Source organism: Pseudoalteromonas sp. JC28, from assembly GCF_013319255.1.
In the GTDB taxonomy this organism is placed as follows: Bacteria; Pseudomonadota; Gammaproteobacteria; order Enterobacterales; family Alteromonadaceae; genus Pseudoalteromonas.
Window position 1 is genome coordinate 1 of the sequence record NZ_QOKX01000006.1, and the last position, 374113, is coordinate 374113.

General features: G+C 43.3%; 315 protein-coding genes and 5 pseudogenes. 211 read left to right on the plus strand and 109 right to left on the minus strand.

Annotated elements, in window-relative coordinates; all coding sequences use genetic code 11:
* The first annotated feature begins 600 nt into the window (after positions 1-600).
* Positions 601-1146 (plus strand): gamma carbonic anhydrase family protein, encoded by a 546-nt coding sequence (locus tag DS891_RS14060; RefSeq protein ID WP_235368482.1) that lies wholly within the window; start codon positions 601-603, stop codon positions 1144-1146.
* Here DS891_RS14060 and DS891_RS14065 read toward each other — a convergent pair.
* Positions 1132-1365, minus strand: a complete 234-nt coding sequence (locus tag DS891_RS14065) for a DUF1488 family protein (RefSeq protein ID WP_102055806.1) — start codon at positions 1363-1365, stop codon at positions 1132-1134. The genes DS891_RS14060 and DS891_RS14065 overlap by 15 nt on opposite strands.
* Positions 1366-1367: 2 nt before the next feature.
* Positions 1368-2180, minus strand: coding sequence for a shikimate dehydrogenase (aroE, locus tag DS891_RS14070; RefSeq protein WP_174170116.1), 813 nt, complete (start codon positions 2178-2180; stop codon positions 1368-1370).
* 29 nt (positions 2181-2209) lie between these two features.
* Here aroE and DS891_RS14075 point away from each other — a divergent pair, with 29 nt between their 5' ends.
* Entirely contained in the window at positions 2210-2659 is a 450-nt protein-coding gene (locus DS891_RS14075; RefSeq protein WP_010379482.1) for a group II truncated hemoglobin, read from the plus strand.
* Positions 2660-2764: 105 nt separating this feature from the next.
* Positions 2765-4372 carry a methyl-accepting chemotaxis protein gene (locus DS891_RS14080; RefSeq protein ID WP_069021911.1) on the plus strand — a complete coding sequence of 536 codons (1608 nt, stop codon included), beginning with the start codon at positions 2765-2767 and terminating at the stop codon, positions 4370-4372.
* A gap of 48 nt (positions 4373-4420) precedes the next feature.
* Here DS891_RS14080 and hemF read toward each other — a convergent pair whose 3' ends face one another.
* From hemF to DS891_RS14110, 6 genes are all read right to left on the minus strand, one after another.
* Positions 4421-5332: an oxygen-dependent coproporphyrinogen oxidase gene (hemF, locus tag DS891_RS14085; protein ID WP_010604183.1), complete on the minus strand. Its 912-nt coding sequence runs from the start codon at positions 5330-5332 to the stop codon at positions 4421-4423.
* An 8-nt stretch (positions 5333-5340) separates the two neighbouring features.
* Positions 5341-5919 carry an L-threonylcarbamoyladenylate synthase gene (locus DS891_RS14090; protein WP_010604182.1) on the minus strand — a complete coding sequence of 193 codons (579 nt, stop codon included), beginning with the start codon at positions 5917-5919 and terminating at the stop codon, positions 5341-5343.
* Complete coding sequence (locus tag DS891_RS14095; RefSeq protein ID WP_174170117.1) at positions 5916-6482, minus strand: type I DNA topoisomerase; 567 nt, start codon at positions 6480-6482, stop codon at positions 5916-5918. The genes DS891_RS14090 and DS891_RS14095 overlap by 4 nt, the downstream gene beginning before the upstream one ends.
* Positions 6483-6680: 198 nt before the next feature.
* Positions 6681-7154, minus strand: a complete 474-nt coding sequence (locus DS891_RS14100; RefSeq protein ID WP_010376797.1) for a DUF494 family protein — start codon at positions 7152-7154, stop codon at positions 6681-6683.
* 4 nt (positions 7155-7158) lie between these two features.
* Positions 7159-8241, minus strand: a complete 1083-nt coding sequence (gene dprA / locus DS891_RS14105) for a DNA-processing protein DprA (protein WP_102055801.1) — start codon at positions 8239-8241, stop codon at positions 7159-7161.
* Between the two features lie 47 nt (positions 8242-8288).
* A complete protein-coding gene (locus tag DS891_RS14110) occupies positions 8289-9428 on the minus strand; it encodes a LysM peptidoglycan-binding domain-containing protein (RefSeq protein WP_174170118.1) in 1140 nt (379 codons plus the stop codon).
* 117 nt (positions 9429-9545) lie between these two features.
* On the opposite strand from DS891_RS14110, the gene def reads away from it, so the two are divergent.
* The 4 genes from def to trkA are packed head-to-tail and all read left to right on the plus strand — an operon-like array spanning position 9546 to position 13718.
* A complete protein-coding gene (gene def, locus DS891_RS14115; protein WP_102055799.1) occupies positions 9546-10058 on the plus strand; it encodes a peptide deformylase in 513 nt (170 codons plus the stop codon).
* A 33-nt stretch (positions 10059-10091) separates the two neighbouring features.
* On the plus strand, positions 10092-11039 hold the full coding sequence (gene fmt, locus DS891_RS14120; RefSeq protein ID WP_174170119.1) for a methionyl-tRNA formyltransferase: 948 nt from the start codon (positions 10092-10094) through the stop codon (positions 11037-11039).
* Positions 11036-12319 (plus strand): 16S rRNA (cytosine(967)-C(5))-methyltransferase RsmB, encoded by a 1284-nt coding sequence (gene rsmB, locus DS891_RS14125; RefSeq protein WP_174170120.1) that lies wholly within the window; start codon positions 11036-11038, stop codon positions 12317-12319. The genes fmt and rsmB overlap by 4 nt, the downstream gene beginning before the upstream one ends.
* Positions 12320-12341: 22 nt before the next feature.
* Positions 12342-13718: a Trk system potassium transporter TrkA gene (trkA, locus tag DS891_RS14130; protein WP_010604175.1), complete on the plus strand. Its 1377-nt coding sequence runs from the start codon at positions 12342-12344 to the stop codon at positions 13716-13718.
* Positions 13719-13793: 75 nt separating this feature from the next.
* Here trkA and DS891_RS14135 read toward each other — a convergent pair whose 3' ends face one another.
* From DS891_RS14135 to DS891_RS14160, 6 genes are all read right to left on the minus strand, one after another.
* Entirely contained in the window at positions 13794-14477 is a 684-nt protein-coding gene (locus tag DS891_RS14135; protein WP_010604174.1) for a flagellar brake protein, read from the minus strand.
* A 128-nt stretch (positions 14478-14605) separates the two neighbouring features.
* A complete protein-coding gene (locus DS891_RS14140; protein WP_233525194.1) occupies positions 14606-15139 on the minus strand; it encodes a hypothetical protein in 534 nt (177 codons plus the stop codon).
* Between the two features lie 156 nt (positions 15140-15295).
* The gene (locus tag DS891_RS14145; protein WP_010604172.1) at positions 15296-16747 is read right to left on the minus strand and encodes a TrkH family potassium uptake protein; all 1452 of its coding nucleotides are present in this window, start codon (positions 16745-16747) and stop codon (positions 15296-15298) included.
* A gap of 63 nt (positions 16748-16810) precedes the next feature.
* Entirely contained in the window at positions 16811-17428 is a 618-nt protein-coding gene (locus tag DS891_RS14150; RefSeq protein ID WP_095729699.1) for a YigZ family protein, read from the minus strand.
* A gap of 67 nt (positions 17429-17495) precedes the next feature.
* Positions 17496-18818 (minus strand): Xaa-Pro dipeptidase, encoded by a 1323-nt coding sequence (pepQ, locus tag DS891_RS14155; protein ID WP_174170121.1) that lies wholly within the window; start codon positions 18816-18818, stop codon positions 17496-17498.
* A 94-nt stretch (positions 18819-18912) separates the two neighbouring features.
* The gene (locus tag DS891_RS14160) at positions 18913-20802 is read right to left on the minus strand and encodes a transglycosylase SLT domain-containing protein (RefSeq protein ID WP_174170122.1); all 1890 of its coding nucleotides are present in this window, start codon (positions 20800-20802) and stop codon (positions 18913-18915) included.
* Between the two features lie 280 nt (positions 20803-21082).
* On the opposite strand from DS891_RS14160, the gene fadB reads away from it, so the two are divergent.
* From fadB to tusA, 3 genes are all read left to right on the plus strand, one after another.
* Positions 21083-23245, plus strand: a complete 2163-nt coding sequence (gene fadB, locus DS891_RS14165) for a fatty acid oxidation complex subunit alpha FadB (RefSeq protein WP_174170123.1) — start codon at positions 21083-21085, stop codon at positions 23243-23245.
* A 1-nt stretch (position 23246) separates the two neighbouring features.
* Positions 23247-24416 carry an acetyl-CoA C-acyltransferase FadA gene (gene fadA, locus DS891_RS14170; protein ID WP_010604167.1) on the plus strand — a complete coding sequence of 390 codons (1170 nt, stop codon included), beginning with the start codon at positions 23247-23249 and terminating at the stop codon, positions 24414-24416.
* 222 nt (positions 24417-24638) lie between these two features.
* A complete protein-coding gene (gene tusA, locus DS891_RS14175) occupies positions 24639-24878 on the plus strand; it encodes a sulfurtransferase TusA (protein ID WP_010376829.1) in 240 nt (79 codons plus the stop codon).
* 68 nt (positions 24879-24946) lie between these two features.
* Here tusA and DS891_RS14180 read toward each other — a convergent pair whose 3' ends face one another.
* The 7 genes from DS891_RS14180 to dnaA form a co-directional block, all read right to left on the minus strand.
* Entirely contained in the window at positions 24947-25393 is a 447-nt protein-coding gene (locus DS891_RS14180; RefSeq protein ID WP_010604165.1) for a hypothetical protein, read from the minus strand.
* Positions 25394-25464: 71 nt separating this feature from the next.
* Entirely contained in the window at positions 25465-27534 is a 2070-nt protein-coding gene (gene glyS, locus DS891_RS14185) for a glycine--tRNA ligase subunit beta (protein ID WP_174170124.1), read from the minus strand.
* Positions 27534-28436, minus strand: a complete 903-nt coding sequence (gene glyQ / locus DS891_RS14190; RefSeq protein WP_010376835.1) for a glycine--tRNA ligase subunit alpha — start codon at positions 28434-28436, stop codon at positions 27534-27536. Before glyQ ends, glyS begins: the two co-directional genes overlap by 1 nt.
* A gap of 176 nt (positions 28437-28612) precedes the next feature.
* Positions 28613-31030: a DNA topoisomerase (ATP-hydrolyzing) subunit B gene (gene gyrB / locus DS891_RS14195; protein ID WP_017218527.1), complete on the minus strand. Its 2418-nt coding sequence runs from the start codon at positions 31028-31030 to the stop codon at positions 28613-28615.
* A 12-nt stretch (positions 31031-31042) separates the two neighbouring features.
* Positions 31043-32131, minus strand: a complete 1089-nt coding sequence (gene recF, locus DS891_RS14200; RefSeq protein ID WP_174170125.1) for a DNA replication/repair protein RecF — start codon at positions 32129-32131, stop codon at positions 31043-31045.
* A 4-nt stretch (positions 32132-32135) separates the two neighbouring features.
* Positions 32136-33239, minus strand: coding sequence for a DNA polymerase III subunit beta (dnaN, locus tag DS891_RS14205; protein WP_010376842.1), 1104 nt, complete (start codon positions 33237-33239; stop codon positions 32136-32138).
* Positions 33240-33249: 10 nt separating this feature from the next.
* Positions 33250-34650, minus strand: a complete 1401-nt coding sequence (gene dnaA, locus DS891_RS14210; protein WP_029215734.1) for a chromosomal replication initiator protein DnaA — start codon at positions 34648-34650, stop codon at positions 33250-33252.
* Positions 34651-35257: 607 nt separating this feature from the next.
* Here dnaA and rpmH point away from each other — a divergent pair.
* The 4 genes from rpmH (at position 35258) to yidC (ending at position 37952) form a co-directional block, all read left to right on the plus strand.
* A complete protein-coding gene (gene rpmH, locus DS891_RS14215) occupies positions 35258-35392 on the plus strand; it encodes a 50S ribosomal protein L34 (RefSeq protein ID WP_010604159.1) in 135 nt (44 codons plus the stop codon).
* Between the two features lie 6 nt (positions 35393-35398).
* A complete protein-coding gene (rnpA, locus tag DS891_RS14220) occupies positions 35399-35833 on the plus strand; it encodes a ribonuclease P protein component (protein ID WP_010376847.1) in 435 nt (144 codons plus the stop codon).
* A 173-nt stretch (positions 35834-36006) separates the two neighbouring features.
* A complete protein-coding gene (gene yidD / locus DS891_RS14225) occupies positions 36007-36309 on the plus strand; it encodes a membrane protein insertion efficiency factor YidD (RefSeq protein ID WP_010604158.1) in 303 nt (100 codons plus the stop codon).
* 8 nt (positions 36310-36317) lie between these two features.
* Positions 36318-37952 carry a membrane protein insertase YidC gene (yidC, locus tag DS891_RS14230; protein WP_174170126.1) on the plus strand — a complete coding sequence of 545 codons (1635 nt, stop codon included), beginning with the start codon at positions 36318-36320 and terminating at the stop codon, positions 37950-37952.
* Between the two features lie 76 nt (positions 37953-38028).
* On the opposite strand, the gene DS891_RS14235 is transcribed toward yidC, so the two are convergent.
* Positions 38029-38244, minus strand: a complete 216-nt coding sequence (locus DS891_RS14235; RefSeq protein ID WP_102057828.1) for a DUF1496 domain-containing protein — start codon at positions 38242-38244, stop codon at positions 38029-38031.
* Between the two features lie 228 nt (positions 38245-38472).
* Here DS891_RS14235 and DS891_RS14240 point away from each other — a divergent pair, with 228 nt between their 5' ends.
* From DS891_RS14240 to DS891_RS14250, 3 genes are read left to right on the plus strand one after another with little or no spacing between them, the layout of a single operon-like run.
* The gene (locus tag DS891_RS14240) at positions 38473-39144 is read left to right on the plus strand and encodes a cytochrome c biogenesis protein CcdA (RefSeq protein WP_102057827.1); all 672 of its coding nucleotides are present in this window, start codon (positions 38473-38475) and stop codon (positions 39142-39144) included.
* A 17-nt stretch (positions 39145-39161) separates the two neighbouring features.
* Positions 39162-39620, plus strand: a complete 459-nt coding sequence (locus tag DS891_RS14245) for a TlpA disulfide reductase family protein (RefSeq protein WP_174170127.1) — start codon at positions 39162-39164, stop codon at positions 39618-39620.
* Entirely contained in the window at positions 39620-40357 is a 738-nt protein-coding gene (locus DS891_RS14250; protein WP_174170128.1) for a hypothetical protein, read from the plus strand. Before DS891_RS14245 ends, DS891_RS14250 begins: the two co-directional genes overlap by 1 nt.
* A 3-nt stretch (positions 40358-40360) precedes the next feature.
* Here the strand turns inward: DS891_RS14250 and DS891_RS14255 are convergent, their stop codons facing one another.
* The gene (locus DS891_RS14255) at positions 40361-42541 is read right to left on the minus strand and encodes a winged helix-turn-helix domain-containing protein (RefSeq protein ID WP_227386639.1); all 2181 of its coding nucleotides are present in this window, start codon (positions 42539-42541) and stop codon (positions 40361-40363) included.
* Between the two features lie 211 nt (positions 42542-42752).
* On the opposite strand from DS891_RS14255, the gene mnmE reads away from it, so the two are divergent.
* Positions 42753-44117: a tRNA uridine-5-carboxymethylaminomethyl(34) synthesis GTPase MnmE gene (gene mnmE / locus DS891_RS14260; RefSeq protein ID WP_174170130.1), complete on the plus strand. Its 1365-nt coding sequence runs from the start codon at positions 42753-42755 to the stop codon at positions 44115-44117.
* Between the two features lie 1329 nt (positions 44118-45446).
* Here the strand turns inward: mnmE and DS891_RS14265 are convergent.
* Positions 45447-45587 (minus strand): hypothetical protein, encoded by a 141-nt coding sequence (locus tag DS891_RS14265; protein ID WP_157757268.1) that lies wholly within the window; start codon positions 45585-45587, stop codon positions 45447-45449.
* 32 nt (positions 45588-45619) lie between these two features.
* Between DS891_RS14265 and DS891_RS14270 the strand changes: the two genes are divergently transcribed.
* From DS891_RS14270 to DS891_RS14400, 27 genes are all read left to right on the plus strand, one after another.
* Positions 45620-45895, plus strand: coding sequence for an isocitrate lyase/phosphoenolpyruvate mutase family protein (locus DS891_RS14270; RefSeq protein WP_368032205.1), 276 nt, complete (start codon positions 45620-45622; stop codon positions 45893-45895).
* Positions 45896-46286: 391 nt separating this feature from the next.
* Positions 46287-46724: an FMN-binding protein MioC gene (mioC, locus tag DS891_RS14275; protein ID WP_010604148.1), complete on the plus strand. Its 438-nt coding sequence runs from the start codon at positions 46287-46289 to the stop codon at positions 46722-46724.
* Between the two features lie 422 nt (positions 46725-47146).
* The gene (gene mnmG, locus DS891_RS14280) at positions 47147-49036 is read left to right on the plus strand and encodes a tRNA uridine-5-carboxymethylaminomethyl(34) synthesis enzyme MnmG (protein ID WP_174170131.1); all 1890 of its coding nucleotides are present in this window, start codon (positions 47147-47149) and stop codon (positions 49034-49036) included.
* 15 nt (positions 49037-49051) lie between these two features.
* A complete protein-coding gene (gene rsmG, locus DS891_RS14285) occupies positions 49052-49672 on the plus strand; it encodes a 16S rRNA (guanine(527)-N(7))-methyltransferase RsmG (protein ID WP_010376874.1) in 621 nt (206 codons plus the stop codon).
* A 14-nt stretch (positions 49673-49686) separates the two neighbouring features.
* A complete protein-coding gene (locus tag DS891_RS14290) occupies positions 49687-50472 on the plus strand; it encodes a ParA family protein (protein ID WP_010376876.1) in 786 nt (261 codons plus the stop codon).
* 15 nt (positions 50473-50487) lie between these two features.
* Complete coding sequence (locus DS891_RS14295) at positions 50488-51426, plus strand: ParB/RepB/Spo0J family partition protein (RefSeq protein WP_174170132.1); 939 nt, start codon at positions 50488-50490, stop codon at positions 51424-51426.
* Positions 51427-51715: 289 nt separating this feature from the next.
* Entirely contained in the window at positions 51716-52096 is a 381-nt protein-coding gene (locus DS891_RS14300; protein ID WP_010604145.1) for an ATP synthase subunit I, read from the plus strand.
* A gap of 15 nt (positions 52097-52111) precedes the next feature.
* Positions 52112-52969 (plus strand): F0F1 ATP synthase subunit A, encoded by an 858-nt coding sequence (gene atpB, locus DS891_RS14305; protein ID WP_010604144.1) that lies wholly within the window; start codon positions 52112-52114, stop codon positions 52967-52969.
* 59 nt (positions 52970-53028) lie between these two features.
* Positions 53029-53262: a F0F1 ATP synthase subunit C gene (gene atpE, locus DS891_RS14310; protein WP_010604143.1), complete on the plus strand. Its 234-nt coding sequence runs from the start codon at positions 53029-53031 to the stop codon at positions 53260-53262.
* A 42-nt stretch (positions 53263-53304) separates the two neighbouring features.
* Positions 53305-53775 (plus strand): F0F1 ATP synthase subunit B, encoded by a 471-nt coding sequence (atpF, locus tag DS891_RS14315; RefSeq protein ID WP_010604142.1) that lies wholly within the window; start codon positions 53305-53307, stop codon positions 53773-53775.
* Between the two features lie 16 nt (positions 53776-53791).
* A complete protein-coding gene (gene atpH / locus DS891_RS14320) occupies positions 53792-54325 on the plus strand; it encodes a F0F1 ATP synthase subunit delta (RefSeq protein WP_010604141.1) in 534 nt (177 codons plus the stop codon).
* A gap of 14 nt (positions 54326-54339) precedes the next feature.
* Complete coding sequence (gene atpA / locus DS891_RS14325) at positions 54340-55881, plus strand: F0F1 ATP synthase subunit alpha (RefSeq protein WP_010376884.1); 1542 nt, start codon at positions 54340-54342, stop codon at positions 55879-55881.
* A gap of 52 nt (positions 55882-55933) precedes the next feature.
* Positions 55934-56794 (plus strand): F0F1 ATP synthase subunit gamma, encoded by an 861-nt coding sequence (gene atpG, locus DS891_RS14330; RefSeq protein ID WP_017218545.1) that lies wholly within the window; start codon positions 55934-55936, stop codon positions 56792-56794.
* Positions 56795-56826: 32 nt separating this feature from the next.
* Positions 56827-58212, plus strand: a complete 1386-nt coding sequence (gene atpD / locus DS891_RS14335) for a F0F1 ATP synthase subunit beta (RefSeq protein ID WP_010604139.1) — start codon at positions 56827-56829, stop codon at positions 58210-58212.
* 13 nt (positions 58213-58225) lie between these two features.
* Positions 58226-58642, plus strand: a complete 417-nt coding sequence (locus DS891_RS14340; RefSeq protein WP_010604138.1) for a F0F1 ATP synthase subunit epsilon — start codon at positions 58226-58228, stop codon at positions 58640-58642.
* A 700-nt stretch (positions 58643-59342) separates the two neighbouring features.
* Positions 59343-61430, plus strand: coding sequence for a winged helix-turn-helix domain-containing protein (locus DS891_RS14345; protein WP_174170133.1), 2088 nt, complete (start codon positions 59343-59345; stop codon positions 61428-61430).
* A 217-nt stretch (positions 61431-61647) separates the two neighbouring features.
* Positions 61648-61824: a hypothetical protein gene (locus DS891_RS14350; RefSeq protein ID WP_157782774.1), complete on the plus strand. Its 177-nt coding sequence runs from the start codon at positions 61648-61650 to the stop codon at positions 61822-61824.
* Positions 61825-61842: 18 nt separating this feature from the next.
* Complete coding sequence (locus tag DS891_RS14355) at positions 61843-62355, plus strand: hypothetical protein (RefSeq protein ID WP_157782773.1); 513 nt, start codon at positions 61843-61845, stop codon at positions 62353-62355.
* A gap of 165 nt (positions 62356-62520) precedes the next feature.
* A complete protein-coding gene (locus DS891_RS14360; RefSeq protein WP_010604135.1) occupies positions 62521-62865 on the plus strand; it encodes a hypothetical protein in 345 nt (114 codons plus the stop codon).
* Positions 62865-64109 carry an HlyD family secretion protein gene (locus tag DS891_RS14365; protein WP_174170134.1) on the plus strand — a complete coding sequence of 415 codons (1245 nt, stop codon included), beginning with the start codon at positions 62865-62867 and terminating at the stop codon, positions 64107-64109. Before DS891_RS14360 ends, DS891_RS14365 begins: the two co-directional genes overlap by 1 nt.
* Positions 64109-66337: a peptidase domain-containing ABC transporter gene (locus DS891_RS14370; protein ID WP_010604133.1), complete on the plus strand. Its 2229-nt coding sequence runs from the start codon at positions 64109-64111 to the stop codon at positions 66335-66337. Before DS891_RS14365 ends, DS891_RS14370 begins: the two co-directional genes overlap by 1 nt.
* Positions 66338-66424: 87 nt before the next feature.
* Entirely contained in the window at positions 66425-66562 is a 138-nt protein-coding gene (locus DS891_RS14375; protein ID WP_157782772.1) for a hypothetical protein, read from the plus strand.
* A 609-nt stretch (positions 66563-67171) separates the two neighbouring features.
* Positions 67172-67327, plus strand: coding sequence for a class IIb bacteriocin, lactobin A/cerein 7B family (locus tag DS891_RS14380; RefSeq protein WP_081489935.1), 156 nt, complete (start codon positions 67172-67174; stop codon positions 67325-67327).
* A gap of 11 nt (positions 67328-67338) precedes the next feature.
* Positions 67339-67497, plus strand: coding sequence for a Blp family class II bacteriocin (locus DS891_RS14385; RefSeq protein ID WP_081489934.1), 159 nt, complete (start codon positions 67339-67341; stop codon positions 67495-67497).
* A gap of 51 nt (positions 67498-67548) precedes the next feature.
* Entirely contained in the window at positions 67549-67692 is a 144-nt protein-coding gene (locus tag DS891_RS14390) for a class IIb bacteriocin, lactobin A/cerein 7B family (RefSeq protein ID WP_081489933.1), read from the plus strand.
* Positions 67693-67707: 15 nt separating this feature from the next.
* On the plus strand, positions 67708-67866 hold the full coding sequence (locus DS891_RS14395) for a hypothetical protein (RefSeq protein WP_157782771.1): 159 nt from the start codon (positions 67708-67710) through the stop codon (positions 67864-67866).
* Positions 67867-67922: 56 nt separating this feature from the next.
* Positions 67923-68267 (plus strand): hypothetical protein, encoded by a 345-nt coding sequence (locus tag DS891_RS14400; RefSeq protein WP_010604131.1) that lies wholly within the window; start codon positions 67923-67925, stop codon positions 68265-68267.
* 1676 nt (positions 68268-69943) lie between these two features.
* Here the strand turns inward: DS891_RS14400 and DS891_RS14405 are convergent.
* From DS891_RS14405 to DS891_RS14425, 5 genes are all read right to left on the minus strand, one after another.
* Positions 69944-70288: a hypothetical protein gene (locus tag DS891_RS14405; protein WP_174170135.1), complete on the minus strand. Its 345-nt coding sequence runs from the start codon at positions 70286-70288 to the stop codon at positions 69944-69946.
* Between the two features lie 4 nt (positions 70289-70292).
* On the minus strand, positions 70293-70586 hold the full coding sequence (locus DS891_RS14410) for a hypothetical protein (RefSeq protein WP_174170136.1): 294 nt from the start codon (positions 70584-70586) through the stop codon (positions 70293-70295).
* Between the two features lie 95 nt (positions 70587-70681).
* A complete protein-coding gene (locus DS891_RS14415) occupies positions 70682-71008 on the minus strand; it encodes a hypothetical protein (protein ID WP_174170137.1) in 327 nt (108 codons plus the stop codon).
* 46 nt (positions 71009-71054) lie between these two features.
* Positions 71055-71294 carry a hypothetical protein gene (locus DS891_RS14420; protein ID WP_010607034.1) on the minus strand — a complete coding sequence of 80 codons (240 nt, stop codon included), beginning with the start codon at positions 71292-71294 and terminating at the stop codon, positions 71055-71057.
* Positions 71295-71306: 12 nt separating this feature from the next.
* The gene (locus tag DS891_RS14425; protein ID WP_010607033.1) at positions 71307-71522 is read right to left on the minus strand and encodes a hypothetical protein; all 216 of its coding nucleotides are present in this window, start codon (positions 71520-71522) and stop codon (positions 71307-71309) included.
* A 1087-nt stretch (positions 71523-72609) separates the two neighbouring features.
* On the opposite strand from DS891_RS14425, the gene DS891_RS14430 reads away from it, so the two are divergent.
* From DS891_RS14430 to DS891_RS14440, 3 genes are all read left to right on the plus strand, one after another.
* Positions 72610-73965, plus strand: a complete 1356-nt coding sequence (locus DS891_RS14430) for a radical SAM protein (RefSeq protein ID WP_010607032.1) — start codon at positions 72610-72612, stop codon at positions 73963-73965.
* Between the two features lie 127 nt (positions 73966-74092).
* Positions 74093-74311, plus strand: a complete 219-nt coding sequence (locus DS891_RS14435) for a hypothetical protein (RefSeq protein WP_010607031.1) — start codon at positions 74093-74095, stop codon at positions 74309-74311.
* Between the two features lie 292 nt (positions 74312-74603).
* Positions 74604-77540: a S8 family serine peptidase gene (locus DS891_RS14440; protein WP_174170138.1), complete on the plus strand. Its 2937-nt coding sequence runs from the start codon at positions 74604-74606 to the stop codon at positions 77538-77540.
* Positions 77541-77711: 171 nt separating this feature from the next.
* Here the strand turns inward: DS891_RS14440 and DS891_RS14445 are convergent, their stop codons facing one another.
* A complete protein-coding gene (locus DS891_RS14445; protein ID WP_174170139.1) occupies positions 77712-77882 on the minus strand; it encodes a hypothetical protein in 171 nt (56 codons plus the stop codon).
* Positions 77883-78823: 941 nt separating this feature from the next.
* On the opposite strand from DS891_RS14445, the gene DS891_RS14450 reads away from it, so the two are divergent.
* The 33 genes from DS891_RS14450 to DS891_RS14610 all read left to right on the plus strand — a co-directional run bounded on the left by DS891_RS14450 (position 78824) and on the right by DS891_RS14610 (position 111060).
* Positions 78824-79006 (plus strand): hypothetical protein, encoded by a 183-nt coding sequence (locus tag DS891_RS14450; protein ID WP_010607028.1) that lies wholly within the window; start codon positions 78824-78826, stop codon positions 79004-79006.
* An 81-nt stretch (positions 79007-79087) separates the two neighbouring features.
* Positions 79088-80503, plus strand: a complete 1416-nt coding sequence (locus DS891_RS14455; protein WP_100215558.1) for a radical SAM protein — start codon at positions 79088-79090, stop codon at positions 80501-80503.
* Positions 80504-80542: 39 nt separating this feature from the next.
* Positions 80543-83392, plus strand: coding sequence for an insulinase family protein (locus DS891_RS14460; protein ID WP_174170140.1), 2850 nt, complete (start codon positions 80543-80545; stop codon positions 83390-83392).
* Between the two features lie 44 nt (positions 83393-83436).
* A complete protein-coding gene (locus DS891_RS14465) occupies positions 83437-84363 on the plus strand; it encodes a RimK family alpha-L-glutamate ligase (protein ID WP_174170141.1) in 927 nt (308 codons plus the stop codon).
* A gap of 78 nt (positions 84364-84441) precedes the next feature.
* On the plus strand, positions 84442-84585 hold the full coding sequence (locus DS891_RS14470) for a hypothetical protein (protein ID WP_157757260.1): 144 nt from the start codon (positions 84442-84444) through the stop codon (positions 84583-84585).
* 16 nt (positions 84586-84601) lie between these two features.
* The gene (locus DS891_RS14475) at positions 84602-84793 is read left to right on the plus strand and encodes a hypothetical protein (protein ID WP_174170142.1); all 192 of its coding nucleotides are present in this window, start codon (positions 84602-84604) and stop codon (positions 84791-84793) included.
* A 903-nt stretch (positions 84794-85696) separates the two neighbouring features.
* Positions 85697-87055 carry a bifunctional UDP-N-acetylglucosamine diphosphorylase/glucosamine-1-phosphate N-acetyltransferase GlmU gene (glmU, locus tag DS891_RS14480; RefSeq protein WP_010607024.1) on the plus strand — a complete coding sequence of 453 codons (1359 nt, stop codon included), beginning with the start codon at positions 85697-85699 and terminating at the stop codon, positions 87053-87055.
* A gap of 163 nt (positions 87056-87218) precedes the next feature.
* Positions 87219-88463, plus strand: a complete 1245-nt coding sequence (locus tag DS891_RS14485; protein ID WP_174170143.1) for an HlyD family secretion protein — start codon at positions 87219-87221, stop codon at positions 88461-88463.
* Between the two features lie 18 nt (positions 88464-88481).
* The gene (locus tag DS891_RS14490) at positions 88482-90536 is read left to right on the plus strand and encodes a peptidase domain-containing ABC transporter (protein ID WP_217448653.1); all 2055 of its coding nucleotides are present in this window, start codon (positions 88482-88484) and stop codon (positions 90534-90536) included.
* A gap of 8 nt (positions 90537-90544) precedes the next feature.
* Positions 90545-90814, plus strand: coding sequence for an ATP-binding cassette domain-containing protein (locus DS891_RS14495; protein ID WP_174170144.1), 270 nt, complete (start codon positions 90545-90547; stop codon positions 90812-90814).
* 165 nt (positions 90815-90979) lie between these two features.
* Entirely contained in the window at positions 90980-92167 is a 1188-nt protein-coding gene (locus tag DS891_RS14500; RefSeq protein WP_174170145.1) for a hypothetical protein, read from the plus strand.
* 1 nt (position 92168) lies between these two features.
* Positions 92169-93236 carry a sensor histidine kinase gene (locus tag DS891_RS14505; protein ID WP_010607019.1) on the plus strand — a complete coding sequence of 356 codons (1068 nt, stop codon included), beginning with the start codon at positions 92169-92171 and terminating at the stop codon, positions 93234-93236.
* Positions 93205-93993 (plus strand): LytTR family DNA-binding domain-containing protein, encoded by a 789-nt coding sequence (locus DS891_RS14510; RefSeq protein WP_010607018.1) that lies wholly within the window; start codon positions 93205-93207, stop codon positions 93991-93993. Before DS891_RS14505 ends, DS891_RS14510 begins: the two co-directional genes overlap by 32 nt.
* 261 nt (positions 93994-94254) lie before the next feature.
* A complete protein-coding gene (locus DS891_RS14515) occupies positions 94255-94839 on the plus strand; it encodes a hypothetical protein (RefSeq protein WP_010607017.1) in 585 nt (194 codons plus the stop codon).
* Between the two features lie 16 nt (positions 94840-94855).
* Positions 94856-95551 (plus strand): ABC transporter ATP-binding protein, encoded by a 696-nt coding sequence (locus DS891_RS14520; RefSeq protein ID WP_174170146.1) that lies wholly within the window; start codon positions 94856-94858, stop codon positions 95549-95551.
* Positions 95551-96765, plus strand: coding sequence for an ABC transporter permease (locus tag DS891_RS14525; protein WP_010607015.1), 1215 nt, complete (start codon positions 95551-95553; stop codon positions 96763-96765). The genes DS891_RS14520 and DS891_RS14525 overlap by 1 nt, the downstream gene beginning before the upstream one ends.
* Positions 96758-97519 carry an outer membrane lipoprotein-sorting protein gene (locus DS891_RS14530; RefSeq protein WP_010607014.1) on the plus strand — a complete coding sequence of 254 codons (762 nt, stop codon included), beginning with the start codon at positions 96758-96760 and terminating at the stop codon, positions 97517-97519. Before DS891_RS14525 ends, DS891_RS14530 begins: the two co-directional genes overlap by 8 nt.
* 9 nt (positions 97520-97528) lie before the next feature.
* Positions 97529-98284: a 4'-phosphopantetheinyl transferase superfamily protein gene (locus DS891_RS14535; protein WP_174170147.1), complete on the plus strand. Its 756-nt coding sequence runs from the start codon at positions 97529-97531 to the stop codon at positions 98282-98284.
* A gap of 108 nt (positions 98285-98392) precedes the next feature.
* Positions 98393-99187 (plus strand): class II aldolase/adducin family protein, encoded by a 795-nt coding sequence (locus DS891_RS14540; protein ID WP_174170148.1) that lies wholly within the window; start codon positions 98393-98395, stop codon positions 99185-99187.
* Between the two features lie 1100 nt (positions 99188-100287).
* Positions 100288-100593, plus strand: coding sequence for a hypothetical protein (locus DS891_RS14545; RefSeq protein WP_174170149.1), 306 nt, complete (start codon positions 100288-100290; stop codon positions 100591-100593).
* Positions 100594-100626: 33 nt separating this feature from the next.
* Positions 100627-101343, plus strand: coding sequence for an SDR family NAD(P)-dependent oxidoreductase (locus DS891_RS14550; RefSeq protein ID WP_010607010.1), 717 nt, complete (start codon positions 100627-100629; stop codon positions 101341-101343).
* A 47-nt stretch (positions 101344-101390) separates the two neighbouring features.
* The gene (locus tag DS891_RS14555; protein ID WP_010607009.1) at positions 101391-101756 is read left to right on the plus strand and encodes an acyl carrier protein; all 366 of its coding nucleotides are present in this window, start codon (positions 101391-101393) and stop codon (positions 101754-101756) included.
* A gap of 12 nt (positions 101757-101768) precedes the next feature.
* On the plus strand, positions 101769-102866 hold the full coding sequence (locus DS891_RS14560; protein WP_174170150.1) for a beta-ketoacyl synthase: 1098 nt from the start codon (positions 101769-101771) through the stop codon (positions 102864-102866).
* Between the two features lie 9 nt (positions 102867-102875).
* Positions 102876-104165: a beta-ketoacyl-[acyl-carrier-protein] synthase family protein gene (locus tag DS891_RS14565; RefSeq protein ID WP_039841423.1), complete on the plus strand. Its 1290-nt coding sequence runs from the start codon at positions 102876-102878 to the stop codon at positions 104163-104165.
* Positions 104166-104185: 20 nt separating this feature from the next.
* On the plus strand, positions 104186-105619 hold the full coding sequence (locus DS891_RS14570) for a class I adenylate-forming enzyme family protein (RefSeq protein WP_174170151.1): 1434 nt from the start codon (positions 104186-104188) through the stop codon (positions 105617-105619).
* A 9-nt stretch (positions 105620-105628) separates the two neighbouring features.
* Positions 105629-106867, plus strand: coding sequence for an AMP-binding protein (locus DS891_RS14575; RefSeq protein WP_174170152.1), 1239 nt, complete (start codon positions 105629-105631; stop codon positions 106865-106867).
* Positions 106868-106870: 3 nt separating this feature from the next.
* Complete coding sequence (locus tag DS891_RS14580) at positions 106871-107242, plus strand: hypothetical protein (protein ID WP_010607004.1); 372 nt, start codon at positions 106871-106873, stop codon at positions 107240-107242.
* A 13-nt stretch (positions 107243-107255) separates the two neighbouring features.
* On the plus strand, positions 107256-107624 hold the full coding sequence (locus DS891_RS14585; protein WP_174170153.1) for a hypothetical protein: 369 nt from the start codon (positions 107256-107258) through the stop codon (positions 107622-107624).
* Positions 107614-108225, plus strand: a complete 612-nt coding sequence (locus tag DS891_RS14590) for an amine oxidase (RefSeq protein WP_174170154.1) — start codon at positions 107614-107616, stop codon at positions 108223-108225. Before DS891_RS14585 ends, DS891_RS14590 begins: the two co-directional genes overlap by 11 nt.
* A gap of 17 nt (positions 108226-108242) precedes the next feature.
* A complete protein-coding gene (locus tag DS891_RS14595) occupies positions 108243-109478 on the plus strand; it encodes an acetyl-CoA carboxylase biotin carboxylase subunit family protein (protein ID WP_227386661.1) in 1236 nt (411 codons plus the stop codon).
* 26 nt (positions 109479-109504) lie between these two features.
* Positions 109505-109849 (plus strand): pentapeptide repeat-containing protein, encoded by a 345-nt coding sequence (locus DS891_RS14600; protein ID WP_010607000.1) that lies wholly within the window; start codon positions 109505-109507, stop codon positions 109847-109849.
* Positions 109850-109855: 6 nt separating this feature from the next.
* Complete coding sequence (locus DS891_RS14605) at positions 109856-110779, plus strand: ketopantoate reductase family protein (RefSeq protein ID WP_174170155.1); 924 nt, start codon at positions 109856-109858, stop codon at positions 110777-110779.
* A 2-nt stretch (positions 110780-110781) separates the two neighbouring features.
* The gene (locus DS891_RS14610; protein WP_174170156.1) at positions 110782-111060 is read left to right on the plus strand and encodes a 2TM domain-containing protein; all 279 of its coding nucleotides are present in this window, start codon (positions 110782-110784) and stop codon (positions 111058-111060) included.
* A 26-nt stretch (positions 111061-111086) separates the two neighbouring features.
* On the opposite strand, the gene DS891_RS14615 is transcribed toward DS891_RS14610, so the two are convergent.
* Positions 111087-113174, minus strand: a complete 2088-nt coding sequence (locus DS891_RS14615; RefSeq protein WP_029215891.1) for a winged helix-turn-helix domain-containing protein — start codon at positions 113172-113174, stop codon at positions 111087-111089.
* Positions 113175-113598: 424 nt separating this feature from the next.
* Between DS891_RS14615 and DS891_RS14620 the strand changes: the two are divergent.
* Positions 113599-113955 (plus strand): annotated as a pseudogene (locus tag DS891_RS14620) (ATP-binding cassette domain-containing protein); the annotation flags it as partial.
* Positions 113956-113963: 8 nt separating this feature from the next.
* Positions 113964-114239 (plus strand): ATP-binding cassette domain-containing protein, encoded by a 276-nt coding sequence (locus DS891_RS14625; protein WP_174170291.1) that lies wholly within the window; start codon positions 113964-113966, stop codon positions 114237-114239.
* Positions 114240-114274: 35 nt separating this feature from the next.
* On the opposite strand, the gene DS891_RS14630 is transcribed toward DS891_RS14625, so the two are convergent.
* The gene (locus DS891_RS14630; protein WP_010606994.1) at positions 114275-114463 is read right to left on the minus strand and encodes a hypothetical protein; all 189 of its coding nucleotides are present in this window, start codon (positions 114461-114463) and stop codon (positions 114275-114277) included.
* A 233-nt stretch (positions 114464-114696) separates the two neighbouring features.
* Between DS891_RS14630 and DS891_RS14635 the strand changes: the two genes are divergently transcribed.
* Entirely contained in the window at positions 114697-115902 is a 1206-nt protein-coding gene (locus DS891_RS14635) for a lanthionine synthetase C family protein (RefSeq protein ID WP_174170157.1), read from the plus strand.
* A 9-nt stretch (positions 115903-115911) separates the two neighbouring features.
* A complete protein-coding gene (locus tag DS891_RS14640) occupies positions 115912-119040 on the plus strand; it encodes a lantibiotic dehydratase (protein WP_174170158.1) in 3129 nt (1042 codons plus the stop codon).
* Between the two features lie 45 nt (positions 119041-119085).
* On the opposite strand, the gene DS891_RS14645 is transcribed toward DS891_RS14640, so the two are convergent.
* Positions 119086-120651 (minus strand): NAD(P)-binding domain-containing protein, encoded by a 1566-nt coding sequence (locus tag DS891_RS14645; protein WP_174170159.1) that lies wholly within the window; start codon positions 120649-120651, stop codon positions 119086-119088.
* A 237-nt stretch (positions 120652-120888) separates the two neighbouring features.
* Between DS891_RS14645 and DS891_RS14650 the strand changes: the two genes are divergently transcribed.
* A complete protein-coding gene (locus DS891_RS14650; RefSeq protein ID WP_174170160.1) occupies positions 120889-121407 on the plus strand; it encodes a hypothetical protein in 519 nt (172 codons plus the stop codon).
* Positions 121408-121456: 49 nt separating this feature from the next.
* On the opposite strand, the gene DS891_RS14655 is transcribed toward DS891_RS14650, so the two are convergent.
* The 6 genes from DS891_RS14655 to DS891_RS14680 form a co-directional block, all read right to left on the minus strand.
* The gene (locus DS891_RS14655; RefSeq protein WP_017218574.1) at positions 121457-121630 is read right to left on the minus strand and encodes a hypothetical protein; all 174 of its coding nucleotides are present in this window, start codon (positions 121628-121630) and stop codon (positions 121457-121459) included.
* A 228-nt stretch (positions 121631-121858) separates the two neighbouring features.
* On the minus strand, positions 121859-124405 hold the full coding sequence (locus DS891_RS14660; protein WP_174170161.1) for a family 20 glycosylhydrolase: 2547 nt from the start codon (positions 124403-124405) through the stop codon (positions 121859-121861).
* Positions 124395-125270, minus strand: coding sequence for an ROK family protein (locus DS891_RS14665; RefSeq protein WP_174170162.1), 876 nt, complete (start codon positions 125268-125270; stop codon positions 124395-124397). The genes DS891_RS14660 and DS891_RS14665 overlap by 11 nt, the downstream gene beginning before the upstream one ends.
* 6 nt (positions 125271-125276) lie before the next feature.
* Positions 125277-126542, minus strand: coding sequence for an MFS transporter (locus DS891_RS14670; protein WP_174170163.1), 1266 nt, complete (start codon positions 126540-126542; stop codon positions 125277-125279).
* 106 nt (positions 126543-126648) lie between these two features.
* Positions 126649-128136 (minus strand): tryptophan halogenase family protein, encoded by a 1488-nt coding sequence (locus DS891_RS14675; protein ID WP_254605883.1) that lies wholly within the window; start codon positions 128134-128136, stop codon positions 126649-126651.
* 58 nt (positions 128137-128194) lie between these two features.
* Entirely contained in the window at positions 128195-130849 is a 2655-nt protein-coding gene (locus tag DS891_RS14680) for a TonB-dependent receptor (RefSeq protein ID WP_174170165.1), read from the minus strand.
* 284 nt (positions 130850-131133) lie between these two features.
* Between DS891_RS14680 and DS891_RS14685 the strand changes: the two genes are divergently transcribed.
* The 3 genes from DS891_RS14685 to thpR all read left to right on the plus strand — a co-directional run bounded on the left by DS891_RS14685 (position 131134) and on the right by thpR (position 133432).
* Positions 131134-132000, plus strand: coding sequence for an AraC family transcriptional regulator (locus tag DS891_RS14685; RefSeq protein WP_010377630.1), 867 nt, complete (start codon positions 131134-131136; stop codon positions 131998-132000).
* 170 nt (positions 132001-132170) lie between these two features.
* Positions 132171-132893, plus strand: a complete 723-nt coding sequence (locus DS891_RS14690) for a helix-turn-helix domain-containing protein (protein ID WP_010606983.1) — start codon at positions 132171-132173, stop codon at positions 132891-132893.
* Positions 132894-132913: 20 nt separating this feature from the next.
* On the plus strand, positions 132914-133432 hold the full coding sequence (gene thpR, locus DS891_RS14695; RefSeq protein ID WP_174170166.1) for an RNA 2',3'-cyclic phosphodiesterase: 519 nt from the start codon (positions 132914-132916) through the stop codon (positions 133430-133432).
* 235 nt (positions 133433-133667) lie between these two features.
* Here thpR and DS891_RS14700 read toward each other — a convergent pair whose 3' ends face one another.
* From DS891_RS14700 to DS891_RS14720, 5 genes are all read right to left on the minus strand, one after another.
* The gene (locus DS891_RS14700; RefSeq protein WP_174170167.1) at positions 133668-133955 is read right to left on the minus strand and encodes a hypothetical protein; all 288 of its coding nucleotides are present in this window, start codon (positions 133953-133955) and stop codon (positions 133668-133670) included.
* A gap of 421 nt (positions 133956-134376) precedes the next feature.
* Positions 134377-135033 (minus strand): hypothetical protein, encoded by a 657-nt coding sequence (locus DS891_RS14705; RefSeq protein ID WP_174170168.1) that lies wholly within the window; start codon positions 135031-135033, stop codon positions 134377-134379.
* A complete protein-coding gene (locus DS891_RS14710) occupies positions 134997-135743 on the minus strand; it encodes a hypothetical protein (protein WP_174170169.1) in 747 nt (248 codons plus the stop codon). The genes DS891_RS14705 and DS891_RS14710 overlap by 37 nt, the downstream gene beginning before the upstream one ends.
* Before the next feature lie 23 nt (positions 135744-135766).
* Entirely contained in the window at positions 135767-137053 is a 1287-nt protein-coding gene (locus DS891_RS14715) for a LysM peptidoglycan-binding domain-containing protein (protein WP_174170170.1), read from the minus strand.
* Between the two features lie 230 nt (positions 137054-137283).
* On the minus strand, positions 137284-138147 hold the full coding sequence (locus tag DS891_RS14720; protein ID WP_174170171.1) for a LytTR family DNA-binding domain-containing protein: 864 nt from the start codon (positions 138145-138147) through the stop codon (positions 137284-137286).
* Between the two features lie 167 nt (positions 138148-138314).
* Here DS891_RS14720 and DS891_RS14725 point away from each other — a divergent pair, with 167 nt between their 5' ends.
* Together DS891_RS14725 and DS891_RS14730 are read left to right on the plus strand one after the other, a co-directional pair.
* Complete coding sequence (locus tag DS891_RS14725; protein ID WP_174170172.1) at positions 138315-139517, plus strand: acyltransferase; 1203 nt, start codon at positions 138315-138317, stop codon at positions 139515-139517.
* A 137-nt stretch (positions 139518-139654) separates the two neighbouring features.
* Positions 139655-143080: a GMC oxidoreductase gene (locus DS891_RS14730; RefSeq protein WP_174170173.1), complete on the plus strand. Its 3426-nt coding sequence runs from the start codon at positions 139655-139657 to the stop codon at positions 143078-143080.
* A gap of 173 nt (positions 143081-143253) precedes the next feature.
* Here the strand turns inward: DS891_RS14730 and DS891_RS14735 are convergent, their stop codons facing one another.
* Together DS891_RS14735 and DS891_RS14740 are read right to left on the minus strand one after the other, a co-directional pair.
* Positions 143254-144579: a PAS domain-containing sensor histidine kinase gene (locus DS891_RS14735; protein WP_174170174.1), complete on the minus strand. Its 1326-nt coding sequence runs from the start codon at positions 144577-144579 to the stop codon at positions 143254-143256.
* Positions 144580-144590: 11 nt separating this feature from the next.
* Positions 144591-146003: a sigma-54 dependent transcriptional regulator gene (locus DS891_RS14740; RefSeq protein ID WP_174170175.1), complete on the minus strand. Its 1413-nt coding sequence runs from the start codon at positions 146001-146003 to the stop codon at positions 144591-144593.
* Between the two features lie 249 nt (positions 146004-146252).
* Between DS891_RS14740 and DS891_RS14745 the strand changes: the two genes are divergently transcribed.
* The 6 genes from DS891_RS14745 to DS891_RS14770 all read left to right on the plus strand — a co-directional run bounded on the left by DS891_RS14745 (position 146253) and on the right by DS891_RS14770 (position 154225).
* Positions 146253-147506, plus strand: a complete 1254-nt coding sequence (locus DS891_RS14745) for an efflux RND transporter periplasmic adaptor subunit (RefSeq protein WP_174170176.1) — start codon at positions 146253-146255, stop codon at positions 147504-147506.
* Positions 147507-147516: 10 nt separating this feature from the next.
* On the plus strand, positions 147517-148224 hold the full coding sequence (locus DS891_RS14750) for an ABC transporter ATP-binding protein (RefSeq protein ID WP_102057788.1): 708 nt from the start codon (positions 147517-147519) through the stop codon (positions 148222-148224).
* A gap of 2 nt (positions 148225-148226) precedes the next feature.
* The gene (locus DS891_RS14755; protein WP_174170177.1) at positions 148227-150623 is read left to right on the plus strand and encodes an ABC transporter permease; all 2397 of its coding nucleotides are present in this window, start codon (positions 148227-148229) and stop codon (positions 150621-150623) included.
* A 103-nt stretch (positions 150624-150726) separates the two neighbouring features.
* Positions 150727-152073 carry a 3-deoxy-D-manno-octulosonic acid transferase gene (locus DS891_RS14760; RefSeq protein WP_174170178.1) on the plus strand — a complete coding sequence of 449 codons (1347 nt, stop codon included), beginning with the start codon at positions 150727-150729 and terminating at the stop codon, positions 152071-152073.
* A gap of 2 nt (positions 152074-152075) precedes the next feature.
* Complete coding sequence (locus tag DS891_RS14765; protein ID WP_174170179.1) at positions 152076-153104, plus strand: glycosyltransferase family 9 protein; 1029 nt, start codon at positions 152076-152078, stop codon at positions 153102-153104.
* Positions 153101-154225, plus strand: coding sequence for a glycosyltransferase (locus DS891_RS14770; protein WP_174170180.1), 1125 nt, complete (start codon positions 153101-153103; stop codon positions 154223-154225). Before DS891_RS14765 ends, DS891_RS14770 begins: the two co-directional genes overlap by 4 nt.
* Positions 154226-154278: 53 nt before the next feature.
* Here the strand turns inward: DS891_RS14770 and DS891_RS14775 are convergent, their stop codons facing one another.
* Positions 154279-154638: a transposase gene (locus tag DS891_RS14775; RefSeq protein ID WP_254605885.1), complete on the minus strand. Its 360-nt coding sequence runs from the start codon at positions 154636-154638 to the stop codon at positions 154279-154281.
* 204 nt (positions 154639-154842) lie between these two features.
* Between DS891_RS14775 and DS891_RS14780 the strand changes: the two genes are divergently transcribed.
* Positions 154843-155163: a DUF6482 family protein gene (locus DS891_RS14780; RefSeq protein WP_174170181.1), complete on the plus strand. Its 321-nt coding sequence runs from the start codon at positions 154843-154845 to the stop codon at positions 155161-155163.
* 64 nt (positions 155164-155227) lie between these two features.
* Here the strand turns inward: DS891_RS14780 and DS891_RS14785 are convergent, their stop codons facing one another.
* Positions 155228-157150: a PKD domain-containing protein gene (locus DS891_RS14785; RefSeq protein WP_174170182.1), complete on the minus strand. Its 1923-nt coding sequence runs from the start codon at positions 157148-157150 to the stop codon at positions 155228-155230.
* A 149-nt stretch (positions 157151-157299) separates the two neighbouring features.
* Between DS891_RS14785 and DS891_RS14790 the strand changes: the two genes are divergently transcribed.
* Both DS891_RS14790 and glmS read left to right on the plus strand, forming a co-directional pair.
* Entirely contained in the window at positions 157300-158082 is a 783-nt protein-coding gene (locus tag DS891_RS14790) for a DeoR/GlpR family DNA-binding transcription regulator (protein ID WP_069021135.1), read from the plus strand.
* A gap of 10 nt (positions 158083-158092) precedes the next feature.
* Positions 158093-159913: a glutamine--fructose-6-phosphate transaminase (isomerizing) gene (glmS, locus tag DS891_RS14795; protein WP_174170183.1), complete on the plus strand. Its 1821-nt coding sequence runs from the start codon at positions 158093-158095 to the stop codon at positions 159911-159913.
* A gap of 229 nt (positions 159914-160142) precedes the next feature.
* Here glmS and DS891_RS14800 read toward each other — a convergent pair whose 3' ends face one another.
* Complete coding sequence (locus DS891_RS14800) at positions 160143-160292, minus strand: hypothetical protein (RefSeq protein ID WP_174170184.1); 150 nt, start codon at positions 160290-160292, stop codon at positions 160143-160145.
* A gap of 321 nt (positions 160293-160613) precedes the next feature.
* On the opposite strand from DS891_RS14800, the gene DS891_RS14805 reads away from it, so the two are divergent.
* From DS891_RS14805 to DS891_RS14815, 3 genes are read left to right on the plus strand one after another with little or no spacing between them, the layout of a single operon-like run.
* On the plus strand, positions 160614-161441 hold the full coding sequence (locus DS891_RS14805) for a TnsA endonuclease C-terminal domain-containing protein (RefSeq protein ID WP_174170185.1): 828 nt from the start codon (positions 160614-160616) through the stop codon (positions 161439-161441).
* Positions 161425-163509: a Mu transposase C-terminal domain-containing protein gene (locus DS891_RS14810; protein WP_174170186.1), complete on the plus strand. Its 2085-nt coding sequence runs from the start codon at positions 161425-161427 to the stop codon at positions 163507-163509. The genes DS891_RS14805 and DS891_RS14810 overlap by 17 nt, the downstream gene beginning before the upstream one ends.
* Positions 163506-165014 carry an ATP-binding protein gene (locus DS891_RS14815; protein ID WP_254605887.1) on the plus strand — a complete coding sequence of 503 codons (1509 nt, stop codon included), beginning with the start codon at positions 163506-163508 and terminating at the stop codon, positions 165012-165014. Before DS891_RS14810 ends, DS891_RS14815 begins: the two co-directional genes overlap by 4 nt.
* 609 nt (positions 165015-165623) lie before the next feature.
* Here DS891_RS14815 and DS891_RS14820 read toward each other — a convergent pair.
* Positions 165624-166505: pseudogene (locus DS891_RS14820) on the minus strand (transposase); the annotation flags it as partial.
* Between the two features lie 469 nt (positions 166506-166974).
* On the opposite strand from DS891_RS14820, the gene DS891_RS14825 reads away from it, so the two are divergent.
* Positions 166975-167871, plus strand: a complete 897-nt coding sequence (locus tag DS891_RS14825; RefSeq protein WP_174170187.1) for a PD40 domain-containing protein — start codon at positions 166975-166977, stop codon at positions 167869-167871.
* Positions 167872-168132: 261 nt separating this feature from the next.
* Here the strand turns inward: DS891_RS14825 and DS891_RS14830 are convergent.
* Both DS891_RS14830 and DS891_RS14835 read right to left on the minus strand, forming a co-directional pair.
* Positions 168133-168312, minus strand: a pseudogene (locus tag DS891_RS14830) (transposase); the annotation flags it as partial.
* Positions 168313-168975: 663 nt separating this feature from the next.
* A pseudogene (locus DS891_RS14835) lies at positions 168976-169476 on the minus strand (transposase); the annotation flags it as partial.
* A gap of 408 nt (positions 169477-169884) precedes the next feature.
* On the opposite strand from DS891_RS14835, the gene DS891_RS14840 reads away from it, so the two are divergent.
* A complete protein-coding gene (locus DS891_RS14840) occupies positions 169885-170271 on the plus strand; it encodes a hypothetical protein (protein WP_174170188.1) in 387 nt (128 codons plus the stop codon).
* A gap of 71 nt (positions 170272-170342) precedes the next feature.
* Here the strand turns inward: DS891_RS14840 and DS891_RS14845 are convergent, their stop codons facing one another.
* Entirely contained in the window at positions 170343-171233 is an 891-nt protein-coding gene (locus DS891_RS14845; RefSeq protein WP_174170189.1) for a hypothetical protein, read from the minus strand.
* A gap of 411 nt (positions 171234-171644) precedes the next feature.
* On the opposite strand from DS891_RS14845, the gene DS891_RS14850 reads away from it, so the two are divergent.
* The 5 genes from DS891_RS14850 (at position 171645) to DS891_RS14870 (ending at position 175845) form a co-directional block, all read left to right on the plus strand.
* The gene (locus DS891_RS14850; RefSeq protein WP_174170190.1) at positions 171645-172817 is read left to right on the plus strand and encodes an RNA ligase RtcB family protein; all 1173 of its coding nucleotides are present in this window, start codon (positions 171645-171647) and stop codon (positions 172815-172817) included.
* Positions 172814-173458 (plus strand): peptide chain release factor H, encoded by a 645-nt coding sequence (prfH, locus tag DS891_RS14855; RefSeq protein WP_174170191.1) that lies wholly within the window; start codon positions 172814-172816, stop codon positions 173456-173458. The genes DS891_RS14850 and prfH overlap by 4 nt, the downstream gene beginning before the upstream one ends.
* Positions 173448-173777, plus strand: coding sequence for a low molecular weight protein tyrosine phosphatase family protein (locus DS891_RS14860; RefSeq protein ID WP_174170192.1), 330 nt, complete (start codon positions 173448-173450; stop codon positions 173775-173777). Before prfH ends, DS891_RS14860 begins: the two co-directional genes overlap by 11 nt.
* 169 nt (positions 173778-173946) lie before the next feature.
* Positions 173947-174570, plus strand: coding sequence for an RNA ligase family protein (locus DS891_RS14865; RefSeq protein ID WP_174170193.1), 624 nt, complete (start codon positions 173947-173949; stop codon positions 174568-174570).
* 6 nt (positions 174571-174576) lie between these two features.
* Positions 174577-175845, plus strand: coding sequence for an AAA family ATPase (locus tag DS891_RS14870; RefSeq protein WP_174170194.1), 1269 nt, complete (start codon positions 174577-174579; stop codon positions 175843-175845).
* A gap of 29 nt (positions 175846-175874) precedes the next feature.
* On the opposite strand, the gene DS891_RS14875 is transcribed toward DS891_RS14870, so the two are convergent.
* The 4 genes from DS891_RS14875 to DS891_RS14890 all read right to left on the minus strand — a co-directional run bounded on the left by DS891_RS14875 (position 175875) and on the right by DS891_RS14890 (position 177366).
* Positions 175875-176123, minus strand: a complete 249-nt coding sequence (locus tag DS891_RS14875) for a hypothetical protein (protein WP_130165172.1) — start codon at positions 176121-176123, stop codon at positions 175875-175877.
* Positions 176124-176279: 156 nt separating this feature from the next.
* Complete coding sequence (locus tag DS891_RS14880) at positions 176280-176675, minus strand: hypothetical protein (RefSeq protein WP_130165171.1); 396 nt, start codon at positions 176673-176675, stop codon at positions 176280-176282.
* A gap of 180 nt (positions 176676-176855) precedes the next feature.
* Positions 176856-177155 carry a putative quinol monooxygenase gene (locus DS891_RS14885; RefSeq protein WP_174170195.1) on the minus strand — a complete coding sequence of 100 codons (300 nt, stop codon included), beginning with the start codon at positions 177153-177155 and terminating at the stop codon, positions 176856-176858.
* Positions 177136-177366: a DUF2798 domain-containing protein gene (locus tag DS891_RS14890; RefSeq protein ID WP_010606951.1), complete on the minus strand. Its 231-nt coding sequence runs from the start codon at positions 177364-177366 to the stop codon at positions 177136-177138. The genes DS891_RS14885 and DS891_RS14890 overlap by 20 nt, the downstream gene beginning before the upstream one ends.
* Before the next feature lie 89 nt (positions 177367-177455).
* On the opposite strand from DS891_RS14890, the gene DS891_RS14895 reads away from it, so the two are divergent.
* Positions 177456-178313, plus strand: a complete 858-nt coding sequence (locus tag DS891_RS14895) for a LysR family transcriptional regulator (protein WP_010606950.1) — start codon at positions 177456-177458, stop codon at positions 178311-178313.
* 21 nt (positions 178314-178334) lie between these two features.
* Here DS891_RS14895 and DS891_RS14900 read toward each other — a convergent pair whose 3' ends face one another.
* On the minus strand, positions 178335-178979 hold the full coding sequence (locus DS891_RS14900; protein WP_238536749.1) for an NUDIX domain-containing protein: 645 nt from the start codon (positions 178977-178979) through the stop codon (positions 178335-178337).
* A 532-nt stretch (positions 178980-179511) separates the two neighbouring features.
* On the opposite strand from DS891_RS14900, the gene DS891_RS14905 reads away from it, so the two are divergent.
* The 4 genes from DS891_RS14905 (at position 179512) to DS891_RS14920 (ending at position 183269) form a co-directional block, all read left to right on the plus strand.
* Positions 179512-180207 carry a response regulator transcription factor gene (locus DS891_RS14905; protein ID WP_174170196.1) on the plus strand — a complete coding sequence of 232 codons (696 nt, stop codon included), beginning with the start codon at positions 179512-179514 and terminating at the stop codon, positions 180205-180207.
* Positions 180204-181583 carry a HAMP domain-containing sensor histidine kinase gene (locus DS891_RS14910; protein ID WP_174170197.1) on the plus strand — a complete coding sequence of 460 codons (1380 nt, stop codon included), beginning with the start codon at positions 180204-180206 and terminating at the stop codon, positions 181581-181583. Before DS891_RS14905 ends, DS891_RS14910 begins: the two co-directional genes overlap by 4 nt.
* Before the next feature lie 66 nt (positions 181584-181649).
* Positions 181650-182525 (plus strand): retropepsin-like aspartic protease, encoded by an 876-nt coding sequence (locus tag DS891_RS14915; protein WP_174170198.1) that lies wholly within the window; start codon positions 181650-181652, stop codon positions 182523-182525.
* Between the two features lie 204 nt (positions 182526-182729).
* Entirely contained in the window at positions 182730-183269 is a 540-nt protein-coding gene (locus DS891_RS14920; protein WP_174170199.1) for a carboxymuconolactone decarboxylase family protein, read from the plus strand.
* Positions 183270-183303: 34 nt separating this feature from the next.
* On the opposite strand, the gene DS891_RS14925 is transcribed toward DS891_RS14920, so the two are convergent.
* The 3 genes from DS891_RS14925 to DS891_RS14935 all read right to left on the minus strand — a co-directional run bounded on the left by DS891_RS14925 (position 183304) and on the right by DS891_RS14935 (position 186056).
* Positions 183304-183726, minus strand: a complete 423-nt coding sequence (locus tag DS891_RS14925) for a hypothetical protein (protein WP_174170200.1) — start codon at positions 183724-183726, stop codon at positions 183304-183306.
* 11 nt (positions 183727-183737) lie between these two features.
* Complete coding sequence (locus DS891_RS14930; protein ID WP_174170201.1) at positions 183738-185534, minus strand: S8 family serine peptidase; 1797 nt, start codon at positions 185532-185534, stop codon at positions 183738-183740.
* Between the two features lie 123 nt (positions 185535-185657).
* On the minus strand, positions 185658-186056 hold the full coding sequence (locus DS891_RS14935; protein ID WP_010606936.1) for a YbaN family protein: 399 nt from the start codon (positions 186054-186056) through the stop codon (positions 185658-185660).
* 233 nt (positions 186057-186289) lie between these two features.
* Here DS891_RS14935 and DS891_RS14940 point away from each other — a divergent pair, with 233 nt between their 5' ends.
* From DS891_RS14940 to asnB, 5 genes are all read left to right on the plus strand, one after another.
* Positions 186290-187537, plus strand: coding sequence for a Zn-dependent hydrolase (locus DS891_RS14940; RefSeq protein ID WP_174170202.1), 1248 nt, complete (start codon positions 186290-186292; stop codon positions 187535-187537).
* Between the two features lie 142 nt (positions 187538-187679).
* Positions 187680-188111 (plus strand): hypothetical protein, encoded by a 432-nt coding sequence (locus DS891_RS14945; protein WP_174170203.1) that lies wholly within the window; start codon positions 187680-187682, stop codon positions 188109-188111.
* A complete protein-coding gene (locus DS891_RS14950) occupies positions 188108-189529 on the plus strand; it encodes a sodium:solute symporter family protein (RefSeq protein WP_174170204.1) in 1422 nt (473 codons plus the stop codon). The genes DS891_RS14945 and DS891_RS14950 overlap by 4 nt, the downstream gene beginning before the upstream one ends.
* Before the next feature lie 109 nt (positions 189530-189638).
* Positions 189639-190709, plus strand: coding sequence for an aspartate carbamoyltransferase (locus DS891_RS14955; RefSeq protein ID WP_010606932.1), 1071 nt, complete (start codon positions 189639-189641; stop codon positions 190707-190709).
* A gap of 9 nt (positions 190710-190718) precedes the next feature.
* Positions 190719-192734 (plus strand): asparagine synthase (glutamine-hydrolyzing), encoded by a 2016-nt coding sequence (gene asnB, locus DS891_RS14960; RefSeq protein WP_174170205.1) that lies wholly within the window; start codon positions 190719-190721, stop codon positions 192732-192734.
* A 102-nt stretch (positions 192735-192836) separates the two neighbouring features.
* On the opposite strand, the gene DS891_RS14965 is transcribed toward asnB, so the two are convergent.
* The gene (locus DS891_RS14965; RefSeq protein ID WP_174170206.1) at positions 192837-194132 is read right to left on the minus strand and encodes a porin; all 1296 of its coding nucleotides are present in this window, start codon (positions 194130-194132) and stop codon (positions 192837-192839) included.
* Between the two features lie 267 nt (positions 194133-194399).
* On the opposite strand from DS891_RS14965, the gene DS891_RS14970 reads away from it, so the two are divergent.
* The 6 genes from DS891_RS14970 to DS891_RS14995 all read left to right on the plus strand — a co-directional run bounded on the left by DS891_RS14970 (position 194400) and on the right by DS891_RS14995 (position 203292).
* On the plus strand, positions 194400-196358 hold the full coding sequence (locus DS891_RS14970; protein ID WP_174170207.1) for a methyl-accepting chemotaxis protein: 1959 nt from the start codon (positions 194400-194402) through the stop codon (positions 196356-196358).
* Between the two features lie 161 nt (positions 196359-196519).
* A complete protein-coding gene (locus DS891_RS14975) occupies positions 196520-197371 on the plus strand; it encodes a D-hexose-6-phosphate mutarotase (RefSeq protein ID WP_174170208.1) in 852 nt (283 codons plus the stop codon).
* A 61-nt stretch (positions 197372-197432) separates the two neighbouring features.
* Entirely contained in the window at positions 197433-198782 is a 1350-nt protein-coding gene (locus DS891_RS14980; RefSeq protein WP_174170209.1) for a sigma-54 dependent transcriptional regulator, read from the plus strand.
* The gene (locus DS891_RS14985; RefSeq protein WP_174170210.1) at positions 198760-200031 is read left to right on the plus strand and encodes a PAS domain-containing sensor histidine kinase; all 1272 of its coding nucleotides are present in this window, start codon (positions 198760-198762) and stop codon (positions 200029-200031) included. The genes DS891_RS14980 and DS891_RS14985 overlap by 23 nt, the downstream gene beginning before the upstream one ends.
* A gap of 58 nt (positions 200032-200089) precedes the next feature.
* Positions 200090-200326 carry a hypothetical protein gene (locus tag DS891_RS14990; RefSeq protein ID WP_174170211.1) on the plus strand — a complete coding sequence of 79 codons (237 nt, stop codon included), beginning with the start codon at positions 200090-200092 and terminating at the stop codon, positions 200324-200326.
* A gap of 152 nt (positions 200327-200478) precedes the next feature.
* Positions 200479-203292 (plus strand): hypothetical protein, encoded by a 2814-nt coding sequence (locus DS891_RS14995; protein ID WP_174170212.1) that lies wholly within the window; start codon positions 200479-200481, stop codon positions 203290-203292.
* 78 nt (positions 203293-203370) lie between these two features.
* On the opposite strand, the gene DS891_RS15000 is transcribed toward DS891_RS14995, so the two are convergent.
* Positions 203371-205173 (minus strand): PKD domain-containing protein, encoded by a 1803-nt coding sequence (locus tag DS891_RS15000; RefSeq protein ID WP_174170213.1) that lies wholly within the window; start codon positions 205171-205173, stop codon positions 203371-203373.
* A 463-nt stretch (positions 205174-205636) separates the two neighbouring features.
* On the opposite strand from DS891_RS15000, the gene DS891_RS15005 reads away from it, so the two are divergent.
* Positions 205637-206251, plus strand: a complete 615-nt coding sequence (locus DS891_RS15005) for a PQ-loop repeat-containing protein (RefSeq protein WP_102057758.1) — start codon at positions 205637-205639, stop codon at positions 206249-206251.
* 88 nt (positions 206252-206339) lie between these two features.
* Here the strand turns inward: DS891_RS15005 and DS891_RS15010 are convergent, their stop codons facing one another.
* On the minus strand, positions 206340-208844 hold the full coding sequence (locus DS891_RS15010; protein ID WP_174170214.1) for a zinc-dependent metalloprotease: 2505 nt from the start codon (positions 208842-208844) through the stop codon (positions 206340-206342).
* 263 nt (positions 208845-209107) lie between these two features.
* Between DS891_RS15010 and DS891_RS15015 the strand changes: the two genes are divergently transcribed.
* From DS891_RS15015 to DS891_RS15045, 7 genes are all read left to right on the plus strand, one after another.
* Complete coding sequence (locus tag DS891_RS15015; RefSeq protein WP_174170215.1) at positions 209108-210349, plus strand: efflux RND transporter periplasmic adaptor subunit; 1242 nt, start codon at positions 209108-209110, stop codon at positions 210347-210349.
* Between the two features lie 10 nt (positions 210350-210359).
* Positions 210360-211064, plus strand: coding sequence for an ABC transporter ATP-binding protein (locus tag DS891_RS15020; RefSeq protein WP_010606919.1), 705 nt, complete (start codon positions 210360-210362; stop codon positions 211062-211064).
* Between the two features lie 10 nt (positions 211065-211074).
* Positions 211075-213459, plus strand: coding sequence for an ABC transporter permease (locus DS891_RS15025; protein ID WP_174170216.1), 2385 nt, complete (start codon positions 211075-211077; stop codon positions 213457-213459).
* A gap of 59 nt (positions 213460-213518) precedes the next feature.
* Positions 213519-215837, plus strand: coding sequence for an ABC transporter permease (locus tag DS891_RS15030; RefSeq protein ID WP_254605891.1), 2319 nt, complete (start codon positions 213519-213521; stop codon positions 215835-215837).
* A 243-nt stretch (positions 215838-216080) separates the two neighbouring features.
* A complete protein-coding gene (locus tag DS891_RS15035; RefSeq protein WP_010606916.1) occupies positions 216081-217247 on the plus strand; it encodes an efflux RND transporter periplasmic adaptor subunit in 1167 nt (388 codons plus the stop codon).
* Positions 217248-217262: 15 nt separating this feature from the next.
* The gene (locus DS891_RS15040; protein WP_174170218.1) at positions 217263-220415 is read left to right on the plus strand and encodes an efflux RND transporter permease subunit; all 3153 of its coding nucleotides are present in this window, start codon (positions 217263-217265) and stop codon (positions 220413-220415) included.
* A gap of 130 nt (positions 220416-220545) precedes the next feature.
* A complete protein-coding gene (locus DS891_RS15045; RefSeq protein WP_174170219.1) occupies positions 220546-222603 on the plus strand; it encodes a S9 family peptidase in 2058 nt (685 codons plus the stop codon).
* A gap of 252 nt (positions 222604-222855) precedes the next feature.
* On the opposite strand, the gene DS891_RS15050 is transcribed toward DS891_RS15045, so the two are convergent.
* Positions 222856-223329 (minus strand): Dps family protein, encoded by a 474-nt coding sequence (locus tag DS891_RS15050; protein WP_010376518.1) that lies wholly within the window; start codon positions 223327-223329, stop codon positions 222856-222858.
* A 403-nt stretch (positions 223330-223732) separates the two neighbouring features.
* Here DS891_RS15050 and DS891_RS15055 point away from each other — a divergent pair, with 403 nt between their 5' ends.
* Positions 223733-223942 (plus strand): hypothetical protein, encoded by a 210-nt coding sequence (locus tag DS891_RS15055; RefSeq protein ID WP_010376516.1) that lies wholly within the window; start codon positions 223733-223735, stop codon positions 223940-223942.
* Here DS891_RS15055 and DS891_RS15060 read toward each other — a convergent pair.
* Positions 223939-224580, minus strand: coding sequence for an alpha/beta fold hydrolase (locus tag DS891_RS15060; protein WP_174170220.1), 642 nt, complete (start codon positions 224578-224580; stop codon positions 223939-223941). The genes DS891_RS15055 and DS891_RS15060 overlap by 4 nt on opposite strands.
* A 104-nt stretch (positions 224581-224684) precedes the next feature.
* Entirely contained in the window at positions 224685-225845 is a 1161-nt protein-coding gene (locus DS891_RS15065) for a porin (protein ID WP_174170221.1), read from the minus strand.
* A gap of 84 nt (positions 225846-225929) precedes the next feature.
* On the opposite strand from DS891_RS15065, the gene DS891_RS15070 reads away from it, so the two are divergent.
* Positions 225930-227813 (plus strand): methyl-accepting chemotaxis protein, encoded by a 1884-nt coding sequence (locus DS891_RS15070; RefSeq protein ID WP_102057745.1) that lies wholly within the window; start codon positions 225930-225932, stop codon positions 227811-227813.
* Positions 227814-227830: 17 nt separating this feature from the next.
* Here DS891_RS15070 and DS891_RS15075 read toward each other — a convergent pair whose 3' ends face one another.
* Positions 227831-228793, minus strand: coding sequence for a GlxA family transcriptional regulator (locus DS891_RS15075; RefSeq protein WP_174170222.1), 963 nt, complete (start codon positions 228791-228793; stop codon positions 227831-227833).
* 252 nt (positions 228794-229045) lie between these two features.
* Between DS891_RS15075 and DS891_RS15080 the strand changes: the two genes are divergently transcribed.
* The 7 genes from DS891_RS15080 (at position 229046) to ylqF (ending at position 236832) form a co-directional block, all read left to right on the plus strand.
* Positions 229046-230215, plus strand: coding sequence for a GGDEF domain-containing protein (locus DS891_RS15080; protein ID WP_174170223.1), 1170 nt, complete (start codon positions 229046-229048; stop codon positions 230213-230215).
* Between the two features lie 127 nt (positions 230216-230342).
* A complete protein-coding gene (locus tag DS891_RS15085) occupies positions 230343-231209 on the plus strand; it encodes a hypothetical protein (protein ID WP_174170224.1) in 867 nt (288 codons plus the stop codon).
* 37 nt (positions 231210-231246) lie between these two features.
* Positions 231247-231795: a methyl-accepting chemotaxis protein gene (locus DS891_RS15090; RefSeq protein WP_254605894.1), complete on the plus strand. Its 549-nt coding sequence runs from the start codon at positions 231247-231249 to the stop codon at positions 231793-231795.
* Positions 231796-232256: 461 nt separating this feature from the next.
* A complete protein-coding gene (locus tag DS891_RS15095) occupies positions 232257-233036 on the plus strand; it encodes a Fic family protein (protein WP_174170225.1) in 780 nt (259 codons plus the stop codon).
* A 207-nt stretch (positions 233037-233243) separates the two neighbouring features.
* On the plus strand, positions 233244-233762 hold the full coding sequence (locus DS891_RS15100) for a hypothetical protein (RefSeq protein WP_174170226.1): 519 nt from the start codon (positions 233244-233246) through the stop codon (positions 233760-233762).
* Positions 233763-233801: 39 nt separating this feature from the next.
* Positions 233802-235202 (plus strand): hypothetical protein, encoded by a 1401-nt coding sequence (locus tag DS891_RS15105; RefSeq protein ID WP_174170227.1) that lies wholly within the window; start codon positions 233802-233804, stop codon positions 235200-235202.
* 685 nt (positions 235203-235887) lie between these two features.
* On the plus strand, positions 235888-236832 hold the full coding sequence (gene ylqF, locus DS891_RS15110; protein ID WP_039493363.1) for a ribosome biogenesis GTPase YlqF: 945 nt from the start codon (positions 235888-235890) through the stop codon (positions 236830-236832).
* On the opposite strand, the gene DS891_RS15115 is transcribed toward ylqF, so the two are convergent.
* Positions 236829-238238: a sensor domain-containing diguanylate cyclase gene (locus DS891_RS15115; protein WP_174170228.1), complete on the minus strand. Its 1410-nt coding sequence runs from the start codon at positions 238236-238238 to the stop codon at positions 236829-236831. The two genes, ylqF and DS891_RS15115, sit on opposite strands and share 4 nt — an antisense overlap.
* Positions 238239-239890: 1652 nt before the next feature.
* Between DS891_RS15115 and DS891_RS15120 the strand changes: the two genes are divergently transcribed.
* Genes DS891_RS15120 through DS891_RS15145 form a run of 6 tightly spaced genes read left to right on the plus strand, consistent with a single transcriptional unit; the run spans position 239891 to position 246501 of the window.
* Positions 239891-241120, plus strand: coding sequence for an OprO/OprP family phosphate-selective porin (locus DS891_RS15120; protein ID WP_174170292.1), 1230 nt, complete (start codon positions 239891-239893; stop codon positions 241118-241120).
* 12 nt (positions 241121-241132) lie between these two features.
* Positions 241133-242095 (plus strand): tripartite tricarboxylate transporter substrate binding protein, encoded by a 963-nt coding sequence (locus DS891_RS15125; RefSeq protein ID WP_017218314.1) that lies wholly within the window; start codon positions 241133-241135, stop codon positions 242093-242095.
* 60 nt (positions 242096-242155) lie between these two features.
* Positions 242156-242632 carry a tripartite tricarboxylate transporter TctB family protein gene (locus DS891_RS15130; RefSeq protein WP_174170229.1) on the plus strand — a complete coding sequence of 159 codons (477 nt, stop codon included), beginning with the start codon at positions 242156-242158 and terminating at the stop codon, positions 242630-242632.
* Between the two features lie 3 nt (positions 242633-242635).
* Positions 242636-244144: a tripartite tricarboxylate transporter permease gene (locus tag DS891_RS15135; RefSeq protein WP_174170230.1), complete on the plus strand. Its 1509-nt coding sequence runs from the start codon at positions 242636-242638 to the stop codon at positions 244142-244144.
* A 21-nt stretch (positions 244145-244165) separates the two neighbouring features.
* Positions 244166-245794, plus strand: a complete 1629-nt coding sequence (locus DS891_RS15140) for a sensor histidine kinase (protein ID WP_174170231.1) — start codon at positions 244166-244168, stop codon at positions 245792-245794.
* 2 nt (positions 245795-245796) lie between these two features.
* Positions 245797-246501 carry a response regulator gene (locus DS891_RS15145; protein ID WP_174170232.1) on the plus strand — a complete coding sequence of 235 codons (705 nt, stop codon included), beginning with the start codon at positions 245797-245799 and terminating at the stop codon, positions 246499-246501.
* Here the strand turns inward: DS891_RS15145 and DS891_RS15150 are convergent.
* From DS891_RS15150 to DS891_RS15160, 3 genes are all read right to left on the minus strand, one after another.
* Positions 246498-247787: a DUF3472 domain-containing protein gene (locus DS891_RS15150; protein ID WP_174170233.1), complete on the minus strand. Its 1290-nt coding sequence runs from the start codon at positions 247785-247787 to the stop codon at positions 246498-246500. The two genes, DS891_RS15145 and DS891_RS15150, sit on opposite strands and share 4 nt — an antisense overlap.
* 38 nt (positions 247788-247825) lie before the next feature.
* Entirely contained in the window at positions 247826-250675 is a 2850-nt protein-coding gene (locus DS891_RS15155) for a TonB-dependent receptor (RefSeq protein WP_010606893.1), read from the minus strand.
* Between the two features lie 103 nt (positions 250676-250778).
* Positions 250779-252149, minus strand: a complete 1371-nt coding sequence (locus tag DS891_RS15160) for a Gfo/Idh/MocA family oxidoreductase (RefSeq protein ID WP_174170234.1) — start codon at positions 252147-252149, stop codon at positions 250779-250781.
* A 257-nt stretch (positions 252150-252406) separates the two neighbouring features.
* Between DS891_RS15160 and agaR the strand changes: the two genes are divergently transcribed.
* From agaR to DS891_RS15195, 7 genes are all read left to right on the plus strand, one after another.
* Positions 252407-253177, plus strand: a complete 771-nt coding sequence (agaR, locus tag DS891_RS15165) for a transcriptional repressor AgaR (RefSeq protein ID WP_102057735.1) — start codon at positions 252407-252409, stop codon at positions 253175-253177.
* Positions 253178-253188: 11 nt separating this feature from the next.
* The gene (locus DS891_RS15170; protein WP_174170235.1) at positions 253189-254478 is read left to right on the plus strand and encodes a D-tagatose-bisphosphate aldolase, class II, non-catalytic subunit; all 1290 of its coding nucleotides are present in this window, start codon (positions 253189-253191) and stop codon (positions 254476-254478) included.
* Positions 254475-255593 carry an SIS domain-containing protein gene (locus DS891_RS15175; protein WP_102057733.1) on the plus strand — a complete coding sequence of 373 codons (1119 nt, stop codon included), beginning with the start codon at positions 254475-254477 and terminating at the stop codon, positions 255591-255593. The genes DS891_RS15170 and DS891_RS15175 overlap by 4 nt, the downstream gene beginning before the upstream one ends.
* Entirely contained in the window at positions 255590-256498 is a 909-nt protein-coding gene (locus tag DS891_RS15180) for an ROK family protein (protein WP_174170236.1), read from the plus strand. Before DS891_RS15175 ends, DS891_RS15180 begins: the two co-directional genes overlap by 4 nt.
* Entirely contained in the window at positions 256491-257642 is a 1152-nt protein-coding gene (gene nagA / locus DS891_RS15185) for an N-acetylglucosamine-6-phosphate deacetylase (protein WP_174170237.1), read from the plus strand. Before DS891_RS15180 ends, nagA begins: the two co-directional genes overlap by 8 nt.
* 224 nt (positions 257643-257866) lie before the next feature.
* Positions 257867-259954 (plus strand): elongation factor G, encoded by a 2088-nt coding sequence (fusA, locus tag DS891_RS15190; protein WP_174170238.1) that lies wholly within the window; start codon positions 257867-257869, stop codon positions 259952-259954.
* Between the two features lie 244 nt (positions 259955-260198).
* Positions 260199-260588, plus strand: coding sequence for a hypothetical protein (locus DS891_RS15195; protein WP_174170239.1), 390 nt, complete (start codon positions 260199-260201; stop codon positions 260586-260588).
* A gap of 47 nt (positions 260589-260635) precedes the next feature.
* Here the strand turns inward: DS891_RS15195 and hemB are convergent, their stop codons facing one another.
* From hemB to DS891_RS15250, 11 genes are all read right to left on the minus strand, one after another.
* Positions 260636-261646 carry a porphobilinogen synthase gene (hemB, locus tag DS891_RS15200; RefSeq protein ID WP_174170240.1) on the minus strand — a complete coding sequence of 337 codons (1011 nt, stop codon included), beginning with the start codon at positions 261644-261646 and terminating at the stop codon, positions 260636-260638.
* 1 nt (position 261647) lies between these two features.
* Positions 261648-263486 (minus strand): diguanylate cyclase, encoded by a 1839-nt coding sequence (locus tag DS891_RS15205; protein WP_174170241.1) that lies wholly within the window; start codon positions 263484-263486, stop codon positions 261648-261650.
* Positions 263487-263494: 8 nt separating this feature from the next.
* Positions 263495-264271 (minus strand): TatD family hydrolase, encoded by a 777-nt coding sequence (locus DS891_RS15210; protein ID WP_174170242.1) that lies wholly within the window; start codon positions 264269-264271, stop codon positions 263495-263497.
* Positions 264271-264771, minus strand: a complete 501-nt coding sequence (locus DS891_RS15215; RefSeq protein WP_010606881.1) for a hypothetical protein — start codon at positions 264769-264771, stop codon at positions 264271-264273. The genes DS891_RS15210 and DS891_RS15215 overlap by 1 nt, the downstream gene beginning before the upstream one ends.
* On the minus strand, positions 264768-265511 hold the full coding sequence (tatC, locus tag DS891_RS15220; RefSeq protein ID WP_010606880.1) for a twin-arginine translocase subunit TatC: 744 nt from the start codon (positions 265509-265511) through the stop codon (positions 264768-264770). Before tatC ends, DS891_RS15215 begins: the two co-directional genes overlap by 4 nt.
* A gap of 111 nt (positions 265512-265622) precedes the next feature.
* Positions 265623-265934, minus strand: a complete 312-nt coding sequence (tatB, locus tag DS891_RS15225) for a Sec-independent protein translocase protein TatB (RefSeq protein WP_010606879.1) — start codon at positions 265932-265934, stop codon at positions 265623-265625.
* Between the two features lie 6 nt (positions 265935-265940).
* Positions 265941-266177 (minus strand): Sec-independent protein translocase subunit TatA, encoded by a 237-nt coding sequence (gene tatA / locus DS891_RS15230; RefSeq protein ID WP_010376470.1) that lies wholly within the window; start codon positions 266175-266177, stop codon positions 265941-265943.
* Positions 266178-266237: 60 nt separating this feature from the next.
* Entirely contained in the window at positions 266238-267842 is a 1605-nt protein-coding gene (gene ubiB, locus DS891_RS15235; RefSeq protein ID WP_174170243.1) for a ubiquinone biosynthesis regulatory protein kinase UbiB, read from the minus strand.
* A gap of 1 nt (position 267843) precedes the next feature.
* On the minus strand, positions 267844-268458 hold the full coding sequence (locus tag DS891_RS15240) for an SCP2 domain-containing protein (protein WP_174170244.1): 615 nt from the start codon (positions 268456-268458) through the stop codon (positions 267844-267846).
* Positions 268459-268466: 8 nt separating this feature from the next.
* A complete protein-coding gene (ubiE, locus tag DS891_RS15245; protein WP_174170245.1) occupies positions 268467-269222 on the minus strand; it encodes a bifunctional demethylmenaquinone methyltransferase/2-methoxy-6-polyprenyl-1,4-benzoquinol methylase UbiE in 756 nt (251 codons plus the stop codon).
* A gap of 118 nt (positions 269223-269340) precedes the next feature.
* Positions 269341-270342, minus strand: a complete 1002-nt coding sequence (locus DS891_RS15250) for a GGDEF domain-containing protein (RefSeq protein ID WP_174170246.1) — start codon at positions 270340-270342, stop codon at positions 269341-269343.
* 384 nt (positions 270343-270726) lie between these two features.
* On the opposite strand from DS891_RS15250, the gene DS891_RS15255 reads away from it, so the two are divergent.
* A complete protein-coding gene (locus DS891_RS15255) occupies positions 270727-272508 on the plus strand; it encodes a DUF885 family protein (protein ID WP_010606875.1) in 1782 nt (593 codons plus the stop codon).
* 74 nt (positions 272509-272582) lie between these two features.
* On the opposite strand, the gene mtnK is transcribed toward DS891_RS15255, so the two are convergent.
* Complete coding sequence (gene mtnK / locus DS891_RS15260) at positions 272583-273785, minus strand: S-methyl-5-thioribose kinase (RefSeq protein ID WP_174170247.1); 1203 nt, start codon at positions 273783-273785, stop codon at positions 272583-272585.
* A 120-nt stretch (positions 273786-273905) separates the two neighbouring features.
* On the opposite strand from mtnK, the gene mtnA reads away from it, so the two are divergent.
* The 10 genes from mtnA to DS891_RS15310 all read left to right on the plus strand — a co-directional run bounded on the left by mtnA (position 273906) and on the right by DS891_RS15310 (position 288503).
* Positions 273906-274928: an S-methyl-5-thioribose-1-phosphate isomerase gene (gene mtnA, locus DS891_RS15265; RefSeq protein WP_174170248.1), complete on the plus strand. Its 1023-nt coding sequence runs from the start codon at positions 273906-273908 to the stop codon at positions 274926-274928.
* A 102-nt stretch (positions 274929-275030) separates the two neighbouring features.
* Positions 275031-276974: a S9 family peptidase gene (locus tag DS891_RS15270; RefSeq protein ID WP_010606872.1), complete on the plus strand. Its 1944-nt coding sequence runs from the start codon at positions 275031-275033 to the stop codon at positions 276972-276974.
* A gap of 277 nt (positions 276975-277251) precedes the next feature.
* Positions 277252-278307 (plus strand): helix-turn-helix transcriptional regulator, encoded by a 1056-nt coding sequence (locus tag DS891_RS15275; protein WP_010606871.1) that lies wholly within the window; start codon positions 277252-277254, stop codon positions 278305-278307.
* A gap of 171 nt (positions 278308-278478) precedes the next feature.
* Positions 278479-279972 (plus strand): hypothetical protein, encoded by a 1494-nt coding sequence (locus DS891_RS15280; RefSeq protein ID WP_174170249.1) that lies wholly within the window; start codon positions 278479-278481, stop codon positions 279970-279972.
* A 164-nt stretch (positions 279973-280136) separates the two neighbouring features.
* Positions 280137-280565 carry a GNAT family N-acetyltransferase gene (locus tag DS891_RS15285; RefSeq protein WP_174170250.1) on the plus strand — a complete coding sequence of 143 codons (429 nt, stop codon included), beginning with the start codon at positions 280137-280139 and terminating at the stop codon, positions 280563-280565.
* 42 nt (positions 280566-280607) lie between these two features.
* The gene (locus tag DS891_RS15290) at positions 280608-282218 is read left to right on the plus strand and encodes a serine hydrolase (protein ID WP_174170251.1); all 1611 of its coding nucleotides are present in this window, start codon (positions 280608-280610) and stop codon (positions 282216-282218) included.
* A gap of 98 nt (positions 282219-282316) precedes the next feature.
* Positions 282317-283714 (plus strand): alpha/beta hydrolase-fold protein, encoded by a 1398-nt coding sequence (locus DS891_RS15295; RefSeq protein ID WP_174170252.1) that lies wholly within the window; start codon positions 282317-282319, stop codon positions 283712-283714.
* A gap of 312 nt (positions 283715-284026) precedes the next feature.
* Positions 284027-284260, plus strand: coding sequence for a hypothetical protein (locus DS891_RS15300; RefSeq protein ID WP_010606866.1), 234 nt, complete (start codon positions 284027-284029; stop codon positions 284258-284260).
* Between the two features lie 76 nt (positions 284261-284336).
* Positions 284337-284807, plus strand: coding sequence for a hypothetical protein (locus DS891_RS15305; RefSeq protein ID WP_010606865.1), 471 nt, complete (start codon positions 284337-284339; stop codon positions 284805-284807).
* A gap of 846 nt (positions 284808-285653) precedes the next feature.
* Positions 285654-288503, plus strand: coding sequence for a pitrilysin family protein (locus DS891_RS15310; protein WP_174170253.1), 2850 nt, complete (start codon positions 285654-285656; stop codon positions 288501-288503).
* A gap of 91 nt (positions 288504-288594) precedes the next feature.
* Here DS891_RS15310 and DS891_RS15315 read toward each other — a convergent pair whose 3' ends face one another.
* Positions 288595-289263, minus strand: a complete 669-nt coding sequence (locus tag DS891_RS15315) for a hypothetical protein (RefSeq protein ID WP_174170254.1) — start codon at positions 289261-289263, stop codon at positions 288595-288597.
* Positions 289254-290729 carry a winged helix-turn-helix domain-containing protein gene (locus DS891_RS15320; protein ID WP_174170255.1) on the minus strand — a complete coding sequence of 492 codons (1476 nt, stop codon included), beginning with the start codon at positions 290727-290729 and terminating at the stop codon, positions 289254-289256. The genes DS891_RS15315 and DS891_RS15320 overlap by 10 nt, the downstream gene beginning before the upstream one ends.
* 200 nt (positions 290730-290929) lie before the next feature.
* Here DS891_RS15320 and DS891_RS15325 point away from each other — a divergent pair, with 200 nt between their 5' ends.
* The 3 genes from DS891_RS15325 to DS891_RS15335 all read left to right on the plus strand — a co-directional run bounded on the left by DS891_RS15325 (position 290930) and on the right by DS891_RS15335 (position 294756).
* Positions 290930-291304, plus strand: a complete 375-nt coding sequence (locus DS891_RS15325) for a hypothetical protein (RefSeq protein WP_010606862.1) — start codon at positions 290930-290932, stop codon at positions 291302-291304.
* Between the two features lie 1037 nt (positions 291305-292341).
* Positions 292342-294420 carry a hypothetical protein gene (locus DS891_RS15330; protein WP_174170256.1) on the plus strand — a complete coding sequence of 693 codons (2079 nt, stop codon included), beginning with the start codon at positions 292342-292344 and terminating at the stop codon, positions 294418-294420.
* 63 nt (positions 294421-294483) lie between these two features.
* A complete protein-coding gene (locus DS891_RS15335) occupies positions 294484-294756 on the plus strand; it encodes a hypothetical protein (protein ID WP_174170257.1) in 273 nt (90 codons plus the stop codon).
* 357 nt (positions 294757-295113) lie between these two features.
* Here the strand turns inward: DS891_RS15335 and DS891_RS15340 are convergent, their stop codons facing one another.
* Genes DS891_RS15340 through DS891_RS15350 form a run of 3 tightly spaced genes read right to left on the minus strand, consistent with a single transcriptional unit; the run spans position 295114 to position 296950 of the window.
* Positions 295114-295656, minus strand: a complete 543-nt coding sequence (locus DS891_RS15340) for an acireductone dioxygenase (protein ID WP_174170258.1) — start codon at positions 295654-295656, stop codon at positions 295114-295116.
* Entirely contained in the window at positions 295653-296339 is a 687-nt protein-coding gene (gene mtnC, locus DS891_RS15345) for an acireductone synthase (protein WP_174170259.1), read from the minus strand. Before mtnC ends, DS891_RS15340 begins: the two co-directional genes overlap by 4 nt.
* Positions 296336-296950 carry a methylthioribulose 1-phosphate dehydratase gene (locus DS891_RS15350; protein WP_174170260.1) on the minus strand — a complete coding sequence of 205 codons (615 nt, stop codon included), beginning with the start codon at positions 296948-296950 and terminating at the stop codon, positions 296336-296338. Before DS891_RS15350 ends, mtnC begins: the two co-directional genes overlap by 4 nt.
* Positions 296951-297052: 102 nt before the next feature.
* Between DS891_RS15350 and DS891_RS15355 the strand changes: the two genes are divergently transcribed.
* Both DS891_RS15355 and DS891_RS15360 read left to right on the plus strand, forming a co-directional pair.
* Complete coding sequence (locus DS891_RS15355; RefSeq protein WP_174170261.1) at positions 297053-298192, plus strand: methionine aminotransferase; 1140 nt, start codon at positions 297053-297055, stop codon at positions 298190-298192.
* Entirely contained in the window at positions 298180-298950 is a 771-nt protein-coding gene (locus tag DS891_RS15360) for an amidohydrolase (RefSeq protein ID WP_174170262.1), read from the plus strand. Before DS891_RS15355 ends, DS891_RS15360 begins: the two co-directional genes overlap by 13 nt.
* A 76-nt stretch (positions 298951-299026) precedes the next feature.
* On the opposite strand, the gene DS891_RS15365 is transcribed toward DS891_RS15360, so the two are convergent.
* From DS891_RS15365 to DS891_RS15385, 5 genes are all read right to left on the minus strand, one after another.
* A complete protein-coding gene (locus DS891_RS15365) occupies positions 299027-302329 on the minus strand; it encodes a methyl-accepting chemotaxis protein (protein ID WP_174170263.1) in 3303 nt (1100 codons plus the stop codon).
* Positions 302330-302471: 142 nt separating this feature from the next.
* A complete protein-coding gene (locus tag DS891_RS15370) occupies positions 302472-305810 on the minus strand; it encodes an amidohydrolase family protein (RefSeq protein WP_174170264.1) in 3339 nt (1112 codons plus the stop codon).
* Positions 305811-305942: 132 nt separating this feature from the next.
* Positions 305943-308102 (minus strand): ATP-binding protein, encoded by a 2160-nt coding sequence (locus DS891_RS15375; RefSeq protein ID WP_174170265.1) that lies wholly within the window; start codon positions 308100-308102, stop codon positions 305943-305945.
* A gap of 151 nt (positions 308103-308253) precedes the next feature.
* Positions 308254-308910, minus strand: a complete 657-nt coding sequence (locus tag DS891_RS15380; protein ID WP_010606850.1) for a helix-turn-helix transcriptional regulator — start codon at positions 308908-308910, stop codon at positions 308254-308256.
* A gap of 228 nt (positions 308911-309138) precedes the next feature.
* Positions 309139-309510 carry a histidine triad nucleotide-binding protein gene (locus tag DS891_RS15385; RefSeq protein ID WP_174170266.1) on the minus strand — a complete coding sequence of 124 codons (372 nt, stop codon included), beginning with the start codon at positions 309508-309510 and terminating at the stop codon, positions 309139-309141.
* Positions 309511-309846: 336 nt separating this feature from the next.
* Here DS891_RS15385 and DS891_RS15390 point away from each other — a divergent pair, with 336 nt between their 5' ends.
* Positions 309847-310455 (plus strand): DUF2057 domain-containing protein, encoded by a 609-nt coding sequence (locus DS891_RS15390; RefSeq protein WP_174170267.1) that lies wholly within the window; start codon positions 309847-309849, stop codon positions 310453-310455.
* A 127-nt stretch (positions 310456-310582) separates the two neighbouring features.
* On the opposite strand, the pseudogene DS891_RS15395 reads toward DS891_RS15390, so the two are convergent.
* Positions 310583-310743: pseudogene (locus DS891_RS15395) on the minus strand (tyrosine-type recombinase/integrase); the annotation flags it as partial.
* A 537-nt stretch (positions 310744-311280) separates the two neighbouring features.
* Between DS891_RS15395 and DS891_RS15400 the strand changes: the two are divergent.
* Positions 311281-311424 (plus strand): hypothetical protein, encoded by a 144-nt coding sequence (locus tag DS891_RS15400; protein ID WP_158299133.1) that lies wholly within the window; start codon positions 311281-311283, stop codon positions 311422-311424.
* Between the two features lie 380 nt (positions 311425-311804).
* Here DS891_RS15400 and speE read toward each other — a convergent pair whose 3' ends face one another.
* A complete protein-coding gene (gene speE / locus DS891_RS15405; RefSeq protein WP_010606838.1) occupies positions 311805-312665 on the minus strand; it encodes a polyamine aminopropyltransferase in 861 nt (286 codons plus the stop codon).
* Positions 312666-312885: 220 nt separating this feature from the next.
* Here speE and speA point away from each other — a divergent pair, with 220 nt between their 5' ends.
* The 4 genes from speA to DS891_RS15425 all read left to right on the plus strand — a co-directional run bounded on the left by speA (position 312886) and on the right by DS891_RS15425 (position 317914).
* On the plus strand, positions 312886-314766 hold the full coding sequence (gene speA / locus DS891_RS15410) for a biosynthetic arginine decarboxylase (protein WP_010606837.1): 1881 nt from the start codon (positions 312886-312888) through the stop codon (positions 314764-314766).
* A gap of 110 nt (positions 314767-314876) precedes the next feature.
* Positions 314877-315752 carry an acyltransferase gene (locus DS891_RS15415; protein ID WP_045964780.1) on the plus strand — a complete coding sequence of 292 codons (876 nt, stop codon included), beginning with the start codon at positions 314877-314879 and terminating at the stop codon, positions 315750-315752.
* A gap of 15 nt (positions 315753-315767) precedes the next feature.
* Positions 315768-316688, plus strand: coding sequence for an acetyltransferase (locus DS891_RS15420; protein ID WP_174170268.1), 921 nt, complete (start codon positions 315768-315770; stop codon positions 316686-316688).
* Entirely contained in the window at positions 316685-317914 is a 1230-nt protein-coding gene (locus tag DS891_RS15425) for a mechanosensitive ion channel family protein (protein WP_174170269.1), read from the plus strand. Before DS891_RS15420 ends, DS891_RS15425 begins: the two co-directional genes overlap by 4 nt.
* Positions 317915-317938: 24 nt before the next feature.
* On the opposite strand, the gene chrA is transcribed toward DS891_RS15425, so the two are convergent.
* Entirely contained in the window at positions 317939-319069 is a 1131-nt protein-coding gene (gene chrA / locus DS891_RS15430) for a chromate efflux transporter (protein WP_174170270.1), read from the minus strand.
* Between the two features lie 102 nt (positions 319070-319171).
* Here chrA and DS891_RS15435 point away from each other — a divergent pair, with 102 nt between their 5' ends.
* Together DS891_RS15435 and DS891_RS15440 are read left to right on the plus strand one after the other, a co-directional pair.
* Positions 319172-319963 carry an ABC transporter substrate-binding protein gene (locus DS891_RS15435; RefSeq protein WP_227386768.1) on the plus strand — a complete coding sequence of 264 codons (792 nt, stop codon included), beginning with the start codon at positions 319172-319174 and terminating at the stop codon, positions 319961-319963.
* 82 nt (positions 319964-320045) lie between these two features.
* Positions 320046-320672, plus strand: coding sequence for an OmpA family protein (locus DS891_RS15440; RefSeq protein ID WP_010378204.1), 627 nt, complete (start codon positions 320046-320048; stop codon positions 320670-320672).
* Between the two features lie 69 nt (positions 320673-320741).
* Here DS891_RS15440 and DS891_RS15445 read toward each other — a convergent pair whose 3' ends face one another.
* The 4 genes from DS891_RS15445 to DS891_RS15460 all read right to left on the minus strand — a co-directional run bounded on the left by DS891_RS15445 (position 320742) and on the right by DS891_RS15460 (position 322329).
* On the minus strand, positions 320742-321068 hold the full coding sequence (locus DS891_RS15445; RefSeq protein WP_010606831.1) for a helix-turn-helix transcriptional regulator: 327 nt from the start codon (positions 321066-321068) through the stop codon (positions 320742-320744).
* 19 nt (positions 321069-321087) lie between these two features.
* On the minus strand, positions 321088-321501 hold the full coding sequence (locus tag DS891_RS15450) for a hypothetical protein (RefSeq protein WP_102057692.1): 414 nt from the start codon (positions 321499-321501) through the stop codon (positions 321088-321090).
* A gap of 242 nt (positions 321502-321743) precedes the next feature.
* Positions 321744-322088, minus strand: a complete 345-nt coding sequence (locus tag DS891_RS15455; protein ID WP_010606829.1) for a rhodanese-like domain-containing protein — start codon at positions 322086-322088, stop codon at positions 321744-321746.
* A 37-nt stretch (positions 322089-322125) separates the two neighbouring features.
* Positions 322126-322329 (minus strand): DUF2892 domain-containing protein, encoded by a 204-nt coding sequence (locus tag DS891_RS15460; protein WP_368032203.1) that lies wholly within the window; start codon positions 322327-322329, stop codon positions 322126-322128.
* An 83-nt stretch (positions 322330-322412) separates the two neighbouring features.
* Here DS891_RS15460 and DS891_RS15465 point away from each other — a divergent pair, with 83 nt between their 5' ends.
* From DS891_RS15465 to DS891_RS15475, 3 genes are read left to right on the plus strand one after another with little or no spacing between them, the layout of a single operon-like run.
* Entirely contained in the window at positions 322413-322718 is a 306-nt protein-coding gene (locus DS891_RS15465) for a helix-turn-helix transcriptional regulator (protein ID WP_174170272.1), read from the plus strand.
* Between the two features lie 15 nt (positions 322719-322733).
* On the plus strand, positions 322734-326039 hold the full coding sequence (locus DS891_RS15470; RefSeq protein ID WP_174170273.1) for an efflux RND transporter permease subunit: 3306 nt from the start codon (positions 322734-322736) through the stop codon (positions 326037-326039).
* On the plus strand, positions 326029-327075 hold the full coding sequence (locus DS891_RS15475; protein ID WP_174170274.1) for an efflux RND transporter periplasmic adaptor subunit: 1047 nt from the start codon (positions 326029-326031) through the stop codon (positions 327073-327075). Before DS891_RS15470 ends, DS891_RS15475 begins: the two co-directional genes overlap by 11 nt.
* 17 nt (positions 327076-327092) lie before the next feature.
* Here the strand turns inward: DS891_RS15475 and DS891_RS15480 are convergent, their stop codons facing one another.
* Positions 327093-327770, minus strand: a complete 678-nt coding sequence (locus tag DS891_RS15480; protein WP_010606824.1) for a nitroreductase family protein — start codon at positions 327768-327770, stop codon at positions 327093-327095.
* 151 nt (positions 327771-327921) lie between these two features.
* Between DS891_RS15480 and DS891_RS15485 the strand changes: the two genes are divergently transcribed.
* The 5 genes from DS891_RS15485 to DS891_RS15505 all read left to right on the plus strand — a co-directional run bounded on the left by DS891_RS15485 (position 327922) and on the right by DS891_RS15505 (position 335336).
* Positions 327922-328803: an ABC transporter ATP-binding protein gene (locus tag DS891_RS15485; protein ID WP_010606823.1), complete on the plus strand. Its 882-nt coding sequence runs from the start codon at positions 327922-327924 to the stop codon at positions 328801-328803.
* 11 nt (positions 328804-328814) lie between these two features.
* Positions 328815-332384 (plus strand): M1 family aminopeptidase, encoded by a 3570-nt coding sequence (locus tag DS891_RS15490; RefSeq protein WP_174170275.1) that lies wholly within the window; start codon positions 328815-328817, stop codon positions 332382-332384.
* Positions 332385-332443: 59 nt separating this feature from the next.
* Positions 332444-333400, plus strand: coding sequence for an ABC transporter ATP-binding protein (locus DS891_RS15495; protein ID WP_174170276.1), 957 nt, complete (start codon positions 332444-332446; stop codon positions 333398-333400).
* The gene (locus tag DS891_RS15500) at positions 333390-334586 is read left to right on the plus strand and encodes an ABC transporter permease (protein ID WP_174170277.1); all 1197 of its coding nucleotides are present in this window, start codon (positions 333390-333392) and stop codon (positions 334584-334586) included. Before DS891_RS15495 ends, DS891_RS15500 begins: the two co-directional genes overlap by 11 nt.
* 87 nt (positions 334587-334673) lie before the next feature.
* Positions 334674-335336 carry a fumarylacetoacetate hydrolase family protein gene (locus tag DS891_RS15505; RefSeq protein WP_174170278.1) on the plus strand — a complete coding sequence of 221 codons (663 nt, stop codon included), beginning with the start codon at positions 334674-334676 and terminating at the stop codon, positions 335334-335336.
* A gap of 34 nt (positions 335337-335370) precedes the next feature.
* Here DS891_RS15505 and DS891_RS15510 read toward each other — a convergent pair whose 3' ends face one another.
* From DS891_RS15510 to DS891_RS15525, 4 genes are read right to left on the minus strand one after another with little or no spacing between them, the layout of a single operon-like run.
* Positions 335371-336624 carry an MFS transporter gene (locus DS891_RS15510; protein ID WP_174170279.1) on the minus strand — a complete coding sequence of 418 codons (1254 nt, stop codon included), beginning with the start codon at positions 336622-336624 and terminating at the stop codon, positions 335371-335373.
* Complete coding sequence (locus DS891_RS15515; protein WP_174170280.1) at positions 336621-340733, minus strand: non-ribosomal peptide synthetase; 4113 nt, start codon at positions 340731-340733, stop codon at positions 336621-336623. The genes DS891_RS15510 and DS891_RS15515 overlap by 4 nt, the downstream gene beginning before the upstream one ends.
* 3 nt (positions 340734-340736) lie before the next feature.
* On the minus strand, positions 340737-347048 hold the full coding sequence (locus DS891_RS15520; RefSeq protein WP_174170281.1) for a non-ribosomal peptide synthetase: 6312 nt from the start codon (positions 347046-347048) through the stop codon (positions 340737-340739).
* A 2-nt stretch (positions 347049-347050) separates the two neighbouring features.
* A complete protein-coding gene (locus DS891_RS15525) occupies positions 347051-352033 on the minus strand; it encodes a non-ribosomal peptide synthetase (protein ID WP_174170282.1) in 4983 nt (1660 codons plus the stop codon).
* Between the two features lie 162 nt (positions 352034-352195).
* Here DS891_RS15525 and purT point away from each other — a divergent pair, with 162 nt between their 5' ends.
* The 3 genes from purT to DS891_RS15540 all read left to right on the plus strand — a co-directional run bounded on the left by purT (position 352196) and on the right by DS891_RS15540 (position 355649).
* Positions 352196-353383 carry a formate-dependent phosphoribosylglycinamide formyltransferase gene (purT, locus tag DS891_RS15530; protein ID WP_174170283.1) on the plus strand — a complete coding sequence of 396 codons (1188 nt, stop codon included), beginning with the start codon at positions 352196-352198 and terminating at the stop codon, positions 353381-353383.
* A complete protein-coding gene (locus tag DS891_RS15535) occupies positions 353380-354273 on the plus strand; it encodes an aldo/keto reductase family oxidoreductase (protein ID WP_174170284.1) in 894 nt (297 codons plus the stop codon). The genes purT and DS891_RS15535 overlap by 4 nt, the downstream gene beginning before the upstream one ends.
* Positions 354274-354548: 275 nt before the next feature.
* On the plus strand, positions 354549-355649 hold the full coding sequence (locus tag DS891_RS15540) for a hypothetical protein (protein ID WP_174170285.1): 1101 nt from the start codon (positions 354549-354551) through the stop codon (positions 355647-355649).
* Between the two features lie 90 nt (positions 355650-355739).
* Here the strand turns inward: DS891_RS15540 and DS891_RS15545 are convergent, their stop codons facing one another.
* Entirely contained in the window at positions 355740-356411 is a 672-nt protein-coding gene (locus tag DS891_RS15545) for a TorF family putative porin (RefSeq protein WP_010378243.1), read from the minus strand.
* A gap of 269 nt (positions 356412-356680) precedes the next feature.
* Positions 356681-357847, minus strand: coding sequence for a hypothetical protein (locus tag DS891_RS15550; protein ID WP_045987791.1), 1167 nt, complete (start codon positions 357845-357847; stop codon positions 356681-356683).
* Between the two features lie 199 nt (positions 357848-358046).
* On the opposite strand from DS891_RS15550, the gene DS891_RS15555 reads away from it, so the two are divergent.
* Together DS891_RS15555 and DS891_RS15560 are read left to right on the plus strand one after the other, a co-directional pair.
* Positions 358047-359990 (plus strand): AsmA family protein, encoded by a 1944-nt coding sequence (locus DS891_RS15555; protein WP_174170286.1) that lies wholly within the window; start codon positions 358047-358049, stop codon positions 359988-359990.
* A gap of 239 nt (positions 359991-360229) precedes the next feature.
* On the plus strand, positions 360230-360694 hold the full coding sequence (locus DS891_RS15560; protein WP_174170287.1) for a hypothetical protein: 465 nt from the start codon (positions 360230-360232) through the stop codon (positions 360692-360694).
* Here the strand turns inward: DS891_RS15560 and DS891_RS15565 are convergent.
* Positions 360691-363243 (minus strand): serine/threonine-protein kinase, encoded by a 2553-nt coding sequence (locus tag DS891_RS15565; RefSeq protein ID WP_174170288.1) that lies wholly within the window; start codon positions 363241-363243, stop codon positions 360691-360693. The two genes, DS891_RS15560 and DS891_RS15565, sit on opposite strands and share 4 nt — an antisense overlap.
* 167 nt (positions 363244-363410) lie before the next feature.
* Between DS891_RS15565 and DS891_RS15570 the strand changes: the two genes are divergently transcribed.
* The 18 genes from DS891_RS15570 to rplQ all read left to right on the plus strand — a co-directional run bounded on the left by DS891_RS15570 (position 363411) and on the right by rplQ (position 373141).
* Positions 363411-364250, plus strand: coding sequence for a polysaccharide deacetylase family protein (locus DS891_RS15570; RefSeq protein ID WP_174170289.1), 840 nt, complete (start codon positions 363411-363413; stop codon positions 364248-364250).
* Between the two features lie 413 nt (positions 364251-364663).
* Positions 364664-365032 (plus strand): 50S ribosomal protein L14, encoded by a 369-nt coding sequence (gene rplN / locus DS891_RS15575; protein ID WP_010378257.1) that lies wholly within the window; start codon positions 364664-364666, stop codon positions 365030-365032.
* Between the two features lie 10 nt (positions 365033-365042).
* Positions 365043-365357 (plus strand): 50S ribosomal protein L24, encoded by a 315-nt coding sequence (gene rplX / locus DS891_RS15580; protein WP_010378260.1) that lies wholly within the window; start codon positions 365043-365045, stop codon positions 365355-365357.
* 15 nt (positions 365358-365372) lie between these two features.
* Positions 365373-365912 carry a 50S ribosomal protein L5 gene (gene rplE / locus DS891_RS15585; RefSeq protein ID WP_010378262.1) on the plus strand — a complete coding sequence of 180 codons (540 nt, stop codon included), beginning with the start codon at positions 365373-365375 and terminating at the stop codon, positions 365910-365912.
* A gap of 10 nt (positions 365913-365922) precedes the next feature.
* Complete coding sequence (rpsN, locus tag DS891_RS15590) at positions 365923-366228, plus strand: 30S ribosomal protein S14 (protein ID WP_010378264.1); 306 nt, start codon at positions 365923-365925, stop codon at positions 366226-366228.
* Positions 366229-366248: 20 nt separating this feature from the next.
* Positions 366249-366641, plus strand: a complete 393-nt coding sequence (gene rpsH, locus DS891_RS15595; protein WP_010378266.1) for a 30S ribosomal protein S8 — start codon at positions 366249-366251, stop codon at positions 366639-366641.
* 13 nt (positions 366642-366654) lie between these two features.
* Positions 366655-367185 carry a 50S ribosomal protein L6 gene (gene rplF, locus DS891_RS15600; protein ID WP_010378268.1) on the plus strand — a complete coding sequence of 177 codons (531 nt, stop codon included), beginning with the start codon at positions 366655-366657 and terminating at the stop codon, positions 367183-367185.
* Between the two features lie 9 nt (positions 367186-367194).
* The gene (gene rplR / locus DS891_RS15605) at positions 367195-367545 is read left to right on the plus strand and encodes a 50S ribosomal protein L18 (protein WP_010378271.1); all 351 of its coding nucleotides are present in this window, start codon (positions 367195-367197) and stop codon (positions 367543-367545) included.
* Positions 367546-367554: 9 nt separating this feature from the next.
* A complete protein-coding gene (gene rpsE / locus DS891_RS15610) occupies positions 367555-368061 on the plus strand; it encodes a 30S ribosomal protein S5 (RefSeq protein ID WP_010606806.1) in 507 nt (168 codons plus the stop codon).
* 6 nt (positions 368062-368067) lie between these two features.
* Positions 368068-368247, plus strand: coding sequence for a 50S ribosomal protein L30 (gene rpmD / locus DS891_RS15615; RefSeq protein WP_010378276.1), 180 nt, complete (start codon positions 368068-368070; stop codon positions 368245-368247).
* Positions 368248-368251: 4 nt separating this feature from the next.
* Positions 368252-368686: a 50S ribosomal protein L15 gene (gene rplO, locus DS891_RS15620; RefSeq protein WP_010378278.1), complete on the plus strand. Its 435-nt coding sequence runs from the start codon at positions 368252-368254 to the stop codon at positions 368684-368686.
* Positions 368687-368697: 11 nt separating this feature from the next.
* Entirely contained in the window at positions 368698-370026 is a 1329-nt protein-coding gene (gene secY / locus DS891_RS15625; RefSeq protein ID WP_010606805.1) for a preprotein translocase subunit SecY, read from the plus strand.
* Positions 370027-370048: 22 nt separating this feature from the next.
* Entirely contained in the window at positions 370049-370162 is a 114-nt protein-coding gene (rpmJ, locus tag DS891_RS15630) for a 50S ribosomal protein L36 (protein WP_002959476.1), read from the plus strand.
* Positions 370163-370293: 131 nt separating this feature from the next.
* A complete protein-coding gene (rpsM, locus tag DS891_RS15635; protein ID WP_010378282.1) occupies positions 370294-370650 on the plus strand; it encodes a 30S ribosomal protein S13 in 357 nt (118 codons plus the stop codon).
* 13 nt (positions 370651-370663) lie between these two features.
* A complete protein-coding gene (gene rpsK / locus DS891_RS15640; RefSeq protein WP_010378285.1) occupies positions 370664-371050 on the plus strand; it encodes a 30S ribosomal protein S11 in 387 nt (128 codons plus the stop codon).
* A gap of 21 nt (positions 371051-371071) precedes the next feature.
* Complete coding sequence (gene rpsD, locus DS891_RS15645) at positions 371072-371692, plus strand: 30S ribosomal protein S4 (protein WP_017218390.1); 621 nt, start codon at positions 371072-371074, stop codon at positions 371690-371692.
* A gap of 24 nt (positions 371693-371716) precedes the next feature.
* The gene (rpoA, locus tag DS891_RS15650; RefSeq protein ID WP_010378288.1) at positions 371717-372703 is read left to right on the plus strand and encodes a DNA-directed RNA polymerase subunit alpha; all 987 of its coding nucleotides are present in this window, start codon (positions 371717-371719) and stop codon (positions 372701-372703) included.
* 39 nt (positions 372704-372742) lie between these two features.
* The gene (rplQ, locus tag DS891_RS15655) at positions 372743-373141 is read left to right on the plus strand and encodes a 50S ribosomal protein L17 (RefSeq protein ID WP_010606804.1); all 399 of its coding nucleotides are present in this window, start codon (positions 372743-372745) and stop codon (positions 373139-373141) included.
* The last annotated feature ends 972 nt before the right edge of the window (positions 373142-374113 follow it).

Sequence of the window (374113 nt, forward strand, 5' to 3'; positions counted from 1 at the left end):
GTTCAATCTGAGCCATGATCAAACTCTTCAATTAAAAGTTTTTTGAAGCCTAAGCTTCGTGCTCATTGAATTCTGATTGTTTGTTTCTACTTTTCAAAAAAGTAAAATCAAAACGAATTGACTATATAGTCACTCAGTTACAATTGAGACTCTAAATTTGTTTGCGTCATCTAGCGAACTAGAATCTGCTGTTAGAACTCAATCTGTACGAGTGCCCACACAGATGATTGCTTCATATTTTTAAAGAACRTTTCGAAACATTTCGTTGTTTCGAGGGATGTGCATTCTAAGCATTCCCAACTTTTTGTCAACACTTAATTTTGAATTTCTTGAGAAGAAGTTTCGAACTTAAGTTTTATTTGACGCTAACTCGTTGCTGCTTTGCTTTTCAGCGTAGCGCCCCGTGTCAGTGGGGTCGCATTATAGGGCGATCCGATTTTAGTGCAACCCTTTTTTTAAAGAAAATTGCGAAAAAACGTTTTTTCGAGCAAAAATGAAGCGAAGCGCTTATTTTTGACACTTTTACTTATCTTTTTGCAGTTTTTTCGTACTAGAGTTTTACAATTCAACACTCTACACTAGTGACACAAGACACGAGAGATGAGTAATCTAGACATGCTTAGAAGTTATAAAGGTAAATCCCCGCGCTTGGCACAAGGCGTTTATATTGATGAATCATCCGTTTTGGTCGGTGATATAGAAATTGGCGAAGACAGCAGCGTTTGGCCATTGGTTGCAGCCAGAGGCGATGTGAACTACATCAAGATAGGGAAACGAACTAATGTTCAAGACGGCAGCGTACTGCATTTAACAAGAAAGAGCACTTCAGTACCTGACGGTTACCCGCTTATTATTGGTGATGATGTGACTGTTGGCCATAAAGTCATGTTGCATGGTTGCAAACTTGGTAATCGTATTCTCGTAGGTATGGGTGCAATTATTATGGATAACGTCACCGTAGGAGATGACGTTATTATTGGTGGTGGTGCACTTGTCCCGCCTAATAAAAATCTTGAGTCCGGTTTTTTATATGTCGGTAGTCCGGTAAAACAAGCCAGACCCCTCACCGAACAAGAGTTACAATTTTTAAAAGTGTCCGCCCAAAATTACGTGGAACTCAAAGATGAATATTTAGAGGAAAGCTAAACTTATCTCTCCCGCCTCATTAAACGCTTCATCCTCTATTAATTGCTCAGCCTGCATTTCATAATCGAATTGGTGCTGAGCAAAGTGTGCTATTGCAGCTTCCTGCTCAAGCTTGGTTGCAATTTTACAGCGGATCAGCTGACCATTGGCCATCGCCGTAAACGTCAATTCTCCCTGTTGATAACTGATGTCATCATTAAACAGTATTGCTTGGTTCATATTTACCCTCTAATAAGCCTAAATATTTCGGACGTATCAGGTCTCACCCCTCGCCATTGGTAAAACGCTTCTGCGGCCTGCTCAACTAACATACCTATGCCATCAATCAATTGCGTTTGTTGATTATGTTGCGCCACCCAGTCTAAGAAACTTGTTTGCTGGTCGCTGTAGAACATATCGTAGGCAACTACGCAGGATGTAATAACAGTAGGGCTAACATCTGGCACTTGCCCTGTGATGCTCGATGAGGTGGAGTTAATCACAATATCGAAACCAATGTCGGGGGTATTGTTTAAGCCACACCCTGTAACCTCTCCATACGAGGAAAATTGCTCTGCTAGTTGCAATGCCTTTGACTCCGTACGATTGGTCACGACGATCCGTTTTGCTCCGGCCTGGAGGAGCGGATAGATACAGCCTTTGGCGGCGCCACCTGCACCAATCAATAGTACGTTAGCTCCCTCAAGTTTAGTTTGGTGTTTCATGAGATCTCGTACCAGACCTGCACCATCAGTATTATCGCCTGTAATACTGCCATCTTGCTGTTTGATTAGGGTATTGACGGCACCAGCGAGCTTAGCTCGTTCGGTGAGGGTATCTGCAAAGGCAAATGCCTGCTCTTTAAAAGGTAAAGTCACATTCGCACCACAACCACCTTGAGCAAAAAATGTCGATGCAGTTTGAATAAAGGCATCTTCTGGTGCCAAAATAGCCTCGTATTCTAATTGCTGCTGGCATTGCTGTGCGAATTGCGCATGGATTGCTGGCGATTTAGAATGTTTTATCGGATTACCGAATACCGCGTATTTGTCCATCGTTATAAGAGCGCCTTGAAAGAGTCATTATGAAGCAGTTAATTAAACGTATCTTTAATAAAGATGCAACCGTAGAACAAACAAATAGTGCCCCCACGCCAGAAAAAACACCTTATGAAATCATTGGTGGAGAACAAGGCGCCCGCGATCTTGCCAACCGCTTTTACGATATTATGGCAACCGACCCCTATGCAAAGCCGCTTTACGATATGCATCCACAGCCATTAGATAGGATCAGACAGGTATTTTTTGAATTTCTTTCTGGTTGGTTAGGCGGGCCCGATTTATTTGCAGAGAAATATGGTCACCCACGCCTAAGAATGCGCCATATGCCCTTCCCTATCGACCAAGATTTACGGGATCAATGGATGCACTGCATGAATAAAGCATTAGACTTAGAGGTAGGAAATCCATTATTAAGAGAAGGATTAAGGCAGTCCCTCGCTCAGCTTGCGACACATATGATTAATCAGGAATAAAACTAAAGTACTAGTTAATTAAAATTACACGGCTATTTTGCGCTAGGTCAAATCCCGCTCTTGAGTAGAGATGCATAATCACTGTTCTAATTGTGTACAGGTGCGATGCGTGTGAAATCTATTCAACATAAAATTTATGCGTTACTGGCTGTGACGGGCGTGCTCGTCTTGATTGCCAGTATCCTTAGTAGCAGCAGTCAACAAAAGACGCTCGCTGAAGAAACCGTCGAAAGTAATATTAAGCTACTGGCAGATAATTACTTTGACTCTATCAATACTATGATGCTGACCGGCACCATGGCAAACCGTGAAATTCTGAGTGATAAAATTCGCAATCATCCAAATATCGAAGATGCGCATATTATCCGCTCCGAGCAAGTTAATAAGCTTTACGGTCCAGGTAATGCAAATCAAGCACCTAACTCTGAGGCTGAATTTGATGCATTGAACGGGAAAGAAACCTTAGTTATTGAACAGCGCGACGGTAGTCGCATCATGACTTATTTAAAGCCGATGGTGGCCAAAGAAAGCTATAAAGGAACAAATTGCTTGGGTTGTCATCAGGCAAAGGAAGGCGATGTGCTCGGTGTTGTGCGGATCAGCTACTCTTTGGATGATATTGATAATACGGTACACACTAATACATGGTTTAGCACTGCGCTTCTCTCTGCTATCTTTATTACCACCTTTGTGATTTTAGGCGTACTTTTTAGGAAGCTCTTTATAGTACGACTAAAAACGCTAGGCCGAACCATGCGCCTCGCAACGACGAACAAAGACTTATCATTACGAATAGACGACCAAGTCGATGACGAGCTTGGACGCTTGGCGATTAACTTCAATAAAATGATGGATAGCTTTAAAGACAATATTGCGCAGTTATCCAACTCTTCAAAAATACTTATTCACTCAGCAGAATCTATATATGCTTCAGCTGAAACTACCGAGCTGGCCATTCAAGAGCAAAAACAAGGGACGGACTCTGTTGCAGCCGCAATTAATGAGCTTGAAAGCTCTTCAAGTGAAGTAAAAAATACCACCCACTTTGCATCAGAAAAGTCTGATAGCAGCAATCACCTCGCGGAGGAAAGCATGGCTGTTGCTAATCATACTGAGCAAAGTATCAACCAATTAGCACAAGATGTAAGGCAAGCTGCAGAACAAGTTTCTCAGCTTCAAGCACAAACACTAGAAGTGGGTAAAGTACTCGAAGTGATCAGTAGTATCGCGGAGCAAACCAACCTCTTAGCGCTCAATGCAGCAATAGAGGCCGCACGAGCCGGGGAAGCAGGAAGAGGGTTTGCGGTTGTTGCGGATGAAGTCAGAACACTTGCGACACGAACACATGACTCAACCGATGAAATCAAACGCACTATCGATAAACTACAGTCCGAGGCACAGCAAACCGTGGCAGCAATGAGTGCTTCTTGCGAAGAAGCAGATGACCGCGCACATCAGGTCAAGAAAGTGGCACAAGCGCTTAAAGACATCTCGACACAGATGCACGAAATTAATGCCTTAAACCTGCAAATTGCCGATGCCACTGAGCAGCAAAACTTGGCCGCTGAAGAAATCAATCGTAGCGTAGTGGCGATTAGCGATAATGCTGAGCGCTCGCTAGTTGATGCCCATGGCTCAAAACAGATCAGTGAAGAGTTGCTCACCCTTGCGCGCGATTTGGATGAGCAAGTGCGCGGATTTAAATTAAACTAAGTGAATAGCTAAGAGTAAAAAAGGAGCCTCGGCTCCTTTTTTACTCTATTACATCGCCAGCCAATTCTTTGGCGTAAGATAATTATAAAGCTCAGCTTCTTTCGATCCTGGCTCTGGCTGGAAGTCATACTCCCAACGTGCCAAAGGTGGCATCGACATTAAAATAGACTCGGTACGTCCACCTGTTTGTAGACCAAACAATGTGCCTCTATCCCATACCAGATTAAATTCAACGTAACGGCCTCGGCGATATAGCTGGAATTGACGCTCTTGTTCGCTATACGGTGTATCTTTGCGTTTTTCAATAATAGGCAGGTAAGCATCAAGGAAGCCATTACCAACAGCTTGCATAAATGCAAAGCTCTTTTCAAAGCCCCATTGGTTTAAGTCATCAAAGAATAAACCACCCACACCTCGAGTCTCATCTCGATGTTTTAAATAGAAATATTCATCACACCACTTTTTGTAGTCACCGTATACCGCGTCACCAAATGGTGCGCACAAATCCTTTGCTACTTGGTGCCAGTGCTTCACATCATCAAGAACTGGATAAAATGGGGTTAAATCAAAACCGCCACCAAACCACCAAATCGGCTCTTCACCTTCTTTCTCAGCAATAAAAAAACGCACATTGGCGTGGCTAGTTGGAATATTGGGATTCTTCGGGTGGATCACTAAAGATACCCCACAGGCATGGAAGCTTCTGCCTGCTAACTCTGGACGGTGTGCCGTCGCAGAGGCTGGCATGGAAGCGCCAAAAACATGTGAATAGTTTACCCCGCCTTGCTCAATAACATCGCCATTACGGATCACGCGAGTGCGACCGCCACCACCTTCAGCACGCTCCCAGGCATCTTCAACAAACTGAGCGTTACCATCGGCAGCCTCTAAGCCTTGGCAGATATTATCTTGTAGTTGTAATAAAAAGGCTTTTACGGTCTCTAGGTTTATTTTACTCATGGTACTTTTTATCCTCGGATCACTTGGCCAGTCATTGCATTTTTGATGACGCTTGGGGTCGTATTACCGCCTAACTCACCTTCAACATAATAGCCAACTTGCGAGCCAAACTGGCTACGAGCTTCCGACAACGAAACAACTGGAGTTTGACCCGTTACATTGGCACTGGTAGATACAATCGGCTTACCAAAACGTTGACACAACTGCTTTACAATGGGATGGCTAGTAACACGAATAGCGATAGTGTCGTGTCCCCCTGTTAACCAATGCGGCGTACTGGCTTTCGCTGGCAATAACCAAGTAATGGCGCCTGGCCATGACGAAAAAATATCAGCGCGCTTATCCATCGGGATTTTATTGTCATCCACGTAGGGCAAACATTGACCATAATTGTCGGCAATTAAGATTAACCCTTTTTCTATGGGTCGAGATTTGATTGTTAGCAACTTAGTGACCGCATCTTGGTTATCAGGATCACAACCTAAACCATAAATGGCTTCCGTTGGATAACAGATCACTTTGCCAGCTTGAAGTGCCGACTCGGGCGTTGTTATTGTCGCAGCATCCGCTTTATTGTCATTACTCACGGTATTTCCACTATCTTTTGACATGATTTCTGCGGGCATTGTAGCACAGCTTTACCCGCTCGGGTTTTCTCCACCAGCACGGGCCAATGACACTCAGGACAAGCCTGCTCTACAGGCTTGGCGTTCAAGGTATACTTACAACTTGGGTAAGTGTCACAGCTATAAAAGTGTTTACCAAACTTATTTTTACGCTGAATTAGGTTGCCTTTTTGGCATTTTGGACACGCAGGCAACGCCGCTGTGGGTGGCGCATCTTCATAACCAATATAGTGGCAATCAGGATACCCAGTACAGCCAATAAACATGCCGTAGCGGCCATTTTTTATCACTAGATCTTTGCCACATTCAGGACAAGCCACATCTTCTAGTACTTTAATTACATGGCTATCATGATGTGCGAGCGGGCGAATATAATCACAAGTCGGGTAGCTAGCGCAGCCAATAAATGGACCATTTTTACTGTTTTTGATTACCAGCTCAGAGCCACATTCTGGGCATACTTCATACTCTTTTTCTAATGCATGTTTGTCTGCATTAAATAATGCATGGTCTATTTTACTCATCGCTTTACCACCGCCCCCTTGTGCAAGTATGCGCCTAATATAATAGCCTCGTTTTTAGGGTCAAGGAAATGATGGAAATTCCCCCTTGCAAGTATTTGATATCAGTGTTTTCAACTAAGCAGGAACATTATTTGAAAGGCGGTAAGCTGAAACCAGAACCTCAACTTACCGAAGGAAACTTGCCATGCTAGAGCAGAGTTAATGAACTACAGATGCAGGCTCGGTAAAAATCAGATCTTCCATCTGCGCATAAGCATGTTCTTTACCCGGCACATTAAATAGCACCATTAGTATCACCCACTTTAAATCATCTAGGCTGATATAGGTTTTATCCAACGCGAATAAGCGATCCATCACCATTTCTCTGGTGGTACTGTCAATCACTCCGACTTGTTCCACAAACATTAAAAAACCACGGCTTTCAACGTCTAGCATATTGCATTCGCTGTCGGTGTAGATCCGCGTTGCATGGTCCGGTTTAGCATTTAAATAGGGGTTTTCGTCACTGTGTTGTAAATCTGCAAGTTGCTCAAGCCAATCAAGCGCTTTGTATATTTCGCCTTGATTAAAGCCGGCGCGAAGGAGTTCATCGGTGAGTTCATTTTGTTCGACAAAGATTTCTGCCTCACTGTGAATATAGTTCTCAAATAAATACATTAAAATATCAAACATCTTCTTAACCCCTCGCGAGTTTTATGTAGCCGTCGAGTACACGCTCTACTTTATCTTCGAGTTCTAGGTCCAATAGTCTGGCAATCACCTGTTCTACTGGCCACTGGGTCCTTTGCGTTAAAGTGTCGACTGACGTCACCTCAAAGCCAAGGTTTTCTAATACGGGACATTGCTCCTCTTTTTGCTCCCCTATTTCTATACTATATAGACTGTTTTCACAAAAAAAGCTCACTTCTTCCAAAATATCCTCAATATTTTCGGTGAGTTTTGCGCCTTGCTTAATCAAGTAATGACAACCGCTACTTAATCGATTTTTAATTGAGCCAGGGATCGCAAATACTTCCTTGTTTTGCTCCAGTGCATAGCGTGCAGTAATCAGCGAGCCACTTTTTACTTCGGCTTCAACCAACAAAACACCCAAAGATAAACCTGAGATTATGCGATTACGCCGCGGAAAGTGATTACTATTTGCTTGAGTATTTGGTAAGAATTCACTCACCACCAAACCATGCTGTACGATGTCTTCATAAAGTCGTTGATGGCGTTTGGGGTAAACAACATCAACACCAGTCCCTAGCACAGCAATGGTTCCTCCTTGAACATCAAGTGCACCTTGGTGCGCTGCGCCATCAATCCCTCTTGCCATACCCGACGTCACCACCAACCCCGAGCGACTTAAGCCCTGTGCAAATTCATGTGCAAGCCCAAGCCCAGTTCTCGTTGAACTACGACTACCGACAACCGCAATTTGTGGTTGTTTTAATAACGCAATGTTCCCTCTGCAAAAGAGCACTAAGGGAGGGTTACAGATCTCTTTTAGTTGCTCGGAGTACTCAGGAGAAAACAAAGATACAACATGAATTTGCTGACATTGACAATAAGCCAATATGTGCTCGATACGAGACCAATCTGTGCTCGCTAAATTGGCAGCAACATTTTCTTGTAGCCCAAGCTGACAAAGCTCAACTTGGCTTAATGTGAATAATTGCGCAAGGGAGACGTGATTAAGTAATGCAGTGATGGTTTTGATACCCAGCCCTTGGCAAAGGGTTAATGCCAAAGCTTGAGCTAGTTTAGCTTGTTTCATACTCTCTCCTTGAGTTTACTGACTCACTCAAGGAGAAATTCTACCACCTAGTTACTGGCAGTTTCCTTGAATGCTTGTACATGATCACCAACGCGGATCGGCTCCGAAGTTTCAACAACCATAGCGTAGCTTAAGTCTTCATACACTTTAAAGACCATCAGCTCACCGACTTTTTCCTTTGGCATATGCCATACCACACTATCGTCATCGTTTTCCTCACCAAACCAAGATCCCATTTCGGTGATCAGTTTGTCAAGTCGTGATGCATCTTCAATATAGCGCGGACCGTGTTGACTTTCTATAACTGTAGGTGATTGCCTTATAATATCAAGGACATGTCCCTCTTTTAGCCGTGCTTTACTACCCACATCTAGTACCACAACACTCATGGTACTAAACTCTCTGAGCTTATTATCGCTCGCAATAATACGGCCCAAAGTTTGCTCCTCAGGACGAGACATAGAAAACTGTGCCGGAAAGCTTTGTCCGGTAGATATGGGTAGTACAATATCCCCAGCTCTAACCTCTTGTTTGGCAACCTCTAACTGTAGCTTTGCCGGACGCCCCGCAGCTAGGTCACCTTGCTCAACCACGTGGCCAGAACCAACTAACACAGCTTCCAAGCCAAGCAATTGTTGGCTATCTATTGCACGATAGATTTCACCGCGACGATAGATGGCATAGTGCCCACCTTTTACTAAATCAGCTTTAACATACAAAAGATGACCCGGAGTCGCATTTTTAATATTTCGATTAGCTCCCAGTACAATTGGGCTATCAGAAAACTCCGACTCAGAAAGTGCTTGCTCGAAACGCAAAAACGGTTCCATGATGGGTAGTGGCAAGGTAGGAATAGCAGCCACTTTTTGGTTAACAATACGTGTATGCGGTGACAGCTTCTTCACACCTTTGTCTAACACCAGTATTGGATTGCCATTTTCATCGTAAAGTAGCTTAAGACTGTCTCCTGGATAAATCAGATCTGGGTTTTGAATACTAGGATTCCACTGCCACAATTGCTTCCACTTCCATGGAGAACGTAGGTACATTTTTGAAATATCCCACAAGGTATCGCCTTTTTTCACCACATAACGCTGTGGTGCATCTGCTTTTACAGCCAAAGTGTCCGCTTTCACAGAGAAAACAGAGCAGCTAGCGAGTATTAATGCAGCAATCGGATATTTCATGATGGCTTCCTTGTGGTTATTTTTGGTTATTATCCACCAAAACCTGTTAAAGGGGAACTTGAATGGCTAAAATAAGACCATACACTAGCTTACACGATAAATTGATTTAGGGTAATCATGGCTATATTAGAAGTTTTAAAGTTTCCAGACGAGCGTTTACGCACTGTTGCACAGCCTGTAGCAGAGGTTAATGACGAAGTACGTCAAATAGTTAAAGACATGCTGGAAACAATGTATGATGAAAATGGTATCGGCCTTGCGGCTACGCAAGTTGATATTCATCAGCGTATCGTCGTTATTGACGTTTCTGAAGAGCGCGATGAGCCACGCGTATTAATCAACCCAGAAATAACCAAACGCGATGGTACTACAGTGAGCGAAGAAGGCTGCTTGTCAGTACCATATTCATACGCAAAAGTAGATCGCGCTGAAACGGTCACGGTAAAGGCAACGAACGAACGTGGTGAAACATATGAGCTGGACGCTGATGGTTTGCTTGCCGTTTGTATTCAACACGAATTAGACCACTTAGTTGGTAAGCTATTTATCGATTACCTATCACCACTTAAACGTGACCGTATTCGTAAGAAGCTTGAAAAAGAAGCTAAGTTCGCTGCAAAGCAAGCTTAACCAATCTCCAACCAACTGATTTTAGGGTATTTCGTGAGTAATCCTTTGCGTATCGTTTTCGCAGGCACGCCTGATTTTGCAGCGCGCCACCTTGACGCACTTATTCAATCACAACATGACGTCGTGGCAGTGTACTGCCCACCCGACCGTCCAGCTGGACGTGGTAAAAAGCTCAAAGCATGTGAAGTAAAAGTATTAGCACAAGAACACAACCTGCCAGTGCTACAACCGCAATCATTAAAAACATCGGACGCACAGGCAGAGCTAGCCGCGCTTGATGCCGATGTCATGATTGTTGTTGCCTACGGAGTATTATTACCAAAAACTATTTTAGATACTCCTCGACTTGGGTGCCTGAATGTTCATGGCTCAATTTTACCACGATGGCGAGGCGCAGCGCCTATTCAGCGTGCTATTTGGGCTGGCGACAATGAAACTGGCGTAACCATCATGCAAATGGATGAGGGCCTAGATACCGGTGATATGTTGCACATCGCCCGCTGCCCTATTACAGCTACTGATACCAGTGCAGATCTCTACAACAAGCTTGCTGAACTTGGCCCTGATGCACTGATCGATACGCTAGCACGCTTATCTGCGGGCGAGATCACGCCAGAAAAGCAAGACGATACGCTAGCGAATTATGCTAAGAAACTAAGCAAAGAAGAAGCCGAGATTGACTGGCAGATGGAAGCCGCGCAAATTGAACGTAACATCCGCGCATTTAATCCATGGCCGGTTTGCTTTACCAATATGGCGGGTAACAGCGTCAAGATTTGGCAAGCGAAGGTAGTTGACGAACAAGGTGATGCAGGACATGTGCTACGTGCGGACAAGCACGGTATTGTAATTGCCTGTGGCACACAGTCATTAGAAATTCACACCTTGCAACCACAAGGTAAAAAGCCCATGTCTGCACAAGACTTTTTGAATGGTCGAGCTGACTGGGTAGCAATTGGTGCTAAGGTTGGTGAAGCGTGAGTAATGTTCGCGCACTTGCCGCCCAAACCCTACTTCAAGTCGTCGATAAAGGCGCATCGTTAAGTGCTCAATTACCACTTGCCACCAGCCAGTTAGACGGTAAAGACAAAGCCTTGCTACAGCAAATTTGCTACGGCGTTTTAAGATATTTGCCTTCACTTGAACACTATTGCCAGCAGTTACTTGAGCAACCGCTTAAAGGTAAGCGCCGTGTTTTCCAATTTTTGCTGTATGTGGGTATTTACCAACTACAACATATGCGCGTACCAGCTCATGCTGCTGTCGCCGAAACGGTAAACGCACTTACGCCACTAAGAGCGCCCGGCATGAAAGGCTTAGTTAATGCAATTTTACGCAGCTTCCAACGTCATCAGGTCGAACTAGAAACCAGTGCAGCCGAAATCCCTGCTTGTTTATACAACCACCCGGGCTGGTTTATCAATCAACTAAAAACCGCTTACCCAACTCAATGGCAAGCTATTTTAGAAGCGAATCAACAACAAGCACCAATGTGGCTGCGTGTTAACCAATCGCAATTCTCTACTGCCGATTACGCAGCTCTGCTAGACCAAGAAGGGATAGCCTATCAGCTTCATAGCGAATACCCAGACGGGATCTTGCTTGATAGTCCGATTGACGTTTATGCGCTACCACAATTTGCCGCTGGTGCTTGCTCAGTACAAGATGCAGCCGCCCAAAAAGCCGCGAGATTATTAGCGCCACAAGCAGGTGAAAATATTCTTGATGCTTGTGCCGCTCCAGGCGGTAAGACTTGCCATATTTTGGAGTTAGCTGACGCCAAAGTGACTGCAATTGACGCTGATGGTGATCGCTTGCTACGTGTGGAGCAAAACCTTGAACGGATCGGATTGTCGGCCAAATGCCTTGAGGGCGATGCAAGTGACCCTGAAACATGGTGGGATGGCGAGCAATATGATCGCATCTTATTGGATGTACCTTGCTCTGCAACTGGTGTTATTAGAAGACACCCGGACATCAAATGGCTAAGACGTGCTTCTGATATTGATAACTTGGTGACGTTACAGGCACAAATTATTGATAAAATCTGGCCATTGCTTAAGCCCGGTGGCACACTAGTTTATGCTACCTGCTCGGTACTGCCACAAGAGAACCAGCAACAGATCGCACGCTTTCTTTCTGCGACCTCTGATGCAACGCTTGTACCTTTGCATGATGCAGACACACAAACACAACCAGGCTTGCAGCTATTACCCGGATTGAGTGATGGGTTTTACTACGCAAAGTTGACAAAACAATAATAGAAAATCGACCATAACCAATATGAAAATCATCATCTTAGGCGCCGGCCAAGTCGGCGGGACACTGGCAGAAAACCTCGTCGGTGAAGAAAATGAAATTACCGTTGTCGACATCGATGGCGAGCGCTTAAGAGAGCTGCAAGACAAATACGATCTACAGGGAGTCACTGGCCACAGTGCTCACCCTGAGATCTTACGTCAAGCAGGTGCTGAGGACGCCGACATGATAATCGCCGTAACCAGCTCGGATGAGGTTAATATGGTTGCGTGCCAGGTTGCCTATAGTATTTTCAATACGCCAACCAAAATTGCGCGGATCCGCTCTGAGCAATACTTAAAGTACAAAGAAAAGCTGTTTCACAATGACGACCTACCGGTCGACCATTACATCGCACCGGAGCAGCTAGTAACGCAATATATCCGCAGGCTAATAGATTACCCAGGCGCTTTGCAGGTGTTGCAATTTGCAGAGGGCATGCTGTCACTCGTGGCGGTTAAAGCTTATTACGGCGGTTTACTCGTTGGCTATGCACTTTCTGCATTAAAAGAGCATATTCCAAACGTCGACACCCGCGTTGCCGCTATTTATCGCCAAGGCAAAGCCATCAAGCCACTCGGCACCACCGTAATTGAAGCCGATGATGAAGTCTTCTTTATCGCCGCAACCAAGCATATTCGTGCGGTCATGAACGAGCTACAAAAGCTCGAACGCTCTTACAAGAAAATTATGATTGCCGGTGGCGGTAACATAGGTGCGGGATTGGCAAGTTCATTAGACAAGAACCATAGCGTCAAGCTTATTGAACGCAATCAAGCTCGTGCCACACAACTATCTGAAACGCTTGATAATACAGTAGTTTTTTGTGGCGATGCCTCAGACCAAGAACTGCTATCAGAAGAACATATAGAGCAAGTAGACGTGTTCATCGCGGTGACGAACGACGACGAAGCCAATATTATGGCTGCGATGCTTGCAAAACGTATGGGCGTACAAAAGACCATGGCGCTTATTCAACGTGGTGCCTATGTCGACCTCGTGCAAGGTGGCGACATTGATATTGCCATCTCACCACAGCAAGCGACTATATCAGCGCTACTCACCCATGTTCGTCGTGGAGATATCGTTAACGTTTATTCATTGCGTAAAGGTGCGGCAGAGGCCATTGAAGCTGTAGCACATGGCGATGAAAACACCTCTAAGGTTGTCGGTCGTGCTATTCGCGATATCAAATTACCGCCGGGTGCGACTATCGGTGCCATTGTCCGTGATGAAGATGTACTGATCGCACATGACGATACTATAATTCTCTCTGGCGACCATGTGATCATGTTCCTAATCGATAAAAAGCAAATCGGTGTTGTGGAAAAACTCTTCCAGGTAAGCGCTTTATTCGTTTAATGCCAATTGAGTTAATTCTCCAATCAATTTTAAGGGTGAATTATCTCATTTAAATGGTGTAAAGCGCCGTACTCACTAGGTATCTTGTTGGTCTTGAAAAATAGATAAATCGATTAAATAGTCTTTTAATACGCTGCGGATTATTTCTGGTTCTGAGGTTAAGTGAATGCCTAGAGAGACGATTTGCTCATGACTTTTTATACGCCGAATATCCCCTTCTAGCGAGATCTGATTCCCTTCTTTACCTTCGATAAACACTTCGCACTTTAAACCTTCTTCCATATGTTCAGCATCAATTGACGTTAAGTCGAGCTGTAAACCAGCAAGTGAGATGTCCTTTATTACCCCAACATCTTTGCTGCCATGACAGTGAAACTTAGCGGGGATTAAGGTTGGCACCCGGTTTTGCGAGCGGAGTTTGTAGGTTTGTACCTTTTCGGGTAAATAGAGAAAAATAAGCCGCGCGGGATGGACTGAAACCGCTTTGATTTGCGATTTGAATGCAATGACTTGGCCATCACCATTTTCGAGCAAAGCCCGAACGATAACCGAAGTCCCTTCCATAACAAAGTCCAGCGCCGCGCCTAATCGCTTAGGGTTGGGATGGTTAAGAATTAAAAACGCCCCTTGTAGCATACCGACATATTCTGTTTTTATTCTTTTACTATTTGCCGGTAAACAAATTTCTAAATCAACAATACTTCCAGCGCTGATTGCGGTGAGCAAAGTTTCTTGCCCAACCTCTTGAGTTTTTAACATGGATCCAACCCTTCCTGAGTTCACTCTACTACTTTTTTATTGTAGCAGTTTTAGCGGAAGGCCATTTAAAACTGAATTCAGATTAATTACAACTCCCCGACCATCAGCAATATCTAGCAAAGATCCGTCTATTTGACTAAAAAATGGCTTTTTAATATTATCGCACCATCTCTTAACGTCATCATTTTACTTTGTACCTCAAGCGAACTTTGTGGCATACCAAGCTCGTTATCCTCAATAAACAACATCATAGGTTCGCTGTTACGCTTAGCAACAAATAATATACCCGAGACATCATGTTTGAATAAGCAGCCTGCTCCCTCCGTCTCGAAGTCATCGACAATCGCTGGTATTTGGCGCTTTTGCCAGAGCTCATTTTCTGAAATCACTTGAACAACAAACCGTATACCACTCTCACAGCCAATTTGATGAAACAAATCATATGATTGAGCACTACCTAATGTGGGCTGGTTATGTTGCAAGTAACCGACCTCATCGATTAAGCTATTTAACTGTATTACGCTTCGTTCTATAAGCTGCATACCCAAGTCCTGCTCATGGCTAGCAGCAAATCCCTCAATCACTTTAAACCCTTTATCTGAAAAGCGTGTGGCAAGCAATATCGTCGCCTCCAAGTTAAATCGTTGTAAAAATACTGACACTTGAAAACCCCGAAAATCCGAGTTTTTGAAATTTTTATTAACTTTTTCTTTGCGAAGTTCAAAAGGAAGATGACAACTTGTCACAAAGGGCAGAAACAAGGTAGTGGTACTGTCAGTTGTAGGCTCCTAGCAAAAGAGCCCACAACTTAAGCACAGTTACCCACGCCAGAAGGTAGGAGTAAATAAGACTAACAACGTGAAGATCTCTAAGCGGCCAAAGACCATAGCAAGAGTAAGGATCCACTTTGCTGCATCGCTAATGTCGCCGTAGTGCGCTGCAACACTTCCCAATCCTGGGCCCAAGTTATTTAGACAGGCCGCAGTTGCTGAAAATGCAGTAATATTATCGAGTCCCGTCCCCAGTAATGCAATCATAATAATCACAAACACCAGCGCATAAGCCGAGAAGAACCCCCACACCGCTTCCACCACTTTATCAGGCAATGCCTTGCGGCCTAATTTTATCGAGTAAATAGCGCGTGGATGCACTAAACGATTAAGCTCGCGGATCCCCTGTAAATAGAGTAAGAAGACACGCACAACCTTCATCCCACCACCTGTAGAACCAGCACAGCCACCAATGAAGCTGGAGAAAATCAAGAGAATAGGTAGAAACAGCGGCCACGTTGAGAAGCTATCGGTCGCAAACCCTGCAGTTGTACTAATTGACACAGCCTGAAACATCGCTTGATCTAAGGTTTCATCACCCGTTTCATAGACATTGCTTGACGATAATACCGCAAAACAAATCACTACCAACGCTAACTGGATAAATAGAAAGACTTTAAACTCAGGATCTCGCAAATAGGCTTTAATATTGCGGCTCGACACAGCAGCATAATGTAGCGAGAAGTTAATGGCAGCAATCAGCAAGAAGATGACGCAAATAACGTTAATGAGCGGGTTATCGAAGTAGCCCATAGAAGCGTCATAAGTCGAGAAGCCACCGATAGCTATCGTAGCAAACGCATGACAGATAGCATCAAACCAATTCATTCCTGCTATCCAGTAAGCCAGCGTACAAGCTGCCGTTAGAGACACATAGATATACCAAAGGTGCTTGGCGGTATCGGCAATGCGCGGTGTCATCTTTGAGTCTTTAACTGGACCTGGTGTTTCGGCACGATATAACTGCATGCCACCAACCCCAAGCATAGGAAGAACGGCTACGGCCAATACGATGATCCCCATACCACCAAGCCACTGCAACTGCTGGCGATAGAATAATACCGCTTTGGGTAAATGTTCTATACCCGTCAATACCGTAGCCCCAGTAGTTGTCAGCCCAGAAAAAGCTTCAAACACGGCATCTGCTAAAGATAGATTCGGTTTATCTAAGAAAATGAGCGGCAATGATGCAAACGACCCCAGTACCAGCCAGAATAAAACAACGATTAAGAAGCCCTCTCTGGCTTTAAGATCGCCGTTTTCCTTGCGGTTTGGGTAGTACGCAAACAAACCCATCAGCACACTAAAAATGAAAGCTAAAACAAAAGGTACACCACCACCATCTTTGTATATCAAAGATACAATGGCTGGTGGCACCATAGTGATACTAAATAGAGCGACTAACTGCCCGAGTATTTTTATTATGGTACGAAATTGCATTTTGTACGCTGCGCTTTTTGTTATTTAACCAGAGGTTAATTAGTGAATGTAAAGAAGTAGAACCTACTCCTTGAGTTGCTTAAATAATACAACACCATTGGTTAATTCATAAATAGCATCAATGATTTGTTGTGTTTCACGACTATCTACTGCTATTTGCCAGGTAATATTAGCCGTGTATTCTTTATCTAAATTTAGCACTGTAAACTGGCTTTGTAATAGCTGCTCTATCACACCTTGAAGATGGTAATCACTGTGGCCAACAATAATAGAAGCCGGTACCTTTTTAGTCGTGCTTAGCTGTGCTAAAGCGTTATTTAGCGTGCCTCCATAGGCTCTAACCAACCCCCCGGTGCCAAGTTTTATACCGCCAAAATAACGCGTCGTCACCGCGGTTATTTCACCAATCCCTGATCCCATTAGCACATTGAGCATTGGCTTACCAGCGGTCCCGTTAGGCTCACCATCATCAGAAAACCCTAACACATGGCTGCCACCTGGTGCCCCTGCAATGTGTGCCCAACAATTGTGCCGTGCATCAGGATACGCGTCATTAATCTGCTTAATAAACGCTTTAGCATCTTCGATGGTTGGCGTGTGAGCCAAATGTACGATAAACGTGCTTTTCTTAATTTCCTCATGATGACTAATTGATTCACTCGGAATGAAATATTCAGACATAATGTTCCAAACTAAAAGGGAGCCAATCGGCCCCCAAATATACTTACTTTTAGCGCTAGAAGTCAGCTTACTCGAGACCGAAATCTCGCGTCATATTTTCTAGTCTATCTTCATGCACAATGATGTTATCTTCAATACGGATACCACCGTAAGGCTTCAGTGCGTCAACCTTATCCCAATTGATATACTGTTTGTTTTCTGTTTGCGCCAAGTCTTCCAACAATGAATCGATGAAGTACAACCCAGGCTCAATAGTGAACACCTGATTAGCCTCTATCTTACGAGTACAACGCAAGAACGGGTGACCTTCAGGCGGTGCTTGGTGCGTGCCGGCTTCATCAGCCATGAATCCGCCCATATCATGTACCTGTAGACCAATATGGTGACCGAGACCATGAGGGAAGAAAGTGGAAGAAATCCCCTTCTCGACGATGGCCTGAGCACCAAGCTTAACAATACCAAAGTCACTCAACACTTGCGCCACACGATTATGACAATCGATATGCAGCTCACCGTATAGTTTGCCCGGTTGTAATGCTCTGCCCAATTCAATTTGGTGATCGTTCATGACTTTCACCAACTCGGCAAACTCACCTTGTTTAGCAAAATCATAAGTACGGGTAATATCTGACGCATAACCGTTAAAGTTTGCACCGGCATCAATCAAAAATGATAAGTGCTTACTCGGTGCTTTACGCTCAAAATGGGTATAGTGCAAAATCGCACAATTTTCATTCAAGGCGACAATATTGCCATATGGCGTATCGTTTTCCATATGCTGAGTTGCATTAAGATAAGCTTGTTGAATTTCAAACTCGGAACCACCAGCAAAGAAGGCATCGCGCGCCGCCATGTGGCCAAGCACGCCAAGACGGCTTGCTTCACGTAAACATGCCATTTCATACTGAGTTTTATATGCACGATGATAATGCAAGAAGTTCATCACCGGCTCTGGATTCACTTGAGTAAAGCCAAGCGCTTGTGCAACCTCTAAATATTCACCGATATAGGCATAGTTTGCTTTGTCGTATGGCAGTAACTGTTCAACCTGATCTGGCTTAACCAGCAGTTGAATATCAAAATACTCTGCCCAAAAATCTCTCGGCTCGTCAGGCACTTTATGCCAAAAATCAACCGGACGATAAAAAATGAGTTTCGGCTTGTCACTGCCATTAACCACAACCCAGCAATGCGGATTATCGATAACAGGCAACCAAGCTTTAAATTGCGGGTTAACTTTAAACGGATAGTACATATCATCAAGGAATTGACGCTTTGCTTGCCCCGAATGGATCACAAGTCCATCCAGTCCTTCTCGTTCTACTATCGTTCTTGTACGCTGTTGCAACGTGGCAATGTGCTCTGCGTATAAATTTGCTAACTTATCCATGGTGTACCCATTTTCAAAAATTCACATACTATCGAGTCTATCATAGCTGCTACCTAAAAACGACGAACTGAGTCTAAGCACCAGCCATGTGCGGTTATTTCACAATTTTCATATCCAAGATACTTGCCAATATGTTGCCACCACGACCAAGGCGGGTATGGTAAACCTGTCTATATGCCATCACATTTTTCACGTAGTCACGTGTTTCTCGGTATGGGATCAGCTCAATCCAAAGCTCAGCAGGCATGGCCTCTGACGGCAGCCAACGCTTAATTCTATGATAGCCTGCGTTGTACGATGCCGTCGCCAAAATCTCATTTCCAGCATTTTTACGCTTCAAATACTCTAAATAACTGGTCCCCAAACGAATGTTTGTGGCCGGATGATAGAGGCGATTTTTTGCCACGCGCTTGCGGTTATTAACGTATTTGGCGGTGCTTGGCAGCAGCTGCATTAAACCGTGAGCATCCGCACTCGAGCGTGCATCCGGTGCGAAAGAGCTTTCCCGGCGAGCAATCGCAATGCTCCATGCGATATCGACTCGATTACGCTCACTATATTTAGTGAACAGCTCTTTAAACGCCATCGGGAAACGTAAATCAACGTAATCCCAAGCTTTGATCTGTGCAAGAGTAAAAATAGTGCTGTCGTACCAATCAAACTCAGCAGCCAATATGGATGCTGCAAGCTTTTCCTCTTTGCTTGAGGTGTTAGTAAGGTAGTTCCACTCTCGGCGTGCTTGAGTATACCTTTCCAGCTCGTATAAAGCCTTTGCTCGCTTAAAACCAGGCGCATGAGATACTCGTTCGACAATGCTGGGGTCAACATTTAACGGCTCTTCATTCAGTGAGACTGGTAATCCTAAACGCGCAGCAGCCAAAAAACCGTAGTAATCACGCTCTTGCGCTAATTGCTGCCAAATCTCGTTAGCCTTAGCTAACTCGTCACGCTTCGCGAGGCTATATGCAAGCCAGTATTGTTGACCATTGCTTAGTTGCTCGTGACCCACGAATAAGGCCGAAATCCCTTCCCAATCTTGCTCTTTCAGCATGTTACTCATCAGCCACTGTAGTAGCTTTCTGTCCTGCAACGATTTGGGCACTTTATTAAGCCAAAACCGTGCGTCTTCATGCCCTTTAGACGCAAGCGCTAGAGCGAAACGATAAGCAACACTATCCTTTTGCCGCTGAGTAAAGGTAAACATATCCTGCATCTTCTGCCAGGCACGCAGCGCTAAATCAGGATCGCGCCAAACGAGGCGTCTTATACCATATACCGCAATTTCGGCTTCTTTTTCGGTGCGTTTACTAAACCGATAAAGCCCAGCAGCGGCACTCGGATCTTGGCGAACCTTTTTATATAGCTCGGCAAGGTATGCCTCATTTTTTGGTAACAGCTTCTCAAGATAGTCTAGCAGTGACGTTTGACCAGATTGCGCAGCATTAGAAATTCGCTGCCAGACTAGCTCAGGCGTTCTATACCCCGCTTTTTGCCATTGGTTAAAAAGACCATCACAAGCTCTGGGCTGAGACTTTCCCACCGTCCAAATATCGGCTACCTGATCAAGAATGGCTTTTTTCGGTGCACCCAAGTCCAACTGATACACCAAATACGTACACTTGAGTTCAACATCACTGGTTTCACGATAGAACTCTATGAATCGTGCTTTCTTTTTATACCGCTTTAAATAATCGAGCCAAGCTGAACGTACAGGCCATTCTAATGGGGTGTGTTCGTATACCGTTAAAAAGTGCTGAATTTCCTGCTGGTACTTGAGTTTAGGGTGACGCTTGTAAAATGCCATTTCAACGTATGGCTTAAGTGGATGATCGAGCTGCGCTGTTGCAGCTTTAAAATTATTATAATTACCAGACCAAGCGACACGCTCAGCCTCTTTAAATTCGTCGTGAGTGCTATCGGCTGCACAGAGCCAGCTCACCATACATAAGCTGCCTGCAGCTAAGCGGGGTAACCAATATGTCATGCAAACCCTTTTTTATCTGCCAAAAGAATACACACCTAAATTGAAATACAGCCAAATTATGCTTATCTAAAGATGGCGCTGAAGACCAAAACTCGGCTTGTCACTTGCGAGCATGCTCATAAATGACACTAAATGCGAGGTGCGTTAAGCCACCATAGCAAACCGACTCAGGTATTTCAGTAAATGTGCGGTAAATTTTTCATTGCAATTTGCCGCCAAAGGATCCACACTGATTGAAATTACAACTCATCGTACCAGTGTAAAGCACGGGAGAACATGTATGTTAATCAAACGCGAGTCCTTTGTAGTTGATTTTTGCAAAGGCAATATCGCTGAGTTTAAGTTTTGCCTACCAGGCTCAGTAAACAAACTATCTCAGCAAGTACTAAAGGAAAGCCACGAAGCACTTATCGAATTGAGCCAGCGCGACGACATCGACGGCTTAATTTTTACCAGCGATAAAGACCACTTTATTGTTGGCGCTGATATTTTTGAATTCCTTCCGACTTTCCAACGCCCAGAAGAAGAACTTGTTGGTTGGATTAAAACCGCAACCGATGTCTTCGACGCAATAGAAGATTTACCTTTCCCTACACTATCGGCAGTAAATGGCCTTGCGCTTGGCGGTGGTTGCGAGTGGTTGCTCGCCACGGATTACCGTATTGCAACTGACAACGCAAAAATTGGCCTACCAGAAGTTAAGCTTGGCATTATGCCGGGCTTTGGTGGTACCGTAAGACTTCCTCGCTTAATCGGCGCTGACAACGCAATGACGTGGATAACCACAGGTCAAGAAAACCGAGCGAATGACGCACTAAAAGTGGGTGCGGTTGACGGTGTAGTACCTGCTGACAAACTTATGGCTGCCGCTATTCGTACCTTGGAGCAAGCCATTGCAGGTAAATTAGATTGGCGCGCGAAACGCCAAATCAAGCTTGACCCATTGAAGATGAATCGTGTTGAGCAAGGTATGAGCTTTGGTATGGCCGAAGGCTTAGTCATGGCAAAAACCAAAGGTCATTACCCAGCACCAATGATGGCGGTACAAACGCTTAAAGCGGCAGCAAACCTTAGTCGCAGCGAAGCGATGGCACTCGAAAACCAAAACTTTGCTAAGCTTGCCAAAACGGCAGAAGCCGCAGCGCAAACCGGTATTTTCTTAGCGGATCAATACATCAAAACGGTTGCCAAGAAACAAGCAAAACAAAGTAAAACAGAGATCAAACAAGCAGCGGTACTTGGTGCTGGTATTATGGGTGGCGGTATCGCTTACCAATCGGCCTACAAAGGTACGCCAATTGTCATGAAAGACATCCAGCAAGGTGCCCTAGACCTTGGTATGGGTGAGGCTGCAAAACTACTTGGTAAAAAAGTACAGCGCGGCCACATGTCAATGGACAAGATGGTTGCCACTTTAGGTAAAATCAAAGCAACGCTCAACGATCACGATCTACAAGGCTCAGACATCATCGTAGAAGCCGTTGTTGAAAACCCTAAAGTCAAGAAAACGGTATTGGCGAGTTTAGAGTCGCAATTACCAGAAGGTACGATCCTGACTTCAAACACATCAACTATTCGTATTGATGAGTTAGCCACGGCACTTGAGAAGCCAGAAAACTTCTGTGGTATGCACTTCTTTAACCCAGTGCCAAAAATGCCATTGGTAGAAATCATTCGTGGCGAGCAAACATCGGATGAAACCGTTGCTGCAGTGGTAGATTATGCCTTAAAGCTTGGCAAGTCTCCTATCGTTGTTAACGATTGCCCAGGTTTCTTCGTGAACCGTGTTCTATTCCCTTACTTTGCAGGCTTCAGCCAACTTGTTGTAGAAGGTGCTGACTTCGCAAAAGTAGATAAGGTTATGGAAAATGTCTTCGGCTGGCCAATGGGTCCAGCGTACCTACTAGACGTAGTGGGTATCGATACGGCAAACCATTGTACTGGTGTAATGGCTGATGGCTTCCCTACTCGCATGGCACGTAAAGACAAAGACCCTGTCGCAGTACTTGCGGGGGCTGAGCGCTTTGGTCAGAAGAACCAAAAAGGCTTCTACCAATACGCACCAGATCGCAAAGGTCGTTTGAAGAAGAGTAAAGACGACAGCGCGCTTGAGCTGCTGAGCGGTATTTGTGACGCACCAACTGAATTTGATAAACAAACGATTATTGAGCGTTGTATGGTGCCAATGATCAATGAAGTGTTACTGTGTCTGCAAGAAAACATTGTTGCTTCACCGCAAGAAGCAGACATGGCACTGATCTACGGTATCGGCTTCCCTCCATTCAGAGGTGGTGCATTCCGCTATCTAGACCAAATCGGCCTCGCAAACTTTGTAGCTATGGCTGATAAGTACGCTCATCTTGGTGAAATTTATCGAGTTTCTGAGCAAACTAGACAGTGGGCAGATGAAGGTAAAGTGTTCTATCAAGTGGAGGGCCAGTAACATGGAAAACGCGGTAATCGTAGATTGTATTCGTACCCCAATGGGCCGTTCAAAAGGCGGTGTATTTAAGCATAAACGTGCCGAAGACCTCAGCGCACACTTGATGAAAGGCCTACTTGAGCGTAACCCTCAAGTAGCACCAGACTCAATTGATGATATTTACTGGGGCTGTGTACAGCAAACTTTAGAGCAAGGCTTTAACGTTGGTCGTAATGCTGCACTCTTAGCTGGCATTCCTCACACCGTACCGGCGGTAACCGTGAACCGCCTATGCGGTTCGTCAATGCAGGCATTGCATGACGCAGCTCGCGCTATCATGACAGGTGCTGGTGACACTTACCTTATCGGTGGTGTTGAGCACATGGGTCACGTACCAATGACACATGGTAATGACTTTCACCCAGGCCTTGCGACATCAGTTGCGCAAGCTGCTGGCGTGATGGGGTTAACAGCTGAGTACTTAGCGCTAATGCATGGTATCAGTCGTGAGCAGCAAGATGAATTTGCCGTACGTTCACACCAGCGCGCACATGCCGCAACCCTTGAAGGGCGTTTTGCAAAAGAAATCCTGCCAATGGAAGGTCATGATGCCGATGGTACACCTGTACTTGTCGAGCATGACGAAGTTATCCGCCCTGAGACAAGCCTAGAAGGTCTAGGACAGCTACGTCCTGTATTTAACCCAGCATCGGGTACGGTAACTGCAGGTACCTCTTCAGCGCTTTCTGACGGTGCTTCAGCTATGTTGGTCATGAGCGAGTCTAAAGCAAGAGAACTCGGTCTTCCAATTCGTGCTCGTGTTAAGTCAATGGCAGTCGCAGGTTGCGATCCTTCCATCATGGGTTATGGTCCAGTTCCAGCATCACAAAAAGCCTTGAAGCAGGCGGGCATTACTATCGATGATATTGATGTTGCTGAACTAAACGAAGCCTTTGCAGCACAATCACTACCAGTGCTAAAAGATCTAGGTCTACTAGACAAAGTAGATGAGAAAGTGAACCTCAACGGTGGTGCAATTGCACTCGGTCACCCACTTGGTTGCTCAGGCTCACGTATTAGCACAACGCTTATCAATCTAATGGAAGAGAAAGACGCGAAGTATGGTCTTGCAACTATGTGTATTGGTTTAGGCCAAGGTATCGCTACCGTATTCGAGCGCGTAGATAACTAATTCCAACCAGCTGGTACTGGGCTTTTATAAGACAATACCAGCACACAACTTCAACTTGGTGACCAAGGCAAAACGGCACAGCTGTTTTGCCTTTTTTATTACCCGCATTTACCTCACCTCGGTTGGCTAAGACTTGAGTTATCCAAACTTGAGCTTACTTACAACATGCGGTTAAAATAGCAGTTTTCGTCACTAACAACGTAACTAACAAGGCCACCCACAATGAGTTTTGATAATACCGACCACACCTTAGATGCAGTAGGCTTACGTTGTCCGGAGCCGGTAATGATGATTAGAGGCATGGTGAGACGGATGAACTTAGGTGAGACGTTGTTAGTTATCGCAGATGATCCATCAACGACACGGGACATTCCGAGCTTCTGTGAATTTATGGATCACACTTTGGTTGCCAAAGCAGTGGCCGAATCTCCTTACAAATATGTGATTAAGAAAGGTCAGTGATCTCCTCTTTAACACACTGTTTGAACTCATGAGTCATAGACAATAAAAAAGCGGCTGATGCCGCTTTTTTAAGATTTTACAATCACCACCTTTGGTGAGCGAGGATTACGATAATCTAAGCGGATTTCGTACCAACCTTTTTTACTTGGCTTAAAGCTAAAGTAGTTATACACCGTGTTACAATCCGCAACCAGCGGTTGTCCTAGCGTTAACTGCCCTTCACTCTTATAGCCACAGTTGTAGCCTTCACTCCACTGCTCATCAGCAATTTTAAATTCATACACTTTACCTGGGCTCATGAATCTTGCTTTTGTTGCGTAGATCCCCGGTTGTGTTTCTTCAAAGCGATACTGAGGTTCGGCATCCCACAGAGTGAAGTCACCGCGTAAATACATTGTCTTATCCAACTCACCAGCAACTACCGGTGAAGTTGACGTTGTTGGCAATTGAAAGTTACTACTACAAGCGGTAAGTGCTAATAGCGCAATCGCCATTGCCCCTTGTTTTTTAATCATAGCTAGACTGCCTTTTACTTGCTTTTACCAATCAGCAAAAAGCCAGCAATTGCTGGCTTTTGTATCAGCAATTAGTTTTGTAACACTGAAATATCTGCAGTATTAAGGAATAACTTACTTAACTGACCAAGTAGCGCTAAACGATTGGCTTTAACCGCTTCATCGTCCGCCATTACCATAACATTATCAAAGAAGTTATCTACTGCTTCACGTAAACTTGCTAAACGCGTCAGTGCAGTTTGATAATCACCTTCAGCGTAAACAGGTGCAAGCTCAGCAGTTAACGCAGCAACTTGTGCAGCCAATGTTTGCTCAGCTTCTTCTTGCAGGAGTGAACTCTCCACCGCAGCTTCTGACGCGACGTTATTCTTCGCTAAAATGTTGTTTACACGCTTATTGGCAGCAGCTAACGCTTCAGCTTCCGCCAACGTTCTAAAGTGACTAACCGCTTTTACTCGGCGATCAAAATCAACTGGGCTCGTTGGACGTCTTGCAAGTACTGCTTGGATCACATCCACGCTGATACCTTCATCTTGGTACCAGGCACGGAAACGACCTAACATAAACTCAACCACTTCATCGGCAACATTTGCATTGCTTAGCTTATCACCGAATAACGTCATTGCTTTGGCAACGATATCCTGAATGTCTAATGGTAGTTCTTTTTCTACCATGATACGCAATGCGCCGATGGCAGCACGACGAAGTGCAAACGGGTCTTTATCGCCTTTTGGTGTCTGGCCGATACCAAAAATGCCAACCAAAGTATCAAACTTATCCGCAAGCGCCACGGCAAAACTAACTGGGTTAGACGGTAGGTTATCACCAGCAAAACGCGGCATATATTGCTCATTTTGTGCTAATGCGACTTCTTCCGCTTCACCATCAATACGCGCGTAATGCATACCCATCACGCCCTGAACGTCAGTAAATTCCATGACCATTTCAGTCATTAGGTCCGTTTTACTTAGTAAACCTGCACGCTCTGCTAGCGCCTTATCAGCACCAAGCTGCTCCGCAATAAAACCTGCGAGTGCCGAGATACGCTCTGACTTGTCTTTTAGTGTGCCAAGCTGCTTCTGAAATAACACTGAATCAAGTGACTCAAGACGGCTTTCCAGCGTTTTCTTCTTATCCGTTTCAAAGAAGAACTGAGCATCTGCCAGACGCGGGCGAACCACTTTCTCGTTACCCGAGATCACCACACTTGGGTCTTTACTTTCAATGTTAGAAACAAACAAGAACTTGTTGATCAAGTTGCCTTGCTTATCTAACAGTGGAAAGTACTTTTGGTCGTCTTTCATGGTGTAGATAAGTGCTTCATCTGGCACTTGCAAGAAGGCTTCTTCAAAAGAAGCAACTAAAGTGACTGGCCACTCGACTAGCGATGTAACTTCTTCAAGAAGGTCTTCATCCATCGCGACTTGCGCGCCGAGCTTTTCAGCTTCAGCTTCAATTTGGCCTCGAATTAACGCTTTACGTGCTTCGTAATCCGCAATAACGTATGCACCTTTTAGCACTGCATGACTATCATCCGCATGTTCAACACGAACACGCTCAGGGTGATGGAAGCGATGTCCTTGCAGCTCATTGCTGATAGCTTTACCTAGCACTTCACCTTCAACTTGTTGACTACCAAGTAGTGCCGCTACGGTATGTACTGGACGGATAAATTGCGTCTTGTTCGCACCCCAGCGCATCGGCTTTGGAATAGGTAACTTAGCCAGTGCTTTGTTGATCACATCGCTTAGTAACGCTAAGGTCTGTTGCCCCTCTACTTTCGCTTTGTGTAGCAGCCAAGTACCCTTGTCAGTTTCTAAACGCTCAGCATCATTAATATCAATACCACAACCACGCGCCCAACCTAGCGCCGCTTTAGTCGCGTTACCATCGGCGTCAAATGCTGCCTGAATAGCTGGACCACGTTTTTCGACCACTTTGTCGGCTTGTTGCGTTTGTAATGCTTTAACTTGAATACCTAAGCGACGAGGTGATGCATACCAACTCACGCCTTCATGGCTAAGCTCTAATGCTTCAAGTTCTTGCCTAGTATTTTCTGCGAATGACTCAGCAAGGTTGCGTAACGCCTTTGGTGGTAACTCTTCGGTACCAATTTCTACGAGTAAGTTTTCAATCGACATTATTTATCCTTACAAAGCGGGAAGCCAAGTGCTTCACGTGCGTCATAGTAAGCCTGTGCACAGGCTTTTGATAAAGCACGAACTCTTAATATATAGCGCTGACGCTCAGTTACTGAGATAGCATGACGTGCGTCTAACAGGTTAAATGCATGAGATGCCTTCATTACCTGCTCATAAGCTGGCAATGGAAGCCCTGCTTCGATTAGCTTTTCACTTTCTTTTTCACACTGGTCAAACTGCTTGAATAATGCCTCTACATCCGCATATTCAAAGTTATATGTCGACTGTTCGATCTCGTTTTGCATGAACACGTCACCATAAGTTACGCGCCCCATCGGACCATCTGTCCAAACGAGATCATAAATGCTGTCTACACCTTGTATATACATCGCAAGGCGCTCTAAACCATAAGTAATTTCACCCGTTACCGGTGAGCATTCAATACCGCCAACTTGCTGGAAGTAAGTAAACTGAGTCACTTCCATGCCATTCAACCATACTTCCCAACCTAATCCCCAAGCACCTAGCGTTGGTGACTCCCAGTTATCTTCAACAAAGCGCACTTCGTGCGTTAATGTATCAATGCCCAACGCTTCTAGAGAGCCTAGGTAGAGCTCCTGAATATTCTCAGGCGATGGCTTCAAAACAACTTGGAATTGGTAGTAATGCTGAAGACGGTTAGGGTTTTCACCATAGCGACCATCCGTCGGGCGGCGACAAGGTTGTACGTATGCGCTCGACATTGGCTCAGGACCAATGGACTTAAGGAAGGTCATCGGGTGGAATGTACCCGCACCAACTTCCATATCTAAAGGTTGAGCTACAACACAGCCTTGCTGCGCCCAGTAATCCTGTAAAGCCAGGATCAAACCTTGGAAGGTTTTGATATCGTATTTTTGCATAGTTGGCTTATTTTTATCTGGTACTTATCGTATGTAAACGCCTGCAGTAATTTGGCGCTTACGCTAGATTCAATGATTGAAAATTATGCTCAGTATACCGCGAGCGCAGGAGGGTTTTAAGCTTTAAAGCATAAAAAAAGGAGGGAAAATCCCTCCTTTTTACTAGATGTTTGAGTTTACACGTCTAAGTTAACAACTCTCAGTGCATTTGTTTCGATAAACTCTCGACGAGGTTCAACTTGGTCACCCATCAAGGTTGCAAACAATTGGTCTGCAGCAATGGCATCTTCAATAGTCACACGTAGCATACGGCGAGCATCTGGATCCATCGTTGTTTCCCAAAGTTGGTCAGGGTTCATCTCACCCAATCCTTTATAGCGTTGTGTATACAAGCCACGCTTAGACTCTGAGATAAGCCATTCAAGACCAGCCTCAAAATATTCGATTGCTTGTGTCTTCTCACCACGCTGTACATAACCGCCTTCGCTGATCAAACTACCAATCTGACGACCCGTATTCGCAATGCGAACATAATCTTTAGATGTAATAAAATCGAAGTTCAAAGTATGCGCTTTATCAACACCGTGCTGACGAATATTGATCACCGGATAATACATATGGCGCTCTTCATCAAATGCAACTTCTGCGTTGAAGATAGTGGCGTCTTCATCTTTCTTCACAAGGTCAGCAACCAAGTTTTCAGTCCACGCAGTTACCTTTGCTTCATCAGATAAGTCTGACTCGGTGAGCTCTGGATGATAAAGCAAGCGGTTCATGATTGAAGACGGGTACTTACGCTTTAAACGTTCAATAATATCTATCGTATTTTGATAATCATGCACTAAGTTTTCTAACTTGTTACCAGAAATTGGCTCAGCACCTTCTGCTGGGTATAACGCAGCATCGTTAAGTGCTAATGTCGTTAGGTATGAAGTTAGTGCATTATCATCTTTAATATAGCGCTCTTGCTTACCTTTCTTCACTTTATATAGTGGTGGCTGAGCAATATAGACATAACCGCGCTCGATGATCTCTGGCATTTGACGATAGAAGAAAGTCAGTAGCAGCGTACGGATGTGTGAACCATCCACGTCCGCATCGGTCATGATGATGATGCGGTGATATCTTAGCTTTTCAGGGTTATATTCATCACGGCCAATACCACAGCCTAATGCAGTAATTAGTGTTGCCACTTCCTGAGAAGAAAGCATCTTATCAAAGCGTGCTTTTTCTACGTTCAGGATTTTACCTTTGAGCGGCAGAATGGCTTGGTTCTTACGGTTACGACCTTGCTTAGCAGAACCACCCGCCGAGTCACCCTCCACTATATATAGTTCAGAAAGTGCAGGATCTCGTTCTTGGCAGTCAGCGAGTTTACCCGGTAGACCAGCTAAATCCATAACGCCCTTACGACGAGTCATTTCACGGGCCTTACGTGCAGCTTCACGTGCGCGCGCAGCATCAACGATTTTGTTTACAACGGTTTTTGCATCGCCTGGGTTTTCTAGCAAGAATTCCGTTAGCTTTTCAGCCATCATTTGCTCAACAGCCCCTTTCACTTCACTAGAAACGAGCTTATCTTTTGTCTGTGAAGAGAATTTAGGATCAGGAACTTTAACACTAACAACAGCGGTCAAACCTTCACGGGCATCGTCACCCGTAGCACTGGTTTTATACTTTTTATTAAAGCCTTCTTTTTCCATGTAGGTGTTAAGCGTACGCGTAAGTGCTGCACGGAAACCCGCTAAGTGAGTACCACCATCGCGTTGAGGAATGTTATTGGTAAAACAGTAGATGTTTTCTTGGAAACCATCATTCCATTGCATAGAGACTTCTACGCTAATGCCATCATCACGCTCAGTCGAAAAGTGGAAAACGCTTTGATGAACTGGCGTCTTCTTACGATTTAGATATGCAACGAATGCTTGAATACCGCCTTCGTATTTGAAGTGATCTTGTTTATTCTCTTCGCGCTCATCACTCAAAATGATGCTTACACCAGAGTTAAGGAAAGATAGTTCACGTAGACGCTTGGCTAGAATATCGTAGTGGAAATTTGTATCTGAGAACGTTTCAGCACTTGGCCAGAATCTCAATTCTGTACCAGTAGATTCCGCTTCACCGATAATACCTAGCGGCGCATCTGGAACACCCATTGTGTATTTTTGCTGATGCACTTTGCCATCACGGCGGATTGTTAATTGTAGTTTTTCAGAAAGTGCATTTACAACAGAAACACCTACACCGTGCAAACCGCCAGATACTTTATATGAGTTATCATCAAATTTACCACCGGCATGTAGTACAGTCATGATAACTTCTGCCGCAGAAACCCCTTCTTCTTCGTGAATTGAAGTTGGGATACCACGACCATTATCTCGAACAGATACAGAGCCATCGGTATGAATTGTTACGAAAATATCGTCACAATATCCTGCTAGTGCTTCGTCGATTGAGTTATCAACGACCTCAAACACCATGTGATGTAAACCAGTACCATCGTCTGTGTCACCGATATACATTCCCGGACGCTTTCTTACAGCATCCAATCCTTTAAGTACTTTAATACTCGACGAATCGTAATTTTCCGACATGGTTTCTTCCAATTATTTTGTTATTAAGCTGCCATGTTCCACGTGGAACATTTTAATTTCACGTTCCATTGGTTCAATAACGGCGGCAATACTTTCTGGAGTAATAGCAGTGATAAACAGCTGTGACTGACATTGCGCCAACAGACGCGATACCGCCACCTTAGTATCTTCACTAAGCTCCGAAGGTAAATCATCAATAAGCAGAATTGACTGCTTATTACTCTCTTGGTCAATCAAACTGTTTTGCATTACTTTAAGTGCATACAGTAATAGCTTGAGTTGACCACGAGAAAAAATATGTTCTACGCTGTTTCCTTGAGTATAAAAGTTAAAGTCAGCCTTATGCGGCCCTTTACTTGTATAGCCAAGTTTTACATCTCGCTCTAACTGACTTGTTAATACCTCAGCTAGTTCCCCCTTCCAGCCCGCTTGAAAGCGAATTTCAAGGCCTTTAAAGATAGGGCTTATATCCCCTATCTTATCAAAAAAATGCGTCTGAAACCTACCTATATAAGCCTCTCTAAACATATTTATTTGCTCAGCAAGGCGTACAAACTCCTTATCCCAATAACTTAGCTGGGATTGGAGATCTCTCGGTTTAGATTTCAATAAAGCGTTACGTTGCTTGAGCACCTGATTGAACATTTTCCATGTGGAATAAAACTGATGTTCCACGTGGAACACACCTAAATCAAGAAACTTACGACGCTCTTTTGGACCACCAAAAAACAGCTCATAGCTTTCAGGCGTAATAACTTGAACAGGTAAAACCTGCGCTAATTCTGCCACTTTCCGGCTTGCCTGCCCCTGAATTCGAAGCTTAGTTTCACCACTGGTATATTTACTAATGCCAAGCGGTATAGACAAGTTATGTAGTTGTTTTTTAGCATGAACAACGCAATGAGAAGCCTCATGCTTGATCATTAATTTTTGCAGATTGGTACGGAAAGATTTACCACTGGAGAGAAAGTAAATGGCTTCGAGCAGACTGGTTTTACCGCTACCATTTTCACCCAGAATGACATTAACGGCATTGCTAGGTGAAAGCGCCATCGCCTCAATGTTTCGAAACGCATTGAGGCTAAGGTGAGTTAAACTCATAACTCTATAAACGCATCGGCATAACTACATACATTGCATGTTCGTCACCAGCGGCTTCAATAAGCGCACTGCTGTTCGCATCAGAAAGCGTAAATTGTACATCTTCAGACTTTATTGTATTTAACACGTCTAATAAGTAAGAAACGTTAAAACCAACTTCAAGATCATCGCCTTGGTAACCTACCTCAACAATTTCTTCAGCTTGCTCCTGCTCTGGGTTATTGGCACTAATTTTTAATTGTCCATTACTCAGATTCAATCGCACGCCACGAAACTTCTCGTTAGAAAGAATAGACACACGCTGAAATGCACTACGTAGCCATTCGCGATTTGCGGTAACCAACTTGTCCCCGCCACGAGGTAATACGCGACGATAATCAGGGAATCGACCATCCACCAGCTTACTCGTGAAAGTAAATTCGCTGTCGATGATGCGCACATGATTAGCGCCAAATTGAATGGTGATAGTTTCATCATCCGCAGGCAATAAGCGCATGATCTCTTGCACGCCCTTACGAGGAATGATCAATTGACGCTGCGTTTGCAATGACTCAGGTAATTTTTGCTGCGCAATTGCCAAACGGTGACCGTCAGTGGCTACCGTTTTAATTTCATTATTATCTACTTCGAAAGACATACCATTTAAATAGTAACGTACGTCTTGGTTAGCCATAGAGAAATGCGTTGCTTCTAGCAATTTTCTAAGCTCTAAACGCGTTATGGCAAACTCAACCTCACCGTCCCACTCTTCAAGATTAGGGAAGTCTTCAGCGGCTAAGGTTGTCAAAGAAAAGCGACTTTGACCGCTAGTCAGTAGCAATTGATGCTCTTGGCTACTCAGCACTAAATCCGAGTTATCAGGCAAGCTCTTACAAATATCTAGGAGCTTTTTCGCCGGTAAAGTGATCTTGGCGTCTGGCACATTGGTTTCAAGGGCAACAGATGCAACAAGCTCTATCTCTAAATCTGTACCTGTCATATGTAACGCGCCATTTTTCACTTCTAGCAATACATTAGACAAAATAGGCAGTGTATGTTTGCGCTCAATGGCACCCGACACCTGTACCAGTGGCTTTAAAAATAGTTCTCTTGGAATCGTTATTTGCATCATTTAACCCTTAAGAAGACAGCGTTCTAATTAAGTTTTGATAATCTTCTTTTACCTCATGACTTTCATCACGAAGTGCTTTTACTTTTCTACACGCGTGTAACACGGTGGTATGGTCGCGACCACCAAATGCATCACCTATTTCTGGTAAGCTGTGGTTTGTCAGTTCTTTAGACAATGCCATGGCAACTTGTCTTGGTCTTGCAACTGAACGGCTACGACGTTTTGACAATAAGTCAGAAACACGAATTCGATAATATTCCGCCACGGTGCGCTGGATATTATCGATGGTAACGAGTTTGTCTTGTAGCGCTAATAAGTCGCGTAGCGCTTCTTTAACAAAATCGATAGAAATTGGACGACCAGTGAAGTTGGCATTAGCTATCACGCGGTTTAACGCACCTTCTAACTCTCGCACATTAGAGCGTAATTTCTTCGCAATAAAAAAGGCAACTTCGTGTGGCAAGTTAATATTACTTTGCTGCGCTTTCTTCATTAAGATAGCAACGCGAGTCTCTAATTCTGGTGGCTCAATAGCAATAGTTAACCCCCAACCAAAACGCGACTTCAGTCGGTCCTCAACCCCTTCTATTTCTTTAGGGTAACGGTCAGAAGTTAGAATAATTTGTTGGTTGCCTTCAAGCAGCGCATTAAAAGTATGGAAGAACTCTTCTTGCGAACGCTCTTTGTTTGCAAAGAATTGGATATCATCAATCATCAATGCATCAACGCTGCGGTAGTAACGCTTGAACTCTTCAATGGCATTATTCTGCAGTGCTTTAACCATGTCCTGAACAAACCGCTCTGAATGCATATAAACAATTTTTGCATCCGGTTTTTGTTCAATAATGCCATTACCTACGGCGTGTAACAGGTGCGTCTTACCCAGACCTGTACCACCATAAATAAATACGGGGTTGAATGCAGAACCTGGATTATCTGCAACTTGCGTTGCAGCGGCTTTTGCCAGCTGGTTAGATTTACCTTCCACAAAGTTATCAAAGGTGTAATTCTCTTTAATATTAGACTTATGCGAAGATTTAGGAGCTGGCTCAACTTTTTCTGCCATTTTTGGCTGAGTGCCCTGCAACATCGACGTGTTATCGGTCGCATGACCTACACTTGCGGCTTTTTCGTTAGATAAACTTGGTTGTGCAGCTAACACAGGTTTGCTACCCACATCAAAGCGCAGCTCTGGTGCTTCATCACCACAGATCTCAATCAGCAGTTCATTGATGCGGTGGAGATACTTTTCTCGTACCCAATCCAATACAAAACGATTTGGCGCATAGATAGTTAGCGTATCATCAGTACTTTCTGCCTGTAGTGGTCTTACCCACATGCTAAATTGCTGAGATGGCAATTCATCTTGCAAAACATATAAACAACTTTGCCAAACCGACAGATACACTCTGAACTCCAATAGGTTTTGATTCCCGGGAATAAGAAATAGAGCATTCAGATCTAAAAAATCAGATCTAAATGAAAGGATCGCCGGAAATACTTAGTTTTTATTACAAAATCACTGGTGGAAGCGGGGTATTATGAAGTGATCTTATCCACAAGTTCAATATTGACATTTAGAAAAAGCAAGATCTCACCCTAGCAAAAAAATAAACACATGAAATTTAAAGGTTTTTATTTTTTACCCACAAGTAAGATCATAGCAAAAAACTCACCCGATCTCACCCCAAAATTAAGATCAAATTTAGTTTTCCAGAGCTTTTCCTATTCTTACTAAATGCTATAATGCCGCCCATCGGATCAGATCTATGCAGATCGATTTCGTATTGATCCTACTTTATGTAGATCGTCTATGTTTGCTCGATAGCTTTGCCAAGTTTTGTCTATATATAAGGATAAAGAAATTCTACTGTGGATTATTTAGCCACAGAGAACAGATTTTGATTGACTTTAGACGCGCCCAGCTTTAATATCTCGCGCTCGCAATGGCACCTGTGCCAGGATCGCGACCTGCATAGGATGTTTTAACTTTTAACCGATCGGATGGAATTGTTATGAAAAGAACTTTTCAACCTAGCGTACTTAAGCGCAAGCGCTCTCACGGTTTCCGTGCTCGCATGGCGACTAAGAACGGTCGTAAAGTATTAGCACGTCGTCGTGCTAAAGGCCGTAAAGTACTTTCTGCTTAATATTTAGTGGAAGACTTTAGCTTTAGCAGGGAGTTACGTCTGTTAACTCCCTCGCATTACTCCCGCATATTTCAAGAGCCAGCTCGCGCAGCTACGCCTTATTTTACTCTACTTGCAAAACCAAATGATGTTGGTCATCCAAGACTCGGCTTAACTGTAGCTAAAAAACGCTGCAAAAAAGCATGTCAACGAAACCGTATCAAACGACTTGCTAGAGAAAGCTTTCGATTAAATCGTCATAAACTTGATAACATCGATATTGTGTTGATGGTCAAAACCGGTGTTGACGAGCAATCTAATGAAGAGCTAACTAAACAGCTCACTAAGATGTGGCGCAAAATAAATGAACGTTGTAAGCCAGGTGCACCCAAACCACCTTTTAAGCCAAAACCTCAACACAAGCGTTCAAAAAATCCTCAAGCTAACGCGAAAAAGCAATAATCTGCTTTAGCCTTTCCTTTTTACGGCGCATTTACCCTTGCTAGCATAGTAATTTTACGCCAATTAAGGTAAGGTTAGCTCACCTTTTAATCAGCTATATCAATGGAAAAATAGTCTGTTTTTTCCCACTTGGGTTGAAGCAGTAAATTGAGGAAATTGATATCTACAAAGCCATGAATTCAACTTCAGGGCGTAGCAAGATCAGAAATCAGTTCAAAGCAGTTTGTTCGCTTCCCAAGCACCTGCTTATATTGCTGATCCGCGGTTATCAACAATGGATTAGCCCCCTACTCGGGCCTCATTGTCGTTTTAACCCGACCTGTTCTAGTTATGCAATTCAAGCAATTAATTTACATGGAATTGCAAAAGGGAGTTGGTTAGCGGTTAAACGCATATTAAAATGTCACCCTTTGAGCGCAGGTGGAGATGATCCTGTACCTGTGAAGTCGACTAAAGTTAAACAACACGAGAAATAAGAGCTGTTATGGAATCGCAACGCACGTTTTTATTTATCGGTTTGTTGCTGGTTTCGTTCCTACTGTTCCAAGAGTGGACACAAGAACAAAACCCGCCACAAGCTGATACCAGTGCCGTCACACAACAAGTGGCGAACTCAACCCCAACAGAAGAGCAAGCTGATGTACCAGCATCAAGCCAATCCGATGTCCCAGTTGTAGCAACTCAGGCAACACGTTCTGTCATTAGTATCACTACCGATGTACTTTCGGTAAAAATTGATACTAAAGGCGGTGACATCGTTGAAGCCAGCTTACTACAACACGCAGAAACCCATGGCAGCGACACACCTTTCATGTTGCTTGGTGAATTTGAAGGCAAACAGTATGTTTCACAGAGTGGTTTAATTGGTTTAAACGGCCCAGATGCAAACAAAGCTGGTCGCCCAGTCTATGAGTCGGCACAACAGCAATATGAGCTTAATGGCGATACGTTACGTGTACCACTGACTTTCACTGATGAGAAAGGCGTACAGTACACAAAAACTTATGTATTTAAAGCAGGTAAATATGACGTTGACTTAGAATATCAAGTTAACAACACCACCTCATCACCTGTTCAAGTACAACTGTACACGCAAATCAAACGTACACGCCAAGATAAAGGCAGCATGGTTGATCAGACCTACTTAGGCCCAGCCTATGGTACCGCTGAAGAACCTTACGAGAAATACAGCTTCTCTGATATGGCGGATGCAAACCTGAATAAAAATACCCAAGGCGGCTACGTTGCTTTCCTACAAAAGTATTTTGTTAGTGCATGGGTGCCAGATCAGCAAACCAATAATACGATTTATACCGCGCTTAGAAATGGTAATGGTATTGTTGGTATGAAGAGCGAGCCAACCAATGTGCAAGCAAACAGCACGGCAACTATCCATGCGGTGTACTACATGGGTCCTAAAGACACAGAAGCGCTTGAAGCAATTCAAGAAGATCTAGATCTCACTGTAGACTACGGCTGGTTATGGTTTATTTCACAACCGCTACTGATACTGCTTAAGTTCCTTTACGGTATTTTAGGTAACTGGGGTCTGGCGATTATTGCTATTACTTTGATTGTGAAAACGGCGTTATACCCACTAACTAAAGCGCAATATACCTCAATGGCTAAGATGCGCATGCTACAGCCTAAAATGCAGGCACTAAAAGAGCGTTATGGCGATGACCGCCAAAAGTTCGGCCAAGCGATGATGGAAATGTACCGTAAGGAAAAAGTGAACCCAATGGGTGGCTGTTTCCCACTACTACTACAAATGCCAATCTTCCTAGCCTTGTTCTACGTATTCCTTGAATCAACAGAACTACGTCATGCTGAGTTTATGTTGTGGCTAACGGATCTATCATCAATGGACCCGTACTACGTACTACCTGTGCTATTTGGCGCAAGTATGTTCCTAACACAAAAACTACAGCCAATGACAGTTACAGACCCAATGCAACAAAAGATGATGACTTACATGCCAGTCGTGTTCTCAATCTTCTTTATTTGGTTCCCATCAGGTCTGGTACTTTACTGGTTAGTTTCAAACCTTATCTCTATCGCTCAGATGCTTATCATTTACCGTGGTATGGAGAAAAAAGGCATGAAAGTACGCGGTTAACGCTCGTACACCTTGAATAAAAAAACGCCAGCTTCACAGCTGGCGTTTTTTATTTGCGTATCATATGAAGTTGTCGTTATTGATCAATCCACTGGAGCTCACCATTTGGACCGCCGTCAACACAGACTTTCCATTTGTTATTTTGCTTTTCTACCGATCCCTTAGAATATGCCTGATCGGCATAATAACAATACTTTGTAGGGTCGTAGTCTGGTTTTACATTCTCACCACTTAGTGCTGAACCAGATACCGCAAATGCTGCAGATACAACCGCTAGTGTTAGTCTATTCATAATATCTCCCTTTACGCATAATTTTAAGTTACCTAAACTAGGTAACTTACCTTATCTTATAAACACAACGAGCAACAAGCACTTTTTCTTTTAAACTCATAACAATTAAAATATCAAATAAAAGCAAACGCTTGATAAAATTTGATAGCGATTTTATGACGATTTGATAGGTCAAATCTGGGCTATCCGTCATGCTCTTTTGCAGTTAAAAAATGCAAAGAGAAGACGATGCTTGAATCTACGTTACTACAGGCACTCTCCAGTGCCGAAACTGATTGGTGGTTAGTGCCTATTGCACTCTTAGTAGGTGTACTCACCAGCTTCACGCCCTGCGTATATCCCATACTTCCCATAACTGTTGCGACTCTTAGCCAACAACGCCATATTCGCCTTGCCCCTATTTTGTATGCGCTAGGCTTTGCAGCTGTGTACGCCGCGCTTGGATTTATTGCAGCATTAACCGGTAGCTTCTTTGGCCAAGTAGCAACAAACCCTTGGGTGCTGCTTATTTTTGCCAATCTATTACTCTACTTTGCTGCGGTATCAAAAGGCTTAATCTCGCTGCCACGCTTGCCAAATACGATTGCAACAGGCTCGCCAGCACCTCTTCTAATGGGCATGGCCAGCGCTCTTGTTGCGGCTCCCTGTACGTCTCCAATTCTAGGTGGCTTATTGCTCTTCGTTGCTAATGCCCAGCAACCTCTATTAGGAGGCGCACTGCTGTTTAGTTTTGCGCTCGGTATGAGCACCCTATTACTGCTAGCAGGGCTAAGCACGCGCTTTTTACAAAAATTACCAAGATCTGGAGCTTGGCTAAATCACATCACCACAGCAACCGCACTTATCTTAGTCGCGATGGCGCAATATTTTCTTATTCAAGCTGGCAAAAGTTGGCTATAAAACGCAAAGGAACCACCATGAAAAAAATCATTTTTTCTTCACTCTTTATGTTACTCAGCACAATGTCTGCAGCAAAGGACCATCCCGTACTGACCGCCAATACGCTTGCAAACAATACCGTAACCAGTCAAGGCAAAGTCACTTACTTGAAGTTTTGGGCAACGTGGTGCTCCTACTGTGTGGAAGAAATGCCACTGCTTGAGCAAAGCTTTCAGCAAGCCAATAACCACTATCAGGTTATCGCCGTCAATATTGGCTTCAATCAGTCGAAAAAAGGCGTGCAAACTTACCTTGATAAACATGATTACCAGTTTCCAACGGTATTTGATGGTAGTGGCAAGATAACTCAGCAGTTTCAAGTGTTAGGCACGCCACAACACATCCTCATTGATGAAAACGGCAAAGAAATCTATCGCAGCGCATTGTTTACAGATGAGCTGCAACAACATCTGAGCACACTCCAAGGAGCAAACTAATGTCATCAATTAAAGCCTTACTTATGTTCGCCGCTGTGTGTTTCAGCGTGTCTGTGCACGCCAACACGCAAGAGTATGTGTTTATTAATATTTGGGATGAATATGTACAGCCTACAACTCTACCAACGCCACTAGCACCAAGGAGATTGCTACAGCCCGATATCAATATTGATGAGGCAAGCTTAGCGCAATTTAAAACGGCCTATCCAAGCTATGCTGAGTTAGCTATTGATAAGCAAAACCAGTTGATGCAACGCTTTGCAGTAAGGCAAACACCTGTTCGTGTTATCGTTAAAGACGACAAAGTTATCAAACGAGAGTTGTTGACGACTAACAGTGCACCAAGCACAGAGAAAGAAGCACAGATCCCATTGCAAACACTCACCGGTGTGCCATTTTCGATAGCGACTATGAACAGCCAATACAGAGTGTTATTTTTCAGCGATAGCTTGTGTCCGTTTCAACATATTCCTGCCTGTGAAATGAGAATAAAGCAAAACAATCAACTCGCTGACTCGAGTGCGTATCCGGTCGTTACTGTGATTAAGCCCTTTTATGTGGAAGAACAAAGTGCTCTAGACTACCAACAACGCTTTGAGATCAAACACGATATTGTGTTCGATCACCACAACGAAGTATTTAGCCAGTTTGAGATTAGAGAGCTACCTTACTGGGTGGTACAAGATAAACACGGTGAAGTCGTTTATCGCGGTAATCAGCCACCCAACATAGACTAGAGCCTAATTTATCGTCCATTTACTCTGACAATAGACGCTGTAAGGGGCATCGATAAGCTCAGCAATAAAGCGCTTATTGATGCTGCTTTGCTGGCGTATTTGCAGCAACTGTTGCTGTAATAATTGGCTGCTTTCGAGTCCGGCCAATTTATCTGAAAAGCGCTTTTGCAGCGCTTCTTCATTTAACATATCAGCCGCAACAACACCGTAAAGCAACAAAAGATGTGAATTGGTATGTTGATGTGCAGTAATGATCTCAAGCGCTTGTTGAGGCTCGTTTCTCAAAAGGTGGATATACATTTGCGTATAGAGCGCATAGGTCTCAACTTCTTGTAGCTGTAACGTTTGATAGTCTTGCATTGCTTCAATCGTCAACGGCTCTGCTAATTCGAGCTTGCCCGCTTTGATCCAGGTCCAACCCAGTAACAATTTAACGTTGGCACGCGTCACCGAAGAAATATAATCGCTTTCTAACAGCATTTGATATTGCGTAATTGCACTTTGCATTGCATCCGTATCACCCGTTTGCAATGCGATATCCATATGCGCCATGCCAATCAGTAATTGCTGTTGCTCATAGCTTGGAATAAAACGCGGCTCGCCGTTAATGTCTTTTAAATACCGTAGCGCCTTCTCTCCCTGATGTAGCTGAATATAGTAGAATCCTAGGTAAGTGAGTATTTGCTTTTCTAAATAGTGATATCCATTTTTCTGAGCTAAAGCGAGGGCTTTTAATAAACTAGGCTCACTTTCAACCACTGGCACTAAGTAATTTTGACCATAAGCAAACAAAGCTTTTATTAGATTCATGGTCTGCTCTGTTTGCTCATAATAGGCAATGGCTTGCGCGAGTACAGGTTTACTCTTCTCTAAGTTCAGTAACGTTTTTTCAGCGGGACCAGCCGCTGGTGGATTGGCAAGATAGAAACTCCGCTGTGCTTCGCTATAGGCAAACGATCGACTGCCTATCAAAACATGCGCTGAACTCATCGCTTGCTGGTATTCATCCCAACGTTGTAACACCCAAAAAGCATCTGCTTTGAGTTGATATGCCATCGCAATCAATTCAACTTGCTGGCTTTGCTCAGCAGCATCGAGGGCAAGCTGAGCTTGCTGCAACGCTTGCTGATGTAAGCCTTGTGCCTTGAAAAACTCTCCGTAATAGAGGTGGTAGCGAGCACGAGTCGCGATTGAAGCTGAACTTAGTGAAATCTGTTCGAATCGACGGGTGGCTGAATCAATATCACCGAGCTGCCAACAAATTTGCGCAAGCTCCAACTGACTTTCTAGATGTTCTGGCATTTGTGCCACAGCCGCCTCAAAATATGCCTTTGCTAGTTGAGGTCCCTGTTCATTTAATGCTTGTACACCGCGGTAATAGTCATTCATTGCTAGATTTAGGGATGATTTTTTGGCAGTTTTAGTGTCAACACCTAGCGCTAACTGCGCAATAACCTCTGTTGCAATCGCTTCAAAGCTCTCATCTAACTGTTCAACAATTATCTCGCTTTGCTTATCTCCATAAGTAACACTGAGTAAAAAACGCTGTTGTATCGGCTTTAATGAAAGCGTGAGCTGATTAATCCCACTATTCTCTGCAAGCTCAGGATATTGGCTTCGCGGTACTAATTGATAATGAGACTGTAAATGTTGTCTCAATGCTGCTTCAAGCGCATAACCCCACCACGCATTGGCTTGCACACCCGTCTCATTCACCATAGGCACAATGATTAACGAGTCTTGCTCAGCTTGTACACGAGTGACAACGGGAACTGAGCTAGAAACGAGGTAAACACTCGCTGCGACTCCACTTAACGCAATAGCGCCAACGACAAGCATCGTTTTCATTGTTGTAGTGAGTTTGAATGTAGTAAATGTGCGGCTCTCAACAGGACAAATCCACTGATAACCTTGCTGTGGTATGGTTTTAATAAAGGTGGGTTGCTGGGCGTTATCTTTGAGGGCTTGTCTTAGCTCAGTGATACTTTGTGTTAGTGCAGCTTCTCTAAACTCACCGTGTTGCCACAACGTACTGAGCAATGTTTCACGTGTAACAATCTGATTTGGGTGGGCTAAAAAATAAGCCAACAATTGCGCGACTCTCGGCCTCAGTGGCACTTGCTCAGCATCACGATATAAACACGAGACATTTGGATCGAAGCGGAATTGAAGAAAGTGCAGCACAGCGTTAGTTTCCCTTATACAACCTTTGCTAGTAAGAACAGTAAAAACTGTGACCATAATTATACCTGACAAAAGCGCATAACCGTATCATTAAGGTCATCAACCACCCAAAACACAATGAGCATACTCAGATATTACCCACCTGCTATACCTGAGATATATCAATTGCTGTACAATTATGGCTATTAACCAGACAGTCTAAAGAGTCATCATGATCGCACAAGACACCATAGCAGCACAGGCTACCGCACCGGGTCGCGGTGGCGTTGGTATTATTCGAGTTTCAGGGTGTAAAGCCCGAGCAGTTGCCGAGCAAATCTTAGGTAAATGCCCAAAAACTCGCTATGCCGAATACCTGCCATTCAATACCCTAGCAGGTGAACAACTAGACCAAGGTATTGCATTGTTCTTCCAAGGGCCGAACTCATTCACCGGTGAAGATGTCCTTGAGTTACAAGGCCACGGTGGCCCCGTGGTACTTGATATGCTGTTAAAGGAAATCAGCCAAATTGAGCAAGTGCGCTTGGCAAAGCCTGGTGAGTTCTCAGAACGTGCTTTTATGAACGACAAGCTAGACTTAACGCAAGCAGAAGCTATCGCAGACTTGATCAACGCCACCAGCGAGCAAGCTGCAAAAAGTGCGCTACATTCACTACAAGGTGACTTTTCTAAACATATCAATACGTTGGTTGAGAAAGTAATTCATCTTCGCATGTACGTAGAAGCCGCAATTGACTTCCCCGATGAAGAAATCGACTTTCTTTCCGATGGTAAAGTTTCGGGTGACCTAGAAGCCATTATTCAGCAACTCGCAGAAGTGCGTAAACAAGCCAAGCAAGGCAGCATCATGCGTGAAGGCATGCGCGTGGTGATTGCAGGCCGCCCTAATGCCGGAAAATCTTCACTACTCAATGCCTTAGCAGGCCGTGAAGCCGCGATTGTTACAGACATCGCAGGTACCACACGAGACGTACTACGTGAACATATTCATATTGATGGCATGCCGCTTCATATTATCGACACCGCAGGACTTCGTGATAGTCCAGACAAAGTAGAACAGATAGGCATAGAGCGTGCTTGGGAAGAGATCCGCGGTGCCGATCACGTACTATTTATGGTGGATGGCACCGAAACCCACGAAACCGATCCTGCGAAGATCTGGCCTGATTTTATCGAGCAATTACCACAAGGCATGGAAATTACCGTGATCCGCAATAAAGTCGATTTAAGCGGTGAAGCGGTTGGCGCAACAACGAGTGATGGCCATACCCTTATCCGTCTAAGTGCTAAAGACATTCAAGGCATTGATTTATTGAGGGAACACCTAAAAGCCTGTATTGGATTTACTGGTGCAACTGAAGGTGGCTTTATGGCTCGCCGTCGTCACTTAGATGCTCTAGAGCGCGCTGCTGAGCACCTAGAAATAGGTCAAACTCAACTAGAAATGCATATTGCCGGTGAAATTTTGGCAGAAGAGCTACGCCTTACCCAGCAATACCTCAATGAGATCACTGGTGAATTCACCTCCGACGACTTGCTTGGCAAAATCTTTAGCTCGTTTTGTATTGGGAAGTAATAAGTCAAACAAGCTATAACCAACAAGTAGTTGATCTCTTACCACTATTAAACCTTGATTGGTGCACTTATTATCTGAATTCAGGGCCATTTCGTACTATATGATTGAAGCATTTCGCTTCAATCATATAATTTAAATTATATAAAATGTGAATATCATGAAAATATTTGTCCGAAGTTGTTCAAACTGCAAAACTGAAATTTCAATGGTAATAAGGATGAAGTTAATTTCTGAGAAGTTCATTTATTGTCCCAGCTGCGGTTTTACACTTCAACCAAGTATATTATGGACTGTAGTCATCTGTTTTTTGCTTTCTTTCTTGTTTAAAACCACATTTCACTCTGTTATCGCTGACAAATTTGGTTCAACAGCCGCAATCTTAATTATCCTTATGTTAGTATATATTTTTAATCGATTACTCGAACCTTTTTCTGATTTAAAGGCCATAGATAAAAACGAACTTCTATGATTTTCATTTCTTTAATCCTAGAGCCTATTAACCTTTGACCATAAATCACCCAAGAAAATGGTGATATTTGGATATACATCAATCTATACCCTCATTGCCCACCTTGCTGCTTCCTTTTCTTGGCAGCTTAACTTTTCAAGTTGGTTTCTAAAATCATTACTGTCATACCCCTTATCAACTGTTATAACTTCAGCTAGAGTGACTGTGAAATCAAGCTATTAGCATGAGTTACTTCGTCGCTCCTGAATATTGACGTTTTAATGCTTAGACTAGCCGAATTCAATCAATCCAGACTGGGCATTAATTTTATCGACAATTCTGTTATTACGCAGCGCTTTTCGCTGCTAATAACTAATATTAAATCTAGGCATAAAAAAGCCGCAGTTGGGCTAGAATTTTACGGCAGCTTTGGCCTACCTACGCTTTTGCCCTGCAATATACACATCATAACGCATTCCTCGATAACCCCTATCTACAAAACAGCTGTATCGCCTTTTATCTGTGACGTTTTCTACTATTCTCAACGTTTCTCATAACGTGTCGCCGTCATAGGGGCTGCCATGCATTGCATGCATCCAAGCAAACTACAAACTGCTCTTTCAATATTGTCGCGATACTCAACTCATATGGCTTTGCGCTTTTTCCCTTGGCGATACATTGAACACCCGGCTCATGCAGGTTATAGAGTTTGTTTTTACTCGTTTTTCTTGCTTTAACAGCCGCTTGTGTTGTTGTAGGGCATGGATAAACTCCCAACTTGGCTGCTCGGTGCTTTTCCTCAAGATACCTTTCATCACCCGTCTGAGATAGTTTCCCAGTGTTTTCATCATGCGTTTAAATTGTTTAGCATGGGCACAGCGCTACTTTTTGCGCGGTCTTAGGCCAATTCGTTCATAACTTTGCCTAAGCCGAATACTGGCTTGCTTAGCGAAACCAACCAGTTTGCCACGGCATTTTTCTAGTAGTTTACTGTCCGTTGGATGGGCAATATTTTTCTCCATGACAATCTGTCTATGACTACTTCTCGTAAATTATTCCCGGTTTAACCAACACCACGATGATAAAACGCCTAACAGCCCTGCTTTCAATCCCAGTCAATGTGATGCTGTTGCCCGGATTTAGTGATAAACAGGCGTTAGCAGAGTTAGGAGTCAAACGTATCTCATCGGGTAATGCTCTCAGCGATCATGTGATAGCACTACAAGAATCAGCCACCAGAAGGCTGCTCGAAGAACATGCTGTAGACTTCTTATTTGAGCAATCAGTCCGCACAACTTGGCTGTCAAACCAAATAAATCACAAGATCTGATCGCTTTTTTAGATTCTTTTATTATATGGATCCAACTATATAGATCTAAAAGACTGGATCAACTTCCAGCTTTTAGATCGTTATCCACAACACCTCATCCACAACCTCAAAATTTGTTCAAAAACAGCGGAGATCCTACCGTTTCAAGCATGAGCCTTGCCTTAAAAAAGTATTTTTAGGCTCAGCTATCCCATAGATTATCCACAAATAAATCACCGAGTTAAGCTTGGGAATATTTTATTTTCTGTTTTTATTTCATATAGATAAGTAAAAACACTAAAAATTACACACTATTTGTGCAAATATTTTTATCCAATAACCTCAAAGCCCTCTTTACATATTCACGTTAAACGCTAAGATGGCGCGCAATACGACTTAGGTAAGGGTAACAATGCAAACTTTAGATCTTATTGTAGGCAGCCAAATGGGATCAGCAGAATACGTTGCTGAACAGCTAATGGAATCGCTTGAATCTCAAGGTTATACCGTGAATTTGCATGAAAAACCCGAGCTTGAAGCTTGTCAGCAAGCACTTTGGCTGGTGGTGACATCAACTTATGGGGCCGGTGACTATCCAGAAAACTTATTACCTTTTATATCAGCACTAAAAGCGAGCTCAGATCTAAGCCAGTTACGCTTTGCGGTAGTGGGAATTGGTGATTCAAGTTACGACACCTTTAATCATGCAGCTATTAATCTTGCTGATCTACTTAAAGAAAAAGGTGCGACACAGCTGTTAGACATAGAAAAGATCGATGTTTTACACCCAGATCTACCAGAAGATACCGCTATTGCTTGGTTACCTAAGTTTGTTGAATGTGTCGCTTAACGGCGCGACATTGAAATACACAGAAGTTATTCACAAATTCAGTCTATTTTAGATCGTATTGTGGATAACCTATGATCTAACTGCTGTTCTACGCTTACTTATCCATTGGATAAAATAATTCAGATCTAGCCCTGTGAATAAAATGGCAAGTTGATCAAAGGTTTTAAGCCCATTGATCCGATCTAATTCACACCAATTGATCTTAGTTAAGCAGTTGGATCTAAACAGGAATACAAAACTATTCACAGATCAAAGGATCAGTAGTAGTAAGATCAATAAAGATCTTTAAAAAGATCCTTATATATTTTAAGTGATCTCTTTTTTGCGTTGTGCAAAGTTTAACCATTTCACTTCTGGTTAATTCTAGGTAGAATACGCATCCTTTCTAAATTTGCTCGGTTGTTTTAAGTAGGATCCCGTAAATGATTTATCATGAACATTTTGATGTCATCGTTGTTGGTGGTGGACACGCAGGCACTGAAGCTGCACTTGCAGCTGCTCGTATGGGTATGAATACCTTATTGTTAACACACAATATGGATACCTTAGGCCAAATGTCGTGTAACCCAGCTATTGGTGGGATTGGTAAAGGTCATTTGGTTAAAGAGATCGATGCGCTTGGTGGTGCAATGGCCAAAGCAATCGACAAAGGTGGGATCCAATTCAGAACGCTTAATTCATCGAAAGGCCCTGCGGTACGAGCGACTCGTGCTCAGGCAGATCGCGCATTGTATAAAGCGGCGATCCAAGACATTTTGCAACATCAAGAAAACTTAAAGATCTTCCAACAATCTTGTGATGATCTGATTGTTGAAGGCGATCAGGTCAAAGGTGTCGTAACTCAAATGGGTTTACGCTTTAGCGCTTCTTCAGTGGTGCTAACGGTTGGTACTTTCTTGGGTGGCCAGATCCATATTGGTTTAGAAAACTTTAAAGGCGGCCGTGCTGGCGATCCTCCATCTATCGCTTTGGCTGATCGTTTACGTGAAATGCCTTTTAGAGTTGATCGACTAAAAACGGGTACCCCACCACGTATCGATGCAAGAACAGTTGATTTTTCAGTGATGCAAGAGCAACCAGGCGATACCCCTACTCCGGTTTTCTCGTTTATGGGCAAAGTGTCTGATCATCCAAAACAGATCCCTTGTTATATCACCTATACCAATGAAAAAACCCATGATGTGATCCGCAATAACTTACATCGCTCGCCAATGTATGCTGGCGTGATTGAGGGAATTGGTCCACGTTACTGCCCTTCCATCGAAGATAAGATTGTGCGTTTTGCTGATAAAGAAAAACATCAGATCTTCGTAGAACCTGAAGGCTTAACATCATACGAGCTATATCCAAATGGTATCTCCACCAGCTTACCATTTGATATCCAACTGGAGATCGTACGTTCTATTAAAGGGTTTGAGAATGCGCATATTTGTCGTCCTGGTTATGCAATTGAGTACGACTTCTTTGATCCCCGTGACCTTAAGCAATCATTAGAAACTAAGTTTATCAATGGCTTATTCTTTGCAGGTCAAATAAACGGTACAACCGGTTATGAAGAAGCTGGTGCCCAAGGGTTGATTGCGGGTATGAACGCAGCTCTTCAAGTTCAAGGCCGTGAAGCATGGACACCGCGCCGTGATGAAGCTTATGCCGGTGTGTTGATTGACGACTTAGCAACGCTTGGTACAAAAGAACCTTATCGTATGTTTACCTCTCGTGCTGAATACCGTTTGTTACTACGTGAAGACAATGCGGATTTACGTCTAACGGAAAAAGGTCGCGAATTAGGTTTAGTTGACGATGAACGCTGGGCTGCATACAACGACAAGCTTGAAGTTATGGAACAAGAAGCACAGCGTCTGCGCAATACTTGGATCCATAAAGATCACCCTGCACTTGAAGCGGTAAATGGATTATTGAAAAAACCACTGGTACGCGAAGCCAGTCTTGAAGATCTGATCCGCCGTCCAGAGGTTAATTATCACGACCTGATGGCAATCGAAGGATTAGGATCTGAGTTTGATAATATTCCAGCCCTTGAACAGGTTGAGATCCAAACTAAGTACGCCGGTTACATTGCGCGTCAACAAGATGAGATTAATAAACAGCTTCGTCATGAAGAGGCATTACTGCCTGCTGAGTTTGATTATAGCCTGGTAAGCGGCCTGTCAAATGAGGTTGTGGCAAAGCTAAGTGATGCTCGTCCACAAACGATTGGTCAAGCTTCACGTATTTCTGGTATCACCCCTGCTGCTATTTCGCTATTATTAGTGTATCTGAAAAAGCAAGGGCTATTACGTAAGTCGGCGTAATAGCAGTGGAACACTGTGTTACTAGAACAATTGAATGAATTACTCGCTGATACCTCAATCGAGCTCAGCGAACAACAAAAGCAGCAGTTGGTCGAATATGTCCAGCTGCTGGATAAATGGAACAAAGCCTACAACCTCACTTCCGTTCGTGACCCAAAAGAAATGATGGTAAAACACATCATGGATTCTTTGGTTGTTGCGCCACACTTAACGGGCAGTAACTATATTGATGTTGGCACCGGACCGGGTTTACCGGGTATGGTTTTAGCGATAGCTAGACCGGACATCAATTTTGTTCTTCTTGATAGCCTTGGTAAAAGAGTTCGATTTTTAATGCAGGTAAAACATGGGCTTGGCATTGAGAATGTTACCCCAGTGCAGTCTCGAGTTGAAGAATATCAGCCAAGTGTTAAATTAGACGGTGTACTCAGCCGTGCTTTTGCATCACTACAAGATATGATCCAGTGGTGTTCACATTTAATCGATAACCAAGGTGTATTCTTAGCACTAAAGGGTCAATACCCTGCGGATGAGCTAGAACAATTACCAAACGGCGTGAGTTTATCGCAAGATATTAGTTTAGTGGTGCCCAAGCTTGAAGGTGAGCGCCATTTAATCATTCTTTCTAAAGATTAATTGTCGAGGACAATGTGGCAAGAGTCATTGCAATAGCAAACCAAAAAGGTGGTGTTGGTAAAACAACCACTGCGGTGAATTTAGCCGCGTCCATGGCGGCGACTAAACGTAAAGTTCTGTTGATCGATCTCGATCCTCAAGGCAATGCAACCATGGGCAGTGGTGTTGATAAATACGCCGATGTCGCAACGGTTTATGATCTATTGATCGAAGAAGCGCCAATGGATCAAGTGATCACCACAGAAACCAGTGGTGAGTATCATTTGATCGCAGCCAATGGGGATGTAACCGCGGCAGAAGTCAAACTGATGGAGTTGTTTGCGCGCGAAGTGAGACTACGCAACGCCCTTGAGACGATAAAAGATAAATATGAGTATATATTCATCGACTGTCCACCTTCATTAAATATGCTAACGGTAAATGCCATGGCTGCCGCCGATGCGGTTTTAGTTCCGATGCAGTGTGAATATTATGCACTGGAGGGATTAACAGCTTTAATGGACACCATTACCCAACTCGGTAAGTTGGTGAATCCAGGATTGCAAATTGAAGGCATTTTGCGCACTATGTACGACCCGCGTAATCGTCTAGCTAACGACGTATCTGAGCAGTTAAAACAACACTTTGGCGATAAAGTGTACCGGACTGTGATCCCTCGTAATGTGCGATTAGCGGAGGCGCCAAGTTTTGGAGCGCCTGCGATGTATTATGATAGAGCATCAAGCGGTGCGAAAGCTTATCTAGCGCTAGCGGGTGAAATGCTAAGACGCAAAGAAAAGCAAGCAGCTGCGGTTGCCTAAGAGGATAAAAAGAACATGTCGGTTAAAAAACGTGGTTTAGGCCGAGGGTTGGATGCCCTACTCAGCTCAGCTAAACCTAATCCAAGTGCTGCGGCACCTGTGCCTAATCAACAAGAAGCGGTTGCAACAGTCAGTGAAGCACCTGCCGAATCGGTGGTTGAACAAGAGTTACAACGATTACCTATTGAGTGGCTAAAGCCGGGTAAATATCAGCCGCGTAAAGATATGTCTGAACAGGCACTTGAGGAACTGGCGAGTTCGATCCGTTCACAGGGGATTTTACAGCCTATTGTGGTGCGTAAAGTTACCACGCAAAGCTTTGAAATTATTGCCGGTGAGAGACGTTGGCGTGCGGCACAACTGGCAAAGCAAGATACCGTTCCTTGTTTAATCAAAGATGTGCCGGATGAAGCGGCTGTTGCTATTGCCCTTATTGAAAACATTCAGCGTGAAGACCTCAATGCGATGGAAGAAGCAATTGCTCTAGATCGATTGCTTAATGAATTTGAACTCACGCATCAGCAGGTTGCTGATGCGGTGGGTAAATCGCGTACAACGGTCACCAATTTACTTCGTCTCAACAATCTCAACGATGATGTAAAAATCTTGTTGGAACATGGCGACATAGAAATGGGTCATGCTCGTTGTTTACTTGCCCTAACTGGTGAAGCGCAATCTGAAGCAGCAAGAACTGCTGTGGCCAAAGGATTAACCGTAAGAGAAACCGAAAAACTGGTTCGCACCATTTTAGAGCCTGTTGAGAAAAAAGAAGCGAAGCAAAAAGATCCTGATGTGAAGCTGCTTGAACAGCAATTGCAGGAAAACTTAGGCGCAAAAGTTGAGATCAACTATAACCAAAAAGGCAAAGGTAAACTGGTTATTTCCTATGCTAGTTTGGATGAGCTTGATGGTATTTTGGGGCGTATTAACTCTGAAATGAGTGAAGCTGAATAACGGTAAACTTAACTAATTGACTAATACGTGAATGCGGTGCTTTATTTTGCGCCGCTATTTCCTCACCGATATGCTGCGAAATAGCGAGAATACTAAGAACTTTGATGGAAAAATAGCCACTCTTGTACAGGCTTTAATTTAAGCCTTCCTCCCTAACAAATTTTGACCTATTTGGCGTCCAAAAAACGTCACATTTCGCCTCGTCAAGTTGCAAATTAAGCAGAAACAAGTATAATTTCGCCAGTTTTCATACCCTGATAAAATTTAACGTCATTAAGGTTAATATAAAGTGACTCATTCGTTAGCCCGCCCATACAGGCGAGCCGCATTACAAGGTGTTTTGATTCAGGGTATCGTAGCATTAGTCGCTGCAGTAATCGTTTTTATAGGTTGGGGAGTACAAGCCGGAGTTTCAGCATTAGCTGGCGGCGCTGTGTTGGTACTCCCTAATTTTGTATTTGCTGCTTACGCCTTTCGATTTATGGGTGCAAGCAAAGCAAATCAAGTATATTCCTCGATAAAACGAGGAAATGGATTAAAATTTTTGCTAACTGTTGTGCTCTTTGCACTGATTTTTAAGCATTTTTCAGTAATGATGCTGCCTTTCTTTGGCGCGTATATGCTCGTGATGCTGACACAATGGTTGGTCCTGATTTTTTTTAATCATTAACTTTTGGGATAAAACATGGCTGCAGAAGAAGTTACTATATCGAGCCATATTCAGCACCACTTGACCAATGCCAAGATGTGCTCGACCGATGCCGGTCTTGCCTTCAATAAAGCATGTGCGGACAGTGGTTTCTGGGCATGGAATATAGATACCCTCGCATGGTCAATCGGTTTAGGTCTTATTTTCTTATGGATCTTCCGAAGTGCCGCTAAAAAATCCACTATAGGCGTTCCTGGTAAGTTCCAGTGCTTTATCGAGATGATCGTTGAATTCGTTGGTAACAACGTACGTGATACGTATCATGGCAAAAGCGCACTGATCGCTCCTTTAGCCCTAACTATCTTTGTTTGGGTGTTCTTAATGAACTTAATGGACTTAATTCCTGTTGATTTCTTACCTGCTTTTGCCGGCTTTGTTGGTGAGCAAGCGTTTGGTATGGATTCACACGATGTGTACATGAAAATTGTACCAACCACTGACGTGAACATGACCGCAGCACTAGCTATCGGTGTGTTTATTTTGATGATCGGTTATTCAATCAAAATCAAAGGTATCGGTGGCTTTATTGCTGAGCTAACACTTCATCCGTTTAGTACTAAGAACAAGATTGGTATGTTGTTCTTGATTCCGTGTAACTTGTTACTTGAAACCATTGCTCTTGTTGCAAAGCCATTCTCATTGGCACTGCGTTTGTTCGGTAACTTATACGCGGGTGAATTGATTTTCATCTTGATCGGTACGATTGGTTTAATGCAGTTACCACTGCACTTTATTTGGGCGGTATTCCATATTTTGGTCATCGTATTGCAAGCGTTCGTATTTATGATGCTGACAATCGTATACCTAAGCATGGCAAGCTCAGACAACCACTAACAGATTTTTTAAAAAATTAACTTTAACTTTAATTTACAATTGAAACTTTGGAGAAAAAAATGGAACTAGTATTAGGCCTTAAGTTTATCGCTGTTGCTCTACTAATCGGCTTTGGTGCAATCGGTACAGCTATCGGTTTCGGTAACATGGGTGGTAAATTCCTTGAAGCTTGTGCTCGTCAACCTGAGCTTGCGCCTTCACTACAGGTTAAAATGTTCATCCTTGCTGGTCTAATCGATGCTGTAGCAATGATCGGTGTTGGTATCGCAATGGTAATCCTGTTCGTACTTTAATTCTAATTTTTGAACAGTTTACTATTTTAAGGAGGAGTGGTTGTGGATATTAACCTCACTCTAATCGGTGAATTAATTGCGTTTACGGTATTCGTACTTTTCTGTATGAAATATGTATGGCCACCGCTAAATGATGCAATTGAAGCTCGCCAGAAGAAAATTGAAGATGGTTTAGCGGCATCTGATGAAGCTGAGAAAGAACTTGGGCGCGTACGTGCACAAGGTGCTGAACAGTTGAAAGAAGCGAAAGCACAAGCGGCTGAAATCATCGAACAAGCTAAGAAGCGTGCTGCGCTAATTGTTGACGAAGAGACTACTCGTGGTCAGCAAGAGCGTGAAAAAATCATTGCTCAGGGACACTCTGAAATTGAGTCTGAGCGCAACCGTGTGAAAGAAGAGCTGCGTTCACAAGTCGCTGCACTTTCTATCGCAGGTGCTGAGAAGATTTTAGAGCGTGAAATCAATCAAGCCACACACAGTGACATCGTTGAAAAACTTGTCGCTGAGCTTTAAGTAGGAGGGTATGAGCATGTCTGAATTGACTACTATCGCTCGCCCATACGCTAAAGCAGCTTTTGAACTTGCCGTTGAAAAAGGCACAGTTGAAGCTTGGAATGAAATGCTGTTCTTCGCTGGTCAAGTTACCAGCGACGAACAGGTTCAGGCGCTACTTGGTAGCATCGCTACTGAATCACAGCAGTCTGAAATCATTATCAAGTTATGTGCTGAGCAACTCAACGAACAAGGTCAAAATCTTATCAAGCTGATGGCCGAAAATGAGCGTTTAGCCGCCATCCCAGCTGTTGCAGAATTGTTTGCAGAATTAAAAGCAGACTATGACAAAGAAATCGAAGTAGATGTGGTTTCAGCAACAGTGCTTGCAGATGATACGCAAGCAAAATTGGTCGCGGCACTTGAGAAACGTTTCGCACGCAAAGTTAAGCTGAATTGTAGCATCGACGAAGCCATTGTAAGTGGCCTAGTGATTAAAGCCGGTGACACCGTAATCGACGGTTCTGTTCGCGGCAAGTTAGATCGTCTTGCGACGTCGCTACAATCGTAATTGGGAAAAAGAGCATGCAACTTAATTCCACAGAAATTTCTGCACTGATCAAGCAACGCATTGAGCAGTTTGAAGTTGTAAGTGAAGCGCGTAACGAAGGTACTATCGTATCTGTTACCGACGGTATCATCCGTATCCACGGTCTTGCTGACTGTATGCAGGGTGAGATGATCGAGCTTCCTGGCAACCGTTATGCTATCGCACTAAACCTTGAGCGTGACTCAGTAGGTGCTGTAGTAATGGGTCCATACGCTGACCTTAAAGAAGGCGTAAAAGTTAAATCAACTGGTCGTATCCTTGAAGTACCAGTAGGCCGTGGTCTACTAGGTCGTGTTGTTAACACGCTAGGTGAGCCAATCGACGGTAAAGGCGCTGTTGATAACGATGGTTTTGAACCAGTTGAAAAAATCGCACCTGGCGTAATCGAGCGTCAATCAGTAGATGAGCCAGTACAAACTGGTTATAAGTCTATCGATGCGATGATCCCAGTTGGTCGTGGTCAGCGTGAGCTTGTGATCGGTGACCGTCAGACTGGTAAAACAGCACTAGCAATCGATGCTATCATCAACCAAAAAGACACAGGCGTTAAGTGTGTGTACGTAGCGGTTGGTCAAAAAGCGTCAACAATTGCTAACGTAGTACGTAAACTAGAAGAGCACGGTGCGCTTGCAAACACTATCGTAGTAGTTGCTTCTGCATCAGAATCTGCAGCGCTACAATTCCTAGCGCCGTTCTCTGGTTGTACTATGGGTGAATACTTCCGTGACCGCGGTGAAGATGCACTAATCGTATATGATGATTTGTCTAAGCAAGCTGTTGCTTACCGTCAAATCTCACTACTACTTAAGCGTCCACCAGGCCGTGAAGCATACCCTGGTGACGTTTTCTATCTTCACTCACGTCTTCTAGAGCGTGCGTCTCGTGTAAACGCTGACTACGTTGAGAAGTTCACAAATGGTGAAGTGAAAGGTAAAACAGGTTCATTGACGGCATTGCCAATCATTGAAACTCAAGGTGGTGACGTTTCTGCATTCGTACCTACCAACGTTATCTCAATCACTGACGGTCAGATCTTCTTAGAAACTGACTTGTTCAACGCAGGTATCCGTCCGGCGGTTAACGCTGGTATCTCGGTATCTCGTGTAGGTGGTGCAGCTCAAACTAAGATTGTTAAGAAACTAGGTGGTGGTATCCGTCTAGCGCTAGCTCAGTACCGTGAACTAGCGGCGTTCTCTCAGTTCGCTTCTGACCTTGATGATGCAACACGTGCACAGCTTGAACACGGTGAGCGTGTAACAGAGCTAATGAAGCAGAAACAGTACGCACCGATGTCTGTTGCTGATATGTCATTATCGCTATTTGCAGTAGAGAAAGGCTTCCTAAAAGATATCGAAATCAACAAGATCCTTGATTTCGAAGCAAGCCTAATCGCGTTTGCTAAGAGCGAGTACGCAGAGCTAATGGCTCAAATCAATGAAACTGGTAACTACAACGCCGAGATCGAAGCGCAGCTTAAAGAGCTTCTTGAGAAGTTCAAGTCTACGCAAACTTGGTAATGTGTTATTAAGGTGAGTAGGTAACTACTCACCGAGATTCGGAGAGAGAGTCATGGCCAGCGGAAAAGAGATAAAAAGCAAGATCGGGAGTATCAAGAATACTCAAAAGATCACCAGCGCAATGGAGATGGTTGCTGCTTCTAAAATGAAGAAGGCACAAGAACGCGTAGCGTCTAGTCGTCCATACGCTGAAAACTTACGCAAAGTGATCGGTCGTGTTGCTCAGGCTAATCTTGATTTCCATCACCCGTTCCTAGAAGAACGTGATGTGAAACGAGTTGGTTATATCGTTATCTCTACAGACCGTGGTCTTTGTGGTGGCTTAAACTCAAACGAGTTTAAGCGTGTAGCGAAAGACGTGAAAGCGTGGAAAGAAAAGGGTGTTGAGGCGTCGTTCGCAACACTAGGTAGCAAAGCTGCTGGTTTCTTTAAACGTTTTGGTGGTTCGCTTGAAGCCAAAAAGGCAGGGCTGGGAGATACACCTTCAATACAGGACGTAATTGGTCCTGTAAAAGTAATGCTAGATGCATACGAAGAAGGCAAAATTGACCGCTTATTCGTTGTGTACAATAAGTTTGTCAACACAATGAAACAAGAGCCTGTTATCGATCAGTTATTACCTTTGCCAAAAGCTGAAGAAGAAGTATCAGCTCACGCTTGGGATTACTTATATGAGCCAAGCCCAGAGGCGATTTTAGAGACACTAATTGTGCGCTTTATTGAGTCTCAGGTTTACCAAGGCGTAGTTGAGAATGCTGCCTCTGAGCAAGCTGCCCGTATGGTTGCGATGAAAGCCGCAACTGATAACGCAGGTGGCCTGATTGATGAGCTACAGCTGGTATACAACAAGGCACGTCAAGCCGCAATCACACAAGAAATCAGTGAGATTGTGAGCGGTTCGGCTGCCGTGTAACGCTTCGGCAAAGTTTAATAAGAGGAATAGACATGAGTTTAGGTAAGGTCGTCCAAATTATCGGCGCCGTTGTGGACATCGAGTTTCCACAAGACAACGTGCCAGCCGTATATGACGCACTAAAAGTTACAGAAGGCGACTTAGCTGGTTTGACACTAGAAGTGCAACAGCAGCTAGGTGGCGGTGTGGTACGTGGTATCGCACTAGGTAGTACTGACGGTCTACGTCGTGGTACTCCAGTACAAGGTACAGCTGAGCCAATTAAGGTTCCAGTTGGTACAGCAACACTTGGTCGTATCATGAACGTACTTGGTGACGCGATTGATGAAGCGGGTCCTATCGGTGAAGAAGAGCGTTGGTCTATTCACCGTGCAGCACCATCATACGAAGATCAGAGCAACTCTGTTGAACTTCTAGAGACTGGTATCAAGGTTATCGACCTTGTATGTCCATTCGCTAAAGGTGGTAAAGTTGGTCTATTCGGTGGTGCGGGTGTAGGTAAAACCGTAAACATGATGGAACTTATCCGTAACATCGCAATCGAGCACAGCGGTTACTCAGTATTCGCAGGTGTTGGTGAGCGTACTCGTGAGGGTAATGACTTCTACCATGAGATGAATGACTCAAACGTACTAGACAAAGTATCACTAGTATATGGTCAGATGAACGAGCCACCGGGTAACCGTCTACGTGTTGCACTAACTGGTCTAACAATGGCTGAGAAGTTCCGTGACGAAGGTCGTGACGTACTATTCTTCGTAGATAACATCTACCGTTATACACTAGCAGGTACTGAAGTATCAGCACTTCTAGGTCGTATGCCTTCAGCAGTAGGTTACCAGCCTACACTAGCTGAAGAAATGGGTGTTCTACAGGAGCGTATCGCATCAACTAAGACAGGTTCAATCACTTCAATCCAAGCGGTATACGTACCTGCGGATGACTTGACTGACCCATCTCCAGCAACCACGTTTGCTCACTTAGATGCGACAGTAGTACTTTCTCGTGATATCGCGTCTCTAGGTATCTACCCTGCGGTAGACCCTCTAGATTCAACTTCACGTCAGCTTGACCCACAAGTTATCGGTCAAGAGCACTACGACACTGCACGTGGCGTTCAAACAGTTTTACAGCGTTATAAAGAGCTGAAAGACATCATCGCAATTCTAGGTATGGACGAGCTATCTGACGAAGATAAGCAAGTTGTATCTCGTGCACGTAAGATCCAGCGTTTCCTATCTCAGCCGTTCTTCGTTGCTGAGGTATTTACAGGTGCACCTGGTAAATACGTATCTCTTAAAGACACAATCTCTGGCTTTAAGGGCATCCTAAACGGTGATTTCGATGATATGCCTGAGCAGGCATTCTACATGGTTGGCTCAATCGACGAAGCAGTTGATAAAGCTAAAAACATGTAATTAGGAGGTTGTTATGGCAATGACAGTACACCTTGATGTAGTAAGTGCAGAGCAGAGCTTGTTCTCTGGCGCTGTGACTACTATCCAAGTGACAGGTAGTGAAGGCGAGCTTGGTATTCATCCAGGCCACGCGCCACTACTGACTGGCCTAAAACCTGGTATGGTACGTTTGGTTAAAGCGGATAGCTCAGAAGAAGTTATCTACGTTGCAGGCGGTACGCTTGAAGTTCAACCACAAACAGTAACTGTTCTAGCGGACGTTGCTATTCGTGCGGAAGAGCTTGACGAGCAAGCTGCTGAAGAAGCTAAACGTGAAGCGCAAGCGCAAATGGCTTCTGGTACTAGCGGTGAGTTGGATTACCAACAAGCTGCAGTACAACTAGAAGAAGCCCTTGCTCAACTACGCGTTATTCGCCAGCTGCGCAAATAAGCAACCACCTATCTGGTTATTGGAAACCCACGCATCGCGTGGGTTTTTTTATGCGTACAGGTAAAGAGCTAAGGGCTTGCTATCTAGCTATTAGAGCCATTGCATTAAATTTTAGGGCGGATATACCATGCCATTTAAATCAATTAAATGGCTTAATTTTGCCTTGCGGTACGTAGATACTGAGGTAGTAGTCGGGTGTGAGAGCGGATCTGCTAAGTTATTTCTTCACACTATTTCTAGCTGACAACGTGTAAAGCTTTATAGACATTCCCATACTAGGAAGATTTGTTATGCATGCATCGATGCAAATAGGTATCGAGAGTTGTTCAAGCATTGAACAGCATCACTTGCTTCTTTTTATATAGAATGGGCTGTAACTTTCTGTTTTTATATTCTATTTTTTATTGGTACTCTGAACTTTGAAATATCCAGAAAAAATAACATTTTTTACATGATAAAAAAGAAATAATGGTTCGATATTGTCTTTTGTATTTGTAATGGGTATAAGTGAGCGTATTTCCTTGAACTTATTGTTTTTAACGTTAAGTTTTAGGTTAAATGTGGTTGGTAAAGTTATATTTTATGCTACTTTAATTGTTCGTATTTATTGAAAAATAACTTTGTTATCTTAGAATAGGTATTGTCTTCTCGATAATGGAAACTCGCAGGCTTCATGGATGAGGTAAAGCACGGAAAAGTGATGAAAGAAGTAAATTTCACTAGAACAGTCCAATTTGTTAAGTTTGCTCAATGGACTTTAGATCCCAAAAAGCAAACAATCACTGATGGTGACGAAAGTAGAGAATTAGAGCCACTGCTTTATAAGATTCTTTGCTATTTGTTACTTAACATCGATCAAATTATAACTAGACAAGACTTAATTGATGACGTTTGGTGTCAGCATTATGTTGATGATAACGCAATAAATAGAGCGATCTCTGAACTCAGAAAACTGCTAAAGTCAGAAAAGTTCAAAGGCGTTATTATTAAGACTCACTACCGTAAAGGTTATAGCTTAGCGGTAGATAGAGAAATTGTTCTTTTTGAAGATGGCGGCCAATCTAGTAATCCAGAAGTAACCCCACCACCCACTAAAAAATCTAAAAAAAATTACTCCACAATACTAATTGGCTTAATGCTTCTTGTTGTAGCAATCACGCTATCAATGCTTTATTTCCTCCCTGCTAAAAAAAATGAGAATCAAGGGCTCAGCGCTTTTAAAGAGCATTCATTTGATAGTTTTGAGGAGCGAGCTATCACTTGGCAAGAGGCATATTACAGTTATTTAATATTGCACCCTGACAGCAATTATTATGCTTATTTGTCGGAATCTGACACGAGTAAATCTATTGTTGTTCGTTCGATGAAACACGATGATGCAAAGAAATTTACTTTTCCTGACAGCAGTGTAGAGCCTTTAGGTTTTTCTACTTCTCTTTCGCACCTATTCTACAGAGAGAAAACTGCAGATGGTGCTTGTGCCATATGGCGTATTGATTATTTGAAGGAAACTGATGCGCAAAAAGTAATGGGATGTGATAAGCAAATTCGCAACCTATTAGAAGTTGATAATCGTTATCTACTCTACGACAAGCTAGGCTTTCGTGAAAAGAGCCATACTGCTGCACTTTATATTTTCGATAGAAAAAGAGAGCTTGAGTTTAGAATATCTTCTCCAAACGCAAGTTCATTTGGCGATCAATTACTGCATTATGACTCCAGTAACGGACGAGTGTATTTCAAACGGATGCAAAGTGAGTTTACAGAAGTTTTTTATACCGATGTTGAAGGCAGTAACCTAGTCCAGGTAGCAACCATTACAGGAGTCGTAAACAACTTTACGATTGTTGATAACCAGTTATATTGGTTTGATTTACTGTCCCAAAGTGTCAAAGCATTTGACATCGATCAGGGAGTTGAAGTTGAGAACATCAAAAATAACTCATCAGTCGAGTATAGGAATATTTGGCGTGTAGCAAAAGATAAATATTTGGCGCAACAAAAAGACTTTGAAGTGGTAACTACACTGTATTCAAAAGATCTTGTCAAGCAGCTGGATATTACAGGGGCCAGAGATGCCGCTGCATTGGAAAATATGGATCAATTTGTTGTTATTTCCAATGTTGATCATATTAATGAGCATTTACTTAGTTTTTTAGACAAGCAAGGCCGTGTTATTCGCCAAGTACAGTTAGATGAGTTTGCTTATCGGGTTAAGGTGAATAAAAGTAATTCATTGATTTATATAAGATTAGATAAAGATATCAAGGTGTTTGACCTCACTGGTAAGTTAGTCAATGAATTCTCATTTGATGAGAAAGTGGTTGAGATTGAAGCGTCTAATGATTCTCAGATAGCTGTAGTGGTACAAAAGGGCAAGATAAATAGAGCGCTTCTTATAGACAGTATGACTGGAAAGCAACGCCTACTGCCGATAAGAGATGTTCTTTGGTTTACCTGCTTTACAGAGTCAAAGTGTATTACGCAGAATTTTTTCAGAGAGGTACGGCTATACGATCTCGAAGAGGGAGCATTTACTGGGCAAAGCACCTACGTTGAACCATTTTTCCCCAACTTTACATTATTTGGAGCAGAGTTAATTTACTTTGACGGTAAAAAGCTAATGGAGTTTGACCCCGAAGCTTTATCGCAAAATGAACTAAAGTCCTACGATCCTAGTGAACAAGGAAATCTGTTAAATATGAGGCTAATCGATAATGATGGCAGTTATCTAACTTTTGCTATCACACGTAAGCAAAATGCAATCACGGTCTTTGAGACCAAATAAAAAAGCCCGAGAGCATGGCGGTGCCTCGGGCTGGTACATATGCGAGAAATGCAGATGTAATAAGGAAAACTTAGTCTAGGGGATCTAATTTATCCAGTCAAACTTATTGAGATACTTATCCTAATATTCAAATTAGCTTTCCTAAGGTTTTGCTAATAGCAAGTTTTTGATTTATCGCTATGCTAGACCTTGCTCTACAATAAAACGGAATAAAAAAATGAAACTTTCAATTAAAAAAAAGCAACTAAAGCAACTCACTAAATCACAAGCATCTAGCGTTAATGGTGCTGGTACTAATGAAATAGTAAAGGAGCTATTGACCTACAGCGTGATGTGTAATCAGGACAGCATGGCCTGTGGTATGGACGATAAAACCACAAAGCATTTTATGTAAACTAAAAGGGTCGCTCGATTGATGCGTGCTGTTTGGCTTTTAACCAATGTTATACTTATTAAAGAGTTAACTTTTATCCCTCAGCCAGTGGAATACATTTTGGCCGGAGGGGGAGTGAAGTCAATACGCAATCAAATTGAACAAGGACCCGTTCATAAGGAAGAGGTACTATTTGAGTACCTCTCGACTGATAGCCATTTTAAGCCTTTCTTTTCACACTCCAGCGGAATCATACAGTACGCGCTTAAAGATACGCCTCAACTCACTACTGGCAAGAGAATACTCAAGATCACACCCAATGCAAGTTACGGGTACATGATATTTGAACAGTCCAATACGTACCCTGACATCTCTGTAGATTATTTTATTTGTACAGATGATGAAAGTACTGGTTTTGCGGTTCAGTTTTATCACACTCGATCGAATATATTTTTTTGGAAATCAAGTGAAGATGAAATAAACATGCACTCAAGCTTAAGTGGAAAACCGGTTTATTTAGCGCTTGCACCATGTAATACGTCTGCCGACTAGCCTTCAAAACAACCCTAATATTATCAAATAATATCCATATCCTTTCATAATGCTTTGAGTCAACTTGTTGTTAGTTATGGTTATTTTTATTTTTTTGCTTGTTTGAAATGTAAGTGAACTATAGGCATTATCAAACCACTTTATTAGTTTGAATAGGCACTAAAAATGACGTTAGAAGAATACTTTAATAATTACTACGAACTAATATGTAATGGTGAGTTAGATAACTTAGCGCAATTTTATTGTAGTAACTCTCCACTTATTGAAGCAAATTATCAGCAGTTTTCTGGTATGAGACAGCAATTTAAGTTCAAACTTTCATTACAAGGTGTTGAGCTTATCTCAAAGCAACCTGACCTATTAATTGTGCGAGATAGCTTAAGGTTTGAAGCGACAATTGAAGGTAATGAAGTTGTTCAGGTATCAAGCAACGTTCACATGATGACGCGTGATAACGACGAATGGAGAATTTTTAACTCTGCAGCGTTGCCTGACAATAAGGTGGCATAATGTCTGACTTATTCAGAAAAGAAGCGTTATTACATCAAGGGCATAAACTAGATGGTGAAGTTACCCTCGCTACTCATATGTCATTCAACTGGATACTAGGTGTAATTGTACTTATCGTAGTTATAGGTTGCGCTTATTTATTCCTAGGAGAGTACCACAGAAAAGAAGTGGTTTCTGGTTACCTGAGACCAACTCAGGGGGTTAGTAAAATTTATCCGCTCGGCACAGGGGTAGTTGATAGAGTCCTGGTAGAAGAAGGTCAGTCTGTTAAGAAAGGTGAAGTGCTCGCAACGATCCGTATGGAGCGGGTACTGACTTCTGGTGCAGACATGAATGCCGCGATTGTCACTGAGTTGGAAAAGCAAAAGCAGCTATTGCAAGAAAATCTTGCGAATCAAATAAAATTGAGAGATATGAATCAGGATAAACTTGAGTCTCAGATCGCAAGTTTATCAATTCAGCTAGAAAAGGCTAAAAACCAGTTACGACTACTATCCGAGCGAGTAGCGCTTAGCGATGAGCGAGTCAAAAATGCAGAAGCACTTATCACAAAGGGGTTTGCCTCAGGTAATGACTTAAAGACTCAAAAAGACAACTTATTAGCAATTACTCAGCAGCAAGAAGAGCTGTTGTCGCGGCTATCCAGTCAAAGAGAACAGATGAGTCAACTTCAATATGAGCTAGCGCAGTTACCTATAGATCATCGAGAAAAACAAGTAAGCCTTCAGTCACAACTCGCAAGTATCAACCAACAAATCAGACAAGCACAAGGCCAGCAGAGCTACAATATACTGAGCCAAATGGATGGCAAAGTTAGCAATCTACTTGTTAAACCGGGGATGGTTGCAAATGGACAAACTCCCATAATGACTGTCTTGCCGCATAATGCGGAGTTGGAGGCTATTTTGTTTGTGCCAACGAGAGCTTATGGCTTTGTAAAACCCGAGCAGCTTACTCGGATCCGTTACCAAGCATTTCCATATCAGCGCTTTGGCATATATGAAGGGCATATTAATACAGTTTCTAAATCAATTTTATTACCTAATGAAGCAAATGCCCCTGTATCTTTGCGAGAACCGGTATATCAAGTAGTTGTAAGTCTTAAATCTCAGTCTGCTAATGCCTATGGCGCGACAGTTCCGCTCCAAGCTGGAATGTTACTAGAAGCCGACATTATGGTTGATAGTCGCTCATTATTTGAGTGGTTATTTGAACCAATTTACAGCATCAAAGGAGCGTTGTAATGGAAAATCCTATGCATTTATTGAGATTTAGTGGCAATAAGCGTCTACCTGTGATCTTGCAAACTGAAGCCGCTGAATGTGGTTTAGCTAGCTTAGCTATGGTAGCGGCATACCATGGTCATAAAACCGATCTTACTTCGCTTAGACGTGAACACGAAATATCACTCAAAGGAGCAAATTTAGAAGAGTTGATGCAGATTGCTGATAAGTTAAAGTTTAGCACAAGAGCACTACGGCTAGACTTAGAGCATCTACCTAAGCTCAAGACCCCCTGCATTTTACATTGGGATATGAACCACTTTGTGGTATTAAAAAAAGTTTCAAGTCGCGGAGTCGAAATACATGACCCTGGAGTTGGTTTACGAAAATATACATTAAGCGAGTTTTCTAAGCATTTTACTGGTGTTGCTTTAGAGCTAAATCCAACAGAGGAGTTTCGCTCTGAGGATACGAGAGTAAACTTGAAGTTATCTGACTTTTGGAGCAAGGTGACTGGGATGAAATCAACACTTGGTAAAGTGTTTATTTTATCGGTATTACTCCAGGCGTTCGCGATTGCAAGTCCTTACTATATGCAGTTAGTTGTCGACGAAGTTGTGCTCAGCTACGACAAGAACTTACTCGCGATATTGGCGATAGGCTTTGGCCTTCTTATGCTAATTGAAATGATAACTGGTGCCGTTCGGAGTGTTTTGCTATTACACTTTGGAAACTTGATGAGTATACAGCTTGGCTCCAACCTGTTTTATCATTTAATACGCTTACCTTTAAAGTACTTTGAAAAGCGCCATATTGGTGATGTGGTTTCGCGTTTTGGCTCATTACAACAAGTGAAAGACCTACTAACTCAGGGAGTAATTGAAGTTATCATCGATGGTATTATGGCAATTGCCACACTAGTGATGATTTTTATTTACAGCCCCAAATTGAGCTTCGTAGTGCTAGTTGCCATTGTGTTATATGCCATTTTCAGAATTGCAATGTACCGACCATTGAGGCAAATGTCGGAAGAAGTCATTGTGAATTCTGCAAAAGAGCAATCTAACTTCATGGAAACCATTCGCGGAATACAAACGATAAAGCTATTTGGTCGTGAAGTACAAAGACAAAGTGTTTGGCATAATAAATATGCGGATAGTCTGAACGCAGGTATACGCGTTGGACATTTAAATATCGGGTATGAAGCAGTAAATAAAGTTATTTTTGGCGTTGAAAACGTACTGGTTATCTATTTTGCTGCTTTATTAGTGATGGATGGCGACCTAACGGTAGGGATGTTATTTGCCTTTATGGCATATAAAAGACAGTTCGTAGAAAAAATGGCAGGTCTTGTTGAGAAAGCCATTGAATTTAAAATGCTGAACCTGCACTTCAATCGCTTAGGTGATATTACACTCACGGATAAAGAACAAGATATTGAGCGAAAAATATCAGGCTCTCCATTAACGGGAAAGATTGAGCTACAAAATATTGCCTATAAATATAACCAAAAAGACGCACCTATTTTTAAATCACTTAATTTGCAAATTGAAGCTGGTGAATCTGTTGCAATAATAGGCCCTTCTGGTTGTGGTAAAACAACGCTCGCAAAAATTATGCTTGGACTTTTTGAGCCTGATGATGGAAAGGTATTGGTTGATAATCAAGATATTCGTCAATTAGGTTTAGGTAGCTATCGCTCTCAAATAGCCGGAGTTATGCAAGATGATCAGCTACTATCTGGATCAATAGCCGATAACATCTCATTTTTTGATCCGCAGTTAGATATGAAGCAAGTAGAGTGGGCTGCTCAGGTTGCAGCTATAGATAAAGATATTGCTAATATGACTATGGGTTATAACACGCTGGTTGGTGACATGGGAGCTGCACTATCTGGTGGTCAAATTCAGCGCCTACTATTAGCTCGTGCGTTATATCGCAAACCTAAAATTTTATTTATGGATGAGGCTACGAGTAATCTTGATACCAAGCTTGAATATGCAGTTAATACTGCAGTTAAGTCTTTAGATATAACTCGTATCATTATCGCTCACCGCCCTGAAACCATAGCCAGTGCTGATCGTGTGATCGAGCTTCGATATGGTGAAGCTGTTGAGGTGGATAAGGATATTTATGAGGCTAGGAAAATGCCTATGGGTGAATCAACACAAGCACCTGTGTGTAAGTTAAATATTGAAAATGAGCCTTATACAGATACTTCTGCTGGTGGAGAATTTGTTCTGAGCTAGTAAACGATTTCGAGTAATCACTCTCACTCGGGAGCTTGAGGTAATAAGGAAAATAAAATGAACAAAACTAATCAAAAGGTACGAGAAATGATTGAATTAACATATCAATTAGAAAAAATTTATGGCGGCAGTACTTCCCTGCCTACAACAGCGCCAAGGTATCAAGGGCCGTTTTATCCTTCAGACCCATGCTTAGGGCCTATCGATATCACGACTTATTTTTAAGATGAAACTAAAAACCCCTTTTATGGGGTTTTATTTACTATTGATGAACTTTTGGAGTTTGAAATGTTGATAGTGGTATCAGCGATTATGTATGTTTTAGTTGTGTCATATTTTAATTGGGAGGTTTCTTTTTTTAGTGATGATTTTAATTTCTGGTTGTTGTTTTTAGATGTTTCTCTTTATTCGTTTTGTTATGCTGTTTCTTTTTTTGTTTTGAAGTTTTTTTAATAAAAAACATTTGGGTTGACTGTTTTATAAGTTGTTAAGTTTTTAATGGTTGTGATTTTATTTTGCTATTAGACTTACAGTGTCTTTGTTGTCTTTTGGTTTTTTCTTAATATTTACAATAATAAAATTATGGTTCTTATGTTTTTTTTGTGTTTTTTAATGATTTTATTTGTTAAGTAGAGATGTTAAAGGTTATGTATTTATTATGTTTCTACTTCTTGTTGTTTTATAAGGTTTTATTTTTTTCTATATGTTTGACAGTTGTTTTGTTTTGAATTAAATTTTGTTTCAGGGTGAGTTTTTAATTTTCCCTTATATATAAATGCTACCTAGGATTTATGGTGGTGAGGTAATTTGATTTTTAATAAATGCGAGAAAAAAATGAAAGAAATTAATAAATGTGAAATTCAGGAAGTTAATGGAGGGGTTGTACCTCTGTTTTTTGCCGTTGCTGTTTATGGTGAGGTTGCAGCTTTTTCTGCGATTGTTTCAGGAATTGCTACCTATAATGCTGTTAGAAGTGGATTCAAAAAATAAGGAATAATAAAATGAATACATTGTCAATGGAACAAGTTAAACATGTTAATGGTGGATTTGCATTCTTATTTATTCCAGTCGCTTTGACTTGGGGTAATGTAGCAACGGCTGCAGCTGTTGGTGCTGCCGGTGGTGCAATTACTGGTGGATTATTAGCTATTTATTCTTAAAATATATTGAATATGGTTTTTAGCTAAATTTAAATTTTTATGGATGTTAAAATGAAAGAAATAAAAAAATATCAAATTCAAGAAGTAAATGGTGGCGCTGTACCTTTGTTCTTTGCCATTGCTGTTTATGGTGAAGTCGCAGCTTTTTCTGCGATTATATCTGGTATTGCAACTTATAATGCAATTAAAAATTAAAAAAGGAGTAATTGAATGAATACATTATCAATGGGTCAAGTACAGCAAGTTAATGGTGGATTTGCATTTCTATTTATCCCCGTTGCATTAACTTGGGGGAATGTGGCGACGGCAGCTGCAATTGGTACCGCAGGTGGTGCAATTACTGGTGGATTATTAGCTATTTATTCATAAAATAGAATGGGGAAGAACTTCTTCCCCTTTATTTTTATCTTTTTGAGAGAGAAAAAATGAGTATTAAAGTATCAATTTTTGTAATCAATAGTATTTTTTTTGTTTTCTTTGTTGCAATGATACAAAGTGTCATGGTTGGTGTTCATCAACCTAAATTTGGTGATTTAGTGTTCTTTTTGCCTGGTGTATTATTAAGTTTGGTTTGTTTTCATGGCTTAATTCATAGAAAAAAGAGTGGTGATTATTCATTTCTTTCCTTGGTTTTATATAGTGTTTTTGTTTTCTTGAGTAAAAGGGTTGATGAAGTAGGTAGCCTTCAAGCTGTTGATTATTATATAGCCTTATCTGGTTTAGTTATTTTTTATTTTGTTTTTAAAGGGTTGAAGGATGAGGGGAGTTGAATTGTTTTATACTATCCAGTTTTAAATGGTTTAAAACTAATCGTTGTACTCGGTAGATACTGATGCAGTTAGCTTACTCCAAGATAGGTTATAAATTAGCCTAGTCTTAGTTAAGTTTTTTATGTTAGTTGTAGAGGGGTTGTTGAAGAGGTGAGATGGGGTCCTTCGAAAAATCATTTCGTTTGGCTAGAGCAAGGGTCAAATGTCTAATAAAATTCATGAGTTAAATGGTAGTGTTTTTTGTGTAAGTTCGGATGTAATTATTATATAAATAATTGGATTTTTAGTAAGTAATGTTAATTGTTTTTATTTTCAATAATTTTATAAGTTTTTACTTTGATTATGGTTTTGTAATTGAGTTTTTGTCGGGTATTATTTAACGCTAAAGTTTGTTGTGAATTAAACAGTGTAACTTCCCAAGTAATATTTTTTATTTTAATGGTTGTATTAAATTTCAATGTCGGTTTTCATATTTTCAATTATGAAAAAACCTAAGTGGTCGTTCCTGAATGTTGACGATTTAATGCTTAGGTTTGCCGAACCAAATAAATCCAGAATTAGTATTATCTTTATCCAAAATTTTGTTATTGCATAGCGCTTCGCACAGCTAATAACTGATAAAAAAGGCATAAAAAAGCCGCTATTGGGCTAAAATTTTACGGCAGTTTTGGCCTACGCCTGCAGCACTTTGTTAAGCCTATCACCGAGCTTTCCTTTTGAGCGGTTAAGAGCCAGGTTACCACCCGTGTTTTGTGTGTTCGATGATTGGCTCTACCGCATTGCGCCGCTTGAGCTTCTTCTTAATGCTCGGAGTCATTCGGTGTTTTCGTCAGACAGTATGTGAATTTGTTTTATTCAGGTATTCGAGGCCCGTGAGCAGGCGGACAGGCTTCGCGCCAGCGCCTTTATCGCCATAGCGCTGTTTAAATCCGCTCTCTAAGCACTGCTAATCAATGAGCTTTGCTAGTTTCACCAGCTCATGATGCGATGAAACGATATCAAGAAGCTTGAATTAAAACGGGTGTTTTTGTGGTGTCATTTTTACACTCAAATTACGATGTTTTGGTTGCGTGATTCAAAAAATCTGTAATTTGAGAGTAGTAAGAACATTTAGATCTTCAAGTAATTCAATTGGTTTAAGGATGAACATAATAAAACTTTCATGATCTCGTCTTGGTATAATCTCGCAGTGAGGTCGTATGGGTACATTATCAGTCCAACAAGTTTGAAAATTATAAATGGAAAGTGCGTAGTTGGAATTGATCATTATAAAGTTAGTGGTTCACCCTTCTTCGTCATTTATTTTTGATATAGATACTTTTAGGATATAGATAGAAACAACCATGCAAAAAATAAAAAATGCAGGAAACTTATCCATTATAGACAAATAAAATAATGAGACCATGATGTAAATTATCCATTCTGCGATCTTAAAATGCACAATGCGGTTCATAAATATTGAATTTATAATGAGAAGACTTGATATGAAGCTAAGTAATGCTAGGATGCTGGCAGCATCTAATTTAAGATGAAACAAAAAAGGGATTAATATAAGTAATAATATAGATAATGAAAACTTATATGGCTTTTCTAGGATGTTATTCATTCTATTCTCTCTACTACGTTATCTAGAAAAATGAGGCCAAATTCAGCCTCATCAAATGCACTAACCACATTTAGCGCATTGTACACATTGTCTTTCCAACAACCTCGAAGCACTTTACCATCGATCGCAATGTGTGGCTTTTGAGCTTCTTCATGCGTTTAAATTGCTTGGCATGGGCATAGCGCGCTACTTTTTGTGCGGTCTTAGGGCCAACTCGTTCATGACTTTGTCTAAGCCGAATACCGGCTTGCTTAGCGAAACCAACCAGTTTATCACGGCATTTTTCTAGTAGTTTATTGTCGGTTGGATGGGTGATATTTTTCTCCATGATGGTGCTGTCTAAGACTACTTCCCGTAAGCTTGAAGGCTTAATAATATTACTTTTAAGGCCCGCATCTACCGTGAGTGACAGCATTAATTCAACCCCATTTTCGCCAATATGGGTGGTCACACCACATGGCTACCGTATTTTCGTCAGACAATTTGTGAATTTGTTTCAGGTATTCGAGGCCCGCAAGCAGACGAATAGGCTTGGCGCCAGCGCCTTTATCGCCATAATGCTGTTTGAACTCGACCTCTAGACGCTGCCAGTCAATGAGTTTTGCTAGCTTCACTAGCTCATGACGGGGTGAAACAATATCAATAAGCTCGATTTGAAACAGGTGCTTTTGTGGTGTTTGCGCGGTTGGTTTTGGTTTTATTTTTACACTCAAATTGCAATGTTTTGGTTGTGTGATTCAAAAAAGCTGCAATTAGAGGGTAGTAAGATCGTTTAGATCTTCAAGTAATTCAATGAATTAAATTGGTTTCAGGGGCGACTATTTAAAAAAATAGCAATTTCTTTAGCCATTTTTTCAATGTTCTTTTTAGACTCCAACATATACAACACCCTTGAAGAACCGTTGATAAAAAGTTTTCCATCAACTAACTCAATAGAGTTAATTTTAACAGCAGGCAAAAAAGGACAGAAACAACAAAAGGCTTCATTTTTTTCGAAATAAAATAAACGTCTAAATGTTAGAGCAACATAAAACAACGAAGCTAACAAAAAAACATAAAAATCACCCCAAAATAAAAAAATAGGTACATAAAAGATAAAAAAAACAAGTGCTGAATTATAAAAGCTTCTTTTCATTTTCACCCTTGATTTGGGGTGATAAAACCACCCCAATTGAATAAAGTTACTGCATTAATGCGTAACTAACAGTGCCGCTTATAAAGCCAATACCGCCACCCATAAGCCCCAGTACAGCACCAGCAGGTGCACCGCCAATTCCTGTAGACGCAGTACCGAGTGTAAATCCGACTGTAGCACCAAACCCAGCTCCGCCAATAGCACCTTTAATACCAGCTTCCCAAAGACCTGATACAGAAACGGCACCATCAACTAGTATAACTTCATTTTTTTTCAATTCTCTCATGTTCTTAACTCCTTATTTAGCCAAAGCATAGTAAAGTGCGCCACCCGCAGCACCTACGCCAATGATGCCAGCAGTAACCCAACCAATAGGGTTGCTTGCCAGACCAACATAAATAGCAGCAGCACCTGCACCAGTCAGTCCACCATCAAGGCCACCAGCAATTAAATGATCGGATGTCCAAGCGGCACCATTTACTTCTTGAACTTGATTTAAATTCAGTTCTTTCATCTTTGTTTCTCACGTCAAAGTTAGTTATTAATTTATCATCACTTCCGCCAAAGAAGATGACTTGTTCTAGAGGGAGTTCAGCTCGCCTCCGAAAATTATAAAAACAATAAAAAAATAAAAAATCAAATTTTAAGAAATTAAATGAAAGTAATAAATTCATTGGTTTAGAGGAAAAAATATCAAAAAGTAATATTCTATAAGCATCTAGTAAGATGTTGTTTAGCAATCTGTGTCGTTTCATTAGAATAAACAAAAAAGAGGAATGGCGCATAAGCAAAGAGTTTTATTTAGACACTGGACAAGATTAAGAACCTGTCTTCATGTAAGGTTTTGATTTTGAGGATTTTCTTGAGGTAGGCAGACTATTTATGCAAGTTGATACATTGTTAGAACGCTTCTCTAGCATTGATTACTTGAGGTGAGAGCATATTTTTTTAACAAAACTAACTCTAGAAGAGTTTCTCTCTGAATTCGTCGTCAAGCCTAGAACCTAATGTTGCTGACTTTCTATGTACCAATGGTGGAGAATTTCTTCTTGTTGCATTATTTGCGCATCTTCAGGGACGGGGATAGATAAAAGAGTGTATCAATTCTTGTTGTTTGCCCATCAATTGCAACTAAGTCAGCAAGCTCTTGCCATTTCTGTTTGGTTTCTTTAGTAATTTATCAGCGCTTAATGCATAAGTAATATGCACTTATTCACGGCTGCACCCATTATTTTGTTGCTTGCTTTCTGACAAATCGCTTTTACTCAATGCATTGTTGAAAGATGATGTGATCCCACCGTGGGATTACCTGTAAGCAGTTTGCTTTTTAACCGCTTCATCAGAGGTCGTATACCATCATCTGAATTCGAGTGCTTAATCTCTCAAGCGTTAACCTGCTTCATTATTACTTAATGAAAACAGAGCTAAAAATCCCGCTAATTTTTATCAAACTCTTATTTTTTGAGAAGCTATTTTTATCTTTTTGTTTTTAAACAATAAATTTATTTGTTGTAATTTGCCTTACAAATTTTTGACTGACATGATTGGACCTAAGTTTGAGACGCTATGACATTTGGCGTGTTTGAAATGGGGCATAAGGCATGACAAATACATTAGAAAACGCTGGTGTGAAGGTTCGAGAGTATGATCGGAGCACCTATGCTGTGTGGGAAATTACCTTAAAGTGTAACTTAGCCTGTAGTCATTGTGGTTCTCGTGCGGGTGATAAACGAGCTGATGAGCTGTCGACTACGGAAGCGTTTGATTTAATCAAACAGATGGCTGATCTAGGCGTAAAGGAAGTGACCTTAATAGGTGGCGAAGCTTATCTACGTCCTGATTGGTTGATGATTGCGTCAGAAATAAAAAATAAAGGTATGAGAGTCACCATGACGACTGGAGGTTACGGCATTTCCAGAGGAACCGCAAAGCGCATGGCTCAAGCGGGCATTGAAGCAGTCTCAGTTTCTATTGATGGTCTTGAAGATGAGCATAATAGTATTCGTGGCAAGTCTGATTCGTGGAGCCAATGCTTCACCACATTATCTCAATTTAAAGATTTGGGAGTACATACTGGAGTAAATACTACAGTAACAAGAAAAAGCGCAAAGGACCTTCCTTTATTGTACGAAAAATTAATTGATGTCGGCGTCAAAAACTGGCGAATCCAATTGGCCGTGCCAATGGGGAATGCGGCTGATAATAATGAGATGTTGATGCAGCCTTATGAATTACTCGATCTGTATCCATTATTGGGGTTGCTGTCAGTTCGTGGCAGAAAAGACGATCTCATAATTCAACCTGGTAATAATGTTGGTTATTTTGGTCCTTATGAACGTTTGCTTAGAGGGACTTTTATGCAAGAGAGTAAGTACTCGTTTTATACCGGTTGCGTTGCAGGACAAGGAGCTATCGGCATTGAAGCTGATGGCAAGATCAAGGGATGTCCATCATTGCCGAGCGAAGAATATACAGGGGGTAACATCAGGGAACGTACATTGAAGGATATTTATGAAAATGCACCAGAACTGAATTTTAATAGTCAAGAAATGGACGATGCGTCGATTGCACATTTGTGGGGTAATTGTAAGGGATGTAAATACGCGAAACTGTGCCGAGCTGGTTGCAATTGGACTGCTCATGTATTTTTTGGAAAGCGAGGAAATAATCCTTATTGCCATCATCGAGCATTAACTTTAGCCGCCAGCGGTTTACGTGAGCGCTTTCAGCAGCGCGTTGCGGCTTCAGGTATCCCGTTTGATCACGGTGTATTTGAAATCTATGAAGAATCAATCTCTGCGACATCTAATGACAACGTAAATCGCTTCACTATTCAGGGTATAAATTTTCCTCCTTCTTGGTTGGCGACAGACTCTAATCTGAGAGAGCGATTAAATAGCGAGAAATTAAATGCAATTCATCAATACAGAGCGTTAGGTTTAGCTAAAGCTGTGTGAGTGAATAAAAGTCTGTGGCGGCAGACTTCTAGGTGTAAATGATAGAGGCACCAAAACTTAGCGGTTTACCGCAAAGTATACTCTCGAGAGTACAAGCTCTATCAATAAATGTAATAAGGAAAATAAAATGAGAAATAAAAACTACGATATGCAAGAGCTGAATAATGCAGCCGAGTTACTTGAGTTAGTCGAAGGTGGCACACTGCATGATAATGGCTTAACACCTGTTCCTTGGGATTTTCCTCGTGTTATTCCAGACCCTATTGACCCAGTAAAGCCTCCGTTTCAAATGTCTTACGGTATCTGGATCCCACCATATGATTTAGCTAAGTACTCTTTGAAATAAGCAATGCTTAAGGGGCGGAAGAGATTTCTTTTGCCTCTTTGTTACCTCATACCCCAACTGTTTACTAGGGTCACAAATTTTCATCAGCAATAGCATTAGGCTTTCTTAACTAGTTGATAGTGCTCTGGACAAATCGTGCGCTCTAGTCTTTTGATTTAATCACAACGACTACTTAACAAGCGACTGTCCAATAAGCGTCTCTCAATTATTAGCTGAATACTTCATATGGTGGAATAGGAAATAGAATAAACCCTTCAATACTTTGAAAAAGATAATAAAAAAGGAATAGAAGATGAAATTTAGTAAACTTGCACAAAGTTTATTATTGGCACTTTTGCCCGTAGGACACATATATGCATCTGGAGCCGATGAGAATACAACACCTATTGTTGTGAGCTACACTCAGGGAAATTTACCCTCAGCATTTGTTGCGCGGTCAACGCTGTTATCTTCAGATGGTATCCGTACTTATGCTTCTCTCACCGTTACCCAGAATGAACTTGACTCTCTGCTTGTAGAATCACTTAATCAAGGTGGTTTACTGCGGATTGAGGGAAATCATAGGTATCATTTCCCTCAATTACTTTCTCATAATGCGGGTGATAAATCGCAAAATCAGCTTAACTGGCAACAGTTAACAAAGCTTTCTAAACTGGAGGTTCAGACCGTTGGTACAACGAAAGTGTGTCTGATCGATTCAGGTGTTCAACTTAATCATTCCCAATTGAGCTCACAGTTATTTTCAGGGCTGAGTAGTGAGTATGCAGGCTTCTGGTATCAAGATGCGATTGGGCACGGAACTCACCTCGCTGGACTGCTTACCGATCCTGTTTTTGCGAACGGTGAAATATCCGTTGAAGTACGAAAATTACTACGATCGGCTAATGGTGAGAATTCTATTATCCGCGATTCAGACCTAATTAGTGCCATAGAGCAATGTGCAAATTCAGGTGCTCAAGTGATTAATATGTCGCTTAGTAGTCCATACTTTTCATCTGCTACTCGAGATGTGATCGATAGACTTGCCTATGACAGAGACATTATTTTTGTTGCAGCTGCGGGAAATCACGGGATACCTCAATCAGATAAAGGTGACTACCTAGCGTTTCCAGCGGCTTATCGAAATGTGATCGCCGTTGGCGCGATCGATGAAAATACGGATCTTGCATATTTTTCCGCTGAGAATGCCAGTATTGATCTAGTTGCGCCCGGTGTGAATATTCGTTCGACAATGACGAATCGTAATCGAGTGACTGCGGTGAGCAATAATGTAGGAAATAAACTGCACTTTGTTCAGATTGATAATGGTACTCAGGACTTTCCAAATGAATTGAGCTTAGTGGAAAATTGCTTGGTAGCGCTGCCTAAAACGCTATTGGATGAGCATGATACACAATATGCTCTATCCCCTGAAAGCAAGCAGTGGTTAAAAGATGCTACAGACACATGCGCTGATGCTAACGGTAGTGGGATAGTATTTACTTATGATGTTGGTATTGCAGATACTACCATTAGCAAGATCGATTTTAGTACAAGCTTCCCGACTCTACTTATTCCAAACTTGACGTTAACACACGGAAGTTCAGAGACATTCGATTTACAGGTTGATGTAAATCAGTCTGAGTATGCTGTTTTATCCGGCACATCACAAGCAGCAGCCATTGTAAGTGCTGGTATAGCCAAGCTCAAATCAGCTAACCCTAATGTGGATAGAGAAACGCTAATTCAAGCGTTATTTGGCAGTGCCGAAGACCTGGGACAACAGGGCAGAGATGGTAAATTTGGTTTTGGATTAGTCGACTTTTATAAAGCAAACCAAGTATTAAATGGTGAGATTGAGTTACCGGAGCAAGGTATAAATCACTGTCCTGCTTCTTGGTATAGTAATCGCGCGTATACACAAGGGGAGCGTGTTGCTTTTGGCCGCTTTGTTTATGAAGCGAGCTATTGGTCAAAAAATCAAAACCCTTTATTCTCCGATGGTGATTATGAAGCGTGGAGCTATATCGGTGAGTGCGATAAAACTCAACCTAGTTATACCGCAGACTTCGATAGTGACTATGCCAGTTCTGGTTACCAGTTATCAGAAATAGAACGAATCACAGTGGTTTATTCATGTGAAAGCTACACACTAGCTTGTGGTGGAGGTAATTCTGGTGGCGGATTTGGTGGCTTCATTAGCTGGGGTTATGGTGGTGGTTCAGGTTTTTCTGACGGCGGAGGCGGAGGAGGCGGCTCATCATCAAGTAATCAAAATAGTCAAAAAGAGAAAGAAGCTAAACAATTTAAAGAAGATGCAGGCGATATTACTAACGTTGTCGCGCAATTCCAGTTGAAGCTAAAGCAAATATTAAATGGCCTAGACCCAAATAGTTCAGCCTATAAACAAGTCAATGGAATGCTTCAAAACTTAGGTAAACTCGCCGATAGGCTCAACAGTGGCGTACAAGGCTTTAGTCACGCTTGGAATGGTGAGGGTCAAGAAGCGTTAGCTGAGGCACTTGCATTTGTGGTTGCCGTTAAAACTGGTAAAACGATCGATGCTGTTGGTCGAATGTTAGGTAAAAACCCTGTAGTTGCTGTTGGCAAGGCTGCAGTCTCTGTTGGGTTCAGCTACGCGGCTGGTAATAGTGTTGAAACAGCTGTTGAAAATTTTGTTTACGATACGTATGTCAAGGATGCGATGACTGCTGCTAGCTATTATCAAAAAGTCGTGAATAAAGGAAATGAAATACTCAATGACATGCGCTGCGGTTATCAGCGGGTAACTAGGCCCGATATGTTATGTCGAGAGCATCTGAGAAGCATCGATCTGCTTGATAACACGTACATTGTTATGCTTGATCTAGATAACAATGGTGTTCGCTGGCAGTCCGCGCAAGCAGACAGAGAGATTTCCTTAGGTCAAAGTGACGGAATGTTATTCATAGACTTTAACGGAAGCGGCGAGCTCGACAGTGTTAATGAAGTGCATTTTGGTCATGCAGATACTCAGTTGGATACTTTATTGCTATTAGATAGCAATCGCGACTTGAAGATAGACGCATTAGATAGCAATTTTGACCGTCTAATGGTTTGGCAAGATCTTAACGCGGATGGTCGAGTCAATTCGGATGAATCTATCTCTGCCGCTAGTTTAGGGTTGGTAATCCATTTAGAAACTCCAAGCTTACAATTTACAGCGACAACTCATAGCGGTCCGATAGGACTAATTAAGAGTAAGCAGTAATCGGCAAGCAGCCATGGAATGCTAGTTATTTTGTGGCTGCATATTTTCCATAGTTTGCAGTAATATCAACTTAAAAATAGCAGTAAAGGGAACATCAATCGTGGACGATCACATACAAACCTCTCCCCGAGGGGAGTCTACACTGGTAGATGAAGTAAACACTACGCAATTTTACTTTTCAATTAAAGTATCTCGTCTATTATTTGCATTAGCCGTTTTTTTCGGCATATCAGCTTGGATGTCGGAGGGGGTATACTCACCGCAGAGCGCAGCGTCGGCGTTTAAGTCTGAACTTCTCAGTAACCCTAAAATACTTTTTTGGTTTAGCTTATACTGTGTCACTTTTATGGTCTCGGCTGGATTTTACTTGTTGGTTACGATTCAAAATAAGTTGGTTTTAGATGTCAAGAATTGCACGATTGTGATTTCTTATCTGTTTTTGCGAGACAAAACGATCGATTTTGAAAGCCTTGATAGCTTATTGGTGTTTCAAGATGAACATGAGCCATCTTTATTTGGCTTACATTGCCAGGACAAAGACCAACGCAGGGATAAATATCTAAGTAAGGGTATATGTTGGAGACTAGCAGAATCGCAATTGGCAGCATTTCTTCAAGTGATTAAAAAACACCGATTAGATCTCGGAGTTTCGCCTTGGGATTGAAGTGTACCAAACATAGTAAGCATCACTCTTACGAGATTATTCATAAACTTTTCCAAACTCCTTTCGCATCACACGACTGTTGATCTTAGTAGGTCATACTTTTGAATGGCCATCATCATTTTATCTCTCTAGGCCGTACGCTCATGTTATAGACACTGAATGATTAATGGGGGCTCATCAACTGTCTCTCATCTGTCAAAGTGTTTAGTTTGATTTTTACATTAGCTGAATATCAATATCAAACCAATAATATACTCTTATTTGGCCATAATGTTGGTGCTTAAGATTATGATAATTATAGTTAAGTTGTTTTTTTCCTTTGTTTGATTTAAAACTTTTTTAGCAACAATATTGAGCCATACCGAATTGAAGAGATGTGTTATTTACCTTTCACACTTTGCAACTTTAAGTCGGTCTGGCAGGTGGCTGTACTCAACTCTACTTCTCCACTTTGTCTGAAAATCGATTACCAAAAAAAGCGAGATAGTATCAATCTCAGCGCCACAAAAGGACAGTGGTTCTGTGTTGGTTGGAAGATCTAGCGATGCCTTCCATTTGAAGCTTCAAACTTGGTAATCAAACTACATGTTATTTTTTAAAAATAAATTAGGATAATAAAATGAAAGACTTACATCAAAATATGCAAGATGTTACCGAAGCAAAAGAACTACTTGTAAAAGTAGAAGGTGGTCTATCACCTATCAAATTCCCTGGTGATGACAAATTACCACCTTGTGACTGGTGGGTTTGCCCTCAGCCGTTATACGGCGTAATCATCGATCCTCCATTTGAAAAGTTCTAAGAACGTTTCGAATAGATCGTGATTGTGTTGGTGGCGCGTTATGCGCCACCAATAAGACTTGAGCTACTAGGGGTTAAAAATATGTCAGTCAATATGGATAGTGCAGGAATAAAAATAAAAAAAGAAGCACGCCAAACTTATGCAGTATGGGAAATTACGTTGAAATGTAATTTAGCGTGTAGTCATTGTGGCTCGCGAGCAGGAGACAGCAGAGTAAATGAACTCTCCACAACAGAAGCATTAGATTTGGTCCATCAAATGGCTGACCTAGGCATTAAGGAAGTTTCACTGATTGGTGGTGAAGCCTTTATGCGCCCAGACTGGTTGATGATAGCTGCTGAAATTACCCGCTTGGGTATGAAAGCTTCAATGACAACTGGCGGCTTTGGTATTTCTGAAGGAACAGCTAAACGTATGAAGCAGGCTGGTATTTCAACAGTTTCTGTTTCTATTGATGGATTAGAAAAAGAACATGATTTGCTCCGAGGAAAAGTTGGAGCTTGGAAGCAATGCTTCCTGACAATTGAACGATTGACCAACGTAGGAATTAATGTTGGTTGTAATACTCAGATAAATCGTTATTCGGCAAAGCAACTGCCTTTGCTTTACCAGAAACTTGTAGATGTGGGGGCTAGAGCATGGCAATTGCAGCTAACAGTACCTATGGGTAATGCTGCAGATAATGATGAAATGCTATTACAGCCGAATGAATTACTTGACGTTTTCCCTCTAATTAACTTTCTATCTGTTAGAGGTAGGCGTGATGGCTTAGCTGTGCAAGCAGGCAATAACATTGGTTATTTTGGACCTTATGAACGTCAGCTTCGAGATAATAAATCCACTCATTCTGAATGGGCTTTTTATAGAGGTTGTGGAGCCGGGCAGAATACACTCGGTATAGAAGCTGATGGGAGCATTAAGGGCTGTCCTTCATTACCAACAAATGCATACACTGGCGGTAACATTAGAGAGCGTTCACTACGCGATATCTATGAAAATACTGATGAGCTTAGATTCAACGATATTAATAAACCTGAAGATGCGACCAAACACCTTTGGGGAGAGTGTGCAACCTGCGAATTTGCAAAGGTTTGTCGTGGCGGTTGTAACTGGACCTCTCATGTATTCTTTGGCAAGCGTGGAAATAACCCATATTGCCACCACCGAGCTGTAAAGATGGCAGTAAGAGGTAAACAAGAAAGGTTTTTCATTCGAGAAAAAGCGTCTGGAGACCCATTTGATCATGGGGTATTTGATTTAGTTGTTGAAGATTTCAAGCCTTTGGATCCACAGGATACTTCTGTATTCAGCTTAGCACAGGCGCAATTTCCTGAAAATTGGCTTGAAGCGGACCCCAATTTGGTCAGGCGTTTGTTTACTGAAAGGGGCCTTGTTATGAAGCAATACGTTGACTCAGGTATTGTACCTAAAGAGGAATCTCCTTGGTTCGATAAAACCCAACGAGAAGCACTGATGTCTAGCGCTGTGCCAGCCTAAGTAATTATAACACCGATAAATTTTAGAGGTATGTGAGTTATGTTTAACAACAGATTGTCTTTAGTCGCTTTGGCATTACTTTCTCTTAATGCTACAGCACAAAAAAATACTACGATAACGCAACTGACTTCTGCTATACCATCTGATATTGCACAGTCTCAATTTATCAAAAGTGTGCAAGATGACAGAAGTTATGATGAGCTCGTATTGGAAAATGGCCTACGAGTTGTGGTTGTCTCAGACCCCAGTATTTCAGAAACTGCTGTAAGTCTGACGGTTGGTGTTGGCCAATATCATGACCCTGAATCTTATCAAGGGCTGGCGCACTTTCTGGAACATATGATCTTTCAGGGATCTAAGGCTTACCCTAAGCCAAATGCATTGAAGGATTTTATTAGCAAGCATGGCGGACAATATAATGCCGCCACTGAATTGCAAATGACGAGTTACTTCTTTAGTTTACCGCAAGATAAATTTGATACTGCATTGACGATGCTTAGTGATGCAATCGTTAATCCTCTTTTTGATAAAGAAAATATTGATAATGAAATCAATGCAGTAGATCAAGAGTGGCAACGATTGAGGCAACAAGATAGCTTCGTGATTAACCGTACGGCCGCCGTAACCGTTAATCCAGAGCATCCAATTAGAAAGTTCGGTGCAGGCAATAAAGCTTCATTAAAGAGTAAATCAAATAAGAATGACCTCTATGCAGCGATGGCTAACTTTTACAAGCAGTATTACTCTGCAAACTTAATGACAGTGACGCTAGTGGGAGGGGAGTCGACTGGCGAATTAAAATCGTTAGCAAAAAAGCACTTTGCAAAAATAAAAAACTTACAGGTTGAACCCCCAATTATTTCAACACCGGTATTTACAGAAGCTACACTAGGCCAAGAAATCAAGCTCCAAACCAAAGTTGCTACCGATCTATTACTATTACAGTTTCCATTGTCTTCAAACTTTGCTAATTGGCAATTTAAGCCAAATGCGTACATTCAAATGTTATTGGCTTCTCAAGAACCGGGGTCCTTGGCTGCTACGCTGACTGAGCAAGGGTTAATTGAAATGATGCTACCTATGTTGATACCCAATAGCTACGGCCTTGAGGGTACTGCGCTGGTACAATTTATGTTGACTGAAAAAGGCAAGATGCATCAGGAAAAAATAGTCGCAGCATTTTTTGATTACGTTGAACTCATTAAGGAAACTGGGATAACTGAAGGATATGCCGCTGAGCTAAAACAAATGCTTAGTGGTCAATTTGAGAGCTACCAAAAGCCTCCCGCGCTTCATTTGGCAATGCAGTTTAGTCGTATGATGCAAACTGTACCTGCTCGCGATATCCTTCATTTTGATACTTATTTTAAAGGTTTTAATTCAGCAGTCATTCGCGAAAGTTTATCTAATCTCACCTTAGAGAAAGCCAGAATATGGCACATTAGCAACGATGAAAAAACGGGCACTTCTTTGCAATATGCACAAGGTAGCTACCATGTTGCTCCTTTGTCCGATTCGGCGAAAAAAAGTTATGCAGATTCAGGGTTGAACTTTAAGTTGCATTCGCCTTCTGTAGAAGAAGAGGTTGCTACACAGCTTGTTAAGCAAAGTAACGAGCTACCTAGCCAAGTTGTTGCATCAAAGGGTATTAGTGCTTGGTTGAAAAATAGTGAACATTTTACACAGCGTCAGGGCGTTTTAGGTATATCCATTGAAAGTGCAGTACTTAATCAAGATGTGAAAAATCACACAATGCTGAACTTGTTAAATGTGATGATGATAAGAGAGCTGCAAAGGTTGGGGACTCGTGCTCAACAAAGGCATCAGATAAACCTGATGGCGATGCAGAATGCGCAAGGAAATTTAGCGATCACTCTCTCAGGGAAAACAGGAAAGCAAGATTATTATGCAGAGCAGCTTTTTAAAGAAATTACCGGCATGGAAATTTCGGAATCTAGACTTGAAGCTGCGAAAAAGTTGTATTTAGAATCTTTAGAAAATCTAGATAAATTGCCGCTTGCGTACCAGTCGGAACTGCATTTTGGTCGACAAGTTAAGACTGAAGCGATGTTGTGGACAACAGAGCAGGTTATCGCACAACTTAAGCAAGTTAATACCAAGGAATTAGCTAGTTTTCACAATAAATTAGTAAGTAACACTTACATCGATATATTTGCATTTGGTGGTTATGACCAAGCTGATGTGCAAAGTCTTGCGTATAAAGTAAGAGAAACTTTTGGTCCAACATCCCAGACCCAAAAGCCACAGATTACAACCAAATATGCTCCTCAAAAAGGTTATATGACGAATGATAAACAGCGCTCTTCACTGGATAACGTTTATTATAGAGAGAGTTATATTTACGCCGAAAAATCCGCGCCCACGTATGCTGCGCTTATGGTGTTGAACCAGTTTTTTAATAGCTCAATATTCAATACTTTGAGAACTGAAAAGCAAATGGCTTATGCGGTAGGGAGTAAAGCGTTTAAGGTACATGATTATCCAGCTTTCAGTTTATTTATTGAAAGTGCAAATACCTCGTTACCAAAGATTAAGTCCGAGTTTGATAATTTCATTATGTCATTTTATCAAGGACTTGAAAAAATGGATGAGAAGGAGTTTGAGGTTGTTAAAGATGGATTGCTTGTCAGTTTAGAAAAGCAGCCTGAAAATGTATTTATTGAATCTCAGCGTTACTTCGAAGATTGGTTGAGTGGTAGGCTCGATTTTAGTTCTCGAGATGAGCTGATACATTATCTGAAGCGTGTGAATAAGTCACAAATTATTCAAGCCTATCAGCAATTATTAATTGACTATCAGGGTGAAGTGCAATTGCTTCAAATTAAAGGCCCGAATTCTAATAGTGAATACTTTGAATTTGAAGAATAAATTCTGCGGTAACGCAGGTCAGTATTGCGAGGCTTAGAGTAAAAATGGCAATTATTGTTATGGGACAAGTTGAAGATGCTCATACCCAGCATATGTTTCAACAGTTAAAGCGCTGTCGAGATGAGGTATACCATTTTCAATCACATGATTTTCCGTCAAAGTGTCAGTTGAGTTTTGATTTCGTAGATAATAAACATTCGATAAGCCTTGCCTGTGGAACACAGATTTCTCTTGATGATATTGAGGCTGTGTACTGGCGAAATTTTTCTGGGGTGAGTGATGAATCGACACGTGAGAATGTGGGCAGTTTGGATAGCTTAGCAGCACAGGACAGCATGGCTACTATCCGCACTTGGATGCAGTTAAACAATAGTACTCGCTGGTTTAATAGCTGGGCGGCATATCAATATCATTTGGAGAAACCGAGGCAGTTGGCCAGAGTAAAAGAGCTCGGCTGCCTGGTGCCTAGTACTTATATTGGTAATGAGCTTCAAGCGATCCAAGCGGCATATAAGGCTTTTGATAAAGCGATATTCAAACCAGTTTATGGCGGTGCATATACGGAATGGCTAACTGCTCAGCATATTGACCCAGAGCATGCTCTCGTTGCTCTGCAAAAGTCACCCATCACTGTGCAAGAGTATATTGAAGGCACAAATGTACGTACATTTGTGGTTGATGGCAGAGTTGCTTCAGTTGCAATTGACAGCAACAGTGTTGATTTTAGAGAAGATGATCTTGCAAGTATGCGATTGGTCAATACGCCTTTAAGTATAAAGAGCCAAGCGATCGCCGTAACGAAAGCGTTGCAACTTAACTGGACCGCGATTGACTGGAGACGAACGGCGACTGGTGAGTACTATTTCCTTGAAGCTAATCCCTCACCGATGTTTCTCGGTGTAGAAGAACGCACTGAAGTGCCAATCACAAAATGGCTGATAGATGCGATGACAGAAAGTAAAAATAAATAATTTTAACTGTTTTGGTATAAATCGGGTGGCGGCCCTCTCGTATCAAAACTTACTTGTAGATGTAATAAGGAGAAAACTATGCATCCATTTTCATTAAATAAAGCGCAGCAAAAGAAAGTAAACGGTGGTTTACCTATTAAAGATCTGAAGAAAGAGACGCAGCCTGCTGGTTGTGTTGAAGGCGGCGGTATCATTCCACCTGATTTCTTTAAAGATATGTAATTAAAAAAGAGCCAGAGTGTACGCTTTGGCTCTTTTTTTATACTTTTTAAGTAAGCAGTCTTTAAAACTATTATTTTTTGGATTTTTAAATGAAACCGTAGTTAGCGTGACTAAAAATGGTAAAGTTTATATAAATCAATGGATTATTGTTATGGCGCAGCAAAATAAAAACCCAAGTCATTCTACAAGTGGAAATTCTGGTGATTGAGACCGTGACCAAGACCAGCAATCATCTGACGACAAATCCCTAGGAGATGCTCATGATGATGGCTATGGCGGTGATCAGGAGTGTTATACAGCTTATACAAACTCTGGTGATGGTGAAGTTGAGCAAGTAACCTGTATGTAATAGCTAATGATAACAACAAGGGCAGCGATAGTTTTGCTGTCTTTATAACACGAGGGGTTAGATATTGAACTCGAGTTATTTGTTAAAGATTCTATTTTCTGTGGTCTCTTTTAATGTTTTCTACTTACTTTTTACTCTTTTCTTTGAAAGAGACTTTGACTTTTATGTCTCAATTTTTGGCAGTTTTGGTATTCTATTCTCGATATTTGTTTTTTCATCCGAAGATGAGTGAGTTAATTGTTTTTAACGAACCTGAGATTTACAAAAACTAAAATTGCCGTTGAGTTGTGAAGTTTATCTTATCCGGCAATGTATTAGCTCTATGCTTTTGGTAACTCTACCTACGAAACCGTTGTATAGCTATTTTTGAGCTCTTTCATTATCTTCAGTGTTTCCGTCAGCTTAGTTGTCATGCATATCATGGGATCACTATAATTGGCGCACAGTGTTTGAGATTCATCTATATGTGGCTGGTGTAGGTTGATGAGCTGTTCGCTGCCCATTGAAAGGAACGCTCTCGATACCGGATAAAAAGCTGTGTGCGGATAAACACTCTCATTATCAATAGTTTCTTTTTCAGCCGGATACTCTCTTACGTTTCTGAACAATCCCCGCTACAATATTGCAAAATTTGTACTGAGTAAGTACTTATCTGCCTGCTAATTTTAGGTATCGCGATGCACATAGAAGTGATGGCGTTAAAGGCGTAAGTATAGAAAAGTACACCTGTTTAACTGACACAAGAAAAAGGATCCTGTGTTCATGCCATTAAATACAATTATTCTGGCTGCGGGTAAAGGTACCCGCATGCGCTCAAAACTGCCAAAAGTACTTCACCCTATTGCAGGAAAGCCAATGGTGCAGCATGTCATCGATAATGCGGTGTCTCTTGGGGCGCAATCGACCAATTTAGTATTCGGACATGGTGCGCAGCAATTAAAAACTGCTTTGGCACATAACGAAGTAAATTGGGTTCATCAAGCTGAGCAATTAGGTACTGGTCACGCGGTTGCGGTTGCGAAAGAGCATATTGGAGATGAAGATAAAGTTTTAATCCTCTATGGTGATGTTCCACTGACAAAAAAGAGCACGTTACAGCGTTTACTAAATGTGACGCCAGATAATGGCCTTGCTGTACTCACTGTTGATTTAGCAAATCCAACGGGCTACGGTCGTATGTTACGTGAAAACGGCAAATTAGTTGGTATTGTGGAGCAAAAAGACGCGTCTGCTGAGCAACTTGCTATTACCGAAATCAATACAGGCATAATGGCGGCAAATGGTGGGCTACTAAAGAAATGGCTTGGACAGTTATCTAATAATAATGCACAAGGTGAATACTATCTCACTGACATCGTTGCTATGGCGCACAGTGAAGGGATAGAGATTACTTCTGCACAGCCTGATGACGAAATGGAAGTTGAAGGTGCGAACAACCGTGTGCAGCTTGCTGCTTTAGAGCGTGCCTATCAGGCTTGGCAAGCTGAAGCTTTGATGGTTAACGGTGCAAGTCTAGCGGATCCTGCTCGTATTGATGTCCGTGGTCAAGTAACGACCGGCGAAGATGTTCAGATTGATGTTAACGTGATATTTGAAGGTCATGTTGAAATTGGCGATGATGTCGTCATTGGCCCAAACTGCGTACTTAAAAACTGTAAAATCGGTAATGGTGTTGTAATTAAAGCCAATACCCTTATCGAAGATGCACTGGTCGCTGATAAATGCACTTTAGGTCCATTTGCTCGCCTGCGTCCTGGGGCGATAATGGAAGAAGACTCTCATATTGGTAACTTTGTAGAGATGAAGAAGTCGCGCCTAGGTAAAGGATCAAAAGCTAATCACTTAACTTACCTCGGTGATGCCGAAATAGGTGAAAAAGTGAATATTGGTGCTGGTACCATTACTTGTAATTACGACGGCGTTAATAAGTCAAAAACCATCATTGGAGACAATGCTTTTATCGGCTCAAATTCATCACTAGTTGCACCTGTTGAGATCGGTAGCACGGCAACGATTGGTGCGGGCTCTGTTATTACGTCAACTGTAAAAGATGAGCAGCTAGCAGTAGCGCGTGGAAAGCAGCGCAACTTAGATGGCTGGCAACGCCCAATTAAAAAGTAGTAATGTTATTTCATTATTACTTTCATAGAGATAGGTTTAAATTTCTCTAACTTTTAGTAGGGCAAGTTATGACTTGCCTTATTTCATTCCTTTCTGTTACCGCCCGTGGTACATTGTATTTTCAATAAAAAAATATTAACAATAATATTACCCAATAAGTGCTATGGAAAATTTATTTCGCCGTGAGGTGTTTGAGCATAAGCAGCATCGCTTAGAGGGCACAATTAGCTTAATCCAACCACCTGTATTTAAAACACTGGGGTTACTCATTTTAACGGTTGTGATTTTAAGCATCGTGTTTCTATCAAGTGGTAGCTATACCAGAAAGGAAAGAGTATCTGGCGTTATTGAACCCAGTGGTGGGCTACTGCGCGTTGCTGCAATGCAACAAGGTGTGGTGTCCGAAGTGTTGGTCAAAGAAGGGGAGCAGGTCGCTGCAGGACAACCTTTACTGCGTATTGCATCCGCAAAACATAGCACCGAAGCCACTGAGTTAAATCAAGCATTATTGAATCAATATCGCTTTCAACAAAAGAACTTACTACAGCAGATAGAGCAACTGCGTGGACAGTACCAACTTGATATAGAAGAGCTGCAGCAACAAGAAACCACCGCAAGAGAAAAGCTAAAAGAGCTTGAGAGCCAAGCGGCCACGTTCCAAGAGCGGCTGCTACTCAATCAAGATTTGGTATCACAAATTGCAACCTTAAAAGGCACTGGGTATATTTCTGAACTTGAATTACAGCGCCAAAAAGACACTTTGCTTTCACTAAAGCAGCAAGCTTCTTCAATTCGCTCAGAGCGTATAGCGCTAGAATCGCAGCTTAAAAACATCAAAAATCAATTAGCTAAATTGCCAATTGAACACCAAAACCGAATTTCTCAGCTGCAATCACAACAAGCTGATCTACTGATCCAAATCTCGTCCATTGAGCAGGAACGACTTGGTGAAGTCCGTGCTACCCAATCAGGTATAGTCACAGGATTGCTTGCTAAGCATGGTAAAAATGTTTCCATGGGGCAGCATTTACTGACCCTTATCCCTGAGCATAGTGATATGCAAGCTATTGTTTATATACCAACTTCAGCTTTTGGTTTTATCAAAGAAGGTCAGGAAACTAAATTGCGCTATCATGCGTTTCCCTACGAAAAGTTTGGTATTTACAAAGGGAAAATTGTGGAGCTTAGTAACAGCGTTATTTTGCCCGAAGAAACCAATATGCCTGGTATTATTCAAGAGCCCGCTTATCGAGTCGTGGTTGAGTTAGACGAACAAGCTGTCAAAGCATATGGTAAAGACACCGCTTTGCGGGCTGGTATGACTTTGGATGCCGATATTGTGGTCGAAGAAAGGTCCTTGTTGCGCTGGTTATTTGACCCAGTATTTAGCATTAAAGGTCAGTTATAAGAAGTAAAAAGGGTTGATATGGAAATGGAACACGAAGGCGCGGCCAGCAAGTTAGAGTTTTGGTCACGGAAATCTTTACCTGTGATCATTCAATCGGAGGCTGCTGAGTGTGGTCTTGCGAGCCTTGCTATGGTTGCTGGATATCACGGTTACCATACTGACTTAACGCGTCTGAGACAGCGCTTTAGTATTTCAATCGAGGGTTGTACGCTGCTCGATATTATGCACTTTGCTGAAAAACTTCATTTAACCTCAAGACCACTTCGGATTGAACTTGAAGATCTTGATGCACTGCAAACTCCGGCTATTTTACATTGGAACATGAATCACTTTGTGGTACTGAAAAAGGCCAACGAAAAACGTATTGTGATCCATGATCCAGCCAGTGGTGAAAAAACCTATACGATGGAAGAGGCTTCTAAACACTTTACAGGAGTGGCACTGGAGCTGACTCCAACAAAGGAGTTCGAAAAGAAAGAGCAAAAAGCGAGTCTTAGATTTGCTGACTTCTGGAGCCGTATCACTGGCTTAAAACGTTCGTTACTGCTTATTTTTATGCTTTCTATTTTGCTGCAAGTGTTTACGCTTGCTGCACCATATTATATCCAATTGGTGATAGACGATGTCATACTAACCGGGGATACCTCATTACTTACTGTGCTTGCGGTTGGATTCTTTTTAGTACTATTGTTTGAGATAGCCACCAATGCACTGCGGGGCTTTACGTTACTGCATTTTGGCAATCAAATGAATATTCAGTTGGGAGCTAATCTCTTTCACCATTTAGTACGTCTACCCATTACCTATTTTGAAAAGCGCCATATGGGGGATGTTGTTTCACGGTTTGGTTCTCTTCAGCAAGTAAAGCAGCTACTTACAACAGGAGTAATCGAAGCCATCATTGACGGTTTAATGGCGATAATCACTCTAGCGATGATCTTCTTCTATAGCCCCATGCTATCTGCCGTCGTAGTTATCGCCGTTATTGCTTACGCGATTATCCGAATTGCTATGTATAAACCATTTCGCAATATCAGTGAGCAGGAAATTATGGCGCGCGCTGAAGAAAACTCCAACTTTATGGAAACGGTACGCGGAATTCAGACGATTAAATTGTTTGGTTCAGAGGTTAAGCGAGAAGGGCAGTGGCAAAATCGTTACGCTAGTGCGATTAACCACAATATCCGGTTGGGCAATTTTAAAATTGGTTATGACGCGATTAACCGAGCACTGTTTGGTGTTGAGAATATCATCGTCGTTTATTTAGCTGCACATCTCGTTATTGCTGGTGGATTTAGCACAGGGATGCTGTTTGCTTTTATGTCTTACAAGCGTCAATTTATGGATAAAACCGCTAACCTAATCGAGAAACTCATAGAGTTTAAAATGCTGGGCTTACATTTTGACCGCATTGCCGATATTGCTTTAACAGACAAAGAAGAGTTGCAACCTGATCAATATCGTAAACTGAATATTGAAGGCAAAATAGAGGTGAAGAATGTTTCCTTTGCGTATTCTGATGCAACACCAAATGTTATTGAAAAACTAAACTTAACAATCAATGCGGGTGAGTCAGTAGCAATCACAGGGCCTTCCGGTTGTGGTAAGTCGACGTTACTTAAGTTAATGCTGGGGCTAAATAAACCATCCAGTGGTGACGTTTTGGTGGATGGCATATCTCTTAGCCAAGTTGGTGCAAGACAGTATCGTCAGCAGATAGCTGCGGTGATGCAAGACGATGAGCTCCTATCCGGTACTGTGGCTGATAATATTGCCTTTTTTGATTCACCAATCAATATGGAAAAAGTGGTGCATTGTGCTCAATTAGCAGCTATCCATGATGATATTAGCGATATGCCAATGGGCTATGACAGCCTGATTGGTGATATGGGGTCGAGCTTATCCGGCGGTCAAAAGCAGCGGATCATCTTGGCGCGTGCTCTATATAAAGACCCTAAGATTCTGTTTATGGATGAAGCAACAAGCCACCTTGATACGGGGCTGGAAGAAGATATCAATGAAGCGGTATCGCGGTTGAAAATTACCCGTGTGATCATTGCTATGACAGCCTGATTGGTGATATGGGGTCGAGCTTATCCGGCGGTCAAAAGCAGCGGATCATCTTGGCGCGTGCTCTATATAAAGACCCTAAGATTCTGTTTATGGATGAAGCAACAAGCCACCTTGATACGGGGCTGGAAGAAGATATCAATGAAGCGGTATCGCGGTTGAAAATTACCCGTGTGATCATTGCGCACCGTAAAGAAACTATCGCCTCGGCTGACAGAGAAATTAAGCTCAAAAAGCCAGAAAAGATGGACTCGGAAATGGAAACGTCTGCGTCGGAATAGGCCGTGAGAGAAAGCTGGTACCAAGCTTGCTCCCGTTTTCTGAAGCTTAGTGTTCTTCAACCGTTTATCACGCTAGTTCACCATTTATCTGAGCATTCTTCCGTTTGTCGTTTGGTCTCCAATTGATGGTAGCAAGCCGTATGCTACTCACATCTGGAGGGCATAATGCAAAAACGAATCAACCACTATTTATTATCAACCATTCTCACCTTGTTAAGTTACTCAGCGAATGCAACGGTTGAGTTTGATACAACTTTGCGAATGAACATACAAGATCTTAGTGCCAGTAACGGTCAAATCTTTGATGAGAAAGACACGACTTCCTGGTTTACTGCTCTCGATGTTAGTTCAGAGTTTAATGGGATTAGAGTTGCGGCCACTGCAAACTGGATGAAAATAGCAGGGGGGTCTGAGCTCAATGTTGAAGTTTCTGAGGCTTACTACGATTTCACGTTAGGTGATTGGTTTGCGTCAGTCGGCAAGAAAAAATTGGATTGGGATGTTGGCTATGGTTTTCGGCCTCTAGACATGTTTTCTCCTACTGATTCTCTTGCAGTTTATACTGCTGTGCCACCTGGTGCGTGGATGGTAGTGGGAGACTATTTCACCGAAACTGGTAGCGTAAGCCTTGTGTGTAACGAAACTACTCCAGATTATCTAGAAAAAGGGGTGAAAGTGGCAGCAAGCGCTGGCTGTGGCGGGCGCTATTATCGATACTTCGAGAGTTTTGAAGCTCAGGCCGTTGCACATTATGATGAAAAGTTAGGCGTGAGAGTTGGCGGTAGTGCTGTTACTGTTATTGGGGATAGCATGGAAATTCATAGCTCATTACTTTGGCAGCAAAGGCATAGAATGCCGATTTTTGACCCGCGCATATTGCAATCAGACAGCTTTATTCCTTCAGTTCAAACACAATGGCAGCGTGGTAGTCTTCAAGCCCTGATGGGTATCAATTACAGTTTTCGTTTTGGGATGACTCTGATTGCTGAGTATTGGTACGATGGTCGCTCACCGAGTAATACGCAGTGGCGTGACTTAATTAGGGCTGCAGATGGTAATATAGAAAGTCATCAGTTACACGTAATGCGAGGGCATTTTGCGACCCAAAATTTGTTCAGAGATAACTTGCTGCTGCACCTGAGGACGTCATCGACAACTTGGCAACCTACATTAACTTGGGTTGTAAACCCTAGTGATAACAGTATGTTGATTGATGGTAAGCTATGCTATAGTGGCTTCAAAAATAGCCCACTATGTGGTGGTATTAGGCAGTATGTGGGTGGTAATGAATCCATCTATGAGCAGCTTAGCTTTGACAAGACATGGTACTTTTCTACGGAACTAAAATTTTAATATGGGTCAAACAGTGGACTCACCGTTTAGTGGTGATAATTGGAAGAAAAATGTTCAGTTGGCATTTGTATGTACACTAATCGGAATTACGATTTACGCAATAGGGTGGGCTAAGTACTCGGTAATCTCGGTGCTGATATCACTCGGGGTTGGTTTTACAATCCGATTATCAAGATTTTGGTTGGCTACAAATTACTCAAGCATGAAGTTGGCTACACAATATGCAGCCGCACTGATTTTATCATTTTTAGTCTGGGGCTTAACACCTATTCTATTAAGTGTACTAAAGAGCTCTGGTGGTTATGTTGATGACCTGCAGCAGTACTTAGGGATTTTTGTTGTTGGTGGTTTCATTATGGTTGTGGTTAGTTTCATTTACTATCGCAGTGAACAAACCGCGCAATTAAGACGCTCTCTATATCAGTTCGAACTAGATCAAGTACAAAAAGATAAGCTATTACTAGAAACCCAGCTTAGATTACTTCAATCTCAGATTGAGCCGCATTTTCTTTTTAACACACTTGCGAATATCCAAGCGTTGATTGCGGTTGACGCGAAGCAAGCGAGCAAAATGCTTTCAGCATTAACTGCTTTGTTGAGGCAGAGCCTTGACCGGACTCGTACGGAGTGGCTGACACTTGGGCATGAACTCAGATTTAATAAAGCTTACTTGGCCATACAAAAAATTAGACTAGGCGAACGTCTCCATATTGAGTACGATGTCACTGATAAAATCACAGATGACATTTTGTTTCCGCCGATGTTGTTACAACCGATCATGGAAAATGCAGTAACACACGGTATAGAGCAGATTAAATCAGGTGGTATGCTGAAGCTAATAATAAAGCGTGCCGAGCAGAATGTGATTATTATTGTGTCGAACGATTGCAATATCGGGGGCAGTAAAAGAAAGGGCACGAATGTTGGCCTGAAAAATGTGCAACAACGAATGGAACAGCTTTACGGGGACCAAGCAAAACTGGTTTATGACGATAGCCAAGCGGGACAGGTTTGCGTAACTTTGGAGGTACCTATTAATGTCTCAACTCATAAAAGCAGTGATCGCTGACGATGAGCCTATTTTAAGAGCTCATTTGAAAATGATGCTGAAAGAAGCGTGGCCAGAGCTGAATATTGTCGGTCAAGCTGCTGATGGTGAAGAAGCATTAACACTCGTTGGTGCTTTTTCACCTCAAGTTGTGTTTTTGGACATTAACATGCCTGGCATAGATGGATTAGAGGTCTCGCGGCAACTGTGCGAACAGGTACAGCCACCGTATGTCGTTTTTATTACGGCTTATGATGAGCACGCGGTGGTGGCTTTTGAAAACCAAGCCATTGATTATCTGTTAAAGCCCATCGAAGAGTCTCGCTTAGAACGGACTGTCGAGCGTCTACAAAAACTATTAAGTCAACAATCTCCCTATTTAAATCAAAAAGCTCAGCTCAGTGAGATTTTTGAAGAGTTGCTAGAATCCACTCAGTCAGCCGCGATAGGCAGTTACCTAAAATGGATCAAGGTCAACAAAAATAATGAACTCCATGTTGTTAATACCTCGGATATTGAGTATTTCATTGCTGATAATAAATACACAGAAGTTCACACTGCAACAGACACTTATTTGATCAAAACAGCAATTACAGCGCTGGAAAATGCGCTAAATCCAGAAATGTTTTGGCGTATTCATCGAAATTGTATTGTTAAAGTTGAAAATATTCAAAAAGTTACTAAAGATGAACTCGGTCATGTTTACGTAGATTTAAAAGATAGCAGCGAAAGGTTAGTAGTCAGCCGAAAGTATCAATCACTTTTTAAGCAGATGTAATATCCCTTCAGGCGCTAAGAACTAAGATTTTTAGTATCTCGTATCTACACATGTGCTCCACTAATGGCTCTATTATAAAGACAACAAGTTAACTCATTCCTTGTTCACACCTTAGGTTAATTCAACGCTTAAACCACACGTCACTTTATCTTTGATATTTACCGTTTATCCCACTTAAGCGCAGGTTATCACCTCGTTTACCACTGAATGTTTGATTTTCTTATGATGCTTACATTAACAGAAAAATGAAGGGTAATAGTGATGACAAGCAAATCAATCATAACAATCGCAATAACAGCAATGGGCTTATTAAGCTTAAATGTCGAAGCTGAAAATATCATACCTGAGCAGGTAATCGAAGCCTACCAAGCGGGGCTACAAGGCTCGAAAGAACAAAATCAATTCGCTTTTAATGCACTAAAAGAAATTAACGAAAAAGCACCAAATCCAGTTGTTCTGGCGATGCTAGGTAGCACAGAGACAACACAAGCTCGTTATACCAACAAGCCATGGCAGAAAATGCAATATGCTGAAAAGGGGATGGCGAAATTGTCCAAAGCAATCAAGCAGGTTAAGTCTTTACCTTATTCATTGCAGGCACGAGTCAATGTAACTGCTGGTTGCACTTTTGCTCAGGTTCCAAAAATGATGAATCGCGCAGAGCATGGAAGTTACTTACTGAACAAAGTAATCAGTGAAAGTGAGCAGTTTAAACAGTTAGAGCCTGCTTTACAGGTTAGTGCGTACCGTTGTGCAGCAGCTGCAGCTGAGAAGTTGGATGATGCTGAGCAAGCAAAATTGATGGCGGAGCTGGCACAAAAGCTCCTGTTAGCTAGCACCAAATAACAATGAGGACGCTTCTATGCTGCGTTTTGAAAACATTCGAAAATCTTATACGACATGTGATGTAACTGTCGATGCACTTAAGGGGGTTTCTGCGCATATTCATGCTGGCGAAACCGTTTCTTTGTGCGGCCCGTCTGGTAGTGGCAAATCTACGCTACTCAATATCTGTGGATTACTTGATGAGCAGTATCAAGGAGATATATGGATTAATGATCATCCTATACCGAAGAAAAAAAGCTTGCTGACGCAGATTCGAAGAGAAAAGCTGGGCTTTATTTTTCAGCGCTACAACTTAATTCCTGTGATGTCAGTGTTCGAGAACATTGAATATCCGTTGTTGATGTTAAACCTTAATAAACAGCAAAGAATGGATAGGGTTGTCGAAATTGTTCATAAAGTTGGCTTGAAAGATCATATATCTAAACGTCCTGACCAGCTTTCTGGTGGTCAACAACAACGTGTCGCAATCGCACGAGCACTGGTGAAAAAGCCACAGTTAGTGATAGCTGACGAACCCACTGCTAATTTGGACACACCAACTGCAAACATGGTGATGGATCTAATGCGTGATCTAGGTAATGACATGGGCACGACATTTATCGTTGCTACTCATGATCACCGGATGACGGATCGCTGCCATCGAGTATTAAACCTTGCTGATGGGCACATCACAGAACAGTTGCAACAAGTAGACAACAGGAGAGCAGGGTAATGCGTTGGGTTGTATTTGCATTTTTTAACGTACTAAGAAACGGACGACGTTCACTGTTCACAATTTTGGTTGCTGCGGTAGCGGTGGCCGCTATTTTAACCACCAGTGGATTTGCGCTGTTTACTTACCAATCTTTGGCTGAGAAAGCAGCAAGAGATGAAGGTAACTTTATTATCACCCATAAAAAATTGCTGGAAGAAGAAGATATGCCGTTGCAGTACGGTTTGTCAGACACTGAGTTACTGCAAAATCAACTATTAGAAGATGAAAGGGTAAAGAATGTTCTACCTAGAATCAATTTTAATGGCCTGGTTTCAAATGGTGAAAAAAGTTCTATTTTCATTGGGTTGGGTGTTGAACCAGAAGAGTTCATGGTTAAAGGACCATTCTTAACCATGGTATCTGGTCAGGCTTTATCGAGTTTTAGTGACCTAGAAGCCGAGTCGCAAATTGTGCTAGGTAAAGACTTAGCTCGGAGTTTAAAAGTGGCTGTTGGTGATTATGTGACGCTAATGTCGACGACCACGGATGGCGCGTTAAATGCCTTAGACTTTCAAGTTCGAGGGATTTATACAACAGGTGTGCCGGACTTAGATAAGCGCCAGCTATACATTAAACTTAGTGACGCCCAATCTTTACTCTACACCGATAAGGTTAGCTCGCTTTCTGTTTACTTATTTGACTTGGATAATACTCGAAGTACTGTCGCGCAATACGAGCCAAGAGATCCATCTTTGGCCTTTGTCCCTTGGTGGGAAAGAGCTTTTTACTATCAATCAGTTAAAGATTTATATAACCGAATCTTTGGCCTATTGGGTGGAATTATGGTGTTACTGGTGTTCTTTTCCATCTCAAACACAATGGCGATGACTGTGACTGAGCGCACTAGGGAAATAGGGACGGTAGCAGCAATGGGATCTTACCAATGGGAAATCATCAGGAACTTCATTCTTGAGTCCAGCATCATTGGTTTCTTAGGCGCAACAATCGGCATTGCTATCTCGACCATTGTTGCTTGGGGTCTCGTTTATCTGGGGTTAGAAATGCCACCACCACCAGGAAGTAACCAAGGGTATCCACTTACTATTACGTTTTCATGGGAAATTGCGTTGAGTGTAATGTTAATAATGATTTTAGTTTGTGTATTAGCGGCATTCAAAGCGGCATACAAAGGTAGCGCGAAACCAATAACGGAGGCATTGAACCATGTTTAATAAACTTACCAAAACTTTACTACCTGCAGCGATATTAGCGTTTGCTTCATTTAGTGTTGGTGCTTCACAGCTTACTAAAGCAGATGCACAAGCTACATTATTAAAAGTAGATGCATTTAGAAGTGAGTCAGCGTCAGTGAAGGTGTCTGCCACCGTAAAAGCTTTTGATGACGATATCCTTAAGCATACAAAACAATACGATGTGTATTCATCGTCATCAAAACGTGCGTTGGTGGTTTTTAAATCTGACTCTGAAAAGGGCCAAAAGGTACTGATGAAAGGAAGCGACTACTGGATGTTTATGCCCAAAAGTCGCCGCCCAATTCGAATCACCCCGATGCAAAAACTGCTTGGTGAAGCATCATTAGGTGATATTGCAACTTTGAGTTGGAGTGAAGAGTATCAAGTTAAAAGCGTTGCACAAGTTGAAGGTGTTATTAAGCTTGAACTACAGGCTAATTCAACCAAACTAAGCTATCAAAATATCCTACTGGAAATTGATCAAAAAGATTATTTTCCTAAAAAAGCAGAACTTTATTTGCGCTCAGGTAAACATGCCAAAACGGCATTTTTTGAACGTGGGATCCGCGATGACAAAGTCAAAGTTGTAGCAATGACTTTACAAGACAAAGTGCAGAAAGGACAAAAAACCGTTATTGCATATGATGAAGTACAACAGATTGAAGTACCAGATAAATTATTTAATCCACAGATACTCATCCGTAGCGATTTAGACCTGTTACTTACCGAATAGGAGCAGGGTGTGGAACTGTCGTTAAAGAAAAACCAAATTGATATATGGCAGACATCTGTCAGCCTATTTCAAAGTAACAATGCGATTGACGAGTTAACCGGATTGCTGACTGACGAGGATATTGCACACATTGAACTGATACGGAGATATTCTGAAAAGCAAGTAAAGATTGTGTCGAGAGCTTTTTTACGTGCTGTGCTAGCTAAGTATACTGGACAGTCTCCTAAGTCAATTCAATTTGCAAGAGGGTTACATGGTAAACCCAAATTGGCAAATGCAGATATGCAGTTTGAATTTAACCTTTCCCATAGCGATGATTTATTGGCCTGTGCCGTGAGTCTAGATCAACCTGTTGGGATTGATGTCGAGCGGATCAGGTACAAGCGAAACCTAAAGCATCTAGGCAAGTCGGTATTTTCGCCTTCTGAGCAATGTGAGTTTGAACAGTTATCGGAGCAGCACCAAGAGTTATACTTTTTTGATCGCTGGACATTAAAAGAGTCGTTGATTAAAGCGACAGGCAAAGGCTTAACGACCAAATTAAGCAAAGTATCATTTGGTAAACGTGATGCAATTGCCAGCTTCAGTGTCAGTGGTCAGCAGTTGGTGGAAGTATCAGGGGAGTATGGTAGCTGGTTGTGGCCTATTTCAACAGAGCATCGTCTTGCGGTTACTATGCTCGCTCGAGCGAGCATAGCAGAACCTGTGACTTTTAGAAGTTTTAACTTTTTGCCCAAGCGTGTCGCTGCGTCTGCAGCGGCGTAGACATAAAGTAATTTTATTATAAAAGCCCGCGTATGTTACCTAGGTTCAAGCGACATTTGGCGCCAAACTCAAAGTTAGGTGTACACACGCAGAAGAAATGGAGTATATATGAAGGTAATTAGTGATAGCGCTTTAGTTATGAACTCAACTGAAAAAGTCGCGTCGTTCAAGTATGATACCTCCGTTGAGAGTATTAGAACTGACAGAAAGGAAAAACTGGCGGGGGCATTTCGCTTATTTGGTAAATATGGGTTCGATGAGGGAGTTGCGGGACACATTACCGTTCGTGATCCGAAATACCTTGATCACTTCTGGGTAAACCCGTTAGGAAAAAGTTTTAATCAAATTCAGGTTTCTGATTTGTTACTGGTGAATCATCAAGGCAAAGTTGTGGAAGGGGAAGGATTACTCAATGGCGCGGCGTTTACGATTCACGCGCATATACATCAAGCACGCAAGGATGTCGTCGCTGCTGCTCATGCCCACTCTACTTACGGTAAAGCTTTTTCTTGCCTCGGAAGGGAATTACTACCAACTACTCAAGACGCATGTGCATTTTTCAATGACCATAGTCTCTTAAAGCAGTTTGGAGGAGTAGTTCTTGATAAATCGGAGGGGGAATTAATTGTACAGGCTTTGGGACGAAATAAAGCCATAATCTTGCAAAACCATGGCTTGCTGACTGTTGGGCGAAGTGTCGAGTCAGCGTGTTGGTGGTATATAGCAATGGAGCGTGCTTGCCAAACTCAGCTGTTAGTTGAAGCGATAGGAAAACCTAAGTTAATTCCAGACCATGTGGCGAAAGAAACTCATAAACACATAGGGCGTGAGCGTACTGGTTGGTTTAACTTCCTTTCACTTTATGAGCACATAGTTAAAGAGCAAGCCGACTTATTGAGATAGGCCAATAATTGGTTTCTCTCGTTTTGATTGCATGTTTTGTGGTGCCCAACCAGGGATGAGAGCATCAAATCCGTTGCAGATAGGGGAATTCGTCGATTGACTTTATGGTTTACACTTTTGATAGCAGCTTGGTATTACCCCAAACACTTTTATGGTAAAAAATAGCTTATCGTTGGCTACAACGTTTCGCAGTTTTGAATCATTTGTTGCTTAAAAATTCTAATTTGCACACTAACCAGCTTAGCTATGTGGTCTATTTTTCGGTGAGGAAATTTTAGCGATATCACAGCTATTGCATAAGGTATCTACATCTTTTCATGCAAGGCAAAAATTTCGTTACTTAGCTGTTCTAAATCAAGAGCTTTTAGCATCGTTAGCGTCAAGTATTGGCGCTAACAGCGTTGAGTTCACTTTCTTTATATCACACTATTGATGCGTAAATTCGTTTTGTTATCCCTAAAACACTCTAGCTAGATCTAGGCTAGGGATTATTTAAGGTGTATTTCAAAACATGAGTTAGCTCATTCTTTATCTAAACTTCAGGTTGGTTTCGTAATGGCTGTTGTTACATAGCATGGTACTTTCAGTATTTGCTCTGTAACAACAGCTTAACTGATCTTATTAAACGTAAGTTGTGAAAATTAGTAGAGATAAAAGTTAGCTTCTATTTCATTGGAAATTCAAAAACCACCATGAATATCTGAAATGGGTTTGTACAGATCTAAGGATGTCAGAAATTACTTGTTTTTGATGGCTGTAAAATTATTTCGATCTCTGAAAGCAGCTCATAAAAGTGCTCTCCTTCCATCAATTTCACATGGTTACCTTTACTTGCAAAGTCAAAGTGATGGTATTGAGCTAGAAATCATACCGTGTAACTCAAAATACCCAATAAGAACCTGCTGAATTTCTGAGTGAATATTTATAACTTATTGTTTTTGATGCTTAATTAAATTGGAAGATTTATGAAAGCTTTCCCAAAAGACTTTTGTGCTCAAGTTATCAAAAATGGCTCCATCGACAGCGAGGCGGGAAAATATTAACTCACCTTGTTCAACAAAATTTATGAATTACAAATTTTAAATAAGGATGCATGGGCTATGTTTTTCACGAAAGTAACTACCAGATTAAAGAGCACACTTCTTATCAGCGCAACAGTAATGTCGTTGGCTCCTCAAGCAAACCAAACATCATTAACTAAAGAGCAAATCTTGAACGAGCAACTTCGTGAGCAAAATATGGCCATGGAATATAAAGCACAGCTTCAAGAAGACCTCTCAAAATATGAAACTCAAGAATCATGTAATCCTCATCCAAGATGCAAGATAAGACCAGCTACATCAGTGGAAGATAGCGTTGGCAACAACTACGACTTAAACCGAATTCTCAATAATCGTAATAACTAATAACGATAAATAATCAAAGCTAAGGAAAAAACAATGAAAGCACTAGTCATTGGTGGAACATCTGCGATTGGACAGGGGATCATTAATAAGTTGGCGGAAAACGGATATGAAGTTCTTTTTACTTACAACAGTAATGAAGACAAGGCAAAGCTAGTTGCTGAGTTCAATTCTGAGTTAATTAAATACTGTAGGTTAAATCTTGCCGATAGCGCTGCGGTCACAGAATTCATCTGCACGATGAAGCAAGACATCGGCCCGAATGTACTCGTTAACGTCGCGGGCATCACCAATGACTCTCTGTCCTTTGGTGATATCAATGAAAACTTGACCAAGGTACACACAGTGAACTTTCTATCTCCAGCAACTATTGCAGCAAAAGCGGCAGAAGTGATGATGGAAAAGCGCAGCGGCCATATTGTGAATATCAGCTCTGTAGCGGCAAAGACTCCAAAAACAGGTAATGGCGCATATGGTAGCGCGAAGACGGCACTTGAGCGTTTCACTGCATCACTATCTGTAGAAGTAGCAAGATTCAAAGTAAGAACCATCAATATTGCACCAGCCTTTGTGAACACGCCGATGTTTACTCAGTTTGCAAACGGTAAAGAGCGAGAAGTTATCAGAACCTTACCACTAAGAGAAATTTTAGAAGTTGATGATGTAGCAAATGCTGTATTGGCATTTGTAACTGGAAACATCAAAACCACGGGGGTGACTTTGCCACTAACCAATGGCGCACCTGTTCTCTAAAAATAAATATTAACAATTAAATCAATAATATTATTAAGGATAAAAAAATGAACCAAACAGAAATCGCAACAATCGCAGCAAACATTCTTTATCTAGATGACGTCAGTGAAATTGAATTTGATCGTTCATTGTTTGGCGATTATTCAATGTCTTCTCTTGATTACGTTGACTTCGCTTTTGAATTAAAAGGCGAATCTGGAAAGGAATTTGATCCAGACGAATTATGGCCAATCAACACCATGATGGATAACCCAGAATACTACCAAGGTGGCCAATGGACTGAACAAGGCCGTGAGGAACTAAACAAGGTATTCGCTGGTTTCACCGAAGTAGAAGGTGGCAATCCATCACCTGAGTCTTTGTACAACTTATTCAGTGTTAACTTCATTCAGCATCGCATTAATGCACTTTAATGAGGTGATTTTATGTCTGCAGTTTATGTAAAAGCAGCAGGTATTCAAACTGAACATTTTGACCAGTTAGCAGCTCTGGACGCGATAGTAAACCGCGGCCAGGAGCGCGTCGAAAGTGCAGAGAGAAATATCTATAAGCCATTGAATAGAAAGCTATCTAAAGGTGAAGTTGCTGTCATCGCGCGTGAAGACCGCTCAATACTAAACGACCTGTCGACGCTAATTTTAAACTCGATTGGTGACTTGCTCGAGTACACCTCGCAGGACAAGCTTAACGATGCTGAGCAAACCCCACTCTATGCGGGTACAGATGGCGTGTCTGAGTACAACTTTGCTGCGTTGTATAAGATTATCGAGAAGCATGGTGGAGTAGAAGGCGCGCTAAAAAATCTTGGCGAGCTTAGCAAAATGAGTAACCCAATCAATATGATGCGCTTTTTATCAACCAACCCGTTGTATCACGCATCGAAGCGATTGAAGCTACGAGGAGGTGGTTACCCGATACGCGGGATGTCGCTATCGGGACTGCAAGCACTGGAGGATGCGTTCTCAGATATCAAGCACGACAGACAGGCTCAAGGTGTGGTCGTGGGAGCTGGAAGTATGCGTAACTTCGATACTCTACTGGTGTTTGACAAACTAGGTTTGCTGAGTAAAGACGAAAAAGAAAGTGAAATTGAACCTTCTTTTGGTGCGGCAACCCTGTATCTAAGTAACGACCAAACAGATGCATATGCGGAGGTTTTGGCAGTAGAAAGTCGCTACAGTCCATCTCCTTTCCCTAGCCCCAAAGCTTGGCATGCCTTGATGAAGTCTGTGAAAGTTAAAGGGTTGAATGTGGATGTAATTGTGACTTATTGCAACGGCGTAAAAACCAACAATGAAAACGAACTTGCTGCAATTGGTGATACTTTCCCTGAAGTAACCCAAAAAAATTATAAGTCGGTTTTTGGTTACACCAGCAAGGCTAACAACATTTTGGATCTTTCAGCTGTTCTGGTTGATGAGAGTATCCCTGAAGGTGCAACTGTATTAATTAACGGTGCTGGCTTTAGCGTTGGGATTGGTTTAATTGTCATCAAAAAACTAAAAAACATAAAAGTATCATAAAGAAAGGGTATGAAAATGAGTCAGCAGGATAACGTTTGTATCAGCGCATATGGCGCCATAACCCCGCTTGGCCAGACACTGGATGAGATTAGCCATAGTTTACAAAACGGAATAACGGGGATCCGTGAAGTTAAAAAGTTTGATACTTCGACGTTTAAAACAAAGTGGGCTGGATTACCAGAATATGGTAACGAGACAATTCACTGGCCAAAAAAGCCTGGTCAGTCAAATCGTCCAGGAGAGTTAATCTATGCAGAAAAGGCCGTTAAGCAGCTAGCTTCAGAATTTAACCCATTAGAGAAGTACAGCCCAGATCGTATTGGTTGTGTCATAGGCGTTGATGAACCTGGTGTTGATCCAGAACGCACAACACACTTTACAGAAAAACTAGGTCCAGAAAAGAGTAAAAAGCGTGACGAATATATCCCTGAAGGCACTGAATTTTATCGAATTTCAGAGATGATGGACCTCGATGTTACTTCAGTACTTAAAGTGATTCACAAGCACATACCATTTAGTGGTTACACGCGTTGTCATGTGGGACTTTGTTCTGCCTCATTACAAGCGTTGGGGATGGCTCGGCAAGCAATCTTAGATGGAAAAGCTGATGCGATGATCGTTGGTGGTGTTTCCGCGAAAGTCACCCCGTTTAACCTCGCCCAGTTAGAAGCTGTAGGTGCTGTGTGTACAGATCCTCTGCTAGAAGGGGCTGCGCGTTGTCGCCCATTTGATGTCAGACGCTCAGGTTTTATGCCAGCAGAAGGTTCAATTCTATTTATCTTAGAGCGGGAAGATGCAATTGAGTCGAGAGAAGGTACTAAGTACTGCCGTCTAAAGGGTTATGGGGCAAGCTTAGCTTCACAGCACGTTGTTGCGCCGCACACAGAAGGCCGAGAAATGCAGCTATGTATGGAGCGTGCTCTTGCTGAGTCACAGTTGCCACTTGACTCTTTCAGCTTCATCAATGCTCATGGAACGTCAACCAAATTAAACGATTACCATGAAACTCAGGTGTTAGAGGGGATTTTTGGCGAAGGAAAAGTGCCACCAGTGACCTCCACTAAGTCCTTGCATGGGCATTTAATTGCATCAGCTGGTGCAATGGAGGTGCTAGGTGTGATGGCATCATTCCGCGATGGCTTTATTCCAGCAGTTGCCAACCTTGAGCAGCAAGACCCTACGATTAAAGTGTCGATAGTAAAAGAAACCATACATCAGCCAATCATTAACGTGCTGAAGAACTCTTTCGGCATGGGCGGACTGGCTGCATCAATGGTATTACAGAACCCTTCTGTCTAGTAACAGTGGAGATTTAGGCAATGCGCTTCATTGACTTTTTACATCCAACGGCAAGTTGGGTCGCTCGATATAAAAATGAAAAGGTAGATGCTGAGTACGTATCTAATCTACTAGCAACCGTAGGCATGGGTCCTTTGGGTGAGTTAGACAGGGAAAAGTTACATGTTTTTTGCGTATTTAGCCCTGTTCAGGCGTTGTTATCATACTTTGTCGGTTCGTATTTAGGCTTAACCTGTGCAGTGGTTTCTCCGCGCAGCTTGAATAAGCTACTTAATGGATTCGACAACAGAAAGTTGGGCACCATTATTACGCCACTGGGTCGAAAAACTCCAGCGCTACCCGAAGGTACTGAATCCTTATCTTTAAACTTTACAACGCCAAAACTGGTGGGGGGGGCGCTGAATCCAACAATACAAAAAGCACGATTTATTTTTTGCACCTCTGGCTCTACGGGTAAAGCAAAACGAGTTGTGCATTGTGAAAGTAGTTTGATCAACAACGCGAAGATTGTAAGTGAATACTTGCACCTTAGAGAAGATGATATTTCTTATTGTGTTTTTCCAATGCAATACATGTATGGGCTTTCGACTTCCCTCTGTGCACTACATAGCAATAGCGTTATCGAATATGGCGAATTTGTCAGTCCGTCTTTGGTTGCCAGTTACGTTAAAAATAACCCTGTGACGGTATTGCCAATTTTAGGGGAGTGGAGCCAAGAGCTGAGTCAGGTTTGGAAGCAGGGCTTTTCGCCAGAGCGGCTGATCATACTGAATGCTTCAGACCGCCTCTTACAGTCGCAAGCTGAAGAAGTAATGCCCTGGGCAACAGAGTTTTGGAATAACCTTGGGCAAACAGAATCCGCACCTAGAATTTTCGCGCTGGAGTTAACGCAATTTCCTAATTTAGCCGCCGTTTGTCATAACAACACTGTGTCTGTGGGTTATCCCGTTGACGCGGCAATAGAGGTCAAGTTAGTAAACAAAAGTCCTGTTACAGGTATCGGAAATCTTTTTTATAAGACGCCTTTCAAAATGCTGGGGTATTTGCAGGATGATGGCTCTATGCAGTCGACGGATATCTTTTCGGACAGTGGCGATTTGTTTACACAAGATAGCGCAGGGCGGTGGCATTGGATAACACGAAGTAGCCACACCATTAAAGTGAATGGCGAGCTTGTGCCTTTGACATCGGTTACGAATCAAATACTTAACTATAAGCAAGTTTCTGGTGTCGGGTATATCACAAATAAAAAAGGCGAACTGTGCACCTATATTGAATCTTCTTGTATTGATGACGCGCTGCGCATTGAGTTGAGCTCATTGCTGGCTAGCACGCTCAGAGGAAAGCGCTCAAAAGTCGCGCTAGTTCCTAAGTTGCCGAGAACGGAAAATGGCAAATTAGATCTTTCTGAGTTACGCCAAAGTAATTTGGGAAATATGATTATTAATCAATAGGTTATTTAAATGAACGACGTAACTAAAGCAGTAGAATTGCAACATACCGCTTTTGATAGAAAGCGTATCCAAGCAATTGTAAAAAAATATTGGGCGATGAACTTACCTGATGAAAAAGTCCCACGCATCTCGGACTATGAGTCATTCGTGGCCAATGTGCCAGAAATGGGAAAGGAAAAATACATAGAGCTTTCAGAAAAGGCTTTTGAAAATCACAAAGATGCACCTTTGATCATCGGTGGTTCTAGCGGGACATCAGGTCAAAGCAAATTAGTCGTAGAGAAAACCAGTACGCCAGGCTCAAGACCAAGTGAAGAGGATATTCAACTGATCACAGAACTTCGAATGGCAGGAGTCATGGGGCCAGGGGATGTTGCAGCAAACCTCTTCATGGTAGGTATGTATTCAATTTTGCACCACGGATTTAATCGCATTATAGAAGCGTGTTACGCATCAATTTTGCCGCTTGGTATATTGAGCCCTGACCAAACTGAGTCACAGTTAAAGTTCATGAAGCAATATAAAGTCAATGTTCTTACCGGTACGCCAGGGACGCTTATCCAAGTTGCTCATGCTGTTAAAGAAACTGGTGTGCAATTGGGCATTGAACGCATTCTATACACTGGAGAGCGATTAGGAGAGGCAAAAGCCAAAGTACTAAGAGAGGTCTTCCCTGGAGTGCGCATTATCGGCTTTTATGGCTTATCAGAATGTGGATTTATGGCAATAGAAGAAGGTGATGAGCGTTACAAAGTCAGACAACATGCTTACTTCCTAGAAATCAATCAAGCAGGACGGCTACTTGTTACCTGTCTGAATGAGGAGACACCTGTACCTTTCTTGCGTTTTGATACTGGGGATGCAGTATCGCTTACAGCTCGAGGAGAACAGGTCATTATGGCGGGTATTGACCGCTCTGATACGAGTTTCAATTTTGTCGGTAATCTAGTTGATGTCAAGACGCTACGAAGTATTGCAGCAAGCACTATTTGTGAGCCGGATATAATAATTGAGGTGTTATTAGATACTAATAACGCGGGTCAGGATCTGCTGACGATTCGAGTATTACATGACCAGTTAGATGCTCAGCAATGCCAGAAAATCGAACATGCTTTGCTGGGTTATGAAGAAATAAAAGAAGCAATCGATAAGCGTACCGGAGTGGTTAACGTTCGTTTTGATAAACCTGAAACGGCAAGTCTGACAGGGCGCAATAAGCACAGACAGATATTAGATGCGAGAGCGTAAGCCATGAATAGTCAATTTCTAGATATTTGCCGGATTGAACAAGTTGAAAATGGGGTGGCTCAGGGTCGATTAGTACTCAGTAACTATTGCGGAACTTTGGCTGTGGATCCATTGTTTTTAGCACTGGAAGGTATCCATCAAGCAGCAGTCAGAGTGGGAAAAAAGGTGATTGAAGGTGCCAGTAGCCGTGAAATTCGCGTTTTACCAGTAAACATTAACCAATTTCAGCAGCTTGGTGAGTTTGTTTTGCAGGACTACCAATTTAGTTGTGAAGCTGCACCGTTTGGGCCATCCGCACGAGTCAAAATATCTGTTTATGAGGCACCAGACAAACCCGTGGTTGCAGAGTCCCAAATCACAGTGGCCAAAATTTAGCGAGGATAAAATTATGCATAACAATCAAATGTTGTTTACTAACATCCGTTGGCAATCTGACTTTGTGTTTGAGTTTATTTTAGATGCAAATCACTACCTCTTTGCAGAGCATTTTCCTGGTTTTCCAGTTGTGCCAGCATCCTTAATCATGGAAATGGTCTATACACAGTTAGCTAAAAAGCTCAAAAAAGAAGGGTGTAAACTTTTGATAAATAACGCTAAATTTTTAAGCCCAATGTTGCCAGCACCAAACTATCGTTGTGAGCTGAAAAATAAGTCAGGTGCGACTTACATGTTCACCATTTCGGATAGTACAGGTAAAGCTTACAACAAAGGGATTATTTCTTTAATCACTGATTCGGAGGTGGAATATGCTGCGTAAGATTCTTTTAGGGGTTGGTCCATGGGTCGTATTCAGTTTGGTACTACGGTTTGGCACGATGGAGCTTATCAATGTTGCGTGGATCGCATTTTTCGTTCTCCACACTTATTTTGGCCGTCATTATCTCAAAGCCGGCAACCCTTTATCTTGGGTTTCATCACTATTGTTTTTGATTTTGTTTGCTAATGGTATTTTTGGTTGGTCTTACTGGGCACTTCAGTATGGCGCGCAAATCTGTTACGGCGTTTTTGCCATTACGGCATTAGTGACCGTAATGGTGAACAAACCATTTACGTTAACGCACTCAAAGCTTGTCACGCAACAAGAATTCTGGGGGCATCCAATCTTCTTGAAAACAAACCAGCATGTGTCACTGTTCTGGGCCGCTAGCTTTGCATTGAATGGCGTAGTGATGATGTTTGAAGTTTACTATCCGTGGGCATCGCTAATCACAACCTACTTAGTGCTGACATCCGCTATCGTTTTTAGTGATCTTTACCCAATTCGTGTACGAGAAAAGGCGATGGCAATGCGAGCTAAAATGGAAGCAGAAGCGCAACAACAGGCAAAAATGAAAGCATCGGCGCAATCAGTCGCATAAAAAGTAGAGAGAATAAAATGATGAACAAACAAGTATTAATGCTGGCTCGCGGTGAGTATGAAAGCTTTCTAAAGCTAGATGGCTCTACCATATTCGACAATCTGCCTTGCCAGGGGGTGATTCTTGCGGACCGAGGTAACGCTAAAACTTATCCAAAGCTAACGGACAAATTTAAAGTAGAAGTTGTTCGTTGGTCTGAAGAAGAAAAGCTTAAAGAGCAGGTCGTTGCACTACATAAAGAGTATCAATTCACCGCGGTAGCAACCTTGGATGAGTCTAATGTTGGCCTAGCAGCTGAGCTGCGTGAGCTACTGGGAATTGAAGGGCTGCAGCATGAGCAAGGTCTTTGGTTTAGAGACAAAGTCACGATGAAGCAACGCTTGAAAAATACCACCGTGAAGTATCCGCAATTTGCTTGCTGCACTGACATTGAGCAAATAAGAACCATGCTATCTACATTCGGTAAGTTGGTGATAAAGCCTAAAGATGGTTTTGGTAGCAAAGAGGTTATATTTGTTTCTATACCACAAGAGCTGGAGGTATGGATTGAAAAAAACCAACAGCATCTAGGACACTTTGAGGCGGAAGAGTTTATTGAGGGGCAGCTATACCATATCAACGCCATGATAGTGAATGGTGAAACAAAATTAACAGCCCCTGCTGCTTATTTACCAGGTATGAGCAACATTGACTTTACGGCGGGCACTCCATTTATCAGTGTAATTGAAGAAGATACCGAGCTAAAACAAAGGCTGATTGCATTCTCTGATGAAGTAAATAGAGCGTTTGAAATCAAAAATGGCATTACGCATCTGGAATGCTTTGTGTCGCCTAACGGCGAACTCACTTTCTGTGAAATCGGTCTACGACCAGGTGGTGGAGGTATCGTCTGGATGATTGAGTTGCAATACGGTGTGAATTATGCCGAGGCTGTTTTGGCTATCGAAGCGGGCTGCACGGAGGTTTTGCCTTCGATTAATGAACATAATCCAGCTGTATCTGGATTGATAGGAATTCGCTCGAATATTTCGGGATTTGTTAAAGAGTGTTTGCCATTGGGTGCAATGACCGACTCTCGAATCAAGCTCAAGCAATCTTTTGTAAAGCCAGGCGCTTTTAAAGCGGCTTCGACTCATTGCACTGACTTCTTAAGCCTGTTTATTTTTGACTCTGAGAATACTGAGTCATTCCACGGAATGTGGCGCGATATTCAGCAGAAGTACCAACAAAATTTATCATTTACCACTATTTAAGAATCAACAGAAATAAGGAAAAAACCATGAACACTATCAACTTAAGTAACTGTGAGCACACTATGGAGCTTCTTAACGTAAATATGCAAGAAAGCTCTCTCGAGGAAGTGGATGCGTCAGAATCTACGCTTAATCAAGTGAACTTCAGTGAGTCGAAACTTGAAAAGGTGAAGTTTGATAAATCTGAATTTGACGGCGTCTCTTGTCAAGAAGCAAATATGGTATCAATTAACTTATTTAATACTACTCTGACCCGCAGCAACTTACACAACTTGAAAATTTCAAGCTGTAACTATGAAGGTATGACAATTGAGGGTATTGAAGTCTTCAAATTGTTGCAAGCATATCAAAAGCAAAACTCTGCTGCGTAAACAATCATGAATGTTCTCATCGTAGGTTGTGGTGGGATAGGTGGTTACTTCGGTGCTAGGCTGGTAGAAGCTGGCACCGAGGTTACTTTCCTTACTCGTGCTAATACTGCGGCTAAGTTACGCAGTGGTGGGTTACACCTAAAAAGCGCCAGAGGAGATGTTAACACGCCAGTTAACGTGGTAACTGCTGATGAGCTCAATCAAAGTTATGATCTGGTTTTACTTACTTGTAAATCTTACGATCTAGAGCAGTGTTTACAACATTGCGCAGCGGCGATTAACGTATCTACGTTTATATTGCCTATGCTTAATGGCTTTGGTCACTATGCAAAAATACAAGCTGCTTTTCCAGATGCCAAGTTGTTATATGGTTATTGTAATATCAGCGCTGCACGGCATGTAGATGGTTACATTCAACATTATAACTCTATCCATGAGATGACACTGGGTGTCGCTGACGGTAGTGAACTTAGTGACAGGTTAGATGTAATAATTGCTCAGCTAAAGACCGCTCACTTTAATTTACGAGTGAGTAAGCATATTAAGCTAGAGATGTGGGAAAAGTTTGTCTTTATAAACGCACTAGCTGGAGTGACCTGTTTATTGAGAGGCACTGTTGGTGAGATTTTGCAAACTCGAAATGGTCAGTCTGTAGCAATGCAAATTTTAGAAGAGTGTCAGCAAGTAGCTAAAGCGTATGGTTATGCAGTTCGTCCAAGGGCAAACAAGATGACGAGAGATGCATTTGCTCAGGCAAACTCTCCGTTATCGGCATCAATGCTTAAAGATATTCAAAATTACTCTACCATTGAGTTAAATCTGATCGCTGAATTGTGTGATTTTGCAGAGAAAAAATCAATTTCTATACCTTTTATGCAAGCGGTGTACAGCCACTTACAAGTGTACCAGAACAAATTGAAGGAATGTTAGCCATGAATAATGAAGCGAGCAGTTATAAAGCTGCAATAGAGCAGGTAGGTAGAATTAAGTCATTTTACCAGTTTGCTCTGAAAGGGTTAGTACTGTGTGTATTGTTGGTGCTACTTAATGCAGTTATCAATCATGAATATATGTGGAGCCTTTGGGTTCTTGCTGGTTGGTCGATATTGTTCGTACTACGCTGGATTAGCTGTTTTGGCTTCCCCTCTTTTTTTGACCGAGATTGGGAGAAAAAACAGATAGATAAACGGCTTTCAAAGATGAATAAGTGAGGTGCTTGGTGTACGTAGCTCCGATATTATTTAGCTTCAATTAGCTCTATAATATCGGTACTACCTAAGGTGTATCGATCAAAAATACAGGTTGAATCACTACAATTTATGCGTTTTGGGTTGCTCTTAAGTTCTAAGGTTTTAACAAGGTGGTAACTTGGAGCGTTTTGCCATATTTTTAGCTCTGTATCATGAATTAACAATATATAATCTGATGTGACTGCCCATCGTCCTGAAGAGTAGGTTTCAAATTCTTCAATAAGCAGCTTCTTCTCCCTTGTGTATGGATTATAGCGCCAAAGTCCTGGCTTCCTAAACTGAGTAAGATAAATATCATTTTTAAAAAAGTGCCCCGTATAGCCAGATACGCCAAGTAGTTCTTTCTGATCTGTATCCAACTTGAGTGATTCCAGATACCAGCTTTCGTTGACTTCTTTGCTAAACAGAACCTTATTGATGTCTTTTGAGTACGTAAAGTTCTCAAGGTTAGGGAGGTCTTCTTTTAATATCGTAATTTCATTTGTTTGTTTGTCGATTCTGAATAATTTGCCAGGGGTCGTTGCGAGAATGCAGTCACCTGCATCAGCCAGAGTGCTTATATGCTCGAGTTCAGGAGAGTCTGAAACCAGAACGTTCGTCTTTCCTGTACTATGCCATATCCCATTTCGATTTGAGCGATTGCTTATATAATAGAAACTACCATCGTCTTGAGGTGCTGTAGGAGTGTGCTCGTAGTAATCTATTTTGTCTCGTTCTTCCAAAGCCAATGTGTTTAAATCAAGATAAGACAGTTCTGAGAGGAATAGATTGCCTTTACTCATGATGACAGAGTCACCGATCGCTTCTGCCATATAAAGTTGAAATGGTAATTCATCAAGTGCCGAAAACTTTTGCTTGGCAATAGAGTAAGAAAGTAATTTACCATCTTTAGTGAAAATAAGTTCATCGTCAGATCGCCAACTAATTTTGTCGATTAAAAAGGGCTTTGAAAATAGTTTTCTTGTTTCGCCTGTTTGGATATTCATTACCCAAATGCTAGAACGTTCCCAGAATAAGTCTCTGACAAACGCAATGTAATTACCATTTGGGCTAATTGCTGTGCCATAATCACCTCTCCCTGTTGTAGGAGGGGAGGTAAAGTTCCTGATCAGACCTGTGGTAAGATCATGTTTGACGATTACGAATGGACTGGAGAGTTGATCACCTTTTGCGTAGAAAAGTGAGTTACCGTCTTTAGCAAACGTCACTGACATGAGGTAGCCCCCTTCAGCACATGAATCGAGGAGCTTCTTCTCCTCCATAATCAGTTCATTTCCTGCCACACGTGTGATAAACAGTTGGCATTGTTTGCCCTGGTGCTCGACAAAAGCGAAAGACAAGCCATCTCTAGAAAATGCAAAAGACGTTAAACGCTGGTTGTTTCCCAACTCAACAAGTTGTTTCTCACCTGTGGATAGCTGTTTGACCATCAAGGTATATTGAGATTCTTGCTCATTTAAATACACCAATAGACTTTTATCCGGCGAGATAGCAAAATCATATTCAATTCCGCGATCAAAAGTTAACGTCTTTTGTGAAAAGCTTGGAGTAACAAAATTCGCTGAAAAGCTTGGAGCCAAAAACAGCACGGCGGTAAATGCTGTGATTAAACTAATGCTAATCAGCTGCTTTTTATGGTTTAGCAATTGTAATAAAGAGGAGTTCTTCTGTTCTGATGAGATGGCTTTGGGTTGCGCAAGCCCTTGCGCCTTATTGTTCTCAGGGTGTGGTTTTAGCTTGGAAGCACTTCCTGTCTCTAGTTGTTTCTCAGCATATTGCTGGGTGGTATATCTACTCACCTGTTCAAAGGCATTAAAACGATAGCCTTTTTTGGGGACGGTAGAAATGTACTTAAGATTGGGGTCACCGCAGTTAATCAGCTTCCTAAGTTCAGAAATAACAGACGCGATAGTGTTTGTATCACGATATTGAGTACCCCATACTTCCATCAATAAAGTATCATAATCTACAGTTTGCCCGTTAGCCTCCAGCAACGCTTTCAAGCATGCATTGTGGCGAGCAGCTAAGCGGAATATTTCTCCGGTTTTCAGTATTAGCTCATTATTAGAAGCCACGAAAGTCCAATGAGGGGTGCTGTATATGTGCATGACTACGTCTAAATCCCCGCTACCCAATCCTGATTTAACTATTTATAATATTTGTGCGTTAAACTCAACGGCATGTTGTGATGGATGTTAGTATCGATATTGGTTACGTAAATGTCAATATATTGGTTGAAAATTCAGTGAAGGTTAATATTAAGGTGACTTTATTTGGTTTTTTTTAACAATAACGTGGTTGTGTGATGCTGTTTTTATTTTGGGTTATTTCATTAGTGAGTTTATCTTAACTTACTTATTCTTATTATCTTTTTTATTTTTTCACTGCTGATTTAGATTGTTCCGAAAAATAAAATGGAACATATTAGCTTCTGCAGTGAAATCTGTCGATTTTTCACGCGGTGAGCTGTCAGGAAACAGATTTAAAGGCATTTGTGGATTAGCCAAATTGATGCAAGACGATGAGCTCCTATCCGGTACTGTGGCTGATAATATTGCCTTTTTTGATTCACCAATCAATATGGAAAAAGTAGTGCATTGTGCTCAATTAGCAGCTATCCATGATGATATTAGCGATATGCCAATGGGCTATGACAGCCTGATTGGTGATATGGGGTCGAGCTTATCCGGCGGTCAAAAGCAGCGGATCATCTTGGCGCGTGCTCTATATAAAGACCCTAAGATTCTGTTTATGGATGAAGCAACAAGCCACCTTGATACGGGGCTGGAAGAAGATATCAATGAAGCGGTATCGCGGTTGAAAATTACCCGTGTGATCATTGCTATGACAGCCTGATTGGTGATATGGGGTCGAGCTTATCCGGCGGTCAAAAGCAGCGGATCATCTTGGCGCGTGCTCTATATAAAGACCCTAAGATTCTGTTTATGGATGAAGCAACAAGCCACCTTGATACGGGGCTGGAAGAAGATATCAATGAAGCGGTATCGCGGTTGAAAATTACCCGTGTGATCATTGCGCACCGTAAAGAAACTATCGCCTCGGCTGACAGAGAAATTAAGCTCAAAAAGCCGATGCATAGTGAGGGTGAGGAGCAAACGTCAACATCTGATTCAGAATAAATAAAGCGAGCACAGAGCTCGCTTGATATGTATCTTTATGGGATCTGACAGGTGTGCTCACGGCAAGAGCGGTTACGACCTGTCCAACAGTCACCGTAGCGATCAGTGAATAAGGCTGCTGCAGGAGATTTACCACCAGCAATCTGAGGTGTCATATTCGCTGGAATAGATTTGCTGTCGTTGGAAAGCGCTTTTATACACTTTTTGTTTAGTGCTAATTTCATTTGTTGTTCCTTACTTTTGCGGTTAATAACAATCCTTTATTTCAATCCTTTTAACCCCCCAAACTCAAAGGGCGTACAAAAAAACTAGTTCTAGTTAGGGTGAATGTCAATTCTTTGTTTGTTTTGTGTTTATCTGTATTTCTTGTGTGTCAAAGTTTGAGTTTGACTGAACAAAAGGTTAACTTACCTGTAGTGAAGACAAAATAAAAAACAGAATTTGAACAAGGATAAGTATGCTAATGCCATTAGATATAGAAAAAAAAGAACTCATCCTGGCTATGGTAGAAAAGCTGGCTAAGCAGGTAGAGTCAGACCTAGAAATGCTAGACCGTAATGGTTTGCTCAGTGGTCTTGCTGGGCACTTATTGTTTTTATTTCGAGCGGCGAACTTTAATGATGCTTGGGTCGATGAGGAAAAATTTCATCTGGCGCTAGATAAGCTCCAAAACGAATTGGCGGAACAAACCCCGGAACTGAGTTCAGGGTTAGCTGGGCAGGCGTGGGTGCTTGAATATTTTAACCAGTATGACGACGAAGATTATGACCCTGAGCTGCTGGAGGAGATAGATCACTTCTTTGCAACGGCACTTGATTTTACTCCTTGGACGGGAGAAATTGAAATGGTGCTCGGCCTAGCTGGTTATTCACCCTATATCTCACGTCGCGCAAAGAGAACTAAACAAAGCACATTATTTGATCGGTTAGTGACGGGTTATGAATCGGTTGCTGTAGAGTTGAGTGATCAGCAGATCGCTTGGTCTCAGCCAAAACAATCCGTATATCGTTTCGATAAAGAAGATACGGAAAGTCATGAGTTTAATTTGGGACTAGCGCATGGCGTACCTGGCATTATTGCCGCACTTCTTCCCGCGCTTCAGGATCAAAAGGTAAAATTGCGCGCGCAGAAGCTAGTTATCGCGGGTTGTGATTGGCTGCTTGAACAACAAAGTCATGCAGAGGATAAGAAGGCGTGCTTTGGCTCATGTGCAGGCGACGAGCACCATTCTCGGTTAGGTTGGTGCTATGGTGACTTAACTATTGCGTTGACACTTGCAAGAGCTGGGCATGCGCTTGATAAGCCAAGGTATGTTGAGCAGGCATTGGAAATCGCTTTGTTTAACGTCGATAGAGATGCAACACAAGGCCATATTAACGATGCCGGACTTTGTCATGGATTTTTTGGGTTAGTCACCATTTATCAACTGCTCAACCAAATCATGCCTCATCCTAAGTTACAGCAGGCCGCCTTAACTTGGCTAGATTATGGCTTAAATCAGTACCAAGAGCGTGGATTAGAGGCCTTATATTCATATAACGGTCTGGAAAAGGCACATCAGGAAGATCATAGCTTTTTAATGGGTTATTCTGGTATTGGCCTTGCTTTAATTGGCGTGTTAGATGACAACCTAGATTGGGTTGATTGTTTGCTAATGAGTTAAGGAGTGACTATGTCAGCTAAAATATCAACAGATTCCTTTTTTGTATTAAGGACACCAAAGCTGCCGATTGAAACCATGTTCAATCAACAAGATACTAATGCTATGCTGAGTGCCTGGCTCGCCACACCTGGTGTGGTGGAAGCCCTTTATGTCGCAAGTCCTTCGTTGCTCGAACGCTTAGAACAGTGGCGCGAAAAGCCAAACTCTAAACAAGGTAAAAAAGTTGCTTTAGCACTGCTGAGATATTTAATTCGGATGTCATCTCGTCCTACACCTTTTGGTCTTTTTTCGGGGATCCATACGGGTAAAATTGGCTCAGAAACTCGACTTGTGAGTGATAACGCAGAGCATGATTCCCGCAAAACTCGTTTAGATATGTTTCTATTGTCAGCTGTTCGCTCTCATTTAGCCGAAACGGAAGCAAAATCGGATAGTTTGTCCTATTTACCAAATCCTTCCCATTACTTCATAGCAGATCAGTGTCGTTATATAGAAACTTACCTCTCTGATGACTCGATGCAATATCGCCTAAGTGCAGTCGATAGTGATGAATACTTCATCACTATGTTGGAGCTTGCGAAGCAAAAGCTCAGCTTTTCTCAGTTAATTGAGCAATTTTGTCACCGCTATAACGAAGCTGAATATGATGAAGTTAGCGCCTATCTAGAAGAGCTCATTAGCGAAGGGGTGTTAATTCCTGATATTCCGCTACCTCTTACCGGTGATAGCCCCGACATCGCGCTAATTAAAGCACTGAAAACCATCGCGCCAGCAGAGATTTATACTAAGGTGGAGCAAGCAGTTAATGACCTTGCTATTATGGATGAAAAGGGACATGCAACGCCTGAAGAATATCAAACCATTTTTAATTACCTCTCTGAATTACCAGTAAAAGTTCAAGAAAACAAACTGTTTCAATCGGATACTTATCGCGCGTTTTTGCATTGCGAAATGTCACGACAAGAAGTTGCGAGAGTGAACAAGCAGCTGCAATTGATTGCGAGTTTGAATCGCAGCACTAAGCAGAATCCACTTGAAAATTTTATTTCTAAGTTTAACGCGCGATTTGAAGGACAATTTGTGCCTTTGGACATGGTATTGGATGATGAATCGGGTATCAGTGTCTCAACAGAAACTGGTTATGATGCCCCTCTTGTGGGTGGTTTGCAGTTGGGTCGAGCGAATAGCGGTCAATCTAGTTCCCCTGAATATACTGAACTGGATCACATTATTGAGCAGGCAGTTACATTGCCAAGCAATTTAGGTACAAGCTGTGTGGCTCTTACCAGTAGTGAGTTGAAACAAAGAGTTAAGGATAAAGTAGAACTTAACTTGCCACGTTCAATGGCTGTAATGTTGAGTTTATTTGAGGACGAAAAGTCTAATCCCGTATTTAAGTTCAACGGTTGTTACGGGCCGTCTGCGGCCAATCTTTTGGGTCGCTTCTGTCACCTTGATGAAACATTAAAAGAATCGGTTATTCATCATTTAGAGCAAGAACATAGTCACAGTGAAGACGTTATCTTCGCTGAAATTGTACATATGCCTGAAGGAAGACCCGGTAACGTAATTGCGAGGCCACATTTACGACAATACGAAATCGTCTTCATGGCGGACAGTTCACTTGACCCTGAATACCAGATCCCGCTAAGTGATTTATACGTTTGGGTCGAAAGCCAGCAGGTTAAACTCTGGAGTAAGCGGTTAGATAAGCGCATTATTCCTCGCTTATCCAGTGCGCATAACTTCTCTGCCAGAAGCTTGAGTGCTTATAAATTCCTTTGTATGTTGCAACATCAAGAAAGTGAAACGCCCAAGTTTTCACTGCCCTCGAGCCTAAGAAACGCAACCTATGTCCCACGTATCATGTTAGATAACCTGATTCTGCATGAGAAAACATGGCGTATTGAGCGCAAAGAGCTTGAGGCGTTGCTGGTTAATCAGAGCATCGAAGAAAATAAGCTTCAACAACTCAAAGATAAGTATTTGTTAGACGATTGGGTGAGCTTTGCTGCAGGTGATAATGTGCTAACTTTGAGTTTGAGCCAAAGTGCGATGGTAGAAGTTTTGTTGATGGAAACCAAAGGCCGTCATACGGTTGAGCTCAGTGAAGTGTTGGCATCTCAATTTGCACCACGAGTAACAGATCCACAGGGTCGTCATTATACTAATGAAATCATTGTTCCTTTACTTAATGAGAGTGCAGCTTCTCACACGCACTACATTGAAAAACCGTTAGAAAATATTACGGCTACACCAATCTCTCGGCGTTTTAGTGCTGGTTCCGAGTGGCTTAGCTTAAAAATATATTCAGGTAATACTATTGTTGAGCAGCTGCTTTATGAGCAGTTATTGCCGCTTATTGAGGAAAATAGCGCATTATTCGATAAGTGGTTCTTTATTCGCTATGGCGATCCTGACTGGCATCTACGCTTACGCTTCCAAGGCAAGCCAGAAGTACTTTGTGGAGAGCTATTGCCGAAACTTAATCAGCTGTTGTCACCTATGATAGAGAGCTCTCAGCTACATAAAGTTGAATTAATGACTTATGAGCGAGAGGTTGAGCGTTACGGCGGTCCGCAGTCTATGGCTTTGATTGAAAGCTTATTTATGTTTGACAGTGAGCTTATTGCAAAAAGTTGCCAGCTTGTCGCAGAGTTTGGTGAAGATGTCCGTTGGCGCGTCGCGTTAGCTTTTACTAATCGACTGCTAACGTTATTTAGCTATGATGCTGAACAAAAGCTATCGCTAATCTCTTCATTGCGCGCAGGGTTTGGTAAAGAATTTAATGAGAGTAGTGCGCTGAGAAAGCAGCTCGGCAATCGTTATCGCGACCATCAAACACAGCTCGATGATGACTTTGCGAAGCTTAATATTTCGAACCTAGCGCAATGTGATGAGGCTCAGCAAGCTATACTTGCACTGTTAGAAGGTTGGCAAATGCAGGCTGAGCCAGTGGTGAAGGAAATTCTGACGTTAGAAAAGTCAGGTTCGCTTAACCTGAGTACACAATCATTGCTGGGCTCTCTTTTACACATGCATAACAACCGTATGTTTAAAGCCTATGGTCGAGAGCAAGAATTTGTTATTCATGATATGTTGAGACGAAAATACTTTTCTGAATCTAAAGCCTTGTAGAGTATGAAAAGGTTGGCTTGATTGCCAACCTTTTTCATTTATGAGCTATGCTGATGCTTTATTTTGCATTTTTTCACCAGCAAGCTGTGGCAGTACTCGCTCAATGAATTGTTGAAGTGGTTTAACGTGCGCTTCTATGTCAGTCCAATCCGCTTCTAAGTCCTCAATAATATGATGAGTTTCTATCACCTCACCTTGATAGCAAAGTTCAATGATGGGGTGTAAGAATTTACTTAATTCCGCGTCAGTCGCGTTGTCTTTATGCACCCGAACCTGGTTGAACGGGTCACCTTCAATTGGCGCACCAAAGTCTAATGCTATCTGCAAATGATAGTGATCACCTAGGTGAGCATGGAGGTATGGACTCGGTAGGTGCTTGTAATACTGCGCCATACCGGTCTCAGATACTGTGACGGCATCCACCATAAAGCCATGTTGCTGCCATAGCGCGCTAGTCTCATTGATACGGCTGAGGATTGCGCTGCTAATTGCTTCTGGTGTGCCAAGGTGTTGATCGCATGCAAGCGCGGTATCGTGATGTTTTTGCTTTAACATCTCGACTAAAGCGCGGCTATTGTATCTAAAACCATGAATAAAGCCTGAAGTTGACTTACGATATTTGGTGGATTGAGTGAGCGTGCCTGCAAAGTAAAGACCTTTCACATTAATGGATTCAAAGCTGCAATCTAGAGACGGGAAGCGGCCCTCAATCATTAAATCGGGTTTTGCGCTATCGGCAAAAACGCTGCTATCCATGGCAAACCCTGTACAACAAATGATCTCGTCATACTCTATGGTTTCTTGCTCTCCATTTGCGTGGGCATAACTAAAGTGCACGATAAAGCGGTCGTCTTGTTTCTCAATTAACTTAATGTCGGCGTCTAAGATAGCATTTTGAGATTTAAGCTGATAAGTATCTAAAATATTATTGTTTACGGCACGTAGGTCGCCAACATAGTGCGTCTTCCATGCCATGTCTAAAGGATTTGGACTACAAACATGGATTAGACTTGTAGCAGGAATAAGGTGATCAGCCGTTTCGAAAGCGGAGTTTCCTTTACCGAGAATAAGTACGCGCTTGTTTGCAAACGGGGCCAAATCAATATTTAAGTCAGAGTATTGCGTCACTAACTCAATTCCCTCGATCTTTGGAATATAAGGTTTAGGGACGCCTGTACTAACGATAACGCGAGACGCTTCATATTGATCATTACTTGTTGTAGTTACTACAAAGTGCCCAGCAATTTTTTCGATGGACTTAACATGTTGGTTATAAGCAACATTTAGCTGATTTTGGTCGACATAATGATTGAGATATTTGACTAAATTATCTGCACTTGGGAAAAAGTTTTGGTCAAAGCTTGAAAAGTTTAGGCTGTAGTCATCAGTTAAAATTGAGTTCCAGTCGTGTCGTAAGTTGAACTCAGGGTTTGTTGAACCAGTATATACTTTATTAATTGAAATCAGTTTTCGATGAATTGGGAATGTTTCGAAAAAACATCCTGCGCGCTGACCTGACTCCAACATAAGGTAGGACAAGCCATTTTGTTTTAGATGATAAGCAGTTTGGACCCCCGCAGGGCCTGCGCCAATAATAAGATAATCAAGCATGTTCGTTGTTCCTTGTTGGTGTTGGTGCTGCAACAACTACTCTAGACAGGGTAAGGTTCCCCGCTTTCCCTATTGCAGTTATGATATTAATTTGTTGTGTAATTGTTGTTTTAAAATGTGTATTAATTGTGTATTTGCAATGTTTTTTTACCAATGGTGGGATGACTGGTTCACCTTAAGTACGCAACCTGTGCATGAAGATTTATACTGATTGAGACACAATCAACGGAAATAAAAATGATGAAAAAATTCGGGCTCGCCATATTGGTGGTATTCAGCACGCTATCTTGGGCTAATGAAAAATTAAATGAAGAACTCTCGGTGTTTACACCTTATCTCGGTACTTGGCAATCGGACTTTGATGTAGCTACAGGTAAACCAAAGATGCAGGATGTGAGTCACTGGGAGCGGGCTTTAAATGGCACGGCTGTTCGTACCTTACATTCAATCAACGATGGCATGTACGGCGGAGAGTCATTAATTTTCTGGGATAAAAGTAAAAACAGTCTAGTGTTTTACTATTTTACGACGGCAGGGTTTTACACCCAAGGAACGATGGAAGTCCTGAGCCAGACCGAGTTTGTGGCATACGAAGATGTCATTAATAACAAAGATGGCATTACAAAGGTGAAATCAACCAGTAAATTTGAGAGTGGTCAATTTACGGTGTCGACACAATATTTGAAAAACGGCAAGTGGACTCAACCTGAGTCGCGTGTTTACACGAAAAGTGAGAAAGAGGTTAAATTTAAATAAGCCTTAAAGTGCCTCTAATGAGGCACTGAACTGTGATCTTTACTCTTGATTAGTAAATATCAGGGCAAGTGTGGCGACCACACGTATTGGCAACACAATGCGTTAGCCTGTCTTGGCTGAAACGAAGCGCGCCGCCTGCAACTTGTGGAGTCATTACTGCAGGTACTGTTTGTTTGTCAGCAGATAGGGCTTTGATTTTCTTTTTGTTTAACGATAATTTCATTTCAGTATTCCTTCTAAACTAGATGCTCAGATTGAGCTACAAAAGTGGATTAACGCGAACTAATTTGTTTCGATTTTTTCGAACAAAAAAGAAACACAATTGCCAAGCTAAAACATATTGCTTACTTTTTCAACATTTTGCTTTCGAATGATTATGTGATGGGATATTTGGCAACAATGAAAACGCCAAGTACCTAATAAAGTACTCAGCGTTAAAAACCAGTTAGGGCTACTTTTTGTCTAAGCTTAGCGATCTTCCCTTGCGCTCGGAGCCTAACCGAGCTGCCCTAAGTGCAAGTACGTTGCTTAGTGAGGCATTGAAGGGCACCCAGTTGCCGTTTTCAAGCTGTGCTTCGATAACAAAACCCGGAATGGCGGTAAAAGCGTCGAGCTTTGCTCCAGATTGCTGTTTTGCGGCGACGACAGGAATGCGAAATTCAATTCCGGCTTGTGCTAATTTAGGCAGCTCTTGATGGCCCAGAATAGCCACGAATCGTTGCCAATCAGCCTCACGTTGCGCCTGTAACTTTGCAGTAAAATATCCGCTAGACTGGCTGTATATACGACCGGCTTGGTAGGGTAATTCCCACTCGGCATGGTGCCATGCACGCTCTGCAAGGGCCAATAGCCGTGGATAAAGCATGTATTCGGCTTGTGCATCACTGCGCAGCATTTCACTCCATAAGTGCCCTTGGAGCCCGGCAAACTTAACCCCTTTGTTTAGTGATGAGTCGCTGTCGTTGGCTATGTAGGCGTGGTTATTGGTATTTTTCCAGATCTCTGCATGTGCAGGAAGGTTGTCTGGCATAAATTCAAACATCTTCTTGCTTTCGATAGCACGGCTTGCCCAGTGATTACCACGCTCCTCTGGGTGAGATTGATATGGAAAGTCAAAGTAGGTTACATCAGGGCTAGACAAGACCACCTGCCAGCCCTGATTGGCGAAGCGATGCGCGACCGCGTGCCCGTTTTCGCTTAATGTCGCCCAAGCATTGCTCTGTACGTTTGCTGGCATATTTGCAGTACGTACATCACCTAAACCGTCGCTCCACCCTGCAACCTGTATTCCTTTCTTATCTAGCAGCTTTGCGATCCGTTCAATGAAGTAACCGTTAAAGTTGGTAAAATCTTTCACGCTTGAGCGCAATTTTTTACAAGCCGGCGATTCTAGCCAAGCACCTGCGGTTTCATCTGCACCTATATGGTAAGTGTTGAGTGGTACACCAGCACGGTCATGCAGCACTTTTACTTCGCTTAATACTTTGTCGATAAAGGTGTAAGTGTTTGTAATACAGACATTTAGCGTGTTGTCGTTGTAATGTTGAATGGAGCTGTAACGCGTCTTATCAGCAGTTTCTACTAATCGATATTGCTGTGCATCCTCTGGTTTGCCTTGTGCCATCAGCTTTTTATATCGCGCCTCCATGGCGATGATTGCTGCGCGTGAGTGACCTGGCATATCTAATGAGGGTAACACCTCGATATGATGCGCCTTGGCATAGCGCAGGATCTCAATATAATCTTCTGCAGAGTAAAAGCCATTCACTTGCGCGTTTTTATCATTCCCAGCGCCTAATTGCGGCAATAGGCAGCGAGTTTCGGTCAAATCAAAGCAGCGATAAGCACCGACCGAGGTGAGTTCATCAAGACCGTCTATGGCTAAGCGCCAGCCTTCATCATCCGCTAAATGAAGGTGCAATTTATTTAGCTTATACGCCGCCATCTGTTCAATGGTTTGTAAAATAAAGGCTTTGGAGCGGAAGTTGCGGGCAACATCGACGTGTAAACCACGAAAGTCATACCTTGGTGTATCAATAATATCCACCATGGGAATACTCAAATCATTAATATCCAGCAGTCCAGCAAGGCTTTGTAGCGCATAAAATGCAGCGGCGCTGTTATTGGCTTGGATTGAGATATTATTTTCGGCGACTGTCAGTTGATAATGTGGACTTGATTGCTTATTTGGCTTTACAGCGACATTAACTACAAGCCCGTCCTTGGTGCTTTTTACCCCAAGGGTATTGAGTCGCTGTTGTGCCATGGCGATAGCATCAGCTGAAATACCTGAAAGTTGCAGATTAATACCGGCTGCTAGATTGAGTCGTTTATCGGACAGCACTGTCAGTTGTTTAGGTTTTGGTATCAGCCCAATTGCAGCATCAAGTGTTGGCTGCACTTGATGCTGATATAAGTATTCGCTGCCCATCCACGGGGTGTCATCTTTACTGCTGGTTTGCAGCTGGTTGAGCGTATCAAATGGCGTCAGATAAGGTTGTAGCTCAAGTCCTGTGTCGTTATCGCGCTGGGTTTGCGTGCTTTTGATCACTTGTGGGGTGAGCTTAAGCTGCGCGTCCGTTACAACATAATTTGGCATAAACTCCGAGCGTGTAACCTGAGAGTCCTTGGTATAAAAGCGCACGGTAGTGGGAGTACTTGAAAACCCACTAAACCCTGCTGCAGGCGTGATTTTGTGAATATCACCATTGATATGGGTGATGGCAAAGTTATCGCCCTCAACATGGGAAATCGGCATCAGTTGGCTAAAAAAGATAGCAAAGTCATTATTTGCCTTGGTATTTTCTGTAGCTACGCTAAAACTCAGCTCTGAGTAATAACACTTTTGCTGTGCCTTGGGGCAGGTGCTTGGCTTGCTATCAAGCAAGGTGTACTTTACATCAAGATTTTGGCCCAACCAGTTTACAGCGGTTTGGTCGAGCGCATAAAGGGGTGACGACACCCCAAAAAGTAGGGCCATAAGCCGATTAAACTTCATTGGCTAGTTCCTTGTTATCATGGTTAATTTTATTGTGTTGAAACAATCCGTATGCCCCTAAAAGTGGCGCGTGATTTAAGGTGCTTGGAATGACACGAACGGATTGATATAAAGCATTGCCAAGCAACTGCTGCATCTTGGCTTCAAGTGCAGCGTTAAAATAGTCATATGAATGCGTCACGGAGCCGCCAAGTACAATGACATCTGGATTCAGCACCATGACTACTTGCGCGAGTGCATGACCAACGTGACTGCCAAAAGTCTCAAATTGTTGTAGTGCAAATGGGTCGCCACTGCGTGCTTGTTCGGCCAACCACCTCCCTTCAATTCCTTGTCGCCCAAAGAACTGTCCTGACGCATAATCTTCAATAATTCCATCAAGATAGCTTAAATTTCCTAGCTCTCCTGCAGCACTATGGTTACCCGTATATAAATTACCGTTAAACACAAAACCGGCACCAATGCCTGTGCCAAGGCATACGCCAATTAGGTTGTTGGCATGGTGGCCACCATATAAGTATTCACCAAATGCAAAGCAGTTTGCGTCATTATGGACAACAACGGGCAATGAAAAGTGGCGTTCTAACAACCGTTTCAGAGGCACATTTTGCCAATGAGGAATATTTTGTGTTGTCAGTACGGTGCCGCTGCACACATCCAGTGTGCTTGGTACGCCAATCGAAATACCAGTTGTTTCGGTCGTTAGGTTTTCTTCGATTAAACGGATAACAAAGGCATTAACTTGGTCTAAGTTGGCCTGACTAGGCACTGCATACTGGCGTACCTGCTCGACCTGAGTGTGCGCAACCGAAGCCACAAGCGCTTTGGTGCCACCCAAGTCAATACATAACAAAGAGTGATTCATCGTAATTTAACTATTTTCATTTAGAGGTTGAGACAGCGTCTTTTGACTATTGCCAAAAGTTTTATTTTTAATCAAAGGGTTAGCCCATACACCAACACTCAGAATATAGCTAAGTGGCAGTAGTAACAGCAGGGCAGCAAGTTGTAAGTTGTTACTCAATTCAGCCGCAAAACCTATGATGGGAGACATAAAAGCACCGCCAATGATCCCGGTACATAAAATCCCTGTGATTGCGCCATGGCCGGTTTTGAATGAATTTAATGCCAGAGCAAAGATGACCGACCACATAATGGAGAGGAAAAATCCCACAATTGGAAAAGCAATAAGCGCCACCGTAGTGCTACCGAATAACGCACTTAGGAGCGCGATAGCGGCGCCAGAGCTGAATAAAATCAAAAGCTTTTGCGCATCAATGAGTTTAAGTAGTGCCAGTCCAAGTAAACAGCCTAAGGTTAGGCATAACCAGAATTCGCTCACCACTTTTGCGCCTTCGATGGTTGGGTCTAAGCCATGATATTGCTGCAAAAAGACGGAAATAAGGTTAGCGACGCCTTGTTCTAGCGCAACATAAGCGGCGATGGCGGCAAAAAATTTCAGTACGGTTTTATCTTTAAAAAAACCGATACTTTGTGACCAGCTCAGCTGCTGCTTTTTCTGCTCCGGTACCGCGTTAAATGGCGTAAATTGCGAGAGTAATAGCATCACGACGCTTAGGATAGCGAATACCGCATAGATACTTAGCCAGGTTTTATCTGCTGGGATAACACCAGACAGCGCTCCGCCAAATCCCTCTGCGGTGGTGACTTGAGACTGTAGTTTGCTATAAACCAGAGGCGCGAGTGTTGCGGCAGCACCAAACATCAACTGCGCAAACACTGAAAGTACGGCAAAGTGTTCTGAACCACCGCTAGCGCGTAATAGTGGATTGATAGCCACTTGCAGTAGTGCCATGGCACAGCCGAGCATAAACAACGCAACCATGGCAATGGCAAACGTTGGCATTAGCACAAAGGTCGTTGCGCCAATTGCAGCAAGGGTAAATGCGAGCTGCATAACGGTTTTTTCTCCAAAACGCTGAACTAGCAGTCCCGCTGGAATAGACATCACACCATAAGCGATAAAAAAGGCGAACGGGAAAAACCCCGCAAGCGTAAGACCTATGTTGTAACTTTCTATTAATGCTGGAAAAATCGCGCCTAAAATATTGGTGATAAAGGACACCGTAAAAAAGGTTGCCAATACTAAGGCAATCACTAGGTAGCTTTTTTTCATGTTGTATTTCCACCTTCATTAGAGAGCGGGTGATGGCGTGGCGATCTCGCTTGTGGGCAGACAAACAAAAAGATCAAGGGGAATCTCACCACCACCCGCAATTGGGTTATGCACTGAACGCTTGTGCTCGCTGTAATTGTTCCAGTGCAGTTGTATGGGCAGTAAAATGCTCATCACTAAGCTTCGTTAGATAGGCCTTGGCTGCCTGTTCGATATGCTGTGGTGCTTGATCAAAGGGCATTTGGCAGGTGCTATCGCGATGATCCATGCCGCCAAGTAAGCAATACCAACTGGGACGAATATAGGGTGAGTGCTTCCTGTGTTGGTTGAACCAAGCATCAAAATCACCACCGCTACGCCAGTGTGTGAGCAGCTCATCGAGCTCGTTTAAGCTCAGTGCTGCGATTTTCGCATCTTGCCAATACGGTGAATCTGCGCGTTTGCTGGTGGCGTAATGTGCCAGTACATACTCTTTAATACCGAGCACCAGCTCTGACAGTTGTTGATTGATGGCTTGTGCCTCGAGCTGTTGCGAAAGCAGCCGATTCAATAACTCAATGCTATAACCTGTGACCATCAGCGCGGTGGCTTCAAGTGGTTCAATAAAGCTCTGCGCGAGGCCAATAGCAAACACATTGCCTTCAACACTGCGTGCCATCATGCCCACTTTCATGGTGAGATGTTTGGCTTGTCCTTTATCGAGTTGCGCGGCTTGGCGCAGTTGAGCTTCAGCCTCTTCGGGAGTGGTATGTGCGCTGCTGTACACGTAACCATGTCCGGTTCTGCCTTGTAGCGGGATCTGCCAGCGCCAGCCGCACGGCATCGCGATAGCAGAAGTACTTGAAGGTAGCGGGTTGATTTTAGCGCCGGCAATCGCGACAGCTGAATCATTGAGTAACTGATCTGCAAAGGAAATAAAGGGCACTTCGAGCGTTTTCTCTATCAGTAGGGCGTTAAACCCTGAGGCATCGACGTAAAAATCGCTTTTCACCTGCTCACCTGACTCAAGTGTCAGTGCAATAATTTCTTTGGCATGATGCTGTACGCTACTCACCGTACTTTGAATATGCTTTACGCCTTGCGCTAGGCTAAATGCCCTTAACCAATCCGCAAGTTTTTGCGCATCAAAGTGATAGCCGTACTCAAGCGCCCTTGGTAATGGACACTGTGGCAGAGGTGCTTGTTGCTTGTCGGCCAGCACTGCGGCTAAGAAGTAATGTTCGGGCTTATCTATATATTCGCTACCACGACGTCTGGCGTTGGCGTTGACAAAGTAAACTTCCGCTGTTTTTGCATCCATTTCAGAGAAGAAGGGATGGAAATAGCTGCCATTGTCGCCATTCCAGTTATCAAAATAGATCCCGGTTTTATAGCTTGCTTGGCACGCGGGCATCCAATCGCGCTCTTTCACACCAAGGCTTTGCATAAAAAGCTGCAAATGTGGCGTTGAGCCTTCGCCAACGCCAATTCTGCCAATACTCGATGACTCAATCACCGTGACCGATAAATTGGGTTGATGCTTAGCAAGGTAGGCTGCGCACATCCAACCGGCGGTACCGCCACCAAGGATGGTGAGTGACTGTATTGTTTTCATAGGCAAATGAGTTTTCATAGGCAAATGACCCCAGCCGCAAGCGACTGGGGCTCCGAGGTTAGAACTTATAGCTGACGCCAAGGTAATAACGCGTACCAAATTCAATGGTGTTCTGCGTTAAGTTGTAGTTGGTGTCGTAAGATTGAATAACCTCATTGGTCAGGTTTACACCCTCTAAGCTGACATCCAGATTTTCCATTGCATGCCACACCAAAGATGCATCCCATTGTTGGTAGCTATCGTTGCGCACCGCTTGTGCTGCACCGACGCCAATCCATTCACTACGCCAGTTATAAGCGATACGTGCACTGAACTGCTCGTTTTCGAAAAATAGCGAGCCGTTAAATGAGTTTTCAGATACTCCCGGCACCATTTCTTTTGCATTATCTGGTGTGGTGGTTTCACTATCCACGTAGGTGTAGTTAGTAATAAAGCCAAAGCCATTATCAAAGCTATGTTGAAGCTGCAGTTCTATCCCTGTTACGTCACCGTCTCCGTTACTACGTGGGCGTGTGACTCGGCATTGATCATACTTAGAAGGGTCGGTACCGCATCCGTCTACATATTCAATCGCTTCGGTAGAAAAGACAACGTTGTCAATTTTCTTCACAAAAACGGCTGCTGAGAGCAAGGAAGCTTCGGTAAAGTAATATTCAACGCCAATATCTGCTTGATCTGCTTCATAAGGTTTAAGGTTCGGGTTACCACCGGAGGCAGAACCAAAGTTGGCATCGATCGCTAGGCCTGGTTTTAAGTCGTTGTAGTTAACTCGAGACATAACGCTAGAGGCGGCCGCACGGATGATAATATCGTCGCTGTAGTCATAAGCGAAGTTGATGCTCGGTAGCCAGTTGTCGTAGTCAACCGTTTCATCGAAAACCGTGTTATCAACATAGCCGCTGGACTGCTGTTCTGTATCCACATAGCGTAAGCCGATATTACCGCGGAAGTTTTCACCGCTGAAGTCACTTTGCACATAGATAGCGAGCATATCTTCTTCGACATTGTAGGTTTTACCAAAATCTTGCTGCTCGATTAATTCACCCGCCTCATACTTGCCAGTGATAAAATCCCACCACTTATCTTCATCGAGCTTGGCGTATGAATTAAGAATATGTCCGCCCGTTTGCGAATGAAGATTGGTAAAAATACCATCACTCCAGTTAGCTAAGCTATTACCATCAGGGACAAAACCAACAACATCCGCTGGGTTTCTTTGGAGTGCGATACGTGAAAATTCGTTTTTGTTTACTTTCACACCCGCTTTGATGTTCTTGAAGTAATCGTGTTCTAACATCCACTTGATATCGGCTTGTGCATAACTTACTTCATGCTCTTGAACCGTAGTTTGGAAGTTTGATTCATGAGCAAATTTGAGCTGTGAGGCATCGGTTGGGTCTAACGAATCAAACCAAATTTGATAAGGGCCTGTGGCATCGTAAGTAAAGCCACCATCAGTACTATTTTGACCATTAGGGAAGGCTGGATCGCCAATTTTGTCACCTTCATCCGTTGCTGGGATCCACCAACTTGAGGAACCAAACTGTGTACCTCCATCAGATGTAGATCGACCAATAACACCGCTTACCTCGAAAGTATCACCGACGTATTTACCACTGAAGTTTAAGACATCGACTTCCATATTTACGGCGTTACGAACAGTAGGGTTGTATATAATGTTCGCGTAAGCTGGCAAAATACGCGCACGCTGCGTACCGCCCGCTGCGTTGTTTTGTACATCAACAGCACCTGCACCACGGGCACTTACGGTAAGGAAGTTATGGTTTACATGTGGATTGTCAAACTCAAAGCGAAAGTAGTCTACTGTAAACTCGGTGTTATCGCTTGGCGCAAATTGCGCCGTGAGTTGCGCGCTGGTGCGCTCGCGCTCAGCTCTAAATGCTTGTGAGCCGATTGCCCAAGCGCCCACTGTAGATGCTTGTCCCGTATCTTGATCCGCCGCAAAATATTCATAGTAGCCACCAATGGACTCAATAACGTGACGGCCTGAAGTCAGGTTCTCAACAGAATATGCTGCGAGCACACCAAATTTTTCATCGTCACTCTTCCAACTACCTAAAAACGATCCGCTTAAGTCATTTTCATCATACAAGGTAGAGCGGCCCATTTCTGCCGACACCATGTAAGTGTGTGCATCTAAGTCCAGTGGTTTACGCGTGACAAGATTCACTGTACCACCCAGCGCACCTTCTTCAAGGTTTGCTTCAGGCGTTTTGTAGACGTTCACTGCCGAAACTTGCTCTGCTGATAACAGCTCCATGTTAAAAGTACGTGTCGATGGACCTAAATCATACCAATCGGTACTGGCAACGGATTGGCCATTTAATAGAATGCGCGATTGCTCGGGCGCGGTACCACGGATAGTAACACCACTTACTTCACCATATTTACGGTCGACCGTGACCCCTGAAATACGCTGTAGCGCATCACCAATGTTTTTGTCGGGAAACTTACCAATATCTTCCGAGGTGATAGCATCAACAATACCATCTGCAAAGCGCTTGGTGTTCATTGAAGCTTCAAGCGAGCGGCGAATGCCTCTTACTTCAATCACTTCGACTTTTTCTGTTGCGCTTTGTTCTTCGGCTAATGCTGATGGTGCAGCGGTGAGTAAAAGGGGTGATAAGGTACTTGCTGTCACGATGGCGGCAAGTTTATTCAATTTAAATTGCTTCAACTTAGTTGTTTTCATTGTTCTGCCCATTGTTCCTATTTGTTGTTGGCAGAAGCTAGGGTATCGCCTTGGGTGTTTTTTAAGCGGTATATTTCTATCTACTAATGATACTTTTCACGCTTAAATGAGAGTAATTTGACAAAAATACTTCACTGCACTTCAGGCTGTCGCTATATTTCGATAGATTAATATTGGTTGGTGATTGAATTTGCATGATATGCAACTAGGTGTAACGAGTAGTTGTTTTAAAATTTATAACATGCAGATTTTAAATAAGTTTATTAATGTAAAAGGAAATTGCTATGCGCGCGATGTACGAGAAAGTACTGCCATCTCCTGGATGTTCATGGCGTTATTGCCTGTATCAGTTGCCCGAAATTCCCTTTAATTGGCACTATCATCCGGAATATGAAATCTGTTTGACGCTCAACAGTGTCGGTGTATGTCATGTGGGTGACCATATTGCCCCTTACGAAGACTTAGATTTGGTGATCCTAGGTCCTGACTTACCACATACTTGGCAGTCAAAGCCGAATCCGGATCACTCAGCTCATGTTGTCCATGTTGCACAAATACCCGCGCACTGGTTGGAGTCTTTAGTGGCTCAGCATCCTGAATTACATGGTTTATCTGAGTTGCTAAATGCAGCGCGCCGTGGCGTCAAATTTCCTGTGGAAGTCGCGAGGCAAGCGAAAAAGTGGTTTGAGCAAATCGCGGATGCCGAGCCGTTAATGCGCTTTGTGCTTTTGCTCGAAATGTTAACGCGGATGACGACATCAAACTATCAACATTTAGCCAGTAGCGGCTTTCGCTTTGACGCCCGCCATGATCCCGCGAAAGACAAGTTCGACCGGGTTATTGCCTATATCTATGATAATTACACCGACAAATTAAGCGCCGATGAGCTTGCACAACAAGTGCACATGAGCACCAATCACTTTCACCGTTTCTTTAAAAAGCGTACGGAGCGTACTGTGACGGAATTTATCAATCAGCTGCGTATTGCCAAGGCCTGTAAACTATTAATTAGCTCTGCCTCTCCCATTAGTGTGATATCGGATCAATGTGGTTTTAATAATATTTCTAATTTTAATCGTCGTTTTCAAGCGTTGAAGGCGTGTACGCCCAGTGAGTTTCGTGCACGGCTGCACCAAAAGGCATTGTATTGATCTGGACGTGAGCCTGTTTATGCGCTTTTTAATCAAAACTTCAATTCAAACCGTGAATATTTCGTAATGCTATGATATTCATGCTTATTCCTAAATATTCAACTTGGTATTTATCAAGGAATTGCCAAGAATGTGCCGGGTCGCAACAACAATAAACGAGGATGACCGTGATGACACTAGGACACTTTATAAAACAGATCCGTACACAAAAAGGCTTGAGCCAACCCCAGTTAGCGGAGCAAATGTGTGTTGAGCAAAGCTATTTATCTAAACTAGAAAACGACAAATCCGTGCCTTCTAACGAGGTATTTAGAAAGTTACTAACGGCGCTGAATTTATCCTTAGATGAGTGTATGCAAACCCTTTCAACACAAGGGAAGCGTGAAGAATTAAGCCAAATTCCAGATATAGAGTATTGGTATAAGCAGCATCAACAATCAAAACAAAAGCAATATAAGCAACTTGCGATATTAGCTATTTTGCTAGTGTCTCTCGGTGTTGGGTTATTTTGGAGTGGCTACAAACAGATATTTTTTAGTGAAAAACTGTTTGAATATGAATCTCAGGGGGTATTGCAAGCTGGTGAACCCGTCGAACTATATAGAAAATGGCGCTTTCTCCTTGTCCCTCATAGTAGGAATAGCGATATTGAATTTGTGGAGCAAGTTAAGCTTGCCATGGCGAAACGTTTAGATAAAAAAACGGTATTTTTTTCAGACTATAAAGGGAGCGCTTATACCGAATCAGTAACCGATGGTAGAAGGCATTATCGTTTTCAAGGCCCTAAATTTAGTGAGCGTGTAGAAAACGCCTGGCTGCAATTTATTGGCTTATTGTGTCTCTCCGCTGGGGTTATGCTAACTTTAGTAGGTAAGCGGTTAGTTAAACCTTAGATTATCAATATAGGTGTAAGATGCAAAAACGATTATTTTTTGGTATTGGCATGGATGACGACACTCGAGCGCATATTGGCCAATGGCTGGTGGATAGTGTGAGCGCGAGTAAAGCCAATACTCAGCCGAATAATTGGCATCTTACACTGGCGTTTCTTGCTATGGTGGAGGAGTCACAAGTAGCTGAGCTTTGTGATTTTGCGAGTGCTCTATCGGTGCCTAAATTTACACTCACCTTTGGTGACTATGGCTACTGGCAGCACAATGGCATTTTTTACTTAAAGCCCGAACACAAACCACAAGCTTTGCTTGATTTAGCCAATCCATTGCGTGCTTTTGGAGAAAAATGCGACCTCTATCACAACCCGCATCCATTCTCACCACATATCACGCTATTTCGAAATTGTAAGCCAGAACCTAGTGTTACGAAGCCCATTACGCCTTTCTCGCTGATGGTAAAGAAGTTCTACTTATACCACTCTCACCGCAATGAAAATGGCCTGATTTATGAGCCAATAGCGTCTTTCTTCTTGAGCTGAAATGTCTATTTTGAATGCTTTTTCCAAATAGAATAGAGTGTACTGCTAAGTAAACAGCTAAATAGCAAGACAAAGATATAATTTGGCACGCCGTTATAAAGATATAACGAGAGGTTAGTTGCTAATAATAGTAATAATGCAATGTACTTCATTCAGTTTAGTTCCTATATTCTTCAAAGCTTTATTGAGAACTAATGTTTGATACATCCCCTGTTATGCCCGTTTGTAGCAGGCCTTAGCTTTTCTTAGAGTAAAAGGGTTCGAGTAGATAACAGGCTAATCCATAGGCGCAGCCGAATCCGATAGCAACAATTGGTAGCATTTGTATTTCACTAGCACCAAGCCAACTGCCAAAAATAAACACCAATGACACAACAGAAACTAGGCATATTGTTATCTTTGCGAGCACAATTAAAATATGCTGTTTTAAAGGTAAGTCGCACTTTTCCTTCCATCTCTCTTGAAGTACTACGTAAATAAAAACGAAAAACACAGGTAACAGAGACTCAATAAACTCAAACATGATTTCGTGTCCTACTAAGTAGGTCAGATCCAGAACACGGAGCTGACCGATAGGTGAAGCGTATTTATTGTAAAGCTTCTTCGCTAATCCACCCAAAGCTGCGCCAACTAGAAAGGCAGCTACAAATCCAGCGCCATTAACTTGGTCTGTTACCAGACTATAACTGTATCTGTAGCGACTAGAGCGTCATGACAGAGAGGTCTTGCTGGAAATACAAGAGGTGTAGTTATGACTGCCATCCGTATTCGCCAGAGACTCACTCAATAAACCAACATATCCTAGATGTGACTTGGTCAAGTTAGCATAAAAACTCACAAGTTCAAAAACCAAGAAAATAAAATTTATTCAATAATATTAGTGCATTATGTTTATATGTTATAGAGGGATAACAACTCGGTTTGCCAATCGTTATAATTGTTTGTTAGCTATGTAGCCAACGCTTTAGCTTTTTAACCAAAGTTTCAAACCAAGTCAGTTGATAGCGTTTGTATTTCTCGCACTTGAGGAATAGCTTTTTGGTGGCTTCGTTTCGTGCTGGGCTAATATGTAGACGGCTACACTCTTTACTTGCGTTGTGCCAATCTTGTGCGCTGACGGCTTTAATTAAATTAGGAAAGGCCAAAAATAACTTACTGGTACCAAGGTTATAAGCCATATCCAATAGCGCAATCTTAGCGGGCGTCGGTAATAGCTGATAAGGAATGCTGCCAGTTTCTTGCTTGGCAAGAAAATGAATGAGGTACTGTTCAAATTCTTTGATTTGCTCTATAAGACATTTTTTAGACGCTTTTGGTGGCAAGGTAAGCTCGGTATATTGCGCATACCAAGAAGCTTTATAGCCGCTGGGTTTTCCCTTAATGTTACGGTATTCATCGCGCTTTTGTTGTAGGGTGGCAGAGCGTTTGGAGCGCCTATCTCGCATCGGTAATTGGCAGAATTGTTCAACACTTTGCATATGAAAACCAACACCAATCGTCGGATTGGCATTCACATCTAAGTACAAGTGTAGTACCTCGCCCTCAAATTGCAACAGATGCTGTATTACTCGTTGGTAGAATTTATCGGTGTCGTTGAACAACTAGGTACCTCAGTGATCACTGCTTTTTCATTCGTGGTATAGCACTGTTTTAGTATAGAACAGTAGCAGGCCTCTGCCTTAAAAACCGACTTATGGGCATCAATTTTGTCCCATAATCCACGATTAAAATTGCTTTTTGGCATGGTAAAAATGTTGAAAGTGTCGCCATCTGCCAGCAAAATCTTTTGTGGCGCACTGGAAACATACCAGCCAAACTTTTTTAGATAATTGATATTCGATTCTTCATTTTGAGCATCACTAAGCGCTGCTTGATAGGCGTTAAGGTTGCAACAAGCGTCCATCAGTTCGGTAACATCAAAGTAATTTTCGCCATCAAACTCGTACTTAATGTAGTGGATTATGGCAGGTCCGGTTCCTGAATTGCGAATATCGACTCTAATCGTTGCTTGAGTGGAGTCTAAATCAAAGTTGCTATAGCTGAATTGTAGCCATGGCCAGGTTTCAGTTTTTAGCTGCTTTTCGGCTGCGGAAACTTGCTCCTGAGCAGCCTTTGCTTGCAGGTAGGTGGCGTAAAACGACGCTGCGGAAATAAACATCGCACACAGGGCTAAAATGGTGTTCATTTTAGAGCGAGAGAGTTTAAATGTCCCTCTCGCTTGTCTTGAATTATGTGGAGATGGGTTTAGGCGCTCAGTGCGTTTCTCTTCGGTCAAATCTTCAGAGTGTGAGTTATTATTATGTTCTGACATATTTATCCAACTGATATTACGCCCTAGGGCGACAGAAATACGAGTAACGTATCGCCAATTTTCAGTCTATCTGTCGAAAGCTGATTCCATTGCTTTAGCTTAGCGACACTGACATTAAATTGTTTCGCAATGCGCCATAAACTATCGCCGTGTTTGATCTGATAGTCCAGTTGTTTGTCTGCCAAAATGGGCAAAATTAGCTTTTTTCCTGCACGAATACGGTCACTCTTTAATTGATTAAAGGCTTTTAATTCGGCGACAGTTAGCGAGTAGCGCTTTGCAATGGTGCTAAGAGAGTCTCCACGTCGAATAGTATAATGTTGCCATGTATCCGCGGGCATTTTTGGTAAGTGTGTGAGCATGGTTTGCCACTCTGACACGCGCGCTGTAGGGATGACAATATGCTCAGGGCCGCCGAGTAATGCAGGAAAACGTGCATAGCCTGGATTTAATACCTCGACTTCTTTCCAACCTTTAAGATCAGATAAAATAGCTTGTTGTTCGAGTTTAATAACGCTGATTAACGAACGATTAGGGATCTTAGGAAACTTCATTAAGTCATGCTTTAGCAGTTGTGATGCCGCAAGTAGCTTTGGTACGTAGTGACTTGTTTGGCGCGGTAGCTTCAAATGGAAAAAGTCAGTTGGTTTACCTGCTTTTTTATTTCGTTCAATGGCTGCAAGCACTCTACCTTCACCTGTGTTATAGGCGGCAATGGCATGATACCAATCACCATCAAAACGTTTGTGGAGGTATTGCAAAAAGTCCAATGCGACACGGGTCGAGTCTACGATATCTTGGCGGCCGTCATACCAAGCGTTGATCTTGGCATCATAATGTTTTGCAATCAGCGGTGTGAGTTGCCACAAACCCGAAGCATGCTTGTGAGAGTAGGCTTGGGTATTAAAGTCGCTTTCAATTAGCGGCATCAATGCAAGCTCTATTGGCATATCGCGCTTTTCGACTTCTTCTACTAAGTAATAAAGTAGCGGCGCTGCACGTTCACTGATGGTATCCATATAGTTTGGATGCCTGAGATACCAATCAATCCGTTGTTTTACACGCTTATCGTCGGAATCGGCAAAGCTGAGCTGATCTTTAATGCGGAGCCATAAATCATCAGTTGCGAGCGGATCATATGGTGTTTTAACCACCGTTTTAGCTTCGTTTTTAACTGTTTCTCTTGGCTTATTTACACCAGTTTGCACGGAGTTATCTGGCGTTGGTTCATCCTGTTGAGGTTGCTGTATTTGGCTACAGCCATTTAGGAGCAGGATTGCTGCGAGTAATGGAGTGATGAGGTTTTTCATAGAGCCTTTTTTATTATCCTTTTATTATGCAGTCCAATGAGGCATCTGAACCGCATAAGATTGTATATAAATTCGGTGCAAATGCAAAAATAGGCACCTTACCTGTTGCGGCTGTGTAGTGTAGAGCGATGAAATGGATACAAAATGAACTTTAGCGTTACAGCATTTATCATTGATTAATGGGATTAACGCAATAACACGCGATTGCTCACTGATCGTGTATTGCCCATTTATTCAAGGCCTAGTTGGTGCTTAAATTGTGTTTTATAGGTTCGCGAGAGCGTTAATACTTTCCCACTTTGCAATGCGATTTCACTGTCACCGCTGGCGAGCGGCGTAATACTCACCACTTTAGACACATTAATAGCAAAAGAGCGATGAATACGCACGAAGCCAACGGGGTCTAAGCGCTGACATAAAGTAGCAAGCGTTGAGCGTAGCGGATAAATGCGGCCATTTACGTGTAGATTGACGTAATTTCCAGACGACTGTAACCACTCAACCTCTTCAACTTTAACGATAAATTCTTTACCAAGCTTACGTACCAATAAGTGATGAATAGGTTTGTGGAGTGTTTCACCTTCATCGCTTTCTTGTTTTATCGGAGATGCTTCACCAAGCATATGGGAGACACTAAATTGATAACCTTTTATGAGTGCAATAAAGAACACCAAACTCCATGCATCTTTTTGATATTCATAGATAAGTTCAAACCAAGAAAGGTGAAAGTTGTAATCTAGTTGCAAACTAAAATAAATCGTTTCACGTAATAACACCATGATGCCAACATGGCCAAAACAAAATAACAGTGAGGCCATAAAAAAGCTAAAAGCGACGTTAACAGGTTTATGCCACTGCCAAGGAAATGCGTTTAAATACCAAGATATGACAGGAATTAAGGCTAGACTGGCAGCTGCACTGGTATATTCCCACACGAAAGGTTCCCACAGCGCAAAATCTAGCAGCGCATCTCGCTTGGCATCCATGATCAGAGTAATGGCATTTAAGGTGTTATTAATCGCCAGAAAGAGGGCGAGTAATGCCATTGCCATCAAAGGGTGGTATTGCTGAATAAAGGTACGTGAAAACATCATGGTTTGAGTTTTTCTTTTACTCTAGCAACTGGACGCAAAGCGGTCACTTATTTTATCCCTCTATTCCACGGTTTATCCCTAGCTATTGTTATTTAAGCAAATTTCGTTTGTTTGTACGCTGTATTGGCGCACTGTAAGGGTAAGTTTACTTTCAAAAAGAAAATAACATGGATCATTTAAATCGGCGAGTAGAGCTAGACTGGCTGCGTGTTATTGCATTTACAATACTCATTTTTTATCACACCGCTATGTTATATGTACCTAACTGGGGTTTTCACTACAAAAGTGCTTATACTTCGGTTTGGCTAGAATATCTGATGTTAGTGATCTCACCATGGCGCATGTTGCTTATCTGGTTTATCTCGGGAGTTGCGCTTAGATATATTTTTGATAAACAAGGAGCATGCACAGCCATGCTCTTTCGTACTCCTTTGTTATTGCTCCCACTATTATTTGGCATATGGGTTGTTGTGCCAGTGCAACTGTACGCAGAAATGCAGCAAAATGCTGGATTAACGCTCGGGTATGTTGATTTCTACAAACAGTTTATTGATTTTAACAGCCCTTTATTTAGTCAATATCAAAGCGGTATTTGGCCCCATGTCGATGTCAATCACTTGTGGTATTTGCGAGAATTATGGCGTTTTACTTTGCTCCTTGCTGTACTGCATATCGTCTTTAATTCTAAGCTTCAAGTAGTGCTCCGGCATTTTATCACTTTGCGCTGGCCAACTTATCTACTAAGCGTGCTGGCTTTTGCAAGCTTACTTTGGGCTCAGCTAGCATTGGAAGGTGATAGCAAAAGAGAGTTTCAGGGGTTTGTTTTTCTGCTCGCAGGTTATCTGCTTGCTAAGCATAATCGGTTTTGGGCTTGGCTTGCTCGACAAGGTAAAGTGCTGCTGTGGGTTTGTGCCGTCAACGCCATGATTATTTTGCTTTTATATCATTTTTACTGGTTGCAGCAAGACACGCGCACTACCTTCATTACTTGGGATGGGAGTCTTGTGTTGGTGTTACAGCGTGTGTGCGCAGTGTTGTTGATATTAGCATTAGCGGCGCGTTATCTTAACCGTCCTCATCCACTGCTTACGGGGCTCAATAAAGCGGTGTTTCCCATTTATCTCTGGCATCAAAGCGTGATTATTGCCTTGGCGCTCTGGCTGAGCCGTTATCAACTCGGTGGTGTGCCTGAGAGCCTGTTGGTGATCACAGGAACACTGCTATTTTCTGGATTGTTGTTTTGGCTGGTGCCAAAGCTGGGCTCCCTTGGGTTGATGATGGGGTATCGCGCAGCCTTGCTGACAAACAATAAAATTCTTTGGGGGGTGGGGTGTTTGTTATTGTTGCCGCTGATCCTCCGGATTATTTAACCAGTGTACTGCACCATTGTGCAATAAATGCTCTACTCTTATTGCTAGGGTCAGTATGCCTCCGATGGAGGATACTTCACGGATAGCATCGCCACGGTCAAGGTGGTGAGCGAAAATAAGAAGAGGGAATCAAGCAAATGAAACCAATTTCTTCACCTCTGGCGGCAATTCAGCCGCATTACGATGTACTTGTTATTGGTAGTGGTTATGGTGGCTCTATCGCTGCGTCACGCATGGCGAGAGCCGGAAAATCAGTCTGCCTACTTGAGCGAGGGCGCGAGTTTTTAACGGGAGAATTTCCGGATACCGAGTTGGAGGCCGCTGGTGAGTTGCAGTTTAATAGCCAAACAGGGCACAAGGGCTCTCATTTGGGATTATTTGATATTCATATGCACCGTGAACAGAATGTCGTCGTCGGTTGTGGCTTAGGTGGTACCTCTCTTATCAATGCCAATGTTGCTTTGTCCCCAGTAGATGCAGTACTGAGAGATCCAGTATGGCCACACGCGATCCGAGATGATGAGGATGGTTTGTTGGAAGAGGGATTCTCGCGGGCTCGAGAGATGCTGAAGCCTGCCTTATACCCTGAACATTACCCAACTTTGAATAAACTTAAGGCTCACCAGCAGTCGGCAAATGCATTAGAAGCCCCCTTTAATAAAGTACCAATCAATGTATGTTTTGCGACCCCAGAAGGTGGCATCAACCATGTGGGTGTTGAGCAGCAAGCATGTAATAACTGCGGAGACTGTGTGTCTGGTTGTAATTTCAATGCCAAAAATACCACCCGAATGAATTACTTACCGGATGCTTGGAATCATGGCGCAGAAATTTATTGTCAGGCCCGTGTGCGCTACCTTGAGAAAATCGACTCTGGTTGGCGGGTGTTTTACCAAGACATGGGAACCGGCGCAGAATGCTTTTCTGCAGCCCCGTTATTTGTTGAGGCGGATATTGTGCTCTTGGCCGCTGGCACGCTGGGTAGTAATGAAATTTTATTGCGTAGCCAAAGTCGCGGTTTGGCTATCTCTTCGCAACTTGGTCAGCATTTTACCGGTAATGGCGATATGTTGGGTTTTGGCTATAACTGCGACAGCGAAATCGGTGGTGTTGGGGTTGGCAATCTAGAACCAGAAGGCAAAGCGCCTACAGGACCTTGTATCACTAGTGCAATCGATCTTCGTGAAGCGAGCGAACGCGCGCAACAAATGATTATTGAAGAGGGAAGTTTACCCGGCGCCATGGCGGGAGTGTTACCAACTGCGCTTGCAAGTGCAGCGGGTGTAGTTGGACTCGACACGGATCATGGTTTTTATGACGCTTTGGAGGAGCAAGCGAGAGTATGGCAAAGCCAATGGCGAGGCGCTTATCATGGTGCGGTAAAACATACTCAGACCTACTTAGTAATGAGCCATGACGATAGCCAAGGTGTCATAACTTTAGAGCAAGACAAGTTGAACATCCGTTGGCCTGAGTTAGGAGCTCAGCCTAATTTTCATCATGCGAGTGAAAAGCTGCTTCAAGCGACAGCAGCGCTCGGTGGCACCTATGTTAAAAACCCAATTTGGTCACCGTGGTTGAATAATCGCTTGGTTACAGTTCATCCTTTAGGTGGCTGTCGGCTTGCTGAGACGGGTACCGAAGGGGTGGTGAATCATAAAGGGCAAGTGTTTACGGGAGAGAGTGATGCCTGTTACGACTCGCTCTATGTGTCAGATGGTGCCATCATTCCAACGTCGCTTGCGGTCAATCCGCTGCTTACGATAAGTGCATTGACAGAGCGCTGCTGTGCGCTTATCGCCAAGGACCGTGATTGGCAAATTAACTATCAATTGCCGTCAAGCCGCTCCCGTACCGCTGAGCCGACTACAACAGGGTTGGCGTTTACAGAGCGAATGCAGGGCTATTTTAGCCGCGTGGTAGAGCCAAGCACTACCTCTTTACAAACCTACTTGGCTGCCTATCAGCTGGGCCAAGAAACAAACCAAACTCTGTCTTTTGTATTGACGGTCACCTCGACGGATCTAGAGGTGATGTTGACCGACCCACAACATAAAGCGCATATTTCGGGTCGCGTTGAGTGTAATCTGCTTTCTGATAAACCACTGACCGTTCGCAATGGTGAGTTTCGTCTGTTTGAGCGTCAGGCCTTTCCTCCAAATACTCGGAAGATGATCTATAAAATGAATTTAATGGCGGAGGATGGCAAACAGTACTTCTTTAATGCCTTTAAGTTAATCAAAGACGACCCTCACTCTCTCGATCTTTGGGATGATACTACAACCTTATTTGTTGATATTCATGAAGGAGAAGATACTCAAGGGGCCATATGTGGTCACGGTATTATGAAGATAGCGCCGATTGATTTTGTGACGCAGCTTGCCACTATTCGTGTAAGTCATGCCGAGAGTAAAGCGGCTCGCTTAAAAGCCATCGCGCGCTTTGGGCAATTTTTTGCGGGCACACTATATCAGAGTTACGGCAGTATTTTTTACCAAGAAAAAACGCACGGTGGTGAATTGGTGCGCAAAAAACGGCCGCTAAGGGCTCCAACACCTGAAGTATACTTGTTTGATACAGCTGATCATGTGCAGCTATCGCTGACTCGTTATCGTGGCGGTGACAAGGGCCCGGTTATGTTAGTGCATGGGCTGGGAGTTGCTTCTAGTATCTTTTCCACCGATATGATAGATACCAACTTAGTCGAGTACCTAGTCGCTAACCAATATGACGTGTGGCTATTGGATTATCGAGTCAGTATTTTGTTGCCTGCTGCCGCAAAGCAATCAAATGGCGATCAGGTAGCGAAATACGATTACCCTGCTGCAGTGAACAAGATCCGAACCATCACGGGAGCAGATAGTATCCAGGCGGTGGTGCATTGTTATGGTGCTACGACCTTCTTTATGTCTATGCTTAGCGGCCTTTCGGGGGTTCGAAGTGTTGTTGCATCACAAATTGCGGCGGACGTGGTGGTGCCGATGGCAACGAAAATGAAGACAGGTTTACATCTCCCCTCATTTTTAGAAAGGCTGGGTGTAGACTCGCTAACGGCGCGAGTACCACAGCAGAGCAATGGGCTTGCCTCTTTGTATGATAAGGCGTTGGGCTTGTACGCGCTCGCTGAAGCACAGGGGCGATGCAACAATGACAGCTGCCATCGCGTGACTTTTATGTACGCCTCCTTATACCGTCATGACCAGTTAACCGATTTGCTGCATGAGCATATTGATGAACTATTTGCCGAAGCCAATATTCAAACCCTCGAGCACCTTGCTGCAATTTGTCGCGCAGGAAAACTGGTCGATGCAGATGGCAAGGACGTTTACATGCCACACATCAACCGGTTAAACATACCGACGCTATTTATTAGCGGGGCAGATAACGAGTGTTATTTACCCGAGAGCACGAAAAAAACCTATGAACGTCTTTGTCTTGCCTTTGGTGAGGCTAAGTTTACGCGTAAAGTGATCCCCAATTACGCGCATATAGATTGTATCTTTGGGCGTCAGGCTGATGTAGATGTTTTTCCTCATATTCTCAATCATTTAGAGCGATATTAGCCGTGGTTTTACGATTGCGGCTAACTATGACTGCCAATTTAAGTACTACACACTTTTGGATAGTTTTACCTTAGCTTTAATGTAGCACTAAATGACAACGAAGGATCTCAAATAACAAGGGCTCCCATATTACCAAACGAATATGTTTTGCTTCACCTAGATTGCGTTGATTACTAACCAAATACGCATCTGAAGCATGCGCCTTGTTCGCGCCTAAGATAAATTAAGTCGCCGCCATGATTAATCATAATTTGTCTTGAGAGGCTTAAGCCGATCCCCGAGCCTTGTTGTTTAGTGGTAAAAAACGGCACGAAAATCATGTCAATGACATGTTCTGCGATGCCGGGCCCATTATCGCTTATTTCTATATAGTGCTGGCCTGCGTTATTGGCTCCGGTCTTTAATACCACTTGGCGGGTGTTTCGCTGATCTTCTTCATTGCGCTGCTGCACCGCTTCTATGGCATTTTTGGTTAAGTTAATAAGTACTTGCTCAATTTGAGCCGTGTCTAACATCACCAGTTGGGAGTGGCTAACATCAATCTGTAAGTCTATGTTCGCTTGATGACAGCTTTGTTGATGTAACTGATAGATGCCCTCTACCAGCGGCGCAAGCTGGGCAGGTTGCAGCGCTGGGCTGGGTAAATTACTCACCGTTCTAAAACGGGCGATAAAAGCGCCCAGATACTCAGTGCGTTTTGCCAGTGTTTGCAACGCTAAGGCGAGGTCTTGTTTATCTTCTTCATCGTCAAAACTCAATGTGTCGGGCAAGAGTCCCCCACAGGTTTGTGCAATGGATGCCAGAGGTGTAATAGAGTTAGCTACCTCGTGCGTAAGCACTTTGGTGAGGCGTTTATAGGCTTGCTGCTCTTTGTTTTGTAATGCATCACGAATGGATTGTAAGGTGACAATTTTACGAATTTGCCCTTGGATCTGCGCTGATGTTATTTGTATAGACAAGTTATCTTGTTGCTCGCCATATTGCCAATTTGCTATCGTTTTCAAGCTCTTATCGCATTCATTAACCAGTGGTGCGATATCTTCTAAATCTTTGCTGTGATTAATGGGTTTACCGAGTAGGCGGGTTACCGCTGGGTTTGATTCAATAACCTTCCCCTCGCTGTCGAACACCAAAACCGCTAAGTCGATATGCACTAGCAAGGTTTGTAAAAAGTGAGCTTGCTGCTCGGCGCTCAACCGCGCGCTTTGGATCCGCGTTTTGATCTCTTCTAAGTGTTGCCGCATTGGGTGATGTTGGCTTAGTCCCAAGGAGCTATCGCCATTGGCTAAAGACTTAAGTACAAAACCCATGTGCTTGTTTTGCTTGTTAAATTGAAAGTATAAGGTTGAAATAAACGTGATGGTAATAAGGGTGATCAACAGCCAAGTTGCCGAAAAGCCACCTTGTATATACAAATATAGCGAGAGCCCACTGGAAATTACTAGACCAATGATAGTAAAGAAAAAAACAAGGATGGGATGGTGAGCAACGCGTGTCATTTCTTTTCTTCCTACAAATCGTACTTTTCTAAGCGACGATACATTGCCCCTCGGGTTAACCCGAGCGCTTTGGCTGCGTTTGAGACATTGCCTTGATAATGCTTGAGCGCTGCACGCACCGTATGTTGTTCAATTTCTTCAAGGTTGAAAGTGCCTTCAAAAGTGAGTGTATTGGTGTCCGAGGTATCTTCCATACTTGCTTGTGCCGCCGTGGGATTAGTGCCAATCACGGTACTGATATCCAAAAACTCGGTTTCACTTAAGATCACCGCACGTTCGATAGCATGTGCGAGCTCTCTGACATTACCGGGCCACGGGTAGGTTTGTAGACATTGCATGTCGCTGCTATTTACCTCAAGCTGCCTTTTATACTTGTGGCAAAAGTGTTCAAGGTAGTAGTTTACGAGCAGTGGAATATCATCGACACGCTCGCGAAGCGGTGGCAGACGGATCTCTATGGTATTGATCCGATATAATAAATCTTGCCTAAAACGACCTTCATCAACCGCTTGTTGCAGATTATCGTTGGTGGCACAGATAAGGCGTATGTCCACTGAAATAGGCTTATTGCCGCCTACAGGAGTGACTTGTCGATTTTGTAGCGCTGCAAGTAGCGTTGTTTGTTGGCCCATCGGCAGGTTGCCCAATTCGTCCAAAAACAAGCTCCCCTCGTGTGCGAGTTCAAAGCGACCGACCTTATCGCTTTTCGCATCGGTAAACGCCCCTTTTTTATGACCAAACAATTCGCTTTCAAACAAATTTTCGGAGATAGCACCCATGTCTAGGCTGATAAAGGTATTGTCGCGACGCATACTCGCCTGATGAATGGCGTGGGCGGCAAGCTCTTTGCCCGTGCCACTTTCGCCGGTGATCAAAATGTTGGCATCGGTGAGTGCCGCGCGTTCGATGGTACTAAATACCTTTTGCATGGCCGAGCTTTGGCCTAAAAAAGCAAATTGATGGCTACCACTGGATTGATTGAGTGCCTGATTTAACCCTTGCGTCTGACGAGTGAGCTTACCAACCTGTTGTTTGTCTTTGGCATGCGCAAATGCGGCGGCAACCGCACCGAGTAGTTGGTCGTTTTGCCAAGGCTTAGCGATAAAGTCGGCGGCGCCTGCTTTTATCGCGTCAACGGCAAGCTGAATGTCACCATAGGCGGTCATTAACAACACCACGATGCTTGGGTCTTGCTCGACAATTTTCTTTAACCAATAGAAGCCCTCTTTGCCACTAATAGCATCTTGGCTGAAGTTCATGTCGAGCAAGATCACATCTATTTGCTGCGATGTAATCTGCGCTTCTATATCAAAGGGGTTATCTGTGGTGATGATGGTTTGGTAATGCTTTTTTAGCAAAAGCTTTGCTGCAATTAATATATCGCTGTTGTCGTCGACAATTAATATGGTGCCTTCCTGCTTCATATCCTGATCGCTTTATTTTTCTTTTAGCGTACCGCAATCATTTAGATCTCGTCTACGAAAAGTGTTCATTTATGGACACTTTGTTATTTTTGATGTGTTCTATTTCCGGACACTTATTATTCTTAGAATATAAGGGTAAATGCCTAACATTTTGTAATTTATAATAAAATCAAGCTTGGCACGGTGCTTGATATTAGTCATACATATTCGATAAAACGATTTAACCGACTAACAACAAGAGGCGTGATTATGGATAAGAAAATAGAGCGTTCAGGATTGCAAAAACATCTTAAAAAAGCGGTGGCTGGTGGTGTACTTCTGAGCATTGCAGCAGCGGCACTGGCATTCAATAACACTGCCTCTTCAGGTCGAAGTCAAAATCTCGCGCTGAGTAGCCTCACGGTGAGTACCGTAAGCAAAGGGGCGTTTGTGGACGCATTAAGCTTACGTGGTCAAGTCGTACCAAAAACCACGATTTACTTAGATACCATCGCCGGTGGTCAAGTGGAAGAGCGCTTGGTGGAGCAGGGTGAGTTTGTTGAAGCGGGTCAGCCATTAGTGAGACTGAGCAATACCAGTTTACAGCTAGACGTGATGAGTCGCGAAGCACAAGTAACAGAGCAGCTTAACTTCCTAAGAAACACCCAAATGACGATGGAAACCAGTCGCCTTAATTTACGCCGTGACTTGCTGGAAATTGACTTACAAATTAGCCATTTGGAACGTCGTTATAAGCAATCCAGGCCACTCGTTGAAAAAGGTGTGCTGGCAACCGACAGATTGTCTGAAATCGAAGACGATTTACAGTATTACAAGGCCCGAAAGGAGCTGACGTTAGAGCGCCAAGCGCAGGAAAATTCAATTCGTAAAGTGCAAGTAGAACAGCTAGAAGACAGTGCTGAGATGTTACAGAAGAACTTGCAATTTGCCCGTCAAAATCTCGAAAACCTACTGATCAAAGCGCCGGTATCGGGTTACTTGAGTGAGCTGGATGTTGAAATCGGTGAGTCAAAGAGTAAAGGGGCACGGTTAGGCCAAATTGACATTCCGAATGAATACAAGTTGGTTGTCCGCCTTGATGAGTTTTATTTAAATCAAGTACAACCGGATATGGCAGTGAATGTGATGTTAGACAGTGGCTTAGTCAGTGCCAAGGTGAGCAAAATTGATAGCCGTGTAACGCAATCACAATTTCAGGTTGAAGTGGCATTACCAAGCGGCCAAAGCGACATTAAACGCGGCCAAAGCATAGATGTAGAACTGATGCTTGGCGGTAACAAAGAAAATGCCTTATTGCTAAAACGCGGTGCCTTCTTTACTAGCTCTGGCGGTAACTGGGTATACGTGTTGGCAAGTGATGGCAAAACCGCCGAGCGTCGTGACATTCGCTTAGGTAAAAAGAATCAAGATTATTACGAAGTGTTAGATGGCTTATCACAAGGTGAGCAAGTGATCACCTCAAGCTATAGCAACTTCGACAAAGCGCAACAACTCAATTTCTAAGGATATAACAATGATAAAACTAACTAACCTAAACCGTGTATTTTGTACTCAAGACGTTGAAACGACTGCGCTAAACGATATTAACCTAACTGTTAATGAAGGTGAGTTTGTCGCCATCATGGGCCCGTCTGGGTGTGGTAAGTCGACTTTATTGTCCATTCTTGGGATGTTGGATTCACCGTCATCTGGGCAGTTTGAGTTTGCGGGCACTGACATCGCGGGCTATAGCGAAAAGCAGCTCTCACAACTACGTAAAGCGTCAATTGGTTTTGTATTTCAAAGTTTTAACCTGATTGATGAGCTGACTGTGTTTGAAAATGTCGAGCTACCGCTGCAATACCAAAATATCTCAAAAAGTGAACGTAAGCAGCGTGTAGAGCAGATTTTAAAACGCGTTGCCATCGACCACCGTGCTGATCACCTACCGCAGCAACTTTCTGGTGGTCAGCAGCAGCGTGTGGCGGTTGCAAGAGCGCTGGTTATTAACCCTAAACTTATCTTAGCGGATGAGCCAACGGGTAACTTGGACTCCAAAAACGGCGAAGAAGTCATGGCGATGTTACGCGAGCTAAACCGCGAAGGCACAACCGTGATCATGGTAACGCACTCAGAAAAAGAGGGGTCATACGCGGATAGACTTGTACGCCTTCTCGATGGCCAAGTGATGTTAGACAAAGCCAACACGGTGGTGCAACCACAAAAATCAGAGGTGGCATAACGATGATAGTGAATTATCTAATAACGGCATTGCGTGCTTTTAAGCAGCAAAAACAGCATTTTATTTTAAATGTACTTGGGCTTAGTGTGGGCTTAGCCGCAGCAATTTTGGTCGCACTGTTTGCAAAAAATGAACTATCTTACGATAGCCAGCAACCTCATGCTGAGCGTGTGTATCGAATTGCACAAGACTATTCGCAATTAGGGCTTGGGGTCGTTCCTATTTTTAATTACATCAATGGCACTCGAGCACTTGAATATAGCCAAGTTGAAGAGGTTTTTGCGCTGACGATGGTGGAGTTTACTCGCGAAGCTGAAGTAGATGTGACAGTAAAAAATCAAGGTTTTAAACTGAATGACCTTTATGGCGCAACTGCAAATATCGAGAATTTTATCGATATGGAAACGGTGGCAGGTAGTCTAAGTCGCGCCATGAGTGTACCGAATAGCATTGCATTGAGTAGTTCAGAAGCTCAGCGTATTTTTGGTCGCACAAACGTGGTTGGCGAGACTCTACAGCATAAAAACGGCCAATATACGGTAGGTGCAGTATTTACAGATTTACCTGAAAACACGCATTTTGGCTTTAAAAACCTAGTGTCTGTAGAGCATGATCCAGTCAATACGGATATAACTTCTAGTTATGTTTATTTAAGATTGGCGCCGCAAACAGATGTTATTGCTTTGGAAAGCATACTGACTGAGAAATATTATTTCGGTGATTTTAAGGGTCGCTTATCGCTGCAATTACACCCCTTAACGGAGCTTCACTTTACTGCAAAGTCGCCGTTTGAAATGAAAGTGGGTGGTGCGAAACAAGTGGTGATGATCTGTGTTGGTTTAAGCGTGCTGCTGATCCTTATCGCTGGCTTTAACTTTATTAATATGACGGTTGCACAGTCGACCAAACGTGCAAAAGAAGTGGGTGTACGCAAGGCACTTGGTGCCAGCAAGTCGCAATTAGTTGCACAGTTTTTATCTGAGTCTGTACTCGTGTCATTGCTTGCAATGACAATAGCCTGTGTTTTGGTCGAGCTACTATTGCCAAGTTTCAACAATCTAGTTGGCCGTGAATTAAGTATTGATTATGCATCTATGTTTAGTGTCGTAGTAGTCGCGGTTGCCGTCATCGTGGGTTTGTTGGCGGGTCTCTATCCTGCATTTTTTATCTCATCTTTTAGTGCTAAACGCGTACTAAGCGGAGATTTACAGCGTGGGAGTACCGCGATTTGGGTGCGCAAAAGTCTTTTAACTGTACAAGCAGCACTTGCGGTTGGGTTAATTATTGCTTCGATAACGCTACAGTACCAGTTGGCACATTTGCAAAATTTACCGCTTGGTTACGAAACCACACAGCGTTTGGTGGTCTCAGAAGTGCCCGTTAAAGCGGCTTTTACAAAAGCGCCAACGTCATTAGTTAAACAGTTCGCGGCGATTGAGGGCGTTGAACATATCAGTGTGATAGATACGCAGCTGACTCGCTCGATTAATAACACCCTAGTACCAACGTGGCCAAATGGTGAACAGTCGCAATCCTTAACGCCAGTTATTGGTACAAGCTACGAGGTAGTCAAAGGATTAGGGTTAACGCTACTTGCAGGTCGAGACTTTAGCCGAGAGTTTGCCGGTGATTGGTCAAATCGAGTTAACGGCGTAACCACAATAGGCACCATTATTACCGAGTCAGTCGCCAAGCAAGCTGGCTACAGTAATGTTGCAGATATTATTGGCAAAACTATCAAAGATACTGGCCGTAACGTAGAGATGCGAGTGGTTGGCGTCGTCGCTGACGTCAAAGTGGGGAATGCACAAGAAGCGAGTTCTAATATTATGTTTTTATTGGGGTTTACTTATTTTAATCCAACATCTGAAGTAATCTTAACGATTAACTCGCAGTATTTAGCACAGATTCGACAAGACTTGATTAGTGTGTTGGCAAAAACCGCAAACGTGTATGAACCAGAGATCAACCTACTTTCAGATAGTTATAGGGCGGTACTTAGTGGTGATGAGCGTATCTCTAAGGTAGTACTTATCTTCACCGCGCTAGCTGTATTCTTAACCTGTTTAGGCACTTTTGGATTGGCATCCTTTGCAACGGTTCGCCGTCAAAAAGAAGTAGCTGTACGCAAAGTCTTGGGGGCATCACGGCTAAGCATTGTGAATATCTTAGCAAAAGAGTTCCTGATTTTGGTGGGAGTCAGTATCGCCATTGCTTATCCGGTAACTTATTGGCTCGTTGGTGATTGGCTTGCAAACTTTAATGACCGCATTGAGCAAGCAATGTGGGTTTATGGCGCAGCAGCCTTGGTGGTTGCCGGTATCACTTGGTTGACTGTGGCGACCCTTGCCTTTAAAGCCGCGAGTACGCGTCCGTCGCTGATCTTGCGATATGAATAGGGCTTAGTTTGTGAATAACAGCAGGATGCAGTTGCTGTCAATTTAGTGTCAAAAACCATAGTTACACTGGGGTTAATTCAGGCTTGAATAACAAGGTGTAGCTATGGCTAAGGTTAAGACAACCTCTCGTCTTCGTAGAAGATCAGCTAATTCACTTTGGATTGGTGTTTATAACAGTATCCTGTTGTTGTGTTTACCTTTGATTGCGCTGATCTTATTAAAAAAATGGCTACGTAAACCGGGTTATAAAAGGCACTTTTTACAACGCTTAGGTGTCTACGATTGTAAACGTTTACCCGCCTGTATTCATTTACATGGCGTCTCCGTTGGCGAATGCGCCGCCATTGCTAAACTTATTCCTGAGCTGCGTAAACAGCATCCTCATTTACCCATTGTTTTTACTTGTACCACGGTTGCGGGTTCCAACTATATTGAGCGCAACTGGGGGGAGCAAGTCATTCACACTTATTTGCCACTGGACTTTCAATTGACAGTTGGTGCGTTCTTGACGCATTTTAATCCGGTATTGACCATGTCGGTTGAGATGGAGTGGTGGCCGAACCTTATTCGCCAGTCGCGCAACCAAGGCAGTCGAGTGATGCTGGTAAATGCCCGCATGACCGACAGATCAAAAAATCGTTATGCCAACATGTTAGGTCTTTTTACCTTTATGGTGTCAAAGGTGCATAAAATTCTGCCGCAAAGTGAGCTAAGTTATCAAGCTTTTCGCGAGTTGGGTGTACCACCAGAAAAACTGATGATGTGCGGTAATATCAAGTACGATTGGCCAGAGCTTAAACATGCCGACCCAACGCAAAAACCCTCTCAGTTGACATGGATTGCGGGGAGCACGCATGACACTGAAGAAATAGCGGTGGTCGCAGCGCACAAACAGTTGTTACAGCAAAATCCAGCAGCTCAGCTAATTATCGCACCGCGTCATCCTGAAAGATTTGATGAGGTATGGCAGCAGCTGCAAGCAAGCGGGCTGAGCTGTCAGCGTTACTCGCACGCGCCAACACTAACGGCAAATACGCAAGTGTATCTGCTCGATACGATGGGCAAACTATTTGCGTTTTATCGTGATGCCCACGTTGCCTTTATCGGTGGCTCGTTAGTTAAGCTCGGTGGTCATAATCCTGCCGAAGCCATTGTCCAAGGGGCTGCCGTCGTAATGGGAAGTAGTCGACGAAATTGTGAAGATATATGTGCGCCGCTGAGTCAAGCCGGTGCACTTGTTGAGGGTAACGAACCACAGCAAATAGCTAAAGAAGTCATCGGCTTTTGGCAAAATAGTGCTGCAACAGTACAACAAATACAGGCTGGGCAAGCTGCTATCGCAAAGCATAATGGCGCACTACACAAAACCACATTGCAAGTTTTATATCAGTTAAAACAAGCGCAACGGCCAGTCCATAGTACCCGATTACATCCAATGGTGATCAGATAACAATGCAATACAACAATATCCTTATTGTCCGACTCAGTGCCATTGGTGACATCGTGATGGCGTCAGGTCTTATTTCTGCACTAAAGGCACGTTACCCAGAAGCAAAACTGAGCTGGTTAGCAGAGCCTGCTGGCGCGACCTTGCTACAACAAAATCCATTGCTAGATGAGGTGATCCTGTGGCCTCGCAATGAGTGGCAAAAAGTGCGAAAAGCAAAAGGGATCATAGCGCTACTTAAGCTAGTTAATAGCTTTAAAAAGCAGTTGGCTAGTCGACAATTTGACTTAGTGCTCGAGGCCCAAGGACTCCTTAAAAGTGGCGTGCTAGCTTGGCTTAGCGGCGCTCAATATAAGGTTGGGATCAATAGTCGCGAGGGCAGTCAGTGGCTTATGAATAAGGTAGTGACCTCGCCTTGGTCTGCTGATATCAGCTCGGAATACAGAGCTGCAGCGAAATTTTTTGGTGCGCCAGAAACGGCATTTCAATACTCGCTCATTGCCTCGAAAGAGACACAGCAACACACAAAAGCACTGCTATTGGAGCATACGCAAGGTCAACCTTATGTGGTGTTTTGTCCGTTTACAACGAGAGCACAGAAACACTGGGTAGATGGGCATTGGCGTGAGTTGTATAAACAAGTAAATCAGTCTATTTGTGCGCATATTATTATATTGGGTGGACCAAGTGATATCGCTCATAGCGAGCGCTTAGAAAAACAGATGCCAGGGATCATTAATCTAACTGGGAAAACGACATTGCTTGAGTGCAGCGAGATCATTCGGGGGGCAAAAGGTGTGATTGGCGTTGATACTGGACTGACTCACATGGCGATGGCGCATCATACCCCGGTTATTGCATTGTTTGGTTCAACCTTACCGTATGAAAACACCTTCAATCCAAATGGTCGCGTGTTGAGCGATAAACTTGCTTGCTCACCATGCAAACGCCGGCCAACCTGTGAGGCTCGTTTTGATTGTATGGTGGGGCTCACGCCACAAAGAGTGTCGAGCGCACTGGGAGAAGTGCTATGAAAGTTCTGCATATTGAAGCGGGTCGTCACTTATATGGCGGCGCACAACAAGTGGTGTATTTAACCCAAGCGTTACAGCAAAAGGGCATTGAGAACGTACTGGTTTGCCCGCCTAATAGTGAAATGATTGCAGCCGTTGATAAGCAAGTTGTTGTGGAGCCTGTGAAAATAGCAGGCGATCTCGATGTCATGCAATGGCTGCGTTTACGAAAGACTATTGCCCATCATCGGCCTGATTGTGTTCATATTCACAGCCGTCGAGGGGTTGATACTTGGGGATTACTTGCCGCGAAGTCGCTTAATGTTCCTGTTATTTTATCGAGACGAGTCGACAATACCGAGCCACGCTGGTGGTCAAAATTAAAATACCCAGCCTACGATAAAGTTATCGCTATCTCAGAGGGGATCCGCCAAGTATTACTCTCACAAGGTGTTGCCTCTGAGCAAGTAAAGTTAGTCCACAGTGCCGTCGATACCGAGCGCTTTGCACCAAATAGTGCGGAGCGGCAATGGCTGCTTGATGAGTTTGAACTACCACAAAATGCCTTGGTTGTGGCTAATTTTGCGCAACTGATAGAGCGCAAAGGGCAGGATGTGATCATGCGTGCAGCCAAACAACTCATTGCTGAGCATCCTAATTTACGTGTATTACTGTTTGGCCGAGGGCCAAAGCTGCAACAGTATCAAGCGCGTATAGATGAGCTGGGGCTGCAAAAAATTGTCCAACTGGTGGGATTTCGACAAGACGTAGCGCGTATTTTACCGGCGGTTGATATAGTTGCACATCCAGCATCGATGGAAGGGCTAGGTGTCGCGTTATTACAAAGTAGCGCATCTGGCGTGCCTGTTGTGGGCTTTGCTGCTGGTGGCATTCCCGAAGCGGTTGCGCACAATGAAACCGGATTACTTGCTCCGATTGGTAATCAAGCTCAGTTTACTCAAGATCTTAATCGCTTATTGAAGGACCCGATTTTACGAGAGCAAATGGGCCGTAAAGGTCGCGCTAAAATGTGCAGTGAATTTGCCATTGAGGTGATGGCGGAAGGTAACTTGTCGGTGTATCTAAGCGTGTTAACTGAGTTGGGAAGAGACCCTTTAACCAGCCAATCACAGAAAGTGTGAGTTCCAATAAAGGTAATCACCAATGCGGCTTACTAGCTTGGTTCTTAGTGGGTTTACAGCAATATGCTGGGCAATGGTATGCCTATCTTCTGTGGATCTGAGCTGATGATAGTAATACGCGCTTTGCCAAATTCTGTGTTTAGCAGGTAAGCTGTTCTGCCTTTTAATTCTCCAACAACCTTACCAAGTTGCGTATTTCCAAGCGTCAGTAAGCCATGAAAGTGATCTGGCATTAACACCCATGTTTGCCAGCGGCACTCAAACTTTTGTTGATTATGTGAGATAGATTGGCAAAACAATCGTGCCAGCTGATAATCCGTAAAATAGAGCGTGCGTTTATGGCAGTTAAACGTAATGAAGTATTCTGCGTACGGGATTGATATCCTGCCTTTTCTCAGGTTATTCCAGCTCATGTGCATGCCTTGCAATTGAGAGATAAGTTTTAAAGATAAGTCCTTCGATTAAATCTATCGAGGTACACCTCGACCTACGTGATGGATGGTAGGTCGTGATTTATCACGACAATAGGTTTGCGACAAAACATTCATGACTATCAAGGTGAACCAAACACGCACAAGGGTCGTTTAATTATTAATCGGTTAAACGAGGAGAGCATTATGCTTGCTGCCACACTCAAAGAAAAAATCACTAATAAAGAACTCCATGCCATCGTGCTTAGCTACGCGGATTCAAATCACTATCTTGCGGGTGGTCAAGATAGTGATGGGAACTTGCATATCTTAATGCATGCCGAAGGTAAACTAACGCCGTTTAACTCGCTGCGAGAGGCCGAGACAAAGCTGGCGGAACTCGGCGCAACTCAAGCCTACCTCAGAGTTGAGTCCGCCTATGATGAAATTGGTCCAGAGGACTCTTCGGGAACGCATATCAGCAATATGGAGATCCGTCACTTAGCTCCATCCGACATAACCGTTTAAACAAAAAGGCTTAAGCGCCCACAAGTGAGCGCTTAAGCCTTAAAAGTCAACGAGTAGAGATCTCTTATTCTACTGAAAGTGTTATCGTTTTAGTTGCAACGGAAGCGGACTTTTCATCTACAACACTTAAACTTACCTGATAGTCGCCTGATGCTAGAGGAGTGAATTGTAGGTTCGAGTCATGAGCTGTGGTACTGTCAATCACTTCGCCTGATGGAGCAACCACCTTCCAAAAATAGGTCAAATTGCCTGCATTGCTGTCGCTATCCATAACCGTTGGAGTTATCCAAAGCGCTGCATCTGTTTTCAGTACTCCTTGATAGTCCAGCGCCGTAATTACTGGAGCACTATTTTGAGCAGCACTTACTTTGATGAATGCCGCGACGACTAGTTCAACCTTGCCATCAGACACGATGCATTTCAGCACATAGTTACCAGCTTCATCGAAGGTAATAGACGCGCGATTATCAGCATTATTGACCACTGCAGTGCTATTCTCAGGCTTCGTTTCAAGTGACCAGCGATAAGTGAGCGGATCGCCGTCTTTATCTTCTGCGGATACCACAAAGGCTTTGGTTTCCCCTTCCGTAGCTGTAGACATTTGTGGACTCATAGACGCTGTGGGCCCATAGTTTTCAGGGTGAACCTTTATCATGCCATTGGCGGTTTGGCTTAGCTCACCGTTACTTACCTCCACAAAATAACGGTAACTTCCCTCTCCGTGAGGCGTAAAAATCACCGTATCGGTATCTTCATTCGTAACGGAATAGGTCAAATCGGCTTCAAATGGCTCAAACGTCCAACTAAAGGAGAGTGGTCTGACACTTGTATCTTTACTTCGCTTGGCACTAAGCTTGATGGCTTCATTGATTTTGGTTGACTCTGGCACGTCGACGAATACAAGCGGTTTGTTTGCTTCGCCTAATTTGGCCGTTAAGGTATGGGTTGCCTCACTTAAACGACCCTGTCTGTCTTTAAGGCTAAAGCGGATTTTATATTGCCCTGCCTTATCTAATTGAAGCGAGGTGAGAAATCCATTTGGTGTTGCCATTGCGGCTTGGCTGCCGCTCGGTTTGCTGTCAAAACTCCAAAGCGGTGTTACAGCGCCTTGATACTGACTACCATCGCTTTTCAGCTCAACAAAAGTCATTGAGCTTAATGTAACCTCTGAAGGCGCTGAAATAACCGCTTTAAGAGCTGGCTGGTTATCTATAACGATGACTTTTTCTGATTTGCTATGTGACGATTTACCATCATAAACGGTTAAAGTAATGGTGTATTCACCCGCAAATTTAGAGGCGAAAGAGGCAAGGTTATTGTTAGGGCTTACCAATGTGTATTCATCAACATTAGCAGGTGCAGTAACTTGCCATTTATAACTGAGATTATCGCCGTCTGAGTCTGAGCTGTTGCTCGCATCTAACTGTAGATGCTCGTTGATGGCAATTGCCTGTTTGGTGAGTGTGAAGTCGGCGACAGGAGGTGTGTTCACACTTGGTGTAGTTTTTTCTTTTATACGGATCTCAAACTGTGTTGTCGATTCGTTACTACCTGACTTGATTGTTAGCCCTACAATGTAACTACCTGCAACGTCAGCGGTAAAGTGCGTTTGCTTAGCGTTGGGGTTAGAAAACTGAGCGTTACTGCCTTGGGGTTTGGCTTGCCACTGCCATGTTATTTCGGCATTTTCAGGGATCGTACTTCCCGTAGTGCTAAGCTGAATGACGTTGCCAGTCTCCCCAAAGGCACTTGCCTGAATTTTAGCGACTGGCTTAGTCGTGGTATCCGTTCCAGAATCTGTATTATCGTTATTTGAGTCTGTGTTGCTGTTATTTGAATCTGTGCTGCCGTTATTTGAATCCGTGTTGCCATTATTTCCATTTTTGCCGCTATCTTGATTGACTGGTGTAGTGTCACCGCCTGAACTGCCGCATCCTGCTAGTAATAGTGAACAACAAAGCATTGATGTTATTAAGTTTTTGTTCATTTAATTATCCTTTTAAGTACCTCAATCCGGAAATGTATCCTGATGTTCATAATATTTCCAGTTAAAATTTGTTCAGTGCAAAATTTAACTTGTTTAGGTTTTGAAGTTTCGACTATAATCGCCTTAAATTTCGAAACGAAACTTATTTGATGACTAAACGAAACACTCAACAGCGCAGACATACCATTCTTTCATGGGTGAATGAATACGGTGAAGTAAGCGTAGAATCACTCGCCGCTGAGTTTGAAACGTCAGAAGTTACGATTCGTAAGGATTTAACGGCACTAGAAAAAAGCGGCCTGTTACTACGCCGCTATGGCGGTGCGATAGCTCTTCCTAAGGAGATCACCGCATCAGGTAAAGACGAGCAAGACTCGGTACGTAAAACGGCCATTGCCAAAGCGGCCGCCGAGCTGATTAAAGATCACAATCGCATCATTATCGATAGCGGCAGAACCACTGAAACCCTAATTCCGGAGCTTGCACAAAAGCGCGGCTTAGTCGTGATGACCAATGCGATGAATATCGCTAATCGATTGTTATCACTGGAGAATGAGCCAACCTTATTGATGACCGGCGGGACATGGGATCCGCACTCAGAATCCTTTCAAGGGCAAGTAGCAGAGCAAGTACTACAATCCTATGACTTTGATCAGCTTTTTATTGGTGCCGATGGCATTGATGTAGAGCGCGGCACAACCACATTCAACGAATTAATTGGGCTGAGCCGTGTGATGGCAAAGTCAGCCCGTGAAGTGATTGTGATGGTCGAATCCGACAAGATTGGCCGTAAAATTCCAAATTTAGAAATACCTTGGGCACAGATCACCACTTTGATCACCGACAACAACTTGGCCGATGACCTCCGCCAAGCGATCGAAGCGCGTGGCATACAACTTGTCTGTGCTGAACTACACACAACGTGCAAATAATGGAGAGATTATGTGTGGAATCGTAGGCGCTGTTGCTGAGCGTCCAGTAAACAAAATTCTTATCGAAGGCCTAAAACGCCTTGAATACCGTGGTTATGACTCTGCGGGTGTCGCACTTTGCGAAGGCGGCGCACTCAACAGCGTGAAAGCCGTAGGTAAAGTGGTGAACCTAGAGTCAGCCCTTGAAAATGCCGAAGTAAAAGGTACTACCGGTATCGCGCACACGCGCTGGGCAACACACGGCGGCGTAACAGAAGCTAACGCGCACCCGCATATTTCTAACAGCGAAATTGCGCTGGTACACAACGGCATTATTGAAAACCACGAAGGTTTGCGCGCGGCATTAAAAGAAGACGGTTACGAGTTTTTATCTGACACCGACACCGAAGTGATGGTGCACCTGATCCATCAACTCAGACAGCAACACACTACATTACTCGCTGCCGTGCAAGCAGCGGTAAAACAGCTCGAAGGTGCATACGGTACGGTATTATTTGATAAAGCCAATCAAGATGAAATCATTGTGGCACGCTCCGGCAGCCCACTGGTGATCGGTCTTGGCCTTGGTGAAAACTTTATTGCCTCTGATCAACTCGCGCTATTACCAGTAACTCGCAGCTTTATCTTCCTAGAAGAAGGCGATGTAGCACGCATTACTCGCGAAACGGTAGAAATCTTCGACATTAACGGCAATCCTGTAGAGCGCGAAGTGGTTGAGTCTAACATCACGCAAGATGTGTCGGGCAAAGGCGAATACCGCCACTACATGCTAAAAGAAATCTACGAGCAGCCAATGGCCGTACGTAACACACTTGAAGGCCGTTTAGACAACGATCGCGTTAGCATCGACGCATTTGGCGACAAAGCCAATGAAATCTTTAAAGATGTAAAACACGTACAGATCATCGCATGTGGTACGTCTTACCACTCAGGCATGGTGGCACGCTACTGGCTGGAGCAATTTGCAGGCGTAAGCTGTAACGTTGAAATCGCCTCAGAGTTTCGCTACCGCGACTCATTCGTTCACGAAAACAGCCTACTGGTAACCATTTCACAATCGGGCGAAACCGCAGACACGCTCGCGGCACTGCGTCTTGCCAAAGAGCAAGGCTATATGGCGTCGATGACCATCTGTAACGTACCAGGCTCATCGCTAGTACGTGAGTCAGATCTTGCCTTTATGACCAAAGCAGGCGCAGAAATCGGTGTGGCATCAACAAAAGCCTTTACGACCCAATTAGTTGGCTTATTGATGCTAACGGCATCGATCGCGCAGGAAAAAGGCCGTGACCAAAGTGCAATCGTCAACGCCATTAAAACCCTGCCAACCAAGCTTGAAGAAACCCTAAGCATGGCTGACGGCATTGAGTTACTGGCAGAAGAATTCGCCGACAAACATCACTCATTGTTCTTAGGTCGTGGTTCACAATACCCAATCGCAATGGAAGGTGCACTTAAGCTTAAAGAGATCTCCTACATCCACGCCGAAGCCTATGCGGCAGGCGAGCTAAAACACGGCCCACTAGCGCTTATCGACGCAGATATGCCTATCATCGTCGTTGCACCAAACAACGAGCTGCTTGAAAAGCTCAAATCAAACGTTGAAGAAGTACGCGCACGCGGCGGTATCATCTATGTATTTGCGGACAAAGACTCAAACTTTGCCTCAGACGACACCATGCGAGTAATGAACGTCAACCACGTAGAAAACATCATCGCCCCAGTGGTTTACACCATCCCACTACAGCTACTTTCATATTATGTAGCCGTAATCAAAGGCACCGATGTTGACCAACCGAGAAATCTGGCAAAGAGTGTAACGGTAGAATAAGAAAAGGCGCGCAAGCGCCTTTTGTGTAGGTGAACAATAAAGTTTCACCCCATACAATAAAGTATCATCCCAAACAATAAAGTTTCATACTATATTAAGTTATGTTTGAGCGCCAAAACTCTTAGTGAGGATAAAGACGCTTCTACATTTTAATTTTATTTTTTATGCCAGTTTATGCGGTTAGGCTCCGCTGTGCAGATTTTTTATAGAGGTCCTTTAGCCTCTTAGATTAAGTATTAAGCTTCTTTTTAATACGATTAATCCAGTAGTAGGCGAAAGCTCCTTTGCCTACTAGCCCAACCAATGTAGTTAGGACTTTAAGTGTCAGAGCTGGCTCAATAGTGACCGCCAGTTGAAGCACCAAATAGATCTCTATCATAGGTTTTTCCTGATGTTTGTATAGCGAGTTGCCAACACATTCACCAGAGAGTGAATTTCAGTAAGTTGGTGGTTTACCTCCTTGTTGGATTACTGCTGTATGTACCTTTTTTGTCGGTTAAGCTCTAAAATCAAGGCACGTAAATCAAGAATAAAAAGTACTACAATATTGAGAGTAAAAGAAATAAATATTCTATCCTGACAATGTATTTGTGATTTTTTATGTACAAATGAGGTTGCTTTCAAGTGCATGTATAAATTAATTTGCATCACACTTTCACTCTAGCTATGCTGAAATTTCAATCAGTTATAGCGGTATATTATGTCTAGGAAGATTGGCCATACTGAGGCGCAATATCGTAAGTGGATTAAAGAGGGACGCGGTACTGGCGAGTATCAGGATTACAAGCCGTGGTTAACGGTTTATGATGCGCCATCCGATGGCCGTGTACACCGAGTCTTTGGTTATAAGTCCAAACGAACACACCATTTATTATCCGATCTTGAACTATACATGTTCTATTTGCTCGAGTGGCGGGAAGATGTGCTTCAAGTCAAAGAGCAGTTTCCGCTTGAGCGTGAGATAACTCTAGAGCTAGCTGAATCTGCTGGCATCAAACATCCAAATGTTCGAGGTATTGACCAATACTTATCAAGTGACTTTCTTGTTGAAACAACCTCGCGAGATCTCCCCTATTTTGCGTTACAAGCCAAGTATGTCAGCGCTTTTGAAGAACAGAGAAAGATAGAAATACTTGAGTTGGAGAAACGCTTTTGGCATGAAAAGCAGATCCCTTGGCAAATAGTCACTGAGCAAGAGATCCCAAAAGTCGTTAAAGCGAATGTTGAATGGATTTACCCACTACAAGGTGAGCATGAAGAAGCACCAGACTCAGCCATTGAGCAAGCCAGATTCTATGCTGATTACTTTGTAAAGCACCCAACCAAAACCCTCATAAACGCCTGCAAAGAGATAGATACCGCCTATGGGCTAGACTTAGGAGAGTCGTTGTTTGAGATAAGAGCTTTGCTGGCTGACCGTTACTTTACCTTTGATATTTTTACGCCAGTTCAAAAGCTACAAGTTGGTCATCTTAAACTAGGTAACGTTGAGCAAATTCAGGAGGTGTTTCGTGTTTCAAATCAATGAAGTATTGCAATACGAACAAACCTTGTATCGCATTTTAATGGTATTTGATTATTACGTGCTTTGGATAAAAGTGCACGATGACAAAGCCTTTCCTGAACTTGTTGAAATAACTGAGTTAGAACAGGGTTTTCAAGATGAAGTGCTCAAACGTGCAGCCGACCCTTATAGCGATATCGCTACTGTTATTCCAGAAGCAGGTTCTACTGCTCAGTTAAAACGTGATGAAAACTACGCCGTAATCAAGCCATTGGTAGAACTTGAGAACTGCTACGAACCGAAAGCGCGTGGCAAAGTGGTTAACCAAATAATGACTGAGACAGGCAAAACCAAACAGTCTATTTATCGTTTTGCCCGTAGATACTGGCAACGTGGTCAGATCCCCAACGCATTATTACCCGATTATAAAAACTCAGGTGCCAAGGGCCAAAAGCGTCGAGCTACAACAAAGTTAGGGCGACCGCGCAAATACATGCCAGGCACTGGTGCTTTAATTGATGATTTCGCAGAGAAACTTTTTCGCATAGCGATTGAACGACACATATTAACTGACAAAGGTAAATCATTTAGATATGCGCACAACAGACTCAAAGATATTTATGAGCAGTACTTTCCTGATTTACCCGAAGAAGAATTGCCAACACTCAGGCAAATGGAGCATTTCTACAAACGTGAGTATCGCCAAGTAGACAAAATTGAAGCACAAGCGGGTGAGATAAAGCGGAAAAAAGATATACGACCGCTAACTGGTACCGCTGCCGCAGATGTTTTGGGCCCAGGTATGCGGTATGAAATTGACGCTACAATCGCAGATATCTATTTAGTGTCTGATTCTCAAAGAAGCAATATCGTCGGTCGCCCAGTGATTTACATGGTTATTGATGTATTTAGTCGCATGGTGGCTGGGTTTTATATTGGTTTTGAAAACCCTTCATATGCCGCTGCTATTCAGGCAATACATATGGCCACGACGGACAAATCAGACTACTGCCGTCAATTTGGTTTTGACGTAACCCCACAGCAGTGGCCGTGTATTGGCTTACCTTCAGCATTGTTGGCTGACAGAGGTGAGTTAATGGGCCATCAAATTGAGTGTCTTGAAAAGGGCTTTGGTGTTCGCGTTGAAAATACGCCACCATATAGAAGCGAGGCAAAAGGGGTTGTCGAACGAGCGTTTCTCACCTTTCAACAAGCATTCAAACCGTTTGCACCTGGTGTGGTCACTGGCACCAAAATTAAAAAGCAAGGTGATAGAGATTACCGCTTAGATGCCAAGCTTACGATCCAAGAGTTTACTCGAATCATCTTAGCTTCTGTACTTTATCACAATCAATATCACGTGATTGAAGACTATGATAAAGCCCCTGATATGCCAACGGACTTACCAAATAACCCTCTGGCGATATGGAATTGGGGCTTGCAGAATCGCACTGGTCGGTTGAAAAAGCCAGCTGCTGAGCATCTTCGTGTGGCATTGATGCCAAGAACTCGGGCAACGATATCTGATTCGGGGGCCTGTATATTTGGCGTGTATTACACCAGCGCTGAGCTTTTAAAGTCGGGCTGGATGCATCGGGGTAAGGAAGTGAAACGCCCTAAAAGTGTGGAAGTTGCCTATGATTTAGCAACGGCAGACTACATCTACATTTATCTCGGTCCTAACAGCAATGACTATTTTGTGTGTCAGTTGGCAACACGCTCAAGACAGTTTTCAGGTGCGAGTTTTTGGGATGTATGGCAGCAAAATGATGAGTTAAAACAGACTCATGCTGATGCAAAACTAGTAGCCGATGAGCAAAAGCGAGCCTTGGAGCGGCAAGTGATAGAGGTGGTTAAGCAGGCAGAAAAGGCCGCGCCAAAACACATTGGTTTGTCGGATGCGGAGCGTATTCGCAATATTCGAGACAACCGAGCAGAAGAAAAAGCCAAAGAACGTAAAGAACGCGCCTATAAACCAGTGGACATCGACACGAGTAAATCAGCGCAAGTACATTATCTCTCCGAGCCAGATGACGATTTGGACTTTCCAGACTTTTCAGATCAGTTGTTTAAGGAGGATGACGACGTATGATTTTACCCTCTAACATCTTCCGCGCGGTGTATCTGGAGTCTGAGATAGAGCGTTACAAAGGCAACCCGTTTATTGAAGCGCTACCGAGAGTGAGCAAAATAGAAGAGCTGAAAACTAAGCTGGAGGGTAAAGTAAAATACAACCCTGCGGCGGGTTATTTAGACGCGAGGCAGCGTGCTCACGAGTTATGTGGTTTGCTTGATGACTTCTTTCAACCTTTGTCGATGCATGTAGCGCTTGAGGAAAAAATAGCGTTGATGATACGCGGAGGCTATGTTGCCAGAAATATTGCAACTGGCCAGCTCCAACAGCATCTACAAAATGGCTACGAACGCTTGATGACGGGCGACATTAGCAGTTTTCGTTTTGCCGAAGCGCCCTCTACGGCACGTTGCTTGTCACTTATTGGTTGCTCTAGATGTGGTAAAAGCTCCAGTGTGCTGCGAATATTGGCCACCTACCCACAAACGATTTATCACGAAAAATATAATACATACCAGCTCACTTATTTACGTATAGAGTGCCCAGTGGATGGGTCGTTAAAAAGCCTCTGCTTAAATTTCTTTCAGGAGGTCGATAAACATCTGCACACGGACCTTACTGAAAGGTATGGGCGCAAGCGTTATAGTACTGAGGTACTACTGTCATTTATGGGACAAGTCGCCAACCAATATGCCATTGGTGTATTAGTAATTGATGAAATACAGCGTTTAGGCCGCAAACAAAAAGAAGGGCAAGAACGCATGCTCGAGTTTTTTGTGGCTTTGGTGAATATTATTGGCGTGCCGGTGATTTTAGTTGGTACCCCCAAAGCAAGACCCATATTCGAGCTAGAGTTACAATCAGCAAGGCGCAGTACTGGCATTGGCTCTATGGTGTGGGAACCCCTGCCACAGCACAAAAATAGAATCGATACAGCAACGGGTAAACCAAAACCCACAGAGTGGCGATTGTTGACCGACAAGCTTTGGCAGTATCAGTGGCTTATTCACCGCGATGAACCGCTCACCGAAGAGATCCGCAATACTTGGTTTGAGCTATCACAAGGTGTATTAGATATTGTGGTTAAGTTATTTGTGCTTGCACAACTACGCGCCATTATTACTGGCGTTGAACGGCTATCTTCAAGACTATTTATGAAGGTATATGAATCCGAATTACAGCCGATCCATCCAATGATTGAAGCGCTCAAGTCTGGTAAAGCTAAGAGCATTGCCAAGTATTCAGACTTAAAATACAAAGAGATTGATAAGCGGTTGTTGGAACTCAGTCAGCAGATCTCCGAAGTTACCGCTGCTAAGTCAGACACATTCCCTTTTGCGAGCGACTCAGAGGCCATGAGGCTTTATAACCTTTTGCTAGGCATGGGGTGTGAATCAGAGTTATTGGTGCCATTAGTACAAAAAGCCATTAAAGATCATCCAAACCTACAGGTAAGAGCGCTTATTCCACTCGTTCTTGAATGGTATGAGCAAGCCCCAGATGAAGTGGAGCAGCAGCACTGACACCCACGATTATTTACTCACGATGGTTATGGCAGTTTCGACTTAGAATTATACGGGGCAGCAGCACTGACACCCACGATTATTTGCTTACCATGGTTATGGTAGTTTCGACTTAGCATTGTGCAAGGTTGTTCATTATTCGTATCAAAAGCGCTTCTAAAATAAGGTAGCTGTTGGTGTTTGCTCATTTTTCGACACTAAAACTAGTGTATCACGCACGACAAGGGCGCTGTAATTTGCACAGCTTGAGGGGTTATCGCTAAAGGCGTTATTTGGTTAAGCTAGCAAGCGTTCACAATTTGCTAGATTTGTGCGCCGTCGTTTTTTAAGGGTTCCACAATAAGCTGTGAGTACTTGCTCTCGACCCACCGCGCCGTGGAAAACCCGAGAAAATTGTGTAGTGAGCTTCATCCAGTTATCAGGTTCGATGTTTAGTCGAGACAGAATAGGTTGAGACTCAAAGATGGCACCGCTTTTGTCGGTGCGAATACATTGACCGGTAAGCTCAACTAATTCTATATAAAACTTGAGTTCAAAAGGCAGCCCTTTTGGCATATGTTTTCGGGGGCTTCCTGCAAACCGTAATAGGCTTTTTGGTTGTTTCCCTNCCACCGCGCCGTGGAAAACCCGAGAAAATTGTGTAGTGAGCTTCATCCAGTTATCAGGTTCGATGTTTAGTCGAGACAGAATAGGTTGAGACTCAAAGATGGCACCGCTTTTGTCGGTGCGAATACATTGACCGGTAAGCTCAACTAATTCTATATAAAACTTGAGTTCAAAAGGCAGCCCTTTTGGCATATGTTTTCGGGGGCTTCCTGCAAACCGTAATAGGCTTTTTGGTTGTTTCCCTTGCCTTGTATGGTCGATACGCTTTTTGATACTGGTAAAGTCAGAGGTTTCAGGTGTTGGGGCTAATTTAGCTCGAATAGGGTTTAAGTCAACGTATGCCATACAAGCGGTTAATGCTGCTTCATCCAACAAGGGCTGAGATTTAAATCGTCCTTCCCAGAACCGGCCTGTACACTCATCCTCTTTATTTGCTCTACGGGCAATATCCTCGTTGAGTACCCGCATAAACCAACTAATATCAGCCAGTCTTTGTCTGTATTTGGAAGTATATTCACTGAGTATCAACTGCTCCGACTCGCTTAGAGGCTCTTCCTCGATAAACTTCCAAGTTACCCAATTACCTTTAAACAGCTTGTGCCAGCGTATTACAACGGCTTTATCTGATAAGCGCTTGGCCTTTTTATCATCAACGTGCAGAACAAGGTGAGTGTGGTTACTCATCACCGCATAAGCACAGACGTCGATACAGAAAACAGCTGCCAATATCAGGAGCTTTTCTTCAACCCAATCACGGCGATGTTCATAGGACTTTCCGGTCAATTTATCTTCACCGCATAAAAACGCGCGCCTCACGCAACGGGAGATACAGTGGTAGTATTTGGTGTCGGTTAAGCTGATTTGATTTTTACGGGCAGTAGCCATCCTTTGTTTTCCTCAATCCTTTGAGTGCAGAATTAGAGCGTAGACGACTTTTAAAAAAGGCACAAATTAGTGGTGGGTGTCTTTGGTTTACTTGGTGGGTGTCTTTGGTTTATCTTTGGTTTACTTGTTCAACTTCTACAGGCTTATATGCCCTCAAAATCAAGATACTAAAGGCGCATTCAGCGCCTTTTTTATAACGGTTCAAATTAATCCGTCTTAAAAATCTCATAACTCATTTCCCCTTATGGGTTTCTGAAGTTTGCATTCTAAAAGCCAAAGCAGAAAACTTATTTATTAAATACAATTTCTTACTAGATATTTTTCTATTTATTTAAATCGTAAGTTTGTGGTACTACGCACTTAAAAAGACAGTATGAGTAACAATCAGGCACAATTCATCAAGACGTCAGGTTTCTTGTATTTGAACTGCTAATGTCAGTGGTTCTTAAATCACCATTAAGGACAAACCATGAAGTCGAATTTAGCTTTACTCACCCTATTATTTTTAAATCTCAGCGGTTGCTCTATGAATCATGCTGAAGATAAAACCAATGTAAAAGAAAGTATGTATTTTGGTGAGCTGCCACCGGGTTTAGTGCCGAAGATCTTTGAGCCTAAAATAGTTTCACCAAACGGGGAGTTTGAAAGCGGTACATTCACGCCAGATATGCAGTCTTTTTACTTCACCAAAGCGATAGGCGAAGACAAAAAGCGAGGTTTCTTTGTTATCCATAAAGAAAATAATCAGTGGGGAAAGGCGTCAGAAACAGATCTACATTGGCCGCAGTTTTCTTATGATGGTAACAAAATGTTTATCGGTAAAATGTATCGAGAGCGCGAAGGGGGTGGTTGGTCTGAGCCTAAAAGCCCAGGCGCGTTCATAGAACATATGGCTCATGGACGATCGGTTTCTGCAAGTGGCACTTATTACTTTACCGGATATAAAAAGCGAGGTGTTGTTGGCGCTTTGTATTACTCTCGACTTATCAACGGGCAGTATGAAGAGCCCATAAAGCTAAGAGACGATATGAATCAAGGAGAGTATATTGCTGGTTCTATGATAGCGCCTGATGAGTCATATTTGATTTGGAGTGTGCAACGAGCAGAGGGTTTTGGCCAATCTGATCTCTATATTAGTTTTAAAGAGCAAGATGGTACTTGGTCGAAGGTTATAAATATGGGGACAGCAATTAATACAGAAAAACAGGAAAGCTCCCCTCAATTATCACCTGATGGAAAATATTTTTTCTTTAATCGAGGTGATTGGCATGTGAATGGAAGCGGCAAACGTGTTTATGAAGGAAAACAATATTGGGTTGATATTCAACTGATAAAAAACTTAAAACTAAAAAGTGAGTTTACTTAATTATCTTATGTTTACAAACAAAGGCGCGTTTGGCGTCTTTTGACTAATATCTATAGGACACGTAACTGTTCAACGAGTATGCTTATTTACGAGTTACATGGTAAGCAACCAAGCTACAAACTGTTTTGCTTCAACAGCATTGCTAAGGCTTACTTTTCTGAAATCAGCATGATCTTTATAAACAACATTTTGTTTGTTTACAGAGATCGATGAAATCGGTGGGGTGGCTTCTATGTCAGGGGCGGAGCATACTTTGATTACTTATAAGCCAAAGAACACCTGTGCCCTAAATTTGTCGTTCCAGCCAGCTGTTTTCAATTTGCTGCGTTGACTCGGTAAGCCGCATTCACACTGCTTGAGCATATTCATTACAAAGCGCCTGAATAGGGCCATATTTTCCACCGCACCATCGAGACAAATTCTTGATGAATCCTCTTTAAAGGGGGTTATAAAGACACCCATAATTATTTGTCATCAAAGCTGCACTATCCATACACAACCTAATACGATTTGCATTGGCTTAACCGAAAAACGAAAATGATTTCTGTCCAGCAAACAATACTGACAGCCACTACTATTTGCTTACCATGGTTATGGCAGTTTCGACTTAGCTTTGTACAAGGTTGTTCATTATTCGTATCAAAAGCGCTTCTAAAATAAGGTAGTTGTTGGTGTTTGCTTATTTTTCGACACTAAAACTAGTGTATCACGCACGACAAGGGCGCTGTAATTTGCACAGCTTGAGGGGGTATCGCTAAAGGCGTTATTTGGTTAAGCCAGCAAACGTGCACAATTTGCTAGATTTGTGCGCCGTCGTTTTTTAAGGGTTCCACAATAAGCTGTGAGTACTTGTTCTCGACCCACCGCGCCGTGGAAAACCCGAGAAAATTGTGTAGTGAGCTTCATCCAGTTATCAGGTTCGATGTTTAGTCGAGACAGAATAGGTTGAGACTCAAAGATGGCACCGCTTTTGTCGGTGCGAATACATTGACCGGTAAGCTCAACTAATTCTATATAAAACTTGAGTTCAAAAGGCAGCCCTTTTGGCATATGTTTTCGGGGGCTTCCTGCAAACCGTAATAGGCTTTTTGGTTGTTTCCCTNCCACCGCGCCGTGGAAAACCCGAGAAAATTGTGTAGTGAGCTTCATCCAGTTATCAGGTTCGATGTTTAGTCGAGACAGAATAGGTTGAGACTCAAAGATGGCACCGCTTTTGTCGGTGCGAATACATTGACCGGTAAGCTCAACTAATTCTATATAAAACTTGAGTTCAAAAGGCAGCCCTTTTGGCATATGTTTTCGGGGGCTTCCTGCAAACCGTAATAGGCTTTTTGGTTGTTTCCCTTGCCTTGCATGGTCGATACGCTTTTTGATACTGGTAAAGTCAGAGGTTTCAAGTGTTGGGGCTAATTTAGCTCGAATAGGGTTTAAGTCAACGTATGCCATACAAGCGGTTAATGCTGCTTCGTCCAACAAGGGCTGAGATTTAAATCGTCCTTCCCAGAACCGGCCTGTACACTCATCCTCTTTATTTGCTCTACGGGCAATATCCTCGTTGAGTACCCGCATAAACCAACTAATATCAGCCAGTCTTTGTCTGTATTTGGTAACATATTCACTGAGTATCAACAGAGGAGCAGCACTGACATCCACAGTTATCTGCTCACCATGGTTATGACAGTTTCGACTTAGCATTGTACTAAATTGTTCATTATTCGTATAAAAAGCGCTTCTAAAATAAGGTAGCTGTTGGTGTTTACGTATTTCTCGACACTAAAACTAGTGTATCGCGCACGGCAACGAGGAATACTGCGTCCTAGGCTATTAATGTGGTAATGGTGTCTGCGTGTGCTTGTTCAAATTGAATCTTAAACTAACTACGCGACGTGTTAAAAAATATTTAAACTTGTTTTGTTTTATTTAAATTTGTTATGTGTTAGGTTTGCAATGCCTTAGATTTCAAGGGCTTTTCTAATAAATGAACTTAATAAATGTATAAAGGAATAATATACAATGAAAGTATTGAACAAAGTTTTTGGTGCAACCGTTTTAGCGTTAGGTGTCTCTGCAGGGTCGGCTTCTGCTGCTGAAGTAAAAATCACAGAAGTAGATTATGGTAGTGTGATCATCCAAACTGCTGATGTTGTGTTAAACCACAGCCAAGCAGGCACTTTCTCTATGAATGTGAGCGAAAACCATTTAACTGTAAATGCTCAAGACTCTAATGGACGTAAGTTCCGCTGCGTAATGAATGGCACTGTAAGCTACAGCGATCCTACTATTCTTGAAAGAGTAACGAACATCGCAGCGACAATCTCTGAAGGCGACAGAGTACAATTTGAGGTGCAAAAAAATGTATTACTTCAAGTTTGTCATGTTAAAAAAATGCTAAGCTTCTAAGCTTTGCTATTTCGCAATGGAAAGTGTGCGCACCTTCCATTGCTTTAAGTACTTCTATTTAGCTAGCTTGACTACGCAGTGATAAAAGCTTGGGCAAGATCATGGTGACCATCTCTTTCTAAGCAATCGATAACTTGTTGTTCTACTTGAGTAACTAAGTTACTGCGCTTTAGTTCGATAAAGGCATCGGTAAAACTGTCTTTATATTCTTCCCAACCGCCACAATATGCATTGGCTTCACCGAAAATGGACTTAAATTGATAGGTGATAAGAAAATACTCCCCCGATTCTTGCCATTCTGTTGTGGATTCAGTTACTTGACGACCATTCGCTTTCTTCACAAATAAGCGAAACAGTTCAGGTTTGAGAAAGTAGCCGTAGTGGCAGGTATCTAAACACGCAGTATAGTCGTTTTCGGTTAGCTGACTTAAATCGAGTTCTGGGTCTTTAAGTAACTTTTCTAAACAATTCGCGCCATATTCACACTTATCAAGGCGACAAATAATTTCGCACATCAGTGCAAAGTAGTCTGTGACAGACACTTTGCCTGCTTTGCGCAGCTCCACAAAAGAAGGGGCTACGGTGCGCTCAAAAAACTCAATGTCGAACTCTGAGCGATTCGCCGTCATTTCCATCAAAAAGTAGTCGGCGAATGGAAAATCAATGCCAAGTTCGAGGCAATGAAGACAGGCCGTTTCGATATCACCTGGGTGGTGATGATCAACTAATTCTCCCATACAAATATCGAGCTCTACCGCACTTAACTCATCACCCATCAAGTCGGCATACTGAATGACTTGTGCTTTCGTGAGTGCTGCGGTGACATCCAAATAACTTTCAAACAGGGCTTCCGATAAGGTTTCTACCTTTGCCTTATCTTGTTGAGATAAAGCTTGTTTTAAGGTGTCGAGGCGAGTTGGAGTGTCCTCGTTGTACCAATCTCCAAAATAGAATTGCGTCATATTTGTTTTCCTTAATCGATAATAGTCGCAGGAGTAAGTGATTAAGCGCTTGTTGCTGAATATCTAGCTGCTATCCTTGCATTGTTTAGGTTAATATCACAAGTTGCAATTCTTATCATTCAGCGCACAGGCAATCCAAGGTTGCATTGTGTTCCCAAACTGTTTACACTTGCCGCGATTCTAACCATTCATTCACTGTAGAGGAGAAAAAACATGACACAAACAACTTTATCCTTTGCAGGTCTTTCTCTGTAATTCGCGAGCGCGAATAAATATTTCCTAGCTTGCGAAAGCTGTATTTAGCGATTCTATGTTGCCTATGTAACCTAACATTTGATTGCTATAACTAAGCCATTCTAGACCTGCCAATACACAATTATTTTTAAACCTCATTGAAAGGTATTGGTAACTATGGGCAGATCCGTCCAACAAATTTCTGATCGCGTGTGTCTATTTGCATCTCAAGACACTTGGATTGAAGGCGCTGCGATCCAACAACTTACAAAAACCGCTGAACTAGCCAGTATGCATCGCGTTGCTGGTATGCCTGACTTGCACCCGGGGCGTGGTTATCCAATCGGCGCGGCATTTTTTAGCCTAGACCGGCTGTATCCCGCGTTAGTCGGAAACGATATTGGCTGTGGTATGGCGCTGTGGCAGACCACCACAAAGGTTGCCAAAGTTAATTTGGATAAGTTTGCTAAACGGCTAGAAGATATCGAGCAACCGCTCGATGCCAGTTGGCAAGAGGCGATTCAAGCTGAAATGACACATCGTGATATTTCAGCTGGATTATTTGAAAGTGCACTGGGTACGATTGGCGGCGGTAATCATTTCGCCGAGTTTCAAGCGGTGGAACGTGTTTACAATGAAGCCGCGTTTACTGCGCTTGGCCTTGATAAAAAGTATTTACAGCTGCTGGTTCACTCCGGCTCGCGTGGGCTTGGGCAAGCCATTTTAGTCGACCATATTGCGCGTTTTAATCATGATGGCTTAGTGGCTGATGCGGGCTCGGAGAGTGAAAGCGCACGCTATTTGGCACGCCATGATGAAGCGGTGCGCTGGGCTGAGTTAAACCGCTTTTTGATTGCAAAAAGATTTCTCGCAGCCATTCGTAGCGATGGCGAATGTACGCTAGATGTTAATCACAACCTCGTGTGTCCAAAAGTTATTGATGGCCGCGCAGGTTGGCTGCACCGTAAAGGTGCGACCCCAAGTGACAAAGGTGCTGTCGTGATCCCCGGCTCACGAGGAGACTATAGCTATTTGGTTCAACCTGTAAACAATGCGCCTGCGTTAACTGCCAGTTTATATTCTTTGGCTCATGGTGCTGGTCGAAAGTGGAAGCGAGGTGACTGCCAAAGCCGCTTGAGTCACAAATATAAACGCGAAGACCTTTATCGCACAGCATTGGGGAGTCGTGTGATCTGTGGCAATAAGGAGTTGCTGTACGATGAAGCGCCGCAGGCTTATAAAAAGTGTGAAACCATTGTCAGTGATTTGGTTGACGCTGGATTGATAGAAGTGATCGCCATATTGCGTCCGGTGCTGACATTTAAAACCAACGGGAGTTGTTCGTCATGATCTTGTTGCAACTTTCAGCCGGTCAAGGCCCAGCAGAGTGCGGGAAAGCCGTTGCATTGGCGCTCAACTTAGTCGATAAACAAGCTAAAGCAATAGGCGCAGAATGTACTGTGTTAGCGCAAGAAATGCATGAACACAAAGGCTGCATGAAATCCGTATTGCTACAGCTTTCGAGTGACGCAAAAGCGCTTGCCGAGTATTGGCATGGCCCGCAGTTGTGGGTGTGCCAGAGCCCATTTCGTGCCAAACATAAACGGAAAAATTGGTTCTTTAGCGGAAGCATGGCCGAGATAGATGAAGTCACAATGGCATCCGATATTCGCTATCAAACTTGTCGCGCGTCAGGAGCTGGTGGGCAGCATGTTAATACCACAGACTCAGCGGTACGAGCGACGCATATAGCATCAGGATTGAGTGTGCGAGTGGAGAGTGAGCGTAGTCAGCACGCCAATAAGCGCGTTGCAAAGGCGTTATTGCTACAGAAATTGGCCGCGCAGGCAGATGCTGAGGAAATGGCTCGTGATAAAGCAAGGTGGCAGCAACATCAGGCGCTACAACGCGGTAATCCTAAAAATACTTTTAAAGGAAACCAGTTCAGCCCAAGGGTGCCGTTTAATATAGGAGCTCTGCATGACAACTAATGTGTTATTCATCTGTAGTCGCAACCAATGGCGCAGTCCAACCGCTGAGCGTATCTGGAAAAATCATCCGGGTATTAGCGTGAGATCGGCAGGCACAAGCCCAAGAGCACGTCGCAGCGTAAATGCGAGTGATATTGAGTGGGCCGATACTATTTTAGTCATGGAAGAAAAACATAAATCGCGGCTGCGTGCACAATACGCCAATCTATTGCGCTATAAAAATGTTCAAGTATTGGATATTCCTGACGAATATCAATTTATGGATGACGAGCTAGTGACGCTATTACAAGACAGTGTCGCGAGTATTTTAGTGGTTTAACCCAGCCCATTTGGGGTGTTAATAAGATTGTAGGGAAGAGGATAGAGCAATGTAATTCCATCGGGAACAAGCAATTGAGAACACAATAAGTCGTTTTGTTGCGATTAATTGCTGATTTTGCGGCCAAGTACCAACTTGGCTTTTTAATTTTAAAAATGGAGCAACTAAGATGAGAATTAAATATCCTCGAACTCCGCACTTGGTGTGGTCAAAAGGGATCACAAGTGATGACGTAAGGTGTGCCAACACGGAGCACTTTAAAAACAAACAAGTAGTCGTGACCGAGAAAATGGATGGTGAAAATACCACTTTGTATGCTGATTATATGCATGCACGATCACTCGACAGTCGTTATCATCCATCTCGCTCTTGGGTAAAAGCACTACAGGCTCAAATAGGTCTAAAGATTCCAAAAGGATGGCGTATCTGTGGTGAAAACTTGTATGCAAAGCACGCCATTCATTATCAGAAGTTGCCTAGCTACTTCCTCGCTTTTTCTGTGTGGAACGCGAGTAACGAGTGTTTAAGTTGGGATGATAGCCAAGCTATTTTTAATGAGCTTGGTCTGCATAATCCAAAGGTGCTCTATCGTGGGGCATGGTGCGAAAAAACCATCAAAAGTATTGTTGTAGATACAAACTTACAAGAAGGCTATGTGGTCAGAGTGGCTGATGCCTTCCATTATGATGAGTTTGCTAATTGTGTTGCCAAATGGGTGCGCTCAGATCATATTGTGTCGGATAAGCATTGGATGCATAGCGTTATTACACCAAACAAACTCATGGAGGAGTAACACTGTATGTTAGCGAAGAAAAAAGTAGCGGATTGGTTGCCTTTGCTTGCAGAGCAACATCAGCCTGATTTTACAGAGTGCTTAACCATGTTGGGGGAAACCTTTCCCCTGTTGCACGAACTTGAAGCAACACCACAAGATACTATTTGGCATGAGGAAGGTAATGTTGCCATTCATACCAATATGGTATTGGAAGCACTTTATGCATTGCTGCAGAGTTCTGCCTCTCATATAAAGGGGGAGCGAAGGCAGGTGCTGATACTCTCTGCGCTGTTGCATGATATTGCCAAGCCTGTCGTGACCAGAGCGAAGGAGATTGATGGTCAACGGCGGATTGTTGCACCGCGGCATGAGGCGATCGGGATGAGTTACCTAGCAAGTAGACTCGTTGACTTACCGTTGCCAATGCAGACTATTCAAACGATTTTGGCATTAGTCGGTTTTCATCAAATGCCCAAATTATTGGTAGTTAAAAACAAAGGCTTCAGTGAATATCTTAATTTAGCGCTAAATGCTGATCTCGAGATGCTCTACTGGCTCGAAGTTGCAGATATGCGAGGTCGTATCTGCCCAGATCAGGATATGCAAATTGAACTGCTGAGCTTGTTTAAAATGTTTGCTCAAGAATATAAGCTTTGGTCGATTGCAGATCCGGCTGAATCACTACTTGCTAATATATCGCGATACCCAACTGTTGAAGAACAGTGCTTCATTGCTGCTTATACAGTTAGGCAAATGGCTTTTGGCGAAATCACAGTTCCTGAAGAAGCTCCTATCAAATTTTACCAACAGGCAAAGCACTATGGTCATTTTTATATCATGTGTGGAGCTAGTGGGAGCGGTAAATCCAGTTGGATAGCAAAGCATCTTCAAGGATTTACACTGGTCTCTTTGGATGAACTAAGAGGCGAGATTAATGGTCGTTCCACGAGTCAAAAAAACCGTGGTCAGGTTCTACAAGCCGCCAAGCAAAAGCTGAAAAAAGCATTAGCAGCAAAGGAAAATGTTGTGTGGGATGCAACAAACCTGCGAAAAGATTTTCGTAAGATACTTTGCGATTTAGGGTGTGACTACGGTGCGCTCGTGACGTTAGTTGTATTTCAACAAGGTGAAGTACAACTTCGGCAAAATAACCGAGCAAGAGCACGAGTCGTCCCAGATGAAGTGATAGCCCAGCAGCTGAAAAGGTTGGAGTGGCCATCGGTGACAGAAGCGCATCGGATACAGGTGATTGGCGAACAAGGGCAAGTGCTTTGGCAAAAGGGGGCGTTTTAGCCACCGTTCAGTGAGATTAGCTTTACTTGTCAGCTAATTTTGATAGCTGACAAGTAGCCAATATAGAAGTGTGAATAGTGGCAGAGCGCTATCCTACGAGCTATGCTAATTTTATCTTGCTCAAGAACAGTTCTTTTGTCGGACTGCTCCTGAACATCATCCAAAATTTCGAAGCCTAAAACGTTCCCTTTCTTTGCATTTAACAATCGTTGCACCAGTTTATATTCTTGTGTTGTATAGCCTAGCCAAGGAGCAACTGCACTAGTGTTGTTGGTCATACTCCCTCATACCACTTTTACCAATATCAATGAGAGTATTAAGGTTGTATGTATAAATTTTAAGCGCTTTTATATAAAACTTATATACCTTAAAGAAATGACGGTAGACCCACTGTCAGACATAGCTATACTTCACTCTCGATACGCCAAATACAATTATTTTGTGTGGTGGTTTTTAGGATTTTGTTTGTGGAATATAGGGCGGAGGCGCGGAAATACACACATAGATACTTTTAGAATGAGCACAGGTGCGCTCAATATTAATGCGTTTAAGACTATAAATATTAATCCATCATAAGCTTTTTGCGGCAGCAGCATATGGATACTGAGGAATTTATCCGCTAAGAGAATCAATAACCATGATAAAAAGGTGGCTAGAAAATGGTCTAATTTTAGGAAGTAGGCAATAGGGAAAGTTGCAAAAAATATCATCAGGTAGCCGTAGTTTAGGTTGGTGCTGAGTGTGTTACAAAGCCACAGGGTCACGGCTAACAAGGAAATAGTAGATGTGTGCAAAAAGTGTGATTTTATTCCCTGACTTCCAGTAGCCATTTACGTTCCTTAGTGACTGTGGTGGTGTATATTTGTTCAGCAATTACATCCGAACTTGTTCGATAACGCAACGGCTTTTTCAATAACTCCACTGTGCTGCAAAGTGCCTCGCTAACGTAGCGCTTTAAAACGCTTCTATCATTGCTTGTGAAGAAGCGCTTAACTTCTTAAAAGCGCAAATTAAAGCGGTTTGATGGCGATTATATCCACCGCTTTTGCCAGCCATCCTTGATACAGTGTAAATACCCGTTTGGTGTAGGCTTGCTGGTGATGAAAATCGAACGCGGCATGGTCGACAAAGCGTTCGACTAAGGTAAGCTGGGTGCGGTCTTCACTTTCATAAAGTTCAAAGCGTAAACATCCGACCTCTGCTCGAGTGGCTGGCAAGATCTCTTGGATTGCGTTAATACAATCTTGATAGTGCTCGGTTTTAGGCGTGATATGGGCGATAAAGTTGACGTTATTGTGGCTGTTGGCCATGATATTTCTCCATAATGCGTTTAGTAACGGCGGTAACTGGGGCTGATAAAACATAGGCGGCGATGAACGAGGCCGGCCAAGCATTGGCAAAGGCATGCGCCCATCGCGTGGTAAAGTCTGCCACTAATCCCAAATTGATGTACGTAACCCATCCAGACACCATAAACGACAGGCACAATGACAGCAGTAATGTAAAAATGAGTTTTTGCATGTTTCCTCCTCTGGCTGTTGATATGATTGTAGGGAATTGCCAGCCGATCAGAATGGCAAAAATGGAAAGCTAAGATTGCGGAGATAACTATGCTAGATGACTTACGACTCTTTGTTGAGGTAAGCCGCCGAGGAAGTTTTGCCAAGGCGGCAGAAGACCTTGGCATAGGCGCGCCGACCTTATCTAAGCGGATGTTAGCGCTGGAAGACAAACTTGGTTATCCGCTCTTACTGCGCAGCGCCAGAGGACTTACATTAACGAATCATGGTCAGGCGGTGGTGGATAAAATGGCGGAGTCTTTGCTCGCCTTGCAAGCGCAAAGTGAGGCGCTATCAACACTAGAAGCGTCCACTTTCCACCTGTTATGCCCGCAAAACCTAATGATTGGTCCTTTGTATAATGCGCTGCAATCGTTTCAGGCCCAGTATCCAGAGATCCAATTGCATGTGGAGCCTGCCAATAGTGTGGCCTTACTCAGCCAAAAGCGGTTTGATTTAACCGTGCGAGTCGGGGAGCTGGATGATTCAAGCGTCTATCAAAAACGGCTGGGGCAAATCGCGGTAAGGGTGGTGGTCGCCAAGGAAATTGCGACTACACAAACCCTGTTTTTGCCCTTTAAAGCATCGCAACTGCCCGCAACCGATGCGTGGCGAGCACTGTTGGCGCAGTTTAGTCACGTCTCTTATGTGGGTGATATTACCTTAGTGCGTAAATTGGTAGGCTCGGCTAACGGTGCTGGCGTATTGCCGATGACAGAAATTGCAGCGTTGGCAGCGCAATCGCAAACCGCATTTAGCTATATCGGTGACTACCAATTTATTCGCAGCATCTACGCACTTTGGCCAAATCAACGAACTCCACCGACTTACACCAGAGACTTTATTGAGTTACTGCAAATGCGGTGTCAGGAGCTTGATTATCTGCAAGGGGCAGTGATAGCTCTGTAATAAACACCGCACAATCGCATTTTATCCTAAGCTCAGATTGCGCTCAAAATGCACGATATCGACATCAGGCTTTAGCTTATAGAGCTGTGCTAACCGTCCGCCTGACTTGACCTTTTCATCCAGTGCTTCAAACATGTTTGAGGCTTCAATTCGTCTTACCAAGCTCTTGCGCTGAATGGGTTTGGCGATAATGGCTTCGATGGCGGTTTTGAGTTGTCCAATGGTAAATTGATCTGGCAAACAATAAACCGGGATCATGGAATATAACGCCTTTTGCTGCAGCCTTGCCTTGGCCTTTTCAATAATATGCTTATGATCAAAAGCCACAGCAAGATCTGGGATCTCGCTAAGATCCACCCATCTCACATCATCTACCGAGTCAATTTGGGTTGCCACTTGCTGAGGTGAAATCAAGGCGTAATAAACCAAGGTGACACTAAAGCCTCGCGGATCACGGTTGATCCCAGAAAACGCCTGAAGTTGTTCAAGGTATTGTGGGGCAACACTGGTTTTCTCTTTGATCTTACGCAGCGCGCTCATATCCGTGTTGTCATCCAGCTCAACATCAACAAACCCTCCAGGTAATCCCCAGCGGCCTTTGAACGGCGCATGGGCGCGTTTGGTGAGGAGGACTTTTAAGCTACCTTGCCAAATTGTAAATAACACACTGTCTACTGAAAAAAGAGGCGGGTGAAACTGGGATAAATTGTGTTCTGAGCTCATTGATTTTTTAGTTAATGTCTTTTGGACACAATAAACGATTGTTTAGGTTAAAGCAAAACAAAGGTTTCAATGTTAATAAGTGGAGTATATTGTCTCTGTGACTCTATCTTGTCGCTTGATCAAAATTTGTGTTGTGATGAGTTTGTGTCTTTATGACACTATTAATTTTGAGTTGCAAAGGTTGCTATTTTGAGTTTGTAAGTAATGTAAAAGTCCTTTTATTTTAAATGGTTATAGTAGCTGGAAGGGATGGAAGCGGATGTTGTTTTATTATGCGATAGTTAAAAGCGGTATCAGTAGAGGTAAGTATGACGTTCCTTAACGAGTAAGGCTGTGGCATAGTAAAGTCACTTAAATTATTAGCTGAAAGATCACCCTGCAACGTGGCTACAAATATCCCTCGTCATGCGGAGGTGCTGTGGTTATAAAGCGGCTTTAAGAATCTCAGCATTAACTCGTTAAATTAATCTCAACAATGTCTGACCAATATACTGTTTTATATGTAGAAGATGACCCAAGTAGTGCTGAGATATTACGTTTATATCTGGCACAAGCGGATATGCAGGTTGTCCATTTCGATAACGCCCCAGATGCCCACCGAGCCCTACAAAACCTAACATTTCAACTCGCTATTTTAGATGTCATGCTACCCGGAGGTGATGGCCGTGAGTTACTTAAAGAAGCCGTTGCACGCAACATTCCTACCATTATGGTGACCGCCAAAGTGTCTGAAACCGACCGTCTTGAGGGGTTTGAGCTTGGTGCGGATGATTATGTATGTAAGCCTTATAGCCCACGAGAAGTGATCTCACGAGCAAAGGCACTATGTAAACGTAGCTATCGTGGTCAGCAGAGTGCCGCTTTGTTGTTTGATGGCTTAAGTATCAATCTTGAGAGCAAATCCGTAACGGTAACACAACAAACACCAGCGTTAACGGCTGTGGAGTTCGAGTTATTACTGACCATGGCCAAGCAGCCGCAACAAGTATTTAGCCGCGCGCAATTAATTGAACAAGTATGGGGAAGTGATGCGCCTATTACGGATCGGGCAGTCGATACTCATTTGGCTAACTTGCGTAAAAAACTAGGTGACAGTAAGGCTGAGCCTAAATTTATCGCCACTCGTTACGGGCAAGGCTATCAATTTATCGCGCGTAAGGTGTCTTCATGAAGCTAAAAACCAAATTTACCTTACTCGTGGCGCTTTGTACCTTTGCGCTACTCGGAAGCTTTTATCAACTATCTAAAAACTCAGCCGAGCGCACTTTTTTAGCATTTAATAAGCAAAGTGCGGTAACGTTTGGTCATTCATTGCTTGATGATGACTTAGTGGAAGAAGCATTGACTGGTAAAACCTTTGCGAGCCCAGAAGCGACGTTAACGTTTTTAGCATCAACCTTTCCTGAGCAGCTATTTATTTGGCGAGATGCTAACTCAACAGCGGATGTAAAGATCCTCAACCCCGATCTCACCATAGACTATGAGCAGGTCAAATCCGGTCATCAATTTTCAATTCATCATCCCGGTGTTGCGGCGTTTGTGGTGCAATTTAATGAGGCGCAATATGTGTTATCACTACAGGGTGAGTTGTTTTGGTTGCCTGAGGTATTGCTAGATAGGTCGTTTGAAAAGGAAGCGCTGCAGCAAGCGATGTTGGATGATTTTATGCTTACTTTGGTCATCTTATCGATTATTGCTGCATTACTTGCTTGGTTGGGGTCGTGGTACTTTTTGTCGCCACTTAAACAGCTCAAACGTAGCTTCAAGGCGATAGAGTCGGGCGAGTTAGACACCCGCTTAGCGCTAAAACGCCATGATGAAGTAGGTGAAATCATCAATAGTTTTAATAATCTTGCGGCTTGGCTACAAGGTTTGCATCAGCAGTATAAACAAATGAATTCCGACTTATCTCATGAACTTAGAACACCACTTAACGGCATTCGTTCGCGCTTGGAGGCGATGGAAGACGGTATAGTGCCAATGGATAAGGCTCAGTTAGCGGTGATAACCCAAGATCTTCACAACGTTAACCGTATTATCGACGACCTGTGTTTGTTGTCATTAACCGAGTCAAAGCAGCTGACCTTGTCATCAACACGAGTAAATCTCTCTGAGCTGTTAACATCGACCTTAGTGCGTTACCAAGCACAGGCCGAAGCGCGAGGCGTGAAATTGGACGCAGATATTCAAGAAGGTGTGACCGTGACGCTTGATGCCGGAAGAGTCAGACAGATAGTGGTGAACTTATTAGATAATGCCTTTAAATATGGTGCTGATGGTGGCGTTGTGACGTTAAAGCTCAGTTATCAAGATAATGAACTGGTGATTACGGTTGCTGACTGCGGCCAAGGTATGTCGCCTAATCAACTCGAACAGGTGTTTGAGCGCTTTTATCGTGCGCAGGGGTCGCGCCACGATACATCCAGTTTGGGGCTCGGCTTACCAATTTGCCGTCAACTTGCCGAGTTGATGGGCGCGACATTGACCGCGACCAGTACTGAAAATCAAGGCGCAAGCTTTTCACTTCGGTTTTCTCGACTAACTTGATAATTGCTTGACAATTGCTCGGCATAGTTAGCTCAACAACGACATCAACAGTTTGAGAGCAAAAATATGAGAGCAATTATTTTATCAGCATTGGCATGTACCACCGTTGGTTGTGGGATCACCGCGTCTACCGCGCCACAATCACTCACTTTACCGATGAAGTACACCGAGAAAGGTCATGCCTATGTGATGGCAACGATTAACCATACGGTTACCCATCCTATGATTTTAGATAGTGCTGCGAATGTTGGTATTTTACCGGTTAATCTGAAAGCAGCACTTGCCTTGCCAGAAGATAAGCTAAGCAAAATGGACGTACAAGGCGCAAGTGGTAGCTCAGAGCTAGTATTGGCAACGATAGACCACACCAGCGTCGGCCACTTAGCAGCAGAGTCGCTTCCATATGTATTTAAAGATATGACCCGCTTAGATGTGGAAGGCGTCTTGCCAGGAATTTTGGGGCATGGATATATGTCGCAATATTGTAATGTGTTTGATTTTAATAATAATGAGCTGAGTTTGTATCAAGGGGTTTGCCCAAGTAGCGTGACACAAGGCTTGGAGAGTGAAAGTTTTAAAATAGATAACAATTTCATCAAGCTGACAGCAAGTTTTAATGGCGAAGAGGTAGACGCCGTGCTTGATACCGGCGCTCCAACCAACTACATCAACTCACACCTGGCCAATAAACTAACATTAACGCTGGGCGAAAAAGACATCAGCCGAGGGTTAAACGACCAAGCGACTAAAAAGGTGGCCATAGAATCACTGCGTTTTAGCTTAGGTGACAAGGAAATCATCAATACCGAAAGTCACTTATCGGATATGCCTGTGTTTGAGGTGCTTGGATATAAAGACGAGCCGTTTATCCTACTTGGTTTAAGTAACTTTAGCGATGATAAGCTCATTATCGACTACGCTGAGAACAAAATTTACTTTTGATCCCAACGCTGCTGGCTTGACGCTCGACCAGTCAGTAGCTAATTAAATTTCATATTAATTTAGACAGTTATGGTGTTTACTATAGCGAATAGTTATTTGAATGATCATTCAAGTAAGGTTAGTCTAGCACCCAATGAGTAGTTAACCTGAGGTTAGTTAGAGCTCAGGTTATACCAATACAAAATGCATCAAGAGGAGCAACTGATGACTGACTTTACAATCCATACCGTAGAATCTGCACCGCAAAAAGGTAAACCATTACTTGAGAAGTCCCAGCAAGCATTTGGACGTATTCCGAACCTTCATGGTGTAATGGCGGAATCACCAGAGCATCTGCATGGTTATCAAGTGTTACATGAGGCTTTTTTAAATAGCTCGTTCAATAACGATGAAAAAACTGTGGTGTGGCAAGCGATTAATGTAGAACATGAATGTCACTACTGTGTACCGGCTCATTCTGCTATCGCAAAATCAATGAAAGTAAGTGATGAATTGGTCAAAGCACTGCGTGAGCAAGCACCGCTGGGCGATGAGAAACTAGAAGTGCTGCGTGCCACAACACTTGAAATGCTGCGCGAGCGTGGCAAATTGAGTGATGCACAAACGAAAGCGTTTTTTGCCGCAGGTTATAGCAAACAAAATCTGCTGGAAATTATCTTAGCGCTAAGTCAAAAGGTTATGAGTAACTACGTGAATCATATCGCACATACTCCACTGGATGATGCTTTTAAAGCGTTTAGCTAATTAGTAGAGAGGCATTTAGCCTCTCTACTAGGTATTACTCGCTTTCTAATCCGTCAAGCTGTAAGCCTATCTGAGTGCTCAATACTCCTGCTTGTACACGTAAATATGCATTCAAAGTTGTGAGGTCAGTGTGTGCGTCAGCGTGGCGATAGATAGCTCGGTTACCACGAGCGTAGCTTAAAATTAGATTATTGTCGCTAGCGAAAGTATTGGCGTTAATCATCGTAAGGTGTTCAACGATAATCTCACCGGTTACGGTATACACCTCCCCAGTTACTGGTGATTGTAGTTTCAACCCTTTAACCAGTGTGGTGTTGTTTTCTTCAAGTGAAACAAATGATTGATTGTTGATGTTTATTTCAGCACCGTGTGGCGCCTCAGTTAATTCTATCAACACATTGTCGGTCGCAAGAGCTTGGCCACTAAGTAGTATGACTGATAAAAAGAGTGCTTTCATAATGGTTCTCCTTAGTTATGACCAATAAAACGAATTTGCCAAGAGGTAAGCTGGCCATCTTGCGCATTATTTCTGTGTACAGCACGAATGTCCGGTGCGCCACTTACTGGATCAAAGATAAAGGCTTCGTCCTCACTTTGTGTATCAATTAACCGAATGGTCCATTGGCCTTGCGCAGGTTCGCCATAGAAGTGATGCGATAGCATTTGCATATCATTAAAGCCGTTGCGTCCAGAAATAGTTCCTGTTCTTGGCGTCATTAATACGCTGCGAGTACCTGATGGAGAAATAAGCTCAATTGCAACGTCACGGGTACTGGTATGCTCACCGGTTACACGGATCTGTACGGCTTCTACGGTGACATCGTTGTCAATTTGTACCGAACTTTCTGCGCCAGCAAGGCTACCGTCAGGAATGGTGACATTAGCATTAACTTGCTGCCAAGGTGTGATAGTGAAATTACCTCTATCTTCATTATAGAAACGAGCCATATTTACTGCAGCATCAACATCAATTGCACCAAAGCCGTAGAAGCCATGGTAGTTATAACCTGCAGCATTGCGCTGCCATGTGGGGATCGCATCATATTGTTGTGCTTCTCCAGCCGCATTATTAAAGGTCAATGTAACGCCAGGATTGTCCGCATCAATTTTACGCGCTGTAGAGGCTAAGATATGTCTCACATCGCGCCAAGTTAATGCCGGGTTTGCTGACATGATAAGTGCAATTGCCCCTGTCGTGTTTGGTGCAGCGGAAGAAGTGCCATTCATCGTTGCATTATAATCACAATTAGGATCCAGTGGATGGCTTCCATGTAAGGTGTTACGCAGATTGGTCGGGTTGCTTCCCCAGTCACAGCCACTGATGTCCGTAGAGATTATAGCGGGAGTGGTTGAGCCGTACTCACCGCCAGGCGCACTGACAAAGACGCTTGAACCAACCGTAGAGTATGACGAGCGTTTACCGTCAGCATTATAAGCAGACACAACCAAATTCCAATAGCTGGTATCAATACGCTCTAAGTTAACATCTTGCATTGGTAAGCCATGGTTACGATTTGCAAACCATAGATACCCAGGCCCTAAACCACTGGCATTAAAGCTTTGAGCTTGGTAACCATTACCTGCAGATTTTACGAAAATTGCACCGCGGCCGCTGTGACTTGTAGTCGTGATCTCTTCTTGAGCATCTTCATAGGTCTGTAGCCATGGAGAGAAGTCGTAGTTAAATGTTTGCGGTGATGAAAGGGTTCGGCCATAGCTTTGGTTAAATACTCTAGGAAAATCAAAAGAAGCTTTGTTGAAACCATCAGAATACATGCCGTGAGACTGTAACCAATTTTCCATACTTCCGTTTTTAAGATAGTTAAAGCCAACGAGCCCGGCTCTAGGTGCGACACCACGACCGCCAATGCCATTAAATGCACTGGCAGCAATGATACCTGCGACACCTGTACCGTGACCATCGCCGCTGTTGGCTGGTTTTAAATCAGCAGAATTCGTAAGGAAATCCCATGAGCCTGGTTTTACATTGTTTATAAGATCAGGGTGAGTAAGCTCAACACCACCGTCGATGACTGCGGTGGTTACGCCTGTTCCCATAATACCAAGCGCATGAGTAAGGCTAAGGTTTAGATCTTCTCCTGCAACACCACCCCGCTCAGAAAAAGCATTTTGCCCTGTATTTTTCAAATGCCATTGTTGGTTGACAAGGGGATCACCTGGAAATAATGGGTATTCTTGTTGGGCACTAGCAGTGCCATGAAGTATGCCTAGCAAAGTAGCTAGATAAGTTATTTTTATTTTCATGGTATCTCAGTTTTTATTGTTTCTTTTACAAGAACAAACTGTATACCCTAAAAAGGGACTTAATGTAAATAGTGGGTTATATATGTATTTTTGTTGTTTTTATTTTGTTTGTTATAAGTGGGACTACTTTGTGCTTACAGGAATTATGGACGGACGCGTTAGAATATAGCTGAGCACTCCGGCTTCGGTTATAGCGACAGACCACACCACCCAAACAGGTGCGCCACTAAAGCTCAGTGCCAGTAAGCCAACACTCATGCCAACTGCCGCGCCAATCTTGCCTTTTATGGGGATCACCTGATGTTGTCGCCATGCAAGCAGACTCGGGCCAAATTTGGGGTGGGTAAGCAGCCAGTTTTCTAACTTAGGAGAAGAGCGGGTAAAGCAAGCAAGGGCAAGAATAAAAAAGATGGTGGTAGGCATAACAGGCAGTGCCATGCCGATAAAGCCGAGACCAACAAATACGATGCCAGCAACATGCAGCCAAAAACAACGATTGAATAGGGGGATTTTCTTACGCATAGGCATCCTCATATTTCGGGAGTGCTGAACTGGCAGCGCATCACGGTGACCTGAGCCAACATTGTTAACCAGAAGCCAATTATTAAAAGCATATCACAGCGGCTGAAATTCGCGAATTTTCAACTAAGCTAAAGCAAAGAGATTATCAGTCGGACGTCAGTGTTTGAAATAGCGAATCTGATCTCAGGTTAAGTACAGGGAAGTGGTGCGACTGAAACGTTGAGGAGCAAAGTATGCAAGTAAATTTAGAACGTCTAAAGTCTACCTTATTTGCGCTCGCGGAGTTCGGCTATAACCATGAAGATAAGGGAATTTATCGCCAAGGTTTTAGCAATGAGGATTTTGCAGCGCGTAAATGGCTGATGGAATGCGCACAAAGCGAAGGATTTGTGAGTCGTATGGATGGCGCTGGCAATGTGATTATTGAAATGACCAGTCCGGATATCGCAGCGAAACCCGCAGTGATCATCGGCTCTCATCTCGACAGTGTACCAGCAGGTGGCATGTTTGATGGAACTTTGGGCGTCATTGCGGGGTTTGAGTGTATTCGTATTTTAAAAGAGCACAATGTGCAATTGGATAGGCCGATTTGGGTCATCGGTACCAGTGAAGAAGAAGGGCGCTTTGGCGGCATGATTGGGGCACAAGCGCTCACCGGGAAGTTAACGCCTCACCAATTACTCACAAGTCATGATGCGGATGGCTGTATGCTTAGTGATGCCATGCGCGCGCAAGGGTTAGACCCTATGGATGCACTGAATGCGAGGCTAGAACCTGAGCAAATAAATAGTTTTTTTGAATTACATATAGAGCAAGGGCCCGTGCTTGATCAAAAAGGCATTCAAATTGGTGTGGTGGAAGGGATTTCGGGAGTATTTAAATGGATGGTTAAATTAATTGGAAAGGCCGACCACGCAGGCACAGCCCCCATGGAGATGCGCAGCGACGCCTTTATGGGGTTGGCTGACTTTGCCTACCAGTTAGACCGCATTATTGCAGAGGACGGCACAGATACCACGAGGATCACCGTCGGTAAGGCAGAATTAAAGCCGGGTTTTGCACATACGATTGCTGGAGAGGTGGATTTCACCATCGTCGCGCGTGATATGGACGAAACCGTGATGGAGAACCTTGAAATTGCCTGTCGTAAAGCGCTTTCAGCCATCGCTCGAAAACACCATTTAATGTTTGAATACGAGCAGGTGAGTTGGTTGTCTCCAATGAAATGCACACCTGAGATAGTGGAATTTATTAGTCAACAGGCAGAGGCCTTGTCATTGAATTATCAAATCATGCCAAGTGGTGCTGGTCACGATAGCCAGTTTTTTTCAGAAGTGTGTCCCACGGGGCTGATATTTATTCCATCACTCAACGGCGTTAGCCATGCGCCAGACGAATGGAGTCATTGGCATGATGTTGAAGCTGGGAGTAATTTACTGCTGCAATGTGTTCAAAAAAGAGCAATAAAAACAAAAGAATAAATGTAAGGCTGGGGTGAAATTGGGTGAGGCTTTACTAGACAAATTTGATCCTTGGGCTAGTCTTTGTTACTACTAGAATAGTGTGGATAGCAAAACTTGCGGCGAATTCGGACTTGGATAACCGCAGTTAGGGATTATGAGGATGTGGATCGCCCGAGTAGTAACCTTGGTCTTACTTGCTGCGAGCTTTAATGGGCTTGCTGCCTCGCTGAGGGTGAGCGATGAGGTCGTGACTGCTGGGTTTATTACGCTACACATTGAGCGTACAGGTCCGCCTCTACAACAACCAACACAGCTATCCATTCAACATCTTTCGGAACCTTACTCCCTCTCCCTTTCGCTTCAGCCGACTCAACAAGCGGTAACCATTAGTGGCTTGGCTGATGGTGATTATCTCGCAACCTTAGGTAGTCCCTCTGCTAACTCGGCACAAACGTCGGTCTCATTTTCAGTCAAACATCATCAGTTAACGCTGGCGCTTGCGCTGTTTGTACTGGGCTTGTGCTTATTTGTGCTACTTGTAGGGATGATTATGGTGGGTAATAAGCAAACGCACGATAAGGAAAGCGTATGATAAATGCTTCATTGGCGCTCGGTCTTGCCCTAGCGTTTGCTTTGCTATGGGTATTTTTTGGCTGGTGGATTGGCAGGCGCGTGCAGTCACATAATGAATTTGCGCTGGCCGGTAGAAATGTTGGGTTGGCCTTTGCTTGTGCCACTGCGATGGCAACTTGGGTCACCAGTAATACCACTTTAGTTGCGCCACAGCTCACTTATCAGTTTGGTATTTGGGGCATGATAGGCTACGCCTGTGCCGCATTCGGATTGTTGCTATTTGCGCCGCTAAGCCAACGCATCAAAACTTTACTACCCCACGGCTACACCAGTGGCGACTTCATGCGGTTGCGGTTTGGGCGTTTCTCTTGGTGGGTCTTTTTGCTGATCTCTTTCGTGTATGCCATGAGCTGGCTCGTTAGTCTAGGCATGGCCGGTGGTATTTTGCTACACACCCTAAGTGGCTTAGATTATCACCTTGGTATGTCGATTATTCTGCTGATGTGTGTGGTCTACACGCTCTTTGGCGGTCTAAAAGCGGTGATCGCCACGGACTTTCTACAGGCCATTATTATTTTGGCAGGTGTCGTCGGAATTGCCATTGTCGTGGCGATGAATGTTGGGCTTGAACCAATTCACCAAAAACTCAGTAGCGACCACCCCAAGCTACTCGACCTGCTTTTTCCTGCCGCTGTGATGTTTTTATTCAACAATATCTTTTTTGGTTTAGGAGAAATTTTTCACAGCAACGTATGGTGGTCAAGGGCGTTTGCATTTAAAGGTGGGGTGGGCAAAAAGGCGTATTTTATCGCAGGACTACTGTGGCTACCGATCCCCATCGTAACTGGGTTTATTGCGCTGGCAGCGCCGAGTTTAGGTTTGTATCCCGCTAGCGCCGATATGGTGGGACCCTTGGTTGCAAGCCAAGTGCTCGGCTATACCGGCTCGATCATTCTGTTCATTGTGGTGTTCTCAGCGCTAGCATCGAGTTTGGACTCTTTGCTCGCCGCAACGTCAGATCTCATCAATCAAGATATTTACCTGCAATACATCAAACCAAAGGCGAGCGATAGCGAACGCTTAAAAAGTGCTAAGTGGATTATTGTCATCTTAGGTGTAGTAACTTGGCTTTTGTGTTTACCAAAAATCGCCACGCTGGGTGCCTTGTTGAACTTCGCTGGTGCCTTCGTCGCCAGCACCATTTGGCCTATCGTATTTGGTTTGTACTTTGCGCGAATGACGGGAAATAGCGCTGGCTGGGCTATGTTGCTTGGCACGCTATCTGGCTTGATTGGGTATTTTTATATTGGCTTTTATGTCGCTGCATTAGTTTCTTGTGCGGTGTCGTTATTAATTTGTGTGATTGCTTGGCGTTTTAGTCAGCAATCATTCCATTGGCAAGCGTTGGGCACACAAAGCAAAGTGGAGGATGTATGATCTCCTTGGGCGCATTTTCTAGTTTAATTTGGCTGGCCATAGTGCTCAGTTGTTTATGTCCTGTTGTCCTTGTCGTTATGTTCCTTATTGATTTTAAAAAGAGGCAGTTATGGTAAGTGCGCAGCAAGTAGAGTTTAATCGAGCGCAGCCGGATGTTTACGGGGATGCACATCCCAAAGCATTACTCAGAGCGATACAAGAAGACGGGGACAGGCTGCATTGTTTGGAGAATAAGCACATTATCAGTGTCGACCACCTTGACCGAGACGTGCTGATCCAGTTATTCCGCCTCGCCGCGAAATATGAAAGTAACCCTGCAAGGTTCAGCTCGCCGCTTAGTGGCAAAATTTTGATCAGTGCGTTTTATGAACCCAGCACTCGCACCCGTCTGTCGTTTGAAAGTGCATGGCACCGCTTGGGGGGCGATATTATGTCGATCACTGATCGCTCCTCAACGGGCATTGCGAAAGGGGAGTCGCTGCAAGATGTCGCCGAGATGTTCAATAATTATGGCGATTGTGTCGTTTTACGTGACACCTCTGTGGAGTCTATTGAAGAGATGATCCACAGCCTACGGATCCCAATTATCAACGCTGGTAATGGCATTGATGAGCACCCAACACAAGCGATGTCTGATCTATACACTATCTTCAAATGGCGGCCGTCGTTATTACTCCCTGACAGCGAAGCCTTTAGCCCTATAAAAATTGGCGTGATTGGCGTGCCGAGCCAAATGCGTACGGTGCGTAGCCTGCTGAAAATGTTTACACATTTTCCGCGCATTGTGGACGAAATATTCCTGCTCTACGACGAGAGTGTCGAGGAAGCGGTGTCGAGCGACCAATTAGCCCAGCTAGAGGAAGCGGGGGTCAAAGTGTCTATCGGCCATGACTTGAACGCCGTTTTACCTGAGCTTGATGTGGTGTATATCAACTCCATTGCATGGGTTGGTGAAAGCTTCGAAACCTATGGAAAGTCGTTTAAATTGAGCGCAGATTCCCCCTTTAAGCCCGATGCGATAGTGCTTCATCCTCTGGCTCGAGGTGAAGAGCTGTGCACCAGTTTAGATGCCACGCCACACAATTGGTATTTTAGTCAGGCACGTGGTGCCGTCTTTTTACGCCAAGCCTTATTGACCTGTATGGTGCAGCGCGCCAGTACTGTGATGGATGTGATTTAGGGAGATATTATGTGCGGAATTGCTGGTATTTTTTCAACGCAAGCGCAAACACAAGTAGATAATCAATTATTAGTAAACATGGCAGCCATTCAACATCATCGTGGTCCCGACGGTTTTGGCTATAAACAAATGGCTGGCGTGGGATTTAGTCACGCCAGACTGTCGATAATCGACCTCGACGAGCAGCGAGGGCGGCAGCCCTTTATTAGTTCTGACAAGCGTCTAATGTTGGCTCACAACGGTGAGTTTTACGATTACGCGCGGATCCGAGCTGAGCTGGTAGCAAAAGGGGCAAGGTTCCAAAGTAAAAGCGACTCAGAAATTGCCATGCACTTATATCAGCAGCTTGGTCTCGATGAGATGCTGACGCATCTGCGCGGTGAGTTTGCGTTTGCGTTGTATGACCAACAAACCGATACACTACACTTAGTGAGAGACCGCTTTGGTATTAAACCTTTGTACTACACCCAAACAGAAGACGAAATTGTGTTTGGCTCAGAACTGAAGGTGCTGTTTGCCAACCCTAAAGTTAAGCGCCGATTCTCAAGTGAAGGCCTATTTCATCAACTGATCCAAGTCATGGTGCCCGGCAGCACGGCATTTGCGAATGTACATCAAATCAAACCTGGACATGTTGTTAGTATCACCAGAAGCGAACAAGGTTTTAGCATTGAAGATAGACCTTATTGGGATGTTAACTTTCCAACGGCGCAATCGTATTTGAACAGCAAAGATGAAGAATATTACATTGATGGCGTGCGCAAACAGCTCCTAGAAGCGGTGCAGTTGAGACTCACCGCAGACGTCCCGGTAGGTTGTTACTTAAGTGGCGGCATAGACTCGTGCGCTATTTTGGGTTTGTCTTCAGCTGCGGCACAAGCACCAATTAAGGCCTTTACCATAGGCTTTGATAGTGCTGAGTACGACGAAACGCCGATTGCAAAGCAAATGGCGCAAGCCACCAAGGCCGATCATCATATTATGTCGTTAAGCGGTGACGAGCTATATGGCCATTTCGAGCGAACCTTATGGCATACCGAACGAACTATTTATAACACGCTTGGTGTTGCGAAATACCTGATGAGCCAGCAAGTTAACGAGTCTAATTATAAAGTTGTGATGACCGGAGAAGGCTCCGATGAGCTTTTTGCGGGTTATCCAGCATTTAGAAAAGACCTGTTTTTATATGGTTTAGATGAACTTGATGACACCGAAAAAGCCCAGTGGCAAACCATGCTGGAAGACAGCAATAAGTTGTTTAAGGGGGCTATGCTTTCCCGTGAGCAATACGATAGTGCAGCATTAGATGAGGTGGTTGGTTTCACACCAAGTTGTTTGCAGCCTTGGCTGTCATGCAGTCACTTTGCCCATCAACTCGTTGCCGCCGAACACAGAGAAATACTCACGGGTTATGATGCAGGCAAAGCGATTGCCGAGACTTTAGATGATGCTATGTTAGAGTCCCGCCATCCACTCGACAAAGCCCAGTATGTGTGGATTAAAACCATGCTTGAGGGGCAAATATTAACTTGGGGTGGAGATAGGGTCGACATGGCCAATTCGATGGAGGCAAGGCCTGCCTTTTTGGATCATCACCTCGCTGAGTTTGCCTTTACCATTCCCCCGCAATATCGCATTAAAGATCGTAAAGAAAAGTACGTGTTACGTGAAGCGATGAAAGGACTGCTGCCAGAAGTGCTGTATGAACGAGAAAAGTTTGCTTTTATGGCACCACCGGCGCACTCGGATAAGAAAAAATGGGCGGCAATGCGCGTGCTGGCCGATAAATACTTATCTAGACAAGCTGTAGAAGCCGCTGGTTTATTAGATTTTGAAGCGGTAAATGCGCTATTTGAGTTACATGAATCGCCAGACGCAGATGATTCACTCAAAGTGCAACTAGATGCCGTGATCAATCACTTGCTTGGTGTGCAAATACTGCACAAACAATTTATCGCCGCAGACTTACCTCAATTTGCCGCCGCTGAAGCGGAGCGCCTTGGTTGGAGGGCAACCACAGAGTAAAGGCTGATCTTATTGGTATTTCAGAAAGTAAGGTAATAAAAAGGCGATGCGCCAACAAGCGCATCGCCTTTTTGATTTAATACCTAAGATTAATCCCTTAGATTAAAAGTAATAACCGAAGTTAATGTTGAAGCGACGCTCGCTTTCGTCACTATCGCCTGCGATTGAACCACCAATAAACGGCTGGTTTTTCGCGTGAACTAAATCAACATAGGTGAAGAATGCACCCGCAGCGAGTGACACACCTGTGACATTCATCCAGGTGTCTTCAGTGTTATCGGATTTGTCGTAAATAATACCGAAGTCGTTATAAAATTGCAGATCGGTAATTGGACCGAACTCAACTGGCAGGTTGTACGCTACATTAAAGTTCGACATGGTGGCTTCTGCTGCGATGGAATCATAAAATGCATAAGCACCTACTGCCATACGGTTTACATCATCAATATCGTAATGGTATTCACCGTGTTGTAACTGTAAGTTCCAAGGGCCAATGTTGCTATTTAAATGTAGTGCCCACGCATTGTAATCACCTGCTCGGTCATTACCGTCGTGAAGGCCTCCGGCAAGACCAGAGACGCCAATTTCAGTTGTGCCACCGTTGTGTTCAATATGATACGCGTAACGACCAACAAAGGTGTTGTATTCGCCGATTGGTTGCGTTGGGTCGTCATAAACGCCATCGCCCGCTTTACGGAAACCTACCACGTCATAAGAGTAGCGATCGCTGCGGTCATCCACGTAACCGTCCACACCACCTAGCTCATCATTTTTGAAAAAACCAAGATCAAGCTGCCAGTTGTCCGCCACTTTACGTTTAAATACCACCCCCATGTCGTGGTCGTCTTCAAGACCAATATAATAGGTAGTGTTAAAGAACCAGTTGTGTGAATTGTAAGGTGAGTTACCAAAAGGTACTTTAGTCATACCAACCTGAGCTTGCCAATGGTCGGCAAAGTCATAGTCTAGGTAAGCGTATTTTACCGCAGTCATATAGTCGAAAAAGCGGATTTCAGCATTTAAGCCAAAGCCTCCGACATTGCCAGAGAAGTTCAATCTGAAAATATCGAAGTCAAAATCGCCGCCACGGTTCTTGTTGTCATCGTCATAAGACGTATGGCTGTAGTTTGTTCTGATCGCGCCGCCGACTTTGATGGCCGGTTTTGTTTCAGCTGCTGCAACTTGAGTTTTAGTTTCAGCTTTTGCTTCGGCTTTTTCAGCCTTTGCGATTTTTTCCTGTTGTGCTCGCGCCTGCTCTTTTTGTTCTAGCTGCGTGAGTTTCTTCTGAAGTTCAGCCAATTGGCGCTTTAACGCGTCAATTTCTGAGTTTTCGGCAAGCACTGAATTAGAGCAAAGTGCTAGACCTAATCCGAGTGAGATGGTTGAAAGTTTTAACATAGTTGTCCCGTTGTTAAATGGTTGAGCGCAAAACCTCTTACAAATTGTAGACCACCAAAGCTATCATTGCAGAAAGCAAATAAATTTTATGGCCCTTGATTGAATTATCCATAGTAACACTGTGGCCTATCCGACCTCAAAGTTACCCAACATTTAACCATACCTAAGATGAATATAAGACGAACAAGTGATCACATTTGTATGTCATTCTTGCCCAATAGCCTATCCCTCACTATATTTTTACTATCTGTGAAACGGTGTTTATTCATGAATATATCGCAAAAATTAAAGCTGTCTTTCGCAACGGCAATCGCGCTTCCTTTGTTAATCATCGCGGGGCTTATTATCAGTCAAACTAGGCAGCAGGGAATAGAGACCTTCTCGGAGCTCAGTGATCGAGAGGCGCTACAGGTTGAGAATGGCATACAGATGTTTTTTGATGAAATTGCAAAAAACGTAGACTATTTGGCAACCCATGCACAAGTCTTGAGCGCGCAGCAAGACGTGAAAACTTATATGGATTCAACCAGCACCACTCGACTTAATTCCAAAGTAGGAAGTAAAACAGAGCAAGCAGCATATTCGTTATTTGAGCACTTTGGTAACACGCACCCCGGCATTGCCTATATCTACATGGGGAATCAGCAAGGTGGTTATATTCAATGGCCTCTAGGTGAAGTGAATGCAAACTACGATCCTAGACAGCGTCCTTGGTATCAAACAGGGCAATCGGGAAATGGTGAGACGATCCGCACTAGCGCCTATTATTGGGCGCCGGATGATATGGTGATTGTGTCGACGGTAAAAGCGGTTACTGCCAATGGTCAAACCGTGGGTGTTCAAGGTATGGATGTGTCACTGCAAGGGTTGACCAAAATCATCCGCAATATCAAATTGGGCGAGACCGGCTATTTAATGCTAGTGGAAGACACTGGAAATGTGTTGGTCGATGCCAAGTTCTCCGAACATAGATTTAAAAAGCTGGCAGACATTGCGAACGGCCGCTATCGTGAATTGGCTCAAAATAAAGATGGGCTATTTGAGCTCGAAATTAACGGGCAAGACTACTTTGCCAACATCTATACAGCACCCAAATTAGGCTGGAAGTTTATTGGTTTAGTTGAAAAAAGTGAGGTAATGGCTGCAGCCAATGCGATGACGCTGACGATATTGATTCTAAGTGCTGTCCTGATCACCGTATTTTTGTTGCTAGCAAGTTATATTTCTAAGTTGATTTCAGCGCCCATTGTAGAAGTGAGTGACGGTTTAACTGAAATTTCGCAAGGCGGTGGTGATTTAACGCAGCGTTTAGACATTAAAGCTCAGGATGAAACGGGCAAACTGGCGACGAGTTTTAATTTGTTTTTAAATCTCATTGCTGAGTTGGTGACGCAAATCAACGAGTGTGCGCAGCAAGTTAATGAAACCTCACGACAAACCGCTTCGCAGTCTGATCAGCTCACCGGCGCTACCAGTCAACAACAGCAAGCGCTTGAAATGGCTGCTACTGCTATTAATGAGATGGCGGCAACCGCAAATGAAGTGGCGGCAAGCTGCGCCAATGCGGCTGAGCTTGCAGGACAAACTCAGCAAGCATCTGAGTTGGGCCAAAGGGTGATAACAGAGTCTGTCGAGAGCGTCACAACATTATCTGAAGTGATCAATAAGGCAACCGCAGATATCATGCAGCTCGACACCGAAAGCGAAAATATTATGTCGATACTCAGCGTGATCCGAGGCATAGCAGAACAAACCAATCTTTTAGCGTTAAATGCGGCAATAGAGGCGGCACGCGCAGGTGAACATGGCCGTGGCTTTGCCGTTGTGGCCGATGAAGTACGCGCGTTGTCGCAGCGTACCTCTGAATCGACGGAAGAAATTGCCTCTCAGCTTGATAAGCTTAGAAAAATGACGGAAATGGTGTCGGGAGAAATGAAGCGCAGCCTAACGCGTACGGAGCAAACGGTTGAACTGACAAACTCAGCGCAACAACAATTTAGTGAAATTACCCAAGCGATTGTCAATATTAGCGACCTTAACACGCAAATCGCCACCGCAGCTGAAGAGCAGCAACATGTTGCTGAAGACATTAATCGCAACGTGGTGGAAATTAAAAATGCTGCGGATAGCGTGAGTGATATCGCTGTGAATACCAATCAAAATGGCGTGAGATTACATTCATTGTCGAGCACACTCACAGAGCTGGTGGGCAAATTTAAAGTATAGCTTTAGCCCAATCCTCAAGTTCCATAAATCGTGAGAGCAACGCTCTCACGGTGCTACCGCATTGGTATAATTGAATAACTTTCAAATTGGATGGATAACAGTTTACTCGTAGTATTTAAGTGGTAAGGTAGGCATATCATTGAGTTGACGTAGGAATCACCATGGAATTATCACCTTCAGTTTCAATCGAGCGCACTGAGTCCGGACTAGAGTATATTTGGGTCGACAGTGCATTTTGCCAAGCGAAGATCTTTTTACAGGGCGCGCAACTTACCGAGTTTACACCAGCAGGAAAAGGCAATTTAATTTGGGTTTCTGAGGCGGAAGATTACCTTGAAGGTAAACCAGTACGCGGTGGTATTCCAATCTGTTGGCCTTGGTTTGGCGTACATAGCAAAGCGGATTGGCCAATTCATGGGGTTGCTCGCAAGCTACTTTGGCGTGCGCACAGCGTTGAAGAAAAAAGCGATGAAATTACCGTTAAACTCACACTACCGATGACCTTAGTTGAAGCGCAATACTGGCCACACACGTCACAATTAGAGGTCGAGTTTGTGTTATCAGACAAGCTTGAAGTGCGACTGACCAATATCAATACTGGTGATGCGCCATTTACGTTAACGCAAGCCTTACATACGTATTTCCCAACGCCAGAAGTCGGTAATACCACGGTAGACGGGTTACAAGGCGCGAAATATATCGAATTTGGTGAAGGTCCATTTGAGCAAACCGAAGTAGTTAGCTTTGCCCGCGAAACCGATATGGTGTACACCCAAGCAAGCCCGGTGCAAACCATCAACACGCCTGCGGGCATTATTGAAGTAAAACGTGAAAACTCAACTTCTTGTGTGCTTTGGAACCCATGGATTGAAAAGTCACAGCGTTTAAGCAACTTTAATGATGACGAATACCACAAGATGTTGTGCTTAGAAGCTTGTAACGTAATGGACGATGCCGTGCAACTTGCACCAGGTGAAAGCCATACCTTAAGTACAATCATCCGTTGGTTATAATTTTATATTCGCGGAGCACACTATGCTCCGCTGAAACCCTATAACAATAAAAATTCCCCCTATGGAAAAGCCCACAATACTGGTTATCGACGATAACGCCGAAGTACGCCTCAGCGCCGTATTCTTTTTAGAAGATCAAGGTTTCAATGTAATTGAGGCGGCAACCTTAGAGCTTGCCAAGCCACTGCTCACCGCTAAGCAAGTGTCATTAGCCTTGCTCGATATGAACTTCTCCCGAGATACCACTTCAGGTAATGAAGGGCTGGACTTTTTGCGCTGGCTACGTGACTCCATTCTTAATGTGCCAGTGATCTGTATTACCGGTTGGGGAAATGTCGCGTTAGCGGTGTCTGCAATGCAGCTTGGTGCGAGCGACTTCATCGAAAAGCCATGGGACAATCAGCAGCTGCTGCAAGCCGTGCAGCAACAACTCAAAATATCATTAAAGCAAGCGAATATCGTAGCAAAACACAGCGAGCGCGGCGCGTTTCAATGGCGCTCTCAGGCGATGCAATCTTTATATAAGCAGCTTGCCAAAGTAGCAAAAACCGACGCTCGGGTGCTGCTTACCGGTCCAAGTGGCGCGGGGAAAAGTCATTTAGCTCAGTGGTTACACCAACAATCTAATCGTTCAGCAGGACCTTGGGTTGAGGTGAATATGGGCGCGGTGCCAGAATCATTATTCGAAAGTGAGATGTTTGGTCATAGCAAAGGGGCGTTTACAGATGCAAAGCAGCATCGTGTTGGTCGTTTTGCAATGGCAAAGCAGGGCACATTATTTTTGGATGAAGTTGCGACTATTCCACTTCCTTTACAAGCAAAATTACTGCGGGTGCTGGAAAATGGCAGTTATGAAGTTGTGGGTAGCAGTCAGACGCAACAAGCGGATTGTCGACTTATTTGCGCAACCAACACCAATCTTGACGACTTAGTGAAAGCCGGTGAGTTCCGAGAAGACTTGTTATATCGCATCAATACAATTGTGATTGAAGTGCCGAGGCTCGCCGAGCGGTTTGGCGATATCGTGCCGTTGGCTGAGTATTTTGTTGCTAAATTCTGTGCGCAGTATGGTGAGCCAATTCGTGAACTTAGCCCTGCGGTTAAAGCTGTGTTGATTGAACACAATTGGCCCGGCAATGTGCGTGAGTTAAGTCACGTCATGGAGCGAGCCGTGTTAATGGCGGAAGGCTTGCAGATTGAGCTCAGTGATTGCCAACTACGCTTTACCGCCGCACCTAAAGTGATCAGTGATATGCCAAGCAAGACTTTGCAACAAGTGGAGCAAGAAATGGTGGAGCAAGCGATGCAACGCGCTCAAGGCAATGTCGCAGAAGCCGCTAAAATACTTGGACTCACGGCTTCTTCTCTTTATCGGCGTTTGGAAAAATATGGCCTTAAAACATCTGGCTAGCGCTGAGTGGCGGCTTGGGGCCTACTGTACGCTGTTAACCATTAGCTGTACGGTTTTACTGACTTTGCTGCTTCTGCAATTACAGCTAGAGATAACGTGGGTAGCTGCCGTATCGGTGAGTGTGTTGGGGCTGTTGGGCGGGTTACAAAAAATACTGCTGTCTCACCTTAAGCGTATTGCCATGCGTGCTAATTGGCAGCTAGAAGCGATTGCACAAAGTGATCTTACGCAAACTATTAAGCCACATTATACAGCGGGCGTGGTAGCCGAATTTGAACAGCGCTTACTGGCCTTAAGTGCACAGCTACACAGTCAAAAGCGCCGCTATCATAGTCAGCAGTTTATCATTTATCAGCTAATAGACAGCCTTAATACGCCTATTATGATGTTTGACGAAAAACTCAAACTTGCCTATGCCAATGGTGCATTTGAGTCGCTTTATCATCGCCCTTGGTTAGAGTGTAAGGGAATAAGCGCGGCTCAGTTTGGGCTGGTGCAACAAGATAATCACTGGCATTTTGCAGATACAGCGCAGCAATCTCGGTGGCAACTACAAAGTAGTGAATTCTTTCAAGAGGGTAAGCAGTTTTCTTTACTTGTCGCACTCGATATTACTAAGGCATTACGTAAAAAGGAGCTGGCTGCTTGGCAACATTTAATCCGAGTAATAAGTCATGAGATCCACAACAGTTTGACGCCCGTAAGCTCCCTAGCGCAAACCTTATTAGCAAGAGCAAAGGACAAAAAAGAGCAGCATGCGCTAAGTGTAATAGGTCAGCGTTGCCAGCATTTACAACAATTTGTGAGCCAATACGCCAAAGTTACGCAAACCCCAAGGCTAGATCGGGAGTCAGTCTCTATCATGCTGTTACTGTCTTCTGTTGCTGCGTTATTTGAGGATACCGACATCCAAGTAAATTGCACCGTGAATACGCTCAATCTCGATAAAGCCTTAATTGAGCAAGTGCTGATTAACTTAGTTAAAAATGCCATTGAGGCCAGTGGTGAAAGTGCCAAGTTGACACTACATGCTTATTATCAGCAGCAACAAGCGGTGATTGATGTGCAAGACAATGGCCCGGGCTTTGCCAACCTAGATAACATGCTTACTCCTTTCTATTCCACCAAAGAAGGCGGGCAGGGAATAGGTTTAACCTTTAGCCGCACCATTGTAGAGTTACACGATGGACAACTGAGTTGTCACAACACAGACTCAGGAGGATTAATAAAAATCACTTTGCCTTATTGATAATAATTATCATTAGCATATAATTAAAGTTCCTTCAAAACCTTGGCAAGGAGCTACCATGTTAGTCACTTATCTGTTGGCCAGCTGCTTTATCTTTATGGCGTATAGCTACTCCAAATCATTCAAACCACACGCGCACACCAAGGCAAAGTTGGCGGTGTTATTGAGCGCGGGTTTAATCGCCGCGGCAAAGTGGCAGGCGGGGTTGAGTTCAACCGTAGTATTTTTTGTGTTTGCAGTGTCTCTAGGGGTACTTAGCTTGTTTATCACCCTTGCACAGCCACAAAAGCACTGAAAAATTACGCGCATTTAGAGCAACGCAGATCTTGCTTGCCTCAAAATAGACATTTTAAGGTGAAACGTGCGCAAGAAATTGTTACTAAAAAGCACACTTTTTCTTTACATCTCTTGTTAAGCTAGCGCAACTGGATTTATTTAGGAAAGGTAATGCGAGCGCTACTGATAATTTTTGTTGCTTTTACGAGCTTTGGTTTACAGGCTAAGTGGCAAACCATCAAAACCGAAAACTTCAATGTGCATTATCCTCAAGCGCTTCAGCAATGGGCGTATTCTGCAGCAAATGAGCTGGAAGTGGTTCGAGATAAAGTGCTGGCACAACAAGGTAGAGCCTTGAGTGAACGTGCTGATGTGATTATTTACGATCCAGAAAATACGGCCAATGGCTTTGCATTACCCAGCACAGATAAACCAATGATGGCACTGCAAGCAACGCCGCCTCAAGCTGATTCCGTCATCGCAAATAACACCAGTTGGCAGCAGTTGCTCATTTTGCACGAATATATTCATCTCGTTCACCTATCACAACCTAGCCGTAATCAATGGCGACAACATCTCAGAGATTGGCACGATATTACCGACTTGCTCGATGCGGTATTACCGCGTTGGGTCAGCGAAGGCTATGCGACCTTGCTGGAGTCTAGATTAACGGGACGAGGACGTTTATACGATAATTACAGTGAGAGCATTGTGCGCTATTACGCGCAGCAAGGCGCATTACCGACCTATAGCGCTTTAGATAATGGCGACAAGTCTTACCTTTCCAACTCCATGGCATACTTAGTAGGCGTACGTTTTCTAGCATGGCTTGAGGATAATTATGGCGCACAGACGTTAGATGCCGTGTGGACAAGAGTGCAGGCGGTGGAATCTCGCAGTTTTGAAACCGCATTTAGTGGTGCTTTTGGAGCGCCAGCCAGTCAGTTATATCGTCGCTTTATTGTTGAATATAGCTATCAGGCCATGCAGCAGGAGCTGGCCTTGGTTCCGACACAGAGTGAACTTTGGCAGCGGTTCGCATATGCTGCTCGAGATATTGCATTCTCTCCAGATGGCAGTCAGTTTTTGGTGGTAGAGCAAAATCGTAAACGCCAAGTCACACTCAATATCTACGAAAACAAAGAAAATGTAGAAGCCATTGAGCAATTTAATAAGCGCAACGAAGCGATATTAAATGCCGATCCTAAAGATATTGTGGATATTGCACCTGAAGTCTTTCCAAAAAAGCGACTTGCGCAGCTTGATGCTCACAATTTTGCTGGTATCTATTACCCCCAGTGGCTGAATGACAGCCATATTTATTTCGTTGCAAAAACGCCAGCTGCAGACGATACCTTTATCAATGATTTGTTTGTCTGGAAAGTTGGTACTGGAAAGCCGAAGCAACTAACCGAAGGTGCGGGTATTCGTCGCTTTAGTATTGTTGATGCCAACACCGTAATTGCGGAGGTGTCCCGTTTAGGTTACTCACAGCTGGTGACCATAGAGCTGGACTCAGGCAAGCAAACGCCAATCACCACAAGCAAGCTTGGGGATGTCCATGACTTTCCTGTGCTCTCTAATAAAAAGACGACATTAGCCTATGTGCATGTTACTCCTAACAAACGCTGGCAACTTGTTGTTAAAGATCTTAGCCATGATACAACTAAAATTGTTTATTTACCCAAGTCACATCAATACCTTTCGGGATTAACTTGGTCTCATGATGATGACAAGTTGTACTTTATTTCCGGAGTCGCAGGCCACTTAGCGGTGATGCGTTATGATGTGGCGAGTAAAATACTTGAAACCTTACCTGTGAGTGCTAAACCGCTTGAGCAAATTATTACCCATTCACAGCAGTTACTGGTGAGCTATGCGACCCCTGAGGGGGTCAAGGTTAACAAAATAGTGTCTCCGGCTTGGCGCACCGTAAGCGTGTTGGAGCAAGTGAATGAGGCGGAACAAAAAGAGCAGCATCCCCATCAATTACCTGCGGCTAAGATAGATCAAACCGCGCTGCCCAGTTCTGATTATTCTGTGTTCGAACAGTCTTATTCTGTCGCCTTATCAGGCGCATTAAATAGCGCCTCTTTTGATAGTTTGGGCGTGGCATTAAAAGGGCAGGATGTGCTGCGCCAACTTGCTTGGCAGCTTGGAGCCGAGAAAAGCATCAATAATGGTGCGTTGATGGGCGCATTTGCCCAACTTGAATATCGTCATGAAAACTGGAAAACGACGTTTGATGCTGGATATCAAGAGCTAGAAGCGGATAAGCAGTCTCGCTCGCCACAAGTAAAGACCCAGAATAAAAGCAGCTTTAAGCAATTTGCCTTGTCATCTAGCTATCGTTTTGGTGAAGCATTGAATTTCCTCGCTCCCGAATTGGGCGTTATTCGTGTGCAACATGGTGAAAAAGCATGGAGCGGCGGGCGTTACGGCTTTAACGGTCGTGCAATGTGGGATACGCAGCAGCATGGTGTAGCACTGCAAGTCTCTGCAGCTCAGTGGCTAGGTGAATTAGATGGTTTTGATTATCAGCTGAGCTTGTTTGCTAAAGCATGGCAAATTCCATTCTATGCATCGGTCGATAGCCGCTACAGCAGCGAATTGCCTCTATCTGTGGGCGGTGGAGCGCTTACCAGCACTAGTATTAGTAACAGTTTACACGCTGTCAGCGAACCTATGTTGCCGCATCTATTTGCAACGGGAAGCCGCTATTTAGGCTATGAATTTGCAACTTCATGGCAGCAGGGCAAACCTAAGTTATTTTATAAGCAGCATCAGTTAGATGGAGAAGTGATTGGGCAAAATTACGGTATTAAGATGCGCTTACCTTTGTCTCGAGTGATATTAGATAAGGCCGCTGATTTTGCTCCTGCCGGATTAACCGATCTACAGTTTAGTGCTGGAGTTGGTCGTATAGAGGGGCGTAATATGACCAATGAAAACCGTGTTTGGTTTAGTGTTTGGTATGAGTTGTAGGTAATCGTTGCGGACTGCTATCAAACAATGTGCGAGGCTAGCCCCGCACATTGTTTGATGTGTTATAAAGTGCTGAGATTAATTATGGTTCGCTATAATCTGCAAGCCGGAGTAAGCATTATACCCGCGGATCATCACCCAATAACGACCTGCACCTTCATTTAGGGTACAAGATTCGCTGTTACCATAACGGTAAGGGCGACAAGTCCAATTGCTGGTTGTTGGTTCTGCACCTTTAAGTACGTACATATCAGCATCACCAGTGCCACCACTTGTATTGAATGTAACTGTATTCGTGCCTGCAGGGGCATCGTAATAGAAGAAGGTTTCACTGCCGCTAGCACCAGCAAGCCCTGTTTTGGCTACTCCCTTGATAAGCTTTTGCTCTTCACCTGGCAGCGTCACGGTGACTTGTTGTGTTGTTGACGCAGTGTCACCATTACTATCTGTCACGGTGAGTTCTACGGTATAGCTGCCAGAGTTTGTGAAGCTATATGACGTTTGCGCGCCTGAAGCGGATGCGCCATCACCAAACTGCCAGCTGTGCTGTGTAATAGAACCATTTGGTGAACTAGAGCCTGAACCATCGAAGCTGCAGCTTAGGTCATTACAGCTGTAAGTAAATAATGCAACGGGCAATGGATCGGTAGTGCCGTTATCGCCAACAGGAATTTGGCCACCAAAGTGACTAGAAACCTGAGGCCAAATTAAGCTGATTTTAGCGCCTTTATTGGTACAGCCACCTAAGTGGTGTAGCGCAACAACATTATTGGTTGAGGCTGCAAGTACAGGCGAACCTGACGAGCCGCCAATAGTGTCGCAGTAATAGCCTATATCTGTACCGGTACCTCGACCATTCGCCGTTGCTTGGTTAACAGAGCACAGTCCATTGGTGTCTTGATCAGACTCAATCGACAGCTCTTTAGGATTACCTGAACCATGTTGAGGAATGTAAATACGTTCGCCTTGCGATGGATTACGCACGTCTAAGCCAAAATAACCAAACGGCTGGGCCTTAGCGAAATCATTGATGGTAAACAGCGTATAATCTAGTGTGTAATCTGTTTTAAGGAAGTCTTTACCTGTGACCTTAACCACAGTTTCGCGCTGGCTGCCGTTACAGCTCGTACTTTGATAGTTAAACCATACCTCAGTATTCGCCAGCTCTGATGCTGATCCCACACAGTGATTATTGGTAAACATACGGTTATCTGCACCAACACGCCAACCCGTACATAAACCACTGCCGTTCATGAGCAGTCTGGCGACTGGACGCGAACGCTCGAATTCCACCGGGTGCGATTGCGCCCAGCACTGCACGTCTTTGCGTTCCATTGCGCCACAAGTTGACATGGGCGTCACATCGGTCAAGCCCTCAACAGTTGCTTGCCCTTCAGTACCATGATAGTAAAAATCGACTTCGGGTGTTTTGCCTGCATTACCTTGGCCTGGAGTATATTCAATGATGACTTTATCAGCAGAGACTGACATAGCAGAAAACTGTTTAACGCCGTCATCGCCGAGGCTTGGATCAACCGTTGCTGCGCGGAGGTTTGCTTGGGTGTATTCATAGCGCTCGCCACTATCCTCCGAGCGAACAACGAGTTTACCACCGTTTGCAAGGGTGAGGTTTTTAAAGTGTAGTTTGATGTAGCTTGCATCTGGGTGTGAAACTGTTTGCACAATAGTTTGTGTAGACGTTGAAGTGCTTGTAGCACTGTTTTGAGTAATAAGTGGAAGGTTTAGATCGTACTTTTTACCAATCATTGCTTTGCTAGCTTTGCTGGTATATTCCATCATCTGAGCTTCCGTTAGTGGCGCTTGTGCCATCGCGATACCTGATGCTAAACCTAATGCTGTGACAAGAATGTGTCGTTTCATTGTTATTCCTTTTGAGTGTGTGGTTATCCAACTTGAGATAAAAAGTTGGGCGTCGTTCAATACCGAACCAAGCCTTGGGTGCACTGTAGAGCACGACCAGTTGGTGGTATGTTTTTTGAACATCCACACACCAAAATAGAAACAATAATTCGTTTTGTAAAGTTTTATATATATTATTTTAACATAAGTTTTACTTTATTAATTCCATGCCGGCTGATAGTTAGATGTTTTCATGCCGCCGCACTTCTAAGCCTTCTAAAGTGTACTTATTTTTATACGGTTGTATTTGAGCCTTGCCAAGGGGTGGGAAATAGATTCTATAGGTTATGTTGTATTTTTATGTTTAGTTCTTAAAATGCGCGCCTTCAAAAATAAAAACCTTAAAAATCATAATTTTACAAAGTGTTTTTAAAGGTTTTACAGCACTTTAACTTAGCAACAATTTAGACATTTGGAGTTGGCATTGAGCGAATATTTACCGATCGTTTCTTCTTTCGTTTTGGTTTTAAGCTTTGTTCCTTTGATTAGGAAGATCCGTAAAAATCGCAGTGTATCAGGTGTCTCACTGTTAATGATGAGTTTTGGTGTTGCACAAAGCTCTTACTTTATTGCCTACAACGTTTTCTTTGAACGTTTTTTTATGGTGTTGCCTTTTGTTGTTACAGGTTCTTTAAGTGCACTTATTTTATATTATTTTATTCGCTACAACGCAAGCTCGAAACAGTGTAATCAATTAGCACTCTTGCTTGCTTTGTCGACGTTGCCATTTGGGCTTTTATTGGCAAAGGACATTGAAGCTGCAGCGTTGCTAAATGCGTTAACTTACTTAGGGCTAGTGATGAGCTCAATTCGCGTTATGCCGCAGACCTATAAAACAATTAAAAGCGGTGATGTGTCTAACTTAAGCGCTAGGTATTTCTCACTGCAGTTTTTAGCCGGAGGAATTGGCTTGGCTGCTGAACTGAGCTTAGGTCATGTTAGCGTAGCTCACGTGTTGATGTTTGTGATGATTTTACTGACTAATGCCGCACAATTAGGCTGTATTCAGTACTATCGCTCTAAACCCGCTTTAGCTTAGTGATATAAACAGACAAAACAAGGGCTAGCAAATTGCTAGCCCTTAACGTTTTCGCTCATTTCACTCGCGTAATACAAAAATTTTCGAATTACGCTTCTAACGCTTTTGTGATCATACGATCAATATACGCTTTATGTGCCTTAGTTGCCTGATCGGCACCCCAAGCTGTGCTCTTATCCAAAATACTCTGCAGTTGGAATAGTGCAGCGGCTTTTGCCAAATTGTCGTATTTGCTCGCTTTGCTCAATCCTGCAACATTAATTAAGCGAGAAACGTACTCAATTTGTAGGTTCTGGCTTAAGGTAGTTGCATTCTTATCAGCAACGAAAATAGCGGCAGTCAGGTCGTTCATCACCTCGTTTAGGCTGTATTCGTTACCATAGTACGTAGAGTCGCTGATACGTTGTAATACATTCGCGTGTAGTACTTGGTCTAGTACCGACTTTTGCATGCCAAGTACCATCTTATGGACTTTAGGATCTTCGTTCTTACCATAATGGTTAAAGCCACGGCGCTGCGCTTGCATGTAGTTGTAAAGAGGCTGCATATTTTCAAGCACGGTCGGTGCGAAAACCATTTTCTTAAGCGCGGTCATAGCCGCTTTTTGGCGCGCAAGTGGTACTGGTGTAAATGGTTTTGTTTCACCTTCTGTGCCTACTACACTGCGCTCAACGTATACACCGCCAATTTGGCGTGAAATCACAGTTGCTTGAGCACGGTATTGACCAAACAGCATATTCGCAGAGGTTAATAACTGTTGGTTAGACTGACCTTCAACACGCGCTTTGTCTTTTAGTTCGGTGAATAAATGGTTGACCAGAGTCATGCGGTCAACCCCGTATGTCACCGGATCGGATGATAAGTCGCCAATCATCACGCGAGGATCAATATGACGCCCCGGCGCACGCATATCGTCGGCATCGTTGCCAAAAGCTAAGCCATGTTCGCCAGAACGAGATAAGATCTTTTCAAGGCGCTGTTGCTCTTGGGTGTCATCGTTAAGTGCTGTGCTGTAACCAAATTCTATCGCCCAATCATCGTACGGACCTGGTTTGGTTTGGAAGATATCACCTTGGTCAACGCCTAGAGGGGCAATGTTAGCTGGCGCGTAGTCCATCACAGAGCCGGTTACGATACCTTGTGTTTTTGACTTGTCGTGTACTTCTTTAGGACCCCACAAAATAGAAGACTTCATGTTGTGGTTTAGGCCTAAGGTGTGTCCTACTTCATGAAGAACCAACTGTACTAAGCCCTGTCGTAGCATTTCTTTGCGTTCGATGTCAGCACCTGTTGCAAGGCTTGCCGTCATCAATTGGCCCTGCATTTCATGTCCAAGCGAACAGTGTAGTGTATCGCTTGATGCTTCAGCATCATGGCTCATTTGACCTTGAGAGTAGAGTGAGTCATACATCCAGCGGTTACGCATAAATACATACTCTAGCATGATGTCGGAACCAAGAATTTGGCCAGTAAGCGGGTTGGCAGTTGCTGGACCATAGCCGCCAAACGGTGGGCGAGGTGAAGAAGTCCAGCGCAGTACATTGTAGTTGATATCACCCGCATCCCAAGTGGCATCGTCAGGTTGTACTTTTACAACCATGGCATTCTTAAAGCCTATTTTCTCAAACGCACTATTCCATCCTAGTACACCATCACGAACCGTGTCACGCCATTCGACTGGTGTGGTGTTTTCAATCCACCACACGATAGGTTCAACAGGTTCAGAAAGCGCCGCGCTTGGATCTTTCTTCACTAAGTTCCAACGCTTAATAACGTCTTTATACGGCGCCCAATCTGGTGATGTTTGCACGTCAAACTGATTGGTGAAGTAACCGACACGTGCATCATCGTAGCGAGGTTGGTAGTCATTGTCTGGCAGTGCGACAAAACTATGTTGTACTTTTAGCGAGACAAAACGTGAGTCTGTCACTGCATTTGAACCTGCAACTTTTGGGTCTGGGTTACTAAAGATATAATCAACAACGATATCTAAGTTGTTGCTATATGGACGGTGCTTAACGATTCGAGATTTCTTCTCGTCTAATTTGCCAAGGGCAAAGCGCTTGCTTGCGTTCTTGTCATCTGCACGTTTCCAAGGAGATACTTTATGTAGTGACTCACTTAAAAATAGCTTATTTGCTTTGAATAAAATTTTACCGTCTTCAGCTTTTTCAATTTCGATACTGGCGAGTACGGCTTCACTGATGTTGGCATCGCTCGCGTTCGCAATAGCTGAGTTTTCATCAAAGATAAAACGCGGCGTTTTGCTGATAATATCAATGCGGTTAAAGTGTTTTCTAAACTCAATCAGTTTCGTTTCTCGGTAGTTACCTCGAAAATGGCCGACATCGGTAACGCCATCAACAGTATGCGCGAAGTATAAGAATGGAGTATCAAGTTGCGTCTCATTGAGTTGCATTAGGTATTCTCCGCTTTCTTTATCCTGATAAAGCGGAAACAGGCCATCAATACTGGTTTTATTTTCGACTAGTGAAGCGATTGTTTTTTCTTCTTCTTTTTTGTCTTTTTTTGCAAAGCTTGGGGCGCTTGCGAAGGTGAGCGCGAGGGCAATGCTTAATGCCGTTTTCTTCATAATGTTGACTCGAAATTGTAAAAATCTGAGTGTACCCAAAACATCAGAGCCTGTCAGAAACTCAAGGTAAAATGAATGTAACAAAAGATAAACGACATATTGGCAAACAAAGTTTAGATGTTTTTCCAATTCCGAAAAGCTGTGTTCGATTTCGAAATATCAGCCGGTTTTGATATCTGGAATTAATTTAACTTATTGAAATATTTGTTTATTTTTATTTGGCATGGTTCTCGCTAACAGTCGACAGTCAGTGAGGAGGGAACATGGATCTAGTCAAACCGGCAAAACCAAAAAAAACCAAACATTACATCGTTGCTGTCTGTTTAATGGTGGTGATAATTGTTTATTTACTGTGGCAACAGTGGGCGTCTCATTCTAGTGTGATACGCGCTGAAATACTGGTAGCGGAGGTGAAACAAGGTCCGCTTACCTTGTCGGTAGATAGCTTTGGGGAATTACGTAGTGCTGAGCAGTTTTTATTAAACGCGCAAAGTTCGGCTATCGTTAAAACTATCCACCATAAAGCGGGCGCAATTGTGCACAAAGGTGAAGCGATCGCCGAGCTTGTGAGCCCAGATCTGGCGTTACAGGTTCAACAAGCCAAACAAGCTCTGCGCCAGTCGCGGGCAATAAAAGAGCAGCTGCTACTCACTCAACAAAGGGAGCTGTTAAACGAACAAACACAGCTGATGCAAAAACAAGGCGCGCTTAAAACCTTAGTATTGCGCCACCGCGCGGAGCAAAACCTTGCACTACAAGGCATTATTTCCGCGCTGAACTTTGCCCAAACTGAAACCAGTTTGAGTACCTTGCAGCATGAAATTAGCATGCTAGAACAGCAAGCTAAACAGTTGCAAGCACTACATGGCTCGGCGCTTATTCTTGCTAACGAGGAAATCAATATTCGTGAACAAGAACTCAATAACTTACTAGAAAAACAACAACAACTGGAGATTAAAGCCAGCACTTCAGGGATCATTGAGCGCATGCCTCTGGCGCTTGGGCAACGAGTCAATGTTGGTGACGAATTAGCATTGATTGGCTCTAACCAGTCGTTGATGGCGGTATTGTCTGTGCCACAATCCCAAGTGCGCTGGGTTGAAACTGGGCAAGACGTGATGGTGAACATGCAGGCCAACAAAGTAAAAGGCAAAGTGCTCCGAGTTGACCCCGTGGTGACAAACAATAGCGTGGAAGTAGAGGTGAGTTTACCAAATACCTTACCGAAGCAGGCGCGAGCGCAGCTGAGTATCTCTGCCAGCATCGCCATTAAGCATCTTGCCAATGCCACCTATGTTCAGCGCCCTGCCAATGCCAAAGACAATCAAACGCAGACCTTATTTGCACTGACTAGTGATGACACCGCAAAGCCGCTAGAAATCACCTTTGGTGCTTCAACGGGGAAATATATTGTTATAGATTCTGGCGTTGAAGCCGGGAAACGATTAATCATTTCTGATCTAGCCTATCTTGCCAGTCTAGATGAGACAATCTTATTAAAGTAGGAATATCAAAATGATAGTGCTTAAAAATATCAATAAAGTGTTCGAAACCGAAGAACTACAAACACACGCACTGAGAAATATTTCACTGGAAATTGCAAAAGGCGATTTTATTTCGATCTCTGGCCCATCAGGATGCGGTAAATCTACTTTGCTATCCATCATCGGTTTAATTGACCAAGCAACAAGTGGTAGCTATACGATTGGTGCTCATGATGTGACAACTCTGACGCTTGATCAGGCCGCTGAGCTTCGCAATGAGCATATTGGGTTTGTCTTTCAGGCTTTTAATCTCATTGATGAAATTTCGGTATTCGATAACGTCGCTTTACCCCTAAAGTATCGTCCTGAGAAGTTGAGTAAGGCTGAAGTAAAGCTCCGAGTCGAGTCTTGTTTACAAAAGGTTGGGCTGTCGCATCGCGTTCAACATAAGCCAAATCAGTTATCAGGCGGGCAGCAGCAGCGTGTCGCGATTGCTCGTGCTTTGGTGACCGAACCAAGCATTCTACTGGTGGACGAACCGACGGGTAACTTAGATTCGAAAAGTGGCGATCAGGTGATGCAATTAATCGCTGAATTGCATCAGCAAGGCACTACAGTTTGTATGGTGACGCACGATCCACGTTATGCCGATATGGCTCCAAGGCAGGTGAAATTGTTCGATGGTGAGCTGTTAGGCACCGTCGCTTCTGCTCAACCTGTTAGTCAACGAGCATAGAGAGGGCACCATGCAAGTGTTCAACTTAGGCCGTGCAAATATTTATCATGTTAGTGTGGTGACTACGCTGAGCTGTGTATTCGTTGTGATGCTGGTCGCAATGGGGATGTTACATAGCCTGTATTTCTCACCTCTACCATACCCGGATTCAGAACGTATTGTGAAGCTTGAATACCCGATGTTTGATGAAAATGGTAACGAGAGCAGCGAAGCCTTTAATTACCCATCATTGATGCATTTATACGAGTATAAACCTGCCGCAATGGAGCAGCTGGCGATGGTGCATTATGCTGAGCAATTGCTTACTTCGGATGCCGATGCGCCACAAGTTGAATCAGCTTATGTCTCGCCAGAGTGGTTTAGTATTTTTGATATGCCGCTTGCGATGGGGCGGGTTATTACTGAATCTGTAGATGAGAGCAGCCCTGTCGCTGTGCTGAGCTATCAAGCTTGGCAAAGTCACTTCAATGGTGATCCTGATATTTTAAATAAAACGCTGCGACTGGATGGGCGAGAGTTTACGATTGTCGGGGTGGCTGCAGAGCAGTTTTATGAACCTAACTTAAAAAAGCTGACACACAACACTGCGGTCTGGCTACCTTGGCAATACAACCTAACTTCAGAGGAAGCTAAACCTTACTGGTGGAACCGATATGCGCTTAACTTGATGGTGGGTAAGTTGGCTACAGGGGTGGAGCATGAACAAGTCAGCCTCTCGCTATCGAACGAAATGAACACACTTTGGCGCAACACAGTGAGCGACAGTGAGTATTTTGCGAAGTGGTATATTGGCATTCGCGCGGTGTCGTTGAAATCAATTATGCTCGGTAAGTCTCCCTTATTGTTATTTGGAATGTTTGTGGTATCGCTTGGTTTACTTGGTATTGCGCTATTAAATATCAGTAACTTATACCTTGCAAGACTCAGTCAGATCCAGCGCACGCTGGCAATTCAAGCGGTGGTGGGAGCAAAAATAAGAGATATTGCGCTGATGCAGTGGTTACCGTTGCTAGCACTTTGCTCAGTATCACTCGTGGTTGCAATTGGCGCATCTTATGTTATCTGCCAGTGGCTACAGCAAGAACTCGTGGGACTGTTGCCGCAAGCGCAGCTGATAGCGTTAACCTGGCAAAGTATACTTGCACTGGGATTGGTCGCTTTATTGACGAGCTGGTTATTGTTGTTCGCAGGAATGTCTGCAATACGCTTTCGTCACTTAACGCACATGCTAAAACAAAGCGGTAAGGGGAATGCCGTTGTTGTGAGTGCGCGAGTGCAACGGTTCATGGCGGTGAGTCAGTTAAGTATTTCTATTATCTTGCTCTTCTTCTGCTTCAATGTCGGCGTTGCTGCCATATCTCATCTAAAAAATGCTTATACGGTAGATCTCAAGAATAAATACGAAGTGACGTTTTATGCCCCTGATACCATGCCAAGAGATGAATACACAGAGGTAATGCGTCAAGCCAGTGAAGTCCTTGCGAATACCGCAGAAGTAATCGCGGTGAGTCGAAGCCGTTCACCCATCGGACAAGGCGTTGGCACTTGGTCATTGCAAGAAGTCGAGACGCTCGAACGCGTGCATCCGGTTGGCCGAGTTGTGGATAGTGGTTATCTTGAGTTTTTTTCTTTGCCGTTACTACAAGGTCAGTTTTTCGATAGTGAAGCGGTGCGCCGCGGTGAGCAGCAGTTAATTATCAATAAAACCTTTGCTGAGCAGCTAGGTGGAGAGGAAAAAGCGCTAGGCAAGCGTCTGAGCTTTAACATTACCGACGAAGATGCGGCATTTGAAATTATTGGTGTCGTTGCTGATTTAGCCGTGCCAGGCGAACCTGCACTGCCCCATGTGTATCGGGCAGTACAAGGAAGTAATACGGTGTTAATTAAGACTCAGCAGCCTGTCACTAAATCCCATTTTGCAGCGCTGCTGATGCAAGTTCATCCAGCATTGAAAATCTTTAGTTTTAAATCACTTACTGCGCAGCGTGAGCAATACCTGTTGACTGATACCTTGGTTACCTATGGAGCACTGTTTATCTTCGCGTTGGCGTTGTTGCTCGTGATTATTGGCCTATTTGGTGTCTTTCGTTATAGCCAATCACTTAAGCTTTCTTATTACGGCACGAAAATGGTGCTGGGTGCTAAGCATAGCGATCTCACTCGAGAGGATCTTACTACCCACTTTAAGCACATAAGTATAGCGTTAATGATCTCCCTAACAGGGTGTTTATTATTGTCGCCATACTTTCAGCAAACATTTAATGTGGCAGAGTTTTCGATTGCGGCTGTGGGGATAGTGTTGGTGTCGAGTTCGTGTTTGTACTTTTCACTACAGCAAATACTGCGCAGGCCACTCAACGCATTAATCAACCCATCTGAATTAGTGAAGGGATAAGCATGACATTATGGCATAAGCTATTGAGGCGATTGAGGTATAGGCTTAGGCTAAGTCTGATGTTAGTCGTGTTATTGAGCGGCGCTTTCGCCGCTATGATGATGAGTATTGGCTTATCATGGCAAGCTTATCAGTCGCTACCTTATCCGCAAAGCGATAAACTCGTTTGGCTGCAAGGGAATATGTTAGATGAACATGACAAGACGATCATGGAAAATGCTATCTCTACGCCCGTTGCGTGGCAGCTTGCTCAAGACAAGCAATTGTTTGATAAAGCCTCCGCAGTATTGTATAGCCACAGCTTACTACGTGGTTCAGTGGTTGAGCCAAGGATTGAGACAACTTACGTCGGTGATGATTTCTTTTCGCTCTTTAATATTGCTTTAAAAGAAGGGAGGTGGTTTTCCCAAAGTAATGAGCTTGGTACAGCACCTAACGAAGTCGTTGTGACAGAGTGCTTTGTGCAGCAATATTTTCCTGATGAAAATATTATAGAGCAGAGCATTCAGCTAGATGATCGTCGTTATATCGTGGTGGGAGTGGTCGCGTGCGATGAGTCTGAACCGCAGTTATATCAATCTAACCGGATGAGTGAGGTATTTTTGCCATTCACACTTATGATGGGTGACCGTATTACGGGTATGGACCACTTGGCGGTAAGAAGCGACTTATTTCTTGTGGGTCGCATAAAACACGAAAATGCGCAGCTGCAATTAACGCTTTTGCAGGCGCAGTTTCAAACTGCATTTGAGCAAGCTCAATTAGAACAAGGGATATCTGGTCGTGCGACGCTCAGATTTTCGTTGTCACCACTTGCTGATAAATTAAAAGGGCAGCTAAGAACAACGACGCAATGGTTAGCATTTGCAGGCGTTGGGCTGCTTGTCATCACCTTAGTGAATGCATTTTCGCTTTACTTGCTAGACTTTAAAGCCAAACAAAACCAGCTGGCACTGGCGATTGTACTCGGTGCTAAGCGCGGCAATCTACAACTCGAACAGTGGCGTTATATTGCCTTGATTTTTTTGTTTGCGTCATCGCTTGCGATAGGGATAGCGAATGCTGGCGTTTGGCTAATGCAGTTTTGGTCGAAGGAGACCCTAGCCCATGCAGTTTGGCTCAAACTACCTTGGTGGAGCTTTTTATTGGTAGGTGCTTTTGCTCAACTCTGTGCACTGGTGTTTGTAAAACTGGCAATGTCTCAGGTGTCATTTAAGGATATTCGTAGTCAACTAAGTGGCTCAGGGAAGGGGCAGGTCAAACAATTGCCTAAGTCAATGAGTCAAGCCTTACTCGGATTGCAAATCGGTGTGGGCATAGTCACAATGAGCTTTGCGTTTTGGCTATTGAGCTACTTTGGCGGGCAGCTAAATACCTCAAGTGGTTTTAACTCAAATAACCTTTATTTTGTTGAGTTACAGCAAAGTAACTACGACCGCAGCTCAGATGCTATTCAAGCAAGATATAATCAAGCGATGATAAACTTGTCGGCGCTTAGACAGCACCCAAGCGTCGAGAGTGCTGCTCTGGCTGGCGTATTACCCCACGAATTTGTATTTCTGGAGCCGCTAAGCTTAGTTGATGATGGCAGCGACTCAGTCGTCGCTTATTTACAGCTCAGCGGGCCAAATTACTTTATCACCTCAGGCCTAAGGTTTATTGCTGGTGGCGGATTCTCTGAGGATGACCTAGCTATCAATAGTTCAGGGAAAAAAGTGGTGCTCAATCAGCTTTTAGCACAGCGCCTTGGCGTAACAGCAGCAGATATCGGCATGACCATCTACGACAGAAATCAGCGCCCCATTACCCTTGTGGGTATTGTCGAAAATACCTTTAGCCATACGTCTCAAGCACAAGCCTTAGCTTATCTACCTTTTAATTTTATTAGTGGAAATATTCTGGTGCGAGCCAAAGCAGGAGAGAAATTAGACTTGCATACGGTTACCGCCTTGTACAAACAACAAAACCCAAGCCAATCTATTTTAAAGCTCGTCGATATCAAATCGCGGATGCAGCAACTCAATAAAACAGCCATGCTGAGCTTTTTAGCTGGGCTGGTGATCGCACTGATGATGTTAATACAGGTAGTGGCAGGTATGTATGGTTTGCTCGGCTACCTCGCCATATTGAGTACGCCAGTCTTCTATATCAAGCGTTTAGTCGGTGCTAAGGTACGTGATGTTCTTATTGAGCAGTGTTGGAGTCGGGCTTCTCTCGTGTTAGTCGCAGTTGTTATTGCAGTTTTCTTGTCTTTAGTCGTGGCGAGTACGTTTGGTATTTTGAGTCCACTGCTTGGGATCTATCTGTTGTTCGCTATCGTATTGGTAGGCAGTATAGTTCTAGTGCTTGAGCTTCATCATGTCACTAAGCAGATCTAGGGTGAAAAATGTGACAAAAAGCCGAAAAAACTGTTATATAAATCACAAAAATCGTACTTAAAAAGGTCTTTTCAAATCAATGGTTTTGGTACTTAATTGTTTGAAATAACTTTATAATTTTTGCTGTTTTTCGATAGTTATAAAAAGTTGTTCTAAAGGTGTAACAGATTCTTACAAATGTCACATCCGAGAACGCGCTAAACTTGGTACTATACGGTCAGGAAATTATCAATAGGTACTGTCATGCAAGCTAAAACTTTAAAATGGATTCTACCCTTTACCGTGCTTATAGTGGGTGTTGTCGGATTTATGTTCGTCAATGCCGTTGCTAAGAGTGAACCTGAGAAGCAAGAAGTCGATTCTCGTCCTGTTGTTGAAGTTGAAACACTCGCTGCGCAAGATCACCAAGTTGTGATCCAAAGCTATGGCGAAGTAAAACCGCTAGAAAGTACACAACTTTCTATTCAAGTATCGGGCGAAGTTGAATACTGGCACCCTAACTTTGTTGAAGGCGGTGTGGTACAAAAAGGCGAAGTGTTACTGCGTATTGAGCAAGATAACTACGAAGCCGCGTTACTACAAGCAGAAGCAGAACTTGCCAGAGCTCAGGCGCAGCTTATCGAAGAGCAAGCACAAGCTGATGTAGCTGCTGATGAAGCGAGAAGATTTCCAAATAAAAAGCATACCGACCTATTTTTACGTAAACCGCAGGTCATGAGTGCCAAAGCCTCTGTAAAATCGGCAAAAGCTGCACTGCAGCGTGCAAAGCGAGACCTAGAAAACTGCGAAGTTATCGCGCCTTATAACGCACTAGTGGTGAAAAAAGACGTTGGTCTTGGCCAGTTCGTTTCTATGGGTAGTTCAGTTGGTACTGTCAATAACATCGAAACGGCGGAAGTGATTATTCCTATCGCGGGTTTTGATTCTGTGTTCTTACCTGAGCGAGTGTCAGGGCTTGCCGCTACGGTTTATCAGCGTGGTGTGAATGCCTTCACTCGTGAAGCTGAGATTGATAGAGATTTAGGTACTGTTGACCAACAAACGCGTATGAACAACCTGGTGGTACGTATCAATGACCCGTATGGTCTCACAACGCGCCAGCCAGCGATAAAATACGGCACGTATGTACAAGTTAGCTTTGCGGGTAAAACGTTAAAACAAATCTATCGTCTACCACAAGATATCGTGAATAATCAGTCGGTTTGGTTACTTAATCAAGATAACCAGCTTGAGCCACGTAAAGTGCAAGTTATTCGTGAAGAGGGTGAGTTCTTCTTAATCGGCGATGGCATCACAAGTCGCGATAAAGTGGTCATGACACCACCTGAATATCCACAAAAAGGCATGGAAGTTAAAGTTGCTGGCACGGACTCCTCATCAAAGCCTAGTAGTCAGCCGGAAAAGCTGTAACAGCAAGGAGCGACCATGAGTGATATAGAAAAAACATCGCAGCGCGGTATTATCGCTTATTTTGCGAATAATACGGTAGCGGCGAACTTGTTGATGGTCTTCATACTGATAATGGGTTTTATCAGTTATATGACTATCCAAAGACAAATGTTTCCAAACTTTGAAATCAATTATGTGACGGTGTCAGCTGTGTATCCTGGCGCGTCTCCTCAAGAAATTGAAGAGGGGATTTTGATCAAAATTGAAGAAGCATTAAAAGACGTTACAGAAATCAAAAAAGGGGTTTACCGTGCCGCTAGAGGCAGCGGTAGTGCGCAACTTGAAATCTATAAAGATGAAGACTTAACGGAAGTAGAAGATAAAATTCGCTCGCGTGTGAATAGTATCGCGACTTTCCCAGCATCCATGGAGCCTGTGCAGGTTCAGCTTATAGAATTTCGTCAAGACGTGGTGAACGTCGCACTGGCTGGTAATCTACCGTTGAATGCACTCAAGCCAATCGCCAAAGAGATCGAAGATGAATTACTCGAAATTCCAACGATTTCATTGGTTGACCGTTCAACCCCAAACTATGAGATTGGTATTGAAGTTGATCCAGATGCTCTGCGCCGTTACAACCTAACGATTAGTGATGTAAGTAGCGCAATTAGACGTTATTCAACCAACATTTCAGCAGGTCAAATCAGAACTGAATCAGGCATCATTGCAGTGCGTGTTGAAAACCAAATGTACCGCGGTAATGAGTTTAGAAACATCCCTGTTAAGGTCGGTGATAACGGCGCCAAAATTTATCTTCAAGACATCGCAGAAATTAAAGACGGGCTAACTGAAGGTGAATATTACTTCCGTTTGAATGGTGAAAATGCGGTATTTCTGTCGGTTAAAGCGACCAAAGACCAAAATATGATCCCAATCGCGAAAGCGGTACATAAATATATCGAAGAGAAAAATGCTAAGTTACCCGCAGGCTTAAGATTAGAACCAATCGTTGATATGACGTACTACCTGAACGCTCGACTCGAGATGATGAAGAGCAATATGTTACAGGGTGCGTTACTCGTCGCAATTATGCTGACTATTTTCCTACGCTTCAAATTAGCGCTCTGGGTAATGATTGGCTTGCCGGTGTGTTTCCTTGGTGCATTCCTATTTATGCCAGCTCTTGGGATCAGTATTAATATCGTATCGCTATTTGCCTTTATTATGGTACTTGGGATCGTGGTGGATGACGCCATTGTCATAGGGGAGTCCGCCTACTCCGAAATTGAACGCAAAGGCCACAGCGTTAAGAATGTGGTGATTGGTGCTAAGCGTGTTGCAACACCAGCAACCTTCGGCGTATTAACAACCATTGCTGTGTTTGCACCTATGTTGTTCTCATCTGGTCCTGAAAGTGCGTTCTTTAAGTCAATCTCGGGCGTTATTATTCTGTGCTTGGTATTCAGTTTGATTGAATCCAAATGGATTTTGCCAGCGCACATTGCTCATACTAAGATTAAACCACTGCGTCCAAACAGTCGTCGTGCTGCATTTAACAAGAAGTTCTTCGCATTTGTAAACGGACCATACAGACGCTTTATTCAGCGCTGTGTTGATTGGCGCTGGACCGTATTATTAACTTTTGTGGCGATGCTGGTATTTAGCTTTAGCTTAGTGACTTCGAATTTAGTGCGTTTTATTCCATTCCCGAAAGTGCCAGAGGATTATCCAAAGATCGAAATTACCATGAACGACAATGTCTCGGACGAGCAAACCATTGCGGCAATGCAGTCTATTGAGTTAATGGTGCGCAATGTCGATAAAGAGATTGCCCAAGAGTTCGGTCAAGGTATGGTTAAGGATGTATATTCTTGGAACCAAAGCCGCGCTAAGGGCTCAGTGTTATCGACGTTAGTTGACGAAGAGTTAAGACCATTTACGGCTTTTGAACTTGCACGCCGTTGGCGCGAGGCAATGCCAGAGATCACCGCAGTGAAATCAATCATCGTGTATGACAGTGTTGGGGATCAAAGTGGTGGTGAGGGCGAATTTGGCTATCGCTTGCTAGGTTCTGACATCGAGACCCTCAACGCGGCGGGTAGGCAGCTTATTTCAATGTTGCAGCAGCAACCTGGACTATTTGATATCAGCTCAAGTATTGACCCTGCGAGTAAAGAAATGCAGATCGCGCTTAAGCCAGTGGCTTATGAGCTTGGCTTGCAACTTGCTGATGTTGCGATTCAGGTTGGCAATAGCTTCTACGGTGGCGAAGCACAGCGTGTTATTCGTGATGGCGAAGAGATCAAAGTGATGGTGCGTTATCCTGAACTAGATCGTAAAGCTTTGGCTTCACTTAAGCGTACTATCATCACAACGCCAAAAGGTAAAGAAGTGATGCTAGGCGATGTCGTAGAGTTTACCGAGAAGCCGGGTATCAATTATATTCGTCGTGAAGATGGCTTTAGAACGGTATATGTATACGGTAGCATCGATGAAGAGCTGATTGAGCCAGATGCCGTGGTTAAGAATATCGAAGAAAATATCTTACCAGAGCTACTAAAACAGTTCCCAGGCGTCAAAACTAAGCTAGGTGGTAGTGTGGAAGAGCGTCAAGCGCAAACCAGTGAGCAGATCTTATTCTTTGCCGCTGGTATGTTGATGGTTTATATCCTATTGGCTGTACCGCTGAAGAGTTACGCACAACCGCTTATCGTGATGTCGGTAATTCCGTTTAGCTTAGTGGGCGCGCTATGGGGTCACTTAGTGTTTGGCTTAGATATGAGTACTATGTCTATGTTTGGACTAGTAGCCGCTGCAGGGGTTGTGATCAACGACTCCTTGGTAATGACGGACTATATCAACCAAGCACGTGCCGAGGGCGTTAAGCTTAAAGAGGCGGTTATTGAAGCGGGTTGTGCGCGCTTTAGGGCAATCACGCTAACCTCTATCACGACGTTTGCCGGTGTCATGCCAATCATCTTTGAAACGAGTCTACAAGCAAGGTTTGTTATTCCGATGGCGGTATCTCTTGGTTTTGCAGTGCTATTCGCAACGCTTATCACGCTGGTGTTAGTGCCGGCCTTATATATCATCTTAACGGATGTGCAGGGTGCGGGTTCACGCTTAAAAGCGAAGATCAGACGCAAGCCTAAATCTGACGATAACCAACTAGAGAAAGCAGAAGCTTAGAAACTCTCGTTTCCACTCAATAATATAAAGGCCGCGCAGTGATGCTCGGCCTTTTTCTTTGCGCGCTGGTATGGCTCTTGAATCATGATACACTGGCGAAAAATAACGAATTTAGGATGACAACTTGGTGATGGAAAAAACTAAACCGCTAGCCAAAAAGCAGCCGAAATCCTTGCTGCACCATAATCATGAGCGTATCGACAACTACTACTGGATGCGTGATGACGAGCGTAAAAATGCTGATGTGTTGGCACACCTCAAAGCAGAGAATGATTACTGTGAAGCGCAAATGGCGCCTCACCAAGCACTGCAAACCCAGCTGTTTGAAGAAATGAAAGGTCGTATCGTAAAAGACGATAGCTCAGTGCCCGCAAAAGATGGCAACTATTGGTATGTGAGTGAAGTGAGTGGTGATGAGGAATATGCTAAGTATTATCGTGCATCACAAGAAGATTTGTCGGATAAAAAACTGCTGTTAGACATTAATCAGTTAGCCGCTGGCAACGAGTTTTATGACATCGGTGATATTACTGTAAGCCCAGACGAGCAACTGCTTGCCTATAGTGAAGATACCGACGGGCGTCGAATTTATACCATCAAGTTTCTTGATTTAAACACCAATACGCTACTACAAGACGTGCTGTATAACACGGAAGGTCAGGTAATTTGGGCGAACGACAATAAAACCGTATTTTATGTCAAAAAAGACGAACAAACGTTGCTCGGCTTCCAAGTGTATCGCCATGTGTTGGGAACGCCACAAAGCGATGATATTTTGGTGTTTGAAGAGCAAGATCGCCAATTTTATATGGGATTGGGTAAAAGTCGTGACGAAAGCGCTATTTATATCTATCTCGCAGCAACGGAAACGAGCGATCAGTTAATACTGGATGCAAACGATCCTTGCGGTGAGTTTAGCACTCTTATTCCAAGAGAAATTGGCCATGAATATGGTCTTGAAAAAATGGGAGAGTTCTTTTACATCCTGAGTAATAAGAACGCTAAAAACTTCCGTTTAATGCGTGCAACAGCGGCAACCGTTGGTGATGTCGAGCAATGGGAAGAGTTGGTTGCCCATCGCGACCATGTACTATTAGAAGGTTTGGAGCTGTTCCATAGTCACTTTGTGCTGACTGAGCGTGAACAAGGGCAGATCCGTTTTGTTGTCCATGATTATCAAGGGCAGAGCTATCACCTTGGATTTGATGATGCTTGTTATTTTGCTACGGTAGGAAATAACCCTGAGCCAAGTTCAAGTAATATTCGTATCCACTACTCGAGTATGACAACTCCCAGCTCAGTGTACGATTGTGATTTAACCACTGGTAAGAAGACGCTGAAAAAGCAACAGCAAGTGTTAGGTGATTTTAAACCTGAATATTATCACTCTGAACGTTTGCATATAACCGCAAGAGATGGTGTTAAAGTCCCTGTGTCTTTGGTGTATCGAAAAGATAAGTTTAATCAAGACGGTAGCAATCCACTATTGCAGTATGGCTATGGTTCTTATGGTATTACTATCGACCCTAACTTCTCTAGTCAAATTCTAAGCCTGTTAGATAGAGGGTTTGTATACGCGATTGCGCATATTCGAGGTTCTGAGATGCTTGGTCGTGAATGGTATGAGCAAGGCAAAAAAGCGCATAAGCAAAATACCTTTAACGACTTTATTGATGTTACCAAGGCCTTGGTTGAGCAGGGCTACGGCCATAAAGACAAAGTGTTTGCATCAGGCGGAAGTGCAGGCGGCCTGTTAATGGGTGCAATTGCAAACCAAGCTCCAGAGCTGTATTTAGGGTTAGGCTGCCATGTGCCTTTCTTGGATGTGTTAACTACCATGTTGGATGAGTCAATCCCATTGACCACAAACGAGTATGATGAATGGGGTAATCCGAATAATGAAGCGGACTACCAGAATATTTTAGCGTATTCGCCGTATGACAATATTGAAGCCAAAGCCTATCCAAATATTCTAGTCACCACAGGTCTGCACGACTCGCAAGTGCAGTATTGGGAGCCAATGAAGTGGGTTGCTAAGCTTAGAGAATATAAAACGGATGATAATGTGCTGATCTTTAAAACCGACTTGGAAGCGGGTCACGGTGGTGCCTCAGGCCGATTTAAAAGCTTACATGAAAGAGCGCTAGAAATGGCATTCTTTATCAGCTTATTGAATGGTAGGTCGTAGTTCTAACTCGACAACAGCGAGATAAAAGATCGCGAGGTAAACTCGCTCCTACCAGAGGAAAACCTAGGTAGGAGCTGGCTCTGCTTGTAAGTCGTAGCTTTAGCTCGACTTGTACACCCTAGCTCTAACTCGACAACAGCGAGATAAAAGATCGCGAGGTAAACTCGCTCCTACCAGAGGAGAATCAAGGTAGGAGCTGGCTCGCTTGTAGGTCGTAGCTTTTAGCTCGACTTGTACACCCTAGCCTTAATCTTAGTTTAAATATGCTTTAAGCATCCACACCAGCTTCTCTTGCTCTTTGATGTAGTCGCTCATTAGCGCAGCTGTCCCTTCATCTTCGGCTTCGCCCGCCTGCGCTAGAATCTCACGCTGCATAGAAATAAGCGTTGTGTAGCCATCAAGCAGGGTTTCTAGTGCTTGCGTACCATTGCTGATCCCTTTTGCTTCTTGAATTTTGCTGGTTTCCAAATAATCAGAAAACGCATGCAATGGGTTGCCTTCAATTGTCAAAATACGCTCTGCGATTTCATCGACTTTCTCAAGTAATAGCGTATAAATTTCTTCAAATTTTAGGTGTAGTTCAAAAAACTCACGACCTTTGATATTCCAGTGAAAACCACGGGCATTCATATATTGAATTTGGTAGCTGCTTAGTAGCGTATTAAGTGACGTTACTAGCGCTTGGCTCTTTGCTTTGTCTAAACCGATAGAATTAATGTTTGTCATGCGATGCTCCTTGTTGATTCACAGTCAGTATGGCGCAACCTTAGGTGATTGCCCAATGATTAAAATCAAAGTGTTTAATCGGAAAAATCAATTAATAAAATAAAAACATATTAAATATTAATACAATATGACGTTGGGATGAGCGTGGTAAAAAACAAGATGAAACCCCAAAAAGCGCTCAACAATAACAAGGTGACATGAATACTTGGCGGGAATAAAGCTTGCCAACTTTTCCCAAAGCCTTACCAGAGCGCGTAGTTTTTGATCTAAGACAAGTGTTTAATCTCGTTCGTATTTTGGCGGTTTTAAACTTGATTTAGGTCAAAATATCGCCGCATCATAAGCGCATAATCATTTCATCAAGACACAAAAAACGCGGTGTCTACTACTTGAGGAAATGAGTATGAAAGGCAAAACAAAATCAGAACATAAAATGGAACTCGTCGTCGTTGTTATCGCTTTAGTGGCTTTTGTTGTTGGGCTCGTAGGTCACTTAGCTGGCGCAAGCATCGCAAACTCAGATACCTTTGGCTATATTGCAGCGCCAGTACCGTTATTAGTTGGCTTGATCGCAGTGATTGCTTACAAAGTAGCTGCAAGCGCAGAGCACTAAGGCCTCCCTAACAGCTCGCAGATATAGTCCATTACCGCACGGGAATATATTAAGCTGGTATGGCTGAGATGAAATACTTTGTGCTCGGCCATGCCACTGAGCTTGGTTTCTTCTAACAGCACAGTGCCATCTGACTGGCTACCTTTTTGTAGCAGTGGCATTAGTCCAATGGGTAAGTCACCGGCAATACTGTAAAGCTTGGCGTCGAAAGGCCAATCTTGATTGTTAGATAATAAAAACTCCACACTGTTTTTTAACAGTAGCTCCAGTCCTTTGTCGTGCATATGCTTGGCAATGGCACTACCTTTATGTGGTGTCCCCAAGGTCACCACTTTTTTTACTTGCTTGCTCGCGGCAGAACCTCGTTCTAAATATGCTCTTGCAACTAAGCCCCCCATGGAGTGGCAAACGAGGGCGGCGGGACAGTCGCCAACAAAAGTATCAATAGCGGCGCAGATCTCATCAATATCTGGCGTTAATGTGTTATAGCTTAAATTGAGAATACGGTAGCCCGATTTACCTAAGCGAGCGCTAAGCGGCCGCATCACAAAACCAGACATGTACAAGCCGTGTAGCACCACAATGCTCTCGATTTTGGCGCTCGCGGTAATATTGAGTGAAATAGGAGCGTGGTTCATACCGCCTCTTTAAACTTGAATACTTCTAAGCCTTGCGCGAGTGTACCACCCCCACTTGAATACTTGATGTATAAATCAATCCAAATTAGAAATTATTATTCTAACTAATCAAATTGCCACTCTTGCGTGTAATCGTACCTAAAGCCAATGGAGATGGAGTCCATATCGATTTGGTTGTCGAAGGACTTGTTCAAATACTCCAAGTGCACTCTGAGGGGCGGTGTTGGTAGCCACTCAAGTGTAACATTGTAGCCATCGAAGCTTTGATTAAGCGGATCATGACTGCCGTAACCGTCATCAAAATCAAAATATCCGGTTTTGAGTTTATAGTGTTTTGCGAGTTGATAGGCCAACGAAAGATCAAAGGTGTGGCCTTGTCGAGAATCAAGAGCTTCCACGCGTTGATAGTCTTTGTCCTGATATGCCATAGCAGCGTAAAAGCGGGAGGTAAATTGGTAAGCCAGCGCACCAGACCAAAGTTGGTTTTCGCCAATATGTTGCTCGTTATCGTACACATCGTTTTGTTGATAAGTAATCGCTGCGTGTAAACCTGCGTTATCGTAACTTAACCCAGTGTTGAATAAATCCGTTTGATTATCGCCCTTATCACCATTAAATTGGCCTGCGGCGATAAACGTCATTGGCCCCAATTCGTAGCGGTAAGTGACTAAATTATCAACGAAAAAAATACTCTCTGGATCGTAAGCAAATGGGCTGCTGGCGTGATTAAAAATATCAACGTATTCGGCAATAAACAGATACTGTGCAGGCCTTTGTTTGCCAATGCCAAATCGACCATACGGTGTACCTAGCGCAGTATAAGCACGGCGTGACTTGCCAAAATTTCCTTCATTGGCGAGATCGATGCCCCATTCACCATGAAGTTCGGCCTGCCAGCCCGGCATAAATTCATGAGTTACTTTAATCCCTGCGTGGGATAAGGCGTCACGAACATCCCAGTTACTTGCGTCATCTTGATTGATTACGCCAAATGTCGGGCGTATTGTGGCATAGGTTTTGAGCGTGGTTGAGGGCTCGCTAGGTGGTTTTACCGGGTCACTCTGTGGTGTTGATTTTGCCATTGGAGCTGCGGCCTTTAGTTCGCTATTTTGCGTCATAAACCGAGCTTTAAGCTCAGCTAATTGCCGCTCAAGATTTTCAATGTCGGCCATGGTGACAGGTCGATCGGTTGCCAAAGTTGCTGAAGAAGTCAGTAAACAGGCTAGGCCAATCAGTGCGGTTGAGTTGCTCAAAGTAAAATTCATGGTTTTTACATCGCTCAGTTGCCAATAATCGAATTATAGACAACACTTTTGATATTCGAGCACTTTTTATTCAGGCTGTTGAATATGAAGATCCGCACTAAGTTCTCTGTGACTTCTGCCATAGTGATCTTATTGATCATCACGACGACGACGCTTTCTACTTACTGGTTTGTTAGCGATTCGGTGAAAACCAAAACCCATGCCTATGTAACAGATAGCACGCAATTGCTGGCTGTGAGCATAGAGAATTGGCTGGCTGGTAAAGCAACGCAAATTAATGTGATAAAAAGTCAGTTAGAGCAAAACTTTAGCGATGATAACTTTCAACAAGCACTGAATACACCAGTGTTTAAAAAGGAGTTTCTGCTGGCTTTTGGTACTTTGGCTAATGAGGAAGGGCTCAGGTCGAACAACCCCGCTCGCAAAAATCCTCCAGGCGTCGATTTTAGAGAGCGAGCTTGGTATCAGCTTGGTAAAAACCAAAATAAAACCGTTTATACCAGTCCATATACGGACGCGGCGACAGGTGAATTATTGCTGTCGGTGGTATCTCCCATTGTAGTGAACGGTAATTTTAAAGGGGTAATTGGGGGAGATTTAAGCCTAAAAACCATCGCTAATAGTGTCAATCAGGTTAACTTTGATAACACGGGCTATGCCTTTTTGGTCGACAAGTCTGGTAATGTAATTTCTCATCAACATGCCGAATTTAACGGCAAAAAATTGCAACAGGTATATCCAGCTTTACGCTTAGATAGCGTAGATAAGTTGCAAGAAGTGGATACCAAAGAAGGCAAAAGGTTGTTTTACTTACATTCGCTTGATAACACCTTTGGTACGGACTGGTATTTGGCGGTATTAATCGATAAATCAAAAGCCTACAAAACACTGACTGAAATTACAATAAACTCCCTGATCATTGCTATTTTAGCCGTGGCTATTGGAGTATTCTGCGTACGGACGTTAGCAATTCACTTACTCCAACCATTACGGGATTTGGAATCTGCAATCACCGGCATGGCAAGTGGGGGCGGTGACTTAACTCAGCGCTTAAAAATTGTTAACGAAGATGAGTGCGGCACGGTAGCGCGACAATTTAATTTGTTCTTGGGCTTTTTGCATGGGTTAGTAAGTAATGTAAAAGAACGTGCAGACGACGTGGTGATAAGCAGTGATGCCGCCAAAGAGCTGTCGACGCATTCTTCACAGAAACTTGATCAACAAGTTAGCCTAATTGAAAACCTCGCTACCGCGATGAATGAAATGAGTACTACCTCGACCGAAATCGCAGGTAACGCGCAGCAAGCCGCAAGCTCTATCACCTCTGTAAATGAAAAGACCTCCGAAGGGCAAGAAATATTCTTTAAAGCGCGAAGCCAAATTAATGCTTTGGCTGACGATATTACTGCATCGTACGAGTTGAGTACGCAACTTGCAGAATATAGCCAAAATATTGAGAATATTCTTTCGGTCATTAATGGTATTGCAGAACAAACCAATCTACTGGCACTTAATGCTGCAATTGAAGCCGCACGTGCAGGAGAGCAGGGCCGAGGTTTTGCGGTTGTGGCCGATGAAGTGCGCTCTCTAGCATCAAAAACACAGGAATCTACCACTGAAATTAAATCCATGATCGACCAGATCCAAGCCTCATCCATTCAAGTTCAGCAATCTATGGGAAGTAGCCGAGATAAAACCCAGCAATGTGTGTCACAAACCGAGCAAGCGACACATATGCTAGAAGAAATCTCAGAGGCAGTAAAAGAGCTTATGGATCGCAATATTCAAATCGCAACAGCCATAGAAGAGCAAAGTGTGGTGATTGAAGAAATCAATAAAAATACAATACATATCAACGATATTAGTGTCGAAGTCGGCAGCTTTTCCGACAAACAATACAGCGCCAGCGAAGAACTCGCTAAAAACGCCCATGAACAAGAAGCGCTACTGTCTAAGTTTACGTTGTGAGCTTGAAATATAACGGGTCACAACACATGGCTGTTGTTATAGCGACAGCGCCATTCTGTTGGCGAGCAGCCAGCATAACGCTTGAATGCAATGCGAAAGTTCACAACAGTACCAAAGCCACTCAGTTCAGATATCACATTGATGTTAAAAGTGGTTGTTTCGAGTAAGATTTGCGCCCGCTGCACTCGCAATTCTCGAAGCCACATCATGGGTGATTGGCCAACGTATTTATTGAAGTTTCTAGTCAGTGCTCGGCTTGTCATACAGGCGTGCTCAGCTATTTCAGCGAGCGTAAGCGGTTTATGATAGTTGTGTGAGAGCCATAATTGTACCCGCTGAATGTCATTTAAGACATTATATACAGGTCGATATAATTGAGGGTGTGAAAAACTGCGCTCAAGAGGCATTACAAAACGTTCCGCAACTTTGTTCGCAAGCGCTGCTCCAAAATCACATTTAATGATGTGTAGACACAGGTCTTGTCCGGCAGAAAGGCCGGCCGATGTGATAACTTGTCCCTCGTCAACGTATAATACGTCACGCAATATATCGACCGCCGTGTGGTGTTGCTCAAACTCTGAAAAAACATCCCAATGCGAGGTAGCCCGTTTTCCATCTAAGACACCTGATTTTGCTAAAAGTACTGAGCCATTACCGATAGAAACGATGCGAGAACCTTGTTGATATGCGGTGCGAATTGCACGGAGAACGTTTTCATCATCATAGGCAGTCGGTGTATATAAGCTTGGAACAATTAATGTGTCATTAGCGCCGATAGCTGATAAAGGTTGTACATTCTCAATGATAAAACTATCGCTTTGAACTTGCCCTTGGTTACCTACAAATTGGATATTATAGCGTGGTTGTTCGCGTTCTTTTGTTGCAAAAAAAAACATTTGGTAAGTCACGGCTAAATCATATGGTACAAAGCCACCGACAACTAAAATATGAAGATTAATCAGAGTAGATTCACAACTCATAACGACCACTTAGCTTATGATGATATATTAATAGTTAGCACAATATTAATGGTAAAGGGAACTCTAGGACATTGATGTTGACTTTTTTCGATGTTAATTAGTCCTTATTCGTTCCTGCTTCATTCATTGTTTATTCTAAACTTTTAAATAAAAGGACTTATTGTTTTTATCAAAGAGAAAAATAGAGTGTAGACCTTTGGCCTACTATTTTGGTAGCAGCTTCAATTTCAATACTGCTGCGGTGATTAATCAATGAAGCTAGAGGTAGGTGTCGTTATGTTTCATTTGGTGCATACGGTTGGGTTGACGCTATATTCATTTTTGTTGGTATTGTTACTTGCTACCAGAACCGTGCCTAGAACACCTTCCGGAGCTGGGTTTTGGTCGAGCGCTATCTTGTTTGCAATTGCTTCACGAATTTGTATTTTGCTAGGCGAACTTGTTATTTCAACAGAGCTAAGTAGTAACCTTTATCTTGTACTTAACCTTTTTGAGAAGCCAATCCTATTAGTTGGAGTATGCCGATTCTTTAAATTGAATTGCGTAAAAAGAAGAGTTATTCAATTATTTAGTTATGTGCTTGGTACGCTGTTTATAATTTCAATCTTAAACTTATCTCCTTGGTACTTTAAGATCCTCTGTGCAATGGTTAACTTTTCTTTTTTATTTTATATATTTATACTTTTTTTTGGAAAGAAAAAGCCATATTTTACCTGTGTGTATCGGTTTATCTCCCTTGCAGCCCTTATTCTCTCCATACATTGGTTGGTTTCTTACCCAATAATCTATTATTTCCCTGACTGGAGAATCTATGGTTTTATTCTAGGTACTATGGTGAACTTGGTACTCTATTTAGCTTTATTGGCATCAGTACTTATTACTTTCCAACGCCGCTTGCTCAAGGCTGAAAAGCATGCACTGAAACTTGCTTATCATGATGCACTTACTGGGCTTAAGAATAAGCGTTATCTGACTAACTTTTTTAATCAGGCGAACATTTTTGCCAATCGCCCACATCAATTAACCGCGGTATTTTACATTGATTTGGATAACTTTAAGCCCATTAATGATAGTAGTGGTCATAAGGTTGGTGATGAAGTACTCAGATGCATAGCAACAAGACTAATTGCCAGTACACGAAGTACCGACATATGTGCTCGAATTGGAGGTGATGAATTTATTGTAATCGCAACGCAGCTAGACTCAAAAGAACAAGCGGAGATTATCGCTAGAAAGTTACTCATCAGTATCACGCAAGAAATTGAAGTTGAACATCAGGTGTATAAAGTTGGGGGGAGTATCGGTATTAGCTTTTTCCCCACTCAGGGAAATTGCATCGAATCATTAATTGAGAAGGCTGATAAAGCAATGTATGCCGTTAAGTCTTCTGGCAAGTGTGGCTATAAGTTATCTAACCCCTAGCAGTTTTTGTATTGCCGCCAGTTGGTATTCGTACTCTTTTATTGTTTCCTGTAGCATAGAGAACCAATGTTTTGCTCAAAGTAAAAGAAATTTCCTCGTTGAATTAAATAGGCTAAGTTGAAAGGTGATGAGATCTAACGGAAAAAACTTTAAGAAGTATATTATTGTTCTGCTATCGATAAGTGCTATTTTCATCATCCTGATTACGCTCATGCAGCCTGTGTTAATCAAAGCTATATGGGCTAAATATAAGTCTACGGATCATTTTTTAACTCTCCAGATTGATAGACGTATCAGATACGAAGCTTCAGCAGAAAACAATGCATTTCGTGTAAGTAGAGTTTTGAGTGAGAGTCAGTATGCAGTAGAGCATGTGCTCAAGGCTAAATTTAAAAAGCCAATCTCGGTTTATGTGTGTGCTAGTCAAGACTCTTTCAATGAATATGTATTTTTATCCAAAAATGTTGTTGGTGCAGTATATTGGGGTAAATTATTTTTATCGCCAAATGCATTTCATAGCAGTTCGATTGGGAGGTTACTTAATCATGAGTTAACACACTACCTTTTTTACACCCATCTTGGGGATAAGGCCCATATCGAAAAAGTACCTTTATGGTTTAGAGAAGGGATCGCTGAGTTTGTTGCAAATGGAGGGCAAGATTATACTAAAGGCAAAGAGATTTTCGAGCTAATGAATGAAAATGAGGTAAATACCTATTTGTCGGGAGAGTTGAATTATTGGTTTTTATCACAGGATGCAAGTGATGCTGTAACAAAAAATGGGGTGGTTAACCGGGTGTCGTACAGGGTTGGTGGGTTATTTGTGCATTTCATCTATGACCTAAGCCCTAAACAATTTAACGAATTAATACAGTTATTATTAACAGGAATTGAGTTTAGTGATGCGCTTCAAAGTACTTATGAAAAAAGTGCTCATTCTCTACTTAAGGAATTTTCTCATTACCTAACTCAGGAAAGCGGTTTATCTGATTAAATCAATCGTTACATAAACGCTAGGGGCGGAGCATACTTTGATTACTTATAAACCAAAGAACACCTGTGCCCTAAATTTGTCGTTCCAGCCAGCGGTTTTCATTGCTGAACAAACCAATCTACTGGTACTTAACGCTGCAATTGAAGCCGCACGTGCCGGAGAGCAAGGTCGTGGTTTTGCGGTTGTGGCCGATGAAGTGCGCTCTCTAGCATCAAAAACACAGGAATCCACCACCGAAATTAAATCCATGATCGACCAGATCCAAGCCTCGTCCATTCAAGTTCAGCAACCTATGGGAAGTAGCCGAGATAAAACCCAGCAATGTGTGTCACAAACCGAGCAAGCGACACATATGCTAGAAGAAATCTCAGAGGCAGTAAAAGAGCTTATGGATCGCAATATTCAAATCGCAACAGCCATAGAAGAGCAAAGTGTGGTGATTGAAGAAATCAATAAAAATACAATACATATCAACGATATTAGTGTCGAAGTCGGCAGCTTTTCTGACAAACAATACAGCGCCAGCGAAGAACTCGCTAAAAACGCCCATGAACAAGAAGCGCTACTGTCTAAGTTTACGTTGTGAGTTCTTGAGTTTGAATAATCCACTCAACTTTTGAGTGGATTATTACTTAATTGTGGCGTTGGTATCCCTACTATAAGTCTTTTCCTATCAATCCATCAGTATTCTGTTCTAATTACATTATAAAGTTAATTAAATGTTAATTGTTTGGGGTGGGGATGGAGCAAAGCTAGATCCAAGTGTTATTTGAGTAATAACTCAAAAAATAAATTATAATTGATATGTGTTAAAAGTATGATGATGTACCTGTATTGAGTCCTTTAGCAGTAAAGTAATTACAAAATGGTGGTATTTAATGCAACTAGGTCTACGCAAGAACGATCATAATTATAAGAACTTTATTTACAGATATGTATCTTCGAGTTTCTGTGTTAGACAATTAAAAAATATACTACCAATGGAGTTGGTTTTACATGATTATTATAGTTATTCATTAAAAAATAAAAATTGAAAATATATTGAGATTGAGAGGGAAGTTCTATAAAACTATTGATTTTGGTTTGAGGGGAAGGGAACTTGAGGAAAGTGATATTCATTTAATTAATAAAAGCCTCAGTTTAGAGCTTCCAGGCTATAGGACTCATAAGTCATGGGTTGGTAGGAGTGAAAATGATAAAATTTATATACCACCTGCACCCAGTGAAATTAAAAGTTTAATTAACGATACGCTAAAAATATTTAACAAGGAAAGAGTTGGAAATAATTTAACTTGTAACCTTTTTTTATATTTTAGAATTGTAGCTATACACCCATTTATTGACGCGAATGGAAGGACCGCTCGCTCTTTATTTCTAAGCTTAGTCGAAGAAAAGTATAGCTTATATTGTCCTAGACTTCATCTTTCAAAGAAAACTGAAGAAATGTACAACGAACTATGTTTTAAATCTCTTTCATCCTATGAGAGTTTTGCTAACTCTCCAGAGTTAAGAACACTATTAGAAATGGGAAAGGAGTTGACCAATTACTTTAACAATGAAAAGGAATCCTTGGTTTTTAATGTGGTGCGAGATTATAGGGTGACGGATGAAGAAAGGTTTTATAAATTATTTAATGTTCTGGTTGATAAAGGGGTTTTTATAGAAAGTGTAGAGGGAGTAAAAGATGATTTTTATATTAACCTTAAGAAAAAAGGTGTTGTTGAAGTCTTACCAATATTTGGAAGAGTCGGTAACGTTATAATTTCAAAGCATATTTTCAATTACCACAATAAGTTACATGAAAAGTTAATAAAAGGAATGAAATGAATATAAAAAAGAGTTTGATCTTTAGTCTGATGGGGGGCTGTTTTATTAAATGTTGATATCGATGCTTACGAACTATCAAATAGTAACTCGCTATCAGCCGGTTTTAAAAGTGCGTATGCTATTGAGAGGATACAAGTAAATGGCGTTGCTATTCCGAAGAGCCGATTTCGGCATTCTGTTAGTAATTTAAGTCGTACATTTGAAACTTTGGGTGATCGTTATGGGTACGATAACTCTAGCTCTGAGCAAAGAGAAAAAGAAGCAAGAGCATTTGATGCTGAGGTTATATGGCTCTGTGGTAATTATGCAGATCAAAAACCAGACTCTTGTGATCCATTGTTAAAACCAACAATATCAGTCGACGGTTGTAGCTCAGAAATAGGTTCTATTGATATACTTAATAGCTGGGATGGAGTTTTTAGAGATAGCTGCAACGGCCATGATAAGTGTTACTCTACTCTTGGTTCAGGACAAAAGAATTGTGACGATCAATTTCACGCAGATATGGCTGCGACATGTAAAGTAAAATGGGAAAAGTCTGCGAAGGGCAAAAAAGATATAGAGTTTAATTATAGATGTAATAAAACAGCGACGCTTTTTGCTAGAGGAGTAAAGGGTTTTGGGAAGTCCTATTATAACTCGGTCCAAGAAGAATCTGCATGTTATGAATGGCACGATAATTTACAAATTTGCAAACCTATAATTCACAAATATTTTAAAAGCTAACTCACGGCCCTATTTTTGGGGCTATCTAGGAACGAGAAAATGAATCACTTATCAAAAAATATTTTTTTAATAGGTTTATTTTTTTCACCATTCTCCTTTTCTTCTAATTGTAATTACTTTTATTTTGATGGGTTTGGTGGAAATGTTGAGAGGCCCTATGTTTATTACGAAAGGGATTGGTTCAACGATATTGATATTGAGTCAGATGAAGTTGAGATCACAAAATCTTTAGTTGTTGATGCTGTGGTAAAGGTAATATCAGGGGAAGCTAGTCACCACAATATTGTAACTGGGTGGGACTTTAATACTCTAGAATTAGCCTTGATTTATGATGTTGGTGATGATTATGTAGAAAGCTTGGCTGCTTTAGGTTATCGAGTTTCAAAATCATCTCTTACTATCTTGCTGGAGAATAAAGGTGATGAAGCATTTATAGATTTATTGAAAAAACACTATGATGGTAATAAACATGAGTTGTTAATATACATTTCAGGGAGAAGTTTTTCTTTGACCAATTACTTGTTGTCGAAGAAGAGGTTTGAATTAATAAAAAAGTTGCAAGATGAATTAAATGTTGATGCCAGTTCAAATTCCTTGCGAGGGGATATGATTAACTTGGATGGCTATAGTATAAGTGAAAGGTTGGTGATTTCTGATTTTATAGATTTGCGCGTTTATGGCGAGGTTTTTAATAGAAAGGAATTGCAACGAAAAGATAGATTGAAAAAGATAAAGTTAGCTTTTGATAATTATAAACATTATAACTTTTATAATAGGTGTAGGTATCAAGATGTAGACTTTACAAAGGCAAAGTTTATAGGTGCAGTAGGGTTTGGTGAGCTTAAAGAAAAAATAAAAGGTCTTGACTTAGATGGTTCGTTAAAGTTATTTCAAGGTCAGCCTATTTATCAAGATTATGTAAGTTATCTTTTTTCAATAGATAATATAGATGATAAGCCGTCAGTATTCTTAGATGATTTTAAGAGAGTCCCTTCTGAAGAGTTGTATGGTTATGTTAATGATCAAGAGCATGCATACTATTCAAGGAATGGGATAAGTGTTAATGAGTTCTATTTTCTACATAGAAATGGGTCTTGGAAAGAGCAAAAACAATTGTTTAACATAACTAGAGTTGCTGGTTATTTGTCAGAAAATAAATGGCTTATCTCTCGCTTGTCAAAAAATAAATTAGATTCCCTAAGTGGTTTATATCTTTATGGTAAGAATTTTAGTTTCTATTATTTACAAGGTGAGACTGATGTAGAGGAATTTAAAAAGGCTGTAACCGTTTTCGGTGCTCCAAAGTCTGAGTTTGGTATCAATATTTTGGAGTGGTACTCGGTAAAGTCGATGCAGAATAAAAAGTATGAAAAAATTAAGAACTACGTTAAAAATAATTATAGTTATGTTGTTAGGATTCAAAAAGAAATAAATTTATGAATGATAAATTTAACCATAACAATATATTAACTTTTCTATTTCTTTTCGTTAGCTTGCCACTTTTAGAATTTGTCAATTTAGCCTATAATGGTACGTACTTTTCATTGTCATCTTTTTTGTACTTATTAATGGTGGACCTAGTCGCAAAGTCAACTCCACTTGCTTTTTCCAAATTGATGTTGAGTTTTAAAGGTATAAGGTTGATTCGTGAAATAGTAAGAAACTACTTGTACGGCAGTATTATGCTGATTTTTAGTATGTATGTTTGGATTATATACTTTTCGGAATCAAACTTGGCAGTTCTTATCTTGGTAACACCTTATGTCATTTTAATTACAGTCCCAGCACTGATTATGAGCTGTATACTCACCCGATGTATTAGAAAAAATCAGAGGGCTGAAGGGCAGCCCTAATGGGGAACATACGTTAGCAAAATGATTGGGTGAATATGGATGAGGCGGCTTTGAATCGTCGTACTAACAAAGCCATTAACCCAATCCTGTCAATTTATAGTAGAATAACCAACTTAGTGATGAGGTACTGCTGCTGTATTAAAAGCGTTTAGTACCCTATGTTGTATCCTTTACTTATCTCTTGCTTCGTACGAATGGCGCTATGGTAGGTGTGAGCTTGGCAAGGTGTTCAACATATGAGCTTTTAAAGTTAATTAATACAGGTGGTTATAATGGCAATACAGTGGTTCCCAGGGCATATGAATAAAGCGCGCAATGAGATCAAAGAGATCATGCCGCAGATGGATGTCATTATTGAAGTGCTGGATGCTCGTATTCCATACAGTAGCGAAAACCCGATGGTAGGGCAGTTACGTGGTGACAAGCCTGTTATCAAAATCATGAACAAAGCGGACCTTGCCGATCCTGAACTGACCAAGCAGTGGATGGAGTATTTTGAACGTGAGAGCGGTGTAAAAGCGCTGGCGTTTGGTCATGATAAGGCGAATGAAGTACAGCGTATTAATGCGCTTTGCAAAAAGCTTGCACCTCATAAAGTGGGTCAAGATAAGCAGCTAAAAGCCATGATCATGGGTATTCCAAATGTGGGTAAATCGACACTTATCAATACACTTGCTGGCAGAATTGTTGCAAAAACAGGTAATGAACCAGCGGTAACTAAAGCGCAACAGCGTATTAAGCTTGAAGACGGCATTATGCTTTACGATACGCCGGGTATGTTGTGGCCAAAGGTTGAGAACGAAAACTCGGGCTATCGTTTGGCGGCAACGGGTGCTATTCGCGATACGGCTATCAATTATGAAGAAGTGGCGAGTTACACCGCTGAATATCTGCTAGGTGCATATCCAGAGCTTTTAAAAGCACGTTACAAGCTCGACGAATTACCGGACTGTGATTGGACATTTATCGAGATGGCTGGCCGCAAGCGTGGTTGTGTAAAGGGCGGCAATCAGGTCGATACGCATAAGATGTCGGAGATTTTAATCAACGAACTGCGCGATGCTGTTATCGGACAGATCACGATGGAAACGCCGGAAATGCGAGAGTCGGAAGAAGAAATGGTTGCTGAGTTACGAGCACAAGCTGAGGCTAAAAAGGCCGCGCGTGAAGACGAAAAACGTCAGCGCCGCGCAAGAGCGCGTAAGAATCGCCGCTAAGCGGCGAATTTGGTTTGATTCCGGCCTTGTTTGGCACGATAGAGCGCGGCATCGGCGCGCTTTATAAAACCATCTTCTGATTCATCAATATGGTATTGTGCAACGCCAATACTGACTGTCACTTTGACCTCACATTCCGCCTGCTCTAGAGCAACATGGATCTTCTCAGCAATCGCAATTCCTTGTTCTAACGTCGCTTTGGGTAGCAATACCATAAATTCTTCACCTCCCCAGCGGCACAACAAACCGTTGTTTTCTATCTGGCGTTTACATACGTTCGAGAAGCATTGCAGCACTCTGTCGCCTACCACATGGCCATGTTGGTCGTTCACTTGTTTGAAGTGGTCAATGTCCATCATCAGCATCACTACTGGGGTTGATTGGGTACGCGCTTTCGCTAAATGGTGCTGAAGCTGTGGCTCGAAGGCTTGACGATTAAAGGTATCGGTGAGTTTGTCGTACTTTGCCATTTTTTCTAAGCGTTTTTGATAATGGTTAAACGTCAACTGCGCTACGGCCAATATTAATAAGGTGACGAGGCTCCCTACCCATAAATTGGTTGTGAGTATGTCGCTTATTCCACTGGATTTATCTATTGTTTGCTCAACAATTAAATACCAGCCTATAGAGTCCAAATAGCGCGAATGGACAAACTCGGCATGGTCGTCAGTTTCCAACCGAAATTGATATTCGGATTGATTGAGCAGCGCCGTTGCTTGGGTTGGAAAACGATCATGAATACTGGTGCCAGATAGGGTCTGATCGTTAAAAAATAATAGCCTGCCTTTGTGGTCAATAAAGTACAGTTTGCGTGCGTAGCTGGCTTCGTATTGTTCGATTAAATTATGTAAATCAGCCAATAAGATGCCAACCCCAACAACGCCAATTACATCGTTGTTTTGCCTTATTTTATGATTGACGTAAACAATGGCTTCGTTGTTATCTCTTGGGTCTATATCAACATTGAGCGCATAGTCAGCATCGCTGTGCAAGCTTTCTCGGTACCAATCGTTTTGTTTGGCGCGAATGTCTAACTGCTGGGTGTTACCATCAAAGTGGTAATAAATGAGGCTCTTGTCATCCACTAAAAAGCTTGTTTTTGCGTGATGTAAAGCTCGAGTATCTTCTAAGTAGGTGAAAATAAGCGCAGGGTCTTGCTGTGAAGACGTTAGCCAGCGTTTAATAAAGACGTTATTTGCCATTTGCTGAGAAACAATAATTGGAGCTTGAAGCCGTTTTTGTATATCTAAATCAATCAGATGGCTGGTGAGTGGCAGAGCATCATCGCTCACCCCTTTATACAACGATTGTTTAGCATGCTCGATACTTATCCAGCTGGTGAAAATAAACCCTACCAGCAGCAGCAGACTTAACAACATGTTATAACGGTAGCGTCGAGCGTTCATATTATTGTTATTTTTGGAAAAATAGAATGATACGGATTCTAGTAAAAGAAAACGATTACACGACATTACAGCTGAACAAACGCTGATAGAAAATGTAGGCATAAAAAAAGCCCTGAGCAGGGCCTTTTGATTCATATCTACCGTCACCGATATGAGCAATGTAGCAAGTAAAAAGTGGTTGCCAGTGATACACATCAAGGGGCGTTGTAGCACATCACCGACAACACGATTCAGGGTCGAATCAGCAAGAGCATGTTCTCTTGTTGATATTGATTATCAATTAGATTAGCCGTTAGGTCAATACCTTTTTGAAAATAATTCTCATTAATATTTGTACGGCTGTTTTTCGGTAAGTGCTGAAAATAGATATAATACCAGTTGTATTAAGTAAATGATCTATCTTGAAGCAGGGAAATAGCTTTAGTAGCAAGGCAAAAATTTTGCTATTTAGTTGTTCTAAATGAGAAATTTTTAACGAAGCTAATATGCTATTTCACCCTTCAAATTGATTAGAGAATTAATTCAATTGGTATAAATTTTAGGCATAAAAAAAGCCCTGAGCAGGGCTTTTTACGTTCATATCTACCGTCACCGATATGAGCAATGTAGCAAGTAAATTGTGAGAATAAACTTAGTCAGGTTTAGGGGCGACTGAGTTAAGTTCATTCAAGCCATTAACGTTGGCCAGCCGTGTTTCAGGGTCGAGAAACAAACTAGAGTACTAATGCCAATCTCAAGGTAGTGAGTACATCAGGTAGACAGGGCTTTACAACTATCAACCTTACTAACTGAGTTGGCGAAACAACACGTTGCCGTCTTGTTGATAGTGATTATCAGTTAGATTTAACAATGAGTCAATACTTTTTTGAAAATAATTCTCATTAATATTAGTGTGGCTGTTTTTCTAGGAAATACCGAAGTGAAAATAAATTTTGGGCATAAAAAAAGCCCTGAGCAGGGCTTTTTGATTTCATATCTACCGTCACCGATATGAGCAATGTAGCAAGTAAAAAGTGGAGTTAGCGTCTAAATACGAGGAGCAATGCAAGTGCCTGCTAACGTCCTTGGTAGTTGTGGATACCAGCCTTGTTTCGGGTCAAGAAACTATTGTGATAACAAGTTGAGCCGTCACTCTCGCCTTGTTGATAGTGATTATCAATTAGATTTGAAGGGCTGTCAACGTTCTTTTTGAAAATAGTTCTTATTTAGATCTAAGTGATTGGAATTACACCAAATTTAAATTTATTGAGTGTATTGTTTTATTAATGTGATGGTTTTTGGTGTGTTGTGTGTCTTATTTCTGCTTATTCTAGGGGGCAAAGTATTATTCTATATTGAGCTTTGTAGGCTCACCGTTTCCAGAGCTTCAGAGAAAAGCTAGGTTAATTCATCATCCACATCTTAGATATTTTGATTAACGCAGTAGTCATACTTTCGCTTCACTCGTTATTTATTTCCACACTACTTTGGGTTTTGTGCATATTGCTCATGATTTTTATGCACAAAACGCGTTTTACTCAACTTAATCAACTTATTTCCGCAATCTATGGTTAATTGAGGGTTAACAATAAGCTCGTACTTGATAGCAGGTTGTAGTCGCTAGTCACAATACGTTTAAGACAAATGAGTACAGAGCAATGAGAACAACAATAATGAAGCCAGTTGCAGCAATGTCATTAATTGCAGTAACTGCTTGCCCCGTTTTGGCACAACAAGATGAAGCACTAGCCAGCAAGGTTGCAAAGCTAGAAGCGCAATTAAAGGAATTACAGTCCAATAAATCACTGAACCTTGAGTTTGGTGGGCGTGTACAACTCGATTTTAACCATTTTAGTGGTGCATACAGCGCCGATAATGAGGGTAATGCCGCCAGCGACTTTTTTCCGCGCCGGATCCGCACCTATGTAGAGAGTGAGCAAGGCGACTGGGAACACAAGTTACTACTCGATTTTGCTGAAGGCGATGCCGAGATAGTCACTGTAAGAGTGCGTTATACCGGCTGGAACAACGGCCCGCGCTTTCAGTTTGGTAAATTAAGAGAAGATATCACCCTGAATGCGCTCACCAGCAGCAAACACATCAATACCATAGAGCGCAGCTCTATCGCTGATACGTTTTCTCCTTACTTTCGATGGGGCGCATCAGCTTATCAATATTTTAAAGATTCCGGTTTTCGCTATGCGTTAGGGGTATATAAAAACGACGCCTTTGGTGCATCTGGGCGTGACCAAGATGACCGTCTGGCACTTGCCTATTCGGGGCGTTTGACTTGGTCGCAACACACTCCCGGTAAAACCCTGCATTTAGGTGGTTGGGGTTCGTACCGTGATATGGGCGGTGCTACGCTGGGTAATCGCCTTGCTCGCGGTGAAGTACGCGAAGCCAAAGTGCGCCTCGTGGATTATGCTGCAGGCGGTGATGTCGTTGCCCTTGATAGCATGTCACAAGCCGGGTTAGAACTCGCTTATCAACATAATGCCTTTATGCTTGAGGCCGAATATGCCACACGCAACTTAGATACCCTCGACCCTACTTCTGCATTAGATGGGGGAGATATTTCGGGTTATCACTTGTCTTTGAGCTATTTCCTGACCGGTGAACACAAACAATATTCCGCAAGCTCTGCGGTATTTAAGCAGCCTAAAGGGGTAAAAAATGCGTGGGAGTTGGTTGCACGTATTTCCAGCATGGATGCTGAAAACGCCAACCAAGGCACGCAAGTCGACGCCTACACACTGGGCGGTACCTATTACCATTCCAGCAGCTTAAAGTTCATGGCTAACCTTGTCTATGCGGATGTTTCAGGCGCTGGAAGTACCGCGTTGGTTGGTGACGAAGATTCAGGATTTGGCTTTGCTGCACGCTTGCAGTATCTATTTTAACGGGAGCAGGTTATGAAGTTTGCATTAAAGCATCTCAAGTTAGCAATGGCTGGCGTGGCGATGATGTCTACTCAGGTATTAGCGGATACCCACTTTTTAATTCCCGGTGGTCCAGGTGGTGGCTGGGATACCACGGCTCGAGCTGTGGGCGAGGCGTTAGTGAAATCAGGGCTTGAGTCCAATGCGTCGTTTCAGAATATGTCAGGCGGCGGTGGCGGCCGTGCTATTGCTTATTTGATTGAATCGGGCAATAAAAAAGGCGATATGTTGATGGTTAATTCAACGCCAATCGTGCTGCGCGCATTGTCGGGTAAGATCCCTTACAGTTATCGTGATTTAACGCCCGTTGCCAGCGTAATTGCCGATTATGGTGCATTCGTGGTGCGTGATGATTCGCCTTTTAAGAGCTGGAAGGAGGTGATTGCTCGTCTAGAAGTAAACCCGGGCTCTGTGACCGTTGCGGGTGGTTCTGCTCGCGGCAGTATGGATCATCTCGTTGCAGCACAAGCAGTAAAAGCGGCTGGCGTTGACGGCCGCAAGCTGCGTTACATTCCTTACGATGCCGGTGGCAAAGCCAAGGCCGGTTTATTGTCTGGCGAGGTGAAGATGCTCTCGACCGGATTAAGTGAAGCGCTTGACATGGCAAAAAGTGGTCAGGCGCGCATTCTTGCTGTTACTGCGCCAGAGCCTATCGCGGACTATCCAGAGATCCCAACCCTGAAGTCTTTAGGCTATGACATGGAATTTGTTAACTGGCGTGGTTTTTTTGCGGCTCCGGATCTCCCTCAAGCAAAACTCGACGAATATACCGTGAGATTACAAAAACTGGTGCAAAGCAAAGAGTGGGAAGCGGTGCGTGCACGCAACGGTTGGTTGAATCTATTTAAGCCACAGCACGAGTTTATTGAGGCGCTAGAGGCACAAGAAGCACAGCTGAAAGTGGTGATGGAAGAATTGGGTTTCGTTAGACGCTGATTAAATTAAATGGGTGGTTGCAGTGAGGTTACTGCATCACCTAAAAGTGGGTAATTCACTATGTTAAACCGAGAATTGTTAGGCCCAGTGCTGTTTTTAATTCTGTTTTCACTCTATGCGGTATCTGCTTGGCAGATCCCGATTATGCCTTTTGAAGAGTACGAGGCGGTAAACTCAGCAACTTTGCCTAAGGTATACGCGCTGATTGGCATTGTTGTTTGTCTTTTGTCGATTGCCGCAACACTGTTTAAAGGCGTCCCTGCACCTGATACACGTGAAAAAGCAGAGACTACCTCCAAGGCAACCATAGCCCAATGTGCAGCACTGATTGTATTGATGCTTATCTACAGCAGTGTGCTTGAAGAACTCGGGTTTATTGTTTCGACCATTTTGTTTTTAGGCTGTGGCTTTTTAATTATGGGTGAGCGACGTAAGCAAATTTTGTTATTGGCGTCAGTGCCTGTGGTTATCGTGTTTTGGGCCATTATGACGCAGCTACTGGGGATCTATTTGGTTCCTGGTGAGTTTTGGAGTTAAGCCATGTTAGACGGTATTTTAGTTGGCCTGTCCACGGCCTTTATGTGGCAAAACTTACTGTACGTAATTGTTGGCTGCTTTGTCGGTACGTTTATCGGCATGTTGCCCGGCTTAGGGCCAATCACGGCGATTGCGTTGATGATCCCTATCACTTACAACATCGGTGCCGACTCCGGTATGATCTTAATGGCGGGCGTATATTACGGCGCTATTTTTGGTGGCTCGACTTCCTCTATTTTGATTAACGCTCCCGGTGTAGCTGGTACTGTGGCATCGTCATTTGACGGCTATCCAATGGCAAAACAAGGACATGCGGGTAAGGCTTTGGCTATTGCCGCTTATGCTTCATTTACTGGGGGAACGATTGGTGCGTTGATGCTCATGATAGCCGCACCACTACTTGCAAAAGTGAGCTTAAGCTTTCAGTCTCCAGACTATGTGATGTTGATGTTTTTGGGCTTGACTGCGATTGCTGCTTTTTCTGCAAAAGGGCAATTTTTAAAAGCCATGATGATGACTGTATTTGGCTTGATGTTGTCGACGGTGGGAATAGACCCTTCATCTGGAACTGAGCGTTTTACCTTTGGTCAGGCAGACTTGCTAGACGGCGTAAGCTTTTTGTTGGTCGCAATGGCAACCTTTGCATTGTCTGAGGCGTTGATCAACGTGATCCGTCCAGAAAAAGCTAATCAAGGTTCGAATGATGATGACACCCCCGTTATTGGCTCAACAAAATTATCTGGCGCTGAAGTGAAAGAAATGGCGCCAGTTGTGGGGCGCTCTTCGATTTTAGGATTTATCATTGGCGTATTGCCGGGGGCTGGCGCAACGATTGCGAGTTTTATGGCTTATGCGACAGAGCGAAATTTGGCACCAAAAGCCATTCGTGAGCGTTTTGGGCGTGGTGAAATCCGCGGCTTAGCGGCACCTGAGTCGGCAAACAATGCTGCTTGTACTGGGTCGTTTGTACCCTTGTTAACGCTTGGGATCCCGGGGTCTGGCACCACTGCGATTATGTTAGGGGCGCTGATTGCCTATGGTATTCAGCCGGGTCCTACGTTAATGCAGGACAATCCTACGGTGTTTTGGTCGGTAATTGTAAGCATGTATTTTGGCAACATTGTGCTGCTGATTTTAAATTTGCCACTGATCCCTTATTTTGCAAAGGCTTTGACTCTGCCACGCTCAGTTCTCACGGTGATGATTTTATTCTTTAGCTTGATTGGCGTGTATCTGGTGTCATTTAATACCTTTGATTTGTTTATGATGGTAGGTTTTGCCTTGGTGGCGGTGGTGCTGAGATTATTGAGTTTCCCGATGGCACCTTTGCTCCTTGGGTTTATTCTCGGCGATATGATCGAACGCAATTACCGCCGCGCCATGATGATTTCGGATAGCTCTATTAGCTTTATTTGGGAGAGGCCACTAACTTTAGGCATATTTGCGCTTGCCATGTTAGTGTTGTTGATCCCATTAAAAGAGTACTTCCAGCAACGAAAAGTTGCGCAGTAACCCTGCAGTGAGGAAATAGGTGTGTCGCAATCACAAAAATTAGCACGCAGACCAAAACGCTTAGAAACGCGACTGATCACTTGGGTTGTGGGCTTGTGTGTGATCCAAGCATGCTTATTTACCGCGCTGGTGTATCAGGTTATTACGCAAAGCTTACACCAGGAAGTGGGAGAAAAAGCCTTGGCTTTGGCTAAGGCGGTGGCGGTTCGTGAAGATGTTATGACGGCACTCATAGCAGATAGGGATAGCTCACAGATCCAACGCCTCAATACTAATGTTGAGCTGCTGCGCCAGGCAACTGGCGCAGATTTTATCGTCATTGGTGACACCGAAACGCGACGTATCGCCCACCCAGATGAGCAAAAAATTGGTCGCACTATGGTCGGAGGGGATAGCCAAGCCGCACTGTCTGGAGAGAGTTATATCTCAACGGCACAGGGAAGTTTAGGTGAGTCTATTCGGGGAAAAGTGCCTGTGTATTCTCCCGCTGGTGAGGTGATTGGTTTAGTCTCGGTAGGCTTTTTAGTGCAATCCGTCGAGTCGTTGGTGTTGCAGCGCAGCATTGCCGTTTTTGTTGGAGCAGCAGCGGTGTTACTGCTCAGTGTCATTGCCGCAATTTGGATTGGTCGACGTGTCCGCCAAGCCATTTTTGGCCTGCAACCAGATGAAATCGGGCGCTTATTTGCAGAGCAAGAGGCGATACTGAATACCGTACGGACGGGGATTATCGCGCTCGACCCTGATGGCAGCGTGCGCCGTTTGAATCAACGTGCGTGCGAAATTCTCGAAAAGCCTCGCGGCTTGAGTAAGCAAGGTTTGCACCTGAGCGATCTGTTGCCAGAGCATAGCGACTTCCTGTTGCATAATCCCAATCGCCCTTTAGTTGGTTTTGAGCTATTTGTTGCTGACAAGCGTTTGGTGTTATCGCGGTTTGCGCTGCAAGTGCAAGGTCAACACGAAGGTATTTTACTGAGTATGCGACCCTCCGATGAACTAGAATATGTGTCAAAGCAGCTCACTAAAGTACAGGCTTTTGCAGAGCTATTGAGAGTGCAAACGCATGACTATTCAAACAAGTTAAATACCATTGGCGCGCTTATCCAAATGGCGCAATATGACAAAGCGATTGAGCTGATAGGTCAAGAAAGCCAAGGCTCACAAGCGCAAATTGAAAACCTCCTCACCTATATACAAGAGCCAGTGATCGCAGGCTTATTACTCGGTAAATACCATAAAGCACGAGAGCATAATGTGGCACTCGAGGTGAGTTCCGACAGTGCGCTGTGCGCTATCCATCAAAAAGAGATGTTGGAACGAATAGTTTCAATATTAGGTAATCTCATCGATAATGCCATCGAAGCGGCAAGAACGACGGCACAGTTGCGGCCTGCCAAAGTGGTCGTAACAGTGGATGAAACGGTTCAGGATATTATCTTTGATGTTGAAGATAGCGGCACTGGACTGATTGGTAACGTCGAAGAGGCGTTTACGCCGCAGTTTAGTACTAAGTCCGGCGACCAACATGGTGTTGGCTTATATCTCGTAAAAACAAATCTTGATTCCTGCCACGGAACCTTAGAGGTTGGGGAGTCTGAATTACTTGGTGCAAGGATCACGGTCTTTATTCCCAAGCAAGTAAAAGAGCAATAACAATGACTTATTCTGTGGTGATCATCGAAGATGAAGTAGCTGTGGCACAATTATTAGCGCAATACCTAGTGACACCAGCAACACCAAGTAGCGCAAGGCAAGGGCAATATCGGGTGGTGGCCAGTAGCGACAATGTTTCTACCGCGACGGTACTGTTGAGTGCGATACAAGCCGACTTAATTTTATTGGATATTTATCTACCCGATGGTAACGGTCTTGAGTTTTTAAAGATGCTACGCGAGCAAGGCTGTAAAAGCGAAGTGATGCTGATCACCGCAGCAAAAGAAGTGGCGACGCTAGAAAAAGCGATCCGTCTGGGAGTCTGTGATTTTTTAGTTAAACCGCTGATCTTGGAACGGCTCGACCTCGCACTCGCTCGCTTTGAGGCGCGTCAGCAGTGTTTGGATGGTGCCAATGAAGTGACGCAATCTATGGTCGACACCTTATTTGGTAGTGAACAGGCGAGCATACAAAGTACAGCTAGACTACCTAAAGGCGTTGACCCACTTACTTTGGAAAAAATTCGTACGGCATTTCAAAGTCAGCCCAAGCAGGTGTTTACAGCAACCCAAATGGGAGAATTGGTGGGGGTGAGCCGCTCAACCGCTCGGCGCTATTTAGAGTTTTTGGTTAGTATAGAAGAAGTAAAAGCCGACCAAAGCTACGGTAGCATTGGCCGACCAGAGAGAAGCTATCATCTAAATTAAGGGTGTGCCTGTAGTGACTGCCATGGGATCACTGGCGCATCATTGCTGCTAGGGCGAGTGAATTCGCTGAGATAAGGTGTGGGTCCCGTGAAGAAACCGGTGTTACGTAAGTAAAAACGGTTTTGCTCCTCACCACCTTGATAATCCAAACGCGACCCTTTTCTGGCGGTGGCGTCATAAGTGAATTTAGCTTGATTTAACTCAACCCAGTTACCTTGGGTGTCACGCAAAAACTGGCGATTATAAAATGCCTTACGCTCAAACTGTCCAGCTTCGGGTAAAAAGTTTTCCAAAAAGCTATGCGGTCTTGCAACATAGGTGTTGGTTTCTGGGCGGCTAAAGGCTGCGATTAGCTTCCATTGGCCGGTTTCCGGCGCATAAAAATAGCCGCGATATTCAGTATGGCCTTCATAAGTCGTACTGGGCTCGATATTGACTAAAAAGCGATATGTCGTATCTGGCTGCCAGTTATAACGTAAATAGCTTTGTCCTCCAGAACCTTCATTGCCAAATTCACCGACGTAAACGCCGTCGCCTTTAGCGAGTAATTTGATTTTAAGATTGTCAGGAATCGTGCTCGGATCATCCGTTTGATATGGGCTCCAAACCGAAAACAGCACGCGGCGCTCGCTGGGTGAGTTTACCTGAATACCAAAGTACCCTTCGCCAAAACCATTCGCCATAAAATACGAACCTTGTGGATCATAGCCAGATGGCACCGTTACTTCGTTGTAAAACCAGTTATAGTCCTTTTTGTCAGGTACGGTATAGGAAAGGTGTACTGAAGGGCCGCGACGACCCCAGTAAAAGTCTTCTTTGACATAGTTAGGTGCAGGGGTCATGGCCTCGCCATCGAGACTGAGCCCGGTAATGGCGGGGAAGGTACTGTTTCGCCCTTTGGCTAATGTGTCACCGGCTATTTGGACCGTTTGATAACCAACTTGTGTCACAGCAAAGTCACCGACTTTAACCTTAGTTGGGCTTTGTCTATCGAGGTTAAGCGTCACTTGTTTATTGTTATGCGTTACCAGCAATGTACTTGGTGCACTTGGTTTCTCAAGGTGTAAATAGAGGGTATAGGTGCCAACGTTATTGGCATAAAAATAGTGATTAAATCTAAGGTGCTTATCCTGCCATGGGGCAATTCCGGCTTGAGTTATATATTGCCTGCTGGCGTCAATATCGTTGTTGACCCAAGCATTACCGTAACTGCTAATATAAGCTTCTTGTGCTGAGGCAAATAGCGAGGCACACAGCAGTATCGGTGTCATTATTGTATTCTTCATCTTAAGTTCCTTGAATGGGGCGCGTTGCCCCATGTTGATTAGAAAGAAGTGTTAATGCCTAAACTGATACTGCGGCCGTAACGGCTCAAGTGGCTCACTTGCTCTTGGGTTTTAATATATGACCATTGACGCTCATTGGTGAGGTTGGTCACGTTGAGGTCAATCCGTGTCTTTGCAGTAAGATTATAGCTGGCACTGAAATCAAACTGACCATAATCCGCTGCCCATTCCGGGCCGCCCCATGCATCTGGATACTTCAGATAATCATCTCGCCAGTTGTAAGCGATACGCGCTTGGTAGTCATCCTTTTCATAATAGATAACCGCATTGTAAGAATGCTCAGACATTCCAGCGAACGGTAGCTCATCTTTTTCGGGGTCGTCGTATTTACTATCCGTAAATGTATAGTTGATTTGCATACCTAGACCATCAAAAGGTGCCGGTAGCAATTCCTCAAACGACTGTTGATAAGCAATTTCGAAACCTTTGATCTCTGCCCCCGCTTCCGAACGTGGAGATACTTGGGTAAATTCCGGACCGTCAACTTCAACGCCGTCTTTTATGAATTTACCCACTTTTATCGTACCGACACGCCCCTGAGCGATAACAGATTTAATGTCTTTGTAATAGGTTGCAAAGGTGAGCGCACCATAATCAGAGAAGTACCACTCTAGTCCCAAATCAAGTTGGTCTGCTCTAAGTGGTTTGATCCCAGGGTTGGCAAGATTAAGCTCAAACTTACTGAAATTAATTGAGCTATATGGGGTTAGAAAATCGATGCTAGGTCTGGTGATAACTTTAGCCGCGCTGGTTCTAAATAACAGTGAGTCTGTTATTTCTAACTTAAAGTTCATGCTAGGCAGTACATCAGTGTAGTCATCTTCTACGTAAGAATCGGAGTAATAATCGGCAATATCCCCTTCTATACGATAGATAATATCGCCATCTTCGTCTTCTTCTACGTTGTATACCAGACTTGGGTAATCAAAAACGTAGCCATCAGAGGTGATCTCGGTTTTGATTGCTCTTACGCCTAGGTTTAGGTTGTAAGGCATTTCCGACAGCTCGCCGACTAGGTTGGTCTCTAAATAAAGTGCAAACGTTGACTCAGAAAGCTCGTAGGAATCTTTAGGGCTCTTGGTGGCTCTAATTTTTTCATCTGCGGCTTGGGCATTGATGGATTGATAAAATGCATAGAGTTTGTCGTAGTCAAAGCTTGCCCACGGCGCAGGGTGCATGCCCGGCTCACCATCTAGGAAGTTATCAAAGTTGGCGGGTACAAGTACATCTGCGGGTAGTCTAAATAAGTTAAGACCACCGAGCTTTTCCACACTTGAGTTATCAAAGCTGTCGTAATCTGAGTTTTTAAAATAAGCCCCACCATTACTAAACATTGACGGATCATCTGATTTACTTACGTCTCTGCCTTTAGTTTGCTTTCCGTAATGAAAACCAAACTTGATGTCTTTGACAAACTCCCATTCAGGAATAAATGTCCCTTCAAGCCTTAACTCTTCAACATCGCTTATCACTTCCGTGCCATAGTTGTAGCTGTAGTGAGCTCCAAAGGGTTGATCGGCATTAAGTGCTGGTGACATGGTCACATCTGGCAGGAGGTTGTCGCCTGTTTGATCTATAGTGATAGTATCCACAAAGCCACGTGCCACGATGTAGCGGTTGTCGCCATCATTGATCCGCTCGGCACGCGACTTAGACACGTCAAATTCAAGCGTTAGATCGCTGGTAGCATACCACTTGAAGTTAAGACCGGCCTGCCAAGTGTCGGTATTGCGAGGCTCAGAGACATTTAGTAGCTCAGCCATCGCGCCGTCGACTAACTCAATGTAGTTGACGTTGCCATCTTCATTAAATTTTAATTCACCTACCGCTGGGATCCCCGGTGTCCAAGGTTCATCATAGGTGACGAAAGAGATTTGATATTTTTCACCGTCGGTTTTGTAGCTTGAGTATAAGCTATCAAAGGTGACATCAATATCATTCGTTGGACGCCATTGTAAGGCGAGGCTTGCACCAATGCGCTCACGTTTATCTTGCCAGTTCGAGTAGCGTACATATCCTGGGATCATTGATGGGTGTACTTTCTCGCCCTCATCTAGCTCGCCATTTCGGTTACTGTCAACAGGGACTCGCACGTCAGTATTTTCTTCTGGATCGTAAAACCCTTGTCCTTCATAGGAGTCTTCGCGTTGTGTTCGCTCGGAATAAACAGCGGTAAATAGGGCGCCAAAGGTATTGTCAAAAAAGGTATCACTGATTAGAAAGGAGGCTTGAGGGTTGGTATCTCCGGTACGTTCTTCGTAAATGGCTTTGGCACTTCCGGCGAGGGTAAAGCCATCCATATCTAACGGTCGGCGGGTTTTTATATTGATGACCGAACCAATCCCCCCTTCTTGTGTTTGTGCTTGTGGTGACTTGTATACTTCTAATGCTTGAACCATTTCAGGCGCAATTAAATCGAAGTTAAAGTCACGGCTTGTGTGTTCAGATGCCATTCTACGACCATTGATGGTGGTAACGTTAAAGTCCCCGCCAAGGCCCCGCACTGTGACGTTTTGTCCTTCACCTGCGTTACGGGTAATGGCGATACCTGTCATTCGTTGTAGCGCTTCAGCTAGGTTTTGATCTGGGAACTTGCCAATGTCTTCGGCAACGATGGCATCCATTACGCCGACAGCGTTTTTCTTGAGAAAGAGTGACTCTTTGATACTGGAACGTACGCCACGTACTTCAATTTTCTCGACTTGTTGCTTGGCTTTATCTTGCTCGTCAGATCCGCTGTTTTGTTCTGTTTCCTGTGCGTGCGCGTATTGGGACAGGGCACAGCTCACGGCCAATCCCACAGCACACAGTTTTAGAGTGTGTTTCATCTTGTTGTCCTGTTGAGTGTTGTTATTATTGCGCCCGCTTTATGGGCGCTTATTCAGGCATTGTTAGTACTTGCTATAGATAGCGTATTTAACCTCTGGTTAGTTATGTGACAATGCCTAGTGGTGCTGCAGTGCGCCATGTGCCCCTGGTGAAATCCGGGAAGTCCTTGCTATTACTTCTGTCTGCAACTGAGTCCATTGAAAGAGGGAAGACCGCTGACCAAGCAGCTGCGTCGTAAACATCCTGATCTAGCGGCTCGCCATTACGAAGGCAGTAAATAATGCGCCAGAACATTAAGAAATCCATGCCACCATGGCCGCCATTGCGCTCTGCTTCAGCTCCCATTTTTTGCCAAAGTGGATGGTCATATTTACCGTACCAATCATTCATGTCGTAATCCCACTCGTGAAAGCTCTTACTCCCGCCGTTTTCAAGCGCGATGCGGTTGGGGAATCCTGCAAATACGCCGTTAGTACCTTGAATTAAATTATGGCGGGAGTAAGGGCGTGGGGTAGTGGTATCGTGCTGTACCATAATCGAACGACCTTTGATGGTTTTAATGATGCTGGTGTTCATATCTCCAGCAATATAGCTAAGTTGGTTTCGTTCATGATTTGCTGGAAATTCACGTTTAGCATAGGCTGCACGACCAAGCGCTGGTGAACTCATGGAGGAGATATAGTCGAAGCGATCGCCACGGTTGATATTCATATATTGAGAAACCGGGCCTAGACCATGGGTTGGGTAGAGGTTACCGTTACGTTTGGTATGCCAATGTGTGCGCCATGAGCCAGTTTTATGCTCAATTTCTTTCATTTGCCAACGAAGTTCATGGATATAAGCTGCTTCACCGTGCAGTAACTCACCGAATAGCCCTTGGCGAACCATGTTTAATACCATCAGCTCGTCGCGACCATAGCAAACGTTTTCCAGCATCATGCAGTTCTTTTGCGTGCGCTCTGCGGTATTTACCAATTGCCACGCTTCTTCTATGGTTACTGCTGCTGGCACTTCGACCAAAGCGTGTTTGCCACTTTCCATTGTGTCTACCGCCATAGGCGTATGCCATTTCCAAGGCGTAGAGATGATCACAATATCAATGTCATCGCGCGCCAACATGCGGCGATAGTCCATATCACTCTTGCCGTAAGTCGCAGGTTTTGGTAAACCCTTGTCGACAACAATTTTAACGGCTCTATCGACGACTGCTTGGTGCGTATCGCAGATGGCTTTGATCTCGACACCGTCAAGATGGCAAAAGTGCTTTACCGCGCCAACACCACGTTGACCTACACCAATAAAGCCCACTCGCACGACATCCAGTTTCGGTACGACTAGACCTTGAACTGAATTTCCTTGTGGCTTTGGTGTAAGCGGCGTCTTATTATTGTTACTCGCGCAGCCAACCACTGCGCTTGTTGCTGCGATAGCAGCCATTGATTGAAGAAATCGCCGGCGGTTTAGATCACCCATAATAACCTCTTAGTTGTTCACTCTTTTTTTGTTAAAAACGAAATGTTATTTTTTGGTTATTATTACGGCAGTTTTATTTTGAACGCAAGAAAAATATCTTTCATATTCTTTCGCTTTGTTTTCAATGCGTTTCTAATTTAACTTTAAATCCTTATAAAACATTTATTTATGTTTATTTTTGTTTAAAGTTAAAAAAATGAATTGAAAGCAAATGAAAGCTGTGTAGACTAAATTCAACCAAAACGAAAGGAGGTGTCATGCTGAACACCATCGAAAGACGCCACGAAATCGTTCAACTCGTTGGTCAAACGGAACGAGTAGAAGTATCTGAGCTGGCAGAACAATTTGGTGTATCAACCGTGACGATCAGAAATGATCTCAATGCCCTGCATGAAAAAGGTTTGTTGGTTCGCTCTCATGGTGGTGCCGTTGCGAGTTCTAGGTTAACCAAAGAGCTCACCATAACGGAAAAGCACGATCATCATCACCAAGTGAAAGTCGAGCTTGCAAAGTTGGTGGCGGGCCTTATAGGCAATGATGAGTCTATAATTCTGGATTCAGGTACCACCACTGAAGAGGTTGCGAAGCAACTTACCGAGCATCAACAGCTAGTGGTGATGACCAATGGGCTTAACGTGGCGCAAGCGCTCGTTGCAGCTGATGGCGTTGAAGTGTTGATGACCGGTGGTTCACTGCGTAAAAAGTCACTGTCGTTTTATGGCAGCCATGCAGAAGATCAGCTAAAGCAATATCACTTTGACCGTCTGGTGCTCGGTGTTGATGGGTTCTCTGTTGATGTTGGTGTAACAACACACTTTGAACCGGAAGCTGCGCTTAACCGCGAGATGTGTAAGGTTGCAAAGCAAGTCATAGTGGTGACGGACTCCAGTAAATTCGATCGTAAAGGTGTGCATCGCATTATCGCCTGCGAAGAAATTGACGTTTTGGTTACGGACAGTGGTATTCCAGCTGATGTTCATCAGCAATTGGTTGCCGCCGGAATTGAGGTACATTTAATAACGTCTTAAGAGGTGATCATATGCGGCGTTTTCAAGCCCTAATCGAAGCCAATAAATCAGGGAAAAACTCAGGCATTTATGCCATTTGCTCAGCTCACCCTTGGGTGCTAGAAGCGTCGATAAGATATGCCAAGCAGGAAAATACGCTGCTATTAATTGAAGCCACGGCCAATCAGGTTAATCAATTTGGCGGTTACACCGGGATGCGTCCCGCGGATTTTATTGCCAAAGTCGAAGAGATGGCCGACGAACTTGGTTTTGATAAGCAGTTACTGATTTTTGGCGGTGATCATTTGGGACCAGTCTGTTGGACGAGTGAAAATAGCCAAGCCGCAATGGCCAAAGCGTGTGACTTAGTCGCTGAATACGTGAAGGCTGGTTTTAAGAAAATTCACTTAGATGCCAGCATGCCCTGTGCTGACGACCCTGACGTGTTAAGCGATGATATTGTAGCTAATCGCGCTGCCTTGTTGTGTCAAACAGCGGAAGCAGCCGCGATTGCGACGTTTGGTCGTAGTGATATTGTTTATGTGATTGGTACTGAAGTTCCCCCTCCTGGTGGCGCTGATGAACAGATTGACAGTCTACAACCGACCAGCCAAGTTGCTGCGCAAGAAACCCTAGCTTGCCATCGTGAACTCTTTGCAAATAAAGGATTAGCGGATGCTTGGCAACGCGTGGTTGCAATGGTGGTGCAGCCGGGTGTTGAGTTTGATAACACCCAAGTTTTTGACTACAAATCGAATGAAGCGAGTGCATTAAAAGATTTTATTCGTACCGTTGACCGTATCGCTTTCGAAGCGCATTCGACAGATTATCAAACTGCAGGCGCTTATCAGTCGTTGGTTGCTGACCACTTTGCCATTTTGAAAGTCGGGCCTGAATTGACCTTTGCGCTGCGCGAAGGATTATTCGCGCTTCACCATATTGAAAAGCAATTACTACCCTATGTTCATAGTCAGTTTGTTGAGGTGGTGGACGAGGTCATGCTGGCAGAGCCTACGAGTTGGCAGCGTTTTTATCACGGCGAATCACAGCAACTCCGTTTCTTGCGTCAATTTAGCTTTAGCGACCGTATTCGCTATTACTGGCATCAAGATGCGGTGCAAAAGGCGTTAGCAACTATGCTCGAAAACCTAGCGCAGCAGACCTTATCATTGCCGCTTATCAGCCAATATTTTCCAGAGCTATATCAACAAGTACGCCGTGGTGAAATAGCAAGGGATGCCAAAGCGTTAGTGATTGCCAAAATTCAACGTGTTGTGGCTCGCTATTCAAATGCGTGTTTTGCCATGGAGAAAGCGTCATGAACACTTTGCTAGGACACGAAATTGCGCAATTAAAAACACGAAATGCCTATTGGACAGCAAAAGAGATCACCCAGCAGCCACAGATGTGGCAAGAAACCGCTCAATTAGTCGCGAGCATAAAGCCTAAGCTTTTGGTGGAGTTAGCTCCTCTTCTAGATGACCCTGATACTCAGGTTATTTTGACGGGGGCGGGTACATCCGCTTATATCGGTGACGCTATCGCCACTCATCTTAATGCACACATGCGCCAAAGTGTGCGGGCAGTGAGCACAACTGATTTAGTTGCTGCACCACGACAATACCTAGCGACGGATAAACCTTGTTTATTAGTATCTTTTGCTCGCTCTGGCAACAGTCCAGAAAGTGTGGCGGCCGTAGAGTTGGTAACACAGCTGGTTAGTAACAGCCAGCACCTTTTTATCACCTGCAACCGTGATGGAAAGTTGCATCAAGCAGCGCTGCAGACAAGCAATGCAACAAGTATATTGCTACCGGAACCTACGCTTGACCAAAGTTTTGCAATGACGAGTAGCTATTCGTCAATGATGGTTGCAGCGCTACAACTTTTTGCAGTGGATGACGGCTCCGTGGATAAATTGATCAATGCAGCGCAAAGCATGTTAGCTGCGGCAGAGCAGCAAAATATCCGTGCATTTGCACAACAACCATTTGAGCGTTTGGTGTACCTAGGCTCTGGCTGTTTGTTGGGATTTGCAAAGGAAGCTGCGTTAAAAATGCTTGAGTTATCGGCAGGCCAAGTAATGAGCGTGAGCGAGTCACCGCTTGGGTTCCGTCATGGTCCAAAATCACTTATCAATAGCAAAACTGTCGTGGTATGTTTTATCTCAAGTGATGGTTATACCAGCTTGTACGATCAGGATTTAGTTGCTGAATTGCAGCGTGACGGTACAGCCATGACGGTGCATTCACTTTGTCCTAAAGTGCCACCACTAGAAGATGTGTGGCAAGGGTTACTGTATATGTTGTTTGCACAGCAGTTAAGTTTCTATAAAGCGCTGAATCTCGGTATTTCACCGGACAATCCTTGCCCGTCGGGGGAAGTGAATAGAGTCGTGCAGGGCGTAGTCATTCATCCATTTGGGAGTGAAGTATGATTTATGGAGTGGATGTTGGCGGGAGCAAAATTGAAATTGCGGTGTTTGATGAAAAGCTACAACGCATAGAGTCTTGGCGTGTGGCGACACCAAAGCACAGTTATGAGGCGTTTTTGGCGCAAATCGTCACTTTGGTGCAGCAAGCCGATGACAAATATGGTTGTAAAGGACAGGTTGGTATTGGTATGCCGGGGATAGTAAATGCGCAGCAGCGCGTGCTATCAGCAAATGTCCCTTGCGCCAATGGTAAAGAAGTTAAGGCTGATCTCGTTGCAAAACTGGAACGGCCCATCGCGGTCGAAAATGACTGCCGTTGCTTTGCGTTATCAGAGGCCAGTCTTGGAGCCGGTAAGCAATATCAAAAGGTCTTTGGGGCAATAATAGGCACCGGTGCTGGAGGCGGGTTTTGCATTGATGGTGCGTTGTATAAAAGTGCCCAAGGGATCGCCGGTGAATATGGCCACCATCCGCTTTCTGCGGTGTTACAGCAAAAATATCACCTGCCTATTTTAGCGTGTGGCTGTGGGTTGCAAGGGTGTTTAGAGCGCTATGTCGCAGGACCAGGGCTTGCCGGTTTGTATCAACATTTCACTACGCGGAAGCGTTCCTCAGAACAAGTTATCACAGCGATGCGGGCTGGAGAAAGTGAAGCAATCCATGCGTTTAATTGCTATATGGATCTGTTGGGCTCGGCGTTTGCAAATTTAATCAAAGCATATGACCCTGAAGTTATCGTGCTTGGCGGTGGCATGTCGCTTATCGATGAACTTGTAGAGGCGCTCCCAAAAGCCATCGAACCTCATGTATTTTCAGCGGTGTCAGTGCCAGATATTGTTAGAGCCAAGCATGGTGATGCAAGTGGTGCATTAGGCGCGGCCCTATTAGGGAGCAAAGTGCATGCTTGAACAGCTTCGTTATATTCGGCCCCATCGTATCTATACCCCTACCAGCGTCCTTGAAGCGCACGTTGCGGTAATAAAAGGTGAGCGTTTTCACGCGATTATTCCAGCGGCGGAAGCGCCTGATAATACCGAATGTTATTCTAATTTAGATATGTGGCCTGGGTTAATTGATTTACATATTCATGGCCGCGAGGGCTGTGATGTTATTGATGGCAAACTCTCCAGTATAGAAACTATTAGCACTTCGTTGCTCAAACATGGCGTCACTGGCTTTTTGGCAACCACGGTGACGACTACATGGCCACAAACTATTGCAGCGATGAAGGTTATTGGAGCCGCCTATAAGCAAAAGATGCCGGGCGCTCAGGTGTTGGGCGGATACAGTGAGGGCTTATTTTTTAGTGAAAAACACAAAGGTGCCCATAACGAAGCTTTCTTTAAGCCGTTAGACGAAGCCTTAATTGATGAAATGATTAGCGCGGCTGATGGTGCGCTTAAAGCAGTGGCGCTTGCACCAGAAAAGGCTAATGGCGTAAAGATGACACAGTACCTAAGTAAACATGGGGTGCGAGTGATGCTAGGTCATTGTGATGCGGATTTTGCGCAAACCAATGCCGCTTTGGCACATGGTGCCTGCGGCGGGGTCCACGTGTTTAACGGCATGCGTGGCATTCATCACCGTGAACCGGGCTGTGCAGGTGCGTTGTTACTTGATAGCCAAGCCTTGGTGGAAGTGATTGCCGACGGTATTCATTTGCACCCTGCGATTTTACAGTTGATCTACCGCCTAAAAGGTCAGCATAAGGTGGCCTTGATCAGTGATTGTATTAATGCTGGTGGCCTTAAAGATGGTGAATATCAATTGGGTGAAATGCCAGTTGTGGTCAAGGATGGCGTGGCGAAAACTCACAGCGGCAGTTTGGCCGGCAGTACACTAACACTTGAAAAAGCAGTGAAGAATTTAGCAGAATTGGCCAATATTCCGCTTCTAGAAGCCATCAATATGGCAAGTTTAGTACCCGCGACTTATTTAAATATGGACAATGAACTTGGTAGCATTGAAGTGGGTAAAATAGCGCATTTTTCTTTGCTAGATGATGCCTTCCAAGTCCAGCATGCCAACTTGTTCGGAAAGCAGATATTTTAAACAAAAACCCAAGCTCACCGCCCTGAAATTGACAAAATACAACGGAATTTTCTTAAATACAGCGGCCTAGCAGTAAGCGATACGGTAAAAATAGGTCACAAAGTTTCGCATTAGAAACTTTTTCGCGAATTGATTGCATTTTAGACGACTTCAAGGATGATGTTCGCTACAAGAGGTGATATACTCCCGCCGAATAATTTTTCTACTTTAAATAGAGTAAAACAATGGCAGATTTATCGAAATACAGAAACATTGGTATTTTCGCGCACGTTGATGCGGGTAAAACTACCACCACTGAGCGTATTCTAAAGCTTACTGGTAAAATCCACAAAACTGGTGAAGTACACGACGGTGAGTCTACTACTGACTTCATGGAGCAGGAAGCTGAGCGTGGTATTACAATCCAATCAGCGGCGGTAACTTGTGAGTGGAAAGGCCACCGTTTAAACGTTATCGATACTCCTGGACACGTTGACTTCACAGTAGAAGTATACCGTTCACTTAAAGTACTTGACGGTGGTATCGGTGTATTCTGTGGTTCTGGTGGTGTTGAGCCACAATCAGAAACTAACTGGCGTTATGCGAACGAATCAGAAGTTGCACGTGTAATCTTCGTAAACAAACTAGACCGTATGGGTGCAGACTTCTACCGCGTAGTTGGTCAGGTTGAGAAAGTACTTGGTGCTAACCCACTAGTGATGACGCTTCCAATCGGTATCGAAGACCAGTTCTGTGGTGTTGTAGACGTACTTGAGAAGAAAGCATACGTTTGGGATGACACAGGTCTTCCTGAAAACTACGAAGTACAAGACGTTCCAGCTGACATGGTAGACAAAGTTGAAGAATACCATGAGATGCTAGTTGAGTCTGCTGTTGAGCAAGACGACGACCTAATGGAAGCGTACATGGAAGGTGAAGTACCTTCTATCGAGCAAATCAAAGCGTGTATCCGTAAAGGTACTCGTGATCTAGCGTTCTTCCCAACTTTCTGTGGTTCAGCGTTCAAAAACAAAGGTATGCAACTTGTACTTGACGCTGTTGTAGATTACCTACCTTCTCCTACAGAAGTTGATCCTCAGCCGCTAACTGATCCAGAAACAGGTGAGCCTACTGGTGAAGTAGCAACTGTTGACGCTGATGCACCACTTAAAGCGCTTGCGTTCAAAATCATGGACGACCGTTTCGGTGCGCTTACGTTCATCCGTATCTACGCTGGTCGCATGAAGAAAGGTGACACTATCCTTAACTCTGCAACTGGTAAAACAGAGCGTATCGGCCGTATGGTTGAGATGCAAGCGGACGAGCGTACTGAACTTACTGAAGCACAAGCGGGTGACATCATCGCTGTTGTTGGTATGAAGAACGTTCAAACAGGTCACACGCTATGTGATCCTAAGCACGAGTGTACACTTGAAGCGATGATCTTCCCTGATCCAGTAATCTCAATCGCTGTTGCACCTAAAGATAAAGGTGGTAACGAGAAGATGGGTATCGCGATCGGTAAGATGGTTGCAGAAGATCCTTCATTCCAAGTTGAGACTGATGAAGATTCAGGTGAAACTATCCTTAAAGGTATGGGTGAGCTTCACCTAGACATTAAGGTAGACATCCTTAAGCGTACATACGGTGTAGACCTAATCGTTGGTCAGCCTCAGGTTGCTTACCGTGAAACTATCACACAAGAAGTTGAAGATAGCTACACGCATAAGAAACAGTCTGGTGGTTCTGGTCAGTTCGGTAAGATTGACTACCGTATCAAGCCTGGTGAAGTTGGTTCTGGCTTTACGTTCAAGTCTACAGTTGTTGGTGGTAACGTTCCTAAGGAATTCTGGCCAGCAGTTGAGAAAGGCTTCAAGTCAATGATGGACGAAGGTGTACTAGCAGGCTTCCCAGTACTAGACGTTGAAGTTGAGCTATTCGACGGTGGTTTCCACGCAGTTGACTCGTCAGCAATCGCGTTCGAAATCGCTGCTAAAGGCGCATTCCGTCAGTCTATCCCTAAAGCGGGTGCACAACTTCTTGAGCCAATCATGAAAGTTGACGTGTTCACGCCAGAAGACAACGTAGGTGACGTAATCGGTGACCTTAACCGTCGTCGCGGTATGATCAAAGACCAAGAAGCTGGCGCAATGGGCGTTCGTATCAAGGGTGAAGTACCACTATCTGAAATGTTCGGATACATCGGTCACCTACGTACTATCACGTCTGGTCGTGGTCAGTTCTCAATGGAATTCTCACACTATGCACCATGTCCAGCAAACGTTGCTGACGCGGTAATCGCAGCTGAGAAAGAGAAAAAAGCAGCTAAGTAATTAATTACTTATTTTGCATAAAAAGGTCGCCTTTGGCGGCCTTTTTTATTTTTAAACTCAATGATTTACTGCGTTAATATCCTGTCTAAAAGTCGTCACGATTATTTCATGTTTTATTAATTTTAAAGTTCTTGCTTTAGGAACATTGGCACTTTATCATTAGCTTTTCTTCAATAAATTGGGTCACGTTATTGCGTCGAGGGCTCAAATTTGATTGTGGTTGGGTAAATAAAGGAGATACTCAATGAGAACCCTAGAGTTGGAAATAAACTGGCTTTTCTACGTGTTTACTTTGTCGTTGATCTGGCTTGGTAATGAGCTGTTTTCTATCTTGGCTATTCCCTCATCATTGTTGCAAATAGTTACATTAATTTTACTGTTGTTTACTCTAACAACATTGGCACTATCATTAACTGGAAAGCGTTTTCTTCATATAGATAAAGCGGGAGTTAGCTATAACTTTTTTGGTAAGACTCATTATATCCATGCGGAACATATTCAGGCGATTAGGTTACGCTCCTTAGGTGTTTTAAGTATCCCAGAAGTGTATCTTGATGACGGTCGTGTCATTCGCTTCTTTAGTTGGAAAATGAATAGTGATGAGCTTTTAAAAGCAGAAAGCTTGATTAGGTAAGTTGAAGCTGTGCAGGTGAAAATTTCACCTGCTCCAAATAATGACGCTTACTTCTCGTTAAGCCAAATAGCAGCTTGCTTTGCAAAGTAAGTCAAAATACCATCTGCACCAGCACGCTTAAAGGCGAGTAAAGATTCTAGTACGACAGGTTTTTCAGCCAACCAACCATTGTCAATTGCAGCCTTATGCATCGCATATTCACCACTGACTTGATAAGCGAATGTTGGCACCCCAAACTCATCTTTAACGCGTCTGACGACATCTAGATATGGCATGCCAGGTTTTACCATCACCATATCGGCACCTTCTTGTAAATCCAAAGCCACTTCACGTAATGCTTCGTCAGAATTAGCAGGATCCATTTGGTAGGTTTTTTTGTCTGCACCTTTAAGGTTGCCCGCAGAGCCAATTGCGTCACGGAAAGGGCCATAGTAGCTTGAAGCGTACTTGGCAGAGTAGGCCATAATACGAGTATGGATAAAGCCACACTCTTCAAGTGCTTCACGTACAGCGCCAATTCGGCCATCCATCATATCCGATGGTGCAACAACGTCGGCACCGGCTTCTGCATGAGAAAGCGCTTGCTTGACCAGTACTTCTACGGTTTCTTCATTCATGACATAACCGTGTTCATCCAAGATACCGTCTTGGCCGTGCACTGTGAATGGGTCTAGTGCAACGTCAGTGATCACACCGAGCTCGGGACATGCTGCTTTGATTGCACGAATGGCTTTTTGTGCAATTCCTTCTGGATTGTATGCCTCTTCAGCGAGCAATGTTTTTTGCTCTGCTGGCGTTACCGGGAACAAGGCGATAGCAGGAATACCTAGCTCTACTAATAGTTTGGCTTCCTCAACTAATAGATCAATAGATAAGCGCTCAATACCTGGCATAGATGGGATCGCTTCACGTTTAGACTCACCATCAAGCACGAACACTGGATAGATTAAATCGTTAACCGTTAGCGTACTTTCGCTCATTAGACGTCTTGAAAAATCATCGCGGCGCATTCTACGCATACGAGTAAGGGGGAAAAGATCGAGTCCTGATTGAGCCACGTTAGTTCTCCTGGTTAGGTTTGAAAGTAACAACGCGATTACGGCCTTGTTGTTTTGCTTGATACAAGGCTTTGTCTGCATTGTCCGTATAAAGTTGTGGGTTATGCGGATCGCAAACCACAGCGCTGTATATACCAGCGCTAGTGGTCATATTTAATGTGTTTTCCCCAAGTTTGATATTGAGCTCTTGGGTTGCGATTCTTAATCGCTCAGCTACTTCACGTGCGCCATCTTCAGCTGTATTTGGGAGAAGTAAAATGAACTCTTCACCGCCATAACGGAACACTTCGTCATGCGGTCGCCGTAAGTGTGACTTAATTAAATTGGCAAATTCGCAAATAGCCTGATCACCAGCCAAGTGGCCATATTTATCGTTAATTTTTTTGAAGTGATCGATATCAAAAATGACGAGGCTCAGTACTGTCTGTTCCCGTCTTGAGCGTCGTACTTCCATTTGTAAGCGCTTATCGAAGTAACGACGATTTTTCACTTTAGTGAGTGGGTCTTCCATGTTCATCCGTTCTAGTTCTCGATTTTTATCTTCGAGTTCTCGTAACGTGACTTGTAGCTCAAAAGTGCGTTCCTCAATATTGGATTCTAAATCATATTGTGCTTGTTCTTGGAGTTTGAGCTTCTCTTTTAATAAGGCATCTTCAGCTTGGGTATGCGCCAATCGTTGTTGTTGCTTAACCAGCTTTTCGTCTCTTTGAAAAATGTAAAGGCGTACTAGTAAATAGCTGAGTAAAGTCGCTTCTATCGCAAAAATACCAAAGTACCCCAAGTGATTTAAAAAGCTTCCAGACTGAACACCGAGTTCAACTGTAAATGGGTAGCTGATCACAATAAAGTGGCAAAGTGCAATCGCAATTAAGATATTGCGGTTTTTATTGCTAAATCGGGTAAGTATGTAGATAAGTATTAGTGCGATAATAAAACTGATACTTTGAGCTAATAAAAGTGACTGAGAAACTGGCAGAAAAGCGGTTATTACGAACAAACTCACTATGACCGCAATGATTCTTTTACGTGTAAGCAGAGGGTGAGCGAGTAACCTTCTTTCTGCGCAATAACTAGCAGTAGGCAACAGTAGTATACTGAGCAGCAAAGTCATGACACCTTGGCCATACTGCTGGAACCACTGCCAAGTAGAATACAAGTAGCGGTAGCCAAAGCCATAAATATGAGCGTTAAATAGCCAGATTATAGCGATGAATAAAGTTGCGCATAGAAAGTAACTTCTTTTGGTAACAAAATAAAGTGTGGCATTAGTTAAAGCGAGTGCTAATACAAAGCCTGCTAAAATCCCAAAAATAAGATTAAATTTACTCTTAAATTGAAGGTATTCGTTAGGCTCCCAGATAGCAATAGGTGCATTGAACACACCATCATCATTGATTTGCAAATATAAATGGCTTTGCGTTTGTGGCTGTAGCTCAAGTGGAATGACTAACGACTCATATTTAAGTGGTCGTCTTATCAGTGGTAGCGCATCACCCATATCAAGAGTAAATATAGGATGGTTTGGTTTAACATGATAAGCAGTCACCGCATCAATGAGGTTATTGTTTATACTGACTAACACCGGTGTGAGAGCGTTATTCGCGTTGTGTATTGTAATCTTTAACCATAAAAATTTCTCAACAGGCCGGAGGCCTTTTGGAACTTGAATGCTTTCATGCCATTCGGCTGGGGCTGCAAGTAATTTAGCTAAAGAGGCGTCTTCACTCAGTGTATAACTTAACTTTATTTGGTGCTCTACCTTAAATGACTCAGAAATAGTCACAGTAGAAAATGCGGCGGAGCTGAATAACAATAAAAGTAAAGATAACACAATGCGCATTATTGGTTTTACCTCACAAACAATTGTTTAAAATTGGTAGTGGTTGTGGATATAACTTCTGAAATGGGACATTGTTTTAAGCGTGCAATTTGCTCAGCTACATAGGATAAGTACATTGGTTCATTGCGGCGAGATTTAGGTTTTGGGTTAATTGTTCTTGGTAGTAGGTACGGCGCGTCTGTTTCCAAAAGTAAACGGTCAAGAGGTATGTATTGAATGAGCTCTTGCAGCGTTGTGCCTCTACGTTCATCGCAAACCCAGCCTGTGATGCCAATCATTAGTCCGTAATCTAAGTAATGGCGCAGTGCGGTACGGTCACCAGTAAAACAGTGTAGTACTCCTTGAACTTTAACTTCTTGCAGTAGCGCAAATAGCGCATCGTGCGCATCTCTTTCATGTAGATACACTGGGTAGTTAATAGCTTCTGCTAGCTGCAGTTGCGTCAAGCACACGTTTTGTTGTATTGGCCTTGGTGAAAAGTCGCGATTAAAGTCCAAGCCACATTCACCAACAGCAATAGCCTTGTTGCTACTTTTTAAAAGAGTGAGGAGGTCATCGTAGAGCGTGTCAGGTGCATCTTTGGCATCGTGTGGGTGGACACCTGCTGTACAATAAAGTTGGTATTGCTCAGCGAGTGAAATACTTTGCTCGCTGCTTGTTAAATCGCAGCCAATTGCTAGCATAGATTCTATGCCTGCTTCTTTGGCTCTAGTAATTACCTCGGCCAAGTCGGATGAAAATTGCGAGCTGGTGAGGTTTACACCAGCATCGATCATCTTGTCCATTAGTTAACTCGTTTAACTCGCGTTGTGCGGTTTGAACCCGCTTTTTTCATCAAAAATGAGCCGAAAGAAGCACGCTCAATAATTAATGTGTCGCCCTCGTTGGCAAAAAAGGTCTCTGATGAAACTTGTCGCCATACTTGGCCATTGTCTAGAGTGAAGACCATTTTATTACGGCCTTGGGTAGAGGTTTTAACTAGTTTAGCCGTAATTTCTTCGATTTCTTCGCTTGCTGCTTTAACTTTATGCTCTAAGCCAAAACCATCTTCTTTCGACTCTATTTTTTCTACGCTTCGCGCTTCACTTACCTTATTTTTACTTGTGATTGCTTTGCCAGACTGCGCTTCAGTGATTGGTTTATTTGCAATCACATTGTCATAGCACATGAGCCGCTTAAAATCATTCTCAATCAGGGTACAAGCTTGTAGAGCCTGTGTATTGATCGGCTTTGCAGCGCAAAGAGAGGTAAAGCCAACTGCAAACAGTATCATGGTTTTTTTCATTCTTCTGACTCCTGTTGTTGTGGTTTAGTGCTATAAAATCTGGCTAGAATGAGCCCCAACTCAAACAAGAGTAGCATAGGTAGTGCCAATAAAGTTTGAGATAGAACATCAGGGGGGGTTAAAAACATTGCGATGACAAAAGCACCAACGACAACATAAGGCCGTTTCTCTTTTAAACTCGCAGGGGTTGTCATACCACTCCAACATATAAGCATGATGGCAACGGGAATTTCAAAGGCGATGCCAAAAGCAAAAAATAGCTTCAGGATAAAGCCAAGATAACTGCTAATATCTGGTGATAATGTCATCATCTCCGGTCCCACACTGGTAAAAAAACCGAGAATGATAGGCATGACAACAAAGTAGCAAAAGGCAATCCCGCCATAAAATAGTAGTACACTAGAAAGTAATATCGGTATAAGCATCCGCTTTTCATGCTTATATAAGCCTGGTGCGATGAAGCCCCACACTTGATGTAAAATAAATGGCACTGCAGCGAATAACGACACGAATAATGTTAGTTTAAAGGGGGCAAAAAACGGTGCTGTAACATCTGTTGCGATCATTGTTGTATTGCTAGGCAAGCTATTTACTAGCGGCGCCGCAACAAACGCATAGATATCATTGGCGAAATACACCAAGGAAACAAAGATAACGAAAACGCTCATTAACGCTCTCATTAAGCGGTTTCTTAACTCAACAAGGTGAGCTATAAATCCACTCTGGGCTGATTCTGTCATGTAACTTGACTCGTACGAATATAATGTCAATTGGATAAGAGAAAAGGTACTGCTTGGATGTCTAAATATCCAAAACTTGAACCCATTCTAACTATCTAACTGGTAGATTGATTAGTCTTTATTTTTATTATTTTCGGTTGATTTATAAGAATGTCTGACTGATTCAGCCGCTTCCTGTAATTCTTGAACGGATTGCTTGAGTTCGGGGGCCAAATCTTGCATTCCCTGTTGTTCCGCTTTCTTTAAATTATTATGTAGCTCGTGAACGCGTAACTCTTCACTTACTTCAGCTTTGACTGAATTAGCGACAGACTTTACCGTTTTTATCCATCTCGCTACGGTGCGGATTGCAACGGGAAGACGTTCAGGGCCAAGTACAATTAGACCGACGATAAGAACGACCACTAACTCCCACATACCCATGTTGAATTACACCTTATCTTTTTCTTTCTCTGATACAGGTTGTGCTTGCTCAGTTGTTGTATTTTTTAACTTTTCTGGCTCAGAGTCGGTCGCAGTTTGCTCATCCGATACCGCCTTTTTAAAGCCTTTAACTGCACCGCCTAAATCACTACCAATACCGCGTAGTTTTTTAGTTCCAAATAACAAAACAATGATGGCTAAAATAATAAGTAATTGCCAAATACTGATCCCACCGAATCCCATAATAACTCCATTGATACTTACTGCTTATGAATAATGATTATACGCCTAGCGAGCAAAAAATCACCCTGTTTTACGCCATGCGCCAATAAATACTAGCACGGCAATAATCGCAAGTAGGCTACTTGCGACAGGTTTGTCAAAAATAAAGCTCAATCCCGATATTATTGCAAAACTACTCGCTGCTAAGCCTAACAACAGCGGCTTTGTAGCAGTATCTGCTTTTTGTGTGACAGGTGGAGGTGGGCGGCGCTTGAGATTTTGATAAATCAAATCTGGCAGTTCAGGCATTTTTTCAGCCCAAAATGGTAAGTTTGCATATAGCTTTTTCGCCACCGCGAAAGGGCCTACTTGCTCTTGTACCCAATGCTCTAAAAATGGTTTTGCTGTTTTCCACAGATCTAACTGCGGATAAAGCTGACGCCCTAGACCTTCTACATACAGCAGGGTTTTTTGCAATAATACTAATTGTGGTTGCACTTCCATGTTGAAGCGCCTCGCCGTGTTAAACAAATTCACTAGCACATGGCCAAAAGAGATTTCTGCAAGCGGCTTGTTAAAAATAGGTTCGCATACGGTGCGAATGGCAAACTCAAACTCTTCTACGCAGGTATCTGCAGGAACCCAGCCAGAGTCCACATGAAGCTGTGCCACCTGACGATAATCACGATTAAAAAAGGCGATAAAGTTTTCGGCCAAATACCTTTTATCTTCACGGTTTAAGGTGCCGACTATGCCGCAATCTATGCCAATGTACTTAGGGTTATGAGGATTTTCACGAGCGACAAAAATATTGCCAGGATGCATATCTGCATGGAAAAAACTGTCACGGAAGACCTGTGTGAAAAAGACTTCCACGCCGCGCTCGGCCAGCAATTTCATATTGGTGCCTTGCGCTAACAAGGCTTCGGTGTCTGAAACCGGAATACCGTAGATGCGTTCCATCACCAGCACGTTTTTACGTGAATAATCACTATATACCTCAGGGATATACAGTGAATCTGAGTCTTCAAAGTTGCGTCTGAGTTGAATTGCGTTCGCGCCTTCTCGCATCAAGTCTAGCTCGTCGAGTAAGGTTTTTTTGTATTCCCTAACAACTTCCACTGGGCGCAGACGTTTTCCTTCGCTGAGTAAATTGACAACGATTTTAGCGAAACGCTCCATTAAAGAGAGATCGGCATGGATTTGTTTTTCGATATCGGGACGAATAACTTTGATCACGACATCCTTCAGATCTTCTTTGTGTTGTAGCTTGGCAGCATGCACTTGCGCTATTGAGGCTGAAGCCAGCGGGTTTGATTCAAATTCAGCAAAGTATTCATGAATATCGTCGATTTCTAGCGCTTGTTCAATGAGCTTTTGTGCCATCGCGGGGTCAAATGGTTGAACTTGATCCTGCAAAAATGCAAGTTCTTCGGCAATGTCTGGTGGCAGTAAATCTCGACGGGTCGAAAGCATCTGGCCGAACTTGATCCACACCGGCCCCAAAGTTTGTAGTGCCAGACGTAGGCGTGTGCCTACTGGTTTGTCTTTATGTTTGTTGCGCAGCCAAAACAAACTTGCTCGAGCGAGTTTACCGTACCAAGGCTGCTTATGCGCAGGGACGATTTCGTCTAAACCATAGGTTAAAAATGTTTTGGTGATCTGATGCAAGCGAAGTAAAGACAACCTAATTTCCTTTGTTCTGCTGAAGTAATGCGCTGAGGCGTTGATTTAAGCTTTCGACTTGATTGTTTAGGGTTCTCACTTGCTGCTTAAACTGTTGAAACTCGAGCGGGTGAGGCGCAACCTTCAACTCATCTTGAAATAACCCAGTTAGTGTTGCTTTGGCTACCTGTCCATCTTGCTTTGCGCGATGCGCTAACTTATGAAAGGTATCTACGGCAACTTGTGCGGGTGCATCACCGACATATTTGGCGAGGTGCTCCGCCCAATCAATATCAAGTGTTGCCAACGCACTACTATATAGTTGTGCTAGTGCCAAATCCCCTTCAAGATCGAGCTTATCTTGACGGATAAGCGCAGTAAGTTGGCTTGGATCTTTGAGCTCAAGCAAGGTTGGTAAATCGGCACTAATAGAACAATCGGCTTCGCCATCAAAAGGGCATAGAACGTGAATGTTAATGCCTGTGTAAGTAATAGCTAAACAAGTATTTTGATCTCGAATATCAACACTGAGCACTTTGTGTTGGCCTTTACTTAGCACATGCTTTAGCTCAGGTGAGAGTTTAAGACCTTTGTTTAAAGCCGTCTCAAGTACGGCGCCAAGTAATGAAGCTAACACAGCAACTCCTAGAATTTAAAGCCGCGATGAAGGGCGACGATGCCTCCGGTCATGTTTTGGTAGTCAGTTTGTTCAAAACCGGCTTCATCCATCATGGATTTTAGCGTTTCTTGATCTGGGTGCATGCGAATAGACTCTGCAAGGTAGCGATAAGACTCACTGTCATTTGCAACTAATTTGCCCATGGCTGGGAGTAGTGTAAATGAATACATATCATACAACTTTGCCAGCGCTTCATTATCTGTCTTTGAAAATTCAAGTACCAGTAAGCGTCCACCTGGCTTTAGTACTCTGTACATTGAGCGCAATGCTTTATCTTTATCAGTTACGTTACGTAAACCAAAGGCAATAGTGATGACATCAAAAGTATTATCGGCAAATGGTAGCATTTCTGCGTTCATTTGAACGTATTCAATATTGCCAACAAGTCCCGAATCGCGTAATTTTTCGCGGCCTACTTTAAGCATTGAGTCGTTAATATCACCTAAAACAACTTGTCCTTTATCACCAACTAATTCGCTAAATCTTGCGGTTAAATCACCCGTACCGCCAGCAAGATCAAGTACTTTGTGACCAGCGCGTACACCTGAGCAGGCAATAGTTTGACGCTTCCACAAACGATGGATACCGAATGACATCAGATCATTCATGATGTCGTATTTTGCAGCTACAGAATGAAATACGTCTGCAACCATAGAGGCTTTTTTGTCGGTCTCGACTGTTTTGTATCCAAAGTGGGTAGTATTGTCTTGTGACTCTTTCATGTGGGTTCCATCATTACTCTGCAACTATGCTTGCTAGTGTACTTGATTGGTAGCCGTAGGTGCAATTTCTTATCCGTGTTGTATTGTTGAAAATGCAAACAAAAGAGGATATTGCGGATCAGTGACTAATATAACAGTGTTGGCCGAGAGAATGTGCTTTCTGTGCAGCGTAACCTGCGCGTTTTGCCAACATATTAAAGTCTTGCTCTGGTGCAAGTTGGGCTATCCCAAGGGCCAGAGACACATTGGGTAATGGAATTTTCCCTTTCGCGCTGACAAACTTTAATCGCTCAACACCTTTACGCACTTTTTCCGCGATAACACTCGCGGTATCTAAATCTACATCGGCAAGGATAACCGTGAATTCTTTTTTACCTGTGCGACCAGGTAAGCCGCTTTCAACGACATAACGTTTGATATTATTGGCGATACGATTAAGCACAACTTCACCCACAACATCACCAAACCGCGTTGAAAACTCGTCAAGGTTATCAACTTGAATAGAAAGCGCACAGACAGATTTTTGCTGTGATTGCCATAGGGACACTTTTTGATGAAGATAGTGACGCTTATAAAGACCCGTTTGTGGGTCTAATAAGTGTTGTTTACGCAAGTCGAGTAGTAACTTTTGATTACGTTCATAATCTAAACGCGATTTTATTAACGCTTGTTTAAATTGTTTGTGCTGTTTTAGCAATAGCTCAGTTTGTTTGGTGAGTGTTGATAGTGCGCGCTTACTCTTTTGAATGTTGTGTTCATCTAAATTATGCACACATTGACTGACTTGTTGGGCAAAGCGAATAACCTGCTTTTGTGAGGTTTCTGCATTTTCGTGTAATTCAGTCACCAAAGAATCAACACCTTCAAGCAATTCAGATTGTGTTTTTTGTCCTTGATCTAGAAACTGATAGTAGAGTTGTTCAATGAATACACAGTCTATTTTTGTGTGCGCTTTGATGGCTTTGTTGATGGCACAGTCGAGATCTTTGTTCGTGGCGCTAATATGGGTATAAGCAACCTGATAATTTAAAGGCGTGGGCGGCAAATGATGTTGCTCTAAAAACAGGCACACCTGTGTCATTTTTTCTTGGGCAACAGCCATGGGATCATGGAGCATCATTTCATTTACCACAACAATTAATTATCAAACGTTAATGAACTACCACCAACTCCATCGGTGTAACTCTTGTCCTAATTGCACTAGACCTACATTAATCTGTATCGTCCGAATTTAAAAGTAAAAAATTTGTCTTTGAAATAGAAAATTTACATTTTTTTGTTGAATTGCTGATTTTCTCATCAATTTTTACTAGGTTGAGTAAATTGTATTCGATCTGAGATATTCGTGATTCTGTCGAATTAAGTTGCATCTGTTACGGGACTCTCCTACTTTGACTAGCAGAAAGTTCATTTCACCATAACAAAGCTCAGAGCGATGGATAATCATTATTTTTTGGCTATTTTACCGCGAACTGAGTAACAACAACGTATCGAGGAAGTCAGCGTGTTATCACCAAAATTAAAGCTGTGGACTAAACGTTCAAGCGTCGCCGTTTATTTAACCGTCGCCTTATCAGGTTGTGCTATTACCGGAAGTGACAATAACGCTGAGTTTACTCAAATAGCTGGCAGCGTTATGAAATTTAGAAGTGATAACAATGCCTATGGTCGCAGTGATACAAAAGTAGAGTTTCTGCTACCAAACCTCAGTGCAGAAAAGTTGGCGACCACAAATCAGCAGCGTCTACAGTTCTTGGCTCAGCTCGACAATATCGACACTTCAGCGCTAAGTGAGGAAAATCAAATCAATCTCACTATTTTGCGTGCACAAGTGCAGAATAGCGTCGATGAATATCGTTTTCATAGTCACTATATGCCGCTCACCTCAGAATATGGTTTTCATTCCGGTCTGTCTTTTATGATCTCGAGTCATGATTTTAAAAAACGTGCTGGTTACGAGCTATATTTAGCACGTTTGCAGCAAGTTCCTCGTTATTTCAAGCAAAATATCGACTGGATGAAAGAAGGTATGGCGATTGGTCTGACTCAGCCGAAAGCTGTGCTTGAAGGTTATGAAAGTTCTATCGAAGCCTATATCGTTGATGATGTGACAAAATCTGAGTTTTATGGCCCGTTTACACAAAACCAAGCGGGTTTACCTGATGCTGAATTTAAAGCGCTGCAACAGCGTGCCAAAAAGATTATTCAAGGTGATGTGATCGCTGCATATCAAAATTACCTTAATTTCTTTGTCAATGAGTATCGTCCTGCGGCTAGAACTGAAATTGGAATTTCTTCGACACCAAATGGTGAAGCGTTTTATGCGAATCGTGCTAAATACTACACCACCACGAATATGACGCCAAAAGAGATCCACGAGCTTGGTCTTAAAGAAGTGGCTCGGATCCGTGCAGAAATGGAAAAAATCATTAAAAAAGTGGGCTTTAAGGGGTCTTTTGCCGACTTTGTGCAGTTCTTAAGAACCGATCCACAGTTTTATGCTAAAACCCCCGAAGCGCTGCTTAAAGAAGCTGCATATATAGCAAAGAAGATGGATGCCCAGCTACCTAAGCTATTCCATACATTACCAAGAAAGCCATACGGTGTCGCTCCAGTGCCTGCGAGCATTGCACCTAAATATACAACCGGGCGTTACTCTGGTGCACGTAGCGATACTGATGCTGGCTATTATTGGGTAAATACCTACGCTCTGGATAAGCGCCCGTTGTATGTATTAGAAGCATTGACTCTACATGAGGCCGTGCCTGGTCACCATTTGCAGATCTCCTTGAATGCCGAGCTTGATTATCTACCGGAATATCGTCGTAACGAATATATTTCTGCTTTTGGTGAGGGATGGGGGCTATATTCTGAGTTTTTGGGTATCGAAGCCGGGTTTTATCAAGATCCTTACAGTGATTTTGGTCGCTTAACCTACGAGATGTGGCGAGCGGCTCGTTTGGTTGTAGACACTGGCATGCATATGTTTGGTTGGAGCCGCGAGCGAGCGATGAACTTTATGAAAGACAACACTGCATTGTCCTTACATAATGTTAAAACGGAGACTGATCGTTATATCTCTTGGCCGGCTCAAGCGCTGTCATACAAAATTGGTGAACTAACCATTAAGCGGCTACGTCGCAAAGCAGAAAAAGCACTGGGCGATCAGTTTGATATCCGTGAGTTCCACCATCAAATCTTACGACATGGTTCTGTACCATTGTTTGTGCTTGAAGACCAAATCGACAAATATATTGAAACCACGATGAATCAAGCACGTAAGTAATCGAGATTATCCATTTAATAAAAAAGCCCAAAGTAAAGACGTTGGGCTTTTTTATTTTATTAGCCTAAGCTAGTTTAGTTTACAAAACTAATAATTAGCTGATACACATCATCAGTCGTTCGGCATTTATTGGCATTAATGATGAGCTGTTCACCTAAGTGCAGCGCTCGCTGTTGTGCCGCTAAGCGTGCATCTTCATCTTCAATCGCATCTATGTCCGCAACATGTGCGAGACCAATGGTGCGGCGGATCAATTCACACCCACAATAACCAACCGCGTCTTGCAATACCTTAGTGAGGAAGTATTCCGCGTAGCCATCTGCTTGCAATGACAGGTCGCGTGTTTGTGTTTTTGCCAGTTCAAGCCAAGTTACATAGAAGTTAGATAGGGTGGTGGCGATACTATCGAGTAAATACACTTGCATATTTCGACGTTTTGGCAGAGCGTTAATGCGAGCATGTTGGGCACAGTAGTTGAGCAATAAATTGCCGATAAATGAGCCTAAATCAAAGCCAATGGGGCCAAAAAAGCCAAACTCTGGATCGATTAGCTTAGTGTGCTTGGCATCGACGAAAATACTACCAGTATGGATATCACCGTGGAGCAAGGCTTCTGGTGCATTGAGAAACTGGGCTTTGAGCTTTGCCACTTCAACTAATAACGTCTTATTGTTTCTTAGCATTTCCACAGACGATTGCAATGCGGCTGGAAAGTTGTTTCTTTCAGCATCGCGGTATGGGTCGTCGAAGAACAAATCTTCAGTGATTGCGCACAGCTCAGGATTAGTAAACTCGGTGACTAGGGCTTTCTTTTCACTCGGTGTTAAGTAAAAACTTGAGTGATAAAAGCTGGTTTTTGCTAGGTAATTTGCGACGTCTTTGCTGAGTCTTGCAAAGGTGTTCGCTTGGTTTAATTCACCGCGCAAAATGCGTAGATGACCAAGATCTTCCAACACAGTTACCGCAAGCTCTGTATTGTGGTGCAGCACTTTTGCTGTGGTATCTGGGCAGATCTCACCATGGCGTTGTAACACACTAGCTTCAATTCTGGCTCTGTCTAACGTCAGTGGCCAGCTCTCACCCACACATCGAGCGTAAGGCAAAGCTTGCTTGACGATGATGCTATTTTCTTGCGTATCTTGCACGCGGAAAACCAAATTCAGATTGCCATCACCAAACTCATAACAAGATAAGGTTGCATCTTTATCAAAGAAACTTCCTAAATTAGTAATGTAATCAATAACTTTTTCTGCATCAAATGCAATGTAGCTCGACATGTTTCTGCACCTTGTGGATATTTGCTATTAGCATTCTATATTTTTAAATGTTTAGATGTCTATACTTCTTTAGATCTTGATGTAAAATATCATTAGTACACTTTGAAAGAGCGGGATGTCATGAAAACCTTAATTGCACGTAGTCTTAAATTCGAATCGGGCGTGGTACAGGTATTGGATCAATACTTACTGCCACATCAACAGGTGTGGCATGAATGCCGCGACGTTGCGACGATGAGTGAGCTAATTCTGACACTTAAGGTTCGCGGCGCTCCGCTTATTGGTTTAGCGGCAAGTTTGTTAATTGGTTATCTTGTCGAACAGGGAGAAGGTAAAGACACAATTGCCCGTTCGATAGATGAACTTGAAGCAACACGCCCCACAGCGGTGAATTTAATGTACTGCATGGCGAGATTGCGTGAAGCGTTACGGGCGAATGATTGGCAACAACAAGTGATCACAACCGCTGAACAGTTATTTGAAGAAGACACTGCGCTATGCGACCGTATGGCAAGCATAGGTGCAGAGCTTGTGAATGCGGGAGACAATATTCTTACCCACTGCAATACTGGCGCACTGGCAACGGCAGGTGTAGGCACCGCACTTGGCGTAATTCATCATGCTGCAAAACAACATGGTGACATTCATGTTTGGGTTGATGAAACTAGGCCACTGTTACAAGGTGGTAGGCTCACCGCGTTTGAACTAGATGCATGGCAAATCCCATACACGCTAATCTGTGACAATATGGCTGCGAGTTTACTGGCGGCGGGTAAAGTCGATAAAATCTTTGTGGGGGCAGATAGGATTGCGGCAAACGGTGATTTTGCGAATAAAGTCGGCACTTATAATCTAGCAGTGTTAGCCCATTTCCATAATATTCCTTTTTATGTGGTTGCTCCGATCACAACATTAGATAGCAGCTGTCCAAATGGCGCAGCCATTCCAATTGAACAACGTGCCAAAAGCGAAGTAACTGGTGTCAGTGGCAGCTTTGGTGATTGCCAATGGGCACCCAACAATGCTGAGGTATATAACCCTGCATTCGATGTTACACCAGCGAGTTTGATCACCGGATGGGTGTTGGATACGGGGTTATTTACGGCTGAGGATGTTGCCAAGGGAGAATTTTTACAAAGTTAAACATTTGTAAATTATACAACTACCTAAGTGACTAAACTCTTGTTACAATGTACCCATTAAAGTGATGACTATTTTTAATAATAATGGAGAAGTTATAACAGGATGAAAAAGTTACTTATTTTAATTCTTTCCTTGATGGCGACAGCTGTGTTTGCTCAGCAAGACATACCGTTGGAGGCGTTTAGCAAAGGTAGTGAGTTTTCAAGTGTAAAAATATCACCAAACGGTGAATACCTAGGCTTTATCACTAAAGCTGAAGGAAAAAGTATCTTGGGTTTTCTAGAGCTTGATGGATTTAAGGTTATTCATGCCGTGAGATTCAACGGTAATGCCCAAGTTGGTCGTTATGAGTGGGTTAACGACAACCGTGTAGTACTTGAGAAAGAGTATATCCGAGGGTGGCGAGATCACCCTGAGTATCATGGCGAATTATTTGGTGTAAATGTTGACGGTAGCCGAGGGAGATACTTAGTTGGATATCAAGGTGAAATTCAAACCGGATCACGACTGAAAAAAGCGACACCTCTGTATGGCACTTCCTACATCCTTGACCCTTTGGTCAATGATGAAGATAAAATGCTGATCGTGACTTATCCGTGGTCAGGCTCTAAGGAGCCAGTAACTGTGGTATACGAAGTCAACGTCCATTCAGGTGTTAGACGAAAAGTCTCTATATCTCCGCGTAGGATGGGGCGTTTTTTGACAGATCATCAAGGGGAGGTGAGAGCTGTTGCTTCGACTGATGATAATGGTAACACATCTGTATTTATAAAAAATACAAAAGATAGTGACTGGAAAGAGTTAACACTAGCACAAGATCTTGATGACTATTGGCTACATGGTTTTGATGAATCGGGTAAATTGGCGTATCTATCCGCTGCAAAAGCAGGAGAGCCGCGAGGGGTTTATCAACTGACACTGGAAACTGGCAAGCTCAAGCATTTTTTCCAAGACAAATTAGTTGATCCATCTAAAATATGGCGTGATCCGGTTAATCAAACTCCTTTCGCAATTGAGCTCGATCCGGATTATCCGACGTATGCGTTCGTAGATCAAGATTCAATATGGAGCCAACGACTAAAGTCGCTTATAGCTTCAATACCGGGGAATCAGATCCGCATAGTAAGTGGTACTCGAGATGGCAGCAGAGTTATCGTTTTTGCTGGTAGTGATATTAATCCTGGAAATTACTATCTATTTGATAGCAAGAAAAATCAACTTGGGTTATTAGTCGCAAACCGTAGTTGGATTGATCCTAATAGTATGTCAACGATGGAAGCCATCAGTTTTAAAGGACGTGATGGAATTACTATTCACGGGTACCTCACCACACCACAAGGTAAAGAAAAGAAAAACCTTCCTTTGATTGTTATGCCGCATGGTGGACCTCACGGACCAAGAGATTATTGGCAGTTTGACCCTGAAGTGCAAATGCTCGCGAGCAGAGGTATGGCTGTATTACAAATTAACTTTCGAGGGTCAGGTGGTTATGGAGATGCATTTGAAGAGCTTGGCTATAGAAAGTGGGGCAAAGAAATTCAATATGACATCATTGATGGAACCCGTGACTTAATCTCTAAAGGTATCGCTGATAAAAATCGGATTTGTATTATGGGAGCGAGCTTCGGTGGTTATTCGGCATTGCAAAGCGCAATATTAGAACCAGACTTATTCCAATGTGCTGTAGGTGTGGTTGGCGTATATGATTTACCACTGATGTTTGAAGAAGGTGATATTGCTCAGCGTAGTTCAGGGGTCGCATATTTAGAACGTGTACTTGGCACCGATGAAAAGCAGTTAAAGGAATTTTCTCCAAGCTATAATGTCGAGAAGCTTAAGGTTCCAGTCCTTATCGTACATGGTGGTGAGGACCAAAGAGCGCCAATTGAACAAGCGGAATCTTTAATTGATGCACTGAAAAAGGCTGATAAGCCTTATCAGTATTACTTACTTGAAGATGAAGGGCATGGTTTCTATAAACCGGAACATCGTCTGAAATACTTTAAGAAAGTGCTGGCATTCTTAGAAAAGCCCATGCAGTTATAGTAATAAAGTACAATAATAGCCAGCAATTGATGCTGGCTATCATATTTCTCAACTAACACCTTCAATACTTATCTTATTCGAACTGAGCAAAGCTTTTTAAATTCAAGAACAGTTTAAAATCACGCCACATGCTAGGTGAAATCACACATAATCGGTTATGCTTTATCCAAAGCTTAGCCATTCATTATGACAGCTTCAAATGCTCACGATGCAGATTAATTTTCTTGTAATAGAGCGCAATAGGCACTACCGATTATATAAATTAATAAGGGAATCGATGTTTTCACAAACCGTTCAGTTGCAGCCAGTAAACATCTTGCAAATAGTTTTTACAGTGGTTTCGGTGTTAGGAGTGATTTTAGTCTGGAAAATGGATAGATATCGAGGCGTCTTATTTCTTTTCATATATTATTCTATCTTAATGATATTTAATTTATATGAAGAAACACGAGGTCAAGATGGGTATATAGTAACTCCCATTTTTACACTAATTAAAGGGCCAATAGTCTACTTTTTAGTTAGATGGATAATTAATGAAAAGCCTATAGCTTCTAAATTAAAGTTTCTGCATGTGGCACCTGCAATTTTAGCATTACCCTTCACGCAACATGTCCAGCTTATTATTTTGATTGCTACATTTAGTCAAATTACCTACTTAATTGCTTCTTTAAAGCTAATAAAGCGATATCACTCCATATCAATGGCCGTCCGCTCTGACGCACTGTCATTAAAGTTAGATTGGGTTAACAAGATAATTTATGTTTTCTTTATCTTTGCTCTAGTAGATCTTTTAAGGTTAAATTTGCAGCCATTTAACGCCATTGAGATAAAGGCTGGTTGGTATTTTATTGATGTATTGGTGGCGCTGCTTTTGATGTGTTTTCTAGTAGTTAAAACTGCTCATCAACCTGAGCTATTTGATGATATGGTTCCCTATGAAGACTTGAAGGTGAAAGTTTTAGAATGTGAACAACAATCTAACTTAAAATTAGCACAACAATTATGTGAAGATATTACAAAAGTAGTATTAGAAAAAGAGCTTTATAAAAAGCCAAGGTTATCACTAATAGAAGTTGCGAATGAAACAGGTTTTAAGTTGAAAGACGTTTCTTGGTCTATAAATTTTGCCACAGGTTATAACTTTTGTGAATTCATTAACAACATGAGAGTCAATGAAGTTAAGAAACAAATTGTTCTGCCACAAGAATCTCACAAAAGTATCTTAGAAATAGCTTTTGATTCAGGTTTTAACTCAAAATCTGTTTTCTATAGTACATTCAAATCTACGGTAGGAATGACTCCTAGTAAATACCGAAGTTCACAAAAACAGTGAGTTAACCGGTCCTATTTAGTCCCAAATCATGATTTGGGAAGACAGAACTAATTAAAAAACGGATAGTGTTGTAAATTCGATTTGACTACCAAGTGCACCAGCCGTCTCCAATGCTAATTGAAGGCTGCTTCAATGCTAGTCGTAAGATAAACACTATTTTGTAGGTTTTATATGTTCAAAACTATAGCCGTTACACTTTCCTTTGCTTTTTACACCTTGCTTTTTTCACCTCCAGCATTAGCTGATCATTACACTGTTTTTATCACTAAGAACAACCCCAGAATAGCGAAAGTTAAAGCAGTTCTTTTCCCACATGGTCATGTTATTTCCATGAATGAGCAAAATGTTCATGGTTTGAAAAATGGCTGGGGAGGATTTGTAAGAAACCTCACAGTATTAAATTCAGATGGAGAAACTATTCAGATTTCTGAGGTTGAAAATAGTAAATGGGAACTAATTGGATACGAAAATGGAAAGATTACTTTGTCATATGATGTCGTTTTAGGACACGACACAGTAATTCCTAAGATAAAATTTGGTGATAATGGAGCTGCTTATGCAACAGAAGATGGTGTAATGTGGGCTGGACGTGCTCTATTTATTGCAGGGAAGCCAAGTAAAAAAGTAAATATAAAATTTGAAACCCCCAATTCTTGGGCCATTACTACTCCTTGGGAAAGTGTTAATGATAGTACAACTGAATTCTACGTGGAGGGGACGGGTGATCTGCAAAACTCAGCATTCTTTGCGGGTGAGCATACTCAAGGTTCTTTTAAAGTAGGAAATGTACAACTAAGAACGGCTTTTTCAGGTGAATATACTCGTAAAATGGTTGACGATATAAATCAGAAAGTTGACCAATTTTTTCAATATTACGGAGCTCAATATCAATCACCTTTAAAATCTAGAATGGTTCTTATAGTTTCAGATCGTAATGATGGAGGAGGGGAGGTCATGGGCAAAGCAATATCAATATCGGTAGGTCCAGCTGACAAAAAACTTTTAGATAAAAGTAGCAAAATCCCCTTGGGTATTTCACGGCTAGTTGCTCATGAGCTGTTTCACGGTTTCGCATTCAATCAGTTAGAAGTTGATGATAAAGGTGATAAGTCCGCATTATATGAATGGTTTAATGAGGGGTTTGGAGCTGAGTATGCTTCTCAACTTGCACTATTAAGAATAGGTATAAAAAATGAGTCTGAATTTTTAGATGGTATTTTATATAGAATGAAAGAATATGAAGCTGAAGCCGATGGAAAGTTAACTCTGATTAGTGCTGGTGCTGATAAGTCTGATAAATCTACCACTGTTTATTGGGGGGGCATGATTGCAGCTCTTACTCTTGATTTCAAAATCCGAGCCAAAAGTGAAGGGAGACGAAATTTAGATGAGCTGTGGAGATATTTACTACAAAACTATCCAAGAGGTGGAAAAGAGATGAATTTGAATGAGCTATATAAATCAGTAAGTAAATTATATGGAGAATCAATAGCCTTAGAGTTTAAGGATTATGTAACAGTTCCTAATGTTATTCCATTTTATGACGCCGCGAAATTAATGGGGCTGAAATATAATGGTAGGAAACTGCTCAGAGATAGCTTAGCTACTAAAAGTCAGAAATTGTTATGGGAAGAATTTGTTTTAGGGAAAGGAAGTAGTTTATAGAACTAACTTTGTTGAATTTATAATTTTTATTTTTAGTGTGGTGTTGAGATAAGTTGATTTTTAAATGTGTTAGTCCTTTTTAAGTGAAGTAGGTGGCTCGTCATGAATTTAAAATTCTGCTTTTGTGTTTGGTTTTATAAAATTAAGTGAGCGATTATATTTTTATGAAAGAAAGATCGATTTTAGATGTGAGAATTCAACATAACGCGCCAAAAGTAAAGGAGTTTATTGATTTACGATGTATCGTAGGTTGGGAAAAACAAGATACAAAGACAGCTTCAAAAGCATTGGCAAACACCTTGTTTCATGTCGTTGCAAGATTAGATTCAAAGCTTATAGGAATGGGAAGAGTGATTGGTGATGGAGCTATGTTTTATTACATTCAAGACGTAATTGTCGACCCTAAATATCAAAGTATGGGAGTTGGAAATTTGTTAATGGAAAAAATTGAGATGTATTTATCAGAAAATGCAAACGCTGGAGCTACAGTAGGACTTTTTTCCGCAAATGGTAAAGAAACATTCTACAAAAAATATGGATATTTAGAAAGGGATGGTAGTCAGTTAGGTTTTGGTATGTGCAAGTTTTTATAATAAAAATGTTTTTTATTTGGGGTTTTAATGGTGGCTTGTGCAATGTTTGAAACTAAAATATTTAATTTTTTTGGTTTTGTTTTTATTAGCTTTTTTGTTTCAAGTTATTTGTTTGCTGCTGAAATATACCCAGATGTTACTTGGCTTCATTACAAATCTCCAGAACAGGCTGGCTTTACTTTAGAGCGATTAGATAAAATTAAAAAGTTTTACAATAAGAAGTCCTTCTCAGCGCTTTTAGTAGTTAAAGATGGCGCCATTGCTATAGATTGGGGGGAGAATGACCGAAGGTTTCCTATACATTCGATTAGAAAGAGCTTATTGAGTGCACTATATGGGATTCACTCTAGTTCTATCAACTTTCAAGCAAGCCTTGCAGATCTAAACTGTAATGATAACTCATTGCTGACTGATCAAGAACTATCAGCAAAGGTTTTTGATGTTATATCGTCTCGGTCTGGAGTCTACCTTCCTGCAGCCGCCGAAAATAATGAAATGAGATTAAACAAGCCAGCTAGAGGTAGTTATAAGCCAAGCAAGTATTGGTGGTATAACAATTGGGATTTTAATGTTGCAGGTACTCTGTTTTCGAAAATTACTGGAGAGGAAATTCTTGGGTCAATTGCAACTCAATTGGCAGCCCCTTTACAGATGCAAGATTACCGAGTTACAGACGGATATTATGTAAAGGCTGAGTCTGAACATTCAGCTTTTCAGATTAGGATGTCATCCCGCGACTTAGCTAGGTTTGGTTTATTATATGCTAGAGGTGGGGTTTGGAATGGCAAACAGTTGATTCCTCATGAGTGGGTTGTTAAAAGCACTAGCGCTATAAGCAACACGAATATGGGTGATAAATACCCTCCTTATTTCGGCCTTATGTGGTGGGTTGAAGAAGATGGTAGTTTTAGTGCCAGAGGGAATGGAGGGCATACTTTAGCTGTTTACCCTTCTCTAGATATGGTGGTGGTTTTACGTACTGATACATATTTGGAACACACGGTTTCTGCCAAGTCAATTCATAAAATGCTCAGCGGCATTATTTCTATTTCGAAGGGTCAACAGCATTCGAAACCGAGTTTGATTACTGAAACACAACAAGAGGCTGATAAAAAACAGATCCCTGAACTATATCGATTTAATAATGCAAGCATTGCTTTAGATAATGGGCTTTTAGTTAGCATCAACTTCAAAAATGAGACTTTATTTGTTGATTGGGGAACGGGAAAATTTGAACTTAGTTACTTGAATAATAACCGATTTATTATTTCTGATCTCCATGAGCCACTAGAAATTGAAGTAAATGATGTTGGTGAGCTAATTGACATTAAAACACCTAAGTTGTTTTTTATACAAGCAGCAACAGCTGCTAAATATGATGATTTATTAATCGCGGAAAGCTGGGTTGAAAAAGCCATTAAGATGAACCCTAACTCGCCAATACCTTATGTAAACCTGGCCAAAATACAGATTGAAAGAGGTAATAAAGAAGGTGCAAAAGAAAACCTACAAAAAGCCTTATCTATTGAGGTTAATAACAAGCAGGCAAAAAAGCTTTATCAGAAAATCTTATTAAAACAGTATTTTTGCCCTGGTTTAATGATTTTGATACTAGTTGGATTTTATTTAAGGTCGTATAAAGGTAAAGTGTGATTTTAACTTTGTTTTTATATTTTTAGTTGATGGTGTGTTAATTTTAATCTTTGTGGTTTCGGGTTGGTTCTCAAGAGATAATTGTGTAAGGTTTTTAAATGAAACGTATTGTTGTTTTTATAATTTTGTTAATTCTATCTTGTAATGTTGCTGTATCAAATGAGGGATTTTCAAATTACGAAGTGGTAAGTGAAAAGTTTAATTACTACTCAGCTTCACATAACGAAAATAGAGTAATACTAGTTAGTTTGCCTAAAAGTTACGCGTTGGATAAAAAAAGGAAGTACCCTGTCTTATATGTTTTAAATGCAGAGAAAAACCATATATTGGCGACAGAGATTGCAAGCTTCCTTGCATCAAAAAATCAAATTCATGAAATGATTGTGGTTGGTCTGCCTAGTAAGGATAATTACTTTAATGAGAACCTTCCTTTTCTAAACTCAGAGTCATATACCATTTCCGAATTAGCAAAAAAGCACGAAAAATTTATAAGAGATGAAGTCACGCAATTTATAAGTGAAAAGTTCAGGATAAACAATACCAAGTTTATAGCTGGGCACTCAATGGCTGGCCTATTTGTATCATACTTGTTTTTGCAAAACCCTACTGGCTACAATGGACACATTGCAATTAGTCCTGCATTTCACCATGCTAAGCAATTTAGTAAGAAGTTAAAGCTGTACTTCACTAATTCAAGAGTTAATGAGGGAGCAATCTATTTCTCTTTAGGAGGGCTAGAGCACTCTCTAATTACAAAAGAATTTAACCACGTCGTTAATATATTCAAAAGTAATGTCTCAGGTAATTTGTATTGGGGAGCTGAAATTTTGAAATATTCTGATCACAATACAACTAGTTTGAGTGGGATGATTCAGGGTTTGAGTTGGTTATACAATGGACTTTCTCTTACTGAGGAATTTATTTCTGGTCGTTCTTTTGAAGATGTTATATTGCATTATGAAAATTTATCAAAAAGAATAGGCTACCCTATTATACCAAGAGAAAACTCTCTCCTAGGAATGGCTTCATTCTGTATGTCTAGAACAAAAGATTACAGTATGGCGAATCTACTTTTGAACCTTTCAAATCACTACTACCCTGATTCTGTTTTGAGTAGGAAATCATTTCATATATATGGGAATTGGATGAAAGGAGGATTGTCAGCTATTTCGAGTTCAACGTCTAAAGCTGATGATTTAGATGAATCTATCTTAATATCATTAGCTTACGATCGTTTAAATAGTGATGAAGTAGGAGAAGCTATTGAGCTGTTAAAGTTTGTTGTTGGCTATTTTCCTAATTCGATAAATGGATTTGATAGTTTGGGTGAAGCATATGAAAAAGGAGGAGAGTATGACTTGGCTAAGCTTGCATATAGAAAAGCGTTGGAGTTGTCTATAGAGGGAGATGACCAAGAATTTATAAACATAGAAAAAAGAAATATTGCGAGAGTTAAAAAACTAAGCGCGAAAGTATTACAGCAAAGTAAGCTATGAAATCGAAACTTAATCAAATGGGAAAAGACGTCGTAGGAATATATGCTAGTGTGATTATTTGGAGAAGCTGACCGTGTTCTGCACTTGGTGTTCATGACTATATGATAACAAGACCCTAAAAAGGTGTTAGATCATTCAGTTTAAGGTAATCAATACACAAACCATAATTGACAGTGTAGTTTAAAGGTGCCTGGGCTTGAACTCAGAGTGTGTTCAACGAGCGGAGAGGCCTGAAATGGTATCAATAACGGCTGGACAACTAAAGATAAACATCGTCTTACAATGTTGATTCAACGGTAATAGGGGTTATACATGATTAAAGGTAGTTCTAAAAGAAAGAGTGTGGAAGATAAAGGAAAATCTAAAATTACCTTTTATTTTTTGTTTGCACTTTCAATTGCTACTTTTCTATTTTTTATGATGCCGAACTACAATAATGGTGATAATTTGTTTCCATTAATTGTAGTGTTTATAGCATATTGTGTAGGTGGGGTAGGTATTTACTTTTATGTTTTTTATCCTTCTGGAAGTAGGTTGGAAAAGTAAAGTGTATATAAGTTGATGTTTTTTAATTTTTATATTGATTATTTTAAATTTTATTAATAAGAAAGGGTGAAATATTATGAGTGCTAAAAAAGGTGTTATCTTATTGGCTATAGGAGCTACTATTTTCTTCAGCACGGCACTAGCGCACCTTTCTTGTATTTACTTTGGACCTCAGTGTTATTCATCACAGATGGCTCCCCCCGAGATTATCGAGTCTGCAATGAAAGGGACTCTACTAGCCCCAATCGGAACAACTCTAGTGTCTGCGATATTCATGGTGCTTGGGTTGTATGCATTATCTGGTGCAGGGCTATTGCGCAAACTTCCTTTATCGAGGTTTTGTATTTATCTAATTGCGTTTGTATGCATTATCCGAGGCGTTTTACCTATTCAATTGTATTTTCGCTATCCTGACAAAACAAGCAACATTGTCTTATCCATTGGTATTACTTGGTTGCTAGTTGGCTTGTTATGTTTTTTCGGATATAGAACGGTAAATAAGCAAACAGTCGGACACTTTGATAAAAATAAGGAAGAAGCAAGGTAATTTATTGATTATGATTCATAAAATGGTAAGTGTTACGCATTTTTCGACTAGGCCGATTAAGGTGAGTTTACTTTTGAAATGATTGAAAGTATTCACAAGATGACAGTCGCGAATTCAAGTTTGAAGTGCATCGCTCGCAAAATTAGGCTGCTTTTGCCTAATTCATCGAATATAACCGCTTGTTGTCTAAACCCTGAACATTTTCTGGGCCTCGTATTGAGTGCCCGTTATCTATTCAGGGCTCCACCTTTTTCTAATCCTAACTCAACAAACGCAATGGGGGATTGGTGCATTTAGCTGCAAGTCGTTTTCGTTTATGCACTGTTGAGTGGGCGATTTCAGTCAAATAATGACATCGAATACTATTGTACTATGACTCACTTTTAGCTTGTTTCTATCACCCTATAAAACTCATTGCGTAAACAAGCCTTAACTTGGTATCTGCTCTTATCTTCTGGCGATTACAGAGTACCACCAACAAGCAATTGATGCTTTCTCACCCTTTAATCATGATTGATGGATTTATTATCTGAATTCGCGAGCTATTTCCGTACTCCGAAATGGCTTATAGGCTTAATGCTGTAGGTATAAAACGACATATTCGCATTGTTATCGTTATCTAACACTTCACTATTTGTTGTTCCAAAGGCTAAAAATAATTTCATTATATTTATAACTATTTGATTTTATAGCTAATAAAAATAAATAAATTCATGATGACTCGATAAGCGACTTAAATTTCTTTGGCTTGTAATCTTGTCGCCAACAACGGGGAACGCTGAACGCTTCTAGCTTTGTTCCATACGAGATAAACGCCAAATTATAAAATAAATGTAAGGATTTTTTATGCTTTTAAACAAAGTTGCAATCGCAGTCATCATGGCCGCAACATTGAACGGTTGTAGTCAATTTCAATCTTCTGATGCGTCAAAGTACGCTGGTGCAACATTAATGGAACAAAAAAACATTGAGGGCGGTGATATTGGGATCGCTTATCAAAAGTTTGAACTCGATAACGGTTTGACAGTTATTCTTCATGAAGATCATTCAGACCCATTAGTTCATGTAGATGTAACTTACCATGTTGGATCTGCACGTGAAGAAATGGGCAAATCAGGATTTGCACATTTATTTGAGCATATGATGTTCCAAGGGTCAAAGCATGTAGCTGACGAAGAGCACTTTAAAATAGTGACGGAAGCAGGTGGTAAGTTAAATGCAACAACCAGTACAGACAGAACAAATTACTTCCAAACAGTGCCAGTAAATCAACTGGAGAAGATGCTTTGGTTAGAAGCGGACCGTATGGGATTCTTTGCTCAAGGTATTACTCAAGAAAAGTTTGAGATACAACGCGCCGCGGTAAAAAATGAGCGCATGATGCGATACGACAACGTCCCTTATGGGCAAGCTTTAGAAAAGCTGCACCAAGCGCTATATGACTATGGTCACCCCTATTCATGGATGCCGATTGGCTATATGTCTGATTTAAATCGTGCGAATTCAAATGATTTGAAAGCTTTTTTTAAACGTTGGTATGGGCCTAATAATGCGACGTTGACTATTGGTGGTGCTGTAACTCCAGATGAGGTTTTACCACTTGTACAGAAGTACTTTGGCTCTATTCCAAAAGGGGAGACTGTTTCAGATGCTGCAAAGCAACCCGGTACATTAGTTGAGTCTCGTTACGTTTCTTATGAAGATAATGTATCACTACCGATGCTTAGAAAAGTGTACTCAACGGTTTATATGGGGCATAAAGACGAAGCTGCGTTAGATGCGATTGGTTATTTTGCAGGGCAAGGTGAAAGCTCAGTGTTATATCGCGAATTGGTTGATACACAAAAAGCGGTAGCGGCATTTGCATGGCATCAATGCTTTGAACTATCTTGTCAAATGGCTTTTGGTGCACTTCCTCATCCGGTGAGTGGTGAGACACTGACTAGCTTAGATAAGCGCATTGATGAGTTAGTTGCAGATTATATTCAAAATAAAATTACCCAAGAAGATGTTGATCTTTTTATCACTAAAAGAGAAGCAGAGATTGTGAGAGCGCTGCAGAGCGTGGAGGGTAAAGTTTCTATGCTGGCTAAATTTGAGACTTTCCATGAGAATCCAGGTTTCCTAACTCAACAGCTTAAAAATGTTAAAGCTTTGAAAGTTGGAGATATAAAACGTGTATTTGAGCAATATGTTGCTAATAAGGCGAATGTTGTATTGAGTATTGTACCAAAAGGAAAGCCAGAACTTATCGCGCAGCAAGACAACTATACGCCGAAGTTTTATGAGCCTAAAGCAACTGAGGAAGTACGAGACGAAGTACAACTTCCCTCGATTACTGATAGTTTTGACCGCAGCATTAAACCGCAGGCAGGTGTTGCAAAAGCAATTACATTGCCAGACTTATGGCAAGTTAAAACTGATAATGGCATAGACGTATTAGGAGCGTTTGATACCGAAACGCCAACCACAACATTGCTACTTCAGATCCCAGCTGGTCGTTTATATGACCCTGAAAATAATGCAGGGGTCGCACTTTTAACGGTGGAAATGTTGGGTCAAGCTACAACACAGAGTACGCCGTCAGAGCTGGCACAGCAATTGGCAAAATTAGGTGCTGAGATCGCATTCGAAGCGAAGTCTGAATATATTGAGATTAAGCTATCCACATTAAGTAAGAACTTAACCGCGACACTAGATATCTTGTCAGAAAAGTTGTTACAACCAAAGTTTTCGGAGTCGGACTTCGCGCGAGTTAAAAGCATGGTTTCAGAATATAGTAAATCTGAACGCGATAGCGCAAAATTTCTGGCAGATAGCGCATTATCTCAGGTGATGTATCAAGAAGGAAACTACAGTAAACCTTGGTTGCCGTCTCAAGCAGAGCTTGCGACTATTGAACTTGCAGATGTTAAATCATTTTATGCGCAGCAGATACGTCCACAAGGTAGTAAATTATCAATTGTATCCGATGTTGCACAGTCGAAATTGATGTCGGCATTAACTAGTGCGCTATCACAGTGGCAAGGAAAAGGTGAGCTGGACATGGCGCTTCCTAAATTTGCTCCCCTCGATAGTAATATCGTGTATTTGGTACATAAAGAGAATGCACCTCAGGTCCAGATCCGTGTTGCTCGCCATGCCGCTGCGGAAGATTTAGCTGCGGAGCACTTTAAAAGTCAAATCATGAACTTTGCCTTCTCCGGCAGCTTTAACAGTCGAGTGAATCAAAACCTGCGTGAAAACAAAGGATATACATATGGTATCGGAGGACACTTCTCTGGATATGGTGATGCCGGTCAGTTTGTCCTCGCTTCAGGCATTAATGCAGCAAACGTTGCTGATGCGCTGACAGAAATCCAACAAGAGCTTAGCAAGATTAGTGAGCACGGATTAACTGATGAAGAAATTCAATTCACAAGAAATTCGATCGCGCAAAGAGATGCGCTGAAATACGAAACACCAGCGGCAAAATTAAACTTCTTTGCGATGATGCATACTCATAATGTTGATGCTGATATTGTTGATGTCCGAGCTAAAACAATTGAAACAGTTGGCAAAAAAGAGCTTAATCAGCTGGCGAGCAAGTACTTTACTCCAGCCGAGATGACTTATGTTGTAGTTGGTGACACCAACACGCTAAGCAAGCAGCTTGAGGGTAAAGGCTTCACTGTAAAGCAACTGACTATTCAGTAGGTTAGTGTAATAGAAAGGATCCCAACCATGGCGAGCTTATAGAGCTCGCCATTTTTCGTTATAAGCCTATCGGTCGGTAAGCTTTACCTGCTTAGCGGTGATATAACTTTATCTCATTGTGGTATCTCGTGAGGTAAGAAATCAGTAACTTGTCAGCATGAGCATCAAGGTAGTAAATGCTAGATTCGGCATTCACGCTGGCTTTGATATCTAAGATGGTTGTTATTTGTTGATTTGCGTCAAGCTTATATACGTATTGCCGATTATAGAGGTAGATTGCACCATTGGAGGCGGTGATCGTTGGTCTTACTTTTACTTCATTGGTGCGGTTTGCAAGCTCGGATCCGGATATCAAAGGGGTCACTTGAGCCGTTTCTATATTCAGTAACGAAATATTCCGGTTACTTGATAAGGTTACTAGGTGATGGTCGTCGTACCAATCAATACTCACGATGTCATCAACCGTAATGATTTTGTTATTTTTGCCATTCAGAAAAGTAACCTCAATAATTTTGTCATCAGTTACCTTGTGAGCCCGCAGTTGAGCAACCTTATTTCCGCCAAGCCGAGTACCACCATTCTGTTCGTTATCGGACAGAGTTATTAGCACATCAAGAGACTTCCAATCTCTCACTTCAGTTTGTTTGTTGGCGACATGTTTGACGAGAATTTGCTGATTGCTTGGATCTGAGTCGATAATGGAGTAGCCCGAACTTAATGCCGCTATGGGTGAATATCGATGGCTTGAGTCTATATGCATGACCCGTAAGATTCCAGATCTTTGAAAATGGAATCATTGTAGGCAAATTCATTATCCCCAAGGTAAGCCATAATTACTTCGTAAATATTCGGTTTGGCAAAGAGGGTTGATTTACCCGTATTAAGATCGATGACATAGCTGTCATGGTCGTAGCCGTAGGTCGTCATGAGCAATTGGTTTTCTGACATTGGCAAAATGTACGAGGTGGGCTCGACCGCAACTTTTACGGCAGGCAGCTCCGTTAAGCTTTGCATGGAATAGCGTTTGATTTCACTGGTGTTGTGATCAAACCACAGCACACTTTTTTGTTTAGTATTCCAGTTCGCAGCCCATAGCAAATGCGGGAACTCTGCCAATTTTAAGGTCTTTTGCCCTGTTGAAGTGGTCACCAGTAGCTCGACTTTATCACCGATATTACGAGTAAAAATTAGCTGGTGTGACTCAGGGATAATTGCTAAAAGCTGATCCCCAAAACCATGGTTATTCGGTGTTGTGATCCTAGTTTCTTGTTGTTTTTCCATATTATAGCTATAAATAGCACCTAGGTTTGGTACGTCTAAATAGCCTCGTCGACTGTATATCAGATGGTCTTTTCCAAAATCAAACAGTGCGTTAATTAGGCCGCCAGAACAGCGAAAGAGTAACTGGTCATGAGCGCCTGTTTTTGGAGATAACTGGTGGCGGCGGTATTCGCAGATAGGGTTTTCCCCTTCAGATCGGTATAAATAATAAACCCATGTACTGTCAGCCGACCAACCTAAAATGTTGCTGCCATTCGGCAGGCTAAGTGCTCTTTCATGTTGGGTAGTAAGATCCATGAGCCTCACCTCCCCTAACGCCCCAACTTCATTGGTATCAGCTTTAAAATTATAGGCTAGGTAACGTTGATCCGGTGAGTTGTACAGTTTGCCATGATGACCTCGATACCAAGATAGTATTTGATTATGGAAAATCTCAGCGGATGGCTGTGGCTGAGGTGCACTTTTTATCTGGAGAGTTTGCTTTGTGACGAAATATAGCACGGTGATCAAAGCGGCGAGCGCAATTAAGGTGCCACAGAGTATTCGCACTCGGTAAGACTTGCTTGCTTCGCTGTTTCCTGTGGTGTCAGATGTCTTACTAGATAGCTCAATCGGTTCAGGTGCCGGTATCGTGAAACTGTAGCCTTTGCGATAGTGGGTTTTGATCGTTGGTTGAGGTTGCAGATCACAAGCCAACTGCTTTCTTAACTCGAAAATGACTCGGTTAATTGTATTGTCGTCGACAAAGTTAAGTTGCCAAACATGTTCAGCCAGTTCCTGCCGCGTAATGATCCGCTCTTGGTTACCAATGAGATACATAAGTGTTTTAAACAGCAGAGGCTCAAGTTCTTTGCGCTCGTGTTTGTTGTTGATGGTTTGTGTTGCCGTATTAAGTTGCCAACATCCTATATCAATATACTTTGATTGTGTTGCTTCAAGAACCATGAAAATACCAAGTTAGTAATCAAAAAGGCGGATATACAAATTTCGATATTATCAAAGATTTCAAAATAATATTCAGCTGTTATTGCTTATATCATTAGAAATTAATAGTTTCCCATTATTGCATGGTCACAAAACCTTCGTTTCAGCTTTAGGGATAAGCTGCTTTACTATAGAGAATTTGAAGTAAGGTAAAGTAGCTAATGAAGGGATGGTTCATTATCGGTGTGGTTGTACTGGCCTTATGCAGCTGCCACTCTATTCACTCGCAAAAAACCTACATCCATATAGTTGCAAGTTGCCCCCCTCAGGTGTTTGAACAATTGTTTATTGATGCGACAGATAGCTTAATTATATCGTCCTCTGAGGCTGAAATTCCTACCGGCATGCACACTAATACTCTGCTTTTTTCACCGCTGACAATGTCTTGGGATGTGGTGGATAAACTTTTGATTGAGTTGGATAACGCTGGATTTAAGTTTCAAGCAGATTTTTTTGGTAAATATAATCACGCTTATCGTGATAACCATATAGGCGTGTATTTTGTTGAAGGTTGTGAGTATTTTATGCGCAAGTGAGATAGATATCGAGTTCACGATGTAATGGGTAAACTATCGACCGTAAAGTGTATAGGTCTTAAGCAGTTACCGTTATATTTAAAAAACGATGCTGGTTGCTTTATTTTGGTTAGAGTGTTGCATTTGTGAGTTATACCAATTTGTCTTAATACTTGCTCAATCTGAAGGAGCAAACCTGACGCTAACTATGTTAAAAACTTCTGATTGAGAACAACTAAGTAGAAAAATTTTGCCTTGCTTATATGGATGTAGATACCTTGGAGGCAACAGGACGCGGTAGCCGTGTTATCGACAATGTTTTATCACCTCATAATAGGGTACTTAATTAATCAAGTTGGCCTTAAAGTCGGGATAAATAACTTACTTTGATAATTTTTATTGATATAGCGGTAAGTGGCAGCCTAATAAGTTCTATTAAAAATTTTTTATTTATGTCTTATTCAGTAATGTGAAAGTCTAAGTCGTTAAAGTGTTTGTTAATTCAGTGGGTTGTTATATTTAACTCCATGCTTTGAATTTCTTTATAAAAATTTTAATTTCTAAACCCGATAATCAAGTTCTTACCAATTTGTTATTTGCTCATGATTTTTTGTAATAAGGTGTTGAAAATAATTGTTATTTTGTTTTTTTTTGGAAGTTTTACTTTCTTCTTTATAAGTGTATTTTTGTGATGGCATCTCTCTATTGTTGAAGACCCACTCAATTATTATAGGTATTGGTGTGTCAAGTTTGATGCTTATAACGCCTATAAAAAGTTAGTCAAATACATACAAACCGTAACAAGTAAATAAGGTGAAAATAAAAACGCTTGTATTGAGCTTTATAGTGCTCGTAGCTACCCAAAATGTCACTGCCGTAGAAAGAATTGACGTGATAGGTCATAAGCCATAAGCCATATCCAATGCGGACACTATATCCGTGGGAAGGGGGGTAACTCTAGTAATAGCGCTGGCGCTTGGGGTGATGTATAGGAGCACATTTTGCGCCTATACATCGTACCAGTGCTGACGATATATATTAATGCAAGGAGCAAAATATTGAGTAAAAAGTCACTTTTAATTGCAAGCGCTACATTGTTAGTACTGCTCTGCCTTTATTGGACATACCTCGCCTTTGACAACATCGAGGAAAATGTAATAACTCGTGAGCCGTTGCAGTCAAATAACATTGGACAATATCAGCATACAAGCTCGGGAAGTGTTGCAACTCAGCCAGAAGAAACGCTCAGTGTGATGTGTAATGACTATGCAAGTGATATTGATGATATGGTAAGCTGGCAAGCTCTAGCTGAGCAGCGTATTCAATATATGTTTTCTTCTATGCAGCATCAGGGATTAGGCGAAAATCAGCTAGATTATATTTCAAAAGCTGCGGGCCTAGGTATACTTAGAGGTCGAATGCTAAGGCCTGAATCGAAGTATTACCAATCGGTAGATGCAATCCCTCACTACGCTAATGGTATTTTATCTCAGCGACAGGCTGATATGTTCTGGGCCTACCTTAGAAGTCAAGACATCAAAGGGTTAATAACCGCCTATCAGCAAAATCAAATACAAGCCAGCAAGCGTGTTTCTGTCTACGACACACCTGTGAGTCTCATATTGACGCAACTTCAAGGTGACAATTCCAACGTTATTTCAGAGCTTACCTCAAACGGTATTTTGGTGACATATCAAGACTTGGTTACAGCCACGCAGCTAGGTATCGCTCCAACCCTTATGGCCCAGTTACTCGATGCAAGCGGACTAACACCCAGTGAAGTTTGGTATGACGATGAGTTAGAGCATTATACATCACTAACAAATGTTGCTATTGCTGCAATTAACTCTGAATTAACTGCATTTTGGCTTAAAGAAGGAAGTCCAGCAATTGCTGACCCATTTTCGAATAATGCCCTCGATTTACTCTCACCAGCACCTACAGACAAAGCTGATGAAGTAGAGTCTATCATTCTTTTATTACTAGCAAATGGGGTGCGCCCTTCGAACGAACTTAGTAGTAAGAGGCTTCTTCACTGGCTCTCTGATGGTACTCTCGCGCAATATAAGACCCAGCTTCAACACGTAGAAAATGCAATACCGTCAGAATGGCAAGATGAGATTGAATCGGGTGTCGATAAATTATATCGCGCCGTTTTATCAGACATAGTAGCTCCTGAAAAGTTGTCTAAAGCCCATCCCTGCTTTCACTCTGTCGGGCGAGCAAAAATACAGCTAGTATTTAATCGTGAGCACGCATATGAACAGCTAAATAATGAGCAGTTACAGGCCGTTAATGTTAAAGAGATAAAACAGTCAGCTGAGAGTTTGGTTACTACAGTCACTGAACAGAATACTGATCCAAGCATGATAGTCCGTGTTTTGGGGCAAGAACCTGATTTGCTGAACAAAATGGCAGTAGACAATTATCGTTATGAACAATTAAAAGCTTTGCTGGCGAGACACACCGAACAACAAGCGCAGTTAAGCGATGAAGAAAAGGCAAAGCAAGCCAAGTTACAAGAGGCGATCACAGAAGCCTTTACGCTGGCACAAAAAGGTAATTGGCAGCAAGCTGCAGATCATATGACTGAACAAAATGCGCAAATAGAGCAGCAAGAAATGCTAAACGCTTTATTGACCATGGCCATTTCGACAAATGCCAGTATCGATGAAATAACTAGATTACTTGAAAAAGGGGCACGGCTAGGTCCCCAAACAATATTAAATTTAGTGCGAACGCACAACCTTCCACTAATTAAGGCGCTCGTTAAATATGACTTGGATTTACATTTTGTTGACCCACTAGGTCGCAATGCGTTGCTCTATGCCGTTTTATTACGCACTCCAAAAATCATGACATATTTGCTGAGACATAAGGTTTCAGTCAAGCCAGATCCCTATGGGCTAGATGCCTTAGACTTTGCACTAGAGCAGGTTGAAAATGGGGCAAGTGCCATGGAGTTAGCTGCTGGGAATAATATGAGTTTGAATGACAGCTTTTTCTATATCTCTCAGCTGCTCTACGCGGGAGCCCCTATTGAATCAAGTCACAAACAAAGGGTTGCTGCGTATCAAAATAGCAACCCGATACTATACAAAGAAATTACTTCGGCCTTTCCGAGCTTTAAACTATAGTGTCGTCTTATTTAACCTAAACCAAGAAAACAATAAGCGAATCAAACTTTAAAAGGTATTATTATGGAAAAACAAGAATCGAAATCAATAGAATTAGATGAAATTATTAAGCAATTAGAACAAGCAAATAAGGTTGAACGGAAGAAAAAAATTGAAGTCACGGGGTTTGTTTTCTTGTATCTTGCTCTCTCTGTATTTTTAAACTACTTTCCATACATGTATAAATCTGTGTTATTTGGGTATACAGCGATAACGGTGATGTATTTACTTTTGAAACAGTATCAGCAGCAAACATCAATAAACTTAATCATCAGCGCGCTCAAAGAAATTAAATAATTTTGTATTTTAATCAAATGTCGAGCCGATTAGTTGATAAGGAGGCTTTCTTGCAGTTAGGTACAAAAAGTTAACGCGTTTTAGGGAGAGTATGCGCATTTTAAGGACTTAGTTTTGATAAGTGAAAACGTTCATATCAACGGAAACGTAGATTGAAAGTCAGGCCTCTCCAAGAGTTTACCTATTATGTCAGTGCCATGTTGGTTTACTTGCTCTTGTAATACAAATATTGAAATGAGTCATGAGGTAAAATCTGATGATGGAATTTGGTGTGTATTTTGTTGAAGGTTGTGAGCCTAGCATGAGTAAGCAAGTACTCACAGTGCTTCGTTAATACTGTGAGTATTCAGACTTGGATTAATCAAGTAAGGGAAACTGCTTTGCAATGTCAGAGTCCGTGCTTTTCGCAACCCAGCCCTCTTGATTATTGAACAGGCGAATGGCAGTAAATTCTGGATCGCTACCCATATCGAACCAATGAGGCGTATTTTCTGGTACTGAGATTAAGTCGCCTTGCTGACATAAAACTTGATAAACTTTGTCGTTTAAATGCAGGCAAAATAACCCCTGTCCTTTAACAAAAAAACGCACTTCATCTTCGCTATGAGTATGCTCAAAAAGAAACTTTTGTCGCAACTCCGAGGCACTAGGGTTGCCCTTTGCAAGTGAAATCACGTCGACAGTTTGATAGCCGCCTTGCGCCTTTAATCTTTCAATATCGCTCAGGTAGGCATTAATAATGTCGTCTTGTGACATTTCAGCTGTGATATCGGTGCTAGTCTGCCATTGTTCAAAGCGTACGCCTTGCTCTGCGAGCAAAGATGCGATGATGTTTGCGTCTTGCTCTTGTTGTAAAGCTTGGCTTGGATTCTGTACCTGGTAGATAGTCAGTTGACTCATGAAAATGCCCCTTCATCAAAATGGTCAAAGCTTGATATAACTGGATGTTCAGGTGATGTTGCTTGTGCATCTCTAAACAGTTGTAATGTTTGCATGCCAGCGGCCTTTGCCGCGTCTAGCTCGGCAACGATATCGCTTAAAAAGAGGATTTGCTCCGCTTCATACGGTAGGGTTGCAATAATATGCTGATACGCCGAAATTTCCTGCTTGGCACCCACTTTAGTATCAAAGTAGTCACTAAATAGCGGGCGAATATCACCATAGTCTGAGTGCGCAAACAGTAGCTGCTGCGCTTTCACTGAACCCGACGAATACACGTAGAGGTCGCGGCCATTCGCTTTTTGTTGTGTTAAAAATTGGTAGGCATCTTCATACAAATGTCCGGTAAAATCGCCGTTTGTATAGCCAAACTGCCAAACGAGACCCTGTAGCTGTTTTAATGGCGTGATTTTTTTATCTGCGGCGATCCACTCAAGTAGCGCGGCAATCACGGTATCAATATCAGCGTTGGCATTATCCAATTCTGCTCTGACGGCACTAATTTGCTCGACAACGGCGGTGTCATGCTGATGGTCGCGAATAAATTGCGGTAAATGCGCAGCGGCATACGGGAATAGTATCTCTTTAACAAATGAGATACGGGTAATTGTCCCTTCAATATCTGTTAAAATGGCTTTGATCATTGGCGCCCCTCCAATTTAATGCGTTCTAATTCGCAGGCAAATAAAAACTCTAAGCCCTCAATATGACGACGAGTTTCTTGCACTGTGCGGCCCACGGCGTATAACCCGTGACCTCGGATCAATACACCGTGTACAACTGGTGTAGTTTGATGAGATTGCGCCACCCGCTGTGCTAGTCTCTTTATATCCTGATCGTTATCAAAAATAGCAATGGATAGGGTTTCTTCATGAGATTGAATGCCAGACAGTGACTTTTGCATTTCATAACCACGGATCTGAAATTGATCGCCTTGAATAAGCCGTGATAACACAGTCGCAGCTACGGAATGCGTGTGTAATACACACTGTGCACCCGCACATAAATCATATAATTTTAGGTGCAATGCGGTTTCGGCTGAAGGCTTGCCACTACCGGCAATGATGGTGCCTGTGGCGTCTAATTCCAGAAATTGTTCTGGTGTTAATTTACCTTTATCAAAGCCGCTGGCCGTGACAACAAAGCCAGAGTCTGTTTTGATAGAGAAATTACCACCAGTCGCGGGAACCCAGCCTTGCTGAGCAACCCAAGCTCCTGCGTCGATAAGCGCGAGTTTTGCGGCTTGTGTGTGCATAGTTAACACCTATAAATTAAATGCGTTTGGACGGCTATACATCTATTTTGAGCAATGATAGCATCCACTCACGATTAGCACCATAAGAAAGAGAGTGTTGCAGTGAAAAGTAAGTTACCTCAGGTTGGAATTAGTATCTTTAGCCAAATGACGGCATTAGCGAACGAGCATGGTGCGATCAACTTATCGCAAGGCTTTCCGGAGTTTGATGCGCCTGATTACCTAAAGTCACAATTGAGTCACTATGTTGGCGAAGGTCAAAATCAGTATTCGCCTTCTGCCGGCATACCGAGCTTGCAAGCACAAGTTGCGGCATTAATTGAGCGTCGTTATCAGGTGAGTGTTTCAGGACAAGAACAGATCACGGTGACCTCCGGTGCAACGGAAGCACTCTTCGTGGCAATTCAGGCAATAGTATCTGAAGGGGACGAAGTTATTGTATTCGATCCGGCTTATGACTCCTATGAGCCTGCAATTGAACTTGCTGGCGGAAAAGCCGTACATATTGCATTGACCGCGCCACATTACCAAATTGATTGGCAACAAGTCGCAGAGAGTATCAACCCAAATACCCGTGCTATTATCATCAATACACCGCATAACCCGTCGGCTAAAACGCTGAAGCCGTCAGATTTAGAGCAACTAAAACAGCTGCTAAATCAGCATGACTTGTTATTGATCAGTGATGAAGTATACGAGCATATTACCTTTGATGGTTTGCCCCATCTGAGCGCATTAACTGATCCTGCATTGTTTGAGCGTGCGTTTGTGATCTCTAGCTTTGGTAAAACCTTTCATAGTACAGGCTGGAAAATGGGTTACTGTGTGGCGCCAAAGCAAATGACTGTTGAGTTTAGAAAAATCCATCAGTATGTAACGTTCTCAAGTTTCACTCCGGCACAACTTGCATTGGCTGATATGCTTGCTGAACACCCTGAGCACGTTGATGAGCTGAGTGGGTTTTATCAACAAAAACGCGATGTACTGGTTAAGGCGTTAGCGTCAAGCCGATTTACGCTATTACCAAGTGAAGGGACTTATTTTTTGCTTTTGGATTACAGTGAAATTTCTGATCTTGATGATGTTGCCTTTTGTCACTATCTGGTGGAAGAGGTTGGGGTTGCGGCAGTGCCACTCAGCGTTTTTTACCAACAAGCACCTGAAGACAAGGTCATTCGATTGTGCTTTGCTAAGGAAAATCAGACATTAGAAGAGGCTGCAAAACGCTTATGTCAACTTTAACCGTTACCCTTGTTCAAACAGATATCCAGTGGCTTTCACCTGAGGCCAACTTTACCCATATTGAACGTTTGCTAGAAAATGTCGAGCCAAGCGATTTAATTTTGCTACCAGAAACATTTGCTACCGGCTTCGCCGTAAAAGAGCCGGATGCTGAGCGCTATGCTGATGCAGCCATCGAGTTTTTACAGCAATGTGCTCAGTGCTTTGAAGCTGTTGTAGCGGGCAGCGTACTGGTTCCGCAAGGAGATAAAAAGGCTAACCGTATGGTGTGGTGCCAGCCGGATGGAAAGATACTTCATTATGACAAAAGACACTTATTCTGTTTGGGTAATGAAGGCGATTTTGTCGTTGCTGGTGAGCACCGTGAAGTGTTCGAATTAAAAGGCATTAAATTCTTACCGCAGATCTGCTATGACTTACGTTTCCCAGTATTTCAGCGCAATCAGACCGATTATGAGGTTATGGTTAATATTGCAAACTGGCCAGCGGCACGCCGAAATCATTGGGATACCTTACTGGCTGCTCGCGCAATCGAGAATCAGTGCTTTGTGCTTGCGGTAAATCGCGTAGGTGAAGATGGGTATGGCACTGCGCATAATGGTGGTACTAAAGCGATTGACTTCAATGGTAATAGCATTGTTTCGGCAGCAGATGACCAAGCAGAAGTTATTACCGTAAAGCTAAAGCTGAGCGATTTGCAGCAGTATAAAGCTAAATTTCCAGCCCATCTCGATGCGGATAAATTTACGCTGGCATAATACACATTGGTACAGGCATAACATGCCCAACTAAAAGGCTTAGTTGGGCATGTTCTAACTCGAAACTCAACTGGCCCTAAGATGCATTATATTGATGCACAAGCAATTCACCTTCTCTACCTGTGGCGCTGTAATCATTTTTTGATAAACGGAAATAGCTCAATTGGGAGCGCATTTCATGGGCTTGCTCGGCCATTTGTCTCGCTGCTGCCATCGTTTCTTCGGTAATTGCAGAGTTTTCTTGAATAAGATCTGTCAGCCTTTGCACCACCAAATCCACTTCTTTAATGGCTTGCTGCTGCATTGAAGTTGACTCATTGATTTTAATGATGTTGTTATTTACATCACTCACGGCACCAACGATTTGTTGCAGCTTTTCACCGGAACTATTGGCAAGTTCAGTCCCTTGCTCTACCTTCTGATTACTGTTTGAGATAATTTCTTTGATTTGCTTTGCAGAGGCGGCGCTACGCCCTGCCAGCTCTCGTACTTCGTTTGCAACGACTGCAAAGCCACGGCCATTTTCTCCCGCTCGTGCCGCTTCAACGGCAGCATTGAGTGCCAGCAGGTTGGTTTGAAACGCAAGTCCATCAATCACCGATACAATCTCATTAATGTCTTTACTGGCTTTGTTCACTTCAATTATTGCAGCTACGGTTTGGGCAGATAAACTGCCTCCTTCTTTGGCTATGTTTTCTGCGTTTGTTGCCAGTCCTACGGCATCACCAGATTGGTTTGAAACCTTAGTGAGTTCATCTAACATATTACCAGTGCTGGCACTGGCTTCTTCTAAGTTTGCTGCTTGCTCTTCTGTGCGTTGACTGATTTCAGTGTTACTCGCCGCTATTTCTCCGGCACTTTGAGCAACATAATTTGCAGCGGCTTGGATCCCTTCGATTACACTGGTGAGTTTTTTAATTGTGGTATTGGTGTCATTTTGCAAAGACTTAAACACACCAAAATATTCACCATTTACTTGATTACTTAAGTCACCCTGAGCAACGTTGGCCAACACGCTGCTCACTTCGGAGATTGCCCCAGAGACCTGTAAGGTCGAGTCATTTACATTCTCTTTAAGCTGTTGCAGCTGACCTTGTAGTGGCAACTCTATTTTTTGACTAAAGTCTCCTTCGGACATTGCGCCCATTACGCTGCCGAGTTCTTCGATGACCTGATTGAGGTTCTCGACTGAACGGTTGATATCACCTTTGAGATTATCAAGCTGGCCAGACATCGCAGATTGAATGGTGCGGTCGAATCGACCATGGCTAATAGCCATCATCACCGTAGAAATTTCCGAGATAGCAACATCAACGGCGGTCACAGAAGCATTGATATTATCTTTAAGTTGCGCGAGCTGGCCCGTTGCTACCACATCCACTTGTTGTTTAAAGTCGCCGTTGCTGACGCCAGCCATCACAGTGCCTATTTCTTTCATTACTCTGTCTAGGTTTGCCATGCTGGAGTTGATATCTTGTTTTAAGGTATCTAATTGGCCTGCGAGAGGGGCATCGAGTTGCGCAGAAAAGTCGCCTTGGCGTAGTGCAGACATAATCGTGCTGATACCGTCAATCGCACTGCTAAGGCTGCGTACGGAATTATTTACCGAATCTTTAAGTTGCGCTAATTTTCCTTTAGCGGGCACGGTGACTTGTTCCTTAAAGTTACCTTGCTCAATATTGGTCATCACATGAACAATACCGTTCATAGTCGAATTAATCGATGCCAAAGAATCGTTAATATTATTTTTGAGCTTGTCTAAATCGCCAGACATGGGGGCATTAAGTTTGGTATCGAAGCGACCATTTGCCATATCAATGGAAATTTCGTTGAGCTCAGAAATCGCTCGACTTAACGTATTAGCACAATGGTTAGTGGCTTCTTTTAGGGTTTCAAGCTCGCCCCGACACGGTACTTTGATGCGGTCGTCAAACTTGCCCGAGGCCATTTGATTCATGACGCGATTAGCCTCTGTAATAGAAAGCTGTAAGGCATCTAGTAGTGAGTTGAATGCCTGTGCACTGTTACCTATTTCATCATGACTACGAATGGGGGCACGCAATGAAAAGTTACCTTCCTGTTCAACTGATTTCATGGTTTCTACCAACTCGTGAACAGGTTTGGTAAGTGTTTTTGAGAACCAGTAGGCGACGATCAGTACTAATACTATAGTGACCGCTAAAATAATCATCAGGTATTGAGAGAGCGAGGTGATAGAAGCAAACGCTTCCGCTTCGTCAATTTCGGCAAGCAGTGCCCAGCGCGTATTAAAGACTTCCACTGGTGTATAGGCAGATAACACGGCTTCGCCGTTGTAGTCTTCAATAACCTGTTGTCCAGATTGATTATTTAATGCTTGAGAGACTGCAAGGGTGGCTACCTTGCCGCGTTCAGGGTATCGAAATGAATTCACCACGGAATGATGTTGTGGATCTAAGAATGAGTCTGAACGCATCAGGCCCTCAGGGCCAACTAGGTAGGTTTCACCACTTTCTCCCAAGCCTTCTCGCTCGGTCATAATGGCATTGATGGCATCAATAGATAGCTGTGCAGCTACAATTGCAACGGTTTGGCCATTCACCACGATAGGTTTGGCAATAAAACTAGCGGGTGCATTATAGGAGGGGAGGTATTGTTTGTAGTCTGCGAAAGCGCTGATTGTTGGATCCGTTGAGTCCTTCAGTTCTTGATAAAGAGAAGCTAGATTACTATTGGCATAAGGACCCGTTTCTAGTGACGTAGCAAAATCAACCTCTTTAAATACAGAATAGACAATATTTCCATTACTTGGGTCAATGATAAAGATATCGTAAAACTCATAAATGTCGGCGATGTTAAGCATATATGGATGGTAACTGCGGTGAGCAAGGTCATAACTATCTAAGTGACCGGTTTCAATAAATTTGTATTTTTCGCCAACTGGGTAGGGGTTGCTTGCTAAGTAACGTGCTTGCAGCGCAAGCCCAGACTCTGAAATGTTACCAATTAGCCTTGCCGTGCTCGTATCTTCGGGGTTTTCTTGATTGAATTTAGGTACGAACACTTCATCATAAAATCGAGATAATTTGGCATAGTTAATATCGGCCTGAGCGCTAGGAAAGCTGGTAATAAACTCTTGTGCAATCACAGGAAGTAATGGGTTTGCCGTAAAGGCATCGAGTTTATCATCAACGGTCTTAAAGTAACGATTAACCGCGCTTTTTTTAATCTCACTAACGGCACCAAGTTGTGAATATACTTGCGCTGTCATGGCATTCGATGCGGTATTAAGTGCGATGGAAATAATTACTATCAACGGCACGAGCGCGACGATTAGAAATGCAAAAATCAGCTTTTTAGTTAAATTAAGAGAGTTAAAAAATTGCGAAAACCCAGACATAACCTAATTCCTTGTTGCTATGGAAGTACCTATAACAGCATAGAACAGTATTGATTAAGATCTAGACAAAAAATAAAAAACCCGGCTATCTAGATAGCCGGGCTTGTAAACTTAACGTTTCACGCTTCAATCGTGCTACGTATTAGTGTTTCCAATGATAGGTATGGGCCTTTTCTTCCATATACTCAGCAGTTGCTGGATGCATTTGGGTTTGTGCGCCATTTTCAAAGAAGAAAGGCTGACGTTTATTGTCATAGTTGCCGATTTCATTCATGGTGGCCGCATCGTAGATACGGCCATTGATCACGGTGTAGGCAACTTTCTCTGAATCACGGATGTTAGACAGCACATCACCATCTATGATGGCAAGATCGGCGAGTTTTCCCTGTTCGATCGTACCGAGGTCACGGTCCATACCTAGATATCTTGCACCGTCGATTGTACCGCTGCGAAGCGCCTGCCAAGGTGTAAATCCGCCTTGTGCCATAGACCATAATTCCCAATGTGCAGCTAGACCTTCACGCTGGCCGTGAGCACCAATGTGCACAGTCACACCCTTATCGCGAAGCTGTTTTGCGGTTTTGGCGACATTGATATGGTTATAGTGACGTTCAGGTGCTTTGCTTGGACGAATTGATCTTGGCTTTACCACATACTCAGGAACGAAGCTCATTAAGCGCTCGTTTTCCCACACATTAGTGTGTTGATACCAGTATTCTTCGCCAGAGATACCGCCATAGGCAACAACGAAAGTTGGTGTAAAGCCAACATTTGTTTGTCCCCACATTTGTTCGATATCAGAGTAAATATTCGGTATCGGTAGGGCATGTTCAACACCAGTATGACCATCGACTATCATGTTCATGTTGTGTTGGAATTTTGAACCACCTTCAGGCACAACCATGATTTCCATGTTCTTCGCCGCTTCCAATACTTGCTGACGTGTCTCACGGCGAGGGTGGTTGTAACTCTTCACTGAAATAGCGCCAGCGTCTTTTAGGCGTTTAACGTGGAACTCTGCGTCTTCAAGGTTACTGATTGGTGTTTTATAACCCGGCGCGTGACCAGCATATAAAATACGTCCAACAGAATAGGTACGTGGCGCGACCGTTAAACCCGTTCTTTGTAGTTCTGCCATAGAAAATACCTCGGCAGAGTTATTTGATGGATCATGGATAGTCGTTACACCAAAGCTAAGATTAGAATACTGATTCCAGTTTTGCTGTGGCTGTAGGTTATAGCTACCGTAACTGCCATGTGCGTGGGCATCGATAAGGCCTGGGATCACGGTTTTACCGCTAATATCCATTACTTTAGCTGTGCTAGGAACGTCTAGCTCACCTTGCTTACCGACTGCAACGATGCGATTCTCTTTGATTAGGATCACACCATTGTCGATGATTTCTTGTTCGTTCTCAGCGTTACGCATAGTCACTACTTTACCGCCGACTAACGCAATCATACCTTCAGGCTTATCTGCTTTTTGCTCAAAACTCAAGTCGATACCTTCAGCGGTTAGCTCGTCGGTGTTGTCAGATGCACCATCGACGAAAGCGAAAGTGTCAGTCAGTTTGCGCTGATAAAGTGTGGGACCAAATGCCCAAGTTAGCGCGCTGCTGTCCGCTTTCCAATTTAGGAAATCACCAGAGTACTTTGACACTTGCTTAACTGGGAAAGCTTTCTCACCCTTGTTAATGGATAAGGTCTTACCTGTACTGGTAAAAGGTGCAACAAACGTATTGAAATGCTCGATAAATGCAACATATTGGCCATTTGGAGAGACCTTAAAGTCAAAGACGTAATCACCTTTGAAGTGGCCACGTTCTTCTTGACCATTGAGGTTAACACTTTTTAGTTCGCGATGTGTTTCATCACTCATGGTGGAGAAGTAAATGCGCTCAGAGTCGGCTCCAAAGTGCGGATTGTCGCCGCGTTTAATGATGCGTTTTGCTTCACCGCCGTTGGCATTAACTAGATAAATCCCTGGATGCATTGACCAGTCACCGCTTAGCAAGTAGCCACCGGTTACCTTTTTAAATAGCACGTTTTTGCCATTTGGTGAAAAGCTAGGTGAGATATAGTGACCAGGTTCTTGGGTGATCACTTTACCTTTACCACCGTTTGCAGACACAACACGTATTGCGCCTAAGTCTTTATCACTCCAAGTTGTGTAAACGATAGACTTGCCATCGCGAGAGTAGCTTGGGTAGAACTCAAAGTGGTCGGTTTGCTTAGTGAGGCGTTTTACTTTGCCTGACGCAATGTCTTTTACGTAAAGGTAGCCAAGCGCTTGGAATAGTGCAGTTTCACCATCAGGAGAAATTTGAGACCAGCGTGCAAGTTTGACTTTAAAAGTGTCAGGCGCGACATCTACCGCAAAGCGTAGCGCCGGTGTGATTTGTTTTTCAGCGACAACGCGAGTAGGGATGACGTTGACCTCGTGCGATGCGATATTGACGCGGTTGAATACCCCTTTCGCCCAAAAAACGAGGGATTTACCATCCGGCGTGTAAGCAAAAGAAGGTGTGTTACCATGTGCGCCATTGGCTTCTTGTAAATCGCGATCAAGGCCGGCATAAACACGAGTTTCGACGCCAGAGTGTAAATCTTTAATATATAAGGAACCGATCATTTCGTTGCCGTTATCTTCGCGTTTAACAAACGCAATAGATTTACCATCAGGACTGACGGTTGGACGAATAGCACCGCCAGCACCACGGATCACTGTCTCTTCTTCACCGGTTGCTAAATCCCAACTACGAATTTCGAATACAGCGTCGAGCGAGTTTTTGTTATATTCCCAGCGCACGCCAGAGGTCGCATCAACTGAGTAATAGATTTTCTTGCCATCGTGAGAAAAAGCGGGCTCTGCAACGTTCTTTTGCGATTTTGCACCATGTAGACGCTCGCGAACCAACACGCCTTTACCGCCGCTGATGTGATACATACGAATAGAGCCACCTGGAATGGTACGCCCCGTTACTTGACCTTGCTTAACTGCAATGTATTGACCATCAGGCGACCATGCAGGGTTGTGAACAATATTATTCACTTCTTTTGATACCTGACGCAGGTTTTTGCCATCTACGTCCATCACCCACAGGTTATCGCCACCTGCGCGATCGGAGATAAATGCGATGTGCTTGCCATCAGGCGAAAACTTAGGTTGAATGTTCCAGCCCATGTCGGATGTTAAGGCTGTTGCTTTACCACCGCCAATTGGCATGATGTAAAGGTCGCCAAGCATATCAAAGACGATGCTTTTACCATCAGGGCTAACATCTAAGTTACTCCATGTGGTTTCGTTGGTATCGATGGTGATGGTTTGCTTTTCACCTGGTGGGTTGAGCACATCCCAGCCTTTGGTTGACTTCTCTTCTTTTTGCGTGGCTGTAACGGCATCATCAGCGCTGGCTGGCTGAGCCAAACCAATCACAGCAGCACCAATAGCAATGGCTAATGGTGATTTAAAAAATGACATAGATGTTCCCTTAATTTTATAGTTATTGCCCAAGGCGAGCAGTTTGCCTCGGTTAAATTAGCGTTAATGTACATGCTTACTAAGCATGAACAAGTTTTATTATGATGTCGAACAACATGCGTTTAATGACGCTTAACCTATCGCCTCTTTACGAACAAAGTGGAGATATGCAGCGAGACTGTCTTGCCATAGCGTCATGGCTTCTGTGAGTTCATCATGGCAGGATTTGCCATCCAATAAGCGGCGCTCTGCTTTTTTCAAATTTGAACCATAGCGGTTAAACCCGAGTTGTAACGCGGTGCTGGCTTGACGATGAAGCTGTCTAATACATTGATCTTCGTCTTGCTCTAATAGCTGCTGAATATGGATGAGTTTATTACGAGCCGACAACACAAACTCGTTGTAAATCGAAGAGACTTCATCTTCACTAAATCCAGACTTTAGGGCATTTACAGCCGTTTCATCGTATAGGATATCGGGCAACTCGACGCTGACATTGGCTTTTTTGGGAGACTGAGACTCGCTAAGCGCTTGGCGTAATTTTTCTTGCTTTATCGGTTTGCCAACAATATCGCGAATGCCGAGTGCCAAGTATTCTTTAACCTCATCAGGGCTGAGGCTTGCGGTAAAGGCTAGGAAAGGGGTTCGTTTGTTTTTATGCTCACAATTTTGTAGCTGCTTTAATACTTCTTGCCCGGAAAGATCGGGTAAGTTCATGTCTAACAACACCACATCGAAATGGTGCTGTATTAGCATCTCGATGGCGCTTTTACCATTGGTTGCCAATTTAACCTTATGCTCATCTTCTGCCATAAACTCAATAGCGATTTTTTGGTTGAGATCCAGGTCTTCTACCAACAGTACTTTCAGACCGGTGATACAGTTATCGTGCTGCGGGCGCTGCTCTACTAAGCTCAGTTCACCAATGTTTAGTAGTAAATCAAAACTGAATGTACTGCCTTTGTTAAGCTCGCTTTGAATATCTAGCTGCGAATTCAGACGGTTGAGTAGGCGACTGGTAATGGCAAGCCCCAAGCCCGTACCACCCTTAACTTTACCTGCACTACTTTGTACGTATGGCTCGGTCAGCTTATTAATATCTTCACTATCAATACCTGGCCCTGAGTCCGTGATACTAAAGCGCACTTTATGCTCAATTTGTTGGTCTTTTAAAATCTCAACTTTGAGCTTTACTTCCCCTTTGTCGGTGAACTTAATGGCATTACCAACAAGGTTAATAAGAATTTGCCTCAGCTTTTGTTGGTCAAAGTAATAGCACACCTGATCGGGCAGTTCGTACACCAGTTCAAAGTGTAGTCTCTTTTGCTCTGCAAGCGGGCTTAGCAATAAGCAAAGGTTTTGTAGCCAACTTCTAAGCTCAACATCCTCTTCGTACAAGGCTTCATCACTTTGCTCCAAACTGGCGTAGTCTAGTACTTTATCAATCAGTAAATTTAGCGACTCTGCAGAGTTTACGATAGCCTCACAGTAGGCCTTGTTGCGACTATCTCTGGTGCGTCCCAGTACAAGTTGGGCGCTGCCCAAGATACCGTTAAGCGGAGTTCGTATCTCATGACTGATCGTTGATAAAAACATACCGCGCAGCTCAAGGTCTTGTTGTGCCTTTAATGCAAGTTTATTAAGGTTTTGTTCTCTTTGCTCGTTACATAACAGCGCCATGCCTGTTGCATAAAAAATGGGAGCAAGGACGCCATTGAAGAAAATAGTGATGGTAAACCAGTTCTCTTTGAAAAGCGTGAAATGCGTCACTTCTCCCATTAATAGGGTTCTGCCGGTAAATATCACCAATATAATAAGTAGAATGGTGATATAGACTATGCTGCCGTTAGGGTATTTATTTCGTGCGAAGCGGATAAAGAAATAGAGCAGGAGTGTCGCTTCAGCTAAGTGTTGTAAGTCTGAGATAAGGATCCTGTCTCTCAGGCTAGGAGAGAAAATACTGCTGTACATCAACAAAATGAAAAGCCCTGCTGTAACGCCGAGAAACACTTTAAAGGATGGGCCTTTAACCCCTAAAAACTGCCTTATCGCCATACAGTGGATGATGGAGGCCGTGAATAGCAAGGTATTAGCAATGGGAATAGTTTCCCAATTGTCAAAATAGCCGTGTAGTGCAAAGGAAGAAATCGCACAAAGCAAAACCAGAGGGTAAAAAATATAGAGCAGCGTTCCGGGAGTGCTTTTATTCGCTCGCCACGTTAAAAAGGTAAGGAGTGCCATCATTGCCGTCATGACGAGGCTGGTTAGGTAGAGGGTTTTTGGGTCGAGCATTTACCTAAAACTGCTTCTTGTTGCGAAAAAACTTAGCATAGAGGTATTCGTTGAGGCAGTAAAGCCCGTATGAAACAGAAGCTTCGATATCACGATGTCAGCGCTGTCTTCCCCCGCTGACTTGCGTCAGCAGGTTAAAGACATATGAAGCTTAGCGAATTTCGTCAGGAATATTCTGCTGAGCCCATGAAAGGAGTTCGATACGGTTACGACATTTGGTCTTACGAAATGCACTGTACAGATGCGTTTTCACCGTATGTGGACTGATATTTAGCTCTTCAGCGATCTCTTTGTTTTTCGCGCCTTTACTCATTAGCGCGATAATTGCTTTTTCTCGCTTAGTGAGCTTAACAGGTTCGATATCACCTTCGGTTAGTTTATGTAATGCATCTTTATTAAATTGCAACATGCGATTTAACACATTACACATCACGTCACGGCGATACCACAGTTGATCTTCAAGCAACAAACGGATCCCTTTCATTAGCACGTCGGCGTTGTCTGTCGTGTAAAATACACCACGAATACCGCTTAGCAGCGCACGATTGGCAAGCTCCGGGTTTTCATCTAAGTTGAATAGCACGATATCGCATTTAACTTTGAGGTTGACTAGTTGTTCTTTTAATTGACCCCAAGAATCGTTCACTGCGGTTTCGATGAAAAGTAATCGAGTGCCTTCAGGCACATCTGAGATATCAGTTCCGATAGTAACATCCAACCCTTGGGTTTTTAACAAAGGTTGTAACACATTGATACCAATGGTGTTAACCGGTTCTTTATCTAATAACAAAAAAGCACTACTGCTCATTTTTGGACACACTCTAATTTTTCCGATTTCTCAATGCTAACATGGGATTCAGACCTTTTGTATTAGAATTTTTAGTACAAGATAGAGAAATCCGCTATATAACAAAGTGAAATAATAAATCGAAATTATGTACAGAATATGTATTTAAATGTAATTTGTTGAAATAAGTAAGCTTTTAACAATTGCTGTTAATAACTTACTTATTTACATTGCTTAACAGAGAATAATCTAAACTGGTACTTTTTTCGTATTTTGATAAGGCGGCCAGCCCATTTCTTTTCCAGCTAATACATGTAGATGAAGGTGATATACGGTTTGACCACCGTGATCATTACAGTTCATCACCACGCGATATCCATCTTCCGCAAAGCCGTGCTCTTTCGCTAATTTGGCGGCAACAACATATAAATGACCAACAAGATGAGCATTCTCTTCCGTCACGTCATTGATGGTCGCAATTGCTGTTTTAGGAATAACCAAGACGTGAAATGGCGCTTGTGGATTAATGTCTCTAAACGCGAGTGCTTGTTCATCTTCGTAAATGATGTCTGCTGGGATCTCTCGATTAATAATTTTGGTAAAAATAGTTTCTGAACTCATGGTCCTTCCTTATCTGCCATATTGAATTGCTCTAGCATAGCTAACTCTCAAAGAGACTCAATAGATTTGATGCGTTATTCTAAAGTGCACCAATTAAAAGGGTAGAGATATACGCAGGTATGCAGTAATCTCATGAAAGTAATACCAATTGAATTAATTCTTCAATCAATTTGAAGGGTGAAATATCATATTAGCTTCGTTAAAAATTTCTCATTTAGAACAACTAAATAGCAAAATTTTTGCCTTGCTACTAAAGCTATTTCCCCGCTTCAAAATAGCTCATTTACTTAATACAATTGGTATAAAATGATTTGGTACTCACGAAGGAGTGAATAGATGCGCTTAAAATATACGCTTGCGACCGCTGTTTTACTGTTGTCACCGCTTTCACAGGCTGCGTTGCTAAGTTTTCCTGAAGAAATTATTCCCTTGCAAGTTGATGATAAAACCATTGAACACTCATTCTTCTCCAAAGTACGAGAGCTGGACTTAGCAAAAGGGGAGTATGCGGTCAAAATGCGTTATACCGATTTGTATGAAGTGGGCTATGACGACCACGAAACCATAGAGTCGAAGCCATTTTGGGCAAAAGTAAGTATCGATCAAGACGGCGAGTATGAGGTTGAATTTAACCGACCTGACAATGTGGTTGCGGCAAAGGCATTTGCAGATCAGCCGTTGATTATGTTGCAAGCACCCAATGAATCGTTAGCGACAACATTGGTGGTGACGCAAGAAAGACCAAGAGTAGCGACAGCGATAGCAAGTGAGCCCTCAACATCCACAGCACCTCGTTATTCAACGCCAAGCACCACCACAAGAGCCGTAACGCCAGCGGCGCCTAAGTCAGCACACCCAGATGTGGTTGGCATGTTGGACTATTGGTGGCAACAGGCAACCCCAGAACAAAAACGGTTGTTTTTAGAAAAAATAAAGGGCAATTAAGCCCTTTATCTGAATAAGTCTTAATTTGACCTGTTAGTCTTTATTAACGGGGCTCAATCAAATATGACCGTTGTGTATGTGTCAGAAGCGAACCCGCAGGCGTAACTCGTTTTTGCCCCAAAACAAGCTAGAAAATTTTGCTCAAAGGGCTAACAACTCCGTTTGCGTCTTGCTGTAAAACATGAGTATATATTTGCGTTGTCTCACATCGGAATGACCAAATTTAGATTGCACGGTTCTGATATCTGCACCACTTTGTAGTAAATGAGTAGCCAATTCATGTCGCAAGCGAAAGTTAGCATTAATAAAGTCACAAGAATCACACACAGGTAAAGTGGAGAGGCCAAAGACAGAAGAAAGCGTGACGCTGATACCACATTGGCCTTGTCAGCATTGTCGAGCAGGTATCTTGCGGCTAATTGGCGTATTCAAGTTAGATGCAACAACGGCCAAAGTAGAACGAACGAGGTGGCAGCTAGATAGCTTTTTACAATCAATGAGTTAACCTGCTTAATTGTTCAGGCTAGAGGTCTTTGTACGCGTAAAAAATATAATTGCTTATTAAGGCAAATTTAGGTGTAATGAATACATAATAAGCGCTGAGCAATGCAGGGAAAGCTTACATAACACTAGCTAGGAAAGTGAGAGCCTCCAAAAAGCCTATTTTTTCTAAGTAAGCTATAGCATAAACAACACCAACTCTGTTACACCGAGCAGGTAGCGGCTCAGTTCAACAAGCGATTATGCAACACAAATTGCGTGTCACATAAATACTAAAACGTTATGGCTAAGTAACTTCGCGTGCGGTTGTTTTAAGGAAGATTTATGATTAATGAAATTAAAAATTGGTGGAGCTCAGTACCAAAAGCCCAGAAAACTGGCCTGATTGTGTTAGCGGCATTTGTTGCGGCAGCTCTTATCATGAGTTTTGGAGTAATTATTGGCTCATCTCTGGGCAAGGCGCTCTAAAGTTGTTGCCTTTGCAAAAAGATATATTTGAGCAGTTATGGCAAAACGAGCTACCAATGTCGTTATTAGGTCTGGAACATGTGTCATCAAGCGAGCGAAGTAGTCATAACAAGGTCAGGCACAGCGACGGCTTTTCTGTTGCGGCTTCACCTTCACTACAAAGCCGCGTGTGCTGGCGGCGTTAGCCCATAGAAATTTTTATGCGAAATTCGCCTAGTACAGCCGACGACCTAAAACGTTTTTATCCGTGCGAGCTAGAGCGAACGTCTATTGTTCGCTCATAACTGCAGGTCAGGTGAAGTATTAACTTAATCATCAAGGCTGTAGAGTCAGATATGAGCCACTACACTTTAACAATTGAGTTTATGTTTTGATTCGGCCTACTTTTCGAAAGCACGCTTCATAAAGTTAGGTGTTGCTAATGCACCTTTATGAATACCTGTGTTGTAGTACTCAGTATCAAATGTTGCGTTGTCAACGTCTTGCTCGCGGAATCCGGCAAACTTTTCATCTTTACGCGCCATTGTTGCTGACCACAGGCCGCTTGGGTAGATTGGCTGTGGGAAAGGCAGGGTTTGCAGATCAACAAAGCCTACTTCCAACATTGCATCGCGCATTTCTAGTAGCAATGGCATGTGCATCAGAGGTGATTCACTTTGCTGGATCATGATACCACCAGTACGAAGCGCTGCTAAACAGCTCTTGTAGAATGCGTGATTGAATAAACCTTCACCAGGGCCAACAGGATCGGTGCCATCAACGATGATAACGTCGATAGACTCTGCTTCGGCTTCACGCATATATTTGATGCCATCATCAAACATCACAGTTGCACGAGGATCGTTATTAGACTCACAAAGCTCAGGGAAGTATTTCAAAGACATTTGCGTCACAACTTCGTCGATATCAATCTGAGTTACTTTTTCAACGCCAGGGTGCTTTAGTACTTCACGCAATGTGCCACAGTCGCCGCCACCAATGATCACAACATTTTTAGGTGCAGGGTGCGAGAATAGCGCCGGGTGACTCATCATTTCGTGATAGAAAAAGTTTTCACGCGTGCTCACCATAGTGCAACCGTCAATGATCATCAGGTTACCAAAATCCGTCGTTTCAAACATTTCTACTTTTTGAAATGGTGATTGGATTTCGTCTAATTTTTTGTTGACTCTAAGTGAAAAAGCGCTGCCATCGCGGTCGCTAATTTCTGTAAACCAACGGTTTGCTTCTAAGTTTGCCATGATTGTGTTCACACTTGATAAAAATTAAGGCAATTTTGCCAGTGCTTGCGCCTTTGCTCAATCAATTTTAGTCAACATTTTGTACTTTGCCTCATATTAGTCCTAATCAAGCATGGGCTATTTATAAGGTTTGTAAGCTAATGAAAACGCAACTTTAGGTCGCATTGACTAGCCTCGCGTATTAGAATGAAGCTTTATAAAGAATTAATTGAGAGCAGCAATGACTTGGGGTCTGCAAACAGCACGTTCTATCTATAACGTTACTCACTGGAGTGACGGCTATTTTGATATCAATGAACAGGGCCAGTTAGTGGCGTTTCCTGATGGTGATCGCACTAAGCCACCAATTCTTCTTCCAGAGTTAACTGAGCAATTTAAAGCGCAGGGGCTAACTTTGCCGGTTTTGGTGCGTTTTACCGACATTTTAAAACATCGTGTCGATACCTTGACTCAAGCATTTACTGCTGCACGAACTCAACGTGATTACCAAGGCCAGTACACTTGTGTTTACCCAATAAAAGTGAATCAGCAGCGCTCGGTTGTCAGTAAGTTATTGGCTCATCCAAGCGGTCTTGTTGGCCTTGAAGCCGGTTCTAAGCCTGAGTTGATGGCAATTTTGGGTGTGGCACACCAACCTATTACCATTGTCTGTAACGGCTACAAAGACAGTGAGTTCTTGCGCTTAGCTTGTATTGGTCAAGCGATGGGTCATCAAGTAAACATAGTCGTTGAAAAGCTCTCTGAACTAGATACCTTATTACAGGAAATCGACGATTTAGGCATTGAACCGTCGATTGGTATTCGTATTCGTCTTAATTCAGTTGGTAAGGGCAAGTGGCAAAATACCGGTGGTGAAAAAGGCAAGTTTGGTCTTACTGCTAGCCAAGTGCTGCAAGCGGTTGAGCTACTTAAGTCGCATAATCGTTTGCACTTAATGCAGTTGGTACATTTCCATATCGGCTCGCAAGTTGCCAATATTCGCGATATTCAACGTGCGCTTAAAGAGTGTGCGCGTCACTATGCTGAGCTATACCAACTAGGTGTTCCGCTGCGTATCGTTGATGTTGGCGGTGGCCTAGGAGTGGATTATGAAGGCTCAGGTTCTCGTAGTTCATGTTCAATGAATTATACGGTGGCGGAATACGCGAAAAATGTGGTGCATGCTTTTCATGATATTGCGGAGCTCAATAACATTCCGCATCCGGATATTATTACTGAATCTGGCCGAGCATTAACTGCCCATCACGCGATGCTTATCACGGATGTGATCGACGTAGAAAAAGCGCCGAATCAAGTCGAACCGGTGCAACCACAAGATACCAGCCCATTGGTGTTGCAAGAGTTATGGCATTCGTTGTCACAATTAACCCCTCGCATGGCTTTAGAAACTTATCATGACGCTATGCACTTGTTCAGCGATGCACACGACCAATACGTGCATGGTTTGATCAGCATGCAAGAGTGGGCGCAGCTTGAGCAGCTTTACTTCACGACACTTCATAAAGTGCGTGAGTGCTTAAATGAGAATGCGAGAGCACACCGAGAAGTACTAGACGACCTCAATGAAAAGCTGGCTGATAAACTGTTTGTGAACTTCTCGTTGTTCCAATCACTGCCGGATGTTTGGGGTATTGACCAGCTATTTCCGGTGATGCCTATCGACAAACTCAATCAGCCGTTGACGCAAAGAGCGATTATTCAGGACATTACCTGTGATTCGGACGGTCAAATCAACAGTTATGTTGAGGGCGCGGGTATCGAGTCAAGTTTACCCATTCCTGAGTATGTGCCGGGAGAGCAATATCACGTTGCAATGTTCTTGGTGGGAGCCTATCAAGAAATATTGGGTGATTTACATAACTTATTTGGTGACACTGACTCAGTACACGTTGAGCTTTGTGATGAGGGTTATAAACTCACTAATGCAATCAAGGGCGACAGTGTTGAAGATGTACTGCGCTTTGTTCATTATGACAAAGCGGTGCTATCTGAGAACTACGCACAGCAAGTCGCGGCCTTGTCGTTGCCAGAGTCAATTAAAGCTCAGTATCTACAAGAGTTAAACGCTGGACTTGAAGGTTATACTTACTTCGAAGATTGATTTTCAAATAGTGAAATGGAATAAATTATAGCCGACCAACTGGTCGGCTTAATTGTGTGTGATTTTCAAGGTATGATACAGCTCTGCCGTAAAACACGATGAGGGAATGAATGTCGTTTATTCGTAAAGTGATCAGCATCTTGCTGTACGCCGTTAACACTATATTTTGGTTTATACCGATCTTTATTTGTGGCTTGATTAAGCTCCTGCCCATCCCACCATTGCAAAAAGCCATGAGCTATATTGCTAAAGCGTGCGCAAGTAACTGGGTCGCGTGTAATTCAGTGAGCCAAAACCTCATTGCGCCGTATACGCTCAATGTTAGCGGATTGGATGAGCTAAAACGTAAAGACTGGTACTTGGTTATTGCCAATCACCAAAGTTGGGTGGATATCTTAGTGTTGCAGCGAGTGCTTCATGGCAAAATCCCGTTTTTGAATTTCTTTTTGAAAAAAGAGCTGCTTTACGTACCCGTGCTAGGTCTTGCTTGGTGGGCGCTCGATTTTCCTTTTATGACGCGAACCAGCAAGTCGCAATTAAAGAAAAACCCTAAATTGCGTGGTAAAGACATAGAAACGACGCGAAAAGCATGCGAAAAGTTTAAAACAATGCCAGTGAGTATTGTAAACTTCGTTGAGGGTACGCGTTACACCGAATCCAAGCATAGTAAGCAGAAAAGCCCATTCACACACCTGCTTAAACCAAAAGCGGGAGGCATCGCATTTGTGATGCAGGCCATGGGTGAGCAAATCAGCAAAGTGGTGAATGTCACCATTCATTATCCCGGTGGTGTACCAACTTTTGCAGACTTTATCGCTGGTAACGTGAAGTCAGTAGATGTTCAGGTGGAAGTAATGCCGGTCAGTGCAAACTTGGTCGGCGACTACACGAATGATCCCGAATTTAGAGTGCGTTTCCAATCCGAATTAAACGCCTTGTGGCAAGCCAAAGATGCACAACTTGTGGAGCTTGCCGATAAAAAGTAGTAGAAGGATGTTGTGATGTTAAAACAAATACTACCTAAGTGGTTTCTCGGGCTATCGGCCAGTGTGTGGCTGCTGGTGAATACCTTTGTGTGTGGTTTATTGGTGCTATTGTTTGGCATCATAAAATTGCTTGTGCCAGTTAAGTTTATCTCTACAGCACTGCACTTTTTTTACGGTATGTGGTGCAAAGGCAATTACCTTGGTTTGCGCATCGCGTGCGACAAAATCCAAGTGACCTTGCCAAAAGAATTACACGCTCAAGGGTGGTATTTATTAATTTCCAATCATCTTAGCTGGCTTGATATCGTTGTGCTTAGTGCCATGGAGGTACTACCTGCACCTAAATTTTTCTTAAAAGATGAATTAAAGTACGTGCCTTTCATTGGTACTGGTGCATGGGCTATGGGCATGCCATTTATGAAACGTGCGAGTAAAGCGCAGATCGCCAAAAACCCTAAGCTTAAAGGGATGGATGTAGAGCGTACCAAAGCCAGTTGTCGCAATTTTCGTGATCATCCCACAACGGTAATTAATTTTGTGGAAGGTACTCGTCATACTAAAGCCAAACATACGCATCAAAATAGTCCGTTTAAGCATCTGCTCAAACCAAAGGCGGGTGGTGTAGCGTTTGCCCTTGAAGTGTTATCTGAGCAACTTGATGGCATGCTCAACGCGACTTTGGCTTATGAGTTAGAGGGTGAGCATATTTGCCGTGCATTTACGCTTGGACGCTTGGATGCAATTGATGTAAAAATAGACTACATCGCGATGGAAAAAGTGCCACTTGGCAACTATCAAGCCGATAAAGCCTATCGTGTACAGTTTCAATCTTTTATGAATGAAGTTTGGCAACGCAAAGATTGCCAACTCGAAGCGCATTGGCTGCATTCGACTGAGCCAAATGACACGCTCAATGAGGAGCTAAAACAGCTATGAAGTTTGATCACCTTCATGATGTCGTTCAACCGTGGTTAAAAGAGTTACCGCAGGGCACTGTGATCAGTGCTTTATTTACCAATGGTGTCGCGGTGGTTGGATTATTGTTTTTATATTGGGTGATCCGCCGTTTAGTGCTACCCAATGTAGAAAACCTCGCGCGCCATATTTCACCGCGTAAAATTGGTCACCTTGCCCCTCAGTTAAGTAAATTTAGCGGCCGCTTTGCCTTTGTATTGTGTTTACTGGTTTTTTCCGCCTACCACGAGCGTCTATTTGTCGCGCCAGCTTGGGTGTTTGTCGTGATGGAAACACTGGTGTACGTTATGTTGGTGGTGGCATCAGGGTTTTTATTTAGCAGTTTAGTCAATTTAGGGAATGGCGTTTATAACCTCTTTCCATTCGCCAAAGAAGTGCCGATCCAAGGGATTATTCAAGTAATTAAGCTACTGATATTTATAGTTTGTTCTATATTGGTGGTCAGTATCTTGGTGGATAAATCACCGACCTATATTCTTTCCGGTTTTGGTGCTATCGCGGCAGTCATTATTTTGGTATTTAAAGATACGATTTTGGGATTGGTTGCGAGTATTCAAATAGCAGCCAACCGACTGGTAACCACTGGCGACTGGATCCAAGTTGACGCATTTGGTGCAGACGGCGAGGTGATTGATCTGGGGTTAAATACCGTTAGAGTACGTAACTGGGATAACACCGTCACCACCATACCAACTTATATGTTGATCTCTGATTCATTTAAAAACTGGCGTGCCATGCAAGAGTCAGCAGGACGCCGCATCAAACGCGCCATCCATATTGATTTTACTAGCATTGAGCCGTTGCCAGAGCAAAAGCGAGCGTCGCTAACCGAGCAATATCCACTACTGGAAAAACTTGAAGATGTACCAAGCGATATCACCAATTTAGGCTTATTTAGACGCTATGCAGAGGCCTACTTGAAGCAGCATGATGCCATCAATCAAGATTGTTTATGTATGGTCAGGGAACTTGCACCCACACAACATGGCTTGCCTCTAGAGTTTTACTGTTTTAGTCGCGATAAACGCTGGGTGTTTTACGAGCACCTACAAGCCGATATTTTGGACTACATGCTAAGCGTAATGCCAGCATTTGGGTTACGTCCATATCAAAGCGTGAGTGATTACTTTGGCGCACACCGCGTGAAAGTGCGCGCCGGTAGCAAACCAGACGCAACTTCAGAATAATCATCAAGGCCACTCAAGCGTGGCCTACACACTTCCTGCGATAACCCCAAACACCATAAAGGCAATAAGCAACTGCCATATCGCGGGCTTTAGCCATTTTAGTGCTGCAAAGCCTAATACCACCGCGGTGATATCGAGCAAGCTATGCACCGCAGAAAGCCAAATTGGTTGATAAAACGCAGCGGCTACAATTCCCACAACACCGGCATTTAAGGCCGCGCTAATACTTGCAAACCGTGGCAATGCAATAAGTGATTGCCACTGTTGGTTAAACGCCCACATTAACAGTAGGCCCGGCAAGAAAATAGCGAGCGTCGCAATCGCTGCGCCCAAAATGGGATGGGTATTGTCGACAACGGCGCCTAAAAAGCTTGCGATGGTAAACATCGGCCCAGGAATGGCTTGCGCGGCAGCATAAGCCGTTAAGAAGGTTTCTTGCGCGACCCCCTCGACACTGGTTTGTAGCAGCGGCAGCACGACGTGACCACCACCAAAAACCAAAGCACCTGCCTGATAAAACTCGGCAAATAGTTGATTTGGTAGCATGGCAAAGGTTAACGCAAATAGGCCAATAAAGAGTGCAAATACAGACCAGTTAATTTGGCTTTTTGATTGACTCGGTTTACTTGGCGCATTGCTGAATGAGTAAAAGCAACCCGCGATGACAAGCGTCATAAGCACACCCAATTGTGCGCTTAAGTTCGGCAGCATCAACAGTGTGAATGTGGCGAAAAATGCGACGAATTTGAGTGCTGTGGTTTGACAAAAGCTTTTCGCCATACTCAGTACCGCATCGGCAACGATAACAACAGCAAACAACTTCAACCCATCAATGACATTCAACGCAGTGCCCGAAAGCTGCTCAGCGGTTAATGCCAGCATGATCATGAGCAAAAAAGACGGTAGCGTAAATCCTAAAAAGGCGGCGATCCCTCCTAGTATTCCAGCTTTTTCTAAACCAATCGCGAATCCGACTTGGCTGGACCCCGGTCCTGGCAGTATTTGTGACAGGCTGATCATACTGGCATAGCGCTCGTTACTCAGCCATTTTAAGTTATCGACAAAGTGTTTTTTAAAGAACCCAAGGTGGGCTGCAGGTCCCCCAAAGCTCGTACATCCTAATAACAAAAACTGATAAAATATTTTCAGAAACATAGTGTACCTTGTGATATTGTTAACCTTGTATCCTCACATTTTTATATGACATATTTATGACTTTTGGTGCTGGTGCGCCTCAGTTGGATAAGTATTATGCGAATGACTTTTTTATCGCCCTGTTTACTTTTTTTGTTGGCGAACTTCTCTTGTTTTGCTCAGCAAATCAATGTCGCTGTTGATCACGCGCCACCGTATAGCATTATTGAAGACAATGGTGAAGTGCAAGGTTTAGTCTTAGATATATTGGCAACGGTACAGGCTCAAGCTGGTGTTGATTATCAAATAAATGCCGTTCCCTGTCCTTTCTCACGCTGTATGCGGATGATAGCGCAAGGTGAAGTAGACGTCATGGGTGGCTTGATCCGTACGCCTCAACGAGAAAAGTTAATCGACTTTGTCGAACCCGCCTACATGGCGCTGACATCTTCGTTTGTGTTCTATGCTAAGCAAGACAGCGATATTCGGGTGGAACAATATACGGATCTTTATACCAAGCGGATTGCGGTGACGCGTGGCGGCGTTTTTTACCCTCGCTTTGATGAGGACCGTCAACTCAATAAAGTCCCTGTGTTTAGTGAGCAAGTGGCGTTTGATTTATTGCTTAAAGGACGTGTTGACCTTGTGATCGCAGTGGAAGACACCGCGGAGGTGGCGATGGAAGTGCTTGGTCAGCCCATTGAAAAGTTAAAAAAAGTCTCCTATCACCACGCTCAGCCGATTTATGGTCATATGGCGATGAGCAAACGCTTCAGCGGCACCGAGCTTGCGCAAACCATTCGTTTAACGATGAAGCAATTGGCTGAAAAAAAGCAGCTTGATGCTGTGGTTGCAAAATATAAACTGCCACCAGTTTCTGAGCATATAAGCGACTTAGTCCCTGCTCATCCTTAAAAAACCAGTAAAGCTTCAGCCAGAGTTAATTGTTTATTGCAACAATATAGACAATCAAGTTGAAACGAACTCAGGTGGGAAGATGATTGCAAGAAATATGTTAATTGGTGCAGCTGTTGTGGTTGCTTTGTCTGGATGTGAAATGAATAACACAGGTAAGGGAGCGGCGATTGGTGCTGCGACTGGTGCGGTGCTAGGTAAAGCTACTGGTAACCACAAAGATAAGCGTCTTGCCATTGGTGCTGCGGTTGGGGCAATTGCAGGTGCCGCGATTGGTAACTATATGGACAAGCAGGAAGCCGCTTTTAACCAAGAGCTTGCTGGTACGGGTGTTGAGGTTGTTCGTGAAGGCGATCAAATGCGCTTAGTGTTGCCATCAAACATAACCTTTGCGACAGGTAAGTCAGCTATCAGCCCTGGTTTTTACAATACACTTCAAGGTATTGCACGCGTGATGCAGCAGTACGATAAGACATTCTTAACGATTGTCGGACATACAGATTCTACTGGTTCAGCGAGCTTCAATCAGACTTTGTCTGAACAGCGCGCAAATAGCGTAAAGCAGTATTTATTATCACAGCAAGTACTACCTGCGCGTTTGTACGCAGAGGGCATGGGTGAGTCTCAGCCAATCGCGAGCAATAGCACCGAGCAAGGTAAGGCACAAAATCGCCGAGTCGAAATTAAAATTATTCCAAACCGCGCGTAAGAAAAATCAAGGAGTGCTATGTTTGAGCACTCCTTTTTATGGATTTCGGCTGCTATAAGAATAAGGTATTTATCGAATTATCAGATAAATTAGGCCTGCGCCGATAACGCCCCCAACGCTTAGGGATAGGATTGCAGTAAACAAGAATAAATGATAACTCACTGTTTTTTCTTCTTTGTTTTCTTTATTATGGAGCATGTCGGCCAAGTCAATAAGCTTGGATTGGGAGATTTCAAACACCGCACACAAACTCATTACAGTCTCTTTACTTGCTGTCCCGTCGCTCTCGACGCGTTGAATTGTGCGTAGACTTACTCCAGAGGCATCTGCTAAATGTTGCTGAGTCCAACTCTTTTCGGTTCGCAACAGCTTTACTGTATTATTATTTATTTGCATTATTTCCTCCTTGACGAACTTAAAGTACGGTGCTGCCGTACCAGCGTCCCAAGTAGTACGCGAGAGTAAATATACAAAAACCTGCAACTAGGCCGTAGCCCATAAAAGTGAATATGACCTTGGCTAAGGTCAGTTGATCGTTCAGAGGGGGACTTGACTGGCGACCAAGTATTTTTTTTCCTTTGAGTAGTAGGCACTCAGTTTCAAAAGTAAACCCGTTAATTAAACAAAATCTAGCTTCATAGGCTTGATCTGCATAAGTAAATTTATGGGTACTATCACCGAGTAAGTGGCGTTTTTGAGAAACGCAAACATCGTCGACGAAAACATATTGAGTGCAATTTAATGCATTTGCACAACACGTAATTTGATGATCTCCATCTTGGAAATACACTTTGTAGGTGGCTCTTTCTAGCTTTTTTAAGTCAGACATATTGAACTCCCGTTAAGTTGTTGTCTCCACTGTGCCTGTTGCTCCATTAAAACACGCCGACAAGCTTACGTCAGTGCTCAAACTGTCATATGACAATAGATTTATAAAATTAATTAACTTAATGATTTAAATACTTTTATAGCGAATGTTAAGGCTGGGTAAGAAATGGAAGTCAGAAAAAGCACTGAGCCTAATAAAGTTTTGTGACTCAGTGCCTCAATAAAAAGAAGGTCATAATGTGCTTAAAGCGTGTCACACACCACTTCAGCTTTGCAGGTAATTACGCTGACATTGGTGTAACCGATACGAGTTAGTTGCTCTGCGGCAAAAATAGCACGGCCACCAGCGGCACAGTGTAAATAAATTGGTCTGTCTGCGTCTTTTTCCAGCTCTGGAAGCTTAAATTCTAGCAATCCTCTTGGGATATTTACCGTGCCGTTGGCTGCCTTTTGACTGTGTTCAGCCGGCTCTCTCACGTCGATAACCAGACCATTGTTTTGTGCAATCTCTGATTTTGCTTGTACCGCGTCAATGCAGCGTTGATTAGGCTTGACTGTCTTTAATACATCTTGGGCAGATATCAGCATATATAGCTCCTTATTGGGTTATCGGTTTCATTATGACTCACCTTTCCTGAATGCCAAGTTTCTTCAATATAACGATCATAGGGCACCAGTTTGTAAAAGCAGACTGCACTAAATTGACACAAATAAACACACTAAACCAAACCCAATGTGGGTTGACAAAATGTGTGAGCAGTAAAGAAATGGCAAACATAACACCAGCGATTAATCTAAGTAGAGGATGTAAGGTCATAATGAGTGTCATCTTTAATATTAGGTGTTTCTAATATTAGACATTGCTAATGTTTGTGTCTATACTTTAAGCGCATTTATTTTTTGGGAGTCAACATGGATCTTCAGCAAATGGCGCAAAATGCCGAACAGGCAGAAGCCTTGTTAAAGCTTATGGCGAATAAAAATCGCTTGATGATTTTGTGTGCATTGCAAAAGCAAGAGCTCAGTGTTAGCCAGCTTAACGAAATGGTGCCGTTAGCGCAGTCTGCCTTATCACAACATTTAGCCAGCATGAGAAAGGCACTAATCGTGGCGACTAGGCGTGAGGGAGCGACGATTTATTATCAGGTTAAAGATAGCCGAGTCGCTGTACTACTCGAGAGTTTATATCAGCTGTTCTGCGCCTCAAGTGCAGAGTAACTAGGAACGACTGAGATGCAAAAGTTAGATGGTGTCATTCGGTATGCTCTACAAGGCAGCTTGCCAACGATTATCTTCTTGTGCGCTGTGGTACTTGGATTATTTGCATTGCAAATGACACCACGAGAGGAAGAACCACAAATAGTGGTGCCTATGCTGGATATTCATGTGTCGGTACCAAATACTGCCTCACCAGAAGTGGCACGATTGGTCACCACTCCACTTGAAAAGTTACTGCTGCAAATTCCGGGCGTTGAACACGTCTATTCTACGACCCAAACCGGCGGCACGGTTGTTACTTTAAGATTTCATGTGGGTGAAGACAGAGAGAAAGCCATTCTCAACACCTACACTAAGCTGTATGCCAACCAGCATACTATGCCGGGAATTGTCACTCAGTGGCAGATCCGCCCAATAGAAGTCGATGACGTTCCGATTCTTATGCTTGGACTGACAAGTTCCAAGCCGCAACTATATGATGACTACGCACTAACGCGTTTTGCACAAGAGCTAGCTATCCAGTTACAGAGCATTGCAGATACCAGCGAGGTTTCAGTTATTACCGGGCGCACGAGAGCACTTAGGGTTGAGTTGAACTTAGCTGCGCTTGCCGCACATCAAACAACACCAATGGATGTTTTAGGTGCTATCCAAAGTAGTAATCTAGTGACACGAGTCGGGCAAGTGACGGCAGGCAGTAACACAATTGCCTTTGAATCAGGTGATGTCCTTCGTAATAAGTCGGCACTTGAAGGGCTCACGGTAAATGTAATTAATGGTCGTGCCATTGTTTTAAAAGAAGTTGCTCGGGTTATTGATGGTCCTAGTGAGCCCGATAGCTATCAGTGGTTAGCAAGCAGCGACAGCCAGGCTGATGCACCATTAGTGACGATTGGCGTGGCGAAGCAAAAGGGAAGTAATGCGGTAACGGTTGCAGAGCAAAGTTTAGCGCTTGTGACCCAGCTACAACAGGAGCTCCTTCCTGCTGAGGTATCGGTAAAAGTACTAAGAAACTATGGTGAGACGGCCAATGACAAAGTCAATAATCTTACCTCTAGCTTGGCCTTTGCGGTATTTACCGTTGTGATATTTGTCGGTGTATTTTTAGGTTGGCGGCCTGCCATCGTTGTTGGTCTTGCAGTGCCAATTTGCTATGGCATTACACTTGGGTTGGACTTTGCGTTTGGTTACACCATTAATCGGGTCACCTTGTTTGCGCTTATTTTGTCGCTGGGATTGTTGGTCGATGACCCAATCACTGGGATTGATAATATTAGCCGCTTTATTCATCGCGGCGCGGCAGCTGACACAGATCATAACATTGTCGCTGCTATGGTCGAGATCAAATCTGCGCTTTTGATGTCAACGTTAACTATCATCATGGCGTTTATTCCATTGGCGTTTATTACTGGCATGATGGGCCCATATATGGCACCCATGGCATTTAACGTCCCCATTAGTGTCATTGCCTCGATGTTAGTGGCTTTTTTAGTGACGCCTTGGCTATCTAAAAAGCTACTCAAAGCGGATTCAAAAACAAGTGAAGTCGCGCCTCAAGACTCGTACTACAGCAAAATCATGCTGCCAATTTTACAAAACCCCCGCAAAGCCAAATGGTTATTATGGGGTGTGTTAGGGTTATTTGTTGCAAGTGTGAGCCTCCCTATTTTTAGGGCCGTACCACTGAAATTGCTGCCGTTTGATAATAAAAGTGAAATCCAAGTATTGATAGATATGCCCGAGGGAACCAGCCTTGAGCAAACGGCCGCAATGACGAGGCAAGTACAGCAAATCGTTTGGTCAGAAGCTGAAGTGACCGACATCGCCGCTTTTGTCGGCAAGCCTTCCAGTATGGATTTTAATGGTATGGTGCGAGGCTATTATCGTCGTAGTGGTACGCATCTTGCCGAACTTAGGGTGTTACTGGTGGATAAACGTGAACGCGAACATCAATCTCACGCCATCGTCATGCGACTGCGTGAAAAGCTTCAGCCTTTTAACCAAACTTTGACGCAAGTAAAAGTGGTGGAAGTGCCGCCGGGACCTCCGGTATTAAGTACACTCGTTGCTGAGGTTTATGCAGATCCGTTTGTTGCTCGTGAAACGCAAGAGCAAGCAGCCCAGAGGTTAGCACATCGTTTAAGGCAGGAGCCACATGTGGTTGAGGTTGACACCTCAATGGCTTCGCCAACATGGCTAAAGCGGTTTGTGGTTGATAAACAAAAGGCTGCGTTATCAGGTGTGGCCACAGAGGATATTAATCAATCTTTAGTGGTTGCAAGCAGCGGCATGTCAGCAGGCTTTTTATATACTCAAGGTGAGGTCGCAATGGTGCCTATCGAGTTAGGTGTGAGTTACGCGCAGCGTAATCAATGGCAAAACGTATTGGCGATGCAAGTTCGTGGTCGTCAGGAGTTGGCTAAAACCACTCAAGAATACGGCTTAGAGCAGGCTGCGAGACCCCTTGTGGCGATTGGTGAACTGGGCGAATTAACATCTATTCCTACGGCTCCCGTGATCCTTCGAAAAGACCTACAAGAGGTGATTTATGTGTTTGCGGAGCTAAATGGCCGCACGCCAGCTGAGGTGATTGCCGATGTGGTTGCGGATGAAAACCAACAGATAACACCGAGCAATTGGGCATCTCGCACCTTTTTACACAGTGGCGGAGGAGTCACTTGGTCAATGTTTGAAGGAACCCATTATACCTTTAAAGGCGAAGGTGAATGGCGCATTACCATAGATGTGTTTAGAGATATGGGGATCGCATTTGCATTTGCACTGGTGGCGATATTTATCATCCTGCGGGTACAAACGGCATCTAGTAGCTTATCACTTATCATTATGTCGGCTATTCCCCTCACTATGATAGGGATTATGCCGGGTTTTTGGTTACTCAACCAGTTTGGTGAGCGTGTGGTTTCAGGTGCGCCAGAGCCCGTGTTATTTACAGCGACCGCGATGATAGGGATGATAGCGCTGGCCGGAATAGTGGTGAGAAATTCCCTGATTTTGGTGGAGTTTATTAATCAGTCTCGAGCGGCTGGTATGGCACTTATCGATGCATTGATTGCGGCGGGAAGTGTAAGAATGCGACCGGTATTACTTACAGCAGGTACGACGTTATTAGGCAATTTAGTGATTATCTTAGATCCCGTTTTTAGTGGCCTCGCCCTTGCTATTATCTTCGGGATCATTGCTTCAACGTTATTTTCACTGTTGGTCGTGCCTATCGTTTACTATTTAGTATTCAAATCATCATCGACACCTAATCAACCCCTTAATGCCTCATCAGTTCAGGAGTCTTCTCATGTCTCGTAATAAAATCTTTATTCCTGTTCTTGCTATTTTTTGCCTATTATTGATGGTCGTATGGCTCGCTGGTGGATTCCAAAATAAGCTAGCTCCGGGCAATAAGTCCGAACTTCCCGCCTATCAAGGAACACGTTATACAGTACAAAAGTCGCTGATTGCGATGATTGAACAAGTTCCCGCGAGTGTGGTCGCAAAAGAAAATACGTTAGTGTCCAGTCGGTTATTGGCGGAGCTTAAAACGCTTAACGTCAGAGCCGGTGATAAAGTCACTGCGGGACAGCTGATAGCAACACTCGATGATGCAGAGCTTAAAGCAGAGCTGCAAAGAGTGGCAGCGCAGCAAGCGGCAAATTCAGCCAAGCTAGAGCAAGCAACTAAGCAGTTAGTACGCAATAAATCTCTTAATGAAAAAGGGCTTATCGCGATTAACCAAGTGGATGAGTGGCAAGCCACAGTGAACGAGTTACAAGCGCAAGATAAGGCATTGCAAGAAGCGTATCGTAGCGCTGAAGTCGCGCTGGGTTACACGCAAATCACAGCCCCTATTTCGGGTAAAGTGGTGGCGCGCTTACAAGAGCCGGGCAGCATGGTTAGCCCCGGTGGCGCCATTATTTCGTTATTCAACCCATTACAATTGCAGATTGAAGCGCCAATTCGCGAGAGCCAAGTTAAGCATATTCAGCTAGGAAGCGAGATTAAGGTACGCATACCTGCGCTAGACATAAGCCAAACCGCGCGAGTGTCGGAAATGGTGCCAATTGCCGACAGCCAAGCGCGCAGCTTTATTATTAAACTGGATATGCCTTTGCTGCAAAAAGTGGTGCCTGGCATGTACGCGCTGGTTGAACTTGTGCTTGGCGAGCAGGCGGTTATCCAAATTCCAACTAATATGATCAGCAAGTATGGTCAATTGGCGATGGTTGAGGTAATAGAAATTGGCCAGCTTCACAAACGCTACCTCAGGTTGGGCGAAGAGACAGGTAATAAAACGATTGTTATTAGTGGCCTAAACGAAGGTGATCAGCTAGCTGTGCAGCGATAGTTAGCTGATCCGAACTTTTAAATAAAGGAAGCGATTTCGGCGAGTGATTTTTTCACTGTTGCGTGCTCTGGAATAGTTGCATCATCACTTGGATAACCCGCAATCAATAACATATAAGGACGTTCGTTATCTTTATCTCTACCGCACAACTCGCTTAAAAAGCTCATAGGTTTAGGTGTATGGGTCAGTGTGGCAAGTCCTGCATTATGCAGAGCTTGGATAAGAAACCCAGTAGCGATCCCAACCGATTCATGGACATAGTAGTTGGTATTTTTGTCTTCCGCGTGGATCCCACCTTTTTTCTGACTAAAAATAGCGATAAGCCAAGGTGCATGTTCTAAGTAGGGTTTTTGTGCATCTGTGCCCAAAGGCTTTAGTGCGTCCAGCCACTCATCTCCCGCACGGCCTTGGTAAAACGAGCGCTCGAGGTCTTCGGCTGCAGCTCGGATCTGTTTTTTCTTTTCTGCGCTGCCAATCGCCACGAAATGCCATGGCTGATGATTTGCACCACTAGGGGCAGTGCCCGCTGCTTTGATACAAGTTTCGATGATTTCTTGCGGTACTGGGCGGTCGCTAAAAGCACGGATACTATGACGTCTCTTACTGTTCTCCAAGAATGCTTCCGCACGACTTAGCATTTCCTCGTGAGGGTATTCAATAAAATCCGTCAATGGGTGGTTGGCGTGATCTTGCATGTTAGTTTTCCTTGGGTGTTGTAAACTAAGAATGCTTCTTAGTGTTTCAGTGTTTACTTTTATTTGCAATTGATATGTTTATGTTAATTGTCACTAACCTAGGGAAATGTTATAAAAAGGACAATAATAAAAATCCGGACAGGAAATAAAAATGCTCGAAATCTCAGGACTTTCAAAAACCTATGACAATGGCGTTCATGCTTTGAGAGGTGTAAACCTGACTATTCCAAAGGGAATGTTTGGTTTACTCGGACCTAATGGCGCTGGTAAATCTTCGTTGATGCGCACGATTGCCACATTACAGTCGGCAGATGCAGGCACTATACAGTTCGATGGTGTAGATGTTTTAAAGGAGCCAAAGGCACTTCGTGCACGTTTAGGCTACCTGCCGCAAGACTTTGGTGTTTACCAACGCGTTAGTGCGTATGATTTATTGGATCATATGGCAATCCTAAAAGGGTTAAATAATAAAAAAGAGCGTAAAGAAGCCGTTGACGGATTGCTCGCACAAACTAACTTATATGATCACCGTAAAAATGCGGTAAGCGGATTTTCCGGAGGTATGCGTCAACGCTTTGGTATAGCACAGGCACTGCTTGGCGACCCTGATTTACTCATTGTGGATGAGCCGACGGCGGGACTAGACCCAGAAGAACGTAATCGTTTCCACAATCTACTCGTTGGCTTAGGTGAGAGTAAAGTAGTCATCTTATCAACGCATATTGTAGAGGATGTGTCTGAGCTATGTCCGAATATGGCTGTATTGGCGAGCGGACAAATTTTACTTGAAGGTAATCCTATTGCACTCACGGAGCAGCTACAGGGAAAAATCTGGCGTAAGTCGGTCACACTTGCAGAAGCGAAAGAAGTAGAGCAAAACTTACCGGTTATTTCTAAGCGCTTATTCGCGGGCCAGACCTTACTTAATGTATTTGCTGATCAAGCACCTGAAGGCTTTGAAGCGGTACCAGCCGATTTAGAGGACGTCTATTTTTCTACTCTGCATACTCATCGAAATAATCAAGCAGCGTAAGGAGTAGGCAGATGCTATTTAAAATGATGCGTTTTGAGCTACGGTATTTTGTCCGTCAGCCTTCCTTTTATGTGACTTCTCTGATTCTATTTTTACTCACCTTTTTTGCGTCAGTTTCGGACTCAGTACAGATTGGTGGTGGCAGTAACGTCAATGTAAACTCGCCCTATGCCATCTTGCAAACCGTTGCCATCATGACCATTTTTTCCATCTTTTTGGTGGTTAACTTTGTTGGTAGTGCGGTAATAAGAGACGATCAAAGTAAGTTCAGTGAGCTTATTTTGAGTAAGCCTTTGCACTTAGCTCAGTACCGATTGGGTCGTTTTCTCGGCGCTTATCTTGTTACTTTACTAGTATTTTCAATGTGTTTAGTGGGGATCTGGGTAGGCTCAGGCATTGGTGGTTTAGTCGGTTGGCTAGATACCGAACTGATTGGGCCTAATAAACTCAACTATTACTTAACGCCACTATTTGTCATCGCGGCCCCTTCACTGTTCTTTATGGCGAGCCTATTTGCGCTGGTGGCGCAAAAATTTAGAACCATGATAGCAATGTACTTAGTTGCTGTGGGTTTGTTTGTGACTTATCTTGTGGCAAATAGTATTTTTTCAGATATTGAATACCGTACTATTGCTGCGTATTTAGACATGTTTGGCCTATCAGCTATTTCGGCGCAATCAGAATATTGGACCATTGCAGATCGCAATACGTCAGTCATAAGCCTAGTTGATGAACTGCTCTATAACCGCTTAATTTGGATGTCAGTTGCACTGCTCAGTTTAGGTGTTTTAGCCTTAAATACTTCTCATTATTTACCGCAAAAACAAAAAACCAAGAGTAAAGCCAAAGAAGATGGTAACCAAGCGTCGGCATTGCTGAATCGTTTTGATTTTAAAGCGAGCGTAGGTAGTAGTTGGGTGCACTTTTGCACCAGAACCACTTTTGAAGTAAAGCAAGTGCTTAAAAGCTACCCATTCTTAGTGTTATTAATTTTGGCGGTGGCAACCTTAATACCTGCATTGGTTGGCTCATTTAATTGGTATGGCACAGAAGTATGGCCAGTGACCTTTAGAATGGTGGAGCTTATCCATGGGAGCTTCTGGCAATTATTGGTCATTGTATTGGTGTATTACAGCGCTGAGCTGGTATGGCATGACCGTGATTCGCGAATGGGAGACATTGTTGACTCTTATCCTGTTGCAAACTGGGTATTTTGGGGCTCTAAATACATAGCCTTAGTTGCGGTGATGACGCTGCTATGTGTATTTGGTAGCTTGATCACCATTAGCTATCAACTATTGTCGGGTGTGACACAGATAGATCTTGCCCAGTATATTGTGCGCTTGGGATATTTATATGTGTTAGGTTTTGCCTTCCAAACCACCTTAGCATTTTTGATACAGGTGATGAGTCCAAGCAAATATATGGGTATGGGAATATATGTCGTTTATTTCATTATTTCGATAGTCCTGACCAACTTTGGTTTTGAGCACAATATGTACCACTTAGGCGAAACTTCCCCAGTGCCGTACTCAGATATTAATGGTTATGGTCATTTCCTCAGTGCGGCACATTGGTACAATTTGTACTGGTTTGGTTTTAGCATGATATTAGCGACACTAAGCTATGCACTTTGGCCTCGTGGTGCAGGACAAACGCTGAAAGCACGCATTTCACTGATGGGCTATCAGTTAGGTAACGCTGGTAAAGCATTATTGGCTTGTGGTGCTTTAATATTCGTGGGTAGTGGCAGCTACATCTACTACAACACGCAAGTGGTCAATGAGTTTATCACGCAGGATGAAGCTGAAGATATCGCAGAGCTATATGAGCAACAATTTTCCCAGTATCGTGATGACCCTGTACCTATCACGTTAGATGTACAGCTCAATGCTGAGATATTTCCAAAGACACGTCGTATTGAAGCGCAGGTAAAGCTGTTGGTTGAAAACCGCTCAGATAAAGAGATTGCTCGCTTCTTGGTCAATAAACCTGATCATACATTAGAGTGGCAAGTTGAAATGGCTGGCGCTACGCTTGCTGAAGAGGATAAAACCTTTAAGCATGCTTGGCTTGAGCTTTCACAACCAATGACACCGGGTGAGCAGCGTGTAATTACGATGTCAGTCGTACGCCAAACGCTTGGCTTTGTAGATAGAGGCTATGATGAAACTTTGGTGAACAATGGTACCTTCATTGATAACGCGACCTTGTTCCCGACATTTGGTTATAACATCTATAAGCAAATTCAAGACAAAAGTGAGCGTCGTCAGCGCAGCCTTGAACCACTAAAACGTGGCAATAAGATTGAAGAAACACACTATCATCATGAGCCATTGTTTGCTGAAAATTTCGTCACATTCGCCGCAACGGTGACGACGGATGAATCGCAAGTTGCGATGGTGCCGGGTTATTTGCAATCAAAATTCAGCAAAGACGGCCGCACGACCTATGTCTATGAAATGGATGCTCCAATGCTGCACTTCTATAACATCTTGTCGATGGATCTTGAGGTGAAACGAGAAGAGTACAAAGGCATTGCGCTCGAGGTTTACTACCATAAAGACCATGCTTGGAATGTAGACACTATGTTGCAGTCGACTAAAGACTCTATTGATTATTTCACTCGAGAGTTTGGGCCTTACCAACATAAGCAAATGCGTATTATCGAGTTTCCTCGTTACCGAGACTTTGCGCAAAGTTTTGCCAATACAGTGCCTTACTCGGAGAATATTGGCTTTTTAACGGACACCCGTAATCCTGACAATATCAATGTACCTTACTATGTGACGTCACATGAGCTGGCACACCAGTGGTGGGCGCATCAGGTAATTGGTGCTAATGTGGAGGGATCAAATATCCTGTCGGAAATGTTGTCGCAATATTCTGCCATTATGGTGATGAAAGAAAAGTACGGCGAGCATAATCTCCGTAAATTCTTGAAGTATGAACTAGACACCTATTTAAGTGGGCGAGGTTCTGATCCGTATGAAGAGCGGGCGCTATCCAGAACAGTCGGTCAGCAGTACATTCACTACAATAAAGGTTCTGTTGTGATGTTAGCGCTGCACGATTTACTTGGAGAAACGCGACTCAATAGCGCATTAAGAAGCTTCTTAAATGACTATCGTTTTAGAACAGATATCTACCCAACGACACTCGACTTTTTGACTTACTTAAAAGCGGGGGCTTCAGAGCAAGAACAAGTATTTATCGAAGATCAGTTCAATGCGATTACGTTGTATGAGCTTAAGCTTGCGGGTGTTGAAGTGCAAGAAGCGACGCAAGCGGGAGAGCTACATACGGTGACCTTAACGGTTGAGGCGGCGAAAAAGCATGCAGATGGTGAAGGTAACGAAGAAGAAATCCCGCTTAATCAAGAGATTGATATAGCCTTATTCTCTGCCGATCCTAACAACATTCAAAGTGACGAAACGCTGTTATATCTACAAAAGCACGTCATCACATCGGGTGAAAATAAGATTGAGTTGAAAGTAACAGAGTTACCGAAATTTGCGGGAGTTGATCCGTTTGTAAAACTGATTGATAAGAAAACCGCCGATAACATCAAGTCACTCTAATGGATATATAGGTAGGAGAGGGCTTTTCGAAAGCCCTCATTCGTTTTTAAAGGAAAGTTATGCCAGATTTATTGCAAGTAACAGGGGTGTCGAAGCAATATGTTTCGGTAAAAGCAGTAGACAATCTAAGTTTTAGCGTTAAACAAGGTGAGATCTTTGCATTACTGGGCCCCAATGGTGCGGGTAAATCATCTCTCGTGAGAATGTTGGTTGGATTTACCTATCCAGATAGCGGCACAATCGCTGTGAATATTGATGGGCAAGCATATCAATCAATCCCTCATCAAAGTTTAGGTTATCTCCCAGAAGATAGAGGGCTTTACGCTGAAAAAACCGTGCAGCAGAATTTGCTCTATTTTGCCAAGCTACGCGGTGTTGAGAAAAACGCAGCGCTAGCACAGATTGAGTCTTGGCTAACACAGTTTGACTTAAGTGATAGAGCGCATGAGCGGTTGAAATCGTTGTCAAAAGGCAATCAGCAAAAAGTACAGTTAATATCGGCAGTATTGCACAAACCCAAGGTTGTATTGCTTGATGAGCCTTTCTCTGGTCTTGACCCCATCAACCAAGAAAAGGTGGTGGTGTTTTTAGAAGCGTTAAAAGCACAAGGCATGACGGTTATTTTAAGCGCACATCAGATGGCGATGGTGGAAAAGCTTGCCGATCGAATGCTGTTAATGAATCACGGGCAAGCCGTGCTTTATGGCACGTTAGCCGAAATAAAACAGGACGTTGGTGTTGGCATCGACATCACAGTGAGTTTCAGTGAAGCAACGAACTACGCAGAGCTCAATTTAGGCAACTACAGGGTGGCTTGTACTCAATTAAGTCAGAATAAAATTAAGTTTGAGTTGAGTGACTCCTCAGAGCTTAATTTGCTGCTCGCCGATTTGTCTAAATCAACGACTTTGCAAGGAATAGAAACCAAAACCATGGACTTACATCAACTCTATCTAAAAGCAATCGAATCCCATCAAGGCAAAGTGCAATCTCAGGAGAATGCCCATGTCTCATAAGCTGCAACAGATACTGCAAGTGACCAAATGGGAGTTTATGTACTTTTTTAAACTCAAGCAGGAGTTGATCGGTAAAGCAATTATGCTGGCGATAGGTTTGCTTATCTATTTTTGGCAAAGCACTTCGTTTTTTGAACCTGAGCAATATGTTATCGCAACACCATCCGCTATGAACTTAACTCAGCTACCTGAGCCTTTGCTTCTAAAGCGAGTTGATGCTTCAAAAGCTGAACTTCTGACTCAGTTAGAACAAGAGGAAATTGACGGTATTTTGATACTTCAAGCCCAAACGGGTGAGGCGTTACAGTTTGAACTGATTACCACAGGTAAAATGTCTTGGCAGAATGAAGTTGAGGTAGCGCTTAAGCAGTTTTACAGCAACGAACTCGCACAGAGCTTTAATTTATCTGCCGCTCAGCTCGCCTTGTTACAGCAACCTGTGAGCGTTTCCAATCAATACACCAAGGATGCGGTTAAGGAGGCACACAACCAGTCTTCGATGACAGCATTTGGCGTGATGCTATTGATGCTCATCGGTATTTTTACGTCATTTGGACAGATCTTCGTGTCTATCACCGGAGAAAAGCAGCAGCGTGTTACCGAGCAATTATATTCTTGTATGAATGCGCAAACTTGGATTGACGGCAAAATATTTGGCCAAATGCTTCATTGTCTAAAGGCGATGTTAAGTACGTTATTTTCATTTTTGTTGGCGATGGCTTTTATACAAGTCGTTGTAAAAAACGAAGCCTTGGACTTTACGATGATAGACTTTGCAATGTTGCCTTGGTTTACCCTGTTTGCGATAGTAGGTCTTTATATGGCAACAGCCTTTATGGCAGCAATAGCCGCAGCTATTGACGATCCTAACCATAGTGGCAAGACAGGATTTATGATGATCCCTATATTGCCAATTGTTATCGCGTTTATGATTGTTGATAGTCCTAGCAGCCTTGCCGTGGATATTTTGAGTCTTTTCCCGCTTACCGCATTTGTAGTGATGCCAGTAAAAATGGCGTTAATTGAAGTACCCATTTGGCAAGTGTTATGTGCGTTGGTCAGCGCATTACTTGGTTGCTACCTTATTCGTGTTGCTGCGGGACGATTGTTTAAAGCGGGTATGGTGATGTATGGCAAGGAACCCTCAATTAAGGATATGGTGCGCTGGGTCTGTAAACCGGAATAATACCGTTTATATGATAACTTGCTAGCTCAAGGCTTTGGTTATGGTACGCTCCATAACCGGAGCTTGTGGCCATACAGAGAGGGTGAAATGTATCAACACATTGATAGTGAAAACAATAAAATAAGTCTACCAGCGGGAAAAATCGTTTGTGTTGGTAGAAACTACGTAGCGCACGCGAAAGAGCTAGATAACCCTATTCCAAGCAGTCCACTGTTGTTTATCAAACCAGCAACGAGCTTAGTACCATTTAATAATGAAATGAAGTTGGACGCCGCACTTGGCGAACATCATTATGAGGCAGAGCTTGCACTATTGGTAGGCACCAAAATCGATGCAAAAACCCCAGCGCCTCTCAAGCATATCGCCGGAATTGGGCTGGCACTCGATTTGACATTACGAGACTTACAAAGTGAGCTAAAAGCACAAGGGCACCCGTGGGAGCGGGCAAAGGCCTATGATAATAGTTGCCCAGCGACGCCTTTTGTACCATGTGATGAAAACACCTTTGCTGAGTGTATTGAATATCGTTTTTGGCAAAATGGAGAGCTTAAACAACATGGCGACTCTAGCTTAATGATTTTTCCAATCGCTGAGTTGCTAAAGGACATTGCTCGTTACTTTACGCTTCAGCCAGGAGATATTGTCTTAACAGGAACGCCAAAAGGGGTAGGGAGCCTAGCGCATGGCGATGAACTTACGCTGCAGCTGAAAAGCCATACTCCTTGGCATGGCAAAGTTGCGATAGATTAGCTTCTCGCTTTTATGTACATCGCTGCGTAGTCTGTTACGACTGCGCAGCAACGAGCTCAGCTTCCGGTTGATTGATTGTGCTCGAGCAACACAGCATGATAGCAACGAGTGAAATTACGCCTAATATTATCCAGCTGATAGTCAGGCTGACGTAGCCCAACAGTAAAGCGGTTAATGCAGAGCCGAGCAAGCCACCAAAGCGAGTGGTCAGTGACATTATTGACTCCACACTAGCTCGCACGTTATCGCTACTCAGTTGATGTTGTAGTTGCAGTTGTGCCGGTTGCGCTAGTCCCATACAAAGATAAAAGCACAGCAGGGCTACAATCAGTAATGGTAGTGACGTAACCCAAGCAAGTAACAGCACAAAGGCTAATTTGGCGAAATGAGCGAACGCCATGACATACCCTAAGCGTTGGCCAAATAGAGAACAGATCGGAGCGCTGATCGCAGCAGCGACGCCATTTAATAAAAACCCAGCTGCCATCATTGCTGGGAATATCCACGCAATAGAGTCAACTGGTGCACTACTATAGCGCTCTGCTAGAGCAGGCCAAAACTTCTCTATGCTACTGGCAACAGGAATTGCAAAAACAATCACCAACAGCAGCCTTTGCATACCACTTTGCTTACAAGTTGCCAGCATGGCCTTAGCTTGGCTAATCAGTCCTTTCTCAACCACCTCTTGCTGAGGTCTCGTTGACTCTTTCACCACGACAAAAGTACATGCAAATACCACACACAATACCGCTATCGAAACCAAGATTAAGGCTTGATACAAGTGGTTGAGCTGTTGTGTTGGGCTAGTCGCAAACGCCAAAAAGAGGGCGGCAAATAAAGCGGCACTGGCGCCGATAAGATAGCCAATACCATACACTTTACCGAACCCCTTATTCAGTGGCTCATCTCCTTCAAGCTTTTGATAAGTTTCAACAAACCATGCGTTGAGCGTGCCAGTTAACGACGCCTGACTTAATCCCCAGCATGCCATGGCTAAGCAGACGTGCCAAAAGTCTTCACTCAACAATAAAAGTAAGTTGCATACAGCGGCAAACACTAAAGAAGCTAAAAATACTTTGCGGCGACCAATGGCATCTGCCGCAATACCACTTGGTACTTCACACACCACGATAGTGATAGCCATGACTACCATAGCTAAAGCCACATCTTGCAATGCTAGGCCTAAGTTCAGCATGTAAGGCGTAAAAATAGGGAGCACCAGCATACTGGCAAACATAGTTAACCCAAGGTGGATGCCGTATCGTGTAGCAAATAGTGAACGAGTCATGCGCGTTGCTCCACAGTGGTTGCGGCGCTATTCGTTTGCTGCATTAACGCATTAATGTGTGACGCGATGATGGATAAGTCTTTAGCGTCGGTCATGATTTCATCGTGTGCACTTTCAAGTGTAATATAGTCTGCATTGGCAAGTAAATTTTCAAAACCATTTCTGTCACTTGCAAATGTCCGCTTATACAGCGCAGGTATGTCTTCCACTTGATGGATCAACCTCAGTGCCGGAAGTGGAATGGCCTCATCACTGACATGATCGGCGATAAAGAAGCTCACAGGGAAGGTAAACGCCGTCGCGCTTTGAAAGTATTGAGTAAAGTCTAAAAATGCTCGAGCGATGGGTTTAGCGTCATCGTCTTGCGAGCGAATATACTCTTCTTCAGCGGCCTGACGCGCTGTTGAAGTAAGCCTTGGTAAGACGGGGTCAATCAAAAAGCAATGGACAATTTCTCTACCCATTTCGGCCAAGTAACGCGCCACTTCCAGTGACAATGCCGCACCTTCACAAAAGCCACCCAAGTAAAGTGGGCCAGTTGGCGATACCTCTGTAATACGCTGAGCATAATAGCGCACCATAGTATGCAAGCTGATGTGTTTGCCTGTGAACAGTTTGATATTTTCTAATGCGTGAATGCGCAGGTCGGGCGCGAGTTTTTCACACAGAGGTGCAAAGCTATCTGCGGTTGCTGCTGCGGGCATGAGGTGAAGCAGAAACTCACCCTGCGGTGCATTAAAAAAACGCGAAGGAGCGAAATGCTCATGGGCAAGCGCAGCTTCAATTGCTTGATCTTCATTCATGGTGGCAAAATCAAGTCGGGTCTGATGATCAATAAATCTTGCCAGTTGCTGCACTGATAGGTGTTCAAGGATAAGTTGTGGCGTTAGCTGCCAATTACGCTTGCTTGCTGCACCACAAAAGCTTAATAAACTAATGGAGTCGGCACCTTGCTCAGTCACTGCCGTCACACAACAAAGTGGACTCTGGCCTAAAACATCCTGCCAAATGGCCTGCACTTCCTTCTCTGTGTTGGTTTGTGGCACGACGAGTTGATGCTGCTTTAGCTCAGGTTCTGGCAACTTAGTTTTGTCGAGTTTGCCGTTGAGCGTTAACGGTAACGCTGAAAGGACAGTGAAGCTATGTGGCATCATATAACTTGGAAGTAACTTGGTAAGCTGAGTTTTACAGTGGCTGAGTGCCGCAGCTTGATCGGCCGCTGGTTTGATGACCAAATATGCATGCAGCAAGGTCTGAGCCTGCTGCTTTTTGGCAATAACCGCACAGCTATCTATATCCGCCAGCTGATTAAGGTGATGCTCAATCTCTGCCAACTCAATTCTAAAGCCTCGCACTTTGACTTGTTGGTCGCCACGGTTGATATAACACAGTTGCTGTTGTGCATTCCAATATACTAAGTCGCCCGTGCGATAGTACTTTTGCATTGAGCCAAACAGATTTAGGGATACAAACTTTTCGCTGTTGAGTGTTGGGTGATTGAGGTAACGTGCAGCCACGCCATGTCCACAAACCACTAACTCGCCGGGACAGCCAAGTGGCAGTAATTCGTTATTGCGACCGACTACAGCCACTGCTCGCCCTGGGATTGGCTTGCCGATTGCTATCTCAGACTGCTGTTTAGACATCGTTTGCACTGTGGTAAATGTGGTGCACTCAGTCGGGCCATAACCATTGATAAAGTGTTTTGGACAAGATGTGGACGCCAGCAATTTATTTACCATCGACTCTGTTAATGCTTCACCACCCACGAGTAAATGAGTCAGAGAAGCGAAAATATGCTCGTCTTGCAGCAACAAAGTGTCGAACAGTGAACGGGTTAGAAACATCGAAGTGATATTCAGCGTCTGTAATGTTGCACTGAGCTGCGCTGCAGAATTAAGGCTGTCCTGATAGCCTAAGTGCACCTCGGCACCGTTGAGTAATGCGCTCCATATCTCAAATAGAGTGGCATCAAAAGCTGGGTTTGCGAGTTGAATAAAGCTATCTTGGGGCTGATGCTGGTAACTATGATTATCGAGTGCCAAAGAGCTAATTGCGGCGTGAGAGAGCAATGTGCCTTTAGGGTTTCCTGTCGTACCTGAGGTATAAATAATCGTCGCAACTTCACTAGGTGCGATGTACATAGGCTCAAAATCGGCCGTGATATCAGTATCTTCCAGACTCGTATCACAGAAAACTTCAACGATATTGTTGTGGTTGAGTGTTGCCAATGTTTGGCTATGTTCATGCAAGGTGACTATTACGTCGGCATGACTATCACTCAGTTGATATTGATGACGCGCCACTGGGTCTTTGAGCGATAGTGTTGTGTATGCCGCGCCGATTTTTAGTACCGCCAACATGGCAATCACAAACTCAATGTCGTTTTGCATGTAGAGTGCGACGACTTTGGGTTCAGGGCAGGCTGCCAAGATTGCATTGGCAAGTTGCTTGGCTTGATTATCAAGCACTTGATAGCTCATGGTTTGATGGCGATTACTGATAGCGGCTTTATCTGGATAGCGCGCTGCTATTTCAGCAAACTGGTCGGTGATACTTGCCACGCTCGGATAGGCGTGTTGCATTCCACTTAATTGATATTGTTTTTGCTGCGCCGTGTTACTCAATAAAGGTAGGCTATAGAGAGGCTGTTGGGCGTTTTCAGCTGTTAGATATGCCTGTAAAACCGTTTGATATAACTCGAGGATCTGCTGCGCGTATGAGCTGGAAAAAAGTGCCGTGGCATAAGTTAACCCCAACTCAGTGGTTTTCCCTGCACTCAAGTGTAACGTTAAATCAAACTTCGCTTGGCACTGCTGGCTAAGATCAAGGTCAATGCTTTGCCATAAGGTATGATGTTGCTCAGGGGCAAACTGACTACTGCTAAACAACGTTTGAAATATCGGGTGCATGCTAGTGTCGAGCGGTACGTCTAAGCTATTCTTAATGGCCTCAAACGGCAAGGCCTGATGTTGTTTGGCTTGATTAACGACTTGATTAACTTGAGTGAACCAGCGCTCAAGTAACATCGTCATGTCGATATCCGCTTTAATCGGCAATGAGTTAACAAAATATCCAAGTATGTTTTGCTGCAGTGCCGTTGGACGGTTCTCGCTTGGAATACCAACAACAAATTGACGTTGATGACTGAGTAGCGCAAGGGTGTGATACCAAGCCGCAAGCCCAAGTGTATTAATACTAATGCGGTGCGTTTTCGCTGTTTGTTGTAACTTTAGGGTCGTACTTTCATCTAGCACAATGCTCTGTATCGCGCCGCGATGATCAAAGGTGGCTGGGCGCGACTGAGTTTGCGCAAGTTTTAATGGTTCGTAATCAGCCAATTGAGTTTGCCAATAACGTTGACTTGTTGCTTGTCGTTCACGTTGGCCGGGTGTTGCCATGTAATAAGCATAATCACTAAATTGTAGACTCAGAGGTCGATTTTCCCCCTCATAGAGTGACGTTAATTCTTGTAAAAACAGTCCCAAAGACCATCCGTCAAAGGCGATATGATGCCAGACAAAAAACACATGTTGTTGCTCCTTTGAGGTGATGACATAGGCACGAAATGGTCGAGAATGCTGTAAGCTAAACGGCTCGTTAAAGAAATGCTCGCACTGCTCATGCAAGTTTAGATTACCAAGCTCATGATGCGTCACGACAAACGCCTCATTGGCAGGCTGCTGTATCGTCTTTCCTTGGTGATCATAGGCCACAACCATATCTAGCGCACTGTGGCGGATCACCAGTTGTTCTATTGCTGCTGTGAGTTTTTCAATATCGCAGTGCTTGGCGATTTTGAGTAGGCATGGAATATGATAAGTACTTGCCGCGTTGCTCACTTCTTGCGTAAACAGTAGTTGTTGCTGCCCAAGCGTAAGCGGAGCGCATCGCGTTTCCAACGGCAAGATAGACAGTTCATCAAAACGAGCTTTGCTATCTATGCCTTGCCTTGTGAGGTAGCGTAACAATTGTGGCTTATTCTGTTTTAACTGCTCAACGATGGCTTGGCCTTGTAAATTCACGTTGCTAGCAATTTTTAATTTATCCTCTTGCTGCCAAACGCTTATCCCACTTTGTTTTAGTTCATAAATAAATGATTCGATCATGCGTTATAACTCCATTTCAAATTCGCAGTCTTCGCTGCTGGCGAGCGCGTTTAGCTGTTGTTCTACTTGCGTGGCAAATGCGTCAAGTTGTGGGTAAGTCAGTAAGGTCGCGACGGCAATTTCGTTGCCGAGTGCTTGACTACACAGAGCGGTAACTTGTGCTGCCTGTATCGATGAGCCACCTAAAGCAAAAAAGTCGTGTTGTAGGCCAATCTCGGAGACTTCAAGCACTTGCTGCCAAGCATTGGCGAGTTGTTGTTGTAGTTCCGTCTCTGGCGCGATATAGGTAATACTATCTTGCAGCGTTGGAATGATGAGCTGAGCGGTATCAAGTTTGCCATTTACTGTCATTGGAAGTGCGTCAATCTGTGATATCGCAGCAAGCTGCATATAGCTTGGGAGTTGTTGATTCAACCATTGGCGAAGGTCGTTCACATCACACTCAGTGTTAGCGTTAAGTACGACATAACCCAACAGCACTTTGCCTGTTTCACTTAAATGTAAGTGTGCAACGGCGTGGTCAACATCTGGATGCGCTTTGAGTTTATACTCGATTTCGCCTGGCTCAACACGGTGACCATGTAAATCCCACTGTGTGTCAGCTCTGGCAACAAACTCGAATTCACCTTGCTGATTTTTACGCACTAAGTCTCCGCTGCGGTAGAGCTTTTCCTCAGAAAAGTGGTTGTTTTCACAGCGAAGGTGATAGTCAATATAGTGTTTTGCCGTTTGCTTTGGTGACTGCCAATAGCCCAAACCGACGCAATCACCGGCGATGTATAGCTCACCCAACGCACCGTCCGGTAAAATCCGCATAAAAGGGTCCAACACATAGCATCGAGTGTTACGAATAGGCTTACCAATAGTGATAGGTGTATTGGGGTACACTTCACTAAGTGTTGCGGTGACACTTGTTTCACTTAATCCATACTCATTGAAATGATACTCTGCCAACTTGTGGCTGACTGGGTCTAAACGAGAACCACCGGCATACAATACGGTTAAGTTAATATCCGCTATCCACTTTGGAAACTGATTGATAAATACCGTAGGAATAAACGCGACGTTGACCTGTTTAGCTTTGAGATAGCGGCACAGCTGTTGTGGATCTTTGCGTATTGGCTCTGGAATGATTTCCAGTTTAGCGCCGGCAGCTAGGGCTGGGAATATCTCGCAAATGCAGGCATCAAAAACATATTCAGCATATTGGCTAGTGACTACCTGAGTATTTCCCTCTAATTTATGGGTGTTGCGCTTCTCGGTGCAGAGGTTAGCAAGGCCTTGGTAAGACAGCATCGCCCCTTTTGGTTCTCCCGTCGTCCCCGAAGTAAAGATGAGGTAAGCCAGCTTGTCTGTTGCATGAGTGTTGGCTGAGAATGGCCGTAGTTGAGCACTTTGCTGTAATGTCTGTACATCAAGAGTCAGTGTTGGCAATGCATTCCAGCTGAGTGGTGTGCGGCTAAGGAGCAGTTTTGCCTGCGCTTTTGCCATAATCTCTTGGCGACGAGCAACGGGATGATTAGCTGAGAGTGAAACAAAGGGCATGCCCGCTTTTAGCGCCGCTAGCATTGCTATGGGAGCTTCTATACCTTTATCAAAATATAATGCAACTGGTGAGCCTTCGTCATTGGTAGCAATCAACTGTGCTGCTAAGTGATCAGAAAACAAGTCTAGCTCGCGGTAACTCACGGTTTGCTCGGCGAAGCTTAATGCTGTGCGTGCTGGATACGCTGCTACTGTCTTTGCAAATTGCACTAAAAAAGCGTCATTTGGTTGTGATAATCGAGTTTCTGAGATGACTTGCTGTAAATATTTCGTACTAACTAAAGGACATTGCAGTAAAGGCTTCTCGTTGTACTGACAGAGATTTTCAAGATAACGGCAGAAAAAGTGCACAAATTGTTGGCAGCGGGAAGACTGATAACGACTGCGAGCAACAATAAGCTGACCAATCAGTTGGTCTGGCATATCTTTAATCACCAAATTCCAGTCAAACTTGGCCGGGTGATATTGGTTTTGCTGGGCGGTGTCGCTGGCGACTTCAAAATGTTGATATTGCGCTGTTGGTAGTGAGAACTGATCAAAGGTAAAAAACACTTGGAACAGTGGCGATACACCCACTTCTCGGATCAACCCAAGTTGCGCGGCAATTGACTCTAGTGGCAATTGTTGGTGAGATTTTGCCGCAAGTAACAGCGTTTGGCTTTGTCTTAGATAGTCAGAAAAACTCTTATTTAAGTCGACACGCAGCGGCATCGGTAAGGTATTAACAAAGTAACCTAGCGTATCTTTAAATGCCGAATCGCGGTTATCGGTGGGGGAGCCAACGACGATACTTTCACGACTATCCCATGCACACAATGCGAGCTGAAAAGCACACAGTAGTATGTTGTACATAGATACCTGATGTGATTTTGCCAGCTCCCTTAACTCAGCTGTTAGTGTTGCTGAGAGGGTAAAGGGGAATGCTTCACCTTGATGATCAAACAACGCCTGTCTTGGCTCATCGGTTGGCCATGGGGTGACATCAATATCAATCAAGTGTTGCTGCCAAAATGCTGCGGCATCGTCGTATTGTTGTGTTGATTGCCAATATGCATAGTCGCGAAATTGCAGTGAGGTTGGGGCAAGCGTGTGTCCTGATAGCAGCGTGTTCAGTTCATCCAACAATACTTGTGTCGACCAGCCGTCGAAGGCTATGTGATGAAATACCAGTAACACCCCAAATTCATCATCTTGGTGATACAGTCCGATCCGTAGCGGCGCATCATTCTCAAGGTCAAATGTCTGAGCGATAAATTCACTATGCGGCGTGTTTATGAGGGTTTTGCATGTTGGCACGCCTTGCTCATCTTTATATGCCCAGCGACCTTGTTGCTGTTGAGTGTAGCGGGTGCGCAAAATAGCATGACGCTCAACCAGCTGATAGATTGCGTGTTGTAACGCTTGCTGTTGTAGCTCACTTGGGCATTTAAGCTGTAAGGGGATATGAAAAGCGCCTGATTGTGTTGCTAATTGCTCACTGGTGAGCATCGCTTGCTGCTGCGCTGGCACGATGAGTTCATCAAGTGATTGTGATGTTGATGCGACCGCTAAAGGCTCGTTGGCGTTGCTAGTTTGTTGTAATACCAGTTGCGCTATCGTTTTGCTTTGCAAAAATTGACTCAAACTGATGTTAACGTTACAGCTAGAGTGCATTTTAGCCACTAATGTCATTGCACTGAGAGAATGGCCCCCTAAGGCAAAAAAGTCATCATCAATACCTACTAGCTCAACATCAAGTTGCGTCTGCCATAGAGCACAAAGCTGCTGCTCTAATGGGGTGCGTGGTGCTCGGTATGGTGTCTGTGATACCAGAGCGACGCTTGGTAAGCTGCGACTGTCCACTTTACCAGAGGCGAGCACAGGCAATTGTTCGAGCCAACACGTGGCACTTGGCAACATATAATCTGGCAACTGTGGTTGTAGCCACTTCACAACCTCGGTGTGAGAGAGGGTTTGGTCGCCAGTGAAATAAGCAATGAGATGGTTGTTTTGCTGTACTTTGACGCAAGCTTGGTTGATTTGCGAATGCAGGTTAAGTAGGTGCTCTATTTCTTGTAGCTCGATGCGATAGCCACGAATTTTTACCTGCTCATCGGCACGCCCTAAAAATTGGATCTCGCCGTTTGCCAGATACCGCGCCTGATCGCCCGTGCGATACATACGTGTTCCGTGCCAGTTAATAAAGCGCGACGCCGTCTGCTCTGCAAGGTTAACATAGCCTCGTGCGACACTCGCGCCACCAATCAGGATCTCTCCTTGACAAAAGGGTGGCAGCGCTTTGAGGTTGGCATCAACAATCTGAATATCAACATGAGGCAGTGGTACACCAATATTATTGAAATAGCGTGATTGTAGCGGCTGGTGGTTTGCTGTTGCGGTTACCGTGGTTTCGGTCGGACCATATTCAATATGAAGAAGAGGCGTCCATGCCTCCATGAGATTACGGTCACAAGGCTCACCACCGGTGATCACACGCTGTAGTGCATGATGCTGGGGCGGCGTACCAATGGCACTTAAAAATGCAGGAACTGTGACTAAGTGACTGATCCTTTGGCTAACGATAGTTTCGCTTATCATAGCTGGCGAGTTTGCACTTGCCTCATTCATGATCACCCAGCAAGCACCGTTGAGCAGCGTTAAAAAGAGTGGCTCTACGGACGCGTCGAAAAAGTACGGAGCCAGACTCAGTGTTTTTTCGCTGGAGTTAAAGTCGTAAGCCGCAGTTGCGCTTTGAACCAAAGCCTGAACTTGCCGCTGCTCTACCATGACGCCTTTTGGTTTACCGGTGCTTCCAGAAGTATAAATAATATATGCAAGTGATGAATGACACGTTGAGTTCGCTTGATCTATATCGAAAACAGGAGCTGGTTGTTGCGCTAACTCGTCAATGTTTTGCACCTCTGTGATTGCGCTAAAACACATGGCTGTATTCAAGGTTGCTTGATGACAAAGTAGCAGGTTGGCACTACTGTCTTGCAACATAAACTCACTACGTGTTTGGCCTTGCTCTGGATTGAGGGGTAAATATCCAGCACCGGCTCCAAGCGTTGCTAATATGGCGACTATCATCTCTGGACTGCGCTCAAATATCAGCGCGATAACAGGGTTTTGCTCGTGGGTTAACTGTGCTTGGAGTTGCACAGTCAGGTGCTGAACACGCGCAGCGAGTGTTTGGTAAGTAATAACCTCATCGTTGATTTGTAACGCTGGTGCATCTGGAGCTGCTGAGGCGCAGGCTAAAAATTGTTGATATAGCGATAGGGTTGAAGTTTGCTTAACTGTGGTTGCTGATGGCTTTGTGCTTGGGTGAGAAGTTGATAATTGCTCAAGAGCGACGTCGCTGTGCTCTAACTGCTGTACCAATAATTGCTGATAGGTGTGGGCAAATTGCTGTGCAAATGCATCATCAAACTTATTGGGATCAAGACTTATCTGTCCTTGCAGATTTGTATTGCTATCATCAAATGCCAGACGGAAATCACATTTAATCGGGTTATATAAAGACTCGTTAGTAAAAGCATCAACCGCTGAAAATGGTAACGCAAACTCGTCCATAAGCTCGCTGGCAAATCTCTGTACACTAAACATCAGGCTTGGCTGAGGTGAGTGTTTGCCCTCACTCAAACAGGCAACTTGTTGATCATAAGGGTAACTTTGGTATTGTTTTGCGGCGCGCACAGTCTCATGAACTTGCTTCACGAGGCTAGCAAAGCTTTGGCGATAATCTAGCTTCACTCTAAGCACTAAGGTGTTGACAAAAAAGCCAATCATTTCTTGCGTTTGCGGGTGATCTCGATTATCCGATGGCGCACCAATCACGATGTCTGTTTCACCGCTATGAAGTGCCAAAATATAACAGTAATGGGCAAGCAACACGCTGTACACTGTGGTATTTAATGATTTTGCTAGGGCACGCAATGCCTGGCTTTGCTGTGGTGAAAGTGCAAAATAGTGCGTGAGCGATTCGGTTTCGTGTGTTTGTGTAGCGAACAGCGGTGCAATTTGTGTGGCATGAGCGCCTGCAAGTTGCGTGTGCCAATAACTGTGTGCAGCGCTTTGTTCTTGCCTTTGTTGCCACTTGGCAAAGTCAAAATAGCTTAATGGCTTAATGCTTTCTCCTCGTAGCAAGCTAACTAAGTCGCGCAACATGACTCGCATTGACCAAGCATCAAAGACGATATGATGCCAAAGGAAAAGCATAAAACGCCTTTGCTCAAGCTCGATAATACAGACTCTAAAGGGAGCTTGAGTATGGAGGTCAAACGGCGTGTGGATGTGCTCTTTTACCAGTGTTTGTACATGAGCCAAAGTGGTTGCTCGGTGATACTCGACCGCTAGAGGTTGTAAGGTTGCTCGGCAGTTAAAATGCTCAGCATCGGTTTCAATTACACTCGTTAGGATCGGGTGATGGACAAGCAGCTGTGCGAGTGCCGAGATTATGTCTTGTTGCTGCGCTGGATCATTCAGCTCAACCAGCATTGGAATATGATAAGCACAGGACTTTGGTGCACGTTTGTCTACATACAGCAACCTTGCCTGGGCATTGGAAAGCGGCACTGGTTTTAATAATGGCCAACTTAAAAAGGCGGCTTCGGAGCAGATCTGGTGGGCGCTTAGTAGCGCCAATAGTTCAGCTTTATGCGCTTTGAGTGCTGTGAGCAAAGTTGGCGCTACGTTACCCTCATATCCCAGTGCCAAGGTATTTTGCTCAGACACCCACACGCGCAACTGCTGCGCGTGAAGGTCGTTCAGTAAAGATGTTAACTCCATGACTATAGCTCCATCACCTGTGAAGAGGTGGTGGCAGGTGCCTCCTGAGATTGGGTGATATCACTCAACTCTATGGTGTTTAGGTGTTGAGCCAGAGCCGCGACTGATGGATTGGCAATAATCGCTGATAACGGGATCGCAATCTGATGCCATTTATGGGCATTGCGTACGAGCTGCACCGCTAAGATGGAGTTACCACCTAGGCGATAGAAGTTATCATGGATACCGACTTGTTCCAGTTCTAATGTGGTTTGCCAAATTTGGCAAAGCGTCTGTTCAAGCGCAGTGCGCGGAGCTGCGTATTGGTTTGATGATAACACCTGCGGCAGTGGTAGTGCTTTGCTATCTAGCTTACCGTTAACGGTTAGTGGCATCGCCGTGAGTTGGGTGATGCTATCCGGTATCATATATGCTGGCAGCTGCGTTCGTAGATAATTAAGTAACAGCTCGGCGTCAAAATAAGCATGGCTTTCCATCACAGCATAGCCACTTAGCGCCGTTTGATTTTGGCGTGTATAGGTGATCACTGCAGCCTCTTTAACACCGCTACAGCTGAGCAATTGGGATTCGACTTCACCAAGCTCGATACGATGCCCCCTGATCTTCACTTGGTTATCCAAACGACCTAGATATTCTAAATGACCGTTTGGCAATAGTCTGGCGTTATCACCGGTTTTGTAAACGCGGGTGAGTTTGCCATTTAGCGTTAGCTCGAAAAAGCGAGTAGCGCTCAGTTCTGGCTGATTCAAATAACCAATCGCCAAACCTGCACCAGAGATAAACAGCTCTCCAGGACAGCCCACAGGTACTGGACGTAACTGACTATCCAGCACCCAAGCCTGCATATCATTGAGCGGCACACCAATGTCAGCAATCTGGGTATTCATGTTAGGGTGCAAAGGTTGGTACGTGACATGTACTGTGGTTTCAGTAATACCGTACATATTGACCAATTGAATACGTTTACCAAAACGTTGCCACCAAGGAGCTAGTTTATCGTAGTTGAGCTGCTCACCACCAAAGATCACAGTGCGAAGGCTATCAAGTGACGCGCCCGTAGAAATGGCAATATCACTAAAATTATAGAATGCACTTGGAGTTTGGTTAAGGACGGTGACAGCAAATTGCTCACACTGCTTTACAAAACCAAAACTGTCTCTTGCTTGTTCGTAGCTTGGAATAAACAACCGACCGCCATGACACAGTGCTCCCCATATTTCCCAAACACTAAAGTCAAAAATCGTATCGTGATAAAGCACCCAAGTATCTTCGCTATTAAAGTGGTAAAGCGGTTGACTGGCAGATAGCAAACGCGCAACATTTTTATGGCTTTGAATAACGCCTTTAGGTTGGCCCGTCGTACCTGAGGTGTAAATTATGTAGGCTGCAGAATCAGGCGACGGTCGGCAAAGTGCAATATCGCAAGGCGCGAATGTATTATCCAAGTTTAACAGTGGCCAATTTGATTGCTCATTTTCGCTCAAGCTTTGCTGACTTATGGTGTTAGTTAATACTAACTTGAGCTGAGCATCGTCAATAATAAAAGCATTGCGGGCAGCTGGCGCTCTTGGCGATAGCGGCACATAAGCGGCGCCAGCTTTCATGATGGCGAGCATTGCAACCACTGTGTCAATGCCGGGCTGCAGGTATAGGCCGATATACTCAAGCGTGCCATACTGCTTAAGAATATGTGCAGCCAGACTGTCTGATCGAGTACTTAGCTCCTGGTAGCTTAACTCCATTTGACTGGTGATAAGTGCAGTTTGCTGGTTGCGAGACTGCGCGTGATGCGTAAATAGTGACAGCAAGTCTTGGCTCTGGTGCTGTGCCGCTTGAACATCGCGCTCAGCAAGGCTTTGTAAATTTAACTGCTCAAGTGGTAATTGCCCATCTACACTGATAAGTTGCGCGAGAATATGACTGAAGTTGTCACTCAAGGCATCGATAAACCAAGGATCGTAGCGGTTTAAGTCAAACTCCCATAACATGGTGACCGAATCATCCTGATCTTGCCCCATACGGGTAAGCACCACGATGTTAATCTCAAACTTCGCCGCTTGACTGCTGATCGCCTCGAAATACTCAATATCATCTAACCCCGGAAGCGTGAGCTCTGGGAGTGGTGAATCATGGAAGCTAAAACAGATCTGGAATAACGGGTTGACGCCTTTGATGCGCTCAGGGTTTACGTCCGCGACGACTTCAGTAAATGGTAGGGTTTGATTGGCCAGCATGTCGTTACTGACTTCAAAACAATGCTGTACCAGTTGTTCAACAGGCATTTCTGGTGTTTGCTGAACTCGCGCCACTACGGTGCTGACGAGCATACCAATGGTATCATCCACATTGGTGTAGCCTCGGTTTGCAACGCCAGAACCAATACAGATATCCTGATCGCCACTAAAGCGCGAAAGGACAATATTTAATGCCGCAAGGGCGACGGCGAATGGCGTGATCTGATGCGCTTGGCTGTAGGCTTTTAAATTGTTCCATAGCGAACGAGGCAGTTTTACTCGGTGTGCGCGACCACGTTCGGTGGCGGTTTCGCCGAGACGAGAAACAGGCAAGTTAATACGGCTCGGTGCATCTTGTAGTTGTGCTTTCCAAAATTGGCGTTGCAACTCGGCTTGCTCTGTTCCTAACCATTGATGCTGATAGGCTGCGTAATCGGCGTATTGTGTGATTTCAGGCAAAGTACCTTGGCTTGCGCCATGCAAGCGCTGTTTATAACAACTAAATAGGTGAGCAAGGAAGATGTTAGAAGACCAACCATCATGTACTAAGTGATGTTCAATATGAATAAGTACATGTTTATATTCGCTAATTTTTACAATTGCCCAGCGCGCTAGCGGTAATTGGTCAATCGCAAAAATATCATTCATATGACCATTAACGAGTTTGTCGACCTCAGCTAATGCTTGTGCTTCTTGATACTCACTAAAGTCAAAGTAAGGCACGTCTTGCTGGTAGTGTTTTGCAATATATTGCAGTGGCTCATGTAAGTCGTAGCTAGTACGGAAAATCGCATGGTTATCAACGATATCCTGTAATGCACCTTGTAGTGCTGGTACATTTAAATCACCACTGAAGGTGATTGTACACTTTGCATGATAGGCTTTATCACTTGGATCGGCTTTGGCTAAAAACCAAATCGCGCGTTGTTGCAGTGATAGCGGGGCGACCTCAGCAAAATCAGCATCGCGCTTTGGAATCGCAATGGTTTCAAAGTGTTGAGTTTGCATTGCCTGCCATACTTGTCCAGCACTACGATAGCGATAGATTAGGTGTGTTGGCACGCTTAAGCCGAACTGCTGAAATAACTGGTTGCTAAGGTTGATTGCAGAAATGGAGTCACCACCTTGTTGGAAAAAATCTTGTTGCCAGCCAAGGCCTGGCAAACAGAAACCTTGAAACTGTGTTAAAAAATCTTGTTGTTCTTGGCTCAGCTGATCTTGCGGTTGGTCTTGTTGGCTACTTAATTCGTAATTAGCGAGCGCGCGGCTATCTACCTTCCCGTTTTCGGTCATGGGTAATGCGTCTAAACATTGATAGTGATCTGGCAGCATGTAGTCTGGCAGTAACTTTTCTGCTAACTGGCTGATGTGTTGTCCAAGGTCTGCTGTGGGTTTACTATGGGGAACGATAAATGCCACCAAGAACTTAGCATTACCTCGTTGTACTACTTGGCAGCTTGCAAGTTTTACCGCCTCATGTTGGGCAACAACTTTTTCTATTTCACCTAACTCAATACGAAATCCGCGTAGCTTAATTTGGTTGTCATTACGACCAACAAAATGATAATTATCACCGTCAAAACTAACTAAGTCGCCAGTTTTATAAAGTCTAGCGAAGTGCGCAGGGTCTACTTCTGCTTGATAATAGGGGTTTGCGATAAATCGAGACTTTGTGAGTTCAGGACGGTTAAAGTATCCTTTTGCCAAACCTGCACCACTAATATAGAGCTCACCGATAGCACCATTGGCTACTTGTTGCAATTGCTCATCTAGCACATAAAGTCTGGTATTCACAAAGGGTTGACCAATATTAAATTCGGAGTCGGCATTGGTATATTCATTGGCGCAGGTGCACACGGTATATTCGGTAGGACCATAACCGTTAAACACTCGCGTGACTTCTGAAAGTCGAGATAGCATTTCTAGATTTGGGGTTTCTCCTGCAACGATTAATTTGCGCATCGAGCGTAAATCTCGGGGATCCATCAAAGCCAGCAATGCAGGAGGGATAGCGCCAAATTGAATCGCATTTTTTGAGATCAATTGGCTCAGCGCTTTGGCATCTCGTCGCTCGGTTTCTGTCGTTACAAATACAGTTTGACCCAACATGATATGCACGAGCAGCTCAAACACGCTAGCATCGAAAATATAAGAAGCAAACATCATAACGCGGTCTAATCGGTCTAGCTCAAAACGGTTAACTTGTGATTCGGCTAAATAAAGTAAGTTTTGGTAAGGTACTTCTACGCCTTTTGGCGTACCAGTGGTGCCCGAGGTGTAGATCACATAAGCAATATCACTCATTTTATAATCAGGAGTAACAAAGGCTTGCGTTGCAGGAGAGTCGATCAGCACTTGAGGTGTGTGGCCAAATTGTGGCAGTGCTTGATAATGTCCATGGGTGACGATAAGCGCTGGTTGGCTATCTTCAAGAATAAACTCGCAGCGAGCTTTGGGTGCCTCCGTGGAAATAGGGATATAACCCAGTCCTGATTTTATTGCCGCTAAGATCCCCACGACCATATCAATGCCACGCTCGAGATATAGTGCCACATAAGGCGATTGAGATTGGCTCAGACTCACCTGTTGCTGAATATTCGTGGCGACCCGTGTTACCTGCTCTTCAAGTGCTTGATAGGTGACTTGCGTACCGTTAAATACCAGTGCGATTTTATTGGCGTATTGGTTGAGTGCGCGCGTTAATAAGATCTGCGGCTGAGTGCTGTAATCAATAGGAGACTGGGCAGTCATTGAAGTAATCCTTTAAATATAAAAATGCTCTTTGTGTACGATATGTAAAGAATGTGTTTGAAATGTGTATTTTGTGATTTCTAGTTGAATTGCCGTCTTCTCAGCTTTTGCATATGACAAAAAGTCGCTACCATGGGGTATCAAACCAACCAAGGAATCATCATGAAAATCAAACCTCTGGGCACGCCCTTTTCGGTAACTGCTTGCAAAGTATTACTCTGCGGTGGTGGCGAATTAGGAAAAGAAGTCGTTATCGAATTTAAGCGCTTAGGTGCAGAAGTGATTGTCTTAGATCGCTACGACAATGCGCCAGCGATGCAAGTGGCAGATCGCAGCTATACCTTGTCTATGTTGGATGGTGAAAAGCTCAAAGCGATTATTGAACAAGAGCAACCTGATTATATCGTGCCGGAAATCGAAGCCATTGCGACGGATAAGCTGGTGGAATTAGAGGCTGAAGGTTACACGGTTGTGCCAACCGCCAAAGCGACTCAACTGACCATGAACCGAGAAGGGATCCGCCGTCTTGCCGCTGAAACGCTTGGGCTTGCTACTTCCCCCTATCAGTTTGTTGACACCTTGGCAGACTTTAATGCTGCTGTCGCGCATATCGGCATACCTTGTGTGGTTAAGCCTATCATGAGCTCGTCAGGTAAAGGGCAAAGTGTGATTAAAAGTGTCGCGGATATCGAAGCGGCTTGGCACTACGCTCAAGAGGGGGGGCGTGCAGGTCAGGGCAGAGTGATTGTGGAAGGTTTTGTTGATTTTGATTACGAAATTACGCTTTTGACGGTACGCCACATTGATGGCACGAGTTTTTGTGAGCCAATTGGACATGTGCAACAAGATGGTGATTATCAGCAAAGTTGGCAGCCGCAGCAGATGTCAGTACTCGCGCTAGAGCGCAGTAAAGCGATGGCTGAAAAAGTCACGGCAGCACTGGGCGGTCGGGGTCTGTTTGGCGTTGAGCTCTTTATTAAGGGTGATGAAGTTTACTTCAGCGAAGTCTCACCAAGGCCACATGATACCGGCATGGTCACGCTTATCTCGCAAGACTTAAGTGAGTTTGCGCTGCATGCTCGGGCAATTTTAGGTTTGCCTATCCCCACCATTCACTTTAATGGGCCATCGGCATCTAGCGTGATCCTTGTCGAAGGGGAATCAACACAGCTACAGTTTAACAATCTTGCACAAGCGCTTGCAGAGCCACTAACGGATATTCGTTTGTTTGGTAAACCCGAGGTGAGTGGCAAGCGTAGAATGGGTGTGGCGTTAGCGCGCTCAGATTCGGCTGAAAGTGCTGTCGAAAAAGCCAAGCAAGTGGCTGCAACAGTAGGAATTACGTTATGAACTCAAACACCCGCGTACTTGACCCATTAGTATTGGGGTTTTGGCGGCTATTAGATTGGCAAATTACGCCGCAAGAAAATTTACGCTTTTTAAAGCAAGCGATTGAGCTTGGAATACGCGATACTGATCATGCTGATATTTACGGTGAGTATCAGTGTGAGGCGGAGTTTGGCAAAGCCTTAGCGCTTGAGCCTAGCATTCGAGAGCACATTCGGATCATCACTAAATGTGGCATTAAGCCCGCATTTCCAAGCTTGGGACTAGCGGGAAAGGCGAACCACTATGATTCGAGTAAGGCGCATATCATTGCCCAAGCGCAGCAGTCACTAAAGCATTTCGGCACGGATAGGTTAGATGTGTTGTTGATCCATCGCCCGGATTATCTGATGGATGCTGATGAAGTTGCCGATGCGTTTAATACCCTCAAACAAAACGGCGATGTGCTGCATTTTGGGGTCTCGAACTTTACACCCAGCCAGCTTGCCTTACTGCAATCGAGACTCGATTTCGCTTTAGTGACTAACCAAATTGAGTTTTCACCTTATGAGATGAAAGCGCTTGACGATGGCACGCTTGATCAGTGCCAACAACTAGGCATGAATCCTATGCTGTGGTCGCCGCTGGCAGGGGGCAGAATATTCTCCAGTGAAGATGAAAAAGCCAAACGCCTGCGTGCGGTGCTACAGCAAGTGGGTGAAGAGATTGGTTGCACTGAAATTGATCAAGTGATCTACGCATGGCTTGCCATGCATCCATCGAAACCCGCCACTGTGCTTGGAACGGGAAACATTACTCGAGTTGCCAGTGCGTTTGCTTCACAGTCACTTAGCATGAGTCGCGAGCAGTGGTATCGCATTTGGACGGCGTCCACCGGGCATAGCGTACCATAACCGATTAGTTTGCCCTGAAGTTATTTGGGGCAAACCACGGCAATAAATTTGAGCCAGTTATAATATCAGTTGCATTCAAACCCCAGGTATCGTAGTTTGTTAAAAAATTTATCAATTAGAACAAATAAATAGCGAAGTTTTTCCTAGTAAACATAAATAGCTTGGCAGTAGCTGAGAGCACTACTTTTGAACTTTAATACTTATCTCAAACTACTTGTATATTGTCTCTTCTTTTGATTATTTTGTACTTTCATTTCTAAAAAGGAGTTAAATAAATGAAATGTATAATCTCAGCGGTGCTATTCTTGATGTGCATATTGGCCACCAGACCTGTATTTGCGAATTCGAGTGCGTCTGATTATCGAGGCCAGTTTTGCAGCTTATGTACATCCGAAAGTAAAGCTCAGAAGATGGCTAAAACTTATGCACCACAAAAAAGCTGCTATCCATTAAAACCTAGCGCGCCTATGACCCCTGAAAACATGCAGTGTACTTCTGCAAAAAAACAGGTTTTTCTTGTACACCCTGCAAGTGGAACGACTTACGGTTTTTGGGTTACGCATGAAGATTTTTTACCCTATGATGTCAAAGTGACTGCCTTTTCGTTAACGGAAGTACAAAAAAAGGTCTTTGCAGAGGCGGCCAGTTTTTATGAAGAGATGAAGCACATACTAGCAACTACCTCAAGTCAGAATGTGAGTCGTTATGGTTTGTCAAACGTGCGTAGTCAGGCTCAGCAGCCAGAACAATCGTGCCCATCAAATTCCGCGCTAGCAACTTTGCTCGACCCTGCAAAAATGATGGCACTGGAGGAGCTTGCGTTGGCTGAGATTACAGTTGGGATGGGTGACGGTATTGATGTTAATAAGAGGATTTATCAAGGCGCGCGTTTCACTGGAGGTTCCGTGAGTCTATCTCATTTTGGAGCGAGTGTGTCAGTCAGTATATCTGAACATGAGCAACCGCTAGTTTATGCTAAGACGTTTTATGAAAATGAAGAGTCTAGCTCATTTCGTGATGTGCTAGCGTTGAGCATAGATCATATCGGTTGGGATGCTGAAAATGTACCTTTGTTGGGTATGAAGTTGAATAAAGCTCATTCGCGAGTTGCTGGGGGGAAAAGAATTACAACGCTATTGCAAGCACTTCATGGGCCGCAAGAAATTACTAATGAGTGTGTTTTATACCAGCTAGAAAAATTAAGTCAGTTCGGTCAGTTTAAACTTAAGGATGGTTCGGCGACTCGGTTTGGTAATCCAGGTGGAATTCCGCCAGGGTCTGGAGACAGCAGTAAGGTAACGGGTTGCACAATTCACTTTTACAATTCTCGCAATGAATTACAGTACGTTTTTAATGTTCCAAACTCAGAATGTTGAAGAATTAAAAAAGGGCCTTTCGGCCCTACGTGTTGCAGCAAGTAAAAAATAAGGTGATGCGGCTGTCACAGGGCCGTTCACCTTTGGTCATCACAGATTAAAATCTAATCCATAACTTACGTATGCTTTGATATCGTCGCTACTGTCTAGGTCGGTTTTTACTAATCCGAAGGTAAAGCCTTGCGTAGATAAACTCACCCCGTAATCCATATAAGCGTCGTCTTCTCCTGTCCACTCAAGCACTGTATCTCCGCTGGAGCGACCAATATGTAGAGTTAATTCACTGTCTTTAAAAATGGGGAAGCTGGCCGACACTTCGGCATATAGCATGTCTTCTTCTGTGGTTGAGTCGCTTTGCGCTGTAGCTAAGTGGCTGAGTTTAAACGTAAAGTATTGCCAGCCAAGCGCGGCGTAAATCTCGCCAAAATCAATATCTCCACTGGCATCGGGATAGGCGTAGTGGATATAACCGAAATCAAAACTCATGCCCTTGATTTCGCCAGCGTAACCCGCGTACAGATCCATTTCGTAACTGGCGGAGTCGCCAAAGTCGATGTTAGAGACCCAAGTGCCCGCATAAAACCCAGACTCATTGCTATAATCCAAGCCGCCAGACACCGCTGCGCCGTCATCAGTCTGGGTGATACCACGCCAGTAATAATTTGAGCTTGCCGCAATATTCGCGGTCACTTCCGCCTGAGCAGAGACACAAAAGCACGCAGTCAGGCCGCCGAGTAGCATAAGTAAAGGTTTGTTTTTCATTCTGTTTTCCCCATTGAACGCAGAGTTATTATTCGGTTGTTGTCATTGCATTTTCTGCAAAGAGTGAGTGCAAGGGGGAGGCCAATGTCAGGAAATGGCGGAGAATTTATTCTATGTTATTAAAAATATTAGAATTTAATTTCTGAGTTTCGAAAGTAGGACAGAGTGATTTGCATAAATGTTGCACATGGCTGGTGCAAAGTACCATAGCTTGCACAGTATTAATGCAAGCTATGGATTGCGCTAGCCGTTATTGAAGTTTAGGTTAGTTATCCAAAGATGGTGCGCATTAGGCTGATGGTTTCATCAACACTGCGGCCTTTTTCCACTTCAGCGACTATTGAGTCACGTTTGGTGCGAATATGCTCTGGAATAGACTCATCCGCGAGTGCGCGGTCGACTAACACTTCTGCTGACTCTTTACCGCGGCGTACTGTTTTTTTGCCACCACTGGTGCCGCTGCGCTGAGGTTTATGCAGTAGCTTAAAGTAATTGGAGTTAGTGGCGGTGTCTTTATCCGCGTAATAAAACAGGCATGGTAGCAGCGCTTTAATTTCAGCAAGTTGCGTTTCAAACTCATCCACAGGAGCGGCCATCGTATACCATGGCATTGCTTTAATGGTGCTGACGACATCGGTCCAGTAACGCTCAAAATCGCGATTGTTAAGTTTAGCAACACCAAGCGCTTGGCACAAAGCGTCAAGCTTGCTCGAGGTTATTGGAGTGAACACATCAGGGCGACGCATTGCTAATAGGCGAGTAGCTGGTGCAAGCGTTGGCTTTTCCTCGCTGCCAGCAAAGGCACTTAAATACCCGACCATAAATGACTGATAATGTTCGAGCGTCACGTCACCTTCTGCCGGGATTGCGGCTAGCGCTTCATCAAAAGCACCCGGAAGGTCGTCTAATAACTGGTGAAAGCCTTTTGCACTTTTGGTGGAGGCAAACCACTCTACGTCAAACTGATACACGCTGGTATCTAAATTTGCAGCATGCTTACCGCTAAAGGCGAGGCGATCTTCTTTGATCATGTCTTTAAGTGGAGTGCTGCGCATTGGTTTAAGGTATTCAATCAGTTTTAATTGCTCATCTAGTGCAATCACTTCTTTGTGACTGGCAATAAATGCAGCCACCATAGGCCAAGGCGCAATGCGTAACGTTTTGAGTTGTAAAAAGCTAATCGCTGCGATGAGCAGATCTTGTAGCTTTTTCACTGTGGGTAATTGATGGTCATCCAGTAAATCAAAATTGATACGATTTTTCGCCACATCAAGCAGTTCATAACACCAACCAAGAAAATCTTCAGGGTGATTTTCCACCTTAACCGCCATCAGATTAAGGCTGATCTCCGTGGCCTGTTTGAGGATATTTTGATAAATCTGACTTTCTTGTTCGCCCAAGGCCATGTTTGACGGTGATATGAGCAGTTTCTTCATGCGGGTTAGATACTCCAAGTTTGATTAATAAACCAACCAGTAAAATATAGCTAATGACGCTAAAAACTGGCAAGGGCGAGGATCATACCGATTAGTCAAAAGGTTGCAATCGCTCAGTACAAATTATTTGCCTTTATTCATGGTATATTCGACTACAGCCGTTATCATAAAGAGAACCAAGCCTTACGAAGGAAAAGCAATGAACCGGCTAGTTAAAATCGTAGGCGCCATTGTCGCGCTTATTATTATTCTTGTTATCGCAGCCCCGTTTTTAATCCCTAAACAGGCAATTATTGACCAAGTCACGTCACAGGTTGAGTCAGTGACAGGTAGAAAACTGTCGATCGATGGCGACTCTGACATCGGTATTTTCCCAACGTTGCACATTGAGTTAAACCAAGTGCGATTTGCCAACATGGCAACGGGCAGTCGCCCAGATATGTTCGCTATGGAGCAACTTGCCGTGCATATTCCGTGGTTAAGTGCGTTGTCTGGTGAAGCTAAGCTTGAGCGCTTTGTGATCAATAATCCTAAAATTATTCTAGAAACCGACAAACAAGGTAATGCTAACTGGCAGTTGCTACCCACCAGTGCAGAAAACACGACAACGGCGCAAACCAGCTCAAAAGGTAATATGCAGTTACCAGAAGGCTTAGATGTTAGCCTTGGCGAAGTGGCGATTTATGGTGGCTCGGTGACTTATCTTGACGGTGTGACAGGCGCTGAATATCAGGTAACTGATTTAGACATTAGCGTGATGTTATCGTCACTGTACCAACCACTAGAAGTCGACGGCAAGCTGACTTTTCAAGGTCAAACTTTTAACCTAGTTACTACACTCGATAATCCAGCAAAGGCGATCGAAGGTGAAACCTTTAATGTTGAACAACAAGTAAAATCAGCGCTGTTCAACCTTGACTATAAAGGTGAAATTGCAGAGCAAGGTAAAACCATTCGCGGTCAATTAGCCTTGTCTGGCGACTCGGTAAAAGCGCTAGCTAAGTGGCAGGGCGTTGATCTAAAAGCCAAAGAAAATGCGTTCAACGACTTTGGCCTAAACGCCAAAATGACGATGCAAGGGCAAGTCTTTACTCTCAATACCTTAGAGGCAACCTTGGACGAATTGGTAATAAAAGGTCAAAGTAAAGTCACCCTCTCAGGTAAGCCTGATATTACCGCGAGTGTTGACCTTGGCATGTTAGATCTTAACCCGTATTTACCAGAACCTGTGGAAAAGCCACAAACGCAAACTGAGCCAGAAGGCGCACCAGCACAGCCTATCGTGTGGGATGACACTGCAATTGATTTGTCAGCACTTAATAGCCTCAATGCGAATGTGAAGATCACCTCTACAGGGCTACGTGCGAGAGAAATTAAGCTTGGCGAAAACCAAATCAGTCTAGTACTTAACTCAGGTAAGGCAACACTGAGCCTAGATAAATTCCAAGCCTATGAAGGTCAGGGTAAAGGTAAGGTCGTTGTAAATGCAGCAGCAAAACCTTATGCCATCAGTACTGACTTTGCGTTAACGGCAATTAATGCCGAGCCACTACTGACTGATGCCATTGGCTTTGACAAAGTATTGGGTAAAGGTAGTCTTAATTGGGCGTTAAACACACAAGGTGTCAGTCAAAAGCAATTTGTGAATGCCCTTGGTGGTAAATTAGGTTTTGAGTTCAAAGATGGTGGCGTAAAAGGCGCAAACCTTGCTGAGATGATCCGTAAGGGCAAAGAGATGCTCAAAGGCGATTTCTCTTCGGTATCGCAAGGACTCAATGCTAATTTCGACCCAGATCAAAAAACCGACTTCTCAGCCATGACTGGCACCTTTGTCTTTACCAAAGGCGTAGGTCAAAACGATGACTTCTCGTTGGCAAGCCCGTTACTACGAGTGACAGGCAAGGGCACCGTTGATTTACCACAAACTTTAGTTGATTATCGTGTGGTGACTGGAATTGTTGATACCATTGAAGGGCAAGCCAGCAGCGATGACAGTACCGGTTTTAAAATTCCGGTGCGGATCAAAGGTCCATTCCACAAAGTTGAAACTAGCTTAGACCTAAAAGAAGCGGCAAAAGACAAAGCCAAAGACAAGGTTAAGGATAAGGTAAAAGACAAACTTAAAGGTTTGTTTGGTGGATAGATCTTTATGACGCTTCAATAAACAGCTCATCTGTTTGTTTTAAATCAATTTCAGCTAAACAAGGGCTTGCCGATGGTAGCCCTTGTTCTATATTTATCGCGAGTTAATTATCTATATGCAGTTATAGTGAGCTTATGATGACTTATGCCTATAAACTGTAACCAGCTGTAATAGAATTACTGCTATTCATGTGCTTAGATAGATGCGAATAGCTCTATAAACAAACGAAGGATAAAAGAATGAGTACACCTATTTTACTCGAATACACGGTGACGCCAAAAGCTGAGGGTAACTGGATATTTTCAAATGACGATAAACCAGTTGAACTTAAATTAGCTCAGGGTGAAAGCGCTGTTCTAACTTATAAGCTCGTTACTGATGAAACCGGCTGGAGCTTTGCTGAAAACGGTACTTTTTTTACCGAAGCGCAAGACAATTTCAATTATAACCTTACAAGCACATTAAAAGATGAGTTAACGGTTGAGGTAAAGATTGAAGCATTGAATGTTGCGAATACGCTAAGTGAAGATGATATCAAAGCGCTTTCAGCTGACCCTGATGCGAGGGTTGTTACACTCGTAGAGAATAACAACTCGAATATTGAGTTCAGACTTGTTGCTCAATACAATTCCGCAAATGGTGCTGTGCGTTATTTCTCTCAAGATCCAAGGGTGATAATTGACAACCCAGATGGTCCAGGTTAATTCGTAATTTGCATTTGGCACAGATAGGTAAAATGTTCTGTGCCAATTCTTAATTCAAGTGATGGCGAGTGACATAGTGTCCTGAACCATGACAGGCGATAAAAAGACGGGCTCCAGCCTAAATCAATGCTTTTTTTCAGTGAAGCCATCGCGGAATACTTTTCTTCTATCAGGGTTTGAATTAACGATTTTACGTAAAAAGCTTCAGCTGAATCGGGATACTCAGCCAAATATTCATCAATTGCTATTAATGCCTCTTGGTGCTTACCTAGGTGTGCTAAAGCTTGGATGCGCACGACTTCAACTTGGCTTGCTGGATCACTGGCTAAAATTTGCAGATACACTTCACTGGCTTTCGCCTTCTCACCCATTAGTGAGTAAATGTCTGCGTAGTTAAGTAAGATTTCTACATTGCTGGGCGCCAACTGAGAGGCTCGTTCAGCAAACTCTAGTGCCCGTTCTAAATCACCTAATAGCATCAATACAATGGCATAATTATTAAAGGTAGCCGTACTTGTATATGAGCGCTTAACTAGAGCCTGATAAGATTTTTCTGCGTCATGGAGCTTACCAAGTAGAAGAGAGATATCGGCAATGGCCTTCAGTGTTTTCAGGTTATCAGGGCCGTAATGGCTGGCTGCTCGTAAGTACGGCAAGGCCTCTCCATACTGGCCAAGCTTCATGTTGAACAGAGCTGCATTGCGGATGACTTTTAAGGTCGGTCTAAGTTCATAGGCAAGCTCAGTGTGATGAAGTGCCGAAGCGTAATCGTTTATTAAATGATAGTAGATGCTGATAAGTGCATGCTTTTGATACTCGTCCTTGGCTGAATTCTGAATTGCTAAAAAGGTTCCTTTGGCACGGATTTTGTCTTTTGCAAACGCATAAAAATCGAGATAGGAACCTTGAATAATTGTACTTGCTTTTAATCTCTTGGGGGCTTGCTGTAATACTTGTTCCCAGTTTAGAAGTATTTGATCATTTGAACTATCTTCATACAACTGAGTCGCGAGTTCAGAGTAAAGTGAATACAGCGGCAGGAAGTCCGGCGCAGTATCAATCAGCGTTGTTAACTCTTTTAATATCGTAGCGCGGTCCGCATCTTTTACTAAACTAGCATCATGCAGTGTGGCGTAGTTATTCAGTAATGTTTTATTGCTAGTGGCTAAATCAGTTGAGCCTCCGGTTAATGAAGTGAGGGCCGAGGCTGTAATAGCAAAAACACGACTGTAGTTTTCACTCGATGTCATCGTTCGCGCACTACTAATTAAGGCTCCATTAGACGCATCAACTAAGTCGATAACGATGTCACAGCTTTGAATATTACAGTCTAGTTTTATCGTAATGAGCTCATTACTATTTAACGCTCGCCCCAATGCCTTTAATGGTGCTTCAACACCAATAAACTTTTGTGTTTGCTCTACTTCACTGTCTGAAATGAAGACGTAATCATTATTACTTAAAAAATGTTGTTTAAGTGCGTCGTTAATTGCTAACTCGATGTTTTGTTGATGCGCTTCAAGTAGTTGAAAAGAGTTAGTGAATTTTATCGGTAGCGCTGCAATATAGATCTTGGGTTTGGTTTCCTGCCAATACCAGTACCCACCAACGGCTAAGCACACTAAAAAGGTGAAAAGTGCTGCAATACCTAATTGCTTTTTACGTGCTTTGGCTTTCTCTCTGGCTCTATCTCGTAGCTCTATTTGTTCAAGTGACACTGTCGCTTCGCTGTTATCGTAGCTAAAGGCGTGTAAAATTTGCTTTAGCTGCTGACTGACTTCATTCGCGCTGCTTGGACGAGCGCTTTTGTCATATTGCAATAAGCGATCAATGAGCTGTGCCAGTGCAGGGGGAATATCTAAAATACGTTTAGCACTGGCTTTTAATGGCTGAAACTTGATCTGTTCAGCAATAGACTTGTCACTGCCATCTTCAGCTTGTTCGAAATAAGGATGATGTCCTGCTAACAATTGATAAGCTATTAGCCCAAATGAGAATAAGTCACTGCGACTGTCTAGCGTTTCATCACGAAGTTGCTCTGGTGACATTGCTGTGAGACTACCGTAACTGGTATGTGGGCGAGAGGCTTGGTTGTCTTCTAATTGTGAAATACCAAAGTCGGCAATTTTGGCTATGCTCTGTTCATTAACCAGTATATTGCCAGGTTTTAAGTCTAAATGAAGAATGTTCTGGCCATGAGCTGAGGCTAGGCCATCGGCGACATGGCTTAGTAGCTCGACTTTTTGCTCGGTAGTTAATACGTGTGTTTTTGTGTAGTGCTGTAAAGTTGCACCTTGCACATATTCCATTTCCAAAGCCATTTGGCCATCGCTTTCAAAGACATCATAAATTTGTACTATATTTGGATGGTTAAAACGCGCTAACAGGCGGGCTTCGTTGAGTGCATCTGATTGCGTGTGCTGAGTTAGTGACATCACCTTTACCGCCACTCGGCGGCCTAATTTTTTGTCGGTAGCAAGGTACACTTTGCTCATTCCGCCTTCGGCGAGCAAGATCACGTCCTGATAGTATTCTTCTAACTTCAACACAGCGCTGTCTTTCTCTTTTATTATTGGGGTTAGTGTATCGCTAAAAATACTAAATTAGTACCATTTGCGTTGGGCTTAGTCGCAAATAACAAGTTGAAAATTTAACACTTTGTCATACTCACAGCCGCATGTAGGTTATAAGGATAAACAACAATAAGGACAAGCAAATGGCAAAGTTATCTTCTAATTTAGTTTCTCACTTCAGTTTGGCCGCCATAATGGCAAGCGCTCTGCTCGTGAATACGTCTAGTATAGCGGCAGATAACAAACAAACCTTTAGTTACCCCAATAACGCTCGTAACGCAATAAGCCTTACGTTTGATGATGCAAGACCAAGTCAAGTTGATGTGGGAGTGCCGCTACTCAATCGCCACAAGGTGAAAGGCACATTTTATGTTATGCCACCACAGGTGAAGGAAAAGCTCGCATTGTGGCAAGCCGCTGTGAAGCAGGGGCATGAAATAGGTAATCACACCAGTGAACACTTATGTACGGGCAACTTTGCTTGGCTGAGGGAAAAGGACAAAGGACTCGAACAGGTTGATTTGGCCTACATAGAACGCGATGTAGTAAGCACCACAAAATATATTGAAAAGCATTTAGGCGTAACCCCCAGAAGCTTTGCATATCCTTGTGGTAATACCTTTGTTGGTCGCGGCGCTGAAGTAAAAAGTTATGTGCCGATGATTGCGAAGCATTTTGACAGTGGCCGCACGTGGTTAGATGAAACCGCTAACCACCCAACTTATACTGACTTTGCGCAGCTCACTGGAGTGAGAATGGACGGTGTTAGTTTTGAAGAGCTAAAAGGGTTACTGGAGCACCTTAGGGCAAATAACAGTTGGATAATTCTTGCTGGACATGAGGTGGGCGAAAAAGGCATGTACACCGTCGATACCAAAATGTTAGACCAGCTTATTCCTTACTTACAGGACCCTAAAAACGGTTATTGGTTAGACACCGTAAGCAATGTGGGTGATTACATAAAAAGTAAAAGAGAGCCGTAGGTCGAGATTTATCTCGACTTGACGATTTCTAAAATTCTCTCGTCGCTCCATATAGCTGTTTGCTCAAAGCTTGAGCTTGTTTGTGAGAAAAGGATGAGAAACTCTTGTTCACAGCCTACTAAGCGATATGTCTAAACAATAATCGAAATAAAATTTCCGCTGTAAACTTTGTTTAATATTTGCGCAAGTGGTTGAATTCTCGATTGCTTGCCGCCATATCCTCAAACTGTAATCGGTACGTCATGTTAACGCGTTAAATTAATTAAAAATTGAACTATCTTTGATGCGACATTGCTGATACAATTGCCCGCCCTTGAAAGACATAATCACAGTTTTTTGAGTGGAATTTAACCTAAATGCCTTGATTTTGAACGAAATCTAGGCGAGTTGTAACTACACCGGAGGTCATTAAGATGATCCAAATGCAAACTCAGCTGGACGTTGCTGATAACAGCGGCGCTCGCAAAGTGCAGTGTATAAAAGTCCTTGGTGGTTCGCACCGTCGCTACGCAGCGGTTGGCGACATCATTAAAGTTTCTGTTAAAGAAGCGATTCCTCGCGGCAAAGTGAAGAAAGGTGATGTTAAAAACGCAGTAGTAGTGCGTACTAAAAAAGGCGTACGTCGTCCAGACGGCTCTTTAATCCGTTTCGATAGCAATGCGGCTGTTATCTTAAATGATAACTTACAGCCTATTGGTACTCGTATCTTCGGCCCTGTGACTCGTGAACTTCGTACTGAAAAGTTCATGAAGATCGTTTCACTAGCACCAGAAGTACTATAAGGAGTCGATCATGGCAGCAAAAATCCGTCGTGATGACGAAGTAATCGTACTAGCCGGTAAAGACAAAGGTAAGCGCGGTAAAGTGCTTTCAGTTGTTACTGAAACTGGCCGAGTATTTGTTGAAGGCGTTAACATCATCAAGAAACACCAGAAGCCTGTACCACAACTACAGCAAGCTGGCGGTGTTGTTGAGAAAGAAGCGTCAGTCGACGTATCAAACGTAGCGATTTTCAATGCCGAAACTGGCAAAGCGGATCGTGTAGGTTTTAGATTTGAAGACGGTAAAAAAGTCCGTTTCTTCAAGTCTACCGGTAAAACTATTTAATAGTTGGAGTAGACGATGGCGAAACTGCATGAAGTGTACAAAGACAAAGTGGTAAAAGAGCTTCAAGAGAAGTTCGGTTACAGCTCTGTCATGCAAGTCCCTCAGATCGAAAAGATCACACTTAACATGGGTGTGGGCGAAGCCCTAGCTGACAAGAAAATTCTAGAAAACGCAGTAGCAGACCTAGAATCAATCTCTGGTCAGAAGCCTCTAGTGACGAAAGCACGCAAATCAGTTGCTGGCTTTAAGATCCGTGAAGGTTACCCAATTGGCTGTAAAGTAACCCTACGCGGCGAGCGTATGTGGGATTTCCTAGAGCGTTTAGTCTCTATCGCGATGCCACGTATTCGTGACTTCCGCGGTGTTAGCGCAAAGTCTTTTGACGGTCGCGGTAACTACTCTATGGGCGTACGTGAACAAATCATCTTCCCAGAAATCGATTATGATAAAGTAGACCGCGTTCGCGGTATGGATATCACAATCACTACTTCTGCGAAAACAGATGACGAAGGCCGTGCGTTGTTAGAAGCGTTCAACTTCCCATTCAAAAAGTAAGGGTAGGGTTATGGCAAAGAATTCAATGAAAGCACGTGACGTAAAACGTGCTAAATTAGTTACTCAGTATGCTGAAAAGCGTGCTGCGTTAAAAGCTATCATCAGCGATGTTAATGCATCTGATGATGAGCGTTGGGATGCAGTGTTAAAGCTACAGTCTTTACCACGCGATTCTAGCCCTTCACGTCAACGTAATCGTTGTAACATCACGGGCCGCCCTCATGGTTACCTTCGCAAGTTCGGCTTAAGCCGTATTAAAGTTCGCGAAGCAGCGATGCGCGGTGAAATTCCTGGCCTTAAAAAGGCTAGTTGGTAATAGAATCACGGGAGTAAGACATGAGCTTGCAAGATCCAATTGCGGATTTGTTCACACGTATCCGTAACGGTCAGTCTGCGAAGAAGGTATCTGTTTCAATGCCAACTTCAAAGCTGAAAGTAGCTGTAGCTAAGGTACTTAAAGACGAAGGTTATATCACTGACTTCGCAGTATCTGGTGACGTAAAAGCAGAATTGACTATCGAACTTAAGTACTTCGAAGGCAAAGCTGTAATCGAAAACATCCAGCGTGTTAGCCGCCCTGGTCTACGTATCTATAAGAGACGTGACGAATTACCTAAGGTAATGGGTGGTCTAGGTATCGCTATCGTATCAACTTCTAAAGGCCTGATGACAGACCGCGCTGCGCGTACCGCTGGCGTTGGTGGTGAAATCATTGGCTTTGTAGCTTAATCGGAGGGGAACTATGTCTCGTATAGCGAAGGCTCCAATCAATGTTCCTGCCGGTGTTGAAGTTACAATTAACGGCCAGGACATCAAAGTTAAAGGCAAGAACGGTGAATTAACTCGCACAATCAACGATGCGGTTGAAGTTTCACTAAACGACAACGTTATCACTACAGCTCCTCGTGAAGTTGCTAATGCTTGGGCTCAAGCTGGTACTGCACGTGCGCTAATCAACAACATGATTGTTGGTGTTAACGATGGTTATGAGAAGAAACTACAGCTAGTAGGTGTTGGTTACCGTGCGGCAGTTAAGGGTAATTCATTAGATTTAACCCTTGGCTTTTCTCACCCAGTGAACTTCGAGATCCCAACAGGTATCACTATCGAAGCTCCAAGCCAGACTGAAATTGTTGTTAAAGGCGCAGACAAGCAGTTAGTTGGTCAAACAGCTGCTAACATCCGCTCATACCGTGAACCAGAGCCTTATAAAGGTAAAGGTGTACGTTACGCTGATGAGCACGTGCGTCGTAAAGAGGCTAAGAAGAAGTAAGGTAAGACGATGGATAAGAAAACAGCTCGTCTACGTCGTGCTAAGCGCACTCGTAGAAATATTATCGAACAAGGCACAACACGTCTTGTTATCCACCGCACGCCACGTCACATTTACGCTCAAGTAATCAATGCTGAGGGTAATGTACTGGCTGCTGCTTCTACTGTTGAAAAAGCAATTGTTGAAACAGTTAAAGGCACAGGCAACATCGAAGCGGCTCAAGCAGTTGGTAAAGCAATCGCTGAGCGCGTAGCTGACAAAGGCGTTGAAAAAATCGCTTTTGATCGCAGTGGCTTTAAATATCACGGCCGTGTGAAGGCGCTAGCTGATGCTGCGCGCGAAGCCGGTCTGCAATTCTAGGAGTAGACAATGGCTAACGTAGAAGCAAAAGCACAACAGCCTGAATTGGCTGAAAAGCTAATCGCGGTAAACCGTGTGTCTAAAGTGGTTAAAGGTGGTCGTATCTTTAGTTTCACTGCACTAACAGTAGTTGGTGATGGCGCTGGTAAAGTAGGTTTTGGTTATGGTAAAGCACGTGAAGTTCCTGCTGCTATTCAAAAAGCAATGGAAAAAGCACGTCGTAACATGATCACTGTTGAACTTAAAGGTAACACGCTACAGCACCCAATCAAGGGTCGCCACGCGGGTTCTAAAGTTTACATGCAGCCTGCATCTGAAGGTACAGGTATCATTGCAGGTGGTGCGATGCGTGCAGTACTAGAAGTAACTGGCGTACAGAACGTACTATCTAAAGCATACGGTTCAACTAACCCGATCAACATCGTTCGCGCAACTATCGCAGCGCTAGAGAATATGAATTCTCCAGAAGGTATTGCTGCGAAGCGTGGTCTTAGCGTTGACGAAATCTTGGGGTAAGACACCATGGCAAACACAGTAAAAGTAACTCAAGTACGTAGCTCAATCGGTCGTTTACCGAAGCATAAAGCTACATTACGTGGCCTTGGTTTACGTCGTATCAACCACACTGTTGAGCTAGAAGATACGCCAGCAGTTCGCGGTATGATCAACCAAGTTTCTTACATGGTTAAGGTTGAGGGGTAATTCGATGAACTTGAATACACTTTCACCTGCTGCAGGTTCAAAAACAGCTGGTAAGCGTCTTGGCCGTGGTATCGGTTCTGGTCTTGGTAAGACTGGTGGCCGTGGTCACAAAGGTCAAAAGTCACGCTCTGGCGGTAAAGTACGCGTTGGTTTCGAAGGCGGTCAAATGCCTATGCAACGTCGTCTACCTAAGTTTGGTTTCACTTCACGCAAGTCTCTTGTGTCTAAAGAAGTGAATCTATTCGAAATCGCTAAAGTTGAAGGCGATGTGGTAGATCTAAACGCGTTACAGGCAGCTGGTATCGTTAAAAAGAACATCCAGTTCGTAAAAGTTGTAAAATCTGGCGAAGTTTCACGCGCTGTTACTGTTAAAGGCATGAAAGTGTCTAAAGGTGCACGCGAAGCTATCGAAGCTGCCGGAGGCAAGGTAGAAGACTAAGGAAGTACGCTATGGCTAAACCAGGTCAAGATATGCAAAGTGCACAAAGTGGGCTTGCGGAACTGAAGCGCCGATTACTATTCGTATTGGGTGCTATCATTATTTACCGTCTGGGCTCTTTTGTGCCAATCCCTGGGATTGACGCCGCTGTACTTGCCGAATTCTTCGAGCAACAAAAGGGCACCATTGTTGAGATGTTCAACATGTTCAGCGGTGGTGCGCTTGAGCGTGCATCGGTATTGGCGCTAGGTATTATGCCGTACATCTCGGCTTCGATTATTATGCAGCTATTAACGCACATACATCCTGCGATGATAGAGCTTAAGAAAGAAGGTGAGCAAGGGCGTAAGAAAATCAGCCAGTATACGCGTTATGGTACGCTTGTGCTTGCTACATTCCAATCGATAGGTATCGCTACTGGTCTACCTAACATGATGGAAGGCCTAGTTGTGAATCCAGGCTTCGGCTTTTATTTCACAGCTGTAGTGAGCTTAGTCACGGGAACTATGTTCCTTATGTGGTTGGGCGAACAAATCACTGAGCGTGGTATCGGTAACGGTATCTCAGTTCTAATATTTGTTGGTATTGTAGCTAACCTGCCGTCTGCAATTGGTTCGACAGCAGAAATGGCGCGCCAAGGTGATCTGCATATTTTAGCATTGTTATTGATTGCGGTAATCGTATTCGCCGTAACTTACCTAGTTGTGTTCTTCGAACGTGGTCAACGTCGTATCGTTGTAAACTATGCGAAGCGTCAACAAGGTCGTCAGGTATTTGCTGCTCAAAGCACGCACTTACCACTAAAAGTTAACATGGCGGGTGTTATTCCACCAATCTTTGCTAGCAGTATCATTTTGTTCCCTGGTACAATAGCAAGCTGGTTTGGCCAAGGTGAAGGTCCGGTCGCTGATGTGCTACAAGCTATCTCAGCAGTATTGACTCCAGGTCAACCACTGTATGCGATGGTATTAGCTGCGGCTATTATCTTCTTCTGCTTCTTCTACACTGCGTTGGTGTTTAACCCGCGTGAGACAGCAGATAACCTGAAAAAATCTGGCGCTTTTATTCCAGGCATTCGTCCAGGTGAGCAGACATCTAAATACATTGATAAAGTGATGACACGCCTGACATTGGCAGGTGCTTTGTATATAACCTTTATCTGTCTGGTGCCCGAGTTTATGACTATGGCATGGCAAACGCCATTCTACTTCGGCGGTACATCGATTCTGATTATCGTTGTTGTCATCATGGACTTTATGGCACAAGTACAGACTCATATGATGTCACATCAATATGATTCTGTGCTGAAAAAAGCGAACCTTAAAGGCTACGGCCGTTAAGGTCAGTTTACGGAGTTGAGTAATGAAAGTACGTGCTTCCGTTAAGAAAATTTGCCGTAACTGCAAAGTAATCAAGCGTGCAGGTGTTGTACGTGTGATCTGCAGTGAGCCAAAGCACAAGCAAAGGCAAGGCTAAGCAAATTAAGTCGTGCAGGCTGAGTAACTTTACTTAGCCTGTTTCTTTGGTAAAACTTGAATGTCGGTTGGGTATCCTATACGGGCTTTCCAGCAAGATGATAATCAAGTTTATTTATAGGAGATATGTTAGTGGCCCGTATCGCAGGCATTAACGTTCCTGATCATAAGCATGCTGTTATCGGTTTAACAAGCATCTATGGTGTAGGTAAAACTCGCGCTAAGGCGATCTTAGCTGCGACAGGTATCGCTGAAACTACTAAAATCGGCGAGTTAAATGACGAAACACTTGACATCCTTCGTGAAGAAGTTGGCAAGTACACTGTTGAAGGTGATCTTCGTCGTGAAGTTACACTAAACATCAAGCGTCTTATGGACCTTGGTTGTTTCCGTGGCTTACGTCACCGTCGTTCGCTACCACTACGTGGTCAGCGTACTAAGACTAACGCGCGTACTCGTAAGGGTCCTCGCAAGCCTATCAAGAAATAAGGTGGGGTAAGTTATGGCAAAAGCACCAATTCGTCGTAAAAAGGTCAAAAAGCAGGTTGTTGACGGCATGGCTCACGTTCATGCATCTTTCAACAACACGATTGTGACCATCACTGACCGTCAAGGTAATGCTCTTTCTTGGGCGACTGCAGGTGGTTCAGGTTTCCGTGGTTCTCGTAAGTCTACTCCATTCGCTGCACAGGTCGCTGCGGAGCGTGCAGGTGTTGCTGCACAAGAGTACGGTCTTAAGAACCTAGAAGTATTCATCAAAGGTCCAGGTCCAGGCCGTGAGTCTGCTGTTCGTGCATTGAATGCTGCTGGTTACCGTATCACTAACATCACTGACGTGACGCCAATTCCACACAATGGTTGTCGTCCACCGAAGAAACGTCGCGTATAACAATAGGTTAGGAGAAAGAACATGGCAAGATATTTGGGCCCTAAGCTCAAGCTGAGTCGTCGTGAAGGTACTGACCTGTTCCTTAAAAGCGGCGTAAGAGCAATTGACTCTAAGTGTAAACTAGAAACAGCACCTGGTCAGCACGGCGCACGTAAAGGTCGTCTATCTGATTACGGTTTACAGCTACGTGAAAAGCAAAAAGTTCGTCGTATCTACGGTGTACTAGAAAAGCAATTCCGTAACTACTACAAAGAAGCTGCTCGCCTTAAAGGTAACACAGGTGAAAACTTGTTACAGCTTCTAGAGCAACGTCTAGACAATGTTGTATATCGCATGGGTTTTGCAAGCACACGTGCTGAAGCACGTCAGCTAGTAAGCCACAAAGCGATTATGGTTAATGGTCGTGTTGTTAATATCCCTTCTTTCGTAGTTACTCCTGAAGATGTAGTAGTAATTCGCGAGAAGTCTAAAAAGCAAGCGCGTATCATCGCTGCTCTAGAGTTGGCTGAGCAACGTGAAAAGCCAACTTGGATTGAAGTTGACGGTAAGAAAATGGAAGGCACTTTCAAGCGTCTACCAGAGCGTTCTGATCTGTCTGCGGACATTAACGAACAACTAATCGTCGAACTTTACTCGAAGTAAAGTTAAGAGTTAAGAGAGGATAAAATGCAGGGTTCTGTAACCGAATTCCTAAAACCAAGATTAGTCGATATCGACGCTGTAAGCTCAACGCGTTCTAAAGTAGTTTTAGAGCCTCTAGAGCGTGGTTTTGGCCACACACTAGGTAATGCTCTACGTCGTATACTTCTTTCATCTATGCCTGGTTGTGCTGTGACAGAAGTTGAAATTGACGGCGTATTGCACGAGTACAGCGCGAAAGAAGGCGTACAAGAAGACATCATTGAAATTCTGTTAAACCTTAAAGGTCTAGCGGTATCTCTAGAAGGTAAAGATGAAGTTTTCCTTACCCTGACTAAGTCTGGTGTAGGCCCTGTGACTGCGGCTGATATCCAGCACGACGGAGATGTGACTATCGCCAACCCTGAGCATGTCATTTGTCACTTAACTGCTGACAATAGCGAAATCAGCATGCGCATTCGTGTTGAGCGTGGTCGCGGTTATGTACCGGCGTCTAGTCGTTTATCCTCTGATGACGATGAGCGTCCAATCGGCCGTTTGTTGCTAGATGCATCATTCAGCCCGGTTGAGCGTATTGCGTACTCGGTTGAGTCAGCTCGTGTTGAGCAGCGTACAGACTTAGATAAACTAATCATCGATATGGAAACGAACGGCACTTTAGATCCTGAAGAAGCGATCCGCCGTGCGTCAACTATCCTTGCTGAGCAGTTAGATGCATTCGTAGACCTACGTGATGTTTCTGAGCCAGAAGAGAAAGAAGAGAAACCGGAGTTCGATCCGATTCTACTTCGTCCAGTTGATGACTTAGAACTAACTGTACGTTCTGCAAACTGTCTGAAAGCCGAGCAAATTCAATATATCGGTGACTTAGTACAGCGTACTGAAGTTGAGCTTCTGAAAACACCAAACCTTGGTAAGAAGTCTCTAACTGAAATTAAAGACGTGCTAGCTTCACGTGGTCTATCTCTAGGTATGCGCCTAGAAAACTGGCCACCTGCAAGTCTAGCTGAGTAATCTAAGTTACTATATTAGTTTAGTTAGAAGGATAGGGTCATGCGCCATCGTAAGAGTGGTCGTCAATTAAACCGTAACAGCAGCCATCGCAAAGCGATGTTTAGCAACATGGCTGGTTCTTTGGTGAAGCACGAAATCATCAAAACTACTTTGCCTAAAGCAAAAGAGCTGCGCCGTGTAATTGAACCTTTAATCACACTGGCTAAGACTGACAGCGTAGCAAACCGTCGTTTAGCGTTTGCTCGCACGCGTGATAAAGAAGTAGTTGGTAAATTGTTCTCTGAGATCGGTCCACGTTTCGCGGATCGTCCAGGTGGTTACACTCGTATTCTTAAGTGTGGCTTCCGTACAGGTGACAATGCGCCAATGGCTTATATTGAACTACTAGATCGCCCAGCGACAGAAGAAGTTCAAGAAGACGCGCAGTCTGCAGAGTAATTAGTCTTTTTAAAGACACAAAAAAGCCGAGCATAGCTCGGCTTTTTCTTTTTATATCCCTTAAGACTTTTGCGCCTGTTTATAATAACTAAACGCTCTCTCATATCTTTTGGTCACTATTCTTATTAGCTTCATTTATAAAGTTAGCAATTGAAGAACCTGCAACTGCTAACTCATACATTACCGACAATGTATTCTGCTCTAATCAACATAAAAATTGAACTTGGTCCAGTTGATAAAATAAAAGAGGGCTTACAGCTATTCATCTTCTACAACAGTAGTTTTTAGGAGTTATCTCAATTCCCTCAGCCTAAACTGAATAGATTCAGTTTAGGCCGGTTTGTTTTATAGATAGTGTTCACCAAGTCCATACTAAAAAGTGCTATCTATAGTAGACACACCTCTCTTACATATTTGTAGATTCGAAAATTGTGTTAATTAAACTAGAAAAGTCGCCTTTAGAAAGCCTAATATGCCTTATTAACGTGTTAAAAATGAACGTTTCGGCTTTTTTTTGCTCGAGCGATCTATTTTTTGCAATTTTCTTTAAAAAAAGGGTTGCACTAAAATCGGATCGCCCTATAATGCGACCCCACTGACACGGGGCGCTACGCTGAAAAGCAAAGCAGCAACGAGTTAGCGTCAAATAAAACTTAAGTTCGAAACTTCTTCTCAAGAAATTCAAAATTAAGTGTTGACAAAAAGTTGGGAATGCTTAGAATGCACATCCCTCGAAACAACGAAATGTTTCGAAACGTTCTTTAAAAATATGAAGCAATCATCTGTGTGGGCACTCGTACAGATTGAGTTCTAACAGCAGATTCTAGTTCGCTAGATGACGCAAACAAATTTAGAGTCTCAATTGTAACTGAGTGACTATATAGTCAATTCGTTTTGATTTTACTTTTTTGAAAAGTAGAAACAAACAATCAGAATTCAATGAGCACGAAGCTTAGGCTTCAAAAAACTTTT

What these genes read in the sequence shown, in the direction of transcription:
- glmU (WP_010607024.1), top strand. Translation starts at nt 85,697, where the DNA reads ATGCCATTAAATACAATTATTCTGGCTGCGGGTAAAGGTACCCGCATG.
- def (WP_102055799.1), top strand. Translation starts at nt 9,546, where the DNA reads ATGGCTATATTAGAAGTTTTAAAGTTTCCAGACGAGCGTTTACGCACT.
- DS891_RS14240 (WP_102057827.1), top strand. Translation starts at nt 38,473, where the DNA reads ATGCTTGAATCTACGTTACTACAGGCACTCTCCAGTGCCGAAACTGAT.
- DS891_RS14775 (WP_254605885.1), bottom strand. Translation starts at nt 154,638, where the DNA reads ATGAGCTGGAATAACCTGAGAAAAGGCAGGATATCAATCCCGTACGCA.
- DS891_RS14180 (WP_010604165.1), bottom strand. Translation starts at nt 25,393, where the DNA reads ATGATTAAAAAACAAGGGGCAATGGCGATTGCGCTATTAGCACTTACC.
- DS891_RS15525 (WP_174170282.1), bottom strand. Translation starts at nt 352,033, where the DNA reads ATGACTGCCCAGTCTCCTATTGATTACAGCACTCAGCCGCAGATCTTA.
- DS891_RS14160 (WP_174170122.1), bottom strand. Translation starts at nt 20,802, where the DNA reads ATGACATATTGGTTACCCCGCTTAGCTGCAGGCAGCTTATGTATGGTG.
- DS891_RS14940 (WP_174170202.1), top strand. Translation starts at nt 186,290, where the DNA reads ATGCAAGTAAATTTAGAACGTCTAAAGTCTACCTTATTTGCGCTCGCG.
- DS891_RS15420 (WP_174170268.1), top strand. Translation starts at nt 315,768, where the DNA reads ATGTTAAAACAAATACTACCTAAGTGGTTTCTCGGGCTATCGGCCAGT.
- rpmJ (WP_002959476.1), top strand. Translation starts at nt 370,049, where the DNA reads ATGAAAGTACGTGCTTCCGTTAAGAAAATTTGCCGTAACTGCAAAGTA.
- DS891_RS14815 (WP_254605887.1), top strand. Translation starts at nt 163,506, where the DNA reads ATGATTTTACCCTCTAACATCTTCCGCGCGGTGTATCTGGAGTCTGAG.
- DS891_RS15035 (WP_010606916.1), top strand. Translation starts at nt 216,081, where the DNA reads ATGCAAGCTAAAACTTTAAAATGGATTCTACCCTTTACCGTGCTTATA.
- DS891_RS15130 (WP_174170229.1), top strand. Translation starts at nt 242,156, where the DNA reads ATGTTAAACCGAGAATTGTTAGGCCCAGTGCTGTTTTTAATTCTGTTT.
- rplX (WP_010378260.1), top strand. Translation starts at nt 365,043, where the DNA reads ATGGCAGCAAAAATCCGTCGTGATGACGAAGTAATCGTACTAGCCGGT.
- DS891_RS15415 (WP_045964780.1), top strand. Translation starts at nt 314,877, where the DNA reads ATGTCGTTTATTCGTAAAGTGATCAGCATCTTGCTGTACGCCGTTAAC.
- DS891_RS15285 (WP_174170250.1), top strand. Translation starts at nt 280,137, where the DNA reads ATGAAAGAAAGATCGATTTTAGATGTGAGAATTCAACATAACGCGCCA.
- DS891_RS14745 (WP_174170176.1), top strand. Translation starts at nt 146,253, where the DNA reads ATGGATAAGAAAATAGAGCGTTCAGGATTGCAAAAACATCTTAAAAAA.
- atpG (WP_017218545.1), top strand. Translation starts at nt 55,934, where the DNA reads ATGGCCAGCGGAAAAGAGATAAAAAGCAAGATCGGGAGTATCAAGAAT.
- DS891_RS14465 (WP_174170141.1), top strand. Translation starts at nt 83,437, where the DNA reads ATGGCAATTATTGTTATGGGACAAGTTGAAGATGCTCATACCCAGCAT.
- DS891_RS14575 (WP_174170152.1), top strand. Translation starts at nt 105,629, where the DNA reads ATGAACGACGTAACTAAAGCAGTAGAATTGCAACATACCGCTTTTGAT.
- DS891_RS15325 (WP_010606862.1), top strand. Translation starts at nt 290,930, where the DNA reads ATGAAGGGATGGTTCATTATCGGTGTGGTTGTACTGGCCTTATGCAGC.
- DS891_RS14565 (WP_039841423.1), top strand. Translation starts at nt 102,876, where the DNA reads ATGAAAATGAGTCAGCAGGATAACGTTTGTATCAGCGCATATGGCGCC.
- DS891_RS14345 (WP_174170133.1), top strand. Translation starts at nt 59,343, where the DNA reads ATGAAAGAAGTAAATTTCACTAGAACAGTCCAATTTGTTAAGTTTGCT.
- DS891_RS15380 (WP_010606850.1), bottom strand. Translation starts at nt 308,910, where the DNA reads ATGAGCAGTAGTGCTTTTTTGTTATTAGATAAAGAACCGGTTAACACC.
- DS891_RS15440 (WP_010378204.1), top strand. Translation starts at nt 320,046, where the DNA reads ATGATTGCAAGAAATATGTTAATTGGTGCAGCTGTTGTGGTTGCTTTG.
- DS891_RS14805 (WP_174170185.1), top strand. Translation starts at nt 160,614, where the DNA reads ATGTCTAGGAAGATTGGCCATACTGAGGCGCAATATCGTAAGTGGATT.
- DS891_RS14435 (WP_010607031.1), top strand. Translation starts at nt 74,093, where the DNA reads ATGAGAAATAAAAACTACGATATGCAAGAGCTGAATAATGCAGCCGAG.
- DS891_RS15050 (WP_010376518.1), bottom strand. Translation starts at nt 223,329, where the DNA reads ATGACAAACATTAATTCTATCGGTTTAGACAAAGCAAAGAGCCAAGCG.
- DS891_RS15135 (WP_174170230.1), top strand. Translation starts at nt 242,636, where the DNA reads ATGTTAGACGGTATTTTAGTTGGCCTGTCCACGGCCTTTATGTGGCAA.
- glyQ (WP_010376835.1), bottom strand. Translation starts at nt 28,436, where the DNA reads ATGCAAAAATACGATATCAAAACCTTCCAAGGTTTGATCCTGGCTTTA.
- DS891_RS14725 (WP_174170172.1), top strand. Translation starts at nt 138,315, where the DNA reads ATGGATCATTTAAATCGGCGAGTAGAGCTAGACTGGCTGCGTGTTATT.
- DS891_RS14135 (WP_010604174.1), bottom strand. Translation starts at nt 14,477, where the DNA reads ATGTTAAAAACTCAAGAGGTTGGGCAAGAAACTTTGCTCACCGCAATC.
- DS891_RS15105 (WP_174170227.1), top strand. Translation starts at nt 233,802, where the DNA reads ATGAATCACTTATCAAAAAATATTTTTTTAATAGGTTTATTTTTTTCA.
- mnmE (WP_174170130.1), top strand. Translation starts at nt 42,753, where the DNA reads ATGATCGCACAAGACACCATAGCAGCACAGGCTACCGCACCGGGTCGC.
- rplR (WP_010378271.1), top strand. Translation starts at nt 367,195, where the DNA reads ATGGATAAGAAAACAGCTCGTCTACGTCGTGCTAAGCGCACTCGTAGA.
- DS891_RS14400 (WP_010604131.1), top strand. Translation starts at nt 67,923, where the DNA reads ATGAGTATTAAAGTATCAATTTTTGTAATCAATAGTATTTTTTTTGTT.
- DS891_RS14440 (WP_174170138.1), top strand. Translation starts at nt 74,604, where the DNA reads ATGAAATTTAGTAAACTTGCACAAAGTTTATTATTGGCACTTTTGCCC.
- DS891_RS15515 (WP_174170280.1), bottom strand. Translation starts at nt 340,733, where the DNA reads ATGATCGAATCATTTATTTATGAACTAAAACAAAGTGGGATAAGCGTT.
- DS891_RS14060 (WP_235368482.1), top strand. Translation starts at nt 601, where the DNA reads ATGAGTAATCTAGACATGCTTAGAAGTTATAAAGGTAAATCCCCGCGC.
- DS891_RS15480 (WP_010606824.1), bottom strand. Translation starts at nt 327,770, where the DNA reads ATGCAAGATCACGCCAACCACCCATTGACGGATTTTATTGAATACCCT.
- glyS (WP_174170124.1), bottom strand. Translation starts at nt 27,534, where the DNA reads ATGTCGATTGAAAACTTACTCGTAGAAATTGGTACCGAAGAGTTACCA.
- secY (WP_010606805.1), top strand. Translation starts at nt 368,698, where the DNA reads ATGGCTAAACCAGGTCAAGATATGCAAAGTGCACAAAGTGGGCTTGCG.
- DS891_RS14910 (WP_174170197.1), top strand. Translation starts at nt 180,204, where the DNA reads ATGAAGCTAAAAACCAAATTTACCTTACTCGTGGCGCTTTGTACCTTT.
- tatB (WP_010606879.1), bottom strand. Translation starts at nt 265,934, where the DNA reads ATGGGTATGTGGGAGTTAGTGGTCGTTCTTATCGTCGGTCTAATTGTA.
- DS891_RS15300 (WP_010606866.1), top strand. Translation starts at nt 284,027, where the DNA reads ATGATTAAAGGTAGTTCTAAAAGAAAGAGTGTGGAAGATAAAGGAAAA.
- ubiE (WP_174170245.1), bottom strand. Translation starts at nt 269,222, where the DNA reads ATGAAAGAGTCACAAGACAATACTACCCACTTTGGATACAAAACAGTC.
- DS891_RS14865 (WP_174170193.1), top strand. Translation starts at nt 173,947, where the DNA reads ATGAGAATTAAATATCCTCGAACTCCGCACTTGGTGTGGTCAAAAGGG.
- DS891_RS15275 (WP_010606871.1), top strand. Translation starts at nt 277,252, where the DNA reads ATGTTTTCACAAACCGTTCAGTTGCAGCCAGTAAACATCTTGCAAATA.
- DS891_RS14515 (WP_010607017.1), top strand. Translation starts at nt 94,255, where the DNA reads ATGACAAGCAAATCAATCATAACAATCGCAATAACAGCAATGGGCTTA.
- DS891_RS14145 (WP_010604172.1), bottom strand. Translation starts at nt 16,747, where the DNA reads ATGCAATTTCGTACCATAATAAAAATACTCGGGCAGTTAGTCGCTCTA.
- DS891_RS14670 (WP_174170163.1), bottom strand. Translation starts at nt 126,542, where the DNA reads ATGAAAAAAAGCTACCTAGTGATTGCCTTAGTATTGGCAACCTTTTTT.
- DS891_RS15270 (WP_010606872.1), top strand. Translation starts at nt 275,031, where the DNA reads ATGAAAAAGTTACTTATTTTAATTCTTTCCTTGATGGCGACAGCTGTG.
- DS891_RS14765 (WP_174170179.1), top strand. Translation starts at nt 152,076, where the DNA reads ATGCAATACAACAATATCCTTATTGTCCGACTCAGTGCCATTGGTGAC.
- DS891_RS15045 (WP_174170219.1), top strand. Translation starts at nt 220,546, where the DNA reads ATGGAAAAAACTAAACCGCTAGCCAAAAAGCAGCCGAAATCCTTGCTG.
- DS891_RS15150 (WP_174170233.1), bottom strand. Translation starts at nt 247,787, where the DNA reads ATGAAGAATACAATAATGACACCGATACTGCTGTGTGCCTCGCTATTT.
- DS891_RS14380 (WP_081489935.1), top strand. Translation starts at nt 67,172, where the DNA reads ATGAAAGAAATTAATAAATGTGAAATTCAGGAAGTTAATGGAGGGGTT.
- speE (WP_010606838.1), bottom strand. Translation starts at nt 312,665, where the DNA reads ATGGCAAACTTAGAAGCAAACCGTTGGTTTACAGAAATTAGCGACCGC.
- DS891_RS14595 (WP_227386661.1), top strand. Translation starts at nt 108,243, where the DNA reads ATGATGAACAAACAAGTATTAATGCTGGCTCGCGGTGAGTATGAAAGC.
- rpmH (WP_010604159.1), top strand. Translation starts at nt 35,258, where the DNA reads ATGAAAAGAACTTTTCAACCTAGCGTACTTAAGCGCAAGCGCTCTCAC.
- DS891_RS14970 (WP_174170207.1), top strand. Translation starts at nt 194,400, where the DNA reads ATGAATATATCGCAAAAATTAAAGCTGTCTTTCGCAACGGCAATCGCG.
- DS891_RS15350 (WP_174170260.1), bottom strand. Translation starts at nt 296,950, where the DNA reads ATGCACACACAAGCCGCAAAACTCGCGCTTATCGACGCAGGAGCTTGG.
- DS891_RS14850 (WP_174170190.1), top strand. Translation starts at nt 171,645, where the DNA reads ATGGGCAGATCCGTCCAACAAATTTCTGATCGCGTGTGTCTATTTGCA.
- recF (WP_174170125.1), bottom strand. Translation starts at nt 32,131, where the DNA reads ATGAGTTTAACTCACCTTAGCCTCAATGCGTTTCGAAACATTGAGGCG.
- DS891_RS14845 (WP_174170189.1), bottom strand. Translation starts at nt 171,233, where the DNA reads ATGACGCAATTCTATTTTGGAGATTGGTACAACGAGGACACTCCAACT.
- DS891_RS15485 (WP_010606823.1), top strand. Translation starts at nt 327,922, where the DNA reads ATGCTCGAAATCTCAGGACTTTCAAAAACCTATGACAATGGCGTTCAT.
- rpsK (WP_010378285.1), top strand. Translation starts at nt 370,664, where the DNA reads ATGGCAAAAGCACCAATTCGTCGTAAAAAGGTCAAAAAGCAGGTTGTT.
- agaR (WP_102057735.1), top strand. Translation starts at nt 252,407, where the DNA reads ATGCTGAACACCATCGAAAGACGCCACGAAATCGTTCAACTCGTTGGT.
- DS891_RS14685 (WP_010377630.1), top strand. Translation starts at nt 131,134, where the DNA reads ATGCGCGCGATGTACGAGAAAGTACTGCCATCTCCTGGATGTTCATGG.
- DS891_RS14450 (WP_010607028.1), top strand. Translation starts at nt 78,824, where the DNA reads ATGAAAGACTTACATCAAAATATGCAAGATGTTACCGAAGCAAAAGAA.
- DS891_RS14520 (WP_174170146.1), top strand. Translation starts at nt 94,856, where the DNA reads ATGCTGCGTTTTGAAAACATTCGAAAATCTTATACGACATGTGATGTA.
- dprA (WP_102055801.1), bottom strand. Translation starts at nt 8,241, where the DNA reads ATGAAACAAGCTAAACTAGCTCAAGCTTTGGCATTAACCCTTTGCCAA.
- DS891_RS15250 (WP_174170246.1), bottom strand. Translation starts at nt 270,342, where the DNA reads ATGATGCTCCATGATCCCATGGCTGTTGCCCAAGAAAAAATGACACAG.
- DS891_RS14395 (WP_157782771.1), top strand. Translation starts at nt 67,708, where the DNA reads ATGAATACATTATCAATGGGTCAAGTACAGCAAGTTAATGGTGGATTT.
- DS891_RS15475 (WP_174170274.1), top strand. Translation starts at nt 326,029, where the DNA reads ATGTCTCGTAATAAAATCTTTATTCCTGTTCTTGCTATTTTTTGCCTA.
- DS891_RS14370 (WP_010604133.1), top strand. Translation starts at nt 64,109, where the DNA reads ATGGAAAATCCTATGCATTTATTGAGATTTAGTGGCAATAAGCGTCTA.
- DS891_RS14915 (WP_174170198.1), top strand. Translation starts at nt 181,650, where the DNA reads ATGAGAGCAATTATTTTATCAGCATTGGCATGTACCACCGTTGGTTGT.
- DS891_RS15555 (WP_174170286.1), top strand. Translation starts at nt 358,047, where the DNA reads ATGAACCGGCTAGTTAAAATCGTAGGCGCCATTGTCGCGCTTATTATT.
- DS891_RS14770 (WP_174170180.1), top strand. Translation starts at nt 153,101, where the DNA reads ATGAAAGTTCTGCATATTGAAGCGGGTCGTCACTTATATGGCGGCGCA.
- DS891_RS14095 (WP_174170117.1), bottom strand. Translation starts at nt 6,482, where the DNA reads ATGAGTAAAATAGACCATGCATTATTTAATGCAGACAAACATGCATTA.
- DS891_RS14385 (WP_081489934.1), top strand. Translation starts at nt 67,339, where the DNA reads ATGAATACATTGTCAATGGAACAAGTTAAACATGTTAATGGTGGATTT.
- rpsE (WP_010606806.1), top strand. Translation starts at nt 367,555, where the DNA reads ATGGCTAACGTAGAAGCAAAAGCACAACAGCCTGAATTGGCTGAAAAG.
- DS891_RS15125 (WP_017218314.1), top strand. Translation starts at nt 241,133, where the DNA reads ATGAAGTTTGCATTAAAGCATCTCAAGTTAGCAATGGCTGGCGTGGCG.
- DS891_RS14750 (WP_102057788.1), top strand. Translation starts at nt 147,517, where the DNA reads ATGATAAAACTAACTAACCTAAACCGTGTATTTTGTACTCAAGACGTT.
- DS891_RS15010 (WP_174170214.1), bottom strand. Translation starts at nt 208,844, where the DNA reads ATGAAGAAAACGGCATTAAGCATTGCCCTCGCGCTCACCTTCGCAAGC.
- DS891_RS14635 (WP_174170157.1), top strand. Translation starts at nt 114,697, where the DNA reads ATGCTAATGCCATTAGATATAGAAAAAAAAGAACTCATCCTGGCTATG.
- DS891_RS15040 (WP_174170218.1), top strand. Translation starts at nt 217,263, where the DNA reads ATGAGTGATATAGAAAAAACATCGCAGCGCGGTATTATCGCTTATTTT.
- DS891_RS14710 (WP_174170169.1), bottom strand. Translation starts at nt 135,743, where the DNA reads ATGTCAGAACATAATAATAACTCACACTCTGAAGATTTGACCGAAGAG.
- DS891_RS15180 (WP_174170236.1), top strand. Translation starts at nt 255,590, where the DNA reads ATGATTTATGGAGTGGATGTTGGCGGGAGCAAAATTGAAATTGCGGTG.
- DS891_RS14825 (WP_174170187.1), top strand. Translation starts at nt 166,975, where the DNA reads ATGAAGTCGAATTTAGCTTTACTCACCCTATTATTTTTAAATCTCAGC.
- DS891_RS14895 (WP_010606950.1), top strand. Translation starts at nt 177,456, where the DNA reads ATGCTAGATGACTTACGACTCTTTGTTGAGGTAAGCCGCCGAGGAAGT.
- DS891_RS14870 (WP_174170194.1), top strand. Translation starts at nt 174,577, where the DNA reads ATGTTAGCGAAGAAAAAAGTAGCGGATTGGTTGCCTTTGCTTGCAGAG.
- trkA (WP_010604175.1), top strand. Translation starts at nt 12,342, where the DNA reads ATGAAAATCATCATCTTAGGCGCCGGCCAAGTCGGCGGGACACTGGCA.
- DS891_RS14510 (WP_010607018.1), top strand. Translation starts at nt 93,205, where the DNA reads ATGTCTCAACTCATAAAAGCAGTGATCGCTGACGATGAGCCTATTTTA.
- DS891_RS14110 (WP_174170118.1), bottom strand. Translation starts at nt 9,428, where the DNA reads ATGAAATATCCGATTGCTGCATTAATACTCGCTAGCTGCTCTGTTTTC.
- DS891_RS14920 (WP_174170199.1), top strand. Translation starts at nt 182,730, where the DNA reads ATGACTGACTTTACAATCCATACCGTAGAATCTGCACCGCAAAAAGGT.
- DS891_RS15550 (WP_045987791.1), bottom strand. Translation starts at nt 357,847, where the DNA reads ATGAAGAAACTGCTCATATCACCGTCAAACATGGCCTTGGGCGAACAA.
- DS891_RS15060 (WP_174170220.1), bottom strand. Translation starts at nt 224,580, where the DNA reads ATGAACCACGCTCCTATTTCACTCAATATTACCGCGAGCGCCAAAATC.
- nagA (WP_174170237.1), top strand. Translation starts at nt 256,491, where the DNA reads ATGCTTGAACAGCTTCGTTATATTCGGCCCCATCGTATCTATACCCCT.
- DS891_RS14690 (WP_010606983.1), top strand. Translation starts at nt 132,171, where the DNA reads ATGACACTAGGACACTTTATAAAACAGATCCGTACACAAAAAGGCTTG.
- DS891_RS14420 (WP_010607034.1), bottom strand. Translation starts at nt 71,294, where the DNA reads ATGAGAGAATTGAAAAAAAATGAAGTTATACTAGTTGATGGTGCCGTT.
- DS891_RS15305 (WP_010606865.1), top strand. Translation starts at nt 284,337, where the DNA reads ATGAGTGCTAAAAAAGGTGTTATCTTATTGGCTATAGGAGCTACTATT.
- DS891_RS14735 (WP_174170174.1), bottom strand. Translation starts at nt 144,579, where the DNA reads ATGACACGCGTTGCTCACCATCCCATCCTTGTTTTTTTCTTTACTATC.
- DS891_RS15335 (WP_174170257.1), top strand. Translation starts at nt 294,484, where the DNA reads ATGGAAAAACAAGAATCGAAATCAATAGAATTAGATGAAATTATTAAG.
- DS891_RS14340 (WP_010604138.1), top strand. Translation starts at nt 58,226, where the DNA reads ATGGCAATGACAGTACACCTTGATGTAGTAAGTGCAGAGCAGAGCTTG.
- DS891_RS14965 (WP_174170206.1), bottom strand. Translation starts at nt 194,132, where the DNA reads ATGTTAAAACTTTCAACCATCTCACTCGGATTAGGTCTAGCACTTTGC.
- DS891_RS15460 (WP_368032203.1), bottom strand. Translation starts at nt 322,329, where the DNA reads ATGACACTCATTATGACCTTACATCCTCTACTTAGATTAATCGCTGGT.
- DS891_RS14460 (WP_174170140.1), top strand. Translation starts at nt 80,543, where the DNA reads ATGTTTAACAACAGATTGTCTTTAGTCGCTTTGGCATTACTTTCTCTT.
- DS891_RS15155 (WP_010606893.1), bottom strand. Translation starts at nt 250,675, where the DNA reads ATGAAACACACTCTAAAACTGTGTGCTGTGGGATTGGCCGTGAGCTGT.
- ylqF (WP_039493363.1), top strand. Translation starts at nt 235,888, where the DNA reads ATGGCAATACAGTGGTTCCCAGGGCATATGAATAAAGCGCGCAATGAG.
- DS891_RS14665 (WP_174170162.1), bottom strand. Translation starts at nt 125,270, where the DNA reads ATGAATCACTCTTTGTTATGTATTGACTTGGGTGGCACCAAAGCGCTT.
- DS891_RS14650 (WP_174170160.1), top strand. Translation starts at nt 120,889, where the DNA reads ATGATGAAAAAATTCGGGCTCGCCATATTGGTGGTATTCAGCACGCTA.
- DS891_RS14100 (WP_010376797.1), bottom strand. Translation starts at nt 7,154, where the DNA reads ATGTTTGATATTTTAATGTATTTATTTGAGAACTATATTCACAGTGAG.
- DS891_RS14415 (WP_174170137.1), bottom strand. Translation starts at nt 71,008, where the DNA reads ATGAAAAGAAGCTTTTATAATTCAGCACTTGTTTTTTTTATCTTTTAT.
- DS891_RS14675 (WP_254605883.1), bottom strand. Translation starts at nt 128,136, where the DNA reads ATGAAAACAATACAGTCACTCACCATCCTTGGTGGCGGTACCGCCGGT.
- DS891_RS14715 (WP_174170170.1), bottom strand. Translation starts at nt 137,053, where the DNA reads ATGAAAAACCTCATCACTCCATTACTCGCAGCAATCCTGCTCCTAAAT.
- DS891_RS14540 (WP_174170148.1), top strand. Translation starts at nt 98,393, where the DNA reads ATGAAGGTAATTAGTGATAGCGCTTTAGTTATGAACTCAACTGAAAAA.
- DS891_RS15340 (WP_174170258.1), bottom strand. Translation starts at nt 295,656, where the DNA reads ATGAGTCAACTGACTATCTACCAGGTACAGAATCCAAGCCAAGCTTTA.
- DS891_RS14360 (WP_010604135.1), top strand. Translation starts at nt 62,521, where the DNA reads ATGACGTTAGAAGAATACTTTAATAATTACTACGAACTAATATGTAAT.
- DS891_RS14930 (WP_174170201.1), bottom strand. Translation starts at nt 185,534, where the DNA reads ATGAAAATAAAAATAACTTATCTAGCTACTTTGCTAGGCATACTTCAT.
- hemF (WP_010604183.1), bottom strand. Translation starts at nt 5,332, where the DNA reads ATGAGTAAAATAAACCTAGAGACCGTAAAAGCCTTTTTATTACAACTA.
- DS891_RS14980 (WP_174170209.1), top strand. Translation starts at nt 197,433, where the DNA reads ATGGAAAAGCCCACAATACTGGTTATCGACGATAACGCCGAAGTACGC.
- DS891_RS14625 (WP_174170291.1), top strand. Translation starts at nt 113,964, where the DNA reads ATGGGGTCGAGCTTATCCGGCGGTCAAAAGCAGCGGATCATCTTGGCG.
- DS891_RS14245 (WP_174170127.1), top strand. Translation starts at nt 39,162, where the DNA reads ATGAAAAAAATCATTTTTTCTTCACTCTTTATGTTACTCAGCACAATG.
- DS891_RS15080 (WP_174170223.1), top strand. Translation starts at nt 229,046, where the DNA reads ATGAAGCTAGAGGTAGGTGTCGTTATGTTTCATTTGGTGCATACGGTT.
- rpsH (WP_010378266.1), top strand. Translation starts at nt 366,249, where the DNA reads ATGAGCTTGCAAGATCCAATTGCGGATTTGTTCACACGTATCCGTAAC.
- DS891_RS14390 (WP_081489933.1), top strand. Translation starts at nt 67,549, where the DNA reads ATGAAAGAAATAAAAAAATATCAAATTCAAGAAGTAAATGGTGGCGCT.
- rplF (WP_010378268.1), top strand. Translation starts at nt 366,655, where the DNA reads ATGTCTCGTATAGCGAAGGCTCCAATCAATGTTCCTGCCGGTGTTGAA.
- DS891_RS15455 (WP_010606829.1), bottom strand. Translation starts at nt 322,088, where the DNA reads ATGCTGATATCTGCCCAAGATGTATTAAAGACAGTCAAGCCTAATCAA.
- DS891_RS15315 (WP_174170254.1), bottom strand. Translation starts at nt 289,263, where the DNA reads ATGCATATAGACTCAAGCCATCGATATTCACCCATAGCGGCATTAAGT.
- DS891_RS15120 (WP_174170292.1), top strand. Translation starts at nt 239,891, where the DNA reads ATGAAGCCAGTTGCAGCAATGTCATTAATTGCAGTAACTGCTTGCCCC.
- DS891_RS14585 (WP_174170153.1), top strand. Translation starts at nt 107,256, where the DNA reads ATGCATAACAATCAAATGTTGTTTACTAACATCCGTTGGCAATCTGAC.
- DS891_RS15445 (WP_010606831.1), bottom strand. Translation starts at nt 321,068, where the DNA reads ATGCAAATAAATAATAATACAGTAAAGCTGTTGCGAACCGAAAAGAGT.
- DS891_RS14645 (WP_174170159.1), bottom strand. Translation starts at nt 120,651, where the DNA reads ATGCTTGATTATCTTATTATTGGCGCAGGCCCTGCGGGGGTCCAAACT.
- DS891_RS14490 (WP_217448653.1), top strand. Translation starts at nt 88,482, where the DNA reads ATGGAAATGGAACACGAAGGCGCGGCCAGCAAGTTAGAGTTTTGGTCA.
- yidD (WP_010604158.1), top strand. Translation starts at nt 36,007, where the DNA reads ATGAATTCAACTTCAGGGCGTAGCAAGATCAGAAATCAGTTCAAAGCA.
- DS891_RS14075 (WP_010379482.1), top strand. Translation starts at nt 2,210, where the DNA reads ATGAAGCAGTTAATTAAACGTATCTTTAATAAAGATGCAACCGTAGAA.
- DS891_RS14375 (WP_157782772.1), top strand. Translation starts at nt 66,425, where the DNA reads ATGATTGAATTAACATATCAATTAGAAAAAATTTATGGCGGCAGTACT.
- DS891_RS14525 (WP_010607015.1), top strand. Translation starts at nt 95,551, where the DNA reads ATGCGTTGGGTTGTATTTGCATTTTTTAACGTACTAAGAAACGGACGA.
- DS891_RS14295 (WP_174170132.1), top strand. Translation starts at nt 50,488, where the DNA reads ATGTCGGTTAAAAAACGTGGTTTAGGCCGAGGGTTGGATGCCCTACTC.
- DS891_RS14350 (WP_157782774.1), top strand. Translation starts at nt 61,648, where the DNA reads ATGAAACTTTCAATTAAAAAAAAGCAACTAAAGCAACTCACTAAATCA.
- rpsD (WP_017218390.1), top strand. Translation starts at nt 371,072, where the DNA reads ATGGCAAGATATTTGGGCCCTAAGCTCAAGCTGAGTCGTCGTGAAGGT.
- DS891_RS15085 (WP_174170224.1), top strand. Translation starts at nt 230,343, where the DNA reads ATGAGATCTAACGGAAAAAACTTTAAGAAGTATATTATTGTTCTGCTA.
- DS891_RS14790 (WP_069021135.1), top strand. Translation starts at nt 157,300, where the DNA reads ATGACTAAACGAAACACTCAACAGCGCAGACATACCATTCTTTCATGG.
- rplQ (WP_010606804.1), top strand. Translation starts at nt 372,743, where the DNA reads ATGCGCCATCGTAAGAGTGGTCGTCAATTAAACCGTAACAGCAGCCAT.
- DS891_RS14080 (WP_069021911.1), top strand. Translation starts at nt 2,765, where the DNA reads ATGCGTGTGAAATCTATTCAACATAAAATTTATGCGTTACTGGCTGTG.
- atpD (WP_010604139.1), top strand. Translation starts at nt 56,827, where the DNA reads ATGAGTTTAGGTAAGGTCGTCCAAATTATCGGCGCCGTTGTGGACATC.
- DS891_RS14955 (WP_010606932.1), top strand. Translation starts at nt 189,639, where the DNA reads ATGGTAAGTGCGCAGCAAGTAGAGTTTAATCGAGCGCAGCCGGATGTT.
- DS891_RS15295 (WP_174170252.1), top strand. Translation starts at nt 282,317, where the DNA reads ATGAAACGTATTGTTGTTTTTATAATTTTGTTAATTCTATCTTGTAAT.
- DS891_RS15370 (WP_174170264.1), bottom strand. Translation starts at nt 305,810, where the DNA reads ATGTCATTTTTTAAATCACCATTAGCCATTGCTATTGGTGCTGCTGTG.
- DS891_RS14785 (WP_174170182.1), bottom strand. Translation starts at nt 157,150, where the DNA reads ATGAACAAAAACTTAATAACATCAATGCTTTGTTGTTCACTATTACTA.
- DS891_RS14950 (WP_174170204.1), top strand. Translation starts at nt 188,108, where the DNA reads ATGATAAATGCTTCATTGGCGCTCGGTCTTGCCCTAGCGTTTGCTTTG.
- DS891_RS15055 (WP_010376516.1), top strand. Translation starts at nt 223,733, where the DNA reads ATGAAAGGCAAAACAAAATCAGAACATAAAATGGAACTCGTCGTCGTT.
- DS891_RS15560 (WP_174170287.1), top strand. Translation starts at nt 360,230, where the DNA reads ATGAGTACACCTATTTTACTCGAATACACGGTGACGCCAAAAGCTGAG.
- mnmG (WP_174170131.1), top strand. Translation starts at nt 47,147, where the DNA reads ATGATTTATCATGAACATTTTGATGTCATCGTTGTTGGTGGTGGACAC.
- chrA (WP_174170270.1), bottom strand. Translation starts at nt 319,069, where the DNA reads ATGTTTCTGAAAATATTTTATCAGTTTTTGTTATTAGGATGTACGAGC.
- rplO (WP_010378278.1), top strand. Translation starts at nt 368,252, where the DNA reads ATGAACTTGAATACACTTTCACCTGCTGCAGGTTCAAAAACAGCTGGT.
- DS891_RS15310 (WP_174170253.1), top strand. Translation starts at nt 285,654, where the DNA reads ATGCTTTTAAACAAAGTTGCAATCGCAGTCATCATGGCCGCAACATTG.
- DS891_RS15425 (WP_174170269.1), top strand. Translation starts at nt 316,685, where the DNA reads ATGAAGTTTGATCACCTTCATGATGTCGTTCAACCGTGGTTAAAAGAG.
- DS891_RS15215 (WP_010606881.1), bottom strand. Translation starts at nt 264,771, where the DNA reads ATGAAAAAAACCATGATACTGTTTGCAGTTGGCTTTACCTCTCTTTGC.
- DS891_RS15385 (WP_174170266.1), bottom strand. Translation starts at nt 309,510, where the DNA reads ATGAGTTCAGAAACTATTTTTACCAAAATTATTAATCGAGAGATCCCA.
- DS891_RS14840 (WP_174170188.1), top strand. Translation starts at nt 169,885, where the DNA reads ATGAAAGTATTGAACAAAGTTTTTGGTGCAACCGTTTTAGCGTTAGGT.
- DS891_RS15195 (WP_174170239.1), top strand. Translation starts at nt 260,199, where the DNA reads ATGAGAACCCTAGAGTTGGAAATAAACTGGCTTTTCTACGTGTTTACT.
- DS891_RS14545 (WP_174170149.1), top strand. Translation starts at nt 100,288, where the DNA reads ATGTTTTTCACGAAAGTAACTACCAGATTAAAGAGCACACTTCTTATC.
- DS891_RS15025 (WP_174170216.1), top strand. Translation starts at nt 211,075, where the DNA reads ATGCAAGTGTTCAACTTAGGCCGTGCAAATATTTATCATGTTAGTGTG.
- atpH (WP_010604141.1), top strand. Translation starts at nt 53,792, where the DNA reads ATGTCTGAATTGACTACTATCGCTCGCCCATACGCTAAAGCAGCTTTT.
- DS891_RS14560 (WP_174170150.1), top strand. Translation starts at nt 101,769, where the DNA reads ATGTCTGCAGTTTATGTAAAAGCAGCAGGTATTCAAACTGAACATTTT.
- DS891_RS14580 (WP_010607004.1), top strand. Translation starts at nt 106,871, where the DNA reads ATGAATAGTCAATTTCTAGATATTTGCCGGATTGAACAAGTTGAAAAT.
- DS891_RS15000 (WP_174170213.1), bottom strand. Translation starts at nt 205,173, where the DNA reads ATGAAACGACACATTCTTGTCACAGCATTAGGTTTAGCATCAGGTATC.
- DS891_RS15170 (WP_174170235.1), top strand. Translation starts at nt 253,189, where the DNA reads ATGCGGCGTTTTCAAGCCCTAATCGAAGCCAATAAATCAGGGAAAAAC.
- DS891_RS14500 (WP_174170145.1), top strand. Translation starts at nt 90,980, where the DNA reads ATGCAAAAACGAATCAACCACTATTTATTATCAACCATTCTCACCTTG.
- atpE (WP_010604143.1), top strand. Translation starts at nt 53,029, where the DNA reads ATGGAACTAGTATTAGGCCTTAAGTTTATCGCTGTTGCTCTACTAATC.
- DS891_RS14925 (WP_174170200.1), bottom strand. Translation starts at nt 183,726, where the DNA reads ATGAAAGCACTCTTTTTATCAGTCATACTACTTAGTGGCCAAGCTCTT.
- DS891_RS15320 (WP_174170255.1), bottom strand. Translation starts at nt 290,729, where the DNA reads ATGGTTCTTGAAGCAACACAATCAAAGTATATTGATATAGGATGTTGG.
- DS891_RS14600 (WP_010607000.1), top strand. Translation starts at nt 109,505, where the DNA reads ATGAACACTATCAACTTAAGTAACTGTGAGCACACTATGGAGCTTCTT.
- DS891_RS14405 (WP_174170135.1), bottom strand. Translation starts at nt 70,288, where the DNA reads ATGCTGTCACTCACGGTAGATGCGGGCCTTAAAAGTAATATTATTAAG.
- DS891_RS14485 (WP_174170143.1), top strand. Translation starts at nt 87,219, where the DNA reads ATGGAAAATTTATTTCGCCGTGAGGTGTTTGAGCATAAGCAGCATCGC.
- yidC (WP_174170126.1), top strand. Translation starts at nt 36,318, where the DNA reads ATGGAATCGCAACGCACGTTTTTATTTATCGGTTTGTTGCTGGTTTCG.
- aroE (WP_174170116.1), bottom strand. Translation starts at nt 2,180, where the DNA reads ATGGACAAATACGCGGTATTCGGTAATCCGATAAAACATTCTAAATCG.
- DS891_RS14660 (WP_174170161.1), bottom strand. Translation starts at nt 124,405, where the DNA reads ATGAAGTTTAATCGGCTTATGGCCCTACTTTTTGGGGTGTCGTCACCC.
- DS891_RS14755 (WP_174170177.1), top strand. Translation starts at nt 148,227, where the DNA reads ATGATAGTGAATTATCTAATAACGGCATTGCGTGCTTTTAAGCAGCAA.
- DS891_RS14365 (WP_174170134.1), top strand. Translation starts at nt 62,865, where the DNA reads ATGTCTGACTTATTCAGAAAAGAAGCGTTATTACATCAAGGGCATAAA.
- purT (WP_174170283.1), top strand. Translation starts at nt 352,196, where the DNA reads ATGAAAATCAAACCTCTGGGCACGCCCTTTTCGGTAACTGCTTGCAAA.
- DS891_RS15290 (WP_174170251.1), top strand. Translation starts at nt 280,608, where the DNA reads ATGTTTGAAACTAAAATATTTAATTTTTTTGGTTTTGTTTTTATTAGC.
- DS891_RS15470 (WP_174170273.1), top strand. Translation starts at nt 322,734, where the DNA reads ATGCAAAAGTTAGATGGTGTCATTCGGTATGCTCTACAAGGCAGCTTG.
- DS891_RS15070 (WP_102057745.1), top strand. Translation starts at nt 225,930, where the DNA reads ATGAAGATCCGCACTAAGTTCTCTGTGACTTCTGCCATAGTGATCTTA.
- DS891_RS14250 (WP_174170128.1), top strand. Translation starts at nt 39,620, where the DNA reads ATGTCATCAATTAAAGCCTTACTTATGTTCGCCGCTGTGTGTTTCAGC.
- DS891_RS14605 (WP_174170155.1), top strand. Translation starts at nt 109,856, where the DNA reads ATGAATGTTCTCATCGTAGGTTGTGGTGGGATAGGTGGTTACTTCGGT.
- DS891_RS15360 (WP_174170262.1), top strand. Translation starts at nt 298,180, where the DNA reads ATGTCAACTTTAACCGTTACCCTTGTTCAAACAGATATCCAGTGGCTT.
- DS891_RS14935 (WP_010606936.1), bottom strand. Translation starts at nt 186,056, where the DNA reads ATGCGTAAGAAAATCCCCCTATTCAATCGTTGTTTTTGGCTGCATGTT.
- DS891_RS15500 (WP_174170277.1), top strand. Translation starts at nt 333,390, where the DNA reads ATGTCTCATAAGCTGCAACAGATACTGCAAGTGACCAAATGGGAGTTT.
- DS891_RS14945 (WP_174170203.1), top strand. Translation starts at nt 187,680, where the DNA reads ATGTGGATCGCCCGAGTAGTAACCTTGGTCTTACTTGCTGCGAGCTTT.
- DS891_RS14235 (WP_102057828.1), bottom strand. Translation starts at nt 38,244, where the DNA reads ATGAATAGACTAACACTAGCGGTTGTATCTGCAGCATTTGCGGTATCT.
- DS891_RS14875 (WP_130165172.1), bottom strand. Translation starts at nt 176,123, where the DNA reads ATGACCAACAACACTAGTGCAGTTGCTCCTTGGCTAGGCTATACAACA.
- dnaN (WP_010376842.1), bottom strand. Translation starts at nt 33,239, where the DNA reads ATGCAAATAACGATTCCAAGAGAACTATTTTTAAAGCCACTGGTACAG.
- DS891_RS15205 (WP_174170241.1), bottom strand. Translation starts at nt 263,486, where the DNA reads ATGCGCATTGTGTTATCTTTACTTTTATTGTTATTCAGCTCCGCCGCA.
- DS891_RS15520 (WP_174170281.1), bottom strand. Translation starts at nt 347,048, where the DNA reads ATGGAGTTAACATCTTTACTGAACGACCTTCACGCGCAGCAGTTGCGC.
- DS891_RS14800 (WP_174170184.1), bottom strand. Translation starts at nt 160,292, where the DNA reads ATGATAGAGATCTATTTGGTGCTTCAACTGGCGGTCACTATTGAGCCA.
- DS891_RS14880 (WP_130165171.1), bottom strand. Translation starts at nt 176,675, where the DNA reads ATGGCTACTGGAAGTCAGGGAATAAAATCACACTTTTTGCACACATCT.
- speA (WP_010606837.1), top strand. Translation starts at nt 312,886, where the DNA reads ATGACTTGGGGTCTGCAAACAGCACGTTCTATCTATAACGTTACTCAC.
- DS891_RS15280 (WP_174170249.1), top strand. Translation starts at nt 278,479, where the DNA reads ATGTTCAAAACTATAGCCGTTACACTTTCCTTTGCTTTTTACACCTTG.
- DS891_RS15570 (WP_174170289.1), top strand. Translation starts at nt 363,411, where the DNA reads ATGGCAAAGTTATCTTCTAATTTAGTTTCTCACTTCAGTTTGGCCGCC.
- DS891_RS15375 (WP_174170265.1), bottom strand. Translation starts at nt 308,102, where the DNA reads ATGCTCGACCCAAAAACCCTCTACCTAACCAGCCTCGTCATGACGGCA.
- DS891_RS15030 (WP_254605891.1), top strand. Translation starts at nt 213,519, where the DNA reads ATGTTAGTCGTGTTATTGAGCGGCGCTTTCGCCGCTATGATGATGAGT.
- DS891_RS14655 (WP_017218574.1), bottom strand. Translation starts at nt 121,630, where the DNA reads ATGAAATTATCGTTAAACAAAAAGAAAATCAAAGCCCTATCTGCTGAC.
- mtnK (WP_174170247.1), bottom strand. Translation starts at nt 273,785, where the DNA reads ATGTCGAGCTACATTGCATTTGATGCAGAAAAAGTTATTGATTACATT.
- DS891_RS15505 (WP_174170278.1), top strand. Translation starts at nt 334,674, where the DNA reads ATGTATCAACACATTGATAGTGAAAACAATAAAATAAGTCTACCAGCG.
- DS891_RS14905 (WP_174170196.1), top strand. Translation starts at nt 179,512, where the DNA reads ATGTCTGACCAATATACTGTTTTATATGTAGAAGATGACCCAAGTAGT.
- DS891_RS15495 (WP_174170276.1), top strand. Translation starts at nt 332,444, where the DNA reads ATGCCAGATTTATTGCAAGTAACAGGGGTGTCGAAGCAATATGTTTCG.
- rplN (WP_010378257.1), top strand. Translation starts at nt 364,664, where the DNA reads ATGATCCAAATGCAAACTCAGCTGGACGTTGCTGATAACAGCGGCGCT.
- DS891_RS14975 (WP_174170208.1), top strand. Translation starts at nt 196,520, where the DNA reads ATGGAATTATCACCTTCAGTTTCAATCGAGCGCACTGAGTCCGGACTA.
- DS891_RS14590 (WP_174170154.1), top strand. Translation starts at nt 107,614, where the DNA reads ATGCTGCGTAAGATTCTTTTAGGGGTTGGTCCATGGGTCGTATTCAGT.
- thpR (WP_174170166.1), top strand. Translation starts at nt 132,914, where the DNA reads ATGCAAAAACGATTATTTTTTGGTATTGGCATGGATGACGACACTCGA.
- DS891_RS14610 (WP_174170156.1), top strand. Translation starts at nt 110,782, where the DNA reads ATGAATAATGAAGCGAGCAGTTATAAAGCTGCAATAGAGCAGGTAGGT.
- DS891_RS14630 (WP_010606994.1), bottom strand. Translation starts at nt 114,463, where the DNA reads ATGAAATTAGCACTAAACAAAAAGTGTATAAAAGCGCTTTCCAACGAC.
- DS891_RS15160 (WP_174170234.1), bottom strand. Translation starts at nt 252,149, where the DNA reads ATGGGTGATCTAAACCGCCGGCGATTTCTTCAATCAATGGCTGCTATC.
- DS891_RS14780 (WP_174170181.1), top strand. Translation starts at nt 154,843, where the DNA reads ATGCTTGCTGCCACACTCAAAGAAAAAATCACTAATAAAGAACTCCAT.
- tatC (WP_010606880.1), bottom strand. Translation starts at nt 265,511, where the DNA reads ATGACAGAATCAGCCCAGAGTGGATTTATAGCTCACCTTGTTGAGTTA.
- fusA (WP_174170238.1), top strand. Translation starts at nt 257,867, where the DNA reads ATGGCAGATTTATCGAAATACAGAAACATTGGTATTTTCGCGCACGTT.
- DS891_RS14760 (WP_174170178.1), top strand. Translation starts at nt 150,727, where the DNA reads ATGGCTAAGGTTAAGACAACCTCTCGTCTTCGTAGAAGATCAGCTAAT.
- DS891_RS15210 (WP_174170242.1), bottom strand. Translation starts at nt 264,271, where the DNA reads ATGGACAAGATGATCGATGCTGGTGTAAACCTCACCAGCTCGCAATTT.
- tatA (WP_010376470.1), bottom strand. Translation starts at nt 266,177, where the DNA reads ATGGGATTCGGTGGGATCAGTATTTGGCAATTACTTATTATTTTAGCC.
- DS891_RS14740 (WP_174170175.1), bottom strand. Translation starts at nt 146,003, where the DNA reads ATGAAGCAGGAAGGCACCATATTAATTGTCGACGACAACAGCGATATA.
- DS891_RS14640 (WP_174170158.1), top strand. Translation starts at nt 115,912, where the DNA reads ATGTCAGCTAAAATATCAACAGATTCCTTTTTTGTATTAAGGACACCA.
- pepQ (WP_174170121.1), bottom strand. Translation starts at nt 18,818, where the DNA reads ATGGATAAGTTAGCAAATTTATACGCAGAGCACATTGCCACGTTGCAA.
- fadB (WP_174170123.1), top strand. Translation starts at nt 21,083, where the DNA reads ATGTTAATCAAACGCGAGTCCTTTGTAGTTGATTTTTGCAAAGGCAAT.
- DS891_RS14265 (WP_157757268.1), bottom strand. Translation starts at nt 45,587, where the DNA reads ATGGAGAAAAATATTGCCCATCCAACGGACAGTAAACTACTAGAAAAA.
- DS891_RS14150 (WP_095729699.1), bottom strand. Translation starts at nt 17,428, where the DNA reads ATGTCTGAATATTTCATTCCGAGTGAATCAATTAGTCATCATGAGGAA.
- DS891_RS14505 (WP_010607019.1), top strand. Translation starts at nt 92,169, where the DNA reads ATGGGTCAAACAGTGGACTCACCGTTTAGTGGTGATAATTGGAAGAAA.
- rpoA (WP_010378288.1), top strand. Translation starts at nt 371,717, where the DNA reads ATGCAGGGTTCTGTAACCGAATTCCTAAAACCAAGATTAGTCGATATC.
- DS891_RS14885 (WP_174170195.1), bottom strand. Translation starts at nt 177,155, where the DNA reads ATGGCCAACAGCCACAATAACGTCAACTTTATCGCCCATATCACGCCT.
- DS891_RS14495 (WP_174170144.1), top strand. Translation starts at nt 90,545, where the DNA reads ATGGGGTCGAGCTTATCCGGCGGTCAAAAGCAGCGGATCATCTTGGCG.
- DS891_RS15400 (WP_158299133.1), top strand. Translation starts at nt 311,281, where the DNA reads ATGATTAATGAAATTAAAAATTGGTGGAGCTCAGTACCAAAAGCCCAG.
- mioC (WP_010604148.1), top strand. Translation starts at nt 46,287, where the DNA reads ATGCAAACTTTAGATCTTATTGTAGGCAGCCAAATGGGATCAGCAGAA.
- fadA (WP_010604167.1), top strand. Translation starts at nt 23,247, where the DNA reads ATGGAAAACGCGGTAATCGTAGATTGTATTCGTACCCCAATGGGCCGT.
- gyrB (WP_017218527.1), bottom strand. Translation starts at nt 31,030, where the DNA reads ATGTCGGAAAATTACGATTCGTCGAGTATTAAAGTACTTAAAGGATTG.
- rpmD (WP_010378276.1), top strand. Translation starts at nt 368,068, where the DNA reads ATGGCAAACACAGTAAAAGTAACTCAAGTACGTAGCTCAATCGGTCGT.
- DS891_RS14425 (WP_010607033.1), bottom strand. Translation starts at nt 71,522, where the DNA reads ATGAAAGAACTGAATTTAAATCAAGTTCAAGAAGTAAATGGTGCCGCT.
- DS891_RS15435 (WP_227386768.1), top strand. Translation starts at nt 319,172, where the DNA reads ATGACTTTTTTATCGCCCTGTTTACTTTTTTTGTTGGCGAACTTCTCT.
- DS891_RS14570 (WP_174170151.1), top strand. Translation starts at nt 104,186, where the DNA reads ATGCGCTTCATTGACTTTTTACATCCAACGGCAAGTTGGGTCGCTCGA.
- DS891_RS15490 (WP_174170275.1), top strand. Translation starts at nt 328,815, where the DNA reads ATGCTATTTAAAATGATGCGTTTTGAGCTACGGTATTTTGTCCGTCAG.
- DS891_RS14985 (WP_174170210.1), top strand. Translation starts at nt 198,760, where the DNA reads ATGGCCTTAAAACATCTGGCTAGCGCTGAGTGGCGGCTTGGGGCCTAC.
- DS891_RS14700 (WP_174170167.1), bottom strand. Translation starts at nt 133,955, where the DNA reads ATGTTTGAGTTTATTGAGTCTCTGTTACCTGTGTTTTTCGTTTTTATT.
- DS891_RS15115 (WP_174170228.1), bottom strand. Translation starts at nt 238,238, where the DNA reads ATGAACGCTCGACGCTACCGTTATAACATGTTGTTAAGTCTGCTGCTG.
- DS891_RS14455 (WP_100215558.1), top strand. Translation starts at nt 79,088, where the DNA reads ATGTCAGTCAATATGGATAGTGCAGGAATAAAAATAAAAAAAGAAGCA.
- DS891_RS14430 (WP_010607032.1), top strand. Translation starts at nt 72,610, where the DNA reads ATGACAAATACATTAGAAAACGCTGGTGTGAAGGTTCGAGAGTATGAT.
- DS891_RS14860 (WP_174170192.1), top strand. Translation starts at nt 173,448, where the DNA reads ATGACAACTAATGTGTTATTCATCTGTAGTCGCAACCAATGGCGCAGT.
- tusA (WP_010376829.1), top strand. Translation starts at nt 24,639, where the DNA reads ATGAGTTTTGATAATACCGACCACACCTTAGATGCAGTAGGCTTACGT.
- prfH (WP_174170191.1), top strand. Translation starts at nt 172,814, where the DNA reads ATGATCTTGTTGCAACTTTCAGCCGGTCAAGGCCCAGCAGAGTGCGGG.
- DS891_RS14990 (WP_174170211.1), top strand. Translation starts at nt 200,090, where the DNA reads ATGTTAGTCACTTATCTGTTGGCCAGCTGCTTTATCTTTATGGCGTAT.
- DS891_RS14555 (WP_010607009.1), top strand. Translation starts at nt 101,391, where the DNA reads ATGAACCAAACAGAAATCGCAACAATCGCAGCAAACATTCTTTATCTA.
- DS891_RS15065 (WP_174170221.1), bottom strand. Translation starts at nt 225,845, where the DNA reads ATGAATTTTACTTTGAGCAACTCAACCGCACTGATTGGCCTAGCCTGT.
- DS891_RS14995 (WP_174170212.1), top strand. Translation starts at nt 200,479, where the DNA reads ATGCGAGCGCTACTGATAATTTTTGTTGCTTTTACGAGCTTTGGTTTA.
- DS891_RS15450 (WP_102057692.1), bottom strand. Translation starts at nt 321,501, where the DNA reads ATGTCTGACTTAAAAAAGCTAGAAAGAGCCACCTACAAAGTGTATTTC.
- DS891_RS14890 (WP_010606951.1), bottom strand. Translation starts at nt 177,366, where the DNA reads ATGCAAAAACTCATTTTTACATTACTGCTGTCATTGTGCCTGTCGTTT.
- DS891_RS15015 (WP_174170215.1), top strand. Translation starts at nt 209,108, where the DNA reads ATGGATCTAGTCAAACCGGCAAAACCAAAAAAAACCAAACATTACATC.
- mtnC (WP_174170259.1), bottom strand. Translation starts at nt 296,339, where the DNA reads ATGATCAAAGCCATTTTAACAGATATTGAAGGGACAATTACCCGTATC.
- rpsN (WP_010378264.1), top strand. Translation starts at nt 365,923, where the DNA reads ATGGCAAAGAATTCAATGAAAGCACGTGACGTAAAACGTGCTAAATTA.
- DS891_RS15365 (WP_174170263.1), bottom strand. Translation starts at nt 302,329, where the DNA reads ATGTCTGGGTTTTCGCAATTTTTTAACTCTCTTAATTTAACTAAAAAG.
- mtnA (WP_174170248.1), top strand. Translation starts at nt 273,906, where the DNA reads ATGAAAACCTTAATTGCACGTAGTCTTAAATTCGAATCGGGCGTGGTA.
- DS891_RS15465 (WP_174170272.1), top strand. Translation starts at nt 322,413, where the DNA reads ATGGATCTTCAGCAAATGGCGCAAAATGCCGAACAGGCAGAAGCCTTG.
- DS891_RS15545 (WP_010378243.1), bottom strand. Translation starts at nt 356,411, where the DNA reads ATGAAAAACAAACCTTTACTTATGCTACTCGGCGGCCTGACTGCGTGC.
- DS891_RS14065 (WP_102055806.1), bottom strand. Translation starts at nt 1,365, where the DNA reads ATGAACCAAGCAATACTGTTTAATGATGACATCAGTTATCAACAGGGA.
- DS891_RS15075 (WP_174170222.1), bottom strand. Translation starts at nt 228,793, where the DNA reads ATGAGTTGTGAATCTACTCTGATTAATCTTCATATTTTAGTTGTCGGT.
- DS891_RS15175 (WP_102057733.1), top strand. Translation starts at nt 254,475, where the DNA reads ATGAACACTTTGCTAGGACACGAAATTGCGCAATTAAAAACACGAAAT.
- atpA (WP_010376884.1), top strand. Translation starts at nt 54,340, where the DNA reads ATGCAACTTAATTCCACAGAAATTTCTGCACTGATCAAGCAACGCATT.
- DS891_RS14470 (WP_157757260.1), top strand. Translation starts at nt 84,442, where the DNA reads ATGCATCCATTTTCATTAAATAAAGCGCAGCAAAAGAAAGTAAACGGT.
- DS891_RS14530 (WP_010607014.1), top strand. Translation starts at nt 96,758, where the DNA reads ATGTTTAATAAACTTACCAAAACTTTACTACCTGCAGCGATATTAGCG.
- DS891_RS15020 (WP_010606919.1), top strand. Translation starts at nt 210,360, where the DNA reads ATGATAGTGCTTAAAAATATCAATAAAGTGTTCGAAACCGAAGAACTA.
- DS891_RS14680 (WP_174170165.1), bottom strand. Translation starts at nt 130,849, where the DNA reads ATGAAAACAACTAAGTTGAAGCAATTTAAATTGAATAAACTTGCCGCC.
- DS891_RS15540 (WP_174170285.1), top strand. Translation starts at nt 354,549, where the DNA reads ATGAAATGTATAATCTCAGCGGTGCTATTCTTGATGTGCATATTGGCC.
- DS891_RS15535 (WP_174170284.1), top strand. Translation starts at nt 353,380, where the DNA reads ATGAACTCAAACACCCGCGTACTTGACCCATTAGTATTGGGGTTTTGG.
- DS891_RS14720 (WP_174170171.1), bottom strand. Translation starts at nt 138,147, where the DNA reads ATGATGTTTTCACGTACCTTTATTCAGCAATACCACCCTTTGATGGCA.
- DS891_RS15390 (WP_174170267.1), top strand. Translation starts at nt 309,847, where the DNA reads ATGCGCTTAAAATATACGCTTGCGACCGCTGTTTTACTGTTGTCACCG.
- DS891_RS15145 (WP_174170232.1), top strand. Translation starts at nt 245,797, where the DNA reads ATGACTTATTCTGTGGTGATCATCGAAGATGAAGTAGCTGTGGCACAA.
- asnB (WP_174170205.1), top strand. Translation starts at nt 190,719, where the DNA reads ATGTGCGGAATTGCTGGTATTTTTTCAACGCAAGCGCAAACACAAGTA.
- rplE (WP_010378262.1), top strand. Translation starts at nt 365,373, where the DNA reads ATGGCGAAACTGCATGAAGTGTACAAAGACAAAGTGGTAAAAGAGCTT.
- DS891_RS14550 (WP_010607010.1), top strand. Translation starts at nt 100,627, where the DNA reads ATGAAAGCACTAGTCATTGGTGGAACATCTGCGATTGGACAGGGGATC.
- DS891_RS14730 (WP_174170173.1), top strand. Translation starts at nt 139,655, where the DNA reads ATGAAACCAATTTCTTCACCTCTGGCGGCAATTCAGCCGCATTACGAT.
- glmS (WP_174170183.1), top strand. Translation starts at nt 158,093, where the DNA reads ATGTGTGGAATCGTAGGCGCTGTTGCTGAGCGTCCAGTAAACAAAATT.
- atpB (WP_010604144.1), top strand. Translation starts at nt 52,112, where the DNA reads ATGGCTGCAGAAGAAGTTACTATATCGAGCCATATTCAGCACCACTTG.
- DS891_RS15510 (WP_174170279.1), bottom strand. Translation starts at nt 336,624, where the DNA reads ATGACTCGTTCACTATTTGCTACACGATACGGCATCCACCTTGGGTTA.